415 protein-coding genes, 1 other RNA gene, 3 pseudogenes and 1 riboswitch (2 of these 420 cut by a window edge) are annotated in these 453789 nt (G+C 65.7%); of the genes and pseudogenes, 240 read left to right on the top strand and 179 right to left on the bottom strand.

Annotated features, from left to right (window positions below):
- From QFZ42_RS21995 to QFZ42_RS21985, 3 genes are all read right to left on the bottom strand, one after another.
- Window positions 1-633: the 5' portion of an NAD(P)-dependent oxidoreductase gene (locus QFZ42_RS21995; protein ID WP_373423361.1), read on the bottom strand. Its footprint begins 309 nt before the window's first position; only the first 633 of its 942 coding nucleotides appear in the window; it begins with the start codon at window positions 631-633; its stop codon lies off the left edge, out of view.
- Window positions 630-1331, bottom strand: coding sequence for an RraA family protein (locus QFZ42_RS21990; RefSeq protein ID WP_307703005.1), 702 nt, complete (start codon window positions 1329-1331; stop codon window positions 630-632). Before QFZ42_RS21990 ends, QFZ42_RS21995 begins: the two co-directional genes overlap by 4 nt.
- Window positions 1332-1392: 61 nt before the next feature.
- The gene (locus QFZ42_RS21985) at window positions 1393-2379 is read right to left on the bottom strand and encodes a Bug family tripartite tricarboxylate transporter substrate binding protein (protein ID WP_307703004.1); all 987 of its coding nucleotides are present in this window, start codon (window positions 2377-2379) and stop codon (window positions 1393-1395) included.
- Window positions 2380-2509: 130 nt separating this feature from the next.
- On the opposite strand from QFZ42_RS21985, the gene QFZ42_RS21980 reads away from it, so the two are divergent.
- From QFZ42_RS21980 to QFZ42_RS21965, 4 genes are all read left to right on the top strand, one after another.
- Window positions 2510-3316, top strand: a complete 807-nt coding sequence (locus QFZ42_RS21980; protein WP_307703003.1) for an IclR family transcriptional regulator — start codon at window positions 2510-2512, stop codon at window positions 3314-3316.
- 162 nt (window positions 3317-3478) lie between these two features.
- Window positions 3479-5137, top strand: coding sequence for an AMP-binding protein (locus QFZ42_RS21975; protein WP_307703002.1), 1659 nt, complete (start codon window positions 3479-3481; stop codon window positions 5135-5137).
- Window positions 5134-6357 (top strand): acyl-CoA dehydrogenase family protein, encoded by a 1224-nt coding sequence (locus QFZ42_RS21970; protein WP_307703001.1) that lies wholly within the window; start codon window positions 5134-5136, stop codon window positions 6355-6357. The genes QFZ42_RS21975 and QFZ42_RS21970 overlap by 4 nt, the downstream gene beginning before the upstream one ends.
- Before the next feature lie 27 nt (window positions 6358-6384).
- Window positions 6385-7050, top strand: coding sequence for a Crp/Fnr family transcriptional regulator (locus tag QFZ42_RS21965; protein ID WP_307703000.1), 666 nt, complete (start codon window positions 6385-6387; stop codon window positions 7048-7050).
- Window positions 7051-7086: 36 nt separating this feature from the next.
- Here the strand turns inward: QFZ42_RS21965 and QFZ42_RS21960 are convergent, their stop codons facing one another.
- Window positions 7087-8004 (bottom strand): AraC family transcriptional regulator, encoded by a 918-nt coding sequence (locus QFZ42_RS21960; RefSeq protein ID WP_307702999.1) that lies wholly within the window; start codon window positions 8002-8004, stop codon window positions 7087-7089.
- 182 nt (window positions 8005-8186) lie between these two features.
- On the opposite strand from QFZ42_RS21960, the gene paoA reads away from it, so the two are divergent.
- The 5 genes from paoA (at window position 8187) to QFZ42_RS21935 (ending at window position 13318) form a co-directional block, all read left to right on the top strand.
- Entirely contained in the window at window positions 8187-8837 is a 651-nt protein-coding gene (gene paoA / locus QFZ42_RS21955) for an aldehyde dehydrogenase iron-sulfur subunit PaoA (RefSeq protein ID WP_307702998.1), read from the top strand.
- Window positions 8834-9784, top strand: a complete 951-nt coding sequence (locus QFZ42_RS21950; RefSeq protein ID WP_307702997.1) for an FAD binding domain-containing protein — start codon at window positions 8834-8836, stop codon at window positions 9782-9784. The genes paoA and QFZ42_RS21950 overlap by 4 nt, the downstream gene beginning before the upstream one ends.
- A gap of 2 nt (window positions 9785-9786) precedes the next feature.
- Window positions 9787-11997 (top strand): aldehyde oxidoreductase molybdenum-binding subunit PaoC, encoded by a 2211-nt coding sequence (gene paoC, locus QFZ42_RS21945; protein WP_307702996.1) that lies wholly within the window; start codon window positions 9787-9789, stop codon window positions 11995-11997.
- Window positions 11998-12275: 278 nt separating this feature from the next.
- Window positions 12276-12938 carry a dienelactone hydrolase family protein gene (locus QFZ42_RS21940; protein WP_307704287.1) on the top strand — a complete coding sequence of 221 codons (663 nt, stop codon included), beginning with the start codon at window positions 12276-12278 and terminating at the stop codon, window positions 12936-12938.
- Complete coding sequence (locus QFZ42_RS21935) at window positions 12935-13318, top strand: DUF427 domain-containing protein (protein ID WP_307702995.1); 384 nt, start codon at window positions 12935-12937, stop codon at window positions 13316-13318. The genes QFZ42_RS21940 and QFZ42_RS21935 overlap by 4 nt, the downstream gene beginning before the upstream one ends.
- Window positions 13319-13334: 16 nt before the next feature.
- On the opposite strand, the gene QFZ42_RS21930 is transcribed toward QFZ42_RS21935, so the two are convergent.
- Both QFZ42_RS21930 and QFZ42_RS21925 read right to left on the bottom strand, forming a co-directional pair.
- Window positions 13335-13604, bottom strand: a complete 270-nt coding sequence (locus tag QFZ42_RS21930) for a hypothetical protein (RefSeq protein WP_307702994.1) — start codon at window positions 13602-13604, stop codon at window positions 13335-13337.
- Between the two features lie 234 nt (window positions 13605-13838).
- Complete coding sequence (locus QFZ42_RS21925) at window positions 13839-14567, bottom strand: class I SAM-dependent methyltransferase (protein ID WP_307702993.1); 729 nt, start codon at window positions 14565-14567, stop codon at window positions 13839-13841.
- Window positions 14568-15071: 504 nt separating this feature from the next.
- Between QFZ42_RS21925 and QFZ42_RS21920 the strand changes: the two genes are divergently transcribed.
- Window positions 15072-16226: a mechanosensitive ion channel family protein gene (locus QFZ42_RS21920; protein ID WP_307702992.1), complete on the top strand. Its 1155-nt coding sequence runs from the start codon at window positions 15072-15074 to the stop codon at window positions 16224-16226.
- Here QFZ42_RS21920 and QFZ42_RS21915 read toward each other — a convergent pair.
- Window positions 16223-17740, bottom strand: a complete 1518-nt coding sequence (locus QFZ42_RS21915; RefSeq protein ID WP_307702991.1) for a hypothetical protein — start codon at window positions 17738-17740, stop codon at window positions 16223-16225. The genes QFZ42_RS21920 and QFZ42_RS21915 overlap by 4 nt on opposite strands.
- Before the next feature lie 22 nt (window positions 17741-17762).
- Between QFZ42_RS21915 and QFZ42_RS21910 the strand changes: the two genes are divergently transcribed.
- Window positions 17763-18152 carry a TraR/DksA family transcriptional regulator gene (locus tag QFZ42_RS21910; protein WP_307702990.1) on the top strand — a complete coding sequence of 130 codons (390 nt, stop codon included), beginning with the start codon at window positions 17763-17765 and terminating at the stop codon, window positions 18150-18152.
- Between the two features lie 55 nt (window positions 18153-18207).
- Here the strand turns inward: QFZ42_RS21910 and QFZ42_RS21905 are convergent, their stop codons facing one another.
- The 10 genes from QFZ42_RS21905 to QFZ42_RS21860 form a co-directional block, all read right to left on the bottom strand.
- Window positions 18208-18576, bottom strand: a complete 369-nt coding sequence (locus QFZ42_RS21905) for a hypothetical protein (protein WP_307702989.1) — start codon at window positions 18574-18576, stop codon at window positions 18208-18210.
- A 14-nt stretch (window positions 18577-18590) separates the two neighbouring features.
- Window positions 18591-19190, bottom strand: coding sequence for a cytochrome c oxidase subunit 3 (locus QFZ42_RS21900; protein WP_307702988.1), 600 nt, complete (start codon window positions 19188-19190; stop codon window positions 18591-18593).
- The gene (gene ctaD, locus QFZ42_RS21895; protein ID WP_307702987.1) at window positions 19187-21163 is read right to left on the bottom strand and encodes a cytochrome c oxidase subunit I; all 1977 of its coding nucleotides are present in this window, start codon (window positions 21161-21163) and stop codon (window positions 19187-19189) included. Before ctaD ends, QFZ42_RS21900 begins: the two co-directional genes overlap by 4 nt.
- 2 nt (window positions 21164-21165) lie before the next feature.
- Entirely contained in the window at window positions 21166-22131 is a 966-nt protein-coding gene (gene coxB / locus QFZ42_RS21890) for a cytochrome c oxidase subunit II (protein WP_307702986.1), read from the bottom strand.
- Window positions 22131-22700, bottom strand: coding sequence for a c-type cytochrome (locus QFZ42_RS21885; protein WP_307702985.1), 570 nt, complete (start codon window positions 22698-22700; stop codon window positions 22131-22133). The genes coxB and QFZ42_RS21885 overlap by 1 nt, the downstream gene beginning before the upstream one ends.
- Window positions 22697-23560 carry a substrate-binding domain-containing protein gene (locus QFZ42_RS21880; protein WP_307702984.1) on the bottom strand — a complete coding sequence of 288 codons (864 nt, stop codon included), beginning with the start codon at window positions 23558-23560 and terminating at the stop codon, window positions 22697-22699. Before QFZ42_RS21880 ends, QFZ42_RS21885 begins: the two co-directional genes overlap by 4 nt.
- A complete protein-coding gene (locus QFZ42_RS21875; RefSeq protein WP_307702983.1) occupies window positions 23538-25352 on the bottom strand; it encodes a methanol/ethanol family PQQ-dependent dehydrogenase in 1815 nt (604 codons plus the stop codon). The genes QFZ42_RS21880 and QFZ42_RS21875 overlap by 23 nt, the downstream gene beginning before the upstream one ends.
- Window positions 25353-25471: 119 nt before the next feature.
- Window positions 25472-26356 (bottom strand): cytochrome c oxidase assembly protein, encoded by an 885-nt coding sequence (locus QFZ42_RS21870; protein ID WP_307702982.1) that lies wholly within the window; start codon window positions 26354-26356, stop codon window positions 25472-25474.
- Window positions 26357-26542: 186 nt separating this feature from the next.
- Complete coding sequence (gene groL / locus QFZ42_RS21865; protein WP_307702981.1) at window positions 26543-28168, bottom strand: chaperonin GroEL; 1626 nt, start codon at window positions 28166-28168, stop codon at window positions 26543-26545.
- A gap of 37 nt (window positions 28169-28205) precedes the next feature.
- On the bottom strand, window positions 28206-28526 hold the full coding sequence (locus QFZ42_RS21860) for a co-chaperone GroES (protein ID WP_307702980.1): 321 nt from the start codon (window positions 28524-28526) through the stop codon (window positions 28206-28208).
- Window positions 28527-28543: 17 nt separating this feature from the next.
- On the opposite strand from QFZ42_RS21860, the gene QFZ42_RS21855 reads away from it, so the two are divergent.
- Window positions 28544-28687: a hypothetical protein gene (locus tag QFZ42_RS21855; protein WP_307702979.1), complete on the top strand. Its 144-nt coding sequence runs from the start codon at window positions 28544-28546 to the stop codon at window positions 28685-28687.
- A gap of 9 nt (window positions 28688-28696) precedes the next feature.
- Here the strand turns inward: QFZ42_RS21855 and QFZ42_RS21850 are convergent, their stop codons facing one another.
- Window positions 28697-29353, bottom strand: coding sequence for a diguanylate cyclase (locus QFZ42_RS21850; protein WP_307702978.1), 657 nt, complete (start codon window positions 29351-29353; stop codon window positions 28697-28699).
- Window positions 29354-29551: 198 nt separating this feature from the next.
- On the opposite strand from QFZ42_RS21850, the gene QFZ42_RS21845 reads away from it, so the two are divergent.
- The 3 genes from QFZ42_RS21845 (at window position 29552) to QFZ42_RS21835 (ending at window position 35225) form a co-directional block, all read left to right on the top strand.
- Window positions 29552-30622, top strand: a complete 1071-nt coding sequence (locus QFZ42_RS21845) for a glycosyltransferase family 4 protein (RefSeq protein WP_307704286.1) — start codon at window positions 29552-29554, stop codon at window positions 30620-30622.
- A gap of 3 nt (window positions 30623-30625) precedes the next feature.
- Entirely contained in the window at window positions 30626-32770 is a 2145-nt protein-coding gene (locus QFZ42_RS21840; protein WP_307702977.1) for an amylo-alpha-1,6-glucosidase, read from the top strand.
- 205 nt (window positions 32771-32975) lie between these two features.
- Entirely contained in the window at window positions 32976-35225 is a 2250-nt protein-coding gene (locus QFZ42_RS21835) for a LamG-like jellyroll fold domain-containing protein (protein ID WP_307702976.1), read from the top strand.
- Here QFZ42_RS21835 and QFZ42_RS21830 read toward each other — a convergent pair.
- On the bottom strand, window positions 35222-36139 hold the full coding sequence (locus QFZ42_RS21830; RefSeq protein ID WP_307702975.1) for a protein NO VEIN domain-containing protein: 918 nt from the start codon (window positions 36137-36139) through the stop codon (window positions 35222-35224). The genes QFZ42_RS21835 and QFZ42_RS21830 overlap by 4 nt on opposite strands.
- Before the next feature lie 81 nt (window positions 36140-36220).
- Between QFZ42_RS21830 and QFZ42_RS21825 the strand changes: the two genes are divergently transcribed.
- A complete protein-coding gene (locus tag QFZ42_RS21825; RefSeq protein WP_307702974.1) occupies window positions 36221-37114 on the top strand; it encodes an alpha/beta fold hydrolase in 894 nt (297 codons plus the stop codon).
- A gap of 45 nt (window positions 37115-37159) precedes the next feature.
- On the opposite strand, the gene QFZ42_RS21820 is transcribed toward QFZ42_RS21825, so the two are convergent.
- Window positions 37160-38266: an SMP-30/gluconolactonase/LRE family protein gene (locus tag QFZ42_RS21820; RefSeq protein WP_307702973.1), complete on the bottom strand. Its 1107-nt coding sequence runs from the start codon at window positions 38264-38266 to the stop codon at window positions 37160-37162.
- Between the two features lie 93 nt (window positions 38267-38359).
- Here QFZ42_RS21820 and QFZ42_RS21815 point away from each other — a divergent pair, with 93 nt between their 5' ends.
- The 3 genes from QFZ42_RS21815 to QFZ42_RS21805 are packed head-to-tail and all read left to right on the top strand — an operon-like array spanning window position 38360 to window position 40959.
- Window positions 38360-39820: a cytochrome ubiquinol oxidase subunit I gene (locus tag QFZ42_RS21815; protein ID WP_307702972.1), complete on the top strand. Its 1461-nt coding sequence runs from the start codon at window positions 38360-38362 to the stop codon at window positions 39818-39820.
- Complete coding sequence (gene cydB / locus QFZ42_RS21810) at window positions 39810-40817, top strand: cytochrome d ubiquinol oxidase subunit II (protein WP_307702971.1); 1008 nt, start codon at window positions 39810-39812, stop codon at window positions 40815-40817. Before QFZ42_RS21815 ends, cydB begins: the two co-directional genes overlap by 11 nt.
- Window positions 40804-40959: a DUF2474 domain-containing protein gene (locus tag QFZ42_RS21805; RefSeq protein ID WP_307702970.1), complete on the top strand. Its 156-nt coding sequence runs from the start codon at window positions 40804-40806 to the stop codon at window positions 40957-40959. Before cydB ends, QFZ42_RS21805 begins: the two co-directional genes overlap by 14 nt.
- A 14-nt stretch (window positions 40960-40973) precedes the next feature.
- On the opposite strand, the gene QFZ42_RS21800 is transcribed toward QFZ42_RS21805, so the two are convergent.
- A complete protein-coding gene (locus QFZ42_RS21800; RefSeq protein ID WP_307702969.1) occupies window positions 40974-41189 on the bottom strand; it encodes a hypothetical protein in 216 nt (71 codons plus the stop codon).
- A 97-nt stretch (window positions 41190-41286) separates the two neighbouring features.
- Window positions 41287-43443, bottom strand: coding sequence for a copper-transporting P-type ATPase (locus QFZ42_RS21795; protein WP_307704285.1), 2157 nt, complete (start codon window positions 43441-43443; stop codon window positions 41287-41289).
- Window positions 43444-43886: 443 nt separating this feature from the next.
- On the opposite strand from QFZ42_RS21795, the gene QFZ42_RS21790 reads away from it, so the two are divergent.
- Window positions 43887-44603, top strand: coding sequence for a carbonic anhydrase (locus tag QFZ42_RS21790; RefSeq protein ID WP_307702968.1), 717 nt, complete (start codon window positions 43887-43889; stop codon window positions 44601-44603).
- A 76-nt stretch (window positions 44604-44679) separates the two neighbouring features.
- On the opposite strand, the gene QFZ42_RS21785 is transcribed toward QFZ42_RS21790, so the two are convergent.
- On the bottom strand, window positions 44680-46218 hold the full coding sequence (locus QFZ42_RS21785; protein WP_307702967.1) for an amidase: 1539 nt from the start codon (window positions 46216-46218) through the stop codon (window positions 44680-44682).
- A gap of 117 nt (window positions 46219-46335) precedes the next feature.
- The gene (locus QFZ42_RS21780; RefSeq protein WP_307702966.1) at window positions 46336-47319 is read right to left on the bottom strand and encodes a Bug family tripartite tricarboxylate transporter substrate binding protein; all 984 of its coding nucleotides are present in this window, start codon (window positions 47317-47319) and stop codon (window positions 46336-46338) included.
- A 175-nt stretch (window positions 47320-47494) separates the two neighbouring features.
- Between QFZ42_RS21780 and QFZ42_RS21775 the strand changes: the two genes are divergently transcribed.
- Both QFZ42_RS21775 and QFZ42_RS21770 read left to right on the top strand, forming a co-directional pair.
- The gene (locus QFZ42_RS21775; RefSeq protein WP_307702965.1) at window positions 47495-48409 is read left to right on the top strand and encodes a LysR family transcriptional regulator; all 915 of its coding nucleotides are present in this window, start codon (window positions 47495-47497) and stop codon (window positions 48407-48409) included.
- 110 nt (window positions 48410-48519) lie between these two features.
- Window positions 48520-48897, top strand: coding sequence for an HU family DNA-binding protein (locus QFZ42_RS21770; protein WP_307702964.1), 378 nt, complete (start codon window positions 48520-48522; stop codon window positions 48895-48897).
- A gap of 97 nt (window positions 48898-48994) precedes the next feature.
- Here QFZ42_RS21770 and QFZ42_RS21765 read toward each other — a convergent pair whose 3' ends face one another.
- Entirely contained in the window at window positions 48995-49903 is a 909-nt protein-coding gene (locus tag QFZ42_RS21765; protein WP_307702963.1) for a LysR family transcriptional regulator, read from the bottom strand.
- Between the two features lie 166 nt (window positions 49904-50069).
- On the opposite strand from QFZ42_RS21765, the gene QFZ42_RS21760 reads away from it, so the two are divergent.
- The 4 genes from QFZ42_RS21760 (at window position 50070) to QFZ42_RS21745 (ending at window position 59065) form a co-directional block, all read left to right on the top strand.
- Entirely contained in the window at window positions 50070-51155 is a 1086-nt protein-coding gene (locus QFZ42_RS21760; protein WP_307702962.1) for a TRAP transporter substrate-binding protein, read from the top strand.
- Window positions 51152-54124, top strand: a complete 2973-nt coding sequence (locus QFZ42_RS21755) for a bifunctional diguanylate cyclase/phosphodiesterase (protein ID WP_307702961.1) — start codon at window positions 51152-51154, stop codon at window positions 54122-54124. The genes QFZ42_RS21760 and QFZ42_RS21755 overlap by 4 nt, the downstream gene beginning before the upstream one ends.
- Before the next feature lie 26 nt (window positions 54125-54150).
- Window positions 54151-56934 carry a sensor domain-containing diguanylate cyclase gene (locus tag QFZ42_RS21750; RefSeq protein ID WP_307702960.1) on the top strand — a complete coding sequence of 928 codons (2784 nt, stop codon included), beginning with the start codon at window positions 54151-54153 and terminating at the stop codon, window positions 56932-56934.
- 205 nt (window positions 56935-57139) lie between these two features.
- The gene (locus tag QFZ42_RS21745; protein ID WP_307702959.1) at window positions 57140-59065 is read left to right on the top strand and encodes a PAS domain-containing hybrid sensor histidine kinase/response regulator; all 1926 of its coding nucleotides are present in this window, start codon (window positions 57140-57142) and stop codon (window positions 59063-59065) included.
- 8 nt (window positions 59066-59073) lie between these two features.
- Here the strand turns inward: QFZ42_RS21745 and nadE are convergent, their stop codons facing one another.
- From nadE to QFZ42_RS21725, 4 genes are read right to left on the bottom strand one after another with little or no spacing between them, the layout of a single operon-like run.
- Window positions 59074-59925, bottom strand: a complete 852-nt coding sequence (nadE, locus tag QFZ42_RS21740) for an ammonia-dependent NAD(+) synthetase (RefSeq protein ID WP_307702958.1) — start codon at window positions 59923-59925, stop codon at window positions 59074-59076.
- A gap of 34 nt (window positions 59926-59959) precedes the next feature.
- Complete coding sequence (locus QFZ42_RS21735) at window positions 59960-61135, bottom strand: phospholipase A (protein ID WP_307702957.1); 1176 nt, start codon at window positions 61133-61135, stop codon at window positions 59960-59962.
- The gene (locus tag QFZ42_RS21730; protein ID WP_307702956.1) at window positions 61132-61596 is read right to left on the bottom strand and encodes a hypothetical protein; all 465 of its coding nucleotides are present in this window, start codon (window positions 61594-61596) and stop codon (window positions 61132-61134) included. Before QFZ42_RS21730 ends, QFZ42_RS21735 begins: the two co-directional genes overlap by 4 nt.
- Window positions 61593-63698, bottom strand: a complete 2106-nt coding sequence (locus QFZ42_RS21725; protein ID WP_307702955.1) for an ATP-dependent helicase — start codon at window positions 63696-63698, stop codon at window positions 61593-61595. Before QFZ42_RS21725 ends, QFZ42_RS21730 begins: the two co-directional genes overlap by 4 nt.
- Before the next feature lie 119 nt (window positions 63699-63817).
- Here QFZ42_RS21725 and QFZ42_RS21720 point away from each other — a divergent pair, with 119 nt between their 5' ends.
- Complete coding sequence (locus tag QFZ42_RS21720; RefSeq protein ID WP_307702954.1) at window positions 63818-64840, top strand: AEC family transporter; 1023 nt, start codon at window positions 63818-63820, stop codon at window positions 64838-64840.
- A 35-nt stretch (window positions 64841-64875) separates the two neighbouring features.
- Here the strand turns inward: QFZ42_RS21720 and QFZ42_RS21715 are convergent, their stop codons facing one another.
- Complete coding sequence (locus QFZ42_RS21715) at window positions 64876-65535, bottom strand: hypothetical protein (RefSeq protein ID WP_307702953.1); 660 nt, start codon at window positions 65533-65535, stop codon at window positions 64876-64878.
- 225 nt (window positions 65536-65760) lie between these two features.
- Between QFZ42_RS21715 and QFZ42_RS21710 the strand changes: the two genes are divergently transcribed.
- On the top strand, window positions 65761-65973 hold the full coding sequence (locus QFZ42_RS21710) for a hypothetical protein (RefSeq protein ID WP_157611880.1): 213 nt from the start codon (window positions 65761-65763) through the stop codon (window positions 65971-65973).
- Window positions 65974-66001: 28 nt separating this feature from the next.
- On the opposite strand, the gene priA is transcribed toward QFZ42_RS21710, so the two are convergent.
- The 7 genes from priA to QFZ42_RS21675 form a co-directional block, all read right to left on the bottom strand.
- Window positions 66002-68101 carry a replication restart helicase PriA gene (gene priA / locus QFZ42_RS21705; RefSeq protein ID WP_307704284.1) on the bottom strand — a complete coding sequence of 700 codons (2100 nt, stop codon included), beginning with the start codon at window positions 68099-68101 and terminating at the stop codon, window positions 66002-66004.
- A 471-nt stretch (window positions 68102-68572) separates the two neighbouring features.
- Complete coding sequence (hemE, locus tag QFZ42_RS21700; protein ID WP_307702952.1) at window positions 68573-69679, bottom strand: uroporphyrinogen decarboxylase; 1107 nt, start codon at window positions 69677-69679, stop codon at window positions 68573-68575.
- Between the two features lie 176 nt (window positions 69680-69855).
- Window positions 69856-71019, bottom strand: a complete 1164-nt coding sequence (locus QFZ42_RS21695; protein WP_307702951.1) for an IS30 family transposase — start codon at window positions 71017-71019, stop codon at window positions 69856-69858.
- Window positions 71020-71296: 277 nt separating this feature from the next.
- Window positions 71297-72661, bottom strand: a complete 1365-nt coding sequence (locus QFZ42_RS21690) for an MFS transporter (protein ID WP_307702950.1) — start codon at window positions 72659-72661, stop codon at window positions 71297-71299.
- Between the two features lie 100 nt (window positions 72662-72761).
- Entirely contained in the window at window positions 72762-73454 is a 693-nt protein-coding gene (locus QFZ42_RS21685; RefSeq protein ID WP_307702949.1) for a redoxin domain-containing protein, read from the bottom strand.
- A 92-nt stretch (window positions 73455-73546) separates the two neighbouring features.
- Window positions 73547-75718 (bottom strand): protein-disulfide reductase DsbD family protein, encoded by a 2172-nt coding sequence (locus QFZ42_RS21680; RefSeq protein ID WP_307702948.1) that lies wholly within the window; start codon window positions 75716-75718, stop codon window positions 73547-73549.
- Between the two features lie 112 nt (window positions 75719-75830).
- Complete coding sequence (locus tag QFZ42_RS21675) at window positions 75831-76580, bottom strand: alanyl-tRNA editing protein (RefSeq protein WP_307702947.1); 750 nt, start codon at window positions 76578-76580, stop codon at window positions 75831-75833.
- A gap of 135 nt (window positions 76581-76715) precedes the next feature.
- Here QFZ42_RS21675 and QFZ42_RS21670 point away from each other — a divergent pair, with 135 nt between their 5' ends.
- Complete coding sequence (locus QFZ42_RS21670; RefSeq protein ID WP_307702946.1) at window positions 76716-78092, top strand: PQQ-dependent sugar dehydrogenase; 1377 nt, start codon at window positions 76716-76718, stop codon at window positions 78090-78092.
- 19 nt (window positions 78093-78111) lie between these two features.
- Here QFZ42_RS21670 and QFZ42_RS21665 read toward each other — a convergent pair whose 3' ends face one another.
- Together QFZ42_RS21665 and QFZ42_RS21660 are read right to left on the bottom strand one after the other, a co-directional pair.
- On the bottom strand, window positions 78112-78687 hold the full coding sequence (locus tag QFZ42_RS21665; RefSeq protein WP_307702945.1) for a GNAT family N-acetyltransferase: 576 nt from the start codon (window positions 78685-78687) through the stop codon (window positions 78112-78114).
- Window positions 78688-78712: 25 nt separating this feature from the next.
- Entirely contained in the window at window positions 78713-79723 is a 1011-nt protein-coding gene (locus tag QFZ42_RS21660) for a zinc-binding alcohol dehydrogenase family protein (protein ID WP_307702944.1), read from the bottom strand.
- Between the two features lie 86 nt (window positions 79724-79809).
- Here QFZ42_RS21660 and QFZ42_RS21655 point away from each other — a divergent pair, with 86 nt between their 5' ends.
- Window positions 79810-80721: a LysR family transcriptional regulator gene (locus QFZ42_RS21655; protein WP_307702943.1), complete on the top strand. Its 912-nt coding sequence runs from the start codon at window positions 79810-79812 to the stop codon at window positions 80719-80721.
- On the opposite strand, the gene QFZ42_RS21650 is transcribed toward QFZ42_RS21655, so the two are convergent.
- Window positions 80718-81515 carry an SDR family oxidoreductase gene (locus tag QFZ42_RS21650; RefSeq protein ID WP_307702942.1) on the bottom strand — a complete coding sequence of 266 codons (798 nt, stop codon included), beginning with the start codon at window positions 81513-81515 and terminating at the stop codon, window positions 80718-80720. The two genes, QFZ42_RS21655 and QFZ42_RS21650, sit on opposite strands and share 4 nt — an antisense overlap.
- A gap of 81 nt (window positions 81516-81596) precedes the next feature.
- On the opposite strand from QFZ42_RS21650, the gene QFZ42_RS21645 reads away from it, so the two are divergent.
- Together QFZ42_RS21645 and QFZ42_RS21640 are read left to right on the top strand one after the other, a co-directional pair.
- Window positions 81597-82424: a creatininase family protein gene (locus QFZ42_RS21645; RefSeq protein WP_307702941.1), complete on the top strand. Its 828-nt coding sequence runs from the start codon at window positions 81597-81599 to the stop codon at window positions 82422-82424.
- Window positions 82425-82621: 197 nt separating this feature from the next.
- The gene (locus QFZ42_RS21640) at window positions 82622-83056 is read left to right on the top strand and encodes a DUF305 domain-containing protein (protein WP_307704283.1); all 435 of its coding nucleotides are present in this window, start codon (window positions 82622-82624) and stop codon (window positions 83054-83056) included.
- On the opposite strand, the gene QFZ42_RS21635 is transcribed toward QFZ42_RS21640, so the two are convergent.
- The 10 genes from QFZ42_RS21635 to QFZ42_RS21590 all read right to left on the bottom strand — a co-directional run bounded on the left by QFZ42_RS21635 (window position 83053) and on the right by QFZ42_RS21590 (window position 92627).
- Window positions 83053-85233, bottom strand: a complete 2181-nt coding sequence (locus QFZ42_RS21635) for a TonB-dependent receptor (RefSeq protein WP_307702940.1) — start codon at window positions 85231-85233, stop codon at window positions 83053-83055. The two genes, QFZ42_RS21640 and QFZ42_RS21635, sit on opposite strands and share 4 nt — an antisense overlap.
- 272 nt (window positions 85234-85505) lie before the next feature.
- On the bottom strand, window positions 85506-86138 hold the full coding sequence (locus QFZ42_RS21630) for a LysE family translocator (RefSeq protein WP_307702939.1): 633 nt from the start codon (window positions 86136-86138) through the stop codon (window positions 85506-85508).
- A 5-nt stretch (window positions 86139-86143) separates the two neighbouring features.
- The gene (locus QFZ42_RS21625; protein WP_307702938.1) at window positions 86144-86836 is read right to left on the bottom strand and encodes a VOC family protein; all 693 of its coding nucleotides are present in this window, start codon (window positions 86834-86836) and stop codon (window positions 86144-86146) included.
- Window positions 86837-86848: 12 nt separating this feature from the next.
- On the bottom strand, window positions 86849-87766 hold the full coding sequence (locus tag QFZ42_RS21620) for a PhzF family phenazine biosynthesis protein (RefSeq protein ID WP_307702937.1): 918 nt from the start codon (window positions 87764-87766) through the stop codon (window positions 86849-86851).
- A 5-nt stretch (window positions 87767-87771) separates the two neighbouring features.
- Complete coding sequence (locus tag QFZ42_RS21615) at window positions 87772-88413, bottom strand: glutathione S-transferase family protein (protein ID WP_307702936.1); 642 nt, start codon at window positions 88411-88413, stop codon at window positions 87772-87774.
- Between the two features lie 4 nt (window positions 88414-88417).
- A complete protein-coding gene (locus QFZ42_RS21610; RefSeq protein WP_307702935.1) occupies window positions 88418-89089 on the bottom strand; it encodes a LysE family translocator in 672 nt (223 codons plus the stop codon).
- Window positions 89090-89112: 23 nt separating this feature from the next.
- Window positions 89113-89745 (bottom strand): DJ-1/PfpI family protein, encoded by a 633-nt coding sequence (locus QFZ42_RS21605; RefSeq protein ID WP_307702934.1) that lies wholly within the window; start codon window positions 89743-89745, stop codon window positions 89113-89115.
- Window positions 89746-89769: 24 nt separating this feature from the next.
- Entirely contained in the window at window positions 89770-90972 is a 1203-nt protein-coding gene (locus QFZ42_RS21600) for an aminotransferase-like domain-containing protein (RefSeq protein ID WP_307702933.1), read from the bottom strand.
- A gap of 37 nt (window positions 90973-91009) precedes the next feature.
- Complete coding sequence (locus tag QFZ42_RS21595; RefSeq protein WP_307702932.1) at window positions 91010-91966, bottom strand: DMT family transporter; 957 nt, start codon at window positions 91964-91966, stop codon at window positions 91010-91012.
- 61 nt (window positions 91967-92027) lie between these two features.
- Entirely contained in the window at window positions 92028-92627 is a 600-nt protein-coding gene (locus QFZ42_RS21590) for a LysE family translocator (RefSeq protein WP_307702931.1), read from the bottom strand.
- A gap of 101 nt (window positions 92628-92728) precedes the next feature.
- Here QFZ42_RS21590 and QFZ42_RS21585 point away from each other — a divergent pair, with 101 nt between their 5' ends.
- From QFZ42_RS21585 to QFZ42_RS21550, 8 genes are all read left to right on the top strand, one after another.
- On the top strand, window positions 92729-94144 hold the full coding sequence (locus tag QFZ42_RS21585; RefSeq protein ID WP_307702930.1) for an aminotransferase-like domain-containing protein: 1416 nt from the start codon (window positions 92729-92731) through the stop codon (window positions 94142-94144).
- A gap of 98 nt (window positions 94145-94242) precedes the next feature.
- Window positions 94243-94992 (top strand): PhaM family polyhydroxyalkanoate granule multifunctional regulatory protein, encoded by a 750-nt coding sequence (locus tag QFZ42_RS21580; protein WP_307702929.1) that lies wholly within the window; start codon window positions 94243-94245, stop codon window positions 94990-94992.
- A 47-nt stretch (window positions 94993-95039) separates the two neighbouring features.
- On the top strand, window positions 95040-96320 hold the full coding sequence (locus QFZ42_RS21575; protein ID WP_307702928.1) for an FIST signal transduction protein: 1281 nt from the start codon (window positions 95040-95042) through the stop codon (window positions 96318-96320).
- 274 nt (window positions 96321-96594) lie between these two features.
- A complete protein-coding gene (locus QFZ42_RS21570) occupies window positions 96595-98238 on the top strand; it encodes a hypothetical protein (RefSeq protein WP_307702927.1) in 1644 nt (547 codons plus the stop codon).
- A gap of 153 nt (window positions 98239-98391) precedes the next feature.
- The gene (gene fcl / locus QFZ42_RS21565; protein WP_307702926.1) at window positions 98392-99330 is read left to right on the top strand and encodes a GDP-L-fucose synthase; all 939 of its coding nucleotides are present in this window, start codon (window positions 98392-98394) and stop codon (window positions 99328-99330) included.
- Window positions 99331-99576: 246 nt separating this feature from the next.
- Entirely contained in the window at window positions 99577-101115 is a 1539-nt protein-coding gene (locus QFZ42_RS21560; protein ID WP_307702925.1) for a glycosyltransferase, read from the top strand.
- A gap of 3 nt (window positions 101116-101118) precedes the next feature.
- Entirely contained in the window at window positions 101119-102264 is a 1146-nt protein-coding gene (locus tag QFZ42_RS21555) for a glycosyltransferase family 4 protein (RefSeq protein ID WP_307702924.1), read from the top strand.
- Window positions 102265-102379: 115 nt separating this feature from the next.
- The gene (locus QFZ42_RS21550) at window positions 102380-103951 is read left to right on the top strand and encodes a hypothetical protein (RefSeq protein ID WP_307702923.1); all 1572 of its coding nucleotides are present in this window, start codon (window positions 102380-102382) and stop codon (window positions 103949-103951) included.
- A gap of 80 nt (window positions 103952-104031) precedes the next feature.
- On the opposite strand, the gene QFZ42_RS21545 is transcribed toward QFZ42_RS21550, so the two are convergent.
- Entirely contained in the window at window positions 104032-105339 is a 1308-nt protein-coding gene (locus QFZ42_RS21545) for a D-amino acid dehydrogenase (RefSeq protein ID WP_307702922.1), read from the bottom strand.
- A gap of 90 nt (window positions 105340-105429) precedes the next feature.
- Window positions 105430-105535: riboswitch (glycine riboswitch) on the bottom strand.
- A gap of 239 nt (window positions 105536-105774) precedes the next feature.
- Here QFZ42_RS21545 and rfbB point away from each other — a divergent pair.
- The 10 genes from rfbB (at window position 105775) to rfbC (ending at window position 115267) form a co-directional block, all read left to right on the top strand.
- Window positions 105775-106863, top strand: coding sequence for a dTDP-glucose 4,6-dehydratase (gene rfbB, locus QFZ42_RS21540; protein WP_307702921.1), 1089 nt, complete (start codon window positions 105775-105777; stop codon window positions 106861-106863).
- Window positions 106860-107750: a dTDP-4-dehydrorhamnose reductase gene (gene rfbD, locus QFZ42_RS21535; RefSeq protein ID WP_307702920.1), complete on the top strand. Its 891-nt coding sequence runs from the start codon at window positions 106860-106862 to the stop codon at window positions 107748-107750. The genes rfbB and rfbD overlap by 4 nt, the downstream gene beginning before the upstream one ends.
- Window positions 107751-107772: 22 nt before the next feature.
- Window positions 107773-108663: a glucose-1-phosphate thymidylyltransferase RfbA gene (gene rfbA / locus QFZ42_RS21530; protein WP_307702919.1), complete on the top strand. Its 891-nt coding sequence runs from the start codon at window positions 107773-107775 to the stop codon at window positions 108661-108663.
- 35 nt (window positions 108664-108698) lie between these two features.
- Window positions 108699-110153, top strand: coding sequence for a glycosyltransferase family 2 protein (locus QFZ42_RS21525; protein ID WP_307702918.1), 1455 nt, complete (start codon window positions 108699-108701; stop codon window positions 110151-110153).
- A gap of 117 nt (window positions 110154-110270) precedes the next feature.
- The gene (locus tag QFZ42_RS21520; RefSeq protein WP_307702917.1) at window positions 110271-110825 is read left to right on the top strand and encodes a dTDP-4-dehydrorhamnose 3,5-epimerase family protein; all 555 of its coding nucleotides are present in this window, start codon (window positions 110271-110273) and stop codon (window positions 110823-110825) included.
- A 1-nt stretch (window position 110826) separates the two neighbouring features.
- Complete coding sequence (locus tag QFZ42_RS21515; RefSeq protein ID WP_307704282.1) at window positions 110827-112053, top strand: class I SAM-dependent methyltransferase; 1227 nt, start codon at window positions 110827-110829, stop codon at window positions 112051-112053.
- On the top strand, window positions 112050-112895 hold the full coding sequence (locus tag QFZ42_RS21510) for an NAD-dependent epimerase/dehydratase family protein (RefSeq protein WP_307702916.1): 846 nt from the start codon (window positions 112050-112052) through the stop codon (window positions 112893-112895). The genes QFZ42_RS21515 and QFZ42_RS21510 overlap by 4 nt, the downstream gene beginning before the upstream one ends.
- The gene (locus tag QFZ42_RS21505; protein ID WP_307702915.1) at window positions 112895-113962 is read left to right on the top strand and encodes a class I SAM-dependent methyltransferase; all 1068 of its coding nucleotides are present in this window, start codon (window positions 112895-112897) and stop codon (window positions 113960-113962) included. Before QFZ42_RS21510 ends, QFZ42_RS21505 begins: the two co-directional genes overlap by 1 nt.
- Window positions 113952-114692, top strand: coding sequence for a cephalosporin hydroxylase family protein (locus QFZ42_RS21500; RefSeq protein WP_307702914.1), 741 nt, complete (start codon window positions 113952-113954; stop codon window positions 114690-114692). The genes QFZ42_RS21505 and QFZ42_RS21500 overlap by 11 nt, the downstream gene beginning before the upstream one ends.
- A 26-nt stretch (window positions 114693-114718) precedes the next feature.
- Entirely contained in the window at window positions 114719-115267 is a 549-nt protein-coding gene (rfbC, locus tag QFZ42_RS21495) for a dTDP-4-dehydrorhamnose 3,5-epimerase (RefSeq protein WP_307702913.1), read from the top strand.
- Window positions 115268-115301: 34 nt separating this feature from the next.
- Here the strand turns inward: rfbC and QFZ42_RS21490 are convergent, their stop codons facing one another.
- From QFZ42_RS21490 to QFZ42_RS21440, 11 genes are all read right to left on the bottom strand, one after another.
- Window positions 115302-117248: a hypothetical protein gene (locus QFZ42_RS21490; RefSeq protein ID WP_307702912.1), complete on the bottom strand. Its 1947-nt coding sequence runs from the start codon at window positions 117246-117248 to the stop codon at window positions 115302-115304.
- A 9-nt stretch (window positions 117249-117257) separates the two neighbouring features.
- Complete coding sequence (locus tag QFZ42_RS21485) at window positions 117258-118580, bottom strand: NAD(P)/FAD-dependent oxidoreductase (RefSeq protein WP_307702911.1); 1323 nt, start codon at window positions 118578-118580, stop codon at window positions 117258-117260.
- 6 nt (window positions 118581-118586) lie between these two features.
- On the bottom strand, window positions 118587-119540 hold the full coding sequence (locus QFZ42_RS21480; RefSeq protein ID WP_307702910.1) for a lysylphosphatidylglycerol synthase transmembrane domain-containing protein: 954 nt from the start codon (window positions 119538-119540) through the stop codon (window positions 118587-118589).
- A 43-nt stretch (window positions 119541-119583) separates the two neighbouring features.
- The gene (gene rfbF, locus QFZ42_RS21475; RefSeq protein WP_307702909.1) at window positions 119584-120360 is read right to left on the bottom strand and encodes a glucose-1-phosphate cytidylyltransferase; all 777 of its coding nucleotides are present in this window, start codon (window positions 120358-120360) and stop codon (window positions 119584-119586) included.
- Window positions 120361-120372: 12 nt separating this feature from the next.
- Window positions 120373-121359, bottom strand: a complete 987-nt coding sequence (locus QFZ42_RS21470; RefSeq protein ID WP_307702908.1) for a glycosyltransferase family 2 protein — start codon at window positions 121357-121359, stop codon at window positions 120373-120375.
- Between the two features lie 9 nt (window positions 121360-121368).
- A complete protein-coding gene (locus tag QFZ42_RS21465; protein WP_307702907.1) occupies window positions 121369-122193 on the bottom strand; it encodes an NAD-dependent epimerase/dehydratase family protein in 825 nt (274 codons plus the stop codon).
- Window positions 122190-123290: a CDP-glucose 4,6-dehydratase gene (rfbG, locus tag QFZ42_RS21460; protein WP_307702906.1), complete on the bottom strand. Its 1101-nt coding sequence runs from the start codon at window positions 123288-123290 to the stop codon at window positions 122190-122192. Before rfbG ends, QFZ42_RS21465 begins: the two co-directional genes overlap by 4 nt.
- A 132-nt stretch (window positions 123291-123422) precedes the next feature.
- Window positions 123423-124304 carry a GDP-mannose 4,6-dehydratase gene (locus tag QFZ42_RS21455; protein WP_307702905.1) on the bottom strand — a complete coding sequence of 294 codons (882 nt, stop codon included), beginning with the start codon at window positions 124302-124304 and terminating at the stop codon, window positions 123423-123425.
- Window positions 124301-125338 carry a GDP-mannose 4,6-dehydratase gene (gene gmd, locus QFZ42_RS21450; protein WP_307702904.1) on the bottom strand — a complete coding sequence of 346 codons (1038 nt, stop codon included), beginning with the start codon at window positions 125336-125338 and terminating at the stop codon, window positions 124301-124303. The genes QFZ42_RS21455 and gmd overlap by 4 nt, the downstream gene beginning before the upstream one ends.
- Before the next feature lie 99 nt (window positions 125339-125437).
- On the bottom strand, window positions 125438-129178 hold the full coding sequence (locus QFZ42_RS21445; protein WP_307702903.1) for a glycosyltransferase: 3741 nt from the start codon (window positions 129176-129178) through the stop codon (window positions 125438-125440).
- On the bottom strand, window positions 129178-130509 hold the full coding sequence (locus QFZ42_RS21440) for an FkbM family methyltransferase (RefSeq protein WP_307702902.1): 1332 nt from the start codon (window positions 130507-130509) through the stop codon (window positions 129178-129180). The genes QFZ42_RS21445 and QFZ42_RS21440 overlap by 1 nt, the downstream gene beginning before the upstream one ends.
- A 153-nt stretch (window positions 130510-130662) precedes the next feature.
- On the opposite strand from QFZ42_RS21440, the gene QFZ42_RS21435 reads away from it, so the two are divergent.
- Window positions 130663-132834 carry a glycosyltransferase family 4 protein gene (locus tag QFZ42_RS21435; protein ID WP_307702901.1) on the top strand — a complete coding sequence of 724 codons (2172 nt, stop codon included), beginning with the start codon at window positions 130663-130665 and terminating at the stop codon, window positions 132832-132834.
- Here QFZ42_RS21435 and QFZ42_RS21430 read toward each other — a convergent pair.
- The 3 genes from QFZ42_RS21430 to QFZ42_RS21420 are packed head-to-tail and all read right to left on the bottom strand — an operon-like array spanning window position 132831 to window position 135754.
- Window positions 132831-133532 (bottom strand): ABC transporter ATP-binding protein, encoded by a 702-nt coding sequence (locus tag QFZ42_RS21430; protein WP_307702900.1) that lies wholly within the window; start codon window positions 133530-133532, stop codon window positions 132831-132833. The two genes, QFZ42_RS21435 and QFZ42_RS21430, sit on opposite strands and share 4 nt — an antisense overlap.
- A 3-nt stretch (window positions 133533-133535) precedes the next feature.
- Complete coding sequence (locus QFZ42_RS21425; RefSeq protein WP_307702899.1) at window positions 133536-134339, bottom strand: ABC transporter permease; 804 nt, start codon at window positions 134337-134339, stop codon at window positions 133536-133538.
- Window positions 134336-135754, bottom strand: coding sequence for a mannose-1-phosphate guanylyltransferase/mannose-6-phosphate isomerase (locus QFZ42_RS21420; RefSeq protein ID WP_307702898.1), 1419 nt, complete (start codon window positions 135752-135754; stop codon window positions 134336-134338). The genes QFZ42_RS21425 and QFZ42_RS21420 overlap by 4 nt, the downstream gene beginning before the upstream one ends.
- 214 nt (window positions 135755-135968) lie before the next feature.
- Between QFZ42_RS21420 and QFZ42_RS21415 the strand changes: the two genes are divergently transcribed.
- Together QFZ42_RS21415 and QFZ42_RS21410 are read left to right on the top strand one after the other, a co-directional pair.
- Entirely contained in the window at window positions 135969-137831 is a 1863-nt protein-coding gene (locus QFZ42_RS21415) for a glycosyltransferase family 2 protein (protein WP_307702897.1), read from the top strand.
- 2 nt (window positions 137832-137833) lie between these two features.
- Window positions 137834-138814 carry a glycosyltransferase family 2 protein gene (locus tag QFZ42_RS21410; RefSeq protein WP_307702896.1) on the top strand — a complete coding sequence of 327 codons (981 nt, stop codon included), beginning with the start codon at window positions 137834-137836 and terminating at the stop codon, window positions 138812-138814.
- Window positions 138815-138946: 132 nt separating this feature from the next.
- On the opposite strand, the gene QFZ42_RS21405 is transcribed toward QFZ42_RS21410, so the two are convergent.
- Together QFZ42_RS21405 and QFZ42_RS21400 are read right to left on the bottom strand one after the other, a co-directional pair.
- Entirely contained in the window at window positions 138947-140245 is a 1299-nt protein-coding gene (locus QFZ42_RS21405; RefSeq protein ID WP_307702895.1) for an IS1182 family transposase, read from the bottom strand.
- Window positions 140246-140339: 94 nt separating this feature from the next.
- Window positions 140340-141095, bottom strand: coding sequence for a glycosyltransferase family 2 protein (locus QFZ42_RS21400; protein ID WP_307702894.1), 756 nt, complete (start codon window positions 141093-141095; stop codon window positions 140340-140342).
- 45 nt (window positions 141096-141140) lie between these two features.
- On the opposite strand from QFZ42_RS21400, the gene QFZ42_RS21395 reads away from it, so the two are divergent.
- Both QFZ42_RS21395 and argB read left to right on the top strand, forming a co-directional pair.
- The gene (locus QFZ42_RS21395; RefSeq protein WP_307702893.1) at window positions 141141-142238 is read left to right on the top strand and encodes a glycosyltransferase family 4 protein; all 1098 of its coding nucleotides are present in this window, start codon (window positions 141141-141143) and stop codon (window positions 142236-142238) included.
- 61 nt (window positions 142239-142299) lie between these two features.
- Window positions 142300-143193 carry an acetylglutamate kinase gene (argB, locus tag QFZ42_RS21390; protein ID WP_307702892.1) on the top strand — a complete coding sequence of 298 codons (894 nt, stop codon included), beginning with the start codon at window positions 142300-142302 and terminating at the stop codon, window positions 143191-143193.
- A gap of 60 nt (window positions 143194-143253) precedes the next feature.
- Here argB and galE read toward each other — a convergent pair whose 3' ends face one another.
- Complete coding sequence (galE, locus tag QFZ42_RS21385) at window positions 143254-144273, bottom strand: UDP-glucose 4-epimerase GalE (RefSeq protein ID WP_307702891.1); 1020 nt, start codon at window positions 144271-144273, stop codon at window positions 143254-143256.
- Window positions 144274-144394: 121 nt separating this feature from the next.
- Between galE and slmA the strand changes: the two genes are divergently transcribed.
- From slmA to QFZ42_RS21360, 5 genes are all read left to right on the top strand, one after another.
- The gene (gene slmA / locus QFZ42_RS21380; RefSeq protein ID WP_307702890.1) at window positions 144395-145048 is read left to right on the top strand and encodes a nucleoid occlusion factor SlmA; all 654 of its coding nucleotides are present in this window, start codon (window positions 144395-144397) and stop codon (window positions 145046-145048) included.
- 126 nt (window positions 145049-145174) lie between these two features.
- The gene (locus QFZ42_RS21375; RefSeq protein WP_307702889.1) at window positions 145175-146698 is read left to right on the top strand and encodes a catalase; all 1524 of its coding nucleotides are present in this window, start codon (window positions 145175-145177) and stop codon (window positions 146696-146698) included.
- A gap of 149 nt (window positions 146699-146847) precedes the next feature.
- Window positions 146848-147450: a DUF1326 domain-containing protein gene (locus tag QFZ42_RS21370; RefSeq protein WP_307702888.1), complete on the top strand. Its 603-nt coding sequence runs from the start codon at window positions 146848-146850 to the stop codon at window positions 147448-147450.
- Window positions 147447-148265, top strand: coding sequence for a DUF2182 domain-containing protein (locus tag QFZ42_RS21365; protein WP_307702887.1), 819 nt, complete (start codon window positions 147447-147449; stop codon window positions 148263-148265). The genes QFZ42_RS21370 and QFZ42_RS21365 overlap by 4 nt, the downstream gene beginning before the upstream one ends.
- Window positions 148255-149133, top strand: coding sequence for a DMT family transporter (locus tag QFZ42_RS21360; RefSeq protein WP_307702886.1), 879 nt, complete (start codon window positions 148255-148257; stop codon window positions 149131-149133). The genes QFZ42_RS21365 and QFZ42_RS21360 overlap by 11 nt, the downstream gene beginning before the upstream one ends.
- A 6-nt stretch (window positions 149134-149139) precedes the next feature.
- On the opposite strand, the gene QFZ42_RS21355 is transcribed toward QFZ42_RS21360, so the two are convergent.
- The 6 genes from QFZ42_RS21355 to QFZ42_RS21330 all read right to left on the bottom strand — a co-directional run bounded on the left by QFZ42_RS21355 (window position 149140) and on the right by QFZ42_RS21330 (window position 155608).
- Window positions 149140-150198 (bottom strand): malate/lactate/ureidoglycolate dehydrogenase, encoded by a 1059-nt coding sequence (locus tag QFZ42_RS21355; RefSeq protein WP_307702885.1) that lies wholly within the window; start codon window positions 150196-150198, stop codon window positions 149140-149142.
- A 7-nt stretch (window positions 150199-150205) separates the two neighbouring features.
- Window positions 150206-151732, bottom strand: coding sequence for a UxaA family hydrolase (locus tag QFZ42_RS21350; protein ID WP_307702884.1), 1527 nt, complete (start codon window positions 151730-151732; stop codon window positions 150206-150208).
- Between the two features lie 21 nt (window positions 151733-151753).
- Window positions 151754-153148, bottom strand: a complete 1395-nt coding sequence (locus QFZ42_RS21345; RefSeq protein WP_307702883.1) for a TRAP transporter large permease — start codon at window positions 153146-153148, stop codon at window positions 151754-151756.
- A 22-nt stretch (window positions 153149-153170) separates the two neighbouring features.
- Entirely contained in the window at window positions 153171-153728 is a 558-nt protein-coding gene (locus tag QFZ42_RS21340) for a TRAP transporter small permease (RefSeq protein WP_307702882.1), read from the bottom strand.
- 133 nt (window positions 153729-153861) lie between these two features.
- Window positions 153862-154857, bottom strand: coding sequence for a sialic acid TRAP transporter substrate-binding protein SiaP (locus QFZ42_RS21335; protein WP_307702881.1), 996 nt, complete (start codon window positions 154855-154857; stop codon window positions 153862-153864).
- Window positions 154858-154900: 43 nt separating this feature from the next.
- The gene (locus QFZ42_RS21330) at window positions 154901-155608 is read right to left on the bottom strand and encodes a FadR/GntR family transcriptional regulator (protein WP_307702880.1); all 708 of its coding nucleotides are present in this window, start codon (window positions 155606-155608) and stop codon (window positions 154901-154903) included.
- 133 nt (window positions 155609-155741) lie between these two features.
- Between QFZ42_RS21330 and QFZ42_RS21325 the strand changes: the two genes are divergently transcribed.
- Genes QFZ42_RS21325 through QFZ42_RS21315 form a run of 3 tightly spaced genes read left to right on the top strand, consistent with a single transcriptional unit; the run spans window position 155742 to window position 158103 of the window.
- Window positions 155742-156476, top strand: a complete 735-nt coding sequence (locus QFZ42_RS21325; protein ID WP_307702879.1) for an SDR family oxidoreductase — start codon at window positions 155742-155744, stop codon at window positions 156474-156476.
- Window positions 156473-157219 carry an SDR family NAD(P)-dependent oxidoreductase gene (locus QFZ42_RS21320; RefSeq protein WP_307702878.1) on the top strand — a complete coding sequence of 249 codons (747 nt, stop codon included), beginning with the start codon at window positions 156473-156475 and terminating at the stop codon, window positions 157217-157219. The genes QFZ42_RS21325 and QFZ42_RS21320 overlap by 4 nt, the downstream gene beginning before the upstream one ends.
- A gap of 35 nt (window positions 157220-157254) precedes the next feature.
- Window positions 157255-158103 carry a fumarylacetoacetate hydrolase family protein gene (locus QFZ42_RS21315; RefSeq protein ID WP_307702877.1) on the top strand — a complete coding sequence of 283 codons (849 nt, stop codon included), beginning with the start codon at window positions 157255-157257 and terminating at the stop codon, window positions 158101-158103.
- Window positions 158104-158177: 74 nt separating this feature from the next.
- Here QFZ42_RS21315 and QFZ42_RS21310 read toward each other — a convergent pair whose 3' ends face one another.
- Window positions 158178-159062: a LysR family transcriptional regulator gene (locus QFZ42_RS21310; protein ID WP_307702876.1), complete on the bottom strand. Its 885-nt coding sequence runs from the start codon at window positions 159060-159062 to the stop codon at window positions 158178-158180.
- A gap of 142 nt (window positions 159063-159204) precedes the next feature.
- Between QFZ42_RS21310 and QFZ42_RS21305 the strand changes: the two genes are divergently transcribed.
- The 12 genes from QFZ42_RS21305 to QFZ42_RS21250 all read left to right on the top strand — a co-directional run bounded on the left by QFZ42_RS21305 (window position 159205) and on the right by QFZ42_RS21250 (window position 171710).
- A complete protein-coding gene (locus QFZ42_RS21305) occupies window positions 159205-159963 on the top strand; it encodes an SDR family oxidoreductase (RefSeq protein WP_307702875.1) in 759 nt (252 codons plus the stop codon).
- A 124-nt stretch (window positions 159964-160087) separates the two neighbouring features.
- The gene (locus QFZ42_RS21300) at window positions 160088-160789 is read left to right on the top strand and encodes a TetR/AcrR family transcriptional regulator (RefSeq protein WP_307702874.1); all 702 of its coding nucleotides are present in this window, start codon (window positions 160088-160090) and stop codon (window positions 160787-160789) included.
- Window positions 160790-160856: 67 nt separating this feature from the next.
- Window positions 160857-162653, top strand: coding sequence for an acyl-CoA dehydrogenase C-terminal domain-containing protein (locus QFZ42_RS21295; protein WP_307702873.1), 1797 nt, complete (start codon window positions 160857-160859; stop codon window positions 162651-162653).
- A 44-nt stretch (window positions 162654-162697) separates the two neighbouring features.
- On the top strand, window positions 162698-163132 hold the full coding sequence (locus tag QFZ42_RS21290) for a DUF2147 domain-containing protein (protein WP_307702872.1): 435 nt from the start codon (window positions 162698-162700) through the stop codon (window positions 163130-163132).
- Between the two features lie 38 nt (window positions 163133-163170).
- Window positions 163171-165594: a 3-hydroxyacyl-CoA dehydrogenase/enoyl-CoA hydratase family protein gene (locus QFZ42_RS21285; RefSeq protein WP_307702871.1), complete on the top strand. Its 2424-nt coding sequence runs from the start codon at window positions 163171-163173 to the stop codon at window positions 165592-165594.
- Between the two features lie 13 nt (window positions 165595-165607).
- On the top strand, window positions 165608-166096 hold the full coding sequence (locus QFZ42_RS21280) for an endonuclease domain-containing protein (protein ID WP_307702870.1): 489 nt from the start codon (window positions 165608-165610) through the stop codon (window positions 166094-166096).
- The gene (locus tag QFZ42_RS21275; protein WP_307702869.1) at window positions 166093-167289 is read left to right on the top strand and encodes an acetyl-CoA C-acyltransferase; all 1197 of its coding nucleotides are present in this window, start codon (window positions 166093-166095) and stop codon (window positions 167287-167289) included. Before QFZ42_RS21280 ends, QFZ42_RS21275 begins: the two co-directional genes overlap by 4 nt.
- A gap of 154 nt (window positions 167290-167443) precedes the next feature.
- The gene (locus QFZ42_RS21270; protein ID WP_307702868.1) at window positions 167444-168340 is read left to right on the top strand and encodes an alpha/beta hydrolase family protein; all 897 of its coding nucleotides are present in this window, start codon (window positions 167444-167446) and stop codon (window positions 168338-168340) included.
- A 32-nt stretch (window positions 168341-168372) separates the two neighbouring features.
- Window positions 168373-169203 (top strand): acyl-CoA thioesterase, encoded by an 831-nt coding sequence (locus tag QFZ42_RS21265; RefSeq protein ID WP_373423359.1) that lies wholly within the window; start codon window positions 168373-168375, stop codon window positions 169201-169203.
- A gap of 13 nt (window positions 169204-169216) precedes the next feature.
- Window positions 169217-169957: an SDR family oxidoreductase gene (locus QFZ42_RS21260; RefSeq protein ID WP_307702867.1), complete on the top strand. Its 741-nt coding sequence runs from the start codon at window positions 169217-169219 to the stop codon at window positions 169955-169957.
- A 351-nt stretch (window positions 169958-170308) separates the two neighbouring features.
- Window positions 170309-170902 (top strand): 2-hydroxychromene-2-carboxylate isomerase, encoded by a 594-nt coding sequence (locus tag QFZ42_RS21255; RefSeq protein WP_307702866.1) that lies wholly within the window; start codon window positions 170309-170311, stop codon window positions 170900-170902.
- A 43-nt stretch (window positions 170903-170945) separates the two neighbouring features.
- Complete coding sequence (locus QFZ42_RS21250) at window positions 170946-171710, top strand: enoyl-CoA hydratase (RefSeq protein ID WP_307702865.1); 765 nt, start codon at window positions 170946-170948, stop codon at window positions 171708-171710.
- Between the two features lie 44 nt (window positions 171711-171754).
- On the opposite strand, the gene QFZ42_RS21245 is transcribed toward QFZ42_RS21250, so the two are convergent.
- Window positions 171755-172174 (bottom strand): acyl-CoA thioesterase, encoded by a 420-nt coding sequence (locus QFZ42_RS21245; RefSeq protein ID WP_307702864.1) that lies wholly within the window; start codon window positions 172172-172174, stop codon window positions 171755-171757.
- Window positions 172175-172217: 43 nt separating this feature from the next.
- Between QFZ42_RS21245 and QFZ42_RS21240 the strand changes: the two genes are divergently transcribed.
- Both QFZ42_RS21240 and QFZ42_RS21235 read left to right on the top strand, forming a co-directional pair.
- Window positions 172218-174095, top strand: a complete 1878-nt coding sequence (locus QFZ42_RS21240) for an ABCB family ABC transporter ATP-binding protein/permease (RefSeq protein WP_307704280.1) — start codon at window positions 172218-172220, stop codon at window positions 174093-174095.
- Between the two features lie 39 nt (window positions 174096-174134).
- Window positions 174135-175073, top strand: coding sequence for a 2-hydroxyacid dehydrogenase (locus QFZ42_RS21235; protein ID WP_307702863.1), 939 nt, complete (start codon window positions 174135-174137; stop codon window positions 175071-175073).
- A gap of 109 nt (window positions 175074-175182) precedes the next feature.
- On the opposite strand, the gene QFZ42_RS21230 is transcribed toward QFZ42_RS21235, so the two are convergent.
- On the bottom strand, window positions 175183-176625 hold the full coding sequence (locus QFZ42_RS21230; protein WP_307702862.1) for an amidase: 1443 nt from the start codon (window positions 176623-176625) through the stop codon (window positions 175183-175185).
- Window positions 176626-176686: 61 nt separating this feature from the next.
- Here QFZ42_RS21230 and QFZ42_RS21225 point away from each other — a divergent pair, with 61 nt between their 5' ends.
- The 6 genes from QFZ42_RS21225 to QFZ42_RS21200 all read left to right on the top strand — a co-directional run bounded on the left by QFZ42_RS21225 (window position 176687) and on the right by QFZ42_RS21200 (window position 182718).
- Window positions 176687-177685, top strand: coding sequence for a LysR substrate-binding domain-containing protein (locus tag QFZ42_RS21225; RefSeq protein ID WP_307702861.1), 999 nt, complete (start codon window positions 176687-176689; stop codon window positions 177683-177685).
- A 177-nt stretch (window positions 177686-177862) separates the two neighbouring features.
- Window positions 177863-179314: an aspartate ammonia-lyase gene (locus QFZ42_RS21220; protein WP_307702860.1), complete on the top strand. Its 1452-nt coding sequence runs from the start codon at window positions 177863-177865 to the stop codon at window positions 179312-179314.
- A 172-nt stretch (window positions 179315-179486) separates the two neighbouring features.
- On the top strand, window positions 179487-180389 hold the full coding sequence (locus tag QFZ42_RS21215; RefSeq protein ID WP_307702859.1) for an amino acid ABC transporter substrate-binding protein: 903 nt from the start codon (window positions 179487-179489) through the stop codon (window positions 180387-180389).
- A gap of 130 nt (window positions 180390-180519) precedes the next feature.
- Entirely contained in the window at window positions 180520-181251 is a 732-nt protein-coding gene (locus QFZ42_RS21210; protein WP_307702858.1) for an amino acid ABC transporter permease, read from the top strand.
- A 1-nt stretch (window position 181252) separates the two neighbouring features.
- Window positions 181253-181942, top strand: coding sequence for an amino acid ABC transporter permease (locus QFZ42_RS21205; protein ID WP_307702857.1), 690 nt, complete (start codon window positions 181253-181255; stop codon window positions 181940-181942).
- 38 nt (window positions 181943-181980) lie between these two features.
- Entirely contained in the window at window positions 181981-182718 is a 738-nt protein-coding gene (locus QFZ42_RS21200) for an amino acid ABC transporter ATP-binding protein (protein WP_157616571.1), read from the top strand.
- 72 nt (window positions 182719-182790) lie between these two features.
- Here QFZ42_RS21200 and QFZ42_RS21195 read toward each other — a convergent pair whose 3' ends face one another.
- The 13 genes from QFZ42_RS21195 to QFZ42_RS21135 all read right to left on the bottom strand — a co-directional run bounded on the left by QFZ42_RS21195 (window position 182791) and on the right by QFZ42_RS21135 (window position 199200).
- Window positions 182791-183732 (bottom strand): nucleoside hydrolase, encoded by a 942-nt coding sequence (locus QFZ42_RS21195; protein ID WP_307702856.1) that lies wholly within the window; start codon window positions 183730-183732, stop codon window positions 182791-182793.
- A 59-nt stretch (window positions 183733-183791) separates the two neighbouring features.
- Entirely contained in the window at window positions 183792-184829 is a 1038-nt protein-coding gene (locus QFZ42_RS21190) for a DctP family TRAP transporter solute-binding subunit (RefSeq protein WP_307702855.1), read from the bottom strand.
- A gap of 401 nt (window positions 184830-185230) precedes the next feature.
- On the bottom strand, window positions 185231-186529 hold the full coding sequence (locus QFZ42_RS21185; protein WP_307702854.1) for a TRAP transporter large permease: 1299 nt from the start codon (window positions 186527-186529) through the stop codon (window positions 185231-185233).
- Window positions 186526-187101, bottom strand: a complete 576-nt coding sequence (locus QFZ42_RS21180) for a TRAP transporter small permease (RefSeq protein WP_307702853.1) — start codon at window positions 187099-187101, stop codon at window positions 186526-186528. The genes QFZ42_RS21185 and QFZ42_RS21180 overlap by 4 nt, the downstream gene beginning before the upstream one ends.
- Window positions 187102-187218: 117 nt before the next feature.
- A complete protein-coding gene (locus tag QFZ42_RS21175; protein WP_307702852.1) occupies window positions 187219-188217 on the bottom strand; it encodes a Bug family tripartite tricarboxylate transporter substrate binding protein in 999 nt (332 codons plus the stop codon).
- 65 nt (window positions 188218-188282) lie between these two features.
- On the bottom strand, window positions 188283-190226 hold the full coding sequence (locus QFZ42_RS21170) for an acyl-CoA synthetase (RefSeq protein ID WP_307702851.1): 1944 nt from the start codon (window positions 190224-190226) through the stop codon (window positions 188283-188285).
- Window positions 190227-190275: 49 nt separating this feature from the next.
- Window positions 190276-191274, bottom strand: a complete 999-nt coding sequence (locus QFZ42_RS21165; protein ID WP_307702850.1) for a Bug family tripartite tricarboxylate transporter substrate binding protein — start codon at window positions 191272-191274, stop codon at window positions 190276-190278.
- A gap of 35 nt (window positions 191275-191309) precedes the next feature.
- Window positions 191310-192518, bottom strand: coding sequence for a CaiB/BaiF CoA transferase family protein (locus tag QFZ42_RS21160; protein ID WP_307702849.1), 1209 nt, complete (start codon window positions 192516-192518; stop codon window positions 191310-191312).
- Between the two features lie 80 nt (window positions 192519-192598).
- A complete protein-coding gene (locus QFZ42_RS21155) occupies window positions 192599-193411 on the bottom strand; it encodes an oxepin-CoA hydrolase, alternative type (RefSeq protein WP_307702848.1) in 813 nt (270 codons plus the stop codon).
- The gene (locus QFZ42_RS21150) at window positions 193408-194562 is read right to left on the bottom strand and encodes an acyl-CoA dehydrogenase family protein (RefSeq protein ID WP_307702847.1); all 1155 of its coding nucleotides are present in this window, start codon (window positions 194560-194562) and stop codon (window positions 193408-193410) included. Before QFZ42_RS21150 ends, QFZ42_RS21155 begins: the two co-directional genes overlap by 4 nt.
- Before the next feature lie 12 nt (window positions 194563-194574).
- Window positions 194575-195783 (bottom strand): acyl-CoA dehydrogenase family protein, encoded by a 1209-nt coding sequence (locus tag QFZ42_RS21145; RefSeq protein ID WP_307702846.1) that lies wholly within the window; start codon window positions 195781-195783, stop codon window positions 194575-194577.
- 10 nt (window positions 195784-195793) lie between these two features.
- Complete coding sequence (locus QFZ42_RS21140) at window positions 195794-196984, bottom strand: acetyl-CoA C-acyltransferase (protein ID WP_307702845.1); 1191 nt, start codon at window positions 196982-196984, stop codon at window positions 195794-195796.
- Window positions 196985-197058: 74 nt separating this feature from the next.
- Window positions 197059-199200, bottom strand: a complete 2142-nt coding sequence (locus QFZ42_RS21135) for a 3-hydroxyacyl-CoA dehydrogenase NAD-binding domain-containing protein (RefSeq protein WP_307702844.1) — start codon at window positions 199198-199200, stop codon at window positions 197059-197061.
- 153 nt (window positions 199201-199353) lie between these two features.
- On the opposite strand from QFZ42_RS21135, the gene QFZ42_RS21130 reads away from it, so the two are divergent.
- Entirely contained in the window at window positions 199354-200286 is a 933-nt protein-coding gene (locus QFZ42_RS21130; RefSeq protein ID WP_307702843.1) for a LysR family transcriptional regulator, read from the top strand.
- On the opposite strand, the gene QFZ42_RS21125 is transcribed toward QFZ42_RS21130, so the two are convergent.
- On the bottom strand, window positions 200271-200495 hold the full coding sequence (locus QFZ42_RS21125) for a hypothetical protein (RefSeq protein WP_307702842.1): 225 nt from the start codon (window positions 200493-200495) through the stop codon (window positions 200271-200273). The genes QFZ42_RS21130 and QFZ42_RS21125 overlap by 16 nt on opposite strands.
- Window positions 200496-200505: 10 nt before the next feature.
- Here QFZ42_RS21125 and QFZ42_RS21120 point away from each other — a divergent pair, with 10 nt between their 5' ends.
- Complete coding sequence (locus QFZ42_RS21120) at window positions 200506-201138, top strand: ureidoglycolate lyase (RefSeq protein ID WP_373423358.1); 633 nt, start codon at window positions 200506-200508, stop codon at window positions 201136-201138.
- On the opposite strand, the gene QFZ42_RS21115 is transcribed toward QFZ42_RS21120, so the two are convergent.
- The 7 genes from QFZ42_RS21115 to QFZ42_RS21085 form a co-directional block, all read right to left on the bottom strand.
- A complete protein-coding gene (locus QFZ42_RS21115) occupies window positions 201135-201566 on the bottom strand; it encodes a TfoX/Sxy family protein (protein WP_307702841.1) in 432 nt (143 codons plus the stop codon). The two genes, QFZ42_RS21120 and QFZ42_RS21115, sit on opposite strands and share 4 nt — an antisense overlap.
- Before the next feature lie 4 nt (window positions 201567-201570).
- Window positions 201571-202752: an amidase gene (locus QFZ42_RS21110; RefSeq protein ID WP_307702840.1), complete on the bottom strand. Its 1182-nt coding sequence runs from the start codon at window positions 202750-202752 to the stop codon at window positions 201571-201573.
- 24 nt (window positions 202753-202776) lie between these two features.
- Window positions 202777-203769 (bottom strand): ABC transporter ATP-binding protein, encoded by a 993-nt coding sequence (locus QFZ42_RS21105; protein WP_307704278.1) that lies wholly within the window; start codon window positions 203767-203769, stop codon window positions 202777-202779.
- 52 nt (window positions 203770-203821) lie between these two features.
- Complete coding sequence (locus QFZ42_RS21100; RefSeq protein ID WP_307702839.1) at window positions 203822-204859, bottom strand: ABC transporter ATP-binding protein; 1038 nt, start codon at window positions 204857-204859, stop codon at window positions 203822-203824.
- A gap of 348 nt (window positions 204860-205207) precedes the next feature.
- Window positions 205208-206116, bottom strand: coding sequence for an ABC transporter permease (locus tag QFZ42_RS21095; RefSeq protein ID WP_307702838.1), 909 nt, complete (start codon window positions 206114-206116; stop codon window positions 205208-205210).
- 5 nt (window positions 206117-206121) lie between these two features.
- Window positions 206122-207018 carry an ABC transporter permease gene (locus QFZ42_RS21090; protein WP_307702837.1) on the bottom strand — a complete coding sequence of 299 codons (897 nt, stop codon included), beginning with the start codon at window positions 207016-207018 and terminating at the stop codon, window positions 206122-206124.
- Window positions 207018-208682, bottom strand: a complete 1665-nt coding sequence (locus QFZ42_RS21085) for an ABC transporter substrate-binding protein (RefSeq protein WP_307702836.1) — start codon at window positions 208680-208682, stop codon at window positions 207018-207020. The genes QFZ42_RS21090 and QFZ42_RS21085 overlap by 1 nt, the downstream gene beginning before the upstream one ends.
- A gap of 101 nt (window positions 208683-208783) precedes the next feature.
- Here QFZ42_RS21085 and pyrC point away from each other — a divergent pair, with 101 nt between their 5' ends.
- The 4 genes from pyrC to htpX all read left to right on the top strand — a co-directional run bounded on the left by pyrC (window position 208784) and on the right by htpX (window position 212395).
- The gene (gene pyrC, locus QFZ42_RS21080; RefSeq protein WP_307702835.1) at window positions 208784-209815 is read left to right on the top strand and encodes a dihydroorotase; all 1032 of its coding nucleotides are present in this window, start codon (window positions 208784-208786) and stop codon (window positions 209813-209815) included.
- On the top strand, window positions 209812-210636 hold the full coding sequence (locus QFZ42_RS21075) for an NYN domain-containing protein (protein ID WP_307702834.1): 825 nt from the start codon (window positions 209812-209814) through the stop codon (window positions 210634-210636). The genes pyrC and QFZ42_RS21075 overlap by 4 nt, the downstream gene beginning before the upstream one ends.
- The gene (locus tag QFZ42_RS21070; RefSeq protein WP_307702833.1) at window positions 210633-211370 is read left to right on the top strand and encodes a DUF3025 domain-containing protein; all 738 of its coding nucleotides are present in this window, start codon (window positions 210633-210635) and stop codon (window positions 211368-211370) included. The genes QFZ42_RS21075 and QFZ42_RS21070 overlap by 4 nt, the downstream gene beginning before the upstream one ends.
- Window positions 211371-211522: 152 nt before the next feature.
- Window positions 211523-212395, top strand: coding sequence for a protease HtpX (gene htpX / locus QFZ42_RS21065; protein WP_307702832.1), 873 nt, complete (start codon window positions 211523-211525; stop codon window positions 212393-212395).
- A 71-nt stretch (window positions 212396-212466) separates the two neighbouring features.
- Here the strand turns inward: htpX and QFZ42_RS21060 are convergent, their stop codons facing one another.
- The 5 genes from QFZ42_RS21060 to cysK form a co-directional block, all read right to left on the bottom strand.
- On the bottom strand, window positions 212467-212886 hold the full coding sequence (locus tag QFZ42_RS21060) for a hypothetical protein (RefSeq protein ID WP_307702831.1): 420 nt from the start codon (window positions 212884-212886) through the stop codon (window positions 212467-212469).
- Between the two features lie 29 nt (window positions 212887-212915).
- Complete coding sequence (locus QFZ42_RS21055) at window positions 212916-213707, bottom strand: ProQ/FINO family protein (protein WP_307702830.1); 792 nt, start codon at window positions 213705-213707, stop codon at window positions 212916-212918.
- A gap of 53 nt (window positions 213708-213760) precedes the next feature.
- Window positions 213761-214384, bottom strand: coding sequence for a flavin reductase family protein (locus QFZ42_RS21050; RefSeq protein WP_307702829.1), 624 nt, complete (start codon window positions 214382-214384; stop codon window positions 213761-213763).
- A 12-nt stretch (window positions 214385-214396) separates the two neighbouring features.
- On the bottom strand, window positions 214397-216049 hold the full coding sequence (locus tag QFZ42_RS21045; RefSeq protein WP_307702828.1) for an NAD(P)/FAD-dependent oxidoreductase: 1653 nt from the start codon (window positions 216047-216049) through the stop codon (window positions 214397-214399).
- 72 nt (window positions 216050-216121) lie between these two features.
- Complete coding sequence (gene cysK, locus QFZ42_RS21040) at window positions 216122-217042, bottom strand: cysteine synthase A (RefSeq protein ID WP_307702827.1); 921 nt, start codon at window positions 217040-217042, stop codon at window positions 216122-216124.
- A 111-nt stretch (window positions 217043-217153) separates the two neighbouring features.
- On the opposite strand from cysK, the gene rnpB reads away from it, so the two are divergent.
- Window positions 217154-217501: RNase P RNA component class A (gene rnpB / locus QFZ42_RS21035), an RNA gene on the top strand.
- A 39-nt stretch (window positions 217502-217540) separates the two neighbouring features.
- On the opposite strand, the gene QFZ42_RS21030 is transcribed toward rnpB, so the two are convergent.
- The 3 genes from QFZ42_RS21030 to QFZ42_RS21020 all read right to left on the bottom strand — a co-directional run bounded on the left by QFZ42_RS21030 (window position 217541) and on the right by QFZ42_RS21020 (window position 220547).
- Window positions 217541-218089: a hypothetical protein gene (locus QFZ42_RS21030; protein WP_307702826.1), complete on the bottom strand. Its 549-nt coding sequence runs from the start codon at window positions 218087-218089 to the stop codon at window positions 217541-217543.
- Window positions 218090-218163: 74 nt separating this feature from the next.
- Window positions 218164-218874: an RNA pseudouridine synthase gene (locus QFZ42_RS21025; RefSeq protein ID WP_307702825.1), complete on the bottom strand. Its 711-nt coding sequence runs from the start codon at window positions 218872-218874 to the stop codon at window positions 218164-218166.
- The gene (locus tag QFZ42_RS21020; protein ID WP_307702824.1) at window positions 218871-220547 is read right to left on the bottom strand and encodes an MBL fold metallo-hydrolase; all 1677 of its coding nucleotides are present in this window, start codon (window positions 220545-220547) and stop codon (window positions 218871-218873) included. The genes QFZ42_RS21025 and QFZ42_RS21020 overlap by 4 nt, the downstream gene beginning before the upstream one ends.
- A gap of 119 nt (window positions 220548-220666) precedes the next feature.
- On the opposite strand from QFZ42_RS21020, the gene QFZ42_RS21015 reads away from it, so the two are divergent.
- Window positions 220667-221677, top strand: a complete 1011-nt coding sequence (locus QFZ42_RS21015) for a Bug family tripartite tricarboxylate transporter substrate binding protein (protein ID WP_307702823.1) — start codon at window positions 220667-220669, stop codon at window positions 221675-221677.
- 447 nt (window positions 221678-222124) lie between these two features.
- On the opposite strand, the gene QFZ42_RS21010 is transcribed toward QFZ42_RS21015, so the two are convergent.
- Window positions 222125-222478, bottom strand: coding sequence for a hypothetical protein (locus QFZ42_RS21010; protein ID WP_307702822.1), 354 nt, complete (start codon window positions 222476-222478; stop codon window positions 222125-222127).
- Window positions 222479-222558: 80 nt separating this feature from the next.
- Between QFZ42_RS21010 and QFZ42_RS21005 the strand changes: the two genes are divergently transcribed.
- Window positions 222559-223425, top strand: a complete 867-nt coding sequence (locus tag QFZ42_RS21005) for an alpha/beta fold hydrolase (protein WP_307702821.1) — start codon at window positions 222559-222561, stop codon at window positions 223423-223425.
- 28 nt (window positions 223426-223453) lie between these two features.
- Here QFZ42_RS21005 and QFZ42_RS21000 read toward each other — a convergent pair whose 3' ends face one another.
- Window positions 223454-223693, bottom strand: coding sequence for a DUF7661 family protein (locus tag QFZ42_RS21000; protein WP_307702820.1), 240 nt, complete (start codon window positions 223691-223693; stop codon window positions 223454-223456).
- 121 nt (window positions 223694-223814) lie between these two features.
- On the opposite strand from QFZ42_RS21000, the gene QFZ42_RS20995 reads away from it, so the two are divergent.
- The 5 genes and pseudogenes from QFZ42_RS20995 (at window position 223815) to QFZ42_RS20975 (ending at window position 229760) form a co-directional block, all read left to right on the top strand.
- Complete coding sequence (locus QFZ42_RS20995) at window positions 223815-225239, top strand: MFS transporter (protein ID WP_307702819.1); 1425 nt, start codon at window positions 223815-223817, stop codon at window positions 225237-225239.
- Between the two features lie 15 nt (window positions 225240-225254).
- Window positions 225255-225563 carry a hypothetical protein gene (locus QFZ42_RS20990; protein WP_307702818.1) on the top strand — a complete coding sequence of 103 codons (309 nt, stop codon included), beginning with the start codon at window positions 225255-225257 and terminating at the stop codon, window positions 225561-225563.
- Window positions 225544-226461, top strand: a complete 918-nt coding sequence (locus QFZ42_RS20985; protein WP_307702817.1) for an RNA polymerase sigma factor — start codon at window positions 225544-225546, stop codon at window positions 226459-226461. The genes QFZ42_RS20990 and QFZ42_RS20985 overlap by 20 nt, the downstream gene beginning before the upstream one ends.
- Before the next feature lie 53 nt (window positions 226462-226514).
- On the top strand, window positions 226515-227228 hold the full coding sequence (locus tag QFZ42_RS20980) for a hypothetical protein (protein ID WP_307702816.1): 714 nt from the start codon (window positions 226515-226517) through the stop codon (window positions 227226-227228).
- A 163-nt stretch (window positions 227229-227391) separates the two neighbouring features.
- Window positions 227392-229760: pseudogene (locus QFZ42_RS20975) on the top strand (phosphocholine-specific phospholipase C).
- Between the two features lie 23 nt (window positions 229761-229783).
- Here the strand turns inward: QFZ42_RS20975 and QFZ42_RS20970 are convergent.
- The gene (locus tag QFZ42_RS20970) at window positions 229784-230527 is read right to left on the bottom strand and encodes an alpha/beta hydrolase (protein ID WP_307702815.1); all 744 of its coding nucleotides are present in this window, start codon (window positions 230525-230527) and stop codon (window positions 229784-229786) included.
- A gap of 522 nt (window positions 230528-231049) precedes the next feature.
- Window positions 231050-231901 (bottom strand): 3-deoxy-8-phosphooctulonate synthase, encoded by an 852-nt coding sequence (gene kdsA, locus QFZ42_RS20965; RefSeq protein WP_307702814.1) that lies wholly within the window; start codon window positions 231899-231901, stop codon window positions 231050-231052.
- Here kdsA and QFZ42_RS20960 point away from each other — a divergent pair.
- Both QFZ42_RS20960 and QFZ42_RS20955 read left to right on the top strand, forming a co-directional pair.
- The gene (locus tag QFZ42_RS20960; protein WP_307702813.1) at window positions 231885-232106 is read left to right on the top strand and encodes a hypothetical protein; all 222 of its coding nucleotides are present in this window, start codon (window positions 231885-231887) and stop codon (window positions 232104-232106) included. The genes kdsA and QFZ42_RS20960 overlap by 17 nt on opposite strands.
- Window positions 232107-232189: 83 nt before the next feature.
- Window positions 232190-232447, top strand: a pseudogene (locus QFZ42_RS20955) (helix-turn-helix domain-containing protein); the annotation flags it as partial.
- A 112-nt stretch (window positions 232448-232559) separates the two neighbouring features.
- On the opposite strand, the gene QFZ42_RS20950 reads toward QFZ42_RS20955, so the two are convergent.
- Window positions 232560-234098: an IS3 family transposase gene (locus tag QFZ42_RS20950; protein ID WP_307702812.1), complete on the bottom strand. Its 1539-nt coding sequence runs from the start codon at window positions 234096-234098 to the stop codon at window positions 232560-232562.
- Between QFZ42_RS20950 and QFZ42_RS20945 the strand changes: the two genes are divergently transcribed.
- Window positions 234097-234492, top strand: a complete 396-nt coding sequence (locus QFZ42_RS20945) for a hypothetical protein (protein WP_307702811.1) — start codon at window positions 234097-234099, stop codon at window positions 234490-234492. The genes QFZ42_RS20950 and QFZ42_RS20945 overlap by 2 nt on opposite strands.
- Before the next feature lie 31 nt (window positions 234493-234523).
- On the opposite strand, the gene QFZ42_RS20940 is transcribed toward QFZ42_RS20945, so the two are convergent.
- Entirely contained in the window at window positions 234524-235186 is a 663-nt protein-coding gene (locus QFZ42_RS20940) for a tRNA-uridine aminocarboxypropyltransferase (RefSeq protein ID WP_307702810.1), read from the bottom strand.
- A gap of 228 nt (window positions 235187-235414) precedes the next feature.
- On the opposite strand from QFZ42_RS20940, the gene QFZ42_RS20935 reads away from it, so the two are divergent.
- The 11 genes from QFZ42_RS20935 (at window position 235415) to QFZ42_RS20885 (ending at window position 246027) form a co-directional block, all read left to right on the top strand.
- Window positions 235415-235825: an Imm70 family immunity protein gene (locus tag QFZ42_RS20935; RefSeq protein ID WP_307702809.1), complete on the top strand. Its 411-nt coding sequence runs from the start codon at window positions 235415-235417 to the stop codon at window positions 235823-235825.
- A 91-nt stretch (window positions 235826-235916) separates the two neighbouring features.
- Window positions 235917-237362: an IS1182 family transposase gene (locus tag QFZ42_RS20930; RefSeq protein ID WP_307702808.1), complete on the top strand. Its 1446-nt coding sequence runs from the start codon at window positions 235917-235919 to the stop codon at window positions 237360-237362.
- Window positions 237363-237570: 208 nt separating this feature from the next.
- The gene (locus QFZ42_RS20925) at window positions 237571-237999 is read left to right on the top strand and encodes a GNAT family N-acetyltransferase (RefSeq protein ID WP_307702807.1); all 429 of its coding nucleotides are present in this window, start codon (window positions 237571-237573) and stop codon (window positions 237997-237999) included.
- 155 nt (window positions 238000-238154) lie between these two features.
- The gene (locus QFZ42_RS20920) at window positions 238155-238628 is read left to right on the top strand and encodes a hypothetical protein (protein WP_307702806.1); all 474 of its coding nucleotides are present in this window, start codon (window positions 238155-238157) and stop codon (window positions 238626-238628) included.
- Window positions 238629-238678: 50 nt separating this feature from the next.
- Window positions 238679-238927: a hypothetical protein gene (locus QFZ42_RS20915; RefSeq protein ID WP_307702805.1), complete on the top strand. Its 249-nt coding sequence runs from the start codon at window positions 238679-238681 to the stop codon at window positions 238925-238927.
- A gap of 439 nt (window positions 238928-239366) precedes the next feature.
- A complete protein-coding gene (locus tag QFZ42_RS20910; RefSeq protein WP_307702804.1) occupies window positions 239367-240077 on the top strand; it encodes a hypothetical protein in 711 nt (236 codons plus the stop codon).
- A gap of 510 nt (window positions 240078-240587) precedes the next feature.
- Window positions 240588-240998 carry a GNAT family N-acetyltransferase gene (locus QFZ42_RS20905; RefSeq protein WP_307702803.1) on the top strand — a complete coding sequence of 137 codons (411 nt, stop codon included), beginning with the start codon at window positions 240588-240590 and terminating at the stop codon, window positions 240996-240998.
- Window positions 240973-241335 (top strand): hypothetical protein, encoded by a 363-nt coding sequence (locus tag QFZ42_RS20900; RefSeq protein WP_307702802.1) that lies wholly within the window; start codon window positions 240973-240975, stop codon window positions 241333-241335. Before QFZ42_RS20905 ends, QFZ42_RS20900 begins: the two co-directional genes overlap by 26 nt.
- A gap of 1011 nt (window positions 241336-242346) precedes the next feature.
- The gene (locus tag QFZ42_RS20895; RefSeq protein ID WP_307702801.1) at window positions 242347-243297 is read left to right on the top strand and encodes an AraC family transcriptional regulator; all 951 of its coding nucleotides are present in this window, start codon (window positions 242347-242349) and stop codon (window positions 243295-243297) included.
- Window positions 243298-243432: 135 nt separating this feature from the next.
- The gene (locus QFZ42_RS20890; RefSeq protein WP_307702800.1) at window positions 243433-243723 is read left to right on the top strand and encodes a putative quinol monooxygenase; all 291 of its coding nucleotides are present in this window, start codon (window positions 243433-243435) and stop codon (window positions 243721-243723) included.
- A gap of 165 nt (window positions 243724-243888) precedes the next feature.
- Window positions 243889-246027 carry an alpha/beta hydrolase domain-containing protein gene (locus QFZ42_RS20885; RefSeq protein WP_307702799.1) on the top strand — a complete coding sequence of 713 codons (2139 nt, stop codon included), beginning with the start codon at window positions 243889-243891 and terminating at the stop codon, window positions 246025-246027.
- Here QFZ42_RS20885 and QFZ42_RS20880 read toward each other — a convergent pair.
- A complete protein-coding gene (locus QFZ42_RS20880) occupies window positions 245990-246928 on the bottom strand; it encodes a LysR family transcriptional regulator (RefSeq protein WP_307702798.1) in 939 nt (312 codons plus the stop codon). The two genes, QFZ42_RS20885 and QFZ42_RS20880, sit on opposite strands and share 38 nt — an antisense overlap.
- A gap of 58 nt (window positions 246929-246986) precedes the next feature.
- Between QFZ42_RS20880 and QFZ42_RS20875 the strand changes: the two genes are divergently transcribed.
- From QFZ42_RS20875 to QFZ42_RS20845, 7 genes are all read left to right on the top strand, one after another.
- Window positions 246987-247364: a hypothetical protein gene (locus QFZ42_RS20875; RefSeq protein WP_307702797.1), complete on the top strand. Its 378-nt coding sequence runs from the start codon at window positions 246987-246989 to the stop codon at window positions 247362-247364.
- 48 nt (window positions 247365-247412) lie between these two features.
- Complete coding sequence (dapF, locus tag QFZ42_RS20870; protein ID WP_307702796.1) at window positions 247413-248297, top strand: diaminopimelate epimerase; 885 nt, start codon at window positions 247413-247415, stop codon at window positions 248295-248297.
- Window positions 248294-248992, top strand: a complete 699-nt coding sequence (locus tag QFZ42_RS20865; RefSeq protein ID WP_307702795.1) for a DUF484 family protein — start codon at window positions 248294-248296, stop codon at window positions 248990-248992. The genes dapF and QFZ42_RS20865 overlap by 4 nt, the downstream gene beginning before the upstream one ends.
- A 29-nt stretch (window positions 248993-249021) precedes the next feature.
- The gene (locus QFZ42_RS20860) at window positions 249022-249627 is read left to right on the top strand and encodes a YdcF family protein (RefSeq protein WP_307702794.1); all 606 of its coding nucleotides are present in this window, start codon (window positions 249022-249024) and stop codon (window positions 249625-249627) included.
- Window positions 249611-250657, top strand: a complete 1047-nt coding sequence (locus QFZ42_RS20855; RefSeq protein WP_307702793.1) for a tyrosine recombinase XerC — start codon at window positions 249611-249613, stop codon at window positions 250655-250657. The genes QFZ42_RS20860 and QFZ42_RS20855 overlap by 17 nt, the downstream gene beginning before the upstream one ends.
- The gene (locus QFZ42_RS20850) at window positions 250654-251877 is read left to right on the top strand and encodes a class I SAM-dependent rRNA methyltransferase (protein ID WP_307702792.1); all 1224 of its coding nucleotides are present in this window, start codon (window positions 250654-250656) and stop codon (window positions 251875-251877) included. Before QFZ42_RS20855 ends, QFZ42_RS20850 begins: the two co-directional genes overlap by 4 nt.
- An 84-nt stretch (window positions 251878-251961) precedes the next feature.
- On the top strand, window positions 251962-253014 hold the full coding sequence (locus tag QFZ42_RS20845) for a CobW family GTP-binding protein (protein ID WP_307702791.1): 1053 nt from the start codon (window positions 251962-251964) through the stop codon (window positions 253012-253014).
- Window positions 253015-253087: 73 nt separating this feature from the next.
- Here the strand turns inward: QFZ42_RS20845 and QFZ42_RS20840 are convergent, their stop codons facing one another.
- The gene (locus tag QFZ42_RS20840) at window positions 253088-254569 is read right to left on the bottom strand and encodes a YdgA family protein (protein ID WP_307702790.1); all 1482 of its coding nucleotides are present in this window, start codon (window positions 254567-254569) and stop codon (window positions 253088-253090) included.
- Window positions 254570-254971: 402 nt separating this feature from the next.
- Here QFZ42_RS20840 and dksA point away from each other — a divergent pair, with 402 nt between their 5' ends.
- The 21 genes from dksA to QFZ42_RS20730 all read left to right on the top strand — a co-directional run bounded on the left by dksA (window position 254972) and on the right by QFZ42_RS20730 (window position 279373).
- Complete coding sequence (gene dksA / locus QFZ42_RS20830) at window positions 254972-255949, top strand: RNA polymerase-binding protein DksA (protein ID WP_373423402.1); 978 nt, start codon at window positions 254972-254974, stop codon at window positions 255947-255949.
- Between the two features lie 43 nt (window positions 255950-255992).
- Window positions 255993-257681: an STAS domain-containing protein gene (locus QFZ42_RS20825; RefSeq protein ID WP_307702787.1), complete on the top strand. Its 1689-nt coding sequence runs from the start codon at window positions 255993-255995 to the stop codon at window positions 257679-257681.
- A gap of 61 nt (window positions 257682-257742) precedes the next feature.
- On the top strand, window positions 257743-258288 hold the full coding sequence (gene hslV / locus QFZ42_RS20820; protein WP_026283873.1) for an ATP-dependent protease subunit HslV: 546 nt from the start codon (window positions 257743-257745) through the stop codon (window positions 258286-258288).
- A gap of 2 nt (window positions 258289-258290) precedes the next feature.
- Entirely contained in the window at window positions 258291-259619 is a 1329-nt protein-coding gene (gene hslU / locus QFZ42_RS20815; protein ID WP_307702786.1) for an ATP-dependent protease ATPase subunit HslU, read from the top strand.
- Between the two features lie 267 nt (window positions 259620-259886).
- Window positions 259887-260315 carry a division/cell wall cluster transcriptional repressor MraZ gene (mraZ, locus tag QFZ42_RS20810; RefSeq protein WP_307702785.1) on the top strand — a complete coding sequence of 143 codons (429 nt, stop codon included), beginning with the start codon at window positions 259887-259889 and terminating at the stop codon, window positions 260313-260315.
- A gap of 8 nt (window positions 260316-260323) precedes the next feature.
- Window positions 260324-261247 carry a 16S rRNA (cytosine(1402)-N(4))-methyltransferase RsmH gene (gene rsmH, locus QFZ42_RS20805; RefSeq protein WP_307702784.1) on the top strand — a complete coding sequence of 308 codons (924 nt, stop codon included), beginning with the start codon at window positions 260324-260326 and terminating at the stop codon, window positions 261245-261247.
- Between the two features lies 1 nt (window position 261248).
- Window positions 261249-261599 carry a cell division protein FtsL gene (ftsL, locus tag QFZ42_RS20800; RefSeq protein ID WP_307702783.1) on the top strand — a complete coding sequence of 117 codons (351 nt, stop codon included), beginning with the start codon at window positions 261249-261251 and terminating at the stop codon, window positions 261597-261599.
- 73 nt (window positions 261600-261672) lie between these two features.
- Complete coding sequence (locus QFZ42_RS20795; RefSeq protein WP_307702782.1) at window positions 261673-263421, top strand: peptidoglycan D,D-transpeptidase FtsI family protein; 1749 nt, start codon at window positions 261673-261675, stop codon at window positions 263419-263421.
- A gap of 2 nt (window positions 263422-263423) precedes the next feature.
- Window positions 263424-264995, top strand: a complete 1572-nt coding sequence (locus QFZ42_RS20790) for a UDP-N-acetylmuramoyl-L-alanyl-D-glutamate--2,6-diaminopimelate ligase (protein ID WP_307702781.1) — start codon at window positions 263424-263426, stop codon at window positions 264993-264995.
- Between the two features lie 14 nt (window positions 264996-265009).
- Entirely contained in the window at window positions 265010-266425 is a 1416-nt protein-coding gene (locus tag QFZ42_RS20785; RefSeq protein WP_373423401.1) for a UDP-N-acetylmuramoyl-tripeptide--D-alanyl-D-alanine ligase, read from the top strand.
- Between the two features lie 15 nt (window positions 266426-266440).
- Window positions 266441-267619 carry a phospho-N-acetylmuramoyl-pentapeptide-transferase gene (mraY, locus tag QFZ42_RS20780; protein ID WP_258504042.1) on the top strand — a complete coding sequence of 393 codons (1179 nt, stop codon included), beginning with the start codon at window positions 266441-266443 and terminating at the stop codon, window positions 267617-267619.
- A 7-nt stretch (window positions 267620-267626) separates the two neighbouring features.
- Window positions 267627-269831: a UDP-N-acetylmuramoyl-L-alanine--D-glutamate ligase gene (murD, locus tag QFZ42_RS20775; RefSeq protein ID WP_307702779.1), complete on the top strand. Its 2205-nt coding sequence runs from the start codon at window positions 267627-267629 to the stop codon at window positions 269829-269831.
- Complete coding sequence (gene ftsW / locus QFZ42_RS20770; protein ID WP_307702778.1) at window positions 269828-271126, top strand: putative lipid II flippase FtsW; 1299 nt, start codon at window positions 269828-269830, stop codon at window positions 271124-271126. Before murD ends, ftsW begins: the two co-directional genes overlap by 4 nt.
- Complete coding sequence (gene murG, locus QFZ42_RS20765) at window positions 271123-272187, top strand: undecaprenyldiphospho-muramoylpentapeptide beta-N-acetylglucosaminyltransferase (RefSeq protein WP_307702777.1); 1065 nt, start codon at window positions 271123-271125, stop codon at window positions 272185-272187. The genes ftsW and murG overlap by 4 nt, the downstream gene beginning before the upstream one ends.
- Window positions 272184-273650, top strand: coding sequence for a UDP-N-acetylmuramate--L-alanine ligase (gene murC / locus QFZ42_RS20760; RefSeq protein WP_307702776.1), 1467 nt, complete (start codon window positions 272184-272186; stop codon window positions 273648-273650). Before murG ends, murC begins: the two co-directional genes overlap by 4 nt.
- Window positions 273647-274618: a D-alanine--D-alanine ligase gene (locus tag QFZ42_RS20755; protein ID WP_307702775.1), complete on the top strand. Its 972-nt coding sequence runs from the start codon at window positions 273647-273649 to the stop codon at window positions 274616-274618. The genes murC and QFZ42_RS20755 overlap by 4 nt, the downstream gene beginning before the upstream one ends.
- 2 nt (window positions 274619-274620) lie before the next feature.
- Window positions 274621-275409 (top strand): cell division protein FtsQ/DivIB, encoded by a 789-nt coding sequence (locus QFZ42_RS20750; RefSeq protein WP_307702774.1) that lies wholly within the window; start codon window positions 274621-274623, stop codon window positions 275407-275409.
- Window positions 275410-275435: 26 nt separating this feature from the next.
- Window positions 275436-276665: a cell division protein FtsA gene (ftsA, locus tag QFZ42_RS20745; protein WP_013539446.1), complete on the top strand. Its 1230-nt coding sequence runs from the start codon at window positions 275436-275438 to the stop codon at window positions 276663-276665.
- A 169-nt stretch (window positions 276666-276834) separates the two neighbouring features.
- On the top strand, window positions 276835-278049 hold the full coding sequence (ftsZ, locus tag QFZ42_RS20740) for a cell division protein FtsZ (RefSeq protein WP_307702773.1): 1215 nt from the start codon (window positions 276835-276837) through the stop codon (window positions 278047-278049).
- 204 nt (window positions 278050-278253) lie between these two features.
- Window positions 278254-279177, top strand: coding sequence for a UDP-3-O-acyl-N-acetylglucosamine deacetylase (gene lpxC / locus QFZ42_RS20735; protein ID WP_307702772.1), 924 nt, complete (start codon window positions 278254-278256; stop codon window positions 279175-279177).
- 19 nt (window positions 279178-279196) lie between these two features.
- Entirely contained in the window at window positions 279197-279373 is a 177-nt protein-coding gene (locus tag QFZ42_RS20730; protein ID WP_307702771.1) for a hypothetical protein, read from the top strand.
- 43 nt (window positions 279374-279416) lie between these two features.
- On the opposite strand, the gene ruvC is transcribed toward QFZ42_RS20730, so the two are convergent.
- The 3 genes from ruvC to QFZ42_RS20715 form a co-directional block, all read right to left on the bottom strand.
- Entirely contained in the window at window positions 279417-279965 is a 549-nt protein-coding gene (ruvC, locus tag QFZ42_RS20725; protein WP_307702770.1) for a crossover junction endodeoxyribonuclease RuvC, read from the bottom strand.
- 1 nt (window position 279966) lies between these two features.
- Complete coding sequence (locus QFZ42_RS20720; protein ID WP_307702769.1) at window positions 279967-280956, bottom strand: phosphatidate cytidylyltransferase; 990 nt, start codon at window positions 280954-280956, stop codon at window positions 279967-279969.
- A gap of 344 nt (window positions 280957-281300) precedes the next feature.
- The gene (locus QFZ42_RS20715) at window positions 281301-282200 is read right to left on the bottom strand and encodes a lysophospholipid acyltransferase family protein (protein ID WP_307702768.1); all 900 of its coding nucleotides are present in this window, start codon (window positions 282198-282200) and stop codon (window positions 281301-281303) included.
- A gap of 9 nt (window positions 282201-282209) precedes the next feature.
- Here QFZ42_RS20715 and QFZ42_RS20710 point away from each other — a divergent pair, with 9 nt between their 5' ends.
- The gene (locus QFZ42_RS20710; protein ID WP_307702767.1) at window positions 282210-282647 is read left to right on the top strand and encodes a ribosomal maturation YjgA family protein; all 438 of its coding nucleotides are present in this window, start codon (window positions 282210-282212) and stop codon (window positions 282645-282647) included.
- On the opposite strand, the gene QFZ42_RS20705 is transcribed toward QFZ42_RS20710, so the two are convergent.
- From QFZ42_RS20705 to QFZ42_RS20685, 5 genes are read right to left on the bottom strand one after another with little or no spacing between them, the layout of a single operon-like run.
- The gene (locus QFZ42_RS20705) at window positions 282592-283335 is read right to left on the bottom strand and encodes a transglycosylase domain-containing protein (protein ID WP_307702766.1); all 744 of its coding nucleotides are present in this window, start codon (window positions 283333-283335) and stop codon (window positions 282592-282594) included. The two genes, QFZ42_RS20710 and QFZ42_RS20705, sit on opposite strands and share 56 nt — an antisense overlap.
- Window positions 283332-284189, bottom strand: coding sequence for a shikimate dehydrogenase (gene aroE / locus QFZ42_RS20700; RefSeq protein ID WP_307702765.1), 858 nt, complete (start codon window positions 284187-284189; stop codon window positions 283332-283334). Before aroE ends, QFZ42_RS20705 begins: the two co-directional genes overlap by 4 nt.
- A gap of 23 nt (window positions 284190-284212) precedes the next feature.
- Window positions 284213-285064, bottom strand: coding sequence for an energy transducer TonB (locus QFZ42_RS20695; protein ID WP_307702764.1), 852 nt, complete (start codon window positions 285062-285064; stop codon window positions 284213-284215).
- A gap of 54 nt (window positions 285065-285118) precedes the next feature.
- The gene (locus tag QFZ42_RS20690; RefSeq protein WP_307702763.1) at window positions 285119-287176 is read right to left on the bottom strand and encodes a ribonuclease catalytic domain-containing protein; all 2058 of its coding nucleotides are present in this window, start codon (window positions 287174-287176) and stop codon (window positions 285119-285121) included.
- Window positions 287177-287212: 36 nt separating this feature from the next.
- On the bottom strand, window positions 287213-287806 hold the full coding sequence (locus QFZ42_RS20685; RefSeq protein ID WP_307702762.1) for a YqiA/YcfP family alpha/beta fold hydrolase: 594 nt from the start codon (window positions 287804-287806) through the stop codon (window positions 287213-287215).
- 422 nt (window positions 287807-288228) lie between these two features.
- On the opposite strand from QFZ42_RS20685, the gene QFZ42_RS20680 reads away from it, so the two are divergent.
- The 6 genes from QFZ42_RS20680 (at window position 288229) to QFZ42_RS20655 (ending at window position 295526) form a co-directional block, all read left to right on the top strand.
- Complete coding sequence (locus tag QFZ42_RS20680) at window positions 288229-288954, top strand: response regulator transcription factor (RefSeq protein WP_307702761.1); 726 nt, start codon at window positions 288229-288231, stop codon at window positions 288952-288954.
- A gap of 92 nt (window positions 288955-289046) precedes the next feature.
- Window positions 289047-290819, top strand: coding sequence for a sensor histidine kinase (locus QFZ42_RS20675; protein WP_307702760.1), 1773 nt, complete (start codon window positions 289047-289049; stop codon window positions 290817-290819).
- Window positions 290820-290851: 32 nt separating this feature from the next.
- A complete protein-coding gene (gene rodA / locus QFZ42_RS20670) occupies window positions 290852-292006 on the top strand; it encodes a rod shape-determining protein RodA (RefSeq protein ID WP_307702759.1) in 1155 nt (384 codons plus the stop codon).
- A gap of 126 nt (window positions 292007-292132) precedes the next feature.
- Entirely contained in the window at window positions 292133-293593 is a 1461-nt protein-coding gene (gene tldD / locus QFZ42_RS20665) for a metalloprotease TldD (RefSeq protein WP_307702758.1), read from the top strand.
- Between the two features lie 42 nt (window positions 293594-293635).
- The gene (locus QFZ42_RS20660) at window positions 293636-294181 is read left to right on the top strand and encodes a hypothetical protein (RefSeq protein WP_307702757.1); all 546 of its coding nucleotides are present in this window, start codon (window positions 293636-293638) and stop codon (window positions 294179-294181) included.
- Between the two features lie 226 nt (window positions 294182-294407).
- Window positions 294408-295526 (top strand): 3-deoxy-7-phosphoheptulonate synthase, encoded by a 1119-nt coding sequence (locus tag QFZ42_RS20655; RefSeq protein WP_307702756.1) that lies wholly within the window; start codon window positions 294408-294410, stop codon window positions 295524-295526.
- Between the two features lie 18 nt (window positions 295527-295544).
- Here the strand turns inward: QFZ42_RS20655 and QFZ42_RS20650 are convergent, their stop codons facing one another.
- Together QFZ42_RS20650 and mpl are read right to left on the bottom strand one after the other, a co-directional pair.
- Entirely contained in the window at window positions 295545-296054 is a 510-nt protein-coding gene (locus QFZ42_RS20650; RefSeq protein ID WP_307702755.1) for a cupin domain-containing protein, read from the bottom strand.
- A complete protein-coding gene (gene mpl / locus QFZ42_RS20645) occupies window positions 296051-297544 on the bottom strand; it encodes a UDP-N-acetylmuramate:L-alanyl-gamma-D-glutamyl-meso-diaminopimelate ligase (protein WP_307702754.1) in 1494 nt (497 codons plus the stop codon). The genes QFZ42_RS20650 and mpl overlap by 4 nt, the downstream gene beginning before the upstream one ends.
- A gap of 101 nt (window positions 297545-297645) precedes the next feature.
- Here mpl and QFZ42_RS20640 point away from each other — a divergent pair, with 101 nt between their 5' ends.
- From QFZ42_RS20640 to QFZ42_RS20610, 7 genes are all read left to right on the top strand, one after another.
- The gene (locus QFZ42_RS20640) at window positions 297646-298245 is read left to right on the top strand and encodes a hypothetical protein (protein ID WP_157612065.1); all 600 of its coding nucleotides are present in this window, start codon (window positions 297646-297648) and stop codon (window positions 298243-298245) included.
- Entirely contained in the window at window positions 298246-298791 is a 546-nt protein-coding gene (locus tag QFZ42_RS20635; RefSeq protein ID WP_307702753.1) for a TlpA family protein disulfide reductase, read from the top strand.
- A 98-nt stretch (window positions 298792-298889) separates the two neighbouring features.
- Window positions 298890-299348, top strand: coding sequence for an acetyl-CoA carboxylase biotin carboxyl carrier protein (accB, locus tag QFZ42_RS20630; protein WP_307702752.1), 459 nt, complete (start codon window positions 298890-298892; stop codon window positions 299346-299348).
- A 120-nt stretch (window positions 299349-299468) separates the two neighbouring features.
- Window positions 299469-300818: an acetyl-CoA carboxylase biotin carboxylase subunit gene (gene accC / locus QFZ42_RS20625; protein ID WP_307702751.1), complete on the top strand. Its 1350-nt coding sequence runs from the start codon at window positions 299469-299471 to the stop codon at window positions 300816-300818.
- Between the two features lie 15 nt (window positions 300819-300833).
- Window positions 300834-301718 (top strand): 50S ribosomal protein L11 methyltransferase, encoded by an 885-nt coding sequence (prmA, locus tag QFZ42_RS20620; protein WP_307702750.1) that lies wholly within the window; start codon window positions 300834-300836, stop codon window positions 301716-301718.
- A gap of 70 nt (window positions 301719-301788) precedes the next feature.
- Entirely contained in the window at window positions 301789-303213 is a 1425-nt protein-coding gene (locus QFZ42_RS20615; protein WP_307702749.1) for a zinc-ribbon and DUF3426 domain-containing protein, read from the top strand.
- Between the two features lie 58 nt (window positions 303214-303271).
- Complete coding sequence (locus QFZ42_RS20610) at window positions 303272-304174, top strand: carbohydrate kinase family protein (RefSeq protein WP_307702748.1); 903 nt, start codon at window positions 303272-303274, stop codon at window positions 304172-304174.
- Window positions 304175-304265: 91 nt separating this feature from the next.
- Here the strand turns inward: QFZ42_RS20610 and QFZ42_RS20605 are convergent, their stop codons facing one another.
- The 8 genes from QFZ42_RS20605 to QFZ42_RS20570 all read right to left on the bottom strand — a co-directional run bounded on the left by QFZ42_RS20605 (window position 304266) and on the right by QFZ42_RS20570 (window position 314567).
- Entirely contained in the window at window positions 304266-304793 is a 528-nt protein-coding gene (locus tag QFZ42_RS20605; RefSeq protein ID WP_055801757.1) for a histone H1-like DNA-binding protein, read from the bottom strand.
- A 196-nt stretch (window positions 304794-304989) separates the two neighbouring features.
- Window positions 304990-306162, bottom strand: coding sequence for a ribonucleotide-diphosphate reductase subunit beta (locus QFZ42_RS20600; RefSeq protein WP_307702747.1), 1173 nt, complete (start codon window positions 306160-306162; stop codon window positions 304990-304992).
- A 178-nt stretch (window positions 306163-306340) separates the two neighbouring features.
- The gene (locus QFZ42_RS20595) at window positions 306341-309253 is read right to left on the bottom strand and encodes a ribonucleoside-diphosphate reductase subunit alpha (RefSeq protein WP_307702746.1); all 2913 of its coding nucleotides are present in this window, start codon (window positions 309251-309253) and stop codon (window positions 306341-306343) included.
- Window positions 309254-309604: 351 nt separating this feature from the next.
- The gene (gene ampD, locus QFZ42_RS20590; RefSeq protein WP_307702745.1) at window positions 309605-310216 is read right to left on the bottom strand and encodes a 1,6-anhydro-N-acetylmuramyl-L-alanine amidase AmpD; all 612 of its coding nucleotides are present in this window, start codon (window positions 310214-310216) and stop codon (window positions 309605-309607) included.
- Window positions 310203-311762 (bottom strand): sigma-54-dependent transcriptional regulator, encoded by a 1560-nt coding sequence (locus QFZ42_RS20585; RefSeq protein WP_307704277.1) that lies wholly within the window; start codon window positions 311760-311762, stop codon window positions 310203-310205. Before QFZ42_RS20585 ends, ampD begins: the two co-directional genes overlap by 14 nt.
- A 28-nt stretch (window positions 311763-311790) precedes the next feature.
- Window positions 311791-313488: a two-component system sensor histidine kinase NtrB gene (locus QFZ42_RS20580; protein WP_307702744.1), complete on the bottom strand. Its 1698-nt coding sequence runs from the start codon at window positions 313486-313488 to the stop codon at window positions 311791-311793.
- A gap of 15 nt (window positions 313489-313503) precedes the next feature.
- Window positions 313504-313761 (bottom strand): PP0621 family protein, encoded by a 258-nt coding sequence (locus tag QFZ42_RS20575; RefSeq protein WP_307702743.1) that lies wholly within the window; start codon window positions 313759-313761, stop codon window positions 313504-313506.
- Window positions 313758-314567 carry a cytochrome C assembly family protein gene (locus tag QFZ42_RS20570; RefSeq protein WP_307702742.1) on the bottom strand — a complete coding sequence of 270 codons (810 nt, stop codon included), beginning with the start codon at window positions 314565-314567 and terminating at the stop codon, window positions 313758-313760. The genes QFZ42_RS20575 and QFZ42_RS20570 overlap by 4 nt, the downstream gene beginning before the upstream one ends.
- 194 nt (window positions 314568-314761) lie before the next feature.
- On the opposite strand from QFZ42_RS20570, the gene ffh reads away from it, so the two are divergent.
- A complete protein-coding gene (gene ffh / locus QFZ42_RS20565) occupies window positions 314762-316150 on the top strand; it encodes a signal recognition particle protein (RefSeq protein WP_307702741.1) in 1389 nt (462 codons plus the stop codon).
- A gap of 117 nt (window positions 316151-316267) precedes the next feature.
- Here the strand turns inward: ffh and mdoH are convergent, their stop codons facing one another.
- From mdoH to QFZ42_RS20530, 7 genes are all read right to left on the bottom strand, one after another.
- The gene (gene mdoH / locus QFZ42_RS20560) at window positions 316268-318283 is read right to left on the bottom strand and encodes a glucans biosynthesis glucosyltransferase MdoH (RefSeq protein ID WP_307702740.1); all 2016 of its coding nucleotides are present in this window, start codon (window positions 318281-318283) and stop codon (window positions 316268-316270) included.
- A 7-nt stretch (window positions 318284-318290) separates the two neighbouring features.
- Entirely contained in the window at window positions 318291-318494 is a 204-nt protein-coding gene (locus QFZ42_RS20555) for a hypothetical protein (protein WP_307702739.1), read from the bottom strand.
- A 193-nt stretch (window positions 318495-318687) separates the two neighbouring features.
- Window positions 318688-320076, bottom strand: coding sequence for a sigma 54-interacting transcriptional regulator (locus QFZ42_RS20550; protein WP_307702738.1), 1389 nt, complete (start codon window positions 320074-320076; stop codon window positions 318688-318690).
- A 38-nt stretch (window positions 320077-320114) separates the two neighbouring features.
- The gene (locus QFZ42_RS20545) at window positions 320115-320771 is read right to left on the bottom strand and encodes a hypothetical protein (RefSeq protein WP_307702737.1); all 657 of its coding nucleotides are present in this window, start codon (window positions 320769-320771) and stop codon (window positions 320115-320117) included.
- Window positions 320772-320859: 88 nt separating this feature from the next.
- Window positions 320860-322287 (bottom strand): sensor histidine kinase, encoded by a 1428-nt coding sequence (locus tag QFZ42_RS20540; protein ID WP_307702736.1) that lies wholly within the window; start codon window positions 322285-322287, stop codon window positions 320860-320862.
- Window positions 322287-323651, bottom strand: a complete 1365-nt coding sequence (miaB, locus tag QFZ42_RS20535) for a tRNA (N6-isopentenyl adenosine(37)-C2)-methylthiotransferase MiaB (RefSeq protein WP_307702735.1) — start codon at window positions 323649-323651, stop codon at window positions 322287-322289. Before miaB ends, QFZ42_RS20540 begins: the two co-directional genes overlap by 1 nt.
- 96 nt (window positions 323652-323747) lie before the next feature.
- Window positions 323748-324176, bottom strand: a complete 429-nt coding sequence (locus QFZ42_RS20530; protein ID WP_307702734.1) for a hypothetical protein — start codon at window positions 324174-324176, stop codon at window positions 323748-323750.
- Window positions 324177-324449: 273 nt separating this feature from the next.
- Here QFZ42_RS20530 and QFZ42_RS20525 point away from each other — a divergent pair, with 273 nt between their 5' ends.
- Together QFZ42_RS20525 and QFZ42_RS20520 are read left to right on the top strand one after the other, a co-directional pair.
- Window positions 324450-325577 carry an efflux RND transporter periplasmic adaptor subunit gene (locus QFZ42_RS20525; RefSeq protein WP_373423400.1) on the top strand — a complete coding sequence of 376 codons (1128 nt, stop codon included), beginning with the start codon at window positions 324450-324452 and terminating at the stop codon, window positions 325575-325577.
- The gene (locus QFZ42_RS20520; RefSeq protein WP_307702733.1) at window positions 325574-328738 is read left to right on the top strand and encodes an efflux RND transporter permease subunit; all 3165 of its coding nucleotides are present in this window, start codon (window positions 325574-325576) and stop codon (window positions 328736-328738) included. The genes QFZ42_RS20525 and QFZ42_RS20520 overlap by 4 nt, the downstream gene beginning before the upstream one ends.
- On the opposite strand, the gene QFZ42_RS20515 is transcribed toward QFZ42_RS20520, so the two are convergent.
- Genes QFZ42_RS20515 through QFZ42_RS20495 form a run of 5 tightly spaced genes read right to left on the bottom strand, consistent with a single transcriptional unit; the run spans window position 328735 to window position 332218 of the window.
- Window positions 328735-329382: a histidine phosphatase family protein gene (locus QFZ42_RS20515; RefSeq protein WP_307702732.1), complete on the bottom strand. Its 648-nt coding sequence runs from the start codon at window positions 329380-329382 to the stop codon at window positions 328735-328737. The genes QFZ42_RS20520 and QFZ42_RS20515 overlap by 4 nt on opposite strands.
- A 21-nt stretch (window positions 329383-329403) precedes the next feature.
- Window positions 329404-330024 carry a DUF4136 domain-containing protein gene (locus tag QFZ42_RS20510; protein ID WP_307702731.1) on the bottom strand — a complete coding sequence of 207 codons (621 nt, stop codon included), beginning with the start codon at window positions 330022-330024 and terminating at the stop codon, window positions 329404-329406.
- Between the two features lie 47 nt (window positions 330025-330071).
- Window positions 330072-331001 (bottom strand): tRNA 2-thiocytidine(32) synthetase TtcA, encoded by a 930-nt coding sequence (gene ttcA / locus QFZ42_RS20505; RefSeq protein WP_307702730.1) that lies wholly within the window; start codon window positions 330999-331001, stop codon window positions 330072-330074.
- Between the two features lie 51 nt (window positions 331002-331052).
- Window positions 331053-331427: a dihydroneopterin aldolase gene (locus tag QFZ42_RS20500; RefSeq protein WP_307702729.1), complete on the bottom strand. Its 375-nt coding sequence runs from the start codon at window positions 331425-331427 to the stop codon at window positions 331053-331055.
- Between the two features lie 14 nt (window positions 331428-331441).
- Entirely contained in the window at window positions 331442-332218 is a 777-nt protein-coding gene (locus QFZ42_RS20495) for an SDR family oxidoreductase (RefSeq protein ID WP_307702728.1), read from the bottom strand.
- Window positions 332219-332244: 26 nt separating this feature from the next.
- Between QFZ42_RS20495 and QFZ42_RS20490 the strand changes: the two genes are divergently transcribed.
- On the top strand, window positions 332245-333357 hold the full coding sequence (locus QFZ42_RS20490) for a class I SAM-dependent methyltransferase (RefSeq protein WP_307702727.1): 1113 nt from the start codon (window positions 332245-332247) through the stop codon (window positions 333355-333357).
- A 430-nt stretch (window positions 333358-333787) separates the two neighbouring features.
- Here the strand turns inward: QFZ42_RS20490 and QFZ42_RS20485 are convergent, their stop codons facing one another.
- The gene (locus QFZ42_RS20485; protein ID WP_307699896.1) at window positions 333788-334753 is read right to left on the bottom strand and encodes an IS110 family transposase; all 966 of its coding nucleotides are present in this window, start codon (window positions 334751-334753) and stop codon (window positions 333788-333790) included.
- A gap of 456 nt (window positions 334754-335209) precedes the next feature.
- On the opposite strand from QFZ42_RS20485, the gene QFZ42_RS20480 reads away from it, so the two are divergent.
- The 4 genes from QFZ42_RS20480 to QFZ42_RS20465 are packed head-to-tail and all read left to right on the top strand — an operon-like array spanning window position 335210 to window position 338934.
- Complete coding sequence (locus QFZ42_RS20480) at window positions 335210-336088, top strand: TauD/TfdA dioxygenase family protein (protein ID WP_307702726.1); 879 nt, start codon at window positions 335210-335212, stop codon at window positions 336086-336088.
- Between the two features lie 21 nt (window positions 336089-336109).
- The gene (locus QFZ42_RS20475) at window positions 336110-337120 is read left to right on the top strand and encodes an ABC transporter substrate-binding protein (RefSeq protein ID WP_307702725.1); all 1011 of its coding nucleotides are present in this window, start codon (window positions 336110-336112) and stop codon (window positions 337118-337120) included.
- A gap of 60 nt (window positions 337121-337180) precedes the next feature.
- Complete coding sequence (locus tag QFZ42_RS20470; RefSeq protein WP_307702724.1) at window positions 337181-338068, top strand: ABC transporter ATP-binding protein; 888 nt, start codon at window positions 337181-337183, stop codon at window positions 338066-338068.
- The gene (locus QFZ42_RS20465; RefSeq protein WP_307702723.1) at window positions 338065-338934 is read left to right on the top strand and encodes an ABC transporter permease; all 870 of its coding nucleotides are present in this window, start codon (window positions 338065-338067) and stop codon (window positions 338932-338934) included. Before QFZ42_RS20470 ends, QFZ42_RS20465 begins: the two co-directional genes overlap by 4 nt.
- A 9-nt stretch (window positions 338935-338943) precedes the next feature.
- Here the strand turns inward: QFZ42_RS20465 and QFZ42_RS20460 are convergent, their stop codons facing one another.
- Window positions 338944-339339, bottom strand: coding sequence for a DUF5329 family protein (locus tag QFZ42_RS20460; protein ID WP_307702722.1), 396 nt, complete (start codon window positions 339337-339339; stop codon window positions 338944-338946).
- A 113-nt stretch (window positions 339340-339452) separates the two neighbouring features.
- Here QFZ42_RS20460 and hisN point away from each other — a divergent pair, with 113 nt between their 5' ends.
- Genes hisN through QFZ42_RS20445 form a run of 3 tightly spaced genes read left to right on the top strand, consistent with a single transcriptional unit; the run spans window position 339453 to window position 341406 of the window.
- Window positions 339453-340229 carry a histidinol-phosphatase gene (gene hisN / locus QFZ42_RS20455; RefSeq protein ID WP_307702721.1) on the top strand — a complete coding sequence of 259 codons (777 nt, stop codon included), beginning with the start codon at window positions 339453-339455 and terminating at the stop codon, window positions 340227-340229.
- 9 nt (window positions 340230-340238) lie between these two features.
- Window positions 340239-340433 carry a DUF2905 domain-containing protein gene (locus QFZ42_RS20450; RefSeq protein WP_126747984.1) on the top strand — a complete coding sequence of 65 codons (195 nt, stop codon included), beginning with the start codon at window positions 340239-340241 and terminating at the stop codon, window positions 340431-340433.
- A 46-nt stretch (window positions 340434-340479) separates the two neighbouring features.
- Complete coding sequence (locus QFZ42_RS20445) at window positions 340480-341406, top strand: ROK family protein (protein WP_307702720.1); 927 nt, start codon at window positions 340480-340482, stop codon at window positions 341404-341406.
- Between the two features lie 111 nt (window positions 341407-341517).
- On the opposite strand, the gene QFZ42_RS20440 is transcribed toward QFZ42_RS20445, so the two are convergent.
- A complete protein-coding gene (locus QFZ42_RS20440) occupies window positions 341518-343065 on the bottom strand; it encodes an aminotransferase-like domain-containing protein (RefSeq protein WP_307702719.1) in 1548 nt (515 codons plus the stop codon).
- Window positions 343066-343210: 145 nt separating this feature from the next.
- On the opposite strand from QFZ42_RS20440, the gene QFZ42_RS20435 reads away from it, so the two are divergent.
- Window positions 343211-343555, top strand: coding sequence for a hypothetical protein (locus QFZ42_RS20435; protein WP_307702718.1), 345 nt, complete (start codon window positions 343211-343213; stop codon window positions 343553-343555).
- A gap of 20 nt (window positions 343556-343575) precedes the next feature.
- Here the strand turns inward: QFZ42_RS20435 and otsA are convergent, their stop codons facing one another.
- The 4 genes and pseudogenes from otsA to QFZ42_RS20415 all read right to left on the bottom strand — a co-directional run bounded on the left by otsA (window position 343576) and on the right by QFZ42_RS20415 (window position 349072).
- On the bottom strand, window positions 343576-344961 hold the full coding sequence (gene otsA / locus QFZ42_RS20430; RefSeq protein ID WP_307702717.1) for an alpha,alpha-trehalose-phosphate synthase (UDP-forming): 1386 nt from the start codon (window positions 344959-344961) through the stop codon (window positions 343576-343578).
- Between the two features lie 73 nt (window positions 344962-345034).
- On the bottom strand, window positions 345035-346957 hold the full coding sequence (locus QFZ42_RS20425) for a glycoside hydrolase family 15 protein (protein ID WP_307702716.1): 1923 nt from the start codon (window positions 346955-346957) through the stop codon (window positions 345035-345037).
- Window positions 346954-347736 (bottom strand): trehalose-phosphatase, encoded by a 783-nt coding sequence (otsB, locus tag QFZ42_RS20420; protein ID WP_307702715.1) that lies wholly within the window; start codon window positions 347734-347736, stop codon window positions 346954-346956. Before otsB ends, QFZ42_RS20425 begins: the two co-directional genes overlap by 4 nt.
- Before the next feature lie 74 nt (window positions 347737-347810).
- Window positions 347811-349072: pseudogene (locus tag QFZ42_RS20415) on the bottom strand (multifunctional CCA addition/repair protein).
- A gap of 159 nt (window positions 349073-349231) precedes the next feature.
- On the opposite strand from QFZ42_RS20415, the gene QFZ42_RS20410 reads away from it, so the two are divergent.
- A complete protein-coding gene (locus tag QFZ42_RS20410) occupies window positions 349232-349957 on the top strand; it encodes an OmpW/AlkL family protein (RefSeq protein ID WP_307702714.1) in 726 nt (241 codons plus the stop codon).
- Window positions 349958-349971: 14 nt separating this feature from the next.
- On the opposite strand, the gene QFZ42_RS20405 is transcribed toward QFZ42_RS20410, so the two are convergent.
- From QFZ42_RS20405 to QFZ42_RS20395, 3 genes are all read right to left on the bottom strand, one after another.
- Window positions 349972-350655 (bottom strand): glutathione S-transferase family protein, encoded by a 684-nt coding sequence (locus QFZ42_RS20405; protein ID WP_307702713.1) that lies wholly within the window; start codon window positions 350653-350655, stop codon window positions 349972-349974.
- A 102-nt stretch (window positions 350656-350757) separates the two neighbouring features.
- On the bottom strand, window positions 350758-351321 hold the full coding sequence (locus tag QFZ42_RS20400; protein WP_307702712.1) for an MgtC/SapB family protein: 564 nt from the start codon (window positions 351319-351321) through the stop codon (window positions 350758-350760).
- A 1-nt stretch (window position 351322) separates the two neighbouring features.
- Complete coding sequence (locus tag QFZ42_RS20395) at window positions 351323-353326, bottom strand: lytic transglycosylase domain-containing protein (protein ID WP_373423357.1); 2004 nt, start codon at window positions 353324-353326, stop codon at window positions 351323-351325.
- A gap of 36 nt (window positions 353327-353362) precedes the next feature.
- On the opposite strand from QFZ42_RS20395, the gene QFZ42_RS20390 reads away from it, so the two are divergent.
- Complete coding sequence (locus QFZ42_RS20390) at window positions 353363-353980, top strand: 5-formyltetrahydrofolate cyclo-ligase (protein ID WP_307702710.1); 618 nt, start codon at window positions 353363-353365, stop codon at window positions 353978-353980.
- Window positions 353981-354084: 104 nt separating this feature from the next.
- Here the strand turns inward: QFZ42_RS20390 and QFZ42_RS20385 are convergent, their stop codons facing one another.
- Complete coding sequence (locus QFZ42_RS20385; protein WP_307702709.1) at window positions 354085-355068, bottom strand: LysR substrate-binding domain-containing protein; 984 nt, start codon at window positions 355066-355068, stop codon at window positions 354085-354087.
- Between the two features lie 165 nt (window positions 355069-355233).
- Here QFZ42_RS20385 and QFZ42_RS20380 point away from each other — a divergent pair, with 165 nt between their 5' ends.
- Entirely contained in the window at window positions 355234-355554 is a 321-nt protein-coding gene (locus QFZ42_RS20380; protein ID WP_307702708.1) for a DUF2917 domain-containing protein, read from the top strand.
- Between the two features lie 51 nt (window positions 355555-355605).
- Here the strand turns inward: QFZ42_RS20380 and QFZ42_RS20375 are convergent, their stop codons facing one another.
- Complete coding sequence (locus QFZ42_RS20375; protein ID WP_307702707.1) at window positions 355606-356010, bottom strand: BLUF domain-containing protein; 405 nt, start codon at window positions 356008-356010, stop codon at window positions 355606-355608.
- A 159-nt stretch (window positions 356011-356169) separates the two neighbouring features.
- On the opposite strand from QFZ42_RS20375, the gene QFZ42_RS20370 reads away from it, so the two are divergent.
- Complete coding sequence (locus QFZ42_RS20370; RefSeq protein ID WP_307702706.1) at window positions 356170-356871, top strand: Crp/Fnr family transcriptional regulator; 702 nt, start codon at window positions 356170-356172, stop codon at window positions 356869-356871.
- A 15-nt stretch (window positions 356872-356886) separates the two neighbouring features.
- On the opposite strand, the gene QFZ42_RS20365 is transcribed toward QFZ42_RS20370, so the two are convergent.
- Together QFZ42_RS20365 and QFZ42_RS20360 are read right to left on the bottom strand one after the other, a co-directional pair.
- Entirely contained in the window at window positions 356887-358458 is a 1572-nt protein-coding gene (locus QFZ42_RS20365; RefSeq protein WP_307704275.1) for a sensor domain-containing diguanylate cyclase, read from the bottom strand.
- 96 nt (window positions 358459-358554) lie between these two features.
- Window positions 358555-359442, bottom strand: a complete 888-nt coding sequence (locus QFZ42_RS20360) for a DUF6279 family lipoprotein (protein WP_307702705.1) — start codon at window positions 359440-359442, stop codon at window positions 358555-358557.
- On the opposite strand from QFZ42_RS20360, the gene glmU reads away from it, so the two are divergent.
- Entirely contained in the window at window positions 359441-360877 is a 1437-nt protein-coding gene (gene glmU / locus QFZ42_RS20355; RefSeq protein ID WP_307702704.1) for a bifunctional UDP-N-acetylglucosamine diphosphorylase/glucosamine-1-phosphate N-acetyltransferase GlmU, read from the top strand. The genes QFZ42_RS20360 and glmU overlap by 2 nt on opposite strands.
- Before the next feature lie 15 nt (window positions 360878-360892).
- Here the strand turns inward: glmU and QFZ42_RS20350 are convergent, their stop codons facing one another.
- A complete protein-coding gene (locus QFZ42_RS20350; protein ID WP_307702703.1) occupies window positions 360893-361375 on the bottom strand; it encodes an Lrp/AsnC family transcriptional regulator in 483 nt (160 codons plus the stop codon).
- 138 nt (window positions 361376-361513) lie between these two features.
- On the opposite strand from QFZ42_RS20350, the gene glmS reads away from it, so the two are divergent.
- Complete coding sequence (gene glmS / locus QFZ42_RS20345) at window positions 361514-363394, top strand: glutamine--fructose-6-phosphate transaminase (isomerizing) (protein WP_307702702.1); 1881 nt, start codon at window positions 361514-361516, stop codon at window positions 363392-363394.
- A 248-nt stretch (window positions 363395-363642) separates the two neighbouring features.
- Here the strand turns inward: glmS and QFZ42_RS20340 are convergent, their stop codons facing one another.
- Window positions 363643-364500, bottom strand: coding sequence for a LysR family transcriptional regulator (locus QFZ42_RS20340; RefSeq protein WP_307702701.1), 858 nt, complete (start codon window positions 364498-364500; stop codon window positions 363643-363645).
- 83 nt (window positions 364501-364583) lie between these two features.
- Between QFZ42_RS20340 and QFZ42_RS20335 the strand changes: the two genes are divergently transcribed.
- The gene (locus QFZ42_RS20335) at window positions 364584-364961 is read left to right on the top strand and encodes a tautomerase family protein (protein ID WP_307702700.1); all 378 of its coding nucleotides are present in this window, start codon (window positions 364584-364586) and stop codon (window positions 364959-364961) included.
- 265 nt (window positions 364962-365226) lie between these two features.
- Here QFZ42_RS20335 and QFZ42_RS20330 read toward each other — a convergent pair whose 3' ends face one another.
- On the bottom strand, window positions 365227-365592 hold the full coding sequence (locus QFZ42_RS20330; protein ID WP_307702699.1) for a winged helix-turn-helix transcriptional regulator: 366 nt from the start codon (window positions 365590-365592) through the stop codon (window positions 365227-365229).
- A gap of 109 nt (window positions 365593-365701) precedes the next feature.
- On the opposite strand from QFZ42_RS20330, the gene QFZ42_RS20325 reads away from it, so the two are divergent.
- The 14 genes from QFZ42_RS20325 (at window position 365702) to QFZ42_RS20260 (ending at window position 378741) form a co-directional block, all read left to right on the top strand.
- Complete coding sequence (locus tag QFZ42_RS20325) at window positions 365702-366436, top strand: SDR family NAD(P)-dependent oxidoreductase (RefSeq protein WP_307702698.1); 735 nt, start codon at window positions 365702-365704, stop codon at window positions 366434-366436.
- A gap of 17 nt (window positions 366437-366453) precedes the next feature.
- The gene (locus QFZ42_RS20320; RefSeq protein WP_373423356.1) at window positions 366454-367056 is read left to right on the top strand and encodes an NADPH-dependent F420 reductase; all 603 of its coding nucleotides are present in this window, start codon (window positions 366454-366456) and stop codon (window positions 367054-367056) included.
- Window positions 367057-367519: 463 nt separating this feature from the next.
- Entirely contained in the window at window positions 367520-369034 is a 1515-nt protein-coding gene (locus tag QFZ42_RS20315) for an aldehyde dehydrogenase family protein (protein ID WP_307702697.1), read from the top strand.
- Window positions 369031-369750: a cupin domain-containing protein gene (locus tag QFZ42_RS20310; RefSeq protein WP_307702696.1), complete on the top strand. Its 720-nt coding sequence runs from the start codon at window positions 369031-369033 to the stop codon at window positions 369748-369750. Before QFZ42_RS20315 ends, QFZ42_RS20310 begins: the two co-directional genes overlap by 4 nt.
- A 20-nt stretch (window positions 369751-369770) precedes the next feature.
- The gene (locus QFZ42_RS20305) at window positions 369771-371096 is read left to right on the top strand and encodes an NAD(P)/FAD-dependent oxidoreductase (protein ID WP_307702695.1); all 1326 of its coding nucleotides are present in this window, start codon (window positions 369771-369773) and stop codon (window positions 371094-371096) included.
- A gap of 164 nt (window positions 371097-371260) precedes the next feature.
- The gene (locus QFZ42_RS20300) at window positions 371261-371860 is read left to right on the top strand and encodes a TetR/AcrR family transcriptional regulator (RefSeq protein WP_307702694.1); all 600 of its coding nucleotides are present in this window, start codon (window positions 371261-371263) and stop codon (window positions 371858-371860) included.
- Window positions 371861-371945: 85 nt separating this feature from the next.
- Window positions 371946-372758, top strand: coding sequence for an oxidoreductase (locus QFZ42_RS20295; protein ID WP_307702693.1), 813 nt, complete (start codon window positions 371946-371948; stop codon window positions 372756-372758).
- A gap of 54 nt (window positions 372759-372812) precedes the next feature.
- A complete protein-coding gene (gene acuI, locus QFZ42_RS20290) occupies window positions 372813-373799 on the top strand; it encodes an acrylyl-CoA reductase (NADPH) (protein ID WP_307702692.1) in 987 nt (328 codons plus the stop codon).
- Between the two features lie 26 nt (window positions 373800-373825).
- Window positions 373826-374650 (top strand): SDR family NAD(P)-dependent oxidoreductase, encoded by an 825-nt coding sequence (locus QFZ42_RS20285; protein ID WP_307702691.1) that lies wholly within the window; start codon window positions 373826-373828, stop codon window positions 374648-374650.
- A gap of 109 nt (window positions 374651-374759) precedes the next feature.
- Entirely contained in the window at window positions 374760-376031 is a 1272-nt protein-coding gene (locus QFZ42_RS20280) for an acyl-CoA thioesterase/bile acid-CoA:amino acid N-acyltransferase family protein (RefSeq protein ID WP_307702690.1), read from the top strand.
- Between the two features lie 337 nt (window positions 376032-376368).
- The gene (locus QFZ42_RS20275; protein WP_307702689.1) at window positions 376369-376680 is read left to right on the top strand and encodes a hypothetical protein; all 312 of its coding nucleotides are present in this window, start codon (window positions 376369-376371) and stop codon (window positions 376678-376680) included.
- A gap of 120 nt (window positions 376681-376800) precedes the next feature.
- Window positions 376801-377619: an AAA family ATPase gene (locus tag QFZ42_RS20270; RefSeq protein WP_307702688.1), complete on the top strand. Its 819-nt coding sequence runs from the start codon at window positions 376801-376803 to the stop codon at window positions 377617-377619.
- 449 nt (window positions 377620-378068) lie between these two features.
- Entirely contained in the window at window positions 378069-378404 is a 336-nt protein-coding gene (locus QFZ42_RS20265; RefSeq protein ID WP_307702687.1) for a hypothetical protein, read from the top strand.
- 82 nt (window positions 378405-378486) lie between these two features.
- A complete protein-coding gene (locus tag QFZ42_RS20260) occupies window positions 378487-378741 on the top strand; it encodes a hypothetical protein (protein WP_307702686.1) in 255 nt (84 codons plus the stop codon).
- Between the two features lie 979 nt (window positions 378742-379720).
- Here the strand turns inward: QFZ42_RS20260 and QFZ42_RS20255 are convergent.
- Window positions 379721-379996, bottom strand: a complete 276-nt coding sequence (locus QFZ42_RS20255; RefSeq protein WP_307702685.1) for a hypothetical protein — start codon at window positions 379994-379996, stop codon at window positions 379721-379723.
- A gap of 12 nt (window positions 379997-380008) precedes the next feature.
- On the opposite strand from QFZ42_RS20255, the gene QFZ42_RS20250 reads away from it, so the two are divergent.
- Window positions 380009-380269 (top strand): hypothetical protein, encoded by a 261-nt coding sequence (locus QFZ42_RS20250; RefSeq protein ID WP_307702684.1) that lies wholly within the window; start codon window positions 380009-380011, stop codon window positions 380267-380269.
- 551 nt (window positions 380270-380820) lie between these two features.
- On the opposite strand, the gene QFZ42_RS20245 is transcribed toward QFZ42_RS20250, so the two are convergent.
- Window positions 380821-381177 carry a hypothetical protein gene (locus QFZ42_RS20245; protein ID WP_307702683.1) on the bottom strand — a complete coding sequence of 119 codons (357 nt, stop codon included), beginning with the start codon at window positions 381175-381177 and terminating at the stop codon, window positions 380821-380823.
- A gap of 257 nt (window positions 381178-381434) precedes the next feature.
- On the opposite strand from QFZ42_RS20245, the gene QFZ42_RS20240 reads away from it, so the two are divergent.
- On the top strand, window positions 381435-382166 hold the full coding sequence (locus QFZ42_RS20240) for an MBL fold metallo-hydrolase (protein WP_307702682.1): 732 nt from the start codon (window positions 381435-381437) through the stop codon (window positions 382164-382166).
- A 33-nt stretch (window positions 382167-382199) separates the two neighbouring features.
- Here QFZ42_RS20240 and QFZ42_RS20235 read toward each other — a convergent pair whose 3' ends face one another.
- The 4 genes from QFZ42_RS20235 to QFZ42_RS20220 form a co-directional block, all read right to left on the bottom strand.
- Complete coding sequence (locus QFZ42_RS20235; RefSeq protein WP_307702681.1) at window positions 382200-382577, bottom strand: VOC family protein; 378 nt, start codon at window positions 382575-382577, stop codon at window positions 382200-382202.
- A 21-nt stretch (window positions 382578-382598) separates the two neighbouring features.
- The gene (locus tag QFZ42_RS20230; RefSeq protein WP_307702680.1) at window positions 382599-382889 is read right to left on the bottom strand and encodes a DUF1330 domain-containing protein; all 291 of its coding nucleotides are present in this window, start codon (window positions 382887-382889) and stop codon (window positions 382599-382601) included.
- Between the two features lie 86 nt (window positions 382890-382975).
- Complete coding sequence (locus tag QFZ42_RS20225) at window positions 382976-383887, bottom strand: beta-1,6-N-acetylglucosaminyltransferase (protein WP_307702679.1); 912 nt, start codon at window positions 383885-383887, stop codon at window positions 382976-382978.
- A 56-nt stretch (window positions 383888-383943) separates the two neighbouring features.
- Complete coding sequence (locus QFZ42_RS20220; protein WP_307702678.1) at window positions 383944-384855, bottom strand: LysR substrate-binding domain-containing protein; 912 nt, start codon at window positions 384853-384855, stop codon at window positions 383944-383946.
- Between the two features lie 142 nt (window positions 384856-384997).
- On the opposite strand from QFZ42_RS20220, the gene QFZ42_RS20215 reads away from it, so the two are divergent.
- The 5 genes from QFZ42_RS20215 to QFZ42_RS20195 all read left to right on the top strand — a co-directional run bounded on the left by QFZ42_RS20215 (window position 384998) and on the right by QFZ42_RS20195 (window position 390001).
- Window positions 384998-386161, top strand: a complete 1164-nt coding sequence (locus QFZ42_RS20215; RefSeq protein WP_307702677.1) for a CaiB/BaiF CoA transferase family protein — start codon at window positions 384998-385000, stop codon at window positions 386159-386161.
- Between the two features lie 61 nt (window positions 386162-386222).
- The gene (locus QFZ42_RS20210; protein ID WP_307702676.1) at window positions 386223-387140 is read left to right on the top strand and encodes a dioxygenase family protein; all 918 of its coding nucleotides are present in this window, start codon (window positions 386223-386225) and stop codon (window positions 387138-387140) included.
- 12 nt (window positions 387141-387152) lie between these two features.
- The gene (locus tag QFZ42_RS20205) at window positions 387153-387959 is read left to right on the top strand and encodes a citryl-CoA lyase (RefSeq protein WP_307702675.1); all 807 of its coding nucleotides are present in this window, start codon (window positions 387153-387155) and stop codon (window positions 387957-387959) included.
- Window positions 387956-388921 carry a Bug family tripartite tricarboxylate transporter substrate binding protein gene (locus QFZ42_RS20200; RefSeq protein WP_307702674.1) on the top strand — a complete coding sequence of 322 codons (966 nt, stop codon included), beginning with the start codon at window positions 387956-387958 and terminating at the stop codon, window positions 388919-388921. The genes QFZ42_RS20205 and QFZ42_RS20200 overlap by 4 nt, the downstream gene beginning before the upstream one ends.
- Window positions 388922-389017: 96 nt before the next feature.
- Window positions 389018-390001, top strand: coding sequence for a Bug family tripartite tricarboxylate transporter substrate binding protein (locus QFZ42_RS20195; protein ID WP_307702673.1), 984 nt, complete (start codon window positions 389018-389020; stop codon window positions 389999-390001).
- Window positions 390002-390026: 25 nt separating this feature from the next.
- Here QFZ42_RS20195 and QFZ42_RS20190 read toward each other — a convergent pair whose 3' ends face one another.
- Window positions 390027-391448 carry an aminotransferase-like domain-containing protein gene (locus QFZ42_RS20190; RefSeq protein ID WP_307702672.1) on the bottom strand — a complete coding sequence of 474 codons (1422 nt, stop codon included), beginning with the start codon at window positions 391446-391448 and terminating at the stop codon, window positions 390027-390029.
- A 161-nt stretch (window positions 391449-391609) separates the two neighbouring features.
- Between QFZ42_RS20190 and gabT the strand changes: the two genes are divergently transcribed.
- From gabT to QFZ42_RS20155, 7 genes are all read left to right on the top strand, one after another.
- Window positions 391610-392902 carry a 4-aminobutyrate--2-oxoglutarate transaminase gene (gene gabT, locus QFZ42_RS20185; protein ID WP_307702671.1) on the top strand — a complete coding sequence of 431 codons (1293 nt, stop codon included), beginning with the start codon at window positions 391610-391612 and terminating at the stop codon, window positions 392900-392902.
- A gap of 23 nt (window positions 392903-392925) precedes the next feature.
- Entirely contained in the window at window positions 392926-394020 is a 1095-nt protein-coding gene (locus QFZ42_RS20180; protein ID WP_307702670.1) for an ABC transporter ATP-binding protein, read from the top strand.
- Window positions 394021-394084: 64 nt separating this feature from the next.
- Complete coding sequence (locus QFZ42_RS20175; RefSeq protein ID WP_307702669.1) at window positions 394085-395113, top strand: ABC transporter substrate-binding protein; 1029 nt, start codon at window positions 394085-394087, stop codon at window positions 395111-395113.
- A gap of 27 nt (window positions 395114-395140) precedes the next feature.
- Window positions 395141-396397: an ABC transporter permease gene (locus QFZ42_RS20170; protein WP_307702668.1), complete on the top strand. Its 1257-nt coding sequence runs from the start codon at window positions 395141-395143 to the stop codon at window positions 396395-396397.
- 21 nt (window positions 396398-396418) lie between these two features.
- Window positions 396419-397237, top strand: coding sequence for an ABC transporter permease (locus QFZ42_RS20165; protein ID WP_307702667.1), 819 nt, complete (start codon window positions 396419-396421; stop codon window positions 397235-397237).
- Between the two features lie 11 nt (window positions 397238-397248).
- On the top strand, window positions 397249-398208 hold the full coding sequence (gene speB / locus QFZ42_RS20160; RefSeq protein ID WP_373423355.1) for an agmatinase: 960 nt from the start codon (window positions 397249-397251) through the stop codon (window positions 398206-398208).
- A 256-nt stretch (window positions 398209-398464) separates the two neighbouring features.
- On the top strand, window positions 398465-399943 hold the full coding sequence (locus QFZ42_RS20155) for an NAD-dependent succinate-semialdehyde dehydrogenase (RefSeq protein WP_307702665.1): 1479 nt from the start codon (window positions 398465-398467) through the stop codon (window positions 399941-399943).
- Between the two features lie 97 nt (window positions 399944-400040).
- Here the strand turns inward: QFZ42_RS20155 and QFZ42_RS20150 are convergent, their stop codons facing one another.
- Window positions 400041-400811 (bottom strand): M48 family metalloprotease, encoded by a 771-nt coding sequence (locus tag QFZ42_RS20150; RefSeq protein ID WP_307702664.1) that lies wholly within the window; start codon window positions 400809-400811, stop codon window positions 400041-400043.
- Between the two features lie 263 nt (window positions 400812-401074).
- Here QFZ42_RS20150 and QFZ42_RS20145 point away from each other — a divergent pair, with 263 nt between their 5' ends.
- The 8 genes from QFZ42_RS20145 to QFZ42_RS20110 all read left to right on the top strand — a co-directional run bounded on the left by QFZ42_RS20145 (window position 401075) and on the right by QFZ42_RS20110 (window position 406899).
- Window positions 401075-401506, top strand: a complete 432-nt coding sequence (locus QFZ42_RS20145; RefSeq protein WP_307702663.1) for a hypothetical protein — start codon at window positions 401075-401077, stop codon at window positions 401504-401506.
- A gap of 163 nt (window positions 401507-401669) precedes the next feature.
- The gene (locus tag QFZ42_RS20140) at window positions 401670-401996 is read left to right on the top strand and encodes a hypothetical protein (protein ID WP_307702662.1); all 327 of its coding nucleotides are present in this window, start codon (window positions 401670-401672) and stop codon (window positions 401994-401996) included.
- A complete protein-coding gene (locus tag QFZ42_RS20135; RefSeq protein WP_307702661.1) occupies window positions 401993-403417 on the top strand; it encodes a TolC family protein in 1425 nt (474 codons plus the stop codon). Before QFZ42_RS20140 ends, QFZ42_RS20135 begins: the two co-directional genes overlap by 4 nt.
- A gap of 30 nt (window positions 403418-403447) precedes the next feature.
- Window positions 403448-404872 (top strand): multicopper oxidase family protein, encoded by a 1425-nt coding sequence (locus QFZ42_RS20130; protein ID WP_307702660.1) that lies wholly within the window; start codon window positions 403448-403450, stop codon window positions 404870-404872.
- A gap of 19 nt (window positions 404873-404891) precedes the next feature.
- Complete coding sequence (locus tag QFZ42_RS20125; RefSeq protein ID WP_307702659.1) at window positions 404892-405386, top strand: cupredoxin domain-containing protein; 495 nt, start codon at window positions 404892-404894, stop codon at window positions 405384-405386.
- Window positions 405387-405402: 16 nt separating this feature from the next.
- Window positions 405403-405696, top strand: a complete 294-nt coding sequence (locus QFZ42_RS20120) for a copper-binding protein (RefSeq protein WP_307702658.1) — start codon at window positions 405403-405405, stop codon at window positions 405694-405696.
- Window positions 405697-405808: 112 nt separating this feature from the next.
- Window positions 405809-406054, top strand: coding sequence for a DUF378 domain-containing protein (locus tag QFZ42_RS20115; RefSeq protein ID WP_307702657.1), 246 nt, complete (start codon window positions 405809-405811; stop codon window positions 406052-406054).
- Window positions 406051-406899 (top strand): alpha/beta fold hydrolase, encoded by an 849-nt coding sequence (locus QFZ42_RS20110; protein ID WP_307702656.1) that lies wholly within the window; start codon window positions 406051-406053, stop codon window positions 406897-406899. Before QFZ42_RS20115 ends, QFZ42_RS20110 begins: the two co-directional genes overlap by 4 nt.
- A gap of 4 nt (window positions 406900-406903) precedes the next feature.
- On the opposite strand, the gene QFZ42_RS20105 is transcribed toward QFZ42_RS20110, so the two are convergent.
- Window positions 406904-407455: a DUF4142 domain-containing protein gene (locus tag QFZ42_RS20105; protein ID WP_307702655.1), complete on the bottom strand. Its 552-nt coding sequence runs from the start codon at window positions 407453-407455 to the stop codon at window positions 406904-406906.
- Between the two features lie 299 nt (window positions 407456-407754).
- On the opposite strand from QFZ42_RS20105, the gene QFZ42_RS20100 reads away from it, so the two are divergent.
- Both QFZ42_RS20100 and QFZ42_RS20095 read left to right on the top strand, forming a co-directional pair.
- A complete protein-coding gene (locus QFZ42_RS20100) occupies window positions 407755-408018 on the top strand; it encodes a hypothetical protein (RefSeq protein WP_307702654.1) in 264 nt (87 codons plus the stop codon).
- On the top strand, window positions 408015-408773 hold the full coding sequence (locus QFZ42_RS20095; protein ID WP_307702653.1) for an alpha/beta hydrolase family protein: 759 nt from the start codon (window positions 408015-408017) through the stop codon (window positions 408771-408773). The genes QFZ42_RS20100 and QFZ42_RS20095 overlap by 4 nt, the downstream gene beginning before the upstream one ends.
- Before the next feature lie 45 nt (window positions 408774-408818).
- On the opposite strand, the gene QFZ42_RS20090 is transcribed toward QFZ42_RS20095, so the two are convergent.
- Complete coding sequence (locus QFZ42_RS20090) at window positions 408819-409025, bottom strand: hypothetical protein (RefSeq protein WP_307702652.1); 207 nt, start codon at window positions 409023-409025, stop codon at window positions 408819-408821.
- A 227-nt stretch (window positions 409026-409252) separates the two neighbouring features.
- On the opposite strand from QFZ42_RS20090, the gene QFZ42_RS20085 reads away from it, so the two are divergent.
- From QFZ42_RS20085 to QFZ42_RS20020, 14 genes are all read left to right on the top strand, one after another.
- Window positions 409253-411283 (top strand): S9 family peptidase, encoded by a 2031-nt coding sequence (locus tag QFZ42_RS20085; RefSeq protein ID WP_307702651.1) that lies wholly within the window; start codon window positions 409253-409255, stop codon window positions 411281-411283.
- Window positions 411280-411687 carry a response regulator gene (locus QFZ42_RS20080; protein WP_307702650.1) on the top strand — a complete coding sequence of 136 codons (408 nt, stop codon included), beginning with the start codon at window positions 411280-411282 and terminating at the stop codon, window positions 411685-411687. Before QFZ42_RS20085 ends, QFZ42_RS20080 begins: the two co-directional genes overlap by 4 nt.
- A gap of 99 nt (window positions 411688-411786) precedes the next feature.
- Window positions 411787-412704 carry a manganese catalase family protein gene (locus QFZ42_RS20075; protein WP_307702649.1) on the top strand — a complete coding sequence of 306 codons (918 nt, stop codon included), beginning with the start codon at window positions 411787-411789 and terminating at the stop codon, window positions 412702-412704.
- A 39-nt stretch (window positions 412705-412743) separates the two neighbouring features.
- Window positions 412744-413670, top strand: a complete 927-nt coding sequence (locus QFZ42_RS20070) for an NAD(P)/FAD-dependent oxidoreductase (protein WP_307702648.1) — start codon at window positions 412744-412746, stop codon at window positions 413668-413670.
- Between the two features lie 99 nt (window positions 413671-413769).
- The gene (locus QFZ42_RS20065) at window positions 413770-414951 is read left to right on the top strand and encodes a zinc-dependent alcohol dehydrogenase (protein WP_307702647.1); all 1182 of its coding nucleotides are present in this window, start codon (window positions 413770-413772) and stop codon (window positions 414949-414951) included.
- A 17-nt stretch (window positions 414952-414968) separates the two neighbouring features.
- Window positions 414969-415490, top strand: a complete 522-nt coding sequence (locus QFZ42_RS20060; RefSeq protein WP_307702646.1) for a hypothetical protein — start codon at window positions 414969-414971, stop codon at window positions 415488-415490.
- 104 nt (window positions 415491-415594) lie between these two features.
- A complete protein-coding gene (locus QFZ42_RS20055) occupies window positions 415595-417295 on the top strand; it encodes a RecQ family ATP-dependent DNA helicase (RefSeq protein WP_307702645.1) in 1701 nt (566 codons plus the stop codon).
- Window positions 417296-417305: 10 nt separating this feature from the next.
- Window positions 417306-418652 carry a lytic murein transglycosylase gene (locus QFZ42_RS20050; RefSeq protein WP_373423353.1) on the top strand — a complete coding sequence of 449 codons (1347 nt, stop codon included), beginning with the start codon at window positions 417306-417308 and terminating at the stop codon, window positions 418650-418652.
- Between the two features lie 126 nt (window positions 418653-418778).
- A complete protein-coding gene (locus tag QFZ42_RS20045) occupies window positions 418779-420038 on the top strand; it encodes a putative Na+/H+ antiporter (RefSeq protein ID WP_307702643.1) in 1260 nt (419 codons plus the stop codon).
- A gap of 86 nt (window positions 420039-420124) precedes the next feature.
- Window positions 420125-421789: a hypothetical protein gene (locus tag QFZ42_RS20040; RefSeq protein WP_307702642.1), complete on the top strand. Its 1665-nt coding sequence runs from the start codon at window positions 420125-420127 to the stop codon at window positions 421787-421789.
- A 36-nt stretch (window positions 421790-421825) separates the two neighbouring features.
- Window positions 421826-422413: a helix-turn-helix domain-containing protein gene (locus QFZ42_RS20035; protein WP_307702641.1), complete on the top strand. Its 588-nt coding sequence runs from the start codon at window positions 421826-421828 to the stop codon at window positions 422411-422413.
- 5 nt (window positions 422414-422418) lie between these two features.
- Window positions 422419-422955 carry a GNAT family N-acetyltransferase gene (locus tag QFZ42_RS20030; RefSeq protein ID WP_307702640.1) on the top strand — a complete coding sequence of 179 codons (537 nt, stop codon included), beginning with the start codon at window positions 422419-422421 and terminating at the stop codon, window positions 422953-422955.
- Between the two features lie 52 nt (window positions 422956-423007).
- Entirely contained in the window at window positions 423008-424678 is a 1671-nt protein-coding gene (locus QFZ42_RS20025) for a Mur ligase (protein ID WP_307702639.1), read from the top strand.
- Window positions 424675-425742: an aldose epimerase family protein gene (locus QFZ42_RS20020; RefSeq protein ID WP_307702638.1), complete on the top strand. Its 1068-nt coding sequence runs from the start codon at window positions 424675-424677 to the stop codon at window positions 425740-425742. Before QFZ42_RS20025 ends, QFZ42_RS20020 begins: the two co-directional genes overlap by 4 nt.
- Window positions 425743-425750: 8 nt before the next feature.
- Here QFZ42_RS20020 and QFZ42_RS20015 read toward each other — a convergent pair whose 3' ends face one another.
- Window positions 425751-426701: an SMP-30/gluconolactonase/LRE family protein gene (locus tag QFZ42_RS20015; protein ID WP_307702637.1), complete on the bottom strand. Its 951-nt coding sequence runs from the start codon at window positions 426699-426701 to the stop codon at window positions 425751-425753.
- 135 nt (window positions 426702-426836) lie between these two features.
- Between QFZ42_RS20015 and QFZ42_RS20010 the strand changes: the two genes are divergently transcribed.
- Entirely contained in the window at window positions 426837-427613 is a 777-nt protein-coding gene (locus QFZ42_RS20010; RefSeq protein WP_307702636.1) for an SDR family NAD(P)-dependent oxidoreductase, read from the top strand.
- 4 nt (window positions 427614-427617) lie between these two features.
- Here QFZ42_RS20010 and QFZ42_RS20005 read toward each other — a convergent pair whose 3' ends face one another.
- Window positions 427618-428577, bottom strand: coding sequence for a LysR family transcriptional regulator (locus QFZ42_RS20005; RefSeq protein ID WP_307702635.1), 960 nt, complete (start codon window positions 428575-428577; stop codon window positions 427618-427620).
- A gap of 135 nt (window positions 428578-428712) precedes the next feature.
- On the opposite strand from QFZ42_RS20005, the gene QFZ42_RS20000 reads away from it, so the two are divergent.
- The 10 genes from QFZ42_RS20000 to QFZ42_RS19955 all read left to right on the top strand — a co-directional run bounded on the left by QFZ42_RS20000 (window position 428713) and on the right by QFZ42_RS19955 (window position 441483).
- Window positions 428713-430164, top strand: a complete 1452-nt coding sequence (locus QFZ42_RS20000) for an aldehyde dehydrogenase family protein (RefSeq protein ID WP_307702634.1) — start codon at window positions 428713-428715, stop codon at window positions 430162-430164.
- Between the two features lie 47 nt (window positions 430165-430211).
- Window positions 430212-431177: an ABC transporter substrate-binding protein gene (locus QFZ42_RS19995; protein WP_307702633.1), complete on the top strand. Its 966-nt coding sequence runs from the start codon at window positions 430212-430214 to the stop codon at window positions 431175-431177.
- Window positions 431178-431189: 12 nt separating this feature from the next.
- A complete protein-coding gene (gene chvE / locus QFZ42_RS19990) occupies window positions 431190-432260 on the top strand; it encodes a multiple monosaccharide ABC transporter substrate-binding protein (protein ID WP_307702632.1) in 1071 nt (356 codons plus the stop codon).
- Window positions 432261-432271: 11 nt separating this feature from the next.
- Window positions 432272-433828 carry a multiple monosaccharide ABC transporter ATP-binding protein gene (mmsA, locus tag QFZ42_RS19985; RefSeq protein ID WP_307704273.1) on the top strand — a complete coding sequence of 519 codons (1557 nt, stop codon included), beginning with the start codon at window positions 432272-432274 and terminating at the stop codon, window positions 433826-433828.
- Window positions 433815-435029 carry a multiple monosaccharide ABC transporter permease gene (gene mmsB, locus QFZ42_RS19980; RefSeq protein ID WP_307702631.1) on the top strand — a complete coding sequence of 405 codons (1215 nt, stop codon included), beginning with the start codon at window positions 433815-433817 and terminating at the stop codon, window positions 435027-435029. Before mmsA ends, mmsB begins: the two co-directional genes overlap by 14 nt.
- 9 nt (window positions 435030-435038) lie before the next feature.
- Window positions 435039-436559 (top strand): sugar ABC transporter ATP-binding protein, encoded by a 1521-nt coding sequence (locus QFZ42_RS19975; protein WP_307702630.1) that lies wholly within the window; start codon window positions 435039-435041, stop codon window positions 436557-436559.
- Window positions 436560-436701: 142 nt separating this feature from the next.
- A complete protein-coding gene (locus QFZ42_RS19970) occupies window positions 436702-437736 on the top strand; it encodes an ABC transporter permease (RefSeq protein WP_307702629.1) in 1035 nt (344 codons plus the stop codon).
- The gene (yjfF, locus tag QFZ42_RS19965) at window positions 437733-438764 is read left to right on the top strand and encodes a galactofuranose ABC transporter, permease protein YjfF (protein ID WP_307702628.1); all 1032 of its coding nucleotides are present in this window, start codon (window positions 437733-437735) and stop codon (window positions 438762-438764) included. Before QFZ42_RS19970 ends, yjfF begins: the two co-directional genes overlap by 4 nt.
- A 43-nt stretch (window positions 438765-438807) precedes the next feature.
- Window positions 438808-440559, top strand: coding sequence for an IlvD/Edd family dehydratase (locus QFZ42_RS19960; protein ID WP_307702627.1), 1752 nt, complete (start codon window positions 438808-438810; stop codon window positions 440557-440559).
- Window positions 440560-440565: 6 nt separating this feature from the next.
- Window positions 440566-441483, top strand: a complete 918-nt coding sequence (locus tag QFZ42_RS19955) for a dihydrodipicolinate synthase family protein (RefSeq protein WP_307702626.1) — start codon at window positions 440566-440568, stop codon at window positions 441481-441483.
- A gap of 3 nt (window positions 441484-441486) precedes the next feature.
- On the opposite strand, the gene QFZ42_RS19950 is transcribed toward QFZ42_RS19955, so the two are convergent.
- From QFZ42_RS19950 to QFZ42_RS19930, 5 genes are all read right to left on the bottom strand, one after another.
- Window positions 441487-441741, bottom strand: coding sequence for a hypothetical protein (locus QFZ42_RS19950; RefSeq protein WP_307702625.1), 255 nt, complete (start codon window positions 441739-441741; stop codon window positions 441487-441489).
- A 171-nt stretch (window positions 441742-441912) separates the two neighbouring features.
- Window positions 441913-442422 (bottom strand): hypothetical protein, encoded by a 510-nt coding sequence (locus QFZ42_RS19945; protein ID WP_307702624.1) that lies wholly within the window; start codon window positions 442420-442422, stop codon window positions 441913-441915.
- A 78-nt stretch (window positions 442423-442500) separates the two neighbouring features.
- Window positions 442501-442917, bottom strand: a complete 417-nt coding sequence (locus QFZ42_RS19940; RefSeq protein WP_307702623.1) for a hypothetical protein — start codon at window positions 442915-442917, stop codon at window positions 442501-442503.
- Window positions 442918-443088: 171 nt separating this feature from the next.
- Entirely contained in the window at window positions 443089-445656 is a 2568-nt protein-coding gene (gene cphA, locus QFZ42_RS19935; RefSeq protein WP_307702622.1) for a cyanophycin synthetase, read from the bottom strand.
- 16 nt (window positions 445657-445672) lie between these two features.
- Window positions 445673-447916: a cyanophycin synthetase gene (locus tag QFZ42_RS19930; protein WP_307702621.1), complete on the bottom strand. Its 2244-nt coding sequence runs from the start codon at window positions 447914-447916 to the stop codon at window positions 445673-445675.
- 139 nt (window positions 447917-448055) lie between these two features.
- Here QFZ42_RS19930 and QFZ42_RS19925 point away from each other — a divergent pair, with 139 nt between their 5' ends.
- The 3 genes from QFZ42_RS19925 to queC all read left to right on the top strand — a co-directional run bounded on the left by QFZ42_RS19925 (window position 448056) and on the right by queC (window position 451581).
- Window positions 448056-450338 carry a cyanophycin metabolism-associated ABC transporter gene (locus tag QFZ42_RS19925; RefSeq protein ID WP_307702620.1) on the top strand — a complete coding sequence of 761 codons (2283 nt, stop codon included), beginning with the start codon at window positions 448056-448058 and terminating at the stop codon, window positions 450336-450338.
- Window positions 450338-450814, top strand: coding sequence for a cyanophycin metabolism-associated DUF1854 family protein (locus tag QFZ42_RS19920; RefSeq protein ID WP_307702619.1), 477 nt, complete (start codon window positions 450338-450340; stop codon window positions 450812-450814). Before QFZ42_RS19925 ends, QFZ42_RS19920 begins: the two co-directional genes overlap by 1 nt.
- Window positions 450815-450876: 62 nt before the next feature.
- The gene (gene queC / locus QFZ42_RS19915) at window positions 450877-451581 is read left to right on the top strand and encodes a 7-cyano-7-deazaguanine synthase QueC (protein WP_307702618.1); all 705 of its coding nucleotides are present in this window, start codon (window positions 450877-450879) and stop codon (window positions 451579-451581) included.
- Here queC and QFZ42_RS19910 read toward each other — a convergent pair.
- Complete coding sequence (locus QFZ42_RS19910) at window positions 451563-453377, bottom strand: ABC transporter ATP-binding protein/permease (protein ID WP_307702617.1); 1815 nt, start codon at window positions 453375-453377, stop codon at window positions 451563-451565. The genes queC and QFZ42_RS19910 overlap by 19 nt on opposite strands.
- A gap of 158 nt (window positions 453378-453535) precedes the next feature.
- Between QFZ42_RS19910 and QFZ42_RS19905 the strand changes: the two genes are divergently transcribed.
- Together QFZ42_RS19905 and QFZ42_RS19900 are read left to right on the top strand one after the other, a co-directional pair.
- Window positions 453536-453670: a hypothetical protein gene (locus QFZ42_RS19905; RefSeq protein ID WP_307702616.1), complete on the top strand. Its 135-nt coding sequence runs from the start codon at window positions 453536-453538 to the stop codon at window positions 453668-453670.
- A gap of 101 nt (window positions 453671-453771) precedes the next feature.
- Window positions 453772-453789: the 5' portion of an MFS transporter gene (locus tag QFZ42_RS19900; RefSeq protein WP_307702615.1), read on the top strand. The gene runs 1236 nt beyond the window's last position; the window shows 18 of its 1254 coding nt (coding positions 1-18); the start codon lies at window positions 453772-453774; its stop codon lies beyond the right edge, outside the window.

The following is a 453789-nucleotide window of genomic DNA, read 5'->3' as shown; positions in this document are numbered from 1 at the left end:
GTTGTCGTCGGTGAGCGGACAGTGCAGCGACACGGCGTCGGACTCGGCCCAGAGGGTTGCCAGGTCGGCGGGCTGCACACAGTCCGGAAGGTTCTTGGCGTAAGGGTCGTGGCCAAGCACACGCATGCCCAGCGCGTCGGCCATGCGCGCAAAGCGCAGGCCGATGGCGCCGAGCCCGACGACGCCGATGGTGCGCCCCCCCAGTTCAAGACTCTTGTGCGTCGCCTTGTCCCAATGGCCGGCGTGCATGCGCGCATCGAGCGCCACGACCGACTTGGCGCAAGCCAGCAGCAAGGCGAGCGCCTGCTCGGCCACTGCGGCCGCATTCGCGCCCACGGCCGCTACGACCTCGATGCCACGCGCCTGCGCCGCCGCCTTGTCGATGGTGTCGGTGCCGCTGCCGTGCTTGGAGATCACCTTCAGCGACGGTGCCGCGTCCATCACGGCGGCGCCCACCTTGCCATAGCGCACGATGATGGCCACAGGGTCGTGCGCGAGGCACAGGGCGACCAGGTTGTCCTCGGTCGGCGTCTTGCCGGCGTAGACGATGTCATGGCCTTCGAGCATCGCGAGTGCCTGCGGCGCCAGGTCGGCACCGGTGACGAGGATGGAATTCCCGGGGATGGCAGTCACAGCGTCTCGCCTTCCTTCAGCACCCCGGCCGTGCGCAGCGCCGTGTTCAGCCATTTGGCAGTGGTGTCGCCTTCCTTGATCGCGGCGATGCGCGCGGCCTCGTCACGGACCTTCCTGGCGGCCAGCGGCAGCACAGATTCGATCTTCTCGCGCTCGACCACAACCACGCCGTCGCCGTCGCCGATCACGAAGTCGCCGGAGCGCACTGTCACGCCGCCGACGGACACCGGGTGCCCGATGCGGCCGCCGATGTTCTTCGTCGGCCCGTTCGGGTTGGTGCCAACGCTGAAGACGGGAAAGTCCATCTCGTCGATCTCGAGGCTGTCGCGGCATGCCCCGTCCATCACCACACCGGCGATGCCGAGCTTCTTGCAGGCCGTCATCATGATGGTGCCCATGAGGGCGGAGCCCTGGTCGCCCTTGCCGTCGATCACGAGCACGTCGCCGCGCTTCGCCATGGCGATGGCCGCGTGAATCATCAGGTTGTCGCCAGGGCGCACTTCCACCGTGATGGCGGTGCCGGCCAGCTTCATGCGGGGGCGCAGGGCCTTGATGCGCCCGTCCAGCGCGCCGCGCCGGCCGGCCACGTCAGCGAGGATGGCTGGCTGAAACTCGGCGGCCTGCGCCACGATGTTCGCGGGCACGCGCTCGAAGTCGCGAATGATGTCGGGAAGGGGGCCGGAAAGGGTCGAAGACATGGGGTTGCTTCCAGGAACGGAGATGAGGGGAATGGGTTCAGTGGGGCGCGACCATGCCGGGTCAGTCCATCTTGACGCCGGACGACTTCACGATTGCGCCCCAGCGCACGCCATCGGTGCGGATCAGCGATGCGAACTTCTCCGGCGGGCCGGTCATCACTTCCGCGCCTTGCGCGGCGAGCTTCTTCTGCACGTCAGCCGACGCCAAGGCCTTGTTGAGCGCCGCATTCAATTTCACGACGGCGTCTTTCGGCATGGCGGCGGGACCGGCAACGCCGAACCACGTCACGGCCTCGAAGTCCTTGTAGCCCGACTCGGCCATGGTGGGCACGTCGGGCAAGTCGCGGTTGCGTTGCAGCGAGGTCACTGCCAGCGCGCGCAACTGGCCGCTCTTGATCTGTGCGATCAGTGTCGGCACCGACGAGATGTACATCTGGATCTGCCCGCCGACAAGGTCCGTGAGGCCTTGCGAGGCGCCCTTGTAGGGAACGTGTGTGAACTGCACGCCCGCGGCTTTCTGGAACTGCTCGGTGGCGAGGTGGGCCACGGTGCCGTTGCCCGAGCTCGCGTAGTTGAGTGCGGTCGGCTTGGCCTTGGCCGCGGCGACCACGTCGGAGAGTTTCTTGTAGGGCGACGTGGCGGATACCACCACCACCAGCGGCGCGGAGGCGACCAAGCCGACCGGGGCGAGGTCTTTGACCGGATCGTACGGAAGCTTCGCATAGAGCGACGGGTTGATGGCCAGGTTGCTGGTCTGGCCCAGCACCAAGGTGTAGCCGTCCGGGTTGGCCTTCACCGCAGCATCGACGCCGATGTTCCCGCCGGAGCCCGGCTTGTTGTCGATGACGATGGTCCAGCCTTCGGAGGTCGCAACCTTGTTGGCCACCTCGCGGGCAATGATGTCCGTGCCGCCGCCCGGAGGAAACGGCACCACGAGGCGGATGGGGCGCGAGGGATAGGTCTGCGCCAGTGCCAGCCCGCACGTGAACAGGAGGGCGGCGCCGAGCGCGGCGCGGCGGGAAATGGAGCTGTCGCTCGAGGTACGCATGGGTGTCTCCGAATCGTTCGATGAGTGCCTGGCAGCCTTGCTCCAGGGCATGCAGCGACTTTAGTTTTGCGTTCCGCTCCATACAATGGTGGTCCATCAGACGCAACACGGGCCAGTCCGTGAAACGAAAATGCCCATCGCAAAAAGCGTCAAAACAGTGAAGCCCAAGCGGTCGGCCGAGATCGTCGAGGCACCGCGCGAAGCCGACCTCGAGACCGCCGGTGGCGTTACGGCGGTGACCCGCGCCCTGCAGCTGCTCGATACCTTCGGAATGCAGGACGAGCGGCTTTCGCTGGCCGAACTGACACGGCGCAGCGGCATGCACAAGACCACCATCCTGCGGTTGCTTCGCACGCTGGCGCTGGCGGGTTATGTGGTGCAGCGCGACGACGGCGAATGGCGGCTCGGCCCCGCGGCCGGCTGGCTCGGCGCGCGCTACCAGGCCAGCTTCGACGCCAACAACGTGGTGGAGCCGATGCTGCTCGCGCTATCGCAGGCCACGGGAGAGAGCGCGGCGTTCTATGTGCGCGAAGGCCATTCGCGCACGTGCCTTGCGCGTGTGGAAGGGCCGCAACCCATTCGCCATCACGCGCGCATGGGCGCAATGCTTCCCCTGGAACTCGGGTCGCCCGGGCGGGTGATCCTTGCGTTCTCGGGCGAACCCGGAAAGCTCTACGAGGACATCCGCAAGAAGGGCTTTCACTTCTCCATCGGCGAGCGCGAGAAGAACGTGGCAACGGTGTCGGCGCCGGTGTTCGGCTTGCGCTGGGCCCTGCTCGGCTCCGTGTGCATTTCCGGTCCGGCGGATCGTCTGCCCAAGGCCAAGCTCCTCGGTCATGCCAAGACGATCATGAAAGCCGCCAACGAGCTTTCGTACGCACTCGCCGGCCGCCCTACGGCGCAGACGCCGGCAGTGGTTTCTACGTGGCATCCGTAGACGAATCGACGCGGTAGCGTAGGAGCGGCCGGTTGAGTCCGCCCATGAGGGCGAACTTTGTCATTGCAACGACAGACAAGCGCCTCGCATGGTGGGACATTGGCGAAACAACCAATGAAGGCATGTCCCTCGAGCGAGGGCCGCCTCTCCAGGAGACTTTCGATGTCCAGCTCGATGTTCGCCCAAGGCCTGGGCAGCGGTGCGGCAAATCACGCGCCGTTGACGCCAATCGCCTTTCTCAACCGAACGGCCGAGGTATTTCCCGATCGATTGGCGATCGTGCACGGCGAGTTCCGGCAAACCTGGTCCGAGACGCGCGCGCGCTGCTTCAAGCTCGCCAGCGCGCTCGTCCGGCGCGGCGTGCAGCCGCTGGACGTGGTTGCGGTTCTGGCGCCCAACACACCCGCGATGCTGGAAGCGCACCTTGGCATTCCTTTGGCAGGCGCCGTGATCAACGCGATCAATGTCCGACTGGACGCCGATGCCGTGGCCTTCATCCTGCGGCACGGCGAAGCCAAGGTCCTGCTGGTCGATCGCGAGTTCGCGCCGCTGGCTGCCATCGCCCTCGAACAGCTTGCGGACAAGCCGTTGGTGGTCGATATCTGCGATGCATTGGCTCCCGCAGCGCCGGCCATCGGGCCACTCGACTACGAAGCCCTGCTGGCCGAAGGCGCCGAAGATTTCGAGGGGCATTGGCCCGACGACGAACAATCGCCCATCGCGTTGAACTACACCTCCGGTACGACGGGAGACCCCAAAGGCGTGGTCGCCAGCCACCGCGGAACCTTCATGATGAGCGTTCTGCAGATGACGAGCTGGCCGCTGCCCCGCCATCCCGTCTACCTCTGGGTGCTTCCGATGTTCCACGCGAACGGGTGGTGCTTCACCTGGGCCATCACGGCTGCTGCAGGCACCCATGTCTGTCTGCGCAGGGTCGGGCCCGCGCCGATCGCGGAAGCTCTCGAACGGCATGGCGTGGATCACTTCTGCGCCGCACCGGTGGTCTTGGGCGCGCTGGCGGCAGGGGGCGTGCGTGCACCGCAGGGACGGACAGTTCGGGTTCTCACCGCGGGTTCGCCGCCGCCGGCCGCGGTGCTGCAGGCGGTCACCGAACTCGGCTTTGCGGTGGATCACGTTTACGGCATCACCGAGGCACTCGGCACGCCGGTGAGCTGTTTGCCGCAGATCGGCTGGGCGGAACTCGATGCGAACGCCCGCGCGCGCGTGCAGGCTCGCCAGGGTGCTCGTGCGGCGCTGCTCGAGGGGCTGCAAGTGGCGGACCCTGAAACCTGCGTGCCCGTGCCTCGCGACGGCCGTACGCCGGGCGAGCTGATGCTGCGAGGCAACGCCATCATGAAGGGCTACCTCAAGAACTCCGAAGCGACGGCGCGCGCCTTCGAAGGGGGATGGTTTCGCACCGGGGACGTCGCCGTCATGCACCCGGACGGCTACGTGCAGATCGTCGACCGCTCCAAGGACGTGATCATCTCGGGTGGAGAGAACATCTCTTCGGTCGAAGTGGAGGATCTGCTGCACGGCCATCCCGCGGTGTTGCATGCGGCAGTGGTTGCAATGCCTGACGAGCGGTGGGGCGAAGTGCCGTGCGCGTTCATCGAACTGCGCGCGGGTGCGCACGCCACCGAAGAAGAGATCGTCGCCTTCGCCCGGCAGCGCATGGCGCACTTCAAGTGCCCGCGCAAAGTGGTGTTCACGGAGTTGCCGAAAACCGGCACCGGCAAGATCCAGAAGTTCAAGCTCCGGGAACTGGCGGGTAGCCAGGCTGCCATCACGCGTCTCGCGCAAGTGGGAGCGGCGGATTGACGGCCGCAGCCGACGCCGATTCCCGATGGGCGCTGCTGCGCGTGCCGCTTCCGCCCGCGGCGCAGGCGATCCGCCAGGAAGCCCATGGCTTTGCGAACCGCGAAATCGCGCCGCGCGCCGACGAGATCGAAAGCACCGGAACCCTCCCCGCCGACCTCTGGCCCAAGCTGGGCGACGCGGGGCTGCTCGGCGTCACGGTGCCATCCCGCTTCGGCGGCGCCGGGCTCGGCTACCTGGAACATCTCGTCGTGATGGAAGAGATCAGCCGAGCCTCTGCCGCAGTGGGCCTGTCGTACCTGGTGCACTCGCATGCCTGCACCAACCAGATCGCGCTCTACGGTTCCGACGAACAGAAGGCCCGGCTGTTGCCAGCGCTGGTGAACGGCTCCCGCATCGGTGGCCTGGCCATCACTGAACCCGAGGCCGGGTCCGACGCCATCGGCGGCATGGCGACGATGGCGACACGCCGTGGCAACGGCTTCACACTGAGCGGCCGCAAGGCATGGATCGCCAATGCGCCATGCGCTGACGTGCTCGTGGTGTACGCGCGCACCGGCGGCGGCGCGCAGGGCAAGGGCCTCACCGCTTTCGCACTGGAGTTCCCACGGCAGGGCGCGAGCCTGGGCCGTGCGCACGGCACCATGGGCTTGCGCGGCTGCCCCGTCGGCGATGTGGTCTTCGACGACTGCCACGCGTCGGCGGAGGACGTGATCGGCGAGGTGGATGGCGGTGTCGCAGTCATGATGGACGGCCTGGAGCGCGAGCGCTTCGTGGCGAGCGGCGGCGCCTTGGGGTTGCTGCAGCGTTGCATGGATGCGGCCCTGGCGCACAGCCTCGAGCGGCGGCAGTTCGGGCAGCCCATTGCCGACTTCCAGCTGGTCCAGTCCAAGCTGGCCGACATGGTGGCGAGAACCAACGCGACGCGCAGTTATGCCTACACGGCCGGCGCCGCGGGTGACTTCGCCAGAGGGGGCGCTTGTGACGGCACCGCGCTTCTGATGTTTGCCGCCGAGCAGGCGGCCGCGGCCGCGGGCGACGTGCTGCAGCTCATGGGCGCCGCCGGATTCGCCGATTCGAGCATCGCGGCGCGCCTCTATCGCGACAGCCGTTTCTTTACCGTGGGATTCGGAACTTCAGAAATCCGCAGGGTCGTCATCGGGAGATCATTGGCGCAACGCGCGCGCCAGCGTAGCGAAAGCCGCGACCCTGTCGTGCGATGAACCTTGCGGCATTGCTATGCTCTCCCGATGGACCCGTTTCTGAAAGCGTCCGGCTGGTTCGCCCAACTGCCTGAACAAGAGCAGGCCGACGTGTCGGCGCGCGTCCAGTGGCGCCAGGTGGCCGAGGGCGACTACCTCTTTCGGGAAGGGGCTCCCGCCGAATACTGGTGGGGCGTGGCCGAAGGGCTGTTGAAGATGTGCAGCACCGAGCCCGATGGGCAGGCGATCACCTTCACCGGCCTTTCGAAAGGCGCCTGGTTTTCCGAAGGGTCCGTTTTGCGCGGCGAGCCGGTCCGCTACGACGTCGTGGCATTGCGCGACAGCAAGCTGGCGGGGGTTCCTGCCGCAACCTTCTTCGGCCTCTACCACCACAACGTCGGTTTCACCCACTACCTGATCGCCCAGCTGAACGACCGGTTGCAGCAGTTCGTGACCAGCTATGCCATGCAGCGTGCGCTCCCCGTCGACAGCCGCGTGGCGAGGTCCATTGCCGGCTTGTTTCACCGCAAGCTCTATCCGGGCACGGAGACCTTTCTGAGAATTTCGCAGGAAGAGGTGGCCGCATTGGCCGGCGTGTCCCGCCAGCGCTGCAGCCAGGCACTGGGACGGCTGCGCGATGCCGGACTGCTGCGGACCGAGTACCAGGGCATCACCATCGTGGACCTGGACGGCCTGCGGCGGTTCGAAGGCTGATGGAAGAACAAGCCCGGCGAGTTCGGGCCGCCTCGTTCAGGCCGCTTCGCGCATCCGCTTGATATCGCGCAGCGGCGGCGCACCGAACAGCCGGGCGTATTCGCGGCTGAACTGCGAAGCGCTTTCGTAGCCCACGCGCACCCCGGCGGTGCCGGCATCGATGCCCTCGTTCAGCATCAGCTGCCGCGCCTCCTGCAGGCGCAACTGCTTCAGGTACTGCATGGGGCTCATGCCCGCCACGGTACGAAAGTGATGCCGGAACGTCGACGGGCTCATGTTCGCGGAGGCCGCCAGTGCGTCCGCGATCACCGGCTGCGTGAAGTTCAGCTTGATCCAGTTGATGCTCCTCGCAATCTGTTGGCCCGCCGAACCGTTCGCCACCAGCCGCCGCAGTTGAGGCCCGTGCGGCCCGGCAAGCAGGCGAACGATGATTTCCTGTTCGATCAAGGGAGCGATCCGGGGAATGAGCTCGGGTTCGCTCAGCAGTTCGACCAGCCGCGTCACGGCGCCGAGCAGCAGCGGGTCGAGTTGGCCCAGCGACATCGCACGGTAGCTGTTGTCCTTGCCCGGATGGGACAGCGCCATCTCGGCGGCCGTGGTCACGATGGTGCGCGCGTCCAGCCTCAGCATGATTCCGAGATAGGGCTCGGTGCCGGTGGCACGGGTGACGTGCGCGGCCACCGGCAAGTCGACCGTGGTCAACAGCGACTGCCCGGGCGCGTAGTCGAAGACCTCCTCGCCGAGCGAGACGCGCTTGCGGCCCTGCGCCACGATGGCCAGGCCCAGCCCGTAGATGCAGTGCATCGGCGCGGTCGCGCTTTCGCGGCGGTGCAGCGAGAGCGCGGGAACCGCCGTCATGTGATCGCCATCGCTTTGGGCGAAGCGTTCGATCGCCCGGGCCAACTCGGGCAACGCAGCGGGTTCGGTCAGTGAAGTGGAGCGGGGCACATCCATGGGAAGGGCTTCTCGAAATGCAACAGAAAGTCTAGCTCGCACCCGGCACGCCGTTGACGTCTTTCGATGCAGGTTCGTCGTTTCAGGCAAGAACGGGCGCACATCCGGCAAACGCCCCGGCGGGTCTTCGGAAGACACTGGTGTCGGGCATCACGCCTGAACCCACGATGACAGGAGTTGACATGGACAGTCCCGCAACCCCCTTGATCTCCCGGCGTGGCGCGCTCATCGCCGGCGCCACGGCCGCGGCGGCGGCTTCGTCGGCAGCCGTGCCCGCGCCGGCAGCCGCAGCGCCTGCCGCGGCTTCGGGCGCCACAGTGCCGCCCACGAAGCTCTCGCTGAACGTCAACGGGCAGGCCCGCACCTTGGCGCTCGACACGCGCACCACCCTGCTCGATGCGCTGCGCGAGCACCTGCATCTCACCGGTACGAAAAAAGGTTGCGATCACGGGCAGTGCGGCGCCTGCACGGTGATCGTCGACGGCCGCCGCATCAACTCGTGCCTGACGCTCGCCGTGATGCACGAGGGCGCGCAGGTCACGACCATCGAAGGGCTGGGCACGCCCCAGCGCATGCATCCGCTGCAGGCCGCGTTCGTCAAGCACGACGGCTACCAGTGCGGCTACTGCACGCCCGGCCAGATCTGCTCGGCCGTCGGCGTTCTCGATGAAATCAACCGCGGCGTTCCGAGCCACGTGAGTTCGGACCTCACCGCGCGGCCTGTCTTTTCGGCCGACGAGCTGCGCGAGCGCATGAGCGGCAACATCTGCCGCTGCGGCGCCTACTCCAACATCGTCGATGCCATCACGGAAGTGGCGGGAGGCAAAGCATGAAGCCGTTTACCTACGAGCGGGCGCAATCTCCGGCGCAGGCCGCGGCAGCCGTGGCCCGCAACCCGGGCGCGAAGTTCATCGCCGGCGGCACCAACCTGCTCGACCTGATGAAACTGCAGATCGAAGCGCCGGCGCACCTGGTGGACGTGAACGGCCTCGCGCTCGACAAGATCGAGCCGACGCCCGAAGGCGGACTGCGCATCGGCGCCATGGTGCGCAACACCGACCTGGCCGCCGACGAGCGTGTGCGGCGCGACTACGGCGTGCTGTCCCGCGCGCTGCTGGCGGGTGCCTCCGGGCAGTTGCGCAACAAGGCGACGACCGCGGGCAACCTGCTGCAGCGCACCCGCTGCCCTTACTTCTACGACACGGACCAGCCGTGCAACAAGCGCCAGCCCGGCAGCGGATGCAGCGCGATCGGCGGCGTGAGCCGGCAACTCGCGGTCATCGGTTCGAGCAAGGCCTGCATCGCCACGCATCCGAGCGACATGGCGGTGGCGATGCGCGTGCTCGATGCGGGGGTCGAAACCGTGCGGCCCGACGGCCGCACGCGCGTCATTCCGATCGCCGACTTTCATCGCCTGCCGGGCGACACGCCGCACATCGAAACGGCACTGGAGCGCAACGAACTGATCACCGCCGTCACGCTTCCCCGGCCCGCCGGCGGCACCCAGATCTACCGCAAGGTGCGCGACCGGGCTTCCTATGCCTTTGCGCTCGTTTCCGTCGCGGCCATCGTGCAGCGCGACGGCTCCGGCCGGGTGGCCCTGGGCGGCGTGGCGCACAAGCCATGGCGCATCGAGGCCGCCGAAGCCGCGATGCCGCAGGGCGCCAGGGCGGTGATGACACAGCTGCTGGCCGGCGCGCAGCCGACCCATGACAACGCGTTCAAATTGCCCCTGGCCGAGCGCACGCTCGCCGCGGCCATCGTGCAAGCGAGGACCTGATCATGAAGTTCGACACCCCCGCCACCACCAATCCCATCGACCAGCTGAAGGTCATCGGCAAGCCAACCGATCGGATCGACGGACCGATGAAGACCACCGGCACCGCGCGCTATGCCTACGAGCGCCATGAAGATGCGCCCGACGCCGCCTACGGCTACGTGGTCGGCGCCGGCATTGCCAAGGGACGCATCGCCTCGATGGACCTGCGCGCGGCGCGTGCGGCGCCCGGCGTGCTCGCCGTCGTCACGGCCCGCAATGCAGGCAAGCTCGGCAAGGGCGACTTCAATACGGCCAAGCTCCTAGGTGGGCCCGAGATCGACCACTACCACCAGGCGGTGGCGGTGGTCGTGGCCCACACCTTCGAGGAGGCGCGGGCCGCGGCGCAGCTGATGCGCATCGAGTACACACGTGCGCCGGGCCGATTCGACCTTGCCGCTGAAAAGGATGCGGCGCAAATGCCCAAGCCCAATCCGTTTTCCGGCGAGCCGCAAACCAAGACCGGCGATTTCCCGGGTGCGTTCGCGGCCGCCCCCGTGCAGCTCGATGCGACCTACACGACCCCGGACGAGTCGCACGCGATGATGGAACCGCACGCCTCGACCGCGGCCTGGAAGGGCGACAAGCTCACCGTCTGGACGTCGAACCAGATGATCGACTGGGGCGTCGGCGACGTGGCCAAGACGCTCGGCATTCCCAAGGCCAACGTGCGCCTGGTCTCGCCCTTCATCGGCGGCGGTTTCGGCGGCAAGCTGTTCGTGCGCGCGGATGCGGTGCTTGCCGCGCTCGGCGCCCGGGCAGCGAAACGGCCGGTGAAGGTGGCCTTGCAGCGGCCCTTGATGATGAACAACACCACGCACCGGCCCGCGACCATCCAGCGCATCCGCATCGGCGCCGCGCGCGACGGCAAGATTTCCGCTATCGCGCACGAGGGCTGGTCCGGCGACCTGCCCGGCGGGCAGGCCGAGACGGCCGTCAACCAGACCCGGCTGCTGTACGCCGGTGCCAACCGCCTCACGACCACGCGGCTCGCGGTGCTGGACTTGCCCGAGGGCAACGCCATGCGCGCGCCCGGCGAAGCGCCGGGCTTGATGGCGCTGGAAATCGCCATGGACGAAATGGCGGAAAAGCTGGGGCTCGACCCGGTCGAGTTTCGCGTGCTCAACGACACGCAGGTCGACCCCGAGAAGCCGGAGCGCCCGTTCTCCCAGCGCCGCTTCATCGAATGCCTGCGCACGGGCGCGGAGCGCTTCGAATGGAGCCGGCGCAACGCGCGGCCAGCGCAACTGCGCGACGGCCGCTGGCTCGTGGGGATGGGGGTCGCGGGGGCATTCCGCAACAACCTGCTGACCAAGTCGGCCGCGCGCGTGCGCCTGGACAGCCAGGGCGTGGTCACGGTCGAAACCGACATGACCGACATCGGAACCGGCTCGTACACGATCATTGCGCAGACCGCGGCCGAGACCATGGGCGTGCCGTTGCAGAAGGTGGCCGTGCGCCTCGGCGACTCGGCCTACCCCGTGTCCGCCGGCTCCGGCGGGCAGTGGGGCGGCAACAACTCGACCTCGGGCGTCTACGCGGCCTGCATGAAGCTGCGCGAGGCCGTGGCGAGCAAGCTGGGCTTTGCCGCGGCCGACGCGGAGTTCTCGGACGGCATGGTGCGCGCCGGCGAGCGCGTGGTGCCGCTCGCCGAGGCGGCCGGCGCGGACGGCCTCGTGGCCGAGGACGGCATCGAATACGGCGACCTCGACAAGAAGTACCAGCAGTCCACCTTCGGCGCGCACTTCGTGGAGGTCGGCGTCGATGCCGCCACCGGCGAGATCCGCGTGCGGCGCATGCTTGCCGTGTGTGCCGCCGGCCGCATCCTGAACCCCAAGTCCGCCCGCAGCCAGGTGATCGGCGCCATGACGATGGGCGTCGGAGCGGCGCTGATGGAAGAGTTGGCGCTCGACAAGCGGCACGGCTTCTTCGTCAACCACGACCTCGCAGGCTACGAGGTGCCGGTGCATGCCGACATTCCGCACCAGGACGTGATCTTCCTCGACGAGACGGACCCGATCTCGTCGCCCATGAAGGCCAAGGGCGTGGGAGAACTCGGCATGTGCGGCGTCGCGGCCGCGGTGGCCAACGCCGTCTACAACGCGACCGGCGTTCGCGTGCGGAACTATCCGATCACGCTCGACAAGCTGCTGGATCGCCTGCCGCCTGTGGCTTGAACGACGCGGCAACCGACAAAGGACCGGCGACCTGCCGAGGCTCGCCAGGTCTTTTTCAAGATGCAACGGTTCGCTTCGCCTACGCCCATGTGAGCATCACCCTACAGAAAGCGCACGGCGAAAAAATAGAGTGGCTCATGCGCGAGGCGAAGAGAAACGCGAATGCCTCGCAAGGAAACCCGAAATGACTTTCGGGCCATTCCGCATGCCGGCGCCCGCCGAGGCGCCTGGAACGAACCATCCTTCGGGAGAGTCGCTTGGACTCCGCATTGACATCCATCGAACGGCGGACGCTTCGGGTCCGTGTTCGAACCGCCGCGCTCGAAGCCGATCTGAGCGTGCCCGGTGCGGCGCGCGGCATCGTGCTGTTTGCGCATGGGAGCGGAAGCAGCCGCTTCAGCCCGCGCAACCGCCAGGTCGCCGAACGCCTCAACGAGGCGAAACTCGCGACGATGCTCGTCGACCTCCTGACCTCCGACGAAGAGGCCATCGACGACCGCACGCGCGAGTTGCGCTTCGACATCGCGCTGCTGGCCGACCGGCTCGTCGGCCTGACCGACTGGCTGCGCGTGCACGAGCAGACCGCGGGCCTCAGGGTCGGCTATTTCGGCGCCAGCACTGGCGCCGGTGCCGCGCTGGTGGCGGCGGCGCAGCGGCCCGATTCGGTGGACGCCGTGGTGTCCCGCGGCGGCCGGCCGGACTTGGCCGGGCCCGCATTGGAGCGCGTGCGCGCGCCGACACTGTTGATCGTCGGCGGCAACGACGGACCCGTGATCGACATGAACTGGCAGGCACTCGCCGCGCTGCGTGGCGAGAAGCGGCTGTCGATCGTGCCCGGCGCCACGCACCTGTTCGAGGAGCCGGACGCGCTCGGCGCCGTTTCCTCCTTGGCGCGCGACTGGTTCAAGAGCCATCTCAACCAACCCAGGAGTGCGAAATGAGAAAATCGCCGGGACACCGGAAATGGCCCGACCACCAGGTGCGGGAAGAGCGGCTTCAACAGCCGATGGAGGTTGAAGTCGAAGGCGTCATCCTCGCCAGTTCGAAAAGCGTCATCAAGGTCGTCGAAGACAAGTCCCCGGTGCGCTACTACTTTCCGCGCGCCGACGTCAGCATGGAGAAGCTGGCGCGCTCGCCGACGACTTCCGAATGCCCGTTCAAGGGGCACGCGAGCTACTACCACCTGAACCTCGGTGAGCGGCAACTCGAGGACGCCGTCTGGACGTATGAAGACCCGTACGACGAACACGCGGCACTGAAAGATCGCATGGCGTTCTACGACGACAAGTTTCCGGAGATACACGTTCGCCCGAAGAACTGAGCACTGACGGTGCGATTCAATGCTCCTTCGCGGCTTGGAAGTAGGGCTGCGACGACTCCATGAACTCATGATGCAGCCGCGCCAGGTCGCGCGCCGTGTCCTGCGCCTCGGCGCGCGCGGCGGTGTCGCCGCTGCGCATGCGCCGCACCGCGGCTTCGAACATCACGGTCGCTTCCTTCCACGCTGCAAAGCTGGACGTGAAGCGCTCGAAATCCAGGTCCTTCGGCGCCTCGCCGGCATGGGCGTGATGTTCCGTGTGCGGTGTATGAATCTGTTTGCGGGTCATGGGGTGCGGCTCCTTGCGTGGCAGTGAGTGTCTTGTCTCTGAGGGTCTTGTCTCGATCGGACCCAAGCTAGTTCGGCGGGCACGCGGCGCTTGTGCGCGCAGGAGAGATCGCAAGGAGAGACAGCGCCGACACGCACAAGCTGCGCCCGCGCCCGCGCTCGGCCGGCGCACGTACGGCAAGTTTTGCCGCACGACTCACCATGGCGATGCAGCAGGATGAGCGAGCCCAGCGGACTACCGGTCACTGCCAGCAGCCGTGGTGTTGCTGGACGCCTGGCTGCGGTTGCGCAGCATCACGAGCTTCGAAAGGCCGAACAGATTGACCGGTTCGGCGCTGAGCACCTGCCAGTCGTGGGAGAGTATCTGCTCGTCGTAGCGGAAGTCGGAGCGAAACCCCACGTGCTCGGCGGCGGAGCGAACGGCGCGCTCCAGCAGCCACCAGAGCTTGCTGCCGCTGAAATGGTTGAGTACCACGATGGTCCCGTCCGGTTTGCACACCCGGCGGATTTCACGCACCAGTTCGGCCGGCCGAGGCGTGACGGACAGCACATAGGGCACGGTCACGCAGTCGAAGGTGGCGTCGGGAAAACGCATGCGCTCGGCGTTCATGTGCTCGATCGCGATGTCGTGCTGCGGCAGCCGGGCCGCGCGTTCCCGCGCGCGTTCGAGCATGTCGTGCGACAGGTCGATGCCCACGATCCTGCAATCGGCCGGGTAGCCGGCCAGCGCGAGGCCGGTGCCGACGCCGACCTCGAGCAGCGATGCCGGCTGCAGCGTGCGAACGGCCTTTGCCATGCGCCTGCGGCCGGGTTCCAGGACCTGGCCGAACAGCGTGTCGTACAGCGGTGCGAGCCGGTCGTAGGTGCGGGCGACGCCTGCCTCCGACACCGGTGCTTCCGATTGCGAGCGGTCAGCGGCGCGCGTCGCGCCATGGTCACGGGGTCGGGCTCTGCTTTGCGTCATCTTTTCTCAGTTCAAGGTCGGGCGGGAGGCCGCCAGGTTGTGCATCCGAGGCAGAGGCCGGGCAAGCCGGGTGCCCGGCGCGCGCACGCACCGAGGGGCGCAGGTACGAGGCGGGCATGCGGGTTGCCTGAGACCACTGCACGAGAGTCCGATGGGGCTCCAGGGGTTTTTCGATGACCCAGAATATCAACAAGCCCACGCCATCGTCTCCATCTCCCTCGTCGCGCCAGGGCCGCCCCTGGCGACGAGGCGGCGCCTGGCACGCCGCAAACCGCAGAGGGCATCTGCCCGCGATGCGGCGGTTCGGGCCGAGTCGGCAGCGGCCGCTGCCCGGATTGCGATGGCAGCGGCACCGTGACCGTGAATGTCGGCGACGCCTAAAGCGCCGCTGCCCACGCATCGCTCGCGAAACACACAGCTACTTGCACACAGCCACATGCTTTTTCAAGGAACCCACATGACGCTCTCCCACCTCGCGTTCAGTGCGAAGAAGGCCTCCGGCGGATGAACGGGAAGCTCGGCACGCTTGCCGACGCCACGCTGCTCGGGCTTCCGGTGCCCGACCTTGCGCTGGCCGTTGCCGCGGCGCTCGCGGCCTACCTTGCGATGCGGCTGGTGCTGCACTATGCAATCGGCCGCATGCGCAAGATTGCGCAGCACACGGCCAATCATGTCGACGACATGGTGGTCGATGTGTTCGGCAGTACCAACCGCGTGTTCCTGCTGCTCGCCGCGCTGCTTGTGGGCGTGGGCATGCTCGACCTCTCCGAACGCTGGAACCAGCGCGTCGGGCAGCTGTGGTTCATTGCGCTCGCACTGCAAACGGGCCTGTGGTTCACCAAGGCCGTCAGCCTCGGGCTGCGCCGCTACGAGGTGCGCCACACCTCGGCTGGCATGACGCAGGTCGGTGCGTCGGCCGTGCTCCTGTCGTGGTCGCTGCGCACGGTGCTGTGGGCGGTGGTGCTGTTGGCGGTGTTGTCGAACCTGGGCGTGAACATCACCGCGTTCGTGGCCAGCCTCGGCGTGGGCGGCATCGCCATTGCCCTGGCGGTGCAGAACATCCTGGGCGACCTGTTCGCGTCGCTTTCGATCGCGGTCGACAAGCCCTTCGAGGTGGGCGACGCCATCGGCATCGGCGACCTGTCGGGTACGGTGCAGCACATCGGCCTCAAGACGACGCGCTTGCGCAGCTTGAGCGGCGAGCAGATCGTCATCAGCAACACCGACCTGCTCAAGCAGGTGGTGAAGAACTATCGCCGCATGGGCGATCGCCGCATCGCTTTCAAGTTCGGCATGAGCTACCGCAGCGACCCCGAAAAGCTCGAGGCCATTCCCGGCATCGTGAAACGGCTGATCGAGTCGCGGCCGTCGCTGCGCCTGGACCGTGTGCACTTTCAGGCCTTCGGTGAAAGCTCGCTCGACTTCGAGGTCGTCTATTTCGTGACGAATCCGGACTACGGTCTCTACATGGACGAGCAGCAACGCCTCAATCTGCAGATGATGCGCGAGTTCGACGCGCTGGGCGTCGAGTTCGCCCTTCCGGCGCGCAACGTTTATGTGATGCCGGAGGCCGGCAATTCCGCCGAGGCGGGGGAGCGTGACGCTCGGGGCGCTCGGGACGAGGAAGCTCCTCGCACGCAGCGCGCCGCCAAACACTAGCCGCCGTCGGCGGTGCCGCCGGTGATCGCGAGGCATTGCGCCACGGACGCCAGCACATCGTCCGGATGCAGCATTGCCGCGCGCGCCGTCCGAGCGGTTTCATGCTGGTAGAGCGCGGCCCGAAGCCGCGGTGCTGTCGCAAGGGCTTCCCACACGGGGGCCAGCAATGCGTGCGACGGCGCTTCGCCGCGTGCGAGCCGGTGCGCGAAGGCGAGGCTTGCGGGCTCGGCGAGAAGCACGGCCTTGCTCGCGGCACTCACTGGCTGCGGCAGCGATTCGGGCGGTGCCGGGCAGCAATAGATCACGTGCGGCGGCAACGCGTGGCCGTCCGGGCGGAGCCTCTGCAGCGACGCTCCGGGAACGCGTGTTTCGCCGTCGGCCGATGCAAAGGCGTAGGTCTCTTCCGCGCGCGCCTGTGCCAGTCGCCGCAGGCCGCGCAGCAGGCGCGGGAAGTCGGATGTGACGGCTGCGGGAGATGCCTTGATCTCCGCAAGCAGAACGAGTTCGGCCGCACCGTGTGCGTCGCTACGCACGATCGCGGCGTCCCATTCCTCTTTGGCCTTGCTCGCGTCTCCGGGAAAACCACCCGGCGTTCGGAGGCTGCGCACGACGCGGTAGCTGGCGCTGCCTTCCGCGCGCTGGTTCAACGCATCCGCGATCTTGCGAAACGCCTGCACGCCGGCTTGCTCTGCCATGTCACCCTGTCGTGCCGATGCACGCCCCTGGGCGGCCGCGGCGTCGCTTCCCGCGGCCGGACCGTGCTGTTCGCAAAGCGCCTGGTAGCGTTGCACGGCTTCGAGGCGCAGCAGCTGGTTGCCGCGTACCAGCCGTTCCAGCGCGGGGTTGGAAAGAATGGCCTCGAGTGCCAGATGCAGATTTTCCTGTTGGAAGGGTTTCTGTCCGAGCAACCGATCGATGGAGCGCGCAAGGTCTTCCCATGCGCCCGCCGCCGCCAACTCGTGCAGCCGGGCCAGTGCCTCGCGCACCTCACCGGGCGCCATCGTCCGCAATTTGCCCGGATGGGCGATGGCGTTCGTCGCGGCCGCGATCGCACGCAGATCGGCCTTGCGCTGCCTCGACAGGTGCACATGCTCGTGAACCACTGGATCCTGCGCTTGCATCACCATCGCCTGGAACCTCGGGTCGCCGCCTGCGGGTGCAAGCGCCTCGTGAATCAGCCGCGCCAGCGCCTGGGTGAAAAGTGCCTGCACAGGCGCCGGCGGCGGCAAGCGCCGTTCCTCCTTCGCGATGCGTACAGCCTCGATCGCAAAGGCGAGCGCCGTGTCCGCGCTGCTCGCCGCGGCCGCGTCGGCATCGGCCGGCAAGGGCGGCATCCGGTATCTGCGCGGCGCGGCGCGCAAGGCGGCCAGAAGAAGGGCGTCGAGATGCTGCAAGTCAGTTCGGGGTCGAAGTTGCTGCAAAAGGGGTTGGGCCAAGCATCGCATGTTCGATTGAGGCCAGCCGAAGCGCATGCGGATCGGCCCTGCGCGCCGGAATGGCGCCGCGGCGGGCATGCCGCTTGCCAGTCACTCCGGCATGATGAAGAACACGGAAAAGTGGCACCGCAAGCTCGACGAGCGAGCGGCCGAACTCGAGTCTGAATTGAGGACCGCCAAGGCCGACGAGGCCGAGGCTCCGACCCGAACCCCGCACGTGCAAGTGCCGGACACGGTGGACGTTGCCGAGGAGCGGCTCCGCGAAGCGGTGCGCCACGCGGAGATGGACCGCGATGTCGCCGAACTGCGGGACATCGATGCCGCCCGCGAGCGCCTGCGCACCGGTGAATTCGGTCTCTGCGTGGATTGCGGCGTGCGGATCCCGAACGAAAGGCTCGACGCCATGCCCGCCTCCGCGCGGTGCGTCGAATGCCAGCAGCGCTACGAGCAAACGCACCCGATCGAGATCCGCCTGCCGCCGACACTTTGAGATCGAAGGCAGTGCCGGCAACCTGGCGGCCGGCGCAACGGCCGTTGATCGCGGTTCATTGCAGGCAGGGCGACAGCACCCAGGCCGCGAACCACTGCGATGCCACCACGAGCGTGAAGAGCGCGCCCACCCCGGTCGCGGCCGCCGCGAGAAAGCGCTGGCGCACGGCGGCCGCTGCGGCATCGCTGTCCAGGCTTTCGCCGCTGTGCAGTCCGGTGCGGAGGCGACGCCACTCGTGGGCTGCGAGCAGCGTGGGCGCCAGGCAGCCCAGCAGCGCCACGAGGCTCAACGCGTGCAGCAGCAGCGAGCTCTGCAGCGTGCATGCGCCCGGGACGGCGGCATAGGCCAGCGTCTGGTACAGCAGCGCGAAGGCGGGAACCACCAGCAGCGCAAGCCATGTTTTCGATGCCTTGAAGTTCGTCATGGCCCGTTCTCTTCTCATTGAAGGCGCGGCACGCCATAGATGACCGCATAGATCGGCAGCCACGAGAACACGACGAAATACCAGTAGAGCGCGTTCTCGCTCACGTCGACGAAGCGCTGGCCTTCCATCGGACCGGTGAAGAGAAGCACGCCGAGCACCGCCGTGTCGTAGGTGTCGGTGAGCAGGTGAACCGTGTGCAGGCCGAGCAGCGTCCAGACGATGGAGCCGTAGGCGTTGCTGTCCCAGCGGGTGTGAAGCGATGCGAACTCGAAGCAGCGCAGCACGAGAAAAATCAAGGCGAACGCGAGTCCGACCAGCAGCCAGCGGCGTGTCCGCACCAGGTCGCAGGCTTCGGCCGCCCACTTGGCTTTCTGGTTCGGCCAGATGCTGAGCAGAAGAACCAGCGTGTTCGCCGTGCCCCACAGCAGATCCGGCGGGGGCGCCCCGATCGGCCAGGCGTCGGACTGGCTGCGCAAATACAGGTAGGTGCCGATGGCCAGTGCGAACAGGGTGCCTTCGATGGCGATCAGCCCGAAGGTGCCCCACCACATGAGGCTGCGGTGGCTGAAGGCATAGCTCGGCAGGCCCGAGACGTCGAGTGCGCGGCGGGTCATGGCTTGCGCTCCAGGCTCAGGTGTACGGACGTTTCCGCGCGGTCGGGCCAGAACCAGGCCGTGAGGGCGATCGCGATCGGAATGCTGCCCCACACCACGGCCCAGGGTGTGAAGATCGATCCGATGAAGAGCACCGTGACCGCGAGCGCGCTGACCAGCGGCCAGATGGTGGGATCGGGGAAGTTCACGCGCAGATCGGGCCGTGCGTCGAGCACCGTGGTCGCGAGCAGTTCGCGCGTATCGGCCGCCAGACCGCTCACGTGCGTGAAGGCCGGCTGCTCGTCCTCGGCCCGAGCGCGCGGCGCTTCCCAGAGCGGGTCGCGGCCATGCACCACCGGAATCGCGTGGAAGTTGCAGGGCGGCGGCGGCGACTCGGTGGCCCATTCGAGCGTGCCGGCGCCCCAGGGGTCGGCGCCCGCGGGCGCGCCCCGGCGCAGGCTGCGCACCGCGTTCACGACGAAGAGCAACGCCGACACCGCAATGATCAACGAGCCGATGGTCGAGACCAGGTTCAGCGTGTCCCAGCCCAGCCCCGCCTGGTAGGTGTAGACCCGGCGCGGCATGCCCTTCAGGCCGAGCAGGTGCATCGGGAAGAAGGCCACGTTGAAGCCGATGAAGAAGAGCCAGAAGTTCCAGCGCCCGAGGCGCTCGCTCATGAGCCGCCCCGTGACTTTGGGATACCAGTAGTAGAACGCGCCGAACAGCGGAAACACCGCGCCGCCGATGAGCACGTAGTGCAGGTGCGCCACGACGAAATAGCTGTCGTGCACCTGCAGATCGAGCGGCACCGAGGCCAGCATGATGCCGGTCATGCCGCCCAGCACGAGGATGAAGAAGAAGCCGAGCACGAAGAGCAGCGGCGTCTTGAAGTCGAGCTTGCCGCTCCACAGCGTGGCAAGCCAGCAGAAGATCTGCACCGCCGAGGGAATGGCGATCAGCATGCTCGCGGCGGTGAAGAAGCTCTTGCCGAGTTCCGGCAGGTTGACCGCGAACATGTGATGCACCCACAGCCCGAAAGCCAGGAAGGCGGTGGCGATCAGCGACAGCACCATGGCCGTGTAGCCGTAGATCGGCCGCCGCGCAAACGTCGGAATGATGGCCGAGAGAAAGCCCAGCCCGGGCAGGAAGATCAGGTACACCTCGGGGTGGCCGAAGAACCAGAACAGGTGCTGCCACAGCACCACGTCGCCGCCTTCGGCCGGGTTGTAGAAGTGGGTGCCGACCAGCCGGTCCATGATGAGCGTGGTGCTCGCCAGCATCACCGAGGGCATGGCGAACAGCACCATGAAGGCCGTGACCAGCATGGCCCACACGAACAGCGGAATGCGGTTGAGCGTCATGCCCGGCGCGCGCAGCTTGAACACCGTGGTGATCACCACGATCGCCTCGAGCATTGCCGACAGCTCGGTGAAGGTGATCATCTGGGCCCAGAAGTCGGCGCGCTTGCCCGGCGAATAGTCGGGCCCCGCCAGCGGCACGTACGAAAACCAGCCCACGTCGGGACCGGCATCCAGCGCGAAGACCACGTAGAGCATCACGCCGCCGAACAGGAAGATCCAATAGGCGAAGGCGTTCAGGCGCGGAAAGGCGATGCTGCGCGTGCCGAGCATCAGCGGAAGAAGGTACACGGCCACGGCCTGCATCACGGGCACGGCGAAGAGAAACATCATCGTCGAGCCGTGCATCGTGAACAGCTGGTTGTAGAGGTCCGGCCCCACGAGCTTCGAACCGGGACGCGCGAGTTGCAGCCGCATGAGCAGCGCGAGAGCGCCGCCGGCCACGAAGAAGCAGAAGGTCGTGATGACGAAGCGGCGCGCAATCGTCTTATGGTTGACGGCCGCGAGCCAGCCGAGGAGGCCCGGCGGATCGCTCCAGGTGGCATCCAGCGCGGCGGCTTCGGGCGAGCCCGGTCCGGGGCCGTCCTTCAGGCGCGAGGCGGGAGCGTGGCCGGGCGGGTTCATGGCGTGTTGCATCGTCAGCGCAGCGTCTGCAGATAGCCGACCAGCGCGTCCATCTCTTCGGGCGGGAGCTGGGTGGCGGGCATGTAGGTGCCGGGCTTGATCTGCTGGGGGTCGGCAATCCAGCGCTTCAGCTCTTCCGGCGTGTTGGCCAGTGCGCCCGCGGCCAGCGTGCCGCGGCTCGCGACGTGCGTGAGGTTCGGGCCGCGCATGGCCTGGGCGGTGGTGCCGTCGATGGCGTGGCACATCGCGCAACTCGACCGCATGAAGATCTCGCGGCCGCGCAGCGGTTGGTCGCCTGCGGGTTCGGCGGCCGTGCGGCGTTGCGCCGCGGCCCATGCGGCGTAGCGCTCGGGCGGATCGGCCACCACGAAGAAGGCCATCAGCGCGTGCTGCGAACCGCAGAACTCCGCGCACTGGCCGCGGTACACGCCGTCGCGGTCGGCGCGGAAATTCATCGTGGTGGTGCGGCCCGGAAGCAGGTCCTTCTTGCCCGCGAGGCTCGGCACCCAGAAGCTGTGGATCACGTCGTCGGCCTTGAGGGTGACGATCACCGGCCGGCCGGTCGGCACATGGATTTCGTTCGCGGTGACGAAGCTGTCGGCCACTTGCGGCTCGACGTAGCGCACTTCCCACCACCATTGATGGGCCGTGACTTCGAGCCGCAACGCGCCTTCGGTGGAAAGCCTGGCGAGCGCCCGGTCGGTGAAGATGCTCGCCGCGATGAGCGCGAGCAACAGCAGCGTGGAGGCCGCGACGGCGGCGATCACGCTGCGCCGCTTGCCGGGCTCGGGCCGGCCCAGCGCCGACAGGTCCGGCGGGCTCACGCTACCGGCGCGCGGCGCGCGCAGAAGCGCAATGAGCAACGCCGCCAGCACGGCCGCGAAGACCACCGTGCACACGGCCAGCGTGAGCAGCCACAGTTCGCGCACATGGCCGGCCTGCGGGCCGAAGGGGGCGAGCACGTCGTGCAGCGCGTCCATCATTTGGCTCCCGGCTTGGGCGGCTCACGGTCGCGCGCCGCTTCGGGTTCGCTGGCCTGCAGGCTGTCGGCGCGGCCGGGGGCGACGTCCTTGCGCAGCTGGCCGCTCATCGAGCGCACGTAGGCGGTGATCTGCCAGACCTGGTCTTCGCTCAGGTGCCCGCCGAACGAAGGCATGCCGTTCGGCCGCCCCTGCATGATGGTGTTGAAGATCTGCGCCGGCTCGCTGCCGTAGCGCCACTGGTCGTCGATGAGCGCCGGCCCCATGCCGCCGCCGCCCTGCGCGTGGCAGCCGCCGCAGTTGTACCAGCGGTACAGGCGCTTGCCCTGCGCCACGTTGTAGGCGTTGCCTTCATAGCCTTCGCCGTTGCCCGCCGGCAGGCGCACCGGATCGCTGCGCGCCTCGGCCGGTTGCAGCGTGCTGGTTCTCGGTGTTTCCGGGCGCGCGCTCGACCGGTTGTCGGGCGGGCTCTCGAAGCGGCGCATTTCGCGCTCGCAGGCGCACAGCGCCAGTGCCGCCGCGAGCGCGAGCAGCGCGGTGCCTGCAAGGCGCGGTGCGCTTGCCGTCATGGCCGCTCCGGGCCCGCAGGGGGCAGGCGAGGCACCGCATACGCGTCGAGAATGCCGCCGATGTCGGCCTCGCGCCGCACAAGAAAGTCGTCCAGGCGCGCCTTCATCGCACGATCGCCTTTGCGCACGCCCATCGCGATCGAGAAGCTGAAGGGCAGGTCCGGGTCGGCCGGCGCCGCGGCCGGCGTGAGCCGAAGCGCCGGCGTGGTGCGCGCCGCGAAGTAGCCCGCCTGCGGTCCCCAGACCACCGCGGCGTCGAGCTGGCCATGCGCCACCGCGTCCACCATGCGTTGCGCGGGCGGTCCTTCGCCGAACACGGTGAAGCCGACCACGTGGCGCACCGCATCGTGCCGCGCCAGCACATGGCCGGGCGGCGTGGCGGCCAGGTCGTTGCCGATCAGCTGCACGCCGATGCGCAGCGCGGGCAGGCGGACGTCGTCGAAGGAGCGCAGCGCGCCGGCGTTCTCCGCCTTCGCCGCGGGCTGGACGAAGACATAGCTCGAGCGGTAGTAGGGGTTCGTGGTCAGCACGCGTTCGTCCCCCGCGGGCACGCCGATGATCACGTCGCAGGCATTGGCACCGAGGGTCTTGCGCACGAAGCCGCGCCGGTCGGGCAGCCATTCGTACTGCAGCGGCAGACGCAGGTCGTCGGCCAAGAGGCGCGCGATGCGGTTCTCGAAACCGCTCTGGTCCTCGCGCGAGTAGGGCAGGTTGTCGGGCTCGGCGCACACGCGCAGCGCGGCCGGCTGCGCCGCGGCGGCCTGCTCCTGTGCGCCGGCCCGCGGCAGCGCGCCGAGCAGCGCAAGCAAGGCAACGGCCGCTGCGCAAGCGAGCTTCTCAGTCGGGCAACTTGAAGACATACAGCTTGCCGCCTTTGCGCGTGGCCGCGGACAGGTCTTTCATGGCATTGGCGAAGCCCAGCGCGGCGGTGCCGTCGCGCGCGTCGAGATCGCCCGCGACCACCGCGCCGGCCCAGCCGCCCACGCCCGACAGCACCGCCACGTACTGCTTGCCGTCGGGGCCGCGGTAGGACACCGGCTGGCCGATGATTCCGGACTCGGTCTTGTACTGCCACAGCAGCGCGCCGCTTCGCGCGTCGAGCGCCTTGAACCAGCCTTCCATCGTGCCGTAGAAGACGACGTCGCCCGCCGTCGCGAGCGCGCCGCTCCAGACCGGAAAGTTTTCTTCCTTCGACCAGGCCGCCTTGCCTGCGACCGGGTCCCATGCGGTGAACCGGCCGCGCTGGCCGCCCGGCCCCGAGTACATGCGCGTCTCGGCACCCACATAGGGCGTGCCCGCGATGTAGCTCACCTGGGAGGGCTGGCTGTCCTGGCACAGGTTCTGGTGCGGGATGTAGACCAGCCGCGTGCGCGGCGACCACGCCGAGGGCTGCCAGTCCTTGGCGCCGGGCGAGGCGGGGCAGATCTCGCGGACGGTCCTGCCGACCTTCGGCTCCTTGGACGGGTCGTAGCGCAGGCGCCCGGTCTTCAGGTCCACGCCCGAGGAGGTCGTCACCTTGACGAACGGCGGCGCCGACAGCACCTCGCCGTTCGTGCGGTCCATCAGGTAGACATGGCCGTTGCGGTCGGGATGGACCAGCACCTTGCGCGCCTTGCCGGCCACCTCGGCGTCGATCAGGATGTTCTCGTTCACGCCGTCGTAGTCGTGCAGGTCGTGCGGGCTGAACTGATAGAACCAGACCGCCTCGCCGGTGTCGGGCCGGCGCGCGAAGAGCCCGGCGGTCCAGCGGTTGTCGCCGGGCCGCTGCTCGGGGTTCCAAGGCCCGGGGTTGGCCGTGCCGTAGTAGATGAGGTCGAGCTCGGAGTCGTACGAAATCCAGCCCCACACGTTGCCGCCGCCGATCTTCCAGGCCTCGGGCGGCCAGGAGCTCACGCCCAGGTCCTTGCCGCGGTCCTGCGCATAGAAGGGCTTGAACTGCGCACCGATCAGCACGTCGCTGTCCGGCCCCGTGCTCCACGCGCGCCACACGGTCTTGCCGGTGGCCGCGTCGAGCGCCGCGAGCCAGCCGCGCACGCCGAACTCGCCGCCGCTGTTGCCCACGAGCACCTTGCCCTTGACCACCAGCGGCGCCATCGTCATGGTTTCGCCGATGCGGATGTCACCGAGCTTCACGCGCCACAGTTCGGCGCCGGTTGCCGCATCGACGGCGAGAGTCTGGTTGTCGAGCGTGTTGAAGAACACGCGTCCATCGGCATACGCGGCACCGCGGCTGACCAGGTCGCAGCATGCAACGCCTTGCGAGCCGGCATCGGGCCGGGGCTCGAACTTCCACTTGAGCGGCGCGCCGGGTTTCGTGAGGTCGAGCGCGAAGAGCACGTTTGGGTAGGGGCCGACGATGTACATCGTGCCGCCCACCACCAGCGGCGCCGCCTCGTGGCCGCGCACCACACCGGTCGAGAAGATGAAGGCCGGCTGGAGCCTGGCGACGTTGGCGCTCGTGATCTGGGTGAGCGGGCTGAAGCGCGTGCTTGCGTAGTCGCGGGCCGCCATGGTCCACTCGCCTTCGCCGGATGGCGGAGCGTCCGCCGGAGCGGCGGGTTGCGCCAGCGCGAGCGCGCACTGCAAGACGCTGCCCATCAACAGGCCGGCCCATCCCGCGCTTCGCTTCTGTGTGTGGTTGTGGCTTGGCATCGACTGTCGGTCCGACATGGGGGCATCAGCAACATAGCAAGGCAACGCCCGCCGCCTGTAGGGCGGCAGGCCGACAGGCTATCGGCAGCTACTGATGAGCGGCCACGCTCGTGGCCGCCCTAGGGCCGTGGCATGGCGCCGGACGTGCGCGCGGGTTCGCCCTGCAGCAGCCGCGCGGCTGCCGCGAGCGCGACCGCCAGATAGGCGAGCCCGGCGGGTACCCACATGATCAGCCCGCCGAGCCGCTGGTCTTCGAGCAGGTCGAAGCCGAGCGCGGGCGTGCTCGCTCCATAGGCGGGGTACCACGGGACGGTCGAGAACGTCAGCAGTGCGCCGAGGGCGCCGGTGTGCACCATGGTCGTGAAGAGATACAGCATCGAACCGCCGTGCCCCGCGCGCGAGGCTCCGCCGAGCGGCGGCCACCAGAACAGCAGTGCCGTGAGAAGGAAGCTCGCGTGCTGCAAGGTGTGGACGCCCGGACTGCGCAGCGCGGCTTCGAACAATGGCGGCAAGTGCCAGGCCCAGAGCGCGATGCCGTGCAGGGCCCAGGCAACCGGCGCGTAGGTCAGTACGTTCCAGGTTCCGGCCACTGCCGGCAGCCGCACCAGGCGACCGGTTCGTGCGCGCCATGCGGCGGGCAGCGCCCAGGTCCAGACGGCCAGCGGCCGGCCCATCACCAGCAGCGGCGCGGCCAGAATCATGAGCACCTCGTGCTGAACCATGTGGGCGGAAAAAAGGAAGCCGCCGAGCGCATCGAGCGGCGACACGAGCGCCAGCACCAGCGCGAGCCAGCCGGCGCCGAAGGAAGCAGCCGGCGCCTTGCCGACCCCATGGCCGGTGCCGGCCTTGCGCCACAGGCGCAGCAGGCCGGCCACATACAGCAGAAGGCTGGCGCCGAGGCAGGCCAGTACCCACGGCTCGAAGCTCCACCCGATGGCGGGCGTGGATTGTGCCGCTTGCGGCGCGTGCGCGCCGGCGAAGGATGCCGGCAGCAACAGCGGCACGGCGCACGGCCATAGCGCGCGCGGACGCTTTCGTTGTGCTGGCGGCTGCACCGTCGGTTGCATCTGCGTAGTCTGAGCCAAATCAGCCGATGCTGCTCTGTGCATGCGGTGCGCGGCGCTGAACAAAAAAAAGCGGCGCCCTTGCGAGGCGCCGCCTTGCGCTTCACACAGCGCGCAACGGACTCATCAATAGTCCATGCCGCCGGCCGGCATCGCCGGTGCCTTTTCGGCCGGCTTCGGCAGTTCGGCCACCGTCGCGTCCGTCGTGAGGATCAGGCCCGCGATCGATGCCGCGTTCTGCAGCGCGGTGCGCGTGACCTTGGTCGGATCGACCACGCCGATCTGCACCAAGTCGCCGTACTCGCCGGTCGATGCGTCGTAGCCTTGGTTGCCTTTGCCCTCGAGCACCTTGGCGACCACCACCGAGGGCTCCACGCCCGCGTTGGCCACGATGGCGCGCAGCGGCGCTTCGAGCGCGCGCAGCGCGATGCGGATGCCCGCATCCTGGTCGGCGTTGGCGCCCTTGAGGTCCTTGATGGCCGCACGTGCACGCAGCAGCGCCACGCCGCCGCCCGGCACGATGCCTTCCTCGACGGCCGCGCGCGTGGCGTGCAGCGCATCGTCGACGCGGTCTTTCTTTTCCTTCATCTCGACCTCGGTCGCGGCGCCCACGCGGATCACCGCGACGCCGCCCGCGAGCTTGGCCACGCGCTCCTGCAGCTTCTCGCGGTCGTAGTCGCTGGTGGCCTGCTCGATCTGCGCCTGGATCGACTTCACGCGCGCATCGATGCGCGCCTGGTCGCCCGCACCGTCGATGATGATGGTGTTCTCCTTCTGCACCTCGACGCGCTTGGCGCGGCCCAGGTCCTCGAGCGTCGCCTTGTCGAGCTGCTTTCCGGTTTCTTCCGAGATCACCGTCGCGCCCGTGAGCACGGCGATGTCTTCGAGCATCGCCTTGCGGCGGTCGCCGAAGCCCGGCGCCTTGACGGCCGCGACCTTCAGCACGCCGCGCATGGAGTTGACCACCAGGGTGGCGAGTGCTTCGCCCTCGACTTCCTCGGCCACGATCAGGAGCGGCTTGCCGGCCTTCGCAGCCGCCTCGAGCACCGGCAGCAGTTCGCGGATGTTGGAGATCTTCTTGTCATGCAGCAGCACGAGCGGATCGTCCAGGTGCGCCACCTGCTTCTCGGGGTCGTTGATGAAGTAGGGGCTCAGGTAGCCGCGGTCGAACTGCATGCCCTCGACCACGTCGAGTTCGTTCTCGAGCGACTTGCCATCTTCCACCGTGATCACGCCTTCCTTGCCGACCTTCTCCATCGCGTCGGCAATGATCTTGCCGATGGCCTCGTCGGAGTTGGCCGAGAGCGCGGCCACCTGCGCGATCTCCTTGCCGGTGGAGATGGGCTTCGAAAGCTTGCGCAGTTCTTCGAGCACCGCGGTTGTCGCCTTGTCGATGCCGCGCTTCAGGTCCATCGGGTTCATGCCGGAGGCCACGTGCTTCATGCCTTCCTGGACGATGGCCTGCGCAAGCACGGTGGCGGTGGTGGTGCCGTCACCGGCCACGTCGGCGGTCTTGGAGGCGACCTGCTTCACGATCTGCGCGCCCATGTTCTCGAACTTGTCGGCAAGCTCGATCTCCTTGGCCACGGACACGCCGTCCTTGGTGATGGTGGGGGCGCCGAAGCTGCGTTCGAGCAGCACGTTGCGGCCCTTGGGTCCGAGCGTGACCTTCACCGCGTCGGCAAGGATGTTGACGCCCGCGACGATGCGCTGGCGGGCGTTGTCGTGGAATCTGACGTCCTTGGCTGTCATTTTTTCATCACTCCTTTCACAACGAATTTCCGGATCATCAAGCGACGCGCTTCAGCCCGCCGCGCTCGCTGGTTTCGACGACAGCGAGAACGTCGTCCTCGCGCATCACCAGCAGTTCGTCGTCTTCGACCTTGACCGTCTGGCCCGCATACTTGGCAAAGAGCACGTGGTCGCCGGCTTTCAGGTGCAAGGGGCGCAGGGTGCCGTCCGCGAGCAGCTTGCCTTGGCCGACCGAGAGCACCTCGCCCTGTTCCGGCTTCTCCGCCGCCGAGTCGGGGATCACGATGCCAGAAGCCGTCTTGCGCTGCTGTTCGATCCGCTTGACGATCACTCGGTCGTACAGAGGATGAAGTTTCATGTTCAATCTCCTAAGCGATGCAGTTCATCAAAAAAGCGAACCTGCGCCGGCGCGGCCGGCGCAACGTCGGTTCACGTTCCTCCGGCATGAAAACGCCGGCGCGCGGGAGCTATGGGCGCGCCGCCGACGCTTCAAGAGGCCGCGGCGCGGATTTTTTGTGACGATCTTTTTCAGGCGCCATCGAGCAGGATGCGATCGGCACGGCCCAGCCGGTACACGGTGCGGCGCGCCGAATCATCGGCGTGCCGGGGCTGCGGCATCACGGGGCAGGGCAGGGGGCGCCCGCCGGTGCGGTCGAGCGTGTCGTCCGCGTCATCTTCCACCTCGGCCCAGATGCCGCGCTTGCGCGGCCGGAACAGCCAGCGCAGATAGCCGCGGTGCGCCGCGAGCCGCATCAGATCCTCGCGGTCCGGCGCGTCGGCCATGACCTGGCCGCCGTCTGTTTCGTCGTCTTCGTAGTAGCCGAAGGCGCGGCGGCCGTCGCTCACCTCGGTGGCCGGCGCGCCGAGCCGCCACCATGCGGGCCGCTCCAGCCGTTCGACGTCCCAGGCGCCGAGCTGCCAGGCGGCTTCGAGCAGCGAACGCTCGAGTTCGTCGAATGCGTCGAGCGCACCCTGGGGCATGTCGAACTGGGCCATCGATTGCGGCATGGGCCGCGCCGGCAACTCGAGTCCGGGCAGCCGCAAGGGCGTCTGGCGGAAGAAGCCGTGCCAATGCAACGACAGCAGCGCCGGCGCTTCTTCACTCGCCACGGCCGTCACGGTGACCGCATAGAGCGGCAGCCGCATCGCGTCGGACTGGTCGGCAACGGTTTCGAGAATGTTCATCGGTAGACCTCCACTGCACCGGGAAAAATCTAAAGCAAGCCCGCGTCGGCTGCAAGCGGCTGCCGCCGCGCCGCGCTCTCGAGCGCTCTTGAAATAAAAAACAGGCGCGCCAAAATGTCCGCCCGGAAGCCACGCGCCTCCGTTTCTTCGCCCTCGTTCCTTGTTCATTCATTTCCTTCCGAGGAGACTGTCTTGACGATGAAGATCGCGCAGATCGCCCCCCTTTACGAAGCCGTTCCTCCGCGGCTTTACGGCGGCACCGAACGGGTGGTCGCCCACCTGGCCAACGCGCTGGTCGACCAAGGCCATGAGGTCACGCTGTTCGCTTCCGCGGACACGCAGACCCGGGCCCGGCTGGCACCGATGCGCGCGCAGGCCCTGCGCCTGGACCCCGCGCCGCTGAAGTCCGACCTCGCCAGCCACCTGAGCATGCTTCACGATGTGCGACGACAGGCGCACCAGTTCGACGTGCTGCACTTCCATGTCGATCTGCTGCACTTTCCGTTCTTCGAGGACATCGCGGGCCGCACGCTCACGACGCTGCATGGCCGCCTCGACATCGCGGACCTGCCGGGCGCCTACATGCGCTGGAACCGTTACCCGCTGGTTTCCATCTCGCGCCACCAGCGCAAGCCGCTGCCGTTTGCCAACTGGTTCGCCACCATTCCCCACGGGCTGGACGAAACGCCCTACACCTTCCAGCCGGATCCCGACGGGTACCTGGCTTTCCTGGGGCGCATCTCGCCCGAGAAGCGGCCCGACCGCGCGATCGAGATCGCCAAGAGGGCAGGGCTGCCGCTCAAGATCGCGGCCAAGGTCGACGCGGCCGATGCGAGCTACTTTGCGCAAAAGATAAAGCCGCTGCTCGACGACCCGCTGATCGAGTTCATCGGAGAAATCGGCGACGCCGACAAGGCGAAATTTCTCGGCGGCGCGCGGGCGCTGCTCTTTCCCATCGACTGGCCGGAGCCCTTCGGCCTCGTGATGATCGAGGCCATGGCCTGCGGCACGCCGGTGGTCGGATGGCGCTGCGGCTCGGTGCCCGAAGTGATCGAGCACGGCGTGAGCGGGCTGATCGTCGAGGACGAGTCGCAAGCCGTCGAGGCGGTGCACGCCATCGGCCGGCTCGACCGGCGCCGCGTGCGCCAGGCGTTCGAAAGGCGGTTCTCGGCGCATGCGATGGCGAGCGCCTATGTGGAGCAATACCGGCGCCTGACGGGCGGCGGCGTGCTTCCGCCGCAGGACCGTCTTTACCGGGAGGCGGCCTGAGCGATGAGCGTTGAAGTGCCCGCTACCGAACAGTCCGAACCGGCGTCCGAACGCGCAGTGCAGCACGCGTTCGTGCTCAAGGAAGGCGACACCTACTTCGTGATGGATGGCCATGGTGACGTGGGCGGCGGTGTGGACGGACTCTTTCACGACGACACGCGCATGCTGTCGACGTTCGTGCTGCGGCTCGACGGCGGCCGGCCGTCGCTGCTGTCCAGCGGGGTCAGCCAGGACAACGTCTTCTTCACCGCGAATCTCACCAACCGCCCGCTGCCGGTGCTCGGCTCGACGTCGATGCCGCAGGGCGTGATCCACCTGGAGCGCAAGCGCTTCCTCTGGAGCGCGCGGCTGTTCGAACGCATCCGGCTGGTCAACTACAGCGACCAGCCGGCGCAGGCGCCGCTCACGCTGCAGTTCGGCGCCGACTTTCGCGACATGTTCGAGGTGCGCGGCCAGCAGCGTGCGCGGCGCGGCGAGATCGGCGCGCCGGAGGTCGGCCCACAGGGCGTGGTGCTGCGCTACCAGGGGCTGGACACGGTCACGCGGCTCGCCTGCATCGACTTTTCGCAAGCGCCGCAGCGCCTCGACGCAGGCACCGCCGAATTCACGGTGCCGCTCGCGGCGCACGGCGAGTGGACGCTCTACGTTGAAGTGGGCACGGAGTCCGCGTTGCCCAACGCCGCGCGCTTTCGCGAAGCCGGGCTGCTCGCGCGATGGCGCATGCGCGCACGCCAGCGGCGCGGTTCGCGCCTGCAGGCTTCGGGGCGGTTGTTCCAGGCCTGGCTCGATCGTTCCCGCGCCGACCTGGCGCTGCTCACGACCGATCTGCCCACGGGTCCGTATCCCTACGCGGGCATTCCGTGGTTCTCCACGCCCTTCGGCCGCGACGCGATCGTGACGGCTTTCGAAACGCTGTGGATCGATCCGAGACTGGCCCAAGGCGTGCTCGAATTTCTTGCGGCGCGGCAGGCGCACCAGACGTCGAGCTTCCGCGATGCCGAGCCCGGAAAAATCATGCATGAGACCCGCAAGGGAGAAATGGCCGCGGTCGACGAACTGCCCTTCGGCCAGTACTACGGCGGCGTCGACACCACGCCGCTGTTCGTGGCGCTGGCCGGGGCCTACGCGCAGCGCACCGCCGACCGCGTCACCATCGAGCGCATCTGGCCCGCGCTGTGCGCGGCCTGCGAGTGGATGGAGCGCAACATGGCGCGCCACCCCGGCGGCCTGCTTGCCTACCAGCGCGGCGAAGCCAGCGGCCTCGCCAACCAGGGGTGGAAAGACAGCCACGACTCGATCTTCCACGCCGACGGCCGCACACCCGAAGGGCCGATTGCGCTCGTGGAGGTGCAAGGCTATGTCTACGCCGCCTTCCTCGCGATGTCTGCCATGGCCGAGTGGCGCGGCGACTCCGGCGCGAGCCGTTGGCGCCAGCGCGCGGCGGCCATGCGCGAAGCGGTCGAAAGCCGCTTCTGGCTCGGCGATCTGAAGTTCTATGCGCTGGCGATCGACGGCGCCAACCAGCCTTGCCGCGTGCGTGCCTCCAATGCGGGGCATCTGCTGTTCACGGGCTTGCCGAGCGATGAGCGGGCGCTGTCTGTCGGGCGCCAATTGCTGTCGCCGGCCTTTGCGTCGGGCTGGGGCATTCGCACCTTGCCCGCCGAGGCGGTGCGCTTCAACCCGATGTCGTATCACAACGGATCGGTGTGGCCGCACGACGTCGCGTTGTGTGCGGCCGGCCTCGCGCGCTACGGCGAACGCGACGGCGTGGTGCGCATCCTCGACAACCTGTTCGAATCGGCCTCGCACTTCGGCATGCGACTGCCCGAACTGTTCTGCGGCTTCGACCGCCAGCCCGGCCAGTCACCCGTTGCCTACCCAGTGGCCTGCCTGCCGCAGGCGTGGGCGGCGGGATCGGTCTTCATGCTGCTGCAGGCCTGCCTCGGCCTTCAGGTGGACGGCATCCGGCGCGAAGTGAAGATCGTCCAGCCGCGCTTGCCGGCCGACATCGACCAGTTGCACGTGCAGCGGCTGCAGGTCGGAAGTGCGAGCGTGGACCTGCATTTCCAGCGCCTCGAAGAACGCATCGTCGTGGTCGCGCAATCTGCGCCGGGCATGCCCAAGGTCGACGTCAATCTTCAACTCTAGCGACGCCGGAGAGGCGAAGCGAGGTGTGACATTTCTGAGCGCATCGGACGCCCGCATGTGACACCGATTGTCATGTGCGGGAGTTTCTCGCGCATGTGTGACACCAACTTGGCGCGCTCTGGCCATGCGGCGAATAGGAAAAGGTTCATCCTCGCATTTGGCATGCATGTTGCTGTAACAAGGTTTAACAGAACCTCAATACAACATGCATTCCTCAGACAGCGAAAACAACAATCCTCTAGATCGCCGCATGTTCTGCGTGAGCGCGATGAGCCTCGTTGCCCTCGGGGCGACTGCCTGTGGAGGCGGTGGAGGAGGAGGGGGCGGCGGGGCGGCCGGCAACCTCGGCCTTCTGGGCGCCGCACCGCAAGACACCGCTTCGACTTCGCTGGTGGCGCCCGCGCCTGCAACGACTTCCGGCACCGAAGACGTGCCCGCGCCGGCGCCCGCTCCGGCGCAAACGCGAAAGTTCGTTCACCCCGGCCTGCTGCACACCGAGGCCGACTTCGAGCGCATGCGCCTCAAGGTGGCAGCCAATGCGCAACCGTGGCTTGCCGGCTGGAACGCACTGACATCCAACGGCCGCGCGCAGCTCGGTGCGAAGCCGCGTCCGCTGGCCACGGTGATTCGGGGGGACGTCCCGGGCCAGAACTTCGCGCAGTTCTACATCGACGTCGCGCGCGCCTACCAGCTCGCATTGCGCTGGAAGGTTTCGCAGGACACGCGCTATGCCGATCTGGCGGTCGAGTTCCTCAACGAGTGGTCGTCCACGCTGACAGCGATCGAGGGCAACGCCGACCGCTTCCTTGCGGCGGGCATCTACGGCCAGCAGTTCGCGAATGCGGCCGAGATCATGCGGACCTATCCGGGCTGGGCGGCCAGCGACTTCGCGCGCTTCCAGAACATGATGCTGACGGTGTTCTATCCGCTCAACCACAGCTTCCTCGTGAACCACAACGGTTCCGAGATCACCAACTACTGGGCCAACTGGGACCAGTGCACGATAGGCTCGATCCTGGCGATCGGCGTGCTGTGCGACCGCCAGGACATCTACGACGAGGCCTTGAACTACTACAAGAACGGCGCGGGAAACGGAGCAGGCCTGCAGGCGGTCTACCACGTGCATCCCGGCTATCTGGGCCAATGGCAGGAAAGCGGCCGCGACCAGGGGCACTGCACGCTGGGCATCGGCCTCGCGGGCGCGTTCTGCGAAATGGCCTGGAACCAGGGCGACGACATCTACGGCTACGAGAACAACCGCTTTCTGGCCGGTGCCGAGTACGTCGCGAAGTCCAATCTTCGCGACGGCACCGGTGACTTCTACACGGTCCCGTTCGTCACCAACATCAACAGGCAGGGCACCCAGTCCGTATTGGCGGCGGGAGGGCAAGGGCACCGGCGTGGCATCTGGGAAAGCGTCTACAACCACTATGCCAACCGGCTGGGCATCGCCACGCCCTACACCGCGCTGCAGGCCGTGCAGATGCGCCCCGAGTCGGACGGCAACAACGGCGACCAGCTCGGCTTCGGAACCCTGACCTTCACGCGCGATCCGCTCACCACGCTTGCGCGGCCGAGCGGGCTCACCGCGCGGGTGCACGCATCGCAGGTGGAGTTGTCGTGGTGGGGCAGCACCGGTGCGTTGAGCTATTCGGTCAAGCGCGCGGCCACTGCGGGCGGCCCGTACACCGTGCTGACTTCGGGCATCACGGACACGCTCACCTTCACGGACACCACGGCGATTGCGGGTGGGGTGTATCACTACGTGGTGGTCGCCGTGAATGCGGGCGGGGAAAGCGAGCCCTCGGTCGCGGCCAGGGCGGCTCTCAAGGCCGAGCTGCTCATGCAGCTCAAGTTCGACGAAGCGCAGGGGACTTCGGCCGCCGATGCGACCGGCCGGTTTGCCGCCAGCGGACTGATGGGCGCCGCTTCATGGACGGCCGGGCGCGACGCAGGCGCCGTCGCCTTGAGCGGCGCGGCGGACTACGTCAACCTGCCCGCGGGCCTGGTGAAGGATGCGGCCGACTTCACGATCGCATGCTGGGTCTACCTGGACAGCATTTCGACCTGGTCGCGCGTCTTCGACTTCGGCTCCGGCGCGCGCCGCTACATGATGCTCACGCCGCGCAGCAATGCCGGGACCGTTCGCTACGCGATCTCCAGGGTCAACGGCTACAACGAGCAGGTGATCGAAGGCGCCTCGCCATTGCCGACCGGCCGCTGGGTGCATGTGGCCGTGACCTTGGCGGGCACGCTCGGCACGCTGTATGTCGACGGCGCAGAGGTCGGCAGCAACGCGCAGATGACGCTGGCGCCCTTCGAGCTCGGCGAGACGACGCGGAATTTCCTCGGCCGTTCGCAGTATCCGAACGATCCGGCACTGCGTGGGCGACTCGACGATTTCCGCGTTTATCAGGGCGCGCTGAGTGCCGCGGAGATCGCGGCGCTGGTCTAGCCCAACGCTTCGAAGCCAGGCGCCTGGCCGATCTCCGAAGGCTTGTAGATCTTGTGCTGGGCGGTGGGCCCGCCGGCGTCTGCCACCACCAGCAGGCGCCAGAGCGGCTCGCGCGCGGCGCAGGCGTTTTCTTCGGGCGTGAGCCGGAAGTTCGGCGTTGCCGTGGACGTGCCCTTCACGGCGACCCTGAGAAGGGTGGCGCCTTTCGCGTTCGACACCTCGATGCTGTAGCCGAGGTTCTGGCCGGTCACATCCTCGGCGTTGTAGCCGTAGCCTTTGAAGTGGCCCATGACATACGCCATGGCCGCGGCCTGAACCTCTTCCTGCGAGGCCGGCGTGGCAGCCTCGGGCTCTGCTTCTACGGCGGCAGGAACACCGCCTCGCGCCTTGGCGGCCTGCATCTCGGCTTCATCGGGAATCCAGCCGCGCGGGCCGCGCACCAGAACCGCCAGCAGCTGCTCGGGCTCCCAGCTTGCAACGTGCCATTCGGCGTCGTCGCGCACGCGCGTGGACACCTTCGCGCTCTTGTTGCTTTCCAGTTCGGCAATCGCGACCCGGTTGGTCTGCACCACGGCCCGGAAACCCTGGCCCGCGTCGAAGGTGCGCTTGAGCAATGCCAGGCGGTCTTTTGCGCGCTGGACCTGGTTGGCCGTTCGCGCGCCGCCGCCCGGGCGATGCTGCGTGTCGAGCGACTCGAGGTAGAACCACCGCCCGCCCGCGCCGACGTTCACATACTCCGCCCAGATGGTGGCAATGACGTTGTCGCCCGTTGCCATCCAGGCGTATTCGAACGGCTTGTCGCGCGCGTCGAACACGCCCATCTTGGCGACGATTTCGACCGGACTGAGCCGTGGTCCTGACAGTCGCATCTCATCGATGACGGTGAGTACGCGGGGGTCGACTTCCTTGTCCATTCAGCGGGTCTCTGGCGAGTTGGGGGGTGGGAGTATGCCGTATCGGCCCGGCCTTTGTCGTGGCGGCGCATACTGGCATTCATGCTGGAAGGTTTCACCACCGAGACCGTGGCGATGGCCGGAACGACCCTCTTCATCCGGCGCAAGGGCGACGGGCCGGCCTTGGTCCTGCTGCACGGGTTTCCGCAGACTCACGTGATGTGGCATCGCGTGGCGCCTGCGCTTGCCCGGAGGTTCACGGTCGTGTGTGCCGACCTGCGCGGCTATGGCGCCAGCGGTACGCCCGCGTCCGCGGCCGACCACGCGCCGTATTCCAAACGCGCCATGGCAGCCGATATCGTCGAGCTCATGGACGCACTGGGTTTCGCTCGCTTCGCGGTCGCGGGCCATGACCGGGGCGGGCGAGTCGCGTACCGCCTTGCGCTCGATCACCCGGAACGCGTGACGCACCTTGCCGTGCTGGACATCGTGCCCACCCTGGAAGCGTTCGAACGCGCGGACGCGCGGCTGGCACTGGCGTTCTGGCCCTGGTCGCTGCTCGCGCAGCCGGCGCCCCTGCCGGAGCGCTTGATTGCCGCGGCCCCGGAAGCGATCGTCGACGACGCGGCAACACAGTGGGGAACGAAGGCTGCGAGTTTCGCGTCGAAGGCCCGAGCGGCTTATGTCGCCGCGCTCGAGGACCCGGCGCATGTGCACGCCATATGCGAAGAGTACCGCGCGGCAGCCTCGCTCGATGTCGAGCACGACAAGGCCGACCGGCAGGCCGGGCGCCGCATCGCCTGTCCGACGCTCGCGCTATGGGCCGCAGGGTCGGCGCTCGAAAACTGGTACGCCGGCGCCGGCGGACCTTTGGGCATCTGGCGCCACTGGGCGGATACGGTCTCGGGCGCGGCGATCGACGGAGGGCATTTCTTCCCCGAGCAATGTCCGCTCGAGACGGTACGGGCATTGAACGCATTCCTTGCGCCGAAGTAGAGCGCGGGACCCGGCGTGGCAGGGCCCGCTACAGAGACGTTGCAGTCAGACCGCGCCGTGCGCCTCCACATAGAGCGCATAGAGCGAATGGCTGCTCGTCATGTAGAGGCGGTTGCGCTTCGGCCCGCCGAACTCGAGATTGGCGCATCGCTCCGGAAGGCGGATGAAGCCGATCGGCTTGCCTTGTGGGTTGAAGATCTTCACGCCGTCCATCTCCTCCGACTTTCCGAGCGGCAGGTGGGCCTTCATGCCGCCGCCGACGTCGGTGGGCTCCGGCGAGAAGGCTCCGTTGAAGCCCCAGCCGCACCAGAGGTTGCCGTCGCGGTCGACGCGGAAGCCGTCGAGCGCGCCCGGGCCGTCCGCATCGATGAGCTTCGTCTTGTTCGAGACGCTGGCACCGTCTGCGGCAACGTCGTAGCTCCAGATGCTGCGGTTCGGCGTGCCTTTCCACTCGACCACGTAGAGCTTCTTCTCGTCCGGAGAAAACGCAAGGCCGTTCGGGTTCACGAGGTCGGTGATCACGGCGCTGAGCTTGCCGTCCTTCGCGATGCGATAGACGTTGGTTGTCGCCTGCTCCGGCGTGGCCCTGGATCCTTCCCACTCGCCGTTGATGCCGAAGGTCGGGTCGGTGAACCACACCGTGTCGTCGGACCTGACGACCACGTCGTTGGGCGCGTTGAGCTTCTTGCCCTCGTGGCTGTCGGCCAGCACCGTCATGCGGCCGTCCTTCTCGGTGCGCACCACGCGGCGCGTGACGGAGTGCTCGCAGGTGATCAGGCGGCCCTGGCGGTCGCGCGTGTTGCCGTTGGCGTAGTTGGCGTTCTGCTTGTGCACCGTGAACTTGCCGGTCTTCTCGTCGTACTTCATGAGCCGGTTGTTCGGAATGTCGCTGCACAGAAGGTAGCCGCCTTCGGGGAAGTACACCGGCCCTTCCGCCCATCGCATGCCGGTGCCCAGCTGCTCGACGGTGCTGCTGTAGATGCGGTACCTGGCAAAGCTCGGGTCCAGTATCAGCACCGAAGGATCCGGGTAGCGCTGATTCGGCTTGAAGTCGAAAGACTGCGCGCCGGCCGCGCCGGCGAACGCGGCCAGCCCCGAACTGGCGGCGGTCTTGAGAAAGCGGCGGCGGGGTGGAAGGCTTCCGTTCTGCATCTGTATATCTCCTGGTGTCGCTGTGGATTCGGCGGCGCCAATCTTACGTAGTGTGGTTGCGGCGCTTTGCTTGCCACGCTAAGGTACGGCCGCATGGATGCCCTCTTGCTTGCCCGAATCCAGTTCGGCTTCACGATTTCGTTCCACATCCTCTTTCCGGCGCTCACCATCGGGCTGGCCAGCTACCTGGCCGTGCTCGAAGGCCTCTGGCTGCGCACCGGCCGCAAGGTGTACATCGACCTGTACCAGTTCTGGATCAAGGTCTTTGCCGTGGCGTTCGGCATGGGCGTGGTGTCGGGCCTGGTGATGGCCTACCAGTTCGGCACCAACTGGAGCAATTTCTCGCGCTTTGCCGGCGGCGTGACCGGGCCCTTGCTGGCCTACGAGGTGCTGACCGCGTTCTTTCTCGAAGCAGGCTTTCTCGGTGTGATGCTTTTCGGGCGCGAGCGCGTGGGCCCCGCGCTGCACTTCGTCTCGACGCTCGCGGTCGCCGCCGGAACGCTGATCTCGGCCACCTGGATCCTTGCGTCGAACAGCTGGATGCAGACGCCGCAGGGCCATGAAATCATCGATGGCCGCGTCGTGCCCGTCGATTGGCTGAAGGTGATCTTCAACCCGTCCTTCCCCTATCGGCTGGTGCATACCGTCACGGCGGCCTACCTTGCCACCGCGTTGATGGTGGGCGGCGTGGGGGCGTGGCATCTTCTGCGCGGCAACGACAACACGCGCGTGCGCACGATGCTGTCGATGGCGCTGTGGATGCTGCTGGCGGCGGCGCCGCTGCAGGCGGTCATCGGCGACCAGCATGGGCTGAACACGCTCGAGCACCAGCCGGCGAAGCTCGCCGCCATCGAAGGGCACTGGGAGCGCACGCCCGAAGGCGAAGGCGTGCCGCTGATTCTTTTCGGCTGGCCCGACATGGCTGCCGAAGTCACGCGCTATGCGGTGGAAATTCCGCGTGCCGGAAGCCTGCTGCTCGCGCACAGCTGGGACGGGCAGATTCCCGCGCTCAAGGACTTCGCGCCCGAAGACCGGCCCAATTCGACCATCGTGTTCTGGACCTTCCGTGCCATGGTCGGCCTGGGCGTGCTGATGATTGCGCTGGCCTTCTGGGGCTTGTGGCTGCGCCGGGGAGGGCGTCTCTACGCCAGGAAGAACTTTCTGCGCTTTGCGGTGGCAATGTCTCCGGCGGGGCTGGTTGCGATTCTCGCGGGCTGGTACACCACCGAGATCGGCCGCCAGCCGTGGATCGTCTACGGCCTGATGCGCACGGCCGACGCCGTGTCGCCGCAGCATTCGACAGGGCAGGTCGGTTTCACGCTGGGCCTTTTTGTCGTCGTGTACCTGGTCGTGTTCGGCGCTGGAACGGCCTACGGGCTGCGCCTGATCGCCAAGGGGCCGGCAGGAGACGAAGCCGATCGTCCGGCATGGGGCGGTCCGGGCGAGACGCGAACCCCGATGCGTCCTCTCTCCGCCGCGCCTGAAGACGACGATGCCGGTGCCGCAAACGGCCGTGCCGAAACAGTGAAGGAGGGCGACCGCGATGGGCATTGATCTTCCACTCATCTGGGCCGTCATCATCCTGTTCGGCATCATGATGTACGTCGTGATGGATGGCTTCGACCTGGGCATCGGCATCCTGTTTCCGTTCCTGCCCGCGAAGGAAGACCGCGACGTGCTGATGAACACCGTGGCGCCCGTGTGGGACGGCAACGAGACCTGGCTCGTGCTCGGCGGGGCGGGGCTGCTGGCGGCCTTTCCGCTCGCGTATGCCGTGATCCTCAGCGCGTTCTACCTGCCGTTGATCCTCATGCTCATCGGGCTGGTGTTTCGCGGCGTGGCCTTCGAGTTCCGCTTCAAGGCGCGGGCGGGCCGGCGGCGCTGGTGGGACCACGCCTTCATCGGCGGCTCGGTCACCGCGGCCTTCTTCCAGGGCGTGACGCTCGGGGCCTTTCTCAACGGCATGCCCGTGGCAGACGGCAACTATGCCGGCGGGCCGTTCGACTGGGTATCGCCGTTCTCGCTCTTCACCGGCGTCGCGCTGGTGGCGGCCTACGCGCTGCTCGGCGCCACCTGGCTCGTAATGAAGACCGAAGGCCGGCTGCAGGTGCGCATGCGCAGCCTTGCGAGGCCGCTGGCCTGGCTGATGCTGGCCGTCATCGTCGCGATCAGCATCTGGACGCCGCTCGCGCACGAGGCCATTGCCAGGCGGTGGTTCAGCTTTCCCAACCTGCTCTGGTTTGCACCGGTGCCGACGCTCGTGGCCTTGGTCACGTGGCGCCTGCTGCGCGACCTGCGCGGCGACGGACATGCGTCGCCCTTCGTGCTCACGCTCGCGCTGCTTTTTCTGGGCTACACCGGGCTCGGCATCAGCCTGTGGCCGAACGTCGTTCCCCCCGGCATCACCATCTGGCAGGCTGCGGGCCCGCCGCAAAGCCTTGGGTTTGCGCTGGTCGGCGCCTTGCTGATCATTCCCGTGATCCTGATGTACACCGCGTGGAGCTACTGGGTCTTTCGCGGCAAGGTGCGGCACGGCGATGGCTACCACTGAGCCCGGCGCCGGCGGCCGCAGCAAGTGGATGCGCCGCCTCGGCTGGCTCCTTGCGATCTGGCTGGCCAGCGTCGGCAGCCTGTTCGCGGTGGCACTGGTCTTCCGCTGGCTGATGCGCGCCGTCGGCCTCACGGCGCCGTAAGGCCTGTGCGCGGGCTACGCGCTCTGGGCGTGGACAGGCTCGGCGCGCCGGCGAATTTCGCTCTGTAGCGCGCGCTGCCCCGATGCCAGCGCGGCTTCATACGTGTCCGCCGGATCGAAGGCGTCGCGAAGCACCTTGGGGTTCGCTCCGTCCGCATCCGTTTCGAGCAAGCGCCAGACAAATGACCCGAGGGCTGGCTCCTCGATGATGAGTTCGATGGGTTGTGTCATTGCCTCAACTTGCACAAACCAGGGGCGAATGTCTGTAGGCCGTTTTCGAATGCTGCGGGCCGTGCATTCGATTTGTAGCTCTTGCGATGTGAACTCTTCAATTGGACTTCCCGCCATCGCTTGCGGCGCGTAGCCGCAACGCATTGGCAATCACCGATGCCGAGCTCAAGCTCATCGCCAGCGCCGCGATCATCGGCGACAGCAGCCAGCCCGTGAACGGAAACAGCACGCCTGCGGCCAGCGGTATGCCGAGCGCGTTGTAGATGAACGCGAAGCCGAGGTTCTGCTTCATGTTGGCGATGGTTTTTTCGGAGACGATGCGCGCCTCTGCAATGCCTCGCAAGTCGCCCTTCACCAGCGTGACCTGCGCGCTGTTCATCGCCACGTCGGTGCCGGTACCCATGGCCACGCCGACGTCGGCCTTGGCGAGCGCGGGTGCATCGTTGATGCCGTCGCCGGCCATCGCGACGATGCGGCCTTCGCGCTGCAGTTTTTCGACCAAGGCCAGCTTGTCGGCGGGCTTGACTTCGCCGTGCACCTCGTCGATGCCCAGCCGCGAGGCGACGGCGCGTGCCGTGGTCAGACCGTCGCCCGTTGCCATGATCACGCGCATGCCCGATGCCTTAAGCGCCGCCAGCGCCTCCATGGTCGTGGCCTTGACGGGGTCGGACACGGCGAGCAGGCCCGCAGGCCGGCCGTCGGCGGCAAGGAACATGACGCTGGCGCCTTCGGCCCGCAGGGTTTCGGCCTGGGGCTTGAGCGCGTCGACGGGCACGCGGAGCTGATCCATCAGCGCGGTGTTGCCGAGAGCAAGCTTCTTGCCCCCGACGATGCCGCTCACGCCGATGCCGCTGCTGGATTCGAACTCATCTGCCGCGGTCAACGCCAGACCGCGTTCGCGCGCCGCCTCGACGATGGCGTGCGCCAGCGGATGCTCGCTCCCCTGGTCCAGGCTGGCGGCGAGGCGCAGCACCTCGTCCTCGGTGAAGCCGGGCAGGGACACCGCACGTTCGAAGCGCGGCTTGCCTTCGGTCAGCGTCCCGGTCTTGTCGACGATGAGCGCATCGACCTTGCGGAAGTTCTCGATGGCCGCCGCGTCGCGGAACAGCACGCCTTGAGTGGCGGCCTTGCCGGTGGCCACCATGATCGACATCGGCGTGGCCAGGCCGAGCGCGCAGGGGCAGGCAATGATGAGCACCGCGACCGCGTTGATGAGGCCATGGGTCCAGCTCGGCGCCGGCCCGAAGAATCCCCAGGCAAGAAAGGTCGCCAGCGCGATGCCGATGACGGCCATGACGAAGTAGCCGGCCACGTGGTCGGCCATGCGCTGCATCGGCGCCCTGGAGCGCTGGGCCTGCGCCACCATCTGCACGATGCTCGCGAGCACGGTTTGCGAGCCGACTTTTTCCGACTGCATCACCAGTGACCCGCTCGTGTTCAGCGTGGCGCCGATGAGCTTGTCGCCGACGCGCTTGGTCACGGGCAGCGGCTCGCCCGTGAGCATGGACTCGTCGACCGCGCTCGCGCCCTCGACCACCACGCCGTCCACAGGCACTTTTTCGCCGGGCCGCACGCGCAGCTTGTCGCCGACGTGCACATGCGCAATCGGAACGTCTTCCTCCACGCCATTGGCGCCGATGCGCCGCGCCGTCTTGGGCGCAAGGCCGAGCAGCGACTTGATGGCCGCGGAGGTTTGCGAACGCGCCTTGAGTTCCAGAATCTGGCCCAGCAGGGTGAGAGAAATGATCACCGCCGCAGCCTCGAAGTACACCGCCACGCGGCCCATCGACATGAACGAATCGGGGAACACGCCCGGTGCCACGGTGGCCACCACGCTGTAGACGAACGCGGCGGCGGTGCCCAGGCCGATGAGCGTCCACATGTTCGGGCTGCGGTTGGTGACCGACTGCACCGCACGCTCGAAGAACGGCCATCCCGCCCACAGCACGATCGGCACGGAAAGCGCCAGCTCGATCCAGCTTTGCGTGGCCATCTCGAACCACTGCAGCCTGTGGCCCGCCATGGCGAGCACGGTGACTGCCACGGTGAGCGGCAGCGTCCAGAGAAATCGCCGCTTGAAGTCGCGCAGCTCGGGATCTTCCTTCTCGTCCGCGTCGAGGCTCGGCATTTCGGGCTCCAGCGTCATGCCGCACTTGGGGCAGTTGCCGGGGTGGTCCTGCCTGATTTCCGGATGCATCGGACAGGTGTAGACCGTGGGCTGTCCGGCCGTCACCTCCGGCTCGGTTCGTGTCATCGGCGCACGATGGCCTTCGTGGGAATGGTGATGCGAATGGTGATGTTCTTTCGGGTTGGAACGCGTGTCGTTCATTCGAAATCTCCAATGAGAGCCCATGAAAATGCGCGCGCTGCGGGCGCATCTGCGGTCAGCCACCGGTCAGGCTGCTGTCCGGACAATCGCCAGTCTGAGGGTTGACATCGTGGCAAGGTCAAGCGTCATGCGGCCCATTGCATGACCGGCATCGATGCCCGGTGTCACCCGAAAGACCTGCACCCTCCGGATGTAAAACAAACGCGTCAAATATTGAGCATTGCGCAGGATTTTTTCTGCCGGTGCCCGAATTGCCACGCGTCTCCGGTGCTCTCTGCCGTAGGGTCTGCGGCCCATCTCACTCACAACTTCCCCCGGAATCTTTGCCCATGTCTCCTGCTTTTTCTCGCTGTCTTCTGAGCGTTGCTTTGCTCGCGACCTCGACGCTTCATGCCCAGACGCTCGACTACGACCATCAAGAAAGCTGGAAGGCGATTCACGACAGCGCCCAGTCGCCGATCGATATTCCCACCCGGGAGGCCAAGCCCGGCGATTCGCTCGAGCCGCAAGACATCCGCTTGAACCACGCCAACGCGAAGCTCGACGTGGTCGACAACGGGCATGCGGTGGAGGTCGAGGCCAAGGGGCCGGAGGCCATGATCCGCGGCCGGCATTTCAAGCTGGTGCAGTTCCACTTCCATGCCGAAAGCGAACACACGCTCGACGGCAAGCACTTTCCGCTCGAGGGCCACTTCGTCTTCCGCGCCGCCGACGGCCGCTTGGCCGTGGTCGGCGTCATGTACCGCGAAGGCCCGGCCAATCCGCTGGCAACCAAGGTCTTGGGTGCGCTTGAAAAGGACGGCCATGGCGAGTTGTCGCCAACCGACATCTCGGTGCTCCTGCCCAAGGACAAGGCCTACTACCACTACCTGGGATCGTTGACCACGCCGCCGCTGACGGAAAACGTCGAGTGGTATGTGCTGCAAACGCCGGTGTCGCTGGCACCGGCCCAGATCGCGCAGTTCCGCGCGCGCTACGCCCACAATAACCGCACGCTGCAGGAGCTCAACGGGCGTCCGCTGATCCGTTTTCCGGCGGCCTCCGTCGCAGCCACGGGAAACCGCGCAGCGACCGCCAGCCGCTGAACGTTCACGCGCCAAGGCCCTCGGTTCTTCTCGGAGCCGAGGGCTTTTCAGTTTTCGGCGCGGTCTTTCTTCCTTCTCAGACGGCGGAGACGCTGGAGCTGGCAGCCGCCGCGGGGGCGCCGCTGCTGCGTGAAGCCGGCGGTGTCTTGACGATGGATGTGAGCGCAGGCTCGGCCATGCGCAAAGCCGAAAGGTCGGGGCGCGGGCGGCGCAGTTGTGCATCGGCGGCGCATGCCATTTCCATGGCATGCGCCGCGCCCAGCACCTGGTGGTCGGCGCGGAAGCCACCCACGATCTGCAGCCCGAACGGCATGCCCGCGTGATCGGTGCCGCAGGGCAGCGAAAGCGCGGGATGCGTCGTCAGCGTGACGACGTACGTCAGTGCCAGCCAGCGGTAGTAGTTGGCCTGCTTCTCGCCGTTGATGCTGTCCGCGTACAGCTGCGTCCACGGAAACGGCGACACCGGCGTGGTGGGCGACAGGATCAGGTCGTAGTCGGCGAAGGTCGCCTGGAACCGCTTGATGAGCCGGGTCTGCTCGGCCTGCGCCCAGGCGCTGTCGAGCAGGCTCATCTGCGCGCCCATTTCGTAGTTGGCGCGGGAGTTGGGCCCCAGGCTCGAAGGATCGCGCTGGTAAGCCGCATGCATGCCGGCCACGAAGGCTTCGGCGCGCAGCACGTCGAAGCAGCGGTGCGCCTCGCCCAGGTCGAACGTCACTTCGTCGCACGACTTGAACAGGTGCCGCATGGCGTCGATCTTCCGGCGCATGGTGGCGCGGATGCCGTCATCCACGGCGCAGACGCCGAAGTCTTCGGTCCATGCCACCCGCAGCCTGCTGAGGTCGACGTCCATCGGTTTGAGAAAGGACAGCGGGTCCAGCGGGTAGCTCAGCGGGTCGCCCGCATGCATGCCCGCGGAGGCCGCCATTTGCAGGCAGGCGTCTTCGACCGTGCGGCCCATGGGGCCGACGACGGAAATCGGCGTCCAGCCCAGCAGCTTCCGCACGCTCGGCACGATGCCCGGCGAGGGCCGAAAGCCCACCACGCCGCACTTGGCGGCCGGAATCCGCAGCGAGCCGCCGGTGTCGGAGCCGGTGCACACCGGCAGCATGTCGCACGCCAGGGCCGCCGCCGAGCCGCCGGAGGAGCCTCCGGCATTCAGGTTGGGATTGAACGGATTGCCGGTGGCGCCCCACACCTCGTTGCGCGAATTGGCGCCCGCGCCCATCTCGGGAACGTTGGTCTTGCCCGCGACGATGGCGCCGGCCTTGCGCAGGCGGGCCACCAGCTCGATGTCTTCCTCGGGCACGTGGTCGCGGAAGATCGCGGAGCCCCAGGTGGTGAGCAGGCCCTCGGTGGGCTCCAGGTCTTTCACGCCCAGCGGCAGGCCATGCAGCAGGCCCAGTGCATCGCCGCGCATCACGGCGGCTTCAGCGGCCTTGGCTTCGGCCCTTGCGCGATCGAAGCAGGTGGCAGTCACGGCATTGACGAACGGGTTGACCCGTTCGATCTGTGCAATGCAAGCCTCCAGAAGCTCGACCGGCGAGACCGCCTTGCTGCCGATCAGTCGGCGCAGCTCGACGGCGGAATGTTCAATCAAATCGATGTGAGTGCTCATGTCGGTGGTTGTTCAAAAGGGCGCCAGTCCAGCGCACCCGCGGAACGGGCTTCGCCCGGCCGCCGGGTGCGCCCCCCAGTTGGGGGGAGGCGCCGAAGGCGCTTCGGGGGGCGTCACTCAATCGGAGGTGATGTTCGCGCGGGCGGCTACGGCGCGCATCAGCGGCAGTTCCTTGTTGATCAATTCGCTCACGGCGGCGCCGTTGCTGTAGGCCGGCTCCAGGCCCTGCGCGATCAGCTTGGCGCGGGTGTCGGCATCGGCGACGGTTGCGGCAAGCGCTTTCTCGAGCTTGGCCTTCACGTCGGCCGGCAAACCCTTCGGCGCCGACACAACCAGCCAGGTGTCCATGTTGATGTCGGGATAGCCGCTCTCGGCCATGGTGGGCACATCGGGCAACAGGGTGGAGCGCTTGGCCGTGGTCACCGCAATGGCCTTGATCTTGCCGCTCTTGAGCTGCGGAATGGCGGCGCTCACCGTGTCGATGCTGAACGGGACCTGCCCGCCCATCAGGTCGGTCATGGCCGGGGCGCTGCCCTTGTAGGGAACGTGCGTCATCTTCAATCCCGCGGCATTGAGAATGGTTTCTCCCGCGAACTGCGACGTGGTGCCGGTGCCGTACGACGCGTACGAATACTTTCCGGGCGACGCCTTCACGTAGTCCACGAACTGCTTGACGGTCTTCACCGGCACTTCGCTGTTCGCCAGCAGGATGAGGCCGACGCGGCCGACCAGGCCGATCTGGTCGAAGCCCTTGACCGGGTCATACGGAAGATTCGTACGAATCGCGGGGTTGACCGTGAACGTGGTGCCCGAGCTGACCAGCAGCGTGTAGCCGTCGGGCGCGGCCTTGGAGACATAGCTCGCGCCGATCACCGTTCCGGCGCCGGCACGGTTCTCGATGACGATGGGTTGGCCCAGTTCCTTGCCCAGGCGCTGGGCGATCACGCGCCCGTTCACGTCGGTGGCACCGCCGGGCGGAAAGGGAATCACGAGCGTGACCGGGCGCGACGGGAACCCCGTCTCCGCAGCCAGGGCGGCCAGCGGCGCCAGACCGAGGCAGGACAACAGCACCATGCGAGCCAGTGCGGGAAGGCGTTTCATGAAGAACTCCTGGAGAACAGCGGGGAAGCAGGCGAGGAAGCGACAAGCGCCGGGACGCCCGTGATTCCATCCTAGGAGCGCCGGACCGCTGCTACAAGCGCAATGTTTAGAATTGTGGATTGCCGTTTCGGCAATCAACGAGTCCGTTGGCCAACGCCGCACCCGGGGGAAATTCATGGCACTTCATGCGCTGCAGGAGACCGCCGTCCGGTACTTTCTGGAAGTGGTGCGAACCGGTTCGGTGAAAGAGGCCGCGCTCAAGCTCAACGTGGCGCCCTCCGCCGTGAGCCGGCAGGTGGCACGCCTGGAGCGCGAGCTCGACACCCTGCTGTTCGACCGCCATGCGCGCGGCATGGTGCCCAATGCCGCAGGCGAGTTGCTGGCGGCCCACGCCAAGCGGGTGCAGCAGGACATCGAGCGGGTTGCGAGCGACATTCAGGGCTTGCGCGGGCTGCGCAGCGGGCGCGTGCGCATCGTGAGCACCGAAGGCTTTGCCTTCGACTTCCTGCCCACGCTGATTTCGCGCTTTCGCCGCAAGCACGAGGGCATCCGCTTTCATCTCGAGGTCTGCTCGCCGAGCGACATCCCCGGGCGCATCCGCGACGGCGAAGCGGACGTGGGCATCACGCTGAGTTCAGTGCCCGAGCCCGGCATCCAGATCGAGCTGCGCCACCCGAGCCCGATCCTCGCCGTGATGGCCAACGACCATCCGTTGGCGGCGCAGCGGCAGTTGTCTCTGCGCCAGGTGGTGGCCTATCCGCTGGGGTTGCCGCCGCAGGACAGCTCGATCAGGCAACTGCTCGACACCAGCTGCAGCAGGCAGGGGTTGCAGTACGTGCAGGCCCTGTCCAGCAACCATGCCAATGCGCTCGTGAGCTTTGCGGCCGCGGGGGGCGGCAGCATCGCGTTCTACGGCGAGTTGTCGATCCGCACGCAGCTGAAGTCGAAGGCACTGGTCGCCATTCCGCTGAAAGACCGCGAGATGAACGAACGCCACCTCGAAGTCGAGACGTTGGCGGGTCGATCGCTGCCCGACGCGGGGAAGGCATTCGTGCAATTCCTCACCGATGCCATCAAGGCAAGCGCCTGAACGCAAAGGCCGGGCGCCCGCGTGCGCTACACTCCGCGCCGCTTGCAGTGGCCTCAGCCATTGCGCCGTCATTGGCAACATGACGAGAACAATCCAAAGGAAATTTTCAAGTGAACCGTATCGAACTGGTCGAAAAGATCGCCGCCGCCCATACCGTCAGCAAGGCCGAAGCCGCCCGTATTCTGGAAACCGTCACGGGTTCCATCATCGCCGCAGTGAAGAAGGGCGACCCCGTGCAGCTCATCGGCTTCGGAACCTTCAAGCAAGTGGCTCGCGCCGCGCGCACCGGCTTCAACCCGCAAGCCGGCGCCAAGATCAAGATCGCCGCACAGAAGGTGCCGAAGTTCGTGCCGGGCGCAGCGTTCAAGGCCGCCATCGACCCGAAGGCTGCAAAGCGCAAGGCCGACAAGGCAGCCGCCAAGCCCGTCGCCAAGAAGGCCGCACCGGCCAAGAAGGCCGCCGCTCCCGCCAAGAAGGCCAAGAAGTAAACAGCTCATGGCTCGCAGCCGCAAGGCTGCTTCCACGATCGGCGGCCCTTTGGGGCCGTTTTCTTTTTCCGTCCGCAAGAGCGAAGAGCCAGGGGCCTCAAGCCAGCGTGCCCAGCCGCGCAAGAATGAGGTCGTACAGCGTCTGCGCGGCCACCGAAAGGCTTCCTTCGCGGCGCTGCACCAGGTAGATGGTCCGGGTCAGGCTCGGCAGCGGCAGGGGCCGCGTCACCAGGGTCTCGCGCCGGAAATGAAACAGCGTGAGCTCCGGCACCACGCTGATGCCGATGCCCGCTTCCACCAGGCCCATCACGGTGGCCAGATGTTCGACCTCGAACACCGCGTTGAGCCGCAGCGGGTGCAGCGCCGCGTCGAGCGACTGGCGCACGCTGCTGTTGCGTGCCATCTGGACGAAAGGCCAGGGCGCCAGCTGCTTTGCCGTGAGCCTGGGTACGGCGGCCAGCGGATGGTCCTTGCGGCACACCAGGTGAAAGCGGTCGTCGCAGAGCTTGCGGCCGCGCAAGTCGCTGGCCGCGGCGGCGCCGGCCCCGGTGGCTGCCAACGCGAAGTCCGCCTGGTGGCTGCGCAACTGCGCGATGCAGGCATCCGAGAGTGCATCGTGCAGTTCGACCGTGATGCCGGGCCACTTGTGCATGAACTCGGCCAGGATGGCCGGCAGCCAGCCCGCGGCGAGCGAGGGCAGCGCCGCCACGCTCACGCGGCCCTTGCGCCGCTGTGCATGGTCGGCAAGATCGCCGACGGCGTCCTGCATGTCGTCCAGCAGGCGGCGCGCCGAGGGTTCGAACAGCCGGCCCTCGGGCGTGAGCTGCACGCTGCGCGTGTCGCGGTCGAACAGACGGGCGCCGAGCGTGTCTTCGAGCGTGCGGATCAGCGCGCTGAAAGCGGGCTGCGACAAATGGCAGGTCTGCGCCGCGCGCGTGAAGTTGCGCTGCTCGGCCAAGGCGGTGAACGCGCGCAGCTGGCGGCTGGAAAGTTCGGGCGCTGGCATCGATCTGGAATTTGGATGAGACACCCGGCGAGTCCGGGTTTGCGATGGTATCGCTGTGCGTTGCACGCAACGAGTGCGCGCGACTTTCCGGTTGGCAGAGACTGAAAACGAACGGTTCTGTAAAAAATTCCTGACCGGAGGCACAATCGGCATCATGATCCGGGGCATGACGACCGGCGAAGCACCTTCCACTTGGCAATGTGCCCTCTGGGCTCGTCTTGCCGTTCTTGTCCTGGCCTTCACGACCCTGAACAGCGAGGCTCAACAGCCCGCGCCCACGCGGCTTCGGATCGTGGGCGGACTGGCGAGCGTGAGCCAGTACACGCTTCACGAAGAACGCTTCTGGAGCCGCGATCTGGCCCGCCTGAGCGGCGGCAAGTACAGCGCGAGCATCGTCCCATTCAATCAGGCAGGCGTGCCCGGGCAGGAAATGCTCAACCTCATGCGGCTGGGCGTCATTCCGTTCGGCACCGCGCTGCTGACCCAGATCAGCAACGAATACCCTGAACTGGGTACGCCGGACATCGCGGGCCTGAACCCCGACATGCCGACGATGCGGCGGGTGATCGCCGCCTTCCGGCCTTATCTCGAAAAGACGCTGCGCGAGCGCCATGGCGTCGAGCTTCTTGCGGTGTATGTCTATCCGCCCCAGGTGATCTTCTGCAAGCGTCCGATGAAGCAGCTTTCCGACCTGGCGGGCCGGCGCGTTCGCGTGTCCGGCGGCACGCAGGCCGATTTCGTCCGCGCGCTCGATGCCGTGCCGGTCTTCACGGAGTTTTCCGAACTCATGGCCAACATGAATTCGGAGAACACCGAATGCGCCATCACCGGTGCGATGTCCGGCAACACGCTGGGTCTGCACAAGGTCACCAATGCCCTCTACACCATGCCCATCAGCTGGGGCATTGCCGCGTTCGGCGCCAACGTGGACGCCTGGAATGCGCTGCCTCCGGATCTGAAGGATCTGTTGAAAAACGAGCTTCCGAAACTCGAGGCCGCGGTGTGGGCCGAATCGGAGCGCGACACCGGTAACGGCATCGCATGCAATACGGGTGCTGCGGCATGCACCAAGGGCACCAAGGGCGCGATGGTCGAGGCACATCCTTCTTCCAACGACGAACGCCGCAGGCGAGAAATATTCGCCACGAGCGTATTGACGCGCTGGGTGCAGCGCTGCGGGGCCGTGTGTGCACAGGTCTGGGATCAGACCGTCGGCCCCGCCGTGGGCATCAAGGCGCCCGTCGCCCAGTGAACAAGCCGCTGCCCCGCCGCATCACCGCCTTCGTCTATGGCGTTGCGGCGCTGTTCCTCGGTGCCGTCCTTGCGGTGGCCGCGTTGACTATGTGGCAGACGTACGAAAAGGCCATTGCCGACAGCGAGAGCCAGGCCGCGCGTTTTGCCGGCACGTCGGAAGCCGCGCTGAACCGGAGCCTCCTGGCCGTGGACATGCTGCTGGCCGGCATGGGGCAGTTCCTGCGGAACGCCAGCGAAGACAGCATCGCGGCCGACATTGCGCAACCGGGAACCGCGCAATTGCTCGAAACCGTGGTCCGGCAAAGCCTGCTGGTCCGGTACGTCGCATTCCTGAATCCGGACGGTACGGTGGTCGCGTCATCCGACCGGCGAGGAGCGAAGCTGACGGTGCAGCTGCCTCCGGGCTTCCTGAAAGAAGTTCTGAACCGCCCGGGGTCCCTGCTGTCCATCAGCGCGCCTTCGGTCAGCCTGGCGACCTCGCAGCAGGTGCTGTACTTTGCGCGCGTGCTTCGGCTCGCAGACGGCGCCACGATCGTGGCGGTTGCCGAAGTCCAGGTGTCGATGCTCACCACCATCTTTACGCAGGGAGCCAATATCGATGGGCTCGAAGTCACGCTGGAGCGCGAGGGCGGCTCCTTGCTGGCCAGCATGCCGCCGCGCGACGACCTGGCCGGCCGAAAGATCGAACCGGCCTTGACGGAACAGGCCGGCGACGGCCAGCCGCGGCGCATGCTCTCGCGGCTCGGCGGCGTTCCCGCCATCGTCGTCGCCAGGCCGACGCTTCATCGAAACCTGCTGATCGTCGCAAGCATTCCGCTCGACGCCGCGCTGGAAGATTGGCGCCGCGAGCGCGATTTCATTCTGGGCGCGACGCTGGCGTTTGCGCTGATGATTCTGGTCGTGAGCTTTTTCGCCCATGCGCAGATGTGGCGGCAATGGCGCGTCCGGGCGGACCTGCTGCGCTCCAAGGCCACGCTGGACCAGGCGCTCGAATCCATGGCGGACGGCTTCGTGCTGCTCGACCCCGACGGCCGGGTGGTCACGTGGAACCGCCGCTTCGTCGACTACTTTCCCTGGGCGGAGAAGCTGCTGGCCCCGCAGGTGCCGTTCCAGCCCATCGACGAACAAAATGCGCGCCACCTGCAAGCCCACAGCGAGCAGGAACTCACCTTGCCGAACGGGCAGGCGATCGTTGCGGTGAAAAGCCCGACGCCCGACGGTGGCTTGGTGTGCGTCTATCGCAACGTGACCGAGAGGAGGCGCCACCTCGCGGACATTCTCGAAGGCAAGGCGCAATTGCAGGCCACGCTGGACGCGCTGCCCGACGTGCTGCTGGAAGCCGGCATCGATGGCCGGTGCTACCGCTTCCATTCGCCGCGCCGTCCCAAGCCCTCGATCAAGGTGCGAGAGCCGGTCGGCAAGTTGATGTCCGACCTGTTGCCGCCGAAAGCCGCCGCTGAAGTCATGGTCGCGCTGCGCGATGCATTCGAGTTCGGCTTTTCTTCGGGAAGGCAGTTCGAAACCAAGGCGCCCCGAGGCGCGCTCTGGTTCGAGATTTCGGTTTCGCGCAAGCTGGTCGGCGAAGGCGCCGACGCGCGGTTCATCGTCATCCTGCGCGACATCACCGAAAGCAAGCTGGCCGCCCGCGAGATCGAGCATCTCGCCTTCTATGACAGCCTGACGGGCCTGCCGAACCGGCAGCTCCTGCTCCATCGGCTGCAGGCCGCGGTCGACTCGAATGCCCGCCGCGCGCGGTACGGCGCGCTGCTGTTCCTGAACCTGGACGATTTCAAGACACTCAACGATGCGCTCGGACACGCCACGGGCGATGCATTGCTGAAGGAGGTGGCCGTTCGGCTGCAAGACAACCTGAGCGATGGCGGCACGGTCGCGCGGCTCGGCGGGGACGAGTTCGTGGTGCTGCTCGAGAACCTCAGCGAAGACCCGGCCGTTGCGGCGATGCAGGCCAGCGCGACGGGCGAAGCCATCCTCGCGGGGCTCAGCGAATCGTTCCAGCTCGCGGACCACGAATATCACAGCACCTGCAGCATCGGGGCCGTCGTCTTCAGCGCCGTGCACCAGCCGCTGGAAGATCTGCTGAAGCAGGCGGACATCGCCATGTACTACGCCAAGTCGGCGGGCGGCAATGCATTGCGCTTCTTCGAGGCCGCGATGCAGACCGCGATCACGGCCCGCGCAACGCTGGAGAGCGAGCTGCACGCGGCGCTGGCGGGCAATCAGTTCGTCCTGCACTACCAGAGCCAGGTGACGTCCGAAGGCCATATCGCCGGCGCGGAGGTCCTGATCCGTTGGCACCATCCGGAGCGTGGCATGGTGCCGCCCGTCGGCTTCATCGAGCTGGCGGAAGAAACCGGGCTGATCGTGCCCATCGGCATGTGGGTGCTCGAGACGGCGTGCGCGCAACTCGGACGCTGGAACCACGATCCGAAGCGCCGGCACCTGCAGCTGGCGGTCAACGTCAGCGCGCGCCAGTTCCGCAATGCCGATTTCGCGGAACGGGTCCGCGATGTGCTCCGCAGAACCGGCGCCGACCCGACGAAGCTCAAGCTCGAACTCACGGAGAGCCTGCTCCAGGACAAGATGGCGGAAACGGTCAGCAAGATGCAGCTGCTCGCCTCGATGGGCATCCGTTTTTCCATGGACGATTTCGGTACCGGTTATTCGTCGCTTTCCTACATGACGCAATTGCCGTTGGACCAGATCAAGGTCGACAAGTTTTTCGTGCAGAGCATCGGAACCGATCCGAAGGTCGAGTTGATCATCCAGGCGATCATCGGCATGGCCCGGAACCTGGAGCTCGAAATCGTGGCCGAGGGCGTCGAGACGCAGCAGCAGTTCGAGTTTCTCCAGGCGCACGGAAAAATGCTGTGCCAGGGCTACCTGTTCAGCAAACCCGTGCCGCTCGACCAGTTCGAGGCACAGCTGGACCTCGAGATGGCGGACTGACGCGGGCGACCCATCGAGTTCACGCGATGCGTCCAGTTCTCGACCTGCGCCGTTTCAGTCTCCGAGCCCGCTTGTCCGCGGGCGTGGTGGCCATTGTCTTGCTCACCACGGTCGGGATCACCAGCGCCGCGCTGTACTTCGTCAAGCGCGACATGCAGACGGCCATTGCCGACGAGCAGTTCGAGCGGATCTCGAACATCGCCGATGCGGTGGACCAGAAGTTCCTGAGCCGACGCACCTTGCTCAAGACTTTCGGCGACAGTGTAGAGAGCCAGAATTTCACCGGCACGGAAGGGCTGCAAGACCTTGTCGTGCAGCATCAGTCTTCGCTGAAGGAAGCCTTCGACAACCTGGCCTTCGTCGATGCCGGCGGCGAGATCGTGGCCAACATGAACGGCGCGCAGCAGATCGGCAAGATCAACGTCAAGGATCGCGACTACTTCCAGCGGACGATCGCCGCCGGGGCGGGCGTTGTTTCCCAGCCTTTCAAGAATCGCATCAGCGGGCTGGCGCAAGTCGCCATGACGGAACCGGTGCTCGATCGGCAGGGCCGGATCGCCTATGTCATCACTGCCTTCATCACGCTCAGCGAACGCAATTTCCTCGGTGAACTTGCCCGCGTGAAATTCGGCAAGAGCGGGTACATGTTCATCGTGAACACCGGCGGCATCATCATCGACCACCCCGACAAGTCCCGGCTTCTTCAGCATATCGACGCCGACGGCATACGCAACTTCGCAACCGACCGCGCAGTCGCCGGATTCGAAGGAGCGACCGAAGGGGTGAACCGCAGGGGCGTGCACGCGCTCTACGCGTTCAAGCATATCGGCCAGACCAACTGGGTGCTGGGTGCGATGTATCCGCGCAGCGAGGCCTTCGCCCCGGTGGAGCAGATCGAACGCTTCGCATGGGCCGGCGCGCTGTTGCTGACCCTGTTGGCGGGCGGGCTCACCTTCATGACCGTGCGCGCCCAGCTTGCGCCTTTGTCCCGCCTCCGCGAACACATGCAGGTTTCGCGCACCCTCCCGGACTACACGCCCATGCAGGAGAAATTTTCCGGGCATGCCGGGGACGAGGTCGGCGATCTCTCGCGCGCCTTCGATTCGCTCATGCGGGAGCGCCAGGCGTCCCAGGACCGCGTGCAGTCGAGCGAAAGATTCCTGCGCGACGTGACGGACAACCTGCCTGCCGTCGTCGCCTACTTCGACCGCGACAACCGCTGCCTTTTCGCCAACAAGGCGGGGCTCGGAATGCGCGGCCGGACGCAGGCCGATATCGGCCGCATGACCATGCAGGAGTCGCTCCCGGATGCGGTCTATCGGCAGCTCGTACCGAAGATCGCGCTGGTGCTGCAAGGCACGCCGTCGCGCACCGAGGGCACCTACGACCGCAACGGCAAGGAAGGCTTCTTCGAATGCCATCTCGCGCCCGACATCCGCGCCGACGGCGTGGCGGGCTACTACGTGATGACCTTCGACATCACGCGCCAGAAGGTGGCCGAGCGGGAGCGCGCGGCGGGCGAGACCCGCGTTCGCACCATCACGGACAACCTGCCCGCGCTGGTGTCCCACGTGGATGCGTCGCTGCGTTTCACGTTCGTGAATGCGCATTTGCGCGCCCTGTTCGAGGGGATCGAACTGGTGGGGCAGTCGCTGCCCGACGTGCGCGGCGCCGAAGATTTCGAGGCGGTCGCTCCCTATGTTCGCCGGGTGCTGGCCGGGGAAGCCGTCACCTTCGAGAAAATGGGCGACCCCGCGCGCGGAATCGACAAGAACTGGTACCAGTCGCACTACATTCCCGACCTGGGTTCCGATGGCACCGTGCGCGGCTTCTATGGAATGACCTTCGACATCACCGAGCGCAAGCAGGCCGAGATGCGCAGCGCCGAGAGCGAGCGGCGCCTGCGCGGACTGACCGACAACGTGCCGGCGCTCATGACCGAGCTGGACCTCGAGGAACGCGTGGTTTTCTGCAACGGCAGATACCAGACCTGGCTCGGCATGGCGCCGGCTTCGATGATGAACCGGCACATCCGGGAGACCATCGGCGAGGCGCACTATGAAATGCGCAAGCCGCTTCTGGCGCGTGCCTTCGCGGGCGAGGTGGTGTCGTTCGAACAGACCGCCAGGCTGCTGATCGGCGAACGAACCCTGCAGACCACCTATCTGCCGCAGACGAATGCGCAGGGCGAGGTCGTCGGGCTGTATATCCTCGCCAACGACGTCACGGAACTCAAGCAGAAGCAGAAGCAACTGGACGCGCTTGCGCGGGAAGATGCACTCACGGGCTTGCCGAACCGCCGGTCGTTCGAAGAGCATGCGCGCGATGCAATGGCCAGGTCCCGCCGCTCGGGGGTTCCGGTGTGCCTGCTGTTTCTGGACATCGACTACTTCAAGTCGATCAACGATTCGCTGGGCCATTCGGCCGGCGACGCGGTGCTCAAGGAATTCGGCCGCCGGCTCAAGGAGAGCGTGCGCAAGACCGACATGGCGGCGCGCTACGCCGGCGACGAATTCGTGATTCTTCTCGAAGGCGTTGCGGGCATGGCCGAGGTGCAGGGGGTCGCGGCCAAGGTACTGGCCGCAATGCGGCCGGCTTTCCATCTGTCGGGCCGCACCCTGCGGGCGACGACCAGCATCGGCGTCGCCCTCTCCGAGGAAGACGAGGATTTTTCATCCTTGTTCATACGCGCCGACACGGCGTTGTACGCGGCCAAGAAAGAGGGCAAGAACCGTTTCATGATGGCGGTGTCGAAGTCCGAAACCACGGGCGGCACCTCATGGCCGCGCCAGGAGCCTTCCAGCGCCTGAGCCCGCCCGGGATCCGGCGGGCGCCGCGTCCGGTCTGCGCCTTGTCCTACGCGAAAAGTACCTGCGCCTGTCCTAAATTGGCGGCATTCGCCCGTCGCGGCACAAGGCCCGTGGCGCTGCGGTTCGGAAGCTTGTCGGCATCGGCCGCCGAAGCGGGGGCCGCATGCCGTTGCACCGATGCGCGGCCACTGGAGGAAGAAGAGCAATGGCAGATCACGGCGGTGGGAGTGCACCCCTGAACCAACGCACTCTGACCGACGCCGATTTCAGGCTGATGGTCGACGCAGTCACGGACTACGCCATTGTGGTCCTGGACCCCGGCGGCATCGTCATCAGCTGGAACCACGGGGCGCGAAAGCTCCAGGGCTACGAAGCCGCGGAAGCGATCGGACGGCACTTTTCCCTTTTCTATCCGAGCGAACTGCTGGAGCAGAACCGGCCGGACCGGGCGCTGCAAGTGGCACGCGAGGCCGGCCACATGGAAGAAGAAGGCTGGCGCCTGCGCAACGACGGCACGCGCTTCTGGGCCAGCGTCGTCATCACGCCGATCACCGGGACGGGCGGGGAAGTCCGCGGCTTCTCGATGATCGCGAGAGACCTCAGCGAGCGCCGCCGCCACGACGAGATGCTGCGCATGAGCGAGGAGCGCTTCCGGCTGCTGGTCGAGGGCGTGAAGGACTATGCGATCTTCATGCTCGACCCCGGCGGCCACATCGTGAGCTGGAACCTCGGCGCGCAGAAGAACAAGGGCTACGAAGCTTCTGAAATCATCGGGCAGCACTTCTCCGTGTTCTATCCGCCCGAAGTGGCCGCGGCCGGCTGGCCCGAGCAGGAACTGCGCAACGCGCTGCGGGACGGGCGGTTCGAGGACGAAGGCTGGCGCATCCGGAAGGACGGCAGCCGGTTCTGGGCCAGCGTGGTCATTACCGCGCTGCACGACGCGACGGGACGGCACCGGGGTTTCGCCAAGGTCACGCGCGACCTGACGGAGCGGCGCCGCGTGACCGCGCTGGAAGACGAAGGGCGTCGCGTGACGAACTTCCTCGCCATGCTGGGGCATGAACTGCGCAACCCGCTGGCGCCGATCTCGAATGCGCTCGAACTGCTCAAGCGTGAAAAGGCGGAATCGGCGGTCATCGCCCATACCCGCGACATCATCGGCCGGCAGCTCAGGCAGATGACCCGGCTGGTGGACGACCTGCTCGACGTGGGCCGCATCACGAGCGGCAAGATCCACCTCGAGAGCAAGCCGGTTCGCCTGCGCGATGCCATCGCAGAGGCCACCGAGGCCATCCGGCCGCTGATCGAGAGCAAGTCGCAGACCTTGCATGTGCAGACCCAGGAGGCCGACCCCTGGATTTCGGGCGACAGGGCACGGGTCATCCAGATCGTCAGCAATCTGGTCCACAACGCGGCGAAGTTCACCCACAACAGCGGCAACGTCTATCTCTCTCTCTCGGAAGCCGGCACGGAGGCCGACATCAGCGTGCGCGACGACGGGCCCGGCATACCGCCGAAAGACTTGCAGCGGATCTTCGACCTGTTCGTGCAGGGCGAGCAGAACCTCGCGAGAACGCAGGGCGGCCTCGGCCTGGGGCTTAGTCTCGTGCAGCAGCTGACCACGCTGCATGGCGGGCGGGTGAGTGCCTTCAGTACCGGCAGGCCAGGGGAGGGCAGCGAGTTCGTGGTGCAGTTCCAGACCACGCAGCCGCCGATGGCCACGCTCGAGGCGGAGCCCCGGCCGGTCGGAGAACAGCGGGTGCTGGTGGTGGACGACAACACCGATGCGGCCGAAACCATGGCGCTGCTGCTGGAGGCGCTGGGCTACAAGTCCAGCGTCGCGCACGGCGGCCTCGCGGCCATCGAAGCCGTGAAGGCGCAAGACCCCGATGTCGTGCTGCTGGACATCGGCCTGCCGGACCTGAACGGCCATGAAGTCGCCCGGCGGCTTCGGGCCGAGATGATCAACCCGCCGCCCTTGATCGCCGTGACCGGCTACGGACAGGCCAGCGACCGGGAAACCAGCCTGGAGGCGGGCTTCCGGGCCCACCTGACGAAGCCCGTGGACGTCGACAGGCTCTCGGCGTTGCTCGAGCGCCTGCTCGAGTCGCCCCGTTCCAAGACGGCGTAGGCCGACGCTCAGGCCGGGTGCGGCGGTTCGACCGGCAGCGCCCGCTTGTGGGCGCTCTTGCGGTGCGTTGCGAGGATGATCTCGCGCGCCGCGGCGGCCACGGGCTTGCCTTCGAGAAAGTCGTCGATCTGCTCGTAGCTGACACCGAACGCATCTTCGTCGGGCTTTTGCGGCACGAGCGATTCGAGGTCGGCCGTGGGCACCTTGAACACCAGCGCATCGGGCGCGCCGAGCTGCTGCGCGAGCGCACGCACACGCCGCTTGCTGAGGCCGGTGAGCGGTGTCACGTCGGCCGCGCCGTCGCCGAACTTGGTGAAGAAACCCATCAACGCCTCGGCCGCATGGTCGGTGCCGATGACGATGCCGTCGTGCGCGCCGGCCACCGCGAACTGCGCGATCATGCGCTGGCGCGCCTTGATGTTGCCGAGCACGAAGTCTTCATGGGCTGCGTCGCGGAAGACAAGATCGCCGGTCTTCAGCGCGGCGAGCATCCCATCGGCCGCGGGCCGGATGTCGACGGTGAGGGTGCGGTCCGGCCGGATGACGGCCAGCGAACGCTGGGCCTCGGCTTCGTCCTTCTGCACGCCGTAGGGCAGGCGCATTGCAATGAACGTGGCATCTCGGCCCTCGGCGCGCAGCCGCTCCACCGCGCGCTGCGCAAGGCAGCCGGCGACCAGCGAATCGACGCCGCCGCTGATGCCCAGCACCAGCGCCTTCAATCCCGTGCCGCGCAGGTAGCCGGCCAGAAAGCCGATCCGCCGCTCGATCTCCTGTGCGGCATCGAACACCGGTGCGACATGCAGCGCGGCAATGATCTCGCGCTGCAAGGCGTCGACGGGGGCAAGTTCACCAGCATTCATGACACGAACCTTTCTGTGCATTCATCGGAGCGAATTAAAAGTCCACCAGGCTCAGGCCGATGCTCAGCACCGTGCGCTTCCGGTTGTAGTCCACCAGCGTGTCGCCATAGCCGTGGAACAGCTGCGTATGGAAGCGCAGGTTGCTGGTGGTCGGATCGCCGATGGCCTTGAGCCACTCGAGCCGGACCGAGCCGCGGCCGCTGTCGCGCAGGTTGTTGCGCACCGTGAGAGCAAGGGTGTTGTCGCGGTTGAAGTTCCAGCGGCCCGTGACTTCGGCGCGGCCGATGTAGTTCGAGATGTCGGGGTTGTCGTCCTTCGCCGTGCTTTCCGACAGCCGCTGCCAGATGCGTCCGGTGATGCTGAAGCGGTCGTCCAGCTCGGCCCCGCCCATCAGGTAGACGCGGTTCCAGCTGCGCGACAGCGGCAGGCTCTGGCCGTTCGACTGGTGCACCAGGCCCACGCCCGCATAGCGCCAGCGCCAGTCGCCGGGCAGCTTGAAGTCGAGCGGGTAGACATACATCAGCTCGGGTTCGTGGTCGGTGGTGCGGAAGGGCCGCGAGATCGAACCGTTGAACAGCTGCCAGGTCGACTGCTGCGAATACGCAAACCAGAGCGAGTCTTTCTTGATCGGATCGTTCTGGGTGAGCAGGCCCTGCGCGATCTTGGTCCGCACCGACAGGCCGATGCGCATTTCGTTGGCCTGGTAGGCCACCGGGGAGGCGGTGTGGCCTTCGGAGGGCGAGGTGGGCGTATCGGGCTTGCTGGTGGCGGCCGAGGCCGACACGTTCAACGGACGGTAGCCGCGGAAGGTGAAGGTGCCGCAGTCGGTGCCGTTCTCGAGCTCCCAGAAGCGCGACAGCGCCGAATACTGCCGGTCGCGGCAGCCTTCGCTGGTGGCGACCGACACCACGCGGGTGGCCGGCATGGAGCCGTCCACCGGCGGCGCGGGCTGCGTGCTTGCCAGCACCGGCGGCGCCACGGGCACCGACACCGAAGGCAGCGTCTGCTGCTGCGCCCAGCGGTCGAAGCAGGCCAGCCGGGCTTCGTTGCTGTTGCCGAGCGCGGCGCATTGCTGCCAGGTCAGCTGCGCGTCGGCCAGCGGACTGCGCGGTTTGTCAACGGCCTGCGCGTTGGCCGATGACGGCGCGAAGAGGCCGGGTGCCAGCAGCAGGCCCGCGGCAAAGGAGGTGCGTAGATGGATTGCGTTCATGGGTGTGCGGTCCGTTCCGTCTTTTTCAGAGTGAAGGGATGTGTGCTGTCGTCGGCGGCGTTGCGCCAGGTGCCCCTGAACTCGCGGCCGCAGGAGTCCGGCTGCAGCGTGCCCGACCACACGCCGCTGATGCTGCGCCCGTCGAGCGATTCGTCGATCGCGAGCACGCCCTCGTCGTCCACGTCGCCCGCGAGCTGGGCCACCGATGCGCCCGCCGATGGAGCGGCCGGTGCGCGCGTGATGGTGCCGCGCACGCCCGCGTACTCGGGGTGCTTGTCGAGCACGACCGAAGCCGCATCCGGGAGGCCGTCGAAGCGTGCCTTCCAGGGGCCATACAGCGCCTCGATGGGCAGATCCCGTGCGGTGGCGGGGCACCCGGGCTGGGCTGTGCCCTGGGCCGCGGGGCCCGCGCATGCGCTGCACAGCGCTGCCAGCGAAAGAAGAGCGGCCGCCGCTTTCATGGTGCGGAAGCGGCCGCCGCTGCAGCTGCGGCACTGTCCTGCGCCTTGCGCGCGAATTCGGCGCGCAGCGCCTTGAGCTTTTCGCGCGGGTCTTCGCGGGTCGTGGTCTTGTCCAGGCCCATCTCGGCGATGAAGCGGCTCGGCACGCACGGCACCATCTCGCGGCCCTGCTTGCGCTTCTTGGTCCAGCTCACCGCCAGGCTGCGCTGCGCGCGCGTGATGCCCACGTACATGAGGCGGCGTTCTTCCTGCAGCCGCTGCAGCGTCTCGTCGCTCACCTTCAACTGGCGGCCGTTGTCGTCTTCGAGCTTGAACGGCAGGAGGCCCTCGGTCACACCGATCAGCATCACGTGCGGCCACTCGAGGCCCTTGGAGGCATGCAGCGTCGAGAGCGTGACCACGTTCTGGTCCTGCTCGCGCTCGCTGATGGTCGACAGCAGCGAGATGGTCTGCGCCACTTCGAGCAGGCTCTTGCGTTCGGTCTCGACGTTGTTGTCGGCGCCCGAGGCATCGTCGATGGTGCCGCCGGCGCGCTGCGACATCCAGTCGACGAACTCCAGCACGTTGGTCCAGCGCGCGGCCGCGGCCTGCTCGCTGTCTTCGCCGTCGTAGAGATGCTTCTCGTAGTCGATCTCCTTCAGCCAGTCGAGCATGAAGGTGCGCGAATCCTCAGCGCCCATGGTGCGGCGCGCGCGGTATTCCAGGTCGTTGATGTAGCGGCCGAACTCGTGAATGCCTTCGAGCGTGCGCTTGGGCATCACGCTCGGCAGCGACGGGCTGAAGAGCGCCTCGAACAGGCTCAGCTTGTACTGGCTGGCGAAGGTGCCGAGGCTGGCCAGCGTGGTGTGGCCGATGCCGCGCTTGGGTGTCGTGATGGCGCGCAGGAAGGCCGGGTCGTCGTCGTTGTTGACCCACAGGCGGAACCAGCCGCACAGGTCCTTGATTTCGGCGCGGTCGAAAAAGCTCTGGCCGCCCGACACCTTGTAGGGAATCTGCGCCTTGCGCAGCGCCTGCTCGAACACGCGCGCCTGGTGGTTGGCACGGTAAAGAATGGCGAAGTCGCGAAATTCCTTGTACTGCTTGCCCTGACTGGTCACGTCGCCCGCGCGCAGGCTGGCGATGCGCGCCACCGCGCGCTCGGCCTCGTGCGCCTCGGAGTCGGCATCGACGATGCGCACCGGCTCGCCTTCGCCCAGCTCCGAGAAGAGCGTCTTCGGGAACAGCTTGGGGTTGGGGCCGATCACGTTGTTGGCCGCCCGAAGAATCGCGCTGGTGGAGCGGTAGTTCTGCTCGAGCTTGATCACCTTCAGGGTCGGATAGTCGACCGGCAGCTTGCGCAGGTTGTCGAGCGTGGCGCCCCGCCAGCCGTAGATCGACTGGTCGTCGTCGCCCACCGCGGTGAAGCGGCCGCGCTCGCCGGCCAGCGCCTTCAGCACTTCATATTGCGTGGCGTTGGTGTCCTGGTATTCGTCCACCAGGATGTGGCCCAGCGTGGATTGCCACTTGGTGCGCACCTCGTCGAAGTCGCGCAGCAGCTTGAGCGGCATGCCGATGAGGTCGTCGAAATCGACGCTCTGGTACGCCGTGAGCCGCTCTTCGTAGCGCGCCATGATGCGCGCGGTGATGCGCTCGTTGTCGTCCACCGCGGCGGCCTCGGCCTGTGCGGCGTTCAGGCCCATGTTCTTCCACTTGCTGATGGTCCACTGCCAGATGCGCGCGGTGGCCGTGTCGGTGGTGCCGCCCGCGTCCTTCAAAATCTTGGTGACGTCGTCGCTGTCGAGAATGCTGAAGGCGGGCTTCAGGCCCAGCACGGCGCCGTCTTCCCGCATCATGCGCACGCCCAGCGCGTGGAAGGTGCAGATCACCACATTCCGCGCATCGCGCCCGATCAACCCCTTGGCGCGTTCGCGCATTTCGCTCGCGGCCTTGTTCGTGAAGGTGATGGCCGCAATGCGCTTGGGCTCCAGCCCGGCCTGGATGAGCCGGCCGATCTTGTGCGTGATGACGCGCGTCTTGCCCGAGCCCGCACCCGCGAGCACGAGGCAGGGGCCGTGCAGGTAATTGACCGCTTCTTGTTGCGCGAGATTGAGACCGGAAGACATGGGGAGTGGGAACAGAAAGCCGCAGAGGAACGGCAGGCGCAAAGCGGGCAATGATACGGGGCGCAGCTTTCTGGAACCGCTCCAGAGTTCACGATGCGGGACGCAACGACAATCGGGCCGTGCTGCCTGTATTTCTCGTAACCTTTCCTTTCTTCGCGCTGATCGCCGCCGGCTATGGCGCCGCGCGTGCCCGCATCCTGCCGCTCGACGCAATTCCGGGCCTCAACACCTTCGTGCTGTATTTCGCACTGCCTTGCATGTTGTTGCGATTCGGTGCCGGAACCCCGATCGGGCAATTGCTCGACGGCAGCGTGGCACTGGTCTGGGGCGTGAGCGCGCTGGCCGTGGTGGCGGGCGTGGTCGTCTTTACCCGCAACCCGCGCATCGGCTGGAACGACGGCGCATTCGGTGCGCTCGTGGCGGCCTTTCCGAACACCGGGTTCATGGGCGTGCCGCTCCTGGTGGCGCTGCTGGGCGCGCAGGCGGCGGGGCCGATGATCATCACCATCGCCTTCGACCTGGTCGTGACCTCGTCGCTGTGCATTGCGCTGTCGCGGCTCGACGGGGCCGGCGGCGGTGCCGGACACCGCGGCGCACGGCAGGCGGCGCGCCAGGCGCTGCGCGGTGTGCTGGTCAATCCGATGCCGTGGTCGATCCTGCTGGGCGTGCTGCTGTCGGCTGCGCGGTGGCGCTTGCCGGGGCCCGTGGAGCGCACCGTGGCCATGCTGGCCGATGCGGCTTCACCGGTGGCGCTTTTCACCATCGGCGCGGTGTTGGCGCGTTCGGCCTTGCTCGCGCGCGGGCACGGCGCCAGCGCCGCGGTGGCCGCGGCCATGGGAACGAAGTCGGCGCTTCCGCGCAAGGCGCCGCTGGCCGACGTGCTGCCGGTGGTCGGCGTCAAGCTGCTCGTGCATCCGCTCTTGGTCTGGGCGCTGGGGCAGGGCGCCATCGCGCTCGGGCTGCCGCTCTCTTCTTCGGCGCTGGTGGTCATCGTGCTGGTGGCGGCGCTGCCGAGCGCCAGCAACGTGTCGATGCTGGCCGAGCGCTTTGGCGCCGACAACGGCCGCATTGCACGCATCATCCTGTGGACGACGGTGGCGACCTTCTTCAGTTTTCCGCTGGCCGTGGGCGTGCTGCGCTGAACCGGCCCACCGCGTGGCGCCGCTGCTTCAGGGTGTCAGGGCGTCAGTACACCGAGCTTGAACGGATCGGCATCCGACAGGCGTTCGCATTTCGAGAAGTCGCGGCCCTGCGTGCCGTCGCAGTAGAACGCGTTGTAGATGCGGCCGAACAGCGTAGGGCTGGCCGTGAAGAGCACGCCGTGATCGGGCTGCCAGTTGTCCTTGACCGCCCCGGCGCCGAGTTCGGTGGTGCCGGCGGGAGGCGCGCTGGTGGCGGAGGCGGGCGAGAATTCGGCCAGCGTCTTGTGAACTTCGCCGCCGCGCCATCGCATTGCCAGTTCAGAGGCGGTGGGCTTGGCGGCCACTGGCAGCAGCACGCCATTCACTTGAAAGCCATCACCGAAACGATGTGTCTTGCCGGCGAGAAAGGCGTAGGCGCAGGCGGCCAGGCACTGGCCGCGAATTTCGGTTTCCACGCCGCTCGAGCGGATGGCGTCGGCAAAGGCGCCGGCGGCCTCGGCGGTACCGCCGAACGAGTCCTCGAACACCACGGTGCGCACCGTGCCTTTGTCCAGATGCTCGGTAAAGGTCTTGATGGCCGTGCCGTCGAGCATGCCCGACACCACCAGCCGGCTGCCCTGCAGTTCGAGTTCAGCCGCCGAGCACGCGAAACATGCGAAAAAAAGAGCCCAACCGAGAGATGAAGGCAGTTTCACGGCAACCCCTGGCGACCAGCGTTCTTGCTTGACGCGCGACGCCGGAACGGGCCCGCGCTGTGACAGCTTGAATAGCTGACGGGCATGCAGTCAACCGCTTTTTCAGATTATTTCTGATTCCCGTGTAGGCCATAAGCCATAGCTATCGCTATCACTCCAGATGAGTGCTTGTGTTTTCAAAACACTGCTAAAGTGTTTGCAAATCAAAGTATGTATGGGGGCACTATGGCAATACTTGTTCGTATTCTGCTGTGGCTGGCCTGGGTCGCCAGCGTGGGCTGGTTGTGGCACGCCGACACCCTCGGCACCGCCACGTCGCTCGCGTTGGGCGCCTTGAGCCTGGTGGTGTTCGCATGGCCTGGAAGCATCGCTCGGCGGCGCAGCAGCGAGCTGCGCTACGTCGACATGGGCAAGGAGCCCGCGGGCCTGCACCACTGACAAAGGCCGGCCTCGGTACGAGGCCGCCTCAAATGCTGTGCGGATCGACGTCGACCAGCCAGCGGATCACGCCCTTGCCTTCGGGCGTGCGCCGCAACGCGTGCAGCAACGGTTGCCAAGCGGCCAGCAGGCGTTGCAGCGCAGCGCGCGAAGGGCTCTCGATCAGCATCTGCGCCCGCTCCACGTTGGCCACGCGCTGAATGGCCAGCGGCACCGCGGGATAGCGCACGACGCGGTCGGCGCCTTCGAGTTCGTCCGCCGCGGCGCTCGCCGCATTCAGGAACGCCTGCGCGGCCTCCTGCGTGCGCGCATCGGCCCGCAGCAGCGCCTGGAACGCGAACGGCGGCATGCCGGCGGCCGCGCGTTCCTCGAGTTGCTGCCGCGCGAAGGCCGCGTAATCGTGCTTTCGGAGGGCGGCAAAGAGCGGGTGCGGCGCATGGTGCGTCTGGATCCACATTTCGGCCGTGGCACCTTGCGCCGCCAGGTAGGCGGCGTCGCGGCCCGCGCGGCCGGCCGACTGCATCAGCAGGCTGAACAGCCGCTCGGGCGCGCGAAAGTCGCTGGAGAACAGTGCGCCGTCGGGGTTCACAGCGGCCACCAGCGTGATGCGCCGGAAGTCGTGCCCCTTGGCGATCATCTGCGTGCCGACCAGCACATCGACCTCGCCCGAGTGCACAGCCGCGAGCTGCGATTCGAGCGCGCCCTGCTTCTTGGTGCTGTCGGCGTCGATGCGCGCAATGCGCACGGCGCTGCCGTCGGGGCGCTTCACCGCGGTGAACAGTTCGGCCAGGTGCTCCTCGAGACGCTCGGTGCCGCGGCCGACCGGCGCGATGTCGGGGTTGCCGCAGGCGGGGCAGGCGCGCGGCACGCGCTCGGTGAAGCCGCAGTGGTGGCAGCGCAGCGTGCGGTCGATCTTGTGGAACACCCGGTAGGCGCTGCAGTGCGGGCATTCGCTCTTCCATCCGCAATCGGCGCAGGCCAGCACCGGCGCGTAGCCGCGGCGGTTCAGGAACACCATGCTTTGCTCTCCGCGCGCGATGCGCTGGCCGATGGCGTCGAGCAGCGCGCCCGAGAGCACGGTCTTGGGCGGCTGCAGGTTCATGTCGACCAGCCGCACCGCGGGCAGCTCGCCCGCGCCGATGCGCGAGGGCATGGCGAGCCGCACGTAGCGCCCGCCCGGGTCTTCGCCCTCGGCGGGACGGCTCTGGTGCCAGCTTTCGAGCGAGGGTGTGGCCGAGCCCAGGATCACTTTCGCGCCCTCGCGCTGGCCGCGCCATACGGCGAGGTCGCGCGCCGAATACCGCGCGCCTTCCTGCTGCTTGTAGCTGGGGTCGTGCTCCTCGTCGACCACGACGAGCTTCAGCCCCGGCATCGACGCGAACACCGCCATGCGCGTGCCCAGCACGATGCGCGCCGCGCCGCTGTGCGCCGCGAGCCAGCTTGCGAGCCGCTGCGGGTTGGTCATGCCGCTGTGCAGCGACACCACCGCGTCGTCGCCGAAACGCGCCTTGAAGCGCGCTTCGAGCTGCGGCGTCAGGTTGATCTCGGGCACCATCACCAGCGCCTGGGCGGCGGCATCGCCCGCGAGCAAATCGGCCACGCAGCGCAGGTAGACCTCGGTCTTGCCGCTGCCGGTGCTGCCGACCAGCAGGAAGGTGCCCGTTTCAGCTTCGATGCGGGCCAGCGCGGCTGTCTGCTCCGGGCTCAGCGCGATCAGGTTGGCGGCTTCGGCCGTTTCGGCCACCGGCCCGATCGTCGTCTTGCGCTTGAGCCGGCGGGCCAGCTGGGTCGTCGTGAGGTCGCGCAATTGCGGCGGCAAGGCGGCCAGCGCGATTTCGCCGATCGAACGCTGGTAGTAGCGCGCGGCAAAGGCGACCAGGTCGCGCCAGGCTTCGCCCAGCGGTGCCAGCGCGTCGAGCGCCGCGCCCACGGGCTTGAGCGCCATGTCGGGCGCGGCGCCGTCCAGCGAGCTGGGCTCGTTCCAGACCACGCCCAGCACCTCGCGCCGGCCCAGCGGCACCCGCACCAGCGTGCCGGGCGCGAGCGGTGCCGAGCCGGCATAGCTCAGCAGGTCGCCGAGCGCGGCATGCGCCGGTGTCTGCACGGCGATGTCGAGCCGCCAGGCCATCGTGGCGGGCGCGCTCGCCGGCGCGGCGGGGCTGCCCGGCGAAGTGGCTGCCGTTTCCGGGGTCGGGCTGGCGGTGGAGATGGGCGTCCTCGTTGGCAAGGTTTGTTAATGCGACTTTGAGCAAAACCACTTAAGTCGTTGATTTTTCAGTGCTTTGGGCGCCATCCAGAGTTTCTGTGGATAACTTTGTTGACAACCGGGCTCGACACGCTGCGGAGCCTTGAAAATCAAGCGTCTGACTGGATTGCCCTCAAAAAAAGCAAAGTTCAAATCCTATATAAATCAACGACTTACGGGCGCTACTGGTTTAGGAGCAAAGAACGAGCTGCTTCAGATAATCTTGCGCAGTGCAGCACGTGTTTTGTGCATAAGTCGGGCCTCCTACACCTTTTTTGGGCTTGACAAACAGCTGCAACCTGCTTTTCGGAGGAAACCAGTTGCGTTGTCGCGTCGGCCTGCCGCGCAACAGTTTCAACCGCGCAAGGCGCGCGATTGTGCGTGCACCGCCTGCACCAGCGCCGCCACGTGGTCCGGCGGCGTGAACTGGCTGATGCCGTGGCCCAGGTTGAAAATATGGGTCGGGCCTTGCGCAGGGCCGGTGTGCGGCCTGCCGAAAGCCTGCAGCACTTTCGCCACCTCGGCCTCGATCTGGGCGGGCGGCGCGAACAGCACGTTAGGGTCGATGTTGCCTTGCAGGGCCTTGGCGTTGCTATCGGCGCCTTCGCCGACTAGGCGCCGCGCGGCCGAGAGGTTCACGGTCCAGTCGACGCCGAGCACTTCGCAGTCGAGCGCGCGCATGGCGTCGAGCCACAAGCCGCCGCCCTTGGTGAACACGATGCGCGGCACCGGCTGGCCGTCGGCGCCGGTGCGCTTCAGGCCGGCCAATACGCGGGCTGTGTAAGCGAGGCTGAATTCCTGGAACGCGCCGTCGGCCAGCACGCCGCCCCAGCTGTCGAAAATCATCACGGCCTGCGCGCCGGCGTCGATCTGTGCATTGAGGTAGGTGGCCACGGAATCGGCGTTGACCGCGAGCAGGCGGTGCATCAGGTCGGGGCGGCTGTAGAGCATGCTCTTCACGAGGCGGTAGTCGCTGGAACCTGCGCCTTCGACCATGTAGCAGGCCAGCGTCCAGGGGCTGCCCGAAAAGCCGATGAGGGGTACGCGTCCGTCGAGCGCCTTGCGGATCGACGCCACGGCGTCGAACACGTAGCGCAGCTTGGCCATGTCGGGCACTTCGAGCGCCGAAACGGCGGCTTCGTCGCGCACCGGGCGCGCGAAGCGGGGGCCTTCGCCGGCCTCGAACGAGAGGCCCAGGCCCATGGCGTCAGGCACCGTGAGGATGTCGGAAAAAAGAATGGCCGCATCGAGCGGATAGCGCGCGAGCGGCTGCAGCGTGACTTCGGTGGCGTAGTCGGTGTTGGTCGCCAGCCCCATGAAGCTGCCGGCCTTGGCGCGGGTGGCCACGTACTCGGGCAGGTAGCGTCCGGCCTGGCGCATGAGCCAGACGGGGGTGTGATCGGTGGCCTGGCGCCAGCAGGCCCGCAGGAAAGTGTCGTTTTGCAATGGGGCGAAAGGCATTGCCCGATTGTCGCAGGGGGACTGGGCTTTCTCTTCGAGTGCCGCTGTTCGGGGGCTCTTGTTTGAGGCGCTTTTGTTGGGGGCGCTGTTGTTCGGGGTGCTGTTGTTCAGGGCGCGTGCACAGGCCACCGGGTACTCCCCTCCGCGAATGTCCCCCGCCTTCGGCTCCGGCGGGCTCAACCCGTCGATGCAACGGCCTGCCAGAGTACCTCAGCAGGGTTGGCAAAGCCAAGTGTCTGTCTTGGTCGACCGTTCATTTCATTGGCGATGCGATCGAACTGGGCCTGCGTGAGGTGAGAGAAGTCCTTGCCCTTGGGCAGGTACTGGCGAAGCAGCCGATTGGTGTTCTCGTTGGAGCCACGCTGCCACGGACTCTGTGGGTCGCAGAAGTACACATCCACATCGGTTGCCATGGAGAACTTGCGGTGAGCGGCCATCTCGCTGCCCCGGTCCCAGGTCAGGGTCTTCATCAGCCCCGCAGGCAATCTCTTGACCTGACGGCTCAAGGCTGCAACCACGCTGTTGGTGTCCTTGCCGTCCACCTTGACCAGGATGAGGTAACGCGAATGGCGCTCCACCAGCGTTGCGACCTGGCAGTTGAGCGTTCCGAACAGCAAGTCGCCTTCCCAGTGGCCCGGCACCGCGCGGTCATTGGCCTGCGGCGGACGCTGGCTGATGGAGACCAGGTCCTTGATGCGATAGGGCCCAGGCGGGGGCGACTGCACACGGGGTCGCCGCATCCTGGTGTGCTCTCGAAGATAGGCCGTCAGCTCCTTCTTGAGGGCACCACGGGCCTGGACGAAAAGCGTTCTGTAAATCGTTTCGTGCGAGACGTTCATTCCGCCATCTTCGGGGAACTGGCGCTTGAGCCATCCCGAAATCTGCTCGGGCGACCAGCACAGTCTGAGCTTGCCAGCGACTTCCAGCGCAAGCGCGGGGTGGCGCTGCAGGTGACAGCACTGGGGCCTCTTGGCCCTGTGCCAGGCCGCTTCGTCGGCACTGATCGCGCGATATCGGGCATGTCCCCCATTGCGCTGGATCTCTCGCGAGACGGTACTGGGACTGCGGGACAGCCGCGCCGCGATCAAGCGTATCGACTCGCCCGTCGAGAGTCCACGCGAGATCTCCTCGCGCTCGCGCAGCGTCAAGGCGCCAGGCGCGCGATGGCACTCTCGAGGGGCAAAGCCGCCTGCCTTGCCGATCCACGTCTGTATCGAGGGCACCGGGCGTCTCAACGCCATGGCGATCTCGGCGATCCGCTCGCCTTGCTTCCATCGATCCCATATCTGCCGCTGCTGCGCAGCCGACGGATGAACTCGCTGACCTGTGCTCTTCGTCAATTAACACCTCGATTCGTCGTTGAAGTGTTGCATCGACGGATTGAGCCCGCCCCTCCTTTATTTCGCTGCGGGGAGCACCCGATGCCCTGTGCACCATGGACGCGGCGCTTGTGCTGGCCGATCAACAACTGCTGCGCATAACGCTCCCGTCGATGGGGTGCCTTGCGCAGCGAAATCAAGGGGGAGGCCGCTGGCCGGAGGACATTCGCGGAGCAAGGTACCCCGTCGGCGGGAGCGCCGCCCCGGACCTACAGGGCCGAGTGAGAACCAACCGAAATCAAACCACCGGCACCCGCACCGAATCCGCCGGATTCACCTGGCGCCGATACAGCACCAGCGTGGCGATCAGCCCGCAGGCAGCGGCCGCCGTCATCCACAGCCCCGGCGCGCCCTTGTCACCGGTCATTTCGATCAGCCCCGTGGCAATGGCCGGCGTGAAACCGCCGAACAGCGCCGTCGCCAGGCTGTAGGCCAGTGAAAAGCCTGCTGTGCGCACATTGACCGGCATCACCTCGGTGAGCGCCACCACCATCGCGCCGTTGTAGCTCGCGTAGAGGAACGACAACCACAGCTCGACCTCGAGCATGCGCGCGAAACTCGGCGCACCCACCAGCCACTTGAGCGACGGGTAGGCGGTGAGGATCGTCAGCGCCGTGAACAGGATCAGCAGCGGCTTGCGCCCCACGCGATCGGACAGCGCGCCCATGACCGGCAGCCAGATGAAGTTCGAAATCGCCACGCACAGCGTGACGACGAGCGCATCGGTCGTGCTCAGGTGCAGCACCGACTTGCCGAACGTGGGCGTGTAGACCGTGATCAGGTAGAACGACACGGTGGTCATCGACACCAGCATCATCCCGGCGACCACGAGGCCCCAGTTGGCGATCATCGACTGGAAGATCTCGCGCGCATCCGGGCGGTGCTTGCGCGCCATGAACTCCTCGGTCTCCTGCAGCGAGCGGCGGATGATGAAGAGCACCGGCACGATCAGGCAGCCCACGAAAAACGGAATGCGCCAGTAGAAGTCGCCGATCTCCTGCGAGGTGAAGGTCACGTTGAGCCAGTAGCCGAGCGCTGCCGCCACGATGATCGCCACCTGCTGGCTGGCCGACTGCCAGCTCACGTAGAAGCCCTTGCGTCCCGGCGTGGCCATTTCCGACAGGTAGACCGAGACGCCGCCGAGTTCCACGCCGGCCGAGAAGCCCTGCAGCAGCCGTCCGACCAGCACCAGCAGCGGCGCCACAAAGCCGATGGTGGCGTAGGCCGGCACGCAGGCGATGAGCAGCGTGCCGAGCGCCATCAGCGCAAGCGTGACGATCAGCCCCTTGCGGCGGCCCACTCGGTCGACATACGCGCCGAGAAAGATCGCGCCCAGCGGCCGCATCAGGAAGCCCGCGCCGAAGGTCATGAAGGTCAGCATCAGCGAGGCGAACTCGTCGCCGGCCGGAAAGAAGGCCTTCGAGATCTGCGTGGCGTAGAAGCCGAACAGGAAGAAGTCGAACATCTCCATGAAATTGCCGCCCGTCACGCGAAGCACGGTGGCGAATTTCGAGGAGGAGGAGGAAGCAGCAGAAGAAGCGGCAATGCCTGAAGAGGCGTGGGCGGCCGTGCCCGATTGCGCGGCGGAGTGCGCAGGATTCATCTCGTTGTCCCCTTGGGCGATGTAGTTCGTCCAAGGGTAGGCCGGGGTTCCCGACCGCCGCCTGACCGCCGTGGTCAGGTACCTGTCATTGGCGGCTTCTTCAGCTCTTGTATTTCACCGAGCAGCCGTAGGGCCGCGTCGATGCGGCCGAAATCGGCTTGCCGCCGAAGGCTTCGCCGAGCGCCTGGTTCACGTAGTTGGTCGCGGTCTTGATGTCGTCGGGCCGGGCCGACGCAATGCTGTCGATGCCGCCCGCGTACACCAGCATGCCCTTGGGATCGATGATGAAGATGTGCGGCGTGGTGCGCGCGCCGTAGGCCTGGCCGATGACGCCGTCTTCGTCCATCAGCACCGCGGTGGGCGCCGCCTTTTGCGTTTTCATCCACGTGTCGAGTGCGGCGGGCTGCAGGTAGTCGCTGGCCGCGCGCTCGGTGGAGTTGACCGACAGCCAGACCACGCCCTGGGCCGTGGCGGCCTTCTGCGTGGCGGGCATGTTGCCGCTGTTGTAGTGCTTGCGCACGAAGGGGCAGCCCGGGTTGGTCCACTCGAGCACCACGAACTTGCCCGCGAAGTCGGACAGCTTGTGCTTGGCGCCGCGGGTGTCCACCGCCACGAAGTCGGGCGCCTGCTGGCCCACCGCAGGCGCTGCGAAGGCGTTGTTGCCGATCAGGAAGGTAGCGCCGAGCGCCACGGCGGCCGCCACGACGGCGCGGCGCGAGGCGCGGCTGAGCGCGGCGCGGGCATGGCGCGCGGCACGAATGGAACGCGAGTCGGACGATGGCGAAAGTGACATGGCCAGCTTGAACTCCAAAAGAAAAACGAATAACGGCGACAGCTTAGAGCGCTTTGCTCAAGTGCATGTGACAACCCATGTCACGCCGGGGGTCAAAGCGCGGCCAGCGCGGCGCGCACCTCGTTCTTGCCCAGGATTTCGGTCAGGACGACCGGCGGCTTGCCGGGCGCCTGCAGCACATACAGCGGCACGCCGCTGCGCCCGAGCGAGGTCAGGGCGGCCGTGATGGCGGGGTCGCGGCGCGTCCAGTCGGCGCGCAGCATCGCGACCTTCTTGCCGTCGAAATCGGCCAGCACCTCGGCATCGGCGAGCGTGGCCTTCTTGTTGTACTGGCAGGTCACGCACCAGGCGGCCGTGAAATCGATGAACACCGGCTGTCCCGCGCCCATGAGCTCGGCCACGCGTTCGGCCGACCAGGGCTGCCAGCGCTGGCCGGCACTCGATGATGCGAGCCGGGCCGGCTCTACCGTCTGCAGCACATTGCGCCCGATGGCCGCGGTGAGCACCGCGGTAAAGGCGACCAGCACTGCGGCAATGACCAGCCGCGTGCGTCCGCGCAGCGTCAGCGCCCAGACGATGGCCGCCATGCACACCAGCAGCGCGAGCAGCGTGCCCACGCCGTCGATGCCGCTTTGCTGGCCCAGCACCCAGACCAGCCAGGCCACGGTGGCGAACATCGGGAACGCCAGCAGACGGCGCAACGTGCCCATCCACGGGCCGGGCCTGGGCAGCAGGCGCGCAATCGCCGGAACGAAGCCCGCCACCAGGTACGGCAGCGCCAGGCCGAGGCCCAGCGCGGCGAACAGCAGCAGCGCCTGGGTCGCAGGAAGCCCGATGGCAAAGCCGAGCGAAACGCCCATGAACGGTGCGGTACAGGGCGAAGCGATCACCACCGCCAGCACGCCCGACAGGAAGTCGTTGGCAATCGGGTGCTTCGCCTGCGCCGAGCACACGGAAGACGGTGCCGCGCGGCCGAACTCGAACACGCCCGCCAGGTTGAGCCCGATCAGCGTGAAGAGCGCCGCCAGCGCGGCCACCACGGCCGGCGACTGGAGCTGGAAGCCCCAGCCGAGCTGGGCGCCTGCCGCGCGCAGTGCGAGCATGGCGCCGCCCAGTGCGAGAAACGAGAGCATCACGCCCGCGGTGTAGGCCAGCCCGGCCTTGCGGTGCGCGCTGCGGTTGCCCGCCTGGCGCGCGAAGCCCAGCACCTTGATGGCCAGGATCGGGAACACGCAAGGCATGAGGTTGAGCAGCAGGCCGCCGAGCACGGCGCCCAGCAACGCGACGATGAAGGTGCCGGCGGGTTGGGCCGGCAGCTCCGCGGGCGAGATGGATGCGGCGGCATTTGCTGCATTGGCGGCGAGCGCGGCCTGCAGCGCGGGCGAAACCTCGGCGCGCGGCACGGCGGCCGCCGGCCAGGTGCCGCTGACCGGCGCCTCGGCACGCCAGGCGATCGGCTGGCCCGGCTGCCGGTCGGCTTCGGCCAAAGCGACCACCAGCGGCAAGGTCGTGGGACTGGCGCTGCGCTGATCGGCCAGCGGAAGCGTGGCGGTCCAGGCGCCGCCCTGCCAGCTTTGCGTCCAGTCCTTGCCCGACACCGCCGCGGTGCGGATCAGCTCGGGCGTTTCGGGGAAGAAGCCAAGGGTCTTGCCCTGGACGGCAGCGGGCAGGCCTTCGAGCCGCACCTGCAGGTTGTTGCCGCTGACTTCCACGGTGCCGGGCTTGTCGAGCGGCTGCGGCTGCGCGGCCTGGGCCGCATCGAACTCGGCCTTGTGCAGCGCGGTCGAGCCCTGCAGCGGCAGGGCCAGCGTGAACTCGCCCTCCTCGGGGATGCATTCCTTGCGGCACACCAGCCAGGTGGCCTTGAGCCGGATGTCGAGCGCCGATGCGCCGGAGCCGATGCCAAGCGAGGCCAGCGGCGGCTTGAAATTGCTCGACACCTCGAGAGGCACCGGCAGCAGCACCGTGCCTTCGTACCCATAGTTGGCCAGGTTGCCGACCGGGATCTTCCTGGGCACCGGCCACGCGATGTCGCCCGTCGACACGCCCGGCGGCAGCGTCCAGTTCAATTCGGTGGGCAGGCCGGAATCGCCGGCGTTCTTCCAATAGGTGTGCCACTCGGGCTGATGGGTGATTTGCAGTCCGACCCAGACCGGTGCGCCAGGCGCCACGCCTTCGGGCGCGTGCGCGACCAGTTCGGCGCGCACGTGGGGGGTGGTGACGACCGCCCCCGGTTTGGAGGCCAATTGTGCGGCAGCCGGCATGCAGGCTGCGGCGGTTGCTACCAGAAACGTAGCTAAGAAATGAATGCGGGAGAAGATCATGCCGATCAGTCGGAGCGGGCGGGCGATGCGAAGTTCCGGGCGGTTCGGTCGCTCAAGCGGCCCAGCCCAGCACCACGCGGCGGCTGTTGGCGCTCTTTTTCTCGATCTTGGTGACCATCACCGCGCCAATCTCTGCGGTGTTTGCAACATGCGTGCCGCCGCAGGGCTGGAAGTCGATCTGCGCGTCTCCCTCGCCGCCGATGCGGATGGTGCGCACCGTGCCCGTGCCGCGCGGCGGCTGCACGCTCATGCTCTTCACGAGCGCCGGGTTGGCGTCGAGTTCTTCGTCGGTGATCGCGCCCACGGTCAGCGGGTGGGCCGCTTGCACCAGCCGCGCGAGGCCGGCGGTCAGTGCTTCCTTGTCGAGCGGATCGGTCATGTGGAAGTCGATGCGCGCGTAGTCGGGCGTGATCGAGCAGCCGTTCACCGGCACCGGCACCAGATGGCACAGCAGGTGGCTGGCCGTGTGAAAGCGCATCAGCCGGTGGCGGCGCTCCCAATCGAGACGCGCGGTCACGGCGCTGCCGGGTTCCAGCGTGGCGAGGAGTTCGGCCTGGCCGGGCGCCGGCACATGAACGAATTCGCCGGTCGGCTGGCCTTCCTCGTCCTTCGCCTTGCGGGTGTCGGCAATGACCACTTCGCGCCCGTCGGCCAGCGCCAGCACGCCGGCGTCGCCGGCCTGCCCGCCACCCAGCGGATAGAACACGGTGCGGTCCAGCACGATGCCGGCCTCGTCGGTGCGCAGGATGCGGGCTTCGCAGGTGCGCAGGTAGGCGTCGGCGCGGAACAGGTCGTCGGTCATGCGGCGATGGTAGCGGTGATGCGTGAATGAGGTGCGCCCACGCCAAAAAGCGCCCATGGCCGACAGCCCATGTCGGAGCCGTCCGCAAGATTTGTCCGGAGGCGGCCCGTATGCCGCGCCAACCAAGGAGAGCGAATGAAGGTACCGGACATCGCCATTTCCTCGCGGGCCTCGACGGCCTCCACGGCCGCAACGGCCGCCGCGCTGACCGCCGCACTGGCGCTGGCCGGCTGCGGCGAAGCCGCCAAGGTGGCGCCCGAAGCCACGACCGGGCCGCGCCCGCAACTGGCCGAGCCCCACAAGACGCTGATTCCCACCGTCAACGTGGCCACCGCCGTCGGGTGGGCCGATGCGGCCGCCCCAAAGCCCGCCGCGGGCTTGCGCGTGCAGGCGCTGGCGCGCGGCCTGGACCACCCGCGCTGGGTCTATACGCTGCCCAATGGCGACATGCTGGTGGCCGAAAGCAACAAACCGCCCAAGCCCGAGGGCAGCAGCGACGGCGGCAGCGGCCCGATGGCCAAGATCCGCAAGTGGGTCATGGACAAGGTCATGAGCCGCGCCGGTGCCGGCGTGCCCAGCCCCAACCGCATCACGCTGCTGCGCGATGCCGACGGAGACGGCGCGGCCGAAGTGAAGCAGGTGTTCCTGTCGAGCCTGAGCTCGCCCTATGGCATGGCGCTGGTCGGCAACGAGCTTTTCATTGCCAATGCCGATGCGCTCGTCAAGGTGCCCTACACCGAAGGCCAGACCTCGGCCAGCGCGGCGCCCACCGTGGTCACGCCGCTGCCCGCGGGCATCAACCACCACTGGACCAAGAACGTGATCGCCAATGCGGAGGGCTCCAAGCTCTATGTCACCGTCGGCTCCAACAGCAACATCGGCGAGAACGGACTCGCCGCCGAAGAAGGCCGTGCCGCCATCTGGGAGGTCGATGTGAAGAGCGGCGAGAAGCGCCTGTTCGCAAGCGGCCTGCGGAACCCCAACGGCCTGGCGTGGCACCCCGAGACCAAGGCGCTGTGGACCGTGGTCAACGAGCGCGACGAAATCGGCAGCGACCTGGTGCCGGACTACCTGACCTCCGTGAAGGAGGGCGCCTTCTACGGTTGGCCCTGGAGCTATTACGGCGGCCATGTGGACACGCGCGTCACTCCGCCGAACCCTGAAATGGTCGCCAAGGCCATTGCGCCCGACTACGCGCTCGGCTCGCATGTCGCGCCCCTCGGCCTTGTCTTTTCGGACGGCCGCGGCATGCCTTCCAAATTTGCGAGCGGCGCCTTCGTCGGCGAGCACGGCTCGTGGAACCGCAAGCCCAAGTCCGGCTACAAGGTGGTGTTCGTGCCGTTCACCAGTGGCAAGCCGAGCGGCCCGCCGGTCGATGTGCTGACCGGTTTTCTCTCGGCCGACGAAAAGGCGCAGGGCCGGCCGGTCGGGGTGGCACTCGACAAGAGCGGCGCGCTGCTGGTGGCCGACGACGTGGGCAACGCGGTCTGGCGCGTGTCGGCCGCGCAGTAGCGGCCAGCGCCGTTCGCGGTTATCGGCGTTGTTGCGGAGGGCGGCCGATGCGGTAAAGCCGATGCCGGCGCAGCGCGTGGCCCTCGGGCACGGCCGGATGGTCGAAGGCGCCGGCCGTGTCTTCATGCATGCCGATGCGTTCCATCACGGCTGCCGACCGAAGGTTGCCGACGGCCGTGAACGCCACGATCTCGTCGAAGCCGAGCCGTTCGAAGCCGGCCTGCAGCGCGCCGCGCGCAGCCTCGCTCGCGAGCCCCTGGCCCCACCACTTTCTTGCGAAGCGCCAGCCGATCTCCACGCAGGGCGAGAAGGGCAGCGTGGCCACCGGCACGTTGAGGCCGGTGAAGCCGGCAAATTCGCCCGAGTCCTTGTGCTCGACGGCCCAGAAGCCCCAGCCGTTCTCGTCGATGCGCGTCTTGAAGCGCTCGACCAATGCGTCGCTGTCGGCCCGCGTGGGAACCGGCAGCAGGAACGCCATGACTTCAGGATCGGCAGCAAGCGCGGCAAAGGGCGAGCGATCGCTCTCGCGCCATTGCCGCAACCGAAGGCGCGACGTTTCGAATTCGATCGGAGGTTGGGTGATACGGTCGGCCATGCGGCCGATTGTGCGCAGATGGTGTTCAGAACCCCGCGAGCACCACCTTGCCCTGCGCGGTGCCGCTCTCGATCAGCGCATGCGCCTTCCTGAGGTTCGCGGCGTTGATGGTTCCGAAGCTGGCATTCGCGGTGGTGCGGATGCGGCCTGAATCGACCAGCGCCGCCACCTCGGCCAGCAGCGCGCCCTGCTCGGCGATGTCCGGCGTTTCGAAGCGCGAGCGCGTGAACATCATTTCCCAATGCAGCGAGATGCACTTGGTCTTGAGCGGCATCGCGTCGAGCGTCGGCAGGTCGTCGATCACCGCGAGCTGGCCCTGGGGCTTGAGGCTTTCGATGATCTGCGCATAGTGCTGGCCGGTCTGCGTGAGGCTCGCGACCATGTCGACCTCGCCGATGCCCGCGGCCTTGAGCTCGACCGCGAGCGGCTTCGAATGGTCGATGACCGCATGCGCACCGAGCGCCAGGCACCAGGCCCGCGTCTCGGCGCGCGAGGCCGTGGCCACCACGCGCAGCTGCGTGAGCTGGCGCGCGAGCTGGATCAGGATCGACCCCACGCCGCCGGCGCCGCCGGTGACGAGCAGCGTCTGCCCCGCGCCACCGCCCTTCAGCACCTTGAGGCGGTCGAACAGCAGCTCGTAGGCAGTGATGGTGGTCAGCGGCAGCGCGGCGGCCTGGGCATCGTCGAGGCTGGTGGGCGCCAGGGCCGCGATGCGCTCGTCGACCGCGTGCAGTTCGGAACTGGTGCCGGGCCGCATGATCGAGCCGGCGTAGTACACGCGGTCGCCGACCTTGAAGTTCTTCACCCCGGCGCCGATGGCCTCGACCGTGCCCGCGGCGTCCCAGCCCAGCACCTTGGCCTGGCCGGCCTCGGGCGCCATGTTCTTGCGGACCTTGGTGTCGACCGGATTGACCGAGATGGCCTTCACGCGCACCAGCAGGTCGCGCGGGCCGACCGCGGGCGCGGGCAGTTCGATGTCCTGCAGCGACTCGAGGTGGTCGATGGCAAGGGATTGGTAGTAGCCGATGGCTTTCATTTCGAAGGACCTTTCTTGAATGATGGCTCGACTGTAGGATGGCAACCGAAAATTGATAAGACCGCCTGAATCAGCAACACTTTCAAATGAAGATTGAAAATCTCTCGGACCTGCAGGTGCTGGTGCAGACCGCGCGCGGCGGCACGCTCACCGCGGCGGCGCACGCCCTGGGCATGACGCCCGCCGCCGCCAGCGCCACGCTCAAGCGGCTGGAAACGCAGCTCGGCGCGCGGCTGTTCGAGCGCTCGACCCGCGCCATGCGCCTGACATCGCAGGGCCAGACGCTGCTCGACTACGCGGTGCGCGCCTTCGAGCTGCTGGACGAGGGTGAATCGCTGGTCACGGCCGACCGCGGCGAGCTGGTCGGCACCCTGCGCGTGGCCGCCCCGTCGGACCTCACGCGCAGCACGCTGCTGCCCTGGTTCGATGAATTCCTTGCGTTGCATCCGGGCGTGCAGCTGTCGCTGTCCGTCGGCGACCGGCTGCTGGACGTGACCCGCGACGAGGTCGACGTGGCGCTGCGCTACGGGGCGCTGGCCGATTCGCGGCTGGTGGCGCGGCCGTTTGCCATGACCAGCCCGTTGCTCACTGCGTCGCCCGGCTATCTGCGCCGCCATGGCGCACCGACGACGCCGCAAGACCTGGTGCACCACAACTGCCTCACCTTCGACCGCGGGGGGCGCCGCCACCGCACCTGGCGCTTCGCGCAGAACGGCCAATGGACCGAAGTGCGCGTGAAAGGCGACCGCAGCGTGGACGATGCCTCGCTCGCGCGCGAGTGGGCGGTGGCGGGCTACGGCATCACGCTGAAGTCGGCGCTCGACGTGCGCAACGACACCGCGGCCGGCCGGCTGGTGCACCTGCTGCCCGAGTGGGACACCGAGCCCTATCCGCTGCACGCACTGATGCCGAGCGGCCGCTTCGTGCCGGCGCGCGTGAGGGCGCTGGTGGACTTCCTGGCCGCGAAGTTCGACGCGCTGACGGCGCCCGTGGCTTAGATCATGGGCGTGACGGCGCCGTCCATCGCCACGATGGCGCCGGTGATGTAGCTCGCCTTCGGCGACGCGAGAAACACGACTGCGTTCGCAATTTCTTCAGGCGCCGCAATGCGCCCGAGCGGCAGCCTTGCCTTGGCGCGCTGCAACGCCTCGTCGCTGCCGATGCCTTGCAGCTTTGCATCCGCCTTCATGCCTTCCTGCAGCCGTTCGGTCAGCGTGAGGCCGGGGTTCACTGCGTTCACGCGCACGCCCTTGGCCGCATAGGCCGCGGCCATGCCGGCGCTCACCAGCATCAGCGCCGCGTTGGCCGCGCCGCCCGCCATGTGAACCGGGCTCGCCACCTTGCCGCCCTGGCCAATCACGTTGACGATGGCTCCCTGGCCGCGTTGGCCCATGCGCTTGACCACCGGATCGATCATGTGGATGTAGGTGAAGTACTTGGCGTCCATCGCGTCGTGCCAGGCGGCGGCGTTCAATTCGTCGGGCGGCGTGCGGCGCGCGGCGCCGGCGGAATTCACCAGCACGTCGACCGGGCCGAAGGCCTGCTCGGCCGTATCGAGCGCGGCCACGGCGCTTGCGGGATTCTTGAGGTCGGCGGCATGCACCGAGACCCGGCCGTCGGCCTGTGCAAACGCCTCGACCAGCGTCTTGCGGCCCTGCTCCAGGTTCTGCAGATCGCGCGAGACAAGGCTCACGCGCGCGCCCTCGCGCAGGAAGCCCAGCGCGCAGGCCAGGCCGATGCCCTTGCTGCCGCCGGTGATGAGAACGTGCCGGTCCTGGAGCTGGAGATCCATGTGAGAGTCCTTGTGTCGTGAAGAAAAAAGCCGTGCGGTGGCGGGGTCGCGTGGATTGAATCACCGCTCTAAGATCGGCGGATGAACGCATCCCCTGTATCCCTGCCCCGCCACTGGTCTCAACTGACGACGCGCGACTTCGCGGCGCTCGATGTGGCAGCGACCGTCGCGGTGTTGCCGCTCGGCGCCACCGAGCAGCACGGGCCCCATCTGCCGCTGGGCGTGGACACCGTTCTGGCCGACGGCATCGTGGCCGCGGCGCTGCCGCTGCTGCCGGCCGCGTTGCCCGTGCTGTTCCTGCCCACCCAGCAGATCGGCCTGAGCCCCGAGCACGCGCGCTTTGCGGGCACGCTCTCGCTGTCGGCCGAGACCGTGATCCGCATGTGGAAGGAAATCGGCGCCGGCGTGGCGCGCGCCGGCGTGAAGAAGCTGGTGCTGTTCAATGCGCACGGCGGTCATGTGGGTGCGATGGACATCGTGGCGCGCGAGCTGCGCGCGGCGCACGGGCTCATCGTCTACAGCGTGAGCTGGTTCAATCTTCCGCTGGGCGCTGCGGGCGCGCAGTTCGGTGCCGACGAGCACCGCTTCGGCGTGCATGCGGGCGATATCGAAACCTCGATGATGCTGGCGCTGGCGCCGCAGCAGGTGCGCATGGGCGAGGCGAGGAACTTCCGCTCCACCTCCGAACAGCGCGCGGCCGACTACGCGATTCTCGGCAACGGCAAGAGCGCCAAGCTGGGCTGGGCCATGGAGGACTACAACGCAGAGGGCGCGGCCGGCAATGCAGCGGCCGCGACCGCGCCACGCGGCCAGGCGGTGATTGACGCGGCCGCGCAGCAGCTTGCGTTGTTGCTGGCCGAGGTGTCGCGCCTGCCGCTGGACACGGCCAACACGCAGCCCTTGCCCTGAGCTTCGCACGCGAGCCCCCGATCGGCTCGGGTGCGGTCGCGGGAGGCGTGAATTCCGCGCACGCGGAAGGGGCTTGCCAAGAGCCGAACATATCCGTCCGGTCACTCAGCTCCCAGGACAAGGAGAACGCGATGGAACGTCAAGGCCATGCCCCGCAGCACGGGGGCACGCACCCCTACATGATGTTTGCGGTGAACATGCTGCTCAGCCTCATCGTCATGTACTTCGTGATGTTTTCCATGATCGACGGCTGGGGCGACTTCCGGAACAACCTCAACATGTTCTACATGGCGCTCACCATGGTGGCGCCCATGGGGATCATCATGCTGGCAACGATGCGGGGGATGTACCGCAGCAAGGCGCTCAACGGCGCACTCCAGGTCGGGCTCGCGGTGCTGTTTGTCGCCGCCCTGGCAGGTACGCGGCAGCAGAGCCTGATAGGCGATGGCCAGTTCATCGCCTCGATGGTGCCGCATCACTCGGGCGCAATCCTCATGTGCCGCGAAGCCCAACTGAAAGATCCCGAGCTGGTGAAGCTGTGCCAGCAGATTTCAAGCTCTCAACGCGGCGAGATCGAACAGATGAATGCCATCCGGAAGAGACTCGCTGCGCCGGGGCTCGCTGGCACCTAGAACTTCGCGCGCAGCGTCAGCTGCACTTCGCGGCCCGGTCCCGGCAGGATCAGGTTGTCCACGCTGCCGTGCGCCGAGATGTAGTACTTGCGATTCGCGATGTTCTTCAGGTTGAGCGCGATCTCGTAGCGCTCGGTCTTGTAGCTCGCCGCGAGGTCGGCGGTCAGGTAGGAAGGCAGCGTCACGAGATTGCTCAGCGAGGCATAGCGCGCGCTGACGTAGTTCAGGCCGCCGCCGGCGCTGAAGCCATGGCCGAGGTCCTTCATGGCCCACACGAACGCCGAGTGGCGCGGCGTGAGCGCGGCGGTCTTGCCCTGCAGGGGAATCGCGGCGCCCACCGGCAGCTGCAGCGAGCTCACGGTGGCGAGCGACTTCGTCATCTTGGCGTCGAGGTACGCATAGCCTGCGCTCACGTCCCAGCGGCCGGGCAGGCGGCCGTTGAGCGCGAGCTCCAGGCCGTTGGTGCGCTGCGTGCCGACGTTGATCTGTCGGCGCGGGTTGTTCGGGTCGGTGTTCTTGATGCCGGAGCGCTCCAGGTTGAACAGCGCGGTCGTGAAATTCAGGTTGCCGTCCAGCAGGTCGAACTTCGCGCCGATCTCCTTGTTGGCCGTGATCTCGGGCGCGTTGTCGAGGTTGCTGGCAGACAGCGCAAAGTTCTCGCCCGAGGGCTGGAACGAGCGGCTGTACGACACGTAGTAGGACTGCACGGCGTCGGGCTGCCACACCAGGCCGGCGCGCGGGCTGAACTTGCGGTCGGTGCGCTCCAGCGGCGCGAGCTTGCGCTCGAAGCTCGTGTCCTGCTTGAACACGTCGTAGCGTCCGCCGAGCAGCGCCTTCCATTGCGGCGCCAGCGTGATCTGGTCCTGGAAGTACAGCGCCGCGGTGTTGAACTCGCTGTTGCTCGGGATCGCGCTGTCCGCGAGATAGCTCGCGACGGGAATCGGCAGCGGGTCCGCCACCGGGTTGAAAAGGCTCACCCGCTGGGCTCCGGTGGCCGAGGAGACGGTGTACAGGCGCTTGCGTTGCACGCCGAACTCGGCGCCGACCAGCCACTCCTGCTTGAAGCCGCCGAGCTCGTTGCGCCAGGTCAGGTCGGTCTGGTTGAACCAGCCGCTCTCGTCGCGGTCGACGAAGCCGCGCGTGCGTCCGACCGTGAGGCGCACCGGGTCGGTGGTGCCGCTGGGCAGGGTGTTGTTGCGGTCGAGGTGGTAGCTCGAGTAGCGCGTGGTGTTGCGCAGGCTGAGCGCATCGCTGAAGCGGTGGTTCAACGTGGCGGTGAAGGTCTGCACCTGGCTGGTCACGGTGTCGTCGCGCCGGCCATGTGCGGAGCCGTAGTACGCGCCGATGGGCACGTCGACCGGGCGGCCGTTGAGCGCCGGAATCCCGAAGTCGGTCAGGCGCTGGTCGCGCAGGGTCGTGTACTGCAGCAGCAGGTCGGTCTGCGGCGTGAACTTGATCGCGAGCGAGGGCGCGATGTTGTAGCGGTCGGTGAACTGCTGGTCGCGGTAGCTGTCGGACTTCTCGCGTGCCACGTTCAGGCGGAATGCCATGTTCTCGCCGATGGGCGTGTTCAGGTCGGCCGTGGCGCGCTTGTAGTCATGGCTGCCCAGGCCTACCGAGACTTCTCCGAAAGGGCGGTCGAACACCGGTTTCTTGGTCACGCGGTTGATCAGTCCGCCCGAGGAGCCGCGGCCGTAGAGCACGGCCGCCGGACCCTTGAGCACCTCGATGCGCTCGGTGTCGGACAGGTCGCGGAAGTACAGCGCGTCGTCGCGCACGCCGTCGACGAACCAGTCGGAAATGGCGCTGAAGCCGCGGATCACGACCTGGTCGCGCTGGCCGTCGCCATGGTTGAAGCTCACGCCCGGTGCGTTGCGCAGGGCGTCCTGCATCGAGACCGCACCCTGGTCGCGCAGCAGTTGTTCGGACAGCACGTTGATGGCCTGCGGAACGTCCCGCAGCGGCGCGCTGCTCTTGGTGGCGGTGCTGCCGGACGATGGCGAGTAGCCTTTCTCCTCTTCGGCGCTGACGTTCACCGCGGGCAGCGTGCCTCCTTCGGCACTCGACGCGCTTTGCGCGAGGGCGGCGCCCGACAGCGACGCAAACGCGGCGCCGGCCAGCAGAGACAGGGGCCAGAGCTGGCGCGGGCCAGGGTTGTTTTGAGAAGAAGGCTTCATGTCGCACGGTTCCGTTTTTGTAGGTATCGAAAATCGCGCACGGGCAGCCGCGCACAGCCTTGCTCTTCGCCACAGGAGACGAGGAGCAAAGCGGTGCCTTGCCTTGAAGAAAATCTGGGTGAGGCGTTTGGCTCGCGCGGACCGAAATGTCGGCCCGCGGGCAATACCAAAAGACGGCCGCTGGATGCGGCGGGCTGAATTCTAAAGAACTAAATGCGATTCGTTCGCATCTGTTGCAAAGGAGCGACGGTGGATTGCTCGGCGGATTCTGTTCACTTGCGTTCCGTCAGCGCGACGCGCACCGCGAGCGCGGCCAGCACGCTGCCCATGACGTAGCGCTGCGCGCGCAGCCAGCCGGCGCTTTGCGAGAGCACGGCCGTGATGCTCGCGGCGCCGAGGATCATCACGGTGTTGACCACCGCGCTGCTGGCCATTTGCGCGACGCCCAGCTGCATGCTCTGCAGCAGCACCGAGCCGCGCTCGGGATGAATGAACTGCGGAAAGAACGAGAGATAGAACATCGCGACCTTCGGGTTCAGCAGGTTGGTGAGGAACCCCATGCGAAACAGCTTGCCCGGCGGATCGGCCGGCAGCGCACGCGCCTCGAAGGGCGCATTGCCGCCGGGCCTGACGGCCTGCCATGCGAGCCACATCAAGTAAGCCGCACCCGCGAGCCGGATCGCGTCGAACGCGAGCGGCACGGCCAGCAGCAGGGCGGTGAGCCCGAGCGCGGCGGCGAACAGATGCGCCAGGAAGGCCATCAGCACGCCGCCCAGCGAAATCAGTCCCGCGCGGCGGCCCTGGATGAGCGTGCGCGACACGCAATAGATCATGTTCGGCCCCGGCGTGAGCGCCAGCAGCAGCGAGGCCAGCGCGAACCAGGCGATTTCGGTCAAGGTCAGCATGTCGGTCAAAGCCCTTCGGATTGAAGCGTGACGGGGCCTCGGGGCGTGTCGAGCACGGCCACGAGGTTGGGTGCGCCGGGTTGCACGGCCATGTCGGCCATGCCGATGGCCGACAGCGCCGCCGACAGGTCGGCCGCGCGGGGATGTGTGACCTGCAGCGATCGCATCGCCAATCCCGAGGCGGGCATGGCATCGGTGGGATGCACGGGGCCCCACTGGATCAGCGTGGGCAGCGCGCCGTAGAAGAGCCGCTGGCCGTCGTCGCGCACGGTGATCTGCCATTCGAGCCGGCCGGCGGGCGTGTCGCGCGAGGCTTCGAGCAGATGGCCGCGATCGATGTGCGCGCGTTCCTCGTGCGCCAGCGCCTGGAGCGCGGCCTGGGCGTCGGGCACGCGCGCCACGAAGTGCACCAGCCGCGGTCCGCGCCGCGCGAGGCCCGCCTGCAGCACCGCATCGTCGAGGTCGAACCAGCGCCGCGTACCGCGGCGAGACGGCCGCTTACCCGGCTCGATCGCGATGATTTCCAGGTAGGCCTGGGGAAACGCGTCGCTCGCAATGTTCAGCAGCCGGTTGTGCGTGCCCATCAGCGGATGCGCGCCGCCGGGGCCGGGCACGACGCCCAGCGTGGCCTCGCACCACGCCACGCCTTCGGCCAGCGAGGCGGCGGCGATCACCAGGTGGTCGAGCTGCGCGCGCATGGTGCCTTGCCCTTACAGCGTGACCTGGCCGTCGACGCAGGTCACGGCATCGCCGCCGACCCACACCATGCCGTCGCCGTCGCGCTCGATGTACACGAGGCCGGCGCGTCCGAGGCACTGGCCCTGCGCAGCCACGTAGCGCGCGGGCATGTGGCCGTCGGCGATCAGCCACTCGGCGAGGCTGGCGTTGAGGCTGCCGGTGACGGGGTCTTCTTCGACACCGATGGGCGCCGCGAAAGCGCGCACCTCGAGATCGATTTTCGGGCTGCCCTCGGCCGCGGCCTTGCCGCCGAAGGCGCGCGCCTCCCGGTTCGACCGGCCGATCAGCATCGACGAGCCCTCCACCGCGGGCACGCCCGCGACGCCGGCCTTGACGCCCAGCTCCTTGAGCATGCGATGGTCGGGCACGAGCCGCAGCACGGTGTCCGCATCGCTGAGCAGCAGGCCGAACCAGACCGGACCGTTGTCGAGCACCTGGGCCGCAACGATCTGCTGTGCCTTGAGGCCGAGCGCGCCCGCCACCTTGGCCAGCAAGGTGGGACTGGGCGCGCTGCGCTTGAGCGGCGGGGCCGAGAAAGCCAAGCGCTCGCCTTCGCGCCGCAGCGGCACCAGGCCGGCCGCGCACTGCTGCACGACCCGGCCCGCCGCCTTCGGCTTGCCGCCGGCCTGCAGCCAGGCATGGCAGCTGCCGATGGTGGGATGGCCGGCAAAGGGCAGTTCGCCACCCGGCGTGAAGATGCGCACGCGGTAGTCGGCCGTGGGCTCGGTCGGCGGCAGCAGGAAGGTGGTTTCGGACAGGTTGGTCCACTGCGCAAAGCGCTGCATCTCGGCATCGTCGAGGCCGCTGCCGTCGAGCACCACGGCGAGCGGGTTGCCGAGGTAGGGCGTTGCGGTGAAGACGTCGACTTGTTTGAACGGGCGGGATTTCATGCGTGTCATTCGAGCGGGAGATCGAGCACGCCGCGCGTGCCCGGACGGGAGATCATTTCGCCGTACCAGCGTTCGAGGTTCGGCCAACTGGGGCGCTGGTATTCGGCCGGCGGCAGGCCGAACCAGCGATGCGCTTCGCAGCCGATGGGAATGTCGGCCATCGTGAAGCGGTCGCCGGCCATGAAGGGCTGTCGCGCAAGGTGCGCGTCGAGGAGGGCGAACAGGGCCTCGCTCGCGTGGACCGATGCCGCGATCAGTGCTGGGTCGCGTTCGGCCGGCAGCGTGCGAATCCATTGCACGAAGGCGTCGCGGCTCGCGCGGTTGAGCGTGGTCTGCTGCCAGTCCATCCAGCGCTCGGCGTCGAAGCGCGCAGGCAATTCGCTCGGGTAGCACTTGCCATGCGAGTGCTTGGCGCACAGGTAGCGCACGATCACGTTCGATTCCCAGAGCGTGACGCGCTCGCTGCCTTCGCCGTCGTCGATGGTGGGCACCATCGCATTCGGGTTGAGCGCCAGGTATTCGGGCGTCTGCACCACGCCGAACCGGCCGCCAGCTTCGGTGCGTTGAAAGTCGAGCCCGAGTTCCTGCGCGCACCAGACGACCTTGCGCACATTGATCGAACTGATGCGGCCCCAGATATTGAGCATGTGTTCAGCTTCCTTGGACAGGTGTGGCGGACAGGGCGGACGGCACGGAAGGACGGTCGAGCAGCAGCAGGCGGATGGCCAGGCCGGCCATTACCAGGGCCAGCACGCCGCGCTGGAACTTTTCAGCCCCCGGGCGGCGCTGCAGCCAGCGGCCGACCTGTCCGCTGCATGCGCCGAGCAGCGTATTGAACGCGAGCGCGGCTACCGACAGCATGACGCCGAGCTGCACCAGTTGCAAGGGCACGCTGCCGCGCGCGGGGTCGACGAACTGCGGCAGGAACACCATGAAGAACAGCAGCGCCTTCGGATTGACGAGGTTGTTGAGAAAGGCCATGCGCACGATGCGCGAGAAGGCGGACGGTTGCGCACGCGCACCGGTGGGGAGGCCGCCGCCGCTGCGAACGGCCTGCGCCGCGAGCCACAGCAGGTACAGCACCCCCGCATAGCGCAGCAGGTCGAACGAAGGTGGCCAGGCCGCCACCAGCGCCGTGACGCCGCTAGCCGCGAAGAGCGTGTGCACCAGGTCGGCCGACGAGATGCCGAGCGCCGCCGCGAAGCCGCCGCGCGGCCCGTGGGCCACGCCGTGCGAGAGCACGAAGGCCATGTTCGGTCCGGGCGACAGGAACAGGGCCAGCACGGCCAGAACGAAGAGCGCGAGCGTGGCGAGGCTGATCATGGCGTGAACCTGCAATGCGTCTTTCAGGCCGCCGCGGCGGCGGTTGCCGCGACTTGCGGAAGGTACGGCTCGATGTTGCGCATCGCGCGCGCCACGTAGTCGTCTTTTTCACCCACCGGCGCGACGTAGTGCAGCGCGCTCCTTGCGGCCTCGACGCCTTCGCTGCGCGCGATGAGCCAGGCCGCGAGGTATGGCGCCGAGAGGCAGCCGCCGGCCGTCGCCACGTTGCCCTTGGCGAAGAAAGGCTGGTTGAGTACCTCGACGCCGGCTTCCTGCACCCAGGGTTTGGTCGTGAGGTCGGTGCAGGCAGGCACCGCGCCCAAGAGGCCCAGCTTGGCCAGCAGCAGGGTGCCCGAGCACTGCGCGCCGATCAGCTGCCGCGTGGCGTCGAGCCGGCGCAGCACGCCCATGATGGCGGGGTCGGCCGCGACTTCGCGCGTGCGGATGCCGCTGCCCACGAGCACCGCCTCGGCGTCGGCGGCCGCTTCGAGCGTGGAACTCGCATGCACGGTGACGCCGTTCATCGAGGTGACCGTGGCGCTCGGCGCGGCCAGCGTCACGCGCCAGCCCGGCTTCTTGATGCGGTTGAGCACCCCGAGCGCGATCAGCGAATCGAGCTCGTTGAAGCCGTCGAAAGTAAGTATGGCGATGTGCATGGTGAAGTGCCTTTGCGTCGTGGCTCAGACCGGCTCGGCCGCGAGCTTGCGTTCGGCGAGCAGCGCCAATTCCTCGCGCAGCGTCAGGGCCAGCGCAGCAATGGCGATGTCGATTTCCTCGACGCTGGCGGTCACGAACGACAGGCGCAGCGTGCGCGGATCGCCCTCGCCGGCATAGAACGGCGCACCCGGAACGAAGGCCACGTTGCGCTCCACCGCCTTGGGCAGCAGCGCGACCGTGTCGATGCCTTCGGGCAGCCGCGCCCACAGGAACATGCCGCCCTTCGGCGCGTTGAACTTCACGTCCAGCCCGGCCATCTCGCGCGTGAGCGCGGCCATCATCGCGTCGCGCTGGCGCTTGTAGAGCGCGCGGATGGTGGGCACGTGGCGATCCAGGAAGTTGTCTTTCATCACCGCCGAGACCATGCGCTGCGTGAAGATCGGCGTGTGCAGGTCGACCGCCTGCTTGGCTTGCAGCAGCTTGGGATAGATGGCTTTGGGCGCGACCAGGAAGCCCAGGCGCAGCCCGGGAGCGAGCACCTTCGAGAACGAGCCCAGGTAGATGCAGCCTTCGGGGTTGCGTGCGGTCAGCGGCAGCGGCGGCGCTTCGTCGAACCACAGTTCGCCGTAGGGGTTGTCCTCGACGATCGGCAGGCCCGCGGCGGTTGCGGCAGCGGACACGGCAGCGCGGCGCGCTTCGGTCATGGTGCGGCCAGTGGGGTTCTGGAAGTTGGGCAGCAGGTAGACGAAGCGCCCATCCTTTGCCTTGGCCACCAGGTCTTCGACGATCACGCCTTCTTCGTCGCTGGCCACGCTCACGGGCTGCGGCTCCATCGGGCCGAAGGCCTGCAGCGCGCCGAGATAAGTGGGCGTTTCGACCAGCACCTTGCTACCCGGGTCGAGCAGCACCTTGGCCACGAGGTCGAGGCCCTGTTGCGAGCCGGTGGTGATGAGCACCTGCGCGGGATCGACGTTCCAAGGCAGCATGTCGGCCACGGCCTGGCGCAGCGGCGCATAGCCTTCGCTCGCGGCGTATTGCAGGGCCGCCTGGCCGTCGTTGTGCAGCACCTCGGCGCAGGCGTCGGCAAAGGCCTGGATCGGGAAGGTCTTCGGCGAAGGCAGGCCGCCGGCCAGGCTGATGATGCCGGGGCGCTCGGTGACCTTGAGGATTTCACGCAGCACCGACGGATTCATCTTGGCGGCGCGGGCGGCGAGTTTCCAGTTCATGGGTTCTTCTTTCAGGCGGGTGGGGTGAGAGGCGATTTCAGGATTGTTCGGCCCGCACTGCGCGCGGCGGAACGGCAAGCGCGGGCTGCGGCTGCGAAAGGCGCTTGCCGAGCACCACCGTGCAGACCACGGCGATGGCAAAGCCCAGCGTGACCACGTCGAGCGGCTCGCCGAGGATGGGAATGGACGCGAGGATCGACAGAAAGGGTTGCAGCAGCTGCGTCTGGCTCACGCGCAGCGCGCCGCCCAATACCAGGCCGCGGTACCAGGCGAAGAAGCCGATCCACATCGAGAACACGCCGACATAGACGAAGCCCAGCCAAGCCGATGTAGCGATGGGTTCCTGCGGCCACAAAGCCAGCGTGGCGGGCAGCGTGACGGGCAGCGCCATCACGCAGACCCAGCAGATCACGCGCTCGGCGCCGAGCGAGGGCGTGACTTGCGCGCCATAGATGTAGCCGAACGAAGCCGCGACCACCGCGCCGACCAGCAGCAGGTCGGCCCATTCGAAACCGAAGCCGTGGCCGTTCTGGCTGGCGCGCAGCAGCGAGAACAGCACGACCAGCACGCTGCCGGCCGTGGCGCAGAGCCAGAAGCCGAGCCGCGCGCGCTGGTGCAGCACCCAGGCTGCGACCGCTGCGGTCACGAGGGGCAGGAGCGCCGTCACGACTGCCGCGTGGCTGGCCGTGACCACTCGCAGGGCGTAGCCCAGCAGCAGCGGATAGCCGACCACGTTGCCGAGCACCGCCATGCCGAGGGGTTTCCACTGATGCGGCGCGGGCCGCGGCGAGCGGGTGGCGAGCAGGAAGATCGTCGAGAGAATGCCGGCCAGCGCGGCGCGGCCGAGCGTGACGAACCAGGGCGAAAGCTGCGGCGCGCCTTGCGTGCCGGTGGCCAGCCGCGTCATCGGCAGGGTGACCGCGAACAGCGCCACGCCGATCACGCCGAGCCACATGCCGAGCGTTTCGTCCTTGATGTTGAGCCTGGTGCTCATTGGATGACCTCCGTGCTTCGCACTGCGGTGCGAGCTTGCTCGGGGCGGCCCGGCGCGGCGCTCATACGCCCAGCATCCACCAGGCCGTGAGCACCAGCACCAGGGCCATCGCACGGTTGAACCACAGCAGGCGCTTGCCCTTGGAGAGCCATTCGCGCAGCAGCGCGCCGGCCAGCGCATAGGTGAAGTTGCTGACGAAGGCGTAGACCAGCATCACCGGCGCGACGATGGCGAATCGGCCGAGCTGATCGGGCTGCCCCGCGATCCAGCCGGCCACCAGCGTGAGCGCGAGCAGCCAGGCCTTGATGTTGACGAACTGAAGCATCACGCCCTGGCCGAAACCGACGTTCAGGCTGGCGCCGTCCGCGCGGCCGAGCGTGCCGCTGCCGCTGAGCTTGTAGGCGAGCCACAGCAGGTAGCCCACGCCCACTGCCTTGATGGCCAGGCGCAGCGAAGGCACCGCCACCACCAGCGCGCCGATGCCGGCCGCGCACAGCACCAGCAGCAGTGTCCAGCCGACCGGAACGGCGATCACGAAGCGCATGGCGCGCGGCAGGCCGCCGTTGGCCGCGAGGGCGGTGGAAAGCGTGGTGTTGGGACCGGGCGAAAAACTCATCGCCGTGGCCAGCACCAGCAGCGCGGTGAATTCTTGCCAGTTCATTGCATACACTCTAAACTTTGGACCATTACAGTTCCAGTACAGATGATCGAACATACGCGAAAACTGTATTGGCTTCCTCTTCGACACACAGGCCGGCACCGATGCTGACACGAACCTCCACCCAGTCGCTCACGGGGCAATTGGCCGACCGGCTGGCCGAGCGCATCCGCACCCGTTTGCTGCCGCCCGGTGCGCGCCTGCCCTCGGTGCGCGAGTGCGCGCGCCAGCAGGGCGTGAGCCCCTACACGGTGGTGGCCGCCTACGACCAGCTGCTGGCGCAGGGCCTTGTCGAGGCGCGCCGGCAGCGCGGGTTCTACGTGCGCGATTCGGCGCCCGCGCAGGATGGGCGCCCGCCCAACGCAGCCCCCATGGTCGCCCCGATGACGGCCTCGCGTGTTCCGGCCGACGCGAGCTCGCTGATTCGCAGCATGTTCCACCGGCCGAGCGACAAGCCGCAGCCGGGCATGGGCGTGTTTCCGCCGGACTGGATGTCGTCGACCTTCATGCCGACGGCCGTGCGCCGCGTGACCAGTACAGCGGCGCTGCAGGAGCTCTCGCTCCAGTACGGCGAGCCCGCCGGCGACGCCGCGCTGCGCCGCAGCCTGTCGAACAAGCTCATGGGCATCAACGTGCCCGCCGCGCCCGGCCAGATCGTGACCACGGTGGGCGCCACGCATGCGCTGGACATCGTGAGCCGCACGCTGCTGCGCGCGGGCGATCCGGTGATGGTCGAGGAGCCCGGGTGGGCGCTCGAATTCGCGCGGCTCGAGGCGCTGGGCATGCGCATCCTGCCGGTGCCGCGCCGCGCCGACGGACCCGACCTGGAGGTGATGGCGCAGTACTGCGCGCTGCACAGCCCCAAGCTCTTCGTGAGCGTGAGCGTGCTGCACAACCCGACCGGCTACAGCCTGACGCCGGGCAGTGCGCACCGGGTGCTGAAGCTGGCGAATGAATACGACTTTCACATCGTCGAAGACGACACCTACAGCCACCTCGCGCCCGAGCACGCCACGCGGCTCTGCGCGCTCGACGGGCTGCAGCGCACCATCTACGTCAGCGGGTTCGCGAAGATCCTGGCGCCCAACTGGCGCATCGGTTTCCTGGCCGCCTCGCCGGAACTGCACGAGCGGCTGCTCGAAACCAAGCTGCTGGCCACGCTGACCACGCCGGCGCTGTTCGAGCGGGCGCTGTCGTGGTGCATCGACCAGGGCCAGCTGCGCCGGCATGCCGAACGCATCCGCGTCCGGCTCGACGGTGCGCGCGGCCGCGCGGTCAAGCTCGCCATGGCGCACGGCTGCACGTTTGCGTCGGAGCCGGCGGGCCTGTTCGGCTGGGTCGATACCGGGGTCGACACCGACGCGCTCACGCAGCGCATGCTCGACCAGGGCTACCTGCTCGCCCCGGGCTCGCTGTTCCATGCGCGGCGGCCGCCGAGCACCCTGATGCGCATCAATTTCGCGACCTCGCAGGACGCGGCTTTCTGGAAGGTGTTCAGCAAGGTTCGCGCGGAACTCTGACGGCTCTTGACAGGCAAACGGGAGGGGCAGTCGGCCCAAAATGACGGTGCCTTGGAGTAAGCTGGCAACACAAGAAAACCCAACCCGGAGACCCGTGCATGAGCAACGCCAGCCAACCCTTCGACTTCAGCCAATTCGTCCCCGGATTCGACTTTCTGAAGAACCTCGCGGGCGGTGCCGCCGCCGGTTCGGGCGGCGCCGCGAGCGCGGTGCCGGGTTTGCCGAGCCTCGCGAGCTGGGTGGCGCCGACGCTGAGCGTGGAAGAGGTCGACAAACGCATCCAGGAACTCAAGACGGTGCAGTACTGGCTCGAACAGAACGGCCATGCGCTCAAGGCCACCATCCAGGCGCTCGAAGTGCAAAAGATGACACTTTCGACCTTGCGCGGCATGAACGTGCGGATGGAAGATATCGCCAGCGCGTTCACCAAGCAGGCGGCGGCGATGGCGCCTGCTTCTGCGCCGGCACCGGAGGAAGCTGCACCGCTCGAGCCGCGTGCCGAGGCGCCTGAAGAAGCCCCTGCGCCCGCGAAAAAATCGCGCAGCAAGCCGGCGTCTGCCGCTGCTGCGGCATCGGGCAGCAACGGCGGCGTGGTCGATCCGATGCAATGGTGGGGCTCGCTGACCGAGCAGTTTCAGCAGATCGCCAGTTCGGCGCTGCAGGATGCGGCCCAGCTCAAGGTGCCCGCCATGGCCCAGCCACTGGCCGACGTGGTGGGCCAGGCCATGGGCAAGCCCGCCGCGGCTTCTGCGGCTCCAAAGTCCGCTGCGAGAAAAGCGGCCGCGGCACCGGCCGCCAAGAAGAAGACCCCGGCCGCTGCGCGCAAGCGAGCGACCGGCCGACGCTGACGTCATACCTACACACACATCTTGAAGAGAACGGGCTGGCACGCATCATGAAGTTGTTTCCCTCCGGCCATGCCACCCATCCGCAATGGCGCATGGCGGCCGGCCTCGTGCTGGCCCAGTTGCGCGCCCAGATGGCGCTGCCCGACTACGCGCCGGCGCCGACGCTCGGGCTGCTCTACATCACCGACCACTATGCGTCGGACGCGCAAGACATTCTCGACCACCTGAGCGCCGAGCTTCCCGAGGTCACCGATTGGTCCGGCACGGTCGGCATCGGCGTATCGGCCAACAACGCCGAGTATTTCGACGAGCCCGGCCTGAGCCTGATGCTTTGCGCGCTGCCGAGCGACCAATACCGCGTGTTCTCCGGCGTGGCGCCGCTCGGCAACTCGGAAATGAGCGGCTTCGAGGCTCATACGGCGCTGGTGCACGCGGATCCCGCCACGCCGGACCTGACGGAGCTGATCGGCGAGATGGCGGGCCGCACCGACACCGGCTATCTGTTCGGTGGACTGTCGTCGGGCCGCGCGGGGGCGCTGCAGTTCGCGGTCGGCGGCAACGGCAACATCCGCGGCCACGGCGCCGCGGGCGGCGTGTTCTCGGGCGGCTTGTCGGGCGTGGTGTTCGGCGAGGGCGTGCGGCTGGTGTCGCGCGTCACGCAAGGCTGCCAGCCGCTGCGAGCGGGCGCGGGACGCGAGCGCGAGATCACCGAGGCCGACGGCAATCTGGTGCTCAAGCTCGACGGCGAACCCGCGCTCGACGTGCTGTTGGCCGAACTGCAGGTGTCGCTCGAGCGGCCGCAGGAAGCCATCGATGCCGTGCGCGCCACGCTGGTAGGCCTTGCCGACGCCGGCAGCGACGGCATCCGCCGCACCGGCGACCTGGGCGCGGACGTGCTGGTGCGCCACATCATCGGCCTGGACCCGACGCGGCGCGGCATCGCCATTGCCGAGGCGACCGAAGCCGGCATGCGGCTGACCTTCTGCCGGCGCAACGCGCAAGCCGCGCGCGCCGACCTGATGCGCATCTGCGCGGAAATCCGCGAAGAGCTGGAGCCCGAGGAGCAGACGCTGGCCACCGCGCGCGCCGTGGCGGCCGGGGAGGCCGAGGCAGCGCCGCACCCCGCGCGCCGCATTGCAGGGGCCGTGTACGTGAGCTGCTCAGGGCGCGGCGGGCCGCACTTCGGCGCGCCGGGCGCCGAGCTGCAGATCGTGCGGCACGCGCTGGGCGACGTGCCGCTGGTCGGGTTCTTTGCGGCGGGGGAGATTGCTCGGCACCATCTGTATGGGTATACGGGTGTGCTGACGGTGTTTACCGCGGCGGACTAACCGACGGGGGGAAGGGCGCGCCCGTCCGGGCGTTCCGATCCCGGGCGCACCGGCCCGGTTGCCTTGCTGTGGGCGCTGGCAAGGTGCTAGGAGCGTCGCGACTGTCCAAGACGCAAAGTGATAACAGTGATTTCCTGTTGTAATCACATTGTCATAATGCAAACAGAAGCAAATCTATTGGGGCGCTGATCGAAAGCGTCGGCGATGGATTGAACTTTTGTTTTAAAAAAATGCTGCAGCCTCGCACGCGCCGCCTCAATTGCCTTTCGTTTCGATGAGCCACCTTGCGTTTAACGAAGTCGTTTTCTTGGACGACTTCTTTCGGTCTGAAGAGAATGGGCTGCAATCTCATCCGATCAACCGACGTTTTCTTCGGGGCCTTTTTTATTCCGCGTGCCAAGCCTCCGGGATCGCGGTGCGAGAAGAGCATCCCATCTCGAGTGGCGGCCGGCTTCCCGTCAGATCCTTAATGGATCTCCTGGGCTTACCGCACACCACGGCTGGTTGGGCGAGTGCTGCCATTGCCAACCTGGGGCCTGCGCTCGACGAGCTGAAAACCTTGAGGCTCGGCAAAAAGAGTCTTGTCATCGGGTGGGGACTGCCTCCTTCGCTGCTGAATCACATCAGCGCCTGCAACGCGACGTTCATTGACGTGGAGGTGCACCCGCTGCGATTTGCTCGCCATCTGCATTTGGGCATGCGAACCAACAGCAAGAGAATTGCCACCATCCTTTCTCAAATCGCCGTGCCTGACGAGACATTCCGAAATGCGGCCATCGGAATGAAGGCGCTGTTTTCGAGGCGAGGAGGTAACGCGCTGTTTTCTCCCGATGCCCGGGTCGGGGTTTTCCTGGGCCAGACAGACGTGGATTTGGCTCTCGTGAGCAACGGGCGGCTCGTCCGGCCGCGAGATGTCGTTGAAAGAGTTGCCGCCTTGGCCGCCTCGGTGGACGTCTTGGCCATCAAGCCTCACCCATGCCAACCCGGCACTGAACTGCTGGATGGCCTAGCGAAAAAAATACCGAACTCGGCGATGGTGGGCAACAACATCTACGTCATGCTGTGTGCCGAAAATGTTGCATTTTTCAGCGGAATTTCTTCCGGCGCCCTGACTGAGGCAGAGTACTTCGGCCAGCGCGCTGAGAGAGTCGCTGAGCAGGACAGGAACAATCCTGCGCTTCTTCCCGCTGACTGCTCTGGCTGGTTTCCGGTGGGAAGCGAGGTCGCTTCGTTGCGGGTGATGAAGGATGTGTTTGGGCGATCCTATCTGCCAGCGTTCTTGATCCCCAAGCGGCGATATGCCGAGGCTGTGTCGACTGCCGACCCGAATGCCATTGACCAAGCATTTGGAATGCGATGGGGCCTTCAGCTGGACGCGGAAGGATTAAGGTCATGCCCGAAAGTGGCCTTGGACGAGGTAGTTCATTTTGGAAACGCCGGCTCGTACGCGGCGGCATTGAGCAATGGTTGGCATGAACCTGAACCTTGGGGCGCTTGGAGTTCAGAGGAACTCGCCTCCGTTTTGCTTATGCTTGATACGGCCAATCTTCCTGAGCACGGAAGGGTGCGAATCACTGTGACTGGTACGCGCTGTCCGCCGAGCGGGGCTGATCCGTTTGCAATAGAGCTTCGAATCAATGGCAACAAGTGCGAACTCGCTCGGGACAGCGAGACGCGGATGGTCTTTGCCTGCGATCTGGACAGTGATGAACTACGTTCCCGGCCTTTGTTGACAGCCGAGTTCTTGGTCAAGGGCGCGTTCCGTCCCTGTGACGTATCCGACAGCACAGATTGCCGGCAGCTGGGCTTCGGGCTTCATTCGTTGAAGGTCGATGTTCTGGATGCCTCCCGCGGCGACATCGTGTACGCCAAGTGCGACGGTATTGCATGTAAGGAAGCGGCAAACGCATTGCCGTGACGTGCCGATGTCGATGCAGCGCGCCGCTGGTTGCTGGAATGCGAATGCACGCAGTTTCTCCGCTTGCATTCGCTTGCCCGACCGAAGGAGGGCCTAGGGTGACTTCGCGTACGATCTGTCATTTGCGTGTCAAAGGCTCGTGCGGAGGAATTTGTGACAAATTACAAACTGGAAGGCAAGCGCGTCTGGGTCGCCGGTCATCGCGGAATGGTCGGCTCAGCACTGGTTCGACGGCTGCAGAGTGAAAAGTGCACGACGCTGGTTGCAGGCAGCGGCGAACTCGATTTGCGTGACGCGACGGCGGTCAATCGTTGGGTACAGGCCAATCGTCCGGATGCGGTCATCATTGCAGCAGCCAAAGTAGGAGGAATCATGGCAAATGTCTCATTGCCAGCTGATTTCATCTACGACAACTTGATGATTGCCTCGAACGTCATCAAGAGTGCGCACGAAAACAAGATGGAGAAGGTGCTGTTTCTGGGTTCTTCGTGCATCTATCCCAAATTTGCGCCGCAGCCCATGCCCGAAAGCGCGCTGTTGACCGGGCCTCTCGAACCTACCAACGAGTGGTACGCCGTGGCAAAAATTGCCGGAATCAAGCTCTGCCAGGCTTTTCGCCGTCAGCACGGCGACGACATGATTTCTGCCATGCCTACAAACCTGTACGGCCCCGGTGACAACTTCGATCTGCAGACGAGCCACGTCCTGCCCGCACTGCTGCGAAAGATGCACATCGCGCGCGAAGCCGGCGATCCCACGGTGACGATCTGGGGGTCCGGAACGCCACTGCGTGAATTCATGTACGTGGACGATCTGGCCGACGCATGCGTGTTTCTGATGAAAGAGTATTCGGGCGACGAGCATGTGAATGTCGGCTCTTCTCAGGAAGTTTCAATCCGAGGACTTGCCGAACTCATCGCGGGCATCGTGGGGTTCAAGGGCGACTTGGTGTTCGACCATACCAAGCCGGACGGAACGCCGCGAAAGCTGCTGGATGGGTCGAAGCTTGCGGAGTTGGGTTGGACAGCCAAGCACAGCTTGGAAGACGGCATCCGCAAAGCCTACGACGCTTTTTTGACTACGCAGCGTTGAACTGAGGCCTGTTTCTCTGCCTGCATCCCTGGCGGGATGCAGTCGCCCGTCTGATGGATGAAGTGCAATAGTTACGCTTCATGCCGATTTCGCAGACACGGCAGAGCTTCGTGCTGCGCCAACATGCTTGCATATCCCTTCCCTGGTACTTGTCCACGGGAATGCATGGGCTCAGTTGTGTCTCGGCGCGGGGCGTTTGTCCGTGCTTCTTCATGAGTTAAGAGTTTGAATGAGCGAGGAGTTCGATTGCAGTTGACTACCCACTTGCCTGATTGGTTGCGCCGGGTTTTGAGGCTTTGCCGTTGGATCTTGATGGAGCCCTCGGGGGCGCCCGGATCCGCGAGAGCTTCCGGTGCGCACTCGGAATCGGCCGAGAGCATTGAAGCCCTGGTGATTCGAATCTACGAATTGGCGCTTCACCGGACTCCGAGTCTGGATGAGCGGGTGCACTGGACAAACGCGGTTGTCAGAGGGCAAATGAGCGTTGCAGGGCTCGTCAATGCCGTCTCCACTTCTCCCGAGGCAAAGCAATTGGGCGCGCCCGGCTGTTTGCTGCCGGACGTGCCCAACGGCAAGCTGATCCAGTTCGCATACGACTCAATTCTTGGGCGCGGCGCTATGGCGGCGGAAATTGCCCACTGGGACCACAGGATCAGCCAGCAGCATTTGGGGCGAGATGTCATTCTTACCTCTCTTTTTATCCAGAGAGCGAACGAAGTGCTCGGCAAGCAGGGGCCGGTGTTCAATCCGGATGTCTGCGATGTGATGGGTACGGGCAAGCTGATTAATGTCAAAGACTGGCAGAAGCGAGCGGATGCAATCGCAGAGCCGGTCGAGGAAATCAAGATCAAGGCCTATCGAAGCTTGGCCTTTCCCCGGAACAGCAATGAAATCCTTGTTTCAGCCGTCGCAAGCCTGTACCGCGGCGGGGATTACATCGAGCAGTTCATGGAGAACATCACCTCCCAGACGATTTTCTCAGCGTGCTGCGAACTCATCATCATCGACGCAGATTCTCCCGAGAACGAATACGAGGTGATTTCCTCGTACATGAAACGCTTTCCAAATATCGTTTATCACAGAGCATCCACCCGCATCGGAATCTACGAGGCGTGGAACCTCGGGGTAAAGATGGCCCGCGGGAAGTACATCACCAATACCAATCTGGACGATCTGCGGCGACACGACTCATTCGAACGCCAAGTCGAAATACTCGAGAAATTTCCTTTCGTCGACGTGGCGTATCAGGATTTCTACTATTCGTTCGACGGGAAGGCCAGCATCGCGAAGACTGCTGCGGTCGGCGTCAAGAGCGACGTTCCGGTTGTTACGCCATACAACCTCATGCGGTCCAACTCTCCGCACAACGCGCCCATGTGGCGCAGATCGATTCACGACGACGTCGGGTTCTTCGATGCAAGCTATCGGTCGGCCGGCGACTACGACTTCTGGCTTCGCTGTGTGGGAGCTGGCAAGGTGTTCTACAAGATCAACGATCCGCACGTTGTCTACTTCGTCAATCCTGAAGGTCTGTCGACCCAGCCCAATACGCGCGGCCACGAAGAGGGCAAGCAGGTCACTCAGTTGCATGGGCGCACTCTCATCTCGCCCAGGCTGCTTTGTTCCGATGAAGACTTCCTGGCGGAAGCGTCACGCGCCATGGGAGCTTCGATCGAAGTGAGCGAAAGCGAACGCGGCACTGAAGACTGGCGTTATGCAGCTTCGCAGCGTGCAATGCGTTTGTGCTCCATTGCTTCCCGTAAAAACACTCCAGCAAAGAAATAAGTCATGGCATTGGTGATTGATGGAGTCTTCTTCCAGCTGGCGCAGTCTGGTATCGCTCGTGTCTGGCGGGCGGTATTGCCGCGCCTTGCTGCGGAACTTGACATGCCCATCGTGCTGCTTGACCGCGGCGGCATCGACATAGATATCGCGGGCGTCGAGGTCGTCCCGTTTCCTTCGTACAAGTCGAAGTTCAACGCGCATGACTCCGTTCTGCTCGAGAAGGTGTGCCGTCACTACGACGCGTCGGTGTTCGCTTCGACCTACTACACGACGCCGCTGCAGACGCCGTCGATCTTGCTCGTCTACGACATGATTCCCGAGCGGCTTGGTTTCGACTTGACCCAGCGAGACTGGCGCGAAAAGGAGATCGCAATTGCCCACGCGCGCCGGCACGTCTGCATTTCGCACAACACGCGCAAGGATCTGCTGAACTACTACCCCGAACTCGACCCGGAGTCGACGACGGTTGCTCATTGCGGGATCGAGCCTGCTGTGTTCAAGCGAGCCGATGAATCAGCCATCGCCGCCTTCAGGCGCAAGACCGGGTTGAATCGTCCGTACTATATTTTTGTCGGTTCCCGTGCCCAGCATAAGAACTACAAGAATGCGAGTCTGTTCTTCGATGCGGTAAAGACCATGCGGAAGGTCGATTTCGACGTGCTATGTGTGGGAGGCGAGAAAAACGTGGAGGCGTCGGAGTCGGGTGGGCACAAGATCATCCAACTCGACCTGGACGACGAGAGTCTGGCAATTGCCTACAGCGGGGCCACCGCACTTGTTTATCCATCGCTATATGAGGGATTCGGCCTGCCCGTGGCTGAAGCGATGAGCTGCGGATGCCCAGTGATTTCAACCGCCCATGGTTCACTTCCTGAAGTCACGGGAACCGCCGCACTGACGATCGGAGGGTTCTCGGTTCCAGAGATGGTCGAGGCGCTCAACGCCGTCCGGCAGGATACGGTTCGTACCCAGTTGATCGATGCGGGCCTGGCTCAGGCAAGCCAATTCCGCTGGGAGTCCTTCTCGCATGATATTTCTCGTGTGGCCCAGCGAATTGCGGCCGATGGGCGCACTGGCAAGTTCAAGGCCTTCTACGACAAGTGGACCGAACTACGGGCACTGCAGGGCGATGTGGATGTTCTGGCCTGAGCTGCGTGCCGCTGGTTGCCGCAACCTTCTCCCGTTTGCGGCGGTGCAAATGCACTCAATGCCTCCGTCGCCCGTGCTTTTGCCGAATTCAATCTAACGTACCGAGCCTTTCCGAATGTCCCGACAGAAAAAAATAACGCTGTGCGTGATTGGCTTCGCCTGCCTGTTTCATGTGCTCGCCGTGATGGGCTACCTGCAGCGCAGCGGGCGCTTGGCGATCGTTCCGATCTACGACGACGTTGTCTACTTGATCGATGGCTTGAAGAGGCTCGAGGTGCTCGAGCGCTCGGGCTTGATAGGCTTTGCGGCCAGCTTTTTCTCGTTGCCGGCGCACTCTCCTTTCAACACGCTGTCTGCGACCTTCGGGCTCATGATGAGTGGGGGGGCGGTATGGGGGGCGTATCTTCTCAACGCAAGCTGGGTGTTCGTGATCGTCGGACTCGCGCTGTTGGTGCTTCGAAAGTCCGGCAACTACGGCCAGATCGGAATCGTTCTAGCGCTACTCGCGACGCCAATTCTCGGCAGCTTGGTCGCGGAGTTTCGGCCAGACCCGGCCTGGGGATTGCTGGTTGGATTTTCCTTGGCGCTGACTGCTTCTGTCGACGTCACGCTCTTGCGCACTTCGCGCCTGCTCGGGTTGGGGCTGCTGTTCGGTGCCGCTGTGCTTGCAAAGCCGACAGCCGCTCCAGCTACGATCGTCGTGCTGGGTGTCGGCTTGGTGACGCAGACGGCCCTGACTCTGATCTTGCAGCGCAGGTGGTCGACCAGGCTTTTCGTCCGCGCACTGGTGCTCGTGGCCATCGGTGCCGTGCTATTCATCACTCCCTATGCCGTAACGAACGGCTTGGAGATCCTCGCTTACATCCGTACGGTCATGGGCTCGGACATTGGCGTGTGGGGTGTGCAGGCTTCGTTGCTCGAGCACTTGACGTTCTATCTGAACAGAGGCGCCGGAACCTCGATGCTCGGATGGGTCTGGTACTGGATGGTGCCCATTTTTGCAATTTGCGTTTGCGTCTTGATTCGCGTTCGGGACAAGCGGTCGCTGTGCGGGCTGGCGGGCATGGCCGTCGCAGCGCTCGCGGCCTACGCCATCGTGACCGCAAGCCAGATGAAGACGATGATGATCGGCAGCATCCTCTACGGGACGATCGTTGCGATTACAGTCTGGTGCCTCGGGCAAATCGTGATTCACATCCGTGTCCGTCGAAAGCTCCTGCCAGTGTTAGGCGCCTTGGTCTTTGCTACGCAATGGGTGCCGCGCGCCGGCATGATCCAGCAGGCAGACCCGGCGATGGCGACTACCGACAAGGCGAGTCGGGCGGTCTTCCCCGAGGTGCTCCGGGCTTTTGCCTCTGGCAATGCAAAGACAGCCCTGGTCACCGTGCCGGGCCCTGTCTATGCCGGCACCCTGGATTTTCTTGCGCGCCAGCAGGGGGTGGCCCGCAATTTCATCTGGGCTGATACGTGGAATTCCTGGGACCTGTTCCTTAAAGGTGTTGCCGTTTCGGATGTGATCATCTTGAGTGAACCCGGCATGAAAGGGCAGGCACTCGGATTCAATTTTCCGGGCGTGAAGTTTCAGGCACCTTTGCTCAAATTGCTGCAGGGCGACCAGGCGTTCTCCGGACGGCCTGTTTATACGGATGAGCAGGGGCGGTCCGTCTGGGTGTTCGTTCGCAAGTAAGGACAGTTCGACAGGCGCTGGCATCCCGAGCATTGCCTCATGCTCGAATCGTAGATGCCGGCGGCAGTTTCGCGAGTGAGCTAACCCAGTGCGGGTTGCGGCATCCGCGGCCGCGAAGCCGGCATGCCGGTGAACACGAAATCGATTTCAGGCGCAAGCCCGCTCACGATCCGCGCAATCGACTTGCCCGAGCCGCAGGCGTGCGTCCAGCCGAGCGTGCCGTGGCCTGTGTTCAGGTACAGATTCGGCAGCTTCGTCTTGCCGATCAGCGGCACATTGCTGGGTGTCGCGGGGCGCAGGCCGGCCCAGAACTGCGCTTGCGTGATGTCGCCGGCGCCGGGAAAGAGTTGTTCGACGCGCCGTACGATCGCTTCGCAGCGCACGCGGTTCAAATCGCGGTCGTAGCCGTTGAGCTCGGCCGTGCCGGCAATGCGCAGGCGGTCGCCTGATTCGGAGGTGTAGCGCGAGAACACGAGCTTGAACTCGTCGTCGGTCAGCGAAACCTGGTGCGCCTTGGAGGCGTCCTTCACGGGCAGCGTGACCGAGTAGCCTTTCGCCGGGTAGATCGGCAGGCGAATGTCCAACGGCGCCGCATAAAGCGGGCTCAACGAACCCATCGCAAGCACGAAGGCGTCGCCGCGAATGCGCTGGAAGCGGCCTTCGTTGTCGGTGGCTTCCACGTGGTCGATGTTGCCGCCGGCTTCTCGCAGAGCAGTCACCGTGTGGCTCATGAGGAACTTCACGCCGGCCGCAGCTGCGAGGCTTGCCAGCTCACGTGCGAAGAGGTTTGCATCGCCCGATTCGTCCTCCGCGGTGTAGGTGGCGCCGGCCAACTGCGGGCGGATATGGGCAAGGGCGGGCTCGATCTTCACGGCTTCGTCCGCGGAGATCACCTGCCGTTCGCAGCCGAGCGCGCGCATCTGCTCGGCGGGCTCGAGCGCGCCGTCGAATTCCTTTTGCGTTGTGTAGAAGTGCAGGATGCCCTGTGTGCGTTGGTCGTAATCGATGCCGGTATCGCGGCGCAACTGCTGCAGCACTTCGCGGCTGTAGGTGCCGAGGCGCACGATCTGCTCGATGTTGTGCTTCGTACGGGCGGGCGTGCATTCGCGCAGGAACTGCAGCCCCCAGAGCCATTGGCGCATGTCGGCGCGTATGCGGAAAAGCAGCGGGGCGTCTTCCTTGCCCAGCCATTGCAGCACCTTGAGCGGTGCACTCGGATTGGCCCAGGGTTCGGCGTGGCTGACCGAGATCTGCCCGCCGTTGGCGAAGCTGGTTTCGGCGGCGGGGGTGGCCTGCCGGTCGACGACGGTCACTTCGTGGCCGAGTTGCTGGAGGTAATAAGCCGAGGTCACGCCGAGCAAGCCGGCGCCGAGAACGATCACGCGCATTTCAAGTACCTTTGAGGTTGAAGCGCTTGAACGGCGGGGTAGGCGTGCTATCGGATAGATAGCAAGCAACCGGACGCCGCCGTCCAAGTTGCCGCTCCCCCTGTCCTCGGTACCTGAGAGATTCACCCGTTGCGCCCGCAACGGGTTTGCTCCTTCGGTGCATCACACGAAGTGATGACTCTCCAGACGGCATATCAGTTGGTGCAGTACAAGCCCCTTGCCGAAGTTTCGGGAACTTCGTCGGGCCGACCTGAGCGTTTATGGGAGTTTGCGCCTTCGGTAGGGCAACCGGGGTTGCCCGCTCTCCTGCAGAGGGGCGATTGTAGGCGGGGCTCGCGGGCGCGCCAACCCCGGCTCTGGCCCCGGCGGGGGGCAATGGGATAATCGTCTGTTCATTCGCCAGAGGGCGATCGTTCGACAACAACAGGGGACCTCATGATCCTGGTAACCGGCGGCGCGGGCTTCATTGGCGCCAACTTCGTACTCGACTGGCTCGCGCAAAGCGACGAGCCCGTCGTCAACCTCGACAAGCTGACCTACGCCGGCAACCTCGAGACGCTCGCGTCGCTCAAGGGCAACCCGAACCACATCTTCGTGCAGGGCGACATCGGCGACAGCGCCCTGGTCGATCGCCTCCTGGCCGAGCACAAGCCCCGGGCCGTCCTGAACTTCGCGGCCGAGTCCCATGTGGACCGCTCCATCCACGGCCCCGAGGACTTCGTGCAGACCAACGTGCTCGGCACCTTCCGCCTGCTCGAATCCGTGCGCGGCCACTGGAGCGCGCTGCCGGCCGAGCAGAAGGCCGCCTTCCGCTTCCTGCACGTGTCCACCGACGAGGTCTACGGCTCCCTCTCCAAGACCGACCCCGCCTTCACCGAGGAGCACAAGTACGAGCCCAACAGCCCCTACTCGGCCAGCAAGGCTGCCAGCGACCACCTCGTGCGCGCCTGGCACCACACCTACGGCCTGCCGGTCGTCACCACCAACTGCTCCAACAACTACGGCCCGTTCCACTTCCCCGAGAAGCTCATCCCCCTGATGATCGTCAACGCCCTGGCCGGCAAGCCGCTGCCCGTGTACGGCGACGGCATGCAGGTGCGCGACTGGCTCTACGTGAAGGACCACTGCAGCGCCATCCGCCGCGTGCTCGAAGCCGGCCGGCTCGCCGAAACCTACAACGTCGGCGGCTGGAACGAAAAACCCAACATCGAGATCGTCCACACCGTCTGTGCGCTGCTCGACGAACTGCGCCCGCGCGCCGACGGCCAGCCCTACAAGGAACAGATCAGCTACGTCACCGACCGCCCCGGCCACGATCGGCGCTACGCCATCGACGCGCGCAAGCTCGAACGCGAACTCGGCTGGAAGCCCGCCGAAACCTTCGACAGCGGCATCCGCAAGACGGTCGAGTGGTACCTCGCGAACGGCGAATGGGTGCGCAACGTGCAAAGCGGGGCCTACCGCGAATGGGTCGAGAAGCAATACGACGCCGCACCCGCGCCTGCGGCCAAGGCCACCGCATGAAGCTGCTGCTGCTGGGCAAGGGCGGACAGGTCGGCTGGGAGCTGCAGCGCAGCCTCGCGCCGCTGGGTGAACTGGTCGCGCTCGATTTCGACAGCACCGATTTGAACGCCGACTTCAGCCGCCCCGAACAGCTGGCCGAGACCGTGCTCAAGGTACGGCCTGACGTCATCGTCAATGCCGCGGCCCACACGGCCGTGGACAAGGCCGAGAGCGAGCCCGAGTTCGCGCGCAAGCTCAACGCCACCTCGCCCGGCGTGGTGGCCGAGGCCGCCGAGCAGATCGGCGCGCTCATGGTGCATTACTCCACCGATTACGTCTTCGACGGCAGTGGAACCACGCCCTGGCAGGAAGACGACGCCACCGGCCCGCTCAGCGTGTACGGTCGCACCAAGCTCGAAGGCGAGCAGCTGGTGGCCCGGCACTGCGCCAGGCACCTGATCTTGCGCACCAGCTGGGTGTACGCCGCGCGCGGCGGCAACTTCGCCAAGACCATGCTGCGGCTGGCCAAGGAGCGCGACAAGCTGACCGTCATCGACGATCAGTTCGGTGCCCCGACCGGTGCCGAGCTGCTGGCCGATGTCACGGCGCATGCGATCCGCGCCACCTTGCAAGACCCTGGCAAGGCGGGCCTGTACCACGCGGTGGCCGGTGGGGAGACCACCTGGTGCGGCTATGCGCGCTTCGTGCTCGAACAAGCGCGCCAAGCGGGCGTGGAACTCAAGGCCGGCCCCGAGCAAGTCGAGGCCGTGCCCACGAGTGCCTTCCCGACGCCGGCCACGCGGCCGAACAACTCGCGCCTGAACACCACCAAGCTGCAAACGACCTTCGGGCTGGTACTGCCGCGCTGGCAGCAAGGCGTGGCCCGCATGCTGCGCGAAACGCTCTGAACGATCTACACGAGAACAAGCAATGACGACACAACGCAAGGGCATCATCCTGGCCGGCGGATCGGGCACCCGCCTGCACCCCGCCACGCTCGCGCTCAGCAAGCAGCTGCTGCCGGTGTACGACAAGCCGATGATCTATTACCCGCTCAGCACGCTGATGCTCGGCGGCATGCGCGACATCCTGATCATCAGCACGCCGCAGGACACGCCGCGCTTCCAGCAACTGCTGGGCGACGGCAGCCAGTGGGGCATCAACCTGCAGTATGCGGTGCAGCCGAGTCCCGATGGCCTGGCGCAGGCGTTCATCATCGGCGACAAGTTCGTGGGCAATGACCCGAGTGCGTTGGTGTTGGGCGACAACATCTTTTATGGCCACGACTTCGCGCACCTGCTGAGCGATGCCGATTCGAAGCCTTCCGGCGCCACCGTGTTCGCCTACCACGTGCACGACCCCGAGCGTTATGGTGTGGTGGCCTTCGATGCGCAGGGCAAGGCCAGCAGCATCGAGGAGAAGCCGCTCGAGCCCAAGAGCAGCTACGCCGTCACGGGGCTGTACTTCTACGACAACCAGGTCGTCGAGATTGCCAAGTCCGTAAAGCCGAGTGCGCGCGGTGAACTGGAGATCACTGCGGTCAATCAGGCCTACCTCGACCGCGATCAGCTAAATGTGCAGATCATGCAGCGCGGCTATGCCTGGCTGGACACGGGCACGCACGAGAGCCTGCTCGAAGCCGGCCAGTTCATCGCGACACTGGAACATCGCCAGGGGCTGAAGATTGCTTGTCCTGAGGAGATCGCTTGGCGCAACGGGTTCATCACCACCGAACAACTGGAAAAGCTAGCGGTTCCCCTGGAGAAGAGTGGCTACGGAAAGTATCTGCGGCATCTGCTTAAGGACGAGGTGCGTTCTTAAGTGAAACGCGCACCTCCCTGGAAGTGCAACTTGCAATGACAAAGCGACCACGCTTCAGTGTTGTTGTTCCGACGCGCAATCGCCCGGAGACATTGCGACACGCATTGAAGACTTGTCTCGACCAGGATTTCGACGACTACGAGATCATCGTTTGCGATAACAGCGATCCCGTGGCCGCGGCGGAGGTGGCTGCAATCGTAGAGGCGGTGAATTCGCCCAGAATTCGCCACCTGCCTTCCGATCGTCCGCTGGCGATGAGCGCCAACTGGGAGCGTGGCCTGAATGAGGCGCGAGGCGAGTACGTTACGGTACTGGGTGATGACGACGGCCTTATGCCCTATGCATTGCGCGAACTGGATCGCCTGGCATCGCGCACTGGTGCGAAGGCCATTCGATGGCAGCGCTGCATCTACACCTGGCCGACGATCGGCGTAGAGGGCGAGGCAAACCTTCTCATCCTGCCCCTTTTTCGTACTGTTGCCGAGGTTGATGGAAGGGCGCAGATCGCGAAGGTGATGCGGTTCGAGGCCGGGACCGATTCCCTGCCGATGATCTATTGCTCCGTGATTCATCGGGACCTGATCGAGCAGCATCGCGCAACGGCTGGTCGTGTATTTCTAAATATCTACCCCGATATCTACTCGGCCTTCGGCTTTGGCTATCTTGTAGGGACGTACGTGTCGGTCAGTGTGCCGATGAGCATTGCCGGGCTCTCTCATGCAAGCAACGGGGTGGCGACCCTTATGAAGGAAAAGCAAACCGCGGTAGCCAGCGATTTCTCGCGGTTGAATGAAGCATTCGGCTATGTCCACCATCCGCAAGTGCCTGAAAAGACGATTCTCGGGCCCGTCCATATCGCGGACTCTTTTCTGCATGCAAAGGATGCGCTCTTTCCGCGTGACGAAGTGCTGGTGTTCGACCGCAAGCTTTTCGTGGAGCGCTGCCTCGGAGCGATCCCGGACACCGATCCTGAAGAGCGGGAGCGCGTACGCCAGATCATTCGGGCTTCGATTGCAGACAGTCCGGAACTGCTGAAGTGGTTTGATGACGAGGCGCCCAGTCTGCCCCCGGCACCCTTGCACACCTTTCGACCCCGGCGCTTCGGTTTCGATGGTGCGACGTTGAGCCTGGATGTTGCGCCCTTTGACATCAAAGATGTCTCGCATGCGGCCGGATTGGTGGCTTCGCTGCTAGGTATCGGCGAAAAGGAGATTCCTTTCGACGTGCCGGCCTTGGTCGACGTGTATGCCCATGTCTGGGCGGAACAGGAAAAGGTCGCGCGCGCGGAGCACGAGGTCGAGCAAGTGCGGCGCCAAGCCGCGAGCAGCGCCGCTGATGCGAACAGGCAGGTATTGGCTTTGCAGGAAGTTTGCGCGCAACTGGAGCATCAGTTGGGCCAGGCGCGCCATGCAGGCTCGCTGCGCTACGTGCCAAAGCGAGTGTTGCGCAAGATGATCGACCTGTTTCGCAAGCCGCCCACTGCCGTTTAGCGCGTTTGAAACACTTGCTGGCTTGCAATTGATTGCGATATCAACGACAACCGTCGATAAGCATCGCGGCATGCCCGGCGGCCGGAAAATTTGTCTCACGAAAAGATAGGCGCTTGCATGGCTAGGTTTTCCATTCGAGATACAAGTTTGAATGGGCTTCACGTCGTGCAGCGGCGGAAAGTCGAAGATTCGCGCGGATTCTTCAGCCGATTCTTTTGCGCTGATGAAATTGCAACTGCAGGCTTCCTTCGGCCCATTTCTCAAATCAATCACACCTTGACGAAGCGCCGCGGCTCCGTGCGTGGCATGCACTTTCAGTTTCCGCCTCACTCAGAAGACAAATTCGTGAGTTGTTTGCGAGGAGAGGTGTTTGACGTTGCAGTCGACTTGCGGAAGGACTCGCCAACATTCCTTCAATGGCACGCTGAAATCCTTACTGCCGACAACGACCGCAGCTTGCTGATTCCCCAAGGGTTTGCGCATGGCTTTCAAACCCTGGTAGATGACGTCGAGTTGCTATACCTCCATTCGGTTCCTTATGCTCAATCTGCGGAAGGGGGGCTGAGCCCTACTGATCCAAAGCTTGCCATTGCGTGGCCGCTGGAGCTGACCGAGTTGTCACCTCGCGACGCAGCGCATCCTCATTTAACGAACGATTTCGATGGAATCTGAAATGAAATGCCGCCACTGTCATTCAGGCCTTTCGCTGCAGTTGATGGATTTGGGAACATCGCCTCCCTCGAACGCGTATCTTCGCTTGCCCCAGCTCTCTGCGCCTGAACAGTGGTATCCGCTGCGTGTGTTGACCTGCACGAAGTGCTGGTTGATCCAGACGGATGACTATGCGCACTATGCGGAGCTGTTTTCCAGCGACTATGCGTATTTCAGTTCCTATTCGACAAGCTGGCTTGCACACAGCCGCCGTTATGTCGCTGAAGTTGTGCAGCGGTTTGCCCTCTCGTCGGAATCGCATGTCGTTGAGATTGCGGCAAACGATGGCTATTTGTTGCAGTACGTCCGGGAAGCAGGGATCCCGTGCCTTGGTGTGGAGCCGACCGCGAGTACAGCGCGTGCGGCGCGTGCCAAGGGGCTTGAAATTGTCGAGAAATTCTTCGGTGTGGCTCTGGCGGAAGAACTTGTTGCCGATGGCAGAGCCGCCGACCTGACTGTGGCCAACAACGTCCTTGCGCACGTTCCCGATGTCAACGATTTCGTCGCCGGTTTTGCGAAGTTGTTGAAGCCCCAAGGCGTGGCCACGTTCGAGTTCCCTCATCTGATGCGCTTGATCGAAGAATGCCAGTTCGACACGATTTATCACGAGCACTTTTCGTATCTTTCGTTGGCAACCGTGCGTCGGCTCTTCGAATCGAACGGCCTCGGGATCTTTGACGTCACAGAACTCGGCACGCATGGTGGGAGTCTGCGCCTCTACGCGCAACGGCTCGACACCGGAAGGCGTCGCGAGGAAGAAAGCGTCGGGCGGCTTCTGCGCGTCGAAGCAGACGCAGGCGTGGAGACGCCCGCCTATTACGCTGGTTTTCAAGCACGTGCGGACGATATTCGCGATGGGCTGATGACGTTCTTGATCGAAGCCAGGCGGTCTGGCAAGCGCGTGGGCGCCTATGGCGCGGCAGCCAAAGGCAATACCTTGCTCAACTACGCCGGCGTGCGCGCGGGATTGCTGCCTTGGGTCGTGGATCGCAATCCCTCCAAGCAGGGACTCTACCTCCCGGGAAGTCGGATCCCGATCGTCAGCGAGGAGCAGCTGAAGCGTGAGAAACCCGACTACGTACTCATCTTGCCGTGGAACCTCAAGGCGGAGGTGATGAGCCAGCTTTCTTATGTCCGAGATTGGGGAGGCCAGTTCGTCTGCGCTATTCCCCAGATCCGAATCTCATGAAGATCGCGGTCACTGGCGCCAGTGGATTTATCGGTCGGCATGTGCTGGGCGTGCTTGCGACTGCAGGCCAAGACCAGGTTGTAGCGGTGTCGCGTCAAACGCAGGACCTGTCATGGCTGCCCAACGGCGTCGCGCATGCCTCCATCGATCTGACGCGGCCGCCGTCGAACGCATACAGAGTGCTCGGTGAACCCGACGTGTTGATCCACCTGGCCTGGAGCGGCCTGCCAAACTATCAGTCGCTGCATCACTTCGAGACGCACCTAGGTGAGCAATACCAGTTTCTTCGTCTGCTCGCGACCAGTGGCCTACGGTCCCTTGTGTGTGCTGGCACCTGCTTCGAATACGGCATGCGCACTGGCGAGCTCGACGAGGCGTTGCTGGCAGACCCCCGCAATCCGTATGGTTTTGCCAAGGATACGTTGCGTCGTGAGCTCGAGTTTCTGGCTGCCGAAACAGGCCTCGCTCTGACTTGGGCAAGACTGTTCTACATGTATGGAGATGGGCAAGCTCCTACATCTTTGTACAGCCAATTGATGGCTGCCGGCGCGCGTGGTGATGCCGAGTTCCGCATGTCCGCAGGCGAGCAGCTTCGCGACTACCTGCATGTGCGCGATGTAGCGCGCTATCTCGCGGCATTGGCCAGGAATGCGCCCGGTGCAGGTATTGTCAATGTGTGTTCCGGCAAACCCAGGTCCGTGCGATCCCTCGTCGAGGAATGGCGAGACGCTCATCGGATATCGGCGAAGCTCGTGCTGGGACACTTTCCCTATCCGTCATACGAGCCCATGGCGTTCTGGGGGCGAAATGCCAAGCTAAGGCAACTCCTGGGAGGCGAGTGATGCAGCGCAGGTTGTTGCACATCGAGCGATTGCCCGTCCTCCAGAACCGTGTCTACGATTCCGCGCTGGCCGGCAGGGAGTCGCCCACAGGGGACATGATGCTTGTCCAGGACGCTGTAAGTGGACTGGTGTTTAACACAGCCTTCGACTCTTCGCTGCTTGCCTACGATGCGGACTATCAGAATGAGCAGGCTTGCTCTGGTGTTTTTCGTGAGCACCTGGAGGTCGTTCTCTCCATCATCGGGCGACACTTCACGCATCGTTCTGTGATCGAGGTTGGCTGCGGCAAGGGCTACTTTCTGAACCATCTTCGCGAAGCCGGGTATGAAGCAACAGGCATCGATCCGGCGTATGAAGGGGACAGCCCTCATGTGATCAAGGCGGCGTTTTCGCCGGGTCTTGGGCTTTCAGCCGATGCGCTCGTTCTGCGCCACGTTCTCGAGCACATCCAGGATCCGGTGAGCTTTCTTCGGTCCATTGCGGCTGCCAATGGCGGGCAGGGAAAAATCTATATCGAGGTCCCGTGCTTCGACTGGATTCGCGCACGCAGAGCGTGGTTCGACATCTTCTACGAACACGTCAATTATTTTCGTGCGTCCGATTTCCAACGGATGTTCGCGACCGTCCACGAGCAGGGCCATGTCTTCGGTGGGCAGTATCTGTACGTTGTGGCCGATCTGGCAACATTGCGCCCCCCGGTTACTGACGCTCGAGACCAAGTTGAATTGCCAAGCGACTTTCTGGCCGGAGTTGAACGCGGCAGGGTGGTTGCCAGCGCCACTTCGGGCCCCAAAGCTATCTGGGGCGCATCGTCCAAGGGTGTAATCTTTGCGCATCATCTAGGTCATGCCGGCATCGCCTTCGACATCGCGATAGATATCAACCCGGTCAAGCAAAACCGCCATATGGCGGGTACAGGCTTGCGAATAGTTTCGCCACAAACCGCACTCGAGACATTGCCTGCCGACGTGCTCGTATTTGTAATGAACTCCAACTATTTCGACGAAATCCTCGAGCAGTCTCGAGGAAAATTCCGTCTTGTGAAGGTAGACCAGAATGACATTTGAAGCTGAAGTCGCGGCCCGCGTCGCCGCCAACGAAAGCAACGCCGCGCTGCAGGCTGATGCCAAGGCGCTGATGAACTCTTCCATCAGCGCCGGCTACTCCTACAACTTTTCCTGGATGGGGCGACCGATCATTCAGTATCCGCAAGACATGGTGGCAATGCAGGAGATCATCTGGCGCGTTCAGCCTGACCTGATCATCGAAACAGGAATAGCGCACGGCGGATCTTTGATCTTCTCTGCCGCCATGCTGGAGCTGAACGCTGCATGCGGTGGGCCTACCAATGCGAAAGTGGTGGGCGTTGACATCGACATTCGCGCTCACAACCGGCGCGCCATTGAGGAGCACCCGATGGCGAAGCGCATTTCAATGCTCGAGGGCTCGAGCATCGCGCCCGATATCATCGCGGCAGTCCAGCGCGAGGGGCTGGGCAAGAAGAGTGTTCTTGTTTGTCTCGACAGCAATCACACTCATGCACATGTCCTCGACGAACTGAAGGCTTACGCGCCGATGGTATCGGTCGGTAGTTACTGCGTGGTATTCGACACAATCGTCGAAGACTTGCCCGCCAGTTTCTTCCCCGATCGCCCCTGGGGCCCAGGGGACAACCCCAAAACAGCCGTGCATGAGTTTCTCAAGACGCATGGTTCTTTGTTCGAAATTGATCGCAGCGTTGACAGCAAGTTGCTGATCAGCGTCGCACCCGATGGCTACCTCCGGCGAGTCGCCTGAGCAGATCAAACTCTACCGTTGTCGTTATGAAATCTACGCCTACAACCATTCCCGAAGTCGTCGTAATCGAGCCGAAAGTGTTCGGTGACGAACGCGGCTTTTTCTATGAAAGCTTCAATCAAAAGGCGTTCGATGAAGCCATTGGCGGACATGTCGACTTTGTTCAGGACAATCATTCCCGGTCGGTGAAGGGCGTGCTACGTGGCTTGCACTATCAAATTCAGCAAACACAAGGAAAGCTCGTGCGAGCCGTGCGTGGCACAGTATTCGATGTCGCCGTGGACATCCGAAAATCCTCGCCCACCTTCGGGCAATGGGTTGGCGTTGAGCTCAGCGAGAGCAACCACAAGCAGTTGTGGGTGCCCGCAGGGTTCGCACATGCGTTTCTTGTGCTAAGTGAGTTTGCCGAGTTTCTCTACAAGGCAACCGATTACTACGCTCCAGTGCATGAGCGATGCATTGCTTGGAACGACAGCGCCCTGCAAATAGAGTGGCCTGACTTGGGCGTTGCGCCCATCTTGTCCGCGAAAGACATGCAAGGCGTCAAGCTTGCCGATGCAGAAGTCTTCGATTGACGGCGACTTCTGCGGGCAAATCAGCGTTGATCGTTCAGGGGTAGGAAAGTCCAATCAACCCGATACCAAGGTTCCGGGTGTCCTTGGACTGACTGAACGAGCTCGCCGAATGCAGGCGTTCAACTTCCAGTGAAATCATCGCAACTTGCGTTTCCATTTGGCAAGCAGATTTCTTCAGTTCAATGACCACATCCGTAGGTGCACCTCGAAGTGCGCCCGCCCACAGGGTATCGCCACCTACGCGGACCTTCGCAACAGATGGCGCTTGGCCTGGGACCTCTAGGGCGACGAGAGTAAGACGGACCTTGAAGTTCTCTGCTGCGAGGCACGGCACCTTCAGCTTGCCTGAGGTGTCCGCGGCCCAAACGCCCCAGCTTTCAGGTGAATGCCATCCCTGGCCCAGCAATTGAGCACCACTCTGGCTGGCGCGCGTTTGGTACTCTGCAGGGGCTGCAAGCCTCATCTCCTTTACGGCGTTGCCCAAGTGAATGTAGTGAGCATCTTTCACGGCAGGAGGTATTTTGGCGATGGCCGCACGCAATTTTTCAGGATCCAGCAGGCACTCGCTGGACTGCGCGATCTGCGAAGGATCATTGCCTGGAATGACCAGTACCTTTTCACAAGAAGGCCCAAGCACCGCGTACACCTGCGTGGCGTTTTCGCCCTGCCTCGAGAATCGTTCTGCAAATACCTCGGCAGGCGGGTTGTAGAGCCACGACAGGTGGCGCTGCACAAAGCTTGAAACCGGCGACGGTGTTTCGTAGCGCTCGCCCTGTCGCGGGTCGTATGCCCATACATTGGCGGCGAGGTAAACAACGAAAAGTCCTCCTGCTACGACACGCCAGATGATGGGTGCAACTGCTACTCGATCAACAAGCCCCAGCATCAACGGATAGAAGAGCGGGATGTACCAAAGTGCATAGCGCGCCAACCCTGGTGTTGCGCCAGAATTGATGTTGGTTGTGGAGGATTGTGCAAAAAGATTGACCGCAAGATACAAAAGTACGAACAAGAGCAAAGCCCCATTCGGTCGCAGCCAATATTTCTTTCTTAAATAGTAGATGCCTGATCCAATCAAAACCAACCCTGCTGGCCAGTTGGGTAAAAGCCCAACGTCAGGGTCAATCAACCATACATAGAAGAGAGATAGATTGACGCCAATTTTCGCCCCGCCGGCTAGCATTTGAGGTGTTAGAACGCCAAAGCGGAAGTAATAGTATGCCGGATGCATCAAAACAATAATGCATGTCGCCACCAGGGCGCCCAGCTCCAAGAAGTCAAATGGCCGACGCCGCCACTCGATCAGGCGAAAAACTAAAAGTGCAAATGCAAGAAGCGCAAATGAAGGGTTTTGAGTGGATGCAATTGAAAGGCAAAGTGCACCCCACATGAATGAACGCTTCTGCACCAGAATGACGCAGCATAAAACAAGGCAGTACGTAAAAAACTCGGTATGCACCTTGTCTGCAAACCAGATAATCGGTGAGCTCAGGGTGAGAAGTATCGCAGCGTAAAAGCCTCTTTGCCCAGACGCGCGCACGGCGACAAGAATCGCTGCCATAAAGAGAAGCGCGTGCTGAATCAGAAAGGACTGGTGAATTCCGGCATGAATGCCGAAAAGTGAAAGCCCTTTTGATAGTCCGGCCGAAATCAGGCTGTAAACCCAAAAATGATTAAAATCGGCTGTTGCTCCCAATTTTAGTGCTGGGAAAAAATCCTGAAATGGATCCAGAGGAATCAATGCCCGAATGCTGTTCGAGGCGATCAGGTCTTCATACAGCTTCCATGAAAACGTGGTCATCCACGTATGCGAATTTTCCCTGATTGCCAAGAACAAAGCGTAATATTCCGAGCCATCACCTACGCGGAGCGGCTGGAAATAAAAGAGTGGAATGAAAAGCAGGGCGCAGGCGAATATGGCCCCTGCATACACGGCGAGCGAGTGCTTTCTCTTTTCGAGATGCATTGATTCAAGTGGCATCGTCAGATTTCAATGGGAGCTCAGCTGCTCCAAGAGTTTCCGACTAACGCGCTGACCTTCGCGGATGGCGTAGTTGGTGCCGCGGTCCTCAGGATAGATTTGCGCCATGGTTGAAATCGTGGCATTCGCGAAAGGTGTCTCGGAGCCTGGCACATATGACGAATAATTGCGTTCGGTTACCGGTTGGGCGTGTTCAGAGCGCCAGACGCGATACTCCAGAACCCAGCTCTCGTCGAACTCGGGAAACATGCGTTGAAGGTGAGACGAGGCAAACTTTAGATATTCTTGATCGCTGAATTTCCACACTGGGTCTTCAACGGCGAGATACCGCGACAAAAAGGCGATCCTGCTTCCTTTGTAGTTCTCTGGACTGTCAAAGTTCGTATGCTCGATCACGCCAACGAATGGAAATCCTGGATCATTTACGTTGAGCCAATAGGTGTCTGAGAGGCTTTTCTTGAGGCGCAAAACCAAACACATATTTCCGAGATACTTGATGCGCCGCATCTGATCCAGCCATTCGAATTTTCCTGAAGATTCGAAAATTTCTGAAATAATAGGGAATGCTGGAGTGAATAAAAATTCTTGCCCTACTATTTCCTCTGTTGGAGTTTTGATGGAGGAGATTTTGTCGCCCGCGACTGCAACGTCGGTAACTTTTTGATTAAAGCTGACTTCGCCGCCACTTTTTTCGATGGCGGTTACCAGTGCTTCGGCAAGGCGTCCAAATCCACCTTTGAAATAAGCCAATTCCTCTCCGCCTTTCTTGTCGCGAGTACTCCCTCGAAGAACCAATTTTTTCCAGAACCATACTGCATTCACAGTTTCTGCGAAGATCGAAAATTTGGAGTTGATCAAGGGTTCCCAAACGACGCGGTAGACTGTTTTACCGCAAAGCGGTTCCAGCCATTCCCGAATGCTCAGGTGCTCGATCGTTCGCCAATCCTTTACGCGACGAACCTGAAGAACGAGAAGGCCGAGACGAATTCGATCGATGAATGGGAGTGCTGTGAATCGCAGTAGATCGATCGGCGTCGACAGTTTCCACATACGGCCGTTGAAAAACATTCCCGTCCGCGATGGCAGTGTGATCACATCACCTTCCATCCCCAGTTCCTTGACGAGCGCTGGAACGTGCACATCGTTATTGAACCAGTGGTGGTAAAATTTTTCGAGCTTGACGCCGTCACTGAATTCAAATGTACCCGCCAAGCCGCCTGGGGAATTATCGCCTTCCACGACGCGCACTTTTTTCCCTGCTTTGGCGAGGTAATAGGCTGCGGTCAAGCCTGTGAAGCCGCCGCCAACAATCACAACATCGTAATTTTTCATATATTCTCAAGTAAGCGAGTTTCGGGGCATTTCGTTTTTTCGAATACCGCGAAGGCCTCTGAACATTCGAGGCGAGGATGCGATGGCTATCGCGCCTGCAACGGTCGTTGGCACCCACAATCCGAGGTGTGATAACACAGCAAAGCTTGCGGCTTGCTCGTTGGTTCCACCCAGGAGCGTGACTCCTGCGAACGCTGCCAAGTGAAAGGGGCCGACATAGCCCGGCGAAGACGGCACCAGCGTGGCAAGGGTGGCGATGGACATGATGATCACCGCTGTGCTCGGGGTCGCGGAGAGGCCAAAACCCAGCAGCAAGCTGAAGAACAGGCCCGCTTCGCCCGCCCAGACAAGCACCGACAAGCCGAAGAGCGCGCCGAGCACGGGCAGCCGAGACATGGCCTCGAAGCTCTTTAGTAAAGAGGCCAGCGCCTGAAGAAATTTGCTTTGGTGGCCCGTCAAGCGGATGGCGATCACGCTGCTCAGAAGAAAGATCGCGACCAGTGCAATAGTGCCAATGATGGCCAGCGTCACGGCCGTCTCTTTGAGCCAAGCGGGCGCTGCAATATGGTGACTGATGGCCAAGCTGACTGCCAAGCAGATCAGCAGGGTCATGAGGTCGACCAAACGCTCCATGACAAGACTACTCGTGGCCGTCATGCGGGGCACGCCAATAGATGTCGGAAAGACCAGCGCGCGTACGAGATCACCCAAGCGGAGAGGTAGCACGTTGTTTAGCGCAATTGATCCTAAAAACGGAGCAACGCACTGGCGAAAGCTGACGGAAGCTCCGGCAGCATTTAATATCCTGGACCAGCGCAGTATCCGCATCGCATAGCCGAAGCTAAGGAATGCGATTCCCAGCGCGAAGTAACGCCACTCAAAGCGCTGGAAAGCGAGGCGCACTTCCTGGAAATTGATCTTGTGGATGATGAATGCAAGACATGCAATGGAAATCAGCATTCCCAAGGCTAATGTTCCCCATTTGCCACCGTGGGCGGGCCCGTCAGCCATTCCACACTCGCCAGCGCGCCTGGCCTGTTTCCCAAAGCGCCTCAAGTTGGCGCTTGTCCCTCAGCGTGTCGCAAGGTTGCCAAAAGCCGTGATGCTCGAAGGCGGCGAGTTGGTCGTCTTTCGCGAGATTCTGAAGAGGTTCACGTTCCCAGGACGTTGTATCACCGGTCACATACTTGATGACCTCAGGCTCCAGCACGAAGAAGCCGCCGTTGATCCAGCCGATTTCGTCGCTCGGCTTCTCCTCGAACGATCTGACGTTCTGAGCGTTGTCGATGTTGAGAACTCCGAACCGCCCCGGGGGTTGAACTGCCGCAACCGTCGCGAGTTTTCCATGATGGCGATGGAATTCGATTTCTTTGGAGATGTCGATGTCGGCCAGACCGTCACCATATGTCATGCAGAAAGTCTCATCACCGATGTAAGGTGCGACTCTCTTGAGACGCCCTCCAGTCATGGTTTCGGCCCCGGTGTCGACCAACGTTACACGCCAGTCCTCCGCTTGGCTATTCAAGACTCTATGCGTGCCGTGCTTAAGGTCGATTTCAAGGTCTGCCGTGTGGTTGTGGTAGTTGAAAAAGAATTCCTTGATCGCATAGCCCTTGTAGCCGAGGCAGATGATGAAATCATTGATTCCGTGGTGTGCATAGCTCTTCATGATGTGCCAAAGCAGGGGGCGCCCCCCCACTTCAACCATGGGCTTTGGCCGATGATCCGATTCTTCGGCGATGCGCGTGCCCAAACCTCCAGCCAAGATTACTGCCTTCATTTGATTGCCTTGTTAAAGTTTTAAATCGTTCTTTTCAAAATTGAGACTGTTTTCCACAATGGCAACAGGCTCGCCTCGCAAAATAAGATAAATCCGAAGCAAATACTCCCCAACAATACCAAGCAGCAACGATTGCAAGCCGATTCCAAATAGGACCAAGATATGAATGCTTGCCAAGCCTCGCGGCAGATCGGGGTGCAGGAGGCGTAGGACGAGGTAATACAGTGCTCCAAGTATGCTGACTAGCAGCATGGTGACCCCTGCCATCGACGCGAGCCGCAAAGGCACTGCGGAATGATTGAAGACCGCAGTGAACCCCAATTGAAGGAGGCGTGAGATGCCAAACTTGCTCTGGCCTGCGACCCGCGCGTCCCTTTCGTAATCGACGCCAATCTGATTGAAGCCAAGACTGGCGATCATGCCTCTCAAGTATGGGTTCGCTGTCTTGATTTGTAGCAACGCTTGAACGACACGTCGATCTATCAAACGAAAGTCGCCGGCGTCCCGCGGGATCGAATGATCGCTGATTAGATCGATCGACCAGTAGCCGAGTCTTCGGAATCCATTAAGAAGCGCACTCTCCTGCCGTTTGCGCCTGACGCCGTAAACCACGTGGTATCCCGCTCGCCAAAGCTTGAAGAATTCTTGGAGCAATTCCGGAGGATCTTGCAAATCGGCGTCGATCTGCATGACTGCATCTCCACGCGCGTGCATGTAGTTGGCCAGAATCGACCTCTGAAAACCAAAATTTTTCGAGAAGCGTATTGCACGTACACGAGGGTCGAGCCGAGCCAACTCCACTAGTTTGGCCCATGTGGCATCGCTGGAGTGATTGTCGGAAAAAACGAACTCCAAGTCGCAACGATCTGCCATTTTTTTGCCCAGGGCATCCAACCGGGCATACAACGCGTCAAGATTATCTTGTTCGTTGAGGACGGGAATTGCCAGGGAAACCAGCGGCTTGTGGCGTGCTTCAGGAGGCGTTGCGTTGCTCGTCAATTTCGGCTTTCAACTCGGGAGGTGGTCGGCGAGATAGTCCGGCATAGCTATTCTGACGTCGCGAAAGGAGTGGTCGCGCAACGCCGGCATGCGCTCGAAGCGCAGATCGGGAACTTCATGCGAGGGCTGTGGAAGCGCACCGATGCGCAGCAGATCGACGCGTCCGAGTGCACGGAACGTGGTTTGCGCAAGTTCCGCGAGCGAAATCGGATCGCCATGGTCTATCTGGGTTACACCGTGGATGCGAGAGCGTGCCAAGATGGCAATGGCTCGCGCTTCGTCCTCGACATGGTGGTACTCACGCAATTGAGCGCCGGGTGACATCAAGAATGGCGTTCCATCCCTAAGGGCGGTCAGCATTTGGCCGGTGAACATAAAGGGGTCCGGCGGACCGCCCCCATACAAGGTGTGAACGCGAAGATGCAGTGAGTGGCCGTGCATGCGCGATTGCTCCTCAACAAACCGCGCCAACGCAGCCTTACTGGCGACGTAGCCGCTGCGGCCCATATCCAGCGCGATGGCTTCCATCATTGTTCCGAAGGTGATGACTCGGATGTTCAATGAAGCCGCAGCGAGGATGACCTGTTGCGGGAGAAGACGATTGACGCGGTCGTGTTCCAGTAGCGAAGCGGCAGGATCGATGACGCCGGCGGCGATCAAGATCATCTCGACGTCTTCGCCTTGTCCAAGCAGATAGTTTCTGATCTTGGGCACGGCGTCGGCTTCCCACCAGTTTTCATACACATGGCGATCAGGCGCGAGCACTCGTTGGCCGTTGAATTCGACCATCAGAGCCGCTCCGAGGCGGCCTCTTGCACCCAGCACAATATTCATTGCGCGGCGATCAGTTCTGCGCGCAGCGAGTTGATCTGATCGAGGGTTTGCTGGCGCGCGGCGGCGGGGTTGCGATAGTAGGCGCGATACCAAGCTGCAGTTTCCGCGATTACGCGCTCTGTTCCCCAGGGAGATTGCCAGCCAAGCAAATGCCGGGCTTTGCTGCTGTCGAGAGCAAGGGCCCGCGCTTCGGGGAGCGGGTTGTCCAGATAGTCCACCTGAGGGCGCTCCCATTGCGCAGCCAGGAGTTCGAGGACCTGACGTACCGAGTACTCGCGATGATCAGATGGCCCAAGATTCCAAGCCTGGGCAAATTTGCTGGGCTCCGCTGAGATGAGTCCGGCCATCAACAGCAGGTAACCATGAACCAGCGCGAGCACGTGTTGCCAAGGACGTGTTGCATCGGGGTAGCGAAGGGTCAGTTCGCGGCCTTCTGTTACTGCCCTCACAAAATCAGGGATAAGCCGGTCTTCCGACCAGTCTCCTCCGCCCACAATGTTGCCTCCGCGTGCGATCGCTACCGCCGGCCCCTCGCTTTTGTCCCAGGGGTAGGATGCCGCGAAGCTCTTGATCACGAACTCCGCGGCGGATTTAGACGCGCTGTAGGGGTCTTTGCCGCCAAGCGCATCGTCTTCACGATAGGGCCACACCCATTCGTTATTGGCGTACACCTTGTCCGTTGTGACGCACAGCACGCCTTTGACCTTCTTGTTGCGTCTCGCAGAATCAAGAACATGCGCGGTTCCCTGCGCATTCACCATGAATGTCCGCGCCGGCTCCCTATAGGCACGGCGAACCAGCGGTTGAGCTGCCAAGTGAAGAATCAGGTCTGGCTGGAAGCGCGCCACTGCATCGTCGACAACGTCAGGATCCGCGATATCACCAAATATGGTTGGAATATCCTGTGCCAGTCCGGTCGCTTCGAACAATGCCGGCTGCGTGTCGGGGGCAAGTGCCAGTCCTGAAACGTCGCATCCGATGGAGCGCAACCAGAGGCAGGCCCAGCCGCCGGTAAAACCGGTGTGCCCGGTCACCAAGATCTTCTTCGACTGAAGGGCTTGTTCAAACGGCAGTTGGGCAGTGGATGTGCTCGGCATGTGAGAAGAAAATATAGAGAGCGTCAGCGTGGAAATTGAGGTGGAGGATCCTGTTGCGGTCTTGGCTAGTGTTCGCGCCCTACCTCGGCAACCCTGAGTCCAATCGAAGCACCCTTGGCGCCAAGCGCCGGGTTATTGCTTGGGGCTGGCCAAGTTGGCATGCACAAGCATGCTTTCCAGCGTGTCTTTCAAAGACGGCATCTGCAATGCGCCTCCATGCTGTCTGGCAACTTTGTTCAACTTGGCCGGGTCGCCGCAAAGCCGATGTACTTCATTCGGCCTGACAAACCGCGAATCGACCTCCACCTTGATCGAGTGTCCCGTCAGTTGTTCGAAGGTATCGATGACATGCTGCAGCGTGTATGGATGGCCTGAACAAACGTTGTAAGCCTCGCCCGGCTGCCCATGCGAGAGCAGCAGCAGATAAGCATCGCACACCATGCGGATGTCGTTGAATTCGCGTTCCACCAGCAGGTTGCCCAGCGAAACCGAGGGCGCACGTGCGGCAAAGTGCTCGGCCAGCTTTGGGATCAGAAAATTCGAATCCTGCCCTGGTCCGGTGTAGTTGAACGGCCTCGTGATCACGAGGTCGAGCCGCTCGGCGTACGTGCGAGCCATGTATTCCATGGCCAGCTTGCTCATCGCGTAGTGATTGACCGGCGCGGGCGGCTGGGTTTCCGCAAGCGGCGATTGCTCGCTGTTGCCATAGATGTTGGCGCTGCTGGCCAGCAACACACGTCGTGGAGGCACGGGTAGCTGCACGAGCGCATCGAGCAGGTTCGTGGTGCCAACTACATTGACGGCGTAGAACGCTTGCTCTGCCGCATGCCCGACGAAGCTGATTGCCGCCAGGTGAACGACCGCATCCGGTCGGGCATCCTGGATTTCCTGCAGGAGGCCCGCCCTATCCGTGAGGTCAGCACGCAAAGCAACAACTTCATGGCCCGCATCGCGGGCCTGTTGTGCGAAAGGACGGCCGGTGAAACCTCCCGCCCCGGTCAGCAAAATTCTCAAAACGAGAAGCCTTTGGTGTTTCGCCGCAAATCGGCCTCGACCATCATCTGGCAGAGCTGTTCCAGCGTGGTTTTGGGCTCCCAGCCCAGTTTGGCTTTCGCCTTGGCGGGGTTGCCAATGAGCAGTTCGACTTCCGCGGGCCGGTAGAACTTCGGATTGATGCGCATGACGGTTTTGCCCGTGGCGGAGTCGACTGCCACTTCGTTTTCCGCAGAGCCCTTGAACTCCACTGCAATGCCTGCGCCCTTGAAGGCCATTTGAACGAAGTCACGCACGGTTTCCGTGCGATTTGTGGCAAGTACAAAGGTATCGGGCTCGTCGGCTTGCAGCATGAGCCACATGCCTTCCACGTATTCCTTGGCAAAGCCCCAGTCGCGCTTGGCGTCGAGATTGCCCAGCTCGAGCGTGTCGAGCAGGCCGAGCTTGATCTTGGCCACCGAGTCGGTGATCTTCCGGGTTACAAATTCGCGGCCGCGCAGCGGGCTTTCATGATTGAAGAGGATGCCGCTGCTCCCGAAGATGTCGTAGCTTTCGCGATAGTTGATGGTGATCCAGTGGGCATAGAGCTTAGCCACACCGTAGGGGCTGCGCGGATAAAACGGCGTTTCCTCGATCTGCGGAATGGCTTGCACCTTGCCGAACATCTCGGAGGTCGACGCCTGGTAGAAGCGGATTTTGGTATTTGTGAGACGGATGGCTTCGAGCAAATGCAGGGCACCGACGGCGGTGATCTGTGCTGTGGCGGCAGGCTGGTTGAAGCTCACGCCCACAAAGCTCTGCGCGGCAAGGTTGTAGACCTCGTCGGGCTTGGCCTCATTGATCAGCGCAATCGAACTACCCAAGTCCGTCAGGTCGTATTCGACCAGATGCAGGTCGGGATTGTTTTGAATCCCGAGTTCCTCGATGCGCCAGAAGTTCACTGAACTCGTGCGGCGATAGGTGCCATAGACCACATAACCCTTGGACAAGAGCAATTCAGCCAAATAGGCGCCGTCCTGCCCTGTAATGCCGGTAACAACAGCGCGCTTCTTCATAACAACCTCTTTCCTGAATTCTTGATGATGGATACAAACTTGCGAGGGCCAGGACCGTGATCGCAGGCCATATTTTGCTGCATACGCAATGAAGCCCTGCTACGGCAGGTGCCGATCATCGGATCGACGCACGCTCGCAGCGTTCCCCTCGAGCAATGCGGCCTTGAACTGCTCGGCACTTTGTTGCCAAGTCAGATACGGCATTTTCGTGGATGACGGATGGCGGCCTTGGCTGAACAGTAGGAGCCATTCAGTGACCGACTGGGCGATGGCTGCGGCGTCGCCGCTGAAGTAGAGGGCGTGGGAGCCCGCAACTTCACGAAACACCGGCAGATCGCGCGCAATGATGGGAGTGTCGTGTCTTGCAGCTTCGATCAGTGGCAATCCAAATCCTTCGCCCTCGGAGGCCGCGATGAGGCATGCCCCCACGGCATAGACGCGTTCGAGGTATTCATCGCTGATGCCTTCAAGCCAGAACAGGCGCTTTCCCAGTTCCGGATGCTGGCGCAGACGGGAGACCAGGTCGTCCACCATCCAGCCCTGTTTACCCACAATAACGAGATTCGCCTGGAGTTCCTGGTTTGCCCAAAGATGCTCGAACGCCTTCAGCACCTGCTCGTACCCTTTGCGGGGTTCGAGGGTGCCAACCATAAGAAAGCTCGGCCTCGCCGAAATGTTCTCGAGAATGGCGACCGCTTGGGGGGGCATGCCTGATGTCGGCCGCGACGAGGCGAGATCGGCACCCAGATGGAACGACCGAATCTTGAAGCGGGCCAGGTTGCAGCTCGGGACGTTGCGGGCCAGCCAGTCCGTCAATTCGTCGGCCACGGCCTGCGATATGCAGATGGCGCCGTCGTTCTCGGCAACCGCCCGCAGCCAACGCTCATGGCCTTCGTTCAGGTTCTGGGCAAAACGCGAGCTGAGCAGGATGGGGAGAAGGTCATACACCACAAAGTCGACCTGCACTCCCAAATGGCGCAGTCGGCGGAAAAAATCTCCTTGCTCAGGAACGATTTGCGGCGAGAGGTCCAAGCCGACGAAAACGTCGCCTCGTCGCGCATCAATCCATTCGTCCTGCAAGCTTTCTGGCGGGCATTGCAAGAACTGAAGGGTGAATCTGCGTGCGTATTTGTAGCCTTGTTGCCCTGCAGCTGAATAAACGGGCTCGATTCGATAGCCTTCAGGCGGGGAATCGAAAAGCGCCTGCAGCAATGACTTCACGAGTCGCTGGATGCCGCTGCGGGAGTCGTGGCGAACGAGTTCTGAAACGTCCACGAAGAGCTGGGGGCGTGGAGCGGGCAAAGGCAGCGAGGCTGTAATGCTTCGCGCCATCTCGGCAAGCTCGACCGGCGTCAGGCGATCGCTCTCGCCGATGGCTTTGATGAGGCCATCGCGTCCCTGCATGGCCTTGGCAGCAAAAATCTCGATTGCGCCAGCATACTGGCGCGCGCAAGTTTCGGGCGCATGCACCGCCTGAATCAATGCCCGGCCGTTCGTTGCGAGCGCCAGGCGTGCAGAGGCCGAGCCTCTCAGGTCTTCGAGTGCTTTGATCAGATCCGCATCCGAAAAATCATCCGGCAGCATCCGGACCGCATCGCTTGGCAGGCCCGCCATGGACCCATTGGCATTCGTGATGGTCGCGACCTCGTTCGCCATTGCGTCGAGCACTGCCGCTGAGGTTTCTCCGCGCGACAGGGTTCTCAGCTGAACCGCAATGTCAGCGGCTTGGAGGTAGCGCTGGAAAACTGCTTGCTCTGCCCATCCGGTGATGGTGACTTGCCCTTGCGTTGCCAGCACATCTTGCTGGATTTGGGCGCCATAGGTGCCCTGGTCGTTCTCGCCAACGAAAACCAGCTTGCATCTGGCATCTCGGGCCAAACTTGACGAGAGCCAGGCCTGAAGCAGACGATGGTTGAGCTTGGTGGGCCCGAGCATGCCGAACGCGCACACCAAGACATCTGGTTCGCTCAATCCCAGTTCCGCACGTGCGCTTGCCCGGCGGTCCGGGGAGGGCGCGGGCAAGGTGCGGAGCAGAGGAATCAATGCCCAATCGGTTGCCGCATCGTTGCCGAGCCATGCACTGGCCAGTTTCTTCGAGTGGTCGGAGTGAACGATGACCCCTTGGGCAAAACGAAGAACGTCGAAATTGCACGGGTACTTGAAGACGACGTCGGCGAGTTCGTTTGCCTTGGAGCGGTCGACAACGGCGGGATAGCCATGCGACGCGTAGAGGGCCTGAGTCCAGCTGTTGGCTCGCTGGCTGGCAAATTCGCGATGAGCTTGAATGTTGCCCAGAAAAAAATCGTGGAGGACGACGATCCCCGGGATTTCGGCAATCAGATCGAACATGTGTTCGTGAAGATCTGAATTGCCGAAGTGATACAACACACGGTCGAATTCGCCTGAATGCTGCCGAAACCAATCGATGCTGCGTACCGCGAAACGGCCGCCCAAGCGTGCGTCCTCGACATTCGAGAGAGGCGTGATCAGGTCGATTTCGTAGTGCCGGGAGAGCTCAGGCAGCAGCTCTGCACTGTAGTCGGCGATACCACTGCGTTCCGGCGGAAGCGGCGACACATAGGCGAGTCGTGGTCGCGGTTGGCGGCGGTGCACTGCCGGCGCTGCATTTCGCAGCGTGGAGGCATGCAGTGCCTCCAAGCCGTCTAGTGCTCGACGCGCGGACTCGTCCCACGAGAATTTCTTCGCCTGGGCGAGTCCATGCTGGGCCAGGTCTTCTCGAAATTCGTGGTCCGTCAGCGCTTGATTTATCTTGGCCGCGATGGCTGCTTCGTTGCGCGGATCGAACAGGGCATCATCGCGGCCAATGACCTCGGGCAAGCTCGACGTGTTGGCGCCGATCACAACGGCGCCGCACTGCATTGCCTCGAGCGCAGGCAGCCCAAATCCTTCGTGCCATGACGGAAAAACGAAGAGCTTGCACAGGTTGTACAGGTCTACGAGGTCCGGCTCGGGAACAAAGCCCGTGACTACCACCCCATCATCGGCCAATCCCAGGCTCTGCCCCAATTCAAGCAGCCGACTGCGATCCTCGGGCCGCGCGGAGCATACGATGGCCAACTGGTGGCTTTGCCGCACGTCGCTAGGTAGCAGCGCGAAGGCCTTGATCAGTCCATCGAGGTTTTTCCGGTGATCGATGCCCCCCGTGTACATCACGAACGGCTTGTTGAGTCCATAGTGCGTCTTCAGCTGCTGTTGGCGTTCTACCGGGACATCGGTCTGCCGGAAGTGGTCGTACGCCGCAGTCGAGACGTTGATGCAGCGTTGCGGATCGAGATCGAGCTGTGTGATCCCTTCCTGGCGGGACGATTCCGAAATGGCAAGCCACATGTTCGCCCGTTGCAGCGCCTCGACCTTTCCCATGTACCACGCGCGAACGCTTCCATCGTCCAGATAGGGGTGCGGATTGATCAGCGGAATGAGGTCGTACAGCGTGACGGCTGTCGGCAAGGTTGCGAATCGGCCCACGCTCGTGACAGAAGCATCGCCTAATCCTTCGAACAGGCTGGCCACATGCACGACGTCGGGACGCAAACTTTTCAGGAAGGCCTCGTAGAGCTTTTCTTGCGCGCGGCGGCCATGAGCACTGACCGATCCGGGGGCGGCGTACCAGACGTGAACATTCTTCGGATCGACCAAGCCGTCGAAGGCAACTCGTACTTCATCGACCGCATCGGCGAAACACCCATTCAAAGCCAGCACTACTTCATGGCCACCCGCGCGGGTCGCCATCGCTTGGGCAAGGGACGACGAATAGCGCCCGATGCCTCGTGTTCTGCTGCCGACGGATTGCGCCCCCTGAAGATCGATCACTATCCGCATCAGGGGCTCTCCTGCCCGCGCTGGCTTTGCGCCAGTTGACGCAAGGTGATGAGGGTGTCGGGCGATTGCGTGTCTGAGCCTGGGGTTGCAACTGTCGTGGATTCGGTTGCAAGCACCGCGCTCAGTCGCCGCTTCAGCGGAGGGATGAGGCCGATGATCGATCTGGCGGCCTTGCCGAGCGCTGGTGAACGGTTGACTGCAGTGGCTGAGAGGCGGAGCGCGGATTTCACGCGTCGTTTGCCACCCTCGAGCAAACGACCATCCCGGGCTGCGGTAATGAGCCGGCGGCCCAGCGTGCGTTCAGCAAGGCGGGCACGTTCTTCTGCGAGTGCGACACGAGCTTCCAGATGCTTGGCGCGTTCCTCCGCGCGGCCCATGCGCACATCAGCTTGGCTGGCACGCGCTTCAGATTGGGCGGTCTGGGCATTGAGTTGAACGACGCGCGCCTCGACCAGAGCAGCCTTTGCTTCGGCTTGGGCAGCCTTCGCCTCGGCCTGGAGCGCGCGCTCTTCAGCATGGTGAACCTTCGCGATGGCTTGATCTCGCAACGTAGAGAGCTGATTCACGGCGTCCTGCATCTCCGCGCGAACGCGCGCAACCGCACCTACGCACCAGGTCCCGGACAGCCCGCTGAGCTGCGCTTCGTCGAACACGTTGGGTGGAACCTGCAGCTTCGTCGCAAGTTCCCTATGCTCGGCTGCGACATAAAACCGGTTCAAACCGTCGAAATAGGCGAACTCATAGCCTGAATCAACCAGCACGCGGTCGGCACCTTCATAGCGAAGCTCGGTCGACATCGGAACTGTTGCTTCAATCACGATGATCCATGGCCGCAGCGTCTTGCTGTCCCAGCCGCGAAGCACCTGCTCCTCGAAGCCTTCCACGTCTATCTTGAGCCAGTGCACATCCCGGCCCGCCAAAGACGCGAATGCCGTCTTCATCGTCAACACCGGCGTCTGGATCACCTCGTGGGCGAATCCGTGTTTTTCCTGGTGGAGCTCGGCAAAGGCTTTCACCCCGGTGCTGAGTCCCGAGTTGCCTATGACGTACAGTTCCATGACGCCTTCCTGCTCCGAAAGCGCGACCTGCAATACCTGCTCGCCTGGGCGATCCTCCCGGATCATTGCCGCATAGTGGGGTACTGGCTCCACGTGAATTCCGCGCCAGCCGTGTTCGTAGAAAGCTTTGCTAACGGAATCAAGCACGGGGTGCTGGGCGCCAATGTCGATGTACAGGCCAACGGGAACATGCTTCAACGCCCGCCACAACACGACATCTTCAAAATTTTGTGCGTACGAAGTGAAGACTTCGGGCTTGGTGTCATCTGTCATGGGCAACGTGCGGGTGGTCTGCTTCTTCTTGAAAGAACGTGGATCTCTCATGCATTTTACAAGATGGAATGCGGATTCTTGGCATGATGCCGCTCTACCCAAAGACCAACTCGATGAAGATAAAGACAAGTTTTGCAGTGAAAGTAAACATAGATGTCCAAGCTTGACACTTTGCGCCGAAATGCGCGCCGGGCTCCCAAGCTTGCGTACTGGTTGCTCACACCTTGGCGCATGCCAGAGCGGTTGCGTTTGCTGAGGGAGGGCGCGGCCCGTGAAAGGCGTGCGCGTGCATTGGCACTTTTTATCGAGCAGGAGCGTGCGAGGCTGGATGCCGCCCGCCGGGGAGGCGGTACTGCCCGTGTCGACGGCCTTGATCTTTGCAACATTGCTGACGTGCTTGATGCATCCGCTGCCGCCGAAGGCGAGGTGATCTGGCCGCTACAGGAGGTGCGGTTGATTCGCGATCGCGTGGCCGCAGCTCGCTTTGTGCTCGACTTGCTGCGCACCCGCACGGATCTTCGAGAGCGCTTTCCCCTGGCATTGTCTGCACCGCAGAAAGATGGATTTCTGGCGTGGCTGCAGAACGAAAGCACCCAGCGAGAACTGGGGCTGGACAGCGAGGCGCAACAACATCTGGGTGCGCTTTTCTCGAGCGACTTTGGAGGCCGGGCGAGACAACTCTTCCTCGCAAATGACGAGATCCGAACGGTGTTGCCTCACGGGCTGACTCCCGCTGGCGCCCGGAGCTTGTTCAGGTGGTTCGTACACCACGGCATGGAGCTTGGCGACCTTCAGATAGAAGAGGTGTGGTGGCTGTTCATCCAGGCTGCTGAAGCACCGCAGGCCGAACTGGTTCGCGCATATCTTTTCACGCCCGAGTGGCAGCGGCTTTTTCCCGATGCGCTGACAGTCTTTGCTTGGGATGAGTTTTCTGCCTGGTTTATCGAACGTTTCGGTGCGGAAGCAGCATGGGCCGGTCCTGCCGCGATGCCTGACATCTACGAACCTGCGCTGCAAGTCCGCATTGCTTATTGGGCACGCCCCACGTGGCGAGCAGCGCATCCAAATGCCTTGTCGGATGTGTCTGCGGCGCGGGCGATGTTGCAATGGCTTACCTCAAGCCTGGACGCAGAATTGTCGCCAGGGGCACAGCAATGGTGCGCTTCGCTGGATTCGACCATTGTTGTTCCAGCATTGCTACAGCCGCGAGTGAACGTAATCGGACATTTTTGCTATCCCTCGGGACTGCGTGTTTCGGTGGAAGCAATGACCGAGGGTCTCGGACTTGCAGGCACGGCCACGTCGCTTCGAGATGTGCGCACCGACGTGCGGGACGATCCTCGTCATGTGCACTTTGACGGCCTGGAAACTGGCGATATCACCATCATCCATGTTCAGCCCGAACCGTTTTTTCCCCATGCCTACGCGCGCGCGGACTTGGCTGAGCGGGTGCCACGTACCTACAGGATTGCCTACTGGTATTGGGAATTCGATTCGATCCCGAGTTCTTGGACGGTTCATGCTCAAGAGGTGGATGAAGTGTGGGCGGCCACAGAATTCATCGCGCGAGGCCTGCGAGAGCAATTGACCGTTCCGGTCAGAACACTCTTTCCCGGTGTGACTCTTGCACCATTTCAGGTTCGAGAACGTGCGCACTTCAACCTGGATGAGAGTCGCTTCACCTTTCTGTTCACCTTTCACATGCTGAGCGTGATGGAACGGAAGAATCCGATGGGGCTCATCCGTGCATTCAAGATGGCGTTCGATGCCAGCGAGCCCGTCACACTCGTGCTCAAGACCTCATTCGGCGATCGGCATCCTGAGCAGTTCCGAGAACTGTGCGAGGCGGCAGCCGACATGCCGTCCATCACAATCATCGATCAGGTTCTCAGTTCCGACGAAGTGCTGTCGCTCATGCATGTGTGCGACGCCTACGTGTCGCTTCATCGCAGCGAAGGTCTGGGCCTGACGATGGCCGAAGCAATGCTGATGGGCAAGCCCGTGATCGCGACCGGCTTCTCGGGCAACATGGATTTCATGAATGACGAGAACAGCCTTCTTGTGTGCTACGAGCGTGTGAAGGTCGGACGCCCCATTCCTCCCTACGATGCGGATCTGGAATGGGCAGAGCCTTCGGTTGAGCACGCAGCGAAGCTAATGCGCCGCCTCTACGACGAACCAGAGTGGGCTCGCGAAGTTGGGGCCCGCGGCAAGCTGAGTGCAGAGAAGAACCTATCGCTGGGAGCAGCAGGACGGCGGATATCGGACCGCTTGAACGAGATCAGTGCCTTGCGTGTCGGTGCTCCGGCGACGAATCTGCCCTAGCGCTCGACGATCCGTCCGTGCTCGAGGTGGATCACGCGGTTGCACTCCTTGGCAATCAGCTCGGGCGAGTGCGATGCAAGCACCAGAATGCCGGACTTCGAGACCACGTCCCTCATCCGCTTTTCGGCCTTCTCGGTGAACTCCGCGTCCCCCACAGACAGCCACTCGTCCATGAGCAGGATGTCGGCCTCGACGCTGGTGGAGATCGAGAACGCCAGGCGCATCATCATGCCGGTCGAATAGGTGCGTACCGGCATGTTGACGTATTCGCCCAGTCCGCTGAAGTCGCAGATGTCGGGCGTGAGGCGGTCGACGTCCCTCTTGCTCATGCCCATCACGAGTCCGCGCAGCATGATGTTTTCGATGCCTGTGGCATCCATCTCGATGCCGAGCGACGGGTCGATCAGGCTTGCGACCGTGCCTTGCCGCGTGAATTCGCCCGATGACGGTTCGTAGACCCCGGCCAGTGCGCGCAGCAAGGTCGACTTGCCTGCGCCGTTGTGGCCTACGAGGCCGAGCCGGTCGCCGCTCTTGAGCTCGAGGTTGATGCCGCTGAGCGCCTGAACCACGGTGACGCCGGTCTCTTTGCCGAAGCGCCCGCCGGTCACTGAGGCTGCAAGCGTTTTCTTGAGGGAGTTGGCGCCGGCGCCGTAGATCGGGAAGTTGACTGCGACGTTCTTGAGTGAAATGAATGCCATGGATCAGAGCCAGTAGACCACGCGGCGGCGGTACTTCGAGAACAGCAGGACGGCCACAACGAGGCACAGCGCCGTCCAGAACAGGATGCCAATCCAGCTGTGGATGTGCGCGACACCCCCCATCATCGGGGTGCGAAGAAGGTCCAGCATCTGCGCGAAAGGGTTCCACAGCACATACTTGGCGCGTCCGGGCAAGCTTTCGGGCAGCCAGAACACGGGCGTCAGGAACATCAGCATCTGCATCACGCTGGTGACGATCTGCGTGACATCGCGATAGCGTGTGCAGATCAGGCCCAGCAGCAGCCCCAGCGCATGCGCGTTAATGATGAGGATGGCGAAAGCCGGCAGGATAAGCAGCACCGACCAAGACAGCGAAATGCCGGCCCAGATGGCCACCGGGATGTAGAGCACGATCTGGTGCGCAAACTGGATCAGGTTGCGCGCCAAGCTGCGCCATACGAACAGGCTGATTGGAAAGTAGCCCTGCTTGAGGTAGTTTGACGAGCCGACGAAAGCGTTGCAGGCATCCGTCACGATGCTGGAGAAAAAGCCCCAGAAGATGATGCCCAGCGCAAGGTGCGGGAAGAACCTGGAAAGCTCGGTGCCGAACAGCGAGCTGTACAGCGGGCCCATGCCGCCAATCATCACGCCCATGCTCAGGGTGAGCCACACGGGGCCGAGCATCGAGCGGCGATAGCGCAAGACGATGTCGAACCAGGCGAGCGTCCACCAGATGTCCGTGCGGCGTGTGCCTTCCCACCAGTCCGAAAACGCGCTTCGATGAAGATTGGAATGAACTTGACTCATGTACGCCCGTAAGTGTCTGCGAGGCGGACGATGTCGTCTTCGCCGAGGTAGCCGCCGCATTGGACTTCGATGAGCACCAGCTCTTCGTCGCCGATATTGGTCAAGCGATGTTTTTCCTTCAAGGGAATGTAGCGGTACTGGCCCGGAAGCGTTTCATGCTCGGTTTCTCCGATTTGCACGATGCCGCGGCCCTGTACCACCACCCAGTGCTCTGCGCGCTGGTGATGATATTGCAGGGACAAGGCTTCGCCGGGTCGCACGGTGATGCGCTTGACCTTGTAGCCTTCCTCCTCCTTGAGCGAGGCGTACGTGCCCCATGGGCGGTGGACGACCGGCGGCAGGTGCACGGTGTCGTGCTTGCGGGCCTTGAGCACGTCGACAACCTTCTTCACCTTTTGCGCGCTGTCCTTGTGAAGGACAAGGAGCGCATCGGGCGTGTCGACGATCACGAGGTCGTGGACGCCGACGGTGGCAACGACCTTCGGGCCATAGCTTTCGACCTGGACGTGCGTGCCGGTCGTGTCGAGGGCCACGACGTCGTCGGGAAACGTATTGCCGCTGGCGTCGGGGGTGAGCGCATTGGACACAGCGGGCCACGATCCCACGTCGCTCCAGCTGAACTTGGCCGGCACCACATGGACATTCGAGGCTCGCTCCAGTACCGCGTAGTCGATGCTGATATCCGGCTGCAAGCCGAACGCGTGCAGATCGAAGTTGACGGAAGTGCCGGAGGTCTTGGCCGTGTCGAGCGCGTGCCTTGCCGCCCTGATCACGTCTGGCGCGTGCGTCTCGAGCGCCGCAATGATGGTGTCGGCCGTGAAGGCAAACATGCCGCTGTTCCAATAGTACCGTCCGGTGGCCAGGTACTTTTGTGCCGTCTCGAGGTCGGGCTTCTCGACGAAGCGCTTGACCTGCTGGCTCTCGCGTGCCACGTGCTCGACCTCGATGTAGCCGAAACCCGTATCGGGGCTCGTCGGGCTCACGCCGAACACCACCAGCTTGCCTTCCTGCGCCAGGCGGAAGGCTTCTGTTGCGCTGGCCACGAAAGCGTGCACGTCGGGCACCAGGTGGTCCGCAGAAAGGACGAGCATCACCGTGTCGCCGCTGAACTGGCGCGCGCACTGGAGCGCTGCCAGCGCAATGGCCGGGCCGGTGTTGCGGCCCTTGGGTTCAAGGAGAAAAGTCGTGGTCGGCGGATCGCTCATTTGCCCGAGCACGTCCTTCGTGAGGAACAGATGGTCCTTGTTGGTCACGACCATGAGGTCGCCGGTTCCGCACGCCTGTCCACGTTCCACGGCCTGCTGAAGCAGCGTGGAGTCGCCGATCTTCATGAATGGCTTGGGAAAAGCCTGACGTGAAGCGGGCCAGAGCCTGGAGCCGGCGCCTCCCGAGAGCACCACGGAGAGTAGTCTCATTGTTTTCCTTTAGCTTTTTAACAAGGCAATTTTACTGGCAGCCCCTCGGCCACCCTTCGGGGATGCGGCGGCGGGCACCGCCCCTTGCTGCGGCCGGTTGCGAAGATAATGCCTGCCGCAAGGCGCGGCGACGCCATGTCTGGGCATCGGCCCGTCTTTTTCAGGTATTTCCTCACAAGCTGCGCTTATCCATCTCGGGGCGTACGCAATTTCTATGAAATCTGTTTATCGATTCATCCTCGGCCTGGCCGGACTCTGGCAAGGACCCGGAATGATGGGGCGCGTGCAGCGGGCATGGCGAATGTTCAAGAAGTCGGGCTGGCCCGGCATTCGCTGGGAGCTGGGACGGCGCATCGGCGGCTACAACGACTATTCGAAATGGGTGCGGCGCTACGACACGCTCACGCCCGAACTGCGCGAGAAGATTACGCAGCGCGTGGCGACCATGAAAGACCGGCCGCTGATCTCCGTGCTGATGCCCACCTACAACCCGAATCCAGCATGGTTGCGCGAAGCCATCGAGTCGGTGCGCGGGCAGATCTACCCGCATTGGGAATTGTGCATTGCCGACGACGCCTCTCCCTCGGCCGAGGTACGGCAGATTCTCAAGTCGTACAGCGAGACAGACCCCCGCATTAAGGTGGTGTTCCGCCCTGAAAACGGCCATATCTCGGCGGCTTCGAACAGTGCGTTGGAATTGGCCACGGGCTCCTGGGTGGCGCTCATGGATCATGACGACCTGCTGCCGGCGCATGCGTTGTTCTGGGTTGCCGACTGCATCGCCGAGCATCCGGGCGTACAGCTGATCTATTCGGACGAAGACAAGGTCGACGAGGGCGGCCATCGCTTCGGTCCGTATTTCAAGTCGGACTGGAATGTCGATCTTTTCCGTTCGCAGAACATGTTCAGCCACCTTGGCGTACTGTCCACCGAGCTCATGCGTTCGGTCGGCGGTTTTCGCGTCGGGCTCGAGGGTTCGCAAGACTGGGACCTGGTGCTGCGCTGCATGGAGCGCGTAGAGTCAACGCAGATTCGCCACATTCCCCGCGTGCTTTATCACTGGCGTGTGCATGCCGAAAGCACGGCTCGCTCGATGACCGCCAAGCCTTACGCCGCCATCGCGGGTGAGCGGGCGCTGAACGAACACTTCGTGCGCACAGGTGTGCGCGCCACTGCCGAGCATCTGGATTTCGGCTACCGCGTGCATTACGCGTTGCCCGATGTCTTACCGTTGGTTTCGTTGGTCATTCCAACGCGCAACGCATTGCAGCTGACTCGCCAGTGCATCGACTCCGTCTTGCAGAAGACGAGTTATTCGCGCTACGAAATCATCATCGTCGACAACGGCTCCGACGACCCGGCCGCCTTGGCTTGGTTCAAGAGCGTTGCCGCGGAGAACCCGAACATTCGCGTGCTGCGCGACGACCGGGACTTCAACTATTCGGCGCTCAACAACGGCGCAGCTGCCATCGCGCAAGGCGATGTGCTTGCACTGGTCAACAACGACATCGAAGTCATCTCGCCCGACTGGCTGAGCGAAATGGTCAGTCTTGCATTGCAGCCGGGTGTCGGCGCAGTGGGAGCGAGGCTCTGGTATCCCGACAAGACGCTTCAGCATGCCGGCGTGATCCTGGGCATCGGAGGCATTGCCGCGCATTCTCATCGCGGCATGCCGGCGGGAAGAGAGGGCTACGCCGGACGCGCGGCGCTGATCCAGTCGCTCTCGGCGGTTACGGCCGCTTGCCTGGTGATTCAGAAAAGCCACTACCTGGAGGTTGGCGGCCTTGATGAGGTGCACCTCAAGGAGTCGTTCAACGACATCGATTTTTGCCTGCGGCTGCGCGAGGCGGGCCTGCGCAACGTGTGGACGCCCTATGCGGAGCTGTTCCACCATGAATCCGCCACCCGCTCCAAGAATTTGTCGCAGCAGAGAAAAGACCAGTTCCAGGAAGAGGCCGCCTACATGCAGCAACGCTGGGGCGAGTTGCTGAAAAATGATCCCGCCTACAGCCCGAACCTGATGCTCGCCCGCGAAGACTTCAGCTATGCCTGGCCGCCGCGCCTGGCGCCGGTCTGACGATGCTGGGTATTTCGGTCGCGCTTTGCACGCGCAACGGCGCACGCTTCGTGGCCGAGCAGGTGCGCAGCATCTGCATGCAGGACAGGCTTCCGCGCCAGATTGTGCTTTCCGACGATGGCTCGACGGACGAGACCATTGGCACCGTGCGCAGCACCCTGGCAGCCTGCGGCGTTGCTGAAAGCATCGACCTCGTCGTTCTTCAGAATTCGCCGGCATTGGGCGTGACCCGCAATTTCGAGCAGGCGGTGCGGGCGTGCGGCCATGAGCTCATCGCGCTCAGTGACCAGGACGACGTGTGGCACGCGGGCCGGCTGGCCCGGATGGCGGCCCGCTTCGAAGCGGAACCCGAGTTGCTGCTGCTGCACACCGACGCCCGCCTGGTCGGCTCCGAACTCGCGCCGCTCGGCACTTCGCTCTTTCATGCGCTGGAAGTGCGCCCCGCCGAGCTGGCGGCCATTGCGAACGGAAATGCGTTCGATGTGCTGCTGCGGCGCAATCTGGTGACCGGGGCCACCACGATGTTCCGCAAGGAGCTGCTCGCATCCGCGTTGCCGTTTCCGGAGGGCTGGGTGCATGACGAATGGCTTGGCGCCATGGCGGCAGCCACGGGCCGTGTCGACGTGCTGGCGGAGCCGCTCATCGATTACCGGCAGCATGCAAGCAACCAGATCGGCGCTCGAAGGCCGACGCTCTCCGAAAAAATTGGCAAGGCCTTTGTAGAGCGCGGCGACAAGCACCGGGCGCGGCTGCGCAGGGCGGAGGCGCTTCTGAACCGATTGACCTCCCTTGGCGCGAACGTGCCACCGAAGTACATCGAGGCCCAGCGTAACAAGGTAGCGCACCAGCGCTTCAGGGCTGAATTGCCGTCTTCCAGGCTTGCGCGTCTTGTTCCCGTGATGTTCGAGGCCGCCCGTGGCCGCTATGACCGCTTCGGGCGCGGCTGGCACGCGGTGGCGCAGGATCTGCTCGAGCGCGGCTAGGAGTCTGGGCGGCAGACGGTTTTGAATCTGGCTTTGCCGGGTTCCGAGCCATCGCCCGTCTGTCTCGGCTCGTTATCGCAGCGGCTGGCGGGCGATGGCCGCTTGAAGGGCGGTTTGCGCCCCGCACTCCCCCTATGCAGACTGCATTGCCGCCATCCGCCTGAGGTTCAGCGCCAGGCACACGAGCTTCCACTCGGCCTTCACCCGGTGCAGGCCTCGGAGGCTGAACTGGCGGAACCCCAGAACGCTCTTGATCCAGCCGTTGGGCGGCTCGGCAAGCCATTTGCGTCTGCGGTAGGCGGCCCGCCCCGCTGCGGTTTGCAGCTTCGCTGCCATTTGTGCCGTACGCGGTGATCGCTCTGGATCAAAGGCCAGCACGCGCTTGCCCTCTCGCCCCAGTGCCACCACCAGATCGCAGCCGCTTGCGGCCAAGGCCTCGAACACGGCCTCAGACTTGTAGCCAGTGTCCGCCAGCACCTGCCCGGGGAGTTGGCCCAGGTTGGCCTGCACGGCACGCAACATCACCGGCAACTCGCCCGCATCGCTGCCGCAGTTGGTCAACTCCGCCGCCACGATGATGTGCGCCTTGTCATCCACCGCCGTCTGCGCGTTGTAGCTGGCGTCGAAGCCGCCGCCGGCGCGCTTCATGATGCGGCTGTCGGGGTCGGTGAAGTTGTCTTGTGCACGGTCCTCGGGCACGCCGAACTCGCGCTTGTAGCGCCCGCCTCGGGGCTTGTCGTCGGGGTCGCGACCGCGCTCGAGTTCGACTTCGCGCTGGCGTTGTTCCAGCCGCTGGCGCGCCTGGGCGATGGCCGCCAGCCGCGCCTCGCGACGCTCGATCTCCGCCGGGATGTCCAACTCCGGCTCGTCCTTCTCGCTCTCGTCGGCCTGCCGGGCTCGCTTGAGCAGCGCGTCGATCTGAGCCTTGAGTTCGGATTCGGCCTTGGCCATGTAGCCGTAGCTCATCGCCTTGTGGCGGCTCGCGTTGGCCTTGATCTTGGTCCCGTCCACAGCGATCGTGCCCAGCTTGACCAGTCCCATCTCGCGCGCCAGGCGCACGACCTGCACGAACAGCTCCGAGAGCTCCTGCAGGTGGATGGCGCGGAAGTCCCGAATCGTGCGGTGCGCCGGGAAGTTGCCCGCCGCCAGCACGCGGAAGGCCACGTCCTCATGCAGCTTCCTGGCGATCTTGCGCGAGCTGAACACGCCACTGGCGTAGCCGTAGACCAGCACCTTGACCATCATGGCCGGGTGGAACGGCTGGTTGCGCGGGCCGTCCTTGTCGTAGCGCGCATGGAAGGCGCTCAGATCCAGCGTGTCCACGGTGTCGCTGATGAAGTGCGCCAGGTGCCCCTCGGGCAGCCAGTCCTGGATCGCCTCGGGCAGCAGCAGCATCTGCCCGGGCTCGTAAGGGAGGTAGGTCGCAGCCATCTCCGATCAACGAGTCATCTACCCTTCACGTCGACATGACCGCGGACTCTGCCGCCCAGACTCCTAGCCCGCGCCTAGGGCGGAGGGGCTTGGCTTAGCGGGTGCTTGTCTTGAGCCGCCTGTAGCGCCAGAACGCAGCCGAAGTCCACACCTTCAGCAAGCTGGTCACGTGCCAGTAAAGGTGCTTCTTGCTGCTGCGGCTCGCGCGCTGCGCCTCGTGGCGCGCGAGCAGGTCTTCCCCCACTTGCAGCTTCCAGCCCGCGAGCCGGGTCCGGGCGCAGATGTCGAAATCTTCGCCGTACATGAAGAAGCGCTCGTCGAAGCCGCCGATCTGGCGGTAGGCGTCGCTGCGAAACAGCATGAACAGCCCCGGAATCCAGGCCGGTACCGTCGGGCGCACGTAGCCGGGCCTGCGGCGGGTCACGATTTCGAGCGGTGTGATCACCTCGCGGTGCTGCTCGGGCGTGTTCTTGCCCGGCTCGAGGATGCGCGGCGTCAGCAGGCCGGCGTCGGGAGCGGCCTGCGCCACCAGCGGCGCCAGCACGTCGCCGTCGAAGCGGATGTCCGGGTTGAGCACCAGGAACCACGGCGTCTCGCAGCGTTGGAACGCCTGGTTGTGGTTGGCACCGAAACCCTTGCGGCTGGCGTTCTCGATCCGCTCGATCGGAAAACGCCACGCCAGGCCGGCCAGCACGTCGGGTTCGGGGATGTTCAGCGTGAGCACGACCTTGGCGGTCGATGCCCCGCTGAAGCGGTCCAGTTGCTCGAGCAGCGGCCGTATCAGCGCAAGCTGACCGTGGCTGACGATCGAAACGGTGATGAGGGGAAAGGAGGGGGAGGGCGCTGGCATGGTCTAATTTCGCTCGGGAATTCTAGAGTTCCCCAACACCCACACATGATTGCTCTGATCGTCATCAGTTTTTTTGCCTCCGCGTTCGCGGTCCAGCTGTTCATGCGGCGCGCGCGCAGGCATGCGCGGCTCTATGGCACGGACATGCCCCAGCGGTTCCACAAGGGCCACGTGCCGCGGCTCGGCGGTGCGGGCATCATGTTCGGCATGGGGGTGGCCTGGCTGGCGGCCGGCATCACCGGAACCGATCCATTCAATGTGTCGTGGCCGGCCAAGACCTCGATGCTCACGCTGCTGTGCATTGCGCCGGCCGTGCTCGCCGGCATCGTCGAAGACGTGACGCAGAACGTCAGGGTGCGCTACCGGCTGGGGCTCACCATCGGTTCTGCCTTGCTGGCGTGCTGGATGCTGGGGCTCAGCCTGTCGCGCACCGGTGTCGAAACCATCGATGGCTGGCTCGCGCTGGTGCCGTATGGCGCCGTGCTCTTCGCGGCGCTGGCCATAGGTGGCCTGCCGCATGCCTTCAACATCATCGACGGCTACAACGGGCTCGCGGGCACGGTGGCTGTGCTGGTCTGCCTTGCCATTTCGCACGTGGCCCTGCAGGTGGGCGATCGCCAGCTTGCCGCCATGATGGTGTGCCTGGTCGGCGCGACCATTGGCTTCCTGATCTGGAACTACCCGCGCGGCAAGATCTTCGCCGGCGACGGCGGGGCCTACGTGTGGGGCATGGTGATCGCCGTGGCCTGCGTCACGCTGGTGCAGCGGCACCGCGTCGTTTCGCCGTGGTTCCCGATGCTGCTGCTGATCTACCCGGTCTGGGAGACGCTGTTCTCCATCTACCGCAAACTCGCGCGCGGGCAGTCGCCCGGCACGGCCGATGCGCTGCACTTCCATCAGCTCATTTTCCGCCGCATCGTGCGCGTGGCGTTCGCGGACGACGAGGCCCGGCAATTGCTCGCCCGCAACAACAGGACCTCTCCCTACCTGTGGATGTTTGCGGCGCTGTCGGTGGTGCCGGCCGTGCTGTTCTGGAACAACACCGTCGTGCTGATGCTGTTCTGCCTGCTGTTCGTCACGACCTACGTCGGCGCGTACCTGATGATCGTACGGTTCAAGGTGCCGCGCTGGCTGCGCCCGTGACGGCATCCCCGTCGCGAGAATTTCTTTCCATCGTCCTCCCCGTTTTGGAGCCCGCCCGCCCATGACCGATCCCGTCCTCAACATTCCCCCGCGCGACAAGGCCGAGATACTGGCCCAGGCGCTGCCGTACATCCGCAAGTTCCACGGCAAGACCATCGTCATCAAGTACGGCGGCAACGCCATGACCGACCCCGCCCTGCAGGCGGACTTCGCGGAAGACGTGGTGCTGCTCAAGCTGGTCGGCATGAACCCGGTGGTGGTGCACGGCGGCGGCCCGCAGATCGAGGCGGCGCTCAACCGCCTGGGCAAGAAGGGCAGCTTCATCCAGGGCATGCGCGTGACCGACGCCGAGACCATGGAGGTGGTCGAATGGGTGCTGGCCGGCGAGGTGCAGCAGGACATCGTGGGCCTCATCAACCAGGCCGGTGGCAAGGCCGTGGGCCTGACCGGGCGCGACGGCGGCATGATCCGGGCGCAGAAGCTCAAGATGGCGGACCGCACCGACCCGAACCTGCACCACGACGTGGGCCAGGTCGGCGACATCGTCGCCATCGACCCCAGCGTGGTCAAGGCGCTGCAGGACGATGCCTTCATTCCCGTCGTCAGCCCCATCGGCTTCGGCGAAGAGAACGAGAGCTACAACATCAATGCCGACGTCGTAGCCGGCAAGCTCGCCATCGTGCTCAAGGCCGAGAAGCTCATGCTCCTGACCAACACGCCCGGCGTGCTCGACAAGGACGGCAAGCTGCTCACCAACCTGAGTGCGCGCGAAATCGACGACCTGTTTGCCGACGGCACCATCTCGGGCGGCATGCTGCCCAAGATCGAAGGCGCACTCGACGCGGCCAAGAGCGGCGTGAACGCGGTGCACATCATCGACGGCCGCGTGCCGCACGCCATGCTGCTGGAAATCCTGACCGATCAGGCCTATGGCACGATGATTCGGGCGCGCTGAGACTTCGCTCTCCATCTTCAGCATGCCGTGAGCGAAGGGCGCGAACGAAGGGCCGAGGCCTTAGCCCTCGTACCCGTTCGGATTGCCTTGCTGCCAGCGCCAGCTGTCCGCACACATCTGGTCAAGCCCTCGGTGCGCGCGCCACCCCAAGGTCGCCTGTGCCAGCGAAGGATCACCCCAGTACGCAGGCACATCGCCCGGCCGGCGCGGACCGACCTCGCAAGGCAAAGACCGTCCGGTCGCGCGCTCGAACGCGTGCACGACTTCCAGCACGGAAGCGCCGCGGCCTGTGCCGAGGTTCAGCGTGACGAGGCCCGGCTGGCTTTCCGCGTGCCGCAGCGCCGCGACGTGGCCTTCGGCCAGGTCCATCACATGCACGTAGTCGCGCACGCCGGTGCCGTCGGGCGTCGGATAGTCGTCGCCGTGGATGACCAGCTTGTCCCGCTGCCCCACGGCCACCTGGCACACGAAGGGCATCAGGTTGTTCGGCTTGCCTTGCGGGTGTTCGCCGATGAGCCCGCTTTCGTGGGCGCCCACCGGGTTGAAGTACCGCAGCAGCGCAATGCGCCAGCCCGGCTCGGCGCGGTGCAGATCGGTGAGTGCTTCTTCCACCATGTGCTTCGAGCGCCCATACGGGCTGGCCGGCCGGCAAGGTGCGTTTTCCGGAATAGGTGAGTGGTCCGGTTCGCCGTACACCGTGGCCGAAGACGAAAAGATCAATGTCCTGATGCCCGCCTGCTGCATCGCCGAAGCGAGCACGAAGCTGCCGTGCACGTTGTTGTCGTAGTAGGCGAGCGGGTCGGCGACTGAATCGCCGACGGCCTTGAGGCCCGCGAAGTGGATCACGGCCGAGAAGCGCTCGGTGCCCAGCACACGGTCGAGCAGGGCCCTGTCGCGCACGTCGCCTTCGATCAGCCGCGGTGCGCTGCCCGTGATCTGGCGCAAGCGCTCCAGCACGCGGACATCGCTGTTGCCAAGGTTGTCCAGAATCACCGGCACATAGCCGGCGGCCGCCAGCGCCACGCAGGTGTGGCTGCCGATGAAACCAGCCCCGCCGGTTACCAGAACGCTTTTGGCCATGAAAAACTCTTCACTTTGTCGGAGAAGTTGATTCTGTACGAGCTTTCCTGCCCTCGTTCGCGCGCGCTCACTGCGCGGCCCTGTGCGAGAATCAATTGATTACATCTTTGCACGCGCTCCCATGCAGAACGAAGAGACAAGCTATCCCGGCGTAGAGACCCATGCGGAGACGCTGGCCGCCGCCGCCCCGGTGCGCAAACGCCCCAAGCCTGGGGAGAGGCGCGTGCAGATTCTGCAGGCGCTGGCCGCCATGCTGGAACAGCCGGGCGCCGAACGGGTGACCACCGCGGCATTGGCCGCGCGGCTCGACGTCAGCGAGGCCGCGCTCTATCGCCACTTCGCGAGCAAGGCCCAGATGTTCGAAGGCCTCATCGACTTTATCGAGCAGAGCGTCTTCACGCTGGTGAACCAGATTCTCGAGCGCGAGGGTGCAACGGGCCCCCAGCAGGCCGCAAGAATCCTCACGCTGCTGGTGCAGTTCGCCGAGCGCAACCCGGGCATGACGCGCGTCATGGTGGGCGACGCGCTGGTGTTCGAGAACGAGCGGCTCCAGCAGCGCATGAACCAGTTCTTCGACAAGATCGAAGCCACGCTGCGCCAGGTGTTGCGCGGCACCGCGGCTGCCGACGGCTCGGCCACTCCCACGGTGGATGCGCAAGTGCGCGCTGCTGCGCTCACGGCCTTCGTGGTCGGGCAGCTGCAGCGCTTCACGCGCTCGGGCTTCCGCCGCGCGCCGTCGGAACATCTCGAAGCCACGATCGCGCTGATCGTCTAGCGACAGCGCTCTCTCTGCCGCTCGCGCGAAATCGCCTCCTATCGGGGTGATAGCTGAATATGACGTGACGCCGTCATATTCATTGACAAAATACATGGGCTTCACAACCACGAGGAAAGCCCATCCATGACCGCCCCCCGCAAGCTCACCACCGAAAACGGCGCGCCCGTCGAAAACAACCAGCAGTCGCAGACGGCCGGCGTCAACGGCCCCGTGCTGATGCAGGACCACAACCTGATCGAAAAGCTCGCGCGCTTCGACCGCGAGCGCATTCCGGAGCGCGTGGTGCATGCGCGCGGATCGGGCGCCTTCGGCACCTTCGAGCTCACGGCCGACGTGTCGAAATGGACCAAGGCCAAGTTCCTCGGGCAGGTCGGCAAGAAGACCGAGGTGCTGGCCCGCTTCTCGACCGTGGCGCTCGAGCTCGGCTCGGCCGACACCGTGCGCGACCCGCGCGGCTTTGCGCTCAAGTTCTACACCGAAGAAGGCAACTACGACCTCGTGGGCAACAACACGCCGGTCTTCTTCATCCGCGATCCGCTCAAGTTCCCCGACTTCATCCACTCGCAAAAGCGCGACCCGTACAGCCACGTGCAGGAGCCCAACAACGCCTGGGACTTCTTCTCGCACTCGCCCGAAGCCACGCACCAGTTCACCTGGCTCTTCGGTGACCGCGGCATTCCGAAGAGTTACCGCCACATGGACGGCTTCGGCTCCCATACCTTCCAGTGGGTGAATGCCAGGGGCGAAGCGTTCTGGGTCAAGTACCACTTCAAGACCCACCAGGGCATCGAGACCTTCGTCGCCGAAGAAGCGCAGCGCGTGGGCGGCGAAAACCCGAACCACCATCACCTCGACCTGCTGCATTCCATCGAGCGCGGCGAGTTCCCGAGCTGGAAGGTGCAGGTGCAGATCATGCCGGTGGCCGATGCGCAGACCTACCGCTTCAACCCGTTCGATCTGACCAAGGTCTGGTCGCACAAGGACTATCCGAAGACCGACATCGGCGTCCTCACGCTCAACCGCAACCCCGACAACTACTTTGCCGAGATTGAGCAGGCGGCGTTCAACCCGGCCAACTTCGTGCCAGGCATCGGCCCCTCGCCCGACAAGATGCTGCAGGGCCGCCTGTTCAGCTACGGCGACACGCAGCGCTACCGCCTGGGCATCAACCACACGCAGCTGCCGGTGAACCGCCCGCACGCCACCACGGCCCAGAACTATGGCCGCGACGGCGCGATGCGCGGCGACGGCAACGGCGGCCGCGGTCCGAACTACGAACCCAACAGCTTCAGCGACGCGCCCAAGCAAAGCAACGAGCCGGTGTACGCGCCGCTCGAAATCCACGGCTGGACCGGCAGCCACCAATGGCAGAAGCACCCCGAGGACAACGACTTCGTCCAGGCCGGCGATCTCTATCGCCTGATGGACGAAGCAGCCAAAGAGCGGCTGGTGAACAGCATCGCGGGCGGCCTGGGCGCCGTGACGCGGCAGGACATCATCGACCGCTCGATCGGCTACTTCCGCCAGGCCGACGCCGATTACGGCGCGCGGCTTGAAAAGGCCGTCAAGGCCGTGCAGGCGAAGATCAAGGGCGAGGAAGTGAGCGTGCAGGTCGGCAAGCCGGCGCACGACGCGAGCCGCAGCTGATCCGCGGCGGCAGGAGGGTACCCAGGGTACGGCGCGGGGCGTGCGCCGTGCTCGACTTGCTTCATTGCGAAGCGTAGGATCAGCGCCCCCCTTGCCGCTGAGTCGCGGCGACAAGTCCGTGTTTGTGTGGCTTCTGAACGGAGGTTCGTATGAGCTATCACCTGGAAGGTCGCCTGCTCGAAGTTTGCAACTGCAATGTCCTGTGTCCCTGCTGGATCGGCGAGAACCCGGACAACGGCACCTGCGACACCATCGTCGCCTGGCGCATCGACAAGGGAACCATCGACGGCCTCGACGTGGGTGGCAACACCATTGCGGCCGTGGCGCACGTGCCCGGAAACATCCTCGAAGGCCATTGGACGGCGGCGATCTTCGTCGACGACAACGCCTCCAAGGAGCAGGAAGAAGCGCTGCTCAAGGTCTATACCGGGCAGGCCGGCGGACCCATCGCCGATCTCGCCAAGCTCATCGGCGAGGTCGTGTCGGTCGAGCGGGCGCCGATTCGCTTCACCGTGAACGAAGGCAAGGGCGAGCTGGAGATCGGCACCGACTACTACGCTGAACTCGAGCCCTACCGGGGCGCCACGGGCGGGCAGACCACGCTGTCCGACACCGTGTTCTCCACCGTGCCGGGCGCACCGGTGTTCGTCGGCAAGGCACCCACCTACCGGTCGAAGAACCACGCGCTGGGCATCGATCTCGACATCAAGAACCACAACGCCCTGCAGAGCACCTTCGTCTTCGACTCATGAACCCCGCGGCCGGCTTGCCGGCCCGCAACGCCGTGCGCCATCGCCGCGTGTTCCTGCCGGTTCTGGCCGCGCTGGTCACGCTCGCATGGGCGGTGTTGTGGGCCTGGGCGCGCAGCCCTTACGGACGCTATCTCGAACATGGCGACTGGACCGTCTCCGGGCCGGCCGCGTTCCTGTGCCAGGTGGTTCCCGCCGGCGGCGTGGTCGTGCCCGCCGTGCTCTACGCCGCGGCGTGGATCCTCATGACGGCCGCCATGATGCTGCCGACCACGCTGCCGCTGTTCAACGCCTTCGATCGCTTGACTGAGGGAAGAGCGGACCACGCACGCCTGCTCGTGATGCTCGGGCTCGGCTACATGGCTGCGTGGGGCGCCTTCGGGCTGCTGGCGCACGGGCTCCACAGGGTGGTGTTGGCCCTGCTCGCGAGCGCGCCCACGCTGGCGTGGCACGGCTGGGTGATCGGCGCCGCGACCATTGCACTGGCCGGAGCCTTCCAGTTCAGCCGCCTCAAGCACCGGTGCCTCGAGAAGTGCCGCACGCCATTGAGCTTCGTCATCGAGCACTGGCGCGGCCACGCGCAGGCCCGCCATGCGTTCGCGCTGGGCGCGCACCATGGCCTGTTCTGCGTCGGCTGCTGCTGGGCGCTGATGCTGCTGATGTTCGCGGTCGGCACCGGTAGCCTCGGCTGGATGCTTTTGCTGGCCGCTGTCATGGCGCTCGAAAAGAACATGCCGTGGGGCCATCACCTGAGCGCGCCGCTCGGCTTCGCATTGCTGGGCTGGGCGGTCTTCATGGTGGCGACGCATGTCTTCTGAAGCACACGGCGGCCCCTCCACCCTGCAGACCGTCACGCTCACCGCAGTAGCCATGGTCGCGTTCGCGGCCAATTCGCTGCTGTGCAGGCTTGCGCTGCAGCAACGTGGAATCGATCCGGCCAGCTTCGGCAGCATCCGGCTGGTTTCCGGCGCGCTCACGCTCGCGCTCGTCGTGCGGTTCAGGGCGCGGCCTTCTTCGGCCGGCCGTGCCGATTGGCTCGCCGCCGCCACGCTGTTTGCCTATGTCGCGTTCTTTTCCTTTGCTTACCTCAGCCTCTCCGCGGGAACCGGCGCGCTGATCCTGTTCGGTGCGGTTCAGCTCACGATGCTTGGCGCGGGGTTGGGCTCCGGCGAGCGCTTCGGGCCGGTTGCATGGCTCGGTTTCGTGCTGGCGGCCGGCGGGCTTGTCTACCTGGTGTTGCCGGGCGTCGCGGCGCCGCCGCTTCTCGGCGCCGTGCTGATGGCCGTCGCCGGCGTGGCGTGGGGCGTGTACTCGCTGCGCGGCCGCGGCGTGCCCGACCCGCTGGCCGCTACCGGCCGCAACTTCATGCGCGCCGTGCCGCTGGCGCTGGCGCTGAGCCTGGCCTTCGTGGTCCGCGCCCATGCGGATGCGACCGGTGCCCTGCTTGCCGTGGCTTCCGGCGCATTGACCTCGGGCCTCGGCTATGTCGTCTGGTATGCGGCGCTGGCACGCCTTTCGGCGATGCAGGCGGCCACCGTACAGCTGTCGGTGCCCCTCCTGGCGGCCTTCGGCGGCGTGCTACTGCTGGCGGAAGCGATCACGCCGCGGCTGGCAACCGCGTCGGTGGCCATTCTGGGCGGCATCGCAATCGTGCTGAGCCAGAAGTCTCGCAGTGCGCGCCGCTAGGACCTCCTACGCGGCGGCCGCGCCCACCTTGGTGCCAGCTGCGACGATTTCCCCCCACGTCGCATCGTCCAGCCAGATGCCGTCGCGCTCGCGCGCCACGCGTGCGGCGCGCTCCGGTTCGCCCGCGATCTGCACCTGGTCGAACCCCGCACCCGGCGGGCTCTGGCGCAGCCACTCGACGAAAGCCGTCGCTTCCTGCGCAAAGCTGGCCTGGGTTCCCAGCTTGGCGGGATCGATCAGGATGGTCAGCATGCCGTTGAGCACCGTGCGCGCGGTATCGGCCGGCCGGTGCCACGTACCGCCACCGGTGAGCGCGCCGCCGAGCAGCTCGCAAGCCATCGCCATGCCATAGCCCTTGTGCTCGCCGAAGGTCATGAGCGCGCCGAACAGGCCGTTGGCCTGCGGCACCACCACCACGCCGGGGTCGTTGGTCGGCGCGCCGTGTTCGTCGATCAGGTAGCCGTCGGGCACCTGTTCGCCCTTGTTATGGGCGACGCGCATCTTGCCCTGCGCCACGCGGCTGGTCGCGAAGTCGAGCAGGAAGGGCTCGGCCCCCGCCAGTGGAATGCCGATGCAGCACGGGTTGGTGCCGAAGCGCCCGTCGCCGCCGCCCCAGGGAGCCACCACGGGCCGCGACAGCACGTTGACGAAGTGCATCGAGACCAGGCCCTCGGCCGTCGCCATTTCGGCGAAGTGCCCGATGCGGCCCAGGTGATGCGCATTCGACAGCGTGAAGATGCAGCTGCCGTGCCGCTTCGCGCGCTCGATGCCGAGTTCCATCGCCTGCACCCCGACGATCTGCCCGTAGCCATGCTGGCCGTCGAGCGCGAGCAGAGTGCCGATATCGACGTTGACCTTGACCGATGCGTTGGGCACGAGCCCGCCTTCGGCCACCGCGTCCACATAGCGCGGCAGCATGCCCACGCCATGCGAATCATGGCCGCTCAGGTTGGCCAGCACCAGGTTGGCGGCCACCTGCGCGGCTTCGGCCGGCGTGCTGCCGGCGGCTTCGAGGATGCGCGCGCATTGCGCTCGCAGGACTGGGGCGGAAAGAGTTTGGGGCATAGGTTCCTTACATCACCGCGCCGACTTGCCATGGCACGAATTCGTTCTGGCCGTAGCCATGTTTTTCGCTCTTCGACGATTCACCGGAGGCTGTGGCGAGCACCAGCTCGAAGATGCGCTGGCCCATTTCCTGGATCGACGACGTGCCATCCACGATCTCGCCGCAGTTGATGTCCATGTCCTCTTCCTGCCGCTGCCACAGCGCCGAGTTGGTCGCGAGCTTGAGTGACGGCGAGGGCGCGCAGCCATAAGCCGAACCGCGCCCGGTGGTGAAGCAGATGATGTTCGCACCGCCGGCCACCTGCCCGGTGGCGCTCACGGGGTCGTAGCCCGGTGTGTCCATGTAGACGAAGCCATGCGCCGTCACCGGCTCCGCATACTCGTACACCGCCTCGAGGTTGCTGGTGCCGCCCTTGGCGACCGCGCCGAGCGACTTCTCGAGGATCGTCGTGAGGCCGCCTGCCTTGTTGCCCGGCGAGGGGTTGTTGTTCATCTCGCCTTCGTTGATTTCGGTGTAGTGCTCCCACCACTTGATGCGGTCCACCAGCTTCTGGCCGACCTCGCGCTTCACGGCCCGGCGCGTGAGCAGATGCTCGGCGCCATAGACCTCGGGCGTCTCGCTGAGGATGGCCGTGCCGCCGTGCGCCACCAGCAGGTCGACCGCGGCACCGAGCGCCGGGTTGGCGCTGATGCCCGAGTAACCATCCGAGCCGCCGCACTGCAGCCCGATCGTGATGTGCGCCGCGCTGCACGGCTCGCGCTTCACCGCATTGGCGCGCGGCAGCATCTCGTTGATCAGCGCAATGCCTTTCTCGACCGTCTTGCGCGTGCCACCGGTGTCCTGGATGTTGAAGGTGCGGAAGTTCTCGCCTTCGGCCAGATGGCCGGTCGCGAGCCAGGCGTTGATCTGGTTCGCCTCGCAGCCCAGGCCCACCACCAGCACGCCCGCGAAGTTCGGGTGCGTGGCGTAGCCCGTGAGCGTGCGCTCCAGGATCTGCATGCCCATGCCCTGCGTGTCCATGCCGCAGCCCGTGCCGTGGGTGAGCGCCACGATCCCGTCGACGTTCGGGTAGTCGGCCAGTGCAGCCGGATTGGTCTTGCGCGAGAAATGATCCGCAATCGCGCGTGCCGCGGTGGCCGAGCAATTCACGCTCGTGAGCACGCCGATGTAGTTGCGTGTGGCCACGCGGCCGTCCGCTCGCTTGATGCCCATGAACGTGGCTTCGCGCTTCGCGGGCGCCGGCTTCACGTCGGCGCCGAAGGCGTAGTCGCGGTCGAAGTCGCCCTTGTCGGGGCCCATGTCGAGGTTGTGCGTGTGCACATGCTCGCCGGCCGCAATGGGCTTGCTCGCGAAGCCGATGATCTGGTTGTAGCGGCGCACCGGCTCGCCGGCGGCAATGGCGTGCGTCGCTACCTTGTGCCCGGCGGGAATCAGGCCGCGCACCGCGAAGTCTTCGACCTTGGCGCCGCCGACCAGCTGGCTGCGCGCGATCACGACATCGTCGGCCGGATGCAGTCGAATGAAGGGATTCATCGTGGAACTCGTGTTGTGGGGTTAGAAGAACATTTTGGGCAGCCACAGTACCAATGACGGCACATAGGTAATCACGACCAATGCCAGCAGCAGCGGAATCAGCCACGGAAGGATCGCCATCGTCGTGCGCTCGAAGCTCAGGCCCGCCACGCGCGCCAGCACGAACAGCACCATGCCCATCGGCGGATGCAGCAGGCCGATCATCAGGTTCAGCACCATCACCAGGCCGAAGTGGATCGGGTCCACGCCCAACTGCGTGGCAATCGGCAGCAGGATCGGAACCAGGATGGTGATCGCGGCCGTGGGCTCCAGGAAGCAGCCCACGAACAGCATCAGCAGGTTGGCCAGCAGCAGGAACACCCAGGCTTCCTTGGTGAAGCCCAGCACCCAGCTCGCGATGTCGGTGGTCACGCCCGTGGCGGTGAGCATCCAGCCGAAGATCGACGCGGCCGCCACGATGAACAGCACCGTGGAGGTGGTCTCGATGGTGTCGAGGCAGACCTTGACGAACATCTTCCACGACAGCGTCTTGTACCAGCCGAAGCCCAGGATCATCGCCCACACGCAGGCGGCAATCGCGCCTTCGGTGGGCGTGAACAGGCCCGTGCTCATGCCGCCGATCAGCAGCACCGGCGTCATGATGGGCAGCAGCGCCTCGAACTTGAAGATCCTGTCGAGCACGAACAGCGATGCCAGCCCCGCAAACACCGTGAGCTGCGGCGGCGTGCCCAGCTTCGAAACCAGCAGCCACATCAGGAGCGGCCAGGCAATCACCACGGCCAGTTCGCACATGGCCTTGAAGAAACGCGTGCTGGAAAACTTGACATCGCCGCCCCAGCCGTTGCGGTGCGCGAAGTAGGCCACCGTCAGCATCATCAGAATGGCCAGCAGTGCGCCGGGCAAGATGCCCGCAAGGAACAGCGCGCCCACCGACACGTTGGCCATCATCCCGTAGATCACGAATGGCAGGCTCGGCGGAATGATCGGCCCCAGCGTGGCCGAGGCGGCAGTCACGCCGACCGCGAACTCGGTCGAGTAGCCATGCTCCTTCATCGCCTTGATCTCGATCGTGCCGAGGCCCGCGGCATCGGCAATGGCCGTGCCACTCATGCCGGCGAAGATCACCGAGCCGAGCACGTTCACATGGCCCAGGCCGCCCTTGAGCCAGCCGACCAGCGCCAGCGCGAAGTTGTAGATGCGGGTGGTGATGCCCGCGTTGTTCATCAGGTTGCCGGCGAGGATGAAGAAAGGCACCGCCAGCAGCGGGAAGCTGTCGATTCCGCTCACCATCCGGTGGATGACGACGAAAGGCGGCAGGCTGCCGCTCACGAGGATGTAGGCCAGCGAGGCGCCGGCCATGGCCACGGCCACCGGAATGCCGCCGGCCATGAAAACGAGGAAGAATATTTTCAGCATGCAGTTGTTCTCGTCGGGTGCCTCAGCGGTCAGCCAGCGTGGATTCGGGACGTTCGAGCACGCTGTAGCCGCGCTTCCAGTGAATGCGCGCCACCTGGATCGAGCGCCAGGTCATTGCGATGAAGCCGAACAGGCACAGCCCGTAGACGATGTTCATGGGCGCATCGACGATGGTCATGCGCGTGGTGTTCCCGATCTTCAGCATCATCTGCACGGTCATGACCACGGCCGCGGCAAAGAAGGCGGTGCGCAGCACGTCGACCGCGCGCGAGATCCAGCGGCCCATGGCCGCCGGCATGTGGCGATAGAAAAAGTCGACCTGGATCTGGTTGTTCTTCGCCACGCCGACGGCCGCGCCGATGAAGACCACGGCAATCAGCATGTAGCGCGCCACCTCCTCGGTCCATGCGGCCGAGTCGTTCATCACGTAGCGCGTGACGAACTGGTAGAACACCGTGAGCGCGAGCATCCAGAAGATCGCGAGCGATATCCAGCCTTCGGCAATGGTGGAGGAAAGGTCGACGGCCTCGTCTTCCGCGTGGAAGTGGCCTTCGTCGTCAATGATCTTTTCGTCGTTCATGGTGTTGTCCCCTCTACCTCGGGGAGAGGGCCAGGGTGAGGGCGCAGGGCGCTCGATCCGGCCATGCGCCAAATTCGCCGCCGCTTGCCCTCACCCCAACCCTCTCCCGGAGGGAGAGGGAGAAAGAGAGTGCTTACTTGATTGCCGTGATCCGGTCGTAGTCCTGCTGGCGATAGCCGTGGTCGGTCGGCTTGGTGTTCTTCAGCACCGCTTCGCGGAACGCGGCCTTGTCCACCGTGATCACGTTGTTGCCCTTCTTCTTGAACTCTTCGGTCAGGCGAACTTCCGAGGCGATGATGTCGCGGCCGGTCTTTTCGGCGGCTTCCTGCATCACCTCGGTGAAGATCTTCTTTTCGTCGGCCGAGAGCTTGCCCCACAGCTGGCCCGAGGTCACCGTCAGCAGCGAGTCGACGATGTGGCCCGTGAGCGAGATGTTCTTCTGCACCTCGAAGAACTTCTTGGCTTCGATGGTCGGCAGCGGGTTTTCCTGCGCATCGACCGTGTTGTTCTGCAGCGCAAGGTAGACCTCGGCGAAGGCGATCGGCGTGGCGTTGGCGCCCAGGGCCTTGGGGAAGGCCAGGTACGCCGGTGCGTCGGGCACGCGGATCTTCAGGCCCTTCATGTCTTCGGGCTTGTTCACAGGCCTGGCGGCGCTCGACGTGACGTGGCGCGCGCCGTAGTAGTTGAGCGCCGTGATGTGGTTGCCGCTCTTCTCGTCGTAGCCCTTGGCAAGCTCCTGGAACACATCGCTCTTGGCGTACTTCAGAAGATGCTCGGCATCGCGGAAGATGAACGGAAAGTAAGTGACCGCCAGCGGCTTGTAGGTGTTGCCCGCGAAGCTGGCGCCCGTCAAAACGATGTCGACCGTGCCGAGCGTCAGGCCCTGGTTGATGTCCGCTTCCTTGCCGAGGCTGGAGGCCGGAAACACCTGGATGTCGTACTTGCCGTTGGTGCGCTTCTTGATTTCTTCCGCGGCCCACACCGAGTATTTGTGGAACGGCTCGGAGGTTTCGTACACATGCGCCCACTTGAGCTTGGTTTGCGCGCCGGCGATGCCGGAGGCACCCAGTGCGGTGGCTGCCAAGGCGCAGGCTGCGATGGCTTTGAGGGTCTGGCGTTTGCTGTTCATCGGTTTGTCTCCGTTGTAGTGATGTGAAGAAGATGCGGGCCGTTCAGGAGGCTTTTGCGCGGCGCCAGCTCGCGCTGAATCGCTGGTGCGAGTTGTCCATGTGGGCATGCATGGCGTTGCGCGCGGCTTCGGCGTCGCGCGCGGCCACTGCATCGCGGATGGCCTCGTGCTCGGCGATGGCCGAGCGCCAGGACGGCACCGTTTCGAAATAGCCGCCGAGGCGCGTGAAGATCGGCCCGTTGCGGGAGTCCCAGAAGCTCTGCACCGTTTCCACCAGCACGGCGTTGCCGCCGGCCGTGGCGATGGCCACGTGGAACGCACGGTCGCCCTCGAGCGGCATGACCTCGCGGTCGGCGAGCTCGCGCATCATCTCGATGGCGCGGGTCAGGGCGTCGATGTCCTTGCGCTTGCCCACTGCGGCCGCGATGGCGGCGGTTTCGCCCTCGACCACGCGGCGTGCGCGAATCAGCTCCAGCGGTCCCCATTCCGTGGGCGCCACCGGCTTGCTTGCCCGATGCGAGCGGTCGAGCACATACACGCCCGAGCCCGTTCTGACCTCGACCCAGCCTTCGACCTCGAGCGCAATCAGCGCTTCGCGCACCGAGGGGCGGCTCACGCCAAGCTGCTTGGCCAGATCGCGCTCGGCCGGCAACCGCGCGCCGACCGCGAATTCGCCCTGGCTGATCAGCCCGCGAAGCTGGTCGGCAATCTGGCGGTACAAGCGCTGGGGTTCGACGGTCTGTAGCGGCACGGGGTGGCAGTTAAGGGTTGTCCTGAATTGGACAAGTGGTAAGGCCAATTCAGAATACGATCCGTACCGCGCCATTGCCATCGGGCCAAACCCTGAACGGCCGGTTTCCCATTCATCTTCAAGGAGACATTGCATGAGACTCAAGGGCAAGACCGTACTCGTGACGGCGGCCGGACAAGGCATCGGCCACGCGAGCGTGCTCGCCATGGCGGCCGAAGGCGCGCAGGTCTGGGCGACCGATGTGAACGAGAAGCTGCTCGAGCGCTACGCGGGCGTCGCCAACGTGCGCACGGCCAGGCTCGACGTGCTGGACAAGGACGCGATCGGTGCCTTCTTCAAGAGTCTTCCCGCGCTCGACGTGCTGTTCAACTGCGCCGGCGTGGTGCACAACGGCACCGCGCTCGATGCCACCGACAAGGACCTCGAATTCGCCTTCGCGCTCAACGTGCGCGCGCAGTTCTGGACCATCCAGGCCGCGCTGCCCGGCATGCTGGCCGCGGGACGCGGCAGCATCATCAACATGGCGAGCGTCTGCTCGAGCATGAAGGGCCTGCCCAACCGTTTCGTCTATGGCACCACCAAGGCGGCGGTGCTCGGTCTCACCAAGAGCGTGGCGGCCGATTTCGTGGCCCGCGGTATTCGCTGCAATGCCGTGTGCCCAGGCACGGTCGACACGCCGTCGCTCGGCGAGCGCATCAACGCCAACGAGGACCCCGATGCGGCGCGCAAGGCCTTCATCGCGCGCCAGCCCATGGGGCGGCTCGCGCAAGCCGAGGAAATCGCGCCCGTGGTGGTGTTCCTGTCCAGCGACGAATCGGTGTTCGCAACCGGCCAGGCCTTCACGGTGGACGGCGGCCTCACCATATGAACCAGCTCGACTTCGCCGGCCGCCATGCGGTGGTGACCGGCGGCGCAACGGGGCTGGGCTACGGCATCGCCGAACGGCTGATCGCATCGGGCGGCAGCGTCACGCTGTGGGACCGCGACGAGGCCGCGGCCGTCAAGGCCGCGGCGGCGCTGGGCGGCAAGGCCTTCGCGGTAAAGGTCGACGTGGCGCAGCAGCCGTCCGTGGCCGCGGCCGTTGCGGCCACGCTGGCGCATTCGCCGCGCATCGACGCGCTGGTCAACAGCGCCGGCATTACCGGGCCCAACACCAAGCTCTGGGACTACCCGGCGGACGCCTGGCAGCAGGTGATGGATGTCAACATCAACGGCGTCTTTTTCTGCTGCCGCGAAGTGGTCGCGGAGATGCGCAAGCAGGGCTACGGCCGCATCGTCAACATCGCCTCGGTCGCGGGCAAGGAGGGCAATCCCAACGCCAGCGCCTACAGTGCGAGCAAGGCCGCCGTGATTGCGCTCACCAAGTCGCTGGGCAAGGAACTGGCCGACACCGGCATTCGCGTCAACTGCGTAACGCCCGCGGCAGTCAAGACAGCCATCTTCGACCAGATGACACCCGAACACATCGCGTTCATGCGCTCGAAAATTCCCATGGGCCGCTTCGGCACGGTCGAGGAGGTGGCCGCGATGGTGGGCTGGCTCTGCACCGAAGATTGCTCGTTTTCCACCGGCGCCGTGTTCGACCTCTCCGGCGGCCGCTCCACTTACTAGCTAGTCAATCAATCAGTCTCACAAGAAAGGACAACATGAAACTCGTTCGCTATGGCAACCCCGGCAAGGAAAAGCCCGGCCTCATCGACGACGAAGGCCGCCTGCGCGACCTGAGCGCGCTGGTCAAGGACATCGGACCCGAACAACTCGGCGACGCCGCCATTGCCAAGCTGCAGAAGCAGAAGGTCGACAAGCTGCCGCTGGTCAAGGGCAAGCCGCGCTTCGGCAGCCCGGTGGCCAACGTCGGCAAGTTCATCGCCATCGGCCTGAACTACGCCGACCATGCGGCCGAATCGGGCCTGCCGATCCCCGCGGAACCGGTGGTCTTCATGAAGGCGACCAGCTGCATCCAGGGCCCGAACGATCCGGTCATGCTGCCGAAGAACTCGGTCAAGAGCGACTGGGAAGTCGAGCTTGGCGTGGTCATCGGCACGCGCGCGCGCTATGTCTCGCAAAAAGACGCGCTCAACTTCGTGGCCGGCTACTGCACCATCAACGACGTGAGCGAGCGCGAGTTCCAGATCGAGCGCGGCGGCACCTGGGACAAGGGCAAGGGTTGCGACACCTTCGGCCCCCTCGGCCCGTGGCTCGTGACGCGCGACGAAGTGCCCAACCCGCAAAAGCTGTCGATGTGGCTCGACCTCAACGGCAAACGCATGCAGACCGGCAGCACCAAGACCATGATCTTCAGCATCGCCAAGATCGTGAGCTACCTGAGCCAGTTCATGACGCTCTTGCCGGGCGACGTGATCACCACTGGCACCCCGCCCGGCGTGGGCTTGGGCATGAAGCCGCCGCTCTACCTGAAGAAGGGCGACGTGATGACGCTGGGCATCGAAGGGCTGGGCGAGCAGCGCCAGGAAGTGGTGCCTTTCAAGCTTTAAATAAGCAGGCCCACAAAACGGCGCGACGGGCGAGAGCTCGTCGCGTTTTTTTTTGTTTGGGCGCCGTCACGCGTTCAGCGCAGTACCCGGATCAGCTCGTCGTACACCAGCCGCACGCGCGCCGGCACCGGTGCGCGCTGCGGGCGGTAGACGTTGATCGGCCATGGCTCCGGTGCCTCGGCCTCCAGCACGGCCACCAGCGCGCCCGTTTGCAGCCAGGGCTCGGCCAGCGGCGCGATGAGCTGGCCGAAGCCTACGCCGGCCAGCACGGCGGCGCATTCGGCATCGATGTCGTCAGTCACGAAAGCCGGTGACGTCACAGTGACGACTCGCCGCTTGCTGAACGCCCACGGCCAGGGACGGCCCGAGCTCAGGTCGATCAGCGCCGTGAGCGGCAGCGCCGAAAGCGCATCGAGGCTCGCCGGCGTGCCGACCCTTTCGATGAGCGCCGGCGCCGCGACCACATGCAGCGGCATCTTCCCGACGGTGCGCGCAACAAAGCGCGCGTCGCGCATCGGCCCCACGCGGATACCGATGTCGATCTGTTCGTCGACCACATCGGCGTGCTGCTCGGACAGGCGCAGGTCGAGCACCAGCCCCGGGTGCGCTGCCAGCAGCGGAGCGAGCGCCTGCGGAATGAGCCGCGCATACATGTGCGGCGCCGTGACCCGCACCGTGCCCGCGTGGCGGGACAGCGTGCGCCGGTCGATCTGGTGGAACAGCTCGTCGACGCCGCTCACCGCCACGCGTGCGCGCTCCGCGAGTTGCCGGCCGAAATCGGTGAGCTGCACGCCGCGCGTGCTGCGGTGGAACAGCGGCTCGCCCAGTTCTTCTTCGAGCTCGCGCACCGCGCGCGTCACGACCTGCGGCGAGACGGACAGGCGCGCCGCGGCTTCGCGGAAGTTGGCGGCGGCAGCAGCGGTGCAGAACACGCGCAGGGCTTCGAGACGGTTGGCCACGGTGGGTGCTTTCAGAAAAGAACTCAAAAGAAGAGGTGCGTTCCAGTTTAAGGAATTCTGAAGTCGCAATAGTTTCATTTACGGGAACGCCAGGATTTTCCACACTGCATGCACTTCTTCAACACACCCGAAAGGAATTTCCATGACATCCGTTCAAGACAACATCAAGGGCAAGGTCGCCATCGTCACCGGCGCGAGCAGCGGGCTTGGCGAATCGACCGCACGCCACCTGGCCGCACGTGGCGCCAAGGTGGTGCTCGCGGCACGCCGCACCGACCGGCTCGACAAGCTCGTCGCCGAAATCCGCCAGGCCGGCGGCGAGGCGATTGCGGTCGCGACCGACGTGGCGAAGCGCGCCGATCTGGAAAAGCTCGCGGCCGCCACGGTCGAAGCCTTCGGCCGCATCGACGTGCTGGTCAATAACGCAGGCGTGATGCCGCTGTCGCCGATCGAAAGGCTCAAGGTCGACGAGTGGGACCGCACCATCGACGTCAACATCAAGGGCGTGCTCTACGGCATTGCCGCGGTGCTGCCGCGCATGCAGGCCCAGGGCAGCGGGCACATCGTCAACGTCGCGTCCATCGCCGGACTGAAGGTGTTCACGCCGATCGGCACGGTCTACAGCGCGACCAAGCACGCGGTGCGCGCCATCTCCGAAGGGTTGCGGGTCGAAATGGGCAACAGCGGCGTGCGCGTGACCATCGTCTCGCCCGGTGCGATCGAGTCGGAGCTGAAGTTCGGCAGCACCGACGCCGAAAGCGCGGCCGGCGTGAAGGCCTTCTACGAGGCCAACCAGATTCCCGCCGACTCGGTGGCGCGCGCTGTGGTCTACGCCGTGGAGCAGCCGGCCGACGTGGACATCAACGAGGTGGTGCTGCGGCCGGTTTCGCAGGAGTTCTGATCGGGGGGCCAGCGGTGGCCCGGTCTCCGGCCGATTAACCTTAAAACGTGGAAGGACATTGACAGCCAAAGTGCAAAGCCCCTGCAAAATAGAACGACCGTTCGTTTTATTCGGAGCTTCCGCGATGTCCGTCAATGCCGTTCCCGCCAAGCCGGTCCGCGCCGCCCAGAAGGGCCAGCAGACCAAGGCCGTCATCGTCGATGCGGCGTTGGCGCTGGCTGCGCAGATCGGGCTCGAGGGCCTGTCGATCGGCGCAGTGGCCGAGCTCACCAAGATGAGCAAGTCGGGCGTGTTCGCCCACTTCGGCTCGCGCGAGGAACTGCAGATCTCGGTGGTGCGCGAGTATCACGCACGTTTCGAGCAAGAGGTGTTCTTCCCCGCCCTTGAGGCGCCGCGCGGCCTGCCGCGGCTTCGCGCGATGTTCGCCAACTGGATGAAGCGCACCTCGGCCGAGATTGACTCGGGCTGCATCTACATCAGCGGCGCTTCCGAATTCGACGACCGTCCCGGCCCGGTGCGCGATGCGCTCGTGGAGTCGGTCAGCATCTGGCAGGCGGCGGTTCTGCGTGCCATCGTTCAAGCAAAGAGCGAAGGCCATCTGCGCGCCGACGCCGACGAGCGCCAGGTCGCGTTCGAAATCCACGGCCTGATCCTCGCGCTGCACTATGAAGCGCGCTTCCTGCAGGTGCCCGGCTCCATCGGGCGCGCGAATGTCGGCTTCGACAACATCCTGGCGCGCAGTGCCACGCCGGACGCGCCGCCGCCGGCCGAGGCCGCTGCTGCGGTGGCCAAACCTGCTTCCCGCCGACTCAAGCCAGTGCGCTGAGCGGCCCCTTTTTCTCGTTCTTGCCCCTTTCTTTTATCTATCCAGTTTTCGACCAGGAGAGTTCCGGATGCCCAGCTACAACCCACCCGTACGCGACATGCAGTTCGTGCTGCACGAAGTGCTCAACGTCGCCGATGAACTCAAGGCGCTTCCGGCCCACGCCGAGACGGATGCCGACACCATCAACGCGGTGATCGAAGAGGCCGGCAAGTTCGCGGCCGAAGTCACGTTCCCGCTCAACATCAGCGGCGACGAAGAGGGCTGCAAGCTCGACAAGACCACGCACGAGGTGAAGACGCCCACGGGCTTCAAGGACGCCTACGCCAAGTATGTCGAAGGCGGCTGGCCCGCGCTCTCGTGCGACCCGGCTTTCGGGGGCCAGGGCCTGCCCTTCGTGGTGAACCAGTGCCTGTTCGAAATGCTCAACAGCGCCAACCAGGCCTGGACCATGTACCCCGGCCTCTCGCACGGCGCGTATGAAGCACTGGCGGCCCACGGCACCGACGAACAGAAGAAGACCTACCTGCCCAAGCTCACGAGCGGCGAATGGACCGGCACCATGTGCCTGACAGAACCCCATTGCGGCACCGACCTCGGCCTCTTGCGCACCAAGGCCGAACCGCAGGCCGACGGCACGTACCGCATCACCGGCAGCAAGATCTTCATCTCGGCCGGCGAGCACGACATGACGAGCAACATCATTCACCTGGTGCTGGCCCGCCTGCCCGACGCGCCCAAGGGCAGCAAGGGCATCAGCCTGTTCGTGGTGCCGAAGTTCAAGGTGAAGCCCGACGGCTCGCTGGGCGAGCGCAATCCGATCTTCTGCGCCGGCCTCGAGCACAAGATGGGCATCCATGGCAACGCCACCGCGCAGATCGTGATCGAAGGCGCCACCGGCACGCTGGTGGGCGAGCCCAACAAGGGTTTGGCCGCGATGTTCGTGATGATGAACGCCGCGCGCCTGGGCGTGGGCAATCAGTCGCTCGGACTGACTGAAGTGGCTTACCAGAATGCGCTGGCCTACGCGAAGGACCGCACGCAGATGCGTTCGCTCTCGGGCGTGAAGGCCAAGGACAAGGACGCCGACCCGATCATCGTGCACCCCGACGTGCGCAAGATGCTGCTCACGGCCAAGGCCTACGCCGAAGGCGGCCGCGCGCTGCAGATCTTCTGCACGCTGCTGCTCGACAAGGAGCACCACCACCCCGACGAGAAGGTGCGCAAGGACTCGGGCGAACTGGTGGCGCTGCTCACGCCGATCGTCAAGGCCTTCATCACCGACAACGGCCACATTGCGACCAACTCGTGCATGCAGGTGTTCGGCGGCCACGGATTCATCAAGGAATGGGGCATGGAGCAGTTCGTGCGCGACAACCGCATCAACATGATCTATGAAGGCACCAACACGATCCAGTCGCTGGACCTGCTGGGCCGCAAGGTGCTCGGCAACAACGGCGCGTCGCTGAAGAAGTTCGGCAAGCTCGTCGCGAAGCTGGTGGAAGAAGAGGGCGTGAACGAGAAGATGGCCGAGTTCATCAACCCGATCGCGATGCTGGGCGACCAGCTCACCAAGTTCACGACCGAAATCGGCTTCAAGGGCTTCCAGAACCCCGACGAGGTGGGCGCTGCCGCGGTGGACTACCTGCGCGTGGCCGGCCACTTCGTGTTCGGCTACCTGTTCGCCCGCATGGCCCAGGTCGCGCTGCGCGAAATCGCGGCCGGCAACAACGATCCGTTCTATGTTGCCAAGCTGCAGACCGCACGCTTCTACTTCGCCAAGCTGTTCCCCGAGACCGCGACGCTGATGCGCACCGCGCGCGTCGGCAGCAAGGTGTTGATGGACACCGACGCCGCGCTGGCGTAAAGCCAGGGTTCTTTCTTCCACACCCACTCGACCGGCAGCCGATCATGAAAGCAAGCTTTGTAGCCCTCTTGTTCACCGTCACCGCTGCCTCGGCCATGGCCCAGAGCACGCCGGTAGGCCTGTGGCGCAACGTCGACGACAAGACCGGCGAAGTCAAGGCGGAAATCCGCATCGGTGAATCCAATGGTGCACTCATCGGCCGCATCGAGAAGTCGCTCCGGAAAGACACCAGGCCCGACGCGATCTGCGACGAATGCACCGACGACCGCAAGGGCAAGCCCATTGCGGGGCTCGAGATCATCCGCGGCGGCAAGAAGGCCGAGGGCAAGGATGTCTGGGAAGGCGGAAGGATCCTCGATCCCGAGAACGGCAAGGAATACCGCGCGAGCTTCACGCCCATCGACGGCGGCAAGAAGCTCGAGGTCCGTGGCTACCTGGGGCCTTTCTGGCGCACTCAAACCTGGAACCGCGTGCAGTAAGCCTGCCGCGCGTTGTCAACCAAGAAATACCAATCAACATGTCCCGATTTCAAGTGAAGAAGGTCGCCGTGCTCGGCGCCGGCGTGATGGGCGCGCAGATTGCCGCTCATCTCGTCAACGTGCGCGTGCCCGTGGTGCTGTTCGACCTGGCCGCCAAGGACGCGACCGGCGCTGTCGCTCAAGGTGCAGCGAAGAACGGCATCGTCACGCGCGCCATCGACAACCTCAAGAAGCTCAAGCCGGCACCGCTCGGCGACGTGGCCGATGCGGTGCTCATCGAGCAAGCCAACTATGACGACGACCTCGCCAAGCTCGGCGAGTGCGACCTCATCATCGAAGCGATTGCCGAACGCGTGGACTGGAAGCTCGATCTCTACAAGAAGATCGCGCCGCATGTGGCCAAGCACTCGATCCTGGCCTCGAACACCTCGGGCCTTTCGATCACCAAGCTCAGCGAAGCGTTGCCCGAAGCGCTGAAGCCGCGCTTCTGCGGCATTCACTTCTTCAACCCGCCGCGCTACATGTTCCTGGTGGAGCTGATCAACACGCCCACCACCGAGCCGAAGGTGCTCGACGACCTCGAGGCCTTCGTCACCAGCACGCTCGGCAAGGGCGTGGTGCGCGCGCACGACACGCCCAATTTCATCGCCAACCGCGTCGGCATCGCCGGCATGCTGGCGACGCTCAAGGAAGTCGAGAAGTTCGGCCTCACGCCCGACGTGGTGGACGACCTCACGGGCAAGAAGCTGGGCCGCGCAAGCTCGGGCACCTTCCGCACCGCCGACGTGGTGGGCCTGGACACCATGGCCCATGTCGTCAAGACGCTGCAGGACAACCTGGACGCCGAGAGCGATCCGTTCTACGCCAACTTCTCGACGCCGCCCGTGCTCGCCAAGCTGCTCGAGCTTGGCAACCTCGGCCAGAAGACCAAGGCCGGCTTCTTCAAGAAGGTGGGCCGCGACATCCTGCGCTTCGACCTCCAGAGCGGCGAGTACGTGCCCGCCGGCGCCAAGGCCGACGAGGTGTACGGCCGCATGCTCAAGAAACCCGCGGGCGAGCGGCTGAAGCTGCTGCGCGAGAGCGAAGGACCGCAAGGCCAGTTCCTCTGGGCCATTCTGCGCGACGGCTTTCATTACGCCGCGGTGCACCTGGAGACCATTGCCGAGAGCGCGCGCGACATCGACTTCGCGATGCGCTGGGGCTTCGGCATGAAGCAGGGCCCGTTCGAGCTCTGGCAGGAGGCAGGATGGGCGCAGGTCGCCAAGTGGGTGCAGGAAGACATCGACGCGGGCAAGGCGCTGAGCACGGCACCGCTGCCCAAGTGGGTGTTTGAAGGCCCGGTGGCCGAGGCGGGCGGCGTGCACACGCCCGAGGGCTCGTGGAGCGCGTCGCAGAACAAGTTCGTGCCGCAGCGCAAGCTGCCGGTGCATGACCGCCAGCTGTTCCCCGAGAGCGTGCTCGGTGCGAACGCGGCCGATGCCAACACCGCGGGCACGACCATCAGCGATGAAGGCGACGTGCGCGTGTGGACGCTCGATGGCGAGGTCCTGATCGCCAGCATCCATTCGAAGATGCACGCCATCAGCCCCGACGTGGCCGAAGCGCTTGGCGCCGCGGTCGACCTGGCCGAAGCCGAGTACAAGGGCCTGGTGATCTGGTCGCCCGACGAGATGTTCTCGGTCGGCGCCGACCTCCAGGCGATGCTGCCGGCCTTCGTGGTCGCGGGCATCGGCGCGGTCGAAGGCGCCGAGGAAGAGCTGCAGAACGTGATGCTCAAGATTCGCTACGCGAGCGTGCCGGTGGTGTCGGCCGTGCGCGGCATGGCGCTGGGCGGCGGCTGCGAGCTGGCCGTGTATTCGGCCAAGCGCGTGGCGGCCATGGAAAGCTACATCGGCCTCGTCGAAGTCGGCGTAGGCCTGATCCCCGGCGCGGGCGGCCTGACGTACATCGCACGCCGCGCGGCCGAAAATGCATCGGCCTCGACGGGCACCGACCTGCTGCCGTTCCTGACCGAAGGCTTCACCGCCGCGGCCATGGCCAAGGTCGGCACCGGTGCGCTCGATTCGAAGAAGCTGGGCTACCTGCTCGACAGCGACGTGATCGTGCCGAACAAGGACGAGCTGCTCTACGTGGCACTGCAGCAAGCGAAGGCGATGGCCGACGCCGGCTACCGCGCACCGCTGCGCCGCACCTTCCGCGTGGCGGGCCGCAGCGGCGCGGCGACGATCAAGGGCCAGCTGGTGAACATGCGCGACGGCGGCTTCATCAGCGCACACGACTTCCATATCGCGAGCCTGATTGCGAACGTGGTCACCGGCGGCGACGTGGACGCGGGATCGCTCGTGACCGAGGAATACCTGATGACGCTGGAACGCAAGGCGTTCTGCTCGCTCATCGTGCACCCGACGACGCAGGAGCGGATCATGGGGATGCTGAGCACGGGGAAGCCGGTGCGGAACTGACCTGGCAAGGACCATGAGCGAAGACATCGACACGTCCGGTCCCCTCTCCCGCTTGCGGGAGAGGGCTAGGGTGAGGGCTCGCAGCCTTCGAGAAACCCCGACGGATGCCGAGTCCCTGCTCTGGTACCACCTGCGCGACCGCCGCCTGGCCAACCAAAAGTTCCGCCGTCAGCGGCCAATCGGGCCGTACTTCGCAGACTTCGCGTGCCTCGAAGCAAAGCTGATCGTCGAACTGGACGGCGGCCAGCATGTGGAAGCCGCCGCGTACGACGAGAACCGGACCCGCTTCATGCAAGCCCAGGGCTATCGTGTGCTTCGGTTCTGGAACAACGAAGTTCTGATGCAGACGGATGCCGTTCGCGAACGGATTCTGCAGGCGCTGCGAGAAGACAACCCTCACCCCAACCCTCTCCCGCAAGCGGGAGAGGGAGCAAGACAACAGCCGACCATCGTCTCATCGGACGAATCAGCAAGACAAGATACAAGGACTGAAAAGCCATGAAACAAATCCAAGACGCCTACATCGTCTCCGCCACCCGCACGCCCATCGGCAAATCCCACCGCGGCTACTTCCGCAATTACCGCCCCGACGACCTGCTGGCGACCACGCTGAAGGCCGCGCTCGCCGCAGTGCCGGGCCTCGACCCCAAGGCGATCGAAGACATCATCTGCGGCTGCGCGATTCCCGAATCGCAGCAGGGCCTGAACGTTGCGCGCATCGGCGCGGTGCTGGCGGGTCTTCCCACCAGCATCGGCGGCATCACCGTGAACCGCTTCTGCGCTTCGGGCCTCTCTGCAGTGCAGATGGCCGCCGACCGCATCCGTGTCGGCGAGGCCGACGTGATGATCGCCGCCGGTGTCGAGAGCATGAGCATGGTGCCGATGATGGGCAACTCGCCTTCGCTGTCGCCCTCCATCTTCGAGCGCGAAGGCGACGTGGGCATTGCCTACGGCATGGGCCTCACGGCCGAGAAGGTCGCGCAGCAGTGGAAGGTGAGCCGCGACGCGCAGGACGAGTTCGCGCTCGCCTCGCACCAGAAGGCACTGGCCGCGCAGAAGGCCGGCAAGTTCGCCGACGAGATCACGCCGATCGACGTGACCGACCGCACGCCGAACCTCGAGACCGGCGAATCGACTGCGAAGACCCGCACCGTGAACCTCGACGAAGGCGCGCGCCCCGACACCAGCCTGGAAGGCTTGGCCAAGCTGCGCACCGTGTTCGCTGCGCGCGGCACCGTGACGGCGGGCAACAGCTCGCAGACCTCGGACGGCGCGGGCGCGCTCATCCTGGCGAGCGAGAAAGCCGTCAAGCAATACGGCCTCACGCCGCTCGCGCGCTTCGTGAGCTTTGCAAGCAAGGGCGTGCCGCCGCACATCATGGGCATCGGGCCGATCGAGGCGATTCCGGCCGCGCTGCGCTACGCGGGGCTCAAGCATGAGGACATCGACTGGTTCGAGCTCAACGAAGCTTTCGCCGCGCAATCGCTGGCAGTCATCAATACGCTGGGACTCGATCCGAGCAAGGTCAATCCGATGGGCGGCGCGATTGCGCTGGGCCACCCGCTCGGCGCGACGGGCGCGATTCGCGCGGCGACCGTGGTGCACGCGCTGCGGCGCGAGAACCTGAAGTACGGCATGGTCACGATGTGCGTAGGGATGGGGCAGGGCGCAGCCGGCATCTTCGAACGCGTGTAGCGGCTACTGCGCGGGCGATCTGCGGCGCTGCGGGGCCCGTCGGGAAATCCTCACGACCTTGAAGGTCGCTCCGGTTTCCCGCCACCCGCGCCTTGCATCTCATCCCGATCGCTACGCCGCGGGTCGGTGATTGATCAACGAGAAGGAGCAAACGATGCAGGCACAACAACTACCAGTCGACAACGGCGTGCAAGTGGCGGTGCGCCGCTACGATCCGGCTGGAGAACCTCGTGCCAGCATCGTCATCGGTGGTGCGATGGGCGTGCGCCAGTCGTTCTACGAGCCCTTCGCGCAGTGGCTCGCCGGCCAGGGCCTGCGCGTGTGGACCTTCGACTACCGCGGCAGCGGCGATTCGCGCAACGGCGCCTCGCTGCGCGGCTTCGAGGCCGATCTGTTCGACTGGGCGCGCGACTACGAGGCGGTTATCGACGCCGCAAAGTCGGCGCTGCCCGGGCAGCCGCTCTATCTCCTCGGCCACAGCCTGGGCGCGCAGCTGCCGGGCTTCCTGCAGCGGCCGGAACAGGTGGACGGCCTCGTCAGCATCGCGGCGGGCAGCGGCTACTGGCGCGAGAACGCGCCGAAGTTGAAGCGCAGCATTCTCTATTTCTGGTTCGTGCTCGTGCCGCTGGTCACGCGGGTTTGCGGCTACTTCCCGGGCCGCAAGCTCAAGAAGGTCGGCGACCTGCCGCGCGGGGTCATCCTGCAGTGGCGCCGCTGGTGCCTTCATCCGCGCTACAGCGTGGGCGCCGAAGGCGAAAGCGCCTTGCAGAGCTACGGGCGCGTGCGCTTTCCGGTGCTCGCGCTGTCGATTACCGACGATGAACTCATGACGCTCGCGGGCACCGAAAGCCTGATGAGCTTTTATGCGGGCGCGCCGCGTGCGGTGGAGCGCATCGCACCGGCCGACGTGCAGGCGCGGCGCATCGGGCACTTCGGCTTCTTCCGCGAACAGTTCAGCCAAAGCCTGTGGCCGAGCATGCTCGACAAGCTGCATCGCCTGGCCGCGATTACCGCGGTGCAGCAATCCGGCGTCCCGCACACGACTGCCTGACGCCACCCACCGGGGGCACACTGCAAATCATCATGAGCACGCATCCCTTCGACAAAGCCATTTCGCTGCAGCACAGCGACATTCGCGCCGGCCACTTCACCGGCGCCACGGGCCCCGACTACTGGAACATGGTCGGCCCCTTCGGCGGCACCACGGCGGCCATTGCGCTGCAATCGGTGTTGCGGCATCCGGACCTGCTGGGCACGCCCATCGCGCTGACCGTCAATTTCGCGGCCGCGCTCGAAGCCGGCGCTTTCGACGTGCAGGCCACGGCCGTGCGCACCAATCGGTCGACCCAGCACTGGACCGTGCAGATCACGCAGGCCGGCCCGAGCGGCGCACCGAACATGACGACCACCGCCACCGTGGTGACCGCCGCCCGCCGCGACACCTGGGGCGAGAGCGATCTGCCGATGCCCGAGGCGCCGGAGCCCGAGACGGTCGATCGCATGAGCATCGGCCCGTCCGGCGTGGCCTGGATCAACCAGTACGAGATGCGCCCGTGCAGCGGTGGCATCCCCGCGAAGTGGGACGGCAGTCAGCAGCACAGCGAAACCCGCATCTGGCTGCGCGACGCCCAGCCGCGTCCGATGGACTTTCCCTCGCTCGCCGCAATGAGCGACATGTTCTATCCACGCGTCTGGCTGCGCCGCGCCAAGCACGTGCCGGCGGGCACGGTGTCGATCACCACGTACTTCCATGCCGGGCCGGCGCAGCTCGCCGAGGTCGGCACGGGCTACCTGCTGGGCCGCGCGGTGGGGCAGCAGTTCTTCAACGGCTTCTTCGACCAAGCGGCGCACCTGTGGAGCAAGAAGGGCGTGCTGCTTGCCACTTCCAACCAGATCGTCTACTACAAGGAATAGCGAGAGAACGCCCATGCAAAAGACCGCACTCATCGTCGGCGCCGGCGACGCCACCGGCGGCGCCATCGCACGCCGCTTCGCGCGCGAAGGATTCGCCACCTGCGTCACGCGGCGCAGCCTCGACAAGCTGCAGCCGCTGGTCGCGCAGATCGAAGCGGACGGCGGCCGCGCCCATGCGTTCGGCTGCGATGCACGCAAGGAAGAGGAAGTGGTCGCGCTGGTCGAGCAGATCGAGTCGACCATCGGCCCCATCGAGGTGATGGTGTTCAACATCGGCGCCAACGTGCCCGAGAGCATCCTGACCGAGACCGCGCGCAAGTATTTCAAGGTATGGGAGATGGCTTGCTTCTCCGGCTTTCTCAACGGCAGGGAGGTGGCAAAGCGCATGGTGGCGCGCGAACTCCCGAAAGGCGGGCATCGCGGCACGATCATCTTCACGGGCGCGACGGCATCGCTGCGCGGCGCGGCGAACTTCGGTGCCTTCTCGGGTGCGAAGATGGCGCTGCGCGCATTGGCCCAGTCGATGGCCCGCGAGCTAGGTCCCCAAGGCATCCACGTCGCACACGTGGTGGTCGACGGTGCCATCGACACCGAGTTCATCCGCAGCAATTTCCCCGAGCGCTATGCGCTGAAGGAGAGCGACGGTATCCTGAACCCCGAGCACATTGCCGACAGCTACTGGATGCTGCATTCGCAGCCGCGCGATGCGTGGACGCACGAGCTTGATTTGCGGCCCTGGTCCGAGAAGTTCTGAGATGTCGGTTCGTTGCGTTGTGCGTTCGATGGCTCGTTCAGGGCGCACTCCCGCCGACGGGGTACCTTGCTCCGCGAATGTCCTCCGGCCTGCGGCCTCCCCCTTGATTTCGCTGCGCAAGGCACCCCATCGACGTGAGCGTTATTCAGAGCGGTCGTCGATCAGCGGTACACCCCGAGCGTGCCCAGGTGCACAGGGCATCGGGTGCTCCCCGCAGCGAAATCAAGGAGGAGGCGAAGCCGGGGGACATTCGCGGAGGGGAGTACCCGGTGGCCTGTGCACACGCCCTGAACAAGCGCAACAGCACCAGCAACAGCGCCAAAAACGAGCGCACCCCACAAAGAGACCTCCATGACCAAATCCGTAGACTTCTATTTCGACTTCGGCAGCCCCGCCGCCTACCTGGCCGCCACGCAGCTGCCGCACGTCTGCGCCGATACCGGTGCCGAACTGGTGTGGAAGCCCATGCTCCTGGGCGGCGTGTTCCAGGCCACGGGCAACCGCTCGCCGGCCGAAGTGGTGCCCAAGGCGCCGTACATGACCATCGACCTGCAGCGCTTTGCAAAGCGCTATGGCGTGCCCTTTGTGCACAACCCGCACTTCCCCATCAACACGCTGCTGCTGATGCGCGGTGCCACCGGCATCCAGATGAAAGAGCCCGCACGCTTCGGTGCGTATGTCGATGCCATCTTCCAGGCCATGTGGGTAGAGCCGAAGAACCTCAACGACCCCGCCACCGTCGGCGCCGTGCTTCAAAATGCGGGCTTCGACGCCACCGCCTTGCTCGCGCTGGCCGGCTCCCAGGAGGTCAAGGACCGCCTGAAGGCCGTCACGCAAGAAGCGGTGGAACGCGGCGTCTTCGGCGCGCCCACCATGTTCGTCGGCGACCAGATGTTCTGGGGGCAAGACCGCCTCGATTTTGTGCGCGAAGCCCTCGACGCCTGAGCGCCGGCGTCATCACCACCCGTTTTATCCAAGGACCATTCCCATGAGCGACATCCTCGTCCACGCCGAAGCCGGCGTGATGACCCTCACCTTCAACCGCGTCGACAAGAAGAACTCGATCACCAGCGGCATGTACGCAGAACTCGCCGATGCGTTGGCCACGGCCGAAATCGACACCGCCGTGCGCTGCGTGCTGATCCAGGGCGACCCGACGATCTTCAGCGCCGGCAACGACATCGGCGATTTCCTCAACGCCCCGCCCGCCGGCAAGGAGTCGCCGGTGTTCCGCTTCCTGCGCGGCATCGCGGCCTTTCCGAAGCCCATCGTCGCGTCTGTGTGCGGTCCGGCGGTCGGCATCGGCACGACCATGCTCTTCCACTGCGACCTGGTCTATGCCGGCGACAACGCGGCCTTCTCGATGCCTTTCGTGAACCTGGGCCTGTGCCCCGAAGCGGCGTCGAGCCTGCTGGTGCCGCAGATGCTGGGCTACCACCGCGCGGCCGAAGCGCTGCTGCTGGGCGAGCCCTTCATGGCCGAGGCCGCGCTCGAAGTGGGCCTGGTCAACCGCATCGTGCCGCCGACCGAGGCCAACGCCATTGCGCAGGTTCAGGCCCGCAAGCTCGCGGCCAAGCCGCTGAGTGCGCTGGTCGAAACCAAGCGCCTGCTGAAAAAGGCGCAGTTGCCCGCCGTGCTCGAACGCATGGACGAAGAGGGCGCGAGCTTCGGGCGCATGCTGCGCGAGCCTGCGGCGCGCGAAGCCTTCGGCGCGTTCATGGAAAAGCGCAAGCCGGATTTTTCGAAGGTCTGAAGCCCGGCGCCACGCGCAAGGCCCGCCGAAAGGCGGAGGCCGGATTATTTCTCGATCGGGCGGGGCCGGCCGTTGTCGTCGATGGCGACGTAGGTGAAGGTGGCCTGCGTCACCTTGATGTACTCGCCCTGGGCCATGAAGCGTTCGGCAAAGACTTCGACGGTGACAGTGACCGAGGTGCGCCCGATGCGCACCAGCCTCGAATAGAACGAAAGAATGTCGCCCAGCCGCACCGGCTGCTTGAAGATGAATTCGTTCACGGCCACCGTGGCCTGGCGCCCCTTGGCGTAGCGCGCCGGAATGACCGAGCCGGCGAGGTCGCACTGCGCCATGACCCAGCCGCCGAAGATGTCGCCGTTGGCGTTGCAGTCGGCCGGCATCGGAATGACCTTGAGCACCAGCTCCATGTCGGTGGGCAGGCTTTTGAGGGTGGCGGCAGCGGCGGTGCTGGAAGTATCGGACATGGGCACAATCTGGGGCAGAACAAAGCAACCACGATTGTCCCTCATGCGCCGCAGCGGCGAAGCCCTACCCCCTCCCTCCCATTCCGCCACCGGCCACGCGCCGGCGCGCAGCGACCGTTCCGACTGGGCGACGCTGCGCCGCCTTTTCCCCTATTTGTGGCAGTACAAGTGGCGGGTGATCGCCGCGCTCGCCTTCATGGTGGGTGCCAAGGTGGCCAACGTCGGCGTGCCCGTGCTGCTCAAGAACCTCATCGACACGATGACGCCCAAGCCCGACATGGCGCAGGCGCTCCTGATCGTGCCGATCGGGCTCTTGCTGGCTTACGGGCTGCTGCGGTTCTCGACCGCGCTCTTCGGCGAACTGCGCGAGCTGATCTTCGCCAAGGCCACCGAGGGAACGGCGCGGCAGATTGCGCTGGAGGTGTTCGGCCACCTGCATTCGCTGAGCCTGCGCTTTCACCTGGAGCGCCAGACCGGCGGCATGACGCGCGACATCGAACGTGGCACGCGCGGCGTGCACTCGCTCATCTCGATGTCGCTCTACAGCATCGTGCCGACCATCATCGAACTGGTGCTGGTGCTCACCATTTTGGGCGTGAAGTTCGATTCGCTGTTCGTCTGGATCACCGGTGCGGCGCTGGTGCTGTACATCAGCTTCACCGTCACGGTGACCGAGTGGCGCACGCAGTTCCGCAAGACCATGAACGAGCTCGACTCGATGGCCCAGAGCCGCGCGGTCGATTCGCTGTTGAATTACGAAACCGTCAAGTATTTCAATAACGAGGAGTTCGAGGCGAAGCGCTACGACGCGAGCTTGGACCGCTACCGCAAGGCCGCCATCAAGAGCCAGCGCACGCTGAGCATGCTCAACATCGGCCAGCAGATGATCATCGCCGCGAGCCTGGTGCTGATGCTGTGGCGCGCCACCTCGGGCGTGGTCGAAGGGCGCATGACGCTGGGCGACCTGGTGATGGTCAACGCCTTCATGATCCAGCTCTACATTCCGCTGAACTTCCTGGGCGTGATCTACCGCGAGATCAAGCAGAGCCTGACCGACCTGGACAAGATGTTCGTGCTGATGGAAAAAGAGCGCGAGGTGCGCGACGCGCCCGGCGCGCAACCTCTGTCTTTGCACCCTCTCCCTCCGGGAGAGGGCGGGGGTGAGGGCAGCGGCGTCGACTCCACCATCCGTTTCGAGGACGTGAGCTTCGCCTACGAGCCCGCCCGGCCCATCCTCAAGCACGTTAGCTTCGAGATTCCCGCCGGCAAGACCGTCGCCGTGGTCGGCCCCTCGGGCTCTGGAAAATCGACGCTCGCACGGCTGCTCTATCGCTTCTACGACGTCCAGCAAGGCCGCATCACCATCGGCGGCCAGGACATCCGCGAAGTGCAGCAGTCCAGCGTGCGCCGCGCGATCGGCATCGTGCCGCAGGACACGGTGCTGTTCAACGACACGGTCGAATACAACATCGCCTACGGCCGCCCCGGTGCCACGCGCGAGGAAGTGGAAGGTGCCGCGCGCGCGGCACGCATCCACGACTTCATCTCGGCCACGCCCAAAGGCTACGAAACGACCGTGGGCGAACGCGGCCTCAAGTTGTCGGGTGGCGAGAAGCAGCGCGTGGCCATTGCGCGCACGCTGCTTAAGAACCCGCCGATCGTGATCTTCGACGAGGCCACCTCCGCGCTCGACTCGGCCAACGAGCGTGCCATCCAGTCGGAGCTCAAGAGTGCGGCGCAGGACAAGACCACGCTGGTCATCGCGCACCGGCTGTCGACCGTGGTCGACGCGCACGAGATCCTGGTGCTCGAATCCGGCGTGATCGTCGAGCGAGGCACCCACGCACAGCTGCTGGCCAAGCAAGGCCGCTATGCGCAGATGTGGACTTTGCAGAAGAGCGAAGCCACACCCCTGATGTAGCCCGATCATTCTTTTTTTTATCGATCCAGGAGTTCAGACGTGTCGACCAAGATTCCCCTGCTGGTGCTCAACAGCCTCTCGAGCGCTCACCAGGCCCAGATTGCCGAGGTCTATGACATGACCTATGCCTTCGACGCTGCCGCACGCGCCGCCGCCATTGCCGAGCACGGCAAGAAGTTTCGTGCGGTGCTGACCATCGGCGTGATCGGCATCACCTCCGAAGAAATTGCGGCCATGCCGGCGCTCGAGCTGATCTGCTGCATGGGCGCGGGCTACGAGGGCGTGCCGCTCGACGTGACCCGGGCGCGCGGCATCGCCACGGCCAACGGTGCGGGCACCAACGACGACTGCGTGGCCGACCATGCCTTTGGCCTGCTGATCAGCATCGTGCGCGGCTTCCGCCAACTCGACCGGCTGTGCCGCGAGGGTGTGTGGCGCGAAGCCATTCCGCAACCGCCGAACGTGTCGGGCAAGAAGCTCGGCATCCTCGGGCTGGGCACCATCGGCCAGAAGATCGCCAAGCGGGCAGCGGCGTTCGACATGGAAGTCGGCTATCACAATCGCAAGCCGCGCGAAGGCGCAACGCAGCGCTACTTCGGCGACCTGAAGTCGCTCGCCACCTGGGCCGACTTCCTGGTGCTCGCCGCGCCCGGCGGGCCGGCGACCAGGCACCTGGTGAATGCCGAGGTGCTCGATGCGCTCGGGCCGCAAGGCTTTCTGGTCAGCATCGGCCGCGGCAGCGTGGTCGATACCGAGGCGCTCGCCGCGGCCCTGCGCGAGAACCGCATCGGGGGCGCGGGCCTCGATGTGTACGAAAGCGAGCCCAAGCGGCCCGAGCCGCTGGTCGGCCTCGATAACGTGCTGCTCACGCCCCACATGGCGGGCTGGTCGCCCGAGGCAACGCAGAAATCGGTCGACCATTTTCTTGCGAATGCCGAAGGGCACTTTGCAGGGCGCGGCGTGCTGACGCCCGTCTGAAGATCTTGCTCCTTCCCCCTTTGGGGGAAGGTTGGGATGGGGGCGGGCAGGGCGCTCCATGGATGCGCCGCCTGCCCCCACCCCAGCCCTCCCCCGGGAGGGGAGGGAGTCAGGCCAAGACCGACGGGCGTTGCTTGCCCCATCCGCACGCCTTTTCATACACATGCCCCAGCCGCAGCACACCCAGGTCCGCGTGGATCGGTCCGGCCAGTTGCAGGCCCATCGGCAACCCGCCCTCGCCGAAGCCGGCGCGCACGTTCAGCGTCGGCAGGCCGGCCAGCGTGAACGGCGTCACGATTTCCATCCAGCGGTGGTACGTGTCGCTCGGCACGCCGGCCACCTCGGCGGGCCAGTGCAGCTCGGCATCGAAAGGGAACACCTGCGCCGATGGCGCCAGCACGAAGTCAAAGCGCTCGAAGAGCCTCAGGAACGCGCGGTACACGTTCGAACGATAGAGCGAGGCCTGGTACAGCGATGCCGCATCGAGGTGCCGGCTCTGCTCGATTTCCCACTGCGCCTCGGGCTTGAGCTGAGCGAACAGCTTCGGGTCGCTCAGGTAGGCGCCGAGCTTGCCGCCGACCAGCAGCTGGCGCAGGCGCAGCCATGCGCTCCAGTTGTGCTCGCGCGGCACGTCGAGCGTGCAAGGCTCGACTTCGCAGCCGACGGCGCGAAAGGTCTCGAGCGCGCGTTCGCCGAGTTCGCGGATGCCCGGCGCCAGCGGCAGATCGGGCCAGATGCTGCCGAGCCAGCCGACGCGCAGGCCCTCGACGTTGTCGTCGAGCTGCAGCGCATCGGGTGCGGGCAGGGCCTGCGGCGACGACAGCGGCACGCGCGTGTCGAAGCCTGCTTGCACCGCCAGCAGCCGCGCGGTGTCTTCCACGGTGCGGGCCATCGGGCCTTCGGTGCCCAGTTGCTGGAAGAACAGTTCCTGCTCCGGGTCGCCGGGCACGCGGCCGCGCGAGGGCCGCATGCCGATCACGTTGTTGAAGGCCGCCGGGTTGCGCAGCGAACCCATCATGTCGCTGCCGTCGGCCACCGGCAGCATGCCCAGGGCCAGCGCCACGGCAGCGCCGCCGCTGCTGCCCCCGGCGCTGCGGTCGGGGGCGTAGGCGTTGCGGGTGATGCCGAACACCGTGTTGTAGGTGTGCGAGCCCAGGCCGAACTCGGGCGTGTTGGTCTTGCCGATCACGATGGCGCCGGACTCGCGCATGCGCGCGACGTGCAGGCTGTCGGTGCGTGCCGCGGAGCCCGGCGACAGGGGCGAGCCCATGGAGGTCGGCAGGCCGGCGGCGTGGCTCAAATCCTTCACCGCCAGCGGAAAGCCGTGCATCCAGCCGCGCCGCTCGCCGCGGGCCAGCTCGGCGTCGCGCTCGCTGGCTTCGGCCAGCAGGGCCTCGGGGTCGCGCAGCGAGACGATGGCGTTGAAGCGCGGGTTGAGCGCTTCGATGCGGGCCAGCGAGGCTTGCATCACCTCGCGGCAAGACACCTTGCGCGCTGCGATGCGATTCGACAGTTCGGTGGCAGTCAGTTCGAGCAGGTCGGCAGAAAACATGGCGAGTGCGGGAAAAAGAGGGGGAGCGCAGTATGGCGCGCCGCTCGCATAATCGCCGCGTATGGAAACAAAGTGGCTAGAAGACTTCATCAGCCTGGCGGAAACGCGCAGCTTCAGCCGCTCGGCCCAATTGAGGCATGTCACCCAGCCGGCGTTCTCGCGGCGCATCCAGGCGCTCGAGGGCTGGGCCGGGACCGACCTGGTCGACCGGAGCTCGTATCCCACGCGCCTCACGCCCGCGGGCCAGACGCTCTACAGCCAGGCCATCGAGATGCTGCAGTCGCTGCAGAGCACCCGCGCCATGCTGCGCGGCCATTCGGCGGCCGGGCAGGACGTGATCGAGATTGCGGTGCCGCACACCCTGGCGTTCACCTTCTTTCCCTCGTGGGTGACCAGCCTGCGCGAGCACTTCGGCCCCATCAAGAGCCGGCTCATCGCGCTCAATGTGCATGACGCGGTGCTGCGCCTGGTCGAGGGCAGTTGCGACCTGCTGATTGCCTATCACCACCCCTCGCAGCCGCTGCAACTCGACGCCAACAAGTACGAGATGGTCAGCCTGGGCGAGGAAACCGTCGCGCCCTGGGTCAAGGCCGATGCCGAGGGCGCGCCGCGCTTCCGGCTGCCCGGCCGGCCGGGCCAACCACTGCCTTACCTGGGCTATGCGCCCGGCGCCTACCTCGGGCGGGTGGTCGACCAGCTGCTGAAAGAGTCGGGCACCGCCATCCACCTCGACCGGGTCTATGAAACCGACATGGCCGAAGGCCTGAAGGTCATGGCGCTCGAAGGCCACGGCATCGCCTTTCTGCCGCAGAGTGCCGTGCGCAAGGAAATCAAGGCGCGCAAGCTCGTGAGCGCGTTGCCGCCCGAGATCGACAGCCTGGAAGCGACAATGGAAATCCGCGCCTATCGCGAGCGGCCGAGCGCTCCGGTCCCAGTGAAGACAGGCAGTGGCCGCGTGAAGGCCGCCGCGGCATCGGAGGGCGGCTTGCAGCCCAAGCGCACGGCCGATGCGCTATGGTCGTACCTGGTCGGTGCCCAGCCCCCCACTGACATCCGCTGAGTTGACGCGCGGAATTTGTGCGCTGCACAATCTATAAATGCTGCGCATGGGGCTCCCCGCAAACGGCATTGGCGCCGCGGGCTGGCGGCCACTACAGTCGCGGCAGTTTCAGATCGCTGTCACAGCAATCTTCCGGCACGCGCCATACGCGTGCCTTTTTTTTACCGAGGAACCTGTATGAACTCCAATTTCAGGACCGAACATGACTTCCTCGGCGAAAAGCAGATTCCTGCCGTCGCCTACTGGGGCGTGCACACGGCGCGCGCGGTCGAGAACTTCGCCATCTCCGGCACCCGCGTCTCGGCCATGCCCGACCTGGTGCGCGCCCTGGCCTTGGTGAAGAAGGCCGCCACGCGCGCCAATGCCGACCTGGGCGCCATCGACCGCGACCGCGCCGCGGCCATCATCCTGGCCTGCGACGACCTGATCGACGGCAAGCTGCTCGACGAGTTCGTGGTCGACGTGATCCAGGGCGGCGCAGGCACCTCGACCAACATGAACGCCAACGAGGTGATCTGCAACCTCGCACTCGAGAAGCTTGGCCACGAAAAGGGCCGCTACGACGTGCTGCACCCCAACGACCACGTCAACGCCTCGCAGAGCACCAACGACGTCTATCCCACGGCGGTGCGGCTGGCGCTGTGGTTCGCCATCGACAAGCTGCTCGAATCCATGGCGGCGCTGCGCAAGAGCTTCGAAGCCAAGGCGCTCGAATTCAAGGACATCCTCAAGATCGGCCGCACCCAGCTGCAGGACGCCGTACCCATGACGCTGGGGCAGGAATTCCTGACCTACGCCATCATGATCGGAGAGGACGAAGCCCGGCTCGGTGAAGCGCGCGCGCTCATCGAGGAAATCAACCTCGGCGCCACCGCCATCGGCACCGGCATCAATGCGCCGCACGGCTATGCCAACCTGGCCTGCCAGTACCTGGCCGAGCAGAGCGGCGTGCCGCTCAAGCAGGCGGCCAACCTCATCGAGGCCACGCAGGACACCGGGGCCTTTGTGCAGCTGTCGGGCGTGCTCAAGCGCGTGGCGACCAAGCTCAGCAAGACCTGCAACGACCTGCGGCTGCTGTCCAGCGGCCCGCAGGCCGGCTTCGGCGAAATCCGCCTGCCGGCGCGCCAGGCCGGTTCGTCGATCATGCCGGGCAAGGTCAACCCGGTGATCCCGGAAGTCATGAACCAGGTGGCGTTCGAGGTTATCGGCAACGACATCACCGTCACCATGGCGTCGGAAGCCGGCCAACTGCAGCTCAACGCCTTCGAGCCCATCATGGGATGGAGCCTGTTCAAGAGCATCCGGCACCTGAGCAATGCCTGCATCACGCTGCGGCAGAACTGCGTCGACGGCATCGAGGCGAACCGCGAATTCCTCGCCAAGCGGGTGCGGGAGTCGGTCACGCTGGTCACCGCGCTCAATCCGCTCATCGGCTACGAAAAGGCGGCGTTGATCGCCAAGACGGCGCTGGCCACGGGCGGACCGATCGACCTCGTGGCCGAATCGCTGGGCATCATGACGCGCGCCGAGATGGAAGCGCTGCTCGTACCCGAAAATCTGACCCAGCCCGTGCGCCTGTCCGCGCCGGTGCCTGCGGCTGCCGAGCCCTCGGGCACAAAGGCTGCTTAGTGAAAGTCGGACAATGCCAATGAGTTCACCCGCACCACGGCGGCGCCCGAATGCGCGCGGCCGGTGCGTACGTCATGAAGAATGCACCGGGTTGGTCCGGGTATTCCCCATGACTCGAATGTCTAGAATTTAGTTGTATCTGTATCTTCCAGTCACCTCAGGAGTTTTCCGTATGAAAAAGCAAATATTGGCATTGGCGATCGCAGCCCTGGCTGCCGGCGGCGCATTTGCACAAGCCAATGACACCCTGGCCAAGATCAAGGCCTCGGGCAGCATCACCGAAGGCGTGCGGGAATCGTCCGGTCTCTCGTACACGCTGGGCAACGGCCAGTACACCGGTTTCCACTACGACGTCTGCGCCAACATCATCCGCGACATCCAGAAGCACCTTGGCCTCGCCAAGCTGGAAACCAAGTTCCAGCCCGTGACCTCGCAAAACCGCGTGCCGCTGGTGCAGAACGGCACCGTCGACCTCGAGTGCGGCTCCACCACCAACAACGCCACGCGCCAGAAGGACGTTTCGTTCGCCGTCACCACCTACGTCGAGGAAGTGCGCATCGCTGTGAAGGCCAACTCGGGCATCACGTCGATCAAGGACCTCAACGGCAAGACCGTGGCGACGACCACCGGCACCACGTCGGTCCAGACCCTGCGCAAGAATGAGCGCGCCGGCGGCATCGACTTCAAGGAGCTGTATGGCAAGGACCACTCCGACAGCTTCCTGCTGCTCGAATCGGGCCGCGCCGACGCCTTCGTGATGGACGGTTCCATCCTGGCCTCGAACATCGCAAAGTCGAAGTCGCCTGCCGACTACAAGATCGTGGGCGAGGTGCTCAGCGTCGAGCCCATCGCCATCATGATCCGCAAGGACGATCCCGCCTTCAAGAAGGTGGTGGACGACAGCATCAAGGCACAGGTCAAGAATGGCGACCTCGCCAAGCTCTGGGACAAGTGGTTCCTGAAGCCGATTCCGCCGGCAAACGTCACGGTGAACCTGCCCCTGTCCGACGCCACGAAGGCAGCCTGGGCCAACCCGAACGACAAGCCGATGGAAGAGTACGCGGTCAAGAAGTAATCACGACGAAGGTCATCCGCGCAACGCCCGCCGCCCCCGGCGGGCGTTTGTTTTCGCAAGGCAACGCAAAAAAAGCGGCGCGCGGACATGGCCTCTGCAAGCTGGAAATCTGAAAGAAGGAGAGTCCCCGATGGGATCAAACTGGGATTGGCAGGTCTTCTTGCAAGACCCGGGCGGGAAGTACCCGACCTATTGGCAATGGATGCTGTCCGCATGGGGCTGGACCGTGTCGGTCGCCCTGCTGGCATTGATCGTCGCGCTGGTGCTCGGCTCGCTGGTCGGCATCATCCGCACCTTGCCCAACAGCCCGTGGCTCGTGCGCCTGGGCAATGCCTGGGTCGAGTTGTTCCGCAACATTCCGCTCTTGGTGCAGATCTTTCTCTGGTACCACGTCATTCCGGCGTTGATTCCGGTCATGAAGGGCGTGCCGAGCTTCGTGCTGGTGGTGCTGGCGCTGGGCTTCTTCACCTCGGCGCGTATCGCCGAGCAGGTGCGCTCGGGCATTCAGGCGTTGCCCAAGGGCCAGCGCTATGCGGGCATGGCGGTGGGCTTTACCACGCCGCAGTACTACCGCTACGTCATCTTGCCGATGGCCTACCGCATCATCATTCCGCCGCTCACGAGCGAAACGATGAACATCTTCAAGAACTCGTCGGTGGCGTTTGCCGTCTCGGTGACCGAACTCACGATGTTCGCCATGCAGGCGCAGGAAGAAACCTCGCGCGGCATCGAGGTGTACCTGGCGGTGACGGCGCTCTACGTGGTCTCGGCCTTTGCCATCAACCGCATCATGGCGTTCATCGAGAAGAAGACACGCGTGCCGGGCTTCATCGTCTCGGCCAGCGGCGGCGGGGGACATTGACATGATGAATCTCGACCTGTCGTTCTACAACTGGGACGTCATCAGCAACTTCGTCGTCAAGGGCTTCTACTTCAGCATCATGCTGACGATCGTCGCCACCATCGGCGGCGTGCTCTTCGGCACCGTGCTGGCGCTCATGCGGCTGTCGGGCAAGAAATGGCTCGACACGCCCGCGGCCATCTACGTCAACGGCATGCGCAGCATTCCGCTGGTGATGGTGATCCTGTGGTTCTTCCTCTTGGTGCCGGCTTCGTTCTACGCGGCCTTCGGCTCCATCGGCTCGAACTACCGCTCGGAAATCTCGGCCGTGATCACCTTCATCGCGTTCGAGGCGGCCTACTTCAGCGAGATCATGCGCGCGGGCATCCAGTCGATTCCGCGCGGCCAGGTGAATGCGGGCCAGGCGGTCGGCATGACCTACGGCCAGAACATGCGCCTGATCGTGCTGCCCCAGGCCTTCCGCAACATGCTGCCGGTGCTGCTCACGCAGACCATCATCCTGTTCCAGGACACCTCGCTGGTGTATGCCATCGGCGCCTATGACATGCTCAAGGGCTTCGAGACCGCCGGCAAGAACTTCGGCCGCCCGATCGAGGCTTACCTGCTCGCGGCCGTCGTTTACTTCATCATGTGCTACGCCCTTTCTTGGCTGGTCAAGCGCCTGCACAAGAAGATCGCCATCATTCGCTAGCCAGTGGCTGAACCGGAGAGAAAGAAATGTCCGAAAAAATGATTGAAATCAAGAACGTCTCCAAGTGGTATGGCCCGGTGCAGGTGCTCAACGATTGTTCGGTGAGCATCTCCAAGGGCGACGTGGTGGTGGTGTGCGGGCCGTCGGGCTCGGGCAAGTCCACGCTCATCAAGACCGTGAACGCGCTCGAGCCCTTCCAGAAGGGCGAGATCACGGTCAATGGCATTCCGCTGCACGACCCCAAGACCAACCTGCCCAAGCTGCGCTCCAAGGTCGGCATGGTGTTTCAGCACTTCGAACTGTTCCCGCACCTGTCGGTGACCGAGAACCTCACGATCGCCCAGATCAAGGTGCTGGGCCGCAGCCCCGACGAAGCCAAGACCCGTGGCCTCAAGATGCTCGACCGCGTGGGCCTGATGGCGCACAAGGACAAGTTCCCGGGCCAGCTCTCGGGCGGCCAGCAGCAGCGCGTGGCGATTGCCCGTGCGCTCAGCATGGACCCGATCGTGATGCTGTTCGACGAACCCACGTCGGCGCTCGACCCCGAAATGGTCGGCGAAGTGCTCGACGTGATGGTGAGCCTCGCCAGGGACGGCATGACCATGATGGTGGTCACGCACGAAATGGCCTTTGCCCGCAAGGTGGCCAGCCGCGTGATCTTCATCGACGTGGGCGGCAAGATCCTCGAAGACTGCCCGAAGGACGAGTTCTTCAGCCACCCTGAAAACCGTCAGCCGCGCACGAAGGATTTCTTGAACAAGATTCTGCAGCACTGACCCTTTCGCTGCGGCACAAAAAGCAAAAGCCACGCTGTTCGCAGCGTGGCTTTTTTTATTTGCGCCTGGGCTTTATGGCAGCCGCGCGATGTGTTCGGTCAGCAGATCGAAGAAACCCTGCGCATCGCCCTCGACGATCCAGTTCGCGTTGGCAGGGCGGTTCAAGCTGCCATACCAGTCGGCCGCCGTCTGGCCGAAGCCCATGCCTTCGCGGCTGTCGACTTCGACGTTGATCAGCTTGCCCTTGAAGAGCGAAGGCTGCAGCAGATAGGCGATGACCGTGGCATCGTGCACCGGCCCGCCGGCCATGTCGTAGTGCTGCATCTCCTGCGGAGCGTAGGCGTCGAGGATGTCGGCCACGATCAGGCCCGCTTGGTTGCCGAGGCCGCGCAGCCGCGCAATGCGCTCGGGGCTCGTGAGAATCTTGTGCGTCACGTCGAGTGGCAGCAGGGTCGTCGGCACGCCGCTCTTCAGCACGGCCTCGGCCGCATGCGGGTCGGCGAACACGTTGAACTCTGCCGTCGGCGTGATGTTGCCGCCGTTGAAATGCGCCCCGGCCATGAGCACCAGCCCGCGCAAGCCGCGCACGATGTCGGGAGCTTGCCCGAGCGCGAGCGCCAGGTTGGTTTGCGGGCCGAGCATGGCGAGCGTCACGCTCTTTTCAGGTGCCGCGCGCAGCGTGCGAATGAGGTAATCGACCGCGTGCCCTTCGGCCAGCGGCGCAGCCGGCTCGTGCACCTTCACGCCGGTGATGCCTTCGCGGCCATGGATGTTGGTCGCGTAAATCGGCGTGCGCTGCAAAGGGCGCTCGGCGCCGACATACACCGGAATGTCCGGCCGCCCGGCCCATTCGCAGGCGAGGCGCGCGTTGCGCGATGTCTTTGAAAGCGGAACGTTGCCGGCCACCGTGGTCAGCGCCTGAAGCTTCAGCGTCTCAGGCGCCGCCATGGCAAACAGCAGCGCGATCACATCGTCCGCGCCGGGGTCCGTATCGATGATTAGGGTGTGCGGCATCGCCCCATTGTCGCGGCCACCCTGGAAAAACGATGCCGGCTTTTGCTTTGCTGGCTTGATTACTTCTTGCGTGCGGCAATGGCCTTCTCGGCCGTTGCCACCAGATCGGCGCCGACCGTGGTCTTCCACTTGTCGTACACCGGACGGGTGGCCTTCACGAAGGCTTCGCGCTCGGCGGGCGTGAGACTGGTCACCGTCACGCCCATGGCGGCGATGTCCTTGAGCACCGGCTTATCGGCTTCCACGAGGCCCTTGCGCGCAATGGCGATTTCCTGTTTGCCGGCATCGACAGCCGCTTGGCGCACGATGGCCTGGTCGGCCGGCGTCCACGAGGCCCAGATTTCCTTGTTGACCACGAACACCAACGGGTCGGCGACGTAGCCCCAGGTGGTCACGAACTTCTGGCCCACGTTCTGCATCTTGAGCACGGTGAACAGGAACAGCGGGTTCTCCTGTCCATCGACCGCGCCGCTGGCGAGCGCGGGCTGTGCGTCGGCCCAGCTCATCTGCGTCGGGTTGGCGCCGAGCGCGGTGAACATGTCGGAATAGATCGGCGAGCCGACCACGCGGATCTTCATGCCCTTGAGGTCTTCAGGCGATTTGATCGGCTTCTTCGAATTGGTGATTTCGCGGTAGCCGTTCTCGCCCCAGGCGAGCGGCACCACGCCGGACTTGTCGAGCGTCTTGAAGATTTCCTTGCCCACGTCGCCTTGGGTGAGCGCGTCGATGGCCGCATAGTCGGGCATCAGGAAGGGCATGGAGAAGAGGTTGAGCTGCTTCACTTGCGGCGACCAGTTGATGGTCGAGCCCACGGCCATGTCGATCACGCCTTGGCGCAGCGCGCTGAACTCGCGCGTCTGGTCGCCCTGGATCAGCGAGACGCCGGGGTACAGCTTGATGTTGATGCGGCCCTGGGTGCGCTCCTTCACGAGATCGGCCCAGAGCTTTCCGGCCTGGCCCCAGGGGGTGGGCGGGCCGAGCACCAGGGACATCTTGTATTCGGGTTTGTAGGCGGCCTGCGCCATGGCACCGGTCGAGAACATGCCCAGGGCGGTGGCTACGGCGGCAAGGCCCAGAAGGGTGCGGCGGAATTTCATAAGAGGTCTCCTTGTTTTCTGAACACAACTAAGCGATGGATGTTTTCGGGAACGGTACTGAGGCGGGGATGTTCGGGGCGCTGCTTTTCAGGACGCTGTTGTTCAGGGCGCTTTTTTTCAGGGCGCGTGCAAAGGCCACCGGGTACTCCCCTCCGCGAATGTCCCCCGGGCTTCGCCCTCCTCCTTGATTTCGCTGCGGGGAGCACCCGATGCCCTGTGCACACCGGGCGCTGCGCTTGTTCCGTGCGATCAACGACCGCTCTGTGCAACGGTCACGTCGATGGGGTGCCTTGCGCAGCGAAATCAAGGGGGAGGCCGCAGGCCGGAGGACATTCGCGGAGCAAGGTACCCCGTCGGCGGGAGCGTGCCCCGAACAAAACGCCACAACGCACAGCCCCATCTCAATACCCCAGCTTCCGAGGAAGCCACAGCGCGAGTTCGGGGAACGCGATGACCAGCACCATCACCACGAACATCGAGAACAGCATCCAGCCGACCCAGCGCACGGTTTCTTCCATGCGCACCTTGGCGATGCGGCACGACACCATCAGGTTGACCGCGAGCGGCGGCGTGAATTGGCCAAGCGCCACCTTCAGCGTGAGGATGACGCCGAACCAGACCGGGTCCCACTTGTAGTACTGCACGATGGGCAGCAGCAGCGGCACGAAGATCAGGAAGATCGATACGCCGTCGAGGAACATGCCGACCGTGATCAGCAACAGGATCAATAGCGCGAGGATGCCGTATTCGCCGAGGCCCGAATTCACGATGGCCCGCGTGACCGGGTCGATGATGCCCAGCGTCGAGAGCGAGTACGCGAAGATGCCCGCGAGCGACACCACCAGCAGGATCACCGCCGAGAGCTCGCCCGATTCGCGCAAGATCACGAACAGGTCGCGCACCTTGATGGTCCGGTGGATGCACATGCCCACGAAGAGGCCGTAGAACACCGCCACCACCGCAGCTTCCGTCGGCGTGAACCAGCCCGCGCGCATGCCGCCCAAAATGAGCACCGGTGCCGCCAGGCCCCAGATCGCTTCGCGAAAACTTTTCCAGAACGGCGGGCGCGGCAGCGTCGATTCGAGTGCACCCATCTTGTGCTTGCGGGCCAGCAGCACGGCCGGAATCATCAGCGCCAGGCCGGCCATCACGCCCGGGATCATGCCGGCCGCGAACAGCGCCGGCACCGAGGCGCCGGGCACCAGCACCGAATACACGATGAACGCGACCGACGGCGGAATCAGGATGTCGGTGGCCGCCGCAGCGCCCACCACACTGGCCGAGAACGCGGCGGGGTAGCCGGCGCGCGACATGGCCGCGATCATTACTGCGCCCACTGCTGCGGCATTGGCGGGGCCGGAGCCCGAGATGCCGCCGAGGAACATCGCCACCGCAATCGCCACCAGCGGCAGCATGCCGGGGCCGCGCCCGACGATGGCGACCGCAAAGTTCACGAGCCGCAACGCCACGCCCGAGCGGTCGAAGATGGAGCCCACCAGCACGAACATCGGAATGGCCAGCAGCGGGTACTTGCCGAGGCCCGCATAGAAGTTCTGCGGCACGGCCAAGAGGCCGAACCACTGGGCGTCGCTGTTGGCCAGTGCAATGCACGCGGCGCCGGCCAAGCCGAGGGCCGCGCCGATCGGCACGCCGACCAGCATCATCAGCACGAAGGCGACGAAGAGCAGCGTCGCGATCATGGCTTCTCGCTCTTCGGCGCGTCGGAGGCGTAGTTGGTCTTGCGGCCGCGCCGCACCATGAGGCCGATGGCGCGCCCCGCGATGGCGAACGACACGATCGGCAGCCACATCGAATACCACCAGGCCGGAAGGCCGATGCCGGGCGTGGTTTCGTCGAAGCGGTAGTCGTCCCACACCATGCGGATGCTGAGCGTGCCGATCAGCGTGAACAGAATGGCGATCATCAGTGCGCCGAACTGCGCCAGCCGCTTGCGCCGCGCCATCGAACCGCTCTCGGAGAAGTACTCGATGCGGATGTGCCGGTCGCGCGCCACGGCGGCCGAGCCGGCCACCAGCGCCAGCATGATCATGAGGAACACCGAGAACTCTTCCGTCCACGCGAACGACGAGTCGGTGAAATAGCGCACCAGCACGTTGGCGAAGGTAATGAGCGCCAGCGCGCCCATGATGATGACCGTGAGCCAGTCTTCGATGGCGAGCGGCACCTTGGTGGGCTCGTCGGCGGCTTCGATGTCTGGGGGGAGGGGGCTGGCGGCGTCCAGCAGGGGGCCGGACTCGTTGGGAGTGGTCATCGAGAGGGAGAGGGAAAGCAGCCATGGATGGTAACGATCCATGACCATCCGTTCATTGGGGTTTTCCTAAGCTGCAGCGCCGTTCCGCACCCCCTTTGCGGCCCTCTCGAAAACAGGCTACTCGAGCTTGGCGCCCGAATCCTTGATCAGGCGCTCCCAGATTGGACTTTCCTTCTTGTATTCGGCGGCAAAGGCCTCGGGCGAGCTCTCCTTCAGGTCGAAGCCCATGGCCGCCACGCGCGCCTGCACGTCGGGCTGGCGCGTGGCCTTGCCCACTTCCTCGGCAATGCGCTGCACGATCGGCTTGGGCGTGCCGGCCGGCATGGCAATGGCGAGCCAGCCCGCCACGCGATAGGCCTCGTCGCCCAGCCCCTGCTCGGCCAGCGTCGGCACGTCGGGCAGCGTGGCCATGCGGCGCTCGCCGCTCACGCCGATGGCCTTGAGCTTGCCCGCCTCGATGTGCGGTTTGGCCACCAGTGCGCTGGCAAAGGCCATCTGGATCTGGCCGCCGATCAGGTCCTGCAGCATCGGCGCCTCGCCCTTGTAGGCCACATGGTTCATCTCGGCCTTCTGCGTAAGGCTCATGTGCGCGCCGGCCAGGTGCGGATACGCGCCCACGCCGTACGAGCCGTAGGCCACCTTGCCCTTGTTGGCCGCCACGTACTTCAAGAGCTCCGGCCCGTTCTTCACCGGCACGCTCGGATGCACCACCAGCACCAGCGGCGCGACGGCGATCTGGTAGACCAGCGTGAGGTCGCGCTGCGTGTCGTAGGGCAGCTTCTGGTAGAGGAACTGGTTGGTCAAGAGCGAATTGCTCAGCGCCAGCACCAGCGTGTAGCCGTCGGGCGGCGCCTTGGCCACGGCGTCGGTGCCGATGATGCCGGCGGCGCCGGGCTTGTTGTCGATGATGACCGGCTGGCCCAGCCCGGCCGCCATCTTCTCGCCGATCACGCGGGCCAGCACGTCGGTGGCACCGCCCGCGGCAAAGGGCACCACCATGCGGATCGGCTTGCTCGGATAGGTCTGCGCCCAGCCGGAGGTGGCGGCCGTGAGCGCGAGCGCTGCCATGGCCAAGCAGTGCAGGGCGCGGCGGGTGGTGAATGTGGCGTTGTTCATGTTCTCGATGTCTCCGATGGTTTATTTGTTTTTTGTGTGCGTGCCGCCCGCCGGCCGGTGCCCGGCTATTCCGAGCGCACCCGGGTCCTGAACGGCAGTGGCGCAAGCGCCGCTTCGATCCGCTGCTGCAGCGGCGCTGCAAGCGCGCCCACGGCGGCGGCATCGATGCGCACCTGCACCAGGCTCTCGCCCTCGTGGCCGACGCGCGGCCTGGCGGCTGCGTCCAAGCCCAGTTCGGTGCAGACCTGCTCGACGGCGGCCGCCACCACGCGGCTGGCCGCCAAGGCGCGCAGCTCGGGCTTGTAGATCTTGCCGACGTTGGTCATCGGCATGGTCTCGATGACGATCACCGACTTGGGCTTGGCCGGCGCTTCATCGACCCGTGCGGCGGTGAAGGCCAGCAGTTCGTCTTCGGTCGCCGATGCGCCCGGCACCAGCGTGGCGAACACCACCGGCAGTTCGCCCGCGTACGCATCGGGCGCACCCACGGCCGCGCACAGCTGCACCGCGGGATGCGCGCCCAGCGCGTCCTCGATCACCTTGGGATCGATGTTGTGGCCGCTGCGGATGATCAGGTCCTTCGACCGCCCGCTCAGGTTGAGCCGCCCTTCGCCGTCGATCCAGCCCAGGTCGCCGGTCGCAAGCCAGCCGTCGGCGGTGAAGGCCTTGGCGTTGTCCGCCGGGTCGACGAAACCCGAGAACAGGTTGGGCGACTTGAACAGCACCATGCCCTGCTCGCCGGGCGGCAGTTCGCGATCGCTGGCATTGCCGTTTTCGTCGAGCGCCACGATGCGCATCTGCATATACGGAAGTGGAAAGCCGACGCAGCCCGCGGGCCCGTCCACACCCGGCGGCGTGATGGTCGAGATGCCCGCCATCTCGGTCATGCCCAGGCTCTCGTGCACATGCAGGCCGAACAGCCGCTCGAAGCGCGCCGCCAGTTCCGGCGAGAGCACGGCGGCGCCCGTGCGGCAGTAGCCAATCGATGAAATGTCGGCCCCGTCCAGCGGCACGTTCGCCAACGCGGCCAGCACTGTGGGCACGGCCGAGAGCGAGGTCGGCCGGTACTTTTCGACCAGCTTCCAGTAATTGGCAAGCACCTCCTTGTTGCGCAGCAGCGAGGTCGTCGGAATGATCACCTCCACCCCGGCCGAGAGCGACGCCAGCGAGGCCGGCAGCACACCCGCCACGTGGAACAGCGGATAGCCGTTGATCGAGATGCCCTGCTCGTTCATGCCCGCGACCTGCACGCTGGCCCAGGCGGTGAATACCTGCGCGCCGTGGCTGTGGCGCGCGAGCTTCGGGGCGCCCGTGGTGCCGCCGGTGTGGAAGTAGGCGGCGATGTCGGTGGGTGCGATGTCGCGGCCGCTCACGAGATGGTCCGAAGGCTGCGCCGCGCGCAGTGCATCGAAGTCGGCGACGCCTTCGGGCAATGCGCCCGCGGTGCCCGGCGCCTCGTCATGCGGCGCCACGCGCAGCACGGTCGTGAGCGTGGGCACCTGGCCGCGCAGGCGCATCGCCTTCGACCACATGCCCGATTCGCTGTCCGAGCCGTAGGCGATCAGCACCTTGGCGCGGCCCGCGGTCATCAGCGCGACCAGCTTCTCGTCGGTGAGCAACGGATTGAGCGGCTGCACGATGCCGGCCGCTTCGCCGCCCCAGAGCGCCAGGTGGTATTCGAGGCAGCCCGGCAGCAGCACCGCCACCGCGTCATGCGGCCGCACGCCCAGCGCATGCAGCATGTTCGCGGTCTGGTGGATGCCCGCGAGCAGCTCGGCGTACGACCAGCGGATCGGCGCGTCGGCCGGGTTGCCGGTGCGAAGGAAGGTGAGCGCCGTCTTTGCGCCGAAGGCTACGCCCGCGTTGCGAAAGATCTCGTAGGTGCTGCGCACCGTCAGCGCCTGCTCCAGCGGCGTTCCTTCGAGCCTGCGGATATCGGCGAGGCTGCGCACCGGGAACAGGGGGCGGAACGGCTCGCCGGCCGCCTTCATCTTCTTGCTGTCTGCCATGCGTGTCTCCTGGATGTTGTCTCTTGCCGGCCGCCTGCGAAGCGCTGTTTTACTGGTTCGTGATCTTGTTGTCGCGAATGACCTTGCCCCAGCGCTCGAAATCCTGGCGCATGCGCGTGCCGGTCTGCTCGGGCGTGCCGTAGGCGGCGAAGGAGCCGACGCTTTCGAGCTTGTCCTGCACTTCCTTGTCGGCCAGCGCCGTCTTCAGTTCGGCGCTCATGCGGTCGACCACGTCCTTGGGCGTGCCCGCCGGCGCCAGCAGGCCGCCCCACGAGGTGGCATCGAAACCCGGGAAGCCCTGTTCGGCCACCGTCTTCACGTCGGGCAGCAGGCTCACGCGCTTGCCTGAACCGACTGCGACGGCACGCAGCGTGCCCGAGCGGATGTGCGGCATCACCGCCACCAGGTCCGAGAACATGGCCGGCACCTGCCCGCCGATCAGGTCGGTCACGGCCGGCGCGCTGCCGCGGTAGGGCACGTGCTGCATGTCGAACTTGCCGATGTTCTTGAGCTGCTCGGTCGTCAGGTGGCCGAAGCTGCCGGCGCCCGCGGTCGTGTAGTTGAGCTTGCCGCCCTCGGCCCTGGCCTTCGCGATGAGGCTCTGCAGGCCGGTCACTTCGGGCAGCGATTTCGGATTGACCACCATCACGATCGGCAGGTCGTACACCGTGCCCACCGGCACGAAGCTCTTGAAGATGTCGTAAGGCGTGGGGCCGTACAGGTGCGCGGCCAGCAGCGTCGGCGTGGCCAGCATCACGAAGGTGTAGCCGTCGGGCGCGGCCTTGGCGGCCACCGCCGCGCCGATGGTGCCCGAGGCGCCGCTGCGGTTGTCGATCAGGATGTTCTGCTTCAAGCCCTGCGACATCTTCTGCGCCACGATGCGCGTGGCCACGTCGGTCGGTCCGCCGGGCGGGAAGGGCACGACCACGGTGATCGGCTTGGCCGGCCAGGCTTGCGCGAAGGCGGTGCCGGCCACCAGCGGAAGCGCCAGGGCGATGAGCGCGCGGCGCGCGGGATTGCGAAGGGAGCGGGAGAAAGGAAATGCCATGGACTTGTTCAAGGGACCGGAAGAGAGGGGCGTCTTCAGACGACGCCGTTCGTTTTCAGTTGCGCAAGCCTGTCATCGGACAGGCCAAGCAGGGACTGCAGCACGTCGTGCGTGCCTTCGCCCAGCGTGGGCGGCGCGCTGCGCACCGGCAGGCGCTCGCCGTCGAAACGGTAGGGCGGCGCCAGCACGTTGACCGTGCCGGCCACCGGGTGCGGCTGCGTCGTCACGAGGCCGGCATCGGTCGCGCGCTTGGAATTCAGCGCTTCGAGCAGGCCGAGCACCTCGCCGCAGGGAATGCCCGATTGCGTGAGCTTGGCGAGCAGGTCGGCGCGCTGGCGCTTGGCCAGTTCCGCATGCAGCTCCGGCAGCAGCACCGCGCGGTTTGCCGAACGCAGGATGTTGGTCTTGAAGCGTTCGTCCGCCGCAAGGTCGGGCCGCTCGAGCACATCGGTGCAAAAGCGCGCGAACTGCGCGTTGTTGCCCACGGTGATGACCAGCGGGCCGTCGGCCGCGTCGAACACGCCGTAGGGCACGATCGACGGGTGCGAGTTGCCGTAGCGCGGCGGGTCGTCGCCCATCAGGAGCGCTTCCAGCCCGTAGTAGGCGGTGATCATCAGGCCGCAGTCGAACAGCGCCATCTCGACATGCCGGCCCTTGCCGGTTTTTTCGCGCTGGTAGAGCGCGGCCAGCACGGCTTGGGCCGAATACATGCCGGTGAACAGGTCGACCACCGCCACGCCGAACTTCAAGGGCGGCTGGTTGGCTTCGCCGTTCAGCGCCATCAGGCCAGCTTCGCCCTGCACCACGAGGTCGTAGCCGGGCCGCGCGGCCTCGGGGCCGGTGCGGTCATAGCCCGAAATCGAGCAGTAGATGAGCGCCGGGTTTTCCTTGCTCAACTGTTCGTAACCGAGGCCCAGCTTGTCGATGCCGCCGAACTTGAAGTTCTGGATCACGACGTCGCACTGCTTCGCAAGGTCGCGCGCGATCTGCTGGCCTTCGGGCGTCTGCAGGTCAAGCGTGATCGAACGCTTGTTGCGGTTCACGCTGTTGAAGTAGGCCGTCTCGGTGCTGCCGACACGCAGGCCCCAGTCGCGCGTGTCGTCGCCGCGGCCCGGATGCTCGACCTTGATCACTTCGGCGCCCATGTCGGCCAGCACCATGCCGCACCAGGGGCCCGCGAGGATGCGGGACAGATCGAGAACGCGGACGCCGGCAAGCGGCAGCGAGGAATTCAGCAATGGCATGAGGGCAACTCCCTTGAAACGAGAAAGCCCCGCAGCGTGTGCGAGGCGTGATGGTGAGGCGGTGCGCGGGGCGGGCGGCGTCAGGAGGCTTTCGGCTTCTGGTGGCGCAGCGCGATGAAGTCGGCCGGGCGTTTGCCGAGGAAAGCAGCGATGCCTTCAGCCGCTTCGGCATCAGCCTGCGACTCGACCATGAACACGGCCTCGGCCTCGAGCTGTTCCTCGAGCGTGGCGCGGTGCGCCTGGCGGCACAGCGTCTTGATGCGCGCGCTCGCGCGCTGCGGACCGTTGGCCACCTTGGCCGCGAGCGCAACGGCCTCGGCCAGCGCGGCGCCCTTGTCGGTCAACCGGTTGACCGCGCCCAGCGCATGCAGGCGCTCGGCCGGCATGCGGTCACCCGTCAGGCACATCTCGGTCAGCACCTGGCGCGAGACGAACTCCGAGAGAAAGGCGGTCGCGCCGCCGTCCGGCGTGAGGCCGACCTTGACGTAGGCCACCGTGTAGAAGGCGTCGCGCGCCGACACCAGCATGTCGCAGGCGAGCGCCATCGACAGGCCCGCACCGGCCGCGCCGCCTTCGACGGCCGCGATGACCGGCTTGCCGCAATCGCGAATGGCGCGGATGAGGCCGTTCAGGCCTTCGAGCTTCTCGCGGCGCTCGGAAGCGGGCAACTCGCGGCGCTTGGCCAGCAGGTTCAGGTCACCGCCGGAGCAGAAGAAATCGCCTGCGCCGGTGAAGACGACGGCGCCGACTTCGGGGTCATTCACCGCATCGGTGAGCGCGGCCGAGAGTTCGGCGTACAGCGTCGGCGTGATCGCATTGCGTGCGCCGGGGTTGCTGTTGGTCAGGATGCGGACTGCGCCTTGCTGCGAGATTAGAACCGTCTTGTCCGTCATGCCGCGATCTCCTTGCCGGAATCTTTTCCCAGGGCGATGTAGCGCTGCAGGTGATGGTCTTCGTCACCGAGTTGGTGGTCGATCATCACGAGCCGCTTCGCGTAGTGCGGCAGCGGCAGCTCCCATGTCATGCCGATGCCGCCGTGCATCTGGATGCTTTCTTCCGCGACCAGCGCGCCGATGCGGCCGATGCTGAACTTGGCGGCCGACAGCGCACGCTCGCGCGCCACGCGGTCCGTGCCGTCGATGGCGGCCGCCGCGTTGATCACCGCCGAGCGCGCCTGTTCGATTTCGATCAGCAGGTCGGCCATGCGGTGCTGCAGCGCCTGGAAGCTGCCGATGAGCGTGCCGAACTGCTTGCGCGTGCGCAGGTAATCGAGCGTGGCGGTCTTGGCGGCTTCCATCGCGCCCACGGCCTCGGCGCACAGCGCGAGCACGCCGCGGCCGATGGCGCGCTCCAGCGTCGCAGCGCCTTGGCCTTCGGTGCCGAGCAGTGCGTCGGTACCGAGCTTCACGCCGTCGAACGTGAGTTCAGCCACACGGCCGCCGTCGACGGCGGGGCAGCCGCGCACCGTGAGGCCCGCGGTCTTCGCGGGCACGAGAAACAGCGAGATGCCGGCTTCGTCGTCCACCTTGCCCGAGGTGCGGGCGGAGACCAGGAACAGATCGGCCTGCTCGCCTTGCGGCACGACAGCCTTGGCGCCGTTCAGCACCCAGCCGCCGTCGCTGCGCTCGGCGCGGGTGGTGACGCGCGTGCGTTCGTAGTGCGCATCGGCCTCATCGTGCGCAAAGGCAACGACGGCGGCGCCGTTGATGATCTCGCCGAGCTTTTCTTTCTGCGCATCGCTGCCGGCGGTGACCAGCGCCTCGCCGACCATCACCGCGCCCAGCAGCGGCTCGACCACGAGGCCGCGGCCCAGCGCCTCGAAGACCACGGCAATGTCGAAGCCGCCGCCGCCGAAGCCGCCATCGGCTTCGCTGAACAGCGCACCGATCACCCCGAGTTCGGCGAACTGCTGGAGAATTTCCTTGCTGAATCCGTGCGCCGACTTCGCGATGCGGTCGCGCGCATCGAAGGCGTACTGCTCGGCGATGAAGCGGTTCAGGCTGTCGGCGAGCATGCGCCGGTCTTCGGTATGTTCGAAGTTCATGGCGTTCTCTCCTTACAGGCCCAGGATCATCTTGGAGATGATGTTCTTCTGGATTTCATTGGAGCCGCCGAAAATCGACAGCTTGCGGTTGTTGAAGTAGCGCGCGGCCGCGGCCGATGCATAGCCGGGGCCGAAGCTCTCGCCGTCGTAGCCGTCGTGCAGCGCTTCCTCGACGAAAGGCCGCCCGTAGACTCCCATCGCACGGCGTGCCAGCGACGAGATCTCTTGCCGAATCTCGGTGCCGCGAATCTTCAGCATCGAACTCTCCGCGCCCGGCACGCCGCCGCCGGCCACGGCAGCGATCACCCGCAGGTTGGTCGTCTTCATGTTCTCCAGGTCGATCTCCACGCGCGCCATGCGTGCCGCGAACGCCGGGTCTTCTGCCAGCGGCTTGCCGTTCTTCGTCTGCGTGGCCGCGATGCCCTTGAGCTGTTCGAGCGCCGCCACCGAGAAGCCCACGCCCGCGATGTTGGTGCGTTCGTAGGTCAAGAGGTACTTGGCGCAGGTCCAGCCCTTGTTCTCTTCACCGACGAGGTTTTCGGCCGGCACGCGCACGTCCGAGAAGAACACCTCGTTCACCTCATGCTCGCCGTCGAGCGTGATGATCGGGCGCACTTCCACACCGGGCGAGGTCATGTCGATCAGGAGGAAGCTGATGCCCTCCTGCTTCTTCGCTTCGCGGTTGGTGCGCACCAGGCAAAAGATCATGTTGGCGTGCTGGCCCAGCGTGGTCCAGGTCTTCTGGCCGTTCACGATGTAGTGGTCGCCCTCGGAGTCGATGCCGCGCACGGCCGAGGTCTTCACCGCCGCGAGGTCGGAGCCCGCGCCGGGTTCCGAATAGCCCTGGCACCACCAGTCAGTGCCGTCGAGGATGCGCGGCAGCCAATGGCGCTTCTGCGCCTCGTTGCCGTACTTGATGAGCACCGGCCCCAGCATGTTCACGCCGAAAGGCACGATGCGCGGCGCGAAGGCCAGCGCGCATTCATGTTCGAAGATGAACTTCTCCACCGCCGTCCAGCCTGGGCCGCCGTACTGCTCGGGCCAGTGGTTGGCGAGCCAGCCGCGCTCGTTGAGGATGGCGAGCCATTCCTCCATGTCGGCCTTGGCGAGGATCATGCCGCCGCTCACCTTGGCCGAGAGGCGCGCGGGCAGCTTGTCGGCGAGGAAGGCGCGCACTTCGGCGCGGAAGGCTTCTTCTTCGGGAGTGAAGTTCAGGTCCATCGCTCGCTCCTCAATAAATTTCGAACAGGCCGGCCGCGCCCATGCCGCCAGCGATGCACATCGTGACCACCGCGTACTTCGCGCCGCGGCGCTTGCCCTCGATGAGCGCATGGCCCGCGAGGCGCGCGCCGGTCATGCCGAACGGATGGCCGATGGAGATCGCGCCGCCGTTCACGTTGAGCCGCTCCGACGGAATGCCCAGCTTGTCCTGGCAATAGATCGACTGCGAGGCGAAGGCCTCGTTGAGTTCCCACAGGCCGATGTCCTCGACCTTGAGGCCGTGGCGCGCGAGCAGCTTGGGCACCGCGAACACGGGGCCGATGCCCATTTCGTCGGGTTCGCAGCCGGCCACCGCGAGGCCGCGGAAGGCCCCCATCGGCTTGACGTTGGCGCGTTCCGCGTCCCTGGCTTCCATCAGCACGCAGGCCGAGGCACCGTCGGACAGCTGCGAGGCGTTGCCGGCGGTGATGAACTGGTCTTCGCCCATCACCGGCTTGAGCTTGGCGAGCGCCTCGTAGGTCGTGCCGCGGCGGTTGCAGTTGTCTTCCGTGGCGGTGACTTCGCGGTAGGTGACTTCCTTCGTGTCCTTGTCGGTCACGGATATCGTGGTGGTGCAGGCGACGATCTCGTCCTTGTATCGCCCGGCCAGTTGGGCTTCTTCGGTCTTGCGCTGGCTCTCGGCGGAGAAGCGGTCTTGCGCCTCGCGGCTGATGCCGTAGCGCCTGGCGACGATGTCGGCGGTCTCGATCATCGCCATGTAGAGCGCGGGCTTGTGCTCGACGATCCACGGGTCCAGCGTGAGGTCGCCGCCGTCCCCGGGGCTGCGGCCGCGGATCTGCGAAATGCTTTCGACGCCGCCCGCGATCATGGCCGGCGCGCCGTCCACCACGATGCGGCCCGCGGCCATCGCAATCGCCTGCAGGCCCGAGGCGCAGAAGCGGTTCACCGTGGTGCCGGCAATCGAGATCGGCAGGCCGGCGCGGATGATGCTCTGGCGCGCGATGTTGCGGCCGGTGGTGCCTTCGGGGTAGCCGCAGCCGAGGATCGCGTCCTCGATCAGCGCAGGGTCGAGGCCCGAGCGCTCGACCGCGGCCTTCACCGCAAAGGCCGCGAGCGTCGGGCCGGGGGTGATGTTGAACTCGCCGCGGTGCGCCTTGGTGAGCGGGGTGCGGGCGGTGGAAACGATGACGGCTTCGCGCATGGGGAGGGTTCCTTAGTCAGTTGAGGACAGAGCAAAAACTGCTGCGCAGTTTCTTGGTCTGTCCCGCAAGGTTTTCAGTTTTGATTGAGGCTCGCGAAATCGGCGCCGCGTTCGGCCAGCTCCACCAGCAGCGGCGAAGGCTTCCAGAAGATCGGGTCTTCCTTCGCGAACTCGCGGATGTCGGCCAGCACCTTGGGCAGGCCCACGGTGTCGGCGTACTTCATCGGGCCGCCGCGGTGGCGCGGGAAGCCGTAGCCGTAGAGAAAGGTCACGTCCACGTCGAGCGGGCGCAGCGCGATGCGCTGGAGCACGACGTTGGCGCCTTCGTTGACCATCGCGGCCATGTAGCGGCGCATGATTTCTTCTTCGGTGAAGGCCCGCGGCTTGATGCCCGCGCGCTCGCGCTCGGTGTCGATGATCGCCAGCACTTCGGGGTCGGGCACGCCGGTGCGCGCGCCTTCGGGGTACAGGTAGTAGCCGCGCTGCGTCTTCTGGCCGAACCAGCCGCGTTCGCAGATGCGGTCGGCAATCTGCACGTAGCGCGCCTGCGGGTCTCGCGTGGCCGCCTTGCGCTTGCGCGTGGCCCAGCCGATGTCGCCGCCCGCGAGGTCCGACACCTGGAACGGGCCCATCGGGTAGCCGAAGTTGCGCACCGCTTCGTCGATCTGGTAGGGCGAGGCGCCGTCTTCCATCATGTGGTCGGCGGCCTGGCGGTACACCGCGAGGATGCGGTTGCCGATGAAGCCGTCGCACACGCCGGCGCGCACCGGCACCTTCTTGAGTTTCTTCGCCAGCTCGAAGCCGGTGGCGACCACGTCGGCACTCACCTTGGCGGGCACCACGATCTCGAGCAGCTTCATGATGTTGGCCGGCGAGAAGAAGTGCAGGCCCACCACGTCCTGCGGACGCGAGATGCTGGCGGCGATCTCGTCGATGTCGAGGTACGAGGTGTTGGTGGCGAGCACCGCGCCGCGCTTGCACACGCGGTCGAGCTCGGCGAACACGGCCTTCTTCACGCCCATGTCCTCGAACACTGCTTCGACCACGATGTCGGCCTGCGCGAGCGCGTCGTAGCTCGTCGAGCCCGAGAAGCGCGCCATGACCGCTGCCTTGGCCTCGGGCGTCATGCGGCCCTTCTGGATGAGCCCGTCGTATACCTTCTCGACATGCTGGCGGCCGCGCGCGAGGCTGGGCTCGTCGCGCTCGATCATGGTCACGGGCAGGCCCGCGTCGAGCATGGCCACCGCGATGCCCGCGCCCATGGTGCCGCCGCCGACGATGCCGGCGGATTCGAGCTTGCGCGAGCTGGCGGACTTGGTCTCGGGCGCCTTCAGCACTTCGCGCTCGGCGAAGAAGGCGTGGATCAGGCCGGCGCGCTGCGGACTGTCGATGCACTGCAGGAACAGCTTGCGCTCCAGCGCCATGCCTTCGTCGAAAGGCAGCGTGAGCGCGCCCTCGACGGCTTCGATGATCTTCATCGGCGAGAACAGGCCGCGGCTCTTCTTGGCGGTGTCGATGCGCGCGGCTTCGAGGGCGGCGCGGCTGGCTTCGGTGTCCGCCAAGCCGGCGGCTTCGCGCGTGCGGCGCACCGGGGCCTGGGCGGCGATGAGTTCATTCGCATAGGCGAGGCCTTCGGCGCGCGCGTCGGCTTCGGTGCCGAGGCGGTCGATGAGGCCGAGCGACAGCGCTTCCTTCGCGCCCGCATGGCGGCCGCTCAGCATCAGTTCGAGCGCGGGCTTCACGCCGATCAGGCGCGGTGCGCGCTGCGTGCCGCCCGAGCCGGGCAAAAGGCCGAGCGCCACTTCGGGCAGGCCCAGCTTGGCGGTGGGGGAAGCCAGGCGGTAGTGCGCCGACAGCGCCACTTCGAGCCCGCCGCCGAGGGCTGCGCCATGAACGGCGGCGACCACCGGCTTCGTGCAATTCTCGATCTTCAGGCACACCTCGGGCAGCGAAGGCGGCTGCGGCGTCTTGCCGAACTCGCGGATGTCCGCGCCCGCGATGAAGTTGCGGCCCGCGCCGACGATCAGCACCGCGGCGGCGCCGCTGTCGGCCTCGGCCGCCTCGATGGCCGCGACGAGTCCGCGGCGCACCTCCACGCCCAGGGCGTTGACGGGCGGGCTGTCGATGGTCACCACGAACACTTCGCCTTGACGCGCGTAGGTGACGGGAGCGGAAGACGTGGAAGACGTGGAATTGCCGGGAGTTGTGGTGGCCATGTGCTTGTCTTGTCTCTTGCGTGGCGGGCCCTGCAAATGCGAGGGGCCCGAGGCTCTTGGGGGTGAACCCCGCATTCTTCGCCCGTGCCGGCGCTTTGACAATTGCATAGATCATTGACAGACTGTCAAAGAATTTTTGACACAATCCGCTGCATGGACCTCCAATCGCTGACCCTGCTGGTGGAAATCCTCGACGCCGGCAACCTGAGCGCGGCCGCGCGCCGGCTCAAGATGAGCCGCGCCAATGTCAGCTACCACCTGAACCAGCTCGAGCGCTCGGTCGGCGCGCAGCTGGTGCGCCGCACCACGCGCCGCGCCGAGCCCACCGAGATCGGCCTGCGCCTGTACCAGCACGGCGTGGCCATCCAGACCGAGCTGCTGGCCGCGAGGGAATCGGTCACTACGCTGGGCCAGGGCCTGCAGGGCCGCGTGCGCCTGAGCGTGCCCAGCGGCTACGGCCAGCTTGTCATGGCCGGTTGGCTGATCGACTTCAAGCGGCTGTACCCCGGCATCGTGCTGGACGTGGTGTTCGAGAACCGCATCGAAGACCTGCTGCGCGACGAGGTCGACATTGCGATTCGCGTGGTGCCCGAACCGCCGCAGAACCTGGTGGCGCGCGACCTGGGGCCGGTGCGCTACGTGGCCTGCGCCTCACGAGACTACGCGGAAAAGCATCCGCTGCCCACGCAGCTCGACGAACTGCAGGGAGCGCCCGTGGTCACGGCCGCCGTCATCGGCCGGCAGCTGCGCGTGTCGGCCTACCAGGGCGAGAATCTGGGAGAGGTGCGGCGCGAGGTGATCCTGGAGCCGACCTTGATCTCGGAAAACTTCCTGTTCCTGCGCCAGGCCATCCTCGCCGGCCTGGGCATCGGCCTCGTCCCCGACTACGTGGTGCAGGAGGACGTGCGCAAGGGTGATGTGGTGACCACCCTCGACGACTGGCGCCTTTCGATCTTCGGCACGCAGATGTTCATGCTCTACATGCCCAACCGGCAGCACACGCGGGCCATCCGCACCTTCATCGACTTCATCCTGGAGCGGGTTCGGCCGGCCGGCGCGGAACCGGCCGATCAGTCGCAGCGGTAAGTGACTTCGCCGACCGGGGGCCGCGAGCCCTTGGGGTCGAGATAGCGCATCGGAGCCCCGAAATTGCGGCAATAGGCCTCGGCGTCCTGCGGGCTGGGCGACTTGAACACGCCGTCGCCCAAACGGATGACGCGGGGCGCGGGCCCCGATGCGCATCCCGCGGCAAGGGCGACCGGAACGAGCAGGAAAAGGATAAGAGAGCGTCGCATCGGAAAGCGCATGGCTGGCGCACTGAAAGAGAAGGAGTTCGCGACTTTAGCCTGCCGTGCCGATGTCCTGCAGAGCACCGATCGTCCGAGTGACCCGCGGCATGTTTTCTGCTGTACTCGCGGCATGAACGATGCCTTTCTTCACGCTCGGATGCTGCTCACGGTGCAGCCATTGACGCAGCAGGCCTTCGCGCCCTACGGCACGGTACTGGCCGCGCCCGCGAACGCGGGCCGCTCGATCAACGGCGGCAATGCGGAGCGTTTCGACCTCGTCGGCGACCTGCAGCTTGGCAGCGCAGGCGGACGCGCGATGCTTGCGCTGTTCCGCGCGCAGGCACGTCGCTTCCCGCACGAGGTCACGGAGATGGAGCGCCACGCGCTCGGCAGCCAGACCTTCGTGCCGCTGGGAAAAAGGCGTTTTGTCATCGTCGTGGCGCAGGCCGGCGACGCTCCTTCGGCCGATACGCTTGCCGCGTTCATCACCGATGGCCTGCAGGGCATAACGCTCGCGCCCGGTACCTGGCACCACGCGCTGCTGGCGGTGGATGCGGGCGACTTCGTGGTGATTGAGCGCGCGGCTGGCGCTGTCGATTGCGAGCTCTGCGCGCTTTCGGCGTCGGCGGTCGTCGACTGGAAGGGCTAGGCGCGCTTGCCGGCGGGCTTCTTCGTAGCGAGGCTTTTTGCCACCCGCACGGCCTCCCTGGCCAATTCCACCAACGCCTCGTGATCTTCGATGACCTCGATGGGAACCTCGAAATACTTCCGCACCTGAACCCGGCGGGCCTTGGTGTTGTAGGCAAAGCAGTGGCTGCCCAGCTTCTCGTACTTGGGCCGGGTGTTGTTGTTCACCACGAAGTAAACGGTGCTGCCCATGATCATCGCGAACTGCGTGGCATCGGCCGACAGCCCCGTTCCGCCGAAGAAGCGCGTCTTGGCGATGCGGGGGATTCCAGAGAGTCGGTCCACGATGAAATCGATGAACTGCGGCGAGGCTTCCGACATGATGTGCTGGCGCCACGCGCCTGATGTAAAGAGCGCAGTGTCGCCGACTCCGGCGAAGCCGCGCCACACGGCGTCAGCCGGCGGCGATGCGCTCGGCCATCCGGATCAATGAGCGGTCCGAGCCTGCCGGCCCGAGCAGGGAGAGGCCGAGCGGCGCGCCGTCACGCGACGCCAGCGGCATCGACAGCTGAGGAAAGCCGCTGAGGCCTGCGATGCACAGCATCCGGATCGCGCGGTTGCGGTAGTCCTCCAGGCCGGCCTCACCCTCGCTGCGCAGCGGCGCGATGTCGGGCATGGTCGGGATCAGCAGCACGCCGTCGGTGCCCAGCAGTGCGGCCAGGTGCGCGCGGAACGCGGTGCGAAAGACGCGCGCAGTCGCCACCTGCGCATCGGTCACGTCGCGCGACCATGCAAAGCGCTCAGCCACGCCCGGGCCCAGCGGCGGCGCATAGCGCTCGATGAGGGGGCCGTCGGTAAGCCAGGCCTCGCGCGACTGCAGATAGCGAAAATTCCAGTACATCGCATCGAACGATTCCATGGCCACCGTCGTGCCTTGCGCGGGTCCGAGCAGACCCTGCACACGGTCGACCACGCCTTGCAGCGCCCGGGTCGCGGCGGGCGCTGCAAGGCCCCACACGTCGTCCGGCCCCAGAAGGCGCACGCGTTCGGGGAGGTCCGGTGCGTCGGCGCCCAGCAGCACGTCGGCCACGCGCGCGAAGGTGCCGATGTCGCGCGCGAACCAGCCGCAGGTGTCGAAGCTCGGCGCAAGGTCGAGCGCGCCCTCCAGGCTGACCCGGCCGTGCGTCGGGCGCAGTCCGTACAGGCCGCAGTGGTTGGCCGGTGCGCGCACCGAGCCGCCGGTGTCGGTGCCGAGCGCGAAGTCGCACAGGCCCGACGACACGGCCGAGGCCGAGCCCGACGATGACCCACCGGTGATACGGTCCTTGGCCGCGCCATTGATCGGCGCGCCGAAATGCGCGTTGTTGCCGTTCATCGAGAACGCGAGTTCGTCGGTCACGGTCTTGCCCGCGAAGCGCGCGCCCGCGTCGAGCAGCTTCTGGACGGTGGGCGCGGTGCGGCTCTTGATGCCCGACATCGCCAGCACGATCGGGCTGCCGCCGCCGGTGGGATAGCCGGCCACGTCGAACAGGTCTTTTGCCGCGAAGCTCAGATCGGCCAAGAGGCCGGTCGAGGCGCGCGGCACCGGTGCGTCGGGATAGGGAACGAAGGCGTGGGCGGGGTCGTGCAGGGGCATGGTCTATCGGTGTTGCGATGCGGGTCAAGCGACCGATGTGGGCGCGATGGAGGCCGCGGCATCGGTGTGGATGCAGCGCACGCGATGATTCTGCGCGAGCTCGATCACGGGCGGTTGCTCGGTGCGGCAAGCGCCGGTGGCCAGCGCGCAGCGCTCCGCAAAAGCGCAGCCCGGCGGCAGCGCCGAGAGATCGGGCGGCGCGCCGCCGATGGTCTCCAGCCGCGCGCCGCGCGCCAGCGCCCCGTGCGCGCGGCTCTTGAGCAGCGCGATGGTGTAGGGGTGCCGCGGCGATCGGATCAGCTCGCGCGCCGTGCCTTCCTCGACGATGCGGCCCGCATACATCACGGCGATGCGGTCGGCCACCTCGACCGCGGCGCCGATGTCGTGCGTAACGAAGATCACCGACAGCCCGAGGTCGCGCTGCAGTTCGCGCAGCAGAAGCAGGATCTGGATCTGCACCGTGGCGTCGAGCGCGGTGGTCGGCTCGTCGGCGAGCAGCAGCTGCGGTTTGCACGCCAGCGCCAGCGCAATCATCGCGCGCTGCCGCATGCCGCCCGACATCTCGTGCGGATAGGCCTGCAGCCGTCGTTCGGGACTCGGAATGCGCACACGTTCGAACAGCGCGAGCGCACGCTGATGCGCCTCGGACGCCGTCACTTTCTTCTCGTGCCGCCGGATCGACTCGACGATCTGCGCACCGACCGAATACACCGGGTCGAGCGCGAGCAGCGGCTCCTGGAAGATCATCGAGGCGACCTTGCCGCGGAAATCGTCGAGCTCGCGCGCCGGCATCGCGAGCACGTCGCGCCCGGCCACCTGCACCTGCCCGGCCATGCGCGTGCGGCGCTCGGGATGCAGGCGCAGCAGCGTGCGCAGGGTCACGCTTTTGCCGGAGCCCGATTCGCCGATCAGCGCGACCACTTCGCCGCGCTGCACTTCCAGGCTCACGCCGCTGACCGCATGCACGGGCTTGCGGCCGCCGGAGAAGGTCACGCTGAGGTCGCGCAGGCGGACCATCGGCTCGGAGGAAGAAGAAGGCGGGTTGTTCATCGTCGTCGTGGTCATGCGTTCACGCCGCCCTGGCCAGCGGCACGGCCATCGGATGCCCGCTGCCTTGTTCATGGACGAGACAACTCGCCGCGTGGCGCGAACCCGTGGCGATGGGTTCGGGCACCACCTGGCTGCACACCGGCGCGGCCAGTGCGCAGCGCGGATGAAAGCGGCAGCCCGTGGGCGGATTGATCGGGTTCGGCGGGTCGCCGGCCAGCGCTGCTTCCATGGTGCGGTTGTCGGGGTCCATCGAGGGCATCGACGAGAGCAGCGCGCGCGTGTAGGGATGCGCCGGCGCATCGTAGAGCGCGTCGGCCGGCCCGATCTCGGCCACCTGGCCCAGGTACATGACCATGACGCGGTCGCTGACGTAGCGCACCACGTTGAGGTCGTGGCTGATGAAAAGATAGGTCAGGCCGAACTCGGCCTTGAGGTCGAGCAGCAGGTTGATGACCTGCGCCTCCACCGACTTGTCGAGCGCCGACACGGCTTCGTCGAGGATCACCATGCGCGGCTGCAGCGCCAGCGCGCGCGCGATGTTGACGCGCTGGCGCTGCCCGCCCGAAAGCTCATGCGGATAGCGTTCGGCAAAGCGCTGCGGCTCCAGGCCCACGCGCGCGAGCAGGTCGCGCGCACGCGCCACCGACTCACGCCGGCTCACGCCATGCACTTGCGGGCCGAAGGCAACCGAGTCCTCGATGGTGAGGCGCGGGTTGAGCGAGGCATAGCTGTCCTGGAACACCATCTGCACCTGGCGCCGGAACTCCTTGAGCGGAAGTTCGCGGCCGCCGACTTCGCGGCCATCGAAAATCACTTCGCCCCGCGTTGGTGCAATGAGCTGCATCAGCAGCCGCGCCGTGGTCGATTTGCCGCATCCCGATTCGCCGACGACGCCCAGCGTCTCTCCCTTGAGCACTTCGAAGTCGACCCCATCGACGGCGCGCACCATGCCACCGCCGCGGCCCAAAGGGTCTTTCTTGAGTGGGAAGTGCTTGACCAGGCCGGTGATGGTGAGCAGCGGTTGTGCGGGGCCGCCGATGTCCTTTAGTGCGTCCATGTCGTCACACTCCTTTGTTTTTTTGGGCGTGCTTTTGGCACTGCTGTTCAGGGCGGGTGCACAGGCCACCGGGTACTCCCCTCCGCGAATGTCCCCCGCCTTCGGCTCCTCCTTTATTTCGCTGCGTGGAGCACCCGATGCCCTGTGCACTGGGACGCGCTGCTGGTGCAACGCAGATCAACGACCGGTGTGAACAACGCTCACGTCGATGGGGTGCCTTGCGCAGCGAAATCAAGGAGGAGGCCGTAGGCCGGGGGACATTCGCGGAGTAAGGTACCCCGTCGGCGGGAGCGCGCCCTGAAGACGGCCCGCGACAAACAACACGAAAAAAAGAACAAGCACCCATTCTCATCCCTTGTTGTCCATCGCCGACCGCAACCCATCGGACAGAAGATTGAAAGAGATCGAAGTAATGAAGATCATCGCGCCCGGCAAAGCGGCAACCCACGGCTGCACATAGATCGCCGTGCGCAGCGTGTTGAGCATCAGCCCCCACTCCGGCTCCGGCGGCTTCACGCCCAGACCCAGGAACGACAGGCCCGAGGCCAGGATCATCGACACCGCGATCAGGCTCGTGGCGTAGACGAAGATCGGACCGAGCACGTTGCCCAACACATGCACCCGCACGATGGTGAACGGGTTCGCGCCCGAGGCGCGCGCCGCCTCCACGTAGTCGCGCGTGCGCACCTGCGTGGTCACGCTTTCGGCCACGCGCGCAATCTGCGGGATGAACACGATGGTGAGCGAGATCAGCGAGTTGACCACGCCCGCGCCCAGCGTGCCCGACAGCGCAATCGCCAGCAGCACCGAGGGAAAGGCGTAGAACACATCGATGGTGCGCATGATCAGCGTGTTGGTGAAGCCGCCCGCATACCCCGCCACGATGCCGATCACCGTGCCGAGCACGAAGGCGCAGATCACGGGCGTGATGCCGATGAACAGCGACAGCCGCGCGCCGACGATCAGGCGCGACAGCATGTCGCGGCCCAGCTCGTCGCTGCCCAGCGGCAAGCCATCGGTGCCGATGGGCTTGAGCCGCTTGAGCATCGACGAGGCGTAGGGGTCGGCCGGCGCGAGCCAGGGGCCGAACACGGCCAAGCCGATCAGCAGCAGCACCACGAAGGCGGCACCCATGGCGATCGGATCGCGTGTGAAGCGCAGCAGCGCCGAGGTCCAGTAGCCTCGCGAGCGCTGCATCGGCAGCGGCTTCACGTCAACGGCTGCAGCAGGAGAGGAGGGGATGGGGAGTGCGCTCATGGTGGTCAGGCCCGCGCGATTCGCGGGTCGAGCATGGTTTGCAGCACGTCGACCAGCAGGTTCAGCAACACGAAGAACAGCGCCAGCACCAGGATGGTTCCTTGCAGCAGCGGCAGGTCGCGCTGGAAGATGGCGGAGTTCAACAGAAAGCCGGTGCCGGGCCACGAGAACACCGTCTCGATCAGGATCGAGCCGCCGAGCAGGTAGCCCAGCTGCAGGCCCATCACCGCGAGCGCCGTGGGCGCCGCGTTCTTCACCATGTGGCGGAACACGCCGACATGCGTGAGGCGCACGGTGCGCGCGATGATGCCCATGGGAATCACCGACATCGTGAGCGCGGGGAGAATCAGGAACTGCAGGTGCTCCCAGTCCCAGGCCCAGTCGCTCGAGCCGCCCGGGCCCGCGCCGGTGGCCGGCAGCCACATGAGCTGCGACGAGAACACGATCACCATCACCATGCCAAGCCAGTAGTGCGGCACGCTCACGCCCAGCACCGACAGCATCGAGGCGAACCGGTCGATCCACGAGTTGCGGAAGTACCCGGCCACGAAGCCGAACAGGCAGCCCAGCACAAAGCCGATGAACGTGGCCACCACCGCGAGCCGCAGCGTGTTGCCCACGGCCGTGAACACCTCGCCCGCCACCGCCCGGTTGCTTGCGATCGAAACACCCAGGTCGCCGTGCAGCGCGCGCCAGACCCACATCGCGAACTGCTCGGGCAGCGAGCGGTTGAAGCCGTAGAGCTCGCGCAGTTGCGCCTGCAGATCGGCGGAGGCATCGGGCGGGAGAATCGAAACCAGCGGATCGCCGGGCGCGATGTGCACGAGCAGAAAGCACACCAGCGCCACGCCGATCATGATCGGCAGGGCGTAGATGATCCGGCGCAGCAGATAGGCGAGCATCAGTCCATCGTCATGGTTGCAATGTCGATGAACCAGCTTTTCGGCTGCACCACGTTCTTGACCTTGGCCGACAGGGCGCGCGGACCGACGTCATGCGCAATCCAGACGAAGGGAGCGTCGTCCACGATGTGCGCGTGAAGCTTGGCCAGCGCGACGTCGCGTGCCTTGTCGTCGAAGCTGGTACGCGCATCGGCCACCAGCTTGTCGACCTCGGCGTTGCCGTAGTAGCCCCAGTTGTTCGACACCGGCGGGAAGGTCTTGGTGCTCACGAAGCGCACCATGGCGAAGAACGGGTCCATCGCCGCGAAGCTCACGTTGGTTGCGTTGGCGCCGTTGGCCGACGGGTCCTTGGCACCCTTGCGCCAGTTGGTGAAGAGCGTGTTCCATTCGATCACGTCGAACTCCACGTCGAAGAAGCATGCTTTCAGCGACTGCTGTGCAAACTCGTTCATCGGCAGCGGCTGCATCTGGCCCGAACCCGAGGCGGAGATCTGCACCTTGACCTTGATCGGCTTGGCGGCCGAGTAGCCGGCCTGCGTCATCAGCGCCTGGGCGGCCTTCACGTCGTACCTGATGTCGAACTTCGGGTTGCCCCACCATGGATGGCCGGGAGGCACGGTGCCCTTCGGCTCGGCCATCATGCCGCCCAGCAGCTGCTTCATGCCGCCGCGGTCGATGCAGAGGTTGGCGGCGTGGCGCACGCGCTTGTCAAGCCAGGGCGAGCCTTCGGCGAACGACAGCTGCCACGGCCACACGTGCGGCTGCGCGTTGGAATAGATCTTGAAGCCGCGCTGGGTAATCTGCGGCATGGCGTCGGGCGCGGGGGCTTCGATCCAGTCGACCTGGCCGCCCAGCAGCGCGGCGGTGCGCGCATTGGCTTCGGGCATCGGCAGCATCACGACCTTGTCGATCTTGGGCACGCGCTTGGCATCCCAGTAGGCCTTGTTGGCGGCCAGCTCCAGCCGCTCGCGGGCCACGAAGCGCGTCACTCTGAACGGGCCCGAACCGGCGGGGTCGGCGGCAAAGGCGGTCCATGCGGCCTTGGCCTTGTCTGCGGGCGTGGCGCCGGCCGCAGCATCGAACTTCTTCTGCCATTGCGCGGGCGAGGCCATGAACAGGTTCGTGAGGTTGATCGGCAGGAACGCGTCGGGCTCGCTGGTGGTGAGCTCGACCGTCATGTCGTCGATCTTGCGCGCGGTGCGCAGCGTCGGCATGCGCGAAGCGGTCACGCCCACCTGGCTCGGGTCGAAATGCGGAGCGTCCTTGTCGAGCACCTTCTGCACGTTCCACACCACGGCTTCGGCATTGAAGGCCGAGCCGTCGTGGAACTTGACGCCGGGGCGCAGCTTGAAGACCCACTTGGTCTTGTCCTTCGCGTCGACGGCCCATGAACTGGCCAGCGCGGGAATCAGCACGCTCGGCGCATCGGCCTTCGACAAGTCCCACTGCGTGAGCGAGTCATAAATCGGAATGCCGGTGAAGCGATTGCCCTCGAAGCCCTGGTCGGGCTGGCCCAGCGTGCGCGGAATGTCGGCGGCGGTCATCGCGATGCGCAGGGTTTTTTCCTGTGCGAACGCAGCGGGCGTGGCGACAGCGAGGGTGGCCAGCAACGCGCCGGCGGCCAGCGGTTTCAGGGAAAGGGCGGGAATGGCAACACGCTTCACATGGAACTCCGGTGTAGAGGTGGCTAAAGAGCGAAAGGAAACGCTCAAGCACGACATGTGCCAACCAGTGCCCGAAGCCGCGATGCGACAATTCCCATGCCATGACAGACACCCTCACCATCACCCGCCCGGACGACTGGCACCTGCACGTGCGCGACGGCGCCGCCCTCGAAGCCGTGGTGCCGCACAGCGCACGCCAGTTCGGCCGCGCGCTGATCATGCCGAACCTGCGGCCCCCCGTGACCACCGCGGCGCAGGCCACGGCCTATCGCGATCGCATTCGTGCGGCGGTGCCGCAAGGCACGGCCTTCGAGCCCGTGATGTCGCTCTACCTGACGGACAAGCTGCCGCCCGAGGAAATCTCCCTTGCCGCCGCTGCCGGCGTGCGCGCGCTCAAGCTCTACCCGGCCGGCGCCACCACCAACAGCGATGCCGGCGTGACCGACATCCGCCACACCTACAAGACGCTCGAAGCCATGCAGAAGCACGGCCTGCTGCTGCTGGTGCACGGCGAAGTGACCGACCCGGCCATCGACCTGTTCGACCGCGAGGCTGTCTTCATCGACCGCGTGATGATTCCGCTGCGCCGCGATTTCCCCGAACTCAAGGTGGTGTTCGAGCACCTCACCACGAAAGAGGGCGCTCACTACGTGCGCGACGCCGGGCGCTTCACGGCCGCCACCATCACCGCGCACCACCTGCTGTACAACCGCAACGCCATCTTCACTGGCGGCATTCGCCCGCACTACTACTGCCTGCCCGTGCTCAAGCGCGAGACGCACCGCGTGGCGCTGGTCGAAGCGGCCACCAGCGGCAGCGACCGCTTCTTTTTGGGCACCGACAGCGCGCCGCACCCGGCCCACCTGAAGGAGCATGCGCTCGGCTGCGCCGGTTGCTACACCGCGCTGACCGCCATCGAGCTCTATGCCGAGGCCTTCGACGGCGTGAACGCGCTCGACAAGCTCGAGGGCTTCGCGAGCTTCCACGGACCCGACTTCTACGACCTGCCGCGCAACAGCGGCACCATCACGCTGAAGCGCGAAAGCTGGACCGTGCCCGAGACGGTGCCTTATGGCGAGGCCACGCTCAAGCCGCTGCGCGGTGGTGAAACGGTCGCCTGGAGACTCGCATGACACCGACGCCGCGCGTGATGCTGCTGATCGATGCCGACAACGTCTCGGCCGACGTGATCGAGCAGGCCGTGCAGCGAACCCTGTCCGAATACGGCGCGGTTCATGTGCGCCGTGCCTACTGCAACGCCGAAACCGCGCTCAAGCAGCAGGCGCTCTTCAAGCGGCTGTCGGTGCGGCCGATGGTCAATATCTCGGCCGGCAAGAACAGCACCGACATCGCGCTCGCCGTGGATGCCATCGACCTTGTCATGGCCGAGCGCCCCGATGTGGTGGTGCTGGTGTCTTCCGATTCCGACTTTGCGCCGCTCGTGATTCGCCTGCGCGAAAAGGGATGCCGCGTGTGCGGCCTCGGCCAGCAGGGCAAGACCGGCGAAGAGACCGTGACGGTCTACGACGAGTTCACCGACCTGCGGCACCATGGTGCGCCGGTCGCGCCGCGCGCCGCGCCTGCAAAGAAGGCTGCGGCCAAGGTGGCCGCCAAGCGCGCCCCCGCGAAGAGCGGCAAGACGGGCAACACCGAAGCCGCGCCGGCGCGCAAGACCGCCGCCAAGACGGCGGCAAAAACGCCGGCCCGGAAAACGGCCAAGGCGGCCAAGCCCGCGCAGCCGCCCTCCGAAGCCGCCGAGTTCATCCTGCAGGCGGCGCCCGCGCTGCGAAGCGGTGCCGACGTGCCGCTCAACGACGTGGCGCAGGCATTGCGCGCGGCCGGGCTGCTGGGCAAGCACGGCAGTTCGCTCAAGCTCTTCGACAAGCTCCCGGCGGAGTTCGCCGTTCTGCAGCACCCCGACCGCATCCGCTGGACAGGGGCTCCCGCGCCTTGAGCCTCGCGGCGATCGATTGGGCGCAGCCCTGGCTTGCGCCTTATCGCGCCATCGGCGAGGCGACGGCCCACGCTGCACTTCACAGCTCCGTGGCGGTCGCGCTGCAGCAGAGCGCGGCGCCGGATTCCTTGCCCGTTTTCGTGCCGCAACTGGACCTGCCCGCCGGCCAGGCGTACGAAGCGCACATCTTCCAGAACCGCACCGTGCCCACACGCGACAACCTGCACGACTTCTTCAACGGCCTGGTCTGGCTCGCTTTTCCGGAAGCCAAGCGCCGCCTCAATGAGCTGCAGGCCGCGGAGATCGCCCGCACGGGCATCGCCTCCACGCGCGGCCCGCTGCGCGATGCGCTCACGCTTTTCGACGAGAACGGCGCCGTGCTCGAGGCGCCCGCGGCGTTGTGGAAAGCACTGGCCGCGCGCGACTGGCATTCGCTTTTCGTGACGCAGCGCGCGCTGTGGGCCGAGGCGCGCCTGCTGGTGTTCGGCCATGCGCTGCTCGAGAAACTCACCACGCCGCGCAAAGCAGTCACCGCGCATGTGCTGCTGCCTTTGCCGGAGGCGGGCGGGCTGCCGGCGTTCGACGACCGGGCGCTCGCGCGCAACCTCGATCCGGAATATCTGGTGCGGAAACCCTTCGTTCCGCTGCCGGTGCTCGGCGTGCCGGGCTGGTGGCCGGAGAACGAATCGGCCCATTTCTACGACGACGCGAAGGTCTTCCGGCCCGGGCCGTAGAACTTTTGCTCCTATCATCGCTCTACCCGCAAGCCGCCGGGCAGGCCGCCTTCAGAACGAAACAACACAGGAAGAGCGCCTTTTTTGCCCGGCTTGAAGAGGGCCATCCGGTCCTCATCTATGCGGCAGCGTTCCCCCACGGAGAATTCAACTTGAAACGTATCCTTCTGTTCGTTTTGACCAATGTGATGGTCGTTGCAGTGCTCGGCATCGTCGCCAGCCTGCTCGGCGTCAACCGCTTCCTCACGGCCAACGGGCTGAACCTGACGGCACTGCTCGGCTTTGCGCTGATCATGGGCTTTGGCGGCGCGATCATTTCGCTGCTGATCAGCAAGCCCATGGCCAAGTGGACGGCCGGCCTGCGCATGATCGACAACCCCCAGTCGCCCGACGAAGCCTGGATCGTCGCCACCGTGCGCAAGTTTGCCGACAAGGCCGGCATCGGCATGCCCGAGGTCGCGATCTTCGAAGGCGAGCCCAATGCCTTCGCCACCGGCGCCTTCAAGAACTCGTCGCTGGTGGCGGTGTCCACCGGCCTGCTGCAGGGCATGACGCGTGAAGAGGTCGAGGCCGTCATCGGCCACGAAGTGGCGCACATCGCCAACGGCGACATGGTCACGATGACGCTGATCCAGGGCGTGATGAACACCTTCGTGGTGTTCCTCTCGCGCGTGATCGGCTACGCGGTCGACAGCTTTCTTCGCCGCGGCGACGACCGCTCCTCGGGCCCCGGCATCGGCTACTACGTGAGCACCATCGTGCTGGACATCGTGCTGGGCTTTGCGGCGGCCATCGTGGTGGCCTGGTTCTCGCGCCAGCGCGAGTTCCGCGCCGACGCCGGCGCCGCCGCGCTGATGGGCAACCGCCAGCCGATGATGAACGCGCTCGCCCGCCTGGGCGGCATGCCGGCCGGCGAACTGCCGAAGGCGGTCGAAGCGATGGGCATCACGGGCAGCATCGGCAAGCTGTTTGCCACGCACCCGCCGATCGAAGAGCGCATTGCGGCGCTGCAGAACGCGCGCTGATCTTCCGCCGCGTTAGAAGAAAAGCCGCCACGGTTGCCCGTGGCGGCTTTTCTACTGGGGCCGAAGCTTCGTCAGTACGAACGCAGCGAAATGCCCCAGCGCCCCGCGGCACGGGTCGCGATCCAGAGATTGCGGTGCGTGCTGAGCACCATGCCGGCTCCGTCTTCACGCGTGTAGGTGACGACGAAATGCACCTTGTCGGCGCTGGCCAGCACGGCGTCCTTCGACTGGTAGCGCGTGCGGCGCCAGCCCGAAGCCTTGAGCTTCTCGAAGAAATCGACGGGATGGTGGCCGGGCGCCTGCCACTCGAGGCGCTCTGCACCCGAGAGCATCACATGCGGGAAATGAAGCTCGCCGTCCATGCCCGCGGTGTCGCAGGCATTGAAGCGTTTGGTGAAACGGTCGAGGCAGGCGGAGGCTTCGCGGATCGCATCCGCCTCCGCGGCGCTCGCGGAGGCCGGCGGTGCCACGAAGTTGGCGAAGTCGGTCACGGGTGCTGCGGCAGCAACGGCCGGAGTGGTCAGGCCGCCGGAGGCGCCGGCTGGCGCTCGGCGCGTGCGCGTGCGAGCGTGCGAGCGACCTCGTCGGCATCCATGCCGTACATCTCGGCAAAAGCCTGTTCGCTGTCGCGCCCGCTGGCCTCGAACGCCCGCAGCAGCGCCTCGCGCTTGGCGGCCTGCTGCGCGAGTTCGGCCAGCGCTTCGTCGAGCACGGCATTGGTGTCTTCGTCGCGCGAGCGCACCAGCACCGCGTAGGCTTCGCGGTCGAGGCCCGAGGCTTCGACGGCGCGGGCGATGCGTGCCACCAGTTGCGGGCGCAGGTCTTCGCCGGTGCGCTGCGCGCGGCGGCGGTGCAGCTCCAGGATGGCGTGGTGCACGTGCTCGGGCGCGACGGGTTCGACCGCGTTGCCGTCGAGATCGTGGCGCGCAAGGCCCGCCGCCACCGCTTCCAGGTAGCGGGTGGAGCGCGCGTGCAGGCCAAGGGCGACCTTCAGGTCGTCCTTCTTGAAATCGTCGGGGTGCTTTTCGAGCAGGTCCTGGAACACGCCGAGCTTGAGCGGCAGGAAGCGCGCGCCGAACATGTTGGGGTAAAGCTCGAACAGTTTCTCGAGCGCGGGGTGCACCTTGCGCGAGCGTGCCGCCTGTTGCTGCGGCGCGGCCTGCTTCGGCTTTTGTTTTTGCTGTTGCTGCTGCCGGGGCTGGCGTGGTTGGCGAGGCGGGCGCCCATCGGCACGGGGCTGCTGGGCAGCGCCCTCGGCTTCCGCCGGCTGGACTTCCTGGATTTCTTCTTGAGGCGTGGCGGTGTCGGTCATCGGTCGGTTCTTGTCAGGTTGGCAGCAGGCAGAAAGAAAAGCAATGTTCCCGCTCAGCGCGGTCGGAACATCTTGAAGAGATTGTCGGGGCTGATCTCGAAATAGTCGGCGGGACCGCCGCCGCGCAGGATCGGCCGCGCGGCCGCGGTGTCGTAAATGCCGTTTTTCAGCAGGTGCCGTGCGATGTGCACGCCCACCACTTCACCGAGGATGAGCCAGGTGGGCACCGGCTCGCCGTTCACGCCTTCGAGCTGCAGCAGCTGCGTGAGCCGGCATTCGAAAGACACCGGGCTCTCGGCCACGCGCGGCACTGCGATGTTGCGCGAAGCCGCGGGCGTGAGGCCGGCCAGTTCGAACTCGTTCACCTCGGGGGGCACGGCCGCGCACGACTGGTTCATCTGCTCGGCCAGCGGCCGGGTGGCCAGGTTCCAGCCGAACTCGCGCGTCCGGCGGATGTTGTGCAGGCTGTCCTTGGCGCCGATGCTCGCAAAGCCGACGATGGGCGGCGTGTAGTTGAAGGCGTTGAAAAAACTGTAGGGCGCGAGGTTGAGCGCGCCGTTCTCGTCCTGCGACGAGATCCATCCGATCGGCCGCGGGCCGACCATGGCATTGAACGGATCGTGCGGCAGGCCGTGGCCCTTGGCGGGTTCGTAGAAGTGGAAATCTTCGTTGGACATGACTGTGGCTCCTTACGCCCCCGAGACGCTGCGCGCCACCGCTTCGGCCACCTTGATGCCGTCGACGCCGGCCGAGAGAATGCCGCCCGCATAGCTCGCGCCTTCGCCGGCCGGGTACAGCCCGCGCACGTTGAGGCTCTGGAAGTCGTCGCCGCGCGTGATACGGATCGGCGACGAGGTGCGCGTTTCCACGCCGGTCAGCACCGCGTCATGCAGGTCGAAGCCCTTGATCTTGCGGCCGAAGGCCGGAAAGGCTTCGCGCATCGCCTCGATGGCGTAGGCGGGCAGCGCCTGGTGCAGGTCGGTCGGCGTCACGCCGGGCTTGTACGAAGGCGTCACGCTGCCGAGCGCGGTCGACGGCTTGCCCGCGACGAAGTCGCCGACCAGCTGCCCAGGCGCGTGGTAGTTGCTGCCGCCGAGCACATAGGCGTTCGATTCGAGTTCGCGCTGCAGCGCGATGCCCGCGAGCGCGTCGCCCGCGGTCTCCGCCGTCCAGCCGGGAAAGTCGCGCGGGTCGATGCCCACCACGATGCCCGCGTTGGCGTTGCGCTCGTTGCGCGAGTACTGGCTCATGCCGTTGGTGACCACGCGGCCCGGCTCGCTCGTGGCCGCCACCACGGTGCCGCCCGGGCACATGCAGAAGCTGTAGACCGAGCGGCCGTTGCTCGCGTGGTGCACCAGCTTGTAGTCGGCCGCGCCGAGCAGCGGATGGCCCGCATGCCGGCCCCAACGCGCACGGTCGATGAGGCCCTGCGGGTGTTCGACCCGAAAGCCGATGGAGAAGGGCTTGGCCTCGATGTGCACGCCGCGCGCGTGCAGCATGGAAAAAGTGTCGCGCGAGCTGTGGCCGAGCGCCATCACCACGTGGTCGGCGCGCAGTTCGCTACTCTGGCCGGTCGTCTGGTCGAGCACGGTGAGTCCGCGAAGGTGCTTGCCGGTGGGGCCGTCCTCGATGTGCACGTCGGTCACGCGTTGCTCGAAGCGGATTTCACCGCCCAGCGCGACGATCTGCTCGCGGATGTTCTCCACCACCTTCACCAGCTTGAAGGTGCCGATGTGCGGATGCGCGACGTAAAGAATCTCTGGCGGCGCACCGGCCTTGACGAACTCTTCCATCACCTTGCGGCCGAGGAAGCGCGGGTCCTTGATCTGGCTGTAAAGCTTGCCGTCCGAAAAAGTGCCGGCGCCGCCTTCGCCGAACTGCACGTTCGACTCGGGGTTGAGCGTGCTCTTGCGCCACAGGCCCCAGGTGTCGCGTGTGCGCTGGCGCACGGTCTTGCCGCGTTCGAGCACGATGGGTTTGAAGCCCATCTTCGCGAGCATCAGCGCCGCGAAGATGCCGCAGGGGCCGAAGCCGATCACCACCGGCCGGGGCGCGCCTTCGGGCGCATGCGCCGGCGGCGTGTAGCGCATGTCGGGCGAAGGCTGGATGTGCGGATGGCCGGCGTGCCTGGCGAGCAATGCGGCTTCCAGTTCGGCGTCGGCGAGCTGCACGTCGACGATGTAGACCTGCAGCAGTTGCGGCTTGCGCGCGTCGAAGCTGCGCTTGAACACCTTGAACTCGCGCACGCCGGAGACCGGCGTATCGAGGGCAGTGGCAATGGCTTGGGGGAGCGCCGCGTCGTCGTGGTCGAGCGGCAGTTTGATTTCAGAAATTCTCAGCATGTCGGTGTGGCTTGTGGTTATCAAGCAGACCGCAGATTTTACGCGCCCGGGGCGCTATGAAAGAGATAGCTGTCAGCCCGGCAGGAAACCTTCGACCGAGAGGTAGCGCTCGCCGGTGTCGTAATTGAAGCCCAGCACCACCGCATCGGGTGCCAGCGTCGGCAGCTTCTGCGCAATGGCCGCGAGCGTGGCGCCGGACGAAATGCCCACGAGCATGCCTTCCTCGACCGCGCAGCGGCGGGCCATTTCGCGCGCCGGTTCGGCGTCGACCTGCAGCACGCCGTCGAGCAGCGAGGTGTCGAGGTTCTTCGGAATGAAGCCGGCGCCGATGCCCTGGATCGGGTGCGGCGAGGGCGCGCCGCCGGAGATGACCGGCGAGGCCACCGGCTCCACCGCGAACACCTGCAGCTTCGGCCACTTCTTCTTGAGCACCCGCGCCACGCCCGTGATGTGGCCGCCGGTGCCCACGCCGGTGATCAGCACGTCGATGCCGTCCGGGAAGTCGGCCGCAATTTCCTCGGCCGTGGTGCGCATGTGCACGTCGACGTTGGCGGGGTTGTTGAACTGCTGCGGCATCCACGCGCCCGGCGTGCCGGCCACGATTTCCTCGGCGCGGGCGATGGAGGCCTTCATGCCGCCAGCGCGCGGCGTCAGGTCGAAGGTGGCGCCGTAGGCCAGCATCAGGCGGCGGCGCTCCACCGACATGCTGTCGGGCATCACCAGGATCAGCTTGTAGCCCTTCACGGCCGCGACCATCGCCAGGCCGATGCCGGTGTTGCCCGAGGTGGGCTCGACGATGGTGCCGCCGGGCTTCAGCGCGCCCGATTTTTCGGCGTCTTCGACCATCGAGAGCGCGATGCGGTCCTTGATGGAGCCGCCGGGGTTCGCTCGCTCGGATTTGATCCACACCTGCTGCTTCGCATTGCCGAACAGGCGGTGGATGCGGATGTGCGGCGTGTTGCCGATGGTCTGGAGGATGTTCTCGGCCTTCATTGGATCTCCTTGGGCGTTGTTGGCAGGGCAGGGCAGGGCAGGTCGGTCGAAGCGACATTGTGAGTCGGCCCGCCGGCGGATGCGAGGGGATCAGGCGATAATCCCCTTCGTGAAGCACGCCAGACCGCCGCTGGTGCAAGCCCGAAAGGGGCGACGCCGCAAGGCGCCGCGTCGAAAGACCGCACTGGAGGAACGTCCGGACTGCACAGGACAGCGCAGGAGTTAACGACTCTCCACCGCGAGGTGAGGATCAGAGCAACAGAGACGAGCCGATTTAGTTCGGGTGAAACGGGCAATCTCTGCGCGCAGCAACACCAAGTAGGCCAGTATCGAGGTGGTTCCGCTGAGCTGGCGGGTAGGTGGCATCGAGCCGTTTGGCGACAAACGGCCCAGAGTAATGGCGGTCACGTTGGGGGCAACCTCAACGCACAGAATCCGGCTTATCGGCGGGCTTCACACTTTTTCTTTCGCTGGCGGCCGCGGGCCGCCGCCAGCGGCTCAGCGCGTAAACAGCCAGCCGCCCTTCGGCTGGCGCATCAGTTCATGCCGCTTCACGGAGCGCTCCTCGCCGTCGTCGCCCACGTAGACCACGTCGAAGCGCAGCAGCTTCGGCGACACCATCTTCCAGTTCTGGATGCGCTTGACGGTCACGCAGGCCGTCTTGTCGTGGTACTGCATTTCCGCCATCGGCCCGCCCTGAAAGCCCGTGCCGTCGAACAGCCGGCCCGGCGCCGCGAAGGGGTTGAGCACGGCGCCGTTGCGCGCGGTGATGCAGCCTTCGGTCCGCACAAAAGACTCGATGGCCGGCGCCGCGCTGCGCACGACCTTGGCCACGGCCGGCGTCGGCGGCTTGGCGACGATCGCCTCGCGGATGCGTTCCACCTGCTCCTCGGTGATCGGCGCGAGCCCGCTGGGCGACACAACCGGCGGAGGCGCCGCTGGCGCCGTGGGCGTGTAGTCGGGCAGCAAGGGTGCCAGATAGCTGCAGCCCGCCAGCGCAAGAGGCGCCGTGCAGGCGAGTGCGGCGGTTTTGATTCCGAAGTTCATTTTTTCTCCTGTCCCTGTCCCCTGTCTGTTTAACTGTCCCTCGAGCTTCTTGATTGTTGTTGTCGCTGTCTTGGTCAGAAGCGTTCGTGCGGCGAAAGATAGCGCCACTGCCCGGGCTGCAGCCCCGACAGCGGCACGCGGCCGATGCGGATGCGCCGCATCGCAAGGATGCGCACGCCGGCTTCGTCGCACAGGTGCGCAATCTGCCCGGGCCGCGCGCCCTTGAGCGCAAAGCGCAGGCCGGTCTGGTCGTCGGCTTGGCGGCCGATGCTCACGCGCGCGGGCGAGCGCTCGAAGCGCACCAGCTGCTCCGGGCTGACCGTGCCCGCCACGTCGACCATGACCTCGTGTTCGATCACGCCCGAGTCTTCGTGCAACTTGCGCTCGATGCGCCAATCCTGCGTGTAGACCACGAGCCCGCTGGCGCCGGTTTCCAGCGGCGTCATGCAGTTCTGGCCCTTGCCGTGCGCCGGCAGAAAGCGCATGCCCGCGCGCTCCGGCTCGTGATGGTTGGCGGCCACCAGCAGCCGGTGCGCGGTCTCGGTCGGCATGCCGGCCGGCTTGTGCAGCAGCAGGGTGACGGGCACCACCGGCTCGGGCTTGGCGCCGGCCTCGATCTCGACCTTCTGGTGGTCTTGCACGCGCGACTGCGGCAGCAACGCCGGCACGCCGTCGACGCGCACCGCGCCGTTCTCGATGAGCAGCTCGGCTTCGCGGCGCGAGCAGCCGGCGAGCGCGGCCACGCGCTTGGCGAGGCGAATGCCTTCTTCGCTGGAGCCTCTCATGGCGCGGAAGCCAGTTGCCGGATGCGCGCCACATGCGCGGCCAGCGAGCGGGCTGCCACCGGCCACATGCGCTCGGGCACGTCGTCGTAGGCGAGCGGCAGCCAGTCTTCGGGCGTGCCTTGAGGGAGTTTTTTCATGGCGGAGGCAATCTTGGCTTCGCGCTTCAGGCGATGCGCTTTCAGTTGGGCGATGGCAGCGCGCGCGCTGCCGATGACGTAGCCGTGCGCCGGCAGGATGAAGCCGATGCCGCCCGCTTCGCAGGCCGCGTCGAGCTTGTCGAGCGAATCGAGGTACGCGTTCATGTCGCCGTCCGGCGGGTCGACCACGGTGGTGCTGCCGTTCAGGATGTGGTCGCCCGAAAACAGCAGCCCGTCTTCTTCCAGCACCAGGCAGACGTGATTGGCGGCATGGCCGGGCGTGTGAACGGCGCGCAGCGTGTGGGTGATTTCCTGGCCGTCGGCTCTGGTGCCCGAGAGCACCAGGCGCTCGCCATCGCGCAGTTCGCGTTCGGCGGCAAAGCGCGCGGACGAGCGCGCGGTCGGCGCCGAAGACAGGCCGAGGATCGGCGGTTTCGCCTTTTCGCAAAGCGCTTGCAGCGGCGCCGCGCCGGGCGAGTGGTCGGCATGCGAATGGGTGCACACGATCATGCGGATGTCCCCCTGCGTGGCACGCCAGAGCCGGCCGATGTGCGCGGCGTCGTTCGGGCCCGGGTCGATCACGAGGTAGCCGGTGTCCGCGTCGCCCACGATGTAGCTGTTGGTGCCCGGGCCCGTCATGGCGCCTGAGTTGGGCGCGGTCAGGCGCTGCACGTTCTTGAGCAGCGGCACCGCGTGCTCGCCCTGCCAGTCGAGCGTGTGCAGCAACTGGCCGTCGGGGCACACCAGCGCGAGCTCGCCGTACGGTGAATCGCTTTCCATGTAGCGCGCATCCTGCCCGCCGAGCAGCCCGGCGCGCGGGCAGCTCGTCCACAGCGGTTTTTCGCCGGCGTCCGTGGGTGCGCAGGCTTTCATCACCGCGTCGACGCTGGTGTAGGCCGCGAGCCGCTGCAGCGTGCGCACGGTCGGAAAGATCATGAAGAAGCTGCCCGCCGCATGGCGCGCCAGCGCATCGGCCGGTCGCACCCAGCAGGGCTCGAACTGCTCGCTTTCGTCAGCCGTGGGCGTCTGGCCCTCGGGCATGCGCGCCACCAGAAAGGGCACGTCGAAGCGCTTGGGCAAATCGCGGTCAGTGATCCAGTGCGCGAGGCTGAACACCTGGTCGGACGCGAGCCGCAATCCGCGTTTTTCGCACTGCTCGGCGAAAGAAACGGGCGACGCGGTGCTGCGGTCCATCGACGCGATGTCTTCCGCGCTCACCGATCGGCCGTCGGAATGGCGCGCGAGCAGCACGCCAAGTTCCTCGAAGCCTTCGCGAATGGCCGCGATGGCCTGGGTGAGCTGCAGGCCGGTCTGGGTGGGGCGGTGGGTGGCGATGCGCTGGGCGGCTTCGTCGGCGGCATCGATCTGTCCGCCGGGAAACACATAGGCGCCTGGCGCGAAGCTTGCAACGTCGGCGCGGCGCGTCATCAGCACTTCGATGCCGGCTTCGGAATCGCGCAGCAGCAGCACGGTGGCTGCCGCGCGCACGGACACCGGCTCGCGTGCGGGGTGGAGTTGTTGGGTGGGGCGGACCATGCGGCGATTATGGAGAGGTACCGCAATGCAGATGCGCCCCGCATAAGCTCATACCGCATCGGGCATGAACCGCGCGCCACAATCCCGGGCTGCACCGCTCGCATCGAGGAAAGACAGTCATGACCCATTCTCCCTTTTCGCGCTCCTTCCGGCCGAGCCTGCTGCTGGCCGGCGCCGCCCTGTGCGCGGCCGCATCGTCCGCCGTATGGGCCCAGACCGACTGGCCGCAACAGCCCGTCACGCTGATCATGGGCTTTCCGGCCGGCTCCGGCGTGGACGTGGTGGCCCGCGCCATTCAGGAGCCGCTCGCCAGGCAACTCGGCAAGCCCGTGATCATCGACTACAAGTCGGGCGCGGCCGGCAACATTGCCAGCGAGTACGTGGCCCATGCCAAGCCCGACGGCTACACGCTCTCTTTTGGTACGGCCGCCACGCATGGCAGCAACGCCGCGCTCTACAAGAAACTGCCGTTCGATGTGGAGGCCGACTTCGTGCCCGTGGCGCCGGTGCTCGACGTGTCGAACGTGCTCACCGTCAACCCCGAAGTGATCAACGCGCGGACATTGAAGGAGTTCGTCGATCTCGTCAAGGCCAACCCCGGCAAGTACAACTATGCGTCTACAGGCAACGGCGCCGGCACGCACATGGCGTTTGCCGAATTCAATTCGCGCCTCGGCCTGAACATGGTGCACGTGCCCTACAAGGGCGGGCCAGAGGCCATCACATCCGTGGTGCGCGGCGAAACCTGCTGCATCATGAACCAGGTGCAGACCGTGCTGCCGCACTACAAGGCCGGCAAGGTGCGTCTGCTGGGCGTGACCACCGCCACGCCCGTGGCGGCCGTCAAGGAAGTGCCCACGATTGCATCAAGCGGCATCGCGGGCACCAAGGGCTTCGACAGTTCGATCTGGTTCGGCATCTTCGCGCCCAAGGGCACCGATGCGCAGATCGTCGAGAAGCTCAACGCCGCGGTGAAGACGGTGCTCGAGCAGCCCGACATCCGCGAGCGCTTCGAAAGCCAGGGCAATACCGTGCGCATCGAGTCGCCCGCGCAGTTCAAGAAGACCGTGCACGAGAACCGCGTGAAGTGGGCCGAAGTGGCCAAGGCCGCGAACATCAGCATCGATTGAGGCTGGGCAGCTCGCGCACCGGCTCGAGCTATTTGCCTTGATCCACCGAGACGTGCACGGACCATTCTTTCGGAGAGCTCGCAGTTCGGGTGCAGACCACCGCAATCACGCGGCGGCTGCGCCGCGATAGTTCTCCACTTTTGACGGGGTCGAACCACCATATCTCGTGCCACCGCGCCGTCAGGGGAACTTCGCATCTGGGGACGAAAATCTTCAGGTTGGGGTCGCTTGCCACCCACCCACCGTGAGTTCTCGCGTTCTCCTGCGCAACGAACTTGCGAGCTTCTTCCCTTATCTCGTACAAGCCTTGTACTACGTCGTTGGAACGCATGTCCTCGATGCCCGAGGATGAAAGGCAATGTGTCGCCCAGACGAGCAGGCACAAGGGCAGAAGGTTGCGATAGCTATGCATTGAGGCGGTGTTCGCTGTTCCTATTGCGGCCGTCCTCAGGCGCGGCGCACTTCCATCACGCCGTGCTCGCCGGCCTGCTCGTAGACCGAAGGCATGCGCGTGGCCAGGTGCAGCAGAATGCGCGGCGCCTGCGTCTTGATGGACCACCGCACCAGAATGCCGGCCACCACCAACGGCCCGCCGATCCACGGATAGCCGGCCAGCGCCGCCGCAATGCCCGGGCCGATGAGCGCGAGCGCGAGCGTTGTGGCATGCGTGCGGTGGGACACGAAAGGCACCGCCAGCGCGGGGTTGACGATGACGCGAAAACGCCCCTGCGGCAGTCCGTTGCGGAACTCCTCGAAAGGAATGTGTTCGGCAGTTTCCTGCGTCTCGTTGTGGCGGCTCATGCGCGCATTCTGGCGCCAAACGCAGTTGCTAGAATTTTTAGATCCACCGCGTGTCTAGTATCTAGATAGGGAGAACCGAAATGAAGTCCGGTCCAACGCGTCGAGAGAGCTTCGATATTGCGGGCTGCAAGATTTCCGCCGTCGTGGCCGGAAACCCGAACCACCCGGCCGTCTTGCTCCTGCATGGTTTTCCGAGCTCATCGCGTACCTTCAGGAACATCGTCCCGCGCCTGTCGCAAGCATGCTTCGTGATCGCGCCGGATCTTCCAGGCTTCGGCCAATCCGATCTCATTGCCGACCCGAGCTTTGTCCGCTTCACCGATCTGATCGAAGGCCTGCTGGCAAAGCTTGGCGTCCTCAGCGCCTATCTTTACCTACACGATTTTGGAGCGCCTGTCGGGCTCGATCTGGCGATGCGCGATCCCAGCCGCGTGCTGGGGCTGATCGTCCAGAACGCCAACGCGCATCGCACCGGCTTCGGTCCGGCATGGCAGGACACGATCGATTACTGGCATGCGCCATCGAAAGAGAACGAACGCGCCGCTACCGCCCATCTCACCTTCGAGGGGCTGCGCAACGAGTATGTCGGCGGCGTACCCGACGACATTGCCTCGCGCATCTCCGCGGACAATTGGATCGAAGATTGGCGCACGATGAGCCAGCCCGGTCACCTCGACTTGCAACGTGCCTTGGTCAAGGACTACGGCCGCTACGTCGCCCGCTTCGAGGATATCGGCCGATACCTGCATGAACATCAGCCCCCGGCGCTCATGCTGTGGGGACGGCACGACAGCTACTTCGACTGCGCCGAAATCCTCTCCTGGCTACAGGACCTGCCGCGCATGGAAGCGCATGTTCTCGATGGCCCGCACATGCTCCTCGAGACTCACGCCGCATCGTGCGCGGAGCTGATCGTCGATTTCGTGCATCGGGGGCGGCGTTCTTAGGGAGAGGCGGCCAGCGTCGGCGGCCGTCTCACACGTCCTCGGCCGGTGAAGGCCCGCCAATCTCGAAGACATCGCCGTTCGTCGGCGTCGCATGCTCGTGATAGATGTCGTAGAGATATTGAGCAAGCTCGCTGCGGGGAACATCGGGCGGAATGGCGAGCTGGGCCTTGCGGCGCTTGCCGTCCGGCCCCATCAAGAAGCTGTTCCACCGGTCTTCGGCTCTTTCGATGGCCATGACCTGGCCGAACACGTTGAACAAATAGCGCATGGCTGGGCTCCTGGCTTCGGCCGCATTCTGCCTTCCGGAGCAGAAAAATCCGGCGGACCGGATCCTTTTGCCCAGCCCGAACGTCCTGGTTGCATGTACGTACCGCGACCAAGGAACCACTGTGGCCACTACCTCCCCTTTGCCTGACGGGACCCCTGAAGAAATCACTCGAAGACGCTGGGTTCTCGCGCTCGCGTCCCTGGTGTCTTTCATGATCGCGCTGGATGCCCTGGTCGTTACGACGGCGCTGAGCGCGATCCGGCTGGACCTGGGCGCGCCGATCGAAGCGCTCGAGTGGATCGTCAACGCCTACAACCTGAGCTTTGCCGTGCTGCTGATGACTGGCGCGGCGCTTGGCGACCGCTTCGGGCGACGGCGCATGCTGGCCGCGGGCCTGGCGATCTTCGTGCTGGCCTCGGCCGGATGCGCACTGGCGAGCAGCGCGGCCTGGCTGATTGCCGCGCGCGCCCTGCAAGGCGTCGGCGCGGCGTTGGCGATGCCGCTGGCCATGGCGCTATTGAGCGGCGCTTTTCCGAAGGAGATGCGGGCGAGGGCGCTTGGCATCTTCGGCAGCATCACCGGGCTGGCCCTGATCGTCGGGCCGGCCGCGGGCGGCGCGGTGGCCCAGGGCCTCGCGTGGCCGTGGATCTTCTGGATCAACATTCCCGTGGGCTTGATCGTCATTCCGCTGGTGCTACGCCGTATTCCCGAAAGCCGCGGACCGGCCGCGGCGCTCGACTTCGCCGGCGTATTGCTTGCCACCGGCGCTGTCCTCGGCGCGGTGTGGGCGTTGACGCGCGGACACGAGGCTGGCTGGGCCAGTGCCGAAGTGGCCGGGGCGCTGGCGGCCTGCGTGCTGCTGGCCATCGGCTTCGTCGTGCGGGAGCAGCGGGCGCAAGACCCCATGTTGCCGCTCAGGCTGTTCCGATCGCGCGCCTTCTCGGCGGGTATTGCGGCGAGCTTTCTTTTCTACGCGCCGATGTACGCCACCGCGTTCTTCCTGCCGCAGTTCCTTCAGGCGCAGGGCGCCGGACCGCTCGCCGCAGGGCTGCGCCTGCTGCCGTGGACGGCCACGCTGTTCGTGGTCGCGCCGTTCGCCGGTGGCCTGGTGAACCGCTGGGGCGAGCGCCCGCTGGTCGTGTGCGGCGTGCTGCTGCAGGCCATCGGCAGCGGCTGGATCGCGCTGCTTGCGGCGCCCGATCTTCCCTATGCCCAACTCGTGCCGCCGCTGATCGTGGCCGGCGCCGGTGTCTCGATGGCCATGCCCGCGGCGCAGAACGCCGTGCTGAGCGCGGTGGCGCCGGTCGAGATCGGCAAGGCCTCGGGCACCTTCAACATGTTCCGCTATCTCGGCGGCATGTTCGGCATTGCGCTGCTCGTCGAAGTGTTTGCGCAATTCGGCAGCCTCGGCTCGCCAGAGGCCTTCAGCCATGGTTTCGCGCGGGCGATGGGTGTCGGCTCTGCGCTTTCGGTGTTGGCCGCGCTTGCGGCCTGCTGGCTACCCGCCAGGAAACACAAACTGCAAACTGTTCAGGCCCCGGCCTGAGAAAGGACTCCGATCATGAAACGCATGGTGCAATACAAGGTCAAGGCCGACCGCATCGCCGAGAACGAGGGCTACGTCCGCGCGGTGTACGAGGCGCTCCGCGAAGCCAAACCGCCCGGCCTGCGCTACGCTACATTCCGGCTCGAAGACGGCGTGAGCTTTGTTCATCTCGTCTCCCATGGGGCCGAAAGCGGCGGCAGCGATGCATTGACCGCGCTCCCCGCCTTCAAGGCATTCGTCGCGGGAATCCGGGAGCGCTGCGACGTGCCGCCGGTCAACGTGGAACTGAAGGAGATCGGGTCTTATGGATTCTTCGGCGAATGAAGCAGCGCTTCTCGGCACGCTGGAAGAGGCCCGCCGGCAGTTCCTTGCGCTGGTGGACGATGTGCGGCCCGAGCTGCATCGCTATTGCACGCGCATGACCGGCTCCGTGGCCGACGGGGAAGACGTGGTGCAAGACACGCTGGCCCGCGCCTACTACCAGCTGTCGGAACAGAAAGAGCTGCCGCCGCTGCGCCCGTGGCTGTTTCGCATTGCCCACAACCGGGCGATCGACCGCTGGCGGCACGATGCGCATCGCATGGCCGAGCCGATCGATGCCGCGTCGGACCTTGCGGCCGACGAAGCGCTCGAGCCCGACCACGCACTGGCACGCCATCAGGCCGTGAACGCGGCCATCTCGTGTTTTCTGCAGCTCGCACCGGCGCAACGCGGCTGCGTCATTCTGAAAGACGTGCTCGACCATTCGCTCGACGAGATTGCCGGCGAGCTCGACCTGAGCGTGCCCGCCGTCAAGGCCGCGCTGCACCGTGGACGCGCGCAGCTGCGCCAGCTGTCGTCCGAAGCCGCGCCCGCCCGACCGCCTGCGCGCGCGTTTCAGCCGGCGCTGCTGCGCTATGCGAGCCTGTTCAACGCGCACGACTGGGACGGCGTTCGGGCGATGCTCGCCGACGAGGTACGGCTCGACCTCGTGTCGCGGCGCAAGGCGGTGGGCCGCCGCGAGGTGGCGATGTATTTCACCAACTACGCACGTCTGGCCGACTGGCACCTGGCGCCGGGCTGGCTCGACGGCCGCGAGGTGCTGGCGGTTTTCTCAGCGCCGGGCGCCGCGCGGCCGAGCTACTTCATCGAGCTTGCGCTGTCGGAAGACCGCATCACCGCGATTCACGACTTCCGCTATGTGCCCTACATCGCGCAGGAGGCGGCCATCGAATTCGGCTAGCGCGCACGGCCTCACTACACTGCTCCGATGAGCCACTCCCTTCACCGCATCGCGTGCGAGACCTGCTGACTTCCTGCTTCTGGAGCGGCGGCGCCATTCGCAGCCGCAGCGTGAGCGATGTCGTGCTGTCGGGCGCGGTCGACGTGCCTGTGCCGCCTGCAAGGCTCACGGCCGATTGGGATCACGAAGTCTCTTCGCACCTGGCCCTGGAGCCCGGCGATGTCGAGCCGTTGCCCCTGGCACGAGCGCGCATGCGCTGGCCGGACTACTCACGTTGCGTGCAGGCCGTGTCCGAGTGGACGCGCACGCTGGGCCTGCCCGATGTGCTTGCCTCGAGCGACGTCGCCCTCATGGCCTGCCGCGGCGCAAGGTACCACCACGACGGCGCGCAATACGGCGGCGCGGCGTTCTGCAATCTCTTCCTGAGCGAGGACAAGGGGCTCGACGTGCACTTTGCTTTTTCGGGCCATCGCGTTCCGCTGGCCCGGGGCACGGTCTTGCTCTTCGATACCGGCCAGCCACATGCTGTGGTTCGGCGCGGCGCCAGCAGCTTCAGTGCGGCCGACTTCGGACCTGCACAGGACTGCACGCAAGTGTTTCTGACCTGGGAGCTTTCCATCGAAGATGCTTCCGTAGCGCGCGCGCTTGGGGTTGTATTCGACGTCGACTCCTCGACCTCGCCGCAGCTGAATGAAGAGCAAGTACTGGTGAACGGCGAGCGGGCCGTCGTGTGCCCCGAGTCCGGCCGGTGGCGCCGGCCCGGCTGACGCATACCAAGGTTCGCACCGCTGCGTGTGCCGCTTGGCAAGCTGCCGCGCGCGGCGTCATCATGGCGACATCGCGGCGTCACGGCTGTTTCGTACGCTGGAAGTCGCCTCGACAACGAGCCTTCGGACACGCATGCCTGCACGGCAGAAAGACCGACACGACATGACCACGACACGTCGCAAGTTTCTTCAAAGCGCCACCGGCACGGGCATTGCAGCCGCCACGCTGGCCACCTTTCCGCCCAGCATTCGCCGCGCACTGGCCATTCCCGCGCACCACGAGACCGGCACCATCAAGGACGTGAAGCACGTCGTGCTGCTGATGCAGGAGAACCGCTCGTTCGACAGCTACTTCGGCACCTTCAAGGGCGTGCGCGGCTACGGCGACCGCTTTGCCGTGCCCGCGCCCAACGGCAAGACCATCTTTCACCAGACCTATACCAAGACATCGCCGCCCGGCACCTACACGCCCTACCGTCTCGACGAGAGCAAGGGCAACGCGCAGCGAGCGGGCAGCACGCCGCACGGCTGGTCCGACTCGCAGGCCGCCTGGGACCACGGCCGCATGTACAAGTGGCCGGACGTCAAGAACCTGCTGTCGATGGGCTACTACGACACCGCCGAAGTGCCGTTCCAGCGTGCGCTGGCCGAGGCCTTCACGCTGTGCGACCACTACCACTGCGGCATGCACACCGGAACCATGCGAACCGGTTGTTCTATTGGAGCGGCACCAACGGCCCCAACGGCACCAGCCCCGTCGACGGCAGCAAGGTGCAGCTGGCGGTGCTGAACAATCAGTTCAACGCCGGCAACGACATCGGCGCATCGACCGAAGGCTGGACCTGGACCACCTATGCCGACCGGCTCGAGAAAGCCGGCGTGAAATGGAAGGTGTACCAGAGCCTGATCGACAACTTCGGCTGCAACGAGATGATGAGCTTTCGCCATTGGCGCACCGCCATCGAGCAGATGCCCGAGGGCCGCCGCCCGGTGTATGTGCCGGCCACCGACATCACGCAGCCGGTGACTGCCGCGGGGCCGTTCTACGACGCGGCCATCGACGACCCGCTCAGCCCGCTGGCCAAGGGCTTCGGCAACACCATGCCGCAAGGCTTTCTGGAAACCTTCCGCGAAGACATCCGCAACGGCACCTTGCCCGCGGTGTCGTGGATCATTTCGCCATCGGCCTACAGCGAGCACCCCGGCCCGTCGAGCCCGGCGAAGGGCGGCTGGTATGTGCAGGAAGTGCTGGACGCGCTCACCGCCAACCCCGAGGTGTGGAGCAAGACCGTGCTGCTCATCAACTTCGACGAGAACGACGGCTTCTTCGACCACCTGCCTTCGCCCGCGGTGCCCTCGCGCAACCCCGACGGCTCGCTGGCCGGCGGCACCACGATGGCCGAAGCCGACGTGGCCGTCGAATATCACAACTACACGCCGGCCACCCCCAAGCAGCCCGCCATGGACGGCCGCCCCTACGGACCCGGCCCGCGCGTGCCGATGTGGGTGGTGTCGCCGTGGAGCCGCGGCGGCTGGGTCAACTCGCAAGTCTGCGACCACACCTCGACGCTCATGTTTCTGGAAAAGTGCTTCGGCGTGGCCGAGCCGCAGATCGGCAAGCACCGCCGCGCCGTATGCGGCGATCTCACCACCGCCTTCAACTTCGAGCGCCCCAACGACGAGCCTCTGCCCACCCTCGCCGGACGCAAGAGCAAGGCCGAAGCCGACGCACTCACCGCCGCACAGGAGGCGCTGCCCAAGATCGTGCCGCCCATCGACGCCGGCCTGCCGGTGCAGGCCACCGGCGTGCGCCCCTCGCGCGCCTTGCCTTACGAGCTGCACACCAGCGCGCGCAGCGATTCGCTCAACGGCCGCGTGCAGCTGCTGTTTGCCAACACCGGCCGCGCCGCCGCCGTGTTCCACGTCTACGACAAGCTGCACCTGTCGGACAGCCTGCCGCGCCGCTACGTGGTCGAGCCCGGCAAGCAGCTCGACGGCTACTGGTCCGCCATGACCGACAACGCCGGCCTCTACGACCTGTGGGTGCTCGGCCCCAACGGCTTTCACCGCCAGTTCAAGGGCGACCTGAACCGGCTGCGCGCCGGCGGTGCGGCCGCACCCGAAATTCGCGTCGGCTACGACACGCGACGCGGCGACATCGTTTTGGAAATGCGCAACGACGGCCGGCGCGATTGCCGCTTTACCGTGCAGTCGAACAAGGCCTATCCGCGCCCCGATGCCTACCAGGCCGGCGGCAGGGGCCGCCATGAAGACCGCCCCCGCGGCAGCAACGACGATGACGACAACAACAACGGCGTCTACGGCACCCACCCCGACGGCTCGTGGCGCATTCGCGTCAAAGGCGGCGGCGACACCGCCATGCGCTGGAGCCTGGACGCCAGCGGCCAGTGGTACGACTTCGTGGTCACCTGCGATGCCGACGCGTCTTTCTACCGCCGCTTTGCCGGCCGCATCGAGACGGGCCGGCACTCGGTCAGCGACCCGGCCATGGGGCTGCCCGACCGCTTCTGACGGAAGAAGGAACGCCGGGGCTGCTACTGCGGAAACACCTTCGCGATCGTGTCGGTGAACGAAGGAATATCCGTTCCGGTGTGGCTCGTCGAGTAGGTGGTCTCTTCGACCGTCAGGCCCTGGTACACGCGCCCTACAAGCCGCTGGAATATCGAATTCACCGGGCCGGCGTTGCATTCGACCGGGTGGTCGCAGCGCGTGAGAATGAGCGTTGCAGGCAAGGGCCTGCCCCCGAGCGCGTCGTGCATCTGCTGCTCGAGGTCGTCGTACTCGGCCCCTTGATAGTCGTACGCGCCTTCGAACGACAGGAAGTGCGAGAACGTCAAGTTGCCCGCCGCGCCTTCGAGAAACAGCGCAATGCCGGCCATGCTCCCGCTCAGCGACAGGCCGGTGAGCAGGCGCTTGTTCACGTCGGCGCGGTACCTCGCCTCGATGGACGGCACCAGCTCGAGCGTCAGGAAGTCGTGGTACGCCCGTGCTCCCGGCAAGGCATAGTCTTCTTCGCGGCGAGACGAGCCGCCGATGCCGACCAGAATCGCCTGCGTGCGGCGCGTGTCGAGAATGTCCTTGAAGTTCGAAAAGCGCGTGCCGGGCGGATTGAAGACCGCGTCGCCGTCCATCGCGTAGATGACCGGATAACTCGCTGGTGAACCGCCGTCGTAGGAAGCGGGCAGGTAGATATCGATCGGATAAGTCGCGCCCGTTTTGGCCGAAACGATGGTGTCGGAGATGACACGGCTGGTTGCCGCCGGTGGTTCAACGGGCACCTCGGGCGCGGGCGGCGCGGCAGGGGGCGGTGCAACTGGCGCATCAGGTGGAGGTGCGACGGGCGCATCGCTTGGCCGCGGAGAAGTGCCCACGGTCGCAATGGGCAAGACAGCGCCCCCACCTCCGCCCCCGCCGCCCCCGCCGCAACTCCACATGCCGAGCAGAAGCGCCCAGCCGCCGACGAATACGAACGCGTGCACCGTTCGTCCAAGCTGCTGCATTGCAACTCCTTGATCGCTGGTTGTGGTGGTTGAAGGAGGTCGTCTGGCGCCACGTTGCAGAAGTGCGCGCCAAGCGGGTAGGGACTCTTTTCAGAATGCCACACAGGTCCACCTTTTTGGGCTGGTCAAGGGGTAGCCTGCGCGTGAAACAGTCGTATCAAGCGCATGCGGCTGGACGGCTTTAGCACCGGCCCGACAGCGTCGTAGGTCGGCCAGTGCCTTTTTCACGTCAGCAGATTGCCGAGCGTGAACGGCGCTGGCCAAAGCGCCCGTGCGGTTGCGTCGGATGCGGCGTCTTGTTCAGGCGAGGATGTGCATTGGTGCGAACGACTTCACCAAGTCGTCCAACGCCTTCAGCTGCGCGAGGAAAGGCTCCAATTGGTCCAGTGGCAGAGCGCTGGGACCATCGCATTTAGCCTGCGCCGGGTCAGGATGAGCTTCAAGAAAGAGGCCCGCCAAGCCCACCGCCAAGCCCGCACGTGCCAGTTCAGCCACTTGCTCGCGCCGTCCGCCAGAGACGGCAGCATTTGCGTCGCGTTGCTGGAGGGCATGGGTAACGTCGAAGATGACCGGCAGATTCCCGGTGACCTTCTTCATTGCACCGAATCCAAGCATGTCCACCACGAGGTTGTCGTAGCCAAAGCAGGTTCCACGGTCGCACAGAATGACAGGGGAGCTTCCCGCCTCCCTGATTTTCTCCACGATATTGAGCACCTGCGGCGGGCTCAGGAACTGAGGCTTCTTGACGTTGATGACCTTGCCCGTCCTGGCAAGCGCGACGACCAAGTCAGTCTGGCGGGCGAGAAACGCAGGTAGCTGTAGAACGTCCACGACTTCGGCGACAGGATTCGCCTGCCATGGCTCGTGCACGTCGGTGAGGATGGGCACGCCGAACTCTGCCTTGACCGCTTCGAAGATTTTCAGGCCCTCTTCCAATCCCGGCCCTCGGAAGGAGTGGATGGACGAGCGATTCGCCTTGTCGAAACTTGCCTTGAAGACGTATGGGATGCCAAGCTTTCGCGTAACTCGGACGTATTCCTCTGCAGCACGCAGAGCCATGTCCTTCGACTCGAGTACGTTCACGCCGCCAAACAGCACAAAGCCATTGCTGTTGCTGACGTTGATTGCGGGGGTGATGGCGACGGTCGTCAAGAAGAGTTCTCCTGTGGTGTTGTCCGCATTCTCGCGCTCCGGTCGGCCAGAAAATCACGCCTTTGACCACTACTGGGTACAGTCGGCCATAAGAAGCCGCTCGAAGGCGACGCTCAGTAAGGAATCCAATGGCGACAAAATTGACCTCTTTGAAGACTTGGCGGGTGCCTCGGACCACTGGATGTTGATTGCCGCCGAAAATTGACCCGGCTAACGCACTAATTTCCGTCTAAGACTGACCCACGTAAAACTCTACCCTGCTCATTTTTAAGGCAGGGGATCCTAGGAGTGATAGACGTGGCGACATTGAGTGTCATCAGACGCTGGGCCCTGCGCGAGCAGATGTCCATTCGCGAGATAGCCAGGCGTACAGGCCTGTCTCGCAACACCGTAAAGAAGTACCTGCGAGCGGGCGAAGAAGCGCCGCGCTACACCAAGCGGGCGAGCTCGAGCAAGCTCGATCCCTATGCCGACAAGCTCGCGAACTGGCTCGCGATCGAGGCCACCAAATCGCGGAAACAGCGGCGCAATCTGCGGCAGATCCACACAAGGAGAACATCAAGCACTTATCCACACCGTGAAGCCTTCGGGCTCACAAAGCGGGTGGGTCAGTATTCGATGGAAATCTCGGGGGTGCGGATAAAAACTTGGACTGGTTTTATGTCGCAAGTCCAAGACTCTCTCGGTATTCGATGGGACTGAGAGAGCCCAGTGAGATCTTGATCCGCTGTTCGTTGTACCAGCGGATATAGGAGTCCACGGCCTGTATGAACTGGTCGATGGTTGTGGACTGCCAATTGCGAGGATAGAACAGCTCGGTTTTCAACCGACCGAAGAAGCCTTCGCACGCCGCGTTATCAGGAGAGTACCCCTTGCGCGACATCGAGCGAATGAGCTTCGCATCAGCGATGCGCGAGAGCCAGCCTGGCCAGCGATAGTGGGCACCACGATCGGAGTGAACGACGGGCCGGTCTTCGGTATTGACCACCGTCTCGACGGCCGCATCCAGCATCGTGTTGACGAGTTCAGCGTCCGGGCGCGTACCGAGCGACCAGCTGACGACCATGCCGTCGAAGCAGTCGATCATGGGAGACAGATACACCTTGCCAGCCGGGATCTGGAACTCCGTGATGTCAGTGAGCCACTTCTCGTTGGGCGCGGCAGCCCGGAAGTCCCGGTTGAGAAGGTTGTCTGGCGCCGGACTGATCTCTCCCAGGTATGAGCCATACCTGCGCCGCTTCGGCCTGGCAACGACCAAGCTCTCTTGTTTCATCAGCCGCTGCACGACCTTCTCCGAGATGCTCGCGCGCTGCCTGTTCAGCGAAGCCTGCAGCCGGCGGTAGCCATAGCAACGGTGGTTGCGCTCGAAGATGTCGGTGAGGGTTCGACGCACCTCGGCGTACTTGTCCGCAGCATCGAGCCGGGCTCGATGGTAGAAGTAGGAACTGCGCGCCAAGCCCACTTCGTCGAGCAGTTCCCCAAGGGTATACGTCTGCCTCAGGGCATCAACCAGCAACGTCTTCTCCCGATTGGTCAGGAGTTGCCGGTCGATGCCCAGGTCTTTTTTTAGGATTTCATTCGCCTTTTTCAAGAGGTCTTGTTCGAGCTGCAATCGTCGGATGTCACGTCGCAGGGCTTCGAGCTGGCGCTCCAGCTCCTCCCGTTCCGGGACTGGCGGTAGATCGTGTTGGCGCTTCATGGATGCTGGAACCTCACGGCCGAGTAGCTGGTTCTTCCAGTTGTACAACGTTGGCCTGCACACGCCCAGCTCTTGGGCCACGGCTTGTGCACTCTCCTGGCGCGTGCACAACGCGATGACAGCTGCCTGCTTCATCGCTGGCGGCCGCGCTATCGCGTTAGATCGACCGACGATGCGCACGTGCAGCTCAGGGTGCAATTCGTGAATCCAGGAACGCAGCGATTCGCGTACCGGATAGCCCAACGCCTTGATGGTGAATGCGATGCAGCGCCCATGATCGAGGAAGTGCCTGACAGCTACCTCCTTCTGCTCCTGAGAATACTTGGGCTTCGAGCGTGCATAGCCCCTTGGTAAGTCGAATCGCCGCTCGTACTCCCGGTACCAGCCCTTCAACGCATTCTTGGTCGGATACCCCAGCTGGCGAATCGTCGCCCTGACGCGTTTGCCGAGCTTGATGTACAGCTCGACCGCTCGAATTCTGTCTTCGTATGAATACATGAACTACCCCCTGGTAGTCCAAGTTTTCGTCCGCATCCCCCTCGGGTCAGAGATCGGTGGAATCCAACAAAGCAGGAGCTGGGGGGACCGGTCGGCTTGGCGCCAAGAAGCCGTTGCTATTGCTGTGAAGCTTCTCTACCTTGCGCGCGTCCGTGAGTACGAATTCCTTTCCTCACCCAGCGACGCCCGCCGGGTTCTCGGTTCCGACGCCATCTCGATTCAGGTGTTTGACCGCTGGTGGACTGTTTGCGAGATGCCGTGGGAAGAACCGTCCGAGCACTGGGAAGACTACCTGACTGCGGTCTCTGAACACGTTGAGGCGACAGGCAACATCGCCGTCGACGATATGGTTCGCGCCATCTCAACGCGGCAGGCGTCTGCGCGGCAGTCCTAAAGCGGCCAAAACCAGCCATTCAGCTGGTCACTTAAATGAACCCCGTAACCCTTGGCCGAGGGCAGGACTTGTCGGTTTGCGCGTTTCGCTGCCCGCCGGCCTGCTCCAAGTACTCTACAAACCCGTCGAAGGCATTCAACAGGGGCTGGAACCGCGCCGCGCCGCCTTCCAGTTGGCACAAGGCGTAGCAGGTCGCCTCCAGCGTGGACAGTTGGTCGGGCCCATGGGCTTTGCGGATACGGTAGTGCGAAGGCGGCAGGTTGCGCAGGGCCAAGCGGGGCAACTGTTGCAGTGGCGGGCTTTCGTAGAGCATCTTTCGGCTTTTGCGCCAGGTGCCATCCAGCACGACCAGGCGCAGGCGCGACGGGGGTTGCGGCCACTCGGGCGGTAGCGGGGGTGGGCCCTGCAGGTCCGGGGCGGTATCTTGCAGACTGTCCGGGTACAGCAGCAGCGTGTGCTTGCCGTCCTCCGGCCAGACGGGCACGGCAAATGCCTCACCCACCACCAAGCGGCAGTGCGCCAAGCTGAGGTGCAGCAGGCGGGCGCTGCCTTTGGCCTGGTGCACCTCCAGCGGGTGCTGCAGCACCAGTACCTCCACCGCGTGGGCGGTGGGTGCGACCCAGCGGCAAATGCAGGCGCTGAGCGGGCGCAGGCAAGCGGTGCACTGGGAGCGTGGGACTAAAGCGGCGGACACGGCTGGATTTTATTCAGCGTGCTTGGCTAGACAATGCGTGGAAGGAGAGGTCTCTTAGCTTTGGCGCGACGACTGGCAGCTTTGGACAATGTCGGAAGACCGCAGTGGGCCCCTTTGCTCCGGCGGGGGACGTGGGGCTACAGTCGGCCAAGACCGGCTGTTCAGCTTCAAGGCAGAATTCGCCCGATAGCAGTCATACAAGGCGACGCCAGTTCACGAGGAGCACGCATGGCAATCGGAGTAACGGTGGGTTCAGTCACGGACGAGCTCGGTGCACCGTCCTTCGTGCACTCGTTCTTCTCAACCATCAGCGCGCATTGCGAACCCACCGGCTGGGGCCGCCGTTTCCCTCACTTGATGAACGAGCTCTACCAAGGTCGTTTGCCTCATGGGAATGCGTTGCTCGCGCTCGCGGAGCTGCGGCAGGCAAAGGCGACCCTGAGCAAATTGCCTCCCGCATCTGTGGTGTGGGACATTGAGAATCGCCAGTCGAACCCGCCCTGGGGCGACAACATCGCACCGCAAATCACGAGCCTTGGCAACTACTTCCTGTCGAGCACCGGACGCGACGTGTTCCAAATACTTGAGGAGGCTCTGGCAGCCTCTGCAGAGGGACGGATAGACGCGGTTCTCCAGTGACGGTCTCCAGCCGGCCGAGGCTGTGTGAAAAGACTTCCAGTCCTGCTTGTCGAAAAATAAAATCGCTGCATCCGTTCCAAGCGAGGTGCCCATGAAGCGATTCATCGAAGGCGAAGACCGACAGCAGGTCGCGCTGTTGCCGGAATGTCTTGATGACTATATCGGCGAAGACAACCCGGTGCGAGTGGTCGACGCCTTCGTCGAGGAACTTGATCTTCAGGCACTCGGCTTCAAGGGCGCGGACCCGGCTGCTACCGGTCGGCCTGCGTACCACCCGGCGGTGCTTCTCAAGCTCTACATCTACGGCTACCTAAACCGCATCCAGTCCAGCCGGCGCCTGGAACGAGAGGCCCAACGCAACGTCGAGCTAATGTGGCTCACTGGTCGGCTGGCCCCGGACTTCAAAACCATTGCCGACTTCCGTCACGACAACGGAGCGGGCATCCGCAACGTCTGCAAACGCTTCGTCGGCATGTGCCGGGAGCTCAAGCTGTTCACGCAGGCCATCGTGGCCATCGATGGCAGCAAGTTCAAGGCCGTCAACAGCCGGGATCGCAACGTCACGCCAGCCAAGATCGATGCGCGCCAGCGGCAGATCGAACAGAGCATCCAGCGCTACCTCGACGCGCTGGAGACCGCCGACCGCACGCAGCCCGCGGAGGTCGAGGCCAAGACCGAGCGGCTACAGGACAAGATCAAGAAGCTGCGCGAGCAGATGCGCCAGCTCGACGAGACCAAGGAGCAACTGAAGCACGAGCCCGACGGCCAGCGCTCCAGCACCGACCCCGATTCACGCTCGATGAATTCGCAGGCCAAGGGCTCGGGCCTGGTGGGCTACAACGTGCAGGCGGCCGTCGATGCCAAGCACCATCTGATCGTTGCCCACGAAGTGACGAACGTCGGGAATGACCGAGCCCAACTGAGCAAGATGGCGCTGGCCGCGCGCGAGGCGATGGGTAAAAGCAGGCTGCGCGCCTTCGCTGACCGTGGGTACTTCAACGGCACTGAGCTCAAGGCCTGTGAGAACGCGGGCATCACGACCTTCGTGCCCAAGCCGATGACATCGAACGCCAAGGCAGAGGGTCGCTTCGACAAGAGCGACTTCATCTACATCGCCAAGGATGACGAATACCGGTGCCCAGCTGGAGAACGCGCGATCTATCGGTTCAGCACGATCGAGAGCAATCTCAAGCAGCACGTCTACTGGAGCAGCGCCTGCCCGAGGTGCGCGATAAAGGAATCTTGCACGACCGGCGACTACCGTCGCATCCGTCGCTGGGAGCATGAGGAAGTCCTGGAGCGAGTTCAGCAGCGGCTTGATCGCAAGCCCGATGCAATGACGCTGCGAAGAAGTACCGTGGAGCACGTGTTCGGCACGCTCAAGCACTGGATGGGCTGGACGCACTTCCTGACGAAGACGCTGGAGCACGTCAGCACCGAGATGAACCTGCACGTGCTGGCTTACAACCTCAAGCGGGTGATCGCCATCCTGGGCATGACCAAAACGATGAAGGCGATGAAGCTGGCGGGGGCGTGAGCCCTTTTAAAGACCGCTGAGGGTGGTCCGAGACATCACGAACAGAGCGGACGCGCGTTGACGCGGCGATGAGCACTGGATGGCATCAGCAGGCTCAATGACGGGACCTGTAGCCTCGAGTTCGGCATACTGGTGTGCCAAATGCGTTTCCACACGGCCTCGGCCAGAAGCCGCCCTCCGAGGCGCGGCTCCGTTACCCTTGTTCCGAATGGAAAACACCACCATCGCCGCCGCCACGCCGGAAGAACTCCGCTCCGGTGAGCTCGGTCGCAAGCTGCGCCAATACAACTACGGCTTCGTCGGTGAGTATCCCGAGCAGCAGTACATTCGGCTCAACGCCAGGGACGGGAACGGCCGATTGCTCGGCGGGCTGCGAGGCTTTGTGTTTCTCTACTGGCTCAACATCGAAGTGCTGTTTGTCGAAGCCGACGTGCGCGGCTCGGGCCTGGGCAGCCGCCTGCTGGCGGAGGCGGAGCGGCAGGCCATCGAGTTGGGCGCGACGAACGCCAGGCTCGATACCTTCGAGTGGCAGGCGCCGGCGTTCTATCAGAAGCACGACTACGAGGAGTACGCGCGCGTCGACAACTATGCGCCTGGCTTCTACCTGGCCTCCATGAAGAAATCGCTGGCGCGCTGAGCAGCGATACAAGCTTGCTTCGAATGCTGGCCAGAAGCCGGCGTTGGATACCGTGCTGCAATCTGATGACGAAAGAGTTCAGACCGTCGGATGGAAAAATGCTCATACATATCACTGGCGCGTCTGGCTCAGGTACGTCCACGCTGGGGAAGGCCTTGGCCGAAGAGCTTGGAGGAGCGTTTCTGGATGCGGACGATTTCTTCTGGTCCTCGTCTGAACCGCCATTCCAGGTTCGACGCCCGGTTGAAGAGCGGCGCTCCTTGCTCCTTGGCCAACTCAGCCGCGTCGACGTTGCCGTGCTGTCTGGCTCGGTCAGCGGATGGGGCGTCGAGATTGAAGATGCCGTCGATTTCGTCGTCTTTCTCTACGTCGACACCGCGCTTCGTTTGGGGCGCCTGCGCGAGCGCGAGATTCAACGCTTCGGCAAAGCGAATCCGGCATTCCTTGATTGGGCAGCACAGGACGATGAAGGGCCATCGGAAGGCCGAAGCCTTGCGAAGCAGCGAGCTTGGCTGTCTGCTCGAAGCTGCCCAGTTCTCAACCTCGAGGGAAACCTCTCCACGCGGGAGCGGCTTGCGCGCATCAGGCTGTGGATGGGGAACCGCTGGCCGGCACCCGAGCAACCGTAGCGATGCGACGGCAGAATGCGGCAGAAGCTGCCATTCACCAATTCATGAGCATGACCTCTGATGAAGAAACGCGGAGACGCTTAGCGTGGCTCGTGAAAACGGGTTATGTCCTGACGGCAGCCGGTACTCTGCTGCTGGTGCTCTTTGGCTTCTTGTTGCCAGTCGAGCTACTCCGCGGACCGCACCACTACTACCGGGTAGTCCCGTCCGATCACGGTTGGATCATTACTGGAACCTTGACTGGATTCGGGGTGGTGTTGGTGCTGATCGGTCGGATGCTGCGCACCAAAGGCCGGTGACGACTAGCGGCCAAGAGCAGACTTTCGCCCAGTCGCCAAGGATTTCATGCCCTCTCTCAAAAGCGCGTGAAAAGAACTGCCGGAAGTCATGCTCAACGGCGCCATTAAATTATGAAAATCAACTGCCATTGCGGCGCAACTATCCACGACGGAACCGACGGCCTACCGCACAAAGCTCATCTGGTTCCTGATGGAGGTTGGTGCGAGATGTGGGATGCCCTTGAGGACCAAGTCATTGATGGAGCAGCGACTGGTCGCATATCCTCGCATACACGAGGGTGCCGAGGTCCTGAAGGGCGTCAAGTACGCACTGCGCTCCGATGTCATGTTCGGCCGCGCTGAGCCTGTAAGGATACAGAACGGCCAAGAGCGGTCGGTCGACGCCACGTCAAAATTCGCCTAAGAGCGGACATTCCGCAAGAACGAAACCGCCAGCCGCATGGACAACTTCCAGTTCCTTCCGAGCTTAAATGGACTCTTTTCCGAGGCGCCCACGCTGGTCGACCTGAATTTGGTGAATGCCCGGTTGACTCAGTCGGTCATCGGGCCCGGGCGTCCTCCGGAATCCGCTGTAACTGTCAAGCGCTGCACATTCTCTCGTTGCACGATTGAAGGCAACTTTGCCATCTACCCAGGCGCCGTGCTTCATGACGTGACCTTCGAGGAAACCAGCTCGCCAGATGCCATGATCGTCGGGGCAGAGACGGTGCTGAGACGCGTCGTGGTGCGAGGCGGCAAGCGGAGCTCGTCGCTCTGGGTCAAACCGATGGCGACGGACCAGCTTGGTGCGGACCGGAAGCGGGAACTCGACGCTTGGATTGCCGCGCAGGAAGATACCGAAACTCTCATGCTCGATTTCACCGACTTGCATGCGGACGTCGAGGTTGTTGGCCTGCCCCTAGCCCAGCTCCGCTGGGATCCGGCGCGCCATGTTGCGTGGAAGGCTACGGACGTGAACTGGGACGTCTGCAAGAAGCTTGGCTTTCCCCCGAATAGCTACGTGTCGCTCACCTCTAGGCGACTGAGCCTGTTCGGTGCAGGTGAAGGCGTTTGGGCACATCCAGCCTCGTCCAGCCGCAAGTACTCGCAGTTCGTCGATGAAGTCGACCGTCTGCGCCGTGAGGGCCTGTTGACCATCACCAATCAATAGCCGTTGAGGCCGAGAGAACCTCGGAGCGGGCATATCGCCAAACCGCGGCCACAAACAGCCGGTCGTGCCGTGGGGCAAAATTCGGCCAAGGCCGGAAGTCCGTCACGGCTCTACAATTTTCCTTCAGATATGCCTTGCGGGCACGCTCGTGCCGGCTGCAGTCCGTCACAGCCAGCGCCCGGAGTCACGCCTCCTTTTCCCCAAATGTCGACGCAAACGCACCGGCCATCAGGCGACCTCTACGAGATCTGGATGCATCCCAATCCGGATGTCGCGGGTGACTGGTTGCCCTCGTGCGTTCCGGCTGGCCCTGACGGAAACCCCGTGCGCGAGCTCTCTGAGAAGATCTTCGGCCGGGGCCATTGCGTCTGGGTATTCTGGGCGGACTCTCACGAGGAAACAATGAACATCTACTACACATTCCAGGGTTGGGGCACGCATCGGCCGTGAGTCGGAATTCGGCCACACGCCCAACCGGGGCGCGGCGCGGCTCCGTTACCCTTCTCCCACATGGAAAACAACAGCATCACCGCCGCCACGCCGGAAGAACTCCGCTCCGGCGAGCTCGGCCGCAAGCTGCGCCACTACAACTATGGCTTCGACGGCGAGTATCCCGAGCAGCAGTACATCCGGCTCAACGCCAGGGACGGGAATGGCCGATTGCTGGGCGGGGTGCGGAGCTTTGTTTTTCTCTACTGGCTCAACATCGAAACACTGTTTGTCGAAGCCGACGTGCGCGGCTCGGGCCTGGGCAGCCACCTGCTGGCCGAGGCGGAGCGGCAGGCCATCGCATTGGGTGCGACGAATGCCGTCGCCGGCACATGGTGCGCCGCATCACCTGAAACAAATCGGCCAACGCCGGACGTTCGCATCGGCATCAATTCGCATGGATCTTATGGCTACAAAGGACGACCTGTTTGAAGACATGGCAAGGGCATTGGAAGTGTGGTCGACAACCGCGTCGGAAGCCCTCACCGACCCGCAATCCGACCTTGTCTGGGTAGAGGACGAGAAGCCGTATCGCGAGATTCAGCGCGCCCTAGCCGCCGCTGGAGTAGCGAGAGAAACTCTGGCAAAGGTCCTGTCGGAGTGCTTTCGTGGTCTCGGGCATTCGTTCCTGGTTGCCATGGATGGCGGAACGGCTCTCGCCGAGAAAGGGCGCCTCTACGTGGTTGATGAACATGGGAGCAAGATCGGCGAAGGCCTTCACGATGATTTCGTGGGATTCCTTATGGACACCGGACGGTTGCCCAAATAGGCCCTCCGCTTGCGGCCACAACCGGACTCACGCCCGATAAACCATATGTACTGCCCGAACTGTGATGCGCAGGTTGCTCTGGATGCCACGTCGTGCGAGGTATGTGGCGCGGACTTCGGCGCCAGCAGCAGTTGGAGACCGGATTCTTCTAGTCGGCGCACTCCGCCAAAGACACCCATCTTTTCAGGTAAGCCAAAGCTCATTCACGCAGCCCAGTCGATTGGTTTTTTTGTCATTCTTGGCCCCTTGCTCGGACTTCTTATGACCGCGTCAGCGTCCGACTCGAGAGAGTCACTGACATTTGCTCTCCACCCTTTTGCGATTGTTGGCGCGTTCGCTGTTGGTGGTGCTCCGGCGGTAGTCGCTGGTCTCCTGTACTGCATTTCGGTGCTCTGTCTGGTTGCCGCGTTCCCAAGAATGACCCTCGGAGCTGTGGCAGGAGCGGCAATCGGGGTAGTCGTCGGGTATGGGGCGGCTGCGGCGTACTTCCCTGTGCTGTTATCAGGCAATCCAAATCGTGTAGTTCGAATCGTCGAGATGGCCAATCTTTCGGCGGGGGCGGGTTTGATTTGCGGTCTCGTATCTGGCTGGCTTCTTCCAGTTGGGAGGTCTGGAACGAGTACCTCGTTTGGCAGCCTGCGCTTGAGGGCTCTGGCCTGGCTTCGGCAGCGGTAAGGTGTTGAAGCCTTGAACGTCTCCTATGGAGAAGCTCGTAGTTCTGCTTTGGGCCCCAAGCAGCCGGTGAGCAGTACATCCGCGAACCTTCAGATGCGCAACACCGGGAATTCGCAACTTCAATGGCGCACTAGGCGAAAGTGCTAGGGCGCGCACCATAGCCGCTGGGGCCGCACGCTTTCGCTGCTGAGCTTCAAAGGACGCGGTGAACGAAGCGCTGCAAACGGAACATCCTCTGCGTTCCATAGCGCCAGCAACAGCGCGCCCCGCCATCGGGCGCACGCCGACCGGCTACCCTGCGCATTTCGCTTTTCCTTTCTCTCCTCAACAAAGCCGATGCCAGCTCCCGCCGTCGCCGACGACAACAACAAGCTCGAAGAAGCCATGATCCCGGCCGCCTGGGCCCGCCTGCGCGACATGGTCGCGGCGCGAACCCCCGCAGACGGCCGCACCGATGCCATCTACCCCGGCCTGCGCTACTACCGCTTCTCCCGCCCGATCCGCTACGAGAAAACCCAGCGCCTCACGCCGGGCGTCGTGGTGGTCTTGCAAGGCCGCAAGACCGCGCACCTCGGCGGCGACCGTCGCTCGCTCGACTACGGCGCCACCCAATGCCTGGTGCTAGGCGCCGAGGTCGCGTGCCGCGGCACGGTCGTCGGGGCGAGCGCTGAAGCGCCGTACCTCGCCATTCATCTCGACCTGCCGCCCGATGTGTTGGTCAAGTCTTTCGTCGCGCTGGCGGAAAGCGGCACGCTGACGGCCGAGCCGGCCCGCGTGACCGAGAACTTCACGGCCCCGGTGGCGCCGGAAGTGGTCGAGGCCTTCACCCGTCTGCTGCTGGCGGCCGATGACCCGGTGGACCGCCGCACGCTCGCGCCGCTGGCCGTGGAGGAGATCGTGCTGCGGCTGCTGCGCTCCGAGGCCGCGGCCGCCATCCGCAGCGCGGGCGCGGTCAGCAAGGCCGGGGCACGCATACAGACGGCGATCGCCTTCATGCGCCGCCATCTGGGCCGGCCGCTGTCGGTGGCCGAAATCGCCAGCCACGTGCACATGAGCCCTTCGCACTTCGCGCACAGTTTTCGCGAGGTGGCTGGGGTCACGCCGATGCGCTGCATTCGCGACCTGCGCCTGGAAGAAGCGCGCACGCTGATGCTGGGCGCGGGGCTGCGGCCCGGCGATGCGGCTGCGAAGGTGGGGTTCGAGAGCCCGGCGCATTTCAACCGTGCGTTCCGCAGGCGGTTCGAGGCAACGCCTGCGGAATACGTGCGGCGCGTGCAGTCGGGCTGATGGCGATGGGGGCTGCGCAAGCTTCGCAGCCATGGGCAATTTGTTCGCAGCTTCGCGCCTAGGCGCGAGGAAGGGCGCTGGCTAACCTGCCTGCTTCCTTTTTCTTTTCTTTCTTTGAAGCAGCAGCGAAATTCCATGGACCCGATCAACGTCATCATCACTTTCGAAGCCAAGCCCGAGGGCGCCTCCGCATTCGCCGAGCTCATGAACCAGGTCAAACAGTCGCTGCCGTCGGCGGATGGCTGCCGGGGTGTGCAGCTGTTCGGGCGCAGCGACAACGCCTGCGTGTTCACGCTGGTCGAATCGTGGGAATCTCGGAGTCATCATCAGGCGCATATCGACCGCGCGGTGGCGTCGGGCGCCTGGCGTGCGCTGGAGGCGCAGCTGGCTTGTGCGCCTGTCAGTTGCTATTGCACGGCGCTCTGATGCCGCGGGCGGGGTGAGTCGGCTTTCAGCTTGCGGTGCGAGCCAGTCCTTAACCACCGGTTAAGACCGGCTAAACAAGACGTGAATTGCCGGCGTGTCTCCGAATTGTGAGGATGCACAGCGCCGACGCCGTCGGATCCGCACACAAAAAAGACAGGAGACAGCATGCACTCCAGAAGCCCGACGGGGCGCCAGCCACGCCTGCACTGGCTCGCGGCAGCGGCCACGGCGGCCATCGTTATTGCCGCCGCGCCGGCCGAGGCCCGCGTCACTCGCATCGTGATCGACAACGTTGCGCCGCTCGCGGGGCGGTCGATCCCGTACGAGCAGATTCGCGGCCGCGCGTTCGGCGAGCTCGACCCGAACGACCCGCACAACAGCGTCATCACCGACATCAAGTTGGGGGCGGACGCAGACGGCAAGGTGCGGTATGAAACTACCTTCAATCTGGTGAAGCCGGTCGACATGAGCCGTGCGAGCGGCTTTCTCTGGCATGACGTGCCCAATCGCGGTGGCGAGGGCACCATTGTTGTGGACGAGCGCGAGCTGGGCGATATTGGCCTGCGCAGCGGCTGGCAGGCGGACAACGCGGGCAACACGGGCGTTCCCGCCAACCGGGCCGAGGGCACCCATCACTGGGTGGCGGCGCCGATTGCCAAGGTGAACGGCGTGGCCGTCACAGGCATGGTGTTCGGGCGCATCGTCAACCGCAGCGGCGCGGCCTCGCAGCCGCTGATGGTGCAGACCAACCCCGTGCCCTACCTTCCGGCCACGTTGGACACGACCCAGGCAACGCTGAAGACGCACATCAAGGAAACGGTCGACGGCGTGGTCACCGATGGCCCGGCCATCGCGCCGGGCGACTGGGCATTCGCCAAATGCGAGGCGGGCCATCCGTTTCCGGGCACGCCCATCGACATCAACCCGGCCAATGCGCCCGGCAATCTGCCGGTGCACATCTGCCTGCGCAACGGCTTCGACGCCAACCTGCTGTACCAGGTGGTGTACCCGGCGCAAAACGCCTATGTGTTGGGCGTGGGCATGGCGGCGTTCCGCGACGTGGGCACCTTCTTCCGCTACGAGGCGGCCGACGATTTCGGCACGCGCAATCCGGTGGCCGGCCTGGTCAAGGGCACTGCCGTGCGGGGTGTGTCGCAGTCCGGAAACATGGTGCGGCAGTTCATCTTCATGGGCCTGAACCAGGACGAGCGCAACCGCAAGGTGTACGACGGAGCCTGGCCGATCATCGCGGGCCGCCGGGTGGCGGCCAACTCGCGCTGGGCCCAGCCGGACGGCGTGCTGGAGCTGTATCAGCAGGGCAGCGAAGGCCCGCAGTGGTGGGTGGATTGGCCAGACCCGGTGCGAAGGCAACCCACTGGCAGCATCTTCTCGCGTTGCAACGCCAACGACACCTGCCCGAAGGTGATCGAGCATTTCGGGTCGGCCGAGGTGTACGCGCTGAAGCTCACGCCCGAGTGGATCGGCACGGCGGGGGACACGGATATTCCGCTGCCGCGCAACGTTCGGCGCTACTACGTGCCGAGCAGCCACCACGGCGGCGGCGCGGGCGGCTTCACGCACATGCCCGCAGTCACGGCCAGCACTAGGGCGAGCTGCCCCGGCAACAACTTTGGCCGCGGCACATTGGCGGCAAACCCGGTGCCGCACACCGAAATTACCAACGTGCTGCGCCTGGCCATGCGCGATTGGGTGCTGAACGGAACGCCGCCGCCGCCCAGCCGCTGGCCCACGCTGGCGGCCAGGACGCTGGTCGACGCCAACAAGAAGGCGATGGGCTTTCCGAGCGGGGTGCCCGGCATTCCGGACTCGATCTTCCTGCCGGAGAACTTTGCGTTTCCGGTGTTCGACTATGACTGGGGGCCGCAATTCAACCACTCCGAAGCCTCTGGCGTGCCGACCAATGTGCCGCCGGTCATCAAGAAGGTGATCCCGATGAAAGTGCCGAAGGTCGATGCCGACGGCAACGAGATCGACGGGGTTCCCACGGTGCTGGTGATGGCGCCGCTGGGCACCTACCTGGGATTCAACGTTACCGCAGAGGGCTTCCATCGAGGCCAGGTGTGCAACTACGTGGGCGGGTACGTGCCGTTCGCACGCACGCGTGCCGAGCGGACTGCCAGTGGCGACCCGCGCCTGTCGCTCGAGGAGCGCTATGGCAGCCATGAAGGCTACGTGGCCGCGGTGCGGACCGCCGCCGAGAAGGCGTTCGCCCAGGGCTTTCTTCTGCCTGCGGACCGCGACCGCCTTATGCGCCAGGCGTCGGAGAGTGCCGTGCTGCGCTGAACGGAGCCGTGCTTTCGATCATTTCAACCAGGGCGGCCGCCGGCGCGGAGAGTTCCGGGCGGCTGCGCATGGCCAGCAGCAGCACGCGTTCCATCTCGATGCCTTCGAGATCCACCTGCACGAGGCCGAGGGCCTGGGCATAGAGCGCGGCGGCCGCGCGCGGCAAGATCGCCAGGCCAAGCCCGAACGAAACCATGCGGCACATCGAATCGAAGCTGCGCACCTGCACCCGGATGCGCGGTGTGCGCTTGACCGCGTCAGCCGCGGCCATCACCTTGCGCGTGAGCGATGCGCTGCGTGCGAGCGTGACCAGGTCGTGGTCGAGCACGTTCACGATGGGGGCGTTCTGCTGGCCGGCCAGCGCGTGGCCTGCCGGCACCAGCAGCACCAGCTGGTCGACATTGCAGACGATGGTCTCCAGGCCTTCGTGCGGCACGTTGTCGCCAATCACCGCCAGCTCCGCCGTGCCTTTCTGCACAGCCCGAATGCCGTCTTCGCTCAAGGCATCTTCCATGTCGATCACCACGTGCGGATAGCGGCGGGCGTACTCGGCCAGCACGCTGGGCAGGAAGCCGCCGAAAGCGGAAGGATTGGCGCACAGCCGCAGGTGCCCGGTGGCGCCCGATTGAAGATCGTCGACGGCCTGCACCAGCTGCTCGAGCCGCGCAATCACCTCGATGGCGTGCCGGTGCAGGCTCTGGCCTTCGGGCGTGGCGGTGACGCCGCGCTGGCCCCGCTGCAGCAGCGCCATGCCGCAATGCTGCTCGAGTTCGGTAATGCGCTTGCTCGCCGCCGGGAGCGAAACGCCGAATCGGTCCGCGCCCGCGGTCAGGCTTCCGCCATCGACAACCGCGACAAAAAGCCGCAGGGAGATGAGATCGAAACGATTCAGGTTGATCATGGCGGGTGGATTTGACCACCGCCGGCGCTACGATCCGTTGAAAGAAGCAAGACACACCATGCCCATCCTTCAGCAATCCGGTTTCATCTCTTCCCCGCGTGCGCGCGGCGCCATGGCGGGCGGCCTTTGCGCGGCAACGCTGTTCATTGCCGGCTGCCAGGCACAGCCTAAATTCCGCCCGCTCACCTCCGAGGCGCCGCCGCCGCCCGTCCTCGTGACGGTGCCTGCCGAAGAAGCCTGCCAGGCCGGGCAGGCGCGCTACGCGCTCGGCCGGCCGTTCAACCCGCCGCTGCTGGAAGAAATGCGCACCCGCACCGGTTCCAAATCCGCGCGCAGCTCGGCGGCCGGCACGCCGTTGCCGCCGCCGGGCGACCCGGCGAGGCTCACTGTCGATGTCGATCCGCAAGGCCTGGTGGTCGCCGCGCGCTGCGGCTGACCGGGCCTTGGACAAGCCGGGCCATTTTCGGGGGCGGATAATCGCCCGATGCGAATCCGCTTTACCAAGATGCAGGGAGCCGGCAACGACTTTGTCGTGCTCGACGAAACGCGCGGCACGCTGGGCCTCACGGCCGCGCAATACCGCTTTCTGGCCGACCGCCACTTCGGCGTCGGCGCCGACCAGATCCTCACGGTGCGGCGCCCCTCCGAGGGCGCGGCCGAGGGCGTCGATTTTCAGTATGTGATCCACAACGCCGACGGCGGCGAGGTGGAGCAGTGCGGCAACGGCGCTCGCTGCTTCATGCGCTTCGTGCGCGAGCACCACTTGACCGAGAAGGACGCGGTGCGCGTCGAAACGCTGTCGGGCGTCATCGAGCCGCGCATGAACGAAGACGGCCGGGTCACGGTCGACATGGGGCCGCCGGTTTTCGAGCCGGCCCGCGTGCCTTTCGACACCGCGGGGCTCGACCCGCAGCCGACGGGCGCGTGGCACACCTGGCACCTGGCCCTTGGCACGCATGCCGATTCGGCGATTGTCTCGGTGGCGGTTCTGTCGATGGGCAACCCGCACGCGGTGCAGGTGGTCGACGACGTCGAAACCGCCCCAGTGGCCAGGCAGGGCCCGCAGATCGAGCACCATCCGCGTTTTCCGCAGCGGGTGAATGCCGGCTTCATGCAGGTGGTCGACCGCACGCACGTCAAGCTGCGGGTGTTCGAGCGCGGCGCCGGCGAAACGCTGGCCTGCGGCACCGGCGCCTGTGCCGCGGTGGTGGCGGGCATTCGACTGGGCCTGCTCGACAGCCGGGTCGACGTGCAAACGCACGGCGGCGTGCTCACCATCGGCTGGGAGGGCGAGGGGCACCCCGTGCTCATGACGGGCCCGGCCACCACGGTTTTCGAGGGGGACATCGAGGTGCCCGAGCTGCCATGACCAACTTCAGAAACAACGACGACGACGCCATGAACCCGATCACCGAAGACGACATCGCCAACTACCTGGCGAACACGCCCGACTTTTTCGAGCGGCACGCGCAGTTGCTGGCGCAGGTGCAGCTCACCAGCCCGCACGGCAACCGCGCCGTGAGCCTGCAGGAGCGCCAGGCCGAGATGCTGCGCGAAAAAATCAAGGCGCTGGAGCATCGCCTGATGGACATGGTGCGCCACGGCACCGAAAACGTGGTCATTGCCGACCGCCTGCAGCGCTGGACCAAGGGCCTCTTGACCACGCGCGACCCGCGCAGCCTGCCGTACCGCATCGCGGTCGACCTGCAGTCGCTGTTCCTGGTGCCGCAAACCGCCATCAAGGTGTGGGACTGCGGCGCCGATTACCTCAACGAGGCGTACGCCCAGTGGGTGAGCGACGACGTGAAGGCGCTGGCCACCTCGCTCACTTCGCCCTACTGCGGGCTTAATTCGGGATTCGAGGCGGCCAAGTGGCTGCCCGAGCCGGCGGGCGCGATGTCGATTGCGCTGATTCCGCTGCGGCCCGATGCCGAATCGCCGGCCTTCGGGCTGCTGGTGCTGGCCTCGCCGGACGCCCAGCGCTTCAACGCCGAAATGGGCACCGACTTTCTCGAGCGCATCGCCGAACTGGCTTCGGGCGCGCTGTCGCGGCTGCGGCCTTGAGCGGGCGGCACCGGTCCTGGCGGGCCGCGGTGCGGCCCGTGCTGTGGACGGTGCTGCTTGGCGGGCTGCTGACGTACCTGGCCATTGCGGCCGTCATCTGGCAGCGCGCGGTCGAAACACTCGACAACCCGCCCCGGCGCGCAGCCGATGCCGCGCTGATCCTGGGCAACCGGGCCTACCTCGACGGCAAGCCGAACCCATGCCTCACCGGCCGGGTCGACACCGGTATTGCGCTGGCCAACGCGGGCCGCGTGAAGCAGCTGGTGCTGTCGGGCGGGGTCGACAAGGAGGACGGCCGCGTCGAAGCCGAGGTCATGCAGCAGCATGCGCGCGCCGAAGGCTATGCCGGGCCGCTGCTGCTGGAGCCGGCGTCGACTTCCACCCGCCTGAACCTGGCGATGTCGCGCCCGATGCTGCAGGCGGCGGGCATTCACAGCGTGATCGTGGTGTCGGAGCCCTATCACCTGTGGCGCGTGGAGCGGCTGGTGCGGGCCGGCGGTTTCGACAAGGACTTCGACGTTCAGTACGCCGCTGCCAGCACGCGCTGCTGGCAGCGCTGGGGCATGGTTTTCAAGGGCGCATTGCGCGAGCCTTTGGCTGTCGTGAACAATGCGTTCAATGGCTACCTCCACTGAGAAGACCATCGACACGCGCTGGGTCGAAAAGTACCTGGAGCATGTGCGTGTCGAACGCCGGCTGGCGGCGCGCACGGTCGAGCTTTACGCCATCCATCTGCAAGCGCTCGCGGCCAACGCCGCCGAGGCCGGGCTTCCGCTCGACCGCGTGCAGACCGCGCACATCCGGCGCTGGATGGCGCAGCTGCACGGCGCGGGGCGCGAGCCGCGCGGCATTGCGCTGGTGCTCTCATGCTGGCGCAGCTTCTACCGCTGGCTCGGCAACGAGGGGCTGGTGGTTTCCAACCCCGTGACGGACGTGCATGCGCCCAAGGCCGCACGGCCGCTGCCCAAGGCGCTGGCGGTCGACGACGCAGTGCAGCTCGCGGAGCTGTACGACCCCGAGGCCGATCCCTGGACCGAGGCGCGCGACAGCGCCATCGTCGAAGTGCTCTACGGCTGCGGCCTGCGTGTGAGCGAGCTCACGGGCCTCGATGCGCAGGCCAGCAACAAGGCGCTCGGTTGGGTCGATCTCGATGCGATGGAGGCCAACGTGCTCGGCAAGGGCAGCAAGCGGCGCCTGGTGCCGATCGGCGGCAAGGCGGCCGAGGCGCTGCGCGACTGGCTCGCGGTGCGCGGCGACTGCCCGGCGCTGGCGACCGCCGGCCTGCGCGACCCGGCAGGCGCGGCGGCGCTCTTCATCAACACCAAGGGCCTGCGGCTTTCGTCGCATGCAGTGTGGAAGCTGTTGCGTGAGCGCAGCTTCAAGGCCGGTCTCGCGGCGCCGGTGCATCCGCACATGCTGCGGCATTCGTTCGCGAGCCACGTGCTCCAGTCGAGCAGCGACCTGCGGGCCGTGCAAGAGCTGCTCGGCCACGCCAACATTGCCACCACGCAGATCTATACCCGGCTGGATTTTCAGCACCTGGCCAAGGCCTATGACGCGGCTCATCCGCGCGCGCAGGCCCGGCCCGAGAGCACGGATGCGCAGACACGCGCTGAAAAAAGTGCACGGGCCAAGCCCAAAAAAGACGACACCCACAACAAATGAAAACCCTCCGACTCAAGCCCGGCAAAGAGCGCTCGCTGCAGCGCCGCCACCCCTGGATCTTCGAATCCGCCATTGCACGCGGCGGCGCCGATTCCGGCGAAACGGTGCGCGTGGAATCGCACGAGGGCGTGTTCCTGGCCTGGGCCGCCTTCAGCCCCATCTCCAAGATCCGCGCGCGGGCCTGGAGCTTTGTCGAAACGCAGCGCATCGATGCCGCGTTCCTGGCGTCGGTGTGCGCCCGCGCGGTGGCCGGCCGGGCGCTTTTCGATCTGCAGAGCGACGGCGTGCGGCTGGTGCACGGCGAGGCCGACGGGCTGCCGGGCCTGATCGTCGACCGCTACGGCGACACGCTGGTGGCGCAGTTCCTGTCGGCCGGTGTCGAGCGCTGGAAGGCCGCCATTGCCGACGCGCTGCTCGCGGCGACCGGCCTGCAGAAGCTCTACGAGCGCTCCGATGCCAGCGGGCGCGAGCGCGAAGGCCTGAAGCCGGTCACGGGCTGGCTGCGCGGGGAGGGCTCGACTGAAATCACGATTCGCGAGCACGGCTGGAAGCTCTCGCTCGACATCGCGACCGGCCACAAGACCGGCTTCTACCTCGACCAGCGCGACAGCCGCCAGCGCTTTGCCGAACTGGCGCAGCACCGGCGCTTTCGGCGCGTGCTCAACTGCTTTTGCTACACCGGCGGCTTCACGGTGGCGGCGCTCGCGGGCCTGCAAGCGGCCGGCGCATTGGAGGGGGCCGAGCTGCTGTCGGTCGATTCGTCGCAGCCGGCGCTCGAGAAAGCGCGGGCCAATCTGGCGCTGAACGGCTTCGGCGGTGGCGAGGGCTCGGGCCTGAAGACGGAATTTCTGGACGCCAACGTCAATACCGTGCTGCGCGAGTTCATCGAACAGGGCCGCACTTTCGACGCCATCGTGCTCGACCCGCCGAAGTTCGCGCCCACCGCCGCCCATGCCGAGCGCGCGGCCCGCGCCTACAAGGACATCAACCGCCTGGCGCTCAAGCTGCTGGAGCCCGGCGGCGTGCTGCTGACTTTTTCGTGCTCGGGCGGCATCAGTGCCGACCTTTTTCACAAGATCGTGGCTTCGGCGGGCATCGACGCCCAAGTGGACGGCTACATCGCCGAACGCCTGGGCGCGGCACCCGATCATCCGATGACCATCGAGTTTCCGGAGGGCGAATACCTCAAGGGGCTGGTGGTGGTGAAAAAGCCGGCTTGACCCTGCGCCAACGCAACTGAGTGGCATTGGCTAAACTGCCTGCCAAGTTTTTTTCTTCCCTGTTTTCCGCTTCCGGAGCACACCATGGCCCTTATTCCCGCCACCATCCTCACCGGCTTTCTAGGCTCGGGCAAGACCACGCTGCTCAAGCGCATCCTGACGGAAGCCCACGGCCAGAAGATCGCGGTGATCGAGAACGAGTTCGGCGAAGAGAACATCGACAGCGACATTCTCGTGACCGAATCGAAGGAGCAGATCATCCAGATGAGCAACGGCTGCGTCTGCTGCACCATCCGCGAAGACCTGCGCGAAGCGCTGCAGCTGCTCGCAGCCAAGAAGCGCCAGGGCCTGCTCGACTTCGATCGCGTGGTGATCGAGACCACCGGCCTGGCCGACCCCGGCCCCGTGGCGCAGACCTTCTTCATGGACGACGAGATTGCCGAGAGCTATCTGCTCGACTCCATTCTGACGCTGGTCGATGCCAAGCACGCGCCGCAGCAGCTCAACGACCGCCAGGAAGCGCGCCGCCAGGTGGGCTTTGCCGACCAGATCTTCATCAGCAAGAGCGAACTGGTGTCGGCCGAGGAAACCGATGCGCTGATTCATCGCCTGAAGCACATGAACCCGCGCGCGCCCCAGCAGAAGGCGCATTTCGGCGACGTGCCGCTGAAGGACATCTTCGACCTGCGCGGCTTCAACCTGAACGCCAAGCTCGACATCGACCCAGACTTCCTCAAGGAAGACGACCACGACCATCACGACCATGACCACGCCCATGGCGAGCATTGCGACCATCCCTCGCACAAGCACGAGGGCCACGGCCACCATCACCACACGGACGACGACGTCAAGAGCTTCGTCTACAAGGCCGACCGTCCGTTCGATCCGGCCAAGCTGGAAGATTTCCTGGGTGCCATCGTCAACATCTACGGACCGCGCATGCTGCGCTACAAGGGCGTGCTGAGCATGAAGGGCACCGAGCGCAAGGTGATCTTCCAGGGCGTGCACCAGCTGATGGGCAGCGACCTGGGCCCGGAGTGGGGCAAGGACGAAGTGCGCCAGAGCCGCATGGTGTTCATCGGCATCGAGCTGCCGCGCGAAATCCTCGAGCAGGGACTCGAGCAGTGCCTCGTGTGACGGGCCATCCGACATAAAAAAAAGGCGCTGCCCCGAAAGGGCAGCGCCTTTTTTTTGTTTCAGCGGGGGCTGCTTACTTGCCCATGCCGCCGAGCGGCTTGCCGTTGACCTTCAGGCTGCCTTCGCTGTACTCGACCTGGCTGGTGATGTCGGTGCCGTCGCGCTTGACGAAGCCCATGCCCTCGCCCTGTTCGACCAGCCCCGCCACCATTTCAGGCGGAGGCAACTGGCCGCTCTCGGCGCCGGTGGCGGCAATCTGCTCCAGCCATTGCATCGGCAGCCGCACGCTGGCCTTGAGCACGCCGCGCTTCATCAAGAGCGCCATGCCCGGATCTTTCAGGTCTTCGTCGGTTACGCCGACCATGCCGGCCGTGTAGCTGATTTCGCCGCGCTTGCCGCCGATTTCGACCAGCATCTTGTCCAGGCCGAGTTCGGGGTTGTACTTGGCCATGGCCTTGAGATCAGGGCCGAGCTGCTCCATGAGCGTCTGCATGGCGGCTTGCGCGGCCTTGCTGCCGCCCTTGCCGCAGCCGTTGATGGCGGCCGACTGCATCCAGGCATCGGCCAGCTTCTTGTAGCCGGCGGCGTGAATGCGGCGTCCGCCGCTGGTCATCTCGAACTTGTCGATCTTCGTCTCGCCGACCTTGCCGGTGCCCTTGATGGTGCCGATCGACTCGTAGAGCCCGTCCTTGATGTTGGCATCGGCAATCATGTCGACGTTCTGCAGCAGCACGGTGGGGAGGGCCTTGCCCTCGGCGCCGGCGCCAAAGCCCTTGGGCGCTGCGAACTCGAAGCTGTCGAGCCGGGCTTCGGTCTTGCCCGTGGCCAGGATCCAGCCTTCGCTCTTGTTCATGTCGGCCTTGCCGGCCAGCTTGCCCATTTTCAGGGTGACGCCGGTGCGGGTGTCGGTCACGTCCAGGCCCGGCATCGCCAGGCTGTAGTTCACCTGGGTACGGGCGCCGTTCATCTCGGCGCGCATTTGCGCGCCTTGCCAGGCGAACTGTCCCTTGCCTTCTTCGGCCAGCTTGACCGGTGCCACGGTCAGGTCGGTTGCGTAGGCGCCGTTGAACGCCACCTTGGTGTGCGCCGTCAGGGGCTTGGCCTTGCCGAAGAACTTTTCGGCGGCGGCTTGGCCCTTGACGTCCAGCACCAGTTCGCTGTCGATGGTGGCTGCGGCCAGGGTGCCGCCGGCAATCGGGCCGTGGCGGATGGTGTCGCGAACGGTGATGCGCACCGGCTTGAACGGCGTGCTGCCGGCATCGGTATCGCCGTCTTCGTCGTCTTCTTCATCCTTCTCGGCCGACTTGACGGCAGCGGGCGCCGTGGCGGCGGCATCGGCCGCGCATCCGAATTCGAAGGTCACGGTGCTCACTGCGCCGAAGAAGCCGCTCTCATATTTGCGATCGATCACGCGCACCAGCGCGGTCTGCTTCGGCAACTCCTCCAGGGCGGCTTCGTAGCTGGACTTGACTTTCGTGCCGGCCCACCACGTGCTGCCACCATAGGCAACGGCGATGGCGGCGGCCAGCGTGCCCAAAACTGCTTTTTTGCTCAAGATTTCTTCTCTTTTGTAGGAATGATCGAATCGACCCGCACCCGCTTGTTCAGCTCGGCAGGTCTTGTTGCCCCCTCCGGCAACGCCGGCGATGCTAACGGACGTAAGCGGTTTGCAGGTACATCTCCCTTCCATTTCGAGTTCTCTATACAATCGCGCGCCTGTTCCGGCGGCCACGCTTTCGTTTTAAGGGCGAGATGTGGCTTATGGCACGGGGCGCCGCAAGTTTCTGGCGGGCTTTCGGGGGTATAACCCCGGGGTTCGTCACTGCGAGCACTCCGACATGTGGAGCCGGCGGGCCTCAACCCCCGCAGTGGTTCCCTTGGGAGGAGACACCCAGTGAAAGCGCGTTCCAGTTCGTTCAAGGAGCCAGTCACCGTGAAGAAACCCGCCGCCAAGGCAATGCCAGCAACCAAGTCCACCGCCAGGAAAGCGGTGGCTGCAAAGCCGGCTGTACCCGCGGCAAAAAAGATTTCTTCCGCTGCAAAAGCTCCGGCCCCGAAACCAAAAAGCGCTTCAAAGAAGCCAGCAACGCCATCGGCCAAGGCCGCGACCGTTGCAAAGAAGCCCGTCAAGCCTGCAAAGTCTGCTGCGCCGCCGGTGGCATCCGCCCCGGTCAAGAGTGCAACCAAAACTGCAGTCGCGGGTCTACCGCCATCCAAAACTGTCGGCCGCACTGCTGCCGTTACTTCTGCCCCTCCGATCCCAATGAAAAAAACGGCTGCCGCCTCTTCTTCCGCCACGGCGACACCTTCGATGCCCGCTCAGACCGCCACGCCCGCTCCCGCGCGAGGCGGCCGCGTGTCCCGGCTGTCGCAGCTCACCGTGCCTTCCATGCCGCAATCGGTGGCTTCCACCGCGGCCAAGTCTTCCTTCTCGCAAGCGCCTTCCAATGCGCTGGTGCCGCCGCCCCCGGTCGCAGTGAAAAAAGACCCGAAGCTGGCCAACAACTGGAAAGCCAAGTCGGCTGCCGAACTGACCGACGCCGAGGTCATCGCCATGCCCGATACCGAGTACATGAACGAAAAGCAGATGGCGTTCTTCCGCCTGAAGCTCGTCGAACTCAAGCGCGGCATTCTCGAAAACGCCGGCGAAACCACCGAGCACTTGCGTGAAGACACCGTGGTGGTGCCCGATCCGGCCGACCGCGCCACCATCGAGGAAGAGCACGCACTCGAGCTGCGCACGCGTGACCGCGAACGCAAGCTGCTGAAGAAGATCGAGCAATCGATTCAGCGCATCGATGCCGGCGACTACGGCTACTGCGACGAAACCGGCGAGCCCATCGGTGTCGGCCGGCTGCTGGCCCGCCCCACGGCCACGCTGTCGCTCGAAGCGCAGCAGCGCCGCGAACTCAAGCAGAAGATGTTCGGGGACTGAGCGGAAGGATAGAAGACCCCAGTTCGCCGCGAGATTCCTGTAGATGGCTAAGGAAGAATCGAGCCGCCTCCTCTCCAAGGTGGCGAAGTTCGTCCGCAATCCGCTCAAGGATTGGTCGGAGCTGAATGCGGCCGCCGATTCCACGCTGCCCGACCAGGCCTACAGCCGGGAAATGCTGAAGGAAATGATCGAGCGGCGCCAGCGCAACGATTTCGTGCGGCGGCGCGAGTTCGACATGCTCCGCAAGCTGCGGCAGCGCGAAGCGGCCGCCCATGCCTTCGAAGGAACGGTCACGCCGTCTTCCTTCAACCTGAACACCACCACGGAAAAATCCGAGGGGCGCGCGCTCACGCTCAAGAAGATCGACGAGATCGAAGAGCAGATGTCGCAGCAGTGGTGGAAGGGCCGCGGCCCCAACGGCGAGGTGCTGGCGAATGCGCCGCCCGAAGTGGGCGCCGAAACGCTGCCTCCGCCCATGGACGAGGCCGAGGTGGCCAGCCTGCTCGCGGCACCCGCTTTCAGGGCTGTGCCGGCTGCTGCCGCTGCCGCTGCCGCGGAGATTCCGGTTTCGGCTTCCGCGGCCGCCCCCATTCCGGCCAGCGCGGCGGTCGACGACACCTCGTTGCTCACGGCGCGGCTCGCACGCGACAGCGCGCTGGAAGAGGCGGTGATCCGTTTCGCACATGGCGACGACACCGGGGCCGAGGCGATTCTTCTGCAAGCCCTGGCCTCCGAGACCGCGGGCGCCGAGGGCCACCATGCCGCCGCCGAGCGCGATGAGACGCGCTGGCGCGCATTGTTCGACCTGTACCGCGCCACCGGCGACGCGACCCGATTTGCCGCTGCGCGCATGCGCTACGCACAGCGCATGAAGCGCATGGGCCCCGACTGGGTGCCGCTCGACGAGTTGGCGCGCGACGTGCAGGCGGTCGCCGCCAGCCAGCACGCCGAGCTGGTTTCGGCGGGAGCCGACTGGACCAGCCCCGCACGCCTGTCGCGCGACGGGCTGATGAATCTCACGCGTGCGTTGTCGCAGGCCGGCTCCATCTGGACGCTCGACTGGCGCGCGCTGGCCGCCGTCGAGGCCGAGGCCGTCTCGCCGCTGCGCGTGCTGTTCACCCATTGGGCGGATTCGCCGGTCAAGCTGCGCTTCATCGGGTCGGAAAAACTTCTTGCCGTGCTGGCCGAGGCAACGCCCAACAACGAGCGCCGCACCGAAGACGTGTGGTGGCAGCTGCACCTTGCAACGCTGCGCATGATGAACCTGCCGGACGGCTTCGAACTGGTGGCGCTCAACTACTGCATCACCTACGAGGTGTCGCCCCCCGCCTGGCAGGACCCCAAGGGCGAGTGCGCCACGATTGCGGCGCCAGAGCCGAGCCGTTCGGGTGCGGGCTCCGTGTGGTCGCTGTTGTCCGTCAACGGCGAATCGGACAGCTTTCTGTCCGCCGACAGCGGCTTTGCCGCGCTGGCCGGCGACTTGCGCGGCGAGGCGCATTCGAGCCTGCAGCGGCTGGACACCGATTTGCGCAACACCACCGCCCCGGTGATTTCATGCGCGGCACTGCTGCGCATGGACCTTGCCGCCGCCGGCACGCTGCTGAGCTGGGTGCGCGCGCGCGATGCCCAGGGCGAGCGGGTCCAGTTCGTGGACGCCCACCGCCTCATTGGGGCGCTGTTCGACCTGGTCGGCATTGCCGACCACGCCACGGTGGCCGTCCGGAAGAACTAGCCCGCCGGTGACTTGGGGCGCATGGGGTTGCATTGCCCCACGGCATCCCCAGATGGCTTCGATGGAACAGTTTCACGGCACCACCATCGTGAGCGTGCGCCGCAAGACTCCCCAGGGCGACCAGGTCGCCATTGGCGGGGACGGGCAGGTCACTCTCGGCAATATCGTCATCAAGGGCACGGCGCGCAAGGTGCGGCGGCTCTATCACGGCAAGGTGCTCGCGGGCTTTGCCGGCGCCACAGCCGACGCCTTCACGCTCTTCGAGCGCTTCGAGGCCAAGCTTGAAAAGCACCAGGGCCATCTGACCCGCGCCGCGGTCGAGCTCACCAAGGACTGGCGCACCGACCGCGTGCTGCGCAAGCTCGAGGCCATGCTGGCCGTGGCCGACGCTACCACCTCGCTCATCATCACCGGCAACGGCGACGTGCTCGAGCCCGAGGACGGCGTGATTGCCATCGGTTCGGGCGGCGCCTACGCGCAGTCGGCGGCCAAGGCGCTGATCGACAACACCGACCTCACGGCGGAGCAGATTGTGCGCAAATCGCTCGCGATAGCCGGCGAAATCTGCATTTACACGAACATGAACCACACGGTGGAAGCGCTCTGACCATGTCCATGACCCCGCAGGAAATCGTCTCCGAGCTCGACAACCACATCGTCGGACAGCCGGCCGCCAAGCGCGCCGTGGCCATTGCGCTGCGCAACCGCTGGCGCCGCCAGCAGGTCGAAGAGAAGCTGCGCACCGAGATCACGCCCAAGAACATCCTCATGATCGGCCCCACGGGTGTGGGCAAGACCGAAATCGCGCGCCGCCTGGCACGGCTGGCCGATGCGCCGTTCATCAAGGTCGAGGCCACCAAGTTCACCGAGGTGGGCTATGTGGGCAAGGACGTCGATTCGATCATTCGCGACCTGGCCGAAATCGCCGTCAAGCAGACGCGCGAGGCCGAGAGCGCCAAGGTGCGCGCCCGCGCGGAAGACGCGGCCGAAGACCGCATCCTCGACGTGCTGCTGCCGCCCGCGCGCGGGGCCGATGGCGGCGCACCCGCGCTGGACGGCCCCAACCCCACCCGGCAGGCCTTCCGCAAGAAGCTGCGCGAGCACCAGCTCGACGACAAGGAGATCGAGCTCGATCTCGCCGAAACCCGTGCACCGCTCGAAATCATGGGTCCGGCGGGCATGGAGGAAATGACCGAGCAGTTGCGCGGCATGTTCGGCCAGCTCGGCGGCGGCAAGCGCAAGACGCGCAAGCTCAAGATCGCCGAGGCCATGCGCCTCCTGATCGATGAAGAAGCCGCCAAGCTGGTCAACGAGGACGAGATCCGTACCCAGGCCATCACCAATGCCGAGCAGAACGGCATCGTCTTCATCGACGAGATCGACAAGGTCGCCACGCGCAGCGAAGCCCAGGGCTCCGATGTGTCGCGCCAAGGCGTGCAGCGCGATCTGCTGCCGCTGGTCGAGGGCACGGCTGTCACCACCAAGTACGGCGTGGTGCGCACCGACCACATGCTCTTCATTGCGAGCGGCGCGTTCCACCTCAGCAAGCCGAGCGACCTCATTCCCGAGCTGCAGGGGCGCTTTCCGATCCGCGTTGAGCTGCAGTCGCTCTCGGTGCAGGACTTCGAAAGCATCCTCACCCAGACGCGCGCGTCGCTCGTGAAGCAGTACCAGGCGCTGCTCGCGACCGAAGGTGTCACGCTCGATTTCACGCCCGAAGGCGTCAACCGCCTCGCGACCATCGCCTTCGAAGTGAACGAGCGTACCGAGAACATCGGCGCCCGCCGTTTGTCCACCGTGATGGAGCGGCTGCTCGATGAGGTAAGCTTCGACGCGGCCCGTATCGAAGGACAGACCATCCGCATCGATGCCGCTTACGTCGACCAGCGCCTTGCGGCACTAAGTCACGACGAAGACCTTTCGCGCTTCATCCTCTGAAGCCGCCTTGCGGCCCCTGTAACGGGGCCGCGCTTCACGCATCACATTCACTGCGTGAGCTAAGTGCTTAATTCTCAACGAAATTCACTGGTTTCCAGCTTTGGAAATCAGCGCTAAGTCGTTGATTCCATTACAAAAAATACCACCAACGGCCAGTTGCGCGTGAAGTGTTTCCTGCTACAGTGCAAAAAAGTGCAGTTAAGTGGGAAAAGTGCGGGTAGTGCCTCTTTCGGGTGCTGCGGCATTCCCAATACAAGGGTTCTGGTCGTGTTTCAAGGCGCTTCATCGCTCAGTCTGGATGCCAAGGGGCGGCTCTCCGTGCCGACCCGGCATCGTGACGTCCTGAGCGCGACGGCGAACGGCCAACTCACGATCACCAAGCATCCGCACGGCTGCCTCATGGTGTTCCCCCGCCCCGAGTGGGAGAAATTTCGCGACCGCATCGCCGCGTTGCCGATGTCGGCACAGTGGTGGAAGCGCGTATTTCTCGGCAACGCCATGGACGTCGAGATGGACGGTACCGGCCGCATCCTCGTTTCGCCCGAACTGCGTTCGGCCACGGGCATTGCACGCGAGACGCTGCTGCTGGGCATGGGCAATCATTTCGAACTCTGGGACAAGGCCACCTACGAAGCCAAGGAGGCCGAGGCCACCCAGGGCGAGATGCCCGATGTGTTTCAGGACTTCGCGTTCTGAGGACTCGTGTGAACACTCCATGGATTCACACCACCGTCTTGCTGAACGAAGCGGTGGAAGCCCTTCTTTCAGGCAGCACGGCGGCGGCCGGCACCTACGTGGATGCGACCTTCGGGCGCGGCGGGCATGCGCGCGCCATTCTTGCGAGGCTGGCACCGGAAGGCAGGCTGATCGCATTCGACAAGGATGCGGAAGCGGTGGCCGAAGCAGCGCGCATCTCGGATGCGCGTTTTTCCATCCGGCACCAGGGATTCCGTTCGCTGGGCGAATTGCCCGACGCCAGCGTGGCGGGTGTGCTGATGGACCTGGGCGTGAGTTCGCCGCAAATCGACAACCCGGTGCGCGGCTTCAGTTTTCGTTTCGACGGCCCGCTCGACATGCGCATGGACACCACGCGCGGCGAGAGCGTGGCCGATTGGCTGGCAACGGCCGAACTTCAGCAGATTGCAGAGGTGATCCGTGACTATGGCGAAGAACGGTTTGCTGTTCAGATTGCAAAGGCGATTGTTGCTCGCAGACAAGAACGGGGCGCAATTTCAACCACCACCGAACTGGCCGAGCTCGTGGCTGGCACGGTCAAAACCCGCGAGCAGGGCCAGAACCCTGCAACGCGCACATTTCAGGCTTTTCGGATTTTCATCAACGCCGAGCTTGAAGAGCTGCAACAGGCGCTAGAGGCGAGCCTTTCCGTGCTGCAGCCCGGCGGCCGGCTCGCGGTGATCAGCTTCCACTCGCTGGAAGACCGCATCGTGAAGCAGTTCATCGCCAAGCACTCGAAGGAGGTCTACGACCGCCGCGCGCCGTTCGCCGCCCCGAAGGTGATGAAGCTGCGCGCGCTCGAGCGCATCAAGCCGTCCGACGACGAAGTGCGTGGCAACCCGCGCTCGCGCAGCGCCATCCTGCGCGTGGCCGAGCGCACGGAAGCTGTTTGACATGGCGCGCCTCAACCTGCTCCTGCTGCTGGCCGTCATTGCGACGGCGCTGTACCTTGTGCACACGCAGTACCTGTCGCGCCAGCTGTACACCGAACTCGACCGCTCGCAGCAGGAAGCGCGGCGGCTCGAGCTCGACCACGACCGGCTGCAGGTGGAAAAGCGCGCGCAGGCCACGCCGCTGCGCGTGGAGAAGCTGGCCAAGGAGCAGCTCCAGATGCGCACCACCACGCCGGCCATCACGCAGTACGTGCGGCCCGACGGCACGGTGATTCCGGCCGTGGTGGCGCCGCCCGCGCCCGCCGTGGCCACGGGCCCGGCGCCGAAACCGGTCGCGAGGGCCCAGCGATGAGCGCCGCGCCGGGCCGTCCCAAGCAAGCTCGCTCCCGCTCGGCGGGAAGGCGCGCAGCGCCAAGGGTGCACCAATGAGCCGTCGCAGCGTTCGTTACACCACCAGCCCCTTGCTCGCGAGCAAGACGCCGGTCTGGCGCAGCAAGTTCATCGTGGCCGGCATCGCCTTCGGCTTCGTCGTGCTGGCGGGCCGGGCCGCGTACGTGCAGGTCTTCAACAACAGCTTTTTCCAGCGGCAGGGCGAAGTGCGCTTTGCGCGCACGCTCGAACTGCCGGCCAACCGCGGGCGCATTCTCGACCGCAACGGGCTCATCCTGGCTTCGAGCGTGGTGGCGCCGAGCATCTGGGCCATTCCGGAAGACATCGAGCGCGACGACCCCGAGGTGCGGGCCAAGCTCAAGCAGGTGGCCAAGCTGCTCGAGATGTCGCAGAAAGACTTCGACAAGAAGCTCGAGGACGAGGACAAGACTTTCGTCTGGATCAAGCGCCAGGTCGATGAGCCCATCGCCAAGCAGATCGCCGCGCTCAACCTCAAGGGCATCTACCAGCGCAAGGAATACAAGCGCCAGTACCCCGAGGGCGAGGCCGCCGCGCACGTGGTGGGCTTCACCAACGTCGAGGACAACGGGCAGGAGGGCATCGAGCTCTCGTTCAACAAGGACCTCGCCGGCAAGGCGGGTTCGCGCCGCGTCATCAAGGATCGCCTGGGCCGCGTGGTCGAGGGCGTGGGCGAAACCGTGCCGCCGGTCGACGGCAAGGACATTCAGCTCAGCGTCGACAGCAAGGTGCAGTTCTTCGCCTACCAGAAGCTGCGCGACGCCGTGACCGCGCGCCGTGCCAAGGCCGGCAGCGTGGTGGTGCTCGACGCCGTGACCGGCGAGGTGCTGGCGCTGGCCAACTACCCGAGCTACGTGCCCGACAAGCGCCAGAACCTCACCGGCGAGCAGCTGCGCAACCGCGCGCTCACCGACACCTTCGAGCCCGGCTCGACCATGAAGCCAATCACCGTGGCCATGGCGCTGGAGGCCGGCCGCGTGAAGCCGTCCACCCTGATCGAAACCTCGCCCGGCCGCTTCCAGATGGGCGGCTTCACCATCAGCGACACGCACAACTACGGCACGCTCACGGTCGAGGGCGTGATCCAGAAGTCGAGCAACGTCGGCGCGCTCAAGATCGCGCAGAAGATGTCGCCGCACGAGATGTGGGACACCTACACCGCGCTCGGCTACGGCCAGAAGCCGCAGATCCAGTTCCCCGGCGCGGTGACCGGCCGGCTGCGCCCCTGGAAGACCTGGAAGCCGGTCGAGCAGGCCACCATGGCCTACGGCTACGGCCTGTCGGCGTCGCTGTTTCAAATGGCGCATTCGTACACAGCGTTCGCGCACGACGGCGCCATCATTCCGGTCACGATCCTCAAGAACACGGAGTCGCCCCCGGGCGTGCGGGTGTTCTCGCCCTCGAACGCGCTGGCGGTGCGCAAGATGCTGCAGATGGCCGCGGGGCCGGGCGGCACCGGCACGCGCGCGCAGACCATCGGCTATTCGGTGGGCGGCAAGTCGGGCACGGCGCACAAGCAGGTTGGCAAAGGTTACGCGAGCAACAAATATCGCGCGTGGTTCACCGGCATGGCGCCGATCGAGAAGCCGCGCATCATCGTCGGCGTGATGATCGACGAGCCGAGCGACGGCCAGTATTTCGGCGGCGTGGCCGCCGCGCCCGTTTTCAGCGAAGTCGTGCAGCAGACCCTGCGCATGATGAACGTTCCGCCCGATCTCGCGGTCAAACCTCTGGTGGTGACGCAAGGCGTCGACGAGAGCTTCTGAGCATGCTGACACTCACTTCCCCCCAACTTGCCGCGCTCTGGCTCCAGGAGCGCGTGCAGGGCGCGCTGCATGCGGACAGCCGGCCGGTCGGGGCCGGCGACGGCTTCGTCGCGTGGCCCGGCGCCGCAACCGACGGGCGCAAGCATGTGGCGGCCGCGCTGGCGCAGGGTGCGGCGGCCTGCCTGGTCGAACACGAGGGCGTGGACGCCTTCGGCTTCGATCAGGGCGAGTTCAGCGACCGCATTGCGAGCTACCCCGGCCTCAAGGCTGCCACGGGCCCGATCGCCTCGGCCTTCTACGGCAACCCCTCGGCCGCTCTCGAAGTGCTGGCCGTGACGGGCACCAACGGCAAGACGTCCACCGCATGGTGGCTCGCCGAAGCGCTTTCCACCTTGACCGTGCCCGGCGGCGTTCGCGCGCTGCGGCTCGACGGCACCGCCGAGCGCGGCGTGCCGTCGCCCTGCGCGGTCATGGGCACGCTGGGCATCGGCGTGCCGCCGGAGCTCACCTACACCGGCCTCACCACGCCCGACCCGGTCATGATGCAGCGCGAGCTGCGCGCGCTCGTCGAGCGCGGGTTCGGCGCCTGCGCCATCGAGGCGTCGTCGATCGGCATTGCCGAACGGCGGCTCGACGGCGCACAGATCGCGGTGGCGGTGTTCACCAATTTCACGCAGGACCACCTCGACTACCACGGCAGCATGGAGGCCTACTGGCAGGCCAAGGCGGAGCTGTTTCGCTGGCCCGGGCTGCGCGCCGCGGTGATCAACATCGACGACGTGCATGGCGCCAGCCTGTGCGCGAACCTGATCGAAGCCGGGGTCGGCGCGCTCGACGTCTGGACCGTGTCGGCCGCCGGCTCGCCCGCGCGCCTCATGGCGCGCGACATCGGCTACGACGCGCAGGGGCTGCAGTTCTCGGTGGCCGAGCACGGCACCGATTCCGTGGAGCGCATCTCGACCGGACTGATCGGCCAGTACAACGTGGCCAACCTGCTGGGCGTGCTCGGCACACTGCGTGCGCTGGGACTGTCGCTGGCGCAAGCCGTCGCAGCCTGCGCCAGCCTCGGCAGCGTGCCGGGCCGCATGGAGCGCGTGAACGCCGCCGACGCAAACGCCGATGCGCCGCTGGCGGTGGTCGACTATGCCCACACGCCCGATGCCCTCGACAAGGCGCTGGCCGGCTTGCGTCCGCTCGCGCAGCAGCGCGGTGGCGCGCTCTGGTGTCTGTTCGGCTGCGGCGGCGACCGCGATCCGATCAAGCGTCCGATGATGGCCGCGGTGGCCGAGCGCCAGGCCGACCGCGTCATCATCACCAGCGACAACCCGCGCAGCGAAAACCCCGACGCGATCATCAGCCAGGTGCTGCTCGGCCTTTCGCGCCCCGAAGCAGCCCAGGTGCAGCCCGACCGCGCGGCCGCCATCGCCGACGCCATTGCGCAGGCGGCGCCGCAAGACGTGGTGCTCATCGCCGGCAAGGGCCACGAAGCCTGGCAGGAAATTGCAGGCCAGCGCATTCCGTTCTCCGACCGGACCCATGCGCTCGGCGCCCTTGCGAAGCGAGGTGCCGCATGAGCGATTCGATGCCGATGATGTTCACGCTCGCCCAGGCGCAGCAATGGATTCCCGGTGCTCGCCTGGTGGGCGACCCCGAAACCGCCATCGCCCGCGTTCACACCGACACCCGCACGCTCGCCGAAGGCGACCTGTTCGTGGCGCTCAAGGGCGAGCGCTTCGATGCCAACGAGTTCCTGGCCGATGCCAAGGCTCGCGGCGCCGTCGCCGCCATTGCGCACCATGGCCTGGAGGCCGCTGGCCTGGCGGGCCTCGAGGTGCCCGATTCGCTCGCCGCGCTCGGAGCGCTGGCCGCACGCTGGCGCGCGCAGTTCGACCTGCCGCTGATCGCCGTCACAGGCAGCAACGGCAAGACCACGGTCACGCAAATGATCGCGGCCATCCTGGTCGCGTTCAGGGCCGACCGCGCGCTGGCGACGGCCGGCAATTTCAACAACGAGATCGGCGTGCCGCTGACGCTGCTGCGCCTGCGCGCGAAGCACCAGCACGCAGTGGTCGAGCTGGGCATGAACCATCCCGGCGAGATTGCACGGCTGGCTGCCCTTGCGCGCCCGACCATCGCGCTGGTGAACAACGCCCAGCGCGAACACCTGGAATTCATGGCCACCGTCGAAGCGGTCGCGCTCGAGAACGGTGCCGTGTTTTCATTCTTGCCGGAGGGCGGCACCGCGGTGTTTCCGCACGGCGACGAGTTCGCCCCGCTGTGGTCCGACATGGCGCACAACGGCGCATCGCGCCGCTGCATGACTTTCGGCGAGCCGGCCGACGCCGACATTTCGCTGGTCCGCGCCGACTGGCAGCAGGGCGCCTGGCAGGTCGGCATCCGCACGCCGATCGGCGATTTCGATGCGCGTCTGCACATCGCGGGCCGGCACAACGTCGTGAACGCGCTTGCGGCCACCGCATGCGCACTCGCGGCCGGAGTTTCGCTCGACACCATTGCCGCTGGCCTCACGGCCTTCACGCCGGTGAAGGGCCGCTCCAAGGCGAGCGAGGTCGTGCTGGCCGGCGGGCATTCGCTCACGCTGGTGGACGACAGCTACAACGCCAACCCCGATTCCGTGCGCGCGGCCGTCGAGGTGCTGGCGGCATTGCCGGGCCCCCGCCTGCTGGTGCTGGGCGACATGGGCGAGGTCGGCGACCGCGCACCTGAATTTCATGCCGAGGTGGGCGACTGGGCGCGGCAGCGCGGCATCGAGGCCGTGTACGCCCTGGGTGCCGAAACCGCGCACAGCGTCGCTGCGTTCAACGGTAGCGGCAACGCCGGCCGGCATTTCCAAGACGCCGATGCGCTCAACGCCGCGGTGCTGGCGCGGCTGCCGCAGGTCGCGAGCGTGCTCGTCAAGGGCTCGCGCTTCATGAAGATGGAGCGGGTGGTGCAAGCCATCGAGCAGTCACAACAACAAAAGGAGGCCGGTCATGACGCATGAGCCGCGCAAGACAACATGCTGATGAGCCTGGCCCAATGGCTGCAAACACTTTCGCCCGAGTTCGGGTTCTTGCGCGTTTTCCAGTACCTCACGTTCCGCGCGCTGATGGCCGCGCTGACCGCGCTGGTGGTCGGCCTGGTGGCCGGCCCCTACGTGATCCGTCGCCTTGCCGCGCTCAAGATCGGCCAGCCGGTGCGCGGCTACGGCATGGAAACGCACCTGACCAAGAGCGGCACGCCCACCATGGGCGGTGTGCTGGTGCTGTTTGCCATTGCCTTTGCCACGCTGCTGTGGTTCGACCTGTCGAACCGCTTCGTCTGGATCGTGTTGTGGGTCACGATGGGCTTCGGCGCCATCGGCTGGGTCGACGACTGGCGCAAGGTGGTGCGCAAGGACCCGGAAGGCATGCGCTCGCGCGAGAAGTATTTCTGGCAGTCGGTGGTCGGTTTGATCGCCGGCTTCTACCTGCTCTTCAGCATCTCGGAAAGCTCGAACTGGCGCGTGCTGCAGCTGTTCTTCGCCTGGGTGCAATCGGGCTTCGACCTCGACTTTCCGCCGAAGATCAACCTGCTGGTGCCCTTCTTCAAGGAAGTGAGCTATCCGCTCGGCGGCATCGGCTTCGTGGTGCTGACCTACCTGGTGATCGTGGGCGCGAGCAACGCGGTCAACCTGACCGACGGCCTCGACGGCCTGGCGATCATGCCGGTGGTGATGGTGGGTTCGGCACTGGGCGTGTTCGCGTATGTCACGGGCAGCGCCGTGTATTCCAAGTACCTGCTGTTCCCCAACATCCCGGGTTCGGGCGAACTGCTGGTGTTCTGCTCGGCCATGGCCGGCGCGGGCCTGGCGTTTCTGTGGTTCAACACCCATCCGGCGCAGGTCTTCATGGGCGATGTGGGCGCGCTCGCGCTCGGCGGCGCGCTGGGCACCATCGCGGTCATCGTGCGCCAGGAAATCGTGTTCTTCATCATGGGCGGCATCTTCGTGGTCGAGGCGATCTCGGTGATGGCACAGGTCATGTACTTCAAGTACACCAAGAAGCGCTACGGCGAGGGCCGGCGCGTGCTCAAGATGGCGCCGCTGCACCACCACTTCGAGAAAAGCGGCTGGCGCGAAACGCAGGTCGTGGTGCGCTTCTGGATCATCACGATGCTGCTGTGCCTCGTGGGCCTTTCAACGCTGAAGCTGCGGTAACGGGCACATGCGACACCTGAAAGACCTCCCCGTATTGATCCTCGGCCTCGGTGCGTCCGGGCTGGCGATGGCACGCTGGTGCGCACGCCACGGCGCGCAGGTGACCGTGGCCGATACGCGCGAGGCGCCTGCGGCGCTGGCAACACTCCAGGCCGAACTGCCGGGAGTGACGTTCGTTGGCGGGCCGTTCTCGGCCGCGCTGATTGAAGGCACGCCGATCCGCGCCGTCTACCGCTCGCCGGGCCTGTCGCCCGCGACCATCGCGCCGGTGGTCGATGCAGCACGGGCCGTGGGGCTGACGGTCGGCGGCGAGCTGGATCTTTTTGCGCGCGCGCTGCTGGACCTGCGGACGGTCGAGGTGCCGGTGGTCGAAGCCGAGCCCGAGCCCGAGCCCGAGCCGCAAGCAGTGGTCGAGCCCGCCGCGGAAGTGCCCGTGCAAGCCGCGGAGCCTGTTGAAGCGCAGCGCGAACTGGCGCTGGGCGCCGAATCGGTCGACGCGGAAACGGTCGAGACTGCCGAAATCTCTGAGGCGGTAGAGATCATCGATCCGGTCGTGCCCGCTGAAGTGTCTGAGGCGCTTGAAGCCGTCGGAACACCCGAAGCTCCGGTCACGGCCGAAGCCGCGGAAGCACCGGCCGAGCCCGAAGCCGAACCCGCGGTGCCGCCCGCCATGGCCGAAGCCATGCCGCGCGATCCGTCGCTGAGCGTTCCGGTGACGCCGCCTGCGGAAGAAGCCGCGCCCGCCGACGAAATCTCCACGGCAGAGCCTGCGCCCGCCACAGAGACCGGGGCAGAGATTCCCCAGGTTGCCGCCGCGCCGGCCGCCCCCACCACCGGCTCCAGGCTGCCGGCCACCGGCAAGCCGTACGTTCCCACGGCTGCCAGGGAGGCTGCGGACTTCGTCGCCAAGATCGCCGAGATCTCCGCCAATAACCCGGCTTCCGCCGCAGTGGAGGAAGAGCCGACGGCCCAGCTGCCGCTGGTGCCGATCGAAGAACCTCCGGCGCCGAAGGGCTACACCCCCGCGGTGCTCGCCATCACCGGCACCAACGGCAAGACCACCGTCACCGCGCTCACTGGCCAGCTGGTCGAGCGCGCGGGCAAGACCGTGGCCGTGGCCGGCAACATCGGCCCGACGCTGCTCGACACCCTGGCCGCGCACATCGACGCCGAGACGCTGCCTGATGTCTGGGTGCTCGAACTCTCTAGCTTCCAGCTCGACGGCGTGCAGGGCTTCGAGCCCACTGCCGCAACGGTACTCAACCTCACGCAGGATCATCTGGACTGGCATGGCGACATGCCGGCTTACGCATCGGCCAAGGCGCGCATCTTCGGCGCGCGGGGCCTCATGGTGCTGAACCGCGACGACCCGGGCGTGATGGCGATGCTGCCTGCGCCCGTCCGCGTGAAGCTGCAGCGCCCGCAGATCCGCACCCACGTGACCTTCGGCAGCGCGATGCCGCTGCGCCCGGGGGACTACGGCATCGAGCGCGTCAACGGCATGACCTGGCTGGTGCGCGCGTTGGAAGCCGACGAGACGCAGAAGCGCAAGCGCGGCGCGGTGGTGGAAGAAGAGATCTTCCTTCAACGCCTGTTGCCCGCCGACGCGCTGCGCATCCGCGGACGCCACAACGCCTTGAACGCATTGGCGGCGCTTGCGCTCGCCAGCGCCGCCGACTGTCCGCTCGGCCCCATGCTCTACGGCCTGCGCGAATACCGCGGCGAACCGCACCGTGTCGAACCGATTGCGCTGGTGGACGACGTCGAATACTTCGACGACAGCAAGGGCACCAACGTCGGTGCCACGGTCGCAGCCCTGAGCGGGCTCGGCGAAGACCGCCGCGTGGTCGTGATTCTCGGCGGCGAAGGCAAGGGCCAGGACTTCGAGCCGCTCGCCGCACCGGTGCGCCAGCACGCGCGCGCCGTGGTGCTTATCGGCCGCGACGCGCCGCTGATCGAGCAGGCATTGGCTTCCACCGGCGTTTCGCTGATGCATGCCGCTTCGATGGAAGAAGCCGTGAACCTTGCCGCCGCGCGCGCCAATCCCGGTGATGCCGTGCTGCTGTCACCGGCCTGTGCGAGCTTCGACATGTTCAAGGACTACGAACATCGCGCGGCCGTGTTCCGCGAGGCCGTGCAGACGCTCGCGGACAACCCGCGCGAAGCCGCCTCGTCGAACGATGCCGACTTCTCTTCGGGAGGCACGGTTTGAACACCGCAGCCGCCGGCGCCACGCCCAATACCAAGCCAAGCCGTTTCGGCGGCTGGTTCGGACGCGCGCGCAGCGGCATCGACGCCTTGCCGATGCACCTGCCGGTGCGGCTGGGCGGTGCCGGCGTCACGCAGACCAAGGCCACGCCGATGCGCGTGCTGGGTTTCGACCAGGCGCTGGTCTGGGTGACCGTCGCGCTGCTCACCTGGGGGCTGGTGATGGTGTATTCGGCGTCCATCGCGCTGCCGGACAACCCGCGTTTCGCGCGTGCGGGCTACGGGCCCGTGTTCTTCCTTACGCGGCATGCGGCTTCCGTTGCGTTTGCGTTCATGGCGGCGCTGCTGGCCTTCCAGATTCCCATGAAGACCTGGGAGCGGGCCGCGCCCTGGCTCTTCGTGGCTTCGCTGCTGCTGCTGGTGGCGGTGCTCATTCCGCACATCGGCATCAACGTCAACGGCGCGCGGCGCTGGCTGCCGCTGGGCTTCATGCGCTTTCAGCCGTCCGAACTCGCCAAGCTCGCGATGGTGCTCTACGCCGCCAGCTACATGGTGCGCAAGATGGAGATCAAGGAGCGTTTCTTCCGCGCCGTGCTGCCGATGGGCATTGCGGTGGTGGTGGTCGGCATGCTGGTGATGGCCGAGCCCGACATGGGCGCCTTCATGGTGATCGCCGTGATCGCCATGGGCATCCTGTTCCTCGGCGGCGTGAACGCGCGAATGTTCTTCGTGATTGCCGCGCTGGTGGTGGTGGCCTTCGGCACCATCGTCGCGACCAGCCCGTGGCGCCGGGAGCGCATCTTCGCCTACCTCGACCCGTGGAGCGAAGAGCATGCGCTGGGCAAGGGGTACCAGCTTTCGCACTCGCTCATTGCCATCGGCCGCGGCGAGATCTTCGGCGTAGGCCTGGGCGGCAGCGTCGAGAAACTGCACTGGCTGCCCGAAGCGCACACCGACTTCCTGCTGGCCGTGATCGGCGAAGAGTTCGGCCTGGTCGGCGTTCTGCTGATCATCGGCATGTTCCTCTGGCTCACGCGACGCGTCATGCACATCGGCCGCCAGGCGATTGCGCTGGATCGCGTGTTCTCGGGCCTCGTCGCACAGGGCGTGGGCGTGTGGCTCGGCTTCCAGACCTTCATCAACATGGGCGTGAACCTCGGCGCACTGCCGACCAAGGGCCTGACCTTGCCGCTAATGAGCTTCGGTGGTTCGGCCATTCTGATGAACCTGGTAGCCCTGGCAGTTGTGTTGCGTATTGATTATGAGAATCGCGTCCTGATGCGCGGAGGCCGCGTATGACCGGGCGCACCGCACTCGTCATGGCCGGCGGTACGGGCGGCCACATCTTTCCGGGACTCGCCGTGGCCGAGGCCTTGCGCGAGCGCGGCTGGCGCGTCCACTGGCTGGGCGCGCCCGGCAGCATGGAAGAAAAGCTGGTGCCGCCGCGCGGCTTCGTCTTCGAGCCGGTTCAGTTCGGCGGCGTGCGCGGCAAGGGGCCGCTCACGCTGTTCCTGCTGCCGCTGCGGCTTCTGCGCGCGTTCTGGCAGAGCCTCGGCGTGGTTCGCCGCGTCAGGCCCGACGTGGTGGTGGGTCTCGGCGGCTACATCACCTTTCCGGGCGGCATGATGAGCGTGCTGCTCAACAAGCCGCTCGTGCTGCACGAACAGAACTCGGTCGCGGGCCTCGCCAACAAGGTGCTGGCAGGCGTGGCCGACCGCGTGTTCACGGCCTTTCCCAATGTGCTGAAGAAGGCGCAGTGGGTGGGTAACCCGCTGCGCGCGGCGTTCACTTCGCAGCCCGATCCGGCCGTGCGTTTCGCGGGCCGCAGCGGGCCGCTGCGCCTGCTGGTGGTCGGCGGCAGCCTGGGTGCCAAGGCGCTCAACGCCGTGGTGCCGCAGGCGCTCGCGCGCATCGAACCCGGCACGCGTCCGCAGGTGCTGCACCAGAGCGGCGCCAAGCAGATCGACGAGCTGCGCGCCAACTACGCGGCAGCCGGTGTCGAGGGCGAGCTCACGCCGTTCATCGAAGACACCGCGCAGGCCTACGCCGACGCCGACATCATCGTCGCGCGCGCCGGGGCCAGCACCGTCACAGAAATCGCGGCCGTCGGCGCAGCAGCGCTGTTCGTGCCTTTCCCCTCGGCGGTCGACGACCACCAGACCACCAATGCGCGCTTCCTCGTCGATGCGGGCGGAGGCTGGCTGGTGCAGCAGACCGACCTCACACCTGAATTGCTGGCTGACTTGCTACAGAAAACCGGGCGCACCGCGCTGATCGAACGGGCCGCCAAGGCCAAAACCATGCAGAAGACCGACGCGGTGGAAGCGGTCGTCCGCGCCTGCGAGGAGCTTGCCAAATGAAGCACGCAATTCGTCATATTCACTTCGTCGGCATCGGCGGCTCGGGCATGAGCGGCATCGCCGAAGTGCTGCTGAACCTGGGCTACCGCATCACGGGCTCCGACCTGGCCGACAGCGCCACGCTGCGCCGGCTCGCGAGCCTGGGCATCGGCACCTTCGTGGGCCATGCCGCGGTCCACATCGACGGCGCCGACGCCGTCGTGACCTCCACCGCGGTGCAGTCGGACAATCCCGAGGTGCTGGCCGCGCGCGAGAAGCGCATTCCCGTGGTGCCGCGCGCCATGATGCTGGCCGAGCTGATGCGGCTCAAGCAGGGCATTGCCATTGCGGGCACGCACGGCAAGACCACCACCACCAGCCTGGTGGCCAGCGTGCTCGAAGCCGCCGGGCTCGACCCGACCTTCGTGATCGGCGGTCGCCTCAACAGCGCCGGCGCCAATGCGCAGCTCGGCAGTGGCGACTACATCGTGGTGGAAGCCGACGAGTCGGACGCCTCGTTCCTGAACCTGCTGCCCGTCATGGCGGTGGTCACGAACATCGACGCCGACCACATGGAGACCTACGGGCACGACTTCGCGAAGCTCAAGAAGGCGTTCGTCGACTTCCTGCATCGCATGCCGTTCTACGGCGTGGCCATCTTGTGCACCGACGATCCGGCGGTGCGCGACATCGTGGGCGAGGTCACCTGCCCGGTGACCAGCTACGGCTTCGACGAAGGCGCCCAGGTGCGGGCGGTCGACGTACGGGCGGTGGGCGCGCAGATGCATTTCACGGCGCAGCGGCGCAACGGCGTCACGCTGCCCGACCTGCCCGTCGTGCTGAACCTGCCGGGCGAGCACAACGTGCGCAATGCGCTCTCGGTGATTGCGGTGGCGGTGGAGCTCGGTATTCCCGACGAAGCGGTGCAGCGCGGGCTGGCCGGCTTCAAGGGCGTGGGCCGTCGCTTCCAGAGCTATGGCGATGTCGCCGTGCAAGGACAGGCAGGCGCGGATGCCCCGGGCACTTTCACCGTGATCGACGACTACGGGCATCACCCGGTCGAAATGGCCGCGACCATCGCCGCAGCGCGCGGCGCGTTCCCGGGCCGCCGGCTGGTGCTGGCCTTCCAGCCGCACCGCTACACCCGCACGCGCGACTGCTTCGAAGATTTCGTCAAGGTCATCGGCAATGCCGATGCGGTGCTGCTGGGCGAGGTGTACGCCGCGGGCGAGCCGCCCATCGTGGCGGCCGACGGCCGCTCGCTGGCGCGCGCGCTGCGCGTGGCCGGCAAGGTGGAGCCGGTGTTCGTCGACGACATCGGCGCGATGCCGCAAGCCATTGTGGACAACGCGCGTGCCGGCGACGTGGTGCTTTGCATGGGCGCGGGCTCCATTGGCGCCGTGCCGGGCAAGGTGGTTGAAATTGCAGCCGCGGCGTTGCCGCCGCAACCAGAGCGCAGTGCGCGCAAGGGGGAGGCATCATGAGCCTTCAGGATCCAAAACAATTCGGCAAGGTGGCCGTGCTGTTCGGCGGTAGTTCGGCCGAGCGCGAAATCTCGCTCTTGTCCGGCAACGGCGTGCTCGAGGCACTGCGCTCGCGCGGCGTCGATGCGCATGCCTTCGATCCGTCCGAGCGCGATCTCGTCGAGCTTCGGCGCGAAGGTTTCGCGCGCTGCTTCATCGCGCTGCATGGCCGGCATGGCGAGGACGGCACGGTGCAGGGCGCGCTCGAGCTGCTCGGCATTCCCTATACCGGCTCGGGCGTGATGGCGTCGAGCGTGGCCATGGACAAGGTCATGACCAAGCGCATCTGGCAAGCCGACGGATTGCCGACACCCAAGTACGTGCGCCTGGCTTTCGACCAGCAGAGCCGCGAACAGGTCATGGCCGTGCCCGATGTGCTGGGCCTGCCGCTGATCGTGAAGCCGCCGCGCGAGGGCTCGTCGATCGGCGTGACCAAGGTCGAGGGCTATTCGCAGATGCAGGACGCCGTGGCGCTTTCCGCGAAGTACGACGCCGACGTGCTGTGCGAGGAATTCATCGAAGGCGAGGAAGTGACCTGCGCCGTGCTGGGCCAGGGGCTCGATGCACGCGCGCTGCCGGTGGTGCGCATCGCCGCGCCCGAAGGCGCGTACGACTACCAGAACAAGTACTTCACCGACGACGTGAAGTACCACTGCCCGAGCGGCCTGCCCCAGGCCGAGGAGCACGAGATCCAGCGCATCACGCTGGCCGCGTACCACACGCTCGGCTGCCGCGGCTGGGGCCGCGCCGACGTGATGATTCGCGCGAGCGACCGCAAGCCTTTCCTGCTCGAGATGAACACCTCGCCCGGCATGACCAGCCACTCGCTGGTGCCGATGTCGGCGCGCGCATCGGGCATTGCCTACGAAGACCTGTGCCTGCGCGTGCTGGCCTCGGCTTCGCTGGATGCCACGGGAGGAGCGCAATAGCCATGGCCGACAGCATCCAGGCGCCTTTCGACGTCAAGCTCATGAACATCGTCTCGAACCTTGCGTTCGCGGTGGTGGCGCTCATGCTGCTGGCGGCGGGCGCGTGGTGGGTGCTGCGCCAGCCTTTCTTTCCCATCGGCGGAATCAAGGTCGACGGAGACGTGACGCACAACAACGAAGTGACGCTGCGCGCGAATGTGGCACCTCAGCTCTCGGGCAACTTCTTCACGGTCGATCTCGCCCGCGCGAGAACGGCGTTCGAGTCGGTGCCCTGGGTGCGCAAGGCGGTGGTGCGGCGCGAGTTTCCGGACAAGCTGCGCGTCACGCTGACCGAGCAGGTGCCGGTGGCCAACTGGGGCGACGACGCAGGCTCGAAGCTGATCAACGGCTTCGGCGACGTGTTCGAAGCCAACGTGGCCGAGGTGGACGACCGCTTGCCGCGGCTCGACGGTCCCATCGAGCAGGCCGGCCAGGTGCTGGGCATGTACCGCGTGATCGCGCCGATCTTCCAGCCCTACGACTTCGGCGTCGACGAGCTCACGCTCTCGAGCCGGGGCAGTTGGAAGGTGGTGCTGAGCAGCGGCGCCGAAATCGAGCTTGGCCGCGGCCAGCCCGAGGAAGTGGCCGCCCGCGCGCAACGTTTCCTGAAAACCGTGACCCAGGTCGCGGGCCAATACCACCGCACCGCGGCGGACATCGAAGGGGCCGACCTGCGCCACAACGATGCCTATGCGCTGCGCCTTCGTGGCGTCACCACGGTCGTTACCGACCCGAAGACCAAGAAGAAATAAATAGAAGCGAATACCGAGGACATTCAATGCCCAAAGAATACAAAGACCTGGTCGTAGGACTTGACATCGGCACCGCCAAGGTCATGGTGGTGGTGGCCGAGGTGCTGCCCGGCGGCGAACTCAAGCTCGCCGGGCTCGGCATCGCGCCGAGCAACGGCCTGAAGCGCGGCGTGGTGGTGAACATCGACGCCACCGTGCAGAGCATCCAGCAGGCCTTGAAGGAGGCCGAACTGATGGCCGACTGCAAGATCAGCCGCGTCTACACGGGCATTACCGGCAGCCACATCCGCGGCATCAATTCGAGCGGCATGGTGGCGGTGAAGGACAAGGAAGTCACGCCGGCCGACGTGGCCCGCGTGGTGGAAACCGCGCGCGCGATCAACATCTCGAGCGACCAGCGCCTGCTGCTGGTGGAGCCGCAGGAATTCGTGATCGACGGACAGGACGTGAAGGAGCCGATCGGCATGAGCGGCATGCGGCTCGAGGCCAAGGTGCACATCGTGACCGGGGCGCAGAGCGCGGCCGAGAACATCATCAAGTGTGTGCGCCGCTGCGGCCTCGAGGTCGACCAGCTGATGCTGAACCCGCTGGCTTCGAGCCAGGCGGTGCTGACCGAAGACGAGCGCGAGCTCGGCGTGGTGCTGGTCGACATCGGCGCGGGCACCACCGACGTGGCCATCTTCACCAACGGCGCCATCCGCCACACGGCGGTGATCCCGATTGCGGGCGACCTCATCACCAGCGACATCGCGATGGCGCTGCGTACGCCCACCAAGGACGCGGAAGACATCAAGGTCGAGAGCGGCTACGCCAAGCAATTGCTCGCCGACCCCGACCAGCAGGTGGAAGTGCCCGGCCTCGGCGACCGCGGCCCGCGCATGCTGAGCAAGCAGGCGCTGGCGGGCGTGATCGAGCCGCGCATCGAGGAAATCTTCTCGCTGGTGCAGCAGGTGGTGCGCGAATCGGGCTACGAAGAGGTGCTGTCCTCGGGCGTGGTGCTGACCGGCGGCAGCGCAGTGATGCCCGGCATGGTCGAGCTCGGCGAAGACATCTTCCTGAAGCCGGTGCGCCGGGGCATTCCGAAGTATTCGAGCGCGCTGTCCGACATGGTGGCGCAGCCGCGCGCGGCCACCGTGATGGGCTTGCTCGAAGAGGCTCGCTTCGCACGCATGCGCGGCTTCAAGGTCGCGCAGAAGAACGGATCCGTAAAGACTGCGTTCGGACGTTTCAAGGACTTCATCGTGGGGAACTTCTGACCATGAATCACTCCTCACTCTGGCTCGCACGCGGCGGTCCGCCCTTGCATTTCAACGAGCGATGGCGGCGCACAGGTCCACCATCGCGACGACAACTTCGTTGAACTCGTCAAGACACTTAAAAAATTCATAGATACACAACGGCAACTGCAAATTCAAGGAGTTAGAAATGACCATCGAAATGATCGAAGTCGAAGAATTCAACCAAGGCACTCAGATCAAGGTGATCGGCGTCGGCGGTGGCGGCGGCAATGCCGTCGCGCACATGATGGAGCGTGGCGTGCAGGGCGTTCAGTTCGTCTGCGCCAACACCGATGCGCAGGCGCTCCAGCGCAGCAACGCGCACAAGAACATCCAGCTGGGCACCAGCGGCCTGGGCGCCGGCAGCAAGCCCGACAAGGGCCGTGAAGCGGCCGAACTCGCGGTGGACGACATCCGCGCGGCCATCGACGGCGCGCACATGCTGTTCATCACGGCCGGCATGGGCGGCGGCACCGGCACCGGCGCCGCACCCGTGATCGCGCGTGTCGCGAAGGAAATGGGCATCCTCACCGTGGGCGTGGTGACCAAGCCCTTCGACTGGGAAGGCGGCCGCCGCATGACCAACGCTGACGCCGGCCTGGCCGAGCTCGAGGCGAACGTCGATTCGCTGATCGTGGTGCTCAACGAGAAGCTGCTCGACGTGCTGGGCGAGGACATCACCCAGGACGAAGCCTTCGCACATGCCAACGACGTGCTCAAGAACGCCGTGGGCGGCATCTCGGAAATCATCAACGAGTACGGCGGCGTGAACGTCGACTTCGAAGACGTGCGCACCGTGATGGGCGAACCGGGCAAGGCCATGATGGGCACGGCCGCGGCCGCAGGCCCGGACCGCGCGCGCATCGCTGCCGAGCAGGCCGTGGCCTGCCCGCTGCTCGAAGGCATCGACCTCTCGGGTGCCAAGGGCGTGCTGGTGCTGGTGACGGCATCGAAGGGTTCGCTGAAGCTCAACGAGTCGAAGCTCGCGATGAACACCATCCGCGCCTACGCCTCGCCCGATGCGCACGTGATCTACGGCGCCGCCTACGACGAAAGCCTCGGCGACGAAATGCGCGTGACCGTGGTCGCCACCGGCCTGTCGCGCGCCGACGCACGCCGTCAGGCTCCGACGCTCGAAGTGATCCGTACCGGCACCGACAACATCCCGTTCCACGTGCCCACGCTCGGCGGTACCGGCCATGCCGGCCACGGCCACACCAGCCAGCCGAACTACGACGGCATGGCGGTGCCCAGCGTGTGGCGCACCAACCGCACGATGGCTGCGGCCAAGGTCGATGCGCTGTCGTCGGGTGGCATGGACGATTTCGAGATTCCTGCATTCCTGCGCCGTCAGGCCGACTGACGCCAGGCCACCGAACGCAGAGGGCACGAAGGTTCGCAAGGGGTGACGGGGAAGACCTGAAAGGGACTTCCGCCGGCCCTAGGCGCTGCGTTCGCTTCGTGCCCCTTGCGTCCATCGTGGGCGCTTGAAATAGAACCTATGTCTATCGGTGCCATAGCGAGGGGCATAGGCCGCCACGCGCGCCGCGCGCCTAAAATCGCGGGCGTGCTGCAACAACGAACCCTCAAGTCGATCAGCCGCGCCGTGGGCGTGGGGCTTCACAGCGGCCAACGCGTGGAACTCACGCTGCGCCCCGCTCCGGCGGACACCGGCATCGTGTTCCGGCGCGTCGACCTGCCCGAGCCGGTCGACATCCGCATGACGGCCGAAGCGGTGACCGACACGCGCCTGGCTTCCACGGTCTCGACGGGCGGAGCGAAGGTGCAGACGGTCGAGCACCTGATGTCGGCCTGCGCGGGTCTCGGCATCGACAACCTCTACATCGATATCACGGCCGACGAAGTGCCGATCCTCGACGGGTCGGCCTCTTCGTTCGTGTTCCTGCTGCAAAGCGCGGGCATCGAACTGCAGAAGGCGCCGCGCCGTTTCATTCGCGTGACCCGCAAGGTCGAGGTGCGCGAGGGCGAGGGCGCCAACGAGAAGTGGGCCAGCCTGGAGCCATACCACGGCTACAAGTTGAGCTTCGAAATCGACTTCGATCACCGCGTGGTCAATTCCACCGGCCAGCGCGTGGAGTTCGACCTCGGCACCGATTCATACAGCCGCGACATCGCGCGCGCCCGCACCTTCGGCTTCACGAAGGAAGTCGAGTACATGCGCAGCAAGGGCCTGGCGCTCGGCGGCGGGCTCGACAACGCCATCGTGATGGACGACACCAAGGTGCTCAATGCCGGCGGTCTGCGCTACGACGACGAGTTCGTGAAGCACAAGATCCTCGACGCCATGGGCGACCTGTACATCATCGGCAAGCCGCTGCTCGCGGCCTACACCGCATTCCGATCGGGCCATGCGCTCAACAACAAGCTGCTGCGCGAGCTGCTGGCGAACAGCGACGCCTACGAGGTCGTGACCTTCGAAGACGAGAAGCGCGCACCGCGCGGTTTCGGCGAAGTGGCGCGGGCCTGGTAGGCAAGCCTCCTTTTCGGCGATGCTTGTCTTCCGCTGGGCCATCCTGCTGCTTCTGCTGGTGGCCGGCGTGTCGTTCGCCTTCTATGCAGGAACGGGGCAGGTCAAGTACCGGCACTTCGGCTGGATCGTGCTCAAGTGGACCCTGCTTGCGGCGTTCGGCTTCTTTGCCGTCCTGATCGCCGAACGGGTGGCTTAGGCTCGCAGGCTTCGCGGCCGGCCAACGAGAGCCTGAAAGGGCGCTACCTCGAACGACCTTGCCGGTAGGTGCCGGCGTGTGTCTTCGACAGCTCGGCCGCCTCGGCCAACCGTGCCATCGACCGGCCCACCTGCGCATGCGTGATGGCAATGCCGAGCGCGTCGGCCGCGTCGGCACCGGGCAGACCCGGCAGATCGAGCAGGCGCTTCACCATCTCTTGCACCTGCGCCTTGGCGGCCTGGCCATGGCCGGCCACCGCTTTCTTCATTTGCAGCGCGGTGTATTCCGCCACCGTGAGCTTGCTGTTCACCAGCGAGGTCACGCAGGCACCGCGGGCCTGGCCCAGCAGCAGTGTCGACTGCGGGTTGACGTTGACGAAAATGATTTCGACGGCCGACGCATCGGGCTGGTAGCGCTCGGCAATTTCGCCGATGCCGTCGAACAGCACCTTGAGGCGTGCCGGCAGATTGCCGGTGCCCAGGTGCCGGGTGCTGATGGTGCCGCTCGCCACGTAGCGCAGCGCATGGCCATCCGCATCCACCACGCCGAAGCCGGTGGTGGTCAAGCCGGGGTCGATGCCGAGAATGCGCATGTCAGAGGTTGAAGTACCAACGGATCGAGTGGAAGAAGATGGGCGCGGCGAAGCACAGCGCGTCCACACGGTCGAGCAGGCCGTTGGCGCCGGTCACGCCCGCGCCTTTCTTGCCCCAGTTCGGAATGCCGCGGTCGCGCTTGAGCGCCTTCATCACGAGGTGCCCCATCGATCCCGCAACGCAGGCGATGATGGACACGGCGAGCGCTTGGCCGAACTTGAAGGGCGTGATGAACGAGAACAGCGCGCCCACCAGGCTGGCGACCACGATGCCGATGCCCCAGCTGGTCCAGTTGAAGCTGCGGCTCACATTGGGCGCGAAGGGCTTGCGCTGCGTGCGGCGCGAGATCACGTGCTGCACCAGCACCGAGGTCTGCACCACGAACACCAGGAAGAACACGAGAAAGGCGCTCTTGCCTTCGTAGCCCGGAAAGCTCAGCAGCAGCAGCGCCGGCACGTGGCTCATGCCGTAGACACAGACCATGATGCCCCACTGCAGCTTGGCGTTGCGCTCGAGAAAGTGGCTGGAGTCGTCGGCGAGTGCGCTGGCGACCGGAATCGCGAGGAACACGTAGACCGGAATGAACACGGTGAACAGGTCGAAGCGCGCGGTGCCTACGAGCCAGAACTGGATCGGCAGCACCACGAAAAAGGCCAGGATCAGGCTGCGGTGGTCTCCGCGTCGTGTGGGTGAGAGCGTGATGAACTCACGCAGCGCAAAGAAGGCGATGAGCGCGAACAGGACGGTGGCCACCGTTTCGCCGAGTGCCCAGCCGACCCAGAACACGACCACCATGAACCAGGTGGTGCCCAGCAACTTGCGGTAATGGGCGAGCTCGGCTTGCCAGGTGGCGTCGTGCACGGGGTTGCGGCGTTCCCTGAAGCTCAGGAAGAGTGCCGTGGTGCTCGCGACGACGAGCAGGCCGAAGACGATGAGGAAGAGGGCCGCGACTTGTTGCGTCGGCGTGAGGCTGCGCAGGAACTGGTTCATGTCAGTTTTTTGTTGCGCGCTGTTGTTGGTGGCTGCGTTCTAGGCGCTCTTGTTCAGGGCGCGTGCACAGGCCACCGGGTACTCCCCTCCGCGAATGTCCCCCGGCTTCGCCTCCTCCTTGATTTCGCTGCGGGGAGCACCCGATGCCCTGTGCACTGGGACACGCTCGTGGTGTACGGCCGATCAACGACCGGCGTGCATAACGCTCACGTCGATGGGGTGCCTTGCGCAGCGAAATCAAGGGGGAGGCCGCAGGCCGGAGGACATTCGCGGAGCAAGGTACCCCGTCGGCGGGTGCGCGCCCCGAATGACGCACAACACGGCGCAAAGAGAAAGCTTTCATTTCAGACATCGCGCAAAGCGATCACCGCAGCACGCGCGCGATCGAGGAACGGGCGGCGCTCTTCGCTTTCTTCCACACGGATCGGCGCACCGAATGTGACCGAACACAAGATCGGCACCGGCACGATCTCGCCCTTGGGCATGACGCGCTGCACGTTGTCGATCCATGCCGGCACCAGCACCACTTCGGGAAACATCGTCGCGAGCGTGTAGAGGCCGGACTTGAATTTTTGCGGTTCGCCCGTGTGGCCGCGCGTGCCTTCGGGAAAGATGATGATCGAGTCGCCGCTGCGCAGCGCTTCGACCAAGGGTGCGAGCGGGTCGGCGACTGGGGGTTCAGCGGGGGCGGAGGGCTCTGCTTCCGCCGTCACGGCCGGCGGTTCGACAGGGGGGGCGGCCGGCGGGGAAGGTGGAGGCGCAGGAAGATCGAGCCGCCCTTGCACTTCATCGAACGCCTCGGGGGTGACATCGACGACAGGCGATGCCGTCGGCGCCATCGGCAGCAACGGCTCCATCGAAGGCTCGATGCGCTCGGCTTGCGGTCCAACGGAATTTCGCACGGGGGCTTGGGGCGTCTCCGGTTCCGCCCGGGCGGCCGGTGGTGCCGCCGAACCCGGCGCCGTGGCCGCGCGTTCCACATACACGGCGTTGAACACCTCGGTCGTGATCCAGCGCTTGAACGGCGTGTTGGCCCAGTAGTCGCGCGCCGCAATGGGTCGCGTGATGCTGCGCAGTTCCTCGGGCAGGGCGGCCCAGATCATCACGAGGTCGGCGTGGCTCTGGTGATTGGCGAAGTAGATGCGCTGTTCGGCCTTCGGCGGACAGCCGTACCAGCGTGCCTGGGCGCCCGTGAGCAGTCGGATGATTCCCAACAACAACCAACCTGTGAGCTTTGCCAGCATATGGGAGCGATGATACGGGCCATGCGATGGCGTTTCGATCCTCTTTCCCTGGTCTGGGCGCTGGCCCTGTTCGTTGTTCTCGTGCTGCTGGCCACCGTCGGCGCGCGCTGGGGCTGGCTGCGCAGTTTCTTTGGCGACGTGCTGGCCGTGGTGTGGGTCTATTTCGTCTTCAGGACGTTCATCGCCGCGCGCGTGCTGCCGCTGGCGCTGGCCGCATTCGGTGTGGGCCTGGCCGTTGAACTCGGCCAGTACCTTGCATCGAACTGGCACCTGCACATTGCGAACCGTGCCTTGCGCATCGTGCTCGGCAGTACGGCCGACTGGTGGGACGTGCTGGCCTATGCGATCGGCTTTGCGGCCGTGCTGGCCGCCGAAGCGCTGCGTGCCGGCCTCAGGGCAGCTCGGCCGCCGGCATCCGCGCGGCGATGGTCGATGCCCGTCCGCTGAGATAGGACGAACCCAGCTTGCGCTCGAAGAACTTCGGGCTCGGCAGCATCACGGCCAGGCGCGCGGCCTCGCCGGCGCTCAGGCGCGAGGCGGGTTTTCTGAAGTAGTACTGGGCGGCGGCTTCGGCGCCGAACACGCCCTCGCCCCATTCGACGTTGTTCAGATAGATCTCGAGAATGCGCCGCTTATCGAGCAGCACTTCGAGCAGCGTGGCGAGCACCAGTTCCTGGCCCTTGCGCAGCAGCGTGCGCTCGCTGGAGAGCAGCAGGTTTTTCGCGAGCTGCTGCGTGATGGTCGAGCCGCCGCGCAGCTGCACCGGACGCACCGGCTTGCCGCGCGCGATCGCGCGCGCTGCCCGCCGCGCCGCGAGTTCCTCGGCCTTGGCATTGCGTTGCCGCGCACGTTCGATGGCTTCCCATTCGACGCCGTTGTGGTCGATGAAATCGGCATCCTCGCTGGCGATGACGGCGCGCTTGAGGTTGTCGCTGATCTGCGCGTAGGGCACCCACTCCTGGCGCCACGCGCCCTTGCTGCCCTGGTGAATGGCGATCTGCCAGGCTTCGGAGCGCTGGAACGCGGTGCTTTGCGGAGCGATCACGGCCATGGCCGTAATGCGCGCGACGAAGAAAAGCTCCAGCGCCACGCCCGCCACCAGCAGGCAGGCAATCAGCCGCAGCAGCCGTTTCATTGGCCGGCAGCGAGCGAAGCGCGCAATTCGGCCAGCACCTGCGCGGCGGGCGGGCGCACGCCGCGCCAGGCTTCGAATGCTTCGGCCGCCTGCTCGACCAGCATGCCGAGTCCGTCGCGCCCCACGGCGCCGTGCGCTTCGGCCCATGCGATGAAGCCGGCGGCGGCCGGGCCGTACATGAGGTCGACCGCGAGCGCGCCGTCCCGCAGTACCTGCGCGCGCACCGGCACCGCATCGCCGGCGAGGCTGGAGGCCGTGGCATTGATCACCACGTCGAAATTACCGGCCACTTCATCGAGCGCCCAGGCCTCGAGCGTGGCGCCGTGGCGCAAGGCCAGCGCCGCGTGGCGCTGCACCAGTGCCATGGCCTTGCCGACGGTCCGGTTGGCCACCACGATGCGCGAAGCGCCTGCGTCGAGCAGCGGCCCGAGCACGCCGGCGGCGGCGCCGCCCGCACCGATCAGCAGCAGCTCGCGCCCCGCCAGCGGCACGGCGGCGTTGCGCACGATGTCGTTGACGAGCCCGATGCCATCGGTATTGTCGGCGTGGATGCCGCCGTCGGCTTCGAAGCGCAGCATGTTCACGGCTTGCGCGAGCAGGGCGCGCTCGCTGGTGTGCTGTGCAATGGCGGCGGCATCGAACTTGAAGGGCACGGTGACATTGCAGCCGCGCGCGACGTTGTCCTGCTCCGCGGCTTCTCGCCGGAAGCTGGCGACGCCTTCGGCGAAGGCGCCGATCGGCACGAGCCGGCGGGTGTATTCCAGCTGTTGGCCGCAGAGCTCGGCAAATCGGGCATGGATGCGGGGCGAGCGGCTGTGCTCGACGGGGTTGCCCATTACGCAATACAGATCCATGGCGCCGTTGCTTGCTGGTGTTGCTATTGGGAGGAGAGCTCGATGGTCTCGTCGCGCGTGAACTTGAAACGCGACTGCAGCACGATCTGGTCGGTCTGCTTGCGCATTGCATCGGTGAACTTGCCGAAGTTGCCGATGCTGTGCACGATGGCCTTGGCGCGCCGGTCGAGCGTGGTGTCGCCGGAGCTTTCATCGACCACGGTGTCGAGGATCTTGCCGTCGTGATTGATGGTGATCGTCATCTTGAGCTCGCCGTAGAGCTTCTTGCCGGCGGCCGTGGGAAAGTTCTCGGTGCCTCGCACTTCGATGCGGCGGCGCAGCGTGTCCACGTAGATGGCATAGGCCGCCTCGCGCGTCGAAGGGCTCAGGTAGCGCTTCTTGGGGCGCGCGTTTTCTTCGTTCACGCGCCGCTCGATTTCGGCCAGCAACTCGACCATCTGGCGTCGCTTTTCCTCGCGCGCAACAGCCTCTTTCGGGTCGCCCGACACGCGCGGATCGGGTGCGGGCATGGCGGCCAAGTCGCGCTTGAGTTGCGCGAGCAGCTGCATCTGCTGTGCCTGCATCGCGTCGACCTGGCGCTGCGCTTCTTCGATGGAGTCGCCCACGGCGGTAAAACTCGAAGGCGGCAGCGGACTGGTGGCGCGGCCCCGTTCGAGATCGCCGCCGCCTGCCAGCGAGGTTTGCGCCATGACGCGGGCCGTGGCGTCGGGCTTGTCCTTGGTCTTGCTATTGACGAGGATCACCTCGAGCGGCGTGTCGCTGAAGACCCGATTGAACGATTCAGGGTCGACGAAACGCACCGTCAGAAGCGCAGCGTGCGCGATGACCGACACACCGAGTGCAATCTGCAGCGTGCTCAGATCCCTGAAGTTCATTGACGGCGCTCCTCGCGGCTCATTGAATGGTTTTTATATTCCGCGCGGCGCTTGTTACGCCGGCGTGTTCTCCGGTGCCGGCTCGCTGTCGGTCAGGTCAACGGCAATAGCAATCGGGCCGGCCACTTCTTCTTCCTCATCGCCGCTTTCCTCGTCGGCCGCGGCATCCATCTTGGGCGCATCGAGGCGCTCGAGCACCGTGCCGTGCACGTCGAGCGCGATTTCGTCGATCTCGCCAAGCTTCACGCGCAGGCGGGCGCCACGTTCCTGCTGGCCCGCCACGGGGAACACCAGCGGCAGCGTGTCGGCACGCACCAGCGCGCCGTTCTGGATGTCCTTGATGACGGTGACTTCAAGCTCGGTGATGCCTTGCTGCTCCAGGTACTTGAGCGTCCAGAAGCGCTCCATGCCGCCCTGGTAGGCGTTGTAGGTTGCGTAGGCGGCGTCGAAGCCTGAGAGGATCGAGAACAGGTCGGCGTCCTTCGGCTTGAAGGGCGCCGCCAGCGCGGCGGTCTTGCCGTGGCGCGCGGCCGCAATGATCTGCCACTGGTTCACGAGGTCGGTGTAGCGGCGCAGCGGCGAGGTGCTCCAGGCATAGCTCTTCACGCCGAGGCCCGCGTGCGGCAATGCCCGCGTGCCCATGCGCACCTTGATGCCCGGCGCCAGGCTCGCCTGACTGCGGTAGAGCCCGGGCACGCCGAGTTCGCCAAGCCAGCCGCCCCAGCTGCTGTTGGCCAGGATCATCGCCTCGGACACGATCAGGTCGAGTGGCGCGCCACGCTGACGCGTGGTGATCTGCACCTGCTCGCTGCCGTTCGGCTCGCCGTCGTTGCCGACGAGGCGAAAGTTGTAGTCGGGCCGGTTGAAGTTCTCGGGCTTGCCGCGCACCACTTCGCGCTGCGCCTTCAGCTGCTTGGCGAGGCGGAACAGGAAGGAGAGCGGAGCGCGCAGGTTGGCCGCGGCCTCGGGCGTGTTCTCGCTTGCGAACGATGCGTCTTCGAGCCACGGCTGCGTGACGACACTGTCGAGCTGGTCGTGCCGCAGGTTGGCCACGATGGGCACGCGCTCGAGCTTCGTCTCGCTGGACTGCAGTTCGAGCGTGGCTTCGTCGAAGCGCACATAGAGCGACACGGCCGGGCGATCGCCGCTTTCGAGCAGCGTGTAGGCGCTGACCACCTCGTCGGGCAGCATCGTGATCTTGTGGCCCGGCATGTAGACCGTGGACATGCGCGCGCGCGCCACTTGGTCGATGGCGCTTCCGGGCGTCAGCGCGAGGCCTGGCGCTGCAATGTGGATGCCGACCGTGACCGTGCCGGTCCCCAGGCCCTGGACCGAAAGCGCGTCGTCGATCTCGGTGGTCTGCGAATCGTCGATCGAGAACGCCTGCACGCCGGCGGCCAGCGGCAGCTCGTCGACGATGGCCGGTGCGGCGAGTGCCGGAAACCCCGTGCCCTTGGGGAAGTTCTCGAACAGGAAGCGCCGCCAGTGGAACTGGTAGGGCGAGTCGATGGCGCCGGCGCGCTCCAGCAGGTCGAGCGGCGGGCGCTGCGTGGCGCGCGCGGCGTCGACGACGGCCTTGTATTCGGGCGCGTTCTTGTCGGGCTTGAACAGGATCTTGTAGAGCTGTTCGCGAATCGGCTGCGGACAGACGCCCTCGGCCAGCTGGCCGGCCCATTCGACGATTTGCGCCTGGACGACTTTCTTCTTCTCGATGGCGGCGAGCGCCTGCTGCACGATGTCGGCCGGCGCCTTCTTGAAGCGTCCCTTGCCCGCGCGGCGGAAGTAGTGCGGTGCCTCGAACAACCCGAACAGCGCGGCGGCCTGCTGCGCGAGCGTGGGCTTGTCGCTGAAATAGTCGGCCGCGAGTTCGGCAAAGCCGAATTCGCCCTCGGCGGCAAATTCCCAGGCCAAGTCGAGATCCATCGTGGCGGCGAGCGCGCGCGCTTCGGCGATCAACTCGGCCGGGGCCGGTTTCTCGAAACGCAGAACGATGTTGGCGCCCTTGACCTTGACGCGCTTGCCGGTGTCGAGCTCGACCTGCGCCGATGCTTCGGCCTCCGACAGCACGCGGCCGCCGAGGTACTTGCCGGCTTCTTCAAACAATACAAACATGCCCGGATTGTCCCAGACTCGGCACCCTCCCGGGCTTCAGACCGGGTTGATGAAGGCGATGACCTCGTCGAGATGGTTCTGCTCGAAATCGGACAGCGCGTGGTCGCCCCCCTCGAGCAGCTTGATGTTGCTGTCGGGGTAGCGCGCGGACATTTCGTGCCAGTCGAGCGCCTCGTCGCCCTTGGCGATGATGGCCAGCACGCGTTCGGGCCGCGTGAGGCTGCCGACTTCCATGGTGCGCAGTTCCTGGATGTACTCGGGCCGGAAATAGAAATGTTCGGCCGGGTCCTGCCACGTGGTCTGGTCGCCGATGTAGAGCGCCAGGTCGCGGGCGGGATGCACGGCCGGGTTGAGCAGCACGGTGCGGCAGCGCGTCATGCCGGCAACGTAGGTGGCATAGAAGCCCCCGAGCGAGGAGCCGACCACGGCCATCGACTTGCGAGGCCAGTCTGCAATGCCCTTCATCACCATGTCGATGGCTTCGCGCGGCGAGGGTGGCAATTGCGGGCACCACCACTGCAGCTTGGGGTGCTCCAGTGCCACGCGCTGCGCCATCAGCCGTGCCTTGGTGGAGCGGGGCGAGGAGCGGAAACCATGCAGGTACAACAGATGAGTGGCTTGCGGGTCCATGCGAGGCAGAGGCTGAAGTGGTGCTGTCGACGCAACTCCGTTGAGGGAGCCGGGGAATTTTGCATGAGGTCTGCGTGCGCGACGCGGCTTCCGTCGAAGGCTCTCGCATGCGGGCTTCGTGCGGGGAAGTGATTGTTGACCACTGGAATCTCGGAAGTGCGGGAATTTTCTGCATTCGGCCGGCGCCGGCCGCACTCGGAGCCCGAAAGTATTCAGCTTGCGCGCCGGGAGCGTCCAAGTACGCTGGACTTGTTGCATTTTGGCAATGCCGCGGTTCCGTCAGGTCGCTGGCGGCTTCGTGTTTGCCGGATCGACGTGTGAAGGGGCGGCGCGAGTTTTCCGGCCCGGGCGGGTGTTGGCATCCCATGAAAATGGGAGGGGCCGCAGCTTGTTCGATAGGCGCGGCGCCTTATGCTAAGCCCATGAATATTGAGGCTCTGGATGCCGGAACGGCGCGCCGCTGGGGCGTGCTCGTGGTCGAAGACGACAGCCGCGCACGCGCCTTCTTCGAGGCCAGCGTGCAGCGCAGCGCGAGCCTTTTTTGGCTCGGAAGCGCCGGCACCGTACAGGAGGCATTGGCCTGGCTGGCCCGGACCACCACCATTCCCGACGTGCTGCTGGTCGATCTCGGCATGCCCGACGGGAGCGGGCTGGACGTGATCCGCGATGCCGTTGCGCGCTTTCCGGGCTGCGAGCCGCTGGTGATCTCCGTCTTCGGAGACGAGGAAAACGTGCTTTCGAGCATTGAAGCCGGCGCCGTCGGCTACATCCACAAGGATGCCGCGCCCGAGGACATCGCGCAGACCATTGTGGAGATGAAGGCCGGTGCATCGCCCATCTCGCCCATGATCGCGCGGCGGGTGCTCGCCAAGTACCGCAGCCTGCAGTTGGCGGGTACACCCGTCGCCGCGGCCCCCGAGGCTGCCGCCGCCAGCGCCGCTCCGAGCCTGCTGTCCGCCCGCGAGCACGAAGTGCTGACGCTGATTGCGCGCGGCTTTTCCTATGCGGAAATCGCACGGCTCAAGGGGCTGAGCGTGCACACGGTGCAGACACACATCAAGAATCTCTACGGCAAGCTGGCGGTGCATTCCAAGAGCGAGGCGGTGTTCGAGGCCACGCGCCTCGGCCTGCTGTCCCACCCCGGGTGAACCGTGTGGCGGGGCGCATGTTCGGGAGGCCGCGCAGGGCGCTTTGCTTCCTGTGGCTCGCGGTAGTTCTGGCGGCGGCCGCGGTCGCAGGCATGGCTGCTGCAGCGGCGGAGGGCCCGGCCGAACTGCACAGCGGCACTGTCGTCGCCACGGTCGACGGCGTTGAGCACACATCGCCCGTCGAGCTTTCCTACCACTGGGACCGCCAGCACGGAGGGCGTCCCGGCTTCGCGAGCTTCGACCTGCCGTTCACCCTCGAAGCCGAGCCCAAGACGCCGTGGGGCATCTTCATTCCCCGCGCCGGCAACGTCCTCGAGGTGCGGCTGAACGACGCGTTGCTGCAGGTCTACGGCGACCTGGGCCGCGGCAACGGGCCCGACTACGCCAAAGCTCCCATCTACGTGCCGATACCGGGGCACCTGCTGAAGGCGGGCGACAACCGCCTGCAGATCCGCATTCGCGCCGACAGCGCCCGGCGCGCCGGACTGTCGCGCGTGACGGTCGGGCCGGCCACGCCGGTGCGCACCGACCTTTTCGAAAGCGCCTATGGCTGGCGCTTTACCGGCTCGGTGCTCTTGACCGCCTTCAGCCTCATCGTCGGCGGCATTGCACTCGCGCTGTGGCTCACGCAGGTCGATGCGGATGCCGTCGGATGGCAACGGCGGGACGGCATCTATTTCTGGGCGGCGCTCGCCGAGTTCTGCTGGGCGATACGGGTGGCCGACGCCGTGATTGCCGAACCGCCGCTCTCCTGGGGGCCTTGGGGCGTGCTCATGGCCGCCTGCTATGCGGGCTGGGCGGCGTCGGCCATGATGTTCTGCTATCACCTCGCGGGCTGGGGCAACAACCCTCGCACGCGCTGGTTGCGGTGGCTGATGGCCGGCGTGGTCGCCGGAACGATCGGCGCGAGTTCGGTGGCGCTGTCCCGTGAAGAGCCGTATTGGCTCACCGGCTGGCTCGCACTGGAAATTGGAGTCGTTGCGCTGTTCGTCTGCGCTTTTGCCATCGCCACGGTGCGGCGGCCGAACGTGGAGCGCCTGCTGGTGGCGGCCGCCGCACTGGTGACGCTGGGCTTCGGCGTCCGCGACTGGCTCGTGATCCGCCTGAGCGACGCCTACGGCGAAACCACCTGGGTGCGTTATTCCTCGGTGTTCTTCGGCATTGCGCTGCTGCTGATCGTGCTCAGGCGCTTCCATGCCGCCAGTGTCGAGGCGCGCGGTTCGGTCGCGGCCCTGGCCGCGCGGGTGGCGCAGCGCGAGCGCGAACTCGCCTCGACCTTCGCCGCGCTGGAGCAGGTGGCGCGCGACCAGGCACGCACCCACGAGCGCGAGCGCGTCCTGCGCGACATGCACGATGGCGTGGGTTCGCACATCAGCTCGGCCATCCGGCAATTGCAGTCGGGCCAGGCCAGCTCCGAGGAGTTGCTGCGGACCCTGCGCGACTCGCTCGACCAGCTCAAGCTGTCGATCGACTCCATTCATTTGCCGCCGGGCGACGTCGGCGCCTTGCTGGCGGCGCTTCGCTACCGGCTGGAACCGCGCCTCGCGGCGGCGGGCGTGGAACTCGAATGGGCGGTGGACGAACTGGCGCCGGTGAAGCAGCTCGACGCACAGGCCATGCGGCAACTGCAGTTTCTGCTGTTCGAGGCCATTTCCAACGTGCTGCAGCATGCCCAGGCAAAGACGCTGCGGATCGAGGCCGAGATGGTGGCCGGGACGGTGCAGCTGCGCGTGATCGACGACGGCCGCGGCTTCGACGCATCGCAGGTGCCCAGGGCGCTGACGGAGCGCGCGGGGGCTGTCGGCGCCCGGCTGGCGGTGGAAAGCCGACCGGGGCGCACGGTCGTTCAGCTCGTGTTCGGCTGAGATGCCTTGCGGGGCGCGGATAATCCGCCCCCATGTCCGCCGTGTTCAATCAGCCCTCCCTGGCGCGCCGCGTCGCGCCCGTCTTCCAGGGCTTCGACGGCTTTTTGGCCTTTGCCGTGCTGTTGCTGGCCTTTGCCGGGTTGCTGACGATGTATTCGTCGGGCTACGACCACGGCTCGCGTTTTGCCGATCATGGCCGCAACATGCTGCTGGCGGGCTTCATCATGTTCGTGGTGGCCCAGGTGCCGCCGCAGCGGCTGATGATGTTCGCGGTGCCGCTCTATGCCATGGGGGTGGCGCTGCTGATCGGGGTTGCGCTCTTCGGCATCACGAAGAAGGGCGCTACCCGCTGGATCAACGTCGGCGTGGTGATCCAGCCCAGCGAAATTCTCAAGATCGCGATGCCGCTGATGCTGGCGTGGTGGTTCCAGCGCCGGGAAGGGCAGCTGCGCCCGCTCGATTTCGTGGTGGCCACGGTGCTGCTGGCCATTCCGGTCGGGCTCATCATGAAGCAGCCTGACCTGGGTACTTCGCTGCTGGTGCTCGCCGCCGGCATGGCGGTGATCTTTTTCGCCGGGCTGCCGTGGAAGCTGATCGTTCCGCCGGTCGTGATCGGCGCGATAGCGGTCACGCTGATCGTGGGCTTCGAGTCCCGGCTGTGCGCCGACGGTGTCGACTGGCGGGTATTGCACGACTACCAGAAGCAGCGCGTTTGCACGCTGCTCGACCCGAGCAAGGACCCGCTCGGCAAAGGCTTCCACATCATCCAGGGAATGATCGCCATTGGTTCGGGCGGCGTCGGCGGCAAGGGATTCATGCAGGGCACGCAGACGCACCTCGAATTCATTCCCGAGCGCACCACCGACTTCATCTTCGCCGCCTATTCCGAGGAATTCGGCCTGGTGGGCAACCTTTCGCTGATCGCCGCCTTCATTCTTCTGATCTTCCGCGGGCTGGCCATTGCGACCAGTGCCTCGACCCTGTTCTCGCGGTTGCTGGCAGGCGCGGTGACGATGATTTTCTTCACCTACGCCTTCGTCAACATGGGCATGGTGAGCGGCATCCTGCCCGTGGTCGGCGTGCCGCTGCCGTTCATCAGCTACGGCGGCACTGCCATGGTCACGCTGGGGTTGGGGCTCGGTATCCTGATGTCGATCGCCCGGGCGAGAAAACTCGCCCAGAACTAACCCGCAGCCCGCGCGGGGAACACCGTGGAACCGGCTTCGCCGGGGCACTGGTGTTGCCCTTGGCGGGGAGAAGGCGAAGTGACACGACGTGCGCGCACCCTGGGGGTGAGCCCTAGAATCCGCTTCATGATCTCTCGCGAACCCACCATCGAGCGCCTGGCCACGGCGCAACAGCTCCTTCTCACGCCGTTCGGGCTCGACGAATCGCACCTGAGCAAGGCCCTGGCCGAGATCACCGCGCACCGGGTGGACGATGCCGATCTGTACTTCCAATACACGCGCAGCGAGGGCTGGAGCCTGGAAGAGGGCATCGTGAAGACCGGCAGCTTCAGCATCGACCAGGGTGTCGGCGTGCGCGCGGTCAGCGGCGAGAAAACCGCGTTTGCCTACTCGGACGACATTTCCGAGGCGTCGCTGCTCGATGCGGCCCGCACGGTCCGCTCCATTTCTTCGGCGGGCCGCACTGCGCGCGTGAAGACCCCGGCCCGCAAGATCGCTTCGAGCCGTTCGCTTTACAACGGCGTCGACCCCATTTCCACGCTCGACAGCACGGCGAAGGTCAAGCTGCTCGAACGGGTCGAAAAACTCGCGCGTTCGCGCGATCCGCGCGTGGCGCAGGTCATGGCGGGCCTGGCGAGCGAGTACGACGTGGTGCTGGTGGCGCGGGCCGACGGCACGCTGGCGGCCGACGTGCGCCCGCTGGTGCGCCTTTCGGTGACGGTGATTGCCGAGCAGAACGGCCGGCGCGAAGTCGGCTCCGGCGGCGGCGGCGGGCGCTTCGGCCTGGCCTACTTCAACGACACGCAAATTGCCGAATATGTCGACCAGGCCGTGAAAGCTGCGCTGACCAACCTCGATGCGCGCCCGGCACCGGCCGGCGAAATGACCGTGGTGCTCGGCTCCGGCTGGCCCGGCATCCTGCTGCACGAGGCCATCGGCCACGGGCTCGAAGGCGATTTCAACCGCAAGGGCTCGAGCGCGTTCTCGGGCCGCATCGGCCAGCGCGTCGCGGCCAAGGGCGTGACCGTGCTCGACGACGGCACCATTGCCGACCGCCGCGGTTCGCTCAATGTGGACGACGAAGGCAACGCGAGCCAGCGCAACGTGCTCATCGAAGACGGCATCCTCAAAGGCTACATCCAGGATTCGCTCAACGCGCGCCTCATGAAGGTCAAGCCCACGGGCAACGGCCGGCGCGAGAGCTATGCCCACGTGCCGATGCCGCGCATGACCAACACCTACATGCTCGGCGGCGACAAGGACCCCAAGGAAATCGTCGCGAGCATCAAGAAGGGCCTCTACGCCACCAACTTCGGCGGCGGGCAGGTCGACATCACCAGCGGCAAGTTCGTGTTCTCCGCCAGCGAGGCCTACTGGGTCGAGAACGGCAAGATCCAGTACCCGGTGAAGGGCGCGACCATCGTGGGCAACGGCCCCGACGCGCTCACCCGCGTGACCATGATCGGCAACGACATGGCGCTCGATTCGGGTGTGGGCACCTGCGGCAAGGAAGGCCAGAGCGTCCCCGTGGGCGTCGGCCAGCCGACCTTGCGCATCGATGGTTTGACCGTAGGCGGTACGGCCTGAGAGCTTGCTAAGCTCCGCTCCTTCAACAAAAAGGAGAATTCGATGGGGATCAGGATCAATTCGTCTGCGGCTCTGTGGGCCGCGACTGCTGTGGTGGCGTTGGCAACGGCAGGTTGCGCATCTCGCGGCGGCTCGGGCGACAACAGCCAGTCCGCGGCGTCGGCACCACCTGCCGCCGGCGCGCCCGCTGCCGCGGCACGCGGCGGCTCGAAGGCCGGCATGGACGCCAAGGGCAATGTCGTCGATTCCTCCAAGGTCGAGGCCGGCAGCGGCCGCACCGTCAAGGGCCTGAACGGCTACGAAGGCGAAATCACGGGCGTTCCCGCGCGCAACAGCAGGTTCTCGCGGTTGCAGATCGGCATGAGCGCCAGGCAAGTCACCGACCTTGCCGGCCAGCCGACCGACCAGGGCGCCTACGTCACGGGCAAGGCCTTCATTCCGTTCTATTTCGGCAGCGACCGCCATCGCTACGAGATGACCTACAAGGGCCAGGGACGGCTGGTTTTCGCGGGCGGCGGCATGGGCGACTACTCCAGTGGCAACCTGATCTGGATCATTCACAACCCCAACGAGTCCGGCTACCGCTGAGCCGTTCGGAGCCGGGCCCTTTGCCTGGCTTTTTGTTTTCCGTGCTACATTTCGCCCACATGTCCGCCCTCCGCGCTTATTTCTTTGCCTACTTTTGGTTCCCGGTTTCCGGCGGACGAGAGGCGAGCGCGTAAAGCAAACGAACACCCTCCCAAAACCGCCGGCGCCTCCAGCCCCGGCGGTTTTTTTATGCCCTGACGATTTCACTCCAACAAGGAAAAGCACCATGAGCACGAACACTGCCCCCACCAGCGACAGCTGGTATGCGAGCGTCGAAAAAACCAGCAAGACCGACGACGAACGCATCAAGGACATCAACGTGCTGCCCCCTCCCGAACATCTGATCCGCTTCTTTCCGATTCGCGGCACGCCGGTCGAAACGCTGATCGAGGGCACCCGCCGCAACATCCACAACATCATGGCGGGCAAGGATGACCGGCTGCTGGTGATCATGGGGCCGTGCTCGATCCACGACCCGGCCGCGGCGCTGGACTACGCCCGCCGCCTGAAAGTGGAGCGCGAAAAGTACGCCGGCACGCTCGAGATCGTGATGCGCGTGTACTTCGAGAAGCCGCGCACCACGGTCGGCTGGAAGGGCCTCATCAACGACCCGTACCTCGACGAGAGCTACCGCATCGACGAAGGCCTGCGCATTGCGCGCCAGCTGCTGATCGACATCAACCGCATCGGCTTGCCGGCGGGCAGCGAGTTCCTCGACGTGATCTCGCCGCAGTACATCGGCGACCTGATCGCCTGGGGCGCCATCGGCGCGCGCACCACCGAGAGCCAGGTGCACCGCGAACTGGCCTCGGGTCTCTCGGCGCCCATCGGCTTCAAGAACGGCACCGACGGCAACATCCGCATCGCCACCGACGCCATCCAGGCGGCGGCCCGCGGCCACCACTTTCTCTCGGTGCACAAGAACGGCCAGGTCGCGATCGTGCAGACCAACGGCAACCGCGACTGCCACGTGATCCTGCGCGGCGGCAAGGCGCCGAACTACGACGCCGCGAGCGTCGAAGCCGCCTGCAAGGACCTCGAGGCCGCCAAGCTGCCGCCCACGCTGATGGTCGACTGCAGCCACGCCAACAGTTCCAAGCAGCACCAGAAACAGATCGACGTGGCCAAGGACATCGCCAATCAGATCGCCGCGGGGTCGAACCGCGTGTTCGGCGTGATGGTCGAGAGCCATCTGCAGTCCGGCGCCCAGAAGTTCACGCCGGGCAAGGACCAGCTCTCGGGTCTCGAATACGGCAAGAGCATCACCGACGCCTGCATCGGCTGGGACGATTCGGTGCAGGTGCTCGACGCGCTCTCGCAGGCAGTCAAGCAGCGCCGCGGTTGAACCGGGGTTGGACCGGGGTCAAAGCATCCCGGCCAGCTCAGGCCAATGGTGCCGCATCGCCGTAGCCTCGTCGCTGTCGGGCGGCACCAGGGAAAAGTCGGCGAAGTCGAAACCCGGGCCGACCATGCAGGCGACCAGCGTGTAGTCGCCGCTTGTGTGGCCCTGGATCGGCCGGGCGGCCTGCCACTGGCCGGCCGGCACCACGTGCTGGGGCCGCGTGCCGTGCGCATCGACCGGGCCGAGCCGCACATGGGCCGGCGCGGTGCGCAGGGCGGCATCGCAGGTCCAGAGCGCCAGTGGCACGCCCTCGAGATGCACCCAGACTTCGTCGGACAGCACCCGGTGCCAGCGCGAATGCTGGCCGGCTTCGAGCAAAAAGTAGATGCTGGTGAGCGCGCTGCGCGGCGCGCGGCCGTCGGTGGGAACAACGCTCGCCGCCGAGCGGAACACTTCGCTGTACCAGCCGCCCTCGGGGTGAGGCTGCAGCTTCAGGCTCTCGATCAGTTCTCGGGCGCGCATGGCGGTCATGGTGCCGCCGCGCTGCGGAGTGCCGCGAGCAGTTTGTCGTGCACGCCGCCGAAGCCGCCGTTGCTCATGCAGACGATGTGATCGCCGGGCCGGGCCGCGGCGACGATCTGCGCCACCAGCGGCTCAACGGCGCCGGCCACCTGCGCGCGGCCGCCCATGGGGGCCAAGGCCGCGGCGGCATCCCAGTCGAGCCCGGCGGTGTGGCAGAACGACAGGTCGGCCGCTTCCAGGCTCCATGGCAGCTGCGCCGCCATGACGCCCAGCTTCATCGTGTTGCTGCGCGGCTCGAAGGCGGCAAGGATGCGCTCACTCTGCTTGCCGGCGGCATCGAGCTTCTTGCGCAGGCCGTCGAGCGTGGTGCGGATGGCCGTGGGGTGGTGGGCGAAATCGTCGTAGACGGTGACCGTGCCGCCCTGGCGCTCGACCGTGCCGCGCAATTCCATCCGGCGGCGCACGTTCCTGAAGCTGCCGAGTGCGCGGGCCGCGTCGGCCGGCGCCACGCCCACGTGCTCGGCGGCCGCGATGGCGGCCAGCGCGTTCATCTGGTTGTGCAGGCCCGAGAGTTCCCACTCGACCCGGCCGACCGCCTCGCCCTGGCGCAGCACGTCGAAGGCATCATGCGTGCCGCGGGCCTGCCATTCACTCTTTTGTCCGCCCGCGCCGAAGCGCGCGAGTTCGCTCCAGCAGCCCTGCGCCAGCACGCGCTGCAGGCTTTCTTCGGTGGCGTTTACCACCAGCCGGCCGGTGCTTGGCACGGTGCGCACAAGGTGGTGGAACTGCCGCTCGATGGCAGCCAGGTCGTCGAAGATGTCCGCGTGGTCGAATTCCAGGTTGTTGAGGATCGCGGTGCGCGGGCGGTAGTGCACGAACTTGCTGCGCTTGTCGAAGAAGGCCGTGTCGTATTCGTCGGCCTCGATGACGAAGGGCGCCGAGCCGCCGCCGGGCCGCCCCAAGGCGGCGAACGCCCCCTCGGGGGGGAGCGAACCACGCAGCGGGGGGAGCGTGGGGGCCACATATCCGAGCCGCGCCGACACGCCGAAGTCGAGCGGCACGCCGCCGACCAGGAAGCCCGGCGCCTTGCCGCCCTGCTCGAGCACCCAGGCCAGCATCGAGGTGGTGGTCGTCTTGCCGTGGGTCCCGGCCACCGCCATCACATGGCGGCCCAGCAGCACGTGCTCGGCCAGCCACTGCGGTCCGCTGGTGTAGGGCTTGCCGGCATCGAGGATGGCTTCCATCAACGGAAACTTGGGGCTGCCGTCGGGCAGCCGGGCCCGCGAAACCACGTTGCCGACCACGAACATGTCAGGCGAAAGTGCCAGCTGGTCGGCGCCGAAGCCTTCGATCAGATCGATGCCGAGCGACCGGAGCTGGTCGCTCATGGGCGGGTACACGCCGGCGTCGCAGCCGGTGACCCGGTGGCCTGCTTCGCGCGCCAGGGCGGCCACTCCGCCCATGAACGTGCCGCAGATGCCAAGAATATGAATGTGCATCGGGCGATTCTAGGGAGGCGGCCTGCAGTGCCCCGCCGCAGCCCTTGTGCGCCGTACTGATGTTTCGTGCGGGGGCGGCGTACTGCGGGCAAAATGTCCCGATGGACACGACCACCAAGCGTGAGATCGCCGCCACCGCCGCCCGCCTCGTGGTCGAGGAGGGGCTGGAGTACGGCCCGGCCAAGCGCCGGGCGGTGCGCGATCTTGGCCTGTCGTCGCGCACGGCGCTGCCGAACAACGACGAGGTCGAAGCGGAAGTGCGTGACTACATCGCGCTTTATTGCGCCGACACCCAGCCGCAGGAACTGCATGCCTTGCGGCTGCTCGCTCTCGAATGGATGGAGCGCATGGCGGCGTTTCGCCCGCACATCGGGGGCGCCGTCTGGCACGGCACGGCCACGCGGCTGTCAGACATTTATATTCAGTTGTTCTGCGATGATTCCAAGTCGGCCGAAATTGCCCTGATCGACCACCATGTGGACTACGAGCCGCGCATGGTCACCGGTTTTCACGGTGAGCAAGTCGAGGCCCTGAGCGTGCATGCCGCGAGCCGCGCGCTTGGCGAAGAGATCGGGGTGCACCTGCTGGTGTATGACCTCGACGATCTGCGCGGGGCGCTTCGGCCCGATGCCCAGGGACGCACACCGCGCGGTGACCTGGCCGCGCTGCGCCGGTTGATTGAAAGAGAAAAGGACAAGTGAATGATTTCTTCGCCCACACGGCGGCGCCTCCTGTATGGCGGCGTGGCAGTTGCGGCCGCTGCGGCGGGACTGGGCGGCGCATGGTGGCGTGAGCGCGGCAGCGGGACGAAGAGCGAGGTCCTGGATGCGGCCTTCTGGGATCAGCGCTTCGACCGTCCCGAGGGTGGTGAACTGGTGTTTTCCAGTTTGCGCGGCAAACCGCTGCTGCTGAATTTCTGGGCCACCTGGTGTCCGCCCTGCGTCGAAGAGATGCCGATGATTGACCGCTTTTTTCGTGAAAATGGCGGCAACGGCTGGCAAGTTGTGGGCTTGGCCATCGATCAGCCGAGTGCTGTGCGCAAGTTCCTGCAGAAAACCCCTGTTGCCTACGCCATCGGACTGGCCGGCCTGCAGGGAACGGAATTGGTCAAAAATCTCGGCAATACCACTGGCGGATTGCCTTTCACGCTCGTCCTGGACGGCGCTGGCACCGTGGCGGCTCGTAAAATGGGCAAGCTGGAACCTGCCGACCTCGACGCTTGGCGGCGTGAACTGGTTCACGGTTAGAATCAGATACACCTCGGCATTCGCCGCCAATCGCTAAAGATCAACGATTTTTAGCCAAGTTACATCCTAATGACCGGCAAAGTCGGCACTGGAGCCTCATGGATCTGCGCAAACTCAAGACACTGATCGATCTGGTGTCTGAATCCAATATTTCCGAACTGGAAATCACCGAAACCGAAGGCAAGGTTCGCATCGTCAAGGGCGGCGGCGCCGCCCCGGTGCAGTATGTGCAAACCTTGGCAGCCCCTCCCACGGCCGCCCCGGTCGCCGGTGCAGCCGCCGCACCGGCCGCCAGTGCTCCCGCGGTCGAAGCCGCACCGGCCGGCCACGCGGTCAAGTCGCCGATGGTCGGAACGTTCTACCGTTCGTCCAGCCCCGGCGCCGCCGCTTTCGTCGAAGTCGGCAGCAAGGTCAACGAGGGCGACACCATCTGCATCATCGAAGCGATGAAGATCCTCAACGAAATCGAAGCGGACAAGTCCGGCACGATCACCCAGATCCTCGGCGAAAACGGTCAGGCGGTCGAATACGGCCAGCCCCTGTTCATCATCGAGTGACCATGTCCAAGAAGATTCTGGTTGCGAACCGGGGGGCTCGCGCCTCGGCGCGGACGGGCGAAGGCCGTCGAATTGCCCTGGCACGCACAGCGTGCGGGCGATGCAGCCGCGGGGGCGCACATGTTTAAGAAGATACTGGTTGCCAATCGCGGCGAAATCGCCCTCCGGATTCAGCGCGCCTGCAGCGAGATGGGCATCAAGGCCGTGATGGTCTATTCCGAAGCCGATCGCGACGCCAAGTACGTCAAGCTGGCGCAGGAAGCGGTCTGCATCGGCCCGGCACCCTCGGCGCTGAGCTATCTCAACATGCCGGCGATCATTTCGGCCGCCGAAGTGACCGATGCCGAAGCCATCCACCCCGGCTACGGCTTCCTCAGCGAGAACGCCAACTTCGCCGAGCGCGTGGAGCAGAGCGGCTTCCAGTTCATCGGCCCGACGCCCGACAACATCCGCACGATGGGTGACAAGGTCTCGGCCAAGCAGGCCATGATCAAGGCCGGCGTGCCTTGCGTGCCCGGCTCCGAGGGTGAGCTCTCGGACGACGCCGCCACCAACAAGCGCATCGCCCGTGCCATCGGCTATCCGGTCATCATCAAGGCGGCGGGCGGCGGCGGTGGCCGCGGCATGCGCGTGGTGCACACCGAGGCGGCGCTGATCAACGCGATCCAGATGACCAAGGCGGAGGCTGGTGCGGCCTTCAGCAATCCGGCCGTGTACATGGAGAAGTTTCTCCAGAACCCGCGCCACATCGAGATCCAGATCCTCGCCGACAAGCACAAGAACGCTGTCTACCTGGGCGAGCGCGACTGCTCCATGCAGCGCCGCCACCAGAAGGTGATCGAGGAATCGCCGGCCCCCGGCATTCCGCGCAAGCTGATCGAGAAGATCGGCGAGCGTTGCGCCGCGGCCTGCAAGAAGATCGGCTACCGCGGCGCCGGCACCTTCGAGTTCCTCTACGAGAACGGCGAGTTCTATTTCATCGAAATGAACACGCGCGTGCAGGTGGAGCATCCGGTGACTGAGTTCACCACTGGCATCGACATCGTGAAGACGCAGATCACGGTAGCCGCCGGCGAGAAGTTGCCGTTCACGCAGCGCCAGATCGAGATGCGCGGCCATGCCATCGAGGTCCGCATCAATGCCGAGGACGCGTGGAAGTTCACGCCGTCGCCGGGCCGCATCACCATGTGGCACCCGCCGGGCGGCCCTGGGGTGCGTGTCGATTCGCACGCGTACACCAACTATTTCGTGCCGCCGAACTACGACTCGATGATCGGCAAGATCATTGTCTACGGCGACACGCGCGAGCAGGCCATGGCGCGCATGCGCACGGCGCTGAACGAAACCGTGATCGAAGGCATCCAGACCAACATTCCGCTGCACCGCGAGCTGATGGTCGACGCCAAGTTCATGAGCGGCGGCACCAACATCCACTATCTGGAAGAGTGGCTGGCGGCGCACAAGCGCTGAACGGCACCCGACGCCATGTTCGAACTTCGCCTGATGGCGCCGGAAGACCGGGTCGAAATGCTCGGCGATGCGCTCGACGCCCTCGATGCGCTGAGCGTGTCGGTGGAAGACGCCGACGCGCAGACCGATGCCGAGCAGGCGCTGTTCGGCGAGCCCGGCATGCCGCCGCCCAAGGAGGGCTGGCAGCGGTCGCGCGTGATTGCGCTGTTCGCCGACCAGGCCGTCGCGAAGGAGGCCGCCTCGGTGCTCGCGCTGCAGGATTTCTTCGAGGGCTGCGCGGTGCTCGGCACGGCGCCGGTGCCCGAGCAGGATTGGGTGCGGCTCACGCAGTCGCAGTTCGCCCCGGTCGAGATCACGCCCGAGTTCTGGATCGTGCCGACCTGGCATGAACCGCCCGAACAGGCAAAACAGGTCATCCGGCTGGACCCGGGGCTCGCCTTCGGCACCGGCACCCATCCCACCACGCGCATGTGCCTGCGTTGGATTGCGAAGCAGGGCGCATTCGGCGACCAGCGTGTTCTCGACTACGGCTGCGGTTCCGGCATTCTTGCGATCGGGACGGCGAAGTTCGGTGCGCGCGATATCGATGCCGTCGACATCGACGAGGCCGCCGTTTCGTCGACCCGCCTCAACGCCGAAGCGAATGGCGTGCAACTGAACGCCGGCCTGCCGGAAGCGGCCAAGGGCCGCTACGACACGGTGCTGGCCAACATCCTGGCGACGCCGCTCAAGGTGCTTGCGCCGCTGCTGCGCAACCACGTGGCGCCAGGCGGATCGCTGGTGCTCGCCGGCATCCTGGAGCGGCAGGCCGACGAGCTGAAGCAGGCCTACGCGCCGTACGCCGCACTTGAAGTCAGCGACACCGAGGACGGCTGGATCCTGATGACGGCGCGCTGCTGAAGACGCAGCCGCCTTTCACGCCTCTGCGTCCACTCGCGCGGCGAGGGCTCAACCCTACAATCGCCCGGTCATGAGCCTCGTCACGCGTTGCCCCGCCTGTGCCACCACCTTCAAGGTGGTGCGCGATCAGCTTCGCATCTCGGATGGCTGGGTGCGCTGCGGCCGCTGCAGCCATGTGTTCGACGCGACGCTCGATCTGCACGAGGCGCCGGACGGCGCTCCGGCCCCGACGGCCCCATCTTCGCCGGAGCATTCTGCAAAACCCGAGGCCGAGCCCGGGCCGCCCGAACAGCATCCGTCGCCGGCCAAGCAGGCCGCGCCAGAGTCGCCGAGTGCCGCTGAGGACGCGGACTTTTTCGACGATGAACCGGAGCATGACGAACCGCGGGATGCGACCGCCTCGGCATCGGTTCAAGAGATAGACGAACTCCTCGCGCCTGCGCCGCTTCCCGAGACCAGGCCTGCGCCGCCGCCGGCACCAAGCTCCGCAGCTGCCACCACGTCCGCGACGGCCTTCGTATTGCCGGCGCACGGCATCCTGGCCGACGAATTGTGGTCCGACTTCGAGGCGAACGAGCCCGAATGGCGGCCGCCGGTGAGTTCGCTGCCGCCGTTTCCGAACATCGACCTGAATCTTGCGGCCCCGCCTTCGCCGCCGCCACCACCGCCTCCCCCGTTGCCGGCCTTGCGCATCAAGGCACGGGAAATGGCGGCATCGGCCAGCGTCGAGGATGAAAAGCACGAGTCCACTCAAGACCGCGATCAGGTACAGATGCAGAAGGCACTGCGCCGGGCGCGCATCAAGTCGGCCAAGATCGCGAGCGCCAAGGCCCGCGACGAACGGGTCGCCGCAAAAGCTTCGGCCTCGATGGTCCGTGAGGCGAGTGAGCCGGAGCGCGGCTCGGGCCCGTCGCCGTTTCCCTCGCCCCTTCAGGAGGCGGAAGATTCGGACAGGGTTCCTTTTTCGGGCGATGGGAAAGCAAGCCCCGGCGACGGCGGTTTCTGGCAGCGCGGCCCCGTGCGATTCTGGCTCTGGCTTCTCGCCGTCTTGGCCGTCGTGCTCTTCGTCGCGCAGGTCTTGCACCACGAGCGCGACGGCATCGTGGCCCGGCAGCCGAACCTGCGTCCCGCATTCGCCGCGCTCTGCCGGCTCACCGGCTGCGAGCTCACGGCGTTGCGCCAGATCGGCGACGTCGTGATCGAGGGCGCGGCCTTCGCCCGTGAGAAGACCGGCAACAACGACTACCGGCTCAGCTTTACCTTGCGCAACGGCGCCACGGTTCCGCTCGCCATGCCGGCCGTCGAACTTTCCCTGCTCGACACGCAAGAACGCGCCGTGGTGCGCCGCGTGTTGATGGCCGCGGACTACGGTGCGCCCACCGTGCTTGCGGCGCGCTCCGATCAGGCCGCATCGCTGCCGCTGACATTGACCGCAACGGAAGCGGCCACGCTCCCGCCCATCGCCGGCTACCGCGTGGAAGCGTTCTATCCATAGGCCGCGCTCGCGCGCGTGCCTTGTTCATTCCCTTTTCATCTTCAACCAACGGCACACCATGGCAGCAGTGATTTGCGGTTCCCTCGCGTTCGACACCATCATGACCTTCGAGGGCCGGTTTGCCGACCAGATCCTTCCGGACCAGTTGCACATCCTCAATGTATCGTTCCTGGTGCCGGGTTTGCGGCGTGACTTCGGTGGCTGTGCCGGCAACATCGCCTACAGCCTCAACGCACTGGGCGGCACGGCATTGCCGATGGCCACGCTCGGAAGCGACGGCGCCGACTACCTGGAGCGCATGCGCTCGCTGGGCATCAGCACGGAGTTCGTGCGCCAGCTCGGCGACACCTTCACCGCCCAGGCGATGATCATGAACGACGTCGACAACAACCAGATCACGGCCTTCCATCCCGGTGCGATGCAGCAGGCGCACATCACCAAGGTGGCCGCGCGCGACGACATCAAGGTCGGCATCATCGCGCCCGATGGACGCGACGCGATGCTGCAGCATGCGGAGCAGTTCGCCGCCGCCGGCATTCCGTTCGTGTTCGATCCGGGCCAGGGACTGCCGATGTTCGACGGCGAGGCGCTCAAGCACTTCATCGACCTGGCGAGCTGGGTCGTGGTCAACGACTACGAAGGAAAGATGCTGTCGCAGCGTACCGGCTGGAGCCTTGCCGAGATATCGAAACGCGTGCGCGGCCTCGTCGTGACGCTGGCGGCCGACGGTTGCGAGGTCTGGACCGATGGCGAGCGCGAGCATGTGCCGGGCGTGACGCCGACCGAGGTGGTCGAGCCCACCGGTTGCGGCGACGCGTGGCGCGGCGCGCTGCTGTTCGGTCTCGAGAAGGAATGGCCGCTCGCGCAGTGCGCAGCACTGGGCAACCGCATCGGCGCGCTCAAGATTGCCCAGCGCGGACCGCAGAACTACCAGGTCGACAGGAAAGCACTCGGCCTTTGAGCCGGTTGTTGGCCTTCTTCATCAGGCGCCCATAAAAAAAGCCCGACACCGTGAGGTGCCGGGCTTTTTGCCGTCAAGGCCGCTGAGAAACTCAGGGCTTGCTGGCCGTCGGAAACGGCCAGGCTGCCTGCGGGTTCAGCGTCGTTTGCGCAGCAGGAGCAGGCGCTGCGGCAGGTGCTGCCTTGGCGGCCTTCTTCGCAGCAGGCTTCTTGGCAGCAGCGGCAGGCTTGGCAGCGGGCTTTTTCGCGGCTTTCTTGGCCGCAGCCTTTTTGGCAGGAGCCTTCTTGGCGGCAGCCTTCTTCGCAGGGGCCTTCTTGGCAGCGGCCTTCTTCGCCGGAGCCTTCTTCGCCGCCGCCTTCTTGGCAGGAGCCTTCTTCGCTGCGGCCTTCTTCGCCGGAGCCTTCTTGGCAGCGGCCTTCTTGGCCGGAGCTGCCTTCTTCGCGGCTACCTTCTTCGCAGGCGCCTTCTTGGCGGCTACCTTCTTGGCGGCGACCTTCTTGGCCGGAGCCTTCTTCGCAGCTACCTTCTTTGCCGGAGCCTTCTTAGCGGCCGCGACCTTCTTTGCCGGAGCCTTCTTTGCAGCGGCTTTCTTAGCCGGCGCTTTCTTTGCAGTTGCCATTTCTATTTCTCCTTGATCAAGTTGAAAAAATCAACCTATTGAAGCACTCCGCGCACGTTGGTAGCGCAAAGCGATTCATGGCGTTGGAATCTGTGCTCCAGCACCATGAACACCTGAGCCCTCATCCATGCCGCGCTCTTCGGCGCGATCGGTGGCAAGGGCAATTCTTGAATTCATTAATTCTTGTCGGAAAGATTCAATCCCAGGAGAGCGCGCCACCCGACTGGTACTCGATCACGCGGGTCTCGAAGAAATTGCGCTCTTTCTTCAGGTCAATCATTTCGCTCATCCAGGGGAACGGGTTTTCCTCGTTCGGGAAGAGCGTTTCGAGGCCGATCTGCTGTGCACGCCGGTTGGCAATGTAGCGCAGATAGCCCTTGAACATGGAGGCATTCATGCCGAGCACACCGCGCGGCATGGTGTCTTCGGCGTATTTGTACTCGAGTTCGACCGCCTTCATGAAGAGGGCCTTGATCTCCGCCTTGAACTCGTTGGTCCAGAGACCGGGGTTCTCGAGCTTGAGCTGGTTGATCAGGTCGATGCCGAAATTGCAGTGCATCGACTCGTCGCGCAGGATGTACTGGTACTGCTCGGCGGCGCCGGTCATCTTGTTCTGGCGGCCCAGCGCAAGGATTTGCGTGAAGCCGACGTAGAAGAAGAGGCCTTCCATCAGGCAGGCGAACACGATCAGCGACTTGAGCAGCGTCTGGTCGGTTTCGTGCGTGCCGGTCTTGAAGAGCGGGTCGCTGATGGCGTCGATGAACGGGATCAGGAACTGGTCCTTCTCGCGGATCGACGGCACTTCGTTGTAGGCGTTGAAGATCTCGCTCTCGTCCAGGCCGAGCGACTCGACGATGTACTGGTACGCGTGCGTGTGGATCGCTTCCTCGAAAGCCTGGCGCAGCAGGAACTGCCGGCATTCGGGCGCCGTGATGTGGCGGTAGGTGCCCAGCACGATGTTGTTGGCGGCCAGCGAGTCGGCGGTCACGAAGAAGCCGAGGTTGCGCTTGACGATGCGGCGCTCGTCTTCGGTCAGGCCGTTCGGGTCTTTCCACAACGCGATGTCGCGCGTCATGTTCACCTCTTGCGGCATCCAGTGGTTGGCGCAGGTGGCGAGGTATTTTTCCCAGGCCCACTTGTACTTGAACGGCACCAGCTGGTTGACGTCGGTCTGGCCGTTGATGATGCGCTTGTCGGATGCCTTGACGCGCTGCGCCGCGACGGGAGCCGTGGGTTGTGCAATCGACGAAGTCGGAGCGTCCACCGATCGGCCTGCGGGCAAGCCGCTGGTCGATGCGTGGTGTTGCTGCAATCCTTGTTGCATATCCTTTGGTAAGGAGGGCTTGACTTCTTCGTCCCAGGTCAACATAGAAAAATCCAATGCTCAATTATCGGAGCAACGATGTGAGTTGCAAAGTGCTCGTTCACGTCGCGCTCCATTTATGTGGTTGTTATGTTGCTCTCATGCATCGCGCGATGTCAGTCAATGCCGTGATCGACTGAGGGTTCGCGCGTTGTGCATGGACCTCGCTCGCTTCACTCACGCGTCATTGGCATGCTTCGCAGGTCGGATCGTCCACGCCGCAGAACGCGATGTCGGTGGCGGGAATCGCGTTCATCTGCGCCTTCGCCGCGGCAGCTGCTGCGTCGAGTGCGCTCATGCCCGAGGGTGCATCGCTGCCCGACGACACCGCGTTGAGGCGGCCCGATTGCACGGTGGATTTCTCGGCGTGCGTCGCGCTCTGCGTGCGCAGGTAGTAGGTGGTCTTCAGGCCGCGCAGCCATGCGAGCTTGTAGGTGTCGTCGAGCTTCTTGCCCGAAGCGCCGGCCATGTAGATGTTGAGCGACTGCGCCTGGTCGATCCACTTCTGGCGACGCGAGGCGGCTTCGACGAGCCATGTGGTTTCCACTTCGAACGCGGTGGCGTAGAGCGCCTTCACGTCTTGCGGCACGCGGTCGATCGGACGCAGCGAACCGTCGAAGTGCTTCAGGTCCATGACCATCACGTCGTCCCACAGGCCCAGGCGCTTCAGGTCACGCACCAGGTAGTGGTTGATCACGGTGAACTCGCCCGACAGGTTCGACTTGACCGAGAGGTTGCCGAAGCAGGGCTCGATGGAGGCGTCGACGCCGATGATGTTCGAGATGGTCGCGGTCGGTGCGATGGCCACGCAGTTGGAGTTGCGCATGCCGTCGGCCTTGATCTTCTGGCGCAGCGCGTCCCAGTCGAGCGTGGACGAGCGGTCGACCTCGACGTAGCCGCCGCGCGCCTTTTCGAGCAGGTCGAGCGTGTCGATCGGCAGGATGCCCTTGTCCCACAGCGAGCCCTTGTAGCTCGAGTACTTGCCGCGTTCCCTGGCCAGCTCGGTCGATGCCCAGTAGGCGTGGTAGCAGATGGCTTCCATCGATTCGTCGGCGAACTGAACGGCTTCCTGCGATGCGTAGGGAATGCGCAGTTCGTACAGCGCGTCCTGGAAGCCCATGAGGCCCAGGCCGACCGGACGGTGGCGCAGGTTCGAGTCGCGCGCCTTCTTCACGGCGTAGTAGTTGATGTCGATCACGTTGTCGAGCATGCGCATGGCCGTCGAAATCGTGCGCTTGAGCTTTTCCTGGTCGACCTTGCCGTCCTTCAGATGCTGCAGCAGGTTCACCGAACCCAGGTTGCAGACGGCGGTTTCGGTGTCGCTGGTGTTCAGCGTGATCTCGGTGCACAGGTTCGACGAGTGAACCACGCCGGCGTGCTGCTGCGGCGAGCGCACGTTGCAGGCGTCCTTGAAAGTGATCCACGGATGCCCGGTTTCGAACAGCATCGTGAGCATCTTGCGCCACAGGTCCGAGGCCTGGATGGTGCGGGCGGGCTTGATCTCGCCGCGCGCGGCCTTTTCTTCGTAGGCGGTGTAGGCCTTCTCGAAGTCGGCGCCGAACAGGTCGTGCAGGTCGGGCACGTTCGAAGGCGAGAACAGCGTCCAGGTGCCCTTTTCCATCACGCGGCGCATGAAGAGGTCGGGAATCCAGTTGGCCGTGTTCATGTCGTGCGTGCGGCGGCGGTCGTCGCCGGTGTTCTTGCGCAGCTCCAGGAACTCCTCGATGTCGAGGTGCCAGGTTTCAAGGTATGTGCAGACGGCGCCCTTGCGTTTGCCGCCCTGATTCACCGCCACGGCGGTGTCGTTCACCACCTTGAGGAACGGCACCACGCCCTGCGATTCGCCGTTGGTGCCCTTGATGTGGCTGCCGAGTGCGCGCACGCGGGTCCAGTCGTTGCCCAGGCCGCCCGCAAACTTGGAGAGCAGGGCGTTTTCCTTGATCGACTCGTAGATGCCGTCGAGGTCGTCGGGCACGGTGGTCAGGTAGCAGCTCGAGAGCTGCGAGCGCAGCGTCCCGGCGTTGAACAGCGTGGGCGTGCTCGACATGAAGTCGAACGACGACAGCACTTCGTAGAACTCGATGGCGCGGGCTTCGCGGTCGATCTCTCCGAGCGAGAGGCCCATGGCCACGCGCATGAAGAAGGCTTGCGGCAGTTCGATGCGCGACTTGCGCACGTGCAGGAAGTAGCGGTCGTACAGCGTTTGCAGGCCGAGATAGTCGAACTGGTTGTCGCGTTCTGCCTTGAGCGCGGCGCCCAGGCGGGGCAGGTCGTACTGCAGCAGCTTCTCGTCGAGCAGTTCGTTCTCGACGCCCTTCTTGATGAACTGCGGAAAGTAGTCGGCGTAGGCGGTGGCGCGCTCGGCGGGCATCACTTCGCGGCCGATGATCTCCTTGAAGATCGTGTGCAGCAGCAGGCGGGCGGTGGCAAAGGTGTAGTCGGGGTCTTTTTCGATCAGCGTGCGGGCGGCCAGGATCGAGGCCTTGTAGACCTCGTCGAGCGGCACGCCGTCGTACAGGTTGCGCATCGTCTCGGCGACGATCGGCGCGGCGGTGATGCTGTCGCCCAGGTTTTCGCAGGCGGATTCGATCAGGCCCTTGAGCTGGTTCAGGTCGAGCGCCACGCGTTCGCCGTTGTCCAGCACGTGCAGCAGCGGAGCCGCCGGCGTTTCCTGCGCGCCTTGCTTGGAACGCTCTTGCGTGCGGCGTTCGCGGTACAGCACGTAGGCGCGCGCAATTTCGTGGTGGCCGCCGCGCATCAGGCCGAGTTCGACCTGGTCCTGCACGTCTTCGATATGGAAGGTGCCGCCGCCCGGACGCGAGCGCACCATGGCGCGGATCACGCCTTGCGTGAGCACGTCGACCGTTTCGCGCACACTGGCCGAAGCCGCGCCCTGGGTGCCGTGCACCGCGAGGAAGGCTTTCATCATCGCGATGGCGATCTTGTTCGGTTCGAAGGGAACCACGGCGCCGTTGCGGCGGATGATCTGGTAGTGCGCGAGGTTCTGGCCGGCGGGTGAGCCGGCAGTGTCCCGCTGCTGCTGCGGCGTCGAGGGAACGGCGCGGGGGGTCGATGGGGTGTTCAGGGCTGTTTGCATTCGCTTCCTCTCGGTATGGCAATTCTTGTTGGGTGGCAACGCCTCGGCCGGGCGTTGCGCCGGTACTTGTTGACCGGACGGAAGACACTATATCTAGGGTGTGAGGCGTCTACAACCACTAGATGTAGTGTTTTTCTGAAGATTCAACGACTGTGCGTATTTGTTTGCGCACGGCGCACCGCCAGCGATGCCCCATGAATACTGCCCTATGGTCGCGCAACCCGCATGGGCTGTGGCTTGCGAGCGGATTTGGGCCTGCAAGGCGCATGGTTGCTGAACCGGCGCTTTGAATTTTCAAGAATGTTGCGGCGCAAGAACACCGCATCGCAGGTCGCAGGCCGATTAAAAAAATTAGCGCTGCAGCACCTGCCCGGGGAACATCCGCGCACTCCAGCCGAGTTGCCCGCGCAGCAAGTGCCAGTCGAAGCCCGGGCCCGGATCCTGTTTGCGGCCCGGCGCAATGTGCTCGTGGCCTGCGATGTACGCGATGGCGTAGTGCTGCGCAATCGCGGGACAAAGACTGGCCAGCGTTTCGTATTGGGGCTCTTCGAAGGGCTCGCCTTCCAGGCCCTCGAGCTCGATACCGATCGAGTCGTCGTTGCAGTTCTCGCGGCCGCGCCACGACGACACGCCGGCATGCCAGGCCCGGTCGTCGCAACTCACGAACTGCCACAGCTCGCCGTTGCGCCGCACATAGAAATGCGAGGAAACCTCGAGGCCGCGAATGGATTGGAAATAAGGATGGGCGTCCCAGTCGAGCTGGTTGGCGAAGAGTTGCTGAACCGCATCGCCGCCGTATTCGCCGGGCGGCAGGCTGATCGAATGCAGCACGATCAGGTCGGTCTGCGCGCCCGCCGGCCTGGGGCCGAAATTCGGCGAGCGCAAGGCGCTGGCGAAGCGGTACCAGCCGGCGCGCCAGAGGCCGTCGTCCCCGGTGTTCGACGTGGCTTCAGTCGTCGGCATTGCTCGGGACACCTTCGTCGCCGTTGGGCGTGGTGATGCCCAGCCGCGCGATGCGGTAACGGATCTGGCGCAGGCTCATGCCGAGCCGCGCGGCAGCGGCCGTGCGGTTGAAGCCGCTCTCGTGCAGTGCGCGCACGAGAATCTCGCGCTCCTGCTGATCGAGGTAAGCCTGCAGATCGGACGGCAGCGGAGGCGGTGGGGTCTTGGGCTCTGCGAATACCGTGGCGCTTGGCGCGGCCGTGGCGAGCAGTTCGTCGCCCGCCGCGGTCGGAGAAGAAGAGGGAAGCGCGGATTCGGGCGCAGCAATGGCTGAGCCGGAGGGCATCGCGGCGAGCTGCCCCGCTCCCATCAGATCCAGGTGCAGTTCGTCACCGTCGTTGAGCGCCACCGCGCGGTGCAGCAGGTTTTCGAGTTCCCGCACATTGCCGTGCAGCGGATGCTGCGCAAGACGGCGCAGCAGTTCGGCGGAAAGATGCGGCACCGGCAGCCCGCCGTCGTGCGCAATGCGCGTGAGCAGCGCGGCACACAGGGCCGGCAGGTCTTCGCGCCGGTCGCGCAGGGCGGGCACCGCAATCTCGATCACGTTGAGCCGGTAGAAGAGGTCCTGGCGGAACCGGCCGGCATGGACCTCGGCGTGCAGATCCTTGTGCGTGGCGCTCACGATGCGAACGTCGACCGCGTCTTCCTGCGTCGAACCGATGGAACGCACGCTGCGCTCCTGGATCGCGCGCAGCAGCTTGGACTGCATCGCCAGCGGCAGGTCGCCGATTTCATCGAGGAACAGCGTGCCGCCGCGCGCGGCCTGGAAGTAGCCGTCGCGGTCTTGCGACGAGCCGGTGTACGAGCCCTTGCGCGCGCCGAAGAATTCGGCTTCGAGCAGGTTCTCGGGAATGGCGCCGCAGTTCACCGCGACGAACGGGCCGTCGCTGCGCTGGCTGCAGGCATGCACGGCGCGCGCCACCAGCTCCTTGCCGGTGCCGGATTCGCCGCGCACCAGCACCGGCGCCATGCCGCGAGCCACTTTGGCGATGCGCGACTTGACGAGGCGCATCGGCTCCGAGTCGCCCACCAGCCGGTCGAGCGCCGCGATGCCGCTGCCTGGAACGGCGGGTGTGTCGACGGCGCGTTCGCCTTGTGCCGCCGGTGTTGCCCGCATGACCTTGGCTGACGCCACCTGCTGCGCCTGCACCGCGGAAGCGACCACGGCGCGGAACTGCTTCAGGTCGACCGGCTTGGTCAGGTAGTCGAACGCGCCGGCCTTCAGCGCCTCGACCGCGTTCTCGGCGGAGCCGTAGGCCGTCATCACCACGCAGCGCTCGCTGCGCTGGTCCTTCTGGATGCGATGGATGATTTCCATGCCTTGGCCGTCGGGCAACCGCATGTCGGTGATCACCGCATCGAACTGGCCGGCTTCGAGGTGCTCCCATGCTTCCGAAACGCTGCCCGCGGCCTCCACGCGGTAGCCCTCGCGCAGCAGCGTCAGCTCGTACAGCGTGCGCAGGTCGGGTTCGTCGTCGATGACCAGGATATTGGCCGGACGCTGCATGGAAGGGGGGTTGGGAGTGCTCACGGCGCTATTGTGTCAGCCGGTTTTCGCTCGGCGCGAAGCTGACGAAGAATTCGTTGCCCTCGGGTCCGCCCGCGACCAGCGCGCGGCGCTCGTAGCCGATGGTGGCGCCATGGCGCCGGCACAGTTCGCGGCACAGGAACAGGCCGAGACCGCTGGAGCGGCTTTCGGAAGAGAAGAAAGGCTCGAACAGGTGGCGCTGCACCGCCGGCTCCAGCGGTGCGCCGTCGCTCCACACCTGAAGGCTCGGCCGGCCGGAACTGCCGCGCTGCGTGGTGGTGACGACCTGGATCGAGCCCTCGCGCTTGCCGGCATAGCGCGCCGCGTTGTCGAGCAGGTTCACGAGCAGCCGGCGCAGGTGTTCGGCGTCGAAGCGTACTTCGCTGTCGGCCGCATCGAGCGTGATCAGCACGCCCTGGCGCTGCGTCTGCCGCACCCATTCTTCGGCCAGTGCCCGCACCGCGGGGTCGAGCACGAGCTGTTCGCCGAGCGAGAGCACACGCTGCTGGCGCGCCCGCGAAACGTCGAGCACGTCGTCCACGATGCGCGCGAGCCGCTGTGCGTTGTGCTGCACCATGCTGGTCAGCTTGCGGTGCGCGGGATCGGTGAGGTCTTCGTTGAGCAGCGCGCTGGCCTGCGTGATGGCCGCCAGCGGATTGCGGATTTCGTGCGCCACCGCGGCCGACATGCGGCCCATGGCCGCGAGCTTCTCGGTGCGGATGCGGGCCTCGAGTTCGCGCAGGTCTTGCAGGAACATCACGCAGAGGCTGTCGACGCGCTGGTCGCTGGTGGGCGTGAGCCGCGTGCGCACGCGCACTTCGCGCGCCGCGCCGCGCGCCTGCGCCACCGGAATTTCCTCGGATTGCGGCGCGCGCCGCGCAAAGGTCTGGCGCGCCAGCGCGGCCAGTGCATGCCAGGCAGGTTGCGTGTGCAAGGCGAAGGGGAGGGGAAGCTTGGCCAGGCCTTGTCCGAGGATGGCGTCGGCCGCCGGATTGGCCGCGTGCACCAGGCCTTCGGCGTCGATCACCAGCACGCCTTCACTCAGCGTTTCGATCACCAGGTCGTTGACCTGCGCCTGCATCTGCGCGCTGCTGCGATTGCGCTCGGCGGTGGCTTCCTCGCGTGCGAGCCGCCGCGCGAGTTCGTGCGCCAGCAGCGCCACCACGAAGAGTCCGGTCCCCGTGAGCGCCGCCTGCACGAAGCGCGTGGAGGAATCGACCGGCTGCTGCAGCCAGTGCCAGCCCGCGTCGGCCAGCAGCAGCAGCGTGACGGTGGCCGTGGTTCCGAGGCCCACGGTCACCGTGCCGAGCACCGCGCTCATGAGCACTGGCAGCGCGAACAGCGGGGTGTAGTTGATGTTGCCGCCCTGCAGCACCTGGAGCGCCGTGAAGGTGCCCAGGTCGATGCCGATGGTCAGGAACCAGAGCGTTGCGAAACCCCGGATCGGCGGCGTGAAATGCGCGTAGCGGGCACCCAGCCAGGTGGCGACCAGGTAGCCGGCCGACAGCGCAACGGCCAGCGGCTGCATCGTCTGGCCGAGCGCGAGGGCCACGCCCTGAAGCAGCACCAGCACCAGCGCCACGAAGCAGCGTGCCGCCATGAAGCCGCGCCACAGCCGGAGCAGCGCAGCGCTTTCGCTGCGCCCCGGCTCGAGCACGTCCCAGTCGGTGATGGCCTCGGCGCGCGACCAGAGGGAGGAGCTCATGAAGGGAGCACCCGTTCAGCCGCGTTCGGCGGCTTCACGGTGCGCAGCACTGCAGTAGACCGCATCGCCCGGGCCGCCGAGCGCATCGCTCGCAGGCAGATGCAAGCCGCAATGGGCACAGCGCAGCATGGCCTTGGGCGGTGCCGGCGCGGCGGGCTGGCGCTGGGCGCGGGCCGCTTTCTCGCGCTGGGCGTCACGCATTTCTTCCCGGCGGTTCTTGCGCCAGAGCCAGATCGCCACCCACAGCACCGCGAGAACCAGCAGGTACTTCATGTCGTGCCGCGCGCCAGCACCACTTCGAGCACGAAGCGCGAGCCCACATACGCCAGCAGCAACAGCGCGGAGCCGGCGTACAGCACGCGGCGCGCCGTGCGGCCGCGCCAGCCGAAGCGGGCACGGCCGACCAGCAGCACGGCAAAGCTGATCCACGCAAGCACCGAGAACACCGTCTTGTGGTCCCACTTCCATCCGCGAACGGCGGCGCCGTACAGCGTTTCGCTGAACAAAAGGCCGGCGAGCAGCGTGGCGGAAAGCAGCACGAAGCCCGCCGTGACGAAGCGGAAGGTGAGCCGTTCGAGCGTGAGCAGCGGCACGCCGGCCTGCGGCTCGGTGGCGAGGCGGATCTGTTTTTCAGCCCGCGTGATGAGCCAGGCATGCACCACCGCGGCGCCGAACAATCCGTAGGAGGCGATGCCGAGCGCCAGGTGCAGCGGCAGCCAGGGCGACGCCGAGACGTGCAGCGGCGTGCCGGGAAACAGAATGGCCAGCAGCACCGCGGCCGCGCCGAGCCAAGCCAGCGCCCGCCGCACCTTCAGCTGCGGGTACATGCGGCTTTCGACCGCGTAGACCGTGAGCACCAGCCACGCCGTGACGGAAAGTGCCGGTGCAAAACCGAACCTCGGTTCGCTGCCGACCAGGCCGTGGCCCAGCACCGCGGCATGCAGCAGCCACGCGAGCCCAAGGGCCCACTGGGTAGCTTTGCGGCTCAGGCGGGCACCCGCGGCAGCGGCAAATCCGTAGGCAGCCGCGGTGGCGATGCCCAGCGCCACGGCAAGTGGGGAGGGGATCGCTAAAATCATTGCTGGAGTGTAATAGGCTCGCCCCCCGGTCTTCGCGCACTTCGTGTTGCGCGCGCCTTCCCTTGCCGGGGCAACACCTGCGGCCCGGCAAAGTCGGTTCCGCGGTGTTTCGCGAACAGGACGCAAGCGGCCGACACCACATCAGTCACGACTTTCCAATGACCCGCCGCGGCGGGCAGCAAGGCATCTCTTTCATGGCCACCGCCCTCACAGAAAAGTTCTCCCGCCTCGTCAAGACGATGAGCGGCCAGGCGCGCATCACCGAAAGCAACGTGCAGGACATGCTGCGCGAAGTGCGCATGGCCTTGCTCGAAGCCGACGTGGCACTGCCGGTGGTGCGCGATTTCGTGGCGCGCGTGAAGGAAAAGTCGCTCGGCCAGGAAGTGCTGGGCTCGCTCAAGCCGGGCCAGGCACTGGTCGGCATCGTGAACCGCGAGCTCGCCGCCACCATGGGCGAGGGCATTTCCGACATCAACCTCGCGGCGCAGCCGCCCGCGGTGATCCTGATGGCCGGCCTGCAGGGCGCGGGCAAGACCACCACCACCGCCAAGCTGGCCAAGCACCTGATCGAAAAGCGCAAGAAGAAGGTGCTGACCGTGTCGGGCGACGTCTATCGGCCCGCCGCCATCGAGCAGCTCAAGATGGTGACCAAGCAGGCCGGCGCCGAATGGTTCCCGAGCACGCCCGACCAGAAGCCGCTCGACATCGCACGCGCCGCGCTCGACCATGCCAAGCGCCATTTCTTCGACGTGCTGCTGGTCGACACGGCAGGCCGCCTCGCCATCGACGAAGTGCTGATGACCGAAATCAAGCAGCTGCACGGCGCGCTCGACCCGGTCGAAACCCTGTTCGTGGTCGACGCAATGCAGGGCCAGGACGCTATCAACACCGCCAAGGCCTTCAAGGAGGCGCTGCCGCTCACCGGCATCATCCTGACCAAGACCGACGGCGATTCGCGCGGCGGTGCGGCGCTGTCGGTGCGGCAGGTCACGGGCGTGCCGATCAAGTTCGCCGGCACCAGCGAGAAGATCGACGGCCTCGAGGTGTTCGACGCCGAGCGCCATGCGGGCCGCATCCTCGGCATGGGCGACATCGTCGCGCTGGTCGAGCAGGTCACGGCCGGCGTCGACGTGGCGGCGGCGCAGAAGCTCGCGGCCAAGGTGAAAAGCGGTGCGGGCTTCGACCTGAACGACTTCCTCGGCCAGCTGCAGCAGATGAAGCAGATGGGCGGCCTTTCCAGCCTGATGGACAAGCTGCCGCAGCAGATGGCCGCCAAGGCCACCGAGGCCGACATGACCCGTGCCGAACGCGATATCCGCCGCAAGGAAGGGATCATCCAGAGCATGACGCCGCTCGAGCGCCGCAAGCCCGAACTGCTGAAGGCCACCCGCAAGCGCCGCATTGCGGCCGGCGCGGGCGTGCAGGTTCAGGAAGTGAACCGCCTGCTCAACGAGTTCGAGCAGATGCAGGGAATGATGAAGAAGATGAAGGGCGGCGGCCTGATGAAGATGATGAAGAAGATGGGCGGCATGAAGGGCATGGGCGGGATGGGTGGTCCCGGCGGGCCGAAGCTCCCGTTCTAGTTATATGTAGAGAGAGATGGGACTGCTGCTGCTTCGGCAGCTGCCACCATAAAAAAAGCCGGCCTCGTGGCCGGCTTTCTCGTTTGCGCTGAGCTTCAGCGCATCAGGCTGTCGTCATCAGGCCGTCGCCAGTGCCGCAGGGCGCGCAAGGCGCACCGCATGCATCCAGGCGCGGCGCAGCACGGCCGGCGAACGCGATTCCTCGGGAATCAGCAGGAAGCCGCGGTCGCGCAGCGACGTGCCCAGGGCGATCTGGCTGGTCAGCACGGTCAGCGGAATGGCCAGCAGCAGCGGCAGGCCGACCGGCATGAGCCAGATCAGCGCGCTCGGATCGATCATTGCGACGCCGAGGGCCAGCGCGCCGACCACCAGGCTCATGGGAGCGAGCTGCGACACGGCAATCTTCCACGGCACGGCAGCGGCTTCGCGCGGAGGCGACTTCCAGTCGAGCTTGATGCCGGTGAGGGCAACCAGCACGAACAGCGAATGCGCCAGCATGCGAACCGGCGCTTGCACGATGGCCAGGCCGCTTTCGAGCACCGAGCTCTTCACCAGGCCCCACAGGCCGCCGTACTGGCGTTGCTCGCCGCGCATCAGCACGGCAGCGATGCCGAGCAGGCGGGGCAGGAACAACAGGCACAGGGTCCAGACCCACAGGCCGGCCAGTTCCGCCGGCAGCACGCTCCAGCTGGAGATCAGGCTCGAGCCGCTGAGCCACAGCGCGGTGCCGAGCGTCAGGAACGCAAGCCACAGCGGTGCCGAGGCATATGCCATGGTGCCGGTCACGAACATCGCGCGGTGTACCGGGTGGAGGCCGGGCTCGGCCATCAGGCGGGCGTTCTGCAGGTTGCCCTGGCACCAGCGGCGGTCGCGCTGCAGTTCGGCCAGCAGGTCTGGCGGTTGCTGTTCGTAGCTGCCGACCAGGTCGGCGCAAAGCCACACGTTGTAGCCCGCGCGGCGCATCAGCGCGGCTTCGACGAAGTCGTGCGACATGATGCCGCCCGACATGCCGCCGGTGCCCTTGATGGGCGCCAGCGCGCAGTGCTTCATGAAGGGCTCGACGCGGATGATCGCGTTGTGGCCCCAGTAGTGCGATTCGCCCAGTTGCCAGAACTGCATGCCCAGCGTGAACAGGCGGCCCGTCACGCGGGAAGCGAATTGCTGTGCGCGGGCATGCAGCGTCACGTGGCCGATGGCCTGCGTGGCGGTCTGGATGATGCCGGCGGTCGGGTTGGCTTCCATCAGCTTGACCATCGAGGTCAGGCAGTCGCCGCTCATCACGGAGTCGGCGTCGAGCACGACCATGTAGCGGTAGTCCTTGCCCCAGCGGCGGCAGAAGTCGGCCACGTTGCCGGCCTTGCGGTGCGTGCGGCGGGTGCGCAGGCGGTAGTACACCTCGACCTGCGGCTGGTTCGGGCTGTCGGCCAGCGCGGCGCGAAGGTCTTCCCAGGCGGCGCGCTCGGCGGCGGCGGTTTCGGGCGTGTAGCTGTCGGACAGCACGAACACGTCGAACTGCCTGGCGTGGCCGGTGGCCGCGACCGATTCGCAAGTGGCGCGCAGGCCGGCGAACACCGTGGCAACGTCTTCGTTGCAGATCGGCATGATGATCGCGGTGCGTGCTTCGGGGTTCATCGGGTGGTGGGCCACCTGCTTGACCGAGAGCGCGTGCTTGTCACCGCGCACCGAGACGTAGAAGCCCATCAGTGCCGTGACGAAGCCGGTGACGACCCAGCCCGACAGCAGGCCGTACAGGCCGATCTGGCCGTATTCGAGCCAGACGTTGTCGTAGTCGGGTTGCACGCCGGCAAACAGCGTGGAGGCGATCACGGTGCTCAGCACGGTGAGCAGCATGAAGGCGTTGCGGCGGCGGGCCGCGGCGCGCTGCCACGGCTGCTTGACCTGTGCGCCGGCTTCGGCGGTTTCGCTTTCCGGCTTGCCGCCGGCGCCGAGCTTGACCAGCAGGGCAGTGCCGATGCTGTTCCAGAAGCCGCGCCAGGGGCGGGGCACCATGGAGCCGCGGTTGACCGGCGGAGCGGTCACGGAATTGGGGTGGCGTTCTTCGCGCACCGGGCTGCGGTGCGAAAAGTCGGCTTCGGTCAGCACGTTCAGTTGCGAGAAGTCGTTCGGCTTCATGTGTGATTTACCAACGTTGCTTGTCGAGGGAAGGGGTGTCGCCAATGGCAGGAAAGCGCTTGATCACGCAATCCGGTTCGGCGCCGCCTGCGCTTGCGAGCGCGGCCATCGAATGCCCGGCGGCACGGGGCCGCGAGGGGGAAAACTGCTTTTGACGCAGGCCGTCGCGCTGCTGGCGCAGTGCGAAAGATGGGCTGTTGAGTGCTGTCATGCCTGTACAGGGGCAAACCCTGTGCCAGGCTGGAAAAACGCTTTCAGATCAACCACTTAGGGTGAGCTGGACGTGGTTTTCGAGGTTGGAACCGGTTGGAAGGCCCTGAAACCCCTCATTTTGTCGCCGAATCCCGACAAGCCTGGAAGGCTGGTGAAAAATGTCTTTTTAAATCAACAGCTTAGGGCCGTCGCTAGTCGGCGACAGGCTCGCTGCCTGGAGCGACAGCATCGGCCTTGAAGTGCCCCGGCGTGAGTTCGTGCTTCTGCAGCAGGCGGTAGAACTCGGTGCGGTTGCGGTCGGCCAGCCGGGCGGCGTCGGCCACGTTGCCGTCGGTCAGCTTGAGCAGGCCGACCAGGTAATCGCGCTCGAAACGCTGCTTGGCCTCGGCATAGGTCTGGACCTCGACCGTCGGCACGCGCAGCGCCCGCTGCACCAGCGCCAGCGGGATCAGCGGCGAGCTCGAAAGCGCGCAGACCTGCTCCACCACGTTGTAGAGCTGCCGCACATTGCCGGGCCAGGCCGCGGTCGCCAGCGCCTTGAGCGCCTCGGGCGCGAAGCCGGAGAGCCGCTTGCCGTACTTGGTCGAGAGCTTCTGCAGGAAGTGGTTGGCCAGGAGCGGAATGTCTTCGCGCCGGGCCGACAGCGGCGGCAGCGTGAGCGTGACCACGTTGAGCCGGTAGTAGAGGTCTTCGCGGAACTGGCCTGCTTCCATGGCCACGTCCAGGTCGCGGTGGGTGGCCGAGATGATGCGCACGTCGACCTCGATCGACTGGCTGGCGCCGAGCGGGCGCACCGCGCGCTCCTGCAGCACGCGCAGCAGCTTGACCTGCAGGGCGGGTGGCATGTCCCCGATTTCGTCGAGCAGCAGCGTGCCGCCGTCGGCCTGCTGGAACAGGCCCTTGTGGTTGGCATGCGCGTCGGTGAAGGCGCCCTTCATGTGGCCGAACAGTTCCGACTCGAGCAGCGCCTCGGGAATGGCGCCGCAATTGACGGCCACGAAGGGCTTCTCGGCGCGGGCGCTGGCGCGGTGAATGGCACGCGCCAGCAGTTCCTTGCCGGCGCCGCTGTCGCCGCGCAGCAGCACCGAGGCGTCCGACTTGGCGACCATGCGGGCTTCGGCCAGCAGCTCGGACATGCGGTTGCTGCGGCTCACGATTTCGGCGCGCCAGCTTTCGTCGCCCGCCTTGGCCGGCGTGCTGGCCGGTGCGCCGAGCGCCAGCGCCTGGGCGATCTTGTCGAGCAGCTCCCGGCCGTCGTAGGGCTTGGTGAGGTAGGTGAACACGCCTCGCGCGGTGGCCTCGACCGCATCGGGGATGGTGCCGTGGGCCGTGAGCAGGATCACCGGCAGCGAAGGGTGGCGCTTCCTGATTTCGTCGAACAGCTGGAGTCCGTCGCGTCCGGGCAGCCGCACGTCGCTGAGCACGAGTTGCGGATGCTCGATCTCGAGCTGCGTGAGCGCGGTCTCGGCCGAAGTCACGGCCGTGACCTGGTAGCCCACCGAACTCAGCCGCATCGAGAGCAGCCGCAGCATGTCGGCGTCGTCGTCCACCACCAGCAGGCGTGCGCCGGTCGTGCTCATCGAAAGAACGCTTTCTGAAACCGCTGGATGTTCATGGACTAAGGCTTGGCGCCGTTGGGTGGGGGCAAGGTCGTCGGCGCGGGAGCGTTCGGGCGCGCAAAGCTGCGCTCGATGGCGCGCAGCGCTTCGATGCGGTCATTGAGCTGGTCGATGCGGCGCTGGCTTTCGCGCACCTGCTGCGCCTGCTTGTCGCGGTCGTCCTCCACGCGGCGCTGCTCGACGTAGCGCGCAGCGAGTGCACGCGCGAGCGGCTGCAGCGGCTGGGCCTCGGGCGACGGGTTGGACATCACGCGCTGCATCAGGCCCAGGGCGCGCGCCAGGTCGGCCGGCGCACGCGTCTGGGCGAGCAGCAGTGCGAGCTGCATCTGCGCGCTGGGCGAATCGCCGGGGTCGCCGGCCCGGGTGATTTCCGCATTCAGCTCGGCACCGCCGAGCGGGCGGACCTTGTCGGCATACGCCAGCATGGCTGCGACCGGCCCTTGGGTCATCAGCGTGAAGAGCGATGCCGGCTGCGTGGCGGGTGCATTGGGCTCGGCCTCGACCGGCATCACGCGCGGAACCGCTGGCGGTGGCGGCGGCAGGGCGTTGGCCTCGGCCGGGGGCTCGGGCTGCGTCGCGCAGGCGGCCAGCAGCAGGGCGAAAGGCACGGCCATCGCCCCGGAGAAGGTCGAACTGCGGACGAGCGGAAAAAACATGGATCGACGAAAAAAAGACAAGAGGCGGTGTTTCAGGTGGATGCCCGAAGGCGTCACGAAGGATTCGCGGTGGGGTCGGGTCTCGGGTTCAGGCCGTGCGCGGCAGTTCGATGCGAAAGCGCGCACCAGGTCCGCCCGGCTGCAGGGTGATGCGGCCCCCATGGGCAGCAATGTACTCCTGCACGATCGAAAGACCGATGCCGGTCCCTTTGACCGCGTGCTCAGGCTGGCGTTCGCCCCGATAGAAGGGCTCGAAAATCCGGTCACGGTCGCCTTCGGCAATACCCGGGCCGGCGTCATTGACATCGATGCATGCCGACTCGGGCGTGCTGGACACCACGAGGGTGATCACCCCGCCGCGCGCCGAGTAGCGAATGGCGTTGGACAGCAGGTTGGCCACGGCGGTGCCGAGCTTGGTCCGGTCGACCGTGACCGTGAGCGGCTCGCCCTCGGCGCGCACGCGCAGGCCGTGGGCCTGCCACTGCAGGCGCTGCGCCTCGATCTGCTCTTCGATCAGCGGCAGCAGCTCGGTGCGTTCGCGGCGCAGTTCGCGCGCCTCGAAAGCCGCGGCATTGAAGCGCAGCAGCGCCTCGATCTGGCCTTGCAGCGACACGGTGTTCTGGTTCAGGATTTGCGTCACCTCCAGCTGCGCCGGATTCAGCGGGCCCGTCACGCCGTCTTCGAGCAGCGAAACGCCTTCCCTCAATGCGGCCAGCGGCGTTTTCAGTTCGTGCGAGACGTGGCGCAGAAAGCGCGCCTTGTCGGCGTCCAGTTCGGTCAGGCGCAGACGCAGCCATTCGAGCTGCTGCGACACGCGCCGGATGTCGGCCGGGCCGCGGATGTCGATCGGCTCGTCGAGCCGGTTCTGCCCCAGGCCGACGATGGCGTGCTCGAGCCGCTTGAACGGGCGCGCGAGCCAGATGCCGAAAGCCAGCGCCAGCGACACCGCCAGCACGCTCGCCGCCACCACTTCGCGCATCAGGCGGCGGCGTGCGTTCTCGATGCGCTTGGCCAGGGCGTCGTTCTGCGTCTCGATCAGGAACTGGGCCTGCTGCGCGAGGTTGGTGTTCAACGAATCGAGTTCGCGGAACTGCATTGCCATGCTGCTTTCGCGCGAAAGAGCGCTGTCGGCGCTGCCGCTCATCAGGCCTTCGATCACGCCGAGCTGGGCGCGCCACGCCTCCATGCCCACGGGCGCGAGGCCGTTCATCTCGAGCCGTTCGAGCACCTGGTGCGCTTCGCGGGCTGCGTCGTCGAAGCGGCGCCGCAGCACGGCGTCGTTCAGCACCAGCGACTGGCGTCCGGCACGCTCCATGGCCGCACTGCGCTCGGCCAGCGACTGGGCCGCGCCCGAGAGCCGCAGCGCGCGGGCGGCCGCATCGCGGCTCTGGGTCATGAGCGCGTCGTACTGGAATACCGAGCGCAACACCACGCCCACGAGCAGGGCGGTAATCAGCAGAAACGCGAAAAGGAGGAGCTGCTGGAACGAGCCCCGCGTCGATGGCCGCTTCGCCATCAGGCGGCGAGCGCGGCGGTCACCGGCGCCGTCGACGATTCGCGTGTAGCCACTTCGCCGCGCAGCGTGTACGCGAGCGAGCGCGTGATGCGCAGATCGGCCATCTGCCCGACCAGCCGTGCGTCGCCTTCGAAGTTGACGACGCGATTGCACGCGGTGCGGCCCATCAGCTCGTTCGCGTCCTTGCGGGAGGCCCCCTCGACCAGCACGCGCTGCGTGGTGCCGACCAGCGCATCGCCGAAGCGGCGCACGTTGCCGTCGATCACGCGTTGCAGCGTCTGCAGGCGCGCTAGCTTCACCTCGTGCGGCGTATCGTCTTGCAGTGCCGCGGCGGGCGTGCCGGGGCGCGGGCTGAAGATGAAGCTGAAGCTGTTGTCGAACTGGCAGTCGTCGATCAGCTTCATCATCTTGGCGAAGTCTTCATCGGTCTCGCCGGGGAAGCCGACGATGAAGTCGCTGCTCAGGGCCAGCTCGGGGCGGATGGCGCGCAGCTTGCGGACCGTGCTCTTGTATTCCATCGCGGTGTAGCCGCGTTTCATGGCCATCAGGATGCGGTCGCTGCCGTGCTGCACGGGCAGGTGCAGGTGGCTCACGAGCTGCGGCACCTTGGCGTAGGCCTCGATGAGCCGCGGCGTGAATTCGTTCGGGTGGCTCGTGGTGTAGCGGATGCGCTCGATGCCCGGAATCTCCGCGACGTATTCGATGAGCAGTGCGAAGTCGGCAATCTCGGCCGTGTCGCCCATCTTGCCGCGGTAGGCGTTCACGTTCTGCCCCAGCAGCGTGACCTCGCGCACGCCCTGGTCGGCCAGGCCGGCAATTTCCACCAGCACGTCGTCGAGCGGGCGGTTCACTTCCTCGCCGCGGGTGTAGGGCACCACGCAGTAGCTGCAGTATTTGGAGCAGCCTTCCATGATCGACACGAAGGCGGTCACGCCCTCGACGCGCGCCGGCGGCAGGTGGTCGAACTTCTCGATCTCGGGAAAGCTGATGTCCACCTGCGGGCGGTCCAGCCGCTCGCGGTCGTTCAGCATGTCGGGCAGGCGGTGCAGCGTCTGCGGGCCGAACACGATGTCGACGTAGGGCGCGCGCGCAATGATGGCCGCGCCTTCCTGGCTCGCCACGCAGCCGCCCACGCCGATCTTCACGCCCTTGGCCTTCAGGTGCTTCACGCGGCCGAGGTCGGAGAACACCTTTTCCTGGGCTTTTTCGCGCACCGAACAGGTGTTGAACAGGATCAGGTCGGCCTCGTCCACGTTCTGGGTGGGCTCGTAGCCCTGCGCGGCGTTCAGCACATCGGCCATCTTGTCCGAGTCGTACTCGTTCATCTGGCAGCCGAAGGTTTTGATAAAGACTTTTTTGCTCATGGGGTGCTCTCTGGGCCTTCCCTGGCCGGGAAGGCGGAAGGCAGGGACGCCCGCGGCGTCCTGCGGCACAGCGGGCGAGGGCCCGCCGGCATTTTTCTATTGCGTGTTGACGGTGTCGTTCGAGGTGAACGGCCAGATGTTCAGGAGCGGCTTGTCGAGCGATTCGCGCCGGGCCACGGCTTCGTCGGGCGTCAGGATCCAGACCTCGCGCAGCAGGCCCGCCGCGTCGCGCGTGTAGTTGACGAGGAATTTCTGGCCGGTGATGGCGCTCGACATGACCAGCATGTTCTGCGGGCTGCGAATGCGCCCGGCGGGCGCCATGCGATCGGGCTTGCCGTCGAGTTCGACGTCGACCCCGTCGATCACCATGAACTTGCCGCGCAGCGTGCCGACCGGGAACGTGCGGCCGCCCACCAGGGACTCGTTCTGTGTCTGCGGCCGGGGCACATCGGCCTGGGCCGCGGCATCAATGGAAAAAAGGCTTGCAGCTACTGTGCAAAGCGCTATGAAAGTGAGAGCATTCATGGGTTTCTTGCAGCGGTTCATGGGGTATATCCAGAGGCTGTGGAGCGGCGATTTTAGCGAGAGGGCATTCCCTTCGTGCCGGCCACACGGGTTGTTTGCGGGCGTTTCGGTTGACCTGCTTTACATATCTTTACGGTGCCCATGAATTCAGTGCGTCGACCGCTGCTCCAATAGTCGCTGTCAGCCCAAAGTGCACAAGAACCCATGAAGAAAAATGTCGCCATCGCCCTAGCGGGTGTGTTGATCGTAGCCGTCGCAGGCGGGTGGTGGGGCATGTCCGGCAACAAGCTGGCCGGAAAGGATGCCAAGGCCCCGGCCGCCGGCAACGCGGCGCCGGTGCTCGTCACGCTCGCAACCGCCGAAAAGCAGGACGTGCCGGTGACGGTGCAGGTCAACGGCAGCGTGGTCTCGCTCAACAGCGTCGACCTGCGCCCGCAGGTCACGAACACGGTGAGCGCGGTGCATGTGAAGGAAGGGCAGTTCGTCAAGGCGGGCCAGTTGCTCTTCACGCTCGACGACCGCAACGACCAGGCCAACCTGGCCCGCGCCCGGGCCCAGCAGAAGCGCGACGAAGCGACCCAGGCCGACCTCGAGCGCCAGTACAAGCGCAGCCAGGAATTGCTGGCGCAGAATTTCATTTCCAAGAGCGCTACCGACGCCACGCTGTCGCAGCTCGAGGCGCAGCGCGCCGCCGTGGCGGCCGACCGCGCCGCGGTGCAATCGGCGCAGGTGGCGCTGGGGTACGCCACCTTGCGCGCTCCCATTGCCGGGCGCATCGGCGCCGTCAACATCTACCCCGGCACGCTGGTGCAGCCCACGCTGTCGCTGGTGACCGTCACGCAACTGGACCCCATCGCGGTGAGTTTCCCTGTGCCGGAAGCCAACCTGCAAGATCTGCTGGCGGCGGCACGCAGCCGGGCCAAGGTCGAGGCGCTCGTCAGCGGGCGCAAGGAGCCGCTCGCCGGTGTGCTCAATTTCGTCGACAACACAGTCGATCCGCAGATCGGCACCGTGCGCGCGAAGGCGGTGTTCGACAACGCCGACCAAAGCCTGTGGCCCGGCCAGTTCGTCGGCACGCGCATCACGGTGCGTACCCTGTCCGGTGTCACGGTGGTGCCGGCCGCGGCGCTCATGATGCTGCCCGACGGTACCTCGCTCTACGTGGTCGACAAGGCGAGCACCGCCACGCGCCGCAAGGTCCAGGTGCTCTACACCTTCGGGACCAAGGCGGCGGTGAGCGGCGTCGAGCCGGGCGAGCAGGTGGTCATCGAAGGCAGCCAGAACGTGCGCCCGGGCGGCAAGGTCCGCGTCGACGCAAAGGCCGCGCCGGCGGGCACGACCGGCGTCACGCCGGGCAGCGCGGCCTCGTCGGACGCCAAGCCCCCGCGGGAACGCGCATGAACATCTCGGAACTCTGCATCCGTCGTCCCGCGATGACGGTGCTGTTGTCTGCCGCGGTCGTGGTGGTCGGCATCTTTGCGTACTTCAGCATCCCGGTTGCCGCGCTGCCGAGCTACAACACGCCGGTCATCAACGTGAACGCCCAGTTACCTGGGGCGAGCCCGGACACCATGGCGTCTTCCGTGGCGCTGCCGCTCGAGAAGCAGTTCTCGACCATTCCGGGCCTGCAGACCATCAGTTCGGTGAATACGCAGGGCGTGAGTTCGCTCACGCTCGAGTTCGTGAGCAGCCGGGACATCGACGCTGCCGCCGTCGACGTGCAGGCCGCGCTGCTGCGCGCCCAGCGCCAGCTGCCGCAGGAGCTCACGCAGCTGCCTTCGTACCGCAAGGTGAACCCGGCCGATGCGCCGGTGCTGTTCATTGCGCTGATCTCGCCGTCGATGAACCCGTCCGAGCTCAACGACTATGCCGAGAACCTGATTTCGCCCACGCTCTCCACCATCGACGGCGTGGCGCAGGTGGCGGTGTATGGGCGCAAGGCCTTCGCGGTGCGCATCAAGGCCAATGCCGATCTGCTCAATGCGCGCAACATCACGCTCGACGAACTCGCCAAGGCGGTGAATTCGGCCAACGCCAACACGCCCGTCGGCACGCTCGACGGGCCGCGCCAGACGCTCACCATCCAGGCCAACCGGCAGCTCACGAAGGCCGAAGACTTTGCCAAGCTGATCGTCGGCCAGCGCAACGGCGCGCCGGTTCGGCTCGACGAAGTGGCCACCATCGAAGACAGCTTCGAGTCGGTCAAGACCGCAAGCAGCTTCAACGGCCAGAACTCCATCTCGCTCGCCGTGCAGCGCCAGCCCAACGCCAACACCGTGGAAGTGGTGGATGCGGTGCGCGCGCTCATTCCGCGTTTCAAGGCCGAGCTGCCGCAGTCGGTCGAGATCCACATGGTGAACGACCGCTCGCTGTCCATTCGCGAGGCCGTGCACGACGTGCAGCTCACGCTGCTGGGCACCATCGCGCTGGTGGTGCTGGTGATCTTCCTTTTTCTGCACCGGCTGGTCGCCACGCTGATTCCGGCCGCGACCATTCCGATTTCGCTGATCGGCGCGGTGGCGCTGCTCTATGCCTTCGGCTACAGCCTGGACAACGTCTCGCTGCTCGGTATCACGCTCGCCGTGGGGCTGGTGGTGGACGACGCGATCGTGGTGCTCGAAAACATCATGCGCTATGTCGAAAAGGGCATGGAGCCGTTCGCGGCGGCGCTGCGCGGGGCACGCGAAGTGGGCTTCACCATCATCTCGATCTCGATCTCGCTGGTGGCGGTGTTCATCCCGATCTTCTTCATGCCGGGCGTGATCGGCCTCTTGTTCCACGAGTTCGCGGTGGTGGTGGCACTGGCGGTGCTGGTGTCGGCCGTCGTGTCGCTCACGCTGGTGCCCATGCTCGCGAGCCGGTTGCTCAAGCACGTGCCGCGGCCCGAAGGCGCGATCGACCACGAGGAAGAGCATCCGGAACCGGGCACCGCCATTGGCCGCGCCTTCGAGCGCGGCTACCGCTGGGTGCACAGCGGCTATATGCGAACGCTCGACTGGACGCTCGGCCACCGCACGCTGATGCTGCTGGTGGCCGGCGGCACCTTCATCGTCACGGCGTGGCTGTTCGTCTCCATTCCGAAGGGTTTTTTCCCCGAGGAAGACATCGGCCAGATCCAGATCACCACCGAGGCGGCCGAGGACATTTCCTTTACCGCCATGAATGCGCTGCAGGAACGCGTGGCCGCTTCGCTGCAGGCCGACCCGAGCGTGGCCTACGTAAGCTCGTTCGTCGGCGTGGGCGGCCCCACCGCCACGCAGAATTCCGGCCGCCTGTTCGCCGTGCTCAAGCCGCGCAGCGAGCGCCCCAAGATGGCCAAGGTGCTCGAATCGCTACGCCAGCGTTTTCGCGAGATTCCGGGCATTGCGGTCTACATGCAGCCGGTGCAGAACCTGCGCCTGGGCGGCCGCCAGAGCAAGGCGCGCTTCCAGTACACGTTGCAAAGCGTGAACGCGGGCGAGATGGTGCCGTGGTCCACGCAGCTCATGGAGCGCATGCGCGCCGACCCGGTTTTCCGCGACGTGACCAGCGACTCGCAAAACCGCGGCCTGCAGGCCACGCTCGAAATCGACCGCGACAAGGCCGGCGTGCTCGGCGTTGCCGTGGGCGACCTGCGCCTCGCGCTCTACAACGCCTACGGCGACCGGCAGATCGGCAGCATCTACGGCGCCAGCAACACCTACCAGGTGATCCTCTCGGCGGCGGACAGCGACCGGCAGTTCGAAGACGACGTGGCGCGCCTGTCGGTGCGCAGCACCACGGGCCGCCTGGTGCCGCTCTCGGCCTTCTCGACCGTGAAGCGCACGGTGGGCCCGACCTCGGTCAACCACCAGGGCCAGTTGCAGGCGGTGACGGTGTCGTTCAACCTCGCGCCCGATGTGCCGCTGGGCAACGCGACCGCGAAGATCGACCAGTTCAAGGCAGAGCTGAAGATGCCGCAGTCGATCATCACCACCTATGGCGGCGATGCGGCGGTGTTCCAGAGTTCTCAATCCAGCCAGGCGGTGCTGCTGGTGCTGGCCGTGCTCGTCATCTACGTGCTGCTCGGCGTGCTGTACGAAAGCTACATCCATCCGCTGACCATTCTGGCCGGGCTGCCGTCCGCGGCCGTGGGGGCCTTGCTTTCGCTCAAGATATTCGGCTTCGACCTGACGCTGATCGCCACCATCGGCATCCTGCTCTTGATCGGCATCGTGAAGAAGAACGCGATCATGATGATCGACTTCGCGCTCGATGCGCAGCGCACGGAGGGCATGAAGCCGGTCGACGCCATCCGCGAAGCCTGCCGCCTGCGCTTCCGCCCGATTCTCATGACCACGCTGGCCGCGCTGATGGGCGCGCTGCCGCTCGCCCTGGGCCTGGGCGCCGGCGCCGAACTGCGCCAGCCGCTGGGTGTGGCGGTGGTGGGCGGGCTGATCTTCTCGCAGGTGATCACGCTCTACATCACGCCCGCCATCTACCTCGCGCTCGACCGCTACAGCGGCACGGGGCCGATGGTCGACCTGCCCGGCGAGGCCAAGGGCCAACAAGCTGCCGCCCAAGGTGCGGCGTCGCACGCCTAGGTGGTGGTTTCGTCCAGAACGTCGTCGTCCGCCACCAGGTGGGCGGTGTCGCTCCAGCCCACCAGGCTGAAGCCCTCGGGCGTCCACAGCATGCGGTTGATGGCCGCATTGCCGAGCTGCCAGGTGCGCGGCGCCTGCAGCTCCTGGCGGGTTGCGGCGCGGTAGAGCACGTCCATCACGCCGCCGTGCGCCACCAGCGCGACCACCTCGCCCGGATGGCGCGCCGCCAGTTCGGCGGCCACGCGCGTGATGCGGTCGCGGAAGGTCAGCAGGCTTTCACCGCCGATGGGCTCGAATTCGGGGTCGCGCTCGCGCCAGCGCTTGGCATCTTCGGGCCGCATGGCCTCGATCTCGGCGAAGCTCATGCCCTCGAGGTGGCCGAAGGCGCGTTCGCGCAGGCGGGGCTCGGGTTGAACCGAGAGGCCGTGGGGCTTGGCGATTTCCTCGGCGGTCTGCCAGGCGCGCGAAAGGTCGCTGGCGTAGATCACGCCGATGTCCTCGTCGGCCAGCGCCTGACCCGCGCGTTGCGCCTGCCAGAGGCCCGTGGCGTTGAGTCCGATGTCCAGCTGGCCCTGGATGCGCGTGTCGACGTTCCAGGCGGTTTCGCCGTGGCGCACGGCGATCAGTCGGGTGGTTTCTTCCATCCGGATGATTTTAGAAGCGCGCTACTTCCTGGCCGCCGCCAGCTCGATGTTCACCCGGCGCTCGCCCTGCGGCGGATTCGGAAAGCCCTGCAGCGCGGCCCGGAACATCACCGGCAGGATGGCAGCGCTCGCGTTGTAGGGCCCGTCGTTGCGGGCCCGGGTTTCATAGACCACGCGGTTGGAGCCCGCCTCGCGCAGCACGATGCTCACTTCGCGTTCGTACCAGGGGTTGGCCGCGGGCGGCATGAAGGCCGAGCCCCCGTACCATCCGCCGCCGAAGCCGCGGCGGGCGTATCCGTATCCGCCGCCGTAGCCATACCCCCAGGGGCCGTCGAACAGCCACGGGTCGGCCCAGGGCGAGAGGCCTGCCGTCACGCGCGCGCCGATCTGTGCGCTGTATTGCGGCCTGGTGTCGTCGCGGCGCAAACCCACTTCTTCGAGCGCCGCGGCGGCCATGGCCTCGAGCGATTCCTGCCCGGCGGGGTCGGCCTGCTGCGAAGGCAGGCGCTCGAAGCGGTAGGTGGCGCCGGGCGGCACCGTGGTGAGCGAGGAAAAGCTCTTCACATCGCTGTCGACCACCCACGAGGTGGCGCAGCCGCTCAGGGTAGCTACCAAGAAAAGAGCTGAAAACGCACGTTTCATGAGGATCTCCGGGCTCAGCGGCCCAAAATTCCCCTGGGTTGCCCGGTTCAGCCCCGAAGAATGCGCAGGGCCGCGGGTGCCTGGGAGAGCAGGTCGAAGGAGGGCGCGTCGAAGGCCTTGTCGCCGTCTTCGTCGGCCACGCCGGTCGCCTTCAGACCCTTGAAGTCGTGCCGCGTTCCGTCGAGCAGGTGCGAAGGCACCACGTTCTGCAGCGCGGTGAACATGTTCTCCACACGGCCCGGGTGCTTCCTGTCCCATTCGCGCAGCATTTCGCCGACCTGCTTGCGCTGCAGGTTTTCCTGGCTGCCGCAGAGCGTGCACGGAATGATCGGGAATTCGCGGTGCTGCGCCCAGCGCAGCAGGTCTTTCTCGGCCACGTAGGCGAGCGGGCGGATCACGATGTGCTTGCCGTCGTCGCTCACCAGCTTGGGCGGCATGCTCTTGAGCTTGCCCGCGAAGAACATGTTGAGGAAGAAGGTCTGCAGCATGTCGTCGCGGTGGTGGCCCAGCGCGACCTTGGTGGCGCCGAGTTCGTCCGCCACGCGGTACAGGATGCCGCGGCGCAGGCGGCTGCACAGACCGCAGGTCGTCTTGCCCTCGGGAATCACGCGCTTGACGATGCTGTAGGTGTCCTGGTTCTCGATGTGGAAGTCCACGCCCAGCTCGCTCAGGTACTTGGGCAGCACCTCTTCGGGAAAGCCGGGCTGCTTCTGGTCGAGGTTGACCGCGACGATGTCGAAGTGAATCGGTGCCCGCGCCTTGAGCTTGAGCAGGATGTCCAGCATGGCGTAGCTGTCCTTCCCGCCCGAGACGCACACCATGACCTTGTCGCCCTCTTCGATCATGTTGTAGTCGACGATCGCGCGGCCCACCTCGCGGCACAGGCGCTTCTCGAGCTTGTGCGTCTCGCGCTCGATCTTCAGGGAATTGGTGGTGGCGCCGACGACGGGCGCCTCGTCGATCCAGACGGCGTTCATTGGGGGGCTACTTCAGACAAATGAGGGGAAGACCCCCGATTTTGCCTTGGATCACCATTCCCCGGCTTCGATGCGGATAGCCACTTCGCAGTCGTCGAAGATTTCGAGCTTGGCGATCTTCACCCGTACGCCACGCACGCCGGGCAGCTGCAGCAGCCGCTGCGCGAGCTTGCCGATCAGGCTTTCGAGCAGGTTCACATGCTCGGCGGTGCACTCGTCGATGATGATGCGGCGCACCTTGCGGTAGTCGAGCACATGAAAGATGTCGTCGTCCTGCGGCAGCAGCGGCTGCGGTCCGAGGTTGAGCTCGGCATCGACCAGGATCGGCTGGGGCGCCCGCTTTTCCTGCTCGAGGATGCCCAGGTTGGCGTCGAAGCGCAGCCCCTGGAGGGTGAGTGTCTGCTGGCCGTGCGGTGTGGTGGACATGGTGTTTGGGGTGCTCACATGAGCGAGAAATCGCGCTCGAATCTCATCAGGTGCTGGCCACCGTCCACCAGCAGCGTGGTGCCGGTCATCGAATTGTTTTCCAGCGCAAATTTCACCGTGGCCGCCACGTCGGCCGACGTGGACGAGCGGCCCAGCGGCGACAGCTTGTGCAACTGCGCAAACTTTTCGTCGTCCAGCATATGGCTCGAAAGCGTGAGGCCGGGCGCGACACCCACCACCCGCACGCGCGGCGCCAAGGCCAGCGCCAGCATCGGCGTGGCGGCTTCGAGTGCGGCCTTGGAGAGCGTGTAGCTCAGGAAGTCGGGGTTCGGGTTCCAGAGCTTCTGGTCGAGCAGGTGCACCACCGCGCCTTGCGCGTCGCGCAGCGCCAGGTGGTCGCGCAACGCCTGCGCCAGCAGGATGGCCGCGCCGGCGTTGCTGCGCGCATGGCGCTCCATGAGCGCGTAGCTGAAGCTGGCGGCGTCGTCGTGCTCGAAGAGCGCGGCACTGTGCACCACCGCATCGACCCCGCCGAAGTGCGCCGCCACGCGGGGCAGTAACGCGCGGGTGGCGCCTTCGTCGAGCAGATCGGCCTCGAAAGCCGCCGAGTTGCCCGACAGGGCGGCGCAATCGGCCGTCGTCTGCTCGGCCTCGGCGCGCGAACTGCGGTAGTGCACCGCCACCTGCCAGCCCCCTGCGGCCAGCGCCAGCGCAATCTCGCGGCCCAGCCGGCGGCCGGCACCCGTGACGAGGACGGTGCGGGGGGCTGAGGAAAGCGGTGCTGTGCTCATGCGGGCAGAGAAGGGAGAATCGGGGGGTGACGACAAAGACGACGAACAGTTTACCCATCGCCCTGGACACCCTGATCGCCCGTTCGGTGAAACGCGCCGGCGGCTGGATCGGGTTTGACCGCTTCATGGCGCTGGCCTTGTACGCGCCGGGGCTGGGCTACTACGCCAACACCTCGGCCAAGTTCGGCCACATGCCGTCTTCGGGCAGCGACTTCGTGACCGCCCCCGAACTCACGCCCATGTTCGGCCAGGCGCTCGCGGCGCAGGTGGCCGAGGCGTTGCAGAAGACCGGCACCGGCACAGTCTGGGAATTCGGCGCCGGCTCGGGCGCCCTGGCGGTGCAACTGCTGCACGCGCTCGACGAGATGGGCCGCGGCGACGTGCGCTACCGCATCGTCGATCTGTCGGGTACGTTGCGCGAACGGCAGCAGCAGGCGCTGGTGCGCTATGCAGACCGCGTCGAATGGCTCGGCGAATTGCCCGAGTCGATGCAGGGCGTGGTGGTCGGCAACGAAGTGCTCGACGCGATGCCGGTGCAGTTGCTCGCGCGCGTGGGCGGCCAGTGGTTCGAGCGCGGCATCGTGCGCAATGCGCAGGGCAACGGCTGGACCTGGGCCGACCGCATCACCGAACTCCGTCCGCCCCTCGAGGTGCCGGGCGATCACGACTACCTGACCGAAATCCATCCGCAGGCCGAGGCCTTTGTCGCGACCTTGGCGGACCGCCTGACGAAGGGCGCGGCCTTTTTCATCGACTATGGTTTTCCGGAGCGCGAGTACTACCACCCGCAGCGGCACATGGGAACGGTGATGTGCCACCGTGCGCACCAGGCTGACGGCGATCCGCTGTCCGATGTGGGCTACAAGGACATCACTGCGCATGTCAACTTCACGGGCATTGCGCTTGCGGGGCAGGAGGCGGGGCTCGAAGTGTTGGGCTATACCAGCCAGGCGCGGTTTCTGCTGAACTGCGGGTTGCTGGAGAGGATGGAGCAGGGCTCTACCGCGGAGAGGGGAATGGCGGCTCGGCTCATTCATGAGCATGAGATGGGGGAGCTGTTCAAGGTGGTGGGGTTTGCTGTGGGGGAGGCTTGGGATTCCATGGGGTTCTTGGAGGGGGATCGGAGTCGTACGCTCTGATCCGTTGGCTTTGTTTGTTTCCCGAGGCCGGGATTCCGCCCGGCGGCGGACTCACTTTCTTTTGCTTCGCCAAAAGAAAGTAAGCAAAGAAAAGGCGACCCCACTGTCTGCGACCCCTGCGCTTCGCTACGGGGCAACCTGCGGTGCTCGGGTTTCGCGGGGTCTCGCAGAACTCGCTTCGCTCAAACAGCTGCGAGCCCTGATCCGCGAAACTCTGCGCTCCTCGGCGCATACAGAGGGGCTTGGAAACCGCACGGGCCTTTGCTTCGCTCGGCCACCAAGCCACCGCGGCGCTGCGCGCCGCGGTGGTATTGAGTTGGGCTGTTGGGCTTGGGGCCGAGCGAAGCGATGGCCTGTCGGCTCCCACCCCTTCTGTATGCGCCGAGGAGCGCAGATGGAGGCGGGATCAGGGCCGCAGCTGTTTGAGGTTCTATGTTTTTTGCAAGTCATTCTTCGGCATCAACCGGGCCGGATCGAACGACTGCGTACCTTTCCAAACAGCAAACGCCACGCGCAGCAGCTTGCGCCCGAGAATGATGAAGGCCGCAGTGGTTGCAAAGCCCTTGGCCCGAATGGCCTCATACAACGGCCTGAGCGCCTTGCTACGACTTGCAGCAAAGCCCACCAGATAGATCTGTCGGCGCAACAGCGACGGCCCCTTTTTGCTCAAGCGACGTCGCCCATGCCGGGCACCCGAATCGTTGGGTCTTGGATCGAGTCCGCAATAGGCCACCAAGGCATCGGTATTGCCGAAGTTGAAGCGACTGAACAGCGTCGCCAGCAACACCGAGGTCTGCGGTCCTACACCGGTGATCGTGAGCAATCTCTGGCAGCCAGCGGACAGCCGCGGATCGCTGGTAACCAACTCCTGCATCCTGCTATCCATTGCCTTCAGAAGGGTATCGAAGGCCCTTTGCAACTCGCCGGTGTCGATATCGCTGGCGTCCACACCCGTCACGATCTGCTTGAAGGCCGAGCGCTGCGCCGCCAATTGCGCTCGGCGCGTGAGCAGATCTTGCAGTCGTTGCTGCACTGCGCTGGCCGGCTGCCAGGGATGCAGATGACCGTGGTGTTCCGCCAGATAGCGAGCGATGAGCTGGGCGTCAACGCCATCTGTCTTGGCCCGCATTCCCAAGGCTTGGGCGTAGAAGTGCACGTCGCGTGCATTGAGCACGAACACCTTCAGGCCAGCCTGGCTTGCAAGGTGCGCCAACAGACCGTGGTACCGCCCGGTGGATTCCATGGCGACCAGGGCATGGGGCGGCACTTCCCGCAGCCAATCGGCAATGCCCGCGGCATTGTTGACCACGCTGCGAGGCCGGTGCCCAGACCCCAGAGAAATGACCAATTCGGCCTTGGAAACATCCACGCCGATAAACAGGGTTGGCTCTTGCATGACGACACCTCCGGTTGGACAATTTGCCAAGCTGGGGTGCAGCCCACCGACCACGTTTGCTTGCGTCTAGATCGGCGGTCGCACCGTCCAAAAACGGAGCTCCGCTCAGTTCCTAATCGACGTTGGAAGGTGGGGCGGGAGAAATCTCAAAACCGTCGGTCCGCTGCCGCGGCCGAATGCGCAACGAGTCCCTCCACCCCAGCGCCTCAACCATACAAGCGAAGCGAGTTCTGCGGACCCCCGCCGGAGTCGAGCACCGCAGGTTTCCCGTAGCGAAGCGGAGGGACGCAGACAGTAGGGTCGCCTTTTCTTTGCTTACTTTCTTTTGGCGAAGCAAAAGAAAGTGAGTCCGCCGCCGGGCGGATATCCCGGCCTCGGGAAACAAACAAACCCAAAAAATAAGCTACCAACAAAGAGTTCGTTTGAGAAAGCACCCCTCAAACCTACATTGGCGGGATGAGCTCCAAGCCCGCCCCCACCCGGCAGCACTTCGAAGTCCGCCCCTTCAATGCCCCCGTAGGCGCCGAAATCATCGGCCTCGACATTTCCAATCCCATTGACAACGAAGATTTCAAGCGCATTCATCAAGCGCACCTCGACCATCACGTGCTGGTCTTTCGCGACCAACGGATCACCCCCCAAGAGCACATCGATTTCAGCCGCCGCTTCGGCCCGCTGGAAATTCACGTGCTGCACCAGTTCCATCTGGAGAACCACCCCGAGATCCTGATCGTCTCCAACATCAAGGAGAACGGCGAACCCATCGGCCTGGGGGATGCGGGCGTCTACTGGCACTCGGACATCTCGTACAAGCCCCAGCCGAGCCTCGGCTCGCTGCTGCATGCGCAAGAGCTGCCAAGCGAAGGCGGCGACACGCTCTTTGCCGACCAGCACCTCGCCTGGGAAGCGCTCGACCCCGAGCTGCAGCAGCGCATCCTCCCGCTCAAGGCCGAGCACAGCTACCTGGCCAAGTACGAAGAGCTGCGCGCCAAGAACCCATGGCGGCCCAAGCTCTCGCAGGAACAGATCGACCAGGTTGCACCCGCGGTACAGCCGGTGGTGCGCACCCATCCCGAGACGGGCCGCAAGGCGCTGTTCGTCAGCGAGCACTTCACGACGCGCATCGTCGGCTTGCCACAAGAAGAAAGCGACGCGCTGCTGGCCGAACTGTTCGCGCACAGCGTGAAGCCCGAGTTCGTGTACCGCCACACCTGGGCGCCGCACGACTTGGTGTTCTGGGACAACCGCTCGCTGATGCACCTGGCGGCCGGCACGCCCGACCACCTGCGGCGCCGGCTCAATCGCACCACTATCGTCGGCGACACGCCTTTCTGATTTTTTCCCGGACCGATTTCAATGAACCGCTTCACACGCAAGGCCGCCGCGCTCGTCACCGGCTTCGGCCTCTTCGCAGGCAGTCTCGCCGCGCATGCCGAAGGCCAGATTCGCATCGCCGAGCAATTCGGCATCGTCTACCTGCTGCTCAATGTCGCGCAGGAACAGAAGCTGATCGAGAAACACGCCAAGGCCGCGGGTGTCGATGCGAAGGTCGAGTGGATCAAGCTCTCGGGCGGCTCGGCGGTGAATGACGCGCTGCTCTCCGGCAACATCGAGATCGCGAGTGCGGGCGTCGGTCCGCTGCTCACGTTGTGGGACCGCACCAAGGGCAAGCAGAACGTGAAGGGGGTGGCTTCGCTGGGCAACTTCCCGTACTACCTGGTAAGCAACAACCCGAAGGTGAAGACCATTGCCGACTTCACCGACAAGGACCGCATCGCGTTGCCCGCGGTGGGCGTTTCGGTGCAGTCGCGGGTGCTGCAGTTCGCATCGGCCAAGCTCTGGGGCGACAAGGAATTCAACCGGCTCGACAAGATCAGCGTGGCGGTGCCGCACCCCGATGCGGCCGCGGCCATCATCAAGGGCGGCACCGAGATCACGGCGCACTTCGGCAATCCGCCGTTCCAAGATCAGGAACTCGCGGGCAATCCGAACGCGCACATCGTGCTCAACTCGTACCAGGTGCTCGGTGGCCCGGCCTCGGCCACGGTGCTCTATGCCACCGAGAAATTCCGCAGCGACAACCCGAAGACCTACAAGGCGTTCGTCGATGCGCTCGACGAGGCGGCCAGGTTCGTCACGGCCAATCCGGAGAAAGCGGCGGACATCTACCTGAAGGTGGGCAACGCGAAGATCGACCGCGAGCTGCTGCTGAAGATCATCAAGAACCCCGAGGTGCAGTTCAAGACCACGCCGCAGAACACCTATGCGCTGGCAGAGTTCATGCACCGCGTGGGCGCGATCAAGAACAAGCCGGCGTCGGTGAAGGACTATTTCTTCGACGATGCGCAGAACGCTTCGGGGAATTGAATGGGCTCGGCGAAGGCGTCTTCGGGCTTTGACTCCTTCCCCCTCTGGGGGAAGGTGGGGATGGGGGCGGGCAGAGCCGTGCCGACGCCAGCGCCGCGTGCCCCCACCCCAGCCCTCCCCCGGGAGGGGAGGGAGCAAGACCAGGGGCAAGAGCTCGCGCCACTCCTGCAGGTCGACGGCGTCAGCCTCGAATACCGCACCCCCGAGCGCGTGGTGCGCGCCACCCACCGCGTGAGCTTCGACGTGCATGCGGCCGACCGTTTCGTGCTGCTCGGCCCTTCGGGCTGCGGCAAGTCGACGCTGCTGAAGGCCGTCGGCGGATTCATCCAGCCGGTCGAAGGCGAGATCCGTCTCGACGGCCGCCGCGTGGTGCAGCCCGGCCCCGACCGCATCGTCGTGTTCCAGGAGTTCGACCAGCTGCCGCCCTGGAAAACCGTGCAGCAGAACGTGATGTTCCCGCTGCTCGCCTCGCGCACCCTCGGCAAGAAGGAGGCGGCCGAACGCGCGCTGCACTACCTCAACAAGGTCGGCCTTGCCAAGTTCGCCGACGTGCATCCGCACCAGCTGTCGGGCGGCATGAAGCAGCGCGTGGCCATTGCGCGTGCGCTGGCGATGCAGCCGCGCGTGCTGCTGATGGACGAGCCTTTTGCCGCGCTCGACGCGCTCACGCGCCGCAAGATGCAACAGGAACTGCTCGAACTGTGGGACGAGGTGCGCTTCACGCTGCTTTTCGTCACGCACTCCATCGAGGAGGCGCTGGTGGTGGGCAACCGCGTGGCGCTGCTGTCGCCGCATCCGGGCCGCATGCGTGCCGAGGTGAACAGCCATGGCTTCTCGCTGGCCAGCCTGGGCGGCGCCGAGTTCCAGGGCACGGCGCAGCGCATTCACGACATGCTGTTCGAAGAAGAGCAAGAGCAAGAGCAAGAGCACGAAGGGGTCGAAGCATGAGCGCGCTCGTTCCGCCGATCCGCCCCGAGTACGAGCGCACGCTCGAGCCCTTCACCGAGGTGCCGATCGAGCGAACCCTGCCTCTGCCGGCGCGCATCTGGGCCCAGGCCGGCGTTCGCAAAGGCCTGATCCTGATCGTCATCGCGGTGCTCTGGGAGCTTGCGGCCCGCTGGCAGGACAACGACCTGCTGCTGCCCACCTTCAGCGCCACGGCCCTCGCGTTGGCCGAGGGGCTGGCGAGCGGCGAACTCGTCGAGAAGGTGCGCATCTCGCTGGCGGTGCTGCTGCAGGGCTACCTGGCCGGCGTGCTGCTGGCCTTTGGTCTCACCACACTCGCGGTGTCGACCCAGATCGGGCGCGACCTGCTGGACACGCTGACCTCGATGTTCAATCCGCTGCCCGCCATTGCGCTGCTGCCGCTCGCCTTGCTGTGGTTCGGCCTGGGCCGCGGCAGCCTGGTGTTCGTGCTGATCCATTCGGTGCTGTGGCCGCTGGCGCTCAACACCTATGCGGGCTTCCAGGGTGTGCCCGAGACGCTGCGGATGGCAGGGCGCAACTACGGGCTCAAGGGCTTGCGCTACGTGCTGCAGATCCTGGTGCCGGCCGCGCTGCCGTCGATTCTCTCGGGGCTGAAGATCGGCTGGGCCTTTGCCTGGCGCACGCTGATCGCGGCCGAGCTGGTGTTCGGCGCCTCGTCGGGCAAGGGCGGGCTGGGCTGGTACATCTTCCAGAACCGCAACGAGCTCTACACCGACCGCGTGTTCGCGGGCTTGGCGATGGTCGTGCTCATCGGCCTGCTGGTGGAAAGCCTGGGCTTCAAGACGCTGGAGCGCCTGACGGTGCGGCGCTGGGGCCAGCAGCGCTGAGCCGAACGCTCAACCTGCGCCAGGCTTCGCCGCGCCCTTGCGCAGCGTGCGCAGTTCGGCTTTCAGGAACGCGTTGGCGTCCTTCAGCGAGCCATTCGGCATCTTGACCTGGTAGGCCTTGCCCGTCATCTCCGAGCGCGAAGCACAGCGGTCGATGAAGTCTTCCGCCGTGGCGATCTCGTCTTTGAAGTGGTCGAACTTGGCCCGCATGTGCTTGGCGGCGTCGTCGGCGTCGTGCGCCTTGCCGTTGCGCATGAAGGTCATCGTCTTCATCTGGGAAACGCGCAGGATCAGCGTGTCGATGAGCTTTTGCTCCGACGCGGAAGGGGCGGCCTGGGCTACCAAGGCCATGCAACCGAGCAAAAGCGCCAGCAGCGCCGTGCGCAGAAATCGAAATGGAGCCATTCAGTGGTGGTCTGGGGACGGGGAGTTCGGCCCATGCTAGAGCGCCGGGCCCGGGCGTGTCAAACCGGTCCCGGCTCGGGTCTAATCGCAGTTTTGGCACGCGTGACTTCTCCATGAGCTCCCCGACCCCCGATCTCCTGTCGATTGCCAATGCGCTGGCCGATGCGGCCGCCGCGCAGTCGATGCACTATTTCCGCACGCCGCTCGACATCATCACCAAGGCGGACGAAAGCCCCGTCACGCTGGCGGACCGCGCCGCCGAAACGGCCATGCGCGAGATTCTGGCCGCCCGTGCGCCCGTGGACGGCATCTTCGGCGAAGAGCATGGCCTCGAGCGGCTCGACGCCGAGCGCGTCTGGGTGCTCGACCCGATCGACGGCACGCGCAGCTTCATCACCGGTTCGCCGCTCTGGGGCACGCTGATCGGCGTGCTGCAAGCCTCCCGCGTGGTGCTCGGCATGATCGACATGCCGGTGCTCGAAGAGCGCTGGATCGGCCAGGCCGGCCAGGGCGCCACGCGCGACGGCCAGCCGGTGCATGCCAGCGGCTGCACCGAGGTGGCCAAGGCGCGCATCGTCACCACCTCGCCGGACATCTTTGCGCCGGCCGACTGGCAGGCTTTCGACCGGCTCAGCCGCCAATGCGCGATGCGGCGTTTTGGCGGCGACTGCTACGGCTACGCCCAGCTCGCGGGCGGCACCGTCGATCTCGTGGTGGAAACCGGGTTGCAGCCCTACGACTACCTGGGCCCCGCGGGCGTGATCGAGGCGGCAGGCGGCGTCATCACCGACTGGCAGGGCCGGCCGCTCGGGCTGGAGTCCGACGGCAGGGTCATTGCGGCCGCAACGCCCGAACTTCACCGACAAGCCATGGCCGTTCTTGCGGCCTAGACTGTTCCCATGTTCCGCTGGCTGATCGTCGTCGTCCTGGCTCTGGTGCTCATGAGCGGCCTCACGGCATGGCTGCGCCGGTTCGGCTTCGGGCGATTGCCCGGCGACTTCGAGTTCCGCGCTTTCGGCCGCGAGTGGCAATTGCCGATTTCCAGCACCCTGGTGCTCAGCATGATCGCGGCGCTGGTGGCGCGCTTCATCTAGCGCCATCGATGAACCAGAAACCGAAAAGAAAGAGAAGACCCACGCGATGAGAGCCTGTGTTGACATCGGCGGCACCAAGGTGGCCGTGAGCCTTTCCGCCTCGAGCGATGCACCGCTCGTCGGCCGCCGCAGCGAACCGACCGCCAAGACGGGCGACAACGACGCCGTGGCCGTGCAGATCATGCGGATGATCGAGGAAGCCTGCGCCGAGCAAGCAATCGATATCGCCACGATCGACCGCGTCGGCGTCTCGTCGACCGGCCCCTTCGAACTGCGGGACGGCATGGTGGAACTGGCCACGCCCAATATCTGCGGCGGCATTGCCGGCCCGGCGCGCGGCCTGCCCAACAACTGGATGACGGCCCTCATCGAGGCACCGCTGGCCCGGCGCTTCGGCCGCGTGCGGGTCGAGAACGACGCCGTGGCCGCATTGGAGGCCGAACGGCAGTGGGGCGCGCTGCAGGGCCTGGACGACTGTGCGTATGTCACCTGGAGCACCGGCGTGGGCGTGGGCCTGTGCGTCGACGGCCGCGCGCTGCGCGGCAAGAACGGCAACGCCGGCCACGCGGGCCACAGTTTCGTGGCGGACGACGCCAGCGGCGCGCTCTGCGGCTGCGGCAACCTCGGCGACGTGGAGGCGCTGGTGGCGGGCAACTCCATTGCGCGCCGCTTCGGACAGCCGGCGCCCGACCTGTTCGCCGCCGCTTCGGCAGGAGAGCCCCACGCCATCGGCATCGTCGATGCGTTGTGCCGCGTCATGGGCCGGATGATCTACAACCTGGTGGCCACGCTCGATCTGCAGCGCATCAGCCTGGGCGGCAGCGTGTTCTGGCACCACCGCGATTTTCTGCTGCCGCGGCTGCAGTCACAGGTCGACGGCAAGCTGATGCCGCTCACGCGCGGCGTGCTGCTGGTGCCCGCCGGGCTCGGCGAAAAGGTCGGCGATTACGCGGCCCTGGCACTGCTCGACTGAGAAGACGCGAATGAACCTGCTGCGCGCCCCGATCTCGCATCTGCGGTCCTCACCGTACGCCAGTACGGTTCCGGTCCTCGACGCGACCTCGGCGCGCTCGCGACGGTTCCTTCACGCCTTCTGAGCCTGCCGCGCCTCGGGCCGGGCGGGAGCGGGGGGCGGCGACGGCTGCGCCGCAGTCGCTCCGGCGCCGCGGCTCATCAGCGCCTCGACGATCTGGCCGAGGCGGCGCAGACCGGCATCGACCGCCTCGCCATACGGCCAGCCGCAGTTGATGCGCAGGTAGTGGTCGAAGCGCGACGAGTTCGAGAACAGCGTGCCGGGCGCCACCACAATGCGCTCGGCCAGCGCCGCGTCGAACACCCTTGACGAAGAAAGCCGCTCCGGCAGTTCGACCCACAGCTGCAGCCCGCCGGGCGGCAGGTTGATGCGGGTGCCCGCCGGAAAGTAGCCGGCAATTGCATCGGCGGTCTGCTCGCGCTGGGCCTTCAGGCAAGCGCGCAGGTGGCGCAAATGGCGGTCGTACGCCCCGGTGCCCATGAACAGGCCCGCCGCGCTTTGCGAAAGCCCCTCGTTGTTGCGTGTTTGCGCGAACTTGAGCATTTCCACTCGGGCCTGCCAGCGGCCCGCGGTGATCCAGCCCAGCCGCAGGCCGGGCGCCAGGATCTTGTGCAGCGAGGCGCAATGAATCACGTTGCCGCTGGTGTCCCAGGACTTGAGCGCGCGTGGCGGCGTCGGGGCATCGACGAGTTCGCTGTAGGTGTCGTCTTCGATCAGCGGAATGGCGTGCCGCTCGCACAGCTGCGCGAGCCGTGCCTTGTGGGCATCGGGCATCACGCTGCCCAGCGGGTTCTGCAGGTGCGGCACCACCACCACGGCCTTGATGTTGTCGTAGGCGCCGATCGCGAGTTCCAGTGCTTCGATCGAGATACCCGTCTGCGGGCTGGTCGGGATTTCCAGCGCGCGCATGCCCAGGCTCTCGAGCACCTGCAGCAAACCGTAGAAGGTGGGTGACTCCACCGCTACCGTGTCGCCCGGCTGCGCCACGGCGCGCAAAGCGAGGTTCAGCGCCTCGATGCAGCCGTTGGTCACCAGGATGTCTTCGGGGGAAATCATCATGCCCACCCGTACGCTGCGCTGCGCGAGCACTTCCCGGAACTGGCGATGGCCCTTCAGTTGCGCCGCCACCGTAAGCAGCTCCGGTTGCTGGCGCAGCACGCGCGTCATGGCATTGCGCAGCGCCTCGGCGGGGTACAGCTCCGGTGCGCCGCGCGCGATGGAGAGATTGAGCTTTTCGGGAATCTGCCGCCGCCGCGCCACGAAGTCCGACACCTTGGCGTGAATGCCCACGTACTGGGCCGGATCCGGAGGCACACCGGCCGCGGGCTCTTCCAGTGGGGCGATGGCCAGCCGCTTGGGCCGCCGCACGAAGTAGCCCGAGCGGTCGCGCGCCTCGACCCAGCCGTCGCTCTCCATCGTGCGGCACAGCTGCAGGGCGGTCGACAGGCTGATGTCGTGCAGGCGCATGAGGCGGCGCAGCGAAGGCAGCTTGTCGCCCTGCTTGAGCGAACCCGTGTGGATCGCGTCCACATAGTGCGCTGAAAGCTGGCGGTAGAGCGGTAGCGAATCCATGGCGTCGATGCTCCCTCTGTCCGGCATTCGAAAACAGATGCAGTTGCGAAGGAAAACGACCATAACAGATGCGCTGCGACCGCCGCTGTTCCGGTGCGAATCACCTGGGTGTGTGCCTGTTTTCAGGGCGGGTTAATTCCTACGATGACCTCACCAACTCCGGAAGCACGCCATGTCCCCCCTCACCCTCGACCGACTGCCCGATACCGTCACGCTGCAACCGGGACAGGCCTTGCGCACCTCGCTCGATCCCGCCACCTGGCTCGAAATGCTCGAGGGCTGCGCACAGCTCGTGTCGCCGCCCTCGTGGTTCGGCGACACCGTGTTCACCGTGAAATCGGTGCTGAACGAAGGCGACGTGCACCGCCTGGAGCGCGGCGGCTGGATCGAACTGTCGGCGCTCACGCCGGTGCGGTTGCGCGTGCATGCGCCGCGGCAGGCGGCGGTTGCGCCGGCATCCAGCCGCGCGGAAACACGGCCGGTGATGCGGCTGGTGCGGCTACTGACCGGAACCTAGAAGCTGGCCGGCGCTCCGCTCTATCGCTGGCTCGCGGCGTGGCGCAGCGCATCGAGAAAGCTGCGCCGCCACCAATGGATGTCCTGCTCGCGGATGCGCGACAGCAGCTTCTGGTGCCGCTCGCGGCGCTCCTCGAGCGGCATCTGCAGCGCCTGCTGCACGGTTTCGGCCGTGCCGTGCGTGTCGTAGGGGTTCACCAGCAGCGCTTCCTTCAGCTGCTCGGCCGCGCCCGCGAAGCGCGAGAGCACCAGCACCCCCGGGTCCGCCGGGTCCTGCGCGGCGATGTACTCCTTGGCGACCAGGTTCATGCCGTCGCGCAGCGGCGTGACGAGCCCCACGGCCGCCGCGCGGCAAAGCCCCGGCACGCGCTTGCGCGCCACCATGCGGTGGATGTAGCGCACCGGCATCCAGTCGAGCTCGCCGTAGTCGCCGTTGATGGCGCCGCACAGCGATTCGAGTTCCCGCCGGATGTCGCCGTAGGCGTCGACCGTTTCGCGCGTGGGCGATGCAATCTGGATCAGCGTGGCGCTGCGGCGGTTCTCGGGATAGTTGGCAAGCAGTTCGCGGAAGGCGCGCACGCGCTGCGGAATGCCCTTGGAATAATCGAGCCGGTCGATGCCCAGCAGCAGCCGCCGCTGCGAATACTCGCGCTTCATGGTCTCGAACATGTCGCGCGACTCCTTCGCGTGCGTGAGCGCCGCGAACTCGTCGACGTCGATGCCGATCGGAAAGGCGCTGCACCGCACCGTCTGGCCATAGGCGCGGTACATGTCGTCGCCCAGGTATTCGCCGTGCGCCTCGTTGCGCACGTAATGCTCGAAGTGCTGCACGTCCTGCTGCGCCTGGAAGCCGATCAGGTCGTAGGAGAACAGCGAGCGCATGAGCCATTCATGCTGCGGAACGGCCGCGATGATGATCTGCGGCGGCAGCGGAATGTGCAGGAAGAAGCCGATGCGCTGCGTGCAGCCCATGGCGCGCAACTCGGCCGCGAGCGGCATCAGGTGGTAGTCGTGGATCCAGATGATGTCGTCGGGCTTGAGCATCGGCATCAGCTTGCGCGCGAACAGCTGGTTCACGCGCCGGTAGCCGCCGATGAAGCCGGCTTCGAAATGGGCGAGGTCGAGCCGGTTGTGGAACACCGGCCACAGCACGTCGTTGCTGTAGCCCAGGTAGAAGCTGTCGTGGTCCTCCCGGCTCAGGTCGATGGTGGCGAGCGTGACCTTGCCGGCGTGCTGCATGTGCAGCTCGCCTTCGCCCGTGGGGCCGTCCTCCACGATCTGCCCGCTCCAGCCGAACCACAGGCCGCCGCTTTGCTGCAGGCTTTCGCCCAGCGCAACGGCCAGGCCGCCGGCCGCGGGCTTGCGAGGGTCCGCCACGCGATTCGAAACAACAACCAAGCGACTCATTGGTGCACCCCTGGCGCGGAGCGCCTCCCCGCCAGGCGGGGGCGAACTTGCTGGGGGCGGCCCGGCGCGGCGCTCATATGCACGAGTCCCACGGCGCCGACAGCCGCACGGCCGCGTTGATGATGCCGACCATCGAGTACGTCTGCGGAAAGTTGCCCCACATTTCGCCCGTGACCGGATGCGTGTCTTCCGAGAGCAGGCCCAGCGGATTGCGCGCCGCCAGCATGGTCTCGAAGATCTGCCGGGCCTCGGCCTTGCGGCCGATCTTGGCGAGCGCGTCGATGCGCCAGAAGGTGCAGATGTTGAAGGCGGTCTCGGGTTTGCCGAAGTCGTCGGCGGCTTCGTAGCGGCGCATGTAGGGGCCGTCGCAGAGCGACTTCTCCATGGCATCGACCGTCGAGATGAAGCGCGGGTCGCGCGCGTCGATCAGCCCCACCTCGACCATCAGCAGGATGCTGGCGTCGAGTTCGTGGCCGCCGAAGCTTTCGGCGAAAGCCTGCCGCTCCTCGCACCACGACTTGGCCAGGATCTCTTCTTTCATGCGCGCCGCGTGCCCGTGCCAATAGGCCGCGCGCTCGGGCAGCTCCAGCGCACGCGCGATCTTGGCGAGCCGGTCGCAGGCGGCCCAACTCATCAGTGCCGAGCTCGTGTGCACGCGGGCGCGGGTGCGCAGCTCCCACATGCCCGCGTCGGGCGTGCCATACACGCGGATCGCCTGTTCGCCCACGGCTTCGAGGTGCGGAAACTCGGCCACGCCCGCGCGGGCGAGCAGGCGGTGGTCATGAAAAGCCTGCGCGGCGCCGAGCACGATGTTGCCGTAGACGTCGTGCTGGAAGTGCTCCTGCGCCTGATTGCCCACGCGCACCGGCCCCATGCCGCGGTAGCCTGCGAGGTTGTCGACCATCGACTCGGGCAGTTCGCGCTCCAGCCCGATGCCGTACAGCGGCTGGATGTGCTCGCCGTGCGAGCCGATCACCACGTTGCCGAGCCAGCGCAGGTAGTCTTCCATGGTGCCCACCTCGCTCAGCGAGTTGAGCGCGCGCACCACGAAGAAGGCATCGCGCAGCCAGCAGTAGCGGTAGTCCCAGTTGCGCTGGCTGCCCGGCGCCTCGGGAATGCTCGTGGTCATGGCCGCGACGATGGCGCCGGTGTCTTCGTAGAGCGAGAGCTTGAGCGTGATGGCGGCGCGGATCACCGCGTCCTGGTACTCGAACGGAATCGCGAGCCGCTTGCTCCAGGTGCGCCAGTAGGAAATGGTTTCCTGCTCGAAGCTGCGCGCGGTGTCGGCAATGCCGTCGAGCAGGGTTTCGTCGACACCGAACATGAAGTTGTACTCGCGCGAGATCACGAAAGCCTGGCGCGAAAGAATGTGCGAAATCGATGCGTCGGTGTTGAGCCGCAGCGTGAGGTCAGGCCCCACGTAGCGGATGTGGTTGCTGCCACGCGTGACCTCGATCGGCGCCGAGGCACCCCACTGGAAGCGCGGATCGAGCGCCACGCGAATGCGCGGCGCGCCGGCAATCGGCCGCACGCGGCGCACCATCATCAGCGGGCGGAAGTAGCGCGAGCGGCTGTAGAAGCGCGGCGCAAAGTCGGTGATCTCGATGCCCTGGCCCGCGCTGTCGAACAGCTGTGTGCGCAGCACCGCGGTATTGGGTTCGTACCACTGCTTGCTGGAGGCGAAGTCCTCGATTTCGATGGCCCAGGCGCCGGCGTCCTCGCCGGGGTGCAGCAGGGCATTGAACACCGGATCGCCGTCGAAGCGCGGCAGGCAGCACCACACGGCGCGCCCACGTGCGTCGATGAGCGCGCTGTAGGCGCAGTTTCCGATCACGCCGACGTTGAGCGAGGGCTCGGCCGGCGGCCCGAAGCCACGCGGCACCGCCGAAGCCGCAGCGCGCGGGTTGACCGGTGCCTGGTCGGCGGGGCCGGCAGCGCCGGAGAGCGAAATGCCCGCGCGGTCCTCGGGTGCCTTCGACAGTTGCAACTCGCTCATCCAGCACTCCTCGGGGAATCGTTTTTATTGTGTTCCGGCGCAGCCAATTGGTCGCGCAGCTGGACCAGCCATTCGTAGACCGCGCGCGGCGATTCGAGGCGGTGAAGCGCCAGGCTCGGTCCCGAGCCCACCTTGATGCCGACGCCGCCGCGCGGCTGCACGACCGCGAAGCCGCTCTCGTCGGTGGTGTCGTCGCCCGCAAAAACCGGCATGCGCCCGGCAAACGGGGCCTCGTTCATGAACGCCTCGATGGCGATGCCCTTGTTGATGCCCGTGGGCTTGACCTCGAACACGAACTTGCCGTGCAGGAGTTCGAAATGGGGCCGCCCGGTGATCGCGCGCGACATGGCATCGCGGCACACGGCTTCCAGCTGCGGTGCGAGCCGGTAGTGCAGGGCGATGGCCGCGTGCTTGCGTTCGACCAGCAGGCCTTCATGCACGCGCGCGAGTTCGTTGGCGATGTCGAGAATGGGCACGAGATCGGGGGCGTGCTGCTCCTGCATGCGGCCCTTCGAGTCGCGCCGCTGCACGCCGTGTTCGCCGGCGGCCGGCAGCCGCAGCGGCGCAAGGAAGCGGTCGATCGCATCGATCTGGCGGCCCGACACCACGGCCAGGGCGCCGCCCAGCTGGTCGCGCAGGTCTTCGAGCAGCGCCACCAATGCGGGAGGAATCTCGATCGCCTCGGGGGTGGGGGCGAGCGCGACCAGCGTGCCGTCGAAGTCGAGAAAAAGGGCTGTATCTCGGCCCAACGGAGGAGGCAACTGGGAGGACATTGGCATCGGCGAAAACCATAACACGGGCCTTGCATTTCCCGTGTCGGCCAAAGTCGGACGTATGCCGCGCCGGGCGGGTTTCAGCTCAGCGACGCCGCCACGGCCTCGACGCGCGCCCGGTGGATCGCCTCCCCGATCTGAGGCCCCGTGGCGCCTGACTGCTGAGCCGTGCGCGCCACCGCGTCAGTTGCCACGCCAGCCGCCGCGGAGAGCACCGCGAGCAGCCGGCCGCGCTGGGGATAGGGGTGGTCTTCGAATCCGAGCCGGCCGCGCGAGTCGCACTCGCAAGCCAGCAGCACGTCGGCGAAGCGCGCCGGCTTGCGGAAGGCATCGCAGCGTTCCAGCAGGCGGACCAGTTCGGGCGCATCGAGTTCGCCGCTGGCGTGGATGTTGCCGTGCTCGCGTGCCACCACCTCGGCGAGTTCGCGGACGTCGAGCGGTACGCGCCAGCGGTCGCACACCGCCTGCAGCAACTCGGCGCTGCGCTTTTCGTGGCCGGCGTGGCGCGGCAGCAGTTCGGGTTCCGTCGTGCCCTTGCCCAGGTCGTGCATCAGGCAGGCGAAGCGCACCGGCAGCGGCGCTTCAAGCCTCGCGCTGGTGTCGATGACCATCATCAGGTGCACGCCGGTGTCGACCTCGGGATGATGTTCCGCGGATTGCGGCACGCCCCAGAGCCTGTCGACCTCGGGCAGCAGCACGGCCAGCGCACCGCAGGCCCGCGCAGCACCTCGAACATGCGCGAGGGGCGGATTTCCATCAGGCCGCGCGCCAGTTCCTGCCAGACACGCTCGGCCACCAGCGCATCGGTTTCGCCGGCCTCGACCATCTCGCGCATCAGGGCCATGGTTTCGGGCGCGACCGAGAAATCCTCGAAGCGCGCCGCGAAGCGCGCCACCCGCAGGATGCGCACGGGGTCTTCGCGGAAGGCGTCGGTGACATGGCGCAGCAGCTTTTTCTGCAGATCGCGCCGGCCTTGGAACGGGTCGGCCAGTTTTTCAGGATCGGGCTCGAAACTGCCGTCGGCCTGAACGAACTCCGCGGGCATCGCAATGGCGTTGACCGTGAGATCGCGCCGCGCCAGGTCCTGCTCCAGGGTGACATCGGGCGACGCATGCACGGTGAAGCCCCGGTAGCCGGGAGCGCTCTTGCGCTCGGTGCGGGCGAGCGCGTATTCCTCTCGGGTCTGCGGGTGCAGGAACACCGGAAAGTCGCGGCCCACGGGCAGGTAGCCGCGCGCCGTCATTTCCTCGGGCGTGGCGCCCACCACCAGCCAGTCGTGGTCGGACACCCGTCGCCCGAGCAGCCGGTCACGCAGCGCACCGCCGACGAGATAGGTTTTCATGGCGTCCAGTGTAGGGATACCCCTCAGAGATAAAAATAGAACGACCGTTCGATAATTGCGGGCGGATTGGCATTCGTTCGCTGGTTTGCCTCAAAAGGAGTGGTGCTCGCAGCGAAGCCTCTTCGTTACGGATTTTTAAACCAAAAGGAGCAATCAACGATGAAGAAAACGATGTTTGCGCTGGCAGCCGTGGGCGCGCTGGCATCCGGAAGCGCGTTGGCGCAGAACGCGGGAGACTGGGTGGTGGGCGCGGGTTGGCTCCATTTTTCGCCGCAGGATTCGAGCAAGCCTCTGACCCTGACGGCGCCGGTGCGCAGCGTGCTGGCCGGCTCGGGTGCATCGGTCAAGGATTCGGACACGCTGGGCTTGAGCGCCGTCTATTTCATCGACAGCCACTGGGCCGTCGAGGGCGTGTTCGGCGTCCCGCCAAAGTTCAAGCTCGATGGCACCGGCACCTTGGGCCGCCTCGGCGAACTGGGCGAAGCGCGCCAATGGAGCCCCACCATCCTCGGCAAGTATTACTTCAACGAAGGCAACTCGGCCTGGCGCCCTTTCGTGGGCCTCGGGGCCACCTATGTCTGGTACAGCGACGTCAAGCTGACGCCTGAGCTCCAGGGCGCGCTCGGCAGCCAGTTGCGCCAGCGGCCGCTCTCCACGTCGACCACCGCCAAGCTCGACAGTTCGTTCGCGCCCGTGCTCAATGCCGGTGTGGCTTACCAGATCGACAAGCACTGGGGCGTGTCGTTTTCGGTGTCCTACATTCCGCTGAAGACCACGGCCAAGCTCACGACCACGACGATCACCGGCGTGCCGGTGGGAATCAGCGAGGCCAGGCTGAAGCTGAATCCGATCGTCACCTACCTGTCGGCGACGTACCGCTTCTGAAAACGGAAGGCGCTTCAGCGCGCCTTGCGGTACGGCTCCTCGAACGGCAGGAAGTCCTTCTCGGCCAAGGCATCGTCGATCCAAGCCTTGATGCCGGGAAGGGCCTGCACGCGCTCGATGTAGGCGGAGATGGCGGGCGGCACCGGCAGCCCGTAGGTCTTGATGCGCGAGCCGACGGGTGCGAAGTAGGCGTCGGCATTGCCGAATTCGCCGAACAGCATCGGGCCGCCATGCGCGGCGAGCAGGTCGGTCCACATCTGCACGATGCGGTCGACCTCGTCTTGCAGGCCTGGGTTGTCCTTCAGCAGTTGCGCGCCGACGTCGGCCAGCGAGGCTTCGATGTTCATGCCGCACAGAGTGCGAAGGTTTCCGAAGCCCGAATGCATTTCGGCGCAGACGCTGCGCGCGCGGGCTCGCTCAGCCACGCCCCGGGGCCACAGCTGCTTGTCGGGAAAGGTCTCGGCCAGGTATTCGGCAATGGCGAGCGTGTCCCACACCACCAGGTCGCCATCGACCAGCACCGGCACCTTGGCGACCGGGTTCAGAGTGCTGATGGTCTTCTTGAACTGCGAATCGGCGTCGAACGAGTCGAAGCGCACCTTCACTTCTTCGAACGGGATGCCGGCCTGCTTCATGAGCACCCAGGGCCGCATGGACCAGGACGAGTAATTCTTGTTGCCGATGTAGAGCTTGCGCATCGTGTGATCCTGCGGGTTCGGAAGAGAAAAGCCTTCGATGCTAGCCGGGCTGAGCGTGCGGATTGATGCCGAAGCTTGCGCGAATTGATGCGCTTTCTTTTCTCAGCGCGGCGGCCGGTCTTCGGGTGAGGCGATCAAGCGGGGCGCGCCGTCGTCCTTGCTCTCGCCGCGCGGCGGTCCGACCATGCGCTCGATCAGGCTCACGAGGCGCGGCACCAGGGAGAGGACGGCCAGCGCAAGCAGTGCGCTCAACACGGCGGTCACCTCGCGGCCGAGCCCGCAGGCCATGCCGATCGCGGCCGTCATCCACAGCCCGGCGGCGGTGGTGAGGCCTTGCACCTGATGCTCGTCCTTGCCCTGCTTGAGGATGGTGCCGGCGCAGAGAAAGCCCACGCCTGCCACCAGGCCCTGGATCACGCGGCTCATGTCGGCCGGCATGATGCCGGTCTGCTGCGGAATCAACACGAACAGCGCCGAACCGATCGCCACCAGCATGTGGGTGCGCACGCCGGCCGCCTTGCCTTGCTGCTCGCGTTCGAAGCCGAGCATGAAGCCGATGACCGCCGCGAGCATCAGGCGCACGACGATGCGCGTGAGCTGGGCGACATCGCCCACATCGGAGAACTCGGCTGCGATGGTGTCCAGGACCTCGTCGCCCCAGCTCATTTCAAGGGAGGTCCTTGTTCGGTTCGGGCTCGGCCGCGTCGCGCGGGCCCACGCGGCCCAGACGCTCCTTCAGCGACTGCGGCTTGCCGCTGATGATGGCGGCGTAGTTGGTGGTGTTGGCGAGCACCTTCTTCACGTAGTCGCGCGTTTCGTTGAAGGGCACGTTCTCGGCCCAGATCGCGGCTTCCATCACCGGGCCGTTGCGCCAGCTGCGCGGCCGGCCCGGGCCGGCGTTGTAGGCTGCCGCGGCCAGCGCCATGGAGCCGTCGAAGTCGTCGAGCGCGAGCTTCAGGTAGTTGGTGCCGATGGTGATGTTGGTTTCGCGGTCGTTGATCTGTCCTGGCGTGAAGTCGTTCATGCCGATCTTGCGCGCCGTCCAGCGGGCGGTGGCAGGCATCACCTGCATCAGGCCCGAGGCTCCCACGCCCGAGCGCGCGTCCATGACGAAGCGGCTTTCCTGGCGGATCAGGCCGTAGACGTAGGCCGGGTCGAGCCCGATGTCCTGGCTCTTGCGCAGCACCGTGTCGTGGAAGGGCATGGGAAAGCGCTGCTCCACGTCGATCACGCCCTTGGTGCGCTCGCTGGTGTTGATGCAGCGGTCCCACACCTCGCGCTGGCAGGCGAAGTCGGCGGCGGCCAGCAGCGCGCGGTCGTCCATGCCGCCCTTGTCATGCAGGTTGGTGGCGTAGTTCCATTCGCGCGTGCCTTCGGAACGCAAGCCGATGGCAATGGCGTAGAGGCCGCGGTTCAGGCCGATGTTGCCGCGGGCCGCGGCCTTTTCTTCGGGCGTCAGCGGTGCGGGCTTGGTGGGCACGACGGTGCGCTGGCCGAGCTCTTCGAGCGCCAGCATCTCGTAGAAGCCGCGCGTGCCGGCAATGCTCTGGTAGAGCTCGCGTGCATCGGCGCGGCGCTCGTCGCCCCCCGCGGTGCTGAGTGCGCGCGCCTTCCAGTAGACCCAGGTCGGCTCCAGCTGCGCCGTTTCGCTCATCGCGTTGATGGCGGGTGCCACTTCCTTCCATTGACCGGAGCGCAGCGCGGCGCGCACGCGCCAGCCGAGCATGTCGTCGGTCAGGTCGCCGTTCTTCGTGACGTTGGCGAAGTAGCTTCCGGCCAGCGGCGAAAGCTTGCTGGCGGCTTGCCGGCCGATGGTGCCCCAGAGCCAATTGCGCTCTTCGGCGGAAAGCATCGGGCCCCACTTGCTGTCGAGTTGGGATGCGGCCTGTTCCGGGTCGGCCATCGCGATCTTGATGAGCGCGAGCACCACCAGTTCCTTGCGCGACTTGGCCGCAACGAAGGCGCGGCCGGTCAGGAACTTGGCCGCGCTGGCGTTGAGTTCTTCGAACAGCGGCAGTGCATCGGGCGCGGCGATGGTCACGGCGCCGCGCGCAGCTTGCGGACGGTTCGCCTCCATCGCCAGGCGCGCCTTCTTCCAGGCGTCGTTGGTCGACATCAGGCGGGCCGCGACCATGCGGTCGGCGGCGGTGAGGCAGCCGTCGTCCGCCTCTTTCTGGGCGAACCAGCTGCGGCGCACTTCGTCGGCCTGGGCCTGCGTGGCGCTGCCGGAGCGCAGCGACTCGACCAGCACCGCGTAGCAGCGCACCTGCGGGTCGTCGCCCATGCGGAAACCGGCCACGGCGGAGGAGAAGCCGTCCCAGTCGCGGCGCTGCCCCAGCAGCAGCAGCCAGTCGTTGCGCAGCCGGTCTTCCTGGTAGGTGCCGGGGTAGCGGGCGAAGAAGTCCTGCACCTCGTTCGGCGCGGCTTCCTGGAGGCGGGCCTTGAGTTCCCAGTAGGCGGCCCAAGGTTCGAGCGCATGGCCGCGCGCCTGCGGCAGCAGGGCGGCAAGGCGGCCCTTGTCGCCGCGCTGGAACGCCTGCTTCATCTGGATGAGCACGTCGTCGTTGCTGTTGGTCTGCGCCACGGCGGGCTGCTGCAAAAGCAGTGCGGCGGCGGCCAGAACGGCGGAAAAAACGACTGCGTGCGCTGCACGGTGCGGGCGATGGCGCATGGATGCCAAAATGCTTGGGAACTGCATCGGGGGATTATGGACAAGTCAAAGGATGCCGACACCTCGGCGACCGTGAGTTTTCTCAAGGATCAGCTGCGAAAAGCACTGATCGAGCAACGCCTGGCCCTGCCCGACCGCCTTGCCAGGGCCGACCTTCTGCAGCGTGTGATGCGGATCTGGCTGGTCGGCCGGCCCGACACCGTGATTGGCGCCTACTGGCCGATCAAGGGCGAATTCGACCCGCTGCCCGCCTTGCATCGCTGGAAAGAAGACGGCGAGCTGATGGAGGAGACGCAGCGTCGCCGCATCGGGCTGCCGGTGATGAACAAGGTGCACAAGACGCTGACCTTTCACGCCTGGTACCCCGGTTGCCAGATGGAAGAAGACGCCTACGGCATTCCCAAGCCCAAGGACACCGAACTCATCGTGCCCACGCTGCTGTTCGTGCCCTGCGTGGGCTACAGCGCAGGCGGTTATCGGCTGGGCTACGGCGGCGGCTTTTACGACCGCACGCTGGCCGCGCTGGAGCCGCGCCCCTTCACCGTAGGTCTGGGCTTTACCAACGGTTTCCTCGAAGACTACGAACCCGAGGCGCACGACCTGCCGCTGGACGCAATCCTCAACGACAACGGCGTCGTCTGGCCAACTTCCTGAGCCCCCCGGCTTTTCACTTCGTGTAACTCCACCCCCCGCCCGAGGGGGAGGCGTGGCCCGCCTTGGGGCGGCCCGGCGGCGGCCACCTCTCTCTGGCGGATCGTTCAGTCGATGTTGTCCACCGTGTCCGGGTCGGGCACCTCGCCGATGGTCTCGCGCGTGGTGATGGCCTGGGCCTGGAGCCAGTCCCAGAAGGCCCTGATTTCCGGCCGCAGCGCATTGCGCGGCCCGGCGATGAGCCAGTAGCCCATCGGTGAATCCATGCGGTGCTGCGGCAGCACCTCGACCAGGTCGCCGTTGGCCAGGCTTTCGGCGATGAGCGAGCTGCGCGCCAGCGTCACGCCCTGGCCGGTGAGCGCGGCCTGCACCATCTGGTAGGCATAGTTGAAGTAGAGCCAGCGCTTGGGCTGCGCCCGCTCCAGCCCGTTGACTTCGAACCAGCGCCGCCAGGTCAGCCATTCGAGGTGCGTGCGATGCGCATCGCCGGCCTCGATCAGCGTGAAGCCGGCAATGTCGGCGGGTGTCCTGATGGGCGGGCTGCTTTTCAGGAGCCAGGGGCTCGCCACCGGCGTGAGCGTTTCGCCGAACAGGCGCACGGCCGTGGCCGGCATGGCTTCGCGCGGGCCGTAGCGCAGGGCGATGTCGACGTCGGCCACATCGAGGTCGACCGCCACGTCGCTGGCATCGATGCGGATGTCGATTTCGGGGTTGTCGCGCTGGAAGGCCTCGAGCCGCGGAATGAGCCACATCGATGCAAAAGACGCAAAAGTGGTGAGCGAAACGCTCTTGCGCCCCGCGCTCTGGCGGATCTGGCGCACGGCCGTATCGATGCGCGGCAGCGACTGCTGCACCGCAAGCAGCAGCTGCGCCCCGGCGCTCGTGAGCTCGACCGCCCGGGTATGGCGCAGGAACAGCGCCACGCCCACTTCTTCCTCGAGCGACTGGATCTGGCGGCTGACCGCGGACTGCGTAAGCGCCATTTCTTCCGCCGCGGCGCGGAAGTTGAGGTGCCGCGCCACGGCCTCGAAAGCCCGCAGATGCCCGGCGGAGATGGGGCGGGAGCGTAGATGGGTTTGCGAATGCTGCATGGATACGGAAGTAGGCGCATCGGTCGATTGATGCGGATTCGGAATCAGTAGGCTACTTCGTTTTCATTGGACTGCCAACAGGGCAAGAACGATCATTCATTCCCGAACTGCGCCATTGCCTCCCTCCGTGTCATCGCACTTCGGCCAAGTCCAAGGAGTTTCATCATGTCCACCGCCGTCTGCACCAACGAATCGCTCGCTTCCCTGTCGCCTGCCACCCGCACCGCTTCCGCCGTTCCGCCGGCCGTGCGCCGCGGTGCCTGGCAAATTGCGCCCGGCGAGGCAATGAGCCTGAAGGCGCGGTCGGCCAGCGTGTTGCGGGTCAAGCAGGGCCGGGTCTGGATCACGCCCGATGCCACGTCGGCCAACGCCAGTGAAGACCTGGTGCTGGCACCGGGCGAGGCGCTGAGCGTGGCCGCTGGCCAGCGCATCGTCATGGAAGCGTGGGACGGCTACGGCGCCACCTACTCGTGGGATCCGGCCTGAGCGCTCGACTCCCCACGGACGGAAAGGCGGCTTCGGCCGCCTTTTTCTTTTTCAGCCATTGATGTCGAAACTGGGGCGCAGCGCCAGGAAGTGCTTCAGCGCGCCTTCGCCCTCCAGCGCGTGCACGCCGGCCATGAGGTGGGGGCCTTCGCTTTCGGCCAGGCCCATGCCGAAACCGGTATAGCGCCGTGCGGCCAGTGCGCCTTGGTAGACCACCCGGACCTCGGAATGCCTGGGATCCTGGCCTATGCGCTGCATCAGCGCCTCCACGGCTTCTCGCGGGCCTTCGAGGTGTTGGCAGAAGCGCAGGCCGTCGAACACGAGAAGGCCGGTGATGCGGTGCCGGGCGTTGTGGGCGCGGGCCTGGGTCACGATGGCACCGACGGTGGTGGGTGGCAGGTCTTGCGTGAGCACGCTGCAATAAAAAATTTCGAAAAGCGATTCTTCTTTTGTCATGCGAACGGGGATTGAAAACGTGCGAAGTGTAGGAAGCTCTCGCGCGCGGCGAAATGTCAAAAGACACAGGCGAACGGCCTATAGTGGCGCGTGAGATTCGAGGACCATCCGCCCCCCGCAGCGCCGCCCCACGGAGCCCATCCCTGCGACGACTGTGCCTTGCGCAAGCTCGAAGCGTTCCTGCCGGCCTCGCCCGAAGAATTGAAGACCATCGAGTCTTTCCGGGTGGGTTCGCGCCGCGTTCCGGCCGGCGGTGCGATCATCGAAGAGCATCGGCCGAGCGCCCAACTGTTCACTCTCTACGCCGGGTGGGCGTTTCGCTTCAAGACACTGAGCGACGGACGGCGCCAGATTCTCAGTTTTCTGCTGCCCGGCGATTTCATCGGCCTGCAGGACGAGTTCGCCGACGGCCAGACGCACGGCGTCGAGGCGGTGACCGACACCACCCTTTGCGCGTTCTCGCGCGACCGGCTCTGGGAGCTCTTTCATGCCCAGCCGAAACTGGGCTACGACATCACCTGGCTCGCCGCGCGCGAGGAAAAAATAGTAGACGACAACCTGGTGACCTCGGGCCGCCGCAACGCCGCCGAGCGTGTCGCCATGCTGTTGATGCACCTGTACCGCCGGGCGCAGCGCGTGGGCATGGAGCGCGATGGCTGGGTCGAGTTTCCGTTCAGCCAGCAGCACGTGGCCGATGCACTCGGGCTCTCGCTGGTGCATACCAACAAGACGCTGCGCAAGCTGCAAAGGCTCGGGCTTTACAAGCTCGACGAGGGCTGGCTGCGCATTCTCGAGCCTCGCGCGCTTGAAACGCTCGCGGATTATTTCGAGCGGCCGATGCTGCCGACGCCGCTGATCTGATCTGATCTAACTGATCTAACGCGAGCCGGCCAGTGCCGTCGCCATCAGGGGCAGGGCGGGTGTTGCAGCACCGGCCGCAGCGCAAACACGGTTGCGGCCCCCCGCCTTGGCCGCATACAGCGCCCGGTCCGCGGCCTCGATCAATTGCTTCGACTGCCCCGTTCCCGGCGCGGGACTGAGTGCGTCCACGCCGGCGCTCAACGTCACGAAGCCATCCGAAGACCCCGCGTGAACGATCTCCAGGGCGCGGATTGCGCTGCGGATCCGCTCCGCCAGAACGGCGGCGCCGGCCACGTCGGTGTTCGGCAGCAGCACCGCCAGCTCCTCTCCGCCGTACCGGGCGGCCAGGTCCCCCGGGCGCCGGGTTGCGAGGCCGGCGACGGTGCGGCCGATCGCCTGCAGGCACTTGTCGCCTGCCGCGTGGCCGTAGATGTCGTTGTACTGCTTGAAGCAATCCACATCCATCATGATCAAGGCCAGGGTGCTCGCGTTGCGTACCGCGCGGCTGAATTCGCTGTCGAGCGACAGGTCGAACTGCCTTCGATTCGCCAGCCCGGTGAGGCCGTCCTCCATGGCGAGCGCGTTGAGGGTATGGTTCAACTGCTCCAGCGCGTCGCGCGCCTGCCGCAGCTTGTCCTCCGATTGGGCCCGCAGTTCCATCTGCTTGACCAGGCGCCATCCCACGAAACCGATGATCGACGCCAGAAGAAGCACGTCGCCGGTATGCCAGAGCGTCTCCTGCCACCAGGCGGCCAGGATTTCATCTTCGGACAAGGCCGCCGCGACGAACAGCGGATAGTTGTCCAGGCGCCGAAAGCTGCTCAGGCGCTTCACGCCGTCTTGTGACGACTGGAGAAGGGCAGTCCCGACCGGCCGCTGGGCGGCGTAGGAGCGGAAAAGTTCGGTTTCCAGCATGTTGGTGCCAACTGCGTCGGGGCTGTATGGCCGGCGCGTCATCAGCGTTCCGCTCTCGAGCACCAGCGAAACAGTGCCAGCCTGACCGATGTCGAGGCTGTTGTAGAACTTCATGAAAAAGTCGATGTCGACGGTCGCAAGCGCCACCCCCGCGAAGCTGCCATCCGCATGGTTGATGCGCCGTGAGACGGGCACGAGCAGCTCGCCACTGGTTCGGCTCTTCACCGGAATGCCGATGTGCGGTCCGCGGTCCTCGTGCGTGCGATGGAAGACGAAGTACTCCCTCTCCGCATTGTTGAGGTTCTGTGGCTTTGTCCGTCGGGAATTCGCGACCCAGTTGCCGTCTTCGTCGTAGATGTGCAGGCCGTCGAGCTGCGGGAATTCGTCGACCTGCGTGGCGAGCACCTTGCGAAGCCGCTCCACGGCAGCCGGGCCGGTTCCGTCATGTTCGACGCGTTCGACGATGCCGAGCAACGCGGAATCGGCCGCCTCGATGGTGTCGTCCGCCTGCTGTGCCATGGCACGCGCGAGGTTCGACGTTGCAACGCGCATCTGCTGGAGCTGGGCCGAACGCGCGTACCAGCTGTTCCAGCAGTCGATCGCCACGAGGGCACAGCAGACAGCGGCAACGAAGGCCGTCGTGCGAAAGGTGAGGGAGGGTCGTTGGAACACCAGGTGCTGACGGAGCAGTAAGCCATGAAGCTCTTTGTCGTACTTTGACACATGTCCATGGGGATTGACAGCCGTTTTCGCACCCCCTGAGGGCATTCAGCGCACCGCGACCAGCTGCCGAAGATCGTCCTGGTAGGCCTGGAGCCGGCGCACCGCCTGCTCGCGCTGGCTCGTGCTGGTGCTGTTGTGCAATGCCGCCAGGTTGCTGCAGCCTTCCCGCAGCAGGGCTTGCTGATGTTCGCGCCAGAGGCCCGGCGGAGGTTCGGCGACACGCATCACGTAGGCATGGATGGCTGCACGCGCTTCTTCCGCCGGTGGCTTGGCGACGTTGAAGCCGCGCAGCAACGCCAGCGCCTCCTGCTGCCGCTGGCGGCGCTCGGCGTCGGCCATTCGCGGATCGAACACCGATTGCGCGACCTGCCGCCGCACCAGGTCGCGCTGCTGCGGCGCCAGCCGGCCATAGAAATCTTCCAGCCGATCGAGGAACTTCTCGTAGCGTTTCTCCTGGACGTGGGTGGCGCTGCGGTCGAGCCATTCCTTGCGGTACTCGGCATTGTTCTTTGCGTACTTGCGCTCGAGCTGCTGTAGCTGCGCGTCGGTGAGGCTCAGCGCCAGCTCGGTGCCGGCCGGCTCCGCGTGTTCGACCGCCGCCAGCAGGCGCTCGCGGATCTGGTCCGCCATGCGGCAGGCCTCGGCCGCGGTCACGTCGCTCGGCGCGAGGGCCTGCGCTTCCTGCAGCACGCCGAGCACCCGGGGCAGCTCGTTCTGCCGGTGCCAACTCAGCAGGTGCGCGAGTTCGTCGCGCACCTTGGGCGTTTGCGAGTCGTCGAAGTCGAGGTAGGCGTCGAGCCACCAATAGCTCAGTTCGGGAAGGTTGTTGTAGGCCAGCTTGACCGTGCTGCATGCGGCGAGCGCGGCGGCCACCAGCAGCACACCGATAATCCGCGCCAACTTGGCGCAACGCATTCGGGTAGAAAGAGGCATGAATCAGATTCCGCAAGACAACCAGGGACCGGTCGACGTGGTCATCATGGCGGCCGGCAAGGGCACGCGCATGAAAAGCAGGCTGCCCAAAGTGTTGCATCGTTTGGCCGGGCGTGCACTGCTCGCGCACGTGACCGACACCGCCGCGCGCATCGGCGCCCGCCATGTGGTGGTGGTCACCGGCCATGGCGCGGCCGAGGTCGAGGCGGCGATGTCCGCCGGCAACGCCATCGGCGGCGCGCTGCAGTTTGCGCGCCAGGAGCCGCAGCTCGGTACCGGCCATGCGGTGCAGCAGGCGGTTCCGCTGTTGCCCGACGACGGCACGGTGCTGGTGCTGTCGGGCGATGTGCCGTTGATCGGCGAGGAAACGCTGCGCGCGCTGATTGCCGCGAGCGCCGGCCAGCGCCTCGCGCTGCTGACCATCGAGTTCGACGACCCGGCGGGTTATGGCCGCATCGTCCGCGCCGCAGGGCAGGAGGGCGCCGGTGAAGTCACGGCCATCGTCGAGCAGAAAGACGCCACCGAGGCGCAGCGCGAAATCCGCGAAATCTACAGCGGCATGATGGCCGTGCCCGCCAACCTGCTCAAGGGCTGGCTCGCCCGGCTGGACAACCGCAACGCGCAGGGCGAGTACTACCTGACCGACATCGTCAAGCTGGCCGCCGCCGACGGCGTGCCGGTGGTGGCGCATGTCACGGCCGATGCCCTGCAGGTGGCCGGCGTCAACAGCCCCGCGCAACTGGCGGCGCTCGAGCGTGCGTGGCAATCGAGGCAGGCCGATGCGCTGATGGCGCAAGGCGTGCGGCTCGCCGATCCGGCGCGGTTCGATTTGCGCGGCACGCTGGCCTGCGAGGCCGACGTCGAGATCGACGTCAACTGCGTCTTCGAAGGCTCGGTGTTCCTCGGCGAAGGCGTGCGCATCGGCGCCAACTGCGTGATTGCCAATGCGCGCATCGAAGCGGGCGCGGTGATTCACCCCTTCACTCACATCGAGGGCGAGAAGGCCGGCGTGACCGTCGGCGAAAAGTCGCTCATCGGTCCCTTCGCGCGGCTGCGGCCCGGTGCGCAACTGGGCGCCGAGGTGCACATCGGCAATTTCGTCGAGGTCAAGAACTCGACCCTGGCCGACGGCGCCAAGGCCAACCACCTGGCCTACCTGGGCGATGCCAGCGTGGGTCAGCGTGTCAATTACGGCGCGGGCAGCATCACCGCCAATTACGACGGCGCGAACAAGCACCGCACCGTCATCGAGGACGACGTGCACGTGGGCAGCAACTGCGTGCTCGTGGCGCCGATCACCATCGGCGCGGGTGGCACCATCGGAGGCGGATCGACCGTGAACAAGTCGACCGAGCCTGGCGCGCTGACCGTGGCGCGGAGCAAGGCGGTGAGCTTTCCCAACTGGAAGCGGCCGCAGAAAAAACCCAGGGCCTGAGACCGCTTCGCGGTTTCATCCCAGCGGCACGCCGGGCTCGAACTTGGCGCGTTTCAGGCTGAAGAAGGCCTTGACGTTGCGCACGTTCGCGTCGGCATTGAAAAGCCGCTGCGCGAGGGCGCCATAGCCCGGCATGTCGCGCGCAGCCACCACCAGCACGAAGTCCGGGCCCGGCGAGACGCGCCAGCATTGCTGCACGGCGTCGTCGGCGATCACGCGGGCTTCGAAGGCATCGAGCGCCGCCGCGTCTTGCCGGTCGAGCGAGATTTCGACCACCGCCTGCAAGCCGTGGCCCAGCACCGTGGCCAGCCGGTCGGGCGAGAGCAGCGCCACCTGGCGTTCGATGAGCCCCTCCTGCCGCAGGCGCTGTACGCGACGCAGGCAGGTGGGTGGCGAAATTCCCGCGTCGGCAGCCAGCCGCTGATTGGTTTGCGAGGCATCGCGCTGGAGCGCATCGAGCAGGCGGAGATCTATTGCATCCAGGGAGATTGGTTCCATATATGGGGGAATTATGGAATAAAAATCCAAATCCCCCGTGCGGTGAAATAAAAAATCGTAATGTCGTAGATTTCGAATGCATATTTCCCCGGGGCCTGCCTACCATCAGCCTTCCCTCTTCACCAAAGGCAGCTCACCATGTGTGGCATCGTCGGCGCAGCATCCCATCGCAATATCGTTCCAGTCCTGGTTCAAGGCCTGCAGCGGCTCGAATACCGCGGGTATGACTCCTGCGGTGTCGCGGTTCATGCGGGCGGCCTCACCCGTGCGCGCACCACGTCCCGCGTGGCGGACCTTGTCGCGCAGGTGCGCGAAGACCATGTCGAAGGTCTGACCGGCATTGCCCACACCCGTTGGGCCACGCACGGCGCGCCCGCGGTGCACAACGCGCACCCGCACTTCAGCCACGGCCCCGGCGCCGATGCGCAAGGCGCGCGGCCCGGGCGCATCGCGCTGGTGCACAACGGCATCATCGAAAACCACGAGCCTTTGCGCGCGGCCCTCGAAGCCAAGGGCTACGTGTTCGAGAGCCAGACCGACACCGAGGTCATCGCCCACCTTGTCGACAGCCTCTACAACGGCGACCTGTTCGAAGCCGTGAAGGCCGCCGTGCTGCAGTTGCACGGTGCCTACGCCATTGCCGTGATCTCTCGCGATGAGCCGCAGCGAGTGGTCGGCGCACGCGCCGGCTCGCCGCTGATCCTCGGCGTGGGCAAGGAGGGCGGCGAGAACTTTCTTGCGAGCGATGCCATGGCGCTGGCCGGCGTGACCGACCAGATCGTCTACCTCGAAGAAGGCGACGTGGTCGACGTGCAGCCCGGCAAGTACTGGATCGTCGACCGCAGCCACAAGCCAGCGCAGCGCCAGGTGCGCACCGTGCAGGCGCACAGCGGCGCGGCCGAGCTCGGCCCTTACCGCCACTACATGCAGAAAGAAATTTTCGAGCAGCCGCGCGCCATTGGCGACACGCTCGAAGGCGTGGCCGGCATCGTGCCCGAGCTGTTCGACGGCATCGGGCAGGACGGCGCCACCGGCGCCAGCGCGCACCGCGTGTTCAAGGACATCGACAAGATCCTCATCCTCGCCTGCGGCACCAGCTACTACAGCGGCTGCACCGCCAAGTACTGGCTCGAGGGCATCGCGAAGATATCGACGCAGGTCGAGATCGCAAGCGAATACCGTTATCGCGATTCGGTGCCCGACCCGAAGACGCTCGTCGTCACCATCAGCCAGTCGGGCGAAACCGCCGACACGCTGGCCGCGCTCAAGCATGCACGCTTGCTCGGCATGGAACAGACGCTGACCATCTGCAACGTGGCCACCAGCGCGATGGTGCGCGAATGCAAGCTCGCCTACATCACGCGCGCCGGTGTGGAAATTGGCGTGGCATCGACCAAGGCCTTCACCACGCAGCTGGCCGGGCTGTTCCTGCTGACGCTCGCCATCGCCCAGAGCAAGGGCCGCCTGAGCGAGGCCGACGAGGCGCGCTACCTGAAGGAGATGCGCCACCTGCCCGTGGCGCTGCAATCGGTGCTCGCGCTCGAGCCGCAGATCATCGGCTGGGCCGAAGACTTCGCGCGCAAGGACAACGCGCTGTTCCTCGGCCGCGGGCTGCACTATCCGATTGCGCTTGAAGGCGCACTCAAGCTCAAGGAAGTGACATACATCCACGCCGAGGCCTACGCCGCCGGCGAACTCAAGCACGGGCCGCTCGCGCTGGTCACCAGCGAGATGCCCGTGGTGGCCGTGGCGCCGAACGACACCCTGCTCGAAAAGCTCAAGAGCAACCTGCAGGAAGTGCGCGCGCGCGGCGGCGTGCTCTACGTGCTGGCCGACGGCGACACCAAGATCAAGGGCAGCGAGGGCCTGCACGTGATCCGCATGCCCGAGCACTACGGTGCGCTGTCACCAATCCTGCACGTGGTTCCGCTGCAATTGCTGGCGTACCACACGGCGTGTGCGCGCGGGACCGATGTGGACAAGCCGCGCAATCTTGCGAAGAGCGTGACGGTGGAGTGAGGCGGGGCTGCGGCCCTTGTTTACGGTTCCGGAATTTGCCGAAGTTCGTGCGGAAATCGTCGAACGCTAGGGTCGAGACACTCATAGTCGCCATATGACCGTGCTGGATTGAAAATCCGTCTACCCTCCCAGTCGTCATGGCGGCTCGCGGCCCATGACCGGACATTCGCCCAGTCCACTGTAGTGCACGAAGGCAATCGGACGTTCGGCCCGCCTCGATCATTTCCTTGCTCAAACTGGCGCATGGATTAGCTTCTCGCCACGCTCCTAAACGCCGCAGAAAGTGCGTCCACGGCATCCCGCGGTCGACCCTCCCGGACCCTGGAGTGCAGCAGAACAGGCAAGCGTGGCAAGTCGGGTAGACCTAGTTTGGGGCCCACGTCGACGCAGCCCAAGGGCAGCATGCGCGGCGCTAACGCCGCGACCCCCAGTCCGGCCGTCACCGCCGCCGCAACGGCTGCGACGCCGCCCCCCACAAAAACCTCAGTCCACGGGATGCCAGCCGCATCCAGGAGCTGCCCCGCCAGCGCGCGCACCCCGCAGGGCTCTGCCATCGTGGCCAGCGGCAATGGCTCACCCCCGCGGTGCTGCCAGCCCGCCGCTGCGAACCAACCGAAGCGCTCCTCTGTCAGAACCTCCCCGTCGGTCCGTCCGGCATGCAGCCGGACGATGACTGCATCGAGTTCCCGTCGGTAGAAGCTCTGGAGCAGATCGCCCGACGAGCCGATCCGGATATCGATCAGCAGCTGCGAGTCTTGCGCGTTCATACGGGCGATCAGCGCGGGCAATTCCGGTCCCGCCACGTGGTCGCTGATGCCGATGGTCAGACGCTGACGGGCGCTCGCAAAGGCCACCAGCGCGCGATCGTGGACCGCCAGGAGTTCTCGGGCATGTCCAAGGAACGCGGCACCCCGCGCCGACAGCTCCACGTGCCGGGGTGTTCGCTCCAGAAGCCGGCAGCCCAACCTGTCTTCAAGACGTTTCAGTTTTTGGCTGATTCCTGCCTGCGTGGTCTGCATGACTTCGGCAGCGCGCGTGAAGCTGCCCAATTCGGTGATGCGAACGAAAGCCTGAACAGCGTCGAGATCCAGAGGGCGGTAGATCATTACGAAAGATTGTTATTGAGATAAGTATCAATAGCAAATCAAAATACATAACATCCGTTGTTCCAACATGACCCGGAGTAGCGATGCCGATCATTCACATCTCGATGCGCGCGGGAAAGCCAGAGGCTTACCGGCAGGCGATCTTCGACAGCCTCTATCGCGCCTTGCGTGACGCGTTGAACGTGCCGCATGACGATCAGTTCATGACGATCACCGAGCACGACGCCGCCAACTTCCGATATGGAGAGGCCTTTGGAGTCGCGCGCAGCGACGATCTCCTCTACATCCAAATCACGGTTTTCAACACGCGCACCGCTCAGCAGAAGAAGGCACTGTTCCAGCGCATCGCGCAGTTGCTGGCCGACAATCCAGGGATACGCCCGGAGGACGTGTTCGTGACCATTGCTGATGCGCCCAAAGAGAACTGGTCCGTCGGGCAGGGGTTGGCGCAATTTGCCTGAGGAACGGCTGCTTTCGGGCGGGAGCGATGTCTGTAACGGGCCCGGCCCGCTCCCCACATTCCACTCGCTCTCAAGCAGACGGCTGGGCCGGCAAAGGACTTGTAGTCGAAGCTCGACTGGACATCGAGAAGAAAAAAACGCGGAACTTGGAACCCTCGGTGCTGTTCAGCTTTCGCAGCTCCAACCCGGGTTCATTCATTCGGGCGAAGAAGCCGGCTCCCGCGAACGCGGAGGTCGTCCGACTCGGCGGTTCTTCAGCATCCCGCTAGGGCAAAGTGTCGCGGTGGGCAAAGATGCTTGCCATTTCCGCCGCGTTTTCGGTTCCCCATGTGCACAGCGGGATGATCGCGTCGGCGAGGCTGCGACCGAGCGGGGTCAGCGCATAGTCCACACGCGGTGGCACTTCCTTGTAATCGGTCCGCGCCAGCACGCGATTCGCCTCCAGATCCTTCAATTGCTGGATCAGCACCTTGTCGCTGACGCCTTGGACCAAGCGCTTGAGCTCACCGTAGCGCTTCGGGCCGTCGCGCAGGAAAAACAGGACCAGTGGTTTCCACCTCCCGGAGATGATGCGGAGCGTGGCGTTAAGCCCGCAGCCGGTATCGCAGATTTCAGAGGAGGGTGTCGTCATTCTTGGTGCTTACCTAAAAGTGCATACTTGTCGTTAGGTTATCAGAACTCCATACTTGTTCTCAAGCAGTTCACTGCCTCCGAACAACTCCCAACCATGGATTCATGACATGACCAGACTGAATGGAAAGACCGCCGTGATCACCGGCGGCGCGACCGGCATCGGCCTCGCCGCGGCAAAGCGCTTCATCGAGGAAGGCGCTTTCGTCTTCATCTTCGGCCGCCGGCAGGAAGCGCTCGACGCCGCTGTGGCCGACCTCGGGCCCAGTGCCCGTGCGGTGAAGGGCTCGGTCTCCGATCCGTCCGACCTGGACCGTCTCTACGCGGCGGTAAAGGCCGAGCGCGGAACCCTCGACATCGTCTTCGCCAATGCCGGGGCGGGAAGCCCGCTTCCACTCGGCAAGATCACCGCCCAGCACATCGACGAAACCTTCGACACCAATGTGAAGGGGACGATCTTCACGGTTCAGCAGGCGCTGCCGCTGATGGGCCAGGGCGCATCGATCATCCTGACCGGATCGAGCGCCGGCACCACGGGTGCTCCGGCAATGAGCGCCTACAGCGCGAGCAAGGCGGCAGTGCGCAATCTCGCGCGGTCCTGGGCAGAGGACCTGAAGGGCACCGGCATCCGCGTCAACGTGCTGTCACCGGGGGCGACGGCGACCGAGCTCGCGAAGGCAGCGCTAGGGGAGGAGGGCCAGAAGGTTTACGCCTCGATGACTCCGCTTCAGCGCATGGCTGATCCGGCAGAGATTGGGTCGGCGGCTGCCTTTCTCGCGTCGTCGGACAGCAGCTTCATGACGGCCAGCGAGCTCGCCGTCGACGGCGGACTGGCGCAACTCTGACAAACCGAAGCAGAGATATGACCTACGCAATTATCGGCTTCGGCAAGCTCGGCCAGGCTCTGGCCAAGGCGTTTGCCCGCAAAGGCATCGAAGTATCCGTTGCGACCACACGCGACCCGGAAAGCTTTGCATCCGCCGCCGCCGCGATCGGACCCACGATCCTTCCAAAAAAACTGGTGGAAGCCGTCAAGGCGGACATCGTCTTTTTGGCTGTTCGTTTCGAGTCGCACCCGGACGTCGCGAAGGCGCTGTCGACCTGGAAGGGAAAGACCATCATCGATGTGACCAATGCCTACGGCGTGTCGCCAGAGGAACTGGGAGGACAACCTTCTTCCCAGGTTGTCGCGCAGGCCTTCACCGGTGCACGACTGGTCAAGGGATTCAACCATTTGATCGCTGCGGTCCTTGACCAGGATCCGAACGTACATGGTGGCAGAAGAGTCGTGTTCCTCGCGAGCGACGACGATGGCGCCGCAGTTGAGATCGGTGCGCTTGCGGAAAATCTCGGTTTCTCGCCGGTCAAACTTGGCGGGCTTTCGGATGGTGGACTGCTTGTGCAGGCGCGCGGAAATAGCTGGGGCCAACTGATCTTCAAGGACTTGGTCAAGTTCGAGGGATGAATCGTGATCGCGAATTTCGATGCGATCCTGCCTCGTGGACAAAGGGCAACCACAGTTTGACTCTGTAGCTCCCTGGCGATAGAAGTCGCGAGGTAACGGTTGTGCAACGAGAGCTCGGGCTCTGCAGGTATGGCCTACCGCCAAGGCTTGCTCGCGCGCCAGCGCTGAACTGCACACGTGAGGCTGCTGCTGCGGGCGTCTTCAACCCGTCCGCTGCGAAAGCCCCTGACATATGCACGACCGCATGATCTGCTTTTAGCAACGCGCACAACCGCAGCCTGCTTTGTGCAAGACCCTCATTGCAGCACCAGCGAGAAGGGCACGCGGCCTAAACTTTTGGACATCCAAAGGCCCGACCTCAGCCCATCATGACGCACCCCGCCGCATTGCCACGCATCCGTTTTGCCACGCTTTCATGGGTGGCAATGAACAACCCTGACGTGGTTTCCGAAGGGTCGACGCCATGAGCTCCTCGATCGTCGAGCACCTCGGGCGCGCTGGCCGCCTGCATCGCATATTTGTCGACGGCGAGTGGGTCATGCCCCAAGCGCAAGCCCGCAGCGCCGTCGTCGACCCGTCGACCGAGGAGCCTGTCGCGGAGATCGCACTGGGCAGTGCAAGCGATGTCGCAACAGCCGTGGTCGCGGCGCGGCGCGCATTCGCCGCCTGGTCCGTGAGTTCCGCTCAGAGCCGGGCTTTGCTTCTCGATCGCATCCACGCGCTGATCCTCGAGCGCGCCGAACTCTTCGCTCAGGCGATCTCGCTGGAGATGGGCGCTGCCATCGACTTTGCGCGCCGCACGCAGGTGCCATCCGCGGCGGAGCACATCCGCGTGGCCCGAGATAACGCGCGCAGCTATGCGTTCGTCACCCATCGGGGCGACATGGCCATCGTGCGCGAGGCCATCGGCGTGTGCGGGCTGATCACGCCGTGGAACTGGCCGCTCTACCAGATCACGGCCAAGGTCGGCGCCGCGCTGGCTGCGGGCTGCACGGTCATCCTGAAGCCCAGCGAGCTGTCGCCCCTGAGCGCCTTGCTCTTCGCCGAAGTGATGCACGACGCCGGCGTTCCTCCAGGTGTGTTCAACCTGGTGAATGGCAGCGGGCCGGAGGTCGGCGCTGCCTTGGCGGAGCATCCGGACGTGGACATGATCTCGTTCACCGGATCGACCCGGGCCGGCGTCCTGGTGGCCCAGGCGGCGGCCACGACGGTGAAGCGCGTGGCCCAGGAGCTCGGCGGGAAATCGCCCAACGTGATCCTGCCGGACGCGGACCTCGCACGTGCCGTACCGGGCGGCGTGGCAGCGGCTTTCCGCAACGTCGGCCAATCGTGCAGCGCGCCGACTCGGATGATCGTGCCCCGCGCTCGCCTTCAGGAGGTCGAACAGCTCGCGCTCGAAGCGGCATCCAGCATCGTCGTCGGCGATCCGCGGTCGCAGCAGACCACGCACGGCCCGGTGGCGAATCGCGCGCAGTTCAATAGGGTGCAGGAAATGATCGGCATCGGCATCGCCGAAGGCGCGCGGCTGCTTTGTGGCGGCCCCGGGCGGCCGGAAGCCTTGAGCCGCGGCTTCTATTGCCGACCGACCATCTTCACCGCGGTGCATTCTCGGATGCAGATCGCGCAGGAAGAAATCTTCGGGCCGGTGCTCGCGATCATTCCCTACGACAGCGTGGACGAGGCGGTGGAGATCGCCAACGACACCGTCTACGGCCTGGGCGCCCATGTGCAAGGCACGGACCTTGGCACCGCTCGCGCCGTTGCGGCGCGCATCCGCTCCGGGCAGGTGCACATCAACTACCCCGCCTGGAATCCCAACGCGCCGTTCGGTGGCTACAAGCGCTCGGGCAATGGCCGCGAATATGGCATCGAAGGTCTTGAGGAGTACCTGGAAACCAAGACGATTCTTGGCTTTCACGAGGCCTCGATGCCCGATTCGGCAGTTCAATCATCGCGCAATGCGCAGGAACAATCATGACCGTGGCCCTCGTGCTGCATCGCGCCGACGGCGCACCCGTTTCAACTTCCTTCCGCAGGGCGCCATTCGGCAAGGACGATCCTTTTGCGCGGCATCGCGAGATCGCGTGGGAAGGGCCGGGCGCAATGAGCGCGGGCCGGACCAGCTTCATCGGAGAGCTCGAAGTCGCAAGCTATCCCCACATCGAAACCATCGTGGTCGTCGAGGGAGAGCTGACCCTGACAGCGGCCGGGGCGACCCCGCTGGTGGTCGGCCCGCAGGCGGGTGCCGTCATCGGATGCGGCACCTCGCTTCATATCCAGGCCAGCTCGCGCGTGCGCTTCGTGTTCTGCGCGGCCGCTTGCGACAAGCCGACGAAGCGCGGCCTCTTCCCCCTGCACGCCGACGCCAATTTCATGCCCACCGGCACGCTGCCCGCCGAAGTGCTGCTGGGCCCCGTGCCGGAGTGCCGCAGCGACAAGGTCTTCACCGATGACGCCGCGCAGTACCTTGCGGGCGCTTGGGACTCGACCCCCTACCACCGGGTTGTTCGCCGGCATCGCATGAACGAGTTCATGCATCTCGTGGCGGGCAGCGTGCGCTTCGCAGCCCCTGATGGCAGCGTGCTGTCGGTGGGCACCGGCGACGCGCTCTTCGTGCCCGAGGGCGCACCCATCGGGTGGGAAAGCAGCGATCGCGTGGCGAAGTTCTACGTGTGCCAAACCGTCCCGGCCTGAACGGGCGAGCGAGATTCATCATGTCGCCTCCGCTGCACCACGTCCAAACCTCGCCCACGCTCCCGGCTTCGGCCGACGTCGTCGTGATCGGCGGCGGCATCATCGGCGTCTTTACTGCCTACTACCTGGCCCAGCGCGGCGTCTCGGTCGCATTGGTGGAAAAGGGCAGGATCGGCGCCGAGCAATCGAGCCGCAACTGGGGCTGGTGCCGGCAGCAGAACCGCGACGCCCGCGAACTGCCGCTGGCGAGCAAGAGCCTCGACCTGTGGGAGCAATTCGCCGCCGAGAGTGGTGAGGACACGGGCTTTCATCGCTGCGGGCTGTTGTATCTCAGCAATGACGAGGCAGAAATTTCCCGTTGGGCCAGCTGGCGCGATTTTGCGAAGACAGCCGGCGTGACGACTCACATGCTGAGCAGCCGAGAAGCCGCCGAGCGCGGACAGGCGACCGGCCGCGCCTGGAAGGGCGGCGTCTTCTCGCCCAGCGATGGCACCGCCGATCCTGGCAAGGCCGCGCCGGCCGTGGCCGCTGCGCTCATCAAGCTTGGGGGCAGCGTCCATCAGAATTGCGCCGCCCGCGGCATCGAGACCGAAGGCGGGCGGGTCAGCGGCGTGATCACGGAAGCCGGGGTCATCAAGACCCGGACGGCCGTGATGGCCGGTGGCGCCTGGGCGTCCTCGTTCTGCCGGCAGCTTGGCATCCGTTTTCCGCAGGCCTCGATCCGCCAGTCCATCCTGAGCGTGTCTCCTGTGGAACACCGCTTGCCGCCTGCCGTGGTGAGCGCGGGCGTGTCCGCCACTCGCCGCAACGATGGACGCTACGCACTGGCCATCAGCGGCCGCGCGCGCGTCGATCCGACAGGACAGTTCCTGCGCTTCGCTCCGCAGTTCGTGCCCATGTTCGCCAAGCGCTGGCGCAATCTTCGTCCGGGGGGCCTGGAAGCCATTCGGAGTGGCCATGAAACGCTGGCGCGCTGGCGGCTCGATGCGCCAACGCCCATGGAACGCGTGCGCATTCTCGATCCGAAGCCCGATCCCGTGAGCATCAAGGAGACCCACCGCCGCGCCGTCGAACTGCTGCCCCAACTTCGCGATGCCAAGATCACGCACGCCTGGGCGGGCTATATCGACAGCACGCCCGACGGTGTGCCCGGCATCGGCGAAGTGCCGGGTCTGCCGGGCTTCATCCTGGCCGCGGGCTTTTCCGGACACGGCTTCGGCATCGGTCCGGGCGCCGGCCACCTGATCGCCGATCTTGTCAGCGGCGCCGAACCGATCGTGGATCCGGCACCGTACCGGCCGGGGCGCTTCAGCAACTCGGCATGGGGCAAGGTCGCTGATTTCTAGCCAGGCCACGCCGGTGGCCTCGGACTCCATGCCGCCGACGCCGACCTTCCGCTGACCTTCGAACCGACACGGGCGCGTGTGCGTGAAGGCGTCACGCCCCTGGGGCCACACAGGATCTCGATCGACGCCGGTTTGAACGGCCGCACGCATCTTCTGAAGAGTGTATGATGCACGTCATGCGAAAAGAGAAGCACAGCGTCAGAACAGCGGCCAAGGAAGCCTCACACGAGCGCATCGTCTCGGCTGCGGCGCGGGCGATCCGTCGCAGCGGTTACGACGGAACAGGAGTCGCCGACATCATGAAGGAGGCCGGCCTGACCCATGGTGCCTTCTATGCCCACTTCGCCTCGCGCGAGGCCATGCTGGCGGAAGCAGCGGGGCGGGCCTGTGCGGAGTCGGCGGCCATAGCGGCAGAGGCGGCGGCCAGCGTGCCCCCGGAACAGGCCTTGACCTACATGCTCCACGCCTATCTCTCGCGAGAAAACCTGGCGCAGATAGAGCAGGGTTGCCCCCTGGCAGCGCTGGGCTCGGAAACCGTGCGCCAAACGCCCGAAGTCCGGCGAGTGACCACGCGGTACATCAAGGAAATGGTCGATCTTGTGGCCCGACAGTCGGCAGATTGGGGGCAGGCCGGTGTCCACGAACGCGCGCTCGTGACCGTCGCCACCATGGTCGGCACCTTGCTGCTGGCCCGCGTCGTCGACGAGCCTGCGCTGTCCGACAGCCTGCGCGAGGCTGCCTTGAAGCACCTGCCCATCGCTTGACGCCGTCGAATCCCATCGACATTTCGCTCGCTCTGAAATATGACGATCATCATGCGAAACAGAAAGCACTGAAGGAAAAACAGGAATGAACACCAAGAGCAAAGTGGCCCTCGTGACAGGGGCCTCCTCGGGCATAGGCGAAGCCATTGCGCAGCAGCTGCCAAAGGCTGGGTACAAGGTCTACGGCACCAGCCGGCGCGGCGGCCAGGCGGGCCAGCGCGCGTTCGAGATGCTGCCGCTCGATGTGACCCAGGACGCGTCGGTCGAGGCTGTGGTCCAGCAACTGATCCAGTCGGAAGGCCGCATCGACCTGCTGGTCAACAACGCCGGCTTCGGGGTCGCTCCAGCCGGCGCGGAAGAGAGTTCGATTGCGCAGGCCCAGGCCATCTTCGACACCAACTTCTTCGGCATGGTGCGGATGATCCGCTCCGTCGTACCTCATATGCGTCGGCAGGAGAGCGGCCGCATCATCAACATCGGCTCGGTGGTGGGGTTCCTGCCCTCACCGTATATGGCGCTGTACTCCGCCACCAAGCACGCGGTTGCGGGCTATTCGGAATCGCTGGACCATGAACTGCGCACGCAGGGCATTCGCGTCTCGGTGGTGGAGCCTCCCTATATCAACACGCCGTTCGAAGCGAATTCGATGCAGCCCGACACACCTCTGGACATGTACCGCGAAATTCGCGCGGGCATGGAGCAGCGGCTCAAGGAGGGAATCGCGGGCGCAGAAGGACCTGAGGTGGTGGCCGACATCGTGCTGAAGGCAGCCATGGCCGCGCAGCCCAAGACCCACTACGCCCCCGGCATGGCCAGCCGCCTGCGCCTGCTGCGCAGGTTCGCGCCCGCCAGCATGCTGGACGCCGGCGTGCGCAAAGACCTCCGGCTCGACGCATAGGCGGCCAGTCGTTTCACTCCCCCCTCTCAGCAACACTCCATCTGAAAGAAGACGATGACATTCCAAGCACTGCTCGCCAGCAAGACAGGTGACAAGATCACCACCAGCGTGGTCTCGATGAGTGAACCAGACCTCATGCCCGGGGACGTCGTGGTCGACATCGATTACTCCACCGTGAACTACAAGGACGCGATGGCCATCACCGGCCGCGCCGAGGTCATTCGCCAGTTTCCGTTGATTCCCGGCATCGACTTCGCCGGCACCGTCAAGACTTCTTCCTACCCCGGCATCGCTGCTGGCGACCGCGTCGTCGCCAATGGCTGGGGCCTGAGCCAAACCCATCACGGGGGTTATGCGCAGCAGGCGCGCGTGAAAGGCGAGTGGCTGCTCAAGCTCCCGGCGGCCTTGTCCACCAAAGACGCGATGGCCATCGGAACGGCCGGGTACACGGCGATGCTGTCCGTGCTGGCGCTCGAGCACGGCGGGCTCACGCCTCAACATGGCGACGTTCTCGTGACGGGCGCCAATGGCGGCGTTGGTTCCATCGCCATCGCCCTCCTGTCCGGTCTTGGTTATCGGGTCGTTGCCTCCACAGGGCGACTGGAGGAAAGCGACTATCTGCGCCACCTGAGAGCAGCCGACATCATCGATCGCCAGACGCTTTCGGAGCCGGGAGCACCCATAGCGAGCGAGAGGTGGGCCGGCGCTGTCGACTCGGTCGGCAGCCACACGCTCGCCAACGTGCTGGCACAGACCCAATATCGAGGCGTGGTCACCGCCTGCGGCCTGGCCCAGGGCATGAACCTTCCGGCCTCGGTGCTGCCTTTCATCTTGCGCAATGTGACGCTGGCCGGCATCGATTCGGTCAATGCACCCCAACAGGTGCGCATCGAGGCTTGGTCACGGTTGGCGCGGGATTTGGATTTGAACAAGCTCGCGCGAACGACACATGTGGTGGGTCTTGCCGAGGTGCCCGCTGTCATTGAGCGAATGCTCGCGGGAAAAGTCCAAGGCCGTACCGTTGTCGACGTCAACGCATGAGTGCGCAGGAATAAAGGGAGAGCGATTTGAATACACATACGGCCGTCCACACCGGCAAGCGCGCATTGGTGACCGGCGCATCCAGCGGCATCGGCGCAGCCATCGCGCGTGAGCTCGCGGCGCTCGGCGTCGATCTCGTGCTGACGGCACGGCGACGCGACGCACTCGAGGCGGTCGCCGCGACCTGCAAGGGCGTAAACGTCGAGATCGTCACCGCGGACCTCGGCAAGGCCGATGCCGCGCGCGCGCTGTGGGACGCCGCGACCGCCAGCGGCCCCATCGACATCCTGATCAATAACGCCGGGTTCGGCTACTTTCGCCGGTTCGACGAGGTCGACTGGGCGCGCGACGCGGAGCTCGTCCAGCTCAACATGACCTCGCTCGTCGCGCTCGCGCGGTGCTTCGTCGACGCACGCAAGACAAGCACCGCACCTGCGCACATGGTGAACATCGCGTCGACTGGCGCCTACCAGTCAGTGCCGAACATGGCGCTGTACGCCGCGTCGAAGGCGTTCGTGCGCAACTTCAGCGAGGGTCTTCATGACGAGCACCGCGGCACCTCGCTGTCGGTGACCTGCATCTGCCCCGGTGGTACCGAAACCGCCTTCCACGCCGCGTCCGGCGGAGGCGACTACTCGTGGATCGCGAACGCATCGACGAAGAGCGCGGAGTTCGTGGCGCAGGCCACGGTCCGCGCGATGCTGCGCGGCAAGCGCACGGTCGTGCCCGGCCTGTTCAACAAGCTGTCGTGCTTCGGCGTGCGTTTCTTGACGCGGCGGTTCGCGTCGCGGGTGGCGACTCAGGTGCTGGGCAAGCCGCGGTTGGCACTGCCGACTCGAAGAGAGACCTGAGAGAAGCGACGAGGAAATTCCGCCTTGGCGGTGGGAGACCGCTGCCGGCGGCCTGATCGATGGGCACGCCGGTATATGCTCAAGACCCGACATTTCTTCTCCTCGGCAGATGAAGTTCGACACATTGCCCCAGACCTGTCTCGTTGATGAGACTCTTGCAATTCGCGTTTTGGATCTTCAGCCCGGGGCGGTAATTACCTTGAAGCTCTGGAGCGGCTTCAATGATGTTGTTCTCTTGTCGAGTGCCACCTTCAAGGCTGACTCCAACGGAGTTGTGGACCTCAGCAGCCATGCGCCGATTTCGGGGGCATACGAAGGAGCGGATGCGATGGGGCTCTTCTGGTCTCGGGCGCCGGTGGATCGAGACATTGCCAGGGGCTTCCCGGGCATGAGCAATGACCCTCTGACCTCGACACTGGTTGCGGAGCGGGAAGACGGCGCATCGCGTATCTCCCATCCCATTCGGCGCGTCTATGTCGGACCTGGCGTCGTGTCGCGGGAGGTGCGAGTGCGTGGGCTTTTCGGCAAGATGTACGAGCCCGCCCAACCCGGACCGCACCGGGCCGTGCTTGTAGTTGGCGGTTCCAATGGTGGACTGGCTTGGTCTCAGGAGATGGCTGCATTGCTGGCGTCCCGCGGGTATGCAGCGCTCGCATTGGCGTATTTCGCCGCAGAAGGCTTGCCGCCAACCCTCGATCGCATCCCGCTTGAATACTTTGGCACAGCACTGGAGTGGCTGTCGGCTCAGACGAGCGTCGCCGCGAACAACATCGGAGTCGTGGGTGTCTCGCGAGGCGGAGAACTTGCGTTGCTTCTAGGTGCGACCTACCCTGAAATCCGGGCGGTGGTCGCCTACGTTCCCAGCGGCATCCTGTGGCCAGCGTACCCCGAAAGCGGATACAGCGCATGGACACAGAACGGCGAAGAGATTCCCTATGCCCGAACGCTTACCCATGAGCAGTGGGACAAGGCGCTGGCCGTTGGCGCCGCACGAAAGGGCAGCTTCGACTGGTATTTCATTCCGTTGAGGGATGCCGCATACGCGGATAAGACTTCCATCCGAGTAGAAAAAATCAACGGGCCCGTCCTCATGATCACCGGCATCGACGACAAGCTTTGGCCGTCGACCGAACTGACAGAATTCGCCGTGCAGCGCTTCAAACAACAAGGCTTTCACCATCGCGTGGAGCACCTTGCGTACGCCGGGGCGGGACACAGCATCGCTTGGCCAAACGGTCCGACAACCATGCTCAAGTCGAAGCATCCAGTGTCTGGCGAAGAGATGGACATGGGAGGGACTGCTGAAGGGGCGGCACGTGCACGACAGGACTCATGGCCAAGAATGCTCGCTTTCCTGCGCAACGGCCTCGTTGACGACTAGGTCCATGAACTTGCGGAGCGTTGGGCCGTGGGCGGCGTTTGCCCTTACTTCTGGACTCACCGCATTTGCGCGAGAGAGCCTTGCTGGAAGCAAATGGTATTACGCATCTCTGGCCGGCCTGATGATGCTCAGCGTACTGTTCGCGGCGCGGCTGCTTAGACAAACCAGACTGAAGGCCATACCCATCACGGGGGTAGCGATAGGCCTTCTCCTCGGCCAGTGGTGGTTTGTGGAGGCGGTAGCTCTGCGAGCGTTCTGGAGCATCAATGGATTCGCTCCCTGATCGCGCAAACGGCCGAGAGCCGATCGACGATGTCGAATTCATTCCGAGTTTTACATGAAGAACATTCAGGTCATCGATGGCGCAGTGAACTGCGTGTATGACATCTTTGCGGCCACCGACGAGGAGTTCGCGCTCATCTTTCCTGATGGCCAGGACGTCGCGTTCATCGATGAGGTTTATAGGCGCCGGGCCGACGACACAGCTCTCAATAGTGCGTTCGAGGCGCTCTGGGAGCGCCGAGTGGTCAAGACCCAAGCCATGGGAATCCACGGGCTGCTGTTTTACGAACTCGATGAGAAGAAGCCGTTCTATCCGACCAGGCGCGACGAGGATGCGAAGAACCCAGGGGGCCGCCGCCTTCGTTAGGCTGCAGGCTATTGCTTGATGCGGCCAGAAGCGGAAAGGCGTTGACGCGTAATGTTCAGACCGCAGTCCTTGAGATCAACGCTCTCTAAAATTCAGCTGATGTCCCGACGTACCAACCGCATGAGCGCTGAATTGGCGGCTTTCGCGCAGCAGTACAAGAGAAAGGCGCAGCGTGGCACTGAGCCGAACGATCGCGGGTACTCGCGAGAGGTAGAGGCCCTGATGAAACGACTTCCCGCTGCTGAGCTGTCCGCGGCGCTGAATTCGGAGAGCGACGAGCAGCTTCCATCACCAAAGCCCAAGCAGCGACCGCCCGATGATGGCCTCCCGAGGAAATCCGGGCGGGGCCTTGAAGTCTTTATTCGGCCAACTGGGGACCTCCGTCATCGCCACTCAGGTTCAATCGACCCCATCACGGAGAACCCGATGCTGATTGTTCTCGGCGGGCTACCGGGCACCGGCAAAACTGCCATAGCGCGCGAACTCGTTGTTCGTTCGCCCTCCGCCTATCTGCGCATCGACACCATTGAGCAAGCGCTCATGAAGCTGAGCGTTCTCGAGGAGATTGGCTCAGCAGGCTACATCGTTGCCTACGAGCTTGCGAGGTCCAATCTCGCGCTTGGCATGACAGTAGTTGCCGACTGCGTCAATCCGCTATCGATCACCCGCGAAGCGTGGCGGGCTGTGGCAACCAGCACATCCTCGGACTTGCTCGAGGTTGAAATCGTGTGCTCTGACCCAGCCGAACACCGCAGGCGTGTGGAGAGCCGCAAAGCTGACATCCCGGAGCACACTCTGCCGACCTGGGAGGCGGTCCTTCGCCATGAATACGAGGTCTGGACCACAAACCGCCTGGTCATTGGTTCGGCACTCGTCAGCGCGAGCGAGGCCGCCGACTTAATCCTGGAGCGGTTGCGCAGCCTGGCCGCAGGCGAGTAAGCAAAGGCAGAATGCGGCCACAACCAGACCTTCTAATGGCTACTTCCAAGCGGGTACTTTCAAGTTCATGCACGCTGCGAGTCACTGGGTGGGACGAATCCACAGCATGGTTTCCCGGCATGGGAAGCTACGTGGAAGGACTGTTCATGCGGTCACTACAACTGAGCACTCCCATGTCCCGCACAGAGGCAAAGAAAGTGGTGAAGAAGATTGCCGCGCGGAAAATCTTTGAGGTGTTCCTTGCTGATGACAGCCATTCGAGTGGGATGTGTCATTCCCTTGAGAGCATCGGCGGACAAGTGTCGCTCCGCCGAGGCGATTGATGATCAGTCCAACATCTTTCTTGAACCCTTGCACCAAAAGCTGTGCGGCTACAGTCGGCCAGAACCTGACATTCGGCTAGCATCTTGGTTGTAACAACAGCGCGGCGCCGAATCGCATGACTGTGTATGCCCTACAAAGTCTTTGTCGACGACAACTATGTCTTCATGGAGGAATCGAAGCGACACCCGGCGGGCGTTTTCGAATCTCACCAAGCGGCCGTGGCTGCAGCAGAGGCCATCGTTGATGAATTCCTCCTCTCAAGCTATCGGCCGGGAATGAAGTCCGATGAGCTTTTCGCTGCGTACCGAGGCTATGGCGAAGACCCTTTCATACTTGCCACTGAGCCCGACGCGGCAGTCGAGCCGATATTCTCGGCTCGCAAATACGCGGCCGAGAGCTGTACAGAAATCTGCGCGGAACAACGCCCGTGGTGGAAATTCTGGGCCCATCCAAACCCTTAGCATGCGCCCGCCCTCAAGCTCGCTGAAACCCGCGCCTGCACGACAGAACTCGGCCAGAACCAGACGTACGAAGGCGCAGTTGGTGAACATCAAAATGACAAACAGAAGTTCCGTAAAACTGAAAAACTCGTTCGCCACTGCTCTATCGATCATCGTGGAACCGTGGGCAAAAGAGTTTCACCTTCCGCCTGGTTCGGAATGCGAGGTCGTCTCTATCGGCGGAGCTGTAGATACCGAAATCCTCATCGAACTGGAGGCGCCGTCCACGCTAATCTTTTGCGTCAACACCCCCGGTGCTTTGTATGAGTACTGGCAAGACGGCAAGCTCATGGACTAGGTCGCCCAGGCCACCATTAGACGTTCCACCGCCCACAACCGAACCCAAATGGCTAAGTTCTATCCTGGAGCAAAGTTCGATGCAGCAATGCACCTCGTCCACGGTGCCGTTGGATTGGGCCTAATCTCAGGGGCAGCTCTCGCCGCATTCATTGGACAACTAGTCTTGGCAGGCATGCTGGCCGTTCTCGCTGGTGGCATGTTCCTGCGCTTCAAGCGAGGTCGGCTGCGCAAAAAGTAAATGACCAGACCTCATCGCGAGAAGCCGACATCGGCACTCATCTTGGCAGGCCCATGATCGAGAAAAGTGACTAGCGATTCGAGGAAGTTATGGAACGACGACTCACAGTGCTTCTTATGCTGGGCGCCAGCCTCGGATTCAGCATTTGCGCTCGAGCAGATTCACGAGCCGCGACCAAAGACGTAGTACTTTTTTTGCCGTCACCTCTTGGACCCGTTGAAGGCGAGAACGCCAAAGCAGTCGAGGCCATTTCTGTCTTCTTGGAGCAACGCCGTTGCTCGGAGCTTGCTGCGGGCAGCGTGGTGGTGGACGCCGTCGGATTTGCCGCGGTCGGCTCTTCGGACCGGGAGGAGAGTTCAGCGCGGGTGCGAAGCCATACCGTGGGTGCTTACTTGACCTCTCATCTCCCGAGCTACGTTCGAATCTACCCATTAGGGCCAGTCATGCCCTTTAAACAGAACAACCCGAGGGATGAATTTGCTTCGCGAACAGCCTTGCCCGGAGCAGTCATGGTCAGCGTCCGCTGCACTGGGGCTTCCTAAGCCTTTGCGGGGACTCTCTCACAGACCAGCCTGGATCTCCTCGGCATGAGCAAAAGCCCGGCGATTTACCTCATGTAGTTGCGCGGAACAGCGGGTGTTGAATGCCGCTTGTTGCGCAGATCAATGGCCGCTTTGGAGCCGTCCAAAAGACCGCTCCGGGCCCAGAAGAGGCATTCCAGATTGCCCGAAGCGGTCACTCAGTCCGCAAGTTTCCGCAGTCCTTTTTCGCTTTCCGGGTCGACTGGGTCCATGTGTACGGTCATGCTCCGCAATCCAGGAGGCAGCGAGCTCGCGACGACCCCTCGGAACCAAACGAAGTCTTCCAACGAGTTCACTGAGGCGTCTTCGTCGGGAGAAACCAAAGCGAAGCCAGCCCCTTCATGGGAGACATAGCCAAGGTCAACCATGTAACTGCCAGCCCAATCGATGAGGGATTGCAGCGAGTCATAGCCTGAAACTTTTACTGCCAACATGATTGGGGCCTCATGAAAAAGTGGCGCCGCGCAAATTCCGCTCCTGGCCGACTGCCGCTATACCTCGCCCCGACCCACGGCCATTGCGATTTGATAGGCGACGTGCTCGGCCTGGCCCTTTCCTGGATAGTCGTCGGGGACGACCTCAATCGCCTCAACTTCAAGGCGGCTTCCAAGTTCAGAGTTTGCCCGAACCACACCAGCCAGTATCTCGGACACGTGATTCGACAGGTCAAACTGGACTGCGGCTTCCGTTCGATCCATCGCGAGTAGCCGAATCAACGTTGGGCCATTCGGCGGCGCCTTTCCAAATCGAACGGAAACCAGGACGCACTTTGGACCGGTCACGTGCTGATAGCGGTAGAAGACCGAGCGCTGGATGCGTGTTATGTCCATTTTTGAGGGCGGTTTTGAATGACGGGTTCTGGCCGCGTACAGCCGCTCATCGTTCACTGTCGTTCGTCTGCTTTCCAGTGATTACTGAGCCAACGAGCTCAACCGCAAACGACACTCCAAAGGCGAAAGCTGCTGCTCCGGATGCTCCAGCAGCGAGCAGCCCTATCGCGAGGGCGACACAGGCAATTGAAAAGTAGTGGGCGAACTTCACGGGGAGTCCCTCCGATTGAATGCGGAACCATCATTGTCCGGGACTGAAGCGCTCGCGCCAACTTCCTCTCCTGGCCGACCGCAGCCTGCCGCGCCCACCGTATCAGGCGCGGGTATATGCCTGACGCATTGGATCTGCACACTCGTCGTGCTCGACGTGCAGCAAGATCGCTTGAGTCATGCCCCTACGCTTCGCAGTCGCCGCCGCTCCGGCAGCCCTACGCCCGGAACCAAATCTTGAGCGTCACATACATCGCATAGCTCAGGCCAAGCACCATCCACGTCAGGAAAAACACGTTGGCCCAGTAATCGCCAGCATTTGCCCCGAGGGTGTAAACCTGCATCTGGCAAGCCTTGCCGAGGCATGGCACTTCGCCCCGAACCAGCGCGCGCAACAACGCAAACAAGAGGTAGCAGGCCACCGTAGCGGTCACGAGCAATCCCACCGGCCCGGTCAATCCTTCGGTGCGTTCGCCGTTCTCATTCCAACGCCGCTTCCGGAGCAAGTTTTGCCCGAACTTGTACCAAGCAAATCCGAGCAAGAGCATCAGCGAGTAGTAAATGGCGGTACGCATGTCAGCGAGTCATTGCTGTGAGGGGGAAAGAGCGACGACAGGATGGTATCCGAGCAAGAGCGCGCGATAGCCGGCGGGAACCAGGGCTCACGGTATGTGCCTACTCGATCATCAAGAGACGGTTGATCCCCTTGCGGTACACACGAAACCGTCGTCGGGCGCCGGCACGTCCCTCCGGCCCCGGATCTGTCAAATTGGAGTACCGTGGCGTTCGGCGGCGTACCTGGTCGCCGCTCCATCACGCTCAGGAGACACGCATGACCACGAACTCACAGTCGGGCACCAACGTGCAGGAAATCGCGGCGGGCATATTCCGCATCAATACGCCGGTGCCGCTGCCCGACGGCAGCCTGTTCAGCTTCAACCAATACCTGGTGTTCGACGACGAGCCGTTGTTGTTCCACTCCGGGCCGCGCCAGCTCTTCCCGCTGGTGAGCGAAGGCATCGCGAGCGTGATGCCGGTCGAGCGCCTTCGCTACATCGGGCTGTCCCATGTCGAGGCGGACGAGTGCGGCGCCTTGAATTTGTTTCTCGCAGCAGCGCCGCAGGCGGTGCCGCTGTGCGGCACCATTGCAGCCATGGTCTCGATGGGCGACATGGCGGACCGCCCGCCGCGCGCGCTGGCCGACGGCGAGGAGCTCCCGCTCGGCAGCCACACGATGCGCTGGTTCGACACGCCCCATCTTCCGCATGGCTGGGAATGTGGGCTGATGATGGAAACGGGAACGCACACGTTCTTCTGCGGCGACCTCTTCACGCAGCCGGGCAACAGCGAGCGGGCGCTCACCGATGCCGATATCCTGGGTCCGAGCGAGGCGTTCCGGCATCAGATGGACTACTACGCGCATGCACCGCAAACGGCCGCTTTGCTGGCCGGACTTGCGCAGCAGGAACCCCGCACGCTCGCCTGTATGCACGGCAGCGCATGGCAGGGCGACGGCGCGTCACTGTTGCGTCAGCTTTCAGTGGCGTTGTCGGCGCAGCGTTGAGTCCGCCGCAGCTTGCGAACCGCAGACCATCGATCACCGCTGCCGCAACGGGTGCTGGACGAGTTGAAGCTCGTTGCCCGCGGGATCAAAAAGCGTCGCGAGAATGCCGCCCCAATCCTGCCGCTCCGGAAGCCCCGAAAATGCAACGCCGAGCGCGCACAGTTCGTCGTACTTCGATTGGACGTCTGCGACATCGAAGGACAGCCCCGTAAAGCGTCCCACGAGGGCCTGGTCCTCGGGCGGAGCACCAGCATCGACATGCTCGACCACCAAGCTCATTGGTCCGGCGTCGAACACGCAGAAGCCGTGTTCGCTTTTTCCGGCCTTGAGCGGCAAGCCAAGTGTCTCTTCATAGAAACGCGAGGCGCCCGGCAAGTCTCGAACAAAAATACGCGCGGTGCGAAGCTGCATGGTTTCTCCCGGCAAGGTTCCTCAGACCCCTTCGATGATGCGCAGATCCCGTTCGGCCCCGTCGCCCAGCGCCTCGAGCGCGGCCTGGTAGTCGGGGCTGTCATGCACGGCTCTGGCTTGCTCGACGCTGTCGAACTCGATCAACACGGTGCGTTCGGGCAAACCGTATTCGTAGACCTGGGCGGGCACGCCGCGCGCCAGAAAACGCCCGCCGCCGGCGGTGATCGCCGGGCCGGCCAGTTTCGCGTAGGCCGCGAGTTTGTCGGCGTCGTTGACGGCACGGTACGCACTGACCCAATAGGCTTTTGCCATGGTGAATTTCTCTCTGTTGCTGAGCCGGCAATATAGCCTGCGTCTGCTGGTGGCTGGCGAAGCGCTGAACAGCCCCTTCGCGGCAGCTACGCGGTCTTCCTGTCTTCCTCAGCAGCCAGGTCGTCCTCCTCGTCGATCTCGTCCAGCCTGTCGCACAGATCGCCGGAAACGGCGCTGCCGACCTTGCGCACGAACCACCGGTCCGACGCGATGATTTCTTCGAGATCGGACGCATGAAACCAGCGCGACAAAGAAGGGTCGATCAGGTGCAGGTTCGCCGCGTCCCAGACGCCGCGTCCGGTGACCGGCTCCACGCTGTGCCGCAAAGGAGAATTCGCGAGCAGCGTATGAAAGTAGATTTCGTCAGGCGCCTTGGAGAACCGCAAGAAGCGCTTCACCGAAGTTTCGAACGGATACGAGATGAGGTACCTCACCGCTTCGGGATTCAGCGCCCACCATTGGGAGCCGAAGTGCCATTGCGGAAAGAGCGGGAGCGAACGGCGCCCGAGCTTGCCGGCAAATTGCAGAAGGCCGCGCGCCAGCCGCACCAAGGTGAATTTCCGCCCATCGACCGGAAGGTCTTGGTAGAACCAGAAGTGGCGAACACGCTCCTGCAGCTTGCGCGTGCTCGCCAGGGGAATCAGCTTGATGAAGTTGGTGCCCGCATGCGACTGCGAATAGGCGCGGAACTCTTCCAGCGGACGCACCGGGTAGCAGTTTCCCGAGAGCAGCACGAAATGGCTCACCTGCGACGCGTCGCATTTGGCGAGCGCAGCGCGCATGAGCCTCAACGTGGCGTCGATCTGGGAGACGGCGCCCCAGCGCACGTCGACACGCTCGTGCAGATAGCTCACGCGAGAGTCTTCGATCCGGAACGCCGAAAGATCGGACTTCGCGTCGACATGAACAAAGCAGCGGCCGACCGAAACGAGCCGCTGCAGCAGGCGCTTGACTTGCGGTGGATCGGCGTGGACAAGCAATAGGAAGACCGGGCTCATATCGGCGCGCAGTGTTTTCGGTGAATCATAAGCATGCAAGAAGAATGCCTCGAAGGCTAGCGCCCCCGCTGCGGGGTACCCTGCAGGCTGCTTCGCAGCGCCAGCTTGCGCACGATGGTCGAGAACGCGCGCGTGGCCGCCGCGTCGCGCGCCACGGGCGACCACAGCATGCCGGGCGTGCGCACGGGCGTGGGGCTTTCCAGCCGGACGACCACGAGCCCCGACAGCGCCGTCACGACGTTCGCGGCCATGATGGACGCCAGCTGCGTCTTGCCGACCAGGTCCATCATGGGCGCCAGCGTGTTGATCTCGGCCACCACGTGTGGCTGCGCACCGCAGGAGCGAAAGCATTCGTCGAGCATCTGGCGCGTGGCGAAGCTGGCCGGCAACAGCACCATGGGCAGGCGATGCAGTTCCACCATGCGCACGCGCTTGCGCCGCGCGAGCGGATGTTTCTTCGCCACCACCAGCACCATCTCTTCGTTGTAGAGCGGTTCGAACTGCAGCGGCCCGGGCGCGCTCGGCCGGTAGGCAATGCCCAGGTCGAGCGTGCCCTGCTGCAGCCGCGCGGCGATCTGGTCGGCCGACAGTTCCTCGACCACCACCTTCACGCGCGGGTGCTTGCCGTGAAAGCTGGCGATGCAGTCGGGAATGAAGCCGAGATTGAAGGTGTGCGTGGAGCCGACGCGCAGCTCGCCCGTCACGTCCGAGCTGCTCTGGCGCAGCGCACCCAGCCCCAGGTCGATTTCGTGCAAGGCCTTGGTGCAGTAGTGCAGGAACTCGTCGCCGGCCTCGCTCAGGCTCACGCGCTTGCCGATGCGGTCGAACAGCGCAACGCCGATTTCTTCTTCAAGCTGCTTGATCTGGTGCGACAGCGTCGATTGCGTCACATGCAGCCGTTCGGCCGCGCGCGTGAAGTTCAGCGAGCCCGACAGGGCGATGAAGTAGCGCAGGTGCCTGAGTTCCATGACATCTCCCGGAGCCGATGATCGATGGCATCGATGCTAACGATGAAAAACAATCATTTTCAGGTTTGAAGAGCGCCGCCTACAGTCGCCGCCTACAGTTTCCGCCAGCCCTTTCGAACAACGACCCACAGGAGACATGCCGGTGCAAAAAGTCCTCAGCGGCATCAAGGTGCTCGAACAAGGCACCTTCATCACCGGGCCGGCCGCGGGCATGTTCCTCGCAGACCTGGGAGCCGAGGTGGTGAAGATCGAGCAACCCGGCGCGGGCGATCCGTTCCGCGCCTTTCGCGGCGGCCTCTACAGCCCGCACTTCCAGACCTACAACCGCAACAAGCGCAGCGTCACGCTCAACCCGAAGCTGCCCGAGGACGCGGCCGTGTTCGACGAACTCGTCAAGGACGCGGACGTCTACATCCAGAATTTCCGCCCCGGTGCGGCCGAGCGGCTCGGTGCCGGCGAAGCCCGGCTGCGCGGCCTCAATCCGCGGCTCGTGTATTGCGCCATCAGCGGCTTCGGGCAGACCGGCCCCGCCGCCGGACGCCCGGCCTATGACACGGTGGCGCAGGCTGCGAGCGGCTTTCTCAAGCTGCTGGTGAACCCGGCCAACCCGCGCGTGGTGGGCCCCGCGCTGGCCGATGCGATGACCGGTTTCTATGCCGCGTACGGCGTGCTCGGCGCCCTGGTCGAACGGGGCCGCACCGGCGTCGGCCGGGCGGTCGAGGTGTCGATGCTGGAGGCCATGTGCCATTTCAATCTCGACGCGTTCACGCATCTCTTTTCGGAAAGCGAGGTCATGGGACCGTTCAGCCGGCCGAGCGTGTCGCAGTCGTATGTGCTGGAGTGCGCGGACGGCCTGTGGATTGCGCTGCACATGTCGTCGCCCGAAAAGTTCTGGCATGGACTGGCCAACGCGATCGAGCAACCGCAGCTTTTCTCGGACCCGCGCTTTGCTTCGCGCGAGGCGCGCATCGCCCACCAGGAAGACCTGATCGCGCTGCTCGGCGAGCTGTTCCGCCAGCAGACGCGTGCGGCGTGGTGCGCCCGGCTCGAGGCCGAGGACGTGCCGCATGCCCCCATGTACGACACCCGCGAGGCGATGGAAGACCCGCAGGCGCGGCACCTGCAATTGGAGGTGAGCGCGCCGCACCCCGAGGGCGGCGAATGGCACACCATCCGCTCGCCCGTGAGCTTCGACGGCGAGCGCGCGCTCGAAGTAACGGCGCCGCCCACGCTCGGCGCGGACAACGCGGCCATCGTCGATCCGATCCGCAAGCGCCTGGGGCAGCCGCCCGGCGGCGCAAGCTGAGGCCCTGAATAAAGCCCCAAGGCAGCCCTTCAATCAAGACAGAGCCAGGAGACAAAAGAACATGACCCCATCGAACGAAAGCGAGCTCACGCAGACCGTGCTGCAGAGCCTCGAGGGAACGCGCGACGCGCGCTTCGCGCAGATCATGCAGTCGCTGATCACGCACCTGCATGCCTTCGTCCGCGAGGTGGACCTGAAGCCCGGCGAATGGATGCAGGGCATCGAATTTCTGACGGCCGTCGGCCAGACCTGCACCGACAAACGCCAGGAGTTCATCCTGCTGTCCGACACGCTGGGCGCGTCGATGATGGTCGTGATCCTCGACCAGCTGCGCGCCGCCGCCGGCAAGCGCGGCCGGGCGGCGAACGAAGCCACGCCAGCCTCCGAGCTCGCCGAGGCCACGCACGCCACCGTGCAAGGCCCCTTCTACTGGGAGGGCGCACCCGACCTGCCGCTCGGCGCCGACGTGGCCCAGGGCGCCCGCGGCGAGCCGACCTTCTACAGCGGCCGCGTCACCGACACCCACGGCCAGGCGCTCGAAGGCGCGCTGCTCGACATCTGGTCGGGCGACGGCGAGGGCGTGTACGACATGCAGGTCGAGGGCGCCGCGATGCAGGCGCGCGCACGCATTCGCACCGACCACGAAGGCCGCTACTGGTTCTGGTCGATTCGCCCGAGCTACTACCCGATTCCAGTCGATGGGCCGGTGGGCCGCATGCTGGATGCGATGGGCCGCCACCCGAACCGACCCGGCCATATCCACATGATGGTTTCGGCGCCAGGCCATGTGCCCGTGACCACGCACCTGTTCGTGGCGGGCAGCCCGTACATCGAATCCGATGCGGTGTTCGGCGTGCGGCCGAGCCTGGTCGTCGACTTCGAATCGCACCCCGCGGGCCGCGCGCCCGACGGCAAGACGCTGCAAACGCCGTACTGGTCGGCGCACTACGACTTCCGCCTCGAACCCCAACACGCCTGAAAGACGCTAGCCATGAAGATCGGAAAGTTCACCGTCCCGAGCACCGCCATCTGCACTTCGGACGAACACACCATCGTCGTGCGCGGCCAGGACCTGTGCCAGGAACTGATCGGGCACCTGTCCTTCGCCGACTATTTCTTCCTGCTGCTCACCGGGCGCCGCCCCGATGCCGCGTGCAGCGCCGTGCTCAATGCCACGCTTGTCGCCATTGCCGAGCACGGCCTCGTGCCGAGCGTGCAGGCCAGCCGCATGACCTTTGCGGCAGCGCCCGATGCGTTGCAGGGCGCGGTGGCGGCGGGCATCCTCGGCTGCGGCTCGGTGATCCTCGGCGCTTCCGAAACGGCTGGCCGCCTGTTCATGAACGTGGCGGCGCGCGTGGATGCAGGGGTCGCATTGCCCGACGCAGCCGCCGCAGCCATCACCGAACTGAAGGCTGCGCGCGCGGCCATCCCGGGCTACGGCCATCCGCTGCACAAGGAGCGCGATCCGCGCGTCGACCGCTTGATCGAAGTGGCCACGGAGGCGGGCGCCGACCTGCGCTACGTGCGCATCGCGCAAGCACTGGAAGAAGTGATTCCGGGCATCGTCGGCAAGGACCTGCGCATGAACGTTTCCGCGGCCATTCCAGCGGTGCTGCTGGGCGTCGGATTTCCCGTGGCGTCACTGCGCGGCGTGCCGATCCTCGCACGCACGGCGGGGCTCATCGCGCACCTGGCGGAAGAGGCTGAAACGCCGAGTGGCTTTGCGCTGTCTTACCAGGCCACGCGCGAGCTCCAGTACAACGGCACCGTGCCTCCGGGCTTTGGGAAGGCGACATGAAGCGCCGAGCGATCCTGACTGTGGCAGGGCTCGCCGCCGCGATGCTTCCGCAGGCCGGTGCATGGGCACAGGCGGGCGATGCACGCCCCATCAAGCTGGTCGTTCCCTTCGCTGCCGGCACCTCGACCGACATCGTCGGACGCGTGCTGGCCGAAGCATTGGGCCGCCAGCTGTCGCAGGTGGTCATCGTCGACAACCGGCCCGGCGCGGGCGGCGCCATCGGCAGCGAACTGGCCGCCCGTTCGGGCGCGGACGGGCACACCGTGCTGCTGGGCACCGTGGGCACGCACGCCATCAACGCTTCGCTCTACAAGCGGCTCTCCTACCAGCCGCAGCGCGACTTCGTGCCGCTGGGCTTTGTCGGCGCCACGCCCACGCTGCTGGTCGTGCCGGCCGCGGCGCCATGGAAGAGCGTGGCGGACCTGCGCCAGGCCAGCGGCAAGTCGGTCAGCTTCGCCTCGGCCGGCAACGGCACCTCGGGCCATCTGGCGGGCGAACTGCTCAACCTGCGGCTCGGCAAGGACTTCGTTCACGTGCCGTACCGCGACGGCGCCCAGGCGCTCACCGAGGTGATGGCCGGGAACGTGCAGTTCATGTTCTATCACCCGGCCGCCGTGCTGCCGCAGGTGCGTGCCGGCAAGCTGCGTGCGCTCGGCGCATCGAGCGCCCGGCGGAGCATGGCCGCGCCCGATGTGCCCACGCTGGCCGAGCAGGGCATCGCGGACTTCGATCTCGTCGCCTGGTTCATGTTGTATGCACCGGCCGACATGCCCGCCGCGCAGCGCGACCGGCTGCGCGAGGCGACGCAGGCCGTGCTCGCCCAACCCGCGGTGCGCAACAAGCTGGCAGCCCAAGGCATCGAACCCATGGCAATGACCGCGGCGGAAATGGCGGCCTTCGGCACGGCCGAGATCGCGAAATGGGGCGAGGCCGTGCGGCGTTCGGGCGCACAGGTCGATTGAAGAACAAGACCAGAAGAGCGGACGCCCGGCCCACCGGGCGCAACAAGAAGCGGAACGACCCCAACACGGGCACGCAGTGGCCCAAGGAGACAAAGAATGCGTTCGACAACAACCCTCAAGAAAATGCTCGGCCTCGTGCTGGGCATTGCCGGAAGCCTCGCCCCGGCCCTGGCAGGTGCCCAGGCACCGGAATGGCCGAGCAAGCCGATCAGGATCGTGGTGGGCTTCGCTCCCGGCACGCCGCCCGACATCTTTGCCCGCCTGTACGGCGAGTACGCGAGCCGCAAGCTCGGGGTGCCCGTGCTCATCGACAACAAGCCTGGCACGGCCGGCAACCTGGCGTCCGATACGGTCGCCAAGGCACCGGCGGACGGCTACACCTTTCTCTACAACCTCTCGACGGCGTTCACGATCAACCCGTACATCTACAGCAAGCTCCCGTTCGATCCGGAGAAGGACCTGGTGCCCGTCGCGACGACGATGCGCCAGGGCCTCGTGCTCATCGCCAACGCCAAGTTCCCGGCCAAGACCATCAAGGAGCTGGTGGCCGCGGCCAAGGAGAAGCCGGGCACCTACTCGCATGCCTCCTACGGCGCGGGGAGCCCGTCGCAGCTCATCGTCGAGTCGCTGAAGGACGAAGTGGGCATCAACATGCTGCACGTGCCCTATCGCGCGAGCCCCATCGCCGACCTCGTCGGCGGGCAAGTCGATACGCTGATGGAGCCCATCGCCACGGGGTATCCGCTGATCAGCAGCGGCCGCGTCCAGGCCCTGGCGTATTCGGGGCCCACGCGCCACCCGGCCTTGCCCGATGTGCCCACGCTGGCCGAGGTGATGCCCGGCTTTTCGATGATGTCGTGGCACGGCATCTGGGCGCCCGCTGCGACGCCGGCCGCGGTGCTCAACCGCTTCAACGCGGTGTTCGTGGAAGCCAGCAAGGACCCCGACCTGGCCAAGCGCATCAAGGACCTCAACAGCGAACCGCTGGGTGTCACGCGCGCCGAGATGAGCGCGATGGTGCGCCGCGACGCGGAGATCTACAGCCGGGTGGTGAAGGCCCGCAACATCCGGGTGGACTGATCCCCGCTGCCGCGCCGGCGGCTTTTCAGTCGCCGCTCAAGTCGCTTTTGCGCTCCTCGATGCTGCGTTCCAGGAAGCGCCAGATCCGCTCGTCCCCGCTGAACGCCACGTTGAAGCGCAGCCATCCCGTGGGGCGCGGGTTGACGAGAAACAGCTGGCCCGGGCCGAGCATGATGCCCTCCACGGCCGCCAGCCGGGAGAGTTCGGCGGTGTCCGTGATGTCCGGATGGCGCGCCCACAGGTACAAGCCCGCAGCGGGCTCGTGGAACAGCTCGAAGCCCAGCGCTTCCAGTTGCCTCGCCACGCTGGCGTGCGCCTGCGCCAGCCGGTCGCGCAGCGACTTGAGGTGCTTGCGCCAGCGCCCGTCGGTCACCGCGCCGAAGGCCAGCCGTTCCGTGATGTCCGACGACGTGAGCCCCGAAACCATCTTCAGCTGGGCCAGCTTTTCCATCAACCCGGGCTCTGCCGCCACATAGCCGACCCGGATGTTCGGGGAGATGGTCTTGGAGAAGCTGCTGACGTAGATCAACTGGCGCAGCTGGCTCAGGCTGGCGAGCGAGGGCCGCGAGGAGGCGTCCATGTCGGCGTAGATGTCGTTCTCCACCAGCGCGAACTGGTGCTCCTGCGCGAGCTGCAGCAGCCGCACGAGCTGCGGCATCGACGCCAGCGAGCAGGTCGGGCTCTGCAGCCGCGGCTGCGTGAAGAAGGCCTTGGGCCGGTGCACCGCCAGCAGCGCCTCCAGCGCCGGCAGGTCGTAGCCCGTGGGCGTGCGCGGCACGCCGATGATGTGCACGCCGAGGAAGCGCAGCATGAACATCAGGTTGGGATAGCCCGGGTCGTCCACCAGCACCTCGTCGCCCGGTTTCAGCAGCTGCCGTGCCACGAGGTCCAGCGCCTGGCTCGAGCCCTGGGTGAGCAGCACCTGGTTCGCCTCGACCACGATCTGCCGCTCGGAAAGCGATTCGGCAATGGCCATGCGCAGCGCCATGTGCCCGAACGGCAGTCCGTAGCCGCCGATGTCGGTACCGCCGGCCGCCAGGGTGCGCAGGCTCCGGCGCATGCCGTCCTCGAACAGCCAGTCGTGCGGCAGCCATCCGCAACCGGGCTTGAGCGGCAGGTGGCGGTTTTCGAAGATCTGCTGCAGGTACCAGCGCGCATCGAAGCGCGGATCGTCCTGCGGTGCCGCGGGCGTGCCCGGGGCCATGTCGTCGCTTCGCCGCTTGACGAAGAACCCCGCATTGGCCCGCGAGACCAGGAGGCCCTGCGCCACCAGCCGGTCGTAGGCCTCGACCACGGTGAATACGCTGACGCCGTGCGCCGCGGCAAAGGCCCGGATCGATGGCAGCTTGCTGTCGGCCTTGAGCTTTTGGGTGCCGATCAGGCCGCGAAGCCCTTCCACGATCTGGTTGACGAGCGATGTCGGCTGTTCGGGATGAAGAATGAGCATCGAGGGAGGTCCCGGCAGGCCGATCTGCACCATATTGAGGAAAGTATGTACAGGATACAAGACCAGCACAGTCCGCCGATTCATGGCTCGCGGTGTACATGGTCAGGCCCCGACGTGAAACCTAAAGTGCCAGCTTCTTCTTTCAGGCACAGGTCGTATCCATGCAGCGCGAACCCCATCTCAGCAACGCCGCCCTCATGGCCCGCCGCGGCGCAGCCGTCGCCCGCGGCGTCGGCCAGGCCCATGAAATCTTCGTCAGCCGGGCCGCCAACGCCGAGGTCTGGGACGTCGAGGGAAAACGCTATATCGACTTTGCCGGCGGCATCGCGGTGCTCAACACCGGCCACTGCCACCCGGAGATCAGCGCGGCCGTCAAGGCGCAGGTCGACCTGTATTCGCACACCTGCTTCCAGGTGCTGGCCTACGAGCCCTATGTGGAACTGGCCGAGCGGCTGAACGCGCTGGCGCCGGGGCAGTTCGCGAAGAAGTCGATCTTCCTGAGCACGGGCGCCGAGGCGGTCGAGAACGCGGTGAAGATCGCCCGCTCCTACACCCGGCGTCCCGGCGTCATCGCCTTCAACGGCGGCTATCACGGCCGCACGATGATGACGCTCGGCCTCACCGGCAAGGTGGCGCCCTACAAGGTCGGTTTCGGCCCGTTCCCGGGCGAGGTGTTCCATGCGCTGTACCCGAACGCGCTGCACGGCGTGAGCGTGGACGATGCCCTGCACTCGGTCGAGCTGCTGTTCAAGAACGACATCGAGCCCGAGCGCGTGGCGGCCTTCATCCTGGAGCCGGTGCAGGGAGAGGGCGGCTTCTACGTCGCGCCCAACGACTTCATCGAGGGCCTGCGTGCGCTGGCGGACCGCCACGGCATCCTGATCATTGCCGACGAGGTGCAGACCGGCGCCGGCCGCACCGGCACCTGGTTCGCGAGCGAGCAGTGGCCGGTGGCGCCCGACCTGATCACCACCGCCAAGTCGATGGCGGGCGGCTTTCCCATCTCGGGCGTGGTGGGCCGCGCCGAGGTGATGGACGCGCCCGCGCCCGGCGGCCTGGGCGGCACCTACGCCGGCAGCCCCATCGGCTGCGCCGCGGCGCTGGCGGTGCTCAAGGTGTTCGACGACGAGCAGCTGCTGGCGCGCAGCAGGGCACTGGGCGAGCGGCTCACGGCGGGCCTGCGCCGCATCGCGGCCGACGTGCCGGCCATCGGCGATGTGCGGGGGCTCGGCGCCATGGTGGCCATCGAGCTGTTCGAAGAGGGCGACACGGCGCGGCCTGACGCCGCGCTGACCCGCCGGGTGGTCGCCGAGGCGGCGCGGCGCGGGTTAATCCTGCTGTCATGCGGCAGCTACGGCAATGTAATTCGCGTGCTGGTGCCGTTGACGGCATCCGACTTGCTTGTGGACGAAGGGCTGACGCTTCTCGCGGACAGCTTCGCCGCACTGCGCTGATCGACACTTTCTTGAACTCCTCCATGACTGAAGAACCCCTGGTGCGTTTCCAGCGCGTCCAGAAAACCTACGACGGCGAGCACCTGGTGGTGCGCCAGCTCGACCTGGACATTCACCGCGGCGAGTTCCTGAGCCTGCTCGGGCCTTCGGGCTCCGGCAAGACCACCACGCTGATGATGCTGGCGGGCTTCGAGTCGCCGACCTCCGGCGAAATCTTGCTCAACGGCAAGCAGATCACCGGCACGCCGCCGCACAAGCGGCACTTCGGCATGGTGTTCCAGAACTACGCGCTGTTTCCGCACCTGAGCGTGGGCCAGAACGTGGCCTACCCGCTCACCGTGCGCAAGGTGCCCAAAGACGAGCAGCAGCGCCGCGTGCAGCGCGCGCTCGATATGGTTCAGCTGCGCGGCATGACCGACCGGCTGCCCGGCCAGCTCTCGGGCGGCCAGCAGCAGCGCGTGGCGCTGGCCCGCGCGCTGGTGTTCGAACCCCAGCTGGTGCTGATGGACGAACCGCTCGGCGCGCTCGACAAGCAGCTGCGCGAGCACATGCAGATCGAGCTCAAGGACCTGCATCGCCAATTGGGCGTGACCTTTGTCTACGTCACGCACGACCAGAGCGAGGCGCTCACCATGAGCGACCGCGTGGCGGTGTTCAACGAAGGCGTGATCCAGCAGCTGGACACGGTCGACCGGCTGTACGAGACGCCCTCCAACCGCTTCGTGGCCGGTTTCGTCGGCGACAACACAGTGCTCAAGGGGCAGGTGAGCCGCGGCGGGGAACACGCGGAAATGACGCTGCCCGACGGCCGCGTGCTGAGCGGCCTCAACGTCGGCAATGCGGCGCCGGGCGCGGCCGTGGAGGCGTGCATCCGCCCCGAACGCGTGGTGCTGCACCGCCGCCCCGAGACGCAAGGCGCCAACATGCTCGCCGCCGAGGTGGCGCGCGTCATCTACTTCGGCGACCACCTGCGGCTGCTCTGCAGCGTGGGCGGCGGCCAGGCCGAAGCCTCGGTGAAGCTGCCGCTGACCGGTCTCGACGGCAGCGCGCCGCCGCAGGCCGGCGAATCGGTGGCGCTCGAGTTTCCGGTTGCGCATGCGCGCATCTACGCGCTCTGAAACGCGCGCCCATCAGGTCTTTGCTTTCTCGTTCCCTTTCTTCATCACCCAGGACTACGCCACCATGAAAAAGACACTCCTCGCCTGCACCGTCGCGGTCAGCTTCGCGCTGCCTGCCTTCGCCCAGCAGCAGCTCACCGTGGTCAACTTCGGCGGCGCCAACGCCAACGCGCAGAAAAAGGCCTACTACGAGCCCTACGAGAAGACCGGCACCAAGATCATTCCGGTCGAATACAACGGCGAGCAGGCCAAGATCAAGGCCATGGTCGAGACCAAGAAGGTCACCTGGGACGTGGTCGAAGTCGAATCGCCCGACGCGGCGCGCGGTTGCGACGAGGGCCTGTTCGAGAAGCTCGACTATTCGAAGATCGGCAACAAGGCCGACTTCCTGCCGGCCGCGGTCACCGATTGCGGCGTCGGCCTGTTCGTGTGGTCGACCGTGATGGCCTACAACGGCGAAAAGCTCAAGACCGCGCCCACCAGCTGGGCCGACTTCTGGGACGTGAAGAAGATTCCGGGCAAGCGCGGCATGCGCAAGGGCGCGCGCTACAACCTCGAGTTCGCACTCATGGCCGACGGCGTGAAGCCGGCCGATGTCTACAAGGTGCTCGCCACCAAGGACGGCGCCGACCGCGCGTTCAAGAAGCTCACCGAGCTCAAGCCGAACATCCAGTGGTGGGAAGCCGGCGCGCAGCCGCCGCAGTTCCTGGTGGCCGGCGACGTGGTGCTCACCACCGTGTACAACGGCCGCATCGACGCCGCCAACCGCGAAGGCCGCGACCTCAAGATCTACTGGCCGGGCGGCATCTACGACCTGGACTACCTGGTGATTCCGAAGGGCGCGCCGAACAAGGAAGCGTCGCTGAAGTACATCCAGTTCGCGATGCAGTCGGCCAACCAGGCGGTCTATGCGCAGAACATCGCCTACGGTCCCGCCAACACCAAGGCACTGGCTTCGCTCAGCCCCAAGGTGCTGGCCGACCTGCCGACCTCGGCCACCAACGCCAAGGATTCGCTGCAGTTCAACGTCGCTTTCTGGGCTGACCAGGGCGAGGCGCTCGAGAAGCGCTTCGCATCCTGGGCCACCCAGTAACCGACGCGCAAGAACGAGAAAGAGGCCATGCACGCGGCAACGATTGTTCCCCTGGTTCCGGCGGAGGCGCCACCCGGCACCCTTCGGCGTGCGCTGGCGCGCGCCGAAGCGCGCCGCAAGTGGCGCGCCTTCGCGCTCACGGTGCCGCTCTTGGTGTTTCTGTTGCTGACGCTGCTGGTGCCGATCGTCGCGCTGCTGCAGCGCGCGGTCGAGAACCCCGAGGTGGCCAATGCGCTGCCGCGCACCGTGCGTGCGCTCGACGGATGGAGCCGCAAGGAGGCGCCCGCGCCCGCGGCCTATGCCGCCATCGCGGCCGACCTCGGCCAGTTGCCCGACAGTTCCGACGCGGGCGCCCTGGCGCGCCGCCTCAACACCGAGATCGCAGGCGCCCGCTCGCTCGTGATGAGCACCTTCAGGGCGCTGCCGATCGCGGGATCTCCGGAAGAAGTGAAGGCGCGCATGCTGGAGATCGACCCGCGCTGGGGCGAGGCGGTGTACTGGCAGGCCATTGCAAAGAACGGCTCGCGCTGGACGCCCGACTACCTGCTGGCCTCGCTGGACCTGCGGCGCAATGTGGCGGGCGAAGTGGAACGCATGCCCGACGACCAGCGCGCCTTCGCGAACATTCTTCTGCGCACTTTTCATATCAGCGCCGTGGTCACCTTCTTCTGCCTGCTGCTGGCCTATCCGCTGGCATGGTGGCTGTCGACCTTGCCCGCGCGCAAGGCCAACGTGCTGATGATCCTGGTGCTCGTGCCTTTCTGGACTTCCATCCTGGTGCGCGTGGCGGCATGGATCGTGCTGCTGCAATCCGAGGGGCTGGTCAACCGCGGCCTCATGGGCATCGGCCTGATCGACCATCCGCTGGCGCTGCTGTTCAACCGCACCGGCGTGATCATCGCCATGGTGCACATCCTGCTGCCGTTCATGATCCTGCCGCTCTACAGCGTGATGAAGAGCGTGCCGCCCACCTACCTGCGCGCGGCGGTGTCGCTCGGCAGCTCTCCACTCGCGGCGTTCTTTCGCGTGTATGTGCCGCAGACCTATCCGGGCATCGGTGCCGGTGCGCTGCTGGTCTTCATCTTGGCTATCGGCTACTACGTGACGCCGGCGCTGCTCGGCGGCGCGGACGACCAGATGCTGAGCTACTACATCGCGCGCTACACCAATGTGGAAATCAACTGGGGCATGGCCTGCGCGCTGGGCGCCGTGCTGCTTGTCGCCACGCTGGTGCTGTACGCCGTGTACCGCCGCATCGGCAAGGCCGAGCTGAGCCTCGGCTGAAGGCACGAAGGACACACACGCATGTTCAAGCTTCCCCAATTTCCGGCCTACGCCACCTTCGCCGACAAGCTCGGGTGGTGGCTGGTGCGCGCCGGCTGTGTCGCGGTGCTGGCTTTTCTGCTGGCGCCGATCCTGGTCGTGATTCCGCTGTCTTTCTCCGACAGTTCATTTCTGGCGTACCCGATCCGGGGCTGGTCGCTGCAGTGGTACCGCCACCTGTTCGAATCGCCCGAGTGGGCCCGCGCGGCGCGCAACAGCTTCATCGTCGCGCCGGCCGCCACGGTGCTGGCGACCGTGCTGGGCACGCTGGCGGCGGTCGGCTTGTCGCGCACGAACTTCGCGTTCAAGGGCCTGCTCATGAGCGTGCTGATCTCGCCGATGGTGGTGCCGATCGTGGTGGTGGGTGTCGCCACGTATCTCTACTTCGCGCCCATCGGCCTGGCCGACACCTACCTCGGGCTGATCGTGGTGCATGCGGCGCTCGGCGCGCCCTTTGTGCTGACCACCGTGCTCGCCACGCTGGCCGGCTTCAACCACAACCTGGTGCGCGCATCGCTGAGCCTGGGCGAGACACCGTTCAGGACGTTCATGCGCATCACGCTGCCGGTGATTGCGCCCGGCGTGATCTCGGGCGCGCTGTTCGCCTTTGCCACCTCGTTCGACGAAGTGGTGGTCACGCTGTTCTTGGCGGGGCCGGACCAGGTCACGCTGCCGCGGCAGATGTTCACCGGCATTCGCGAGAACATCTCGCCCACCATCGCCGCCGTGGCGACGCTGCTCATCCTCTTCACCACCACGCTGCTGCTTGCGCTCGAATGGCTGCGCGGCCGGCGGCGCTGAACGCACACACGATGTCCGTCACCACACCACCGAACCAGCCGCTCGGCGGCAACACCATGCCGCGCTTCGCCGGCCCCGGCACGATGATGCGGCTGCCCACCGCAACTTCTGCGCAGGGGCTGGATGCGGCGTTCATCGGCGTGCCGCTCGACATCGGCACTTCCAACCGCCCGGGTGCGCGTTTCGGGCCGCGCCAGATCCGTGCCGAATCGGCGCTGCTGCGGCCCTACAACATGGCCACGGGCGCGGCGCCTTTCGACAAACTGAACGTGGCCGACCTGGGCGATGTGCCCATCAACACCTATTCGCTCGAAGAGTCGGTCGACATCATCTCGGCCTTCTATGACACGGTGCTGGCCGCGGGCTGCGCACCGCTTACGCTCGGCGGCGACCACACCATTGCGCTGCCGATCCTGCGCGCGCTGGCGCGCAAGCACGGCCCGGTCGCGCTGGTGCATGTGGATGCGCATGCGGACGTGAACGACGACATGTTCGGAGAGCGCATCGCCCACGGCACGCCGTTCCGCCGCGCTGTCGAAGAAGGCTTGCTGGCCTGCGACAAGGTCTGGCAGATCGGCTTGCGCGGCACGGGCTATGCGGCCGACGACTTCGACTGGCCGCGCCAGCAGGGCTTTACCGTGGTGCAGGCGCACGAGGTCTGGTACCAGTCGCTGGCTCCGCTGATGGCGCAGGTGCGCGAGCGCATCGGGCCTGCTCATCCGGTCTACATCAGCTTCGACGTCGACGGCATCGATCCTTCGTTTGCCGGCGGTACGGGCACGCCGGAGATCGGCGGGTTGACCGTGCCGCAGGCGCTGGAAATCGTGCGTGGCTGCCGGGGCTTGAATGTGATTGGGGCCGATCTGGTGGAGGTGAGTCCGCCCTACGACGTCAGTGGGAACACCGCGCTGCTGGGGGCCAATCTTCTGTACGAGATGTTGTGTGTGTTGCCTGGGGTGCCTTATCGGTGAGTTGTTCGGGCGCTCTTGTTCGGGGCGTGTGCACAGGCCACCGGGTACTCCCCTCCGCGAATGTCCCCCGCTTCGCTCCTCCTTGATTTCGCTGCGAGGAGCACCCGATGCCCTGTGCACCTGGGCACGCGGCTGGTACACCGCTGATCAACGACTGCTCTGTGCAACGCTCCCCGTCGGCGGGAGTGCGCCCTGAACAGCAACGTCCCCCAGCAAACCCCTCAACCAAACAGATCGCAAACAAAACTCGAGACCATTGACCATGAAAACTTCTCCCCTCGCATTGCTGAACGACCCGACCCTGTTCAAGACCGACGCGCTGATCGCCGGCGAATGGACAAAGGGCAAGAGTCGCTTCGACGTGAACGACCCGGCCACCGGCCAGAAGCTGGCCGACGTTGCCAACCTCACACGCGCCGACGCCGTCCTTGCCATTGCCGCTGCGAACATGGCGCTCGCCGCCTGGCGCCGCAAGACCGGTAAGGAGCGCAGCATCGTGCTTCGCAAGTGGTTCGACCTGCTCGTCGCCAATACCGAAGACCTGGGCCGCCTCATGACCGCGGAGCAGGGCAAGCCCTTTGCCGAGGCCAAGGGCGAGGTCGCCTACGGCGCGAGCTTTATCGAATGGTTTGCCGAGGAAGCCAAGCGCGTCAACGGCGAAGTACTGCCGCAGTTCGACAACAACCGCCGCCTGCTGGTGATGAAGCAGGCCATCGGCGTGTGCGCCGCCATCACCCCGTGGAACTTTCCGCTGGCCATGATCACGCGCAAGGTGGCGCCGGCGTTGGCCGCGGGTTGCACGGTCGTCATCAAGCCGGCCGAGCTCACGCCGCTCACCGCGCTGGCCGCGGCCGAACTGGCCGTGCGCGCGGGTATTCCGGCCGGCGTGCTCAACGTGCTCACGGCCGACAGCCAGAACAGCATCGCCATCGGCAAGGAACTGTGCGAGAGCGATGTCGTGCGCCACCTGAGCTTCACGGGCTCCACCGAGGTCGGCCGCATTCTCATGAGCCAGTGCGCGCCGACGGTCAAGAAGCTGTCGCTCGAGCTCGGCGGCAACGCGCCCTTCCTGGTGTTCGACGACGCCGATGTCGATTCGGCGGTCGAGGGCGCGATGGCCAGCAAATACCGCAACGCGGGACAGACCTGCGTGTGCGCGAACCGGTTGTATGTGCAGGACGGCATCTACGACCGCTTCGTCGAGAAGTTCGCGGCCAAGGTCAAGGCGCTCAAGGTCGGCAACGGCTTCGACGAGGGCGTGATGCAGGGGCCGCTCATCGAAGATGCGGCCGTCGAAAAAGTGCAGCGCCATGTCGACGATGCGGTGGCCAAGGGCGGCAAGCTGCTGGCCGGCGGCCGCAGGATCGAGGGCCAGTTCTTCGAGCCCACCGTCATCGCCGAGGCGACGTCCGACATGCTGTGCGCGAAGGAGGAAACCTTCGGCCCCTTCGCACCCGTGTTCCGCTTCAAGACCGAGCAGGACGCCATCGATGCGGCGAACAACACCGAGTTCGGACTGGCAAGCTACTTCTACACCCGCGACGTAGGCCGCATCTTCCGTGTGGCGGAAGCGCTCGAGTACGGCATGGTCGGCATCAATGCCGGCGTGATCGCCACCGAGCACGTGCCTTTCGGTGGCGTGAAGCAGTCGGGCCTGGGGCGCGAGGGTTCGCACCATGGCATGGACGACTACGTCGAGATCAAGTATCTCTGCCTGGGCGACATCCAGAAATAAGAGAGAGCCTTGGCGACCGGCACGCGCGCAGACGGCGCGTGCCGGTCGTCATCGCATCATCGAAGGATGATGCGGGAGGCCGGGGGCCGCAGGGCCGTTACTTGGCCTTGGTATCGAGGCGCTTCTGCATCGCTGCGGCGCGGTCGCTCGATGGCGGGTGGGAGCTGAGAATCGAGCTGCCCGAGCCGCCGGTGTCGAGTGCGGCGAGCTTCTGGAAGCTGCTCACCAGGCCCTTGCGTTCGAGCTTGCGTTCCGTCAGCAGGTCGAAGGAGTAGTTGTCGGCTGCGCTCTCTTGAGTCTGGGAAAACTGGGCGTTGATGAACTTCTCGCCGAGGTCGCCGGCCTGCGATTGCGACAGCTGGCCCACGACACCGCCGGCTGCGCTGGCAAGGCCGCGAACGGCCGACGCGGCGTAGGCCGTTTGCATGCGGCCCTTGGAATGGCCCAGGGCGACGTGGCCGATTTCGTGGCCGATGACGCCGCGCAGTTCGTCGTCGTTCATCAGGTCCATCAACCCGCTGTAGACGCGGATGCAGCCGTTGGCCATGGCCCAGGCGTTCACGTCCTTGGTCAGGTAGACCTTGTAGTTGGCGGTCTTGCCGTTCACGCTGGTGGGCATGGCGCGCACCACCTGGTTCAGCCGCGTGGTGTAGCGGCTGTTGGCGGGGGCGATCTGGTTCTTCTGGTCCATCGCGGCGCACGATTGGTCGGACATCGTCGCGATGTCTCCGTCGGTCAGCGACATGGCCTTGTACGCGGAGCCGCCGGCTTGGGTGAGGGCGCCGGTGTCTGCGTTCTTGATGGCTCCGCAGCCTGCGAGCGTTGCAGCCATGATGATGGAGGCGGCGATCGGTTTGAGTTGGTGCATGAAGCTCCCTTTCTTCGAATATTTAAAAGTCATTGCATCACGCTGATCGAGCCGCGGTGGCCGATTGGACCGGCCGCCGCTGCGCAACAGCGGCGCCATCATAGGTGAGCGCAACGCGTTGTTACCGGCTTTGATCGCCATCGTGCGCAGCAGAAAAGACAGTGCTGATCAAAAGTATTAATGCCGTCTTTTCCGAATGAAACAGCGGCCCGAAATCCTGAGCCGGGCTTGTTGCCATTGCTTCGCTCAGTAGAATGCGCCGCATGTATCGGGTTCGCCTGTTTGTCCTCTGGGTCATGATGTTCGCCGTGCCGTTCCAGGGGTACGCGGCGGCAGCCATGGTCTTCTGCGGACCGGGCGATGGCGGTACTCACGCGGGTGCAATGACCGCGGCCACCACGGAATCGGTCGGGTCGCATGCGCATGGCCAAGCCGCGCAACCGCACAGCGACGGGCATGCGGACCATCACCACCAAGCCAAGCCATCCACGGACGACAGCGCCGGCAAAACCGCAAGCGCCGAGCCCGACACGATGCACAAGTGCGGCACCTGCGGTGCATGCCACGGCACCGCGCTGATCAGCACGCTGGAATTCCCGGTGCTCCACGGCCTGCCTCGCGCAGACTTGGTGGAGCCGCCCCTCGCGATGGCCACCCTCGCGCCACGCGTTCTCGACAAACCTCCTCGCGCCTAACGCGTTCGTGCACCCGCGACCTCGTCGCGGGCCGCTGCGAACGCTCATGCATCGCGTGCGCCATGCCTCTTCAGGCAGTTCTGGCGCACTCCGCTCATGAACAAGTTGCGAGGACTCCATGTTCCATTCATCGCCGGCCCGTTGGCTGGCCGTATTTCCCGCCATGGCAGCGCTTGCTGCGATGGCGCAGACCCCGCCTGATACGGCACCCGCGCCTGCTGCCCCGGCGCCGGGGGCGGCGGCACCCGCCGTCCTGACCTACAAGTCCGCCTTCGACGGCTATCGCCCCTTCGCCGACGAAGAACCCGTTCCGTGGAAGGAGGCCAACGAGACCGTGCGCCAGCGCGGCGGTTGGCAGGCCTACGCCAAGGAAGCGGCAGGCACCGGCGCGGCCGGGACCGAGCCGGCCGCCCAGGCTGCGTCGGACGCACCAGCTGCCGCGCACCAGGGCCACACGATGCCGATGCCCGCGAAGAAGGAGCAGCCATGAAGCGGGCCATGCGCCTGGCGGCCGTCGCCTTTGCGGCTGCCCTGTTGGCCGGATGCGCCTCGGTCGGCATCGACGACGCGCTGCAGGACACCAACACCCACGCCCGTCAGTTCACCGGCGGCAAGCTCGAACTCAGCCGCACGCAGGAACAGCGCGACCGCCGCTCGGCGCTGTCGCAGGAGCTGCTGTCCAAGCCGCTGTCGCAAACCGATGCGGTGCAGCTCGCGCTGGCCAACAGCCCCTCGGTGCAGGCCCTGGTGGCGCAGAGCTGGGGCGACATCGCGGCGGCCAACCAGGCGAGCCGGCTGCCGAACCCGGTCTTCACCTTCGAGCGCATGCGCCTGAACAGCGAGCTCGAGCTCGGCCGGCTGCTGTCCTTCGGCCTGGTGGATCTGATCCTGCTGCCGCAGCGCCTGTCCATCTCGCGAAGCCAGGCCGGCCAGGCCAGGGTGCAGCTCACCGGCGCCGTGGTCGACCAGGTCACGCAGGTGCGGCAGGCCTGGGTCCGTGCAGTGGCCGCGCAGCAGACGCTGCAATACGCCGAACAGGTGAACCGCTCGGCCCAGGCCAGCGCGGAGCTCGCGCGCCGCATGCAGCAGATCGGCAACTTCAGCAAACTGCAGCGCGCGCGCCAGCAGGTCTTCTATGCCGATGCGACCACGCAGTTGGCCTCGGCGCAGCACGCCGCCACGGCTGCGCGCGAGGAACTGATTCGTGCCCTGGGCCTGGACGACGCGCAGGCCGCGAAGCTGGCATTGCCCGAGCGGTTGCCCGACTTGCCCAAGGCGCCGCGCGAGCCGAAGGAAGTGGCCGCCACCGCGACCGAACAGCGGCTCGACGTGCAGCTCGCGCGCGCACAGCTCGATGTGGCGGGCAAGTCGCAGGGCCTCAACCTGCTGTCGACCTTCGTCGACGTGGAGGTGGGTGGCCGGCGCGACACGATCTTCGACAACGCGGAAGGCACGAAGAGCACGCGGCGCGGCTTCGAACTCGACATCCGGCTGCCGCTGTTCGACTGGGGCTCGGCGCAGCGCGACGCGCTCAGCGCGCAGTCGCTGGCCGCGGCCAACCGCTACGACGCCACCGTGCGCGGCGCCTCGTCGCAGCTGCGCGAAGGCTACTCGGCCTACCGCACCGCCTACGACATCGCGCGGCACTACCGCGACGAGATCGTGCCGCTGCGCCAGACCATGGCCGACGAGAACGTGCTTCGCTACAACGGCATGCTGATCGGCGTCTTCGAGCTGCTGGCCGAAGCGCGCGACCAGGTTGCCAGCGTAACCAACGCCATCAACGCCCAGCAGCAGTTCTGGCTGGCCGACGCCGCCCTGGCAGCCTCGGTCATCGGAAAGCCGACGGCCATGGGCGCCTCCGCAGCCGGTTCGGGCGGCGAGGCCGCCACCGCAAGTGCCGCCCACTGAGCGCGCACGCCCACCAACGATTTGAACGACATGACCAACAGACGCAATTTTCTGAGCGGCGCGGGTGCCATCACGGGCGCCATCGCTGCCGCGAGCGTGAGCAAGGTGGCGATGGCCGCCTTGCCCGAACCCGTGCTGCAGACCACGCCCAACACCATGCCGCCGCTCGTGCCTTCGAGCGGGCGGCCCTACAACCCCGTGGTCACGCTCAACGGCTGGACCCTGCCATGGCGCATGAACAACGGCGTGAAGGAGTTCCATCTCGTGGCCGAGCCCGTGGTGCGCGAAATGGCACCCGGCTTCAAGGCCAACCTGTGGGGCTACAACGGCCAGTCGCCGGGCCCGACCATCGAGGTCGTCGAAGGGGACCGCGTGCGGATCTTCGTGACCAACAAGCTGCCCGAGCACACCAGCGTGCATTGGCACGGCCAGCGCCTGCCCAACGGCATGGACGGTGTCTCGGGCCTGACCCAGCGGCCCATTCGCCCGGGGAAGACCTTCGTCTACGAATTCGTCGCACGCCGCCCCGGCACCTTCATGTATCACCCGCATGCCGACGAGATGACGCAGATGGCGATGGGAATGATGGGCTTCTGGGTCACGCACCCGAAGGCCGAGCATCCGCTGATCGAGAAGGTCGACCGCGACTTCGTGTTCCTGCTCAACGCCTACGACGTGGAGCCCGGCAGCGCGACGCCCAAGATCATGACGATGCTGGACTTCAATCTCTGGTCGTGGAACAGCCGCATCTTCCCTGGCATCGACTCGCTCAACGTGAGGCTCAATGACAAGGTGCGCATCCGCATCGGCAACCTGACGATGACCAACCACCCGATGCACCTGCACGGGCATGAGTTTCTGGTGACGGGCACCGACGGCGGCCCCACGCCCAGGAGCACGCGCCAGTACGAGGTGACCACCGACGTGGCGGTCGGCCAGATGCGCCAGATCGAGTTCCTGGCCGACGAGGAGGGCGACTGGGCTTTCCACTGCCACAAGAGCCATCACACCATGAACGCAATGGGTCACGACGTGCCCACGATGATTGGCCTCGACCACAAGGACGTGGTCAAGCAGATCACGAACCTTGTGCCCGACTACATGGTGATGGGCGAGCGCGGCATGGCCGACATGGGCGAGATGGAAATGCCGATTCCCGACAACACCGCGCGAATGATGACGGGCGAAGGGCCCTTCGGTTCGGTCGAGATGGGCGGCATGTTCAGCGTCGTGAAGGTGCGCAAGAACCAGAAGGCCGGCGACTACAGCAACCCCGGCTGGTTCAAGCACCCCAAGGGCACCGTCGCCTACGAACTGGATGCCGCGCCGCCGGAGCCTGCCCGCCAGCGCGGTGCCGGCGCGGCTGCCATGCCCGCGCAGAACATGCCTGCCAACAACATCGAAGTACAGGTCCGCAAGCCGGGCAAGGCCAGTTCCGGCCATGCCGGGCATTGATTTTTTTGAAAGGAAGACCATGAAACACACGCTTCGCCATATCGCTTTTTCCGCCGCCTTCGCCGCGCTGGCGGCCACGGGCGCCTCGGCCGCCGGCAACCATGCCGGCGGCCATGGGCACGATGCCGATGCGGCCATCGGCAGTCCCGGCGTGGCTGCCGAAGCCACGCGCACCATCAATGTCGACATGGCCGACTCGATGCGCTTCACGCCCGCCGACATCACCGTGAAGCAGGGCGAAACCGTCCGCTTCGTCGTCAAGAACTCCGGTCAGCTGAAGCACGAGCTCGTGCTCGGAACCGAGCAGGAGCTCAAGGAGCACTACGAGGCCATGAAGAAGAACCCGGAAATGGAGCACGCCGATCCGAACATGGTGACGCTGGCCGCGGGCAAGACCGGCGAGATCGTGTGGCAGTTCACCAAGGCCGGCAAGGTCGACTTCGGTTGCCTGCAACCGGGCCACTACGACGCCGGCATGAAGGGCGCGGTCAAGATCGCCAAGGCCGCCAAGTAAAGCAAGGAAAACCCAGATGTCGAACATCCGTATCGCACTCGCGGCCTTCGTTGCCGCACTTTCGCTCACCGGCGCCGTGGCGGCCGCGGAACTCGCCGACGGCGAGGTCCGAAAAGTCGACAAGGACAACAAGAAAATCACGATCAAGCACGGCCCGCTGACGGACCTGGACATGCCCGGCATGACCATGGTTTTCGGCGTCAAGGAAGACGCCTTGCTCGACAAGGTAAAGACCGGCGAGAAGGTGCGCTTCCAGGCCGAGAAGATCGACGGCAAGATCGTCGTGACCGCCATCGAGCCGGCGCCCTGAACCGTAACGCTGGCGGCACCGACGCCTGCACCGGATTTTTTCCTACGCAGCGGCCCGGTCTGCCGAAGAGCATCCGCGTTGAATTCGTTTTCTTTCAACGCAGGAGCATTCGATGAGCACTACCCTTCGCAGCAACGCCGCCCTCGCCAAACATTCTCTCGGCGTCGCGGACTGGATCGCGCTGCTCCTGATGATCGTCGGGGCCGTCAACTGGGGCCTTGTCGGCGCGTTCAACTTCGATCTGGTCGCCGCCATCTTCGGCGACATGTCGATGGCCAGCCGGGTCGTCTATGTGCTGGTTGGGCTGGCGGGCCTCTACGGCCTGACCATGCCGATGCGACTGGTGCCGCGCAGTTGATCCGCCATCACCGCATTGCCGCGAACGGCATCGGCTTTCACCTGGCGACCTGCGGGCCGGAGGACGGTCCACCGGTGGTCCTGCTGCACGGGTTCCCGGAATTCTGGTACGGCTGGCGGCACCAGATGGCGCCGCTCGCAAACGCCGGTTGGCGGGTGATCGTGCCCGACCAGCGCGGGTATGGCGAGTCCGACAAGCCGGCCGGCATCGGCGCCTATGCGCTCGATACGCTGGCCGACGATGTGTGCGAGATATGCAGCCAGCTCGGGCACGAGCGCTTCGCTCTCGTGGGCCATGACTGGGGCGGCATCGTTGCATGGCATCTCGCTGCACGGGAGCCAGAGCGGCTGAGCCGTCTTGCCATTCTGAACGCGCCGCATCCGGCAACCTTGGCAAGCTATGCGCTCACCCATCCGCTGCAGGCGGTGCGCAGCGCCTACGTCGGCTTCTTCCAGATGCCTTGGCTGCCCGAGCTGGCGCTGAGCGCAAACGACCATGCACTGCTTGCGCTCACGCTGACCGGCCGCAGCCCGCCCGGAACCTTCGACGAGACAGCGCTGGCCAAGTACCGCGACGCGTGGTCGCGGGAGGGCGCGCTTCATGCCATGCTCAACTGGTATCGCGCGATGCCGCTGGCACGTCCGCTCGGGCGGCGCATCGAGATTCCGGCAACGGTTCTCTGGGGCGATGCCGATCCGGCGCTCTCCAGCGGGCTGGCCGAAGCGGGCGCGGCATTCTGCGGCGCGTGCGAAGTGGTTCACCTGCCGGGTGCCACGCACTGGCTGCACCACGAGCGGCCCGAGGAAGTGAACGCGTTGCTGATCGCGTTTCTCGCCGAGGCCTGAACGATCAGCGCAATGCCGAACCGAGCGATTGCGCTCTGTCGAGATGCGAGCGCAGGGTGGGCAGCGTCTTGCTCGCCCAGGCCCGCAGCTCGGGGTCGCGAAGTTCGCGGCTGGCACGCTCGAAGAGCGCGATGTCCGCCTGGTGGTCTTCGATGCCCACGAGCCGGATGTACATGCGGTCGAATTCGCTGCCCGAGGCCGATGCAAGGCGGTCCAGCTTCGTGCGCTTGTCGCGCGGGAGCACGCCGGGCAACCGCATGCCGCGGGCGCGCACCAGGTCCATGAGCTCGTTGTTGGCCAGCGTGTGATGGTCGACGAGCATCTGCGCATAGCTTCGAACCTGCGGGCTCGCGGCGCGGTACATGGCCAGGCGCGAAGCCTGCACCTCGTAACGTCCGTTGCCTGCCGCCGCGGTCACGAACTGAGGGTCTTGAAGGCCGCCCGGGCGCACCGTGCCCGGGGTGGCGGCTGGGTCTTGCGGAGCCGCACATCCGCCGGCGAGCGCCGCCAGGCCAGCAAGCAGCAGGGCGCGCGGGAGGGTATCGAGCTTTTTCATGGTTTTCCTTGCAGCCCGGCGACGGCGGGTCCTTCGCCTCGGCGAGGCGGGCTCAATCTAAGTCCCGCACAGGGCGCGCCGTGTCGGACGCTGGCTGCATCTGCAGCCGTCAACCCCTTGCGATCCGGCGTCCGCCAACGTCGCTTGCCGGCCATTGGACCCGGAGGCCACCGCTTTCTTCTCGCAGCCGCAACTCATCAATTCCAGCCTGTGTACAGTGACATCCCGTGAAATTTTTCACATGAAGTAAGCAGTGCCGAAATCGGCATTGCGATGGATCGGCAGTGCTAGGGGCAACCATGGAGCTCATTCCTCAAGGACGCTACATTCACAAAGGATGGGAGATTGCCTTCTTCTCTGAAAAGACGATGAGCGGGGGGCGCCGTTCCGGCGTGGCCCAGGTACGCAAGGAAGGCGAGTTTCGGTGTTCGCTGCTCTCCACGGGAATTTTCGAGAGCCGGGACGACCTGTTCGAAGGCCTCAAGGCGCGGGGCATCCGGTGGATCGACGAGCAGGAAGCCAGGGGAGGCGTTGTCGCCGATCGCGAAGGATCCTGCTCATGAGCAAGGACCTTGGTTCGGCGCCGCGGCCGTTGACGCCCGAAGTCCTGCGGCACCGTTTCGCGCAAAGACCGGCAGTGCTTCTTGTGCCGGGATGGGACGACGACCAGCACGAGCAGTACGACCGCATAGGCGATGCGCTCCACGAGCAGGGATGGCTCACGCGCCGCATCGATTTTCCGGGCGACCGAAGCCACGGTGCCGCGCGCAAGAAGATGAGCCGCGACCAGAACCTCGAAGAGCTCGTTGCCGCCTACGACAGCCTGGTGGCGCAGCAGGCTGTCGAAAGGAGGGCGGTGGCCTTCGTCGGGTTCAGCTATGGCGGCTATCTCGGCACGCTCTTGAGCGCGCAAAGGCCGCTGCAGTGGATGGCGCTGCGCTCACCTGCACTGTATCGCGACGAGGACTGGCTCGTCCCGAAGGAAGCGCTGGACAAGGACCAGCTCGACCGCTACCGCCGCAGCATCCGGAGCCCGAATGAAAACGCGGCGCTTGCGGCATGCGAGGCCTTCCGGGGCGACGTTCTGCTGATCGAATCCGAAGACGACGACACCGTGCCTCATCCCGCGGTCAAGAGCTACAAGGCGTCGTTCAGCAACACGCGGTCCTTCGACTACCGCCTTCTCGAAGGTGCCGACCACGAACTCTCGAGCAACGCCGCGCAGGGCCGGTTCATCGAAGAACTGTTGCGCTGGATGGACCGGGTCACCGGCGGCGCAGCCGCCGCGGTGGACGACAACGCTCGCGGCGCTGCGTGAGCTTGCACTTCGCTGCAAGGCCTCCGTTCCGTTTGAAGTCGTCCGTCAGGGCTCGTGGCGCTTCAGAAAGCCCGGCGCGTTCTCGCCCTTGCCGGGCTGTGCTTCGTCGTCGGCCATGTCGGTCGACTCTTCCGGCCTCGTCGATTCATCCAGCTCGAGGTCGTTCGCGCGCACCTCGGCCTCGAGCGGCAACTCGCCCGGCGTGAGGGGCGAGGGGTCCGCCGGTGGGGCGGGCTCTTGCTTGCGTTTCATGACTGCTGCTCCTGTTGTTCGCCAATGGCCATCTTCCTGCGGCCGACAGCAGGGGCAGTGGGACGGAAAGAGCAGGCGGTGCAGGACGATTTCCCCTGCCCGCCTGGTTCCGCCAGACCGCTTTTGACGGCAGGTCTTACTTGCCGCGCCCGGCCGGTGCGCGGCCGCGGGTCTCGGCCCTGGGCACGCGGGTTGCCTCGTTCCCTCTGCATGCGGAGTACATCGACATGACCAAACCCTTCACCGTTGACGACCTCTACCTCCATCAGAAGGTCCTGGACCTTCACTGCGCGCCGGGGCTCGAGCTCGCGGCCTGCGCGGTGTCGTCGGTCGATCGCGAGAACGACAGCTACATCTCGTGCATCTGGACCTTTGCACTGGATGGCTCGGCCGCCTTGCAGCTCACGCGCGGCCCGGGGCGCGACGAGTCGCCGCGCTGGTCGCCGGACGGCACGCGGCTCGCATTCCTGTCGAACCGCGGCGGTTCGCCGCAGGTTCATCTGATACGGCGCGACGGCGGCGAGGCGTGGCAGCTCGGCGCGTTTCCGCAGAGCGTGTCGAACCTGCGGTGGGCGCCGGATGGCAGGTCGCTGGTGGTCGCAGCCGCGGTGAAGACCGATCCGGACCTGCGCGGCGCGCGCGCCCACGGCAAACCGCCCGAAACGCGCAAATGCATGCCCGAGCTGGCATGGCGGCTTCCCTACAAGGAAGACGGCGTGGGTTATCTGCTGCGGCGCGAGTTCCACCTGTTCCGCCTCGATGCCGCCACGGGCCGGCACACCCAGTTGACGGACGGCGCTTTCGACGTGCTCGCCTTCGATGTGTCGCCGGACGGGCGGCGCATCGCCTTTGCACGCACGCGCGAAGGGCGCTTTGCGCATTGCAACGATCTCTGGGTGTGCGACGCGGACGGCCGCAACGCGCGGCGCCTGACGCATGAACACGCCATCGTGATGCAGCCTTGCTGGTCGCCCGACGGGCGCCACATTGCCTTCACCGGTGCGCGCGAAGAAGGCGATGCCGAGCCCCGGCTGTGGGTCGCCGAAGCGGCCTCGGGAAAGGTGCGCGCGCTCTGCGAGGACACGGTGGACGTGGCCGACCCGGGTTCGGTTCAATGGACCTCCGACGGCAGCTGCCTGGTGTTCACGCGGGCGCATCGCGGGCGGCACCAGATCGTCGCGCTTGACGTGGCGCGCGAATCGCTGCGGGTGCTCGCCGGCGGGGACCGGCAGCTGGGTGTCTTCGGCTGCACGGAGCGGCATTTCGTCTACAGCGTGGACCATCCTTCGCTGCCCAGCGAGCTATGGACGCAGCCGCGCGGCGAAGAAGAAAGCGGCATCGGCGAGCCAGGCCGGGAGCGCCAGCTGAGCCGCTTGAATCCCTGGTGGAGCGACCGTCCGGGCATCGAGGCGCGCGCGATGGAGTTCGAGGTGCCTGACGGCCGCGGCGGCACAGAACGCATCGAGGGCTGGCTGCTTCGCGCGCACGGCAGCACGCAGCCTCAGCCGCTGCTGAACGACGTGCACGGCGGGCCCGCGAGCTACGCGTTGCTCGACTTCGACACCAACGTGTTCTGGCAGGTGCTGTGCGCCAGGGGTTGGGCGGTGCTGGCGCTGAACGCGGTGGGCTCGGCCAGCTATGGCCGCGAATTCTGTCGGCGGCTCGCGGGGCACTGGGGCACGCACGACTTGCCGCAGCACCTCGCGGCGATAAGGCAGTTGCGCGCCGACGGCGTGTCGGACGGGCGGGTGGCCATCTCGGGCAAGTCGTACGGCGGCTACCTGAGCGGCTTTGCCACGGGCAACTCCGATGCGTTCGCCGCCGCGGTGGTGATGGCGCCTGTCGGCAATATCGAGACTCACTACGGCACGTCGGACGGCGGCTACTACGCCGACCCGTTCTACATGGGGAGCTCGCCGGTGTTCGACCGCAAGCGCGCCAGCAGGCTGTCCCCGCTGCAGCACATCGAAAAATCGGCGACCCCCACGCTTTTCATGCAAGGCAAGGACGACGAACGCTGCCCCAAGTGCCAATCGGAAGAGCTGTTCGTGTCTCTTGCGCGTGCCGGCGATACGCCGACGGAACTGGTGCTCTATCCGGGCGAGACGCACGGCTTCCTGGGCAGCGGTGCGCCCTCGTGCCGGGAAGATGCGGCAAAGCGGATCATCGAATGGGTCGTTCGCTTCACCGAGCCTTTCGACGCGCCGCCGCTCGACCAGGAGAGGGCGGAAGAGCCGGAGGGAGAGAGCCTTCGATGAGAGTTTTTCTGGCGGAAGACGATGCCGCCATGCGCGAGCATCTCGGACAGGTCTTGCGAGCGATCCCGCGGATGGAGATCGTGTTCGCCGCGGCCACCGAAGAAGAAGCCATCGGCTGGCTCGACGCGCATCCGAAGGATTGGGACCTGGCGCTGATCGACCTTTTTCTGGAGCGCGGCAACGGCTTCAACATCTTGCGGCGCTGCGCCGTGCGTTCTTCGCAACAGCGCGTCGTCTTGATGTCGAACTATGCGCGCGACCCTGTACGGGAACGCGCCGCCGAAACAGGCGCCGATGCGTTCTTCGACAAGACCACCGAGATCACTCCTCTCATCGACTTTTGTATTGAAGCGAGCCGATCGCTGCACCCGGACGCGGGGCGGAAAGAGGCGCACAGGAGGTAACGCGGAGCCGGATTCAACCTACAGCAGCGTGGCGCGCATGCCGAGTCCGGAGCGAGCTCGGGCCTGCAACATGGAAATCCTTTTTCAAGGAGTCCACGCATGTTCTCCCACAACAAGCGACTGCAATACACCGTGCGCGTCAGCGAGACCAATCCCGGTCTTGCCAACCTCATGCTCGAACAGTTCGGCGGTCCGCAAGGCGAGCTCGCCGCGGCCTGCCGCTATTTCACGCAGGCCGTCGGCGAGGACGACCCGGGCCGCAAGGACATGCTGTTCGACATCGCCACGGAAGAGTTGAGCCATCTGGAAGTCATCGGCACCATCGTCGCGATGCTCAACAAGGGCGCGAAGGGGCGTCTCGCCGAAGGGGTGGACACCGAGGCGGAAGCCTTTCGCACCATCACCGGTGCGGGCAACGACAGCCACGTGACGCAGGTGCTCTACGGCGGCGGCCCCGCGCTGGTCAACTCGGCCGGCGTGCCCTGGACGGCGGCGTACATCGACACCATCGGCGAGCCCACGGCCGACTTGCGTTCCAACATCGCGGCCGAGGCGCGCGCCAAGATCGTCTACGAACGATTGATCAACCTGACCGACGATCCGGGCGTGAAGGAAGCGCTGGGTTTTCTGATGACGCGCGAGATCGCACACCAGAAGTCGTTCGAGAAGGCGCTCTACGCCATCCAGCCCAACTTCCCGCCGGGCAAGCTGCCGGGCATGCCTGAATTCACGAAGGTCTACTTCGACATGTCCAAGGGCGGCGAGGTGCGCGGGCCCTGGAACCAAGGCGAAAAATGGGACTTCGTCAGCGAGCCGGAGCAGCAGATGGCGGTGGACGGTGGCTCCGGCGAGCCCACGGTGCAGCTCACGGCCGAAGACCAGGCCGCGGTGGAGGCGATGGCCGTCAGGACATCTTCCGACCCGGCAAGCAACCCGCCGACGGGCGCCGAACTGGGCATGTCGGACGACGCGATCCTCGACGAACTGGCCACGGAGCTGGGCAAGCCGAAGGGATAGCCCGAAGGCCCGTAAACGCGCCGCAGAGCCATTGTCATCGTGCAGCCTCGACACGAAACCCTGGCCGATGCCGTTGTTGTCGGCGGCGGTCCGGCCGGACTCATGGCGGCCATTTATCTGGCCCGCTTCCGCCGCTCGGTGAGGCTGATCGATGCGGGCCAAAGCCGCATCGAGAAGATTCCGCGCTCGCACAACTATCCGGGCTTTGCCGACGGCATCTCGGGCGCGCAGGTGCGCGACATGCTGCGGGTCCAACTGCACAACTACCCGGTCCGCGTGCTTGAAACCTTCGTCGAACGCGCGGAGCGCGCGCCCGATGCTTTTCGGCTGGAGAGCCAGGAAGGTCCGATCGCCGGCAAGCGGCTGCTGCTCGCCACCGGCGTGACGGACATTCCACCCGCCATGCCGCATGTGCGCGCCGCGCTGGACGCCGGCGTGCTGCGCTATTGCCCGGTGTGCGATGCCTACGAAGTCATCGGCAAGACCGTCGGTGTGTACGCGGACGGCCGCGCCGGTGTGGCGGAAGCGATCTACCTGCGGCACTTCAGTGCCGACATCATGCTGTTCATGGCGCAAGGGGGGCCGGGGCTCGCTCCCGAAGAGCGCCGCCGCCTGGCCGACGCCGGCATTCGCTGGAACGATGCACCGGTGGAGGCCATACGCCGGCATGGCGAACGCATCGAGCTCATGCATGCAGGGGCGCGCACGCTGTGCGACACGCTCTATTGCGCGCTGGGCCTGACCGTGCACTCGCAGCTTGCCCAGGCTCTCGGCGCTTCGGTGGACGAAACGGGTTACGTCGAGATCGATGCCCACCACGCGACGAACGTGCCGGGCCTGTATGCGGCGGGCGATGTGTCTTCCGGGCTCAACCAGATTGCGGTGGCGATGGGCGGTGCGGCCATTGCGGCTTCGGCCATCCACCGCGAGCTCGGCCCCGACTGGTCCCGGCGAACCGGGGCTTGATTCGATGTGGGCGCCGTCCGACGAGTCCTGTGGCTCTCTGCTTGCGCGGCGCACCCGCCCGGCGCAGATGCTGGCGCCGTATTCAAGAAGGAGCAACCGATGCTGGCAATGAACTACCGCGGCCCCTACAGGGTTCGCGCGGTGCACAAGCCCGAACCCGAGATCGAGCATCCCGGCGATGCCGTCGTGCGCGTGACGCGCTCGTGCATCTGCGGCTCCGACCTGCACCTGTACCACGGCCTGGTGCCCGACACGCGCATCGGCACGACCTTCGGCCACGAGTTCACGGGCGTGGTCGAGTCGGTCGGCTCGGCGGTGGAGCATCTGAAACCGGGCGACCACGTGCTGGTGCCTTTCAACATCTTCTGCGGCAGCTGCTACTTCTGCCAGAAGGAGCTCTACGGCAACTGCCACTCGACCAACCCCGAGGCGACCGCGGTGGGCGGCATCTTCGGCTACTCGCACACGGCGGGCGGCTACGACGGCGGACAGGCGGAATACGTGCGCGTGCCCATGGCCGACGTGGGGCCGACGGTCATCCCACCCGACATGGACCTGGACGATGCCGTGCTGCTGACCGACGCATTGCCCACCGGCTACCAGGCCGCCGAGATGGGCGGCATCCGCGAGGGCGATACGGTGGTGATCTTCGGCGCAGGCCCGGTCGGCATCTTCGCGGCCAAGTCGGCCTGGCTGCTCGGCGCGGGCCGCGTGATCGTGGTGGACCACGTCGACTACAGGCTGGAGTTCGTGCGCTCCTACGCGCAGTGCGAGGTCATCGACTTCAAGCAGGTGGGCGACATGGCGATCCACATCAAGAAGATGACCGACGGCCTCGGCGCCGACGTCTGCATCGATTGCGTGGGCTGCGAGGCGGCGGGCAACTTCGCGCAGACCCTGCTGGGCGTCAAGCTCAAGCTGCAGGGCGGCGCGGCCACGGTGCTGCACTGGTGCATCAACTCGGTTCGCAAGGGCGGAACCGTGTCGATCGTGGGTGTTTATGGCCCCACCTTCAATGCCGTGCCCATCGGCAATGCGGTCAACAAGGGGCTCACGCTGCGCATGAACCAGGCCAGCGTGAAGCGGCATTTGCCGCGCCTCATCGAACACATCCAGGCCGGGCGCATCGAACCGCGCCGCGTGATCACGCATCGCATCGACCTGCGCGATGTGGCGGACGCGTATCACATCTTCTCGAGCAAGCTCGACAACTGCATCAAGACGGTGCTGGTGCCGCCGGGCATGGTGCACGAAACCACGACCGCGGGCGCAAGCCACTGATTGACGGGAGCGCACCAATGAACATGTCAGATCCTTCGAACACCCGTTCGCCGTCGCCCAGCCATGCACACATCGTCGGCTGGGGCGCCGACCTCGACCCCGCCATGCGGCCTGCCTATCCCAAGGAGCGCACGCCGCCGCGCCTGCCCCACGCGGTGGAGCCGCCCGAGCAGCAGCACTCGCATGTCGAGCTGCTTCATTCGACCGAACGCCCCGGCATCACGCCCATCTTCGGCACCACGCTGCCGCCCTCCGGGCTGAGCGGCCGTTTGCGCCGCATGGCGTTCCGGCATTCGGAGAACGACCTGCGGCACTGGCTCGTGCTGCTGCTGGCAGACCGGGTGCAAATGGGCGAGGGCCTAATCGACGACCTGTCGCGCGGCCATGTGCCGAACCTGTATGCCGAAATGGGCGGCCGCGCCGAACTCCGGCACAACCCGATGGGCGCGGCGCGCAAGGCGGCCATCGGCATTGGGGCGGTGGCGCTGCTGGCCATGGTGCTCAAGCGCCGGGGGCGGTCTCGTCGCCTGCGCGGATGAGCCGGCGCAGCCTGCCGACATCCAAGGTTCTCCCGCAAGGAGCTCCCGAAGCTCGGCATGGCCGAGCCCGGACCGGCGCCGCAGCCGCAGCCGCAGCCGACCGGGTGCTTCACGAAGTGTTCGGCCATCGCCAGCTGCGGCCCGGGCAGCGCCGCGTGATCGACAGGGTGGTGGCCGGCGAATCGACGCTCGCCGTCATGCCCACGGGCGCCGGAAAATCGCTCTGCTATCAGGTGCCCGCGGTTCTGGCGCCCGGGCAGACCGTGGTGGTCTCGCCGTTGATCGCGCTGATGAAAGACCAATGCGAGAAGCTGAACGCGAACGGCGTGCGTGCCGTGCAGCTGAACAGCCAGTGCACCGCCGAGGAGATCGACGCCGCAGAGAAGGCCATTGCCGACGGCACTGCGCGCGTGGTCTTCAGCACGCCGGAACGATTGGCCGATGCCGCCTTCCTGAAGCTGCTGCAGCAACGGCCCACGTCCTTGCTCGTCGTCGACGAGGCGCATTGCATCTCGCAGTGGGGACATGATTTCCGGCCCGCGTTCCTGGAGATCGGCGCGGCAGTGCGCGCCCTGCGCCATCCGGTGGTGCTGGCGCTCACGGCCACCGCAAACGACGAAGTGGCCGAAGAGATCATGGAAAAGCTCGGCATTCCGCGCGCCGGCCTGATCGACACCGGTGCGTACCGGCCCAACCTGCACTACGCGGTCGAGCCCGCGCTGAGAGAGGAAGACAAGCTGCGGCGCGCACTCGCGCTGGTGGCGGGCCTCGAAGGCAGTGGCATCGTCTACACCGCGACCGTGAAAGCGGCCGAGGCGCTCTTTGCCGAACTGGCGGACGCCGGCGAGTCCGTCGGCCTGTACCACGGCAAGCTGCGCGCGAGCGAGCGGCACGCCGCGCAAGACGCATTCATGACCGGAAAGCTCCGCGTGATGGTGGCCACCAATGCATTCGGCATGGGCATCGACAAACCCGACATCCGCTTTGTGCTGCACTACCAGATGCCCTCGAGCCTCGATGCCTATTACCAGGAGTCAGGACGCGCCGGCCGCGATGGCGAGCGTGCCGATTGCGTGTTGCTCTACCTGCGGCGCGACAAGGCCGTGCAGCAATTTTTTCTGGCCGGCTGGCTGCCCGAGGCGGCCGAACTGCGTGCGCTGCAGCAGGTGCTGTCCACCGCGCCTCCCGCGGCACAGGGCTGGTCGGCGGCAGAGATTCAGCAGCGCGCACGCCTGCCGCGCGGCAAGCTCCGCCTGTTGCTGAGCCTGCTGCGGCAAGAGGGCCTGCTGGAGCGCGACGGCGAGGGATTGCTGCGCTGGGGAAAGAAGAGGCCGGCCCTCGGAGACGCCGAACTCGACGCGCTGCTGATCGGCCACCGCGAAAAACGCGAACAGGAGCGCGAGGCGTTGGAGCGCATGACCTTCTATGCGACCACCGGCATGTGCCGATGGCAGGTGCTCCTTTCGGGACTGGGAAGCGATGAGCTCACGCAACGCTGCGGTGCGTGCGACAACTGCGTGCGCCTCGCGAGGCACGAGCGGGAACAGGCCGCGCAAGCTGAGGTTGAAACCGAAGAAGAGCAGGGCGCTTCGCCGCACGCTCCTCTCTTTGCGCGAGGCGAATCCGTGCGCGTTCCACGCTATGGCGCAGGAAGCGTGACGAGTGCCGACGCGGTCTCCGTCACCATCGAATTCGCCGACGGCAGCCAGCGTTGTTTTCAGCCCGAGTTCGTGACCCCCGTGCCCGCGCGGAGGGCCAGGCGAGCAGCGCAGCGTCTGGTAACAGCGCGTTTGCCCCAGCAGTGAAAATCCAGGAATGCATCAAGCCAGCAAAGCCCGTATTTCCTTTCTCTCTTTCAGCAGGTTCGCACCTTTGGCTGCTTCCGTGGCCATTGCCGCGCTGCTGTCGGGCTGTGCGTCCGCTCCGCCCTCGCCGGGTTCATCGGGCTCACAAGGGTCGAAACCGCCGGGTTCGGCAGCGAGTGCCCGGCCTGCCGCGCCGGCCGCACCGGGGACCGCGGGCTCGGACGATGCGGCCGTCGAACAGCGGTTCGCCAAGTGGGTTGCAGACTTCCGCACCAGCGCGCGCGCCGAAGGCATCAGCGATGCGACGCTGCGAAGTGCGCTCGACGCGGTCCGGTACCTGCCGCGCGTGATCGAACTCGACCGTGCCCAGCCCGAATTCACGCGCACCGTCTGGGACTATCTCGACAACGCGGTCACGCCCCAGCGCGTGGCGACGGGGCAGGACAAGCTCTTGCAGGTTCGCACCGAAGCCGAAGCGGCCGCGGCGCGCTACGGCGTGCCGCCGGCCGTCGTGGTCGCCATCTGGGGCATGGAAAGCAACTACGGCGGCAACTACGGCAATACCCCGGTCATCGATGCCTTGGCCACGCTCGGCTTTGAAGGCCGCCGCGAAGAGTGGGCGCGCCGCGAGTTGATCGCGGCCTTGAAGATTCTCGACAGCGGCGACATCGCGCGCGATCGGATGATCGGCTCGTGGGCGGGGGCCATGGGCCAGACGCAGTTCCTGCCTTCCAACTTTCTGGCCTACGCAGTGGATGCGGACGGCGACGGGCGGCGCGACATCTGGGGCAGCATGCCCGATGTGGTGGCCTCGACCGCCAACTTTCTCTCGCGATCCGGCTGGCAGGCCGGTGTGCCCTGGGGCGTGGAAGTGCGGTTGCCGCCGGGCTTCGACTACGGGCGTGCCGATACGTCGGTGCGCCAATCGTCCGCGCAATGGGCGGCCGAGGGGCTGCGCGCCATCGACGACAAGCCGTTGCCGGAGTTTGCCGAGAGCACGATCCTGCTGCCCGCGGGCGCTCGCGGACCGGCCTTTTTGATCGGCCCGAACTTTCGTGCCGTGCTGCGCTACAACAACTCCACCAACTACGCACTCGCGGTCGGTCTTCTTGCGCAGCGCCTGGCCGGCGGGCCCGGCGTGCAGGCGGCGTGGCCGCGGGATCAGCCCGCCCTCACGCGCAGCCAGATGGTCGAGCTGCAAACCGCGCTCAACCAGCGCGGCTTTGCGACCGGCGCTGCCGACGGCGTCATGGGGCCTGCCACGCGCGAGGGGCTGCGCCGCTATCAACGCAGCGTCGGGGTGCCTGCGGATGGCTACCCCAGCGCCGAGTTGTTGCAGCGCTTGCAGCAGCCTTAACCTGGCTCACGTCGATTCATGGTGTGTAGCCACGCCCGTTAAACTGGCGCCGGGTGCGAAGCCGTGTTCGGTGGCTTCGCAGGTTCATGCGCTGGTCGGGCCGCCGCGCGGATCAATCACGCCAACATGCAAGAACCCACCATCCAGTACATTGCCGCGGCCCTCTTCGCCGTCGCACTCGTCCACACCTTTGCCGCCAAGCAGTTCGAGCGGCTGTCCCACCGCTTCCCGCGCCATGCCGGCCTGTTCCACCTGCTGGGCGAGGTCGAAGTCGTCTTCGGCTTCTGGGCCATCGTGCTCGTGCTGGCGATGGCCCTGGTGGTCGGTGGTGGTCCTGCGCTCGGCTACGCGGAGTCGCGCAACTACACCGAACCGCTCTTCGTCTTCGTCGTGATGGTGGTGGCTGCGTCACGGCCCGTGCTGCGCACTGTCATGTCGGGCGTGAACCTTGTCGCGCGGGTGCTGCCGCTGCCCACGCCCATGGCATCGGCCTGGCTCGGGCTGGCGGCCGTGCCGCTGCTGGGCTCGCTCATCACCGAGCCCGCGGCCATGACCATTGCGGCGCTGATGCTCGCGCCGCAGATCTTCAGGCCTCAGGTGCCCGAGGCGGTGAAGTACGTGGCGCTGGGTGTGCTGTTCGTCAACGTGTCCATCGGCGGCACTCTCACGTCCTATGCTGCGCCGCCGGTGCTGATGGTGGCCTCGACCTGGCAGTGGGACAGCGCCTTCATGCTCGCGACCTTCGGCTGGAAGGCCGCCATCGCCGTGCTCGTCAACGCGACCGGGGCCACCTTCGTGTTGCGCAAGCACCTGGTCGCCGCGCCATCCGCGGATGCTGCGCCGCCGGAAGCACCCGTGCCGCCGACCGTCGCGCTTGTGCACCTGGTGCTGCTCGCCGGTATCGTGCTGTTCGCTCACCATCCGGTGGCCTTTCTCGGGCTGTTCCTGATGTTTCTCGGGTTCACGCAGGCCTACGAACGCCACCAGAGCCCGTTGATCATCAAGGAAGCGCTGCTCGTCGGTTTCTTCCTGGCCGGGCTGGTGGTGCTCGGCGGCATGCAGCAGTGGTGGCTGGAGTCGGTGGTTTCGAGCCTGGCGCCGCTGGCCTTGTTCTTCGGTGCACTGGGCCTCACGGCCATTACCGACAACGCGGCGCTCACCTACCTCGGGTCGCTGATCGCGAACATCTCGGACGAGTCGAAATACATGCTCGTTGCCGGCGCGGTGGCCGGCGGCGGCCTGACGGTGATTGCCAACGCGCCGAATCCCGCGGGCGTGGCGCTGCTGAAGCGCGGGTTCTCGGACGAGACGATCGGTGCCGGCGGGCTGCTGCTGGGCGCGCTGGTGCCTACGGCCGTGGCGGCCGCGGCGTTCATGCTCTTGTAGTGGCCGCCCCGCCCCGCCCCGCCGCGCAGCGCGTCATCGGCAGCGATGCCGATCGCGCGGCAAATGCACATGAAGGAGACCGGAACATGTTCATGCGCTTTCGCACCGGCCTTGCCGCAGGCGCGATGCTCGTTGTCTTGGCGATGGCGGGTTGCACCTCTCAAGGCAGTGGCGCTTCCAGGCACGCCAGGGCGGAGCCGCCGCCGACCGATTGCCGCGCCTGGGTGGGCCTCGATCGCAACCACGAGCTGCCCGGCTATCGCCTGCCGCAAGCCGATGGTCAGACCGTGTGCGTACCGCTCGGCGTCACGGCCCATCGTCCGCCCGCCGGGTATGCCGGCGACTACTACGTCGACGAGTTCACCGATGCGCGCCTGAAGGAGCGCTGGCGCACCTGCAAGGCAGATGCCGCGTGCTTCGCGCGCATCGACGCGCAGATGCAGCGTTGGCTGCCGCCGAACAAGGCACGTTCGACGCGCTCCACCGGCGTGGTCGATCCTTCGGGAAAGATCGATCCGGACGGTACGGTGGACCTGCGGCAGATCCGCCGCCCGGCTTTCTTTGCGAAGGCGCCCTATGCGGAGGCCATTGCGCGAGCTGACGCCAGGACCACCATCGTCGAGTTCACCGTGCCGCGCGACACCTTCGAGCGCATCGAGTTGAAGATGACCGATCCGGTCAAGCTGCGCGGCTGGTACATCGAGGGCCGCGGCGTCGACGACGGCAAGGGCGGCACGACGCGCGCGCTGGTGGTCATGGCACCGGGCGGCGGCGGGCAGATCACGGCGATCCAGCATCCCGACGAAAAGGCCTACCGCATCGATCCCGGCACGGGCAGGACGGTCGATGTCAGGTTTCCGAATGCCACGACAGAAACCATGGGGCAACGCTGGTGGCGCGAGAACCTCGATGCGCTGAACCAGGCGGGCTTCGACGTGCTGGCCTACGACCGGCGAGGCGAGGGCATCTCGGGCGGGTTCAGCGACACGAACACGCTGGAGCAGGGCGAAGACGTCTTTCGCGTGCTGGCACAGTTCGACACCGGCGACGGCATGCTGCTTCTCACGCCCGACGGGCGCGTGCTCGCGGGCGGCGAGGCGGCCGGCAAGCTGCTGGGCGGCATGAAGTCGACCCGCATTCCCATCCTGCTGGGCGGCTATTCGCGCGGCTCGATGTCCATGGCCTGGGCCATGTCCAAGAATTTTTCCGGCGCATGCAGCGACGACATGCCGGTGCCCGAATGCTCGCCGCCCAAGGGGCTTGCGAACATCAAGGGCGCGATTCTGCTGGCATCGTTCGCGAGCGGCGCGGGCTACCTGCCGGCATCGCCCGACCTCGCCGACCGCAACCTGTTTCTCGGTGGCATGGCGGCGGACCACCACATTCTTTTCTATCCCAACTCGGCGCCGCTTGCGGGCATGCACACCTGGCCGGCGGCATTTTTCGGCAAGGGTCTGTGGGACCGCGCGGAAACGCCGGAAGGCACTGTGGCCGCGTACGACCGCATCCGCGGCGCGCGCGAAATTGTGGTGGCCCGCGCGCCCCATTCGATCGAGACCTGGCCGGAAAGCGACAGGCTGTACCTGCGCGAGCGGATGGTGGCCTTTGCCAAGGTTGCGACAGCCGGCGGCACCATCGTGCCGGGGGCCAAGCCCTGGTCCAACCTCAAGGAACTGGTTGGGACCACCCCCGACTCGTGGGAGCCTTCGTCCAGGCCCAAGGCTGCTGAGGCGGTTCGCGCCTTGCCTTGACTTTGTTTCCATGATGTTGGATATTTCTCCAACATCATGGAAAATCAACCGCCCAGTCTGAACGAACGCATCGCGCAGCGCGTGCGAGACCTGCGTGCCGACCGCGGCCTTTCTCTCGAAGCGCTGGCGACGCATTGCGGCGTCAGCCGCTCGATGATCTCGCTCATCGAGCGCGGCGAAAGCAGCCCGACGGCGGTGCTGCTCGAAAAGTTGGCCACCGGCCTCGGTGTTCCGCTGGCCTCGCTGTTCGAGGCACCCCAGGCCGTAGCCGGCCCGGTGTCCCGCCTGGCCGACCAGCCGCAATGGCGCGATCCGCATTCCGGCTATGTGCGCCGCAACGTGTCGCCCGCCGGCACCGCGTCGCCGATCCACATCGTCGAAGTGCTGTTTCCGCCCAAGGCCCGCGTGGCCTACGAAAGCGCCGCGCGGGAACCGCAGGTGCACCAGCAGGTGTGGGTGCTCGAAGGAACCATCGAAGCCACGCTCGGCGATGAACGCCACCGGCTCGACGCGGGCGACTGCCTGGCGCTGGTGCTCGACCGGCCCATGAGCTACTACAACCCCACCCGCAAGATCGCGCGCTATGCCGTCGTGATCGCAACCTCGCCCTCTTCGTGGAGATGAATGACATGACGACCGACACCACCACCCCCGCGCCGCGCATTCGCCTTCTCGGCCGCGTGGACGACACACAGCTTCGGCAGTTGGCCGACGTGCTCATCGATTGCGTGGAGGGCGGCGCATCGGTCAGCTTCATGTGGCCGTTGACCCGCGAGCGTGCACTGGCGTTCTGGCACCGCGTGGCCGAAGGCGCGGCCCGCGGAGAGCGCGCGCTGCTGGTGGCCGAAGACGCGCAAGGCATCGTCGGAACCGTGCAGCTCGTGCTCGAGCAACCCGAGAACCAGCCGCATCGCGCCGAAGTGTCGAAGATGCTCGTGCATCGGCGGGGCAGGCGCCAAGGCATCGGTGCGTTGCTGATGCAGGCCGCCGAGCAGCTCGCGCGCGAACGGGGCAAGTCCCTGCTCGTGCTCGATACATCGAGCGCCGAAGCCGAGCGGCTTTATGCGCGCGTTGGCTGGACGCGCGTCGGCGTGATTCCGGGCTATGCCCTGCTGCCCGGCGGCGAACCATGCGACACCACTTATTTCTATCGGGCGCTGGCTTAGCGCCCGGTTCGGTGCGCGGGACGCAGCGCGGCCTGTCATCATTCGCGCCTGCATGACCCAAGAAAAGACTCTTCCCATCGATCTGTTGAATCGCGCCCGGCAGGTACTGGCGGGGGCCGACGGCACGCTCTCGGGCGCCGCGGCCACACCCGAGGCCGGCTGCGTGATGTTCATCGTGTGGGGCGACGGCGCGAGCCGCGCGCGCATGGCGGTGGGGCGCGGGGCCACTGCAGAAGAGGCTTGGCAAAGGGCCTGCGATACCGCGCTTGCACTCGTCGAGCGCATCGGCCTGCAACCCGTCCGCGTGCGCGTGGAACTCGCCGACATGGTCGAGCCCATGACCTGGGGCGCACTGAAGGAACGCCTGTCGCGCACCAAGCGCAACTACTTCAACCAGGGCGTCTCCTTCGACGCGAAGTTCGAGGTGGCGCTGCTCGCGCCGGAGATCAACGGCAGCGCCATCTTCTACAGCGGCACTGTGGAACACGCGGAGCCGAACCCGGGCAACCTGCGCCTGCACGGGCAGAGACGCTTCGGAACCGACATCGACTTTCCTTCGGACGATGCCGCGCCGGTGTGGTGCTTCACGACCCGCGGCGTTTACGTGGACGCCGAGGGCGCATGGCCGCTGACGGCCAAAGGCCAGGCGGCGGGCTATCGAACGCTGCCCGAATGGAACGCCAGCCAGGTGCGCCAACTGGTGGACACCGCGAGCGACTATCTCGCGGGGCAGATCAAGCCGACGGGCGAGTTTCATTACGGCTGGTTCCCGTGCTTCGACCGCGCGATTCCGACCTACAACACGCTGCGCCACGCCAGCTCGACCTATGCGCTGCTCGAGGCCTGGGAGCTGACCCGCAGCGACATGCAGAAAGCGGCCATCGACCGTTCGCTGGCCTTCCTGAAGAACCGGCTCATTCGCGAGGTCGACCTGCCCGACGGCTCCCGTGCCGCCTACCTGCTGGACGTCGGCGACGAGATCAAGCTCGGCGGCAATGCGGTGTGCCTGCTGGCCTTCGTCAAGTACACCGAGCTCACGGGCGATGCGCAGTACCAGCCGCTGATGGAGCAACTCGCGCTCGGCATTCGGGCCATGCAAGACCCCGAGAGCGGGCGCTTCGTTCACGTGCTCAACTACCCCCGGCTCGACGTGAAGGATGCGTTCCGCATCATCTACTACGACGGGGAAGCGGCCTTCGGCCTGATGCGGCTCTATGGGCTCACGCGCGATCCGCGCTGGCTCGCCGTCGTCGAAAAAGCCTTCGAGCATTTCATCGCCGCGGAGCATTGGCGCGCGCACGACCATTGGCTGAGCTATTGCGTCAACGAGCTCACGCGCTATCGCCCCGAAACGCGCTACTACCAGTTCGGCCTGCAGAACGTGGCCGACTACCTGGACTTCGTGCTGCAGCGCATCACCACCTTTCCCACGCTGCTCGAACTGATGATGGCCGCGCGCGAAATGGTGGTGCGCCTCGACGCCGACCCGGCGCTGCGCCCGCTGCTCGAGGGGCTAGACCGCGACAAGTTCGACCGTGCGCTCGAGCATCGCGCGCGCTACCTGGCCAATGGCTATTTCTGGCCCGAGCTTGCGATGTTTTTCCGGAACCCCGACCGCATTGCGGGTTCGTTCTTTATCAAGCACCACAGCTTTCGCGTTCGCATCGACGACGTGGAGCACTATCTTTCGGGCCTCGTCGCCTATTGGAAGCACCTTCGATGAACAGCAGCATTACCTCCCGCGAATTCGGCCGCATGCCCGATGGGCGCGCCGTGGCCGAATACACCCTCGACAACGGCCGGGGCCTCCGCCTCAGCGCCATCAACCTCGGCGGCATCGTCACGGCGCTGCACGTGCCCGATCGCCAGGGGCAAAGCGGCAATGTCGTGCTCGGCCTGCCCACGCTCGCGGACTACCTGCGGCCGCATCCGCACTTCGGCACCATCGTCGGGCGTTATGCCAACCGCATCGCGGGCGGCCGCTTCATGCTCGACGGCGTTGCGCATCAGCTCTCGGTGAACAACGGCGCCAACTCTCTGCACGGCGGTCACAAGGGCTTCGGCACGCGCTTCTGGCAGATCGAGCCGGTGCCGGCAAACAGCGCGGTGGGCGAAGTGGCCATCGAACTGCGCTACACGAGCGCGGACGGCGAAGAAGGCTTCCCCGGCGAGGCGCAAGTGACCGTGCGCTACGTGCTCAGCACCACCGAAAACGCCTGGCGCATCGACTACCGCGCCGTGACCGACCAACCCACGGTGGTGAACCTGAGCCACCACGACTACTTCAACCTCGCGGGCAGCGGCGCGGTTCTTGATCATCGCTTGACGATTCCGGCCAGCCGCTTCAGCCCCGTGGATGCAGGCCTGATTCCACTCGGCCTCGCTCCGGTGGCCGGAACGCCGTTCGACTTTCGCGTGCCCGCGCTGATCGGCGAGCGCATCGGCGAGCCGCACGAGCAGCTGCAGGTGGCCGGCGGCTACGACCACAACTGGGTGCTCGACCGCGAGCCGGCCGGCATGGCCCTGGCGGCGCGCCTCGAGCACGAGCCCTCAGGACGCGTGATGGACGTGCTGACGACCGAACCGGCGGTGCAGTTCTACTCGGGCAACTTTCTCGACGGCAGCATTCGCGGCCGCGATGGGGAAAGCTTTCTGCAAGGTGCCGGGCTGTGCCTGGAAACGCAGCACTACCCCGATTCGCCGAACCAGCCGGACTTTCCTTCGACGGTGCTCCGGCCTGGAGACGTGTTCAGCAGCAGCACGCTGCACCGCTTCGGCATTCTTTGAGCCCGGGCCTAGGCCTTGACCGCTGCGGCCCCGAACTCCGCAGCGAGCAAGCCGGGGCTTCCGATGCGAACCGAGAACAACCCGCCGGCCAGCGGCTCCGCTTCGATCTGTTCGGCCGTGAGCCCGCTGCGCGCGGTGGTGATGTAGAGCGTGCACAGGTCGCCGCCGCCGAAGGCGCAGTCGGTGACGTTGCTCGCGGGCAGCGCGATGCGGGCCAGCTCGGCGCCGCTGACCGGGTCGTGGCAGCTCACGCAGTGCCCGCCCCAGCGCGCAATCCACAGGCGGCCGGCCGCGTCGGTCGTCATGCCGTCGGGCAGGCCGTCGCCTTTCGCAAAACGAAGCCACACCCGCTTGTTGCTCACGGTGCCGGCTTCGCTGTCGAAGTCGTAGGCATAGACGCAGCCTTCGACGGTGGCGTTGAAGTACATGGTGCGTTCGTCGAGCGACCACGTCGGCCCGTTGGTGACCGCAAAGCCGTCGTCATGGCGCGTGCAGCGGCTGTCGGCATCGAATCGATAGAGCGCACCGGTCCGCGCCGCGCAATCGAAGTCCATGGTGCCGCCCCAGAAGCGACCCTTGCTGTCGCACTTGCCGTCGTTGAAGCGGTTGCCGGGGCGGTCGGTTTCGGGCTGGTGCAGGTAGCGCGGCGGCGCGTCGACAGCGGGGTCGAAGAACGCGAAGCCGCGGCGCATCGTGACGATCAGCCCCGGCGCGCCCGCGCGCTCGGCCAGCGCAGTGATCTCTTCGTCGAACTGCCAGCTTTGGCGCGCACCGCTTTGCGGGTCGTAACGGTACAGGCGGCATTCGAGGATGTCGATCCAGTAGAGCACCTGTTCGCGCGGCGACCACAGCGTGCCTTCGCCGAGCGTGGCGCCCGCGGGCCACAGGCATTCGGGCTCGCCGAGGATCGATGGCGCACCGAGGTGCGCGGGCCGGGATGTGCTGCCGTTCTGGGTCATTTGTTTTGCGCCTTCGTTGTCTCGGGACCTTGACGCGGTGGATCGTATCAAGGCATATTGATAATAGAAACCAATCTTTATGGCATCAAGTGATATTGATTTTGCAATGTCATTGCCGACCCGGAGACACACACCTTGAAAGATTCCCCGAAGCTCTCGATCCACCCCAGCCTGGAGGGCCGCGCGGTGTTCGTCACCGGTGGCGGCAGCGGCATTGGCGCGGCCATTGTTGCCGCGTTTGCCGCGCAGGGCGCGCGCGTGGCTTTCATCGACATTGCCGAGGGCGCCAGCGCGGCGCTCGCGCAACAGATCGTCGAAAACGGCCATGCAGCGCCGTGGTGGCGTGCCTGCGATGTGCGCGACATCGGCGCGATGCAGAAGGCCATGGCCGACGCGAGCGCCGAGCTGGGCGACTTCGCCGTGCTGGTCAACAACGTGGCGAGCGACGACCGCCACACGCTCGAGTCGGTCACGCCCGACTACTACGACAACCGCATGGCGATCAACGAGCGGCCGGCGCTGTTCGCGATCCAGTCGGTGGTGCCGGGCATGCGGCGGCTGGGCTTCGGCTCGGTCGTCAACCTGGGCTCGACGGGGTGGCAGACCAAGGGCTCGGGCTATCCGTGCTACGCCATCGCCAAGTCGTCGGTCAACGGCCTCACGCGCGGCCTCGCGGTGGATCTGGGCCGCGACCGCATCCGCATCAACACGGTGTCTCCTGGCTGGGTGATGACCGACCGCCAGGTGAAGCTGTGGCTCGACGAAGACGGCGAACAGGCGCTCAAGCGCAACCAGTGCCTGCCCGACAAGCTGATGCCCGAGGACATCGCGCGCATGGTGCTGTTCCTGGCCTCGGACGACGCGAAGATGTGCACCGCGCAGGAGTTCACGGTGGACGCCGGCTGGACCTGATGGATCAGTCCATCTCGAGCTTGCGTCCGTAGACGCTGAGGCTCGCGGTCTTCAGCGCCTTCATCATCACCTTGGCCGCCGGCGAGAGCAGCCGATCGGTGCGCGTGATGATGCCGAAGGCGTCCATGTGGCAGGGCATGTCGAGCGGCAGCAGCGACACGATGCCGTGCGCGGCGTAGTAGCGCGCCACGTCGGTCGCGAGCACGGCCACCATGTCGCTTTGCTGCAGCATGCGCGTGATGAAGAGCAGGGCCGAACTCTCGATGACGTTGGTCGGCGGCGAGAGGCCTTCTTCCTGGAACATCAGCTCGAATCGGTGGCGCAGCACGCTGCCCGAGGGCGGCACGATCCAGCCGGCGCCCACCACGTCGCGCAGCGTGAGGCCGCTCATGCCGAGCAGCGGATGGCCGGGGCGCACCAGCGCGCACACCGGCTCCTCGGCCAGCGCTTCGTAGCGCAACTGAGACTTGTCGTGCTCGGCGAACAGCCGCGCGACGAGGATGTCGAGCTTGCCCTGTTCGAGCCGATCGATCAGCACCGCGCTGGTCTCGATTTCGAGCGACACGCGCAGGTCGGGCTGCTCGCGCTTCACCATCGCCACCGCGGGCGGCATCAGCGTGAGGCCCGGCGCGGTGATGGCGCCGACGCCGACCTGGCCGAAGCGGCCCGCCTTCAGCGCGGTGAGTTCGTCGTGCGCCTGGTTCAGGCTGGCCAGCGCCACGCGCGCGTGCCGGATCATGGTTTCGCCGTACCAGGTAGGGCGCATGCCGCGCGGCAGGCGGTCGAACAGCGGCACCTCCAGCACGTCTTCGAGGTCTTTCAGCAGCTTGGAGGCTGCGGGCTGGGTCATGTTCAGCACTTGCGCCGCGCGGTGAATGTTGCCTTCCTCCGCGAGCGCCACCAGCAGAAGCAGTTGCCGCGTCTTGAGGCGGGCACGGATGAACCAGTGGTTGTAGTTGGTCATTGTTTTAAAACTTTGGGCTGTGCGGGTTTTCCAGAATCCGGCGATTGATATGCATTTTGTCGAAAAAATGATTGGATTGATATCAATTCTGTTCCTAGACTCGCGGCACTTCCAAAACCAGAGACAAGGTGTCGGGTGATCCACGGCGAGCTCCATCAGAACGTGCGGCAATACATCAACGGCCGCTGGGAAACCAGCGCGACCACCGGTGTGAGCGCCAATCCTTCGGACACCAGTGAAGTGGTGGCCGAATACGCACGTGCTGACCGCCGCCAGGTGGATTTCGCGATTCGCGCGGCAGCCGATGCCTTTCCGCACTGGAGCCACAGCACGCCGCAACGCCGGGCCGATGTGCTCGACCGCATCGGCACCGAACTGCTGGCGCGCAGGGACGAGCTCGGCTTGCTGCTGGCGCGCGAGGTCGGCAAGACCCTGCCGGAGGCGGTGGCCGAGGCCACGCGCGCCGGCCAGACCTTCAAGTTCTTCGCGGGCGAGGCGATGCGCGGCGGCGGCGAGAACATGGCCTCGCTGCGCGCGGGCGTGCAGGTCGACGTCACGCGCGAGCCGGTGGGCGTGGCGGGGCTCATCACGCCATGGAGCTCGCCGCTCGCGGTGCCGGCCACCAAGATTGCGCCCGCGCTCGCGCATGGCAACAGCGTGGTGTTCAAGCCGGCCGAACTGGTGCCGGCCTGCGGTTGGACGCTGGCCGAAATCATCAGCCGCGCCGCGTTGCCGGCGGGCGTTTTCAACCTGGTGATGGGCAGTGGCCGCGAGGCCGGCCAGGCGCTGGTCGACAGCCCGCTGGTCGATGCGGTGAGCTTCACTGGCTCGGCGCGCAACGGCGAACGCATTCTCCAGGCGGCCGCCGCGCGGCGTGCCAAGGTGCAGCTCGAAATGGGCGGCAAGAACGCGCTCGTCGTGCTGGCCGATGCCGACCTCGATCACGCGGTCGACTGCGCGGTGCAGGGCGCCTACTTCTCCAACGGCCAGCGCTGCACGGCGTCGAGCCGGCTCATCGTCGAAGCCGCCGTGCACGACATCTTCGTTTCACGGCTGCGCGAGCGCCTCAAGAAGTTGAAGATCGGCCATGCGCTGGAGCGCGGCGTGGACATCGGGCCGATGGTCGACGAAGAGCGGCTTGCGCGCAGCCTGGCCTGGGTCGACGTGGCCCGGGAAGAAGGCGCCGAGCATGTGTGGGGCGGCGAGCCGCTCAAGCGCGCCACCGCAGGCCACTACATGAGCCCGGCGCTCTTCCTGGCCAAGCCGGAGCACCGCATTGCGCGCGAGGAAATCTTCGGGCCGCTGGCCTGCGTGCTGCGTGTCGCCAACTACGACGAAGCGCTGGCGTTGTGCAACGACACGCCCTCGGGCCTCAGTGCGGGCATCTGCACCAACTCGCTCAAGCACGCCATGCATTTCAGACGCCATGCCGAGGTCGGCATGACGATGGTCAATCTGCCGACCGCGGGGGTGGACTTCCACGTACCCTTCGGCGGGCGCAAGGGGTCGGGCTACGGGCCGCGCGAACAAGGGCGCCACGCCGCGGAGTTCTACACGACGGTCAAGACCGGCTACATGCTGGCCTGACCACCACGGACGGTTTTCAACAAGCACTTAGAAAGAAGGAGACAGCCATGACACTCAATCGCCGCACACTCAATATCGCGCTCGCCGCGGCTTCGCTCGGAGGGCTTCTGCCCGCCACCGCACTGGCGCAGAAGAAAATCGTGCTGGGCTTCAGCCAGGTTGGCGCCGAGAGCGAATGGCGCACCGCCAACACCGAGTCGATCAAGGCTTCCGCCAAGGAAGCGGGCATCGAGCTCAAGTTCTCCGACGCACAGCAGAAGCAGGAAAACCAGATCAAGGCCATCCGCTCGTTCATCGCGCAGAAGGTCGATGTCATCGCCTTCTCGCCGGTCGTCGAATCGGGCTGGGAAACGGTGCTGCGCGAAGCCAAGGCCGCGAAGATTCCGGTGGTGCTGACCGACCGCTCGGTGAACACCAAGGACGACACGCTCTTCGTGACCTTCATGGGCTCCGACTTCGTCGAGGAAGGCCGCAAGGCGGGCCGCTGGCTGGTCGAGAAGATGAAGGACCAGAAGGGCGAAGTGAACATCGTCGAACTGCAGGGCACCGTGGGCTCCGCCCCGGCCATCGACCGCAAGAAGGGCTTCGAGGAAATCATCAAGGCCGACCCGAAGTTCAAGATCGTGCGCTCGCAAACCGGCGACTTCACGCGCGCCAAGGGCAAGGAAGTGATGGAAGCCTTCCTGAAGGCCGAGGGCAAGAAGATCAACGTGCTCTACGCGCACAACGACGACATGGCCATCGGCGCCATCCAGGCCATCGAGGAAGCGGGCATGAAGCCGGCCAAGGACATCACGATCATCTCGATCGATGCCGTCAAGGGCGCCTTCGAAGCCATGATCGCCGGCAAGCTCAACGTGTCGGTGGAATGCAGCCCGCTGCTCGGCCCCCAGCTGATGAGCGCCGTGAAGGACATCAAGGCCGGCAAGCCGCTGCCCAAGCGCATCGTGACCGAAGAGACGATCTTCCCGATGGAAGTCGCCGCCAAAGAGTTTCCCAATCGCAAGTACTGAGAGCAACCACCCATGAAACGCAATTTCCTCAAGGCCTCGCTCACAGGCATCGCGCTGGCCGTGGCCGGCATTGCGCCGCTCGCGCATGCGCAGGACAAGGGCCCGATCGCCATCTCCATGCCGACCAAGTCGTCGGCCCGCTGGATCGCGGACGGCGCCAACATGGTCAAGTACTTCAAGGAAAAGGGCTACAAGACCGACCTGCAGTACGCCGACGACGACATTCCGAACCAGCTCGCGCAAATCGAGAACATGGTCACCAAGGGTTCGAAGGTCCTGGTGATTGCGGCCATCGATGGCTCCACGCTGTCCGACGTGCTGCAGAAGGCGGCCGACAAGGGCGTGAAGGTCATCGCGTACGACCGGCTCATCAAGGGCTCGAAGAACGTCGACTACTACGCCACCTTCGACAACTTCCAGGTCGGCGTGCTGCAGGCGCAGTCGATCGAGAAGGCGCTCGACCTGAAGAGCGGCAAGGGCCCGTTCAACATCGAGCTGTTCGGCGGCTCGCCCGACGACAACAACGCGTTCTTCTTCTACAACGGCGCCATGTCGGTGCTCGACCCGTACATCAAGAGCGGCAAGCTGGTGGTGCGCAGCAAGCAGATGGGCATGGACAAGGTCGGCACGCTGCGCTGGGACGGCGCGGTGGCGCAGGCGCGCATGGACAACCTGCTGTCGGCGTACTACAGCAAGGACCGCGTCGATGCGGTGCTGTCGCCGTACGACGGCCTGTCGATCGGCATTCTGTCGTCGCTCAAGGGCGTGGGCTATGGCTCGGCTTCGCAGCCGATGCCGATCGTCTCGGGCCAGGACGCCGAGATTCCTTCGGTGAAGTCGATTCTCCGCAAGGAACAGACCTCGACCGTGTTCAAGGACACGCGTGAGCTGGCCAAGGTCACGGTGGCGATGGTCGACGCGATGCTGTCGGGCAAGACGCCTGAAGTGAACGACACCAAGACCTACAACAACGGCGTCAAGGTGGTGCCGTCGTACCTGCTCAAGCCCGTGAGCGTGGATGGCGCCAACTGGAAGCAGGTGCTGGTCGACAGCGGCTATTACAAGGAAAGCCAGGTCAAGTGAGCAACCACGGCATGGAAGCGGACTCGCGCAGCATCCTCGAGATGCGCGGCATCACCAAGACATTTCCCGGCGTGAAGGCGCTGAGCAATGTCAACCTCGCGGTGCGCGCGGGCGAGATCCATGCGGTGGTCGGCGAGAACGGCGCGGGCAAGTCGACGCTCATGAAGGTGCTGAGCGGCGTCTACCCGTGCGACTCGTACACCGGCGAAATTCACTTCGAAGGCGAGCTGCGCCGCTTCAAAGGCATTGCCGACAGCGAGAAGCTCGGCATCATCATCATTCACCAGGAGCTTGCGCTGGTGCCGCTGCTGTCCATTGCCGAGAACATCTTTCTCGGCAACGAGATCACGCGCGGCGGCGTGATCGACTGGTTCGCCGCCTATGCGAAGACGCGCGAGCTGCTCGCCAAGGTGGGCCTGAAAGAACCGCCCACCACCCTGGTGACCGACCTGGGCGTGGGCAAGCAGCAGCTGGTCGAAATTGCCAAGGCCTTGGCCAAGGAGGTCAAGCTGCTGATCCTGGACGAGCCCACGGCCAGCCTCAACGAGAACGACAGCGACGCGCTGCTGATGCTGCTGCTCGAGCTGAAGCGCCAGGGCATCGCGTCGATTCTTATCTCGCACAAGCTCAACGAAATTGCCAAGGTGGCCGACTCGATCACCGTGCTGCGCGACGGCGCCACCGTGGAAACGATGGATTGCCGCAACCAGCCGATCAGCGAGGACCGCATCATCCGCGGCATGGTGGGGCGCGACATGGCGCACCGCTATCCGCAGCGCCATCCGAAGATCGGGGACACCGTGTTCGAGGTGCGCGACTGGCGCGTGCACCACGCGCTGCATGCCGACCGCGAACAGATCAAGGGCGTGAACCTGCATGTGCGCCAAGGCGAAATCGTCGGTATCGCGGGCCTCATGGGCGCGGGCCGCACCGAACTCGCGATGAGCGTGTTCGGTAAGTCCTACGGCCAACGCATCAGCGGCACCGTGCTGATGCACGGCCAGCCCGTGGACGTAAGCACAGTGGGCAAGGCCATCGACCGGGGCATTGCCTACGTCACCGAAGACCGCAAGGGCCTGGGGCTGGTGCTGGAAGAAGACATCCGCAAGAACGTGAGCCTAGCGAACCTGGAGGCGGTTTCCAGTTCCATGGTGATCGACGACGCGCGCGAGTTCAAGGTGGCAAGCGACTACCGCAAGGCGCTCAACATCCGCTCTTCGGGGGTGGAGCAACTGGTGGTCAACCTGTCGGGCGGCAACCAGCAGAAGGTGGTGCTCAGCAAGTGGCTCTTTACCAAACCCGAACTCCTGATTCTGGACGAACCCACGCGCGGCATCGACGTGGGCGCCAAGTACGAGATTTACACCATCATCGACCAGCTCGCGAGCGAGGGCAAAGGCATTCTCATGATTTCTTCCGAACTGCCGGAACTGCTAGGCATGTGCGACCGCATCTATGTCATGAACGAGGGCCGTTTCGTGGCCGAATTTCCGGCCGCCGAGGCTTCGCAGGAACGCATCATGCATGCCATCGTGAGCGCGGGGAGTTCCGTCCATGTCGCAGCCTGAAGTCAACGCGGTGAACGCCGCGGTCCCCATTGCAGAGGCTGCCCCGAAGCTGCACGCCGGCTTCCTGAAGAACAACCTGCGCGAATACGGCATGCTGATCTCGCTGGTCGCGATCATGGTGCTGTTCCAGGTGCTGACCGACGGCACGCTGCTGCGGCCGCTGAACCTCACCAACCTGCTGCTGCAGAACAGCTACGTCGTCATCATGGCGCTGGGCATGCTGCTGGTGATCGTGGCGGGGCACATCGATCTGTCGGTGGGTTCGGTCTGCGGCTTCATCGGCGCGCTGGCGGCGGTGCTGATGGTCGAGTACGAATGGCATTTCGTGCCGACGGCCATCATCAGCATTGCGGCGGGCGCGGTCATCGGCGCCGCGCAGGGCTGGTTCGTCGCGTTCCGCAAGATCCCTTCGTTCATCGTCACGCTCGCGGGCATGCTGGTGTTCAAGGGGCTCACGCTGGCGCTGCTCGCGGGGCAATCAGTGGGGCCGTTTCCGGTCGAGTTCCAGCGGCTGAGTTCGGGCTTCATTCCCGATCCGCTGGGCGGCGACACCTTGCGCACCACCTCTCTGGTGGTCGGCGCGCTGGCCGCGGCGGCGCTGGTGTTCTTCAAGCTGCGCGGGCGCGCCAAGCTGGCGGCGCACGGCATGGAAACGGAGCCCTACGCATTCTTCCTCGTGAAGAACCTGTTCTTCGCGGCCATCATTCTCTTCTTCAGCTACCTGCTCTCGACCTACAAGGGCCTGCCCAATGTGCTGATCGTGATGGCGGTGCTGATCGTGGTGTACGACTTCGTCACGAACCGCACGACCATCGGCCGCCGCATCTATGCGCTGGGCGGCAACGAGAAGGCGGCCCGGCTGTCGGGCGTGAAGACGCAGCGGCTCGCGTTTCTTACTTTCGTCAACATGGGTGCGCTGGCGGCTCTCGCGGGCCTGGTGTTCGCGGCGCGGCTCAACACGGCCACGCCGAAGGCTGGCCTCGGCTTCGAGCTCGACGTGATTGCCGCCTGCTTCATCGGCGGGGCTTCGGCCTCGGGCGGCGTGGGCCGTGTGATGGGCGCGGTGATCGGCGCCTTCATCATGGGCGTGATGAACAATGGCATGTCGATTCTCGGCATCGGCATCGACTACCAGCAGGTGATCAAGGGCCTGGTGCTGCTGGCCGCGGTGTTCATCGACGTCTACAACAAGAACAAGTAAGCAGGGCGCATGACCGACGGCACCGTCACGCCCGTGCTCGAACTGCACGGCATCCACAAGCAGTTTGGCGGCATCCCCGTGCTGCGCGATGTTCAGCTGCGGCTGTACCCGGGCGAGATCCACGCGCTGATGGGCCAGAACGGCGCGGGCAAGTCCACACTCATCAAGGTACTGACGGGCGTGTTGCCGTCGAGCGGCGGCGAAATACGCCTCGACGGACAGGCCATTCATCCCGCATCGCCGCTCGAGGCGCAGAAGCTGGGCATCAGCACGGTCTACCAGGAGGTCAACCTGTGCCCGAACCTCTCGGTGGCCGAGAACGTGTTTGCGGGGCGCTATCCGCGTTGCGGTGCGGCGCAGGGCTTTCGCATCGACTGGGCGGCCGTCAACCGCCGCGCCGCCGAACTGCTGGCGCGCATCGGGCTCGACATCGACGTGACCCGGCTGCTGTCGAGCTACTCGGTCGCGGTGCAGCAGCTGGTGGCCATTGCGCGCGCGCTCGGCGTGTCGTCGAAGGTGCTGATCCTCGACGAGCCGACTTCGAGTCTGGACGACGACGAGGTCGAGAAGCTGTTCGAGGTGCTGCGGCGCCTGCGCGGCGAAGGACTTGCGATTGTCTTCGTGACGCACTTTCTCAACCAGATGTACGCGGTGTCCGACCGCATCACGGTGTTGCGCAACGGTAGCTGGATCGGCGAATGGCGTGCCGCGGACCTGGGGCCGCAGGCACTGATTGCCGCGATGCTCGGGCGCGAGCTGGCGGCGCAATCGGCGCGGCCTGCTGCATTGCCGGCATTCGACGAGGCCGCTCCGGCCTTGCTGCAGACCGAAGGGCTGGGCCAGGCCGGGCAACTGCAAGCGACGGATCTGCGCGTGCGCGCCGGAGAAGTCGTGGGCATTGCGGGCCTGCTCGGCGCGGGCCGCACCGAACTCGCGCGGCTGCTGTTCGGGCTGGAGTCGCCCGACCGCGGCGTGCTCAAGGTCGACGGGCGCGCCGTCACATTTGCGAACCCGGCCGATGCGGTGCGCGAAGGGCTGGCGCTGTGCCCGGAGGAACGCAAGACCGACGGGATCGTGGCGGAGCTGTCGGTGCGCGAGAACATTGCGCTCGCATTGCAGGCGCGCCTGGGCACGAAGCGGTTTCTCTCGCATGCCGAACAGACCGAAATGGCGGAGCGCTTCGTGAAGTCACTCGGCATCAAGACTGCGAGCGTGGAAACGCCCATCGGTTTGCTCTCCGGCGGCAACCAGCAGAAGGCCATGATCGCGCGCTGGCTCGCGACCGAGCCGCGGCTGCTGATTCTCGACGAGCCCACGCGCGGCATCGACGTGGCGGCCAAGCAGGAAATCATGGAAGAGATCCTGCGGCTCGCGAAGGCAGGCATGGCGGTGATCTTCATCTCCTCCGAAATCAGCGAGGTGGTGCGCGTGGCGCACCGCATCGTGGTGCTGCGCGATCGCAAGAAGGTGGGCGAGCTGCCGGGCGGTTCGACCGAAGACGAGGTTTACGAAATGATTGCAGCGGCATGACGCGCGCCCTTTTGTCTTTCTCCCTCCCCTCCCGGGGGAGGGCAGGGGTGGGGGCCGGCGGCCTTCGCCGCCGCGCAGCGTCCGAGGCCGCGTGCCCCCATCCCAACCTTCCCCCGGAAGGGGAAGGAGCAAGGCAGAAGACATGAAACGCCTCTCGTCCCTCATGCGCCACCGCCTCGCGTGGCCCATCGTCACGCTGTTGCTCCTGCTCGCAGTCAACACGGCATTCAATGCCAGCTTCCTGCATCTCGAATGGCGCGACGGCCATCTCTACGGCAGCCTGATCGACATCGTGAACCGCGCGGCGCCGCTGGTGCTGGTGTCGCTCGGCATGACATTGGTCATTGCCACGCGCGGCATCGACATCTCGGTGGGCGCGGTGGTGGCCATTGCCGCGGCGGTGGCGGCCTGGATGATCGGCGGCTCGGTGTCGAGCGACGTGAGCCGCTTTCCGATGTGGCTGGCGATTCTGGCGGCCCTTGGCATCGCATTGCTGTGCGGCTTCTGGAACGGCCTTCTGGTCGCCAAGGTGGGCATGCAGCCGATCATCGCCACGCTGATCCTCATGGTGGCGGGCCGCGGCATTGCGCAGCTCATCGCCGACGGGCAGATCATCACGATCTACTACAAGCCCTTCTTCTTCCTGGGCAGCGGCTATCTGCTGGGGCTGCCGTTCTCGCTTTTCATCGTAGCGGCGGTGTTCGTGCTGCTCTACCTGGCCATCACGCGCACGGCGCTGGGCCTTTTCATTCAAGCGGTGGGCATCAACCCGACGGCCGCGCGCGTGGCGGGCGTGCAGGCGCGGCGGCTCGTCGTCGGGGCCTATGCGTTCTGCGGCGTCTGCGCGGGCATCGCGGGCCTCTTGATCAGCTCCAACGTCAAGAGCGCCGACGGCAACAACGCGGGCCAGCTGCTGGAGCTCGACGCGATCCTGGCCGTGACCCTGGGCGGCACGGCGCTGACCGGCGGACGCTTCAGCCTCATGGGCAGCGTGATCGGTGCGCTGATCATCCAGACGCTGACCTATGCCATCTATTCGCTCGGCGTGCCGCCGGAAATCAACCTCGTCGTGAAGGCCGTGGTCGTGTTCGCAGTCATGTTGTTGCAGTCGCCGGAGTTCAGGGCGGAGGTTCGCGCGCTGGTGCAGCGGCCGGTGCATGAAGGGGGACGGGCATGAGCGCGGTGATCGAAGCGGCTGCGCCCTCATCCCAACCCTCTCCCGCGGTCGGGAAAGGGGGCAAGACGGGGCTCAACCCGAAGTACCTGCCGTTGACGGCCACCATCTCGCTGTTCGTGCTGATGGCCACTCTGGGCTCGGTGTTCTACGACGGCTTCTTCTCCGCGCAGGTGTTTCTCAACCTGCTGATCGACAACGCCTTCCTGATCGTCGTGGCCGTGGGCATGACCTTCGTGATTCTTTCGGGCGGCATCGATCTTTCAGTGGGCTCGGTGATTGCGCTCACCACGATGGTGTCGGCTGCGCTGGTCGAGAAGCACGGCTGGAGCCCCGCGGTGGTGATTCCGCTGGTGCTGGCCATGGGCACGGCGTTCGGCGCATTCATGGGGCTGCTCATCGAGCGGTTCAGGTTGCAGCCTTTCATCGTCACGCTGGCCGGTATGTTCCTGGCGCGTGGGCTGTGCTACCTGATCAGCATCGATTCGATCAGCATCACCAACGCGTTCTATTCCGAGGTTTCGCAGATCCGCATTCCCATCTGGGGCGAGGCTTCGCTCTCGATCAGCGCGGTGATTGCCATTGCCGTGCTGCTGGCCGCGGTGTTTATCGCGCACTGCACGCCGTTCGGCCGCGCGGTGTACGCCATCGGCGGCAGCGAGCACTCGGCCATGCTGATGGGCCTGCCGGTGCGCTCCACGCTCGTCGGCGTCTACACGCTGTCGGGCTTCTGCTCGGCGCTGGCGGGCGTGATCTTCACCTTCTACATGCTCTCGGGCTACGGTCTTCATGCGCTTGGGCTGGAGCTCGATGCGATTGCGGCGGTGGTGATCGGCGGCACGCTGCTCACGGGCGGCGTGGGCTACGTGGCGGGCACGCTGTTCGGCGTGCTGATGCTCGGAATCATCCAGACCCTGATTTCCTTCGACGGCACGCTGAGTTCGTGGTGGACACGCATCGTCGTCGGCGCACTGCTGTTCGTGTTCTGCCTGCTGCAGCGCTTCTTCACTTCGCGCACGCCCCGGCGCTGACGCCTTCTTTTTTCTTTCTCTCTCGCCTTCAGGAAACTTCCGCATGCCGGACCAAAACCCCAAGAAGAAGCTTCGCTCGACCGAGTGGTTCGGCTCGGCCGACAAGAACGGCTTCATGTACCGCAGCTGGATGAAGAACCAGGGCATCCCCGACCACGAGTTCGACGGCCGGCCGATCATCGGCATCTGCAACACCTGGTCGGAACTCACACCGTGCAACGCGCACTTCCGAAAAATCGCCGAGCATGTGAAGCGCGGCATTTCGGAGGCGGGCGGCTTCCCGGTCGAGTTCCCGGTGTTCTCGAACGGCGAATCGAACCTGCGGCCCACCGCCATGCTCACGCGCAACCTCGCGAGCATGGACGTGGAAGAAGCCATTCGCGGCAACCCGGTGGATGCGGTGGTGCTGCTCACCGGCTGCGACAAGACCACCCCCGCATTGCTGATGGGGGCCGCAAGCTGCGACATACCCGCCATCGTCGTCACGGGCGGGCCGATGCTCAACGGCAAGCTCGAGGGCAAGGACATCGGCTCGGGCACGGCCGTGTGGCAGCTGCACGAATCGCTCAAGGCGGGAGAGATCAACCTGCACCAGTTCCTTTCGGCCGAAGGCGGCATGTCGCGCTCGGCCGGCACCTGCAACACCATGGGCACGGCCTCGACCATGGCCTGCATGGCCGAAGCACTCGGCACCTCGCTGCCGCACAACGCGGCCATTCCGGCGGTCGATGCGCGGCGCTACGTGCTCGCGCAGATGTCCGGCATGCGCGCGGTCGAGATGGCGAAGGAAGGGCTCACGCTCTCGAAAATTCTCACGCGCGAAGCGTTCGAGAATGCCATTCGCGTGAACGCGGCCATCGGCGGATCGACCAACGCGGTCATCCACCTGAAGGCGATTGCAGGGCGCATCGGCGTCGAGCTCGAGCTCGAAGACTGGACGCGCATCGGCAGCGATACGCCGACCATCGTCGACCTGTTGCCCTCGGGCCGCTTCCTGATGGAAGAGTTCTATTACGCGGGCGGCCTGCCGGCCGTGCTGCGGCGCCTCGGCGAGAACGGCTTGCTGCCGCATCCCGGCGCGCTCACCGTCAACGGCCAATCGATCTGGGACAACGTGCGCGAGGCGCCGAGCCTCAACGACGAGGTGATCCGCCCGCTCGACAAGCCGCTGATTGCCGATGGCGGCATCCGCATCCTGCGCGGCAATCTGTCGCCGCGCGGCGCGGTGCTCAAGCCCTCGGCGGCATCGCCCGAACTGCTGAAGCACCGTGGCCGCGCCGTGGTGTTCGAGAACCTCGAGCATTACAAGGAACGCATCGTCGACGAGAGCCTCGAGATCGATGCCAGTTCGGTGATGGTGTTGAAGAACTGCGGCCCCAAGGGCTACCCCGGCATGGCCGAGGTCGGCAACATGGGGCTGCCGCCGAAGCTGCTGCGCCAGGGCGTGAAGGACATGGTGCGCATTTCGGATGCGCGCATGAGCGGCACGGCCTATGGCACGGTGGTGCTTCACGTGGCGCCCGAAGCCGCCGACGGCGGGCCGCTCGCGGCCGTGCGCGACGGCGACTGGATCGAGCTCGACTGCGATGCGGGGCGCTTGCACCTCGACATCAGCGACGAAGAACTGGCGGCCCGCCTGGCGTCGCTGACCAGCAGCGATGCACAGCCCATGAGCGCGCGCGGCGGCGGCTACCAGAAGCTCTACGTCAACCATGTGCTGCAGGCCGACGAAGGCTGCGACTTCGACTTTCTGGTGGGCTGCAGAGGCTCCGCCGTTCCCCGTCATTCACACTGATCCACCATGACACCCAGATACCGCGGCATCTTCCCGGTGGTGCCCACCACCTTCACCGAACAGGGCGCGCTCGACCTCGAAAGCCAGAAGCGCTGCGTCGATTTCATGATCGACGCGGGCTCCGACGGGCTGTGCATTCTTGCCAACTTCTCGGAGCAGTTCGTGCTCTCCGACGAAGAGCGCGAGGTGCTCACGCGCACCGTGCTCGAGCACGTGGCGGGCCGCGTGCCGGTGATCGTCACCACCACCCACTACAGCACCCGCATCTGCGCCGAGCGCAGCCGGCGCGCGCAAGACATGGGCGCCGCCATGCTGATGGTGATGCCGCCGTATCACGGCGCCACGTTCCGCGTGCCGGAGCCGCAGATCTTCGAGTTCTATGCCGGCCTCTCGGATGCCGTGAGCATTCCGATCATGATCCAGGACGCACCGGCGAGCGGTACGGTGCTGTCGGCGCCGTTCCTTGCGCGCATGGCCAAGGAGATCGAACAGGTCGCGTATTTCAAGATCGAGACCGCCGGTGCGGCCTCGAAGCTGCGCGAGCTGATTCGCCTGGGCGGCGATGCCATCGAAGGCCCATGGGACGGCGAGGAAGCCATCACGCTGATGCCCGACCTCGACGCTGGCGCCACCGGCTCGATGACGGGCGGCGGTTTTCCCGATGGGATCCGGCCGATCATCGAGGCGCACCGTGCGGGCGACCGCGACAAGGCCTTTTCGCTGTACCAGCAATGGCTGCCGCTCATCAACTACGAGAACCGCCAGGCCGGCCTCCTGGCCTGCAAGGCGCTGATGAAGGAAGGCGGCGTGATCGCCTGCGAAGCGCCGCGCCACCCGCTGCCGGCGCTGCACCCCGACACGCGCGCCGGGTTGATCGAAACCGCGAAGCGGCTCGATCCCCTCGTGCTGCGCTGGGGCAAGTAGAAGCTAGCGATTTTCGAGTTCGCTGACCTGCAGAGACAGGTCGAACAGCTTCGACTTGCTCGCGTAATAGCGGTCGAGCCGCCATTCCTTCAGGATGTCCATCGCGAGCTCGAAGCTCTTGTAGTCGAGGCTGTAGAGCCTGACCAGTTCGAAACTGCGTTCGGATTCGAGCGCCAATACGAGCTGGGCCAGGATCTTGGCCGATTCGTTCGCCGGGTCCGTTTCTATGAATCGGCGGGCGAGCTTGATGGCATTCATGGGAAAGAGTTTCTCGGTAGTCAGAGAGCGAGAACTATAGCTAGCAGCCTGCCGTGCTTTATGACAGTCGCGTGACAAGACGGGTCATCACAGCACGCTTGCGGATGGCGTACCTATCCCGCCGCCGGCATGGATGCGGGCGACGGGATGATGCATGCATCGCCCGGTGCTTCAGCGGGCAGGCGCAGGCATGGGTGCCGGCATCGGCTCCATGGGCGCAATCGGCGTCATCGGCGCAATCGCCGGCGCGGGAACGCGTGAAGGTGCGGGCATCGGAGCCGGCATTGCGGCCGGCGCAGGCATGACGACCGTGGTGACCGACTCGCGGATCACGCCGCCGCCCATCACGCTGCCGTCCACGGCGCCGCGGGTGTTGCCGCTGCCGCCGAGCACGCGTGCTTCGCAGTCTGCGCGATCGGCCGGCGGCTGGAGTCCGCAACGTGCGAGCGCATTGCGCTGGTAGTCGGGCGCGCTGGTGAGTCCGCCGCGCGCGGCTTCCTGGCGTGCGGCGCCGGCTTCGCGAATGCAGGCCGCGCGGTCTTGCTGGTTGCGGCCGCAAACCGAGAGTTCCTGCTGGTAAGTGGAATCGCCGCGACGCGGCTGGGCCGAGGCCGTGGTGGCCATGGCGACACCGCCCACTGCAATCAGGGCGGCAATCATCGAACGTGTGGTGCTGTTCATGGGGTGCTCCTTGGAGTGACCTGAAACATGAGACCGTTGGACATGGCGGGCCGCATCGGGTTCCGCGCGGCCCGATGTTCAGCGAGTGGAGGCGGCGGGTTGCGCCGGCAACGGCGTCACTGTTTCGCGGATGACGCCGCCGCCCATCACGCTGCCTTCGGTGGTGGTGCGCGCGCCGCCCTGCAGGCGGGCTTCGCAATCGGCGCGGTCGGCCGCGGGCTGTTCACGGCAGCGCGCCATCGCATTGGCGTCGTAGCGGCCGGGGCTGGCACTCGTGAGGCCGTCGCGGCGGTTCGCTTCCTGGCGCGCGGCGCCGGCTTCGCGAAGGCAGGCCGCGCGGTCTTGCTGGACGCCGTCGCACACGGCGCGTTCTTGCTGCGCGCGGGCGGCCGTGCCCGGCGCCTGCGCGTTGGCGTGCGGCGCGCCGAGCATGAGAAAACCGCTTGCTGCAAAAAGCGCGGCAGCAGAAAGGGTGGAACGAACTGTTGTTGTCATCGGGTGCTCCTGGTTAAGGCGCGCCCTCCGAAAGCGCGACCGGAGCAGCAGTGTGGTCCGGCGCACCCGCCACAGGGTGTGGGACGGCAGAGCCAGCTGACCCGGCCAGACTCGCCGATGCGTGTGGGACGTGTCCGGCAGGGCGGCCGAAAGGGCCGCCCCGCCGTGCGTTCAGCCCGCCGCGATGCGCTGCGCGAGATGCGCCAGCGCTTCTTCGACCTGGTCGACCAGGATCAGCGACAGGTCGCCCGGCTGCAGGCGCGCCAGCGCGGTGTCGATGGCGACGAACTCGCCGCGAATCTCGTCGATCTGGCGCGTGCGTGCCGCGCCCTGCAGGCCTTGGCGCAGCAGTGCCATCACCTCGCCGTCGGCGCGGCCGCGCTGGGCCGCGTCCTGGTAGAGGATCACGTCGTCGAAGGCCTGGCCGAGGATGGCGGTCTGGTCGCGAATGTCGGAATCGCGGCGGTCGCCCGCGCCGCTGATCACCACCGAGCGCTTGTTGGCCGGCATGGTGTCGACGGCCGACACCAGCGCGCGCATGGCGTCGGTGTTGTGGCCGTAGTCGGCGATCACGGTGGCGCCGCGGTACTCCATGACATTGAAGCGCCCCGGCACGCCGGCCGCGTCGTTCATGAAGCTCGCGAGGCCGCTGCGAATGGTGTCCCAGTCGAGGCCGACGGCCCAGGCCGCGGCCACCGAGGCCATCACGTTGTCGACCTGGAAGCCGATGGTGCCGTTGCGCGTGATGGGCACATCGCGCAGCGCAATGCGTTCGCGCCACGAGCCTTCGGCGGCAACCAGCGTGTCCTGGTCGACGTAGACGGTGCGCTTGCCTTGGGCGCGGTGCGTGGCCATGACCGGATGCTGGCGGTCGGCGGTGAAGAAGATCACGTGGCCGGGGCAGCCTGCCGCCATGGCGGCCACGTTGGGGTCGGCGGCGTTCAGCACCGCGTAGCCGTCGGGTGCGACGTTGCGAACGATCACGCGCTTGAGCACCGCGAGGTCTTCGACGGTGGTGATGTAGTTCAGGCCCAGGTGGTCGCCGCTGCCGATGTTGGTGACCACGGCCACCTCGCAGCGGTCGAAGCCGAGGCCTTCGCGCAGCACGCCGCCGCGCGCCACTTCGAACACGGCCGCATCCACGTCGGGATGCATCAGCACGTTGCGCGCGCTCTTGGGGCCGCTGCAGTCGCCGCTGTCGGTCTGGCGTCCGTCGACGTACACGCCGTCCGTGTTGGTCATGCCGGTGCGCAGGCCGCTCGATGCGAGCAGGTGGTTGATGAGCCGCGCCGTGGTCGTCTTGCCGTTGGTGCCGGTGACGGCGACGACCGGAATGCGGCCGTCGTCGCCATGCGCGAAGAGCGTGTCCATTACCGCCTCGCCGACCGCGCGGCCGCGGCCGAAGGAGGGCGAGATGTGCATGCGCAGGCCGGGCGCGGCGTTCACTTCGACCACGCCGCCATGTTGTTCTTCGAGCGGACGCAGCACGTTCTCGCACACCATGTCAACGCCGCAGATGTGCAGGCCGACCATCTGCGCCGCATCGACCGCGCGCGCGGCCACTTCGGGGTGCACGGTGTCGGTCACGTCGGTGGCGGTGCCGCCGGTGGACAGGTTGGCGTTGTTGCGCAGCACCACGCGCTGGCCGCGCGCGGGCACGCTGTCGGGCGTGAGGCCCTCGGCTTCGAGGCGGCCGATGGCGATGTCGTCGAGGCGGATTTTGGTGAGCGAGGTGGCGTGGCCTTCGCCGCGGCGCGGGTCCTGGTTCACGGTGTCCACGAGTTGGCGCACGGTGGAACTGCCGTCGCCGATCACGTTCGGCGGATCGCGCCGCGCGGCTGCGACGAGGCGGTCGCCCACCACGAGCAGGCGGAAGTCGAAGCCCGGCAAAAATTTCTCGACCATGACTTCGCCGTACCCGGCAGCCGATTCATAGGCGGCCGTGAGTTGCTCGCGCGTCGTGATGTTGACCGTGACGCCCTTGCCCTGGTTGCCGTCTTGCGGCTTCACCACCACCGGCAGGCCGATTTCCATGGCCGCGGTCCAGCCGTCTTCGGCATCGGCGACGGGCCGGCCGAGCGGCACGGGCACGCCGGCCGCATTGAGCAACTGCTTGGTGAGTTCCTTGTCCTGCGCGATCGATTCGGCCACGCCGCTGGTGCTGTCGATCTCGGCCGCCTGGATGCGGCGCTGCTTGGAGCCCCAGCCGAACTGCACCAGGCTGCCGCTGGTCAGCCGGCGGTAGGGAATGCCGCGCGCCACCGCGGCATCGACGATAGAGCCGGTGCTCGGGCCGAGGCGCTCCGACTCGTCGAGATCGCGCAGTTCCGTGATGGCCGCGGTGGCATCGAAGGCCGTGCCGTTCATCGCGGCCGCGACCAGCTCTTCGGCCAGCGCGAGTGCGCGGCGGCCGACGGCTTCTTCGCTGTACTGGAACGTGACCTGGTAGACGCCTTCTTCCACCGTGGGCGAGGTGTGGCCGAAGTTGACGGCACAGCCGGCCTGGGCCTGCAGCGCCACGGCGGCGTTCTCGAGCACGTGCGCGAGCGCCAGCGGCTGGCCCAGCACCATCGGGTGCAGTTCGCCGATGGTGGGAAAGCGGGCGCGCAGGCGGGCTTCGAAGCCCGGCAGCCGGCTGATGGCGTTTTCATCGCCTTCGCAGGCAATCACCGCTTCGATGGCGGTGTGGCGGCTCCAGAGATTGGGGCCGCGCAGGGCGCGGATACGGGTGACTTTCATGGGGCGGCGGTGCGCGTCAGGCGAATTGTTGTTGGGACGAAAGGGGCTGCGTCTGCGAGAGCTGCAGCGAAGCCAGCGCCGCCTGCAAGTCGGCCTCGAAGGCTTCGACGCCGGCGCCGATGAGGTTCAGCGGAATGCCCAGCGCCCAGGCCGCGGCCACGGCGGCCAGCACGCTCTCGAGGCTGACGCCCGCGTGCGTTGCACGCCAGACGGTCAGGCGGCCGAGGCCCGGCAGGAACGATTCGCTGCTGCCGTTCGCCAGCACCACGCGGTCTTGCCGAACCAGCACGGCCCTTCCACCCGCGGTCTGGTGCGCGGTGAGCGCGGCGGCTTGCGGATCGGCGGCATACAGAATGACGGCGCCGTCGCACAGCGGCGCCAGGCCCGCCACGCGCGGGTCGCCCGCGTTCAGCACGGCCGTGCCTTCGCCGAGCACCACGTCGACCTGTGTGCGCAGCACCTTGACCAGCTGGTCGCTTTCGGTGATGTCGTAGTCGGCCAGCGCTTCGGCGCCTTCGAGGTCGGTCACGATGCCGACTTCGCAGCGGTCGTAGGCGAGGCCGTCGCGCAAGATGGTTTCGGCGCCGTTCTCGATCACCACTGCCTGCACGGCCCGGTTCACGAGCAGACGGTGGCCGGCGTCCCAGTTGGCGCTGTCGCGTGCATCGACGCGGCGGCGTTCGAGGAACAGGCCGTCGCGGCAGGCCAGTCCGGTGTGGCGCCCGCCGAGGTTGATGAGCCAGGCGACCAGGCGCGCGAGCACGGCGGTGTTTTGGGAGCCCGCGACGCCCACCACCGGAATGCGGCCCGGCGCGTCGTTGGGGAACAGGTGGTCGCAAATCGCGCGGCCCACCGGGCGCGGCGAGCCGACGGCCGGCTTCAGGTGCATCAGCAGGCCAGGGCCGGCGTTGACTTCGACGATCGCGCCGCGCTGCGGACCGAGCGGCTTGCCGATGTCCTGCGCCACGAGGTCGATGCCCGCGATGTCCAGGCCGACCACGCGGGCGGCCAGCACGGCGGCGTGCGCAACTTCGGGGTGGACCTGGTCGGTGCAGTCGTTGGCCATGTTGCCGTTGCGCTGGATCGTGACCACGCGGCCGGCGGCCGGCACGGAAGCACCGTCCAGTTCCTGGCGCTTGAGTTCGAGCTGCAGCTTGGCGTCGGTCGCCAGCACGATCAGGTCGAGCGGGTATTCCTCTTCGGCGCCGCGGCGCGGGTCGCTGTTGAGCTGCTTCTCGATGAGCTCGGCCACGCTGAGCTTGCCGTCACCGGTCACGGTGATGATCTCGCCGCGCGCGGCCGCCACCACTTCGCCGCCCACCACCAGCAGGCGGTGTTCGTGGCCGCGGATGAAGCGCTCGACCATCACGTCGCTGCCTTCGGGCTCGGCGACCGCGTAGGCGGCCATGACTTCTTCGCGCGTCGTCAGTTCGAGCGACACGCCGCGGCCGTGGTTGGCATCCGACGGCTTCACGACCACCGGCAGGCCGATGTCTTCGGCGGCTTCCCAGGCTTCTTCGGCGCTGGCCACCACCTGGCCTTCGGGCACCGGCACGCCGCAGCTCGCGAGCAGCGACTTGGTCAGTTCCTTGTCGCTGGCAATCGATTCGCCGATGGCGCTGGTGTAGTCGGTCTCGGCGGTCCAGATGCGCTGTTGGTTGGCGCCGTAGCCCAGTTGCACCAGGTTGCCGCTATTGAGCCGCATGTGCGGAATGCCGCGGTCGGTGGCGGCGGACACGATGGCCGCGGTGCTCGGGCCGAGGTAGCAGTCTTCGACCTTGGCCTTGACCGCGTCGACCGCCTTTTGCACGTCGGCGGCGGTGAACGGGTCGTTGTTGATCGCGGCCATCAGCAGGCGGTGGCCCTCGGCCAAGGCGACCCGGGCGACCTGCTCGTCACGCGCACGGAACACCATGCGGTAGACGCCGTGCTCCGAGGTGCTGCGGGTTTGCCCGAAACCGGTCGGCATGCCGGCCAGGTTCAAGAGCTCGATGACGACGTGTTCGAGCACATGGCCCGACCAGGTGCCTTCGGTCAGGCGCTGGATGAAACCGCCGCGCTCGCCCACGCCGCAGTGGTGCTCGATGAGCGCCGGCAGCAGGCCGGTCAGGCGGTCGGTAAAACCGTCGATCTTGTTGGAGGGGTAGTCTTCCAGTTGGCCCAGGTCGAGCCAGACTTCGAGCACCGGACGGTAGGTCCAGAGATTGGGACCGCGCAAATAGTTGATGCGCAGCAGGCGGATGTCGTCGAAACGGGTCATGCAAACGTTCGATGTGCTTTGGCCGAGCACCACGGCGCCTTCAAGCGCGCCCATGGCAATCGGTCAGAATCGGCGCCCGACAAAGGACGCCATGACGCGGTCCACGCGGCCCGCGACGGGCAAGAGTCAAAGAAACACAATGCAACATCACGATCCAGTCGGCACCCGGGAGGGCGAAACAGAGGCGGCATCAGACGCGCTGAAAAGCCGGCTCACTGCCGCGGAAAACGTTCTGGTAACACTGGCGGTTGACCTCGACGAAGAACTTCTGTTTACGTTCGGCCTCGTGGCCCTGACCGATCGGCGGCTGCTGGCGCTGCAACCGGGCGGGCAGTGGTGTGAGTGGTCACTAGCCGATCCATCCCTCGAACTGTATCTGAACGACCATTCGGGCGTCGGAACCCTCGATCTCGTCGGCCCCGCAGGGCGTCTGGCGCGCTGGCGCTACACGCTGGCGAGCCAGCCCGCCGCGCTCCGGCTGCTCAAGCTGTTCGGCCAGCGCGCGAACGGAGCTGTCGCCGAGGCGACAGCCGAGCCCGACGGCGACGACACGGCCGCCGCCGACACCGAACTCCAGACGCCGCCATCGACCTGGGTGCTGCTGCGCCTGGGCCGCTTCGCAAAGCCCTACCGCAAGCAGCTGATCACGGGGTTTTTCCTGACCCTGATTTCGACCGCCGCCACCCTGGTGCCGCCGTACCTGACCATCCCGCTGATGGACGACATCCTGATTCCATTCCAGAACGGGCAGAAGATCGATCCGTCCCGCGTGGCGATTTACCTGAGCGGCCTGCTCGGCGCGGCGCTGGTCGGATGGGGCTTGGGCTGGGCGCGTACCTACCTGCTGGCGCTGGTGTCGGAGCGCATCGGCGCCGACCTGCGCACCACCACGTACGAGCACCTGCTGACGCTGCCGCTCGATTATTTCGGCGGCAAGCGCACGGGCGACCTGATGTCGCGCATCGGCTCCGAAACCGACCGCATCAACGTGTTTCTCTCGCTGCACGCGCTCGATTTTGCGAACGACGTGCTGATGATCGTGATGACCGCGGTCATTCTGGTGTCGATCAACCCGCTGCTCGCGGCGGTCACGCTGGTGCCGCTGCCCTTCATCGCCTGGATGATCCACGTGGTGCGCGACCGGCTGCGCACGGGTTTCGAAAAGATCGACCGCGTGTGGTCGGAGGTCACCAACGTGCTGGCCGATACCATCCCCGGCATTCGCGTGGTCAAGGCCTTTGCGCAGGAGCGCCGCGAAGCCGAGCGCTTCCGCATTGCGAACGTCTACAACCTGCAGGTGAACGACAAGCTCAACCGCACCTGGTCGCTGTTCACGCCCACCGTGTCGCTGCTGACCGAGATCGGCCTGCTCGTGGTGTGGGGCTTCGGCATCTGGCAGGTGGCGCGCGGCAGCATCACCGTGGGTGTGCTCACTGCCTTCATTGCGTACATCGGGCGCTTCTACACGCGGCTCGATTCCATGAGCCGCATCGTTTCGGTCACGCAAAAGGCCGCGGCGGGCGCCAAGCGCATCTTCGACATCCTGGACCACGTGAGCAACGTGCCCGAGCCCGCCAACCCGGTGAAGATCGAGCGCGTGCAGGGCCGCATCGAGATGAGCGGGCTGGGCTTTCGCTACGGTTCGCGTGCGGTGATCCGCGACCTCGACCTGATCATCGAGCCCGGCGAGATGATCGGGCTGGTGGGCCACAGCGGATCGGGCAAGAGCACGCTGGTCAACCTGATCTGCCGCTTCTACGACGTGACCGACGGCGCCATCAAGGTCGACGGCACCGACATCCGCCGCTTTGCCGTGGCCGACTACCGGCGCCACGTGGGCCTGGTGCTGCAGGAGCCGTTCCTGTTCTTCGGCACCATTGCGCAGAACATCGCCTACGGCAAGCCCGATGCCACGCGCGAAGAAATCGTGGCCGCCGCGCGGGCCGCGCATGCGCACGATTTCATCCTGCGCCTGCCGCACGGCTACGACTCGCTCGTCGGCGAGCGCGGCCAGGGGCTTTCGGGCGGCGAGCGGCAGCGCATCAGCATTGCGCGCGCGCTGCTCATCGACCCCCGCATCCTGATCCTCGACGAGGCCACCTCGGCCGTGGACACCGAGACCGAGAAAGAGATTCAGAAGGCGCTCGACAACCTCGTGCAGGGCCGCACCACCATTGCGATTGCGCACCGTTTGTCGACGCTGCGCAAGGCCGACCGGCTGGTGGTGATGGACCGCGGCGAAGTGGTCGAGGTCGGTCCGCACGACGAACTGATGGCGAAGCAGGGCGCCTACTGGCGGCTCTACCAGGCGCAGCTGCGCCAGGCAGACGACGATGCGAGCGAAGGCGCGGTCGACGAACGCGCCGGCGCCCAGCTGCCGCTGGTCATCAGCCATGCAGCCCATCCGGCCGGAGACGCGTGATGAGCGACACCATTCCCACTTTCAATCTCGAGCGCGACGCCTTTGGCCGCCTGGTGCTGACCGATGCCGAGGGCGAGCGCCACGTGGGCGTGACACCCGTGCGCGCCTTTCCGCTCAGCGCGCCCGGCGAGGGCGTGTCGCTGGTCGGCAGCGAAGGCCGCGAGCTGGTCTGGATCGATCGCATCGAGGTCTTGCCGCCGGAAACGCGCACATTGCTGGAGCAAGAGCTGGCGGTGCGCGACTTTGCGCCCACGCTGCTGAAGCTGCATGGCGTTTCGAGCTTCGGCGTGCCCAGCACTTGGACCGTGAGCACCGACCGCGGCGACACCACGTTCGTGCTCAAGGCCGAGGAAGACATCCGCCGGCTCGAAGGCGGTGCGCTGCTGATCGCCAGCGCCCATGGCGTGCAGTTCCGCATTCCCGACGTGAAGGCGCTCGACCGCCCTTCGCGCAAGCTGCTCGAGCGCTTTCTCTAGCAGGCTGCGAAAATCGGGGCTTTGAACCTGCAACAACGGCCCGCCGTTGAAGAGAAGAAGAAATGCCCCTGCACACCACCGCCCTCGTCCTGTTCTCCGGTGGCCAGGACTCGACCACCTGCCTCGCGGACGCGCTCTCCAAGTACCAGCGTGTGGAAACGCTGGGCTTCGACTACGGCCAGCGCCATCGCGTCGAACTCGACGTGCGCGGCACCATCCTCGCGCAGCTGCGCGAGCGCTTTCCCGATTGGGCGCCGCGCCTGGGCGAAGACCACGTGCTCACGCTCGCGGCGCTGGCGCAACTCGGCGGCTCCTCGCTGACGGAAGAGGTCGCGTTCGAAATGCAGGCCGACGGCCTGCCCAACACCTTCGTGCCGGGCCGTAACCTGCTGTTCCTCACGCTCGCCGGGGCGCTGGCCTACCGGCGTGGCCTGCAGGTGATCGTCACCGGCGTCTGCGAGACCGACTTCTCGGGCTACCCCGACTGCCGCGACGACACCATGAAGGCCATGCAGCTCGCGCTGTCGCTCGGGTTGGAGCGCCGCCTCGTCATCGAAACGCCGCTGATGTGGATCGACAAGGCCGAAACCTGGCAGATGGCGCACCGCCTGGGCGGCGAGCCGCTGGTCGACCTGATCGTGGAAGAAACCCACACCTGCTACCTCGGCGACCGGGAACATCGCCAGGCCTGGGGCTATGGCTGCGGCGAGTGCCCCGCTTGCGACTTGCGCAAGAAGGGCTGGGAGCGCTACGCCGCCGCTGGCTGAGTTGCCGAAATGTTCAGGCGGTAGCGCGCGCCGCCGTTCGCCGCCGAGCCCTCGGGCTGCGGCACCAGTGTCCAGCGCTGGTTGTGGAAGTCGCCCACTGCGGCACGGTGCGCGATGGACACCATCGCTCCGCCCGCGGCCTGCACCGTGGCTGCGAGGCGCTTGTACAGGACGCCTTCGGCCTCGGCGTCGAGCGCACTGGTGATTTCGTCGGCGAACAGCCAGGCCGGCTTCTTGAGCAGCACCCGCGCGATGGCCAGCCGTTGCTGCTCGCCGCCCGAGAGCTTCTGGCCCCATGAGTCGCTGTCGTCGAGCCGGTTGGCCAGGTCAGGAAGCAAGGCGTCCGTCAAGGCCTGGCGCAGCTGGTCGTCGCTGAAATTCGCGGCCGGGTTCGGATAAGTGAGTGCGTCGCGCAGCTTGCCGTCGGGCACGTAGGGCCGCTGCGGCATGAAGACCGCGTCGTCCGGCACCCGCACATGGCCGCGAGCGAAAGGCCAGATACCCGCGAACGCGCGGAACAAGGTCGATTTGCCGCTGCCCGAGGGGCCCTGCAGCAGCACGCTGTCGCCGGGCCCGACCGAGAGTGCCGTGTTGTCGACGAGCGTTGTGCCATCGGGTAGCGCAATCGACAAGTCGTCGGAACGAAGGCTGGCGGCGCTGTCACGCTCGAGTTGCCTGCTCGGTGTTTCTTGAGCGCGCATGGCATCGTCGAAGCTGGTGAGCCGGTCTGCGGTGGCGCGCCAGATGGCAACGCGGTCATAGTTGTCGACGAACCACGACATGGCGTCCTGCACCGTGTTGAAGGCGCGGCTGATCTGCATCAGCTCGCCGAATTGGATTGCGCCGCTGAAGAAGCGAGGGGCCGCCAAGAAGTAGGGGAACACGATGGCCAGTTGCCCGAACGACGATGTGAAGAACACCAGGTTCTTCTGTTGCTTGATGAGGGACAGATAATTGCGCAGCACGCTCGTAAAGCGCGTATCGAGCTGGCCGCGCTCCACACTTTCGCCTCGGTCGAGCGCGATCGCTTCGCTGTACTCGCGTACCCGCACCAAGTGGTGGCGGAAGTCGGCTTCGAGCCGCTGCTGCTGGAAGTTGAGGCTGATCAGCGGCCGCCCGATGAAGTGGGTAATGACCGTGCCGACGGCGCAATAGAGCACGGCGACCCAGACCATCAAGCCCGGGATGGTGAATTCGCGCCCGTCGAAGTTGAAGGCGAACTGGCCGGACAGTCCCCAGAGAATGCCGATGAAGGTCACGAGTGTGACCACTGAATTCAGGATGCCCATCGACAGCGTGACCGAGTAATCGGTGAAGAGCTGCATGTCTTCCTGAATGCGCTGATCGGGGTTGTCGGTTTGCACCTGCCGATCGTCCGCGGCGGCAGCCTTTTGCGCATACCGCGCGAGTTCCAGCCGGTAGAAGGTCCGGTTGGCCATCCAGCGGCTCATGTAGCTGCGCGTCATCCACGCGCGCCAGCGCACCTGGAGCAATTGGGTCAAATAGAACTTGAAGACCGCGACGCTGATGCCGGCCATCGCGATGTACGTGAACCGCAGCAGCTGGCTCCAGAAGACTGTTTCGTTCTTGTTCTGCAGGGCGTCGAAGAAGATCCGACTCCAGTCATTGAGGAGAACCGACACGTAGACAGTGCCGAGGTTCAGCGCAATCACACCCAAGAACAAGCTGCGTGCCCGCCATTTCTCCTCGGATCTGAAATAGGGAGCTGAAAGCGCAAGAACGCGGCGCAGAACCTGGACGAACGTGGCGGCACGCGCCGTGACGGATAAAGACATGCAGATTTCCTCGCTGGGCGTGGTCGCGCCCGGTATCGTGAGGAACCATAGTAGTCAAATGTTCCTTAAACGGGCCTGAAGTCGACGCGGAACGACGAGGTATTGCGCGGCGCGGCGTCCGACTTGACTTGCAGGGCGGCGGGCATAGCATCCGCCGCATGAGAAGCTCAGCCTTCGTTCTTCTGTTCTGCCTCGGTCTGCTGACCGCCGGCTGCAACGACAAGCCCAAGCCGGGCGGGCCGATGCCCAAGGCTTCGGCGGACGTCGTGATGCCGGCGCCGTTCGCGGGCTGATTCGCCGCACCGGGCGCAGGCGGCCGCGCGCCGCCGGTCATTGCGCGCTCGCGTCGATGCGTCTCCGCGTCCGGGGGTATTCTCGGTGCGGAGAAAAAACAATGAGAACACCCGAGACA

It is taken from the genome of Variovorax paradoxus, from assembly GCF_030815855.1.
GTDB lineage: Bacteria > Pseudomonadota > Gammaproteobacteria > Burkholderiales > Burkholderiaceae_C > Variovorax > Variovorax paradoxus_M.
This window is presented reverse-complemented; position numbering and strand designations above follow the sequence as displayed.

Coding starts and splice junctions, on each gene's coding strand:
- QFZ42_RS20790 (WP_307702781.1), top strand. CDS start 263,424: ATGCTGACACTCACTTCCCCCCAACTTGCCGCGCTCTGGCTCCAGGAG.
- QFZ42_RS21780 (WP_307702966.1), bottom strand. CDS start 47,319: ATGAAACGCCTTCCCGCACTGGCTCGCATGGTGCTGTTGTCCTGCCTC.
- hisN (WP_307702721.1), top strand. CDS start 339,453: ATGAGCTCCCCGACCCCCGATCTCCTGTCGATTGCCAATGCGCTGGCC.
- QFZ42_RS21090 (WP_307702837.1), bottom strand. CDS start 207,018: ATGCTCGCCTATCTGCTGCGCCGGATCATCTACGCCCTGCCGATCATG.
- QFZ42_RS21625 (WP_307702938.1), bottom strand. CDS start 86,836: ATGCGCGCGCAGCTCGACCACCTGGTGATCGCCGCCGCCTCGCTGGCC.
- QFZ42_RS21405 (WP_307702895.1), bottom strand. CDS start 140,245: ATGGCTGCGACCTACCTCCCTTACGAGCCCGGGCAGATGCTGCTGCTG.
- dksA (WP_373423402.1), top strand. CDS start 254,972: ATGCCAGCAACCAAGTCCACCGCCAGGAAAGCGGTGGCTGCAAAGCCG.
- QFZ42_RS20125 (WP_307702659.1), top strand. CDS start 404,892: ATGAAACACACGCTTCGCCATATCGCTTTTTCCGCCGCCTTCGCCGCG.
- QFZ42_RS20895 (WP_307702801.1), top strand. CDS start 242,347: ATGCCAGCTCCCGCCGTCGCCGACGACAACAACAAGCTCGAAGAAGCC.
- QFZ42_RS20435 (WP_307702718.1), top strand. CDS start 343,211: ATGTCCCCCCTCACCCTCGACCGACTGCCCGATACCGTCACGCTGCAA.
- otsA (WP_307702717.1), bottom strand. CDS start 344,961: ATGAGTCGCTTGGTTGTTGTTTCGAATCGCGTGGCGGACCCTCGCAAG.
- QFZ42_RS21575 (WP_307702928.1), top strand. CDS start 95,040: ATGAAGTTGTTTCCCTCCGGCCATGCCACCCATCCGCAATGGCGCATG.
- QFZ42_RS20720 (WP_307702769.1), bottom strand. CDS start 280,956: ATGAACCAGTTCCTGCGCAGCCTCACGCCGACGCAACAAGTCGCGGCC.
- QFZ42_RS20825 (WP_307702787.1), top strand. CDS start 255,993: ATGGCTAAGGAAGAATCGAGCCGCCTCCTCTCCAAGGTGGCGAAGTTC.
- rodA (WP_307702759.1), top strand. CDS start 290,852: ATGTCCGCCGTGTTCAATCAGCCCTCCCTGGCGCGCCGCGTCGCGCCC.
- QFZ42_RS21665 (WP_307702945.1), bottom strand. CDS start 78,687: ATGGCCGACCGTATCACCCAACCTCCGATCGAATTCGAAACGTCGCGC.
- QFZ42_RS21905 (WP_307702989.1), bottom strand. CDS start 18,576: ATGACGAACTTCAAGGCATCGAAAACATGGCTTGCGCTGCTGGTGGTT.
- QFZ42_RS21340 (WP_307702882.1), bottom strand. CDS start 153,728: ATGAACGACGAAAAGATCATTGACGACGAAGGCCACTTCCACGCGGAA.
- QFZ42_RS20685 (WP_307702762.1), bottom strand. CDS start 287,806: ATGGACCCGCAAGCCACTCATCTGTTGTACCTGCATGGTTTCCGCTCC.
- QFZ42_RS21050 (WP_307702829.1), bottom strand. CDS start 214,384: ATGTCCAACGAAGATTTCCACTTCTACGAACCCGCCAAGGGCCACGGC.
- QFZ42_RS21820 (WP_307702973.1), bottom strand. CDS start 38,266: ATGCAGAACGGAAGCCTTCCACCCCGCCGCCGCTTTCTCAAGACCGCC.
- QFZ42_RS20550 (WP_307702738.1), bottom strand. CDS start 320,076: ATGAGCACGACCGGCGCACGCCTGCTGGTGGTGGACGACGACGCCGAC.
- QFZ42_RS20180 (WP_307702670.1), top strand. CDS start 392,926: ATGACTGAAGAACCCCTGGTGCGTTTCCAGCGCGTCCAGAAAACCTAC.
- QFZ42_RS21400 (WP_307702894.1), bottom strand. CDS start 141,095: ATGCCAGCGCCCTCCCCCTCCTTTCCCCTCATCACCGTTTCGATCGTC.
- QFZ42_RS20020 (WP_307702638.1), top strand. CDS start 424,675: ATGAACAGCAGCATTACCTCCCGCGAATTCGGCCGCATGCCCGATGGG.
- QFZ42_RS21415 (WP_307702897.1), top strand. CDS start 135,969: ATGAAATCTGTTTATCGATTCATCCTCGGCCTGGCCGGACTCTGGCAA.
- QFZ42_RS21745 (WP_307702959.1), top strand. CDS start 57,140: ATGGCAGATCACGGCGGTGGGAGTGCACCCCTGAACCAACGCACTCTG.
- QFZ42_RS21420 (WP_307702898.1), bottom strand. CDS start 135,754: ATGAGACTACTCTCCGTGGTGCTCTCGGGAGGCGCCGGCTCCAGGCTC.
- QFZ42_RS21525 (WP_307702918.1), top strand. CDS start 108,699: ATGACAAAGCGACCACGCTTCAGTGTTGTTGTTCCGACGCGCAATCGC.
- ffh (WP_307702741.1), top strand. CDS start 314,762: ATGGCCACCGCCCTCACAGAAAAGTTCTCCCGCCTCGTCAAGACGATG.
- QFZ42_RS21200 (WP_157616571.1), top strand. CDS start 181,981: ATGATTGAAATCAAGAACGTCTCCAAGTGGTATGGCCCGGTGCAGGTG.
- QFZ42_RS21005 (WP_307702821.1), top strand. CDS start 222,559: ATGAAGTCCGGTCCAACGCGTCGAGAGAGCTTCGATATTGCGGGCTGC.
- QFZ42_RS21295 (WP_307702873.1), top strand. CDS start 160,857: ATGCCCAGCTACAACCCACCCGTACGCGACATGCAGTTCGTGCTGCAC.
- QFZ42_RS20600 (WP_307702747.1), bottom strand. CDS start 306,162: ATGTTGACCTGGGACGAAGAAGTCAAGCCCTCCTTACCAAAGGATATG.
- QFZ42_RS21555 (WP_307702924.1), top strand. CDS start 101,119: ATGGCATTGGTGATTGATGGAGTCTTCTTCCAGCTGGCGCAGTCTGGT.
- QFZ42_RS21255 (WP_307702866.1), top strand. CDS start 170,309: ATGACCAAATCCGTAGACTTCTATTTCGACTTCGGCAGCCCCGCCGCC.
- QFZ42_RS20910 (WP_307702804.1), top strand. CDS start 239,367: ATGGACAACTTCCAGTTCCTTCCGAGCTTAAATGGACTCTTTTCCGAG.
- QFZ42_RS20575 (WP_307702743.1), bottom strand. CDS start 313,761: ATGAAGTACCTGCTGGTTCTCGCGGTGCTGTGGGTGGCGATCTGGCTC.
- yjfF (WP_307702628.1), top strand. CDS start 437,733: ATGAGCGCGGTGATCGAAGCGGCTGCGCCCTCATCCCAACCCTCTCCC.
- QFZ42_RS20785 (WP_373423401.1), top strand. CDS start 265,010: ATGATGTTCACGCTCGCCCAGGCGCAGCAATGGATTCCCGGTGCTCGC.
- QFZ42_RS20495 (WP_307702728.1), bottom strand. CDS start 332,218: ATGAGCACAGCACCGCTTTCCTCAGCCCCCCGCACCGTCCTCGTCACG.
- QFZ42_RS20045 (WP_307702643.1), top strand. CDS start 418,779: ATGCAAGAACCCACCATCCAGTACATTGCCGCGGCCCTCTTCGCCGTC.
- QFZ42_RS21300 (WP_307702874.1), top strand. CDS start 160,088: ATGTCCGTCAATGCCGTTCCCGCCAAGCCGGTCCGCGCCGCCCAGAAG.
- QFZ42_RS20330 (WP_307702699.1), bottom strand. CDS start 365,592: ATGACGACACCCTCCTCTGAAATCTGCGATACCGGCTGCGGGCTTAAC.
- QFZ42_RS21605 (WP_307702934.1), bottom strand. CDS start 89,745: ATGCACATCGCCATACTTACTTTCGACGGCTTCAACGAGCTCGATTCG.
- QFZ42_RS20250 (WP_307702684.1), top strand. CDS start 380,009: ATGAAAAAGTGGCGCCGCGCAAATTCCGCTCCTGGCCGACTGCCGCTA.
- QFZ42_RS21710 (WP_157611880.1), top strand. CDS start 65,761: ATGGCAATACTTGTTCGTATTCTGCTGTGGCTGGCCTGGGTCGCCAGC.
- QFZ42_RS21020 (WP_307702824.1), bottom strand. CDS start 220,547: ATGGTCCGCCCCACCCAACAACTCCACCCCGCACGCGAGCCGGTGTCC.
- QFZ42_RS20555 (WP_307702739.1), bottom strand. CDS start 318,494: ATGACAGCACTCAACAGCCCATCTTTCGCACTGCGCCAGCAGCGCGAC.
- QFZ42_RS20915 (WP_307702805.1), top strand. CDS start 238,679: ATGACCTCTGATGAAGAAACGCGGAGACGCTTAGCGTGGCTCGTGAAA.
- QFZ42_RS21660 (WP_307702944.1), bottom strand. CDS start 79,723: ATGAAAGCCATCGGCTACTACCAATCCCTTGCCATCGACCACCTCGAG.
- mdoH (WP_307702740.1), bottom strand. CDS start 318,283: ATGAAGCCGAACGACTTCTCGCAACTGAACGTGCTGACCGAAGCCGAC.
- QFZ42_RS21205 (WP_307702857.1), top strand. CDS start 181,253: ATGATGAATCTCGACCTGTCGTTCTACAACTGGGACGTCATCAGCAAC.
- QFZ42_RS21135 (WP_307702844.1), bottom strand. CDS start 199,200: ATGGCCACCACAACTCCCGGCAATTCCACGTCTTCCACGTCTTCCGCT.
- argB (WP_307702892.1), top strand. CDS start 142,300: ATGACCGATCCCGTCCTCAACATTCCCCCGCGCGACAAGGCCGAGATA.
- QFZ42_RS20150 (WP_307702664.1), bottom strand. CDS start 400,811: ATGCACCAACTCAAACCGATCGCCGCCTCCATCATCATGGCTGCAACG.
- QFZ42_RS21105 (WP_307704278.1), bottom strand. CDS start 203,769: ATGGTCCGCCTGCGCGACCTCAGCGTGACCTTCTCCGGCGGCCGCAAG.
- QFZ42_RS21175 (WP_307702852.1), bottom strand. CDS start 188,217: ATGAACAACGCCACATTCACCACCCGCCGCGCCCTGCACTGCTTGGCC.
- QFZ42_RS21600 (WP_307702933.1), bottom strand. CDS start 90,972: ATGAACTGGAAACTCGCCGCCCGCGCCGCCAAGATGAATCCGTCGGTG.
- QFZ42_RS20615 (WP_307702749.1), top strand. CDS start 301,789: ATGAGCCTCGTCACGCGTTGCCCCGCCTGTGCCACCACCTTCAAGGTG.
- slmA (WP_307702890.1), top strand. CDS start 144,395: ATGCAGAACGAAGAGACAAGCTATCCCGGCGTAGAGACCCATGCGGAG.
- QFZ42_RS21485 (WP_307702911.1), bottom strand. CDS start 118,580: ATGAAAAATTACGATGTTGTGATTGTTGGCGGCGGCTTCACAGGCTTG.
- QFZ42_RS21185 (WP_307702854.1), bottom strand. CDS start 186,529: ATGATCGCGACGCTGCTCTTCGTCGCCTTCGTGCTGATGATGCTGGTC.
- QFZ42_RS20855 (WP_307702793.1), top strand. CDS start 249,611: ATGGCTACCTCCACTGAGAAGACCATCGACACGCGCTGGGTCGAAAAG.
- QFZ42_RS21935 (WP_307702995.1), top strand. CDS start 12,935: ATGAGAAAATCGCCGGGACACCGGAAATGGCCCGACCACCAGGTGCGG.
- QFZ42_RS21570 (WP_307702927.1), top strand. CDS start 96,595: ATGAGCCACCTTGCGTTTAACGAAGTCGTTTTCTTGGACGACTTCTTT.
- QFZ42_RS20270 (WP_307702688.1), top strand. CDS start 376,801: ATGAGCGCTGAATTGGCGGCTTTCGCGCAGCAGTACAAGAGAAAGGCG.
- QFZ42_RS20690 (WP_307702763.1), bottom strand. CDS start 287,176: ATGTTTGTATTGTTTGAAGAAGCCGGCAAGTACCTCGGCGGCCGCGTG.
- QFZ42_RS21760 (WP_307702962.1), top strand. CDS start 50,070: ATGACGACCGGCGAAGCACCTTCCACTTGGCAATGTGCCCTCTGGGCT.
- QFZ42_RS19940 (WP_307702623.1), bottom strand. CDS start 442,917: ATGACAACAACAGTTCGTTCCACCCTTTCTGCTGCCGCGCTTTTTGCA.
- QFZ42_RS21015 (WP_307702823.1), top strand. CDS start 220,667: ATGACCCATTCTCCCTTTTCGCGCTCCTTCCGGCCGAGCCTGCTGCTG.
- QFZ42_RS21100 (WP_307702839.1), bottom strand. CDS start 204,859: ATGGACGCACTAAAGGACATCGGCGGCCCCGCACAACCGCTGCTCACC.
- QFZ42_RS21480 (WP_307702910.1), bottom strand. CDS start 119,540: ATGCTGATTTCCATTGCATGTCTTGCATTCATCATCCACAAGATCAAT.
- QFZ42_RS20400 (WP_307702712.1), bottom strand. CDS start 351,321: ATGAGCTGGGGCGACGAGGTCCTGGACACCATCGCAGCCGAGTTCTCC.
- QFZ42_RS21990 (WP_307703005.1), bottom strand. CDS start 1,331: ATGTCTTCGACCCTTTCCGGCCCCCTTCCCGACATCATTCGCGACTTC.
- cydB (WP_307702971.1), top strand. CDS start 39,810: ATGGGCATTGATCTTCCACTCATCTGGGCCGTCATCATCCTGTTCGGC.
- QFZ42_RS20650 (WP_307702755.1), bottom strand. CDS start 296,054: ATGACCGCCATGCGCGCCCGAGAACTGATCGAGAGCCTGAAGCTGCAG.
- QFZ42_RS20190 (WP_307702672.1), bottom strand. CDS start 391,448: ATGCTCATTCTTCATCCCGAACAGCCGACATCGCTCGTCAACCAGATC.
- QFZ42_RS21910 (WP_307702990.1), top strand. CDS start 17,763: ATGATGAAGAACACGGAAAAGTGGCACCGCAAGCTCGACGAGCGAGCG.
- QFZ42_RS21610 (WP_307702935.1), bottom strand. CDS start 89,089: ATGATCAGCCTCGCCACGCTCGCGCTCTTCGTTCTGGCCGTGCTGGCC.
- QFZ42_RS21785 (WP_307702967.1), bottom strand. CDS start 46,218: ATGAGCACTCACATCGATTTGATTGAACATTCCGCCGTCGAGCTGCGC.
- paoA (WP_307702998.1), top strand. CDS start 8,187: ATGGACAGTCCCGCAACCCCCTTGATCTCCCGGCGTGGCGCGCTCATC.
- QFZ42_RS21150 (WP_307702847.1), bottom strand. CDS start 194,562: ATGAACTTCGAACATACCGAAGACCGGCGCATGCTCGCCGACAGCCTG.
- QFZ42_RS21980 (WP_307703003.1), top strand. CDS start 2,510: ATGCCCATCGCAAAAAGCGTCAAAACAGTGAAGCCCAAGCGGTCGGCC.
- QFZ42_RS20515 (WP_307702732.1), bottom strand. CDS start 329,382: ATGGAAGAAACCACCCGACTGATCGCCGTGCGCCACGGCGAAACCGCC.
- QFZ42_RS20035 (WP_307702641.1), top strand. CDS start 421,826: ATGGAAAATCAACCGCCCAGTCTGAACGAACGCATCGCGCAGCGCGTG.
- QFZ42_RS19925 (WP_307702620.1), top strand. CDS start 448,056: ATGCAACATCACGATCCAGTCGGCACCCGGGAGGGCGAAACAGAGGCG.
- QFZ42_RS21985 (WP_307703004.1), bottom strand. CDS start 2,379: ATGCGTACCTCGAGCGACAGCTCCATTTCCCGCCGCGCCGCGCTCGGC.
- QFZ42_RS20485 (WP_307699896.1), bottom strand. CDS start 334,753: ATGCAAGAGCCAACCCTGTTTATCGGCGTGGATGTTTCCAAGGCCGAA.
- paoC (WP_307702996.1), top strand. CDS start 9,787: ATGAAGTTCGACACCCCCGCCACCACCAATCCCATCGACCAGCTGAAG.
- QFZ42_RS20170 (WP_307702668.1), top strand. CDS start 395,141: ATGCACGCGGCAACGATTGTTCCCCTGGTTCCGGCGGAGGCGCCACCC.
- QFZ42_RS20105 (WP_307702655.1), bottom strand. CDS start 407,455: ATGAAAAAGCTCGATACCCTCCCGCGCGCCCTGCTGCTTGCTGGCCTG.
- QFZ42_RS20350 (WP_307702703.1), bottom strand. CDS start 361,375: ATGGAACCAATCTCCCTGGATGCAATAGATCTCCGCCTGCTCGATGCG.
- QFZ42_RS20545 (WP_307702737.1), bottom strand. CDS start 320,771: ATGTTTTTTCCGCTCGTCCGCAGTTCGACCTTCTCCGGGGCGATGGCC.
- QFZ42_RS21585 (WP_307702930.1), top strand. CDS start 92,729: ATGCTGACACGAACCTCCACCCAGTCGCTCACGGGGCAATTGGCCGAC.
- QFZ42_RS19910 (WP_307702617.1), bottom strand. CDS start 453,377: ATGTCTTTATCCGTCACGGCGCGTGCCGCCACGTTCGTCCAGGTTCTG.
- QFZ42_RS21915 (WP_307702991.1), bottom strand. CDS start 17,740: ATGCCCGCCGCGGCGCCATTCCGGCGCGCAGGGCCGATCCGCATGCGC.
- QFZ42_RS20540 (WP_307702736.1), bottom strand. CDS start 322,287: ATGGCGAAGCGGCCATCGACGCGGGGCTCGTTCCAGCAGCTCCTCCTT.
- QFZ42_RS21630 (WP_307702939.1), bottom strand. CDS start 86,138: ATGCTGACCTTGACCGAAATCGCCTGGTTCGCGCTGGCCTCGCTGCTG.
- QFZ42_RS21730 (WP_307702956.1), bottom strand. CDS start 61,596: ATGAAAGCGGCGGCCGCTCTTCTTTCGCTGGCAGCGCTGTGCAGCGCA.
- hemE (WP_307702952.1), bottom strand. CDS start 69,679: ATGCCTTTCGCCCCATTGCAAAACGACACTTTCCTGCGGGCCTGCTGG.
- QFZ42_RS21250 (WP_307702865.1), top strand. CDS start 170,946: ATGAGCGACATCCTCGTCCACGCCGAAGCCGGCGTGATGACCCTCACC.
- hslV (WP_026283873.1), top strand. CDS start 257,743: ATGGAACAGTTTCACGGCACCACCATCGTGAGCGTGCGCCGCAAGACT.
- QFZ42_RS21975 (WP_307703002.1), top strand. CDS start 3,479: ATGTCCAGCTCGATGTTCGCCCAAGGCCTGGGCAGCGGTGCGGCAAAT.
- QFZ42_RS20465 (WP_307702723.1), top strand. CDS start 338,065: ATGAGCGCGCTCGTTCCGCCGATCCGCCCCGAGTACGAGCGCACGCTC.
- QFZ42_RS20385 (WP_307702709.1), bottom strand. CDS start 355,068: ATGCAGCATTCGCAAACCCATCTACGCTCCCGCCCCATCTCCGCCGGG.
- QFZ42_RS20985 (WP_307702817.1), top strand. CDS start 225,544: ATGGATTCTTCGGCGAATGAAGCAGCGCTTCTCGGCACGCTGGAAGAG.
- QFZ42_RS20475 (WP_307702725.1), top strand. CDS start 336,110: ATGAACCGCTTCACACGCAAGGCCGCCGCGCTCGTCACCGGCTTCGGC.
- QFZ42_RS21285 (WP_307702871.1), top strand. CDS start 163,171: ATGTCCCGATTTCAAGTGAAGAAGGTCGCCGTGCTCGGCGCCGGCGTG.
- QFZ42_RS20015 (WP_307702637.1), bottom strand. CDS start 426,701: ATGACCCAGAACGGCAGCACATCCCGGCCCGCGCACCTCGGTGCGCCA.
- QFZ42_RS21750 (WP_307702960.1), top strand. CDS start 54,151: ATGCGTCCAGTTCTCGACCTGCGCCGTTTCAGTCTCCGAGCCCGCTTG.
- accB (WP_307702752.1), top strand. CDS start 298,890: ATGGATCTGCGCAAACTCAAGACACTGATCGATCTGGTGTCTGAATCC.
- ampD (WP_307702745.1), bottom strand. CDS start 310,216: ATGCCGACGACTGAAGCCACGTCGAACACCGGGGACGACGGCCTCTGG.
- QFZ42_RS21850 (WP_307702978.1), bottom strand. CDS start 29,353: ATGAACATTCTCGAAACCGTTGCCGACCAGTCCGACGCGATGCGGCTG.
- QFZ42_RS20225 (WP_307702679.1), bottom strand. CDS start 383,887: ATGAGCCCGGTCTTCCTATTGCTTGTCCACGCCGATCCACCGCAAGTC.
- QFZ42_RS20990 (WP_307702818.1), top strand. CDS start 225,255: ATGAAACGCATGGTGCAATACAAGGTCAAGGCCGACCGCATCGCCGAG.
- QFZ42_RS20325 (WP_307702698.1), top strand. CDS start 365,702: ATGACCAGACTGAATGGAAAGACCGCCGTGATCACCGGCGGCGCGACC.
- QFZ42_RS21110 (WP_307702840.1), bottom strand. CDS start 202,752: ATGCCCCTGCACGACCCCGCCCACGCCTTCGTTCCCTATCCCGACGCA.
- QFZ42_RS20710 (WP_307702767.1), top strand. CDS start 282,210: ATGATACGGGCCATGCGATGGCGTTTCGATCCTCTTTCCCTGGTCTGG.
- dapF (WP_307702796.1), top strand. CDS start 247,413: ATGCGAATCCGCTTTACCAAGATGCAGGGAGCCGGCAACGACTTTGTC.
- QFZ42_RS20060 (WP_307702646.1), top strand. CDS start 414,969: ATGAACATGTCAGATCCTTCGAACACCCGTTCGCCGTCGCCCAGCCAT.
- nadE (WP_307702958.1), bottom strand. CDS start 59,925: ATGAATGCTGGTGAACTTGCCCCCGTCGACGCCTTGCAGCGCGAGATC.
- QFZ42_RS21900 (WP_307702988.1), bottom strand. CDS start 19,190: ATGACCCGCCGCGCACTCGACGTCTCGGGCCTGCCGAGCTATGCCTTC.
- QFZ42_RS20030 (WP_307702640.1), top strand. CDS start 422,419: ATGACGACCGACACCACCACCCCCGCGCCGCGCATTCGCCTTCTCGGC.
- QFZ42_RS21140 (WP_307702845.1), bottom strand. CDS start 196,984: ATGCGCGAAGCCGTCATCGTTTCCACCGCCCGCACCCCGCTCACCAAG.
- QFZ42_RS20075 (WP_307702649.1), top strand. CDS start 411,787: ATGTTCTCCCACAACAAGCGACTGCAATACACCGTGCGCGTCAGCGAG.
- QFZ42_RS20610 (WP_307702748.1), top strand. CDS start 303,272: ATGGCAGCAGTGATTTGCGGTTCCCTCGCGTTCGACACCATCATGACC.
- QFZ42_RS20595 (WP_307702746.1), bottom strand. CDS start 309,253: ATGCAAACAGCCCTGAACACCCCATCGACCCCCCGCGCCGTTCCCTCG.
- QFZ42_RS20935 (WP_307702809.1), top strand. CDS start 235,415: ATGGCAATCGGAGTAACGGTGGGTTCAGTCACGGACGAGCTCGGTGCA.
- QFZ42_RS20360 (WP_307702705.1), bottom strand. CDS start 359,442: ATGCCTCTTTCTACCCGAATGCGTTGCGCCAAGTTGGCGCGGATTATC.
- QFZ42_RS20640 (WP_157612065.1), top strand. CDS start 297,646: ATGGACACGACCACCAAGCGTGAGATCGCCGCCACCGCCGCCCGCCTC.
- QFZ42_RS20585 (WP_307704277.1), bottom strand. CDS start 311,762: ATGCAGCGTCCGGCCAATATCCTGGTCATCGACGACGAACCCGACCTG.
- QFZ42_RS20875 (WP_307702797.1), top strand. CDS start 246,987: ATGCCCATCCTTCAGCAATCCGGTTTCATCTCTTCCCCGCGTGCGCGC.
- QFZ42_RS21675 (WP_307702947.1), bottom strand. CDS start 76,580: ATGACCGACGACCTGTTCCGCGCCGACGCCTACCTGCGCACCTGCGAA.
- QFZ42_RS21170 (WP_307702851.1), bottom strand. CDS start 190,226: ATGGCAGACAGCAAGAAGATGAAGGCGGCCGGCGAGCCGTTCCGCCCC.
- QFZ42_RS20750 (WP_307702774.1), top strand. CDS start 274,621: ATGGCCGACAGCATCCAGGCGCCTTTCGACGTCAAGCTCATGAACATC.
- QFZ42_RS21725 (WP_307702955.1), bottom strand. CDS start 63,698: ATGTCTTCCGGTCTCAATCTCGCGCAACAAGAAGCGGTCAATTACCTG.
- QFZ42_RS20695 (WP_307702764.1), bottom strand. CDS start 285,064: ATGAACTTCAGGGATCTGAGCACGCTGCAGATTGCACTCGGTGTGTCG.
- QFZ42_RS20080 (WP_307702650.1), top strand. CDS start 411,280: ATGAGAGTTTTTCTGGCGGAAGACGATGCCGCCATGCGCGAGCATCTC.
- QFZ42_RS21795 (WP_307704285.1), bottom strand. CDS start 43,443: ATGACACGAACCGAGCCGGAGGTGACGGCCGGACAGCCCACGGTCTAC.
- murC (WP_307702776.1), top strand. CDS start 272,184: ATGAAGCACGCAATTCGTCATATTCACTTCGTCGGCATCGGCGGCTCG.
- QFZ42_RS20660 (WP_307702757.1), top strand. CDS start 293,636: ATGGGGATCAGGATCAATTCGTCTGCGGCTCTGTGGGCCGCGACTGCT.
- QFZ42_RS21180 (WP_307702853.1), bottom strand. CDS start 187,101: ATGACCACTCCCAACGAGTCCGGCCCCCTGCTGGACGCCGCCAGCCCC.
- QFZ42_RS21465 (WP_307702907.1), bottom strand. CDS start 122,193: ATGAATATTGTGCTGGGTGCAAGAGGCCGCCTCGGAGCGGCTCTGATG.
- QFZ42_RS21195 (WP_307702856.1), bottom strand. CDS start 183,732: ATGCCGCACACCCTAATCATCGATACGGACCCCGGCGCGGACGATGTG.
- QFZ42_RS20460 (WP_307702722.1), bottom strand. CDS start 339,339: ATGGCTCCATTTCGATTTCTGCGCACGGCGCTGCTGGCGCTTTTGCTC.
- QFZ42_RS21155 (WP_307702848.1), bottom strand. CDS start 193,411: ATGACGGACAAGACGGTTCTAATCTCGCAGCAAGGCGCAGTCCGCATC.
- queC (WP_307702618.1), top strand. CDS start 450,877: ATGCCCCTGCACACCACCGCCCTCGTCCTGTTCTCCGGTGGCCAGGAC.
- QFZ42_RS19970 (WP_307702629.1), top strand. CDS start 436,702: ATGAAACGCCTCTCGTCCCTCATGCGCCACCGCCTCGCGTGGCCCATC.
- QFZ42_RS20890 (WP_307702800.1), top strand. CDS start 243,433: ATGGACCCGATCAACGTCATCATCACTTTCGAAGCCAAGCCCGAGGGC.
- prmA (WP_307702750.1), top strand. CDS start 300,834: ATGTTCGAACTTCGCCTGATGGCGCCGGAAGACCGGGTCGAAATGCTC.
- QFZ42_RS21095 (WP_307702838.1), bottom strand. CDS start 206,116: ATGAGCGCACTCCCCATCCCCTCCTCTCCTGCTGCAGCCGTTGACGTG.
- QFZ42_RS21580 (WP_307702929.1), top strand. CDS start 94,243: ATGAGCAACGCCAGCCAACCCTTCGACTTCAGCCAATTCGTCCCCGGA.
- QFZ42_RS21930 (WP_307702994.1), bottom strand. CDS start 13,604: ATGACCCGCAAACAGATTCATACACCGCACACGGAACATCACGCCCAT.
- QFZ42_RS21925 (WP_307702993.1), bottom strand. CDS start 14,567: ATGACGCAAAGCAGAGCCCGACCCCGTGACCATGGCGCGACGCGCGCC.
- QFZ42_RS21835 (WP_307702976.1), top strand. CDS start 32,976: ATGCATTCCTCAGACAGCGAAAACAACAATCCTCTAGATCGCCGCATG.
- QFZ42_RS21430 (WP_307702900.1), bottom strand. CDS start 133,532: ATGGCATTCATTTCACTCAAGAACGTCGCAGTCAACTTCCCGATCTAC.
- QFZ42_RS20885 (WP_307702799.1), top strand. CDS start 243,889: ATGCACTCCAGAAGCCCGACGGGGCGCCAGCCACGCCTGCACTGGCTC.
- QFZ42_RS20135 (WP_307702661.1), top strand. CDS start 401,993: ATGAAGCGGGCCATGCGCCTGGCGGCCGTCGCCTTTGCGGCTGCCCTG.
- QFZ42_RS21520 (WP_307702917.1), top strand. CDS start 110,271: ATGGCTAGGTTTTCCATTCGAGATACAAGTTTGAATGGGCTTCACGTC.
- QFZ42_RS21210 (WP_307702858.1), top strand. CDS start 180,520: ATGGGATCAAACTGGGATTGGCAGGTCTTCTTGCAAGACCCGGGCGGG.
- gabT (WP_307702671.1), top strand. CDS start 391,610: ATGCAGCGCGAACCCCATCTCAGCAACGCCGCCCTCATGGCCCGCCGC.
- QFZ42_RS21685 (WP_307702949.1), bottom strand. CDS start 73,454: ATGTCACTTTCGCCATCGTCCGACTCGCGTTCCATTCGTGCCGCGCGC.
- QFZ42_RS20085 (WP_307702651.1), top strand. CDS start 409,253: ATGACCAAACCCTTCACCGTTGACGACCTCTACCTCCATCAGAAGGTC.
- rfbD (WP_307702920.1), top strand. CDS start 106,860: ATGAAGCTGCTGCTGCTGGGCAAGGGCGGACAGGTCGGCTGGGAGCTG.
- coxB (WP_307702986.1), bottom strand. CDS start 22,131: ATGGACGCGCTGCACGACGTGCTCGCCCCCTTCGGCCCGCAGGCCGGC.
- miaB (WP_307702735.1), bottom strand. CDS start 323,651: ATGAGCAAAAAAGTCTTTATCAAAACCTTCGGCTGCCAGATGAACGAG.
- QFZ42_RS20795 (WP_307702782.1), top strand. CDS start 261,673: ATGAGCCGTCGCAGCGTTCGTTACACCACCAGCCCCTTGCTCGCGAGC.
- QFZ42_RS21655 (WP_307702943.1), top strand. CDS start 79,810: ATGAAGATTGAAAATCTCTCGGACCTGCAGGTGCTGGTGCAGACCGCG.
- QFZ42_RS21845 (WP_307704286.1), top strand. CDS start 29,552: ATGAAGATCGCGCAGATCGCCCCCCTTTACGAAGCCGTTCCTCCGCGG.
- QFZ42_RS19960 (WP_307702627.1), top strand. CDS start 438,808: ATGCCGGACCAAAACCCCAAGAAGAAGCTTCGCTCGACCGAGTGGTTC.
- QFZ42_RS21160 (WP_307702849.1), bottom strand. CDS start 192,518: ATGCCATTGCTGAATTCCTCGCTGCCGCTTGCCGGCGTCCGCGTTCTC.
- QFZ42_RS20210 (WP_307702676.1), top strand. CDS start 386,223: ATGACCCCATCGAACGAAAGCGAGCTCACGCAGACCGTGCTGCAGAGC.
- QFZ42_RS21550 (WP_307702923.1), top strand. CDS start 102,380: ATGTCCCGACAGAAAAAAATAACGCTGTGCGTGATTGGCTTCGCCTGC.
- QFZ42_RS20530 (WP_307702734.1), bottom strand. CDS start 324,176: ATGAATGCTCTCACTTTCATAGCGCTTTGCACAGTAGCTGCAAGCCTT.
- QFZ42_RS21840 (WP_307702977.1), top strand. CDS start 30,626: ATGAGCGTTGAAGTGCCCGCTACCGAACAGTCCGAACCGGCGTCCGAA.
- QFZ42_RS21075 (WP_307702834.1), top strand. CDS start 209,812: ATGACACCGACGCCGCGCGTGATGCTGCTGATCGATGCCGACAACGTC.
- QFZ42_RS21965 (WP_307703000.1), top strand. CDS start 6,385: ATGGACCCGTTTCTGAAAGCGTCCGGCTGGTTCGCCCAACTGCCTGAA.
- QFZ42_RS20255 (WP_307702685.1), bottom strand. CDS start 379,996: ATGTTGGCAGTAAAAGTTTCAGGCTATGACTCGCTGCAATCCCTCATC.
- rfbC (WP_307702913.1), top strand. CDS start 114,719: ATGAAATCTACGCCTACAACCATTCCCGAAGTCGTCGTAATCGAGCCG.
- QFZ42_RS21395 (WP_307702893.1), top strand. CDS start 141,141: ATGATTGCTCTGATCGTCATCAGTTTTTTTGCCTCCGCGTTCGCGGTC.
- mpl (WP_307702754.1), bottom strand. CDS start 297,544: ATGCACATTCATATTCTTGGCATCTGCGGCACGTTCATGGGCGGAGTG.
- ctaD (WP_307702987.1), bottom strand. CDS start 21,163: ATGCAACACGCCATGAACCCGCCCGGCCACGCTCCCGCCTCGCGCCTG.
- QFZ42_RS20090 (WP_307702652.1), bottom strand. CDS start 409,025: ATGAAACGCAAGCAAGAGCCCGCCCCACCGGCGGACCCCTCGCCCCTC.
- QFZ42_RS20850 (WP_307702792.1), top strand. CDS start 250,654: ATGAAAACCCTCCGACTCAAGCCCGGCAAAGAGCGCTCGCTGCAGCGC.
- QFZ42_RS20445 (WP_307702720.1), top strand. CDS start 340,480: ATGAGAGCCTGTGTTGACATCGGCGGCACCAAGGTGGCCGTGAGCCTT.
- QFZ42_RS21670 (WP_307702946.1), top strand. CDS start 76,716: ATGAAGGTACCGGACATCGCCATTTCCTCGCGGGCCTCGACGGCCTCC.
- QFZ42_RS20235 (WP_307702681.1), bottom strand. CDS start 382,577: ATGCAGCTTCGCACCGCGCGTATTTTTGTTCGAGACTTGCCGGGCGCC.
- QFZ42_RS20905 (WP_307702803.1), top strand. CDS start 240,588: ATGGAAAACAACAGCATCACCGCCGCCACGCCGGAAGAACTCCGCTCC.
- QFZ42_RS21355 (WP_307702885.1), bottom strand. CDS start 150,198: ATGCCCCAAACTCTTTCCGCCCCAGTCCTGCGAGCGCAATGCGCGCGC.
- QFZ42_RS20865 (WP_307702795.1), top strand. CDS start 248,294: ATGACCAACTTCAGAAACAACGACGACGACGCCATGAACCCGATCACC.
- QFZ42_RS21960 (WP_307702999.1), bottom strand. CDS start 8,004: ATGGATGTGCCCCGCTCCACTTCACTGACCGAACCCGCTGCGTTGCCC.
- QFZ42_RS21595 (WP_307702932.1), bottom strand. CDS start 91,966: ATGAGCACCAGGCTCAACATCAAGGACGAAACGCTCGGCATGTGGCTC.
- QFZ42_RS19975 (WP_307702630.1), top strand. CDS start 435,039: ATGACCGACGGCACCGTCACGCCCGTGCTCGAACTGCACGGCATCCAC.
- rfbA (WP_307702919.1), top strand. CDS start 107,773: ATGACGACACAACGCAAGGGCATCATCCTGGCCGGCGGATCGGGCACC.
- QFZ42_RS21230 (WP_307702862.1), bottom strand. CDS start 176,625: ATGTTTTCTGCCGACCTGCTCGAACTGACTGCCACCGAACTGTCGAAT.
- QFZ42_RS21510 (WP_307702916.1), top strand. CDS start 112,050: ATGAAGATCGCGGTCACTGGCGCCAGTGGATTTATCGGTCGGCATGTG.
- QFZ42_RS21260 (WP_307702867.1), top strand. CDS start 169,217: ATGCAAAAGACCGCACTCATCGTCGGCGCCGGCGACGCCACCGGCGGC.
- QFZ42_RS20510 (WP_307702731.1), bottom strand. CDS start 330,024: ATGAAACGTGCGTTTTCAGCTCTTTTCTTGGTAGCTACCCTGAGCGGC.
- QFZ42_RS21370 (WP_307702888.1), top strand. CDS start 146,848: ATGAGCTATCACCTGGAAGGTCGCCTGCTCGAAGTTTGCAACTGCAAT.
- QFZ42_RS20680 (WP_307702761.1), top strand. CDS start 288,229: ATGAATATTGAGGCTCTGGATGCCGGAACGGCGCGCCGCTGGGGCGTG.
- QFZ42_RS20050 (WP_373423353.1), top strand. CDS start 417,306: ATGCATCAAGCCAGCAAAGCCCGTATTTCCTTTCTCTCTTTCAGCAGG.
- QFZ42_RS21680 (WP_307702948.1), bottom strand. CDS start 75,718: ATGCCGGCTGCCGCACAATTGGCCTCCAAACCGGGGGCGGTCGTCACC.
- QFZ42_RS20880 (WP_307702798.1), bottom strand. CDS start 246,928: ATGATCAACCTGAATCGTTTCGATCTCATCTCCCTGCGGCTTTTTGTC.
- QFZ42_RS20845 (WP_307702791.1), top strand. CDS start 251,962: ATGGCCCTTATTCCCGCCACCATCCTCACCGGCTTTCTAGGCTCGGGC.
- QFZ42_RS19930 (WP_307702621.1), bottom strand. CDS start 447,916: ATGACCCGTTTCGACGACATCCGCCTGCTGCGCATCAACTATTTGCGC.
- glmS (WP_307702702.1), top strand. CDS start 361,514: ATGTGTGGCATCGTCGGCGCAGCATCCCATCGCAATATCGTTCCAGTC.
- QFZ42_RS20280 (WP_307702690.1), top strand. CDS start 374,760: ATGAAGTTCGACACATTGCCCCAGACCTGTCTCGTTGATGAGACTCTT.
- QFZ42_RS21645 (WP_307702941.1), top strand. CDS start 81,597: ATGAACGCATCCCCTGTATCCCTGCCCCGCCACTGGTCTCAACTGACG.
- QFZ42_RS21920 (WP_307702992.1), top strand. CDS start 15,072: ATGAACGGGAAGCTCGGCACGCTTGCCGACGCCACGCTGCTCGGGCTT.
- QFZ42_RS21505 (WP_307702915.1), top strand. CDS start 112,895: ATGCAGCGCAGGTTGTTGCACATCGAGCGATTGCCCGTCCTCCAGAAC.
- QFZ42_RS21640 (WP_307704283.1), top strand. CDS start 82,622: ATGCTGCTCAGCCTCATCGTCATGTACTTCGTGATGTTTTCCATGATC.
- QFZ42_RS20605 (WP_055801757.1), bottom strand. CDS start 304,793: ATGGCAACTGCAAAGAAAGCGCCGGCTAAGAAAGCCGCTGCAAAGAAG.
- glmU (WP_307702704.1), top strand. CDS start 359,441: ATGAATCAGATTCCGCAAGACAACCAGGGACCGGTCGACGTGGTCATC.
- QFZ42_RS20275 (WP_307702689.1), top strand. CDS start 376,369: ATGAAGAACATTCAGGTCATCGATGGCGCAGTGAACTGCGTGTATGAC.
- QFZ42_RS21010 (WP_307702822.1), bottom strand. CDS start 222,478: ATGAGCCGCCACAACGAGACGCAGGAAACTGCCGAACACATTCCTTTC.
- QFZ42_RS20205 (WP_307702675.1), top strand. CDS start 387,153: ATGAAGATCGGAAAGTTCACCGTCCCGAGCACCGCCATCTGCACTTCG.
- QFZ42_RS21825 (WP_307702974.1), top strand. CDS start 36,221: ATGCTGGAAGGTTTCACCACCGAGACCGTGGCGATGGCCGGAACGACC.
- QFZ42_RS20175 (WP_307702669.1), top strand. CDS start 394,085: ATGAAAAAGACACTCCTCGCCTGCACCGTCGCGGTCAGCTTCGCGCTG.
- QFZ42_RS20115 (WP_307702657.1), top strand. CDS start 405,809: ATGAGCACTACCCTTCGCAGCAACGCCGCCCTCGCCAAACATTCTCTC.
- QFZ42_RS20340 (WP_307702701.1), bottom strand. CDS start 364,500: ATGATCTACCGCCCTCTGGATCTCGACGCTGTTCAGGCTTTCGTTCGC.
- QFZ42_RS21245 (WP_307702864.1), bottom strand. CDS start 172,174: ATGTCCGATACTTCCAGCACCGCCGCTGCCGCCACCCTCAAAAGCCTG.
- QFZ42_RS20730 (WP_307702771.1), top strand. CDS start 279,197: ATGCTTGTCTTCCGCTGGGCCATCCTGCTGCTTCTGCTGGTGGCCGGC.
- pyrC (WP_307702835.1), top strand. CDS start 208,784: ATGACAGACACCCTCACCATCACCCGCCCGGACGACTGGCACCTGCAC.
- QFZ42_RS20950 (WP_307702812.1), bottom strand. CDS start 234,098: ATGTATTCATACGAAGACAGAATTCGAGCGGTCGAGCTGTACATCAAG.
- QFZ42_RS21220 (WP_307702860.1), top strand. CDS start 177,863: ATGAACTCCAATTTCAGGACCGAACATGACTTCCTCGGCGAAAAGCAG.
- mmsA (WP_307704273.1), top strand. CDS start 432,272: ATGGAAGCGGACTCGCGCAGCATCCTCGAGATGCGCGGCATCACCAAG.
- QFZ42_RS21875 (WP_307702983.1), bottom strand. CDS start 25,352: ATGCCAAGCCACAACCACACACAGAAGCGAAGCGCGGGATGGGCCGGC.
- QFZ42_RS20375 (WP_307702707.1), bottom strand. CDS start 356,010: ATGACAAAAGAAGAATCGCTTTTCGAAATTTTTTATTGCAGCGTGCTC.
- cysK (WP_307702827.1), bottom strand. CDS start 217,042: ATGAAGGCCGAGAACATCCTCCAGACCATCGGCAACACGCCGCACATC.
- QFZ42_RS20065 (WP_307702647.1), top strand. CDS start 413,770: ATGCTGGCAATGAACTACCGCGGCCCCTACAGGGTTCGCGCGGTGCAC.
- QFZ42_RS21270 (WP_307702868.1), top strand. CDS start 167,444: ATGCAGGCACAACAACTACCAGTCGACAACGGCGTGCAAGTGGCGGTG.
- mmsB (WP_307702631.1), top strand. CDS start 433,815: ATGTCGCAGCCTGAAGTCAACGCGGTGAACGCCGCGGTCCCCATTGCA.
- QFZ42_RS20100 (WP_307702654.1), top strand. CDS start 407,755: ATGGAGCTCATTCCTCAAGGACGCTACATTCACAAAGGATGGGAGATT.
- QFZ42_RS19945 (WP_307702624.1), bottom strand. CDS start 442,422: ATGAACAGCACCACACGTTCGATGATTGCCGCCCTGATTGCAGTGGGC.
- QFZ42_RS20195 (WP_307702673.1), top strand. CDS start 389,018: ATGCGTTCGACAACAACCCTCAAGAAAATGCTCGGCCTCGTGCTGGGC.
- QFZ42_RS21345 (WP_307702883.1), bottom strand. CDS start 153,148: ATGCTGAAAATATTCTTCCTCGTTTTCATGGCCGGCGGCATTCCGGTG.
- QFZ42_RS21620 (WP_307702937.1), bottom strand. CDS start 87,766: ATGAAATCCCGCCCGTTCAAACAAGTCGACGTCTTCACCGCAACGCCC.
- QFZ42_RS20960 (WP_307702813.1), top strand. CDS start 231,885: ATGGCGACGGTCGTCAAGAAGAGTTCTCCTGTGGTGTTGTCCGCATTC.
- QFZ42_RS20300 (WP_307702694.1), top strand. CDS start 371,261: ATGATGCACGTCATGCGAAAAGAGAAGCACAGCGTCAGAACAGCGGCC.
- ftsA (WP_013539446.1), top strand. CDS start 275,436: ATGCCCAAAGAATACAAAGACCTGGTCGTAGGACTTGACATCGGCACC.
- QFZ42_RS21375 (WP_307702889.1), top strand. CDS start 145,175: ATGACCGCCCCCCGCAAGCTCACCACCGAAAACGGCGCGCCCGTCGAA.
- QFZ42_RS20410 (WP_307702714.1), top strand. CDS start 349,232: ATGAAGAAAACGATGTTTGCGCTGGCAGCCGTGGGCGCGCTGGCATCC.
- QFZ42_RS19920 (WP_307702619.1), top strand. CDS start 450,338: ATGAGCGACACCATTCCCACTTTCAATCTCGAGCGCGACGCCTTTGGC.
- aroE (WP_307702765.1), bottom strand. CDS start 284,189: ATGGATCTGTATTGCGTAATGGGCAACCCCGTCGAGCACAGCCGCTCG.
- QFZ42_RS21000 (WP_307702820.1), bottom strand. CDS start 223,693: ATGCGCTATTTGTTCAACGTGTTCGGCCAGGTCATGGCCATCGAAAGA.
- QFZ42_RS20140 (WP_307702662.1), top strand. CDS start 401,670: ATGGCAGCGCTTGCTGCGATGGCGCAGACCCCGCCTGATACGGCACCC.
- QFZ42_RS20755 (WP_307702775.1), top strand. CDS start 273,647: ATGAGCCTTCAGGATCCAAAACAATTCGGCAAGGTGGCCGTGCTGTTC.
- QFZ42_RS20925 (WP_307702807.1), top strand. CDS start 237,571: ATGGAAAACACCACCATCGCCGCCGCCACGCCGGAAGAACTCCGCTCC.
- QFZ42_RS20705 (WP_307702766.1), bottom strand. CDS start 283,335: ATGAAACGGCTGCTGCGGCTGATTGCCTGCCTGCTGGTGGCGGGCGTG.
- QFZ42_RS21145 (WP_307702846.1), bottom strand. CDS start 195,783: ATGGACCTGAACTTCACTCCCGAAGAAGAAGCCTTCCGCGCCGAAGTG.
- QFZ42_RS20380 (WP_307702708.1), top strand. CDS start 355,234: ATGTCCACCGCCGTCTGCACCAACGAATCGCTCGCTTCCCTGTCGCCT.
- QFZ42_RS21325 (WP_307702879.1), top strand. CDS start 155,742: ATGAGACTCAAGGGCAAGACCGTACTCGTGACGGCGGCCGGACAAGGC.
- QFZ42_RS21830 (WP_307702975.1), bottom strand. CDS start 36,139: ATGGACAAGGAAGTCGACCCCCGCGTACTCACCGTCATCGATGAGATG.
- chvE (WP_307702632.1), top strand. CDS start 431,190: ATGAAACGCAATTTCCTCAAGGCCTCGCTCACAGGCATCGCGCTGGCC.
- murG (WP_307702777.1), top strand. CDS start 271,123: ATGACCGGGCGCACCGCACTCGTCATGGCCGGCGGTACGGGCGGCCAC.
- ftsZ (WP_307702773.1), top strand. CDS start 276,835: ATGACCATCGAAATGATCGAAGTCGAAGAATTCAACCAAGGCACTCAG.
- QFZ42_RS21410 (WP_307702896.1), top strand. CDS start 137,834: ATGCTGGGTATTTCGGTCGCGCTTTGCACGCGCAACGGCGCACGCTTC.
- QFZ42_RS21165 (WP_307702850.1), bottom strand. CDS start 191,274: ATGGCATTTCCTTTCTCCCGCTCCCTTCGCAATCCCGCGCGCCGCGCG.
- QFZ42_RS20165 (WP_307702667.1), top strand. CDS start 396,419: ATGTTCAAGCTTCCCCAATTTCCGGCCTACGCCACCTTCGCCGACAAG.
- QFZ42_RS20900 (WP_307702802.1), top strand. CDS start 240,973: ATGGCTACAAAGGACGACCTGTTTGAAGACATGGCAAGGGCATTGGAA.
- QFZ42_RS21315 (WP_307702877.1), top strand. CDS start 157,255: ATGAAACTCGTTCGCTATGGCAACCCCGGCAAGGAAAAGCCCGGCCTC.
- QFZ42_RS20520 (WP_307702733.1), top strand. CDS start 325,574: ATGAACATCTCGGAACTCTGCATCCGTCGTCCCGCGATGACGGTGCTG.
- QFZ42_RS20450 (WP_126747984.1), top strand. CDS start 340,239: ATGTTCCGCTGGCTGATCGTCGTCGTCCTGGCTCTGGTGCTCATGAGC.
- speB (WP_373423355.1), top strand. CDS start 397,249: ATGTCCGTCACCACACCACCGAACCAGCCGCTCGGCGGCAACACCATG.
- otsB (WP_307702715.1), bottom strand. CDS start 347,736: ATGCCAATGTCCTCCCAGTTGCCTCCTCCGTTGGGCCGAGATACAGCC.
- QFZ42_RS19905 (WP_307702616.1), top strand. CDS start 453,536: ATGAGAAGCTCAGCCTTCGTTCTTCTGTTCTGCCTCGGTCTGCTGACC.
- QFZ42_RS21805 (WP_307702970.1), top strand. CDS start 40,804: ATGGCTACCACTGAGCCCGGCGCCGGCGGCCGCAGCAAGTGGATGCGC.
- QFZ42_RS21190 (WP_307702855.1), bottom strand. CDS start 184,829: ATGAAATTCCGCCGCACCCTTCTGGGCCTTGCCGCCGTAGCCACCGCC.
- QFZ42_RS21305 (WP_307702875.1), top strand. CDS start 159,205: ATGACATCCGTTCAAGACAACATCAAGGGCAAGGTCGCCATCGTCACC.
- galE (WP_307702891.1), bottom strand. CDS start 144,273: ATGGCCAAAAGCGTTCTGGTAACCGGCGGGGCTGGTTTCATCGGCAGC.
- QFZ42_RS21275 (WP_307702869.1), top strand. CDS start 166,093: ATGAAACAAATCCAAGACGCCTACATCGTCTCCGCCACCCGCACGCCC.
- QFZ42_RS21690 (WP_307702950.1), bottom strand. CDS start 72,661: ATGAATCCTGCGCACTCCGCCGCGCAATCGGGCACGGCCGCCCACGCC.
- QFZ42_RS21590 (WP_307702931.1), bottom strand. CDS start 92,627: ATGAACTGGCAAGAATTCACCGCGCTGCTGGTGCTGGCCACGGCGATG.
- accC (WP_307702751.1), top strand. CDS start 299,469: ATGTTTAAGAAGATACTGGTTGCCAATCGCGGCGAAATCGCCCTCCGG.
- rfbG (WP_307702906.1), bottom strand. CDS start 123,290: ATGCCGAGCACATCCACTGCCCAACTGCCGTTTGAACAAGCCCTTCAG.
- QFZ42_RS21800 (WP_307702969.1), bottom strand. CDS start 41,189: ATGACACAACCCATCGAACTCATCATCGAGGAGCCAGCCCTCGGGTCA.
- QFZ42_RS21765 (WP_307702963.1), bottom strand. CDS start 49,903: ATGCCAGCGCCCGAACTTTCCAGCCGCCAGCTGCGCGCGTTCACCGCC.
- QFZ42_RS21440 (WP_307702902.1), bottom strand. CDS start 130,509: ATGACAGATGACACCAAGCCCGAAGTCTTCACTTCGTACGCACAAAAT.
- ruvC (WP_307702770.1), bottom strand. CDS start 279,965: ATGCGCATTCTCGGCATCGACCCCGGCTTGACCACCACCGGCTTCGGC.
- QFZ42_RS21545 (WP_307702922.1), bottom strand. CDS start 105,339: ATGCGCGTGATCGTTCTCGGCGCCGGCTTGCTCGGCGTGACCTCGGCT.
- QFZ42_RS21215 (WP_307702859.1), top strand. CDS start 179,487: ATGAAAAAGCAAATATTGGCATTGGCGATCGCAGCCCTGGCTGCCGGC.
- QFZ42_RS21885 (WP_307702985.1), bottom strand. CDS start 22,700: ATGACGGCAAGCGCACCGCGCCTTGCAGGCACCGCGCTGCTCGCGCTC.
- QFZ42_RS20655 (WP_307702756.1), top strand. CDS start 294,408: ATGAGCACGAACACTGCCCCCACCAGCGACAGCTGGTATGCGAGCGTC.
- QFZ42_RS21120 (WP_373423358.1), top strand. CDS start 200,506: ATGGCTGGCGCACTGAAAGAGAAGGAGTTCGCGACTTTAGCCTGCCGT.
- QFZ42_RS21445 (WP_307702903.1), bottom strand. CDS start 129,178: ATGCGGATAGTGATCGATCTTCAGGGGGCGCAATCCGTCGGCAGCAGA.
- rfbF (WP_307702909.1), bottom strand. CDS start 120,360: ATGAAGGCAGTAATCTTGGCTGGAGGTTTGGGCACGCGCATCGCCGAA.
- QFZ42_RS20525 (WP_373423400.1), top strand. CDS start 324,450: ATGTCCGGCAACAAGCTGGCCGGAAAGGATGCCAAGGCCCCGGCCGCC.
- QFZ42_RS20265 (WP_307702687.1), top strand. CDS start 378,069: ATGCCCTACAAAGTCTTTGTCGACGACAACTATGTCTTCATGGAGGAA.
- QFZ42_RS21320 (WP_307702878.1), top strand. CDS start 156,473: ATGAACCAGCTCGACTTCGCCGGCCGCCATGCGGTGGTGACCGGCGGC.
- QFZ42_RS20635 (WP_307702753.1), top strand. CDS start 298,246: ATGATTTCTTCGCCCACACGGCGGCGCCTCCTGTATGGCGGCGTGGCA.
- QFZ42_RS20120 (WP_307702658.1), top strand. CDS start 405,403: ATGTCGAACATCCGTATCGCACTCGCGGCCTTCGTTGCCGCACTTTCG.
- QFZ42_RS20025 (WP_307702639.1), top strand. CDS start 423,008: ATGACCCAAGAAAAGACTCTTCCCATCGATCTGTTGAATCGCGCCCGG.
- acuI (WP_307702692.1), top strand. CDS start 372,813: ATGACATTCCAAGCACTGCTCGCCAGCAAGACAGGTGACAAGATCACC.
- QFZ42_RS21880 (WP_307702984.1), bottom strand. CDS start 23,560: ATGTCTTCAAGTTGCCCGACTGAGAAGCTCGCTTGCGCAGCGGCCGTT.
- QFZ42_RS21360 (WP_307702886.1), top strand. CDS start 148,255: ATGTCTTCTGAAGCACACGGCGGCCCCTCCACCCTGCAGACCGTCACG.
- QFZ42_RS21650 (WP_307702942.1), bottom strand. CDS start 81,515: ATGGATCTCCAGCTCCAGGACCGGCACGTTCTCATCACCGGCGGCAGC.
- QFZ42_RS20500 (WP_307702729.1), bottom strand. CDS start 331,427: ATGTCCACCACACCGCACGGCCAGCAGACACTCACCCTCCAGGGGCTG.
- QFZ42_RS20395 (WP_373423357.1), bottom strand. CDS start 353,326: ATGCGCCATCGCCCGCACCGTGCAGCGCACGCAGTCGTTTTTTCCGCC.
- QFZ42_RS21425 (WP_307702899.1), bottom strand. CDS start 134,339: ATGAGTCAAGTTCATTCCAATCTTCATCGAAGCGCGTTTTCGGACTGG.
- QFZ42_RS21365 (WP_307702887.1), top strand. CDS start 147,447: ATGAACCCCGCGGCCGGCTTGCCGGCCCGCAACGCCGTGCGCCATCGC.
- QFZ42_RS20220 (WP_307702678.1), bottom strand. CDS start 384,855: ATGGAACTCAGGCACCTGCGCTACTTCATCGCCCTGTCGGGCTCGCTG.
- QFZ42_RS20305 (WP_307702695.1), top strand. CDS start 369,771: ATGTCGCCTCCGCTGCACCACGTCCAAACCTCGCCCACGCTCCCGGCT.
- tldD (WP_307702758.1), top strand. CDS start 292,133: ATGATCTCTCGCGAACCCACCATCGAGCGCCTGGCCACGGCGCAACAG.
- cphA (WP_307702622.1), bottom strand. CDS start 445,656: ATGAAAGTCACCCGTATCCGCGCCCTGCGCGGCCCCAATCTCTGGAGC.
- QFZ42_RS21280 (WP_307702870.1), top strand. CDS start 165,608: ATGAGCGAAGACATCGACACGTCCGGTCCCCTCTCCCGCTTGCGGGAG.
- QFZ42_RS20390 (WP_307702710.1), top strand. CDS start 353,363: ATGGACAAGTCAAAGGATGCCGACACCTCGGCGACCGTGAGTTTTCTC.
- rfbB (WP_307702921.1), top strand. CDS start 105,775: ATGATCCTGGTAACCGGCGGCGCGGGCTTCATTGGCGCCAACTTCGTA.
- QFZ42_RS21350 (WP_307702884.1), bottom strand. CDS start 151,732: ATGAATCCCTTCATTCGACTGCATCCGGCCGACGATGTCGTGATCGCG.
- QFZ42_RS20315 (WP_307702697.1), top strand. CDS start 367,520: ATGAGCTCCTCGATCGTCGAGCACCTCGGGCGCGCTGGCCGCCTGCAT.
- groL (WP_307702981.1), bottom strand. CDS start 28,168: ATGACAGCCAAGGACGTCAGATTCCACGACAACGCCCGCCAGCGCATC.
- priA (WP_307704284.1), bottom strand. CDS start 68,101: ATGGCCTGGCGGCTCGACATCGCCGTGCAGACACCGGCGCATGCCGCG.
- QFZ42_RS21240 (WP_307704280.1), top strand. CDS start 172,218: ATGCGCCGCAGCGGCGAAGCCCTACCCCCTCCCTCCCATTCCGCCACC.
- QFZ42_RS20310 (WP_307702696.1), top strand. CDS start 369,031: ATGACCGTGGCCCTCGTGCTGCATCGCGCCGACGGCGCACCCGTTTCA.
- QFZ42_RS20005 (WP_307702635.1), bottom strand. CDS start 428,577: ATGACCAACTACAACCACTGGTTCATCCGTGCCCGCCTCAAGACGCGG.
- QFZ42_RS20715 (WP_307702768.1), bottom strand. CDS start 282,200: ATGCTGGCAAAGCTCACAGGTTGGTTGTTGTTGGGAATCATCCGACTG.
- QFZ42_RS21225 (WP_307702861.1), top strand. CDS start 176,687: ATGGAAACAAAGTGGCTAGAAGACTTCATCAGCCTGGCGGAAACGCGC.
- QFZ42_RS21265 (WP_373423359.1), top strand. CDS start 168,373: ATGAGCACGCATCCCTTCGACAAAGCCATTTCGCTGCAGCACAGCGAC.
- QFZ42_RS21815 (WP_307702972.1), top strand. CDS start 38,360: ATGGATGCCCTCTTGCTTGCCCGAATCCAGTTCGGCTTCACGATTTCG.
- QFZ42_RS21055 (WP_307702830.1), bottom strand. CDS start 213,707: ATGACCGACACCGCCACGCCTCAAGAAGAAATCCAGGAAGTCCAGCCG.
- QFZ42_RS21515 (WP_307704282.1), top strand. CDS start 110,827: ATGAAATGCCGCCACTGTCATTCAGGCCTTTCGCTGCAGTTGATGGAT.
- QFZ42_RS21125 (WP_307702842.1), bottom strand. CDS start 200,495: ATGCGACGCTCTCTTATCCTTTTCCTGCTCGTTCCGGTCGCCCTTGCC.
- QFZ42_RS20405 (WP_307702713.1), bottom strand. CDS start 350,655: ATGCGCAAGCTCTACATCGGCAACAAGAATTACTCGTCCTGGTCCATG.
- QFZ42_RS21500 (WP_307702914.1), top strand. CDS start 113,952: ATGACATTTGAAGCTGAAGTCGCGGCCCGCGTCGCCGCCAACGAAAGC.
- QFZ42_RS20320 (WP_373423356.1), top strand. CDS start 366,454: ATGACCTACGCAATTATCGGCTTCGGCAAGCTCGGCCAGGCTCTGGCC.
- QFZ42_RS19955 (WP_307702626.1), top strand. CDS start 440,566: ATGACACCCAGATACCGCGGCATCTTCCCGGTGGTGCCCACCACCTTC.
- QFZ42_RS20200 (WP_307702674.1), top strand. CDS start 387,956: ATGAAGCGCCGAGCGATCCTGACTGTGGCAGGGCTCGCCGCCGCGATG.
- gmd (WP_307702904.1), bottom strand. CDS start 125,338: ATGAAGAAGCGCGCTGTTGTTACCGGCATTACAGGGCAGGACGGCGCC.
- ftsL (WP_307702783.1), top strand. CDS start 261,249: ATGGCGCGCCTCAACCTGCTCCTGCTGCTGGCCGTCATTGCGACGGCG.
- QFZ42_RS20230 (WP_307702680.1), bottom strand. CDS start 382,889: ATGGCAAAAGCCTATTGGGTCAGTGCGTACCGTGCCGTCAACGACGCC.
- QFZ42_RS20145 (WP_307702663.1), top strand. CDS start 401,075: ATGTATCGGGTTCGCCTGTTTGTCCTCTGGGTCATGATGTTCGCCGTG.
- QFZ42_RS20930 (WP_307702808.1), top strand. CDS start 235,917: ATGAAGCGATTCATCGAAGGCGAAGACCGACAGCAGGTCGCGCTGTTG.
- QFZ42_RS19950 (WP_307702625.1), bottom strand. CDS start 441,741: ATGAATGCCATCAAGCTCGCCCGCCGATTCATAGAAACGGACCCGGCG.
- QFZ42_RS21045 (WP_307702828.1), bottom strand. CDS start 216,049: ATGCTGAGAATTTCTGAAATCAAACTGCCGCTCGACCACGACGACGCG.
- QFZ42_RS20675 (WP_307702760.1), top strand. CDS start 289,047: ATGGCTGCTGCAGCGGCGGAGGGCCCGGCCGAACTGCACAGCGGCACT.
- QFZ42_RS21290 (WP_307702872.1), top strand. CDS start 162,698: ATGAAAGCAAGCTTTGTAGCCCTCTTGTTCACCGTCACCGCTGCCTCG.
- QFZ42_RS21635 (WP_307702940.1), bottom strand. CDS start 85,233: ATGAAGCCTTCTTCTCAAAACAACCCTGGCCCGCGCCAGCTCTGGCCC.
- QFZ42_RS20245 (WP_307702683.1), bottom strand. CDS start 381,177: ATGCGTACCGCCATTTACTACTCGCTGATGCTCTTGCTCGGATTTGCT.
- QFZ42_RS20480 (WP_307702726.1), top strand. CDS start 335,210: ATGAGCTCCAAGCCCGCCCCCACCCGGCAGCACTTCGAAGTCCGCCCC.
- QFZ42_RS20095 (WP_307702653.1), top strand. CDS start 408,015: ATGAGCAAGGACCTTGGTTCGGCGCCGCGGCCGTTGACGCCCGAAGTC.
- QFZ42_RS20040 (WP_307702642.1), top strand. CDS start 420,125: ATGTTCATGCGCTTTCGCACCGGCCTTGCCGCAGGCGCGATGCTCGTT.
- QFZ42_RS20945 (WP_307702811.1), top strand. CDS start 234,097: ATGAACTACCCCCTGGTAGTCCAAGTTTTCGTCCGCATCCCCCTCGGG.
- QFZ42_RS20240 (WP_307702682.1), top strand. CDS start 381,435: ATGACCACGAACTCACAGTCGGGCACCAACGTGCAGGAAATCGCGGCG.
- QFZ42_RS21435 (WP_307702901.1), top strand. CDS start 130,663: ATGTCCAAGCTTGACACTTTGCGCCGAAATGCGCGCCGGGCTCCCAAG.
- QFZ42_RS21130 (WP_307702843.1), top strand. CDS start 199,354: ATGGACCTCCAATCGCTGACCCTGCTGGTGGAAATCCTCGACGCCGGC.
- QFZ42_RS19995 (WP_307702633.1), top strand. CDS start 430,212: ATGACACTCAATCGCCGCACACTCAATATCGCGCTCGCCGCGGCTTCG.
- QFZ42_RS21860 (WP_307702980.1), bottom strand. CDS start 28,526: ATGAAACTTCATCCTCTGTACGACCGAGTGATCGTCAAGCGGATCGAA.
- QFZ42_RS21030 (WP_307702826.1), bottom strand. CDS start 218,089: ATGAACTTCGGAATCAAAACCGCCGCACTCGCCTGCACGGCGCCTCTT.
- QFZ42_RS20130 (WP_307702660.1), top strand. CDS start 403,448: ATGACCAACAGACGCAATTTTCTGAGCGGCGCGGGTGCCATCACGGGC.
- hslU (WP_307702786.1), top strand. CDS start 258,291: ATGTCCATGACCCCGCAGGAAATCGTCTCCGAGCTCGACAACCACATC.
- QFZ42_RS21855 (WP_307702979.1), top strand. CDS start 28,544: ATGCAGTTCATCAAAAAAGCGAACCTGCGCCGGCGCGGCCGGCGCAAC.
- murD (WP_307702779.1), top strand. CDS start 267,627: ATGCGACACCTGAAAGACCTCCCCGTATTGATCCTCGGCCTCGGTGCG.
- QFZ42_RS21735 (WP_307702957.1), bottom strand. CDS start 61,135: ATGAACGCAATCCATCTACGCACCTCCTTTGCCGCGGGCCTGCTGCTG.
- mraY (WP_258504042.1), top strand. CDS start 266,441: ATGCTGATGAGCCTGGCCCAATGGCTGCAAACACTTTCGCCCGAGTTC.
- QFZ42_RS20470 (WP_307702724.1), top strand. CDS start 337,181: ATGGGGGCGGGCAGAGCCGTGCCGACGCCAGCGCCGCGTGCCCCCACC.
- QFZ42_RS20295 (WP_307702693.1), top strand. CDS start 371,946: ATGAACACCAAGAGCAAAGTGGCCCTCGTGACAGGGGCCTCCTCGGGC.
- QFZ42_RS21335 (WP_307702881.1), bottom strand. CDS start 154,857: ATGAACAGCAAACGCCAGACCCTCAAAGCCATCGCAGCCTGCGCCTTG.
- QFZ42_RS21615 (WP_307702936.1), bottom strand. CDS start 88,413: ATGCTCAATATCTGGGGCCGCATCAGTTCGATCAATGTGCGCAAGGTC.
- QFZ42_RS21490 (WP_307702912.1), bottom strand. CDS start 117,248: ATGCCACTTGAATCAATGCATCTCGAAAAGAGAAAGCACTCGCTCGCC.
- QFZ42_RS20335 (WP_307702700.1), top strand. CDS start 364,584: ATGCCGATCATTCACATCTCGATGCGCGCGGGAAAGCCAGAGGCTTAC.
- QFZ42_RS21775 (WP_307702965.1), top strand. CDS start 47,495: ATGGCACTTCATGCGCTGCAGGAGACCGCCGTCCGGTACTTTCTGGAA.
- ttcA (WP_307702730.1), bottom strand. CDS start 331,001: ATGAACGCCGTCTGGATCGACGAGGCGCCCGTCGTCGGCGCCACCACC.
- QFZ42_RS20425 (WP_307702716.1), bottom strand. CDS start 346,957: ATGAGCGAGTTGCAACTGTCGAAGGCACCCGAGGACCGCGCGGGCATT.
- QFZ42_RS20580 (WP_307702744.1), bottom strand. CDS start 313,488: ATGAGCTCCTCCCTCTGGTCGCGCGCCGAGGCCATCACCGACTGGGAC.
- QFZ42_RS20440 (WP_307702719.1), bottom strand. CDS start 343,065: ATGCCGGACAGAGGGAGCATCGACGCCATGGATTCGCTACCGCTCTAC.
- QFZ42_RS21950 (WP_307702997.1), top strand. CDS start 8,834: ATGAAGCCGTTTACCTACGAGCGGGCGCAATCTCCGGCGCAGGCCGCG.
- QFZ42_RS20570 (WP_307702742.1), bottom strand. CDS start 314,567: ATGATTTTAGCGATCCCCTCCCCACTTGCCGTGGCGCTGGGCATCGCC.
- QFZ42_RS21025 (WP_307702825.1), bottom strand. CDS start 218,874: ATGAGAGGCTCCAGCGAAGAAGGCATTCGCCTCGCCAAGCGCGTGGCC.